Below are 449,350 nucleotides of genomic sequence, written 5' to 3'. Positions count from 1 at the left end.
TGTTCGCGGTGAACGGGGCGTTCGCGCCGTCGACGGCGAGGACGGGCACTGTGATCGGGTGCGCCTCGGCGAGAGCCCTGGTCTCGCCCTTGTCGAGAAAGAGCTGGTGATAGAGGCCCTCCGTACCGCGCCACGCGCCGGGGCGGGAGTAGGTGCGGATGAACTCGTCGAGGTCGCTCTCCGAGACGGCCCCGGGTGTGCCGTTCATGTTGGCATAGGCCCAGCCGGCGATGAGGTCCCGCTCATGACCGGGAATCAGCATGCTCGCGATCGCCGGCGTGCCGAGGAAGCCGACATGCCACGAACCGAAGCCGTTGACGTCGGCGAGGGCTTCGAGTCCGTAGCCCATCAGCGTGCTCTCGATGGCGATGAGGCTCCGCACGTCGGCGGGGTGGGTTGCGGCGAAGCGGAAGACCGTGCCGCCGCTGATGTCCTGCCCGAGGACGTGCACCGCGCCCGCGCCGAGGTGCGCCACCAGCTGGTGCAGGTCTTCGGCGGAGACGGCTTCTCCGTACTCCGTCTCCCCGGCCCCGGAGTCTCCGAAGCCGCGCAGGTCGAGGGCGAACACGCGGTGCGTGCGTGCGAGCAGGGGGATGAGCGTGCGGAACGCCCACCAGGTTTCCGGCCAGCCGTGCACGAGGAGGATGGGTGAACCGCTGTCGCCCGCGGTCACGTAATGCAGCTCGGTCCCGTTGATGGCGGCCAGGTGATGGGTGACGCCGGGGATCGTGGCTCCGGCGGGCGCGATGATCGTCATGATGCTCCTTAATGGACAACGTCGTTGTCTTCATAGTAGACAACCCGGTTGTCTTCGGGGATATTCCGTACGCTGGGTGGATGTCCAGGTCCGGCGCCGAACTCGCCCTGCTCCTCCTCGGCGGTTTTCGCACCCTCGCCGCCCAGGCCACGACGGAGCTGGCGGCACGGGGATTCGAAGACGTCCGGCCGCTCCACGACTTCGCTCTGCGGGCGATCATCGCCGGCGCCGACAGCGCCTCCGATCTGGGGCGCGCGACTTCGGTGACGAAGCAGGCGGCGGCCAAGACGATCGCCGTGCTCGAGGAGCGCGGATATGTCACACGCGAGCCCGATCCAGCCGATCGGCGCCGCCTTCGCGTTCGCGTCACCGATCGCGGACTGACCATGCTCCGGGAGGGGGAGCAGATCTTCGACGAGCTCCGGGCACAGTGGGAGGAGCAGGTGGGGGCGGCGTCATTGGCGAGCGTCGTCGAGACCCTCCGCACCCTCGTGGGGGAGCATGTGCCCCGCACGGATTCGCCCGCATGGGACGTCAGCGACCTCGAGGGATAGCCGCTGTGCGCCCCTCACGCAACCATGCGCCTACCCACGCGCGCGCCCTCCGCAGCGTTCCCGGGCGGGCGCGCCGCAGCAGCGTCCTCCGCCCGTGTCAGGGCATCGCGTTGCCGATGTAGGAGTACTTCACGAAGACCTCCGACGCGAAGCCGGCTTCTTCGAGCACCCCCTGCACGGCGGCGAGCATGTATCGGGAGTCCCACCCCATGTACAGGAAGTGGGCGTCGTCGAGGGCGTCCCACTGCCCGTTCCACGACTGCGCGTCGTACACGGGCCCGCCGCGGCGGGCGCTAAAATCGATCACCGACTCGCGGGAGTCGGCCCACAGGCGCTTGAAGATGCGGTTGAAGAGGTGCTTGACGTCGTAGACCTCCCAGTGCTCGCCCCGGTATTCGACGTAGTCCCACTCCCGCTGCCAGCCGCGTGGCCATCCACGGCGCTTCCTGGCATCCAGGATGGGGGTGAGGTCGTCGTCGTCGATGGCCACGACAGGCGGCTTCGCCCACAGCTGCAGGAACCGCTCGCTCAGCGCCGCGGAGCGGGCGGAGATGGCGGCGGTGCCCCAGGCAGGAACATCGGCGAGTTCGGCGGACAGGTCGATCGAGCTGCGAGCGTACGCGGCATCCCGCTTGTCGGGGAACGACCGGTCGGCGGCGCGCTCGGCGAGCCCCTCCTCGAGGAGTGTCAGATTCCCCAGGGTCTTCGCGAGCGCCCGGTGGCTGTTCTGCTCGTCCTCGCTGTACTGCGACCACGGCCGCGCCCCGTCGCCCGACCAGGCGTCGCCCGGTGCGAGCGGGAAGATGTACTCGACCTCCAGGTCCGTGGGAGCGTCGACGCCGGCGAGGCGGCCGAGGACGTATGCGGGATGCGGCAGATCGCTGTACTTCAGACCCACTCGAACCCGTTCATCCGAAGGGGTGATGCGCGAGATCGCACGCTCCAGCGCGTCGTTGCCGTCCGCCCGGGCCCGGCACAGCCGCGCGACGAGGCGGGCGTTGGTGAGGCCCGAGACGGTGCGCCGCAGGAGCAGGGACTGGACGTAGCGGATGGTGCGCACGAGGTCGGCTGTGGAGAGGGCACCGGCTTCGTGATCGCCGTACGCCTGCATGATGAGCGGGTACATGCCGCGCCCGAACACGTTGAGGTAGTGCAGTTCACGCGCGATGTCGGGATCGGCCGCGTGGGCGGGGTCCAGCAGCACGCGGTAGATCTCGGAGTACGCCTTCCACTCCGCCGCCGCCGTGCGCAGACCCGCGCGCTCCAGCCGGGGGAACTCCGCTCGGAACGCGTCGTACACGCCCCGCTCGCCGATCGTGGTCACCTCGCGCCCCGTCCGCATGACGAGGTAGTGGCGCCAGAACGCGGCGATCGAGTCGCCGGTGTTCTGCTCGATGGGCACCCAGAACTCGTCCTCGATCTCCGTCTGCTCCGCGTGCGTGAGCCCCATCAGGACGTAGTTGTGGATCAGTTCGTGGTCGCGCAGCGGCTCACCGGTGGAGTTGAGGCTCTCGAAGATCTGCTGCGCATTGGCGCCGGCGCCGAGGGTGATCGCGACGTGCTCGAGCTTCTGCAGTCCGCGCCAGATGCGGGGCGCCTCATCCAGGCTCACCTGACTGCGGAAGAACGAGTAGTTGTCGTTGAAGCGCGACTCCCGATCCCCGCCGTCCTCGAGCCGGTCCAGGACGACGGCTTCGAACAGGTCGGCCCAGGCGCGGTGCGGGCGCAGCTTCGTCCGCGCGGGGTCGGCCGCCCGCACCAGCACGCGTTCGAGGTCGGCAGCCAGAGCGGGGTCGGTGCCGCGCACGGTGTGGTGCAGCGCGGCGACCAGCAGCATGAGGGTCGTGATGCGCTGCTGCCCGTCGATCAGAACGAGTTCGGCGGCCCCGTCGGCGCGGTCGCTGTTGGCGGCGGAGAGGATGGAGCCGATGAAGTGCATCGTCCTCTCATCGGCGTCGGCGACGGCACGGATGTCGGCGAGCAGCTGCTCGCATCCGCCGATGTCCCACCGGTACTGCCGCTGGTAGACCGGGACGACGATGTTCGTGCCGGGGGAGGAGAGCCAGCCGACGGTGTTGACCGCGTTCGCATCGACATTCGTGGCGCTGACCATGACCCGTTCGACCTCCACTCGCACGAATGGGCCGCGTGTCGTCCGGATCGGCGCACGGAAGCCCACGCGAGTCTAACCGAGGGGGCCTGAACGAACGGGGAGCGCGATTTTCCCCGGCCCGCCTCCCCGAGGGCTCGCAGAGGCCGCAGGTAGGCTTGCCTTACCAGGGCCTGGAAAAACGTACTGGCCCCCTACGGAAGGCATGACTCACCTCATGGGTTACATCAAGTCCGCCGCTCTCGAAGAGACCGGCTACGTCGTCCTCGACCGTTACAACCAGGAACTCGACCCCCAGGAGTGGCTCGACCTGGAGTACGTGGACTGGAAGTCCTCCGGAGACACCCGGTTCGCCCCCCTGGCCTCCAAGGACGGCGAGATCGAGTGCGGCGGTTTCTGGAGCGGCAAGACGCCGCGCACCGACAAGGACGGCATCTGGATCCCCTCGCAGGTCGAGAAGGCGCCGAACCTCGTCCGCCGCGCACAGGAGCCGGGCGCGAACGTCGGCCGCTGCCGCATCATCGAGCTGCAGCCGAACACCTACGCCGACTGCCTCTACAACCTGCACCAGGACGACAACAACCGCCTGAACCCGGATGGCACCGGCTGGGTCGTGCGCGGGTTCTTCAACCTCACCGACGACAAGGACAGCTTCTTCGTCCTGCGCGACAACCGCACCGACCCCAGCGTGGAGTACCGGATCGCGCTGCCGGCCGGCGCGCAGCTGATCGTCGACACGCAGCGTCTGTGGCACGCCGCGACCCACCCGGGCAAGGACCCGCGGTACTGCCTCATCACGTCGTGGACGTCCGGCCCCGAGCTCGACGCGTACATCGAGAAGTACAACGGCCGCACCCACGTGCCGAACTACGAAGTGTCGCAGGAGATCCTCGAGGCCGGCCAGGCGGAGCAGACCCGTCGCCTCGCGGCGCGTGCCGCGGCCCTCGCGGCCCGAGGTCAGGCCGACCAGACCGTCATGAGCGAGGCCTGACCCACCTCACCGACGAAACGAGGGGCGCCCCGATGCGATCGGGGCGCCCCCGGCGTCTCGGTGAACGAGGCCGGCGGCGGATCAGCGGGCGCCGGGCTGGCCGGATGCGGTGGCTGCGGCGATGAGCGCCGTCACGTCGATCGGCTCGGTCGGGGGAAGGTGGACGTCGCTGGGGGTGACCTCGCGCACGCGGGAGACGGACCGGGCGCCGGTGGACACGTCGGTCATGACGTGGCCTGCCCCTCGTCGCCACCGCCGATGGCGATGTTGCGCGGCGTCGTGCCTCCGCTGAGTGGGATGGTGACCTTCAGCACGCCCTTGGTGAACTTCGCGCTGATGTCGCCCTCCTCCGCTTGCTCGGGGAGGGAGATGCTCCGGTAGAAGCTGCTGCTGCTCTCGCGGATGACGTACTTCTTGTCCTTGTCCTCCTCCTTCTCCCGTCGCTCCGCCGAGATCACCAGTGCGCCGCGGTCGACCGTGACCGTGACGTCCTTCTCGTCGAAGTTGGGGAGGTGTGCTTCCACGATCAGCGACTTGTCGCCTTCGGTGTAGATGTCCGTGGTCGGCACCTTGCCGCGCACGTCGGGGAGCAGGTCGTTCATGACGCTCCGACGGAGGGCGTCGAGCCCTGTGAACGGGTCAAATCGAACCAGATTGCGTGCCATCGTTTCGTCCTTTCGCCGAGTGCGCGCCGGACGTCGGTCCGCCGTGTGCGCTGCCAGAGCAGCACGGCCACCCTCACGCACTTGGAGAGGGCCGGGAAGTGCCATTGGTCCTGTCGACAGACCTCCGGCACGCTTGCGCCGGCGCCCCGTTGTGCGCGCCCGTGGGCGACCCTTGCGGGTGCTGTGCGGTCACCTGAGGATTGGGGGCATGGCGCACCCCCCGGAAGCCGCGACATCGCCGTACCGCATCCCCGATCCTGTCCGCACGGATGCGGCGGCCATCGCACGGGCGCTGGATGTCGATCCCGATCGCGGCCTGTCGGCGGCGGAGGCCGCCCGACGTCTCGCCGAGGTCGGTCCGAACGAACTGCGCAGCGCGGAGCGCAATCCCCTGTGGCGGCGCATCCTGACCCAGCTCGCCGATCCGCTGACGCTGCTGCTCCTGGCGGCGGTGGCCATCTCGGTGATCGCGTGGGTCCTGGAAGGCGCCCACGGAGTGCCCATCGACGCGCTCGTGATCCTCATCATCATCCTCGTCAACGTCGCCCTGAGCATCATCCAGGAGGCACGGGCCGAGGATGCGGTGGCTGCGCTCTCGGTCATGACGAGGACCCGCTCGACGGTGCTCCGCGACGCACAGAAGACCACGGTCCCCAGCGCGGAACTCGTTCCCGGTGACGTCCTGGTCTTGGCTGAGGGCGATGAGGTCGGGGCCGATGGCCGCCTTCTCAGCGCCAACACGCTGCGGATCGCGGAGGCGTCGCTCACGGGTGAGAGCGAAGCGGTGGAGAAGCGGCCCGACACCCTCCACGGGACCGAGTCCATCCCCCTCGGCGACCGCGCCGACATGGTGTACAAGGGCACTGCCGTGAACCGGGGCACGGGCAGGGCGGTGGTGACGGCGACGGGCATGTCGACGGAGATGGGCGCCATCGCGACCATGCTCGATCAGACGGTGCAGGATGCCACGCCGTTGCAGAACGAGGTCAACCACATCGGGAACCTGCTCGGGCGCATCGTGATCGTGATCGCGATCGTCGTGATGATCACGATCGCGCTCATCCAGGGCATCGACACGGCCGCCGATTTCGTGCAGGTGCTGCTTCTGGGGGTGTCCCTCGCCGTTGCGGCGGTGCCCGAGGGTCTGCCCGCGGTCCTGTCAGTGGTCCTCGCCCTGGGTGTTCAGCGCATGGCCAAACGCAATGCCGTGGTCAAGAAGCTCTCCAGCGTCGAGACCCTCGGATCGGCGTCGGCCATCTGCACCGACAAGACCGGCACGCTCACGACCAACCAGATGACGATCCAGCGGGTGCTGACCGCATCCGGCGCCGTCGACATCGAAGGGGTGGGGTACGCGCCGGTGGGGCGCGTCACCGTTGCCGGAGGCGATCTCACCGCCGGCGACCTGCGGCACGAAGCGCAGCTCGCACTGGCTGCCGGTGCCCTCGCCAATGACGCACAACTGACCGAGGATGCCGGGACCTGGACCATCCAGGGAGACCCCACGGAGGCTGCCTTCCTCGTCGCGGCGCGCAAACTCGAGGGCGCGGGAGAGTTCGTCTCCCGTTTCGATCGGGTGGGGGAGGTGCCGTTCAGCTCGGAGCGCAAGATGATGTCCACCGCCGACCGCAACAGCGACGGCGCGGTGGTGATCTTCAGCAAGGGAGCGCCGGACGTTCTGCTGGAGCGGTGCACGCACGTCCAGGTCGGCTCATCCGTCGTGCCCCTGGATGCGGCCCGCCGCGCGCGCGCCCTCGCCGACGTCGACGCCCTGTCGCAGGCTGCCTACCGCACTCTGGGAGTCGCCTACCGCGTCGCGCCCGAACTGCAGGCAGAAGGCGATGCGGTCGAGATCGACGAAGCGCACGAGCGGGATCTGGTCTACGTCGGGGTGGTCGGCATCATCGATCCGCCGCGCCCGGAGGTGCGCCCCGCGATCGCCGAGGCCCACGCCGCCGGCATCCGCGTTCTCATGATCACCGGCGACCATCCGGTCACCGCGGCGCGGATCGCCCGCGACCTGGGCATCATCGCCGGCGGGGAGGAGGCGCTCCCCGGCGCGCGCCTGGACGGCATGGACGACGCCGGACTGCGGGAGGCGGTGCGGGCCTACTCTGTGTTCGCGCGCGTCGCGCCCGAGCACAAGCTCCGCATCGTCGACGCCCTGCAGGACGACGGGTACATCGTCGCGATGACCGGCGACGGGGTGAACGATGCGCCGGCGCTGAAATCCGCCGACATCGGGATCGCGATGGGGATCACCGGAACCGAGGTGACGAAGGAAGCGGCGAACATGGTGCTCGCCGACGACAACTTCGCGACCATCGTCGAGGCCGTGCGCGAGGGGCGGGTCATCTTCGACAACATCCGGAAGTTCCTGCGCTACCTGCTGTATTCGAACATGGGCGAGGTCCTCACCGTCTTCTTCGGCATCGTGTTCGCCGGAGCGCTGGGGCTCAGTGCCGCGAGTGAGGGCGAGCTCGTGCTGCCTCTGCTGGCGACCCAGATCCTGTGGATCAACCTCGTCACCGATTCCGGACCCGCCCTGGCCATGGGCGTCGATCCCGAGATCGACGATGTCATGGCGCGTGCCCCGCGCGGTCTCGACGACCGCGCCATCGACGGCCGCATGTGGGTCGGGATCGCGGTGACGGGCCTGGTGATCTCGATCGTGACCCTGCTGACGATGGACATCTTCCTGCCGGGCGGCCTCATCCCCGGCGGCACCGACAGCCTGGATGTGGCGCGCACGGCGGGTTTCACCACACTCGTCTTCGCCGCGCTGATCACCGCCTTCACGGCCCGGTCGGCGGAGTCCAGCGTGGTGCGCGGGCTCTTCTCGAATCCATGGCTGTGGGGTGCCGTGGCACTGGCGGTCGTCCTGCAGGTGGCCGTCGTGTCGCTCGCGCCGCTCCAGGCGGCCTTCGGCACCGAGACGCTCCCGCTCGGGCACTGGATCGTGTGCCTGGCGATGGCGTCGATCGTCCTGTGGGTGGAGGAGGCCCGGAAGCTGGTCGTGCGGGTGCGCGCGCGCCGCAGGGAACTCGCCCACGCCGCGTCCGCCCCCTGATCCGGGGCGTGTCCGCCCGCGTCGGCCTCGTGCGGAACCGGTGGGCGGTGAGCGTTGCCTCGTCAGGACCTAGTGCTCTGGCCTCGATCCGATGTCCGGCGGACAGTGAGGGCAACGGAAAGGACTTCCCCCATGGCAGACCCCAACTACTCCCTGGTCGTCGCGGCGTACGACGACGAATCGTCCGCGAAGGACGACTTCACCGAGATCAAGCAGACCGACGACCTCAATGTCGTGGCAGCCGTGGTCCTCTCGCGTGATGCCGAAGGCAAGGTGCATGTGAAGGAGCACGGCGGTCGAGTGGTCGCGTACGGAACGACGATCGGCGCCGTCGCCGGTCTGGTGATCGGGCTGTTCGCACCGCCCCTGCTGCTCACCGGCGTGATCGGGGCGGTCGTGGGAGCCGGCGTCGGTGCCGGAGCGGGCGAGCTGATCCAGCGCCACGAAGAGAAGCAGATCGGAGTGGACGCCGACGAGTGGCTGCCCGTGGGATCCTCGGCGATCGTCGCCGTCGTCGACGACCACTATCTGGACCGCGTCGACAAGGCCGTCGAGAAGGCGAGCAAGCACATCGCCAAGGCGATCGAGAAGGGCGACTACGACGCCGTCGTGAAGGCGGTCAACAAAGGAGACGAGAAGCTCGTCGAGGCTCTGATCGCCTGAACGTCCGCCCGACCCGCCGAGGCGCGTGGAAGTCGCATCGGCGGGTCGCGCCGCGCGTGGTTGTCATTTCGCGCATCGGGGGGCGATAATGGCGGCAGCACAACCGAATACGCCGGTATCCGGTCAGGTCGTAGGGGAAGACGTACCTGACGAAGGAGAGATCATGGCGAGCACGTCTTCGCGCGGAGTGATTCTGATCCACTCGGCGCCACGCGCGTTGTGCCCCCACCTCGAGTGGGCGGTCGGTCGTTCCCTCGGCCGGGCCGTCAATTTCGAATGGGTGGACCAACCGGTACTAGCCGGCGCCCGCAGGGCCGAGTTCTACTGGGAGGGTCCGGTGGGAACCGGCGCGGCACTGGCGACGGCCATCCGCGGCTGGGAGCACCTCCGCTTCGAGGTGACGGAGGACCCGACGCCCCGCAGCGACGGCGGACGCTGGATGCACACGCCGGGTCTGGGCATCCACTACGCCCAGACCGATGCCGCGGGCAACGTCGTGATCGGGGAGGACCGCCTGCGCTATGCCATGGAGGTCTCCGCAGGTGACGCTCACGAGCTGCGCCGCGAACTGGAGGTGGCGCTGGGCGCCGCGTGGGACGAGGAGCTCGAGCCCTTCCGGCACGCCAGTGATGACGCCGCGGTGGTCTGGCTGCACAAGGTGGGATGACCCGCAGACCTCGGGCGGTGCGACGCGTGGGTACCGGAGGCCGGTGACGACACCCGGCGGCTGGGACACCGTGTCGCCCGCCCGACACATGACGAAGACCCCGTGCCTCAGCACGGGGTCTTCGTCATGAAAGGGTCACACGGAGGCGAAGGCCACCACGGCGTTGTGCCCGCCGAATCCGAACGAGTTGCTGATGGCGAGGTGGTCGCCCGCGCCGAGCTCCATGGGCTCACCCGAGATCCGGAACGGCACGTCGGGATCCTGTTCGGTGAGGTTGATGGTGGGCGGCGCGACGCGGTCGCGCAGGGCGAGGACGGTGAAGATGGCCTCCAGTGCGCCGGTTCCTCCGAGCAGATGTCCGGTGGAGGCCTTCGTCGCCGACACCGGGATGTCGTCGACGCGGCTGCCGAACACGGCGCGCAGCGCCTGATACTCGTTGGGGTCGCCGACCGGTGTCGACGTCGCGTGGGCGTTGATGTGCGTCACGTCATCGGGGGACGCGCCGGCCATCTCCAGCGCCAGGCGCACGGCGCGCGCCGCGCCCCTGCCCTCCGGGTCGTTGGCGGTGATGTGGTGCGAGTCCGCGGTCACGCCGCCGCCCACGAGGGCGCCGTAGATCTTCGCGCCGCGCGCGCGGGCGTGCTCCTCGGTCTCGAGGATGAGTACGGCCGCCCCCTCAGCCATCACGAAGCCGTCGCGATCGATGCTGGCCGGTCGCGAGGCCGTCTCCGGGCTGTCGTTGCGCTTGGACAGCGCCTGCATCGAGGCGAAGGAGGCGAGGGTGATCGGATGGATCGCCGACTCGGTGCCTCCCGCGATCACGATGTCGGCGAGCCCGTCCCGCAGGTGCGAGAGGGCGTTCACGAGCGACTCCGTGCTCGATGCGCATGCGCTGGCCACGGTGCGCGCGTACGCACGCGCTCCGAAGTGCAGCGAGAGGTTCCCGGCGGCGGCGTTGGGCATGAGCATGGGCACCGTCATCGGCATGACCCGGCGCGGACCCTTCTCACGCAGCGTGTCCCACGCGTCGAGCAGGGTCCACACGCCGCCGATGCCGGTGGCGAAGTCGACGCCGAGCCGGTCGGGGTCGACCTCGGGGCTGCCGGCATCCTCCCACGCCTCCATCGCCGCGACCATGGCGAACTGCGAGGCCGGGTCGAGGCGCTTGGCCACGGGCCGCTGCAGGATCGTGTCGGGCCGCACCTTCGCCTCGGCGGCGAAGGTGACGGGGAGCTGGTACTCCTGGACCCAGTCGTGCTCGAGGCTGCGGGCGCCGGACTCCCCGGCCAGGAGGGCGGACCAGCTCTCCGGCGCGGTTCCGCCGATGGGGCTGGATGCGCCGATGCCGGTGACGACGATGCGAGAGGTGCTCATTGGGGTTCCTCAGGGAACCGGTGGGGGCGAACCCCCACCGGCAAGCGATTACGCCTGGTTCGTGGTGATGTAGGTGACGGCGTCGCCCACGGTCTTGAGGTTCTTGACCTCGTCGTCGGGGATGGTCACGCCGAACTTCTCCTCGGCGTTCACGACGATCGTCATCATCGAGATCGAGTCGATGTCGAGGTCATCCGTGAAGGACTTCTCCAGCGCGACCTCGTCGGCCGAGATGCCGGTCTCGTCGGTGATGAGCTCGGCGAGTCCGGCGAGGACCTCTTCGTTGGTGAATGCCATGGGTTTCTCCTGTTCTTGGGGTTCGCGAGCCCCGGAGGGCCTTGTTCAGTCTAGAGTCCGAGCCGCGGAGGCTACGGGAGCACGATCACCTGCGCGCCGTACACCAGGCCCGCGCCGAAACCGATCTGCAGCGCGAGTCCGCCGCTGACCTCGGGGTGCTCCTCCAGGAGCCGGTGCGTGGCCAGGGGGATGGATGCGGCCGAAGTGTTGCCGGTGGTGGCGATGTCGCGGCCGATCACAACGGTGTCGGGCAGCCCCAGCTGCTTGGCGAACTCGTCGATGATGCGCATGTTGGCCTGGTGCGGCACGAAGGCCGCCAGGTCGGATGCTTCCACGCCGGCGGCTTCGAGGGCCTGCCGCGCGACCTTCACCATCTCCCACACCGCCCAGCGGAAGACCGTCGGGCCCTCCTGGCGCAGTGTCGGCCACGGCGCGCGGCCCTCGCGGAAGTCCACGAGGGTGTGGTTCATCCCGACCGCGTCGGACTTGGATCCGTCGGAGCCCCACACGGTCGGACCGATGCCCGGGGTGTCGCTCGGGCCGATCACGACGGCGCCGGCTCCGTCGCCCAGGAGGAAGGAGATGCTGCGGTCGGTGGGGTCGACGATGTCGCTGAGCTTCTCGGCGCCCACGACCACGGCGTGGCGCACGACGCCTGCCCGCACGAGCGCGTCGGCCTGCGCGACGCCGTAGGCGAAGCCCGCGCACGCGGCGTTGACGTCGTAGGCGGCGGCCGGATTGGCGCCGATGCGGTCGGCGACGATGGCCGAGACGGAGGGGGTCTGCTTCGGGTTCGTCACGGTGGCCACGATGACGGCGCCGATGTCGGATGCGGGGACGCCCGAGCGCTCCACGGCCTCGGCGGCAGCGGCGGTGGCCAGTTCGATCGCGGTCGTATCGGCGGCGGCCCGCACGCGCGTGATGATGCCGGTGCGCTGGCGGATCCACTCGTCGCTGGAATCGATGGGTCCCACGAGGTCGTCGTTGGGGACGACGTTCTCACCGCGCGCGGCGCCGTAGGCGTAGATACGCGTGTGGGCCGGGCCCTGCGCTTGCCGGAGGACGGCGGTCATGCGGTGTGTCCCTTCAGGAGCGCGACGGCGGCGGGGATGTCGTCAGGTGTCTTGACGGCGACGGTAGGGGTGCCGCGCAGGCCCCGCTTGACCAGCCCCGTCAGCGTACCGGCGGGGGCGAGTTCGATGACGCCGGTGACGCCGTGCGCACTGAACGACTCCATGCACAGATCCCAGCGCACGGGCGAGGCGACCTGCGACACCAGGAGGTCGAGGGCCGCGCGGCCGTCGGCGATGATCGATCCGTCGGCGTTGGTCCAGAGCGTGAGGGCGGGAGCCGGCGCGGTGAGCCCGGCAGCCGCCGTGCGCAGCACCTCCACCGCCGGCTGCATGTACCGCGTGTGGAACGCGCCGGCGACCTGGAGCGGGATCACGCGGCTGCCGGTGACGGGGGCGTCGGCGAGTTCGGCCAGTGCGGGCAGGCTTCCTGCCGCGACGATCTGGCCGCCGCCGTTGTGGTTGGCCGCGGTGAGACCGAGGTTCTCCAGGTGCGCGAGGACGGCGGCGTGGTCGCCGCCGATCACGGCGCTCATGCCGGTCTGCTCCATGGCAGCGGCATCCGCCATCGCCCGTCCGCGTAGACCGACCAGCCGCATCCCTTCGCGCTCCGAGAGCACGCCGGCGGCAACGAGCGCGGCGATCTCGCCGACGGAGTGCCCCGCGACCCCGGCTGCCGAGGTCCCGGCCTCATCGACCAGCGCTGCCCACGACAGCAGGCTCGCCGCGACGATGAGCGGCTGGGCGACCTTCGTGTCGCGGATACGGTCGGCGTCCCATTCCGTGCCCGCGACGATGAGATCGACTTCGGCGGCCTCCGACGCGCGCTCGAGCCGCTCCCGCGCACCGTCGAGGGCGAGCCACGGAGAGAGGAATCCGGGGGTCTGCGAGCCCTGTCCGGGGAAGACGGCGATGATCACCGTTCCATCCTGTCAAGGAAGAGCGGCACGCTTTCGGAGATCATCGGACAAGTATCGGCGAGACCTTTGTGGGCACTCCACATCATTGCGGTGTCCTTCGGAGGGTGGTGGGGCGGCGGCGCGTCGCATCCGTTCCGATCGCGCCGAGGATCAGGGCCGTCTGGAGGATGAGCGCTTCGCGCGGACCGGTCGCATCCCATCCGATGACCTCGGACACGCGCTTGAGGCGGTAGCGCACCGTGTTGGGATGAACGAACAGCTCTCGCGCGGTCGCCTCGAGGGAACGGCCGTTGTCGAGGTAGCTCCACAGGGTGGAGACGAGATCGGTGCTGTGGGTGTGCAGCGGGCGGTAGATACGCTCGACGAGCGTCTGCTTGGCGAGGGGGTCGCCGGCCAGGGCCCGCTCGGGCAGCAGGTCGTCCGCCTCGACGGGACGGGGGGCGCCGCGCCAGGCGCGCGCCACGGCGAACCCCGCGAGGGCGGCGCGGGCGCTCTGCCCGGCATCGACCAGCGCAGGGACGGTGGGGCCGAGAACGAGATGCCCTGTGCCGAACCCCGGTTCCAGGCGGCGGGCGATCTCGGCGAACGGGAGCTCGGGGCTGGTCTTCTCGTTGCGTGCCAGCTGCGCCCGCCCCACGACGAGGACCAGCCGCGTGCCCTGCACGCCGATCAGCACGTCCACGCCCAGCTTGCGAGCGGTGCGCCGGAGCTGATCGACGTCGAGCTGCGGGGGAGTGGTGCCCACGAGCACCGCGACCTCCCCGTGACCGTGCCACCCGAGCGCCGCGATGCGGCTGGGCAGCTCCTCGTCCGCTTCGCCGGTGAGGATCGAATCGACCACGAGAGCTTCGAGGCGTGCGTCCCACAGCCCGCGCGCCTCTGCCGCGCGGGCGTAGACGTCTGCGGCGGCGAAGGCCACTTCGCGCGAGTACAGCAGGATCGCGTCGCGCACGTCCTCGCTGCGGCCGGTGACGCGCTCCTCCGTCACCTCGACGGTCGCCCGGATGAGCTGCAGCGTCTGCTGCAGGCTCACGCTGCGCAGCAGTTCACGCGGCGCGGCGGCGAAGATGTCGGCGGCGATCCACGGGGTGGAGGTGGGGTCGTCGTACCACTGGATGAAGGACGTGATGCCCGCCTGCGCCACCAGGCCCACCGCTGAGCGGCGGGCCGGTGGCATCTCGGCGTACCAGGGCAGGGAGTCGTCGAGGCGCTTGATGGTCGCCGTCGCCAGATCCCCCGAGATCCGGCGCAGCCACGCCAGCGTCTCGGCCTTCTCGGCGGGCTCGGCCTTACCCGCGGTCATCCGTGGGTCAGCTCTCGCCGCCGGCGTTCCCGCTCGTGCCGGCCGTCACGTCGTGCAGGCGGTACTTCTCGATCGCCTGCACCGACAGCTGCGGATCCACGGCGCCTTCGGCAGCGAGTGCCTGGAGCGTCCGCACCACGATCGACGGCCCGTCGATCTTGAAGAAGCGGCGGGCGGCCGGGCGGGTGTCGGAGAAGCCGAAGCCGTCGGCACCGAGTGTGAAGTAGTTGTGCTGCACCCAGGGGCGGATCTGCTCCTGGACGGCGTGCTCGAAGTCGCTGACGGCGACGACGGGGCCGGGGGCCCCGGCGAGCTTCTCGGTGACGTACGCCGTCTGTGGCGCCTCCTCGGGGTGGAGGAAGTTGTGCGAATCGACGGAGAGGCCGTCGCGGCGCAGCTCGTTCCAGGAGGTCACCGACCACACGTCGGCAGCGACTCCCCAGTCGTCCTTCAGCAGCTGCTGGGCCTCCAGGGCCCACGGCACGCCCACGCCGGAGGCGAGGACCTGCGCGCGGGGGCCGTCGCCCGAACCCGAGGAGATGCGGTGCAGGCCCCGGACGATCCCGTCCACGTCCACGTCCTCCGGCTCGGCGGGCTGCACGATCGGCTCGTTGTACACCGTGAGGTAGTACATGACGTTGGGGTCGGGGTGGTTGCCGCCGTACATGCGCTCGATGCCGGAGCGGACGATGTGCGCGATCTCGTACCCGTACGCGGGGTCGTAGGTGATCACGGCCGGGTTGGTCGACGCCAGCAGCGGCGAGTGACCATCGGCGTGCTGCAGGCCTTCGCCGGTGAGGGTGGTGCGCCCGGCGGTGGCGCCGATGAGGAAGCCTCGCGCCATCTGGTCGCCCGCCGCCCACAGGGCGTCTCCGGTGCGCTGGAACCCGAACATCGAGTAGAAGACGTACACCGGGATGAGCGGCTCGCCGTGCGTGGAGTACGACGTCCCCGTGCCGGTGAACGCCGCGAGGGCGCCGGCCTCGTTGATGCCGACGTGCACGATCTGACCCTGCGGGCTCTCCTTGTAGGCCAGGAGCAGTTCACGGTCGACCGAGGTGTAGTGCTGACCGTTCGGGTTGTAGATCTTCGCGGTCGGGAAGTAGGCGTCCATCCCGAAGGTGCGGGCCTCGTCGGGGATGATCGGCACGATGCGGTGGCCGAAGTCCTTGGCGCGCAGCAGATCCTTCAGCAGGCGCACGAACGCCATGGTCGTGGCGACCTCCTGCGTGCCCGAGCCCTTCTTGGGCAGGGCGTAGGCGTCGTCACCGGGCAGCGACAGGCCCACATGGTGCGTGCGACGCTCGGGCAGGAACCCACCGAGGGCGCGGCGGCGCTCGAGCAGGTACTGGATCGTCTCGTCCTGGGCGCCGGGGTTGTAGTACGGCGGCAGGTAGGGGTTCTCTTCGAGCTGGGCGTCGCTGATCGGAATGTGCATCGCGTCGCGGAAGAGCTTGAGGTCGTCGAGGGTCATCTTCTTCATCTGGTGGGTCGCGTTGCGGCCCTCGAAGTGCGGACCCAGGCCGTAGCCCTTGATGGTCTTGGCGATGATGACGGTCGGCTGGCCCTTGTGCTCGACGGCAGCCTTGAACGCGGCGTACACCTTGCGGTAGTCGTGACCGCCGCGCTTGAGGTTCCAGATCTGCTCGTCGGAATAGTCCTTCACGAGCGCGGCGGCGCGCTCGTCGCGCCCGAAGAAGTGCTCGCGCACGTAGGCGCCGCTCTCGGCCTTGTAGGTCTGGTAGTCACCGTCAGGGGTGGCGTTCATGAGGTTCAGCAGCGCGCCATCCGTGTCGCGCTTGAGCAGGTCGTCCCACTCGCGCCCCCACACCACCTTGATGACGTTCCATCCGGCGCCGCGGAAGAAGCTCTCCAGTTCCTGGATGATCTTGCCGTTTCCGCGGACGGGGCCGTCCAGGCGCTGCAGGTTCGCGTTGATGACGAAGGTGAGGTTGTCCAGGCCCTCGTTGGCGGCGACCTGCAGCTGTCCGCGGCTTTCCACCTCGTCCATCTCGCCGTCGCCGAGGAAGGCCCACACGTGCGAGTCGCCGGCGTCCTTGATACCGCGGTTGGTGAGGTACTTGTTGGTCATCGCCTGGTAGATGGCGTTGATCGGTCCCAGGCCCATCGAGACGGTCGGGAACTGCCAGAACTCCGGCATGAGACGGGGGTGCGGGTAGGAGGGGATGCCGTTGGGCGCGGCCGACTTCTCCTGACGGAAGCCGTCGAGCTGCGCCTCGGTCAGGCGTCCCTCGAGGAACGCGCGCGCGTAGGTGCCGGGGGAGGCATGGCCCTGGATGAAGATCTGGTCGCCACCGGAGGGGTGGTCATGGCCGCGGAAGAAGTGGTTGAAGCCGACTTCGTAGAGCGCCGCCGACGAGGCGTACGTGGAGATGTGGCCGCCCACGCCGATGCCGGGCCGCTGCGCACGGTGCACGGTGATCGCGGCGTTCCACCGGATCCACGCGCGGTAGCGGCGCTCGATCTCCTCGTCGCCGGGGAACTCCGGCTCGTTCTCGGGGGCGATCGTGTTGATGTAGTCGGTGGTGGGGACCATGGGGACGCCCAGGTGCAGGTCCTTGGACGCCTTCAGGAGGCTCAGCATGATCTCCCGGCCGCGTCCGTGGCCCTTGGCCTGCACGAGCTGCTGGAGGGATTCCTGCCATTCAGCGGTCTCGTCGGGATCGCTGTCGAGCGGTCCCTGTGAGTACGGATCCTGATCGTGAACAGTCACGGAAGACCTTTCTTCGGCTGGCAGATCGTGCCAGGCAATCGCCAAGGGTGCGCACGAAGCGTTGTCCGCTCTGTACAACGCGCACCTGGACCCAGCCTACCGAGTCCGGCGGTAACCGGACCGCCGGACGGGACCCCGGCGAGCGCGGTCGGGCGGCCGGGAAGGGAACAGCTCTTTGCCCTGCGGCCGGCGATCCGGTAGCCTCGACGGCGGTATGGAACTAAGTTCCGGCACACGGAACAACGCACGAGCGCGAGAAGACGAGGATGTCGACGTGAGCACAGGATCTGTGATTCTCGATGCCGAGAGCCTGCGGAAGTGGGCGCACGGTCTTCTGGAGTCTCTCGGAGCGCCGGAGCAGACGGCGGCGACGGTCTCGCAGTCGCTCGTGGAGGCAGACTTGCGAGGCCACGACTCGCATGGCGTTCGCCGGATCGCTCCCTACGCGGACTTCATCCGGCAAGGGCGCCTCGATCCGGCCGCGGTCCCGAGCGTCATCGAGGCCCCAGCGCCGGCCGTCGCCCGTGTCGACGGAGCGAACGCGTTCGGTCAGCTGACCGCTCGCCTCGGCGCCGGCGAGGCGGCGACGCGTGCAGGGCGATACGGGGTCGGAGCCGCAGTGCTCAGTCGCTGCCAGCATGTCGGGCGCCTCGGCGAGTATGTGGAGCGCATCGCCGAGCAAGGGCTCGTCGGATTCGCGCTCGCCAACGCGGACCCGACCGTGGCGGCGTGGGGCGGGCGCACACGTCTGCTGGGAACGAACCCCCTGGCGTGGGCCGTCCCCGCCGGACGGGGCGCCGCGCCCGTCGTCGTCGACTTCGCGACGTCGGCGACAGCCGAAGGCAAGCTGGCCGTCGCGGTGGCGAACGGCGCGACGATCCCGGAAGGACTCGTCCTCGACGCGAATGGGCGCGGGACGACCGATCCGGGAGACTTCTACGCCGGAGGGTCGCTTCTCCCGTTCGGTGGGCACAAGGGCTACGGTCTCGGCCTGATCGCGGACGTGGTCGGTGGACTCCTGAGCCGCACCGGCAGCGCCAGCTCGCCGTCCTACGACGGCACGTTCGGCACGGTGCTCATCGCGCTCGACGTGGCGGCCTTCGTCGACGCGGACGAATTCTCCGCCGAAGTGGAAGCGCTGCGAGCGCGCGTGCACGGATCGGAACCGGCCGACGGATCGCAGGGCGTCCTGGTGCCGGGGGAACCGGAATGGGACACCCGGCGCCAGCGCCTGGCGACCGGCATCACCATCGCCCCCGGCACTGTCGAAGCACTGGATCGGCTGGCCACGGAGCAGGATCTCACACCCTTGTCCGACCTCAACGAGGAGAACCGAACATGAGCACGTCACATCCCGGTGGGGATGCCGCGGTGGCCCCGCGCAGCACTCCCACGAGCCCCCGCGACCTCCGTCGAGTCGTCCTCGGCTCGGTGGTCGGCACGGCGCTGGAGTGGTACGACTTCTTCATCTACGGCACCGCCTCGGCGCTGGTGTTCGCGCCGCTGTTCTTCCCCGACAGCGAGCCTGCCATCGGCGCCATCCTGGCGTTCGCGACCTTCGGTGTGGGCTTCGTCTTCCGACCGCTGGGCGGCATCCTCTTCGGCCACATCGGCGACCGCCTCGGGAGGCGAGCGACGCTTGTGCTGACCACCATCGTGATGGGGGTCTCCACCGGGCTCATCGGGCTTCTTCCGACGTTCGAATCCGTCGGTTTGCTCGCGCCGCTCCTGCTCGTGCTGCTGCGCGTGCTGCAGGGGCTGGGTGCCGGTGCCGAGTTCGGTGGCGCCTCCACGCTCCTGGCGGAGCATGCCCCCCAGCACCGACGCGGCTTCTACACGTCCTTCGCGCAGACGGGCGTGCAGATCGGCCTGCTGCTGGGCACGGTCGTGTTCCTGTTCGTGGGGATGATGCCGGATGACGTCCTGCTCTCGTGGGGGTGGCGCATCCCGTTCCTCGTGAGCTTCCTGATGATCGGTGTCGCGCTCTACGTCCGCCTCCGGGTCGAGGAGTCGCCCATCTTCCTGGAGATGCGCAAGGCCCAGAAGATGGTCAAGCTGCCCGTCTTCGACGCGGTGCGCCGCTACCCGAAGAACATGCTCATCGGCATCGGCGCCCACATCGCCGACACGGCTCTGGTGTACCTGTGCGCGACGTTCGTGGTCAACTACGTCACTGGAACGCTGGGGCTCCCACGATCGACGGCGCTGACGGGCGTGATCATCTTCTCCGTGGTGGTGATCGCACTGCAGCCCGTCTATGGAGCGCTCTCCGATCGCATCGGGCGCAAGCCGCTGAACCTGTTCAGTGTGATCTTCACGGCCGCGTTCGCCTTCCCCTTCTGGCTGCTCATCGACACGGGGGAGCCCGTGCTGATCTGGATCGCGCTGGTCCTGGCCACCGCTCTGGGGCTGGCCCCCATGATCGCCGTGCAGCCGGCGTTCTACGCGGAACTGTTCGGCGCGCGGGTGCGGTACTCCGGATTCGCCACCTCCCGTGAGATCGGCGCCGCCCTGGCCGGGTTCACCCCGCTGGTCGCTGCAGGTCTCCAGGCGCAGCTGGGGGGCCAGCCGTGGCTCATCGCGGCCCTCTTCGTCGTCCTCTCACTGGTGTCCTTCGTCGCCTTCGCTGCGGCCAAGGAGGGCAAGGACATCGATATCGAAGACCTCGGACCGGGTGACCCGCAGAGCCGATGACTCCTCGGGGTACGCAGGTCCACCTCGGTGCCGGCGCGTTCGCGCGGGGGCACACGTGGCTGTGCACGGCGCGGGCGCAGCGCGAGGACGGATGGGGCGTGGTCGCCGTCGCGCAGCGGTCCGAGCGAGTGATCGGCCTGCTGCGGCAGAACCGGTGGGCGTACACGGTGGTGGAAGCCGACGAAGACCATGCCGACGCTCACCGAGTCGATGTGGTCACGGGCGGCCTCGTCGCCCACGGCCAAGAGACCGCGCTCCTGGCCTCCCTCGCTGACGAGAGCACCCACGTGGTCACCATCACCGCGACGGAGGCCGCCTACCCGAGGACACCGGAGGGAAGGCTGAACCGCGCCGCGGTGGCACAGGACCTCGACGACGGCGGCGTACGGACCCTGATCGGACAGGTGGTCGCCGCCGCGCGGGAGCGCGAGCGTGCCGGTATGGGCGGGGTGAGCTTCGTCGTGTGCGACAACATCCTCCGCGGGGGTGACGTGCTTCGCACGCTGGCTCTGGAATTCGCCCTCGCGCGGGGCGAGGAGGGTGCTGCCCGGTGGCTGACGGAGAGAGCGACATTCCCCAATGCCGTCGTCGACCGGATCGTGCCCGCGCCGACGGAGGACGTCATCCGGGCGGCCCAGCGGCTGACGGGGACCGCCGACGCCGCGATGGTCGTGACGGAGCCGTTCTTCCGCTGGATCTTGCAGGACAGCTTCGCCGGCCCCCGGCCGCGATGGGAGGATGCCGGCGCGGTCCTCGTGGACTCTGTCGCGCCGTGGGAGGCGGTCAAGCTGAACCTGGTGAACGCACCGCACTCGCTGCTGGCTTATCTGGGACTCCTGGTGGGGCATTCCACGACTCACGCCGCCGTGGGCGACCCCGTGCTGCGGCGGGGACTGGAGCACGCCTTCCGTGAGGACCTCGTGCCGGCGATCACCGAGAGCGACGGCATCTCCCCGTGGGTGGAAGCGGAGTCATCCGTCCGTCGCTTCGCCAACCCCCGCATCCACCACCGCCTGGATCAGATCGGTGCGGGGGGCGCGCACAAGCTGTCGCAGCGGCTGTCAGCCCCGCTGCAGGACGCGTCGCGGCGCGGACGAGGTGCTCACTGGCTGGCCCTGTGCCTCGCGGCGTGGGCGGAGTGCGGCGCGCGGGGACTCGTGAGCGATTCGCCCCGGGCCGACACGGGGTCATGGGTCGAGCGGGCAGCCGGCGTGTTGCAGGCTGCGGGCCTCGAGAGCGTGGCCCCCGAGGGGTTCGCCTCGGAGATCGCCGCACGGTGGGACACACTTGCCCGTCGCGGCGCCCACGCCGCGGTGATCGAATTGTCGGAGAGCGGGGAGTCATGATGGAGAGCAGCGACCGGGTCGCGGTCATCACCGGCGGCGCAGCCGGTATCGGCGCCGCCATCGCCGATGCCCTCCTGGCAGCGGGGACGAGGCGCCTCGTCCTGACCTACAACGGGTCAGAGGACGCGGCACGAGAAACCGTCACGCGGCTCGAGAGCCGCGGTGCGCGCGTCATCGCCGTTCGCACGGACGTGCGCGACGAGGCGCAGGTACGCGCGCTCGCGGCGCACTGCGAGGAGGAGTTCGGTCGCTGCGACCTGCTCGTCAACAACGCGGGGACGACGCGGTGGATCCCCTTGGGCGACCTCGACGCAGTCGACGACGAGACGTGGAACGAGCTTCTCAGCGTCAACGTCGTGGCGGCGTTCCGCACGGCGCGCGCCTTTGCGCCCCTCCTGAAGGCCAGCGGAGGCGTCATCATCAACATCGCCTCCATCTCGGCACATCGCGGCATCGGCTCGTCCATTCCCTATGGCGTCAGCAAGGCGGCCCTCGTGCAGCTCACGCGCACACTGGCCGCCACGCTCGGCCCGGAGATCCGCGTGAACTCGGTGTCCCCGGGAACCGTGTCCACACGATGGCAGCTCGATCATCACGGTGATGCGTTCGCCGAGCTGGCGGCGCGCGAGCGCGAGGTAGCGCCGCTTGCACGCACCCTCGGACCCGAAGACGTGGCCCAGGCGGTGCTGGGGCTGGTCGGCGCCGAGGGGGTCACCGGCGTGGACCTCATCGTCGACGGCGGCAAGCACATCACCTACTGACCTCGTTCTAGAGTGTCGGAGGAGGCACGAGTGGACGAATCGCAGCGCGGCAACGCGACCTCGAAGGTGCTCTCGGTGCTCGACGCACTGGGCGACAATCGTCGGTTCGCAGATCTCGTGAGCGCCACGGGCCTTCCGAAGTCCAGCGTGCACCGCATCCTGCAGGACCTCGTCCGTGGGGGATTCTGCACTGTCGACGACGCGGGCGGCTACCTGCCCGGTCCCAAGCTCATGGGCCTCGCGGGCCGCGTGTTCGGTCGCCACGACGCGCTCGCCGGTGCCGCCCCTGCCCTAGAGCAGTTGCGGTCTCGCACAGGTGCAACGGTTCATCTCGCGCAGCTCGCGGGCGATGAGGCGGTGTACGTGCGCAAGCTCGAAGCGAGCAAGCCCTACCGGATGGCGTCCCGCGTCGGGATGTCGATCCCCCTGCATTGCACGGCGATCGGCAAGGCACTGCTGGCGGGCATGCCGAGGCGAGAGGCCGTGGAGATCGTCGCGCGTGCCGGTCAGCCGGCGCGGACACCGCACACGCGCACGACGCCGGAAGCCCTGGAGGCCGACCTCGACCTCACGACCGAGCGCGGCTGGGCACTCGACGACGAGGAGAACGAGATCGGGGTGGTGTGCGTCGGTGCGGCGGTGCGGGATGCCACCGGCCGTGTGACCGCTGCCGTGAGCGTGTCGCAATTGCTCGGCGACCTCGAAGAGATGCCCCCGGGCGTGGCAGGCCCCCTCGTCGCCGAAACGGCGCGTGAGGTCTCGAACAGCATGGGCTGGTCCTGATCGCCCTCAGCCCGCGTCGTGGTGCGAGGCCACGTGCTTCCGCGATTCGCTCAGAGTCGGCAGGTGCCCGGTCCCGCCCTGCCCCTGCAGAGACAGCGCGGCAGCGGCCCCCGCGAGGGTGATGGCCTCGATGCCCAGGGGTCCGCGCGACAGACACGCGGCCAGGGTGCCGGCGAAGACGTCCCCGGCTCCCGTCGCGTCGACCACGTGCGGCGCAGGGGAGGGGGCGATGTGCGTCGCCGTCGTGCCGTCATGGAACAGCACCCCGTCCGCCCCCTGGGTGACGCAGACGTTGGCTGCGCCCCACGCGAGGGCCCGCTCTGCAGCGTGCTGCGGGTCGGCGGTCCCGAGGAGGGCTGTGCTGTCGCTGGGGCAGGACGGGAGCACGAGGTGGCAGTGCGGCGCGATCGCCGCGAACGCCTCGCGAGCGCGCTCGACCGTGGTCAGGCGCCGGCGGAAGTTCGGGTCGTAGATGACCCGGCCGCCGGCAGCGGAGACCTCCCGCACGGCGCGCAGGATCGCCTCTCCAGCGGATTCGGAAATGGCCATGGTGATTCCGCTCACCAGCAGCACCTTGACGTCGGGCAAGGAGACCGCCTCGAGGTCCGAAGGCGACAGTCGTGATGCCGCCGAGTCGGAGCGGAGATAGACGAAATCGCGCGTTCCGTCGGGATCCGCGCCGACGAGGTAGGCGCCCGTGTGCTCCGCGCCCACGATCACGTGTCGCGTGTCGATGTCCAGCGTCTGCATGTACCGCAGCAACCGGCGGCTCACTTCGTCATCGCCGACGCGGGTCAGGATGGACGTGCGGGCGCCCGCCGCCGCAGCGGCGGCAGCGGAGTTGAGGGCGTCGCCGGAGAACGACAGCGAGAACGTATCGGCGATGTCGAGTGGGGATGCCGCGGACAGCTCCACCAGCGGCTCGCCGATGACCAGCACGTCGAGAGCGGTCATCGACGGACCAGGCCCGCGGGATTGAGGGGGGAGAACAGAGCCGTTCCGCCAGGTGGGATCTCGTATCGTTCCACGAAACAAGCCTAGTTCGGAGCACCGCTCCGTGTCGACGGCCGGGTGCAGTCGAGGATGCTGGGGCGGCGGGTGCCGCGCCGGCGTGATGGTGGGCCCTGCCGGGATCGAACCGACGACATCCACGGTGTAAACGTGGCGCTCTACCAGCTGAGCTAAAGGCCCTCGCCGACCAGTCTAGGGCGGCGACCGTGCCCGTCCGGGCTCACAGACCGCGAGCCACCGACTTCGCCGCGGGCTCGGCGGCTCTCACTCGGTGTCGGTCAGAATTCAGGAGAATCCGGCGGTTTGGGGGGGGGTTGTGGGGGCGGGATGCGGCGGAATCTCCTGAATTCTGCGCGGGCGGGGGAGAGGGCGGCCGGGGAGCGGTGCCGGCGTGGCGCCGGCCGACCATCCGGTCGGAAGCGCGCTCAGCAGCGAGCGGCGGCGAGGGCTGCGGCGAAGTCTGCCGCTCGGCGGGTGATGTCGTCCCAGTCCTCCGCGGCGATCGATGCGGAGTTGGCCAGGTCGCCCCCGGCGCCGACGGCGACGGAGCCGGCCGCGAACCAATCGGCGAGGTTACCCGGCTTGACGCCGCCGGTGGGCATGAGCGGAGCATCGGGGAACGGTCCGCGCAGAGCGCCGAGGTACGACGGCCCCCCGAGGGAGGCCGGGAAGATCTTCACCACGTCGACACCGAGCGCGAGCGCGGCCATGACCTCGGTCGGGGTCATCGCGCCGGTCATGACCACCGCGCCGGTGTCGCGCATCGCGCGGGTGAGGTCGGGGAGGGTCCCGGGGCTCACGAGGAACTCCGCGCCGGCGGCGACGGCGTCCTGCGCTTGCGCCGTGGTGGTCACAGTACCGGCGCCGACATATGCGGCGTCGCCGTGTCGTGAGACCAGCTCACGGATCACGGCGGGGGCATCCGGAGTCGAGTAGGTGACCTCGATGCCGGTCACACCTCCGCGGATGATCGCCTCCGCCGTCTCCAGGGCGAGTTCCGGAGAGGGGGCGCGCAGCACGGCGAGGACCCCGGTGGTGCGGGCGCGGGCGAGACGGTCGGTCATGAGGCTCCTTGAGAGATTGTGCCCATTCTTCCGGATCCCGACTTGTAATGACAACTGAGCGGGCACTCGTTGTCCGCCGTCATCGCCTCCCGGCCCAAGCGCCTCAGCCGGAGACGGTGCCCGCCCGGGAGGTCCCGCCGGTGTCATCGACATGCAGCAGCGAGGCCTGGGACTGCTCCTGCCTCAGTTGGAACTCGAAACGGGATCGATCGCCACGATGCAGTGCGATGAAGTATTCGATGGGGGTGCCGGACGCGTCGCGACTGATGCTCCGCAAGCGCAGCAGCGCCGATCCGGCGCTGACGTCGAGATGCTGTGCCTGGTCATGGGTGGCGACGGTCGCCTCCGCCGAGCGGATACCGTCGGTCGCCCGGATGCCGTGCTCTGCGAGCAACCGGTAGAGGGAGGCCTCGGACAGGTCCACCCCGAGCGTGAGCGCGCCGACCTGTTCCGGCATCCATGTCGTGGAGAGTGACCACGGCTCCCCGTCTACATGGCGCAGCCGCTCCAGCGCGACCACGGGAGAGCCCACCGGCACCTCGAGCGCCGCCGCGACATCCGCATCGGCCTTCTCGCGCTCGTGCCGGAGGATGTCGCTGTGCACGTGACCACCGCGCCGCTCGACGTCGTCGAACAGGCCGATCAGCGTGTGCACCAGCGACTCGCTCGTGCGAGGGCGGGAGACGAACGTGCCCTTTCCCTTGACCCGCTCCACCAGACCCTCGTGCTCCAGCTGCGCGAGCGCCTGCCGGACGACGGTGCGCGAGATGCCGTACCGCTCGCACAGCCGGTGCTCTCCGGGAAGAGGATCCCCGGGCTGCAGGCCGTCGCGTTCGATGCCGTCGATGATCAGCTGCCGCAGCTGGTCGTACATGGGGGCGGCGGAGTGGCGATCGATAGCATCCGCGCCTGCCGTGGCGGACATCTAGTACGCCACCCCCGCGTGCAGGATCACGTTCGCATACGGCGTGAACTCACCGGAGCGGACGAACGCACGAGCGCCGCGCGTGAGCTTCTTGAAGTCGACGTGGGGGACGAGCTCGATCTCGATGCCGGGCAGTCGCTCTCGCAGCTGCGCCAGCACCTCGGGACTGTGGGTGGCGATCTCCGCGGACGCCGTCGCCCCTTCCACGACCATCTCGGCCAGCACCGTGTCCAGCACATCGAAGAACGCCGGGGCGCCGGGGCGATAGGCGAGATCGATCCGCTCGGATGCGGGCGGGATCGGCAGACCGGCATCGGTGACGACGATGAGGTCGGTGTGACCGGTCTCGCTGATGACGCGGGAGAGCGCGGGGTTGATCGTCGTCGATGTCTTTCGCATGAGGGCTCCTGCTCAGGATGCGCGCGAGGCCAGGAAGGCGTCGACGTCGCGGCGGACGGGGAGGCTCGGGGACGCGCCGTGCTTGGTGACCGTGAGTGCTCCGGCCGCGGTGGCCAGACGCACGGCATCGGTGAGGGGCGCACCGTTCGCGAGCGCTGCGCCGAGGTAACCGGCATAGGCGTCGCCGGCGGCGGTGGTGTCGACCGCGTCGACCGGGTACGCGGGGACGATCGTCGCGCCGTCGGAGGTCACGACGCACGAGCCCTGCCCGGCGAGGGTGATGACCGCAGCCCCTGCGCCCTGATCGAGGAACCAGCGTCCGGCCTGCTCGGCGCTCGGGGGATCGGTCACCTCGATGCCGCTGAGTACGGATGCCTCGGTCTCATTCGGTGTGACGATGTCGATGCTGCGCCATACCTCGGCCGGAAGCGGTGCGGCGGGCGCCGGATCGAGGATGACCGTGAAGCCGAGCTCCTGTCCGCGTGCAGTGATGTGGGCGGTGAGTGCGGACGGCGTCTCCAGCTGGGTGAGCAGAACCGAGCTGGTAACCGCCAAGGCGTCCAGAGCCGTGTCGATCTGTTCCTTGCTCAGCTCCGCGTTGGCGAGCGGCACCATGACGATGTCGTTCTGCGCGGAAGCATCCACGCGGATGTGCGCGATGCCGGTCGGACCGGGCACCGTGCGCAGGTGGGCGAGATCGACGCCGGCCTCGGTGAGTCCGTCGACGATGAGGTCGTGGAACAGATCGTCGCCGACGCAGCCGACGAAGGAGGTCTGCGCCCCTGCGCGGCCCGCGGCGACCGCCTGGTTGGCGCCCTTGCCGCCGAGGAAGAGCGTGAACTGATCCCCGAGGATCGTCTCGCCCCGGGCGGGCAGGCGCTGCGAGAAGGTCGTCACGTCTGCCGTGACGCTGCCGACGATGACGACGCCGGTGCGTCCTGCAGGGGGGGAGGTGGGCATCGCGCTCTGATCTCTTTTGACTTCGCCGACAGCTGTCATTACATTAGCCGAATCCAGACCTGTAACGACAGGTTGCGACCCCTCCACGCCTGAAGAGTCCTCCCATGTCTGCTCCCGCCCTCGCCCCACGTCTGTACGTCGACAGCGCCGACCTCGAGCGCGTGTCCCGGCTGCTGGCCGCCGGCGTCGTGCACGGGGTGACCACGAACCCGACGATCCTCGAGCGCGGCGGACGAACGACGGCTGAGATCCCCGAGCTCTACGCCCGATGGGTGAGCGAGGGCGCACGCGAGATCTTCTTCCAGACCTGGGGCCAGGGCCGCGATGAGCTGCTGCGCAACGCCGACACGATCCGGGCGCTCGGCGATCGGGTCGCCGTGAAGGTGCCGGCGACCGCCGCGGGATTCGCCGCGGCATCCGCTCTGGTCGATGACGGGGTGAGCGTGCTGGTGACCGCGGTCTACTCCGCGGGGCAGGCGCTCGCTGCGGCGAACATCGGCGCCCGTTACATCGCCCCCTACCTCGGGCGTCTGCGCGACGCCGGGGTCGACGGTGGCGCGCTGATCGCCAGGATGCAGGCCGTGTGCGCGGGCAGCGAGACCAACGTGCTCGCGGCGAGCCTGCGCTCGGCGGAGGACATCGTCTCACTGCGCCTGGCCGGCGTGCCGTACTTCACGGCTGCACCGGACGTGCTCGACGAGCTGCTCTTCCACGAGGTCAGCGACAGCTCGGCGGCGGAGTTCGACGCCGCGATGGGGCGCATCCGCGCGTAGCGCGCGTCAGGCGGTCGCCGCCTGGCGCAGCCAGCGCTCCACACCGGCGATGTGCGCGGTGGCGAGGGAGGTCGCCAGGTTCGGATCGCGCTGTGCGATCGCGTCCGCGATGGCACGATGCTCTGACAGCGTCCGCTCGACGGCGCCCTGCTCGGTCAGGCCACGCCACACGCGTGCCCGGACGGTCTGGCCGCTGAGACTCTCGATGAGGCTCGCGAGATAGGCATTGCCGGCCATGCGCACGATCTCGCGGTGGAAGCGGATGTCGTGCTCGACGAGGTCGTCGATGCTCACCCCGGCCTGCACGGACTCGAGTTCCTCGTACAGCGCCGCGATGGCGTCCTCGGTGCCGAGGGTCGCGGCCAGGCCGGTGGCTTGGGACTCCAGCATCCGTCGCACCGCGAAGATCTCCAGCAGCGAGTCGTCGTCATGCATGTCGGCGACGAAGGAGATCGCCTCCAGCAGCAGGTGCGGTTCGAGGCTGGTCACATACGTGCCGTCGCCGCGTCGCACGTCGAGCACCCGGATGACCTCGAGTGCCTTCACCGCCTCGCGCATCGAGTTGCGAGAGAGGCCGAGACGCTCGGCGAGCTCCTTCTCGGGGGGCAGTCGGTCGCCGGGGCGCAGCTCGCCGGACACGATCATCGCCTTGATCTTCTCGATCGCCTCGTCGGTGACAGCCATGTGCGTCATCATAACTATTCATCCGATGTCTGGGGCAGGATGGTGGCATGCGCGTTCTCGATTCGCATCTGCACCTGTGGGACCCCGGGGTTCTGGAGTATGCGTGGCTGGAGGGGGCGCTGCGTGCCCGGTTCGCCGCGGACGAGCTCGCAGCGTCGCGTCGCGCCGACCACGAGCACGGGGCGGTCTTCGTCCAGGCCGACTGCGCGCCTGAGCAGTTCATCGACGAGGTCGAGTGGGTCGGATCCCTGGCTGGGCGCACGGGGATCCGCGGCATCGTGGCCGGCGTGCGCCTCGATCGCGGCGCCGGAACCGAGGAGGATCTGGATGCTCTCGCGCATCACGGCCTGGTGGTCGGGGTGCGCCATCTGCTGCAGGGGGAGCCGGACGGGTTCGCGTCCTCCCGCGCCTTCCGCTCCGGCGTCGCGGCACTCGTGGCGCGCGACATGACCTTCGACGCGTGTGTGCGCGGGGCGGCTCAGCTGCGGGATGTCGCCGCCCTGGCCGGCGACGTGCCGGATCTGCGGACGGTGCTCGATCATCTCGGCAAGCCCGCGGTCGGCACGGCGCGGGCGCCGGCGATGCCCTCGCCGGAATGGACGGATGCCCTGCACGCCCTCGCCGCCCACGAGCAGGTGTTCTGCAAGCTGTCCGGCCTCCCGGCCGAAGCCGGCGGCGAGTGGACCCCCGCGCACGTGCAGCCGTTCCTCGATGTCGCCCTCGACGCCTTCGGGCCCGAGCGACTCATGGTGGGCAGCGACTGGCCGGTCTCGGCGGTGACGGCCTCCGGCTGGGCCGGCGGCGGCGGCGCAAAGATCGACGTCGACGCCATTGGCACCTGGGTGGATACCGTGGCGTCCTGGGCTGCGTCGCACGGCCTCGACGTCGGCGCGATCATGTGGGGCAACGCCGAGCGCTTCTACCGGCTGCCGTAGGGCGGCCGGCCCGCGGGCGTCCTACTCGGGACGCAGGCGCAGCTGCGCCATGCCTCCGTCGACCTCGATGAACGTGCCGGTGGTCGACCCGGCTGCCGGCGACACCAGGTACGCCACAGCCGCGGCGACCTCGTCCGGGCTGACCAGTCGGCCGTGCGGCTGCCTCGCTTCGAGGGCGGCCCGCTCGGCATCCGGGTCGGCGGCCTGACCGAGCAGGCGCCCGACCCACGGGGTGTCGGCGGTGCCGGGGTTGACGGCGTTGACGCGGATGCCCTCACGCAGGTGGTCGGCGGCCATCGCGCGGGTGAGCGCTGAGACGGCGCCCTTCGACGCGGTGTACAGCGCACGCTGGGGCAGACCGGTGGTGGACGCGATCGAAGCGGTGTTGCAGACCGCCGCAGCGGGCGACCGGCGCAGCCACGGCAGGGCGGCCGAGGTCACGCGTGCGATGCCCGTGACGTTCACGGAGAGGACGCGCGCCCACTCGTCGTCGTCGTTCGCGGTGATGTCGCCGACGGCGCCGATGCCGGCGTTGTTCACGACGATGTCGATGCGCCCGAACTGCTCGGCGACGGCAGCGACGGCGGCATCCACGCTCGCGCGGTCGGAGACGTCGGCGCGGAACGCCGCGAAGCGCTCGTCGGCGCCGGAGGGATCGCGGTCCAGGACGGCGATCTGCGCGCCGTCGTCGTGCAGGCGGGCCGCGATCGCCGCGCCGATTCCGGATGCGCCGCCGGTGACGATCGCGACGAGCCCGTCGAGCGCCGGTGCTGCGGTGGGGTGCGAGGTTGCCTGCGTCATCTCTGTGCCTCCCAGGCCACGAAGGTCTGGCGCTGATGGCCGAGCCCGTCGATCTCGATGTCGACGACGTCGCCGCCGACCAGGTAGGGGTACTTGCCCGACAGCGCGACGCCCTCCGGGGTGCCGGTGAGGATGAGGTCACCGGGCTCGAGCGTCATGTACTGAGAAAGGTGGTGCACGATGGTGCGCACGTCGAAGATCATGTCGGAGGTGTTCGAATCCTGGCGCGGCTCGGCGTTGACGAAGCTGCGCAGGTTGAGGTTGGACGCGTCGACCTCGTCGGCGGTGACCAGCCAGGGGCCGGTCGGGTTGAATCCGGCGGCGATCTTGCCCTTGGACCACTGTCCGCCGGAGACTTCGAGCTGGAACGATCGCTCCGACACGTCGTTCGCGACCACATAGCCGGCGATATGCGCGTCTGCCTCGGCGGGCGAGTCGAGGTAGGCGGCGCGGGCGCCGATGACGACGCCGAGCTCGACCTCCCAGTCCGTCTTCTCGCTGCCTCGGGGGATCGTCACGGGGTCGTTCGGGCCGACGACCGTGTTCGGCGTCTTCAGGAAGATGATCGGGATCTTCGGCGGCTCCGAACCCGACTCGGCGGCGTGGGCCGCGTAGTTCATCCCGATGCAGACCACGGCGCTGGGACGGGCGATCGGTGCGCCGATGCGGAGGTCGCCGGCGTTCTCCAGCTCGGGAAGCTCGCCGGCTGCCAAGGCCGCCGCCACGCGCTCGCGGAAGTCGGTGGAAAGGAACGCTCCGTTGACATCGGATGTCAGGGACCGGAGATCGAAGTAGTGGTCGCCATCCACCAGGACGGGGATCTCGGATCCGGGGGCGCCAAGCCGCGCGAACTTCATGGTTCTCCTACCTCGTTGGGGAGCCGCGATCAAGCGGCACGTCTGATTGACAGTATAGACATCGGATGTTTACACTCCAAGAGATCTGTGCAGGAAAGTCACGCTGCACGCAGGAGAGGACCGCAGTGAGCCGCATCGTCGCACTCGAGACCACCGACATCCGCTTTCCGACGTCGCTGAGCCTGGACGGCTCCGACGCGATGAATCCCGATCCGGACTACTCGGCGGCGTACGCGGTGATCCGCACGGATGCGGAGGACGGCATCGCGGGCCACTCCTTCGTCTTCACGATCGGTCGCGGCAACGACGTGCAGGTCGCGGCGATCGACGCGCTCGGCGGTCACCTCGTCGGTCGCGAGATCGAACCGCTGCTGGATGACATGGGCGGAACCTTCCGCGACATCATCGGCGACTCGCAGCTGCGGTGGCTGGGCCCGGAGAAGGGCGTGATGCACATGGCCATCGGCGCGGTGATCAACGCGCTGTGGGACATCAAGGCGAAGCGTGCAGGTCTCCCGCTGTGGCAGCTGCTCTCGCGGATGACCCCGGAGGAGCTCGTCGATCTCGTCGACTTCCGCTACCTCTCCAATGCCCTCACCCGGGCCGAGGCCCTGGAGATCCTCCGCGCCGGCGTCGAAGGGCGCGAGGAGCGCGAAGCCGAGCTGGTGGCCACCGGTTACCCGGGGTACACCACGAGCCCCGGCTGGCTCGGATACTCCGATGAGAAGCTCGAGCGACTGGCCCGCGAGGCCATCGCCGACGGCTTCACCCAGATCAAGCTCAAGGTCGGCGCCGACCTGGACGACGACATCCGTCGTTTCCGGAAGGCGCGCGAGGTCGTCGGGCCCGACTTCCCGATCGCGATCGATGCGAACCAGCGGTGGGAGGTGTCCGAGGCGATCGAATGGGTCGGCGCCCTGGCCGAGTTCAACCCGGCCTGGGTCGAGGAGCCCACCAGCCCCGACGACATCCTGGGGCACGCCGAGATCGCCCGCGGCATCGCTCCGATCCGCGTCGCGACGGGGGAGCACGCGCAGAACCGCGTGATCTTCAAGCAGCTGCTGCAGGCCGGGGCGATCGAGGTCATGCAGATCGACGCCGTCCGCGTCGCCGGCGTCAACGAGAACATCGCCAATCTGCTGCTCGCGGCGAAGTTCGGCGTTCCGGTGTGCCCGCACGCCGGCGGCGTCGGTCTGTGCGAGGCGGTGCAGCACCTCTCGATGTTCGACTTCGTCGCGGTGACCGGCACGCGTGAGGGGCGGCTGATCGAGTACGTCGACCACCTGCACGAGCACTTCGTCGTCCCGACCGACATCCAGGGCGGGTCGTACATGGCGCCCTCCGCGCCGGGAACCGGCATGGAGATGAAGGCCGACAGCGTGAAGAAGTACGCCTGGACGGGTGCGCATGTCACCGACTGAGCGCGTGGTCCCGACGCTCGGCTACGGCGCGGCGAACGTCGGCAACCTCTTCCGGCAGCTCAGCGACGATGAGGCATGGGCAGTTCTGGATGCCGCGTGGGAGAGCGGCGTCCGCTACTACGACACCGCGCCGCACTACGGTCTCGGCCTCTCCGAGCGCCGCCTCGGAGCGTTCCTGCAGACGAAGCCCCGCGAGGAGTTCTTCGTCTCGACCAAGGCCGGGCGGCTGCTGCGTCCCAACCCCGCATTCGACGGGGGGTTGGACACCGACCACGACTTCTTCGTGCCGAACGACCTGCGGCGCGAGTGGGACTTCTCGGAAGCCGGCATCCGCGCCTCGCTCGCCGAGTCCCACGAGCGGCTCGGCCTCGATCGGATCGACCTCGTGTATCTGCACGACCCGGAGCGCCATGATCTCGACCTCGCGGTCGCATCAGCGTTCCCGGCACTGGAACGACTCCGTTCCGAGGGCGCGGTGGACGCGATCGGCATCGGCTCCATGACCAGCCACGCGCTGGCCCGCGCCGTGCGGGCGGCGGACCTCGACATGATCATGGTCGCCGGTCGCTACACCCTGCTCGAGCAGCCGGCCGCCGAAGAGGTGCTCCCGGCCTGCCGCGCGCGGGGGGCCGGCGTGGTCGCGGCATCCGTGTTCAATTCCGGGCTGCTCGCGCAGGCTGAGCCGACGCGCGACGGCCGGTACGAATACGGCGGCGTCCCCGATGAGGTCTGGGATCGGCTGCAGCGCATCGTCGCGGTGTGCCGTGCGCACGACGTGCCGCTGCCGGCGGCCGCCATCCAGTTCCCGCTGCGGGACGCGGCGGTGCGGTCGGTGGTGCTCGGCAGCTCCCGACCGGCGCAGGTGCGTCAGAACGCGCAGCTGGCAGCGCTGGCCATCCCGGAGGACTTCTGGGCGGAGCTCGCCCACGAGGGACTCATCCCGGCCTGACTGCTCGCACCCGAATCGAGGAGGACACATGCTCGAAGGAATCGACCCGCTGCTGACGGGCGAGTTGCTGCTGCACCTGGATCGGATGGGTCACTCCGATGCCGTCGTGATCGCCGACGCGCATTTCCCCGCGTGGGGGCTGGGGGAGCGGGTCATCGACCTGCCCGGCACGACCACGCCCGAGGTGCTGACGGCGATCCGCACCGTCATCCCTCTCGATGATGCGCCCGGTCTGGACCTCATGCAGTCGGCAGACGGCGAGGTGCTCGATGTGCAGCACGAGCTGATGGCGGCCGCGGGGACCACGGTGGAGACGACGCGGTTCGTGGAGCGCTTCGCCTACTACGACGCCGCCCGGCCCGCGTATCTCATGGTGCGCACCGGTGAGACGCGCAAGTACGGCAACGCGCTGCTGCGCAAAGGCGTCGTCGGCCACCCGTCCGCGTAAGCGGCTTCGACGTGTTCAGCCGGCCTGACCCCGCACCCCGACGCGGGGAGCGGAGGTCAGTGCAGGTCGATCGTCTGCACCGCGTGCACGGCGTCGCGGATATAGCGGTTGGCGTGGGCGGCGAGGTCATCGGAGTCCTGCCAGAGGTTGCGCCAGATGCCCAGCGTGTTGCTGAGCTCGGCACTGACCACGGCGGACGAGAACGACTCGAACACGACGGGGCCGTCGTAGCCGACGTCCCCGAGAGCGCGGAAGAAAGTGGCGAAGTCGACGGTGCCGGTCCCGAGGTAACCGCGGTGGCTGTCGCCGATGTGCACGTAGCCGAGCCGACCGGCCGCGGCGACGTCGTGCACGGGCTGGAAGAAGTCGGACTCCTCGATGTTCATGTGGTAGGTGTCCAGGTGCACCGAGACATCACCTGTGACGCCCTCAAGGAATCGGAGCGCGCCGCGTCCGGTGTTGAAGACGTTGGATTCGTAGCGGTTGACGACCTCGAGCGAGAGGCGGATGCCGCGCTCGGCGGCTTTCGCGGCAAGCCCGCTGATCGCCTGCCGGCTGTTGTCGATGCCGCGCGAGGTCGCCGGGGCCGGATACTTGCCCATCGCGGAGTAGATCACCCCGCACAGGACGTCGCCGCCCATGGTCGCCACGTGATGGAGGCAGCGCTCCAGCATCGCGACGCCGGCGGCGACGACGGCGGGGTCTTCGCTCGTGAGGTCGGTGGCGGGGGTGAGACCCAGGGACGCCGTCACGCCGAGGTCGTTGTCGCGCAGCATCCGCCCGGCGAGAGCGGAGTCGAACCCCTCCGCATCCATCAGCGGGATCTCGATCAGGTCGAATCCCGCCTGCTTCGTGCCCTCGATCGCGCGCCGCAGGCCCGCCTCGTCGAAGGTTCCGGTGAAGACCAGCCCGTGCGCACCGATGATCATGTCGTCCTCCTGCCCTGCGCATCCGAACGCAGCCGCGACCAAGTTGTTATTACAGGCATACCATGTGGGGGGAGCCCTTAGGTACATTTAGATACAACTTGCGCCGGCCCAGACGGGGCGGCACAATTGATCCGATGTTTGAAATGGATTCCACGAAGGAATCAACCCTTAGCCCTCCAAGGAAGCAGGTGAGCACATGAGTGATCCCATCCTCAGGGTGGAAGGCGTCAGCAAGGGATTCCCCGGGGTGCAGGCACTCAAAGACGTGCATCTCGAGGTACGCGCCGGCGAGGTGCTGGTCCTCGTCGGCGAGAACGGCGCCGGCAAGTCGACGCTCATGAAGATCCTGTCCGGGATCTACACCCGCGATGAGGGCACGATCACCTTCGAGGGCACGCAGGTGGAGCTGACCAGCCCCCTGCAGGCCCAGCAGCTCGGCATCACGATCATCCACCAGGAACTCAACCTGATGCCCGATCTCACCGTCGCGCAGAACATCTTCATCGGCCGCGAGCCGAGGTCGGCCGGGATCCTGTCGGAGCGCCGCCTCAACCGCCAGGCCGCCGAACTCCTCACTCGCCTGAACATCCGGCTCGACCCTCGGCAGAAGGTCGGTGAGCTCACCGTCGCCGAGCAGCAGATGGTCGAGATCGCCAAGGCCCTCTCGTTCAACGCCAAGGTGCTGATCATGGACGAGCCCACCTCGGCGCTCACCGACAGCGAGGTCGAGACGCTGTTCACGCTGATCGAGCAGCTCAAGGCGGACGGCACGGGGATCGTCTACATCTCGCACCGGATGGACGAGTTGCGCAGGCTCGCAGATCGGGTGAGTGTGCTGCGTGACGGCCAATACATCGGATCACTCGACAAGGATGAGATCAGCATCCCGAAGATCATCGAGATGATGGTCGGTCGTGTCATCGACGAAGGCACGCGTCCTGCGGCGCGTGACCACCAGGACGCGCCCGTCGTCCTCGACGTGGCCGGACTGTCCACCAAGACCCTGCTCAAGGACGTGTCGTTCCAGTTGCACCGGGGCGAGATCCTCGGGTTCGCCGGCCTCATGGGCGCGGGCCGCACCGAGACGGCACGCGCGGTCATCGGCGCCGACCCGCGCAGCGGAGGCACCATCCGGATCAATGGCCGCGATGCCAGGATCCACCAGCCCCAGGATGCCGTCCGCCGCGGCGTCGGATACCTCTCCGAGGACCGCAAGCAGCTGGGGCTCATGCTCGAGCAGGACGTCACCTTCAACACGGTCCTCGCTTCGTTGAGCAACTACGCCGGCGCGCTGGGCTGGATGGGTGACGGCAAGGCCAAGAACCAGACCAAGCAGTACGTGCAGCAGCTGCGCGTGAAGACGCCGTCGGTGAACCAGATCGTGAAGCTGCTCTCGGGCGGGAATCAGCAGAAGGTGGTCATCGCCCGGTGGCTGATGCGCGACTGCGACATCCTCATCTTCGACGAGCCGACCCGAGGCATCGACATCGGCGCGAAGGAAGAGATCTACCGGCTCATGCAGCAGCTCGCCGACGCGGGCAAGTCCATCATCGTCATCTCGTCGGAGCTGCCGGAGATCCTCCGCGTCGCCAACCGCATCGCGGTGTTCGCGAACGGCCGGATCACCGGAACGCTCCGCAACGAGGAAGCCAGCCAGGAGAAGATCATGCAACTCGCAGCCCACGGGGAGGAAGACTGATGAGCACCCCACAGCATTCCGGAGAGACGACCACCGTCATCCAGCAGGCCGTCGCCGAGAACACCGACAAACGTGACGTCGCCGGGTTCCTCAAGCGCCAGCTGCAGCAGTCGTTGGCGTTCGGCACCCTCATCGTCCTGGTGATCTTCTTCTCCGTCGCGAGCCCGAACTTCTTCACGGCCAGCAACATCGCCACGGTGCTGCTGTCCACCGCAGTGATCGGCATCCTCGCCCTCGGCACCACCTTCGTCATCATCACCGGCGGCATCGACCTGTCGCTGGGAACCGGAATGGCGCTGTGCGCCGTCATGACGGGCGTGTTCGTCACGAACTGGGGCCTGCCGGTGTGGGTCGGCGTGCTCGGCGGCATCGCGACCGGTGTCCTGATGGGGCTCATCAACGGCCTGAACGTGACCTTCCTGCGCCTTCCCCCGTTCATCGCGACACTCGCGATGATGATGATCGCCGGCGGGCTCGCCCTGGTCATCTCCGGCGTCGCGCCGATCTACTTCTCCACCTCGGCACCGGACTTCAAGAAGATCGCGCTCGGGGTGATCATCCCCGGAATCCCGAATGCGGTCCTCATCACGGCCGTCCTCGCGATCATCGCCGCCATCGTGCTGTCGAAGACCCTGCTCGGCCGGTACACCTTCGCGATCGGCTCCAACGAGGAGGCGACGCGGCTGTCGGGTGTGGACACCCGCCGCTGGACGGTGTTCATCTACATGTTCGCCGGCGCCTTCACCGGCATCGCGGGCATCATCATCGCCTCCCGTCTCGACTCGGCGCAGCCGCAGATCGGCACCGGGTACGAGCTCCAGGCCATCGCTGCCGTGATCATCGGCGGCACGTCGCTGCTCGGCGGCCGCGGCTCGATCCTGGGCACCGTCGTCGGCGCGCTCATCATGAGCGTGCTGGTCAACGGCCTGCGCATCATGTCGATCCAGACCGAATGGCAGAACATCGTCGTCGGCGTCGTGGTGCTGCTGGCCGTGTTCTTCGACTCGCTGCGCAACCGCCAGCGCACCTGATCGTTCCCTTCCTGTCCACACCGCCGGCAGACGCCGGCACTCACACAACAATGGAGTTTCCATGAAATTCGGCAAGAAGACCGCATTCGCGGCCCTGGTGGCCGCATCCGCACTCGTCATGGCCGGCTGCGCCGGCGGCGGCGAGGTCATCGAGGAGGGCGCCGCCCCCGAGGGGGGCAGCGGCGACGGAGAGATGTACATCGCCCTCGTTTCCAAGGGCTTCCAGCACCAGTTCTGGCAGGCCGTGAAGACGGGCGCGGAGCAGAAGGCGGAAGAGCTCGGCATCCGGATCACCTTCGAAGGCCCGGCCGCGGAGACCGAGATCGCCCAGCAGCTCGAGATGCTGACGGCCTCCATCGACAAGAACCCCGACGCGATCGCGTACGCCGCGCTCGACCCCGAGGCGTGCGTCGCCCCGCTCGAGCAGGCGAAGTCGAAGGACATCCCCGTCGTCTACTTCGACGCGCCCTGCAACGGCGATGTCGGCCTGAGCCTGGCCGCCACCGACAGCAAGGTCGCCGGCGCGCTGGCAGCTGAGAACATGGCAGAGCTCATCGGCGGAGAGGGCGAGGTGGCCATCGTCGGGCACTCGCAGATCAACTCCACGGGTGTCGAGCGCCGCGACGGCTTCGTCGAGAAGATCGAATCGGACTACCCGGACATCGAGATCGTCGACATCCAGTACGGCGACGGCGACCACCTGAAGTCTGCGGACATCGCCAAGGCCATCATCGCCGCGCACCCCGACCTCAAGGGCATCTATGGCACCAACGAAGGCTCGGCCATCGGCGTCGTGAACGCGGCGAACGAGCTCGGCCTGGAGAAGGGCAAGATCACCATCATCGGTTTCGACTCCGGTGCGGCCCAGATCAACGCCATCAAGGACGGAACCATGGCGGGCGCCATCACTCAGGACCCGATCGGCATCGGCGCGCAGGTCGTCCAGGCCGCGTACGACGCCGCGATGGGCGAGTCGCTGGACGAGTTCTACGACACGGGCTCGTACTGGTACGACGCCTCCAACATGGAAGACGAGAAGATCGCCGCAGTCCTCTACGAGTGATCTGATCTGACCTGAAACGGCCCCTCACCTTCGGGTGAGGGGCCGCTTCGTGTCACGCTGGGGTGCGCGGCGGCGGGTCAGGCGAGATCGAGCAGGCGGGCGGGGTTGGCGACCAGCATCCGCTCGACGGCGCCGATGCCGACGGCGTCCCGCAGTCGAGGCAGGTAGCGGTCGCCGAGGTAGGCGAGCCCGGGCATGCCGCCGTACGAGACGTACCGGGTGCGGCGGGCGACGTCACCGCCCAGGAGGATGCGGTCGCCCGCGCCACGTCGGACGGCCTCGACCGTGAGTGCGAGCAGCTCCGCGTCGCTGCGGGTGCGCGGCCGAGCGAAACCGTCATAGCCGAGGTACGCCCCTCGTTCTGCCAGCGCGGCGTGCAGGCCGGCGTCCGGATCGCGGTCGGCGTGTGCGAGGACGACCCGATCGGATGCCACGCCCTCCGTCGCGAGCAGATCGAGCACCTCGTGCGCCGCCGTGCAGAATTCGAGGTGCACCATGACCGGTGCGTTCGTCGCGCGGTGCGCCGTGGCCACAGCCTCGAGGGTCGTGCGTTCGAACGCACTGATGCGCCAGTAGTCGATGCCGCCCTTGAGCAGGCCGGCGCGCACGGGGCTACCGTCCGGCGCATGGGCGAACGGTACGTCGGGGCGCTCGAGGACGATGGCGTCATCGACGGGCATGCCGGTGGTCACGTCGGCGATGAACAGTTCCGCGAGCTGCTCCGCGTGCCACGCCCGAATCGGATGGTCGGAGCCGTAGTGCGCCTCGCGATGCCGCCCGGTCGCTGCGACGACGTGCAGTCCGGTCGCCGCGCTGATGCGTGCCACCGCTTCCGGGTCGCGTCCGAGGCCGAAGGGGGTGGCGTCCACCATCGCGGCGAAGCCGCTCGCCTTCAGCAGCCCGGCCTCGGTGCGCGAGGCGTCCTCGTCGTCGAGTTCGTCACCGGGCAGGAGGGGGGTGACCTGGAAGAGATGCTCGTGATAGTTCGTCGGGCCCATCTCCGCCGCGTCGAGGTCGGCGAGCACCGTGCGGATCATCAGTGGGCTCCTTCGGCGGCCTCCGCGAGCTGCTCGACGACCTCGGGCGTCAGCGTCAGCTCGAACACATCGGCGACGACCTGCGACCAGCCGTGGATGAAGTACCGCCAGCCGTCGATGACGTGCAGCGCGCGGCTCTCCTGCTGCGCACGCGCCTGGTGCAGGAACTCCAGCGAGCCGCGGTAGTTGAACTCCCACACGTAGGCGCCCTCGGGGAAGGCGACGTCATCGGGAAGAGGGGAGCCGGGGCGGTCCTTGCCGAGACCGGTGGCGTTGACGATGAGCGACCCGGCGGGAGCGGCGGCGACGAGCTGGGCGGCATCGGCGATCGAGTCCGTGCGGACGTACTCGATGAGCCCGTCGCGGGTGCCGTGCTGACGGTGCACCTCGCGCAGGTGATCGAGCTTGGCGTCATCGCGGGCGGTCACGGTCACCTTCGCGGGCGCGTCCGCGCGCTCGGACAGCGCCCAGCTCAGCGCCGTGCCCGAACCTCCTGCGCCGAGGATGATGACGTGTGCGCCGGTGCGGGCGAAGTGATCGGCCGGAAGGAAGTCGTTCAGCGCCAGGTCCACGGTGATGGGGTCCTTCGCGCGTCCGGAGAGGATGTCGCCGCGCTTGGCGATGCTGGAGATCTCCGAGCACGACACCGCGAACGGGTCGAGGTCCTCGAACAGATCCGATGCCGCGGCGTACACGTTCATCTTGTGCGTGGTCACCAGGGCGCCGCGATGGTGGGGGTCATCGCGGATCTGCTCGACGATCGCGCGGTACTGCTCCGTGGTCGCATCCATCGGCAGGTCGTGCCCGATCAGCGTGCGGGTAGGCAGTCCGAGGATGTCGGCCCACAGCGGGAAGACCTTCATGATCGACGAGGATGCGGTGGTGACGCCGACGAAGCCCATGTAATCGGCGTCGGGGGTGTGTGTCATGACGGCCCTTTCAGGGGGAGACGGGGTGGGCGGGCGCGGCGTCCGCGAGCACGGCGATCACGTCGTCGAGCGAGAGGGAGCCCATGTTGTCGACGGCCTGCGTGGTCTGCGCGCCCAGATGTGGGGTGATGATCACGCGCTCGGCGAGCTCGGGTGCGAGCAGAGGGCTCGCGGATGCGGCGGTGTCGCCGTCGAGGGTGTCGGCGGCGTAGCAGGCAAGGCGGCTGTCTGCCAGCGCGCGCGCGACGGCCGCCTCGTGGACGAGGTCGGGGCGGGCGGTGTTCACGATGATCGCGCCGCGGCGGATGCCGTCGAGCCGATGCGTGTCGACCAGTCGCTGTCCGCCGGGGGCGTGCAGCGTGATGAGGTCGGCGGAGTGGAACAATTCGTCGAGCTCGACGCGATCGACGCCGAGTGCGGGGAACTGCTCGGCAGGGACGAATGGATCGGCGGCGAGGATGCGCGGGCCGAAGCCGCTCAGTCGTCGCGCCACGCCCTGGCCGATGCGGCCGAAGCCGACGATGCCGACCGTGGCGGCGCCGAGTTCGCGCCCCCGGCGGACGCTCCAGTCCCCCCGCCGCACGCGGCGATCGCCGTCGGGGATCAGGCGGAGGGCGGCGAGCATGAGGCCGACCGCGTGATCGGCGACGGCGTCTGCGTTGGCGCCGGGCGTGTTGGTGACGATGATGCCGCGTTCTGCGGCAGCGCCGAGGTCGACGGCTTCGGTGCCGACACCGTAGCGGGCGACGATCCTGAGGCGCGGCGCGGCGTCCAGATGCGCGGCGGTCACGGGGCCCGTGCCGGCGATCCACGCGTCCGCTGTCGCCAGCAGCGGGGCGAGCTCGTCGAGATCATGGTGGGCGGGTCCGCGGACGATCTGGTGACCGGCGTGCGCCGCACGTGCGAGGAGGTCCATGTCGCCGTCCGAGAACGAGCGGCTGGTGGCGAGGATGATGCCCATCAGCCCGCCCCTCCGGCGAACCACGGCGCGAGGGCGTCGTATGCGGCGGTGAAGCGGGCGTGGCGCGATGCGTACACGCGGTGGCGACCGGCATCCGGCGTGAACTCGGCGGTCACTTCGCTGAGCGCCCGCGCGGCGGAGAAGTCGGCGAGTCCGAGACCCACCGCGCCGGTGACGGCGGCACCGAGACTGTTCGCTTCCTCGACGATGGTGCGCCGGCGCACCGGCACGCCCCACACGTCGGCGAGGATCTGCAGCAGCGCGTCGCTCTGCGCCCCGCCGCCCACGGCGTCGATCCGGTCGATCGAGGCGCCGGACTCGCGGAAGGCATGGATGCTGGTGAGGAGGTTGTACCCGATGCCCTCGAGCACCGACTTGACGAGGTGCCGGCGGGTGTGGTGGCGCCCGATGCCGACGAACGCGCCGCGGGCGTTCGGGTCCCAGATGGGGGAGCGTTCGCCGAGCAGGTACGGCAGGAAGTAGAGATCCTCGGTGTCGAGGTCGCCGGCCGCTTCTGCGGTGAGCCGCGCGGTCTCGGGGTGTGCGGGGTCGGGGGAGAGCGCCTCGGAGATCCACTGAATGGAAGCGCCCCCGGCCTGCATGGTGGCTGTCGGCACGAAGCCGCCGGGGACGACGTTGTCGAACGTGAAGGTGCGCATTCCGGCATCGCGCACCGGGGCGGGGCTGGCGAACGAGATCCAGGACGAGGTGCCCAGGCACACGTAGGCGCCGTCCTCGGGAGCGACGATGCCGGAACCGACGGCGGCCATCGGGCCGTCGCCGCCGCCCATGACGACGCGGACGCCGGTGTGCAGGCCGAGTGCGGCCGCTGCGGCATCCGTCAGTGTTCCAGCGATCGCGGTCGAGTCGAGGATCTCGGGGAAGAGCGTGCGGTCCAGGCCCGCGGCCGCGAGAACCTCGTCGGACCAGTCGCCGGTGCGCTGGTCGTAGGCGTTGGTGCCCGAGGCATCGGAGCGGTCGGTGGCCAGGCGTCCGGTCAGGCCGAGCACGATGTAGTCCTTGGCGACGCAGAATCGTCGGACGCGAGCCCAGACATCGGGCTCGTTATCGCGCACCCACATGATCTTCGGGACCGAGTAGGTGGGGTTCAGCCGGTGTCCGAGCATCTCGTAGGCGTGCTCGGCGCCGAGCACTCGCTCGAGCTCGCGCTGCTGCGCGCCCGACCGGGTGTCGGCCCAGATGATCGCGGGTCGCACCGGCGTGCCCTCGCCGTCCAGGAGGACGGCGCCCATCATCTGACCGCTGACGACGAGGCCGTGTACGTCCGATGCCGCGGTAGCGGTGCGCTCGACAAGCTCGCGGGTGGCCGAGACGACGGCATCCAGCCAGTCCTGCGGATTCTGCTCGGCGATGCCGCCGGCGGCGAAGTGCGCCGGGTAGCGGACTGTCGTGGATGCCACCAGACGGCCGTCGTCGTGGTGGAGCGAGGCCTTGTTCCCGGTGGTGCCGAGGTCGTGGGCGATGATCACAGTGAGTGCCTGCTTCGGTGAGTGCGGTTCCGGATCGTGCTGTTTTGGAGTATACCTGTAATTACAAGTCCTGTAGTTACAAGTCGTAGGAGAGCCGTCGTGAGCACGCCAACCGCAGTGGACATCCCCACCCTGCTCGAGATCTCGCCGGAAGGAGGGATCGAGGGTCGTTCACGGCGCTACGAGAAGTTCCTCGGTGACATGAGCGGCGTGTACCGCGATGAGCAGGCGTGGCGGGACGCCGCCGCGGCGCGCGGAGCGGATGCGCTCGTCTACTGGGTCGACGATCAGCGCTACCAGGAGGGGCCCGGCGCACTGATCGTCGGGACGAGCACGCTTCTCCCCGGCCGGTACGGGGAGGAGTTCGCCGTCACTCGCGGTCACCTGCACGCCGTCGCCGATCGGGCGGAGCTGTACTACTGCCTGAGCGGACGGGGCGTGATGCTGCTGGAGACCGTCGACGGGCAGGAGTCGGCGATCGAGCTCACGCCGGGCAAGGCGGTGAATGTGCCGGGGCACTGGATCCATCGCAGCGTGAACGTCGGGGACGAACCGTTCGTCACCCTGTTCAGCTATGCCGCAGATGCCGGACAGGACTACGCGCTCATCGCCGACGCAGGCGGGATGAAGAACCTCGTGGTGGCCGACGGTGACGGGTGGGCGCTGAAGCCCAACCCCGATCACGCCGGGTACCGGTCGTAGGCGATCAGAGGCTCTGGCCCAGTGACCAGAGCCGCTCTCCACGCCCGGAGATGGTCTCGGAGAACGTGATCGCCTGCGCATCCGTCAGGGAGGCGACATAGTCGAGGATGCCCCGGGCCCGGGCCATCCGATTGCGTTCCGCCGCGGTGCGCGCGGACTGCTCATCCCGGCCGCGGCGCTCGTAGCCCTCCCGCGCCAGCTCGATCAGTTCACGCAGCCGCCGGGGGACTCGCCTGCGGTCGTGCTCGTCTTCGAGCCAGGCCGTCAGGGCGTCCACGGAGCGAGTCAGCACGCGGCTGAGCCCCCGCTGGTGGATCGCGAGGTCGGGGCGGCTGAGGACGAAGTGCTTGTGCACGAACTTCAGCACTTCGACGTGGTGCCACGCCGTCGTCGACAGCCGGACCGGCCCCGAGCGCGGGTCGTCCGCCGAGGTCGGCGCCGCGGAGGCCTGGAGCGCCCGGATCCACCGGTCCGTGAACGTGGCCAGCTGCCGCTCGGCGCTCAGCGAGCCGTCGAACGGCCGGCCGAGCAGGTCGTCCACGAGCTCTTCATGCACGGTCGACACGGCATTGTGGAAGGCGTCGTCGTCGGCGACCCACGGGTCGTCGCGGCGCATCTTGCGGCGCAGCCGCTCGATCGCCGCGCCGCGCTCCGTCTCCGCCCGCACGTCGTCGTCGCCGCGCCGGCGCCACTGGGCGGCGGACTCCAGCCAGCCGTCGAATTCCGCCGCGATGGGGGCGTGGTTGAGGATCCCTGCCCGGTAGAAGTCGTCGACGTCGTGGACCGAGTACGCGATGTCGTCGGCGATGTCCATCACCGCGCCCTCCACCGACTGCCGGAAGGGGGCGATCCCGAGGTGATTGCGCGCTTGCTCCAGATCCGCGCCGTCGATCTCGTACGCCGAGTACTTGAAGACATGCAGGCCGCGCTCAGCGGTCCGCCGCATGCCTCGCGGGACCCCGCGCTCGCCCAGCTGCTCGCTGTTCACCGCGGGCGTCCACGGGTATTTCGCGGTGGCCACCCGCACCGCTGCCGTGAGGTTCAGGCCCGTGGGGACGTGCTCGGTGACATCGAGTGCGGTGAGGATGCGATAGGTCTGCGCATTGCCCTCGAACCCGTCGGTGAGGCCGAGCTCTTCGCGGGCCACGCGGTTCAGCACCGATTCCCCGAGGTGACCGAAGGGAGGGTGCCCGAGATCGTGCGCGTGCGCGGCGCACTCCACGACGGTCTCGTTGCACACCTCAGGGCCACCGGACCGGCCGGAGCGTTCGTTCAGGTGGCGGGCGACGGCGCGCGCGATGGCGCTGACCTTGAGGGTGTGGGTGAGCCGATTGTGCACCGGAGCGCCGGAGATGGACGGAGACACGACCTGCGTCACGGCGGAGAGCCGGGAGAAGTACGGGGAGAACTGGATGCGCTGCAGGTCCAGGCCGAACGGATCACCGACCTGACGGCCGTGCTCGGGGTGCACGCGCGCCGTGCTGCCCTGCTCTGTGGCGGTCTGTCCGTCTTCCACGAAGTTCCTCTCGCTCACGGGGCTCTGCGCATCGGTCGCACGGTAGCCGTGCCACCGGGGTGCTCCGCCCGAAGTGTAGCCACGGCATCCGCCCTCTCCTGCACCCCTTGCGCGCCGCCCGCGTGACGATCATCGCTCCCGCACCGATGGGCGGGGTCGCCGTCGCCCCCCGGCGGTAGGTTGGGAACGTGAACGCCGACCCCGCCGACCAGCGCAAACTGCTCGATCTCGCCGAACTCGACGGGCGCATCAAACGCCTGCGCGCCGCCAAGGCCAATCCACCGCAGGCGGCACGCGTGCAGGAGCTGCTCGCGCAGCGCACGACGCAGACCCACGAGCTGACCCGTCTGATCGGCCTTCGTGACGACCTGCGTGCCGAACTGGCGCGCATCGAGGCGGATGTGGCCGTCGTGGACGCGCGTGCAGAGCGCGACGCCCAGCGGCTGGCCACGAGCGCCAACGCCAAGGAGGCGCAGAGCCTCGAGAACGAACTGGCCTCGCTGGCGCGGCGGAAGTCCGACCTCGAAGACGGCGAACTCTCCGTCATGGAGCGGCTCGAAACGGCCGAGAGCGAGGTCACCGCGCAGGAGACCCTCATCGCCGCGACCAACGACGAGGGCGCACGACTCAGCGCCGAGGCCAAGACCGCCGTCGCCGACGCGACGCGCGATCTGGAGGCCGCCGAGCGCGATCGTGCAGCGATCGCCGCAGCCATGGCCGACGACCTCGTCGCGATGTACGACCGGATCTCCGCGCGGGGGCCCGGCGCCGGGCTGCTGCGCCGGGGCACGTGCGAGGCCTGCATGATGGTGCTCTCCGGCACGGATATGAGTGCGGTGCGGCAGGCTGCCGACGACGCCGTCATCACGTGCCCGGAGTGCGGAGCGATCCTCGTCCGCACGGAGGAATCCGGTCTGTGACCACGCTCGTCGTCGAGGCGGACGGAGGGTCCCGCGGTAACCCCGGCATCGCCGCGGGCGGCGCGGTCGTGATGGATCCCGATGGCCACGTCGTCACCGAACTCGGCGTGTACGTCGGGGTCGCCAGCAACAACGTGGCCGAGTACAACGGACTTCTCGCCGGCCTCTCCGCGGCGTTCGACCGCGATCCCGAGGCCTCGGTGCACGTCCGGATGGACTCGAAGCTCGTCGTGGAGCAGATGACCGGACGCTGGAAGGTGAAGCATCCCGACATGCGGGCGCTCGTGCAGGAGGCGAACACGCTCATCGCAGGCCGCCCGGTGACCTACGAATGGGTGCCGCGGCTGTCGAACGCGCGCGCCGACAAGGCCGCGAACGAGGCGATGGACCGCCGCGAGAGCTTCCGCCGTGACCTCGACCCGCGTGGACAGCGCTGACCGCGTCTGGACCGTTCTCGGTCGAGCCGACGGCCGCGTCGTCGCCGTCGACCTCGATGCCGACGGGCGGGAGCGCGCGCGCATCGAGCTGACTGCGGCCGCGTTGCCGCGGTGGGTGGCCGAGCGGGAGTCGGCGGATGCGCCGCGGTGGGTGTGGCACGACACGCCGGGGTGGTACGACAGGCTGCTGGCCGCCGGTATCCGGGTGTCGAAGGCGCATGACCTGCGCCTCGTGCACGCGATCGTCCGTGATGCCGCGGCGGTGACCGAGGATGCCGGGCTGCGCCGCGCACGCGAATGGGACGCGACGCCCACCCCGCCTGGGGGAGAGGCGGCGCTGTTCGACCTCGGTGAACATGCCGCGGGCCCTCCCGATGACATCGCGTCGGCCATGGCCGAGCTGGCGCGGCAGCGGGCGGCGATGGCGCGCTCCGGCGCGCCGGGCGCGCTGCGGCTGCTCGCGGCGGCGGAGTCGGCGGGCGCCCTGCTGGCGTGCGAACTGCGGGCGGCGGGTCTGCCGTGGGATGCGTCGGCCCATGACGCGATCCTGCGCGAGACGCTGGGGGAGCGAGAGGGCGGCGGGCTGCCGGCCCGCATCCAGCAGTGCGCCGGCGAGGTGCGAGCGGCGCTGGGCGACCCGACCGTCGGGCTGGATTCCCACCCGAAGCTGCTGCGGGCCCTCCACCGTGCCGGTGTGCTCGTCGATTCCACCAGCCGCTGGGAACTGGAGCGGCACGAGCATCCGGTGATCGTGCCCCTCATCGAGTACAAGCGGCTCATGCGCCTGTACACGGCGAACGGGTGGGCGTGGCTGGCGGAATGGGTGCGCGACGGACGGTTCCGGCCCGTCTACGTGCCGGCCGGTGTCGTGACCGGGCGATGGGCGTCATCGGGCGGAGGTGCCCTGCAGATCCCGCGTCAGCTGCGCGCCGCCGTGCGCGCCGATCCCGGATGGTGCCTGGTGATCGCCGACGTGGCGCAGCTGGAGCCGCGGATCCTGGCCGCGATGGCCCGCGACTCGGCTCTGGCCGAGGCGGCGCGCGGGCGCGACCTGTACGCGGGGATCGTCGCGCAAGGCGCACTGCCGACTCGCGCTGAGGCGAAGGTGGCGCTGCTCGGTGCGATGTACGGCGCGACCACCGGCGACAGCGGCCGGCTCGTCCCGCGCCTGCGTCGTGCCTTTCCCCGCGCGATGCGGCTCGTGGACGAAGCGGCGCGCACGGGCGAGGACGGCGGCACGGTGTCCACGTGGCTGGGGCGCACCTCACCGCCACCGGATGCTGCGTGGGCGGCGTCGCAGTCGGAGGCGAGCGGCGCCGATGCCGAAGACACCGACCGTACGCGGGCCCGCCGGAGCGCCCGCGACCGCGGGCGCTTCACCCGCAACTTCATCGTGCAGGGAACCGCGGCGGAGTGGGCCCTCGCGTGGCTGGCCGATCTGCGGCTCCGACTGGCGGCTCTGCCCGATGTCGCGGAGCACGAGGCCGCGCCACGCTCGGGCCCGGCCTTCGCGCGCCGCCCGCACCTGGCGTTCTACCTCCACGACGAGATCATCGTGCACGCTCCGCTGTCATATGCCGACGCCGTGGCCACGTGCGTGCGGGAATCCGCCGCATCCGCGGGGCGTCTGCTGTTCGGCGACTTCCCGGTCGACTTCCCGCTGGACCTGTCGGTCGTGGAGTCCGCGAGCGCGAAGTGACGGCGGGTCAGAGCGCCGACGGCTAAACTCGGGGTGCGAATGGGTCGGCTGGACGGTCGCGTCGCGTGCGGTTCGCCGCATCGCGCCGAGGAACGTCCGGGCTCCACAGGGCAGGGCGGTGGGTAACACCCACCCGGAGCGATCCGCGAGACAGTGCCACAGAGAGCAGACCGCCGCATCCCGCGAGGGACGCGGTAAGGGTGAAAGGGTGGTGTAAGAGACCACCGGGATCGTGGTGACACGATCCGCACGGCAAACCTCGCCCGGAGCAAGGTCAGACAGGGGATGGTGACGCGGCCCGCCGAGTCCCCGGGTAGACCGCTGGAGCGGCACGGCAACGTGTCGCCGAGAGAGATGACCGTCCACGGAGCTTCGGCTCCCGGACAGAACCCGGCGTACAGGCCGGCCCATTCGCCCTCTCGTTATTCGGTGACCGCCGGGACGGCCTCCGGCACGGCAAGGCCGAGCGCGGCGGCGCCGATGATGCCGGCGTTGTTGCGGTGCACGGCGGGGACGATGGGCGTCTTCAGATCGAGCAGGTGCAGGAACTCCGACGCATGCTTGGACACACCGCCGCCGACGATGAACAGGTCGGGGCTGAAGAGGAACTCCACGTAGTCGTAGTACCACTGCAGGCGCTGCGCCCACTGCTCCCACGAGAGGCTCTCTCGTTCCATCGCGGAGTACGCGGCGTACCCCTCGGCGTCGCGCTTGTGGTTGGCCCGCTGCAGGTGGCCGAGCTCGCTGTTGGGGATGAGTACGCCGTCGTAGATCATCGCCGACCCGATGCCGGTGCCCAGGGTCGTCAGCAGCACGAGCCCGTCGACGCCTTTCGCGGCACCGTAGCGGACCTCGGCGATGCCGGCGACGTCGGCGTCGTTGGCGAAGTGGATGTCGCGGCCCAGGCCGTCTTCGAAGAACTTCTCTGCCTCGAACCCGATCCACTTCTCCGACACGTTGGCGGCCGACAGCGTGCGGCCGTTCTTCACGATGGCCGGGAACGCCACACCCAGGGCGACATCGTGGTCGTCGGCGACCTCGAGGCGGTCGAGGACCGTGCGCACGGCGGTGAGGACATCGTCGGGCTCCGCCCCGCGCGGGGTCGGGACCTTCATCCGGTCGCTGAGAAGCTCACCGGCCTCGAGGTCGACGATGCCCGCCTTGATGCCCGTTCCGCCGATGTCCACTCCGACCGCACGAGTCGCCTTCGTTGCCATGGGCCCAGCCTATCCAGGCAGCAGGCGCGGGTCAGTAGGATCGACCCAGGTGCCCGGACCGATCCGGGGCGCACGCGAACGCAGGGAGTCAAGGTGAGCACCGAAGACGAGAAGTACTGGTACAACCTCTCCACCGGCGAAGTCGAGCGCGGGTACGCGTCCCCGGCGATCGACCGGGCAGGACCGTTCGACACGGCTGAAGAGGCTGCCCGCGCACCCGAACTGCTGAAGGAGCGTTCGCGCGCATGGGCCGAGGACGAGGCGCGCGAGGACAACTGGGGCGCGAAAGGCTCCCGGGACTGAACCGGGAACGAAGGGGAAGTATGGACAAGCAGCGGGACTTCGTACTGCGCACGATCGAGGAGCGCGGCGTGAAGTTCGTGCGCCTGTGGTTCACGGACGTCATCGGCACGCTCAAATCCGTCGCGATCGCGCCGGCGGAAGTGGAGGGGGCCTTCGGCGAGGGGCTCGGGTTCGACGGGTCGGCCATCGAGGGCCTGACCCGGTCGTACGAGTCGGATCTGCTCGCCCATCCCGATCCCACGACGTTCCAGATCCTGCCGTGGCGCGGCGAGATCGACCCGACGGCCCGGATGTTCTGCGACATCACGACGCCCGACGGCGCTCCTGCCGTCGCCGATCCCCGCCACGTGCTCAAGCGCACACTGGCCAAGGCCGCCGACGCCGGGTTCACGTTCTACACCCACCCCGAGATCGAGTTCTACCTGCTGAAGTCCTCGGCCCTCGGGCCGGATGGGCGCCCCGTGCCGGTGGACTCCGCCGGGTACTTCGACAACGTCCCCGGTGGCACGGCGCACGACTTCCGTCGCCGCTCCGTGCGGATGCTGGAAGACCTCGGCATCTCGGTGGAGTACAGCCACCACGAGGGCGGGCCGGGGCAGAACGAGATCGACCTGCGCTACGCCGACGCGCTCACGACGGCCGACAACATCATGACCTTCCGCACGGTGATCAAGGAGGTCGCGATCGAGCAGGGCGTGTACGCGACGTTCATGCCGAAGCCGATCAGCGGTCAGCCCGGTAGCGGCATGCACACCCACATGTCGCTGTTCGAGGGCGACATGAACGCGTTCTACGAGGAGGGCGCGCAGTACCAGCTCTCCCGCGTCGGCCGTCAGTTCATCGCGGGGCTCCTCCGCCACGCGAACGAGATCTCGGCCGTGACGAACCAGTTCGTCAACTCCTACAAGCGGCTGTGGGGTGGCGACGAGGCCCCCAGCTTCATCTGCTGGGGCCACAACAACCGTTCCGCGCTCGTGCGGGTGCCGCTGTACAAGCCGAACAAGGGTCAGTCCTCACGCGTGGAGTACCGGGCGCTGGATTCGGCGGCGAACCCCTACCTCGCGTACGCGCTCATGCTGTCGGCGGGCCTGAAGGGTATTCAGGAGGAGTACGAGCTACCCGCCGAGGCCGAGGACAACGTGTGGTCGCTCAGCGACGCGGAGCGCCGGGCGCTCGGCTACGCCCCGCTGCCGCAGAGCCTCGACCACGCGTTGAGCTACATGGAGGAGTCGGAGCTCGTCGCCGAGACGCTCGGCGAGCAGGTGTTCAACTACGTGCTGCTGAACAAGCGTCGCGAATGGCAGCAGTACCGCTCCCAGGTGACGCCGTTCGAGTTGCACAGCAACCTCGAGATGCTCTGACCCCATCCCGCCGATGACGTCGCGCGAACGCACCACCGCGCTCACGGCGCTCGCGCGCCGCGGTTTCACGCGCCTGGGCGAGGCCGACGAGCTGCTGACGGAACTGGCCTCGGCGACCGGCCTGTCGCGGGAGAACCTCGCCGACGCGGCCTCGCTGGGATCCGACCCCGACGACGGTCTCGGCGCGGTGGTGCGGATCGCGCGCCGGGACCCCGAAGCCGTGACGGCCCTGGCCGCCGATGTGCTGGGGTGGGCCGCGCTGTGGCGCCTGGTGGGGGCATCGAGCGGATTCGCGGGGTTCTTTCTGCGCCACCCGGATGAGCTCGCCCGGCTGCGCGGTGCCGGATACCTCCTGCCCGATGACGCCTCCCTGCGCCGCGAGCTGGCGGAAGCCGTGGGGGAGCGCGAGGGGTTCGCCGCATCCGGAGGCGAGGACGCGTGGGTGGCGCTGCGGGTGGCGTACCGGCGCGTGCTCGCGCGCATCGCCGCGTTCGACCTTGCCCAGCCCGATCCGGCCGACGTCGTCGATCGGGTGTCGGCGCGTCTGGCGGATGCCGCGGGCGCGGCGCTGGAGGCATCCCTCGCCGTCGCGAGGGCGCGCGTGTCGGGATCGGGTGGTACCTCCACCCTGTTCCCGCGCGAGCAGGTGGCTGCCACCCGGCTCGCGATCGTCGGCATGGGCAAGGCGGGCGCCCGGGAGCTGAACTATGTCAGCGATGTCGACGTCATCTTCGTCGGGGGGACCGCCGACGAAGACATCGTGACCGAGGCGCGTGCGATCGACATCGCCACGCGCCTGGCGGTGCAGACGATGAGAGGGATCTCCGGCCCCGAGATCGAGCCGGCGCTGTGGGAGGTTGACGCGAACCTCCGACCGGAGGGAAAGCAGGGCGCGCTCGTGCGTTCGCTCGCCTCCCACCTCTCGTACTACGACAGGTGGGCCCAGAGCTGGGAGTTCCAGGCGCTGCTGAAAGCGCGGCCCCTTGCCGGCGACGGGGTGCTGGGCGACGCGTACGTCGACGCCGTGCAGCCGAAGGTGTGGACCAGCGCCGGGCGGGAGAACTTCGTCGACAGTGTGCAGCGCATGCGCGAGCGGGTCACCGACAACATCCCCGCCGATGAAGTGCCGCGGCAGGTCAAGCTCGGCCCCGGCGGCATCCGCGACGTCGAGTTCACCGTGCAGCTGCTGCAGCTCGTGCACGGGCTCACCGACGAGCGCATCCGACAACGCGGCACCCTCGAGGCGCTGGACGCGCTCGTGGCCGAGGGGTACATCGGCCGTTCCGACGCGGGCGCGTTCGCGCGCGATTACCGGATGCTGCGCCTCATCGAGCATCGCCTGCAGCTGCGTGCGCTGCGACGCACCCACCTCATGCCGACCCGCCCGGAAGAGTTGCGGTCGCTGGCGCGGGCGACGGGCCTGGCCGACACCGGCGCCGGTGTGCAGGAGCGGTGGGAGGCCATCAAGCGCGAGGTGCGCGACATCCACGTGCGGCTGTTCTACCGCCCGCTGCTGAGCGCCGTCGCCGGGCTGGCGGAGGAGGAGCGGTCGCTGTCACCCGAGCAGGCGCACGATCGTCTCGCGGCGATCGGCTTCCGCGATCCCGCCGGGGCGCTCCGGCACATCGCAGCCCTCACGACGGGACTCAGCCGCAAGGCCACCATCCAGCGTCACCTCATGCCCATCATGATCCGCTGGTTCGCCGACGGGGTGGACCCGGACTACGGGCTCCTCGCCTTCCGGCGCATCAGCGAGCGCCTGGGCGACACCCCCTGGTTCCTGCGGATGCTGCGGGACTCGTCGGGTGCCGCCGAAAGCCTCACCCGGCTGCTGTCGGGGTCGCGCTACGTGGGCGAGCTGATGGAGTGGATCCCCGAGTCGGCGGCGTGGCTCGACGACGACGACCTGCTGCGGCCGCGCAGCGGGGTCGCACTTCAGGAGGAGGCCCGCGCCATCCAGACCCGGCATACCTCGGTGGAGGATGCGATGCGGTCGGTGCGCACGCTGCGGCGGCGAGAGATGCTGCGCACCGCCATGGCCGCCGTACTGGGGGTGCTCACGATCGACGAGCTCGCCGGTGCGCTCACGACCATCACGGAGGCGACGATCCAGGCCGCCCTCCGCGCGGTGCGGCGCGAGATCGTGCCTCCCGAGGACGAGCCTCTGGATTTCTCCGTCATCGCGATGGGCCGCTTCGGCGGCGGTGAACTGGGTTTCGGCTCGGACGCCGACGTCATCTACGTCTACCGCCCCAACGGGGTCGACCCGCAGCGTGCGCATCAGCTCGCGCTGCAACTGGTGAGCGCGCTGCGGCAATACTCCGAGGACCACCGGCTGCCGCTGGAGCTGGACGCGGGCCTTCGACCCGAGGGGCGCAACGGTCCCATCGCCCGGTCGCTGGACGCGTACGCCGAGTATTACCGGCGCTGGTCGCTGTCGTGGGAGGCGCAGGCGCTTCTGCGTGCTCGCGGGGTGGCCGGCAGCGTCAAACTGATCGATGCCTTCATGAAGCTGGCCGACGAGGTCCGCTACCCCGAGGCGGCGGATCCGCACGGTCTGCGGGAGATCAAACGCATCAAGGCGCGGGTCGAGAACGAGCGGCTGCCTCAGGGCGCCGACCCCGCGCGGCACCTGAAGCTGGGGCCGGGTTCGCTCAGCGACGTGGAATGGCTCGTGCAGATCCTGCAGCTCCAGCACGCCCACGCCGTCCCCGGGATGCGGACGACCTCGACCCTCGCGGCCCTCGAGGCCGCCCGGGCGGCCGGTCTCGTGGGCGACACGGAGGCGGAACGGCTCGTGGCGGCCTGGCGTCTGGCGAGCCGGCTGCGATCGGCGGCGACGCTGCTGTCATGGCAGACGAGCGACGTCCTGCCCACCGACCGGGCGAAGCTCGACGGGATCGGCCGCATCCTGGAGTACCCCCCGCGCTCGGCCACGCGCGTCGAGGAGGACTACCTCGCCACCACCCGTCGCGCCCGGCGGGTCTTCGAGAAGCTCTTCTACGGGTGAGTGGGGGAGGGGCGAAGCCTCGCGCCGCGGTGGCAGGGGCGAGCGGCTTCGTGGGCACCGCGTTGGCGGAGTCGCTGCGGGAGCGTGGCTACGAGGTGCGGACGATCGGCCGCACCGGCGACGCGGTGTGGGGTGACGCGGCGGGCATCGCGGCCCTCATCGAGGGCTCCGATGTGCTGGTGAACCTCGCCGGGAAGTCGGTGAACTGCCGCTACACCGACGCGAACCGGCGGGAGATCCTGCGGTCGCGTGTCGAGACGACCCGGCAGCTCCACGTAGCCGTCGGCGCTGCGGTCCGGCCCCCGCGCGTGTGGCTGAACGCCTCGACCGCCACGATCTACCGGCATGCGATGGACCGTCCCCACACCGAGGAGGCGGGGGAGCTCGGCACCGGCTTCTCGGTCGATGTGGCGCGAGCGTGGGAGCGGGAGTTCTTCAGCGGCGACCTGCCGGACACGCGCCGCGTGGCGCTGCGGATGGCGATCGTGATCGGCGACGGACCGGCGACACGGATGCTGCTGCGCCTGGCGCGCGTCGGTCTCGGCGGGCCGCAGATCGACGGATGGTGGCTTCCGCACCGCCGCTACCGCGGCATCGGGCCGCGACCCTCCGGCGACGGCCGCTCGGCGTGGCACCGCACCCGCGGGCGCCAGAGGTTCAGCTGGATCCACCTCGAGGATGTGCTGGCGGCGACGCATTTCCTCATCGAGCGGGACGATCTCAGCGGCCCCGTCAACCTCGCCGCACCGCATCCGGTCGACAACCGCACGCTCATGCGGACGCTGCGGCGTGCCGTCGGCATGCCGGTGGGGCTTCCCGCGTACCGGTGGATGCTGGAGCCGGCGATGTGGGCGCTGCGCACCGAACCCGAGCTCGTGCTGAAGAGCCGCTGGGTGCTGCCGGCACGGCTCACAGACGCCGGTTTCCCGTTCCGTCACCCCGAGCTCGACGGGGCGGTGCGGACACTGCGTCACACGTGAGGGGGCGGCGGTGCCGAACGGCCCGCCGGAACCACTTCTGGAATCTCGTTCACGGCCACCGCGACTCCCGGGGCCAGGAAGATCGTCACGATCCCCTCCGAGGAGGCGAATTGGTACGGGCGGTCTGCCGGATCGCCCTGCAGGCGCCGCGCGATCTCACGGACAACGGTGGTCGCCGAGACCGTCGGATCGGCCAGGGGATAGGCGCGACCGCCGTAGTGGATCTCGGTTGCCATGGTGAAGGGTGACCCCGCTGGGCCGGTCGGCGTACGCGGTTGACGCGGACGGCCGTATGTGCAGAGGGACTGCGCGGGCCGCGCGGCGGGACGCTCTCCGTCAGCGGACCGGCTGGGGGACACCGGCTGTGACGGAGGCGGGGATCGGTCGCAGCCGAGGCCACCAGCAGCGCACCTGCTCGCGGTACCGGCGGAACGCGTCGCCGAACCGCGCTTCGAGGTCGCGCTCCTCGTGAGGACGCACGATGAAGTTCCACACGAGCGATCCGCAGACGGCGTAGATCACGACGAGCCACGACGACACCATCAACTCCACAGCGGCGCCCTGCGCGATGCCCGCCAGCGCCATGGGGTTGCGCACGAACCGGTAGGGGCCGCCGACGACGAAGCGCGTCGCCGTATCCGAGGGCAGCGGCGTGCCGGCGCCGCGCGTGGACATCACCACCGCCGCCCAGATCCCCAGCGCGATCGCGAGCGCGAAGACGACGCACCCGGCGACGCCGACGGAGAGCGGGAACCGCGCCGAGAGCTGCCAGCGCTGCTCGAAAGCGCTGATCACGAGCGGGACGACGCCGAGCAGCACACCCCAGAAGATCGCGACCTGCACGGCGGTGGCGCGCACGTGCCGGAAGCGCGTGGCAGCGGGGTTCGCCGTGCGGAACCGGAGGGGACCGATCAGCAGCCGCTCCGTGGGCACGCGTCCGGTCCACAAGAGGAACAGTGCCACGACGGAGCCCGCAGCGGAGGCGATCATCAGCACCGCTCCTGCTCCGGCCAGAGTCGTCACCGTCGCGTAGCCCGCCAGGGCGGTCGCGACCAGCGTGGTCCACGCGGTGGCGACGACGGCAGCGATGCGTCCGCCGAACGCGGCAAGCGCCGACATGACGACGAAGAGGGGCACGTCCCACAGCGCGACGACCGACCACGGGGTCGAGTTCACCGAGCGTCGCGGTGCGGACGTCGGAGGAGAGGAACACCGTGATCCACCACGCAGCGCCCGCCGTCGCCTGCACAGCGAAGTACGCGCGGCCCCACCCCATCGGTGCACACTAACAGGCCCCGTGCGGCGTGCTCCGACATCATCCGGGATGGCGGATCTTCCGGTGACTGCTACGCCGCCCGGTCCCGGGCTACCGGGATGTCCTCCGACCACGCCTCCGGCGCTTCGGCGGCGGGCGCGGACGGCAGCGTCCCCGTGCCGTCGGGGTGCGGAATGGCCGCGAGCAGGTCGCGCGTGTACGGGTGCAGGGGATTCGCCCACACCAGCGGTGTGGGTCCGGATTCCACGATGCGGCCGCGGTACATGACGGCGACCCGGTCGGCCATAAGGCGCACCACCGACAGGTCGTGCGAGATGAACAGCATCCCCGACCCCGAGTCCAGACACAGCTCGCGCATCATGCCCGCCACGGCTGCCTGCGCGGAGGCGTCCAATGCCGAGATCGGCTCGTCGGCGACGATGAGGTCGGGCCGCGCGGCCAGGGCCCGCGCGATGGCCACACGCTGTCGCTGACCGCCGGACAGCTGGTGGGGGAATCGGCCGGCGAAGGATGCGGGGAGGCCGACGGCTTCGAGCCACTCCTCGGGTCGCGGCGACGACACGCCTCGGCTCCGCGCCGCGCGGGTGCCGTCGGCGATCTGCTGCGCGACGCGGACGCGGGGGTTCAGGGACGAGTTGGGGTCCTGGAACACCATCTGCATCGCCGTCAACGCCCGCGGGCGTGTGCGCAGCCCCAGCGGCTTGACGGAAGCGCCGTGGTAGGCGATCGTCCCCGCGTGGGCCCGTTCCATGCCGATGACGGCGCGCGCCGTGGACGACTTCCCGCAGCCGCTCTCACCGACGAGGGCGAGGACTTCTCCCGGGGCGATGTGCAGCGACACACCGTCGACGGCGCGCACCGCGGCCCGCCCGCCGTACTCGACGACGAGGCCGTCCACCTGAAGGATCGGTGTGCTCATCACTCGTCCTCTCCCATGGCCGGCGTCTCCACCAGCGACTCCTGCGCGTCGGGCATCGCCGCCAGCAGCTGGCGCGTGTACTCGTGCGCCGGCGCGGTGAACACCTGCGCCCGCGTCCCCGACTCCACGATGCGTCCGTGACGCATGACGGCGACATCATCGGCCACCGCGCTCATGACACCCAGGTCGTGTGTCACCAGCAGGACCGCGAGGTTCCGTTCGACCGCGAGGTCGCGCAGCAGGTGGAGCACCCCGGCCTGCACGGTGACGTCCAGCGCCGTCGTGGGTTCATCGGCCAGGAGGACCTCCGGATCGCAGGCGAGCGCGATCGCGATCGCGACGCGCTGCCGTTGGCCGCCGGAGAACTGGTGCGGGAATTTCTTCAGCGCCGCCTCGGGCTGGGGCACGCGCACCCGTTCGAGCAGGTGCACGGCACGGGCCCGCGCGTCGCTGCGGGAGAGTCGCAGGTGCGTGCGCATGACGTCGGTGAGCTGGGCCCCGACGGTCAGCTGCGGATGCAGGCTCGCGGACGGATCTTGGAACACCATGCCGATCCGGCCGCCGCGGATGCTGCGATACCGGCGCCGGGGCATTCCGACGAGTTCCTCGTCGCTCAGCCGGATGGACCCGCTGACCGTTCCGCCGGCCGGCAGGAGCCCGAGGACGGCCATCGCCGTCATGCTCTTGCCCGAGCCCGACTCGCCGGCCAGTCCCTGGATCGCGCCGGGACGCAGGGTCAGATCGATGCCGCACACCACCTCGGTGCGGGCACCGCGCGGACCCAGCTCGACACGCAGGTCGCTGATCGTCAGGGCGTTCATCGCGACGCCTCCTTCGGAGCGGACTCCGCGAGGTCCGCGCCATCCGGCACGGTGTTCTGGGCCGGACGCGAGGTCGCCGCCAGAGGGTCCAGCGCGTCGCGCAGCGAATCGCCGATGAAGTTGAACGCCATCACGACGGTGAGGATCGCCAGCCCCGGGAAGACCCCGAGCCACCACGCGTCGATGTGCTGCATCGCCGCGGAGATCATCGCACCCCACTCGGGGGCGGGCGGCTGTGCGCCCAATCCGAGGAAGGACAGGCCCGACAGCAGCAGGATCGCGGTGCCGATGTCGAGGGCGGCGAGCACGAGGACGGGGCCGGCGACATTGGGCAGGATGTCCACGCGCAGCGACCGCAGGGGCGAGTAGCCGAGGAGACGGCCGGCGACGACGTAGTTCTGCGTGCGCAGACTCAGCACGAGAGACCGGGTGATGCGCGCGTACTGCGGCCACGCGACGACGATGCCGGCGATCACGGCGTTCATGATCGAGGGACCGAGGGAGGCGGCGATGACCATCGCCAGGATCACGGTCGGGAAGGCCATGACCATGTCGGTGATGCGCATGAGCACCTCGTCGACCCAGCCGCCGATGTACCCCGCGACGGCGCCGATGATCGTGCCGATGAGCAGAGCGCACACCACGAGGATGAGCGCGAGCGGGATCGTCGTGCGGGCGCCGGTGATGAGGCGGGAGAAGACGTCGCGGCCGTTCGCATCCGTGCCCATGATCGACTCGGCGCTGGGTGGCATGAGGCGGGGGAGGTCCTGCGCCAACGGGCCGTACGGTGCGATCCACGGCGCGAGCACGGCGACGACGATCCAGGCGGCGGCGATGACGACGCCGATGATCGCGAGCGGAGTGCGCCATGCGGCGGGCAGGCGCCGGCGTGGGCGCGCCGCACGCGCGGGCAGGATCAGGTTCATGACAGCCTCACCCGGGGATCGAGGAGCCCGTAGAGGACGTCGATCACGAAGTTGATGACGAGATAGATGATGCCGATGATCAGGCCGACGCCGGTCACGGCCAGCAGATCCAAGCCCTTCGCCGCGTTGTACGCGTAGGTCCCCAGACCCGGCCAGGCGAAGACCGCCTCGACGAGGACCGTGCCCGACAGCAGTGTGCCGAAGGCGATCCCCACCATGGTCAGGATGGGAAGTGCCGCTCCGCGCAGGACGTACGCGAACACGACGCGGGGGCCCGTCAGCCCCTTGGCGCGGGCGGCGCGGGCGTAGTCGGCATCGAGCACCTCGAGCACCGAGGTGCGGATGAAGCGGGTCAGCAGCGCGATCGTGAACAGGCTCAGCACGAACACGGGCAGCGCGAGATGGCTGACGGCGTCGAAGAAGCCGACGGAGTCGCCGTTGAGGAGGAAGTCGACCGTGTAGAACCCCGTGATGCGCGGGGGCGGCGTGATCGTCGGCGACAGCCGGCCCGACCCCCGCACCCAACCGAGCTCGAGGAAGAAGAAGTTGTACGCCAGGATCGCCATCCAGAACGTCGGGATGCTCAGGCCCACGAGCGACACGACGCGCACGACCTGGTCGGTCGCCTTGCCGCGACGGTAGGCCGCGAGCGTGCCGAGCACGACGGCGACGGCGAGGCTCAGGATGATCGCGTAGAACGCCACTTCACCGGTGGCGGGAACCGCCTTGGCCAGGTCGTCGGCGACGGGACGACCGGTCGTGATGGAGGTGCCCAGGTCACCGCTGAGCATGTTGCCGAGATAGACGACGAAGCGCTCGGGGACGGACTTGTTCAGCCCGAACTTCTCCTCGTACGCCGCGACGGTGGCCGGATTGGACGACGCGCCCTCGCCCAGCGCCGCGCGCACCGGGTCGCCGGGGACCATCACGGTGAGCAGGAACGTCACGAGGACGACCCCCAGAAGGAGCAGAACGGAGGTGCCCGCCCGCCGCGCCAGGAACCGGGCCAGGGAGTGGCGGCCGGTCCCGGTGCGACGGGCGGGCGTGGTGGTTGCGGTCACGTCACTCGGCGGGGGAGAGTGCCGTGAGATCCAGCGTCCACGTCGGGTTGTAGGTCAGTCCCGTCACCGAGGTGTCACTCGCGACGTTGTTGCCCGGCACGATGAGCGGAACGAACGGGCCGCTCTCCTGCATCGCCGTCGCGTAGGCCGTGAAGGCCTCGGTGCGCTCGTCGCCGGAGGTGGCGTTGCGCGCCGCGGCGACCTGGGCGGCGATCTCCGGCGCCGCCTCGGCGGGCCAGCCCGCGCGCAGGCCGACCTTCTCGCCCGGCCCGAAGGGCAGGAACGACGAGGTGTCGGCGTAGTCCGGACCCCAATACCACATCGAGAATGCTCCGGTGCCGTTGACGTACGGGTCGATCTCGGTGGCGAAGGGGGCGGGGGCCAGCTCGATGTTGATGCCGACGGCCTTCAGCTGCTCCTGCACGCGCTCCGCGACCGGCGTGAACTCGACGCCGCCGACGGGGTTGTCGTTGGGGAACTGCAGCTTCAGCGTCTCCCCGGCGTAGCCGGACTCCGCCAGCGCGGCCTGGGCGCGGTCGAGGTCCTGCGAGACACCCTCGTCGAGCGCACCGGCGAACATCGGGGGGATGACCCCGGACGCCTGTGCCGCGCCGGCGCCGGCGAGCTCGAGGATCTTGTCGTAGTCCAGCGCGTAGCGGATCGCCTCGGCGAATGCGGGGGTCGCCGTGGCAGGGGCGACCTCTGCGTTCTGGTTGATGAGGAGGAAGATCGTCTCGGCTGAGGGCACCGAGTCCACGGTGAAGTCTTCGCCGAGGCTCTCGACCTGGTCACCGCTCAGATCCACGGCGATGTTCGAGTCGCCGCCCTTCAGGTTGATCAGCTGGGTGGCGCTTTCGGTCACGTTGCGGACGACGATCTTGTCGTATGCCGGCGGGGTCGGGCCGTTGTACTCCGGGTTCTCCACCAGCACCACCTGCGTGGTGAGGTCGAGGGAGTCCAGCAGGTACGGTCCCGAGCCTGCGGAGGCGCCGTCGAGGAACTCCTGTGCCGCGTCGGCGGTGTCGACGGCGCCCCCGTTCGCCTCGACTTCTTCGGCGTTGAGGATCGACAGCGAGGGGTTCGTGACGATCGCGGGAAGCTGGAGCGAGGGCTGCTCGGTCTTGAGGACGACGGTGGTGTCATCGACCTTCTCGACGGTGATCCCCGTCATGAGGAAGTTCGCCTTCGAGTCGGTCATGCCGGCGACGCGGTTGAGCGAGAACACGACATCATCGGCGGTCACCGGAGACCCGTCGGAGAACACGCGGTCCTCGTCGAGCGTGAACGTGAACTCGGTCGCATCCTCGTTCTGCTCCATCGTCGCCAGGGACGGCTGCGGTGTGGTGTCGTCGCCGGTGAAGGTCAGCAGCGTGTCGTAGACGGCGTGCAGGACGAGGTTGCCGGTGGGGACGTAGTTCCGGCCGGGGTCGCCGGTCTCGAGCGAGAAGGCCGTGTCGATGACAAGGGTGGAGGGGGCTCCCTCACCGTTGCCGCCGTTGTCGGCCGAGTTTCCGCCGGAACATCCGGCGAGGGCGAGGGCGGTCGCAGCGATGAGCGCGGCGGCGGCGCGGGCGCGTGGTCGGGCCACAGGCGGGTCCTCCTGGTCGGGTACTTGGACATCTGGAAGGTGTCCACGGGGTTTGGTCGCACTCTATCCGAGATTCTGCGGGTCACCGACGCGTTCAGTCGACTGCGGTTCGACCAGCGTGCAGAATGTCCAATATGAGCGAACCGCGGATGCACTCGGCTGGACGATCAGCCGTTCAGATCGACGAAATCGGCTATGACATCCTCCGTGTGCTCCGAGATGACGGTCGTGTTTCGATTGCGGCGCTGGCTGCCCGGGTCGGCATCTCGCGCGCGAGCGCGTACAGCCGGGTCGAGGCCCTGACCCGCGCCGGCGTCATCACCGGGTACAGCGCTCGCGTCGATGCGGCGAGGGCGGGCCTCGGCGTGTGCGCGCTCGTCTTCTGCTCGGTGCATCCGCAGAGCTGGGAGGAGTTCTTCACCGCGGTGCGGAATCTGCCCGAGGTGGAGTCGGCCAAGATCACCACCGGCGAGCACGACATCATGCTGCTCGTGCGCAGCATCGATGTGCAGGGCATCTACGCGCTCGTGGCCGGCGGCATCGCCTCGCTGCCGCACGTCGCGCGGGTGGAGACGGTTCTCATCCTCAACGAGGTGTTCGAGCGGCCCTATGTGCTTCCCACCGATATCCCGGCCCGCGAGCGACCTCCCCAGGGAGGGCTCGTGAGCTTCGTCGCGACCAGCTCCGACCGTCCGGCGGGCTGATCCGGCTCACAGCTGGATGCAGATGCTCTCGTGCTCGACGCCGCCCACCGCGAAGCTCTCCACCAGGCGCATGCGGCCGTCCTCGGCGTCCTCGATCCGGCTGTCCGCGCTGCCGCGCACGACGGTGCCGTCGGCGGCGAGGGCGTGGGCGAAGGAGATGCTCACGACGTCACCCTCCACGGACCCGACGAAGCGGCCCTCCGTGACGGTGTCACCCGTGTACTCGCCCCAGACGAGCCGGCCGTCCTGGTGGTAGGTGAAGGTCGTGGGGGCGTGCGGGTCGACGATGCTGGCGGTGGAGGAGACCATCGCGAAGCGCAGCCCGTCGAGGTCGATCACTGAGGTGGACATCCCACGAGTATCGCTGGCGGCGACCCGCCGCTGTCAAACCGGCACTGTCAACCCGGCACTGTCAACCGGAGGCTGCTGCACGGGTCACTCCAGCACGGTGAGACCGTGTGGGCGTCGATTGAGCGACTCGGAGCCGGACTCGGTGACCACGACGATGTCCTCGATGCGCGCGCCCCAGCGTCCAGGGAAATAGATGCCCGGCTCGATGCTGAAAGCCATGCCCGCGCGCAGGACGGTCTCGTCGTCCGTCACGATGTACGGCTCTTCGTGCACGGACAGCCCGATGCCGTGACCGGTGCGGTGCAGGAAGGCTTCCCCGAGCCCCGCCGCGACCAGCAGGTCGCGCGCGGCACGGTCGACGTGGGTGGCGGTGACCCCCGGGCGCACGGCATCCACGGCTGCCTGCTGCGCCCGCTCGAGCACGGCGAAGCGCTCCGCGACAGCGGGGTCGGGGGTTCCCATGACGTACGTGCGCGTGGAGTCGGAGTAGTAGCCCGGCGCGACCGCGCCGCCGATGTCGACCACGACGACGTCACCGCGGGTCACGACGCGGTCGGACACCTCGTGGTGCGGGTCGGCGCCGTGCGGCCCGGCGCCCACCACCACGAACGCCACCTCCTGGTGCCCTTCGTCCAGGATCGCGGAAGCGATGAGGTCGGCGACTTCCCGCTCGGTGCGGCCGACCTGCAGGAACTCCGCCATCCGCGCGTGCACGCGGTCGATCGCGTCGCCCGCGCGGCGGAGCGCCGCGATCTCGTCGGCGTCCTTGACCGCGCGCAGCTCGCGCAGGACGGCAGTCGCCAGGACCGGCGTCCGCGTGAGCGCGTCGGCGAGGGGCAGCGTGTGGAGGGCGGGCATCGCCTCGTCGACGGCGAATCGTCCCTGGCCGGGGATGAGCCGCGCGACGAGCCGGTACGGATCCTCGCCGTCGACCCATTCGTGGACGGCCAGGTCCAGGTCGGCGACGGCGGAGCCTCCCAGTGACGCCCGCTCCATGCGCGGCGCGACGACAGCCGCAGCGCCCTCCGCCGGCACCACCAGTGCGGTCAACCGCTCGTGCGTGGATGCGGTGGCGCCCAGGAGGTAGCGGAGGTCGGGCCCGGGGGTCACCACGATCGCATCCAGGCCGGCGGCGGCCGCGGCGCGCGCGGCGCGGCTGAGGCGGTCGCGGTAGACCGCGGAATCGAATCGGGCGGCGGCAGGGGCGGCGGTCACGACCACATCCTAGGACTGCGCTCAGCGTCGTCCTGATCCCGCCCTTGCCTGGGGGACCGGGGCGCGGCGGCGCGCGAGGTAGATCGTGAAGACGAAGGCGATGGCCGCCGTCGCGCACAGCAGCAGCAGTCCGACGGTGTAGCGATGGGTCTCGGGGTCGTAGGTGGCGCCCATGACCAGAGGAGGGAAGAATCCTCCGAAGCCGCCGGCGGCCCCCACGATCCCCGTCACGGAGCCGACGTTGGCTGCGGGAGCCCGCTGGGCGACCCACGCGAAGACCGATCCCGTCCCCAGCCCGAGCGAGATCGCCATGGCGATGAAGGATGCACCGGCGAGCAGCTCGGGCGGCGGCTGGAGGGAGATGACCACGGCCATGACCGCGGCGCCGGCGAGTGAGACGCCGGTGATCACCGCGGGACCGAACCGGTCGGACAGCCAGCCGCCGACGGGCCGTGCGATGACGGCCGCGACGGCGAACCCCGCGGTGCGCGTTCCTGCCTCGGCCAGATCGTATCCGTACACCTCGCGGAGATATGTGGGCAGGTAGGTGGAGAAGGCGACGAAGCCCCCGAAGGTCACGGCGTACAGGAACGCCATCTGCCACGTCACGGTCAGGCGGGCCGCCTCCTCCAGCTTGGGAAGCACACGGTCGCGGTTGGGGTGCCAGGACGGGGAATCCCGCATCCCGAACCAGACCACGGCGGCCACCACGAGCAGGGCCGCGGCGATGGCGATGTGGGTCCAGACATAGCCGAGCGAGGTCACCAGGCGGGGCGTGAAGAACGCCGAGAGAGCAGTGCCACCCATCCCGGCCCCGAAGAGCCCCGTCGCGAAGCCGCGCTTGCTGGGGTCGTACCAGGCGTTGACGAAGGGGATGCCGACGGCGAACGTCGTCCCGGCGATACCGAGGATGAAGCCGAACAGCAGCAGGAGCGGGTACGACCCGGCCTCGCCGGCCCACATCACCAGGATCACCGGGATGGCGGAGACGGCCGTCAGGACGCTGAACATGATCCGGCCGCCGAATCGGTCGGTGAGGGCCCCGGTGACGATGCGGCCGGCGGATCCGACCAGGACGGGGGTCGCGATCGCCATCGAGAGCTGGGTGGGGGTCAGGTCCAGGTCGTCGGCGTAGCTGACCCCGATGGGGCCGATGATGTTCCAGGCCCAGAAGGTGACGGCGAAGGAGACCAGGGCCAGTGCGAGGTTGCGGCCGCGCCCGGCCAACGGGCCGGTGACGGCGCGGCGCGCGTTCCGCGTGGTCATCGCCGTCCCCGCCGGACACGCTCGGGCGCGCGGTCGGGAGTGCCCACCGGCGCCCACCCGCGTCGCGTTGCGCCGGCTGTGGTGGGTCGGCGGTCGCGGCTGCGGTAGACGATGTACGGACGGAACAGGTACTGGACGGGCGCGGTGAAGGCGTGGACGAGCCGGGTGAACGGCCACAGGATGAACAGTGCCATCCCCGCGAGGGTGTGGATGTGGAACGCCAGGGGCGCTGCGTTCATCGCGGCGATGTCGGGCTGGAGGATGAAGATGGAGCGGAACCACGGCGCGACCGAGTCCCGATAGTTCTGGTCGGGAGAGGGATCCACGGCGCTGATCACGGTGGTGGCCAGCCCCGTGATGATCGCCGCCACGAGCACGACGTACATCGTCTTGTCGTTCTTGGTGGTGGCCATGAAGACGGGGCCGGTGGTGCGGCGCCGGTAGATGAGGATGACGACCCCGACGAGAGTGGCGAACCCGGCGAAGGTTCCGAGGATGAGCGCCACGGCATGGTAGGTGTCTTCGGTCACACCGATCGCGTCCGTCCAGGACTCGGGGATGACGAGTCCCATGATGTGGCCGATGAGGACGATGAGGATGCCGAAGTGGAACAGCGGAGACCCGATGCGCAGGAGACGCGACTCGTAGAGCTGGGATGAGCGCGTGGTCCAGCCGAACTGGTCGTACCGGTAGCGCCAGACGAGCCCGCCGACCAGGAGCACGATCGTGACGTACGGCAGCACGCCCCACAGGAAGACGTCCATCAGCGCCCTCCCGTCCCGGCCATCGGCAGCAGGCGCGGGTCGTACGCGTCGAGTCCGACGGATTCGGCGGGCGGCCCGGACGCCGCCATCGCCATGGCCTGCTCCCGATCCTGCGGAGATCGTCCGGGAAGGGTCTGGCAGACGGCCACGAGCACACCCGCATACGGGGACGAGCGGTCGGCCAGTGCGAGGCGGATGAGCTCGAGGCTCGCGCGGTACTCCTGCAGCAGCTGCGCTCCCGAATCCGGGGCATGGCGGGCGAACTCGAGGACGAGCGGCAGATGATCGGGCAGTTCGCCGGTGCCGGTGAGTTCGAGACCGTGCTCCCGGTAGCGCCGCTTCATGTCGGCGAGCACCTGGCCACGCCGGCGGGTGTCGCCGTCGGTCCAGTAGGACAGGTAGAGCGCGTGCCGCTTGGACATGTCGAACACGTCGACGTAGGTCTGCTGCACGGTCTCCGCCGGTTCCTCCTCCCACCAGTCCAGCAGCGGCGCGAAGTGATCCGTCGCCGACGCCGCGGACTCCGTGAGGGCCTGCCGAACGATCGCCCTCATCGCCAACACTTCGTCTGTGGGGTAGCTCAGGGCTATGGAGGCGGCCTGGTACACGACCGCGCGGTTCATCAGGAGCCCTCGCCTTCGCGATCGTCGCGCCGCGGGGGGAAGAGCCCGCCCGGGGCGCCGTTGCCGTCCCAGTTGAGCAGGTTCACCCGTCCGCGCATGGTGTCCCCGCTCGCCCGGGAGTCGGAGGTCTGCCGATCCTGGAGCGCTTGGAAGGTCTCCACCGCCACCGGCGTCGGCGTTCCGCTGGCCTCACCGAACGGCGCCGACGCGTTCGCATAGGGTCCGCCGTCGAAGTCGAGCGAGCACCCGAGTTCTTCCAGGTCGTGCGCCTGCTCGTAGTGCGCGGTGGGGATGACGTAGCGGTCCTCGTACTTCGCGATCGCCAGCAGCCGGTACATCGCGTAGAGCGTCTCGCCGTCCATACCGACCGACTCCGCGATGGACTCGTCGGCCTCGCGTCCCAGAGTGATGTCGCGCAGGTACGCGCGCATTCCAGCGAGGCGGCGGAGCACCGTCGTGATGATCGTGGCGTCGCCGGCGGTGAACAGCTCGGCGAGGTACTCCACGGGAATGCGGAGCGCCTCGATCGCACCGAACAGCGTGCCGGCCGCCTCGGCGTCGTGGCCCTGGTCGCGGAGCAGATCGACGATGGGCGACAGGGGCGGGATGTACCAGACCATCGGCATGGTGCGATATTCGGGATGCAGCGGCAGCGCCACGCGGTACTTCTTCGCCAGCGCGTACACGGGTGACCGGCGCGCCGCATCCAGCCAGTCCTCGGGGATGTCCTGCTCCCGCGCCGCCTGGATCACCGCGGGGTCGTCCGGGTCGAGGATCAGGTTCAGCTGCGCCTCGTACAGGTCCTGCTCGTTCGGTGTGGAGGCCGCCTCCGTGACGCCGTCGGCGTCGTACAGGAAGAGCCCGAGGTAGCGCAGACGCCCCACGCACGTCTCGGAGCAGATCGTGGGGATGCCGACCTCCAGCCGCGGATAGCACATGGTGCATTTCTCGGCCTTGCCCGTCTTGTGGTTGAAGTACATCTTCTTGTATGGGCACCCGGTGATGCACTGGCGCCAGCCGCGGCAGCGGTCCTGATCGACGAGGACGATACCGTCCTCCGACCGCTTGTAGATCGCACCCGAGGGGCACGAGGCCATGCACGAGGGGTTCAGGCAGTGCTCGCAGATGCGCGGCAGGTAGAACATGAACGTCTGCTCGAACTGGAACTTGATGGCGTCCTCGGATTCGCGACGTACCTTCTCCACGACCGGGTCGAGCATCCCCATCTCGCTGACGCCGCCGAGGTTGTCATCCCAGTTCGCCGACCACGTGATCTTCGTGTCTTCCCCGGTGATGAGCGACTTCGGCCGTGCGACGGGCATGTCATCGCCGAGGGGCGCGTCGATGAGGGTGCGGTAGTCGTAGGTCCAGGGCTCGTAATAGTCCTCCAGCTTGGGCTGCACCGGCGAGGAGAAGATGGACAGCAGCCGCCGCATCCGCCCGCCGGTGCGCAGCTTCAGGCGCCCGCGACGGTTGATCGTCCAGCCCCCGCGCCATTGCTCCTGGTCCTCATAGCGACGGGGGTAGCCCTGACCGGGACGCGTCTCCACGTTGTTGAACCACACGTACTCGGTGCCGGCGCGGTTCGTCCATGCCTGCTTGCAGGTCACCGAGCAGGTGTGGCACCCGATGCACTTGTCGAGGTTCATCACCATGCCCATCTGGGCCATCACTCGCATCAGTACGTCACCTCCTGCGAGCGGCGGCGGACCGTGGCCACCATGTCGCGCTGGTTGCCGGTGGGGCCCAGATAGTTGAAGGCGTACGCCAGTTGCGCGTAGCCCCCGATGAGATGAGTGGGCTTGACCAGGAGGCGCGTGGGGGAGTTGTGGATCCCGCCCCGCCGTCCGGTCGCCTCCGATTTCGGCACGTCGATCGTGCGCTCCTGCGCATGGTGGACGTACACGACGCCCGCAGGCATCCGGTGCGACACGATCGCCCTGCCCACGAACACCCCGTTGGAGTTGACGCATTCCACCCATTCGTTGTCGGCGACGTCGATGGCGGCCGCGTCCTCGGCCGCCATCCACACCGTCGGGCCGCCCCGGGAGAGGGAGAGCATGAGGAGGTTGTCCTGGTACTCCGAGTGGATGGACCACTTGTTGTGCGGCGTGAGGTAGCGGACCACGACCTGCTGACGTCCGTCGGGGCCGAGCTTGGGCTCGCCGAACAGGCGGTGCATGTCCAACGGCGGGCGGAAGATCGGCAGTGCCTCGCCGAGGTCGCGCATCCAGTCGTGGTCGAGGTAGAAGTGCATGCGGCCGGTGAGGGTGCGGAAGGGCTGCAACCGCTCGATGTTGACGGTGAAGGGCGCGTACCGCCGGCCGCCGGTCTCCGACCCCGACCATTCCGGCGACGTGATCACGGGCACGGGAGCGGCCTGCGTCATCGCGAACGTGATGTGCTTCTCCTCCGACCCCTCCGCAAGGTCGACGAGCGGCTTTCCGACGCGCTTCTCCAGGGTGGTGAAGCCCTGCACGGCGAGTTCACCGTTGGTCGTGCCCGAGAACGCGAGGATCGCCTCGGCCATCTTCACGTCGGTGTCCATCGCCGGGCGCCCCTCGGCAGCTCCGCCGAGCATCACCCCGTGGGCCTTGGCCAGCCGCTGCACTTCACCGGAGACGTCGTAGGTGACGTTCTTCACGTTGAATCCGAGACTGTCGGCCAGCGGTCCGATGGTCGCCAGCTTGTCGGCGATCGCGGTGTAGTCGCGCTCGACCACCACCAGGTTGGGTGCGGTCTTGCCGGGAACGGGCTCCACGTCGCCGCGCGCCCAATCGCGCACGACCCCGCCGGGCTGGCTCACTTCTCCGGGCGTGTCGTGCTGCATGGGCGCGGAGACGAGATCTTTGCGCACCCCGAGGTGCGTGCGTGCCATCTCGGAGAACTCGCGGGCGATGGCGGTGAACATGTCGAAGTCGCTGCGCGCCTCCCACGGCGGATCGATCGCGGGGGTGAAGGCGTGCACGAACGGGTGCATGTCGGTCGAGGACAGGTCGTACTTCTCGTACCAGGTCGCGGCGGGGAAGACGACGTCCGAGAGCAGCGTCGTGGAGGTCATGCGGAAATCGGCCGACACCAGGAGGTCGAGCTTGCCCTCGGGGATATCGTCGCGCCACGCGATGTCACGGGGACGCGCGGAGGTCTCGTCGGAGGCCATCAGGTTGCTCTGCGTGCCCAGCAGATGCTTCAGGAAGTACTCGTTCCCCTTCGCCGAGGACCCCATCAGATTCGACCGCCACAGCGTGAGCAGACGCGGCCACGACCGTGGGGCGTCCACGTCGGCGATCGCCGGTTGGAGGGTTCCGTCCACCAGCCGGGACGTCACATACGAAGCAGGATCCTTCGCCTCGCCGGCGTCCACGGCGGCGGATGCAGCATCCGCCACCTCGAGCGGGTTGACATCCCACTGCGGATAGAACGGCATCCAGCCCAGCCGTGCGGCCTGCGCGATGGCATCCGCGGTGTGCATGCCGGTGAGGTTCCCCTCCGCGAGCGGTGAGGCCAGCGCATCGGCGGAGTAGCCATCGAAGCGCCACTGATCCGTGTGCATGTACCAGTAGGCGGTGCCGATCATGGTCCGGGACGGCCGAGCCCAGTCCAGTGCATTCGCCAGGGAGAGCCACCCGGTGATGGGACGGCACTTCTCCTGCCCCACGTAGTGCGCCCAGCCCCCGCCGTTGCGGCCCATCGCCCCCGTGAGGATGAGGAGGGCGAGGATGGCGCGGTAGGTGGCATCGCCGTGGAACCACTGGCAGACCCCGGCGCCCATGATGATCATCGTGCGGCCGCGCGAATCGAGGGAGTTCTGTGCGATCTCCCGGGCGATGCGCGTGCATGCCTGCGCCGGCACGCCCGTGATGGCCTCCTGCCAGGCCGGCGTATACGGGGTCGCCGCATCGTCGTACCCGGTGGGCCACTCGCCGGGGAGTCCATCGCGCCCGACCCCGTACTGGGCGAGCATGAGGTCGAGGACGGTGGTGACGAGCTTCCCGCCCACCCGTGTCGCCGGTACGCCCCGCCGCAGCACCCCGCCGGAACCGTCGGGGGCGTCGAAGCGGGGCAGGAGCACCTCGGTCGGCTCCTCGGCCGTCTGCGCGTCCCGCACCGACAGCGCAGGGACGACACCCTCGAGGTCGAGGTTCCAGCGCCCCTCGCCCGACGGGGCGTACCGGAAGCCGATCGAGCCGTTGGGCACGTACGGGCGCGCGGTGGCGGCATCCAGCACGACGGTCTTCCATGCGTCCTCGGGCGCCGTCTCGCCCAGGTCGGCGGCGGTGAGGAACTTGCCCGGGACCAGCGTTCCGTCCGCGCGCGCGGTGAGCGTGATGAGGTTCGGCAGGTCGGTGTACGTGCGGGCGTACTCGGCGAAGAACGGTGCGCGCTGCTGCACGTAGTTCTCGGTGAGGATGACGTGCCCCATCGCCATGGCGAGGGCCGCGTCGGTGCCGGCCTGGCATGGCAGCCACTCGTCGGCGAACTTGGTGTTGTCGGCGTAGTCGGGGGAGACGGCGACCACCTTCGTGCCGCGGTAGCGCACCTCCGTCATCCAGTGCGCGTCCGGCGTGCGGGTGACAGGGACGTTGGAGCCCCACATCATGAGGTACGTGGCATCCCACCAGTCCCCGGATTCGGGCACGTCGGTCTGGTCGCCGAAGACCTGCGGGCTGGCCACCGGCAGGTCGGCGTACCAGTCGTAGAACGAGGTCATCACCCCGCCGAGAAGCTGCGTGAACCGCGTGCCGATGCAGTGCGACACCATCGACATCGCCGGGATCGGGGAGAATCCGGCGACACGGTCCGGGCCGTACTCCTTGATCGTGTGGACGTAGCCGGCCGCGACGAGCTCGACCGCCTCCGCCCACGTCGCACGGACCAGTCCGCCCTTGCCGCGCGCCTGCTGGTAGCGCCGGCGGATCTCGGGGTCGGTGGAGATCTTCCCGAAGGCGAGCACAGGGTCGCCGGTCTCGGCTTTGGCGCGCCGGTACTCCTCCAGCAGCACCCCGCGCACGTAGGGGTACCGCACGCGCGTGGGGGAGTAGGTGTACCACGAGAACGCGGCCCCGCGAGGGCAGCCGCGGGGTTCGTATTCGGGGCGATCGGGGCCCACGCTGGGATAGTCCGTCTGCTGGGCCTCCCACGTGATGATGCCGTCTTTGACGTACACCTTCCACGAGCACGAACCCGTGCAGTTGACCCCGTGGGTGGAGCGCACCACCTTGTCGTGGCTCCAGCGGTCGCGGTAGAACGAGTCGCCCTCGCGGCCGCCCTGGAGGAACTCCGCCCGGTGATCGGGCGTCTGCTCCCGCCGCGTGAAGAACCTGCCGACACCCAGGAGCGCATCGGAAGCCGGACCGTCAACACCGATGGCGGGCGTCATGCCTGAAAGCTACTCAGGCCCCTCGTGGGCCACCACGGCCTTTCGTCCCGGTTTCCGCGCGTTGCCCGTGCGGGGCTCCGGTGCAAGCCTGAACGGGAGCCATTCGCGTGCGGGAGAGGTCCATGCATCCGATCGAAGCGTCTCTGGCGACCGACGCCGACGACACGGCGCTGGCACGCGCCGTCGAGCGAAACACCGCGGAACTGCTGCTGCGCATGGGTGATGCGGGCGGTGGACACCGTCGTGATGACGACGTGTCGTGGACCCTCGGCGGCTCGCCACTCGACTACCACAACGCCGTCGTGGCGGCACGACTGGACGATGACTCCGTCGACGCCGCGATCCTCGAGAGCCGGGAACGGCTCCGCCGAGCCCGGGTGCCCGGCTCCTGGCACGTCGGGCCATCCATGCGCCCAGACGACCTGCCGGCTCGACTTGCGCGCGTCGGCTTCGAGCCGGACGGTGAAGAGCCGGGTATGGCATCGAGGCTGGACCGGATTCCGCGGCACCCTACGGCGCCCCTCGACGTCGAGATCGTGCGCGATGCGCGGGACCTGGGTGTGTGGATCCAGACCCTGGGCAGCGGCTTCGGCGAAGGCCCGCGCGAAGCCGAGTGGGTAGGTGAGGTGTTTCTCCGCATCGGTCTCGACCGGCCGGATCTCCGCCATCTGCTCGCCCGAAGGGAGGGCAGTCCGGTCGGCACCGCCACCGTGATGACGGCGGGTGGGGTGGGCGGGCTGTACTTCGTCATGACGGTGCCGGATGCGCGCCGACAGGGGATCGGTGCCGAGATTACGCGAGCCGCGATGCGCGTCGCCCGCGATGCGGGTATGCACCACGCCGTACTCACGGCGTCGGCCATGGGCCGTTCGGTCTACCGGTCGGTGGGATTCCGGGAGGTGTGCACCATCCGGCTGTTCACGTGGCGGCCGGACTGAGCTTCATGGTGTCCGGCACCGGCGCTGAAGGGCGGGGGGCGGCCGGCCTTGGGTCCGATAACCTGCAGCGGTTCACCGCGTACATCTCCTTCAACAACACCGACCAGCGGGCCATCAAGACCGGTACCACCGGGGCGCTTGTCATCGCCATCGGCGCGCTCAACCCCGCCGTCGGAATTGCAGCCGGCTTGGCTGTCTCCATCGCCAACGAGTACATTGCCGGCAACGGCTTCTGCCCCAGCAACGACGAGCTGTGGGTGTACTTCACCGACGGTCCCACCGGGCCGAACTACACCCAGGTAGTGTGCCGACCGGTCTCTCACCCCGGAGGTGGATAAGACATGACCCGCAAGCACCGCAACCGGCTGCTGCTCGTGGCCACCGTCACCATCCTGGTCATCGGGACGGCCGCGGGCCCCGTGTTCGCAGCTGACGGGTTCGCGGCAGGGTTGGGGTTCATGGGCTTGTGCGCCATCGCACCGGCTGCGGTGCTCGGCGTCATCGCCTACATCTGGCACGGCAACGACAAGGAGAAGCGGGAAGCGTCCACCGCCCCACGCTCGTCGCTACGCCAGTAGCCAGGCACAGAAAACGCCCGCCGGCCTGAGTCGGCGGGCGTTCTCGATGTCAGTGGCGCATGACCGGCAGAGCGGGTACGTGCGCTGATTCAGCAACGGTCCTCATCCTCGGACTCGTCATGCAATCGCTCACGCATCGCGACGCTTGAGCGTCACGATCGCCACGCTGAACAGCACGACGACCCAGACCACGAGGCCGAGAGCCGCCTGCCACGGTTCGAGGACCCAGAGACCCTCGGCTCGGTTGAGCGGTGAGCCCGGTGCGACGAACTCCGCGTAACCCGGGTGGCTGGTGAGGGCTCGGCCCAGGTTGAACGGGAGCAGCGCTACGAGGTTGTGCAACCGGACCTGCGACGCGGCACCACCGGCCACGAGGCCGAGCCCGAGCGGTACGACGAACACGAGTCCGAGCGCCGTGGCGATGCCGCTCGCGATGTTGCGCAGGAACGCGCCGATCGCGAAGGCCATGAGCCCGACCATCACGAGGTAGCCGACGCTGCCGATCATGGCACGCCAGTAGTGCGGGTCGTCGAGGCGGATGTCGATGCCGTTCCCGGCGAGCAGCGGGATGGAGATCGGGATCGTGACGGCCACCGCCATTGCACCGATAAGGAAGGTGACGACGGCGAACACCAACGCTTTGGCAAGCAACGCGGGAACCCGACGCGGTACAGCCGTGAGGGTGGACTTGATCATCCCGCTGCTGTATTCGCCGGCAATCACCACCACGCCCAACACGCCCACGATAAGAACGTTGATATCGGTGCTGAGATTGATGACATTCACGCCGGCGTACTGCTGGCCTGTCTGTGCGACCTCTCCGTCGAACCAGGCGAAACTCGTCGAGGAGGACATCTGAGCTCCCACACCGACGGTGATCGCGACGATGGCGGCGTAAATCCACCAGGTCGATCGGATGCTGCGGAGCTTGATCCACTCGGAGTGGATGATCCCTCCGATGCTGAGGTTCTGCCCTGTGGCCGCGAAGACCGGAGTGGTGGTCGCGCTCATCGGGTGCCCTCCGAAGGGGTCTGGGGGGTCGTGTACTCGACCTCATCGCGAGTGAGTTCCATGTACGCCTCTTCGAGAGACCTCGTCACGGGCGTGAGCTCGTAGACGATGACGCCCGCTCCGGCCGCGATCTCCGCGATGCGCGCCGCGGCGACCCGGGTAACCGAGAGAAGGTCCGTCTCGGCGCTGGTGACGCCGGCGCCCTGCGCGGCGAGCAGCGCGCCGAGACGGTCGGCATCGCTCGCACGCACCAGCACGGAGTCCCCCGACGCCTTCGCGAGGATCTCGCTGACGGGTGCATCAGCGAGCACCCTTCCGCGCCCGAGCACGATCAGATGCTCCGCGGTCTGCGCCATCTCGCTCATCAGGTGCGACGAGAGCAAGACCGTCCTCCCTTCCGTGGCGAGGGTGCGGGCGAGTCGGCGCACCCAAATGACGCCCTCGGGGTCGAGCCCGTTGACCGGTTCGTCGAGGATAAGCGTGGCGGGGTCGCCGAGCAGTGCGGTGGCGAGCCCGAGGCGCTGTCCCATTCCGAGCGAGAAGCCGCGTACGCGCTTCCGCGCCACCGAGTCGAGACCGGCGAGGCGGATGACCTCGTCGACGCGCTTCGTTCCGATGCGGTGCGTCGCCGCCATGGCGAGCAGATGGTCGCGGGCGGTGCGCCCTGGGTGCACGGCCCGCGCGTCGAGGAGCACTCCCACCTCGTGCAGCGGCGACCGGTGGTCTTCGTAGGGCCGCCCGTTGATCGTTACCGTGCCGGAGGTGGGGCGATCGAGCCCGACGATCATGCGCATCGTCGTCGACTTGCCCGCCCCGTTCGGGCCGAGGAAACCGGTTACTCGTCCCGGAGCGACCGAGAAGTCGATGCCGTCGACGGCGGTCTTCGGTCCGTAGCGTTTGGTCAGGGACTGAGCGTGAATCACAGGATTCCATTCTCTGCGGTGCCGCAGGTCGTAATGCCGAGCGAGAAGCTAGCTCAGCTAGTGGACACCATGTGGCGGGGACAGGGTCAAGAGGGACACCCCCGTGCTGATCGCGACTTCGTCCATGACGTTCCGGCTTCATCGTGGCAAGCGTCACGTGAATATTGGTTAGACTCGCAACTAATTTGCTGTCTCAGCAAACCATCGCCAGAGCAACCCTCGCGCGCCCAGGCAACAACGACCCGTTACTGGACTCGAGCGAGCGGACGCAGGTGTCGCCGCCCCAGCCCTTCTCTACCGCCCCTTCGCCCCGGATCGGCGCCAGGTGCCGGTGCCGATCCGCCGCACGCGGTCGCGTCGGGGAGGGCGACACCCGCGGGGAGGCCGCCGGCCGCGTCCACGGCTGCGGCGAGGGACGTGTCGGACACGATTCGCACGTCGGGCCAAAGAGAAACCCCCTCAACTTCCGCATGATTACGCGGAAGTTGAGGGGGTGTAGACCCTCAGGGAGGCGTCAGACGCCGAAGTACAGCTCGTACTCGAAGGGGTGCGGACGCTGGGCGATCGGCTGGATCTCGTTCTCGATCTTGTACTCGATCCAGGTCTCGATGAGCTCCTCGGTGAAGACGCCACCCGCGAGCAGGAACTCGTGGTCGGCGCGCAGGGCCTCGAGCGAGTCCAACAGCGAGTTCGGAACCTGCGGGATGTTCTTCGCCTCTTCCGCGGGCAGCTCGTACAGGTCCTTGTCCACCGGCTCGTGCGGCTCGATGCGGTTGTTGATGCCGTCGATGCCGGCCATCAGCTGGGCGGCGAACGCGAGATACGGGTTGCCCGAGGCATCCGGCGCGCGGAACTCGATGCGCTTGGCCTTGGGGTTCGAGCCCGTGATCGGGATGCGGATGGCGGCGGAGCGGTTGCCCGCCGAGTACACCAGGTTCACCGGCGCCTCGAAGCCCTTCACCAGACGGTGGTAGCTGTTCAGCGTCGGGTTGGTGAAGGCGAGGATCGCCGGCGCGTGGGCCAGGATGCCGCCGATGTACCACCGCGCGACGTCGGAGAGCCCGGCGTACCCGGTCTCGTCGTAGAACAGCGGCTTGCCGTCGTTCCACAGCGACTGGTGCGTGTGCATGCCCGAGCCGTTGTCGCCGAACAGCGGCTTGGGCATGAAGGTCGCGACCTTGCCCCACTCCAGCGCGGTGTTCTTGACGATGTACTTGAACTTCAGGATGTCGTCGGCCGCGTGCACCATGGTGTCGAAGCGGTAGTTGATCTCGGCCTGGCCGCCCGTGCCCACCTCGTGGTGCGCACGCTCGAGCTGCAGGCCCGCCTCGATGAGCTTGAGGCTGATGTCATCGCGCAGATCGGCCTGCTTGTCGACGGGGGAGACAGGGAAGTAGCCGCCCTTGTAGGGGGTCTTGTTCGCCAGGTTGCCGCCCTCTTCGGCGCGGCCGGTGTTCCAGGCGCCTTCCTCGGAGTCCACGGAGTAGAAGCTCGTGTTCTGCTTCACCTCGTAGCGGACGTCGTCGAAGATGTAGAACTCGGCCTCGGGGGCGAAGTACGCCGTGTCGGCGATTCCGGTGGAGGCGAGGTACTTCTCGGCCTTCTTGGCGACCTGACGCGGGTCCTTCGAGTAGATCTCGCCGTTGCGCGGGTTATAGATGTCGAAGACCATGATGAGGGTCTTGGCCTCGCGGAACGGGTCGAGGTAGGCGGTCGTGACATCCGGGATCAGCTGCATGTCCGACTCGTGGATGTTCGCGAACCCGCGGATCGAGGAGCCGTCGAACAGCTGTCCGACCGTGAAGAAGTCTTCGTCGACCGTGGATGCGGGGATGTTGAAGTGCTGCTGCACGCCCGGGAGATCCGTGAAACGGATGTCGAGGAACTTGACGTCCTCGTCCTGGATGAACTTCAGCACCTCGGATGAATCTTTGAACATGTGAAGACTCCAGAGGTAGGGCATCGGGACGCGCCGGCCTGCCAAGGCTGGCTCCTTGAACCTACCCAGGGGGCGTTGCCCGGCAGTGTCTCCTATGTTTCCGGCATGTTACGCGTGGCGAATTAGGCTGAAGGCATGCCCGACGAACTCCCCGCCGACTCCTACCCCGGCGAGCGACTGGGGCTGCCCGCGCAGGGTCGCGGCAGCCTGGCCCCGCTGGGTCGCCGGGTGCTGGCCATCATCGTCGACTGGGGCTGCGCGGTGGTGATCTCGATGGCGTTCTTCTCGTACGACGCCCTCGCGACCACGACGATCTTCGTGATCGTGCAGATCCTCTTCATCCCCACGATCGGGGGAAGCCCCGGTCACCGGCTGTTCGGGATGCGGGTGCAGCGTGTTCCGGGCGGATGGCCCGGACTGTGGCGCCCGATCGTGCGCTCGGTGCTGCTGGCTCTGGTCATCCCCGCTGTGATCTGGGACGCCGACAACCGCGGCCTGCACGACAAGGCCGCCGGGACGGTCCTCGTCCGCGCCTGACGGCGCCTGGCCGGCGCGGACTGCGGTAGGTCAGCGGGGGCGCGGAGCGCGGACCTTCGTCGGGTCGACACCCTTGGGGATGGGCAGCGATGTGACCGACTGAGAGATCGAGTCGATGCGCTTGATCACGGCGGCCATGGTGGCGCGGTCGATCTTCTTCGGCAGCGCCTTGATGGTGGAGGCGAGATCCTTGATCTGCACCTCGTCGGGGCCGTGGCCGACGTAGAAGACATGGACCGGCACGCCGGAGGCCACGCGCTGCACCTTGGATCGCTCGTCGTTGACCAGGCGCGTGAGGCGCCCGCGTGCGCCTTCTCCGATGATGACGACTCCGCCTCGGCCGACGGCGCGGTATACGGCCTCCTGAGTGCGCGGGTTGACCCCGACGGGCATCTCCGACGCGCTCCACTTGCGCCCGAGGCCCGTGGACAGGACGTGCCCGGCGGCTCCGGGCATCCCGTCGATCTTCCGGTACATGGCCTTGGTCGAGAGCCGGGTCATGGTGATCATGGCGCCCAGGGCACCGGCCATCAGGCCCGTGACACCCCACAGGATGATGCTCCACACCGCGACCGGCGGGATGAGGAAACCCACTCCGACGCCGAGGGCGACGCCGGCCAGGAGGATGCCGATCAGTGCGTAGGGAAGCCAGCGGTAGGCCTCGCGCGTGAACCGGAAAAGGGTGCGGAGCTGCGAGAAGAAGCCGGGGCGCTTCTCGGGTGCGGAACTGCGAGCGGCCATGCATCTGATTCTAGCTACGGTGGGCGCGCGTCCTGTCCTGCACAGGCCGGCAGGTGCGCGGGGTTGTCCCCGGCGGTGCGGGGAACGCGGATGCGGTGGCGCGGCCCGGCGAGGATGGCCCGGTGCCGTCGCAGCCTGACTCCTCCGCGTACACCGCCTTCCCGCTCATGCGGGCCGTCGGTCCGCCGGATGTACCGTTCGACGGCGTCCTGGCCCGCGCGCCGGGCGGGGGCATGGCCTACCTCGTCGACCGCGACCTGTTGCGGGACTGGCCCGCGTGGCGGCTGCCTCCAGACGCACACGTTCTCGCGCCGGCCGACATCGTCCGGCGACGGGACGGTCACGACGTCGTGCTTCCGGTTCTCGCCGATCGGCTCGACCGTCTGTTGTCCCGTCGCGGCGGGTCCTCCGTCCCGCTCGCCGACGGCGAGGCTCTCACCATCGCCGTGAGCGTGCTGCGGGGAATGCAGACCGCGCACGTCGAGGATCTCGACGATGAGACGGCGTCGTGGTGGGTGACGGCGGAGGGGATGCCGGTGCTGGTCTACGCGTCCGGCGACGTCTCCGCCGTCCGGGCGTCTGCGGAGATCGTCGCCACGCTCGCGAAGGAAGCATCCCACGAGGGCTTCGCGGAGGTGCTCGCGCAGCTGGCCGGCGCCGTGACGGAGCCGCGCGCGCTCGTCCGCGACATCGAGCGGTGGGAGGACGCCCTGTTCGGCGGGGCGCAGCCCGAGCCGCTGGCCACGGACATCGTCGGAGCGAGGCGCGGTGGTGTCAGGGCTCAGTCGCCCGACCCGCTCCCCGCGGAGCACGAAGCACCGCGGCGTCCGTGGTGGGGTCTCCTCGCGTTCTCCTCCGATGCCGTGCTCAGCGATGCCGCATCCGACCTGGTGCACCGCACCAGGACGCAGCTGGCGCGTCGCGCCTCCGGACGTGCACGGCCGGCGCTCCTGGCGGCCGGCCTTGCCGTCATCGTCCTCGTGGTGGGTCTCAGCTGGCCCGATGGAGCGGAACCATCCCCTGCGGTGGGTGCGGAGGTTCGCGAGCCGTCTCCCACGCCCTCGGAGAGTGCGGCGGCGGAGATGGGGAAGCCGGGCTCAGAACCCGCGACTGACCTTCAGGCGGAGGATCCTGCGACCGCCCTGCTTCGGGTGCTGGACGCACGCGCCGCATGCGACGATCCGACATGTCGCGGGGCGGCACAGGAGGATGCCGCGCAGTCGCTGCCGGCCGGGGCCGTGGACGCCCCCGCGCGAACGGTGACGCTGCTGGATGACTTCGGCGGCCTCGCAGTGCTGCGGGTGGACGCACCGGACGTGCGTTCCCAGCTCGTCACGATCGTTGCGACACCGGCGGGATGGCGGATCCGCGACGTGTTCGACGTCGCGGATCCGCCAGCCTGATCAGATGCCGAGGTTCGCCTCGAACTGTCCGGCCTCCAGGCGGGACTTGACCGCGGAGAGGAAGCGTGCCGCATCCGCGCCGTCGACGACGCGGTGGTCGTACGACAGGGCGAGGTAGACGTAGGAACGCACCGAGATGGCGTCCTTCCCGTCGACGCTGACCACGCCGGGGCGCTTGACGACGGTGCCGGTGCCGAGGATCGCCGACTGGGGGAGGAACACCAGCGGGGTGTCGAACAGCGCGCCGCGCGATCCCGTGTTCGTGACCGTGAAGGTGCCACCGGCGAGCTCGTCGGGCTTGAGCTTGTTGTTGCGCGTGCGAGCGGCGAGGTCGGCGATCTCGTGCGCGATCTGGGCGAGGTTCTTCCCGCCCGCGTCACGCACGACGGGGGTGAGCAGGCCGCGCTCGGTGTCGACGGCGATCGAGATGTTCTCCGACGGCGGGTAGACGATGCTCTCGCCGTCCACCGTCGAGTTGATCACGGGGTAGGCCTGCAGGGCCTCGGCCGCGGCCAGGACGAAGAACGGCAGGAACGACAGCTTGTCGCCGGTCTTCTCCTGGAACTGCCCCTTCACCCGGTCGCGGTAGTTGGCGAGCTTGGTGACATCCACCTCGACGACGGTGGTGAGCTGCGCCGTCGCCTGCATCGACGCCACCGCGCGCTCGGCGAGGACCTTTCGCAGGCGCGACATCGGCTGCGTCGTGCCGCGCAGGGGAGAGACCTCGAGCGGTTCAGCTGCGGGAGCGGCGGCCGCGGGTGCCTGCTCGGCCGGAGCCTTCGCCGCCGCCTCGGCGGCCTTCAGCACGTCTTCCTTGCGGATACGACCTCCGACGCCCGTGCCGGTGACCTTCGTCAGATCCACACCCTGCTGCTGCGCGAGGCGACGCACCAGGGGCGTGACGTAGGTGATCTCGTCGGCCGACGCGGCGAGCGACTCCGAGGACGCCGACGGGGGCTGGGGAGCGGGCGTGGATGCTCCCGCCTCCGCGGAAGGCTGGGGCGCCGGAGCGGCCTGGGGGGCTTCGGCGGGCTTCTCCGGCTCGCTCTGCTTCGCCGGCTCGGCGGCTGCGGGCTCGGGCTGGGCGGCAGGCTGATCCGCCTCGACGGGCTTCTCTGTCGAGGGCGCCTCGGGGGCGGACTCGGCGGCCGCCGCGGGAGCGGCTCCACTGCCGATGCGGGCGAGCGATGCGCCTACGGCGACGGTCTCGTCCTCCTTGACCAGGATCTCCTGCAGCACACCGGCGACGGGAGACGGGATCTCGGTGTCGACCTTGTCGGTGGAGATCTCCAGGAGCGGCTCGTCGACGGCGACGTCGTCGCCCACCTGCTTGAGCCAGCGCGTGACGGTGCCCTCGGTGACGCTCTCGCCCAGTTCGGGCAGTACCACGTCGCGGCTCTCGCCACCCTCGGCTGCCGGCTGCTCGGCGGGCTGCTCGGCCGGAGCGGCCTCGGCAGCGGCGGGCGCGGGCTGCTCGGCCGGAGCGGCCTCGGCAGCGGCGGGCGCAGCCTCGGCGGCGGGAGTCTCGGCCGGCTGCGCGGGGGCCTCGGCGGCGGGGGCGTCATCGCTGGCAGAGCCTGAGCCGTCGCCGATCTTCGCCAGGATGGCGCCGACCTCGACGGTCTCGTCCTCCTGGACGAGGATCTCCTCGAGCACCCCGCTCACGGGGGACGGGATCTCGGTGTCTACCTTGTCGGTGGAGATCTCCAGCAGGCCCTCGTCCTCCTGGATCGTGTCACCGACCTTCTTGAGCCAGCGGGTGACCGTTCCCTCGGTGACGCTCTCTCCGAGCGCGGGGAGGACGACGGAAGTGCTCATGAGGTTGTCTCCTTCGGAAGCGGATTCATGTCTAGCTTAGTGACGCGCCGAGCACCCTCAGAGCGTGTGCAGCGGAGAACCCGCCAATGCGAGGAACGCCTCGCCCAATGCTTCGCTCTGGGTGGGGTGGGCGTGGACGTAGGGCGCGACGTCTTCGGGGTGGGCCTCCCAGCCGACCACGAGCTGTGCTTCGGTGATCAGTTCGCCCACGCGATCCCCGACCAGGTGCACGCCGACGACGGGGCCGCCCTTGAGCCGGATCACCTTCGCCACACCGGCGGTGCCGAGGATCTCGCTGCGGGCGTTGCCGGCGAGGTTGTACTCGGTCACCTCCAGCGCGTCGGCGCCGTGCTGCTCGGTGGCCTGAGCCTGGGTCCACCCGACCGAGGCCACCTCCGGGTGCGAATAGGTCACGCGCGGGATGTGGTGCTCGGGGATGCGGACGGGGGAGCGGCCGGCCATCTCCTCGGCCACGAACATGCCCTGCTGGAACCCTCGGTGGGCCAGTTGCAGGCCCACCACGACGTCGCCGACCGCCCAGACGTGGGGCATGTCCGTGCGCAGGCGCTCGTCGGTGCGGACGAATCCGCGGTCGAGCACCACGCCGGCTTCTTCCAGCCCGAGGCCGGATGTGGCCGGACCCCGGCCGACGGCGACCAGCAGGTAGTCCGCCTCCACGGCGGTTCCGTCTTCCAGCTGCACGGTGACCGCGTCGGCGCTCTGCGCGACCGACCCGAAGCGGGTGCCCAGCCGCAGGTCGATCCCGCGCTTGCGGAAGGCCCGCTCGAGGCTCTTGCCGGCGGTTTCGTCCTCAGCGGGGACGAGGTGATCCAGCGCCTCGATGATGGTCACTTCCGCGCCGAAGGATCGCCACATGCTGGCGAATTCCGCGCCGATCACGCCGCCGCCCAGCACGGCCACGCGGCTCGGGATCTCGTCCAGCTCGAGCGCCTGCTCGCTGGTCAGGACGCGCCCACCGATCTCCAGGCCCGGCAGCGTCCGGCTGTACGAACCCGTCGCGATCACGACATCCGTACCGCGGTACAGGTCGCCGCCCACCCGGATGGCAGGTCCCGACTCGAGTCGCCCTTCACCGGCGACGACCGTGATCCCGCGTGCGGAGAGCAGCCCCTGCAATCCGCGGTGCTTCTTGGCGACGATGCCCTCGCGGTAGCTGCGGAGGGCGGACGTGTCGATGCCGTCCAGGCTCGCCCGCACGCCGACGGCGGCGGCATCGCGGGCGGTGTCGGCCACTTCGGCGGAGTGCAGCAGCGCCTTGGTGGGGATGCAGCCCCGATGCAGGCACGTGCCGCCGACCTTGTCCTTCTCGATCACGACGACCTTGGCACCGAGCTCGGCCGCGCGCAGGGCGGCGGCGTACCCGCCGCTCCCGCCGCCGAGGACGACGAGGTCGGCGGTGTGCTCGGTCATGAGGCCGCCTCCGCGGAGAGCAGCTCGATGAGGGAGCGTACCGTCGCGCCCGTCACGCCCTTGTCGGTGAATCCGTACGGGGCACCCTTGTTCATGCCGACGCCGGCGATGTCCAGATGCACCCACGGGATGCGCGGCGCGTCCTCCGCGTCGGACGTGCGGCCGACGAAGTGGCGCAGGAACAGGCCGGCGAACAGCGATCCGCCGGCGGGGTCGCCGATCTTGGCGTTCTGCAGATCGGCGATGGGGGAGTCCAGCTCGTCCACCATGTGCTCGGGCAGCGGGAGCTGCCACGCGAGCTCGTCGACGCGGGCGGCGGCGTCGAGGTAACGGGCCACGGCGGCATCCTCACCCATGACGCCGGTGTGGCGGTTGCCCAGGGCCACGGTGATGGCACCGGTGAGGGTCGCCACATCGATCAGCAGGTCCGGATGCTCCCGGCTGGCCGCGGCCAGGCCGTCGGCGAGCACCACCCGGCCCTCGGCGTCGGTGTTCAAGACTTCAACGGTCGTGCCGTCGAACGTGCGCACGACGTCTCCGGGGCGGGTGGCGCGGCCGGAGGGCATGTTGTCGGCGATGCACATCCAGGCGGTGACCCGCACCGGCAGACGCAGCGCTGCCGCGGCGCGCACGACGGCGAGCACGGTGGCCGCCCCGCACATGTCGTACTTCATCCCGACCATCGACGCCGCAGGCTTGAGCGACAGGCCGCCGGTGTCGAACGTGATGCCCTTGCCCACCAGCGCCACCGAGCGCTCCGCCTCGGCGGGGGAGTACTCCAGCCGTACCAGTCGCGGGGGACGGTCCGATCCCTGGCCGACCGCGAGGATGCCGCCGTACCCGCCGTCGCGGAGCGCCTCCTCGTCGAACACGGTGACCTTCACCGGCAACTCGGCGACCGATTCACTCGCTCGGGCGGCCAGATCTGCCGGGCCGAGCCATTCGGCCGGGGTGGTGACGAGGTCTTTCACCAGGGCGACGGCGTCGGCGATGGCAGCGACCGCGGCCACGTCGGCCGGATCGGGCGCGGCCGCAGTGACCACGGTGACCTCCGCCGCGCGTGCGGGCGGCGTCTCTGACTTGTAGCCGGCGAATCGATATCCGCCCAGAGCCGCGCCTTCGGCCAGCGCCCGCCACGACGCATCCGGCGTCGCCGGCGCGCCCACGGCGACGCGCGCGAATCCGGTCAGCTGACGGATGCCGTGGCCCGCTGCCGAACGCAGGGCCGCCGCGGTCGGTGCGGATCCGGCGCCCACCACCGCGAGCGGTGTCGTCTGTCCGGGCAGGGACACCCGCTGGAACGATCCCGCCGCGCCGGTGAAGCCGACGGCGGCCATCGCGTCGGTCAGTCCGGGCCACTCGGCGATCTGCGTGTCGTCCTGAACAGCCGGCAGCACGAGGAGGACGGCGTCTGCGGGAATCTCATGGAGGGGGGCGCTGCTGTGCGCCACGGAGGGGAACGGCATGCGTCCCATCCTAGGTTCGCGTGTTCGCTGTGAGCGGGATGGCGCGATGTGCCTCGTGCTGCGCACGCTCGTAGAGTTGACGTATGCCCTATCCCGCGCCGTTGTACGAACGCGCCGCCTCGGCCCCGCCGGTGCCGTCCGGGCTTCCGCTGGTCATCGCGCTGACCGGTTTCACCGACGCCGGCTCGGCCGTGTCGCGGCTCATCGAGTACTTCCGCGACGATCTCGAACCTGCCCCCGTCTTCGTGTTCTCCAACGACGTGCTGCTGGATTACCGGGCCCGCCGCCCTGTCGTCTCCTTCGAAGAGGATCACCTGAGCGGGTATCGCCCGCCCCGGCTGGAGCTCTCGCTCGCCCACGACGCGCTCGGTCAGCCGTTCGTGCTGCTTGCCGGATACGAACCGGACTTCGCCTGGGACGCGTTCGCCGAAGCGGTCATCGAATTGAGCGCCGCGCTGCAGGTGTCGTCGGTGACGTGGGTCCACGCGATCCCGATGCCCGTGCCACACACCCGCCCGATCGGCACGACCGTCAGCGGCACCCGCGGAGACCTGGTGGAGGCGCACTCGATCTGGCGCCCGCACACGCGCGTCCCCGCCACGGTGGGGCACCTCCTGGAGTACCGGTTCGCCGAGGCCGGCGCGAAGGTCGCCGGGTTCGTGCTGCTCATCCCGCACTACCTCGGCGACACCGAGTATCCCGCCGCCGCGCTGGCCGGCATGGACAGCATCACGGTGGCCACGGGGCTGGTCTTCGACGGAGACGGGGTTCGCGAGGAGAACCGCGAGTATCTGGAGAAGGTCGAGGAGCAGGTCTCGGGCAGCGATGAGCTGACGCGGATGCTCGAGGGCCTGGAGGAGCGCTACGACTCCTACATGGCCGGCTCGACGCACGCCACGCCCATCATCCACACCGGCGACCTGCCGAGCGCTGACGAGCTGGCGGCCGAACTGGAACGGTTCCTGGCGAGCAGGCCCAGCGGCGACGAGGACAGGCGCGGGGGCCCGGGACTGGGCTGAGCGACTTTCTCGGCAGATCCAGGAATATCGGCCGGGCTCTGCCGGTTCTGTCTGGTGTATTCTCCGCGCGTAATGCCGGTCGGAGAAGGTATGAGACAATGAAGGACCTGACCCGTTGTCGGCCGTCGGAGAGAGCCCCCGCTCCCTCCAAGGACTTGACAAGGGTCTTACTAGTGTCCGAGAACGACCGGCGAGCGTGCGACCCACGACCCCGGTGAAAGGCGAAACGTGGCAGGCACGAACACCAAGACCCGCTCCCACAGCGGCGAGGACACCGAACTCGACGCGGTCGACGAGACCACCGCTGCGTCGTCGAAGAAGACGACCACGAAGAAGGCGCCCGCGAAGTCGAAGGCGGCACCCGCCAAGGCGAAGGGCAAGGCCAAGACCAAGGCCGGCGACGACGACGAGGAGATCGAGGACGTCGAACTCGACGCCGACCTCGAGGACGGCGACGAGGCGGCCGGCGACGACGTCGCCGAGGACGCTGCTCCGTCCGCCGCCAAGGCGACCCCCGACGCCTCGGAGGAGGAGGACGAGGAGGAGACCACCAAGCCGGTCTTCACCGAGCCCCTGCCCACGGGCGCGATCGTCATCTCCTCCACCGACGAGGACGACGTCCCCGTCTACTCGGCGCAGATCACCGGCGCCACGGCCGACCCGGTGAAGGACTACCTGAAGCAGATCGGCAAGGTTCCGCTGCTGAACGCGGCCGAAGAGGTCGAGCTCGCGATGCGCATCGAGGCGGGCCTGTTCGCCGAGGAGAAGCTGTCGCACATGTCGGCGGCGGAGAAGACCAGCCAGCTGGGCCTCGACCTGCAGTGGGTGGCCCGTGACGGCCAGCGAGCGAAGTCGCACCTGCTGGGCGCGAACCTCCGTCTGGTGGTCTCCCTGGCCAAGCGCTACACCGGTCGCGGCATGCAGTTCCTGGACCTCATCCAGGAGGGCAACCTCGGCCTCATCCGCGCGGTGGAGAAGTTCGACTACACCAAGGGCTTCAAGTTCTCGACCTACGCGACGTGGTGGATCCGTCAGGCCATCACGCGCGCCATGGCCGACCAGGCCCGCACCATCCGCATCCCGGTGCACATGGTCGAGGTCATCAACAAGCTCGCCCGTGTCCAGCGGCAGATGCTGCAGGACCTGGGCCGCGAGCCCACGCCCGAGGAGCTCAGCCGCGAGCTGGACATGACGCCCGAGAAGGTCGTCGAGGTGCAGAAGTACGGCCGTGAGCCCATCTCGCTGCACACGCCTCTCGGTGAGGACGGCGACAGCGAGTTCGGTGACCTCATCGAAGACACCGAGGCCGTCGTTCCCGCGGATGCCGTGGGCTTCACGATGCTGCAGCGTCAGCTCGAGTCGCTCTTGGACTCGCTGTCCGAGCGCGAGGCAGGCGTGATCCGCATGCGCTTCGGCCTCGGCGACGGCCAGCCCAAGACGCTCGACCAGATCGGCGACACGTTCGGCGTCACACGCGAGCGGATCCGTCAGATCGAGTCCAAGACGATGGCGAAGCTGCGTCACCCCAGCCGTTCGCAGTCGCTGCGGGACTACCTCGAATGAGCGGTCTGATCCGTGAGTGGTGAGGCCAACGCCGGCAAGGCGCTGACCGTCGCCCTCGACGGTGCGTCGTTCGCCCGCATCCCGATCCGCACGCGGGTCGTGATGCCGGGCGACGACCTCGACGCCTTCATCCGCGAGTACGCGTCGGACGTCGTCCAGCCCGGGGACATCCTGTTCGTGACGGAGAAGATCGTCGCGATCACGCAGGGCCGGTCGTACTTGGTGGAGGACATCCACCCTCGACGGCTGGCGCGCTTCCTGTCGCGGTTCGTGGTGCGCACGCCCTACGGCATCGGCCTGGGCATGCCGGAGACGATGGAGATGGCGCTCCGCGAGTGCGGGGTTCCCCGCATCCTCTTCGCCGCCGCCGTCTCGGCCGTCACGAAGGCATTCGGTCGCAAGGGCGATTTCTACCGGATCGCCGGCGACAAGGCTCGCGCGATCGACGGCCCCACGAGCGGCACGATCCCGCCGTACAACAAGGCCGTCGTCCTGGGTCCCGAGCGTCCCCGCCAGGTCGCCGCGCACCTGAAGTCGCTCCTGGGCGGCAGCGCCGAGGTGGCCGTGGTCGACATCAACGACCTGGGTGGCAACATCCTCGGGTCGACCCTGGACAAGGCCGGAGAGCGCCGCCTCCTTGCGATCCTCAAGGACAATCCGCTCGGCCAGGGGCACGAGTCGACGCCGCTCGGCGTCGTCCGCCCCGCCTGACCCTCTCGGCCGCCCGGCCTCGCTCCGCCCCGCCCGAACTCCTCAATCCCGCCGCATCCGCTGCCGTTTCGGCCGGTTTGTGCGGGCGCGGCCGCGTTCTTGAGGAGTTCGGGATACCCGAAGGCGTCCCGGGCGCCGCGGCCGAGCATCGTCGCCGAGAATGTGCGCGCCGTTGGGTCCTGAGTCCCGCGATGCGAGGGTCCGGCGTCGCCGGGCCATCACGCGTCACCTGCCCGCCCGAACTCCTCAATTCCGGCGCATCCGCTGCCGTCTCGGCCGGTTGTGCCGTGCCAGGCCGTGTTCTTGAGGAGTTCGGGATGCCCGAGGGCGTCCCGGACGCCCTCGGCAGGCTCAGGGACGGCCCCGCAGGAGCGGGTCGCTTCCGCGGCTCAGACCGGAGCGGTCAGAACCCGATCGCGGCGCGGTAGCGCGGCTTGTGGCCGGTGCGGATGCCCGTCACCGAAGGCTTGTTCTCGTACACGCCCGCGCCCCAGTTGCCCTCCACGAGCACCGGGCCGGTCGGGGTGACCACGATGTCCCAGCCGACGTACTGCACCTGCGGCACGACCCGGGCGACGCGGTCGACGAATGCCCGCACCTCATCCATCATCGGCAGCTGGAAATCCGCGATGCGGAAGCCCGAGTCGGGATGGTGCTCGTGGACGTGGCCGTGCGAGTCGTAGCCCGCCCCCACGGCATGGCCGTCGTCGTCGAGCATCGTGTAGAAGCCGCCGAAGGTCATCTGGTCGCTCACCGCGCCGCGTCCGAACTTCTGCGCCATCGCCAGGATGTGCGTCGTGGTCCCGTCGAAGAACGCCGTCACGCGTGTGGTGTTGACCGTTCCGGGGCACACCGCGGCGAGGTCCGGATGCTGCTGGATCACCTGTTCGAGCAGCAGCTCACCTCGCTCCCGGAGCCCGGCGTGGAACGTGCTCCAGTCCTCGACCTCGGCGGCGTGGTAGCGGTGCACGCCCGTCCCGGCCTGGCCCACGGGTTCCTTGGTGACGATCGTGCCGTGGCGCTCCGTGAACGCGCGCACGGCGTCGGCATTGTCGTCCTCGACGACCATCCATTCCCGGTGCAGGTGCTCGCTGAACACCCGATCGAAGGCGATCTTGTCTTGGAACAGGTGCCGGTAGTCGGGGTGGTCGTACTTCTGCGAGATCTGGTTCGACACCGGATGCGTCATGTACGTGGCCCGCTCGGCGGGGGTGAGGATCGCGAAGTCGTAGTCGATGTAGTCCTGGAAACCGACGTTGCGGAACCCGGCCTGCCACAGCATGTCCACGACCACCGCCGGCATCCACTTCCCATGCTGCTGCGAGGCCTCACGGGCTCGGTCGAACACGGATCCGACGTCGATGCGGCGTGCGCGGCCGATCAGGTAGCGGACTCGGGGCGCGAGGGCGAAGCCTCTTCCAGGCATGCGGTCTCCGGGGTGGGCGGGAGGGGACCCGGATAGTCTAGGGGGCGTGACTGCGCCGCACCTCGGAACTCCCCGGGCCGTGCCCGGTGGAGCGGCCACGGTGGCGCGGCTGTCCACTGCGGCACTCGAGCACAATGCGCGACCGGCGCTCGAACGGGGGCGGGGAGAGGTGTCTGCGCTCTACGCGGATGCGTGGGGGCACGGCGCCGACTGGGTGGCCGGCGTCCTCGAGCGTCTGGACCTGGACCCCGAGGCGCTCGACGCCGAGACGCTGTTCGGCCTCCCCGCGCCCGACGCCCGGACGCGCCCGGTCCTGACGCTCACGGGGCGCGTGCTGTCGACGAAGGACCTGCGCGCGGGGGAGGGCGTCTCGTACGGCTATGCGCACCGCGCCGACGCCGACACCCGCGTCGCGCTGGTCACCGGCGGCTACGCCCAGGGGATCGTCCGGATGCTGGGAAACCGCGTGGCCGTGCGGATCGGTGCGGCGCTGCATCCGCTCGTGGGGCGCGTGGCGATGGATGTCTGCGTCGTGGATATCACGGAGCATCCGGTCTCCCGCGGCGACGAGGTCGTGTTCTTCGGAGACCCGCGCGATCAGGCGCCGTCGCTGGCGGGATGGGCCGACGCGACGGGGTGGACGGCCGGCGAGCTGATCACCGCGGCCGGCCTCCGCGCCGTACGGGAGGTGCGCGCATGACCGCCCGCCTGATCGTCGACCTCGACGCCTTCGCCGCGAACCTGCGCCTCGTCCGCGAGCGGATCGCGCCGGCGCACCACATGCTCGTGGTGAAGGACGACGCGTACGGTCATGGGCTCCTGCCCATCGTGCGCCGTGCGCACGCGGAAGGCGTGCGCTGGTTCGGCGCGTTCGACACCGGCACCGGGCGGGCCGTCCGCGACGTGCTCGGCCCCGACGCACGGATCTTCGTGTGGATGCTGGAGTCCCAGGCCGACCTGGCCGCGGCGGTGGACGCCGACCTGGACGTCGGCGTTGGCAACGCGCTCCTGCTCGAGGATTTCGCAGCGCTCGGGACGCGCCCCGAAGGCGCCCTGCGCCCACGCGTGCATCTGAAGGTGGACACGGGGCTGCACCGCAACGGGATCCGCCCGGAGGAGTGGCCCGACGCCGTCGCACGGGCCGCCGAACTGGAGCGGGCCGGAGTGCTCGGCGTGGAAGGCGTGTGGAGTCACATCGCCGAGGCGTCGGATGCCGAGGACGACGCCGCCCGTGCGCTGTTCCTGCACGCGCGGGAGACACTCGCGGCCGCGGGGCTGCGGCCGGGCTACGCGCATCTCGCCGCGAGCGCCGCCGGCTTCACGCGGCCGGAGTTCCGCGAAGACCTCGTCCGCATCGGAGCGTTCGCCTACGGGATCGCACCAGCCGGCGGCCCGGATGCCGAGGCTCTGGGCATCGTCCCGATCGCCTCGCTGCGGGCGCATGTGATCGGCACCGACGGCACACACGCACACGTCGGCGTGGGCAGCCTCGACGGCATCCCCTCACCGCTCGGCGGGATGCTCAGCGTGCGCACGCCCGCGGGTGTGCGCCGCGTGGTGACGGTGCGGCCGGACCGGCTGATCGTCGAGGGATGGGACGGGATGACCGCGGGCGACGAGGTGGTCGTGCTCGGCGCGGGCGGACTGCACTCCGCGACGGAGCTGGCCGAGCGGATCGCCACGATCGGGGAGGAGATCGCGGTGCGGATCTCGCCCCGGATCGAGCGGATCTATCCGGGTGCGCCGGTCGGCTGAGCCTGTGCGCCGGTCAGCTGAGGCCGGTCAGGCGCTCGCGGTGAGACGCGCGGTCTCGTCGTGCCACGAGGTGGCCACGTTGCGCAGCTTCTCCTCGTACTTGCGTCCGTGGTGCGCGCAGAACAGCAGTTCGCTGCCGTTCACCTCTGCGGCGATGTATGCCTGAGCCCCGCACGAGTCACACCGGTCGGCCGCGGTGAGACGGTACTCGAGGACGGCGGCGTTGTCGGTCGGTGTCGATAGCGTGTTCATCTCGGTACCCTCCTCCGGTGCTCGCGGTTCTTCGCTCAACTCATACAACCACGCCCTGAGGGCACCGGCGCCCGCCGTGCCCGGCATTTCGCTCACCGCGTACGACGGCCCCCGGGCGCCGTGTGTCTGCAGCCCGGTGGGGGAGGGCGCGGATATCGTGGGAGATTGTGACCGACGAGTATTCCGCCCATCACCTTCAGGTGCTCGAAGGCCTCGAAGCCGTCCGCAAGCGCCCCGGTATGTACATCGGGTCCACCGACTCCCGTGGTCTGATGCACTGCCTGTGGGAGATCATCGACAACTCCGTCGATGAGGCCCTGGGCGGGCACGGCGACCGCATCGACATCATCCTGCACGGCGACGGCAGCGTCGAGGTGCGCGACCGGGCCCGCGGGATCCCCGTCGACATCGAGCCGCGCACGGGTCTGTCGGGTGTCGAGGTGGTCTTCACGAAGCTGCACGCCGGTGGCAAGTTCGGCGGCGGCTCGTACGCCGCTTCCGGCGGTCTGCACGGCGTCGGCGCATCCGTGGTCAATGCCCTCTCCGAGCGCCTCGACGTCGAGGTCGACCGCGGCGGCAAGACGTACGCGATGTCGTTCCACCGGGGCGAGCCGGGCGTGTTCGCCGGCCCCACCCCGGATGCTCCGTTCACGCCGTTCGACAAGAGCAGCGAGCTGCGCGTCGTGGGCAAGGCCCGCAAGGGCGTCACCGGCACCCGCATCCGGTACTGGGCCGACCGTCAGATCTTCACGAAGAACGTCGCCTTCGGCTTCGAGGAGCTCGAGCAGCGCGTGCGCCAGACGGCGTTCCTCGTGCCGGGCCTGGAGATGGTCGTCCGCGAGGAGCGCGGGGCAGAACCCGTGGAGACCGCGTACCGGTTCGACGGCGGCATCTCGGAGTTCGCGGAGTTCCTGGCGCCCGACGCCGGCATCACCGAGACGTGGCGCCTGACCGGGTCGGGGACCTTCACCGAGACCGTCCCGGTGCTCCAGCCGACGGGCGCCATGGTGCCCACGGATGTGGAGCGCGAGTGCGAGGTGGACGTGGCGCTGCGGTGGGGCACCGGCTACGACACCGTGATGCGCTCCTTCGTCAACATCATCGCCACCCCCAAGGGCGGCACGCACCAGCAGGGGTTCGAGCAGGGCCTCATGAAGGTGCTGCGCGGCCAGGTCGAGCAGAACGCCCGCCGCCTGAAGGTGGGCAACGACAAGCTCGAGAAGGACGACATCCTCGCGGGGCTCACGGCCGTGCTGAACGTGCGGCTGCCCGAGCCGCAGTTCGAGGGACAGACCAAGGAGATCCTCGGGACCCCGGCGGTCCGCCAGATCGTGTCGTCGGTGGTCACGAAGCAGCTCGCCGCGCGTTTCGCCTCGACCAAGCGCGACGACAAGGCGCAGACCGCCCTGCTGCTGGACAAGGTCGTCTCGGAGATGAAGTCGCGCATCTCGGCGCGCACGCACAAGGAGACCCAGCGCCGCAAGAACGCCCTGGAGTCCTCCTCGCTGCCAGTGAAGCTCGTGGACTGCCGCTCGAACGACGTCGCCGACTCCGAGCTGTTCATCGTCGAGGGCGATTCCGCGCTGGGCACCGCCAAGCTTGCGCGCTCGAGCGAGTACCAGGCGCTGCTGCCCATCCGCGGGAAGATCCTGAACGTGCAGAAGGCCTCGGTCAGCGACATGCTCTCCAACGCCGAATGCGCCGCGATCATCCAGACCATCGGCGCGGGCTCGGGCCGATCCTTCGAGCTCGACGCGGCCCGATACGGCAAGGTCATCCTGATGAGCGACGCCGACGTGGACGGCGCGCACATCCGCACGCTCCTGCTCACGCTGTTCTTCCGCTACATGCGTCCGCTCGTGGAGGCCGGACGCGTCTTCGCCGCCGTGCCGCCGCTGCACCGCGTGGTCGTGATGAACCCGGGCACCAAGCCCAACGAGACGATCTACACCTACAGCGAGCAGGAGCTGCACGCCCTGCTGACGAAGCTGACGAAGTCGGGCAAGCGCTGGCAGGAACCGGTGCAGCGCTACAAGGGCCTCGGCGAGATGGACGCCGATCAGCTGGCGACCACCACGATGGACCGCGCCGGCCGCACGCTGCGCCGCGTGCGGGTGGAGGACGCGGAGCTTGCCGCGAGCGTCTTCGAACTGCTCATGGGGAACGAGGTCGCCCCGCGCCGCGAGTTCATCGTCGAGGCCAGCGACCGACTCGCGCGCGAACGCATCGACGCCTGACCCTTCGGTCGGCGAGAACCCGTCGGCCGGGCTCTCGCCGACCGACGTCAGCGGACGGTCGTGCCGAGGGCGCCGATCACGCCGTCGAGGGGCGTCCCCGACGCGTCGCGCTTGGCGCCGGAGGGCGGCAGCTGCCGCACGGCGCCGTCGGAGCCCACGGCGCGCGGGTCGGATCCGACCCACGCGAGGGTCAGCACGTCTTCGCCCTTGAGGAATCGCTGCGCGCGCACGCCGCCGGTGCCGCGGCCCTTCGCGGGGTACTCGGTGAACGCCGAGACCTTGGCGCTGCCCGCGTCGGTGCCCGCGATCGCCGACGCCGACCCGGCGACGGTGACCACGACCGCGTCGAAGGCGGATGCTCCCACCGCCGAGAACCCGACCGCCTCCACTCCGTCGGCCAGCCGCATACCGGCCATGCCGCCGGCGGCGCGCCCCTGCGGGCGCACGGACGATGCGTCGAAGCGCAGCAGCTGCGCGTCGGCGGAGATGAAGACGAGCTCGGCACCGTCGGAGGCCGGTGCCGCGCCCACGACACGGTCGCCCTCGCGCAGCGTGATGATCGAGACGTCGTGCTTGTTCGACGGCAGTTCGCTCGCCGACACGCGCTTGACCACGCCCTGGGCAGTGCCGAGGGCGATGGGCGGATCGGCCACGAGCGGCACGATCGCCACCACATGCTCGCCCCCGGTGAGCCCGAGGTACTGGTCCGCCTTCGTGCCGGCGGCCAGCTGCACGGCGTTACCGGGGACGGAGGGCAGGTCGACGGGGGAGAAGCGCACCAGGCGTCCTGCGCTCGTGACGGCGCCCACGTCGCCGCGGGTGGTGGTGTCCACCGCCGAACGGATCGCGTCATGCTTCGACCTGCGTGCCGGCGTCACGATGCCCTCGTTCGGGGCGTCCGGGGACCGCTCGGCCCGCACCATCCGTCCCGTGGCGGAGAGGAAGACGCGGCACGGCGCGTCCGCGATCTGCAGGTCGGCGGCGGCTGCGGCCCGCGACGAGCGCGCGGTCACCGGCCCGCCGTTCAGGAGCATGGTGCGACGCGGCGTGCCGAGGGCTTCGGACGTGGCCTCCAGCTCCCGCGCGACCTGCGCGCGCAGCAGCGCCGGGTCACCCAGCAGCTCCACCAGTGCGTCGATCTCGGCCTTCAGAGTGTCGCGCTCGGCTTCTAGGTCCATGCGGGAGAACTTCGTGAGGCGCCGCAGGCGCAACTCGAGGATGTACTCCGCCTGCAGCTGGCTCAGATCGAACACGTCCATCAGCCGCGCGCGGGCCTGCTCGCTGTCGTCGGAGGTGCGGATCACCTGGATGACCTCGTCGATGTCGAGGATCGCGATCAGGAGCCCCTCGACCAGGTGCAGGCGTTCGCGGCGGCGGGCGAGGCGGTACTCACTGCGCCGCGTGACGACCCGGATGCGGTGATCCAGGTACACCCGCAGCAGGTCGCGCAGGCCGAGGGTCTGCGGCTGACCGTCGACGAGGGCGACGTTGTTGATGCCGAAGGAGTCCTCCATCGGCGTCAGGCGGTAGAGCTGCTCGAGCACCGCATTCGGGTCGAACCCGGTCTTGATGGCGATGACCAGGCGCAGCCCGTTGGTGCGGTCGGTGAGGTCGGTGACGTCGGCGATGCCGGCGAGCTTCTTGCTGGTGACGGCGTCCTTGATCTTCTCGATCACCCGCTCGGGTCCGACCAGGTAGGGGAGCTCCGTGACGACGAGCCCCGTGCGGCGCGGGCCCAGCGACTCCACCGACACCTTCGCGCGCGTGCGGAACGTGCCGCGCCCGTTGGCGTACGCGTCGCGGATGCCGTCGAGTCCGACGATGATCCCGCCGGAGGGGAGGTCGGGCCCGGGGACGAACTCCATGAGCTCTTCGAGGGTGGCCTCCGGATGCTGCAGGAGATGCACGGCCGCCGCGACCACCTCGATGAGGTTGTGCGGTGCCATGTTCGTGGCCATGCCCACGGCGATCCCGGATGCGCCGTTGACGAGCAGGTTCGGGAAGGCCGCCGGAAGCACCTCGGGCTGCTGGAACTGCCCGTCGTAGTTGGGGATGAAGTCGACGACGTCTTCGTCCAGATCGGCGGTGAGCGCGAGCGCGGGCGGGGCGAGACGTGCCTCGGTGTAGCGCGGGGCGGCGGGGCCGTCGTCGAGCGACCCGAAGTTGCCGTGGCCGTCGACCAACGGCACGCGCAGCGAGAACGATTGGGCCAGACGCACGAGGGCGTCGTAGATGGGCGCGTCACCGTGCGGGTGCAGCTTTCCCATCACCTCGCCCACGACGCGGGCGCTCTTGACGTGGCCGCGGTCGGGCCGCAGGCCCATCTCGGCCATCTGGTACAGGATGCGCCGCTGCACGGGTTTGAGGCCGTCGCGCGCGTCGGGCAGGGCTCGGGAGTAGATCACCGAGTACGCGTACTCGAGGAAGGACCCCTGCATCTCGGTGGAGAGATCGACGTCTTCGATGCGTTCTTCGACGGCAGGGGAGGGGCGGGAAGAGGGCATGTCCGTGTGGGCCTCGGGTCGGCGGAGTCGGGCGAGGCGGTTGCGCCTCGACGGGGGGCCGCCCGCCTGTGCGAGACTGGCCCGGATGTCTCTCAGCCTACCGGCGTACCCGCCGCGAGCCCGGAGCCTCACCGGTGTGCTGACCGATGCGCTGGCCGCACTGGGCGGCGCATCCGAGTTCCTGCCACCTGCCCGCAGCGCCATCGTGTTCGTGATCGACGGGCTCGGCGCCGCCAACCTCGCCGGTCGGCGCGGCCACGCGCGTTTCCTGTCGTCGCTGTCTTCGCGCAGCGCCGTCGCGCGGACGGTCTTCCCCTCCACGACGGCGGCCGCTCTCACGAGCCTGCTGACGGGAACGGATCCCGGGCAGCACGGGATCGTGGGCTATCGCGTGCGCGTACCCGGCACCGCCACGGCTCCCAACCAGCTGCGCGGATGGGAGACGGACGGCCTCGATCCCCTCACGTGGCAGCGCTCGACGCCGATCCTCGAGCGTGAGAAGGAGCTGGGACGCCCCACGTTCGTCGTGACGCGTTCGGAGTACCGCGGCACGGGGTTCACCGCGGCGACGATGCGCGGGGCGGACATCTTCGGCGTCGACGACCTGGGCGACCGCGTCGAGACGGCCGCGCGCGTGGCGGCGGAGCATCCCGGCGCCCTGGTGTACCTGTACGCGCCCGACCTCGACAGCGTCGGGCACCGTCACGGGTGGGAGTCGGATCAGTGGTCGTCCGCGCTGGAGCGGGTGGATGCCGCGGCCGCACGCTTCTCGGCGGCCCTCGACCCCGCCGACGGCGCGCTCATCACCGCCGACCACGGCATGGTCGACGTGCCCGCGCACCGCCGGCTGCTCTTCGGCGAGGACTCACCCCTGTGGGACGGCGTCGCCATGGTCGGGGGCGAGCCCCGGATGCTGCACCTGTACGCCGAGCCGGGCCGTGCCGCGGACGTGCACGCGGCGTGGGCGGCGGCGGAATCCAGCAGGGCCTGGGTCCTCACCAGGGCCGAGGCCGTGGAGGCCGGTCTGTTCGGGCGCGTCGACGCCGAGGTCACCGAGCGACTCGGGGACGTGCTGGTGGCCGCACGCGCGGCGGTCGCCTATTACGACGACCGCGAACCCGACAAGGCGTCGCAGCGCATGGTCGGGCAGCACGGGTCGCTCACGGTCGAGGAGCGGATCGTGCCGCTGCTGCGGCTGGGCGCGTTCGCCTGAGCGGTCAGCTCTCGTCGCCGCGCGCTCCGAAGACGATCTCGTCCCATGACGGCATCGACGTGCGGCCCCGGCGGCGGCCGCCCGAATCGGACGAGGGTGCCGGGGTGGCGGATGCCTCCGTGTCGGGAGAGGAACCCGATCCGTCGTAGCCCGGCTCCAGCGCATCGAACAGTGCCACGGGCGCCGACGTCCGCTGCGGCTCGGTCTCGGTGCCCGGCAGGGGTTCACGCTGTCCGCGTCGGCGACGGAGCGCCTCGAGCAGATCGGCGGTCTCGGTCGAGGTGACCGAGGCATCCGGCGCGCGACGGGCGGCGTCCTGCGTCGCATGAGGCGGCGCAGCAGCCTCCGGCACCGGCTCGGTGTCGTGCTGCTCGATGCGGCGGGGCCCGAACGCCCCGCTGTCGAAGCGGGTGTCATCCTTGGCCAGGGGCACGTCCAGCGCCCGCAGGCGGGGGATGAGCCCCTCGGGCAGGGAACCCTGACGCGAGAGCTGGATCGCGTCGGCGTTCTGCGGCGAGAGCGTGCTGCGGCGGGGGTCGAAACCCCAGCGCGCGTCGTGGTCGATGGCGTTCGCGGTGAACTCGAGCTTGACCACCCAGCCGGTCGATTCCTTCCAGCTGGTCCACCGCTCGCCCGTGGCGTGAGCCTCGGCGAGCTTGGCGCGGACGGCCGCACCGAAGGTGACGTGCTCGTGTTCGAGCTCGCCCCCCAGGAGCACGGGGACGGCGAGGGCCTGACCGACGACGTGCTCGCGCTCGGCGAGCACCGGCCGCTCGAACTTCACGACGTCCTCCAGGCGTGCGCCCATGAGGGCGGCGACCTCGGGGGCCGACATGCCGGCGCGGATGTGCGCCTGCACCTCGCGGGGACTGGGGCGTGGGCCTCGGTCCTCTGCCGTGCGTTCGCGCCGCGCTCGGCGCATCTCGCCGCGCAGCACCTCGTCGACGGCGAGAGTGAACCTCTCACCGGACTCCGTCGCCAGGACCAGGAAATTCTCCTCGGTGCCGATGACTTTGAGCTGTTCCATGCGAAACACCCCTTCGATCTGCGGTCAGCGCCCATGCTGACACAGCCATCGCCCGAGGCCGGGAATATCGCGGGCGCGCCGCGCGTTTTGCCGGTGTTCCCTTGATGACGACGATGCCGTCACGGCTGTGCGCATTTGCGAAACGACGGGCCGTCATGCAAACTATGGCCGCCCGATCGGGCACGGCACCCCCCTGTTCCACCCCCTGAAAGAAGAGACGTTCACGCATGGCGACCGATTACGACGCACCCCGCAAGACCGAGGACGACAGCGAGTCGATCGAGGCCCTGAAGGAGCGCGTCCCGGACAAGACCTCCGGCGCGATCGACGTCGAGGATGCCGACAACCCCTCGGGCTTCGAACTGCCCGGGGCCGACCTCTCCGACGTCGAGCTCGACGTCGTCGTCCTCCCGCCGCAGGAGGACGAGTTCACCTGCTCCAACTGCTTCCTCGTGAAGCACCGCTCGCAGCTCGACCACGACGGCGGCTCCGGCCCTATCTGCCGGGAGTGCGCGGCCTGACCTGAGCGCGGCGGATCGCCGCAGACAACCGCTCCGGCGTGCGCGTGGAGATCACCCACGCCGGAGTGGGGTCGTCCGGGTCGGTCACGGGCACCGTGACCACCCCATCGATCCCGCCCCGAAGCAGCATCCACGACCTCCGGTCGATCAGAGCCCCCCGCGCCTGCCGCGCCTCCTCGCCCGTCGCCGGGACCGGCTCGCCCAGCAGGTCCGCGTCGATGCGGGCGGGCCCGGCGTGCAGCACGCCCTCCCGCACCTCGACGACCGGCGACAGGGCGATCAGGCCCACGACGATGCCGATCCCCACGATCGCCCCCACGATCAGCGCGACCGTGCGATCCACCGGGGTCAGCACGAGAGCGGCCATCGGACCGCACACGGCCGCCGCGACGAGAACCCACAGGGAGGGGCTCAGCCGCTCGCGATAAGTGATTGCACCGCGGATGCTGCACCTTCCCATCTGCATTACCCTCATGGGGTGACCGATACCGTCGACGTCCCCATTATCGCCGCCGCGGCTCCCGTGTACGCGCACCCCGGTGACGCCGGCGCCGACCTCACCGCGGCCGAGGCCGTGCGGCTGGAGCCGGGGGAGCGCGCCCTCGTGGGCACCGGCGTCCGCATCGCCCTTCCGGACGGCCACGTCGCATTCGTCGTGCCGCGCAGCGGCCTGGCCGCCAAGCACGGCATCACCATCGTCAACGCACCCGGCACGGTCGACGCCGGCTACCGCGGCGAGATCAAGGTCTCCCTCCTCAACACCGACGCACGCGAGGCGTTCGACGTAGCGGTGGGGGATCGGATCGCCCAGCTCATCGTGATGCCGGTTCCACCGGTGCGCTTCCTACCCGTCGACACGCTGCCCGACAGCTCGCGCGGCGAAGGCGGCTTCGGGTCCACCGGCTACTCGAGCACCCAAGGGGTCCGCGCATGACCGATCTGTCCCCCGAGGCCCCCGTCGGCAAGGAAGCCCCTGCCGACCGCGACAGCGCCGGCCCGTTCGACGAGTCCGAAGCCAACCCGGTCCGGCCCTACATCGACCTCGGTGGCATCAAGGTGCTGCCGCGCGAAGGATTGAACCTCCGCCTCGAAGTCGAGGAGCAGACCAAGCGCATCGTGGCGGTGGGCCTGGACTACGCCGACTCGACGCTGCAGGTGCAGCCGTTCGCAGCCCCGCGCACCGCCGGCCTGTGGACCGAGACGCGTGAGCAGATCCGCCAGCAGGTCCGCCAGCAGGGCGGCCGCGTCGAAGAGCGCGAGGGACCGCTGGGGCCCGAGCTCCTCGCGGAGGTCCCCGTCGTCGCGGGCGCCGACGGCACCGGCAAGCGCCTGGCCCGTTTCGTCGGTGTGGACGGTCCGCGGTGGTTCCTGCGCGGCGTGATCGGCGGAGCCGCCACGAGCGACACGGATGCCGCGGCGAAGGTCGAGGACCTGTTCCGCTCGATCGTCGTGGTGCGCGGGAGCGCCCCCATGCCGCCGCGCGATCTGATCCCGCTGAAGATGCCCGCCGTGCCGGGTTCGGCGTGACCGACTCCGAGCGGCCGCACGGGCGCGCAGACAGCGGCGCCGGCGCATCCACGCCCGACATCCCGCCCCCCGCCTCCGAGGCGCTGCGTACGGCGCTCGGTCAGGCGGCGGCCCGGGCAGCGGGCCTGAATGCCGAGGGCGCGGAGTCCACGGGCGCCGCCGTGTGGACCGCGATGGGCGGATGGCGCGGCATCCTCGAATCCGTCCTGCCCAGCCTCGCGTTCGTCGTGCTGTTCACGCTGACCTACGACGATCGCGCGGGGCAGGGGAACCTCTGGCTGAGCCTCGGCGTCTCGGTCGGGATCGCCGTGGTGTTCAGCGTCATCCGGCTCGCGCAGCGGTCGCCCGCCAGCGCAGCTCTGGGCGGCCTCGTCGCCACGGCCGCCGCGGCGGGGCTCGCCCTTCTGACCGGACGCGGTCAGGACAACTTCGTCTTCGGCTTCATCACCAACGGCGCCTACGGCACCGCCTTCCTCGTCTCCGCCCTCATCGGGTGGCCGCTGATCGGACTGGCCGTCGGCTTCCTCATGAACGAGGGCACGCGCTGGCGGGGCGAGCCGCGCAAACGCCGCGTGTTCTTCTGGCTGTCGGTGGCGTGGGCGGCGCTGTTCTTCGCGCGCCTGGCGGTGCAGCTCCCGCTCTACTTCGCCGGCGACGTCACCGCGCTGGGAACCCTGAAGATCATCATGGGCCTACCGCTGTTCGCGCCGCTCGTGGCGGTCACGTGGCTTGCCGTCCGGACGCTCTACCCGCCGCGGCAAACCTGATACATTTATCTTGACATCGAGATAAATTCTCTCGTCTTCCCGGTTAGGACAGCCTTCCTAGCCGCCGCGACATGCGGCGGGGAAGATGAAGAGGGCGGGTTCGCCCCCGCATCCGCCGACGAAGGAGACGAACGTGTCCACGGTTGACAGCTTCGGTGCGAAAAGCACCCTGACGGTCGGCAGCACCGACTACGAGATCTTCCGCATCGACACCGTCGAGGGCTACGAGAAGCTCCCGTTCAGCCTCAAGGTGCTGCTGGAGAACCTGCTCCGCACCGAAGACGGCGCGAACGTGACGGCGGAGCAGATCCGGGCACTGGGATCGTGGGATGCCGCGGCAGAACCCGACACCGAGATCCAGTTCTCGCCGGCCCGCGTGGTCATGCAGGACTTCACCGGCGTGCCGTGCATCGTCGACCTCGCCACGATGCGTGAGGCCGTCGCGGCGCTGGGTGGAGACCCCTCGCGCATCAACCCCCTCTCGCCCGCCGAGATGGTCATCGACCACTCGGTGATCGCCGACCTGTTCGGCACCCCCAACGCCCTCGAGCGCAACGTCGAGATCGAGTACGAGCGCAACGGAGAGCGGTACCAGTTCCTCCGCTGGGGCCAGACGGCGTTCGACGACTTCAAGGTCGTCCCGCCCGGCACCGGCATCGTGCACCAGGTGAACATCGAGCACCTCGCCAAGGTCGTCTACGACCGCACCGTCGACGGCGTCCTGCGCGCCTACCCCGACACGTGCGTGGGCACCGACTCGCACACCACGATGGTCAACGGCCTGGGCGTGCTGGGCTGGGGCGTCGGCGGCATCGAGGCCGAGGCCGCGATGCTCGGCCAGCCCGTGTCGATGCTGATCCCGCGGGTCGTCGGGTTCAAGCTCACCGGCGCGATCCCCATGGGCGTCACCGCCACCGACGTCGTCCTCACGATCACCGACATGCTCCGCAAGCACGGCGTGGTGGGCAAGTTCGTGGAGTTCTACGGCGAGGGCGTCGCATCCGTCCCGCTGGCCAACCGCGCCACGATCGGCAACATGAGCCCGGAGTTCGGCTCCACCGCGGCGATGTTCCCCGTCGACGACGTGACCCTCGACTACCTGCGCCTGACCGGCCGCAGCGAGGAGCAGGTCGCCCTCGTCGAGGCATACGCCAAGGAGCAGCACCTGTGGCACGACCCGGCCGTCGAGCCGGTGTTCAGCGAGTACATGGAGCTGGACCTGTCCACGGTCGTCCCCTCCATCGCTGGCCCCAAGCGCCCGCAGGATCGCATCGAGCTGTCCCGCTCCAAGGAGCAGTTCGAGCACGATCTGCTCGACTACGCCGAGCCCGGCGCGCACACGCCGGTGGATGCGGCGGTGGAAGGAACCTTCCCGGCCTCGGACCCCATCGGCTTCACACCGCAGGACGAGACCAGCCAGGGCGAGCCGCCCTCGGAGGTCAGCCATCAGCACGAGCACGACGCCCAGTCGCTCAGCCACGCACCCTCCACGGTCTCGAAGCCGACGAAGGTGACACTGGAGGGCGGGGAGTCCTTCATGCTCGACCACGGCGCCGTCACGATCGCGGCGATCACCTCGTGCACCAACACCTCCAACCCCTCGGTCATGCTCGCCGCGGGCCTGCTGGCTCGCAACGCGGTCAAGAAGGGCCTGAAGGCCAAGCCGTGGGTGAAGACCACCCTCGCGCCCGGATCGAAGGTCGTCACCGACTACTACGAGAAGGCCGGCCTCACGCAGGACCTCGAAGACCTCGGGTTCTACACCGTCGGATACGGCTGCACGACCTGCATCGGCAACTCGGGACCGCTCATCGAAGAGGTCTCGACCGCGATCAACGAGAACGACCTCGCGGTCACCGCGGTGCTCTCGGGCAACCGCAACTTCGAGGGACGCATCAACCCCGACGTGAAGATGAACTACCTCGCGTCGCCACCCCTGGTGATCGCGTACTCCCTCGCCGGCTCGATGAACTTCGACTTCGAGACCGATCCGCTGGGCAAGGACACCGAGGGCAACGACGTCTTCCTCAAGGACATCTGGCCCGACGCCGCCGAGGTGCAGGCGACGATCGACTCGTCGATCAACGAGGACATGTTCACGCGTCAGTACGCGACGGTCTTCGAGGGTGACGAGCGCTGGCAGAACCTGCCCACGCCCACCGGTGACGTGTTCGAGTGGGACGAGGCATCCACCTACGTGCGCAAGCCCCCGTACTTCGAGGGCATGACGATGGAGCTCACCCCCGTGCGCGACATCACCGGCGCGCGCGTCATGGCGGCTCTGGGTGACTCGGTCACGACCGACCACATCAGCCCGGCCGGCAACATCAAGGTCGACAGCCCCGCGGGCCGTTACCTGGCCGAGCACGGCGTGGACCGCAAGGACTTCAACTCCTACGGATCGCGCCGAGGCAACCACGAGGTGATGATCCGCGGCACCTTCGCGAACATCCGCCTCAAGAACGAGCTGGTGCGCGCGGTCAACGACGGCGCCATCGTGGAGGGCGGCTACACGCGCGACTTCACCCAGCCCGGCGGCCCGCAGTCGTTCATCTACGACGCCTGCCAGAACTACGCCGCGCAGGGCACGCCCCTCGTGGTGTTCGGCGGCAAGGAGTACGGCTCCGGCTCGTCGCGCGACTGGGCGGCCAAGGGCACGAGCCTCCTGGGCGTGAAGGCGGTCATCACCGAGAGCTTCGAGCGCATCCACCGCTCCAACCTCATCGGTATGGGCGTCGTCCCGCTGCAGTTCCCGGCCGGCGAGAGCTGGTCGTCGCTGGGCCTGGACGGCACCGAGATCGTCTCCATCCAGGGCCTCGAGCAGCTGAACGAGGGCGTCACGCCCAAGACGGTGCGCGTCACGGCCGAGCCGAGCGAGTTCTCGCCCGAGGGCAAGGAGACGGTCGAGTTCGACGCGATCGTCCGCATCGACACGCCCGGTGAAGCGGACTACTACCGCAACGGCGGCATCCTGCAGTACGTGCTGCGCTCACTGGTCTGAGTCCCGCACGACGCGGCCCCGGGGGAGACCTCGGGGCCGCTTCCGTATCCCCGGAGGGGTGGGCGCAGATCGTACACGCCGGGCCGCTCGTGCGCCGCGCAGGCCCCGTACAGGGGCGCGCGGCTAAACTCGGAGGACGGCGCCCCGGCGCTGCGACCGGTCGGAGAAGGATCCCATGGAGCTGCTGCCCACCATCACGAGTCCCCGTGACATCGACGCGCTGGATCTCACCCAGCTCCAGCAGCTGAGCGCGGAGATCCGGGCGTTCCTGGTCGAGAACGTCTCCCGCACGGGCGGACACCTGGGTCCGAACCTCGGCATGGTCGAGCTCACGATCGCCCTGCACCGCGTCTTCGACTCGCCGGCGGATCCGATCATCTTCGACACCGGCCACCAGTCCTACGTCCACAAGCTCCTCACCGGGCGGCAGGATTTCTCCCGTCTGCGCTCGCGCGGCGGCCTGGCCGGCTACCCCCAGCGCTCCGAGAGCCCGCATGACGTCGTGGAGTCCTCCCACGCATCCAGTTCACTGAGCTGGGCCGACGGCGTCTCCCGTGCGTTCAGCCGCACGGGACGCCATGACCGTCATGTGGTGGCGGTCGTGGGCGATGGCGCTCTCACCGGCGGCATGACGTGGGAGGCGCTCAACAACATCACCGATGACAACGACCGCAACCTCGTCATCGTCGTCAACGACAACGGGCGCTCCTACGCGCCGACCATCGGCGGGATGGCACGCTACCTCAACCGCGTGCGCACGAACGACGCCTACCGGACGCTGCACCGCGGATCCGACTCTCTCTTCCGCAGCCTCGGCCCGGCGGCCCGCGCGCTGTATCGCGGCGTGCGCGGCGGCACGCGCGGCTTCCTCTCGCGCTTCACCAACAACGCCGCCCTCTACTCCAACCTCGACATCAAGTACCTCGGGCCGGTGGACGGCCACGATCTCGAGGTGCTGCTGGAGACGCTCGAGCTGGCGAAGTCCTACGGTGCGCCGGTGATCGTGCACGCGATCACCGAGAAGGGCCGCGGTTACGCCCCGGCCCTCAGCGACGAGGCCGACCAGTTCCACGCGGTGGGCAAGATCGATCCCATCACCGGCGAGCCGCTGTCGGCGAGCAGCGGCAACGACTGGACCGATGTGTTCGCCCGTGAGCTCGTCGAGATCGGCGGCGAGCGTGAGGACGTCATCGCGATGACCGCCGCCATGCTGCGCCCCACCGGCCTGCAGCTGTTCGCCGAGCGCTTCCCCGACCGGGTCTACGACGTCGGGATCGCGGAGCAGCACGCCGTGGCATCGGCCGCGGGCCTGGCGTTCGGTGGGCTACATCCGGTCGTCGCGATCTATGCGACCTTCATGAATCGCGCCTTCGACCAGGTGCTCATGGACGTCGCGCTGCACGGAGCGGGCGTGACGTTCGCGCTGGATCGTGCCGGGGTCACCGGCCCCGACGGCCCGAGCCACCACGGCATCTGGGACCTCGCGATGCTGCAGCTCGTGCCCCGCATCCGCATCGCCGCACCGCGGGATGCCGCACGCCTGCAGGAGGAGCTGCGCGAGGCCGTTGCCGTGGACGACGCCCCCACCGTCGTGCGCTACCCGAAGGGCGCGGCCGCGCCGGATCTGCCGGCCCTGGAGCGCCTGGCCGACGGCGTCGACGTGCTCGCCCGGTCCGATGCGGAAGACGTCCTGCTGATCGGCATCGGTCCCATGGCGCACGTCGCGATGGATGTCGCGACGCGCCTGCGCGCGCAGGGCATCGGGGCCACGGTGGTCGACCCGCGCTGGGTCATTCCCGTGCAGCCCTCGATCGTCGAGCTCGCCGGGCGCCATCGCCTCGTCATCACGATCGAGGACGGCATCCGCGTGGGTGGCATCGGCACGCGCGTACGCCAGGTGCTCCGCGAAGCGGGCATCGACACGGCCGTGGACGAGCTGGGCGTTCCCGACGAGTTCATCCCGCACGCCTCGCGCGAGCAGGTGCTGGAGGATGCCGGCCTGACCGCCGCGAAGATCGCGCAGGACGTTGTCTCGCAGGTGCTCGGCACGCGCATCCCGGTGGCCCGGCCGACGGAGCAGGAGCCGGTGTGGCTGCTCGACGTCGCCACCCGCCGCGACGCCCAGGAGCGCTGACCCGCACCGTACGCCCTTCCCCGCCCCGCGTCCGCGCCACACGTCCGCGCCACTTCCGCGCGTTCGCGCCGCTTTGAAGCGTGGCGGATGCACCGAACAGGCGCGAAGGTGGGGCGGAGGGGAGCGGGGCAAAGGGAAAGGGCGACCCCGGAGGGCCGCCCTTTCGCAGATGCTGCTCAGCCGCCGATGCGGCGGGTGCTGCTCAGCCGCCGATGCCGCGGATGGGCGGGTGGTGGAACGTGTCGCCGAACACGCGCTCCGACGCGCCCTCCCGGTCGAGGTACGGCGAGGCGCCGCCGTCGATGAACGGCCACCCGGCACCGAGGATGAGGCACAGGTCGATGTCTTCGACTTCGGGCACGACGCCTTCATCCAGCATGAGGCGGATCTCCTGGGCGAGGCCGTCCTGCACGCGGCGCAGGATGGCGTCCTCGGATGCGGGGGAGGAGCCGGTCTTCAGCACCTTTTGCGCGGCTTTGGTCCAGCCGGTGACGCGGCCGCTCTTGTCCTTCTCCACGACCTCGGGCAGTTCGGCCAGCTGGTGGAAGTTCTCCGACGCGAAGAACCGCTCCGGGAACGCCGTGGCCATCGTGTCCTGCACGTGCGCGGCGACCTTCCAGCCGACGAGGTCGATGAGCTGGAACGGCGTCATCGGAAGTCCGAGCGGCGCGAACGCCTTCTCCACGGTCAGGAGCGGGGTGCCCTCGTACACCGCGCGCGCGGCCTCGCCCATGACCTTCGCCAGAAGCCGGTTGACGACGAAGCCGGGCGCGTCGGCGGTGAGCACCGCATTCTTGCCGAGGGTCCGCGCCACCACGAACGCGGTCGACAGCGCCGCATCCGAGGTGTTCGCCGTCCGCACGATCTCGATCAGCGGCATGACGGCGACCGGGTTGAAGAAGTGGAAGCCGACCAGGCGCTCGGGGTGGGCGAGCTTGGCGCCGATCTCCTCGACCGACAGCGACGACGTGTTCGTCGCCAGGATCGCGTCCTCGGCCAGAAGCGGCTCGATCTCGGCGAACACCTGCTGCTTGACGCCGACCTCTTCGAAGACCGCTTCGATGACGAAGTCGCAGTCGGCGTACTGGCTCTTGTCGGTCGTGCCGCTCACGAGCGCACGCAGACGGTTCGCGCCGTCGGCGTCCAGCCGGCCCTTGGCCTCGAGCTTGCCGATCTCCTCGTGGACGGAGGCGACGCCCTTGTCCACGCGCGCCTGGTCGAGGTCGGTGATCAGGACCGGAACCTGCAGCTTGCGCACGAACAGCAGCGCGAACTGGCTCGCCATGAGCCCCGCACCGATGATGCCGACCTTCTGCACCTTCTTCGCCAGCGCCTTGTCGGGGGCGCCGACGGGCCGCTTGGCGCGCTTCTGCACGAGATCGAACGCATACATGGATGCGGCGAACTGGTCGCCCACGATGAGGTCGGCGAGAGCCTCGTCCTCACGGGCGAAGCCCTCCGCCTTCGTGCCGCTCTTGGCCTTGTCGAGCAGATCGAGCGCGACGTAGGGGGAGCGGGGCACGGTGCCGATACGGCTCTCGAGCATGTTGCGGGCCATCTTGACGGCGATGGGCCACTTGGTGAGGCGCTCGATCTTGCCGGGCTCGTTCTTGCGCGTGACCTTGACGGCGCCGGTGAGCACGCCGTCGGCCCAGCGCAGCGAGTCTTCGAGGTAGTTCGACGCCGGGAAGATGGCGTCCATGATCCCCAGCTCGAACGCCTGCTTCGGCTTGAGCACGCGGTTCTGCTTGAGCGGGTTGGAGATGACCACCTCGAGCGCGTTCTCGATGCCGATGAGGTTCGGCAGCAGGTATGCGCCGCCCCAGCCCGGGATGATGCCGAGGAAGACCTCCGGCAGCGCGATTGCCGCGGCCGAGGCATCCACCGTGCGGTAGGTGGAGTTCAGCGCGATCTCCAGCCCGCCGCCGAGCGCCAGGCCGTTCACGAACGCGAAGGACGGCACGCCCAGCTCCGAGAGCGAGCCCAGCACCTGGTGGCCGCGCTGCGCGATCAGCCGCGCGACGTCCTTGGACGGCAGGTTGGAGACCTCCGACAGGTCCGCGCCCGCGGCGAGGATGTACTGCTTGCCGGTGATGCCGACCGCATGGATCTCGCCGGCGGCGGCGCGGGACTTCAGCTGCGCGAGCGTCGCCCCCAGCTCGGCGAGGGTGGCCGGTCCGAGCGTGTTGGGGCGCGTGTGGTCGCGGCCGTTGTCGAGGGTGATGAGGGCGAGCACCTTGCCGGAAGCCAGCCGCACGTCGCGCACACGGGCGTGCGTGACGACCTCGTCGGCGGACAGGGACTCCAGCACGGTGAAGTCGATGTCGTCGTAGTTGGTCATTCCTGCCGTCACTTCCGCTTCTTGCCGTCGAAGTAGGGGTTCTCCCAGATGATCGAGCCGCCCTGGCCCAGCCCCACGCACATCGCTGTGAGGCCGTAGCGCACGTCCGGACGCTCGGCGAACTGCGCCGCGAGCTGGATCATGAGGCGCACACCGGATGCTGCCAGGGGGTGGCCGACCGCGATCGCACCGCCCCAGGGGTTCACGCGGGGGTCGTCGTCGGCGATGCCGAAGTGGTCCAGCAGCGAGATGACCTGGATGGCGAACGCCTCGTTCAGCTCGAACAGTCCGATGTCGTCGATCGTCAGGCCCGCCTTGCGGAGCGCCTTCTCGGTCGAGGGGATCGGGCCGATGCCCATGATCTCCGGCTCAACGCCGGCGAACCCGAACGACACCATCCGCATCTTGGGCGCGAGGCCCAGTTCCTTCACCGCGGCCGAGCCGGCCAGCAGCGACACCGTGGCGCCGTCGGTCAGGGGGGAAGAGGTGCCGGCGGTGACGCGTCCGTGCGGGCGGAACGGCGTCTTCAGGCTCGCCAGTCCCTCCATCGTGGTCTCGGGGCGGCGGCCCTCGTCCTCGGTGGCGAGGTTCCAGGCGCCCTCGGCATCCTTGATCGCCACCTGGACGAGGTCGGGCTGGATCTTGCCGGCCTCGTACGCCGCCTGCAGCTTCTGCTGGCTGCGCATGCCGTACCGGTCGGCCCGTTCCTTGGTCAGGTGGGGGAAGCGGTCGTGGATCCGCTCGGCCGTCACACCCATGTTCAGGGCGCCGGGGTCGACGAGCTTCTCGGCGACGAACCTCGGGTTCGGGTCGGCGTTGGCGCCGATGGGGTGGCGACCCATGTGCTCGACGCCGCCGGCGAGGGCGACGTCGTACTGGCCGAATCCGATCGAGGCGCCCATCGTGGTGACGGCGGTCATGGCTCCCGCGCACATGCGGTCGATCGCAAGGCCCGGCACGGTCATCGGCAGACCCGCGAGGATCGCAGCCGTGCGCCCGAGCGTCAGGCCCTGGTCACCGGTCTGCGACGTCGCGGCGATCGCGACATCGTCGATGCGGTCCTTCGGCACGGAGCCGTTGCGCTCCATGAGTCCGATGATCGCCTTGACGATGAGGTCGTCGGCGCGGGTGTTCCAGTACATGCCTTTCTCGCCGGCGCGGCCGAACGGCGTGCGCATTCCATCGACGAAGAAGACGTCCGAGATCTCGGCCACTCTGCCTCCAAAAGTAGGGATGCCGTCAGCCTATGAGGCGGGCCGTGAGCCCCCGAATCGGTTGGATCGAACCTACGAAGGGTCCGGCGTCGCGTCGACAGGCCGATTGACGGATTCCACAAAGGCATCCGCGATTGACTGTGCGGTCTGCTCAATCTGCCAGGGACGCGCGCCCAATTCGTGCAGCGCTTCGCCGATGGAGTCCGAAGTGATCTCGGCGGGCGGAGCCCATGCGACGCGACGGAGGACTTCCGGCGTGAGGAGATTCTCCGTCGGCATCCCGAGTTCCTGCGCGCGTGCCTCCACGACGGGGCGCGCCGCGCGCAGGCGTGCATCGGCCTGGGGGTTGCGATCGGCCCACGCCCGCGGTGGCGGGAGGGAATCGGAGGGCACTCGGTCCGGCGGCAGCTCGGTCGCCTCGCGTCCGGCCACGATGGCGTTCCACCACCGATCCAGCTGGGTGCGGCTGGCGCGCCCGTTGAAGTCCTTGATGGCGGCCAGCTCCTGCTTGGACTGGGGGTCGGCGATCACCGCGGCCACGAGCGAGCGGTCGGGCACCAGGCGTCCCGGGGCCACGTCCTGCTCGCGCGCGAACTCCTCACGTGCGAGCCACAACGACCGGGCCACCGCCAGGGCACGCCGTCCGCGGACGGTGTGCAGGCCGCTCATCCGGCGCCACGGATCGTCCCGCGGCGGTTTGGGTGGCCGGGCGCGGACGGCTTCGAACTCCTGCGCGGCGTACTCGGTCTTGCCCTGCTCGCTCAGCTGCGCGACGAGGGCGTCACGCACGTCGACGAGGTGCGCGACATCCAGCGCGGCGTATTCGAGCCAGGACTGCGGCAGGGGGCGCGTCGACCAGTCGGCGGCGGAATGGGCTTTCGCCAGCGTGATGCCGAGTGTGGACTCCACGACTGCCCCGAGTCCCACGCGCTCGTGCCCGAGAAGCCGGGCGGCCAGTTCGGTGTCGAAGATCTCGAGCGGATCCAGCCCGCGCTCGCGCAGGGACGGGAGATCCTGGCTGGCGGCGTGGAACACCCACTCGGCGTCGCCGATGGCCTCCTGGAGAGGCGCGAAGTCGGCGATCTCGACGGGGTCGAAGAGGTAGATGCCCGCCCCGCGGCGGAAGACCTGGATGAGGTAGGCGCGCTGCGAATAGCGGAAGCCGGAGGCGCGCTCGACATCGACGGCGACGGGCCCGGTTCCGGCAGCGAGCGCGTCAACGGCCGCCGAGAACGCCTCCTCGTCGGCGATCACGGAATACTCAGTCACCCACAGACCTCCGCGCGCCGAAGACGGCGATCCCCTCGCTGCCGGGCGGGAGGCCGGCGAGCATGCACACCAGTTCCGCCCACGCCTCCACGTGCGGCCCGAAGGGCGCCTGAGGTGTCCAGGAGGCGCGCAGTTCGATCTGCGCCCCGTCGCCCTGGACGGCGAGGGAGCCGAAGCCCTTGGACAGAGTCTTGGTCGCGGTGCCCGACGCCGAGTGATACCCCGCGCCGCGCGATCCCAGCGCGTCGGTCAGCCATGACCACGCGACATCCGCCAGGAGAGGGTCGATGCCGATCTCGGCCTCCAGCGGCGCCTGGGCGAAGCACACGATGCGCCACGCACCGCCCCACGGCTCGGGCTCGTCGGGGTCATGCAGCAGGATGAAGCGGCCGGTTCCGTAGGGGGAGTCGGCGCCGCTCTCGTCGGGCCGCACATCGCCGGCCAGCGCGAGGGCGTCAGGGGCCAGTCCCGCGGGCGCAGGGATCTCGCGCACGGCGAAGTCGGATCGGAACGTGAGCGACCGCAACTGATCGGCGGCTTCGACGAAGACGCTCGACGTCCCGTCGGGTGGAAGCTCGGTCACGGCCACAGACTAGAGTGAGGCCTCGATGAACGCCTCCAGGCGCGCCGCAAGCTCCGGCGCCTCCCCTCGGTACGCGGGCGCCCTGCACGCGGCGATCGCGCTTCTGGGGATCTCCCTGGGCGCCGTGCTGACCGCCATCGGGGCGATCTCGCTCCGGGTGGCCCGGCGCGTGGTCACCCCGGCCGACCGCGTGACCGACACCCGCATCGTCGACCTGGACACCAGCGCGCAGACGGTCACCCTCACGCGCAACGCCGACACCGAGCTGCCGGGACGCTACGGCCTGTTCACCTCCGGCACCCTCCCGTACGTCAAGCTCGGATCCGTGCTGTCCGAAGATCAGGGCACCGTCAAGCGCAAGCTGCTCACGCACGTGGACTCGGCAGCGCACCTCTCACCCGACGCGGCATTCAGCGGCTGGTACTACGACCGGCCCGAAGACCTCCAGCTGCCGTTCCGCGACGAACTGGTCGGCTCACCCTTGGGCCCGTGCCCGGCGTGGATCTTCCCCGCGGAGGTCGACTCGGATCTGTGGGTCGTGCAGGTGCACGGACGCGGCACGACGCGCGCAGAGGCCCTCCGTGCCGTGCCGCTGTTCCATTCGCTGGGCTACACGTCGATGCTCGTGTCCTACCGCAACGACGGGGAGGGGCCGCGCAGCCGCACGGGGACCTACGCGCTGGGCGCGACGGAGTGGCGTGACGTGGATGCGGCGATCGGCCAGGCACGGCGCCTCGGTGCGCGCCGGGTGATCGTGATGGGGTGGTCGATGGGCGGTGCCATCGCCCTCCAGCTCGAGCTCAATTCCCCGCACCAGGACATGCTCGTCGGCCTCATCCTGGACTCCCCGGTCGTGGACTGGCGCGTCGTCCTGCAGTACCAGGCGCGTCAGCTGCACCTCCCTGCGCCCGTGACGGGGATGGCCCTGGGTGCGCTGGGGTCGGAGTGGGCCGCCCCGGTCGCCCGCACCGGCGGCGCGATTCCGTTCGATCGCCTGGACGGGGTGGCGCGCGCGAGCGAGCTGCACCATCCGATCCTGCTCCTGCACAGCGACGACGACGGGTTCGTCCCCTCGGACGCGTCGCACGAGCTCGCGGAGGCCCGACCCGATCTGGTCGAGATGCACACCTTCACCGTCGCGCGCCACACGAAGCTGTGGAACTACGACCAGGAGCGGTGGTCCCACGCCATCACCGAGTGGCTGCGGCGGCAGGGCCTCACCGTCGAGCGCGAAGACGCAGGTAGCTGAAGCCCGCCTCGTCGACCAGCATCCCCGCCACCTCGGTGTCGACGTGGGAAGCGATCGGCAGGAACGGGCGGTCTGCCGCGTCGAGCGCGGGTGTCACCGAGACGCAGTACTCGTCGATGACACCCGCATCGGCGAACCGGGCGGCCAGCGTCGGCCCGCCCTCGCACACGACGCGCGGGAGGCCGTGGGCGGCGAGGGCGTCGCAGATCGCGGCGGGCTCGATGTCGTCGCCGCCGGGGATGGCGAGCACCTGTGCGCCGGGAAGCCCCGAGCGATCCCGCACCTCGGCGGAGCGGGTCTCCGGGCAGATCAGCAGCAGGCCGTCCACCGCGTCGCCGAGCCGATGGCCGTCGAGGTCGCCGCTGACCGTGACGATCGCCAGGCGCGCACGCCGGGGGAGGACGTATCCCTCCGCGCGCACCGTCGCGGCACCGACGACGACCACGTCGGCCGCCGCGCGGATGATGCCGAGCAGGGCGCGATCCGTCCGGCTCGTCAGCGACTCGCTCGTGCCATCGGATCCGGCCGCGGCGCCGGTGAGGCTCGTGATCATGTTCAGCCGCACATAGCGGGTGTCGTCGCGCGCGTACAGACGCTCCAGCCAGGCGCGTCCCTCGGGCGTGCCGATGTCGTGCGCACCGCCGCCGGCGGGCACGACCTGCGTGACCTGCACGTCAGGCCGCGCGCTTGGCGCGCACCTGGCGCTTGGCGCGCATGAGCATGCCGGTCATCCCGGCGATGCGGAGGGGGCTGACCGCGCGGGTCAACCCGATGCTCTGCGGGAAATCGTCGGGGATCGCGAGCACCTCGTCGGCGCTCAGGCCGCTGATGCCCTGCACCAGGATGCTGGCGAACCCGCGCGTGGTCGGAGCCTCCGCCGGAGCAGTGGCGTGCATGGCCACGCGGTCATCGGAGTCGACGTCGATGACGATGTACACCGGCGACTGGCACTCCACGACGCGCTCGCACATCTCGGGGTGACCGTCGTACTTCGCGGGCACCGCCGGGAGCTCCTGGGAGTACTCCAGCAGCAGCTGGAGGCGCTCGGGCTCCTCGAGCTCGAGGAACTCGTCGCGGATGCCCGCCAGGGCCGTGGGCAGAAGGGTTTCGGTCATCCTTCCCATCATCCCACGCCCCGCGCCCCTGCGGCTGGGTTGCGCCGGGGTCAGCGGGCCTGTGGAAGCGTCCCCGACTCCGTGCCGGTCGCGATCGGGACCCGCACGGCGCTGCCCCACTCCGTCCACGACCCGTCGTAGTTGCGGACGTTGTCGAAGCCCAAGAGGTGCTGCAGCACGAACCACGTGTGGCTGGATCGCTCCCCGATGCGGCAGTAGGCCACGATCGCGTCGCCGTCCTTGAGGCCGGCGCCCTCGCGGTAGATCGCATCCAGCTCGGCCCGCGGCTTGAAGCCGCCGTCTTCGGCGACCGCCTTGCCCCACGGCACATTCTGGGCGGTGGGGATGTGGCCGGCGCGCAGCGCGCCCTCTTCGGGGTACGCCGGTGCCGTCGTGCGCTCGCCCGAGTACTCCTCGGGGCTGCGCACGTCCACCAGCGGGTTGCCGAGATGGGCCAGCACATCGTCCTTGTAGGCGCGCAGCAGCGCGTCGTTGCGCTCGACCACGGGGTACTCCGCGGCAGGCCGTCCGGCGGGTTCGGTGGTCATCGGGCGTCCTTCGGCGATCCACTTGTCGCGTCCGCCGTCCAGCAGGCGCACGTCCTCGTGACCGAACAGCGAGAACACCCACAGGGCGTAGGCGGCCCACCAGTTGTTCTTGTCGCCGTAGAGCACGATCGTGTCGTCGCGGGAGATCCCCTTGCGGCTCATGAGTTCGGCGAATCCGGCGCCGTCGATGTAGTCGCGCACGACCGGGTCGTTCAGCTCCGTGTGCCAGTCGACCTTGACCGCGCCGGGGATGTGCCCGATCTCGTACAGCAGCACGTCCTCGTCGGATTCGACCACCACCAGTCCCGGGGTGCCCAGGTGCTCCTGCAGCCAGTCGCCGGAGACGAGGCGCTCGGGCGCGGCGTACTCGGCGAACTTGGGGGACGTGGTGTCGTACTCGACGGTCATCGTTGCTCCTCGGTCGGGACGGGGAAGGGTTCGGCGTAGGCTGGATGGCGCCCCTTCGACCCTAGATCCGCTGCGGGGTGCGGGCTTCACACTCGACTAAAGACGGCGACACAGGACGGGCAATGACCTCCACAGGCACCTCCACCGGGACGGGGATCGTCCATCTGGTCGATCGGACGCCGGAGGTGACCGGTTCGGAGATGGTCGCCGCGCTGGTTCCGCCGCCGCAGTTCGACGAAGCCACGTTTGACTCCTACCGGGCCGACGAGTCCTACCCGTCCCAGCAGGACGCCAAGGAGCGTCTGCTGGCCTTCTCCGGACATGGCCCGGCCGCGGCCCGGGGAGGCCTGTTCCGCCGCGCCAAGAAGGCGCCGGAGACGAAGCCCGGCGTGTACCTCGACGGCGGGTTCGGCGTCGGCAAGACCCACCTCCTCGCGGCGATCTACCACGCGCTGCCGGCCCGCCGGAAGTACTTCGGCTCGTTCATCGAATACACCGCCCTCGTCGGCGCCCTCGGCTACCAGAACACCGTCGAGCTGTTCCGCGGCTCCGATCTGCTCTGCATCGACGAGTTCGAGCTCGACGACCCGGGCGACACGATGGTGATGACCCGGCTGCTGGGAGAGCTAGTGTCCTCCGGGACGCGACTGGCCGCCACCTCCAACACGCCACCCAACGCGCTCGGCGAGGGCCGGTTCGCGGCGCAGGACTTCCTTCGTGAGATCCACGCGATGTCGTCCAGCTTCGACACGATCCGCATCGACGGCACCGATTACCGTCAGCGCGCGATCGATGGGGCCGCCGTCGTACGCACGCCCGAGGAGTATGCCGCAGACGTCGAGGCTGCCGGCACCCGCGGCGTCGCCTCGGACGACGACTTCGCCGCACTGCTCACGCACCTCGCTCGCGTGCACCCCTCGCGGTTCATCCGGCTCATCGACCGCGTCGACCTGATCGGTCTGCGCGATGTCGCTCCGCTGGTGGACCAGTCCGCCGCCCTCCGCTTCGTCGCCTTCATCGACCGCGCCTACGACGCACAGATCCCGCTGCGGGCCACCGGCGCGCCGCTGAACGAGGTCTTCGGCGCCGACATGCTCGCCGGCGGCTACCGCAAGAAGTACCTGCGCGCGATCTCGCGCCTGGTCGCCCTCACGCACGCCTGATCTCCGCGGCATCCGCCCGCCTCGCTGCTTCTGACGCCAGCCGGCACGGATTCGTGTGATCCTCCCGGGCGCTCGAAACACGATGTTTACCGGCGGGGCCACCGTGTAACCAACGCGAAACACGTTGCGCACGCCCCCGGAAACCGCTCGTCGCGAAACTGGGGCTCGCCCGAACCGTCCGCTACCCGATGTTCTGCGGATGCCCGGGTCCTGAGTTACACGACACATGGATGAGGATTCTCATGGACAGCGGAAATCTTGCCTGGGCCGTCGCCGCAACGGCGCTCGTGCTCTTCATGACGCCCGGGGTGGCGTTCTTCTACGGCGGGCTGGTCAAGGCCAAGAGCGTCGTCAGCATGATGATGATGAGCTTCGGTGCGCTCGGACTCGTCAGCGTGCTGTGGATCCTCTACGGCTTCAACATGAGCGCGGTGGAGAGCACGTGGTCGTTCGCCGGCAACCCCTTCTCCGACTTCGGTCTCGCCTCCCTCGATGACAACGGACTGGTCGGCGCCGCCTACGGCGCGACGTTCGCGATCATCACCGTCGCGCTGATCTCGGGCGCGATCGCCGACCGCGCGAAGTTCGGATCGTGGATGATCTTCGCCGGCATCTGGGCGACGGTCGTCTACTTCCCCGTTGCCGCGTGGGTGTGGGGCGGCGGCTGGATCTTCAACCTCGGCGAGGTCTTCGGCTTCGACGCCGCCGTCATCGACTACGCCGGTGGCACCGCGGTGCACATCAACGCGGGTGCTGCCGCCCTCGCGCTGGCACTCGTGCTCGGTAAGCGTGTGGGCTTCCAGAAGGGCGCCCACAAGCCGCACAACGTTCCGCTGGTGATGCTCGGTGCGGCGATCCTGTGGTTCGGCTGGTTCGGCTTCAACGCCGGTGCTGAGGGCACCTTCGGTCTGCTGGGCACCGAGGACTCCTCGGTGGGCCTCATCATCATCAACACGATCGGTGCGACCGCCGCGGCCGTCATCGGCTGGATGATCATCGAGAAGGTCAAGGACGGCAAGGCCACCTCGGTGGGTGCTGCCTCCGGTGCCGTCGCCGGCCTCGTCGCCATCACGCCGGCCTGTGCCGCACTCGCCCCCGGATGGGCGCTGCTGCTGGGTATCGTCACCGGCGCGGTGTGCGCGCTCGCTGTGGAGCTGAAGTGGAAGTGGGGCTTCGACGACTCCCTGGACGTCGTGGGCATCCACCTCGTCGGCGGCCTCATCGGAACCATCTACCTCGGCTTCTTCGCCACCGGCACCGGACTGTTCCTCGGTGGCGGATGGGAGCAGCTCGTGCTCCAGGTGATCGCTGCAGCCGGCGTGCTGGTCTACTCCTTCGTCGTCGCCTTCATCATCGGCTTCGCGATCGAGAAGACGCTCGGCTTCCGCGTGAAGAACGAGGACGAGATCGCCGGCGTGGACACCTCGGTCCACGGAGAGGCCGGCTACGCCATCGTCAACGACTGACAGCCCCCACAGGAGGGCCCCGCGGATCCGTCCGCGGGGCCCTCTCGCGCGTGTGGGGGCTCGCTAGGGTGGGGCGGTGCCATCCCGTCTCATCTCCGTGCTCAGGCGGCTCCTGCGACCCGCCCGGAGGAGCGCGGTACCGGCGGGTTCCGACCCCGGCCGCTCGGGCGCGACCGCGACGGTGCAGGTCGCTCCGCCGGGTCGGCGTGGCGTCGTGATGTCCTACGCGCCGGATGCGGATGGCGCCCCGGACGCGGGCGAGATCGTGTGGACGTGGGTGCCGTACGAAGAGCGGGACGGCCGCGGCAAGGACCGGCCGGTGCTGGTCATCGCGCGGCAGAGCCGCGACCGCGTCTACGCCGTGCGCCTGACCAGCACGCCGCATCCGGGTTCCGTCGACCACGTGGCGCTCGGCCCGGGGGAGTGGGACAGCCGGCGCCGACCGTCGTGGGTGGACCTCGGCCAGCTCTACAGCGTGCACGAGCGGGGCATGCGCCGCGAGGCATCCGCCCTCGATGCGGCCCGCTTCACCCAGGTCGCCGACGCGCTGCAGCGCCGCTACGGATGGCGCACCGGCCGCTGATCTCGCGGCGCCGAATCCGGCCGCTCTCGGTTCAGAATTCAGGAGACACGCCGCACCAGCGCCTTCCCGAGCCTCCCGCCACGGCGTGTCTCCTGAGTTTTGCGCACCTGGAGGGCGCAGCAAGGCTCCCGCCGTCCGCTGCGCCGGTGGTCCGACGAATCAGGCGGTCGCGAAAGCGACCCGGCAGTGGCCCACGAGGAGGACGATCCAGCACCCCAAAGGGTTGACGCACAGCGCGCACCTGTCACCGCAACGCCGCCGGTCCTGGGTAAGAAGAAGGCCCGGAATCCGCTGCTACCGCGTGACTCCGGGCCTCTCTGATGTGGGCGATACCAGACTCGAACTGATGACCTCTTCCGTGTGAAGGAAGCGCGCTACCAACTGCGCCAATCGCCCGTGCGGCCCTGTGCAGGACCTCAACGATCCTAGCGGATGCAGCCAGGTTGATCGAACCGCGCGGGGGAGACACGCGCGGGGTGCGCCGGTTTGGCGCGCGGGCTCAGGATCGGCTAAAGTCGATCAAGTGCCCGGGTGACCGGGACACGCGGATGTAGCGCAGTTGGTAGCGCACAACCTTGCCAAGGTTGGGGTCGCGAGTTCGAGTCTCGTCATCCGCTCGAGTGGATCGCCACCCGGGGAAACCCGAAAGCCGATCGCGACACGTGGGTCGAACCACACACGGTGGCGTGGCCGAGCGGCTAGGCACCGGCCTGCAAAGCCGTTTACACGGGTTCGAATCCCGTCGCCACCTCCACTCAACAAACGAATAGCCTTTCAGGCGCGATTGGCGCAGCGGTAGCGCGCTTCCCTGACACGGAAGAGGTCACTGGTTCGATCCCAGTATCGCGCACCACCTTGAAACCCCCGGGAGACCGGGGGTTTTCTCGTTCCTGGGGACGGGGGCGGGTGCTGCCTCCTTACGGGACGCTACGCTTGCGCGGATCACGTCGAGGTTGACCTTGGTCTGGGTGGCTACTCATGCGGAACAACTGGAGAGCACGCTGGCGACCCTTCCTGGCGGCGGTTGTGGGTGCGGCGACCTTGATCAGCCTCACCGGGTGCGCTTTGGTCTTTCCTTCGAGGCCCAATTCGGCGCCGGTCTTTCTCACGGAGCGGGACGGGGAGGTCGTGTTCCGCTGGTGCGGGGAGACGACCCCGGAGTTCGAATCGCTGAAGATCACTTATCGGGTCGTAATCAATGGTGAGAAGGAACATTTCACCGCGGCTCAGGGGGAGGGGCTGTTCCGATTCGGAACGGAGCAGGAGTTCACGACGCGCGAACCGCCGATCGGGCTCGAGTACCACACGTCAGGTTCCATCCCCCTCGACAGCTATCCGCTCGTCGTCTTCTTAGACGCGGACCAGGTGGCCCCCGGCACGGCCAATGACTTGGCCACCTTCAATCTCGACGCCCCAGATCAGCTCGCGAATGGTCAATGGGTCGCGCCAGGCGGGCCCGTTGCCGATGTTCCTTGCTGACTCATTGCGCTGCGGGCATCGCTGCAGCCGGCGATGACTAGTGCCCATGCGATGGACGTGTTCCCCAGAACAGGAAGATCGCCCAGGTCAGGCCCCGCGAGGCCGCAGCCGCCCTGTTTCGCGCGATCCTCCTGTTCTCGGGGCGGATCACCCCGCGTCGATCACCAATGGCTCGCGGGTCGGGGGCGGGTCAGCGGACGAGTTTCCCGTCGGCATCCCGGGGGCGGACCGGATGCTCGCTCAGGATGGAGATGCGGTTGAAGGCGTTGATGGCGATCGCCACCCATTCGGCGGCCACGAACGTCGGCTCGCCGAGAACGGCGAGGGCCCCCGACAGGTCGTCGGCCGACCCCGCGGATAACGGCAGCTGAGTGGTCGCCTCGGCTATGGCGAGCACAGCTCTCTCCCGCTCGCTGAAGATGCCGCTCTCGCGCCACGCCGGCAACACGTCCAGCTTCTGCTGCGGTATCCCGGCCTGGCGCGCCTCGCGCGAATGCAGGTCGAGGCAGAACGTACACGCGTTGAGCTGCGACGCCCGCACCTTGATCAGCTCCGACTCCTGCGCAGAGACCCCCTGCTGAGCCGCACCCTCGCGGATCACCGACGAGAACGCCACGACCGCCTTCCACGCCTCGGGCATGACCTTGTCCACCACTGGACGCATGTGACTCTCCTCCGTCTACTCATCAGCACTCCTGGGCGCTCTTCCAGAACGACACCCCATGTTCTCGGCACAGGGTCAAGTGCCGCACACCGACGGCGCTCGCGCAGCCCTCCACGTCGTCGCGCGCACCGAGTCGAAAGCGCTTGACCCGGTTCCGACAACACGGTGTGTGCTTGCGGCCGGCGCGGCACTCCGCCGCGCCGAATCGAAAGGACAGCACTCATGGCATACATCACCGTCGGAAACGAGAACAGCGCCCCGATCGAGTTGTACTACGAAGATCAGGGAGCCGGCCAGCCCGTCGTCCTGATCCATGGCTATCCGCTCGACGGGCATAGCTGGGAACGTCAGACCCGCGAACTGCTCGCCCAGGGCTACCGTGTCATCACGTACGACCGCCGTGGGTTCGGCCAGTCGTCGAAGGTCAGCACCGGCTATGACTACGACACGTTCGCTTCCGACCTTCACACGGTGCTCGAAAGCCTGGACCTGCGCGACGTCGTGCTGGTCGGATTCTCGATGGGCACCGGTGAACTCGCCCGCTACGTCGGCCGCTACGGACACGAGCGCGTCGCCAAGCTCGCCTTCCTCGCCTCGCTCCAGCCCTTCCTCGTGCAGCGAGATGACAACCCCGAGGGCGTGCCTCAGGCCGTCTTCGACGGCATCGAGGCCGCGGCTCAGGCCGACCGCTTCGCCTGGTTCACCGACTTCTTCGACGACTTCTACAACCTCGACGAGAACCTCGGGTCCCTCATCAGCGCGCAGGCCGTGACCGCGAGCGCGAACGTCGCGGCGGGGAGCGCACCCGTTGCCGCGTACGCGGTCGTGTCGTCGTGGATCGAGGACTTCCGCGGTGACCTCGAGGTCGTGCGGGCGGCGGGCAAGCCCACGCTCATCCTGCATGGAACGAAGGACAACATCCTCCCGATCGAAGCGACCGCTCGCCGCTTCCGCCAGGCCGTGCCGGCTGCCGACTATGTGGAGATCGAAGCGGCTCCCCATGGGCTGCTCTGGACGCATGCCGACGAAGTGAACCGCGCGCTGACCGATTTCCTTGCGAAGTAACCGCCGCAACGTCCGAAGGAGAACCATGGTGAATGCATCGCGCAACGTCACCGCGCCCAAACGCGCCACGCCGACCGCGCCAGGGTGGCCGGAGATGCTGGCAGGCGGCGCCGCGTACGGCCTGATGATCCTTCTGGTCGTGTGGTTGCTCCCCGGGGTGACGGACCCCGCCGTCGCCGGAGTCGTGGGCCTGCTCGCATCGGGGGTGATGGGTCTGGTGGCACTCGTGGTCGCGGTGCTGATCCGCATCCGCGGTCTGGCGGCGTTCGGCTTCCGCCGCGCCGAGCCACGTCATCTGGTGATCGGCGCGGTGCTGGGTGTGGCTGCGTACGTGCTCGGGGTGCTCGTCGCCGTCATCTACACGGCCGTCACCGCCGACGCGGAGAACGTGCAGGCCAGCTATCAGGCCGCCGCATCGGGAGGCTGGTTGTCACTGGTCCTGGGCCTGGTCGCCGGGGCGATCCTGACCCCTGTCGGGGAAGAGAGCTTCTTCCGTGGTGTGGTGGCCAACGCTCTCCTCGCACGATACGGAGCGTGGGTGGGGATCATCGGGAGCGCTGCCGTGTTCGCGATCGCCCACGGCATCAACCCCGTCCTGCCGGTCGCCTTCGTCGTCGGGGTCCTCACGGCTCTGCTGTACCGCGCGTCGGGCTCGATCTGGCCGGGCGTCATCCTTCACGGCACGAACAACGCGATCGCTTTCGTGCTCCCGGTGATCGTGGGACTCGTCACCTCGTGACGTCGTCCGGCGCGGCGCCGACCACCCGCTTGCCTCTCGAAATCTCAAGGAGGAACTCGTGAACGAATTCAAAGTCGGTGACACCGTACAGGCCACCGGATCCAGGATGACCGGCAACGTCGGAACCGTCATCTGGATCGACCGCAAGCGCGAGCGCTACCTCGTGCTGATCACGCCGCAGACACAGAACTACTTCACTGCGGATGAACTGAAGCTGTACACGTAGCGCAGCAGCCGAAGCTGACCCCAGAACAGGAAGATCGCCCAGATCAGGCCCCGCGGGGCGGCAGGGGTCCTGATTGGGCGATTCTCCTGTCTCGGGTACTCACCGCAGGTACGCGTCGACCACCAACGCCCCGCGGATGTCGCGGAACGTGTCGATCAAACGCGCCACTGCGGTTCGACCGAGCGACGCGAGCTGCAGATCGTGCGGACCGAGCTTCTCCAACCGGCCGGTGCGGATGCGGACGACCTCCCAGCCCGTGGCGCGCAGCAGCCGGTCCTTCCTGAGATCGGCCTGCTCGCGCTTGCCGACGTGTTCGAGGCCATGCCGGCCCGTGCTGTCGTACTCGACGGCGATCCGCAGTTCGGGAAGCAGGATGTCGGGCCACACCTCGACGTGATCGAAGAACGGGCGGCTCGTCCGCACGGCGTTGCGCCCAGCGGTGACGGAGAGCCGTTCGAACAGGTCGCTGCGCAGACGCGCTTCGACGGCGGAGGCGGGCTTCGGTGCGCACGCGCTCACGAACGCCTCACCGGGCGCGACGGACGGCGTCTTCGGGCACAGCTCGCGCGTGGGCCGGGGCTGGCGCGCGGGGGAGTCGGGGGTACGCACCCGTGGCGGCCGGGCCAGAGCAGCGCACGCGGGGCACCACGCCGAACGGCGGCGCTCGCGCCCCGGACGGTTTCGCTGTTCGGCGGGGGTGGCGGCGAAGCGGTGACCCCCGTCGCACTCCCAGCACAGGAGCACGTCGGCAGCCGGTGGGATCTGCGTGAGGGTGATCCCCGCGTTCAGCTCCGGATGGTACTGCCGGATCAGCATCGGGAACGGAGCCCACGCCTCCCGGTACGCGCCCACGGGATACGGCACGTCGGCGCCCTTGGAGAACTGCCGGCGCGCCCACCACAGCTCCACGCGCTCCGCCATGCGCCGACCGTACCCGCGACCACCCCCACGGGCCGGGCCGTGTCGGGGCCTCTGGCTAAGGTCAAAGGCGGCCGGAAGGAGGCACCGGCCGTGGGCACGAATCGCAGGTACGCACATCGCGGCGACGCGCGGATGGACGACCGCATCCTGGAGCGCGTGTCGCGCGACGGTCCGCTGCACACGCTCACCCCTGACGAACTCGAGCTCGAGGAGCATCCGCTCACGATCACGCCCCGCCCGGAACCCGTGCGCGCGTGGGTGCGTTTCGGCGATACTCCGGTGCGGGTGGATGCGGAGGCGCTGCGCTGGACACCGCGCGCCATCGGCATCCGATTCCGCGTGGGGGAGCGAGAACTGCGCACCTGGGTCTGGGCGTCGGCGGTGGACCGGCACACGGCCCGCTGAGCGTGCGGTGGGCCGCGGCAGGAGCCGCACTTTCCTATGACGCGGCTATGCACCGCTATCGAATCCGGGAGCGCGGCGCAAGTGGGAACGTCCCTCGCCGCAAGGTCTGGCAGAGTCAGAGCGACGCACGCCCGTGCGCCACCCGAACCACGAACGGAAGACCACCGATGCGAAAGCCCATGATTCCTACCCTCGCCGTCCTCGCTGCTGCGGGGATGTTCGCCCTGACCGGATGCGCCGGACCGGCCGACACGGCCAGCGAGAAGGAATCCACCGGATCGGGCTCCACCAGCCAGGAGAAGCCGACGAAGGAGGCCGCGCCCGCCGAGGAGGAGGACCAGTCCGTCGAGGAGGCGTGCGGCATCGCCAACGAGGCCGTCTCCTCCGTGCAGGGCGACCTGAACGACGCGATGTCGAACCCCACGGATGTCGCGGTCGTGACCGCCGCGATGGAGAAGGTGAACGTTCAGCTGGCCGGGGCTGTGGAGGAGATCACGAACCCCGAGGTCGAGACGGCGATCACCACGTTCCAGACCCAGTTCGCATCGCTGAGCGATCAGCTCGTGGCCATCCAGTCGGGCACCCCGACGCAGGAGCAGGTGACGGCGCTGCAGACCAGCGCCACCGAGCTCCAGGCGTCGGCCACGGAGATGGCTGAGATCTGCTCCTGACCTGCGCATGAGGGGGCGTCGCCGGAAACGGGGGCGCCCCCTCGTCGTCCCGGCGTGGAACGGCCCCCGCGAACGGACGCGTCAGAGCGCCAGCGGCAGCACCGCCGCTGCGACGGTGAGCGGGGCCACGATCAGCCCGAGGGCCACGAATCGCGACCACCGGACCTCCACGCCCATGGCCGTGAGTCGTCCGAACCACAGGAGCGTGGCCAGCGACGCCCACGGCGTCAGCAGCGGCCCCGCATTGACGCCGACCAGCAGGGCCGCGAGGCGCTCTCCGCCTCCGGCCGCGGACTCCAGCGCGAGGAAGGCCGGCAGGTTGTTCACCGCGTTGGCGGCGAGGACGCCCGCCCCCGCCACCTGCCACACGCTGTCCTCGCCCACCAGCGTCGACGTGATGGCGCCGAGTCCCCCCTGCTCCGCCGCACCCACCACGACGAACAGCCCGCCCGCGAACAGCAGGAGCGACCAGGGGATGAGTGCCGGGCGGATCACGCGGGGCGCCCGCCACACGTAGGCCGCGCCCAGGACGACCGCCGCGGCGGATGCCGGGATCCACGGCGCGATGCCGACCACGAGCAGCGGCAGCAGAACGGCGACCACGACGCCGGCCACCCGCAGCAGCACCGGGTCGGAGATCTCCGGCGGCGCCGCGGCTTCGTGGCGGCGAGGGAGGCGCGGGAGGAAGACGACCGTCAGCAGCAGCGCCGACACCACGATCGCGATGGCGGCGGACGGGCCCAGGAGCGCGAGGAACCGCCACGGATCCATCGAGTCCGCCCGCTCGGCGGCGAGCAGGTTCGTGAGGTTCGAGACCGGCAGCACGAGCGATGCGGTGTTGGCCAGCACGACGGTCACGAACGCGAACGGCAGCGGGTCGAGCCGGTGCTGCCGGGCCATCGTCACCACCACCGGGGTCAGCAGCACCGCGGTGGTGTCCAGCGAGAGGAAGGCCGTCGTCACGATGGCCAGGACGAGCACGAGCAGCCACAGCATCCCGGTCCGCCCTCGCGCCGCGCGTGCCAGCTTCTCCGCGACGAGGTCGAACAGGCCCGCGACCGCGGCCAGCTCCGCCACGATCGTGACGGCCACCACGAACAGCAGCACCGGCCACACGCGCTCCGCGATGGTCGCGAGCTCGGAGGGCGGCAGCACCCCGGCAAGCACGGCGATGCCCCCGATGACGCACAGTGCACCGCCTGCCAGCCCCAGCTTCACCGCTCCATCATTCCGTGCCGCGGCGGTAGACTCGCGCCATGGAACTCCGGATGCTGCGCAGCCCTCATGCCGCGGCATCCGTGCGCCGTCCGGCGCGAACGCTCGGCGCCTGAGCGGGCGGGGCGCAGCGGCGCCCGAAGCTGAGACACCCTTGCGCCGGGCTCCTCGAGGGCGGCCCGGTAGCCTAGATCCCGAGCCACCCCAGGAGAGTTCCCGTGACTGATGTCGCCTCGCCGTCGGACGTGTCGTACCCCGCCGACGGCTTCGCCCTGTTCCCCGACCGTTCGGTCGTCGCCCTCCGTGTCAACGGCGAGCTGAAAGACCTCGCCACCACGGTGCAGGAGACCGATGAGGTCGAGCCCGTGCGCATCGACAGCCCCGAGGGCCTGTCGATCCTGCGGCACTCGACCGCGCACGTGCTCGCGCAGGCCGTGCAGCGCATCAACCCGCAGGCCAACCTCGGCATCGGTCCGCCGATCACCGACGGGTTCTACTACGACTTCGGTGTCGCCGAGCCCTTCACGCCGGAGGATGTCAAGGCGATCAAGAAGGAGATGGAGCGTATCGTCCGCGAGGGCCAGCGTTTCGTCCGACGCGTCGTCACCGACGAGGAGGCCCGCGCCGAACTCGCCGACGAGCCGTTCAAGCTCGAGCTCATCGAGCTCAAGGGCGGCACCGCGGCCGAGGGCGCCGACGTGGAGGTGGGCGCGGGCGAGCTCACCATCTACGACAACGTCAACCGCGACGGCGAGACGGTGTGGAAGGACCTGTGCCGCGGCCCGCACGTGCCCGGCACCCGCATGATCGGCAACGGGTGGGACCTCACGCGCATCGCGGGCGCGTACTGGCGCGGCAGCGAGAAGAACCCGCAGCTGCAGCGCATCTACGGCACCGCGTGGCCGACGAAGGACGAGCTGCGCGCCTACCAGCACCGCCTGGAGGAGGCCGGCAAGCGCGACCACCGCAAGCTCGGCAAGGAGCTCGACCTCTTCTCGTTCCCGGACGAGATCGGCTCCGGCCTGTCGGTGTGGCACCCCAAGGGCGGCGTCGTCCGCGGCGAGATGGAGCAGCACGCGCGTCGCCGGCACATCGAGGGCGGCTACACGTACGTCTACACCCCGCACATCTCCAAGCAGGACCTGTTCCTGCAGTCCAACCACCTCGTGACCTACAAGGAGGGCATGTTCCCGCCCATCCGGCTGGACGAGGAGCGCGACGCCGCGGGGGAGATCACCAAGCAGGGCGTGGACTACTACCTCAAGCCCATGAACTGCCCGATGCACATCCTCATCTACAAGGAGCGGGCGCGCAGTTATCGCGACCTGCCCATGCGCCTGGCCGAGAACGGCACGGTGTACCGCAACGAGCTCTCCGGCGCGCTGCACGGGCTCACCCGCGTGCGTGGATTCACGCAGGACGACTCGCACCTGTTCGTCACCCCGGATCAGCTCGAGGCCGAGACCACGCGCGTGCTCGAGTTCGTTCTCTCGATGCTGCGCGACTTCGGCCTGGACGACTTCGAGCTGGAACTGTCCATGCGCGACGACGAGAAGTCGAAGTGGATCGGCTCGGATGAGTTCTGGGACTACTCGACCAACGCTCTGCGCCATGTCGCGCACGCCAGTGGCTTGAAGGTCACCGAGGTTCCCGGCGAGGCGGCCTTCTACGGGCCCAAGATCGACCTCAAGACCCGCGACGCGCTGGGCCGGGTGTGGCAGCTGTCCACCGTGCAGGTCGACGTCAACCTCCCCGAACGCTTCGACCTGGAGTACACCGGGCCCGACGGCGAGAAGCACCGGCCGATCATGATCCACCGGGCTCTGTTCGGCTCGATCGAGCGGTTCTTCGCGATCCTCCTCGAGCACTACGCCGGCGCGTTCCCGGTATGGCTCGCGCCGGTTCAGGCCGTCGGCATCCCCGTGGCCGACGAGTTCGCCGACTACCTCGGCGACATCGTGGAGCGCCTGCGGACCGAGGGTGTGCGGGCCGAGCTCGACCACAGCGACGACCGCATGCAGAAGAAGATCCGCACGCACACCACCCAGAAGGTGCCGCTGCTGCTGATCGCGGGGGAGCAGGACCGTGCCGCGGGCACGGTGTCGTTCCGTTTCCGCGACGGCAGCCAGGAGAACGGCGTTCCGGTGGATGACGCGGTGCGCCGCATCCGCGACGCCATCGCCACGCACGCCCTCGTGAACACGGCGGAGGACCTCGCGTGACCGAGGCGCCGGAGGAGGACGCGCGGCTCATCGCCGCCGCCGAATTGCCCGGCGTGCCCGACGAGTTCCAGCGCCTGTGGACGCCGCACCGCATGGCCTACATCCAGGCCGGGCCCGAGCCGCTGCGCGAGGCGTGCCCATTCGATGAGGCGCCTCTGAAGAGCGACGAAGACGGCCTCATCGTCGCGCGCGGGAAGACGGCCTATGCGCTGCTGAACCTGTTCCCCTACAACTCCGGTCACCTCTTGATCTGCCCGTACCGCCACATCGGGACCTACGACGAGGCGACGGCGGAGGAAGTCGCCGAGATCGGCGCGATGACGCAGACCGCGATGCGGGTGCTGCGCACGGTGTCGCGGTGCGACGGCTTCAACATCGGCATGAACCAGGGTGCCGTGGCCGGCGCGGGCGTCGCCGCGCACCTGCACCAGCACGTCGTGCCGCGGTGGGCGACGGATGCGAACTTCTTCCCGATCATCGCCAAGACCAAGGCGCTGCCGCAGCTGCTCGGCGAAGTCCGTCAGGCCGTCGCCGACGCCTGGCCCGCGCCCGCTCGCTGAGCCAGCGTGGGCCCACCCCGGTCCCCGGCGGGGTGGGGCTGTGGACAGTCGGGCGCGCAGACGCGGCGCGGGTACCGTGAGGGGATGACCTCCGCCCCACCGCGCCCCGCACGTGCCGCCGGCCTTCTCGTCCTGGTCGCCGCCGCGACGTTCTCGATCGCAGGCTGCACGCCGGCCCAACCCACCCCGGAACCCTCGAGCACGGGGGAGTCGGCGCCGGAGGAGACGACCCCCGCCCCGCAGGAGACGGCGACCGGGCCGGCAGGGGATGCTCTCGCCGAACGCGATGCGTTCTTCGCCACGCAGGGGCAGCCCAGCGACGGCTCGCTGCCGACACCGCAGACGCCCGAGCAGCAGGAGTTCCTCGACCAGCAGCGGGCGTACGTCGAGACCCAGGGCGGCACGTGGGACGAGTTCTACGACGGCGTCGCCCTCGCCGTGACGCTCGACGCGTGCGAGACGTCGATCCTCAACGGTCACGAGATCGGCGTCGACACCGCGCGTCTGCACATCGACAGCTCGCCGTTGATCGCCGAGATCGCCGGTGGCGATGCCGACGCGACTCAGGGGCTCGCGAGCATCATGGTGTTCGGCACCGCCTTCGTCTGCCCCGCAGACGCACCCCAGTGGGAAGCGGCCTACACCGCCCTGTACGGCTGAGTCTCAGCGGACCTGGCGCACCGCGAACTGCAGGCGCGGGTGCGCGTATGCCTCCTGCGACTCGACGAGCTGGAGCTCCCGCTCACCTGAATCGAACGTGCGCTGCAGCAGGTCGAAGACGCTGGATGCGGTGCGCGCGAGCGCGTCCGCAGCATCCCGCGTGCGCACGTAGTGTGCGGTGAACAGAGCTGCCGTGACGTCGCCGGACCCATTGGCCTTCATCGGCAGCAACGGCGTCTGGACGATCCACGCACCCGAGTCGTCCGCCACGAGCATCTCGATCGTTTCGGGCTCGCGGTCGGGGCGCTCCACGCTCGTGACGAGGATGGTGCGCGGACCCATGGCACGCGCGGCGTCGACGGAATCCAGCGTGGACTCCAGGGTGTCCGGCTCCGTGCCGGTGAGGAAGCCGAGCTCGAACTGGTTCGGCGTGATGATGTCGGCGACCGGCACCACCCGTTCGCGCAGCAGCTCGGGGATCGCCGGTGCCACGAAGCACCCGGACTTGGCGTTGCCCATCACCGGATCGCACGCGTACAGGGCGTCCGGGTTGGCGGCCTTGACCCGCCCGACCGCCTCGACGATGACATCGCCGATGCCCACGCCGCCCTGGTACCCCGACAGCACGGCGTCGATCTGCGGGAACACGCCTCGCTCCTCGATGCCCGTGATGACCGCGGCGACATCCACCGGATCGATCAGCGGTCCCCGCCATGCCCCGTATCCGGTGTGGTTGGAGAAGTTCACCGTGTAGACGGGAAGCACCTCCACGCCGATGCGCTGCAGCGGGAACACCGCCGCGGAGTTGCCGACGTGACCGTATGCGACGGCGGACTGGATCGACAGGATCTTCACGGCTCGATCATCCCACTTCCGCGCAGACCTTCACGCCTCCCGCGTCGGCAGATACGCTTCTGCGACATGAGTGACGCGACCGTGCTGCCCGCTCCGAGGTCCTCTCGGCCCCGCATCGATTCGCTGGACGTGGTGCGCGGTGTGGCGATCATCGGAACGCTCGGCACGAACATCTGGGTGTTCTCCCATCCCTGGGGTCTGGTCGGCCTGCTGGCCGCCCCGGTCCCACCCGGCACCAGCGCGGCCGAGGGCGTGGCGCAGCTGGCACTCATGGCGCTGTCGCAGGGGAAGTTCCTCGCGCTGCTGTCCCTCGCCTTCGGCATGGGCGTGTTCATCCAGCACGACGCCGCACAGCGCGCCGGTCGTCAGTGGCCGGGGCGTTACCTGTGGCGGGCCGCCCTGCTGTTCCTGGACGGCGTGGTCAACTACATCCTCATCGCCGAGTTCGACGTGCTGATGGGCTACGCCGTCACCGGCGCCATCGTCGCGTGGCTGCTGATGACCCGGCCGCGGACGCAGCGGGTCATGATCGCCGTCTTCGGCGCCCTGCACCTCGTCCTCATCACCGGGATCGTCATGCTCGTCGCGCTGAACCCGTCCAGTGGCAGCCCCCCGCCCGGACCCAGTCCGTACGCGACCGACTCGTTTCTGGGCCTCGCCGCGTTCCGCCTCGACAACATCGTGCTGTTCCGCGCCGAGCCGGTCCTCATCGGCTTCCTGACGCTCGCCATGTTCCTCATCGGCGCCGCCCTGCTGCGGGCGCGCATCTTCGCGGCGGAGGGCGCGGGTCTCCGGCGCCGGCTCATGATCGCCGGAGCGGTCGCCTTCCCCGTCGACGTCGCCCTCGGCGTGGCCGGGGGACAGGCCGGACTGCTGGCGGAACGGTATGTCGTCGCGCCGCTGGTCGCCCTGGGCGTGCTCGCGCTGATCGCCGAGGTGTGCCTGCGGCGCGGCACGGAAGGCTGGGCGGCGCGGCGGGCGCGGGAGGTGGGCCGGGTGGCGCTGAGCGCGTACATGCTGCAGAACCTGCTCGGCGGCGCGCTGTTCTACGGCTGGGGGCTGGGACTCGCCGAGACCGCCGCCGAGTGGCGCATCCCGGTCACGGTGGCCGGTTTCCTCGCCATCACGGCGGTCGTGGTCCTCTCGGCACACCTCTGGCTGCGCCGTTTCGCCCTCGGTCCGGTCGAATGGCTGTGGAAGCGCGCAGCGAACATCGGCTCCCGCCCCGCGCGCGACACCGTCACGCCCGCGCGAGGGCGCTGAATCCGCGCGCCGTCAGCGCCCGGCGGGGGTCGTGGCCTCGGCGATATCCGCCGCGAGGCGGTCGGCATCCGCATCCGCCAGATCGTGGACGGTGATGCGCAGATGCGGGCTCTGTGCCGCGCCGTCCAGCGCGAATTCGTCTCCGGTGCGCGCGAGCCAGCCCCGGCGCATGAGCTGCTCGGACACGAGGCGGGCCGGTGCCGACAGCGGCACCCACAGGTTGAGCCCGTCGCCGGGATCGCAGGCCACCCCGTGGGCGCGGAGACGCTCGGCGAAGGCGGCGTTGCGGTCGGCATAGTGCGCCGAGGCGCGGGCGAGCAGCTCGCCGACGTCGGGATCGGTGACGAGCGCGTGAGTCAGGCGCTGAAGCAGGTGACTCACCCACGTCGTGCCGGGACTCAGTCGCATGGCCAGCCGCTCGGCCGTACGGGGGTCGGTACCGGCCACCGCGAGGCACATGTCCGGCCCCAGGAACTTCGAGACCGACCGAACCAAGGCGAAACGGCGGTGCGCCGGGCCGATGATCGAGTGGTAGGGCCGGCGGGAGAGCATCGAGAAATGGTCGTCTTCGATGACGAGGACGTACGGATGCTGCGCGAGCACCGCGCGCAGGTCGGCGGCGCGCTGGGCGCTGAGGCTCACGCCGGTGGGATTCTGAGCGCGCGGGGTGCAGACCACGGCGCGCACGCCGGCATCCAGCGCGGCGTGCAGCCCGGCGACCGTCATGCCCTCGTCGTCGACGGGCACCGGCACCGCCCGGTAGCCGCCGAGGCGGACGGTGTGGATGGCGGAGAGGAAGCAGGGCGTCTCCAGCGCGACGGCATCATCCCGGGTGAGGGCCTGGGCCAACAGTCGTTCCACGGCGTCGACGGCGCCGTTGGTGACGGTGACCGCGAGCTCGGCCGGCGCGAGGTCGGCACCGAGCCACTGGCGGGCCCACGCCTCGAGGTCGCGGTCGATCACCGGCTCCCCGTACAGCACGGGGCGTCCGGTCACCCGCGCGAGGGCGGTGGAGAGATCGGGGATGAGAGCGGGGTCGGGGTTTCCGGTCCCGACGTCCCGCAGCACGCTGTCCGGGGCGAACCCCTCCTGGGGAACGGCGGATCGGTGAGCGATCCGCGTGCCGGCGCGGCCGCCGGCCACGACGAGGCCGGCGTGGGAGAGCTGCCGGTATGCCGCCACGGCCGTGTTGCGGTTCACGCCCCGCTGCTCGGCCAGCGCGCGCACCGGGGGGAGGGTGTCGCCGGGGCGCAGGTCACCGCGCTCCACGAGGGCGCGGATGCTGTCGGCGATCTCGCTCGCCGAGCGCCCGAGGATCTCGGCGTGGACTTCTTCCTTCATCACGCGGAAGTCTACGGAACATGCCGTGCTATGTTCTGGCCTAGGTCAAAGCTCGTCATGGCATCAGACCCTCTTCGAAAGGACGTCGACATGGTCACCACCGGCACGGATCGAGTCAAGCGCGGACTCGCTGACATGCTGAAGGGCGGGGTCATCATGGACGTCGTCACCGCGGATCAGGCCCGCATCGCCGAGGACGCCGGCGCCGTGGCGGTCATGGCGCTCGAACGGGTGCCCGCCGACATCCGCTCGCAGGGCGGCGTCGCGCGGATGAGCGATCCCGACCTCATCGACCAGATCATCGCGGCCGTGTCGATCCCGGTCATGGCCAAGGCCCGGATCGGGCACTTCGTCGAGGCGCAGGTGCTCCAGGAGCTGGGCGTCGATTACATCGACGAGTCCGAAGTGCTCTCGCCGGCGGACTACGTCAATCACATCGACAAGTGGCCGTTCGCCGTGCCCTTCGTGTGCGGTGCGACCAATCTCGGTGAAGCCCTCCGGCGGATCACCGAGGGTGCCGCCATGATCCGATCGAAGGGTGAGGCCGGCACGGGCGACGTGTCGGAGGCGACCAAGCACATCCGCACCATCACCGGTGAGATCAACCGGCTCCGGTCGCTGACGAAGGATGAGCTGTACGTCGCGGCGAAGGAGCTGCAAGCGCCGTACGAGCTGGTCGCGGAGGTCGCGGAGACCGGCACGCTTCCGGTCGTGCTGTTCACCGCCGGCGGCGTGGCCACGCCCGCCGACGCCGCGCTGATGATGCAGCTGGGAGCGGACGGGGTGTTCGTGGGCTCGGGCATCTTCAAATCCGGCGATCCCGCCCGGCGTGCGGCGGCGATCGTGAAGGCGACGACGTTCTTCAACGAGCCGGCCGTGCTGGCGGAGGTCTCGCGTGGCCTGGGCGAGGCGATGGTCGGGATCAACGTCAGCGACCTGGCCGCGCCGCACCGGCTGGCCCAGCGCGGCTGGTAGCGATGACCGCTCGGCTCCGCGTCGGCGTGCTCGCGCTGCAGGGCGATGTGCGCGAGCACGTGCGGGTGCTCACGGCGCTGGGCGCCGACGTCGTACCGGTGCGCCGCCCCGACGAACTCGCCGCCGTCGAGGGCATCGTCCTTCCCGGCGGGGAGTCCAGCGTCATCGACAAGCTCGCGCGCGCGTTCGGGATGCAGCAGCCGCTGCGGGACGCGATCGCCGCGGGGCTGCCGGTCTACGGCACGTGCGCGGGGATGATCCTCCTCGCCGATGAGATCACCGGCGGCATCGCGGGGCAGGAGACCTTCGGGGGACTGGATGTGCGCGTGGCCCGCAACGCCTTCGGCAGTCAGGGCGACTCCTTCGAGACGGAGCTGGCGGTGATGGGGTTCGACGGCCCCGTGCATGCCGCCTTCATCCGTGCGCCCCTCGTCGAGCGCGTGGGGGAGCGCGCGCGGGGCATCGCCTCGCTCGCCGACGGGCGTGTCGTCGCGGTCGAGCAGGGACCGCTGCTGGCCACGGCGTTCCACCCCGAGGTCACGGGGGAGACGCGGTTCCACGAGCGGTTCCTCGCGCACGTGCGCAACCGCTGATCCCGTCGCGGGGCACCCGCGGAGCGGCCTACGCTGAGCGCGTGACCGAGTGGGTGGCGCTGCTGCGCGGGGTGAACGTCGGCGGGATCACCGTGCGCAGCGCGGATCTGCGCGACGAGCTCGCGGGCCTCGGCCTGACCGACGTGCGCACGGTCCTCGCCAGCGGCAACGCGACCTTCACCGCCGATGAGTCGCGAGCGCACCTGAAGACGCGGATCGAGCAGGCGCTGCGCGATCGATTCGCCTATGACGCGTGGGTGCTGGTGTTCCGCCGTGACGAGCTGGCGGCGGCCGCGGCCGCCTTCCCCTTCGACGCCGGCGACGACTCGCGCCAGCCGTGGGTGCTCTTCTGCGCGGATGCGGCGACCCGCGACGAGCTCGTCGCCGCATCCGCATCCCTCGATGCCGACCTCGATCCGGTGGCCGGCGGCCCCGGCGTCGTCTACTGGAACCCGGCCAAGGGATCCAGCACCGACACCCCGTTCGCCAAGCTGATCGCCAAGCGCGCCTACAAGGAGCGCACGACCAACCGGAACCTGCGCACGGTGCTCAAGATCCTCGCGTGAGGGGCACCAGCCGGGCGAACGCCTCGAGGGTGCGCCGGATGTCGGATTCCTGCGTCGACCACGACGACATCGCGCAGCGCAGCACGGCGCGACCGGCCCACTCCGCGCCCGTGACGGCAGCGGTCCCCTCCTCGAGGATCGCCGCCCCCAGTGCGCGGGTGTCGGCGTCGTCCTCCAGGCGGAACATCACCTGCGTGTAGTCGACCTGGTTCATGATCGTCACGCCGGGGATGTCGCGCAGCCCGCGCTCCAGGGCGAGGGCGTTGCGATGCATCCGCTCGACGAGATCCGCGACCCCCGCACGGCCGAGGCTGCGCAGTGCCGCCCACACCGGCACGCCGCGGGCCCGGCGTGACAGCTCGGGCGTGAGGTCCCATGGATCCAGGCCGGAGTACATGAGGTAGTCGCCGCCGGTGCGGAACACCGCGATGGAATCGGCCGGATCGCGCACGATCGCCATGCCGCAGTCGTAGGGGACGTTGAGGGTCTTGTGCGCGTCGGTCGTCCACGAATCCGCACCGTCCATTCCGGCGGTCAGGTGCGCGAGGGCGGGGGATGTCGCCGCCCACGCACCGAAGGCGCCGTCGATGTGCACCCAGGCGCCGGCCGCGCGGGCGAGCGGCACCAACTCGGTGAAGGGGTCGAACGCCCCCGTGTGCACCTCGCCGGCCTGCAGGCACACCACGAGGGGGTCGTCGCCGCAGTCCTCCAGGGCACGGCCGAGGGCGGCCGGCAGCATCCGGCCCTCCTCATCGGCGGCCGCGACGACGAGGTCGTCCTGCCCGATGCCGAGGAACCGCGCGGCGCGATCGACGGAGCCGTGGCGGTGCGCGCCCACGACGAGCCGCACGCGCGGCGCGCCGTGCAGTCCCTGCCGGCCGAGGTCCCACCCGCGCCGGCGGAGGACGGCGGCCCGGGCGGCGGCCAGGCACACGAAGTTCGACACCTGCGCGCCGGTGACGAAACCGACCGAGGCGGTGGCGGGGAGCCCGAGCAGGTCGAGGATCCACTCGCCGGCGACCTGCTCCAGCGCCACGGTCGCGGGGGTCAGCGTGCTCGACCCGGAGTTCTGGTCCCACGTGGACACCAGCCAGTCGGCGGCGAGCGGCGCGGGGAGGGTCGCGCCGATCACGAACCCGAAGAAGCGCGCTCCGGGGATCGCGACCAGTCCGGGGTCGGCGCGTTCGGCGAGTTCTCGCACCACCTCGTCCGCGGGCCGTCCCTGCTCCGGAAGAGGTCCGCCGACGCGCTGGAGCATCCCCTCGAGCCCCGCCCGCGGCCACACCGGCCGCTCGGGCAGAGTGGCCAGGAACTCCGAGGCGGCGGCGTGCGCGGCCTGCAGCGCACGTTCGCGTTCGTCCACGACGTCAGTGTGGACCCGGGTGAGACGGGGGACAAGAGAGCCGGCGGCGACGCGCGTCAGAGCAGTTGCCGCAGCCACTCCAGCGTCACCGCCGCCTGCGCACGCTGGAACGCACGCAGATGCGGGATGCCGGGAGGATCGGGCCGGCCGGAGGACCACAGCAACCAGCCCGCCCAGGCGGCGACCATCCGCCGCACCGCACCCGGATCCGCGCCGGCGCCGAGAGGAGAGCGTGCGAACACCTCCGCGGCCGCGGGGCCGCCCTCGAGCGACACGGTCGGTGCCAACAACACGGCATCCACCCACGGTGCGCCGCGCCCGGCGTGGGGCCAGTCGAGCACGTGCACGGTGTCACCGTCGATGAGGACGTTGTCGCTGCGCAGGTCCATGTGCACGATCGCATCGCCGGCGGTGTCGGCGGCCACGCTCTCCCGCTCCCACCGGGCGAACTCTTCGACATGCGCGGCTGCCCAGGCGGGCACGCCGGCCCCTCTGGCGGCGCCGAGGCGGGTCCACCCGACGAGGGATTCCTTCAGGCGCGGTCCGATGGGAGCCAGCACCGGGGGAGCGGGATGCGCCGCCAGCGCGGCGTGGGCAGCAAGGACGAGGCCGAGGTCGGCAGCGGTCCAGGGCCCGCCGGGGTGACGACCCTCCACCGCATCGAAGGCCAGGACGACCCAGCCGTCCCGCACGAGACTCCAGCGCAGGGCGGGCGCGACGCCGGCGGGGAGTGCCCGCGCGATCTCCGCCTCCCGCGTGTGCAGGCGGAAGGTCTCCGCGTTCGTCGCGCCGTCACCGGCCTTCAGGAACAGCCGCCCGCCGCCGGCCAGGTGCAGGACGCCCGCGAAACCCGGACTGAACCCGGTCGCCGCCAGGTCGGTGGCGACGACGTCGCCGCCCGCGCGAGCGGTGATCGCGTGTCGCACGGCGGCGGGAAGATCAGCCCAGGCGACCCGCCCCGTCGGGGGCGGATTTCCCGGTGCGCTCATCGGCCCATTGTGCCCCGCATAGAATTGCCTGCATGTCCGGCCACTCCAAGTGGGCGACGACCAAGCACAAGAAGGCGATCATCGATTCGCGCCGTGCCAAGTCCTTCGCCAAGCTCATCAAGAACATCGAGGTCGCCGCCAAGATGGGCGGCGCCGACCTCGCAGGCAACCCGACGCTGTACGACGCGGTGCAGAAGGCCAAGAAGACCTCGGTGCCCAACGACAACATCGACCGCGCCATCAAGCGTGGGGCGGGCATCGGCGGGGAGGCCGTCGAGTACACCTCGATCATGTACGAGGGGTACGGGCCCAACGGCGTGGCGCTCATGATCGAGTGTCTGACCGACAACAAGAACCGCGCCGCCGCCGAGGTGCGCACGGCCCTCAGCCGCAACGGCGGCAACCTCGCCGACCCCGGCAGCGTCGCGTACAACTTCACGCGCAAGGGCGTCATCGTCGTGTCCTCGGAGAACACCACCGAGGACGACGTGATGCTCGCGGTTCTCGATGCCGGCGCCGAGGAGATCCAGCCCCACGGGCAGGGGTTCGAGGTCATCACCGAGGCCTCCGACCTCGTGACCGTCCGCAGCGCCCTGCAGGATGCGGGCATCGACTACGAGTCGGCGGATGTGGAGTTCGTGCCCAACCTGAAGGTCGAGATCGACGCCGACACGGCTCGCAAGGTGTTCCGCCTCATCGACGCGCTGGAGGACAGCGACGACGTGCAGAACGTCTTCAGTAACTTCGACCTCACGCCCGAGGTCCAGGCCGAGCTCGAGAACGACGAGGACTGAGCGGCCCGCACGCCGCCCTCCGGGCGCGCCTCGCGAGGTGCGCGCGTGACGCCGCCTAGCGTGGGGGAGTGACCTCCCGCCCGCCCCTGCGCGTCCTCGGCATCGACCCCGGGCTGACCCGATGCGGTGTGGGGATCGTGGACGTGGCCCCCGACCGCAGCGCGCGCCTCGTGCACGTGGGCGTCGTGCGCTCGGCAACCGACCTGCCGATCGAGCGGCGCCTCGCCGTGATCGCGGCGGGCCTGCGGCAGGTCATGGCCGCGCATTCCCCGCACGTGGTGGCGGTGGAGCGGGTGTTCGCGCAGGACAACCTGCACACCGTCATGGGCACAGCTCAGGCCAGCGGTATCGCGCTGCTCCTGGCCGCCGAGCACGGCCTGCCCGCCGCCACGCACACCCCCAGCGAGGTCAAGGCGGCCGTGACCGGTTACGGCTCGGCCGACAAGCGGCAGGTGCAGGCGATGGTGGCCCGCGTCCTGCGCCTGGACGAACTCCCGCAGCCGGCGGATGCCGCCGACGCCCTCGCCCTCGCGCTGTGTCACGCGTGGCGGTCAGGGCCGGGCGCCGCCGCGGTGACGGGGGGAGCCCTCACCCCCGCACAGAAGGCCTGGCGCGACGCCGAGCAGCGGACCACGCGTGTCGCTCGAACAAAGATCCGAACCCGCACGTAGGCTCGGTCCATGATCTCCTCTCTCACGGGCGCCGTCGCGCACGTCGACGATGACGCGCTGGTCGTCGTCGTCGGTGGCGTCGGCTTCAGCGTCGCGGTGGTCCCGCAGCTCGCCCGGACGGTCGCGGTCGGCTCCGACATCCACCTGCACACGAACCTCATCGTCCGCGAAGACGCCCTTGCGCTGTTCGGCTTCGAAACCCGCGAAGAGCTCGTCGTGTTCGGCCAGCTGCTGAGTGTCACTGGCGTCGGCCCGAAGTCGGCGCTGGGCGTGCTGTCATCGCTCACCGTGCCGCAGATCGCCGAGGCCGTGGCCGCCGACGACGACGCGCCGTTCAAGCGGGTGTCCGGCATCGGCCCCAAGACCGCCAAGCTCATCGTCGTCCAGCTGGCCGGCAAGCTCGCGCCGCCCCGGTCTGCCGCGCCGGCGACGGCTCGAGCCGCGGGCGCCATCCCGGCGCAGGTCGCCCAGGCGCTCATCGGCCTGGGGTGGTCCGAACGCGTCGCCGCCGAGGCCGTCGCGAGCGTCGCCGACGGAGCATCCGAGACCGATCGCGCGTCGGTCCAGGCGCTCCTGCGGTTGACGCTGTCGGTGCTGGGACCGGCACGCCGGGAGCCCGCCGGTGGATGACGTGCGCGACGCCGGTGCGCCGGAGGACGAGGGCGAGCTCGCGATCGAGGGAGCTCTCCGCCCCACGTCGCTGGCCGACTTCGTCGGCCAGCACAAGGTGCGCGGGCAGCTCCAGCTTCTCCTGGACGCCGCGCGCATCCAGCAGCGATCGCCCGACCACATCCTCCTGTCCGGTCCGCCGGGCCTCGGCAAGACGACGCTCGCGATGATCGTCGCCCACGAGAGCGAGCGGCCGCTGCGGCTGTCCAGCGGCCCCGCCATCCAGCACGCGGGCGACCTGGCGGCACTGCTGTCGAGCCTCACGCCGGGTGAAGTGCTCTTCATCGACGAAGTGCACCGCATGGCGCGCTCGGCGGAGGAGATGCTCTATCTCGCGATGGAGGATTTCCGCATCGACATCATGGTCGGCAAGGGTGCCGGGGCCACGAGCATCCCGCTCGACCTCGCGCCGTTCACGCTCGTGGGCGCGACCACGCGCAGCGGACTGCTGCCCAACCCCCTGCGCGACCGGTTCGGGTTCACCGCCCACTTGGAGTACTACGAGCCCGAGGAGATCGAGCGGGTCGTGGAGCGTTCCTCCGCGATGCTGGGCGTCCCCCTTCCCCCGCGCGCCCGCGCCGAGATCGCGCGGCGATCGCGGGGCACCCCGCGTATCGCCAACCGTCTGCTGCGGCGCGTGCGCGACTACCTCGTGGTGCACGGCGAACTGGATGCCGACCTCGATGCCGTCGGCGCCGCCCTCACCCTGTACGACGTCGACGCCATCGGGCTCGACCGCCTCGACCGCGCCGTGCTGGACGCCCTCGTGCGACGGTTCCGCGGGGGACCGGTGGGCCTGTCGACCCTCGCGGTGGCCGTGGGTGAGGAAGCGGAGACCATCGAGTCGGTCGTCGAGCCGTACCTGGTGCGCATCGGCTTCATGGGGCGGACGCCGCGCGGGCGCATCGCCACGCCGGCAGCCGCCGCGCACCTGGGCGTGCACGCGGACGACGGTGCGCTGCGACTGCATGACCTATAATCGCTGAAGGCTATCGCCGCCAACTTCCCTTATGGCAGTGCCGCAGCGGCGCGCCCAAACCGAAAGGTGCCCGACTGATGGAACTCGCGGACTTCTTCGCAAATTACGGGCTCATCATCCTGCTCGTCCTTCTCCTGATCTTCATGTTCTGGAGCTCCCGCCGTCGCATGCAGAAGCAGAAGCTGGAGATGGAGGCCAAGGCGCGCCAGACCGTTCCGGGTGCTGAGGTGCTGCTGCAGGGCGGCCTGTACGGCACCATCGTCGAGTACGACCCCGATGACCTCGACAAGCCCGCACGCGTGGAGATCGCCCCCGGCGTCGACATCAAGGTGCACAGCCAGGCCATCCTCCGCATCGTGAACGCCGCCGAGGGCACCGTCACCGAGGACGAGTACATCGAAGCCGAGGAGACCGAGGCGGAGTACGTCGCCGGCGTCGCAGACGGTGACATCACCTCCCTCAGCGACGACCAGAAGCGCGCACGCGACGCCGACGGCGAGCCCACGGACAAGCCCCAGGCCTGACCTCCCCGCTTCCACGTACAGAGAGCTGACTTCGTGGCGCCTTCCACTCCCGTTCGATCCGCGTGGCGCGCGCTGACCGGACTGCTGGCCATCACGGCCGTGCTGTTCGGCGTGAACGCTCTGGGCGTCCACGTCTTCCAGCAGAGCTCGTGGACCCCTGAGCTGGCGCTCGACCTCCAGGGCGGTACGCAGATCATCCTGGAGGCGCAGACCGCCGACGGGGCCGCCCCCTCCGCCGAGCAGATGCAGCAGGCGGTGACGATCATCCGCCAGCGTGTGGATGCCACGGGCGTCGGCGAAGCCGACATCACCACCGAGGGCGGACGCAACATCGTCGTGCAGATCCCCGGTGAGGCCGACCCCGAGACGCGCGAGCGCATCGAGGCGACCGCGCAGCTGCAGCTGCGTTCCGTGCTGTACGCCGGGGCGCCGGCGACGACCTTCGTGGGCGAGGACGGCGCCGAGACGCCGTACCCGTCACCGGACCCCGCACTGCCGGCCACCCCGACCGCCGAGCCCACCAACGGCAGCGATCTGGCCTGGATCACCCCTGCCCTGCAGGCGCAGTTCCTCGCGTACGACTGCGCGAACCCCGCCAACGACCCTGCGGACGCGCCCGCCGATCAGCCCCTGATCACGTGCGACGCCGGACAGACGATCAAGTACATCCTCGGACCCGTCGAGCTGGACGGCACGTCGATCGACGACGCCACCAACGGCGTCGACCCCCAGAACGGCCGCTGGGTCGTGAACCTCGATTTCAACGACGAGGGCACCGAGGTCTTCGGCAAGATCAGCCAGCGCCTGTTCGGGGCCACGCCGCCGCTGGACCAGTTCGCGTTCGTGCTGGACGGATCGGTGCTCTCGGCGCCCCAGATGAACGGCGTGATCCTCGACGGCAACCCGTCGATCAGCGGCTCGTTCACGCAGGAGTCGTCCAAGACCCTCGCCGATCAGCTGAAGTACGGTGCCCTGCCGCTGAGCTTCGCGGTGGTCAGCTCCGACACCATCTCGGCGACGCTCGGCTCGCAGCAGCTCCAGATCGGCCTGATCGCCGGTCTCATCGGGCTCGCGCTGGTCGCGATCTACTCCCTTGTGGTCTACCGCGCCCTGGGCTCGGTCATCATCGCGTCCCTCGCCGTGATGGGCGTCCTGACCTACATCGCGCTGTGCATCCTCGCGTGGCGCATGGGCTTCCGCCTGTCGCTGGCCGGTGTGGCGGGTCTGATCGTGACGATCGGCTTCACCGCCGACTCGTTCATCGTGTACTTCGAACGCATCCGCGACGAGCTGCGTGACGGCAAGTCGATCACCAGCGCGGTGGAGGACGGATGGTCGCGCGCCAAGCGCACGATCTACATCTCCAAGTCGATCAACATCCTCGCCGCCGTCGTGCTGTACATCCTCGCCGACGCGACCGTGAAGGGCTTCGCGTTCACGCTCGGGCTCACCACCGTCATCGACATCGTCATCTTCATCCTCTTCACCCACCCGGTGATGCAGCTGCTCGCCCGCACGCGCTTCTTCGGATCGGGGCATCCGCTCTCGGGCATGGATCCGAAATCACTCGGTGCCGTGTATCGGGGGCGGGCCCAGTTCCGCGCGCCGCTGGTGGCCGAGCGCGGCCGTGCCGCGCGCTCGCGCGGGGAGGCGCAGCGCCGCCAGACGATCGCCGAACGCAAACAGGCCGAGTTGTCGGGCTCGAAAGGCCGGAGCGGCGATACGCTCACGGCCGTCAAGGAGGATGACGACTGATGCGCACCATGGGTCAGCTCGGTAACGACCTCTACACGGGCAAGACGTCCTTCCCCTTCGTCGGCCGCCGTCGGCTGTGGTTCATCATCGCCGCGATCCTCGTGATCGGCTCGGCGCTGGTCCCACTGTTCCGCCCCGTCCAGCTGTCGATCGAGTTCACCGGCGGGTCGCAGTTCACCGTCTCCGGGCTCACCGCGCCCGACCAGACGCTCGCGTCCGAGGCGGTCGAATCCGTCGTCCCCGATGCGACCACCCGAGTGACCACCGTCGGCGATTCCGCCGTGCGCGTGCAGACCGACCAGATGAGCAACGCCGAGACGCTCGAGGTCTCCTCGGCTCTCGCCGACGCCTACGAGGTCTCCACCGCAGAGGTGACGGCATCCTTCATCGGGCCGTCCTGGGGGGCCGACGTCACCCGGCAGTCGCTGTGGGGACTGGCGATCTTCCTCGCGCTGACCTTCCTCATCCTCGCGCTGTACTTCCGCACGTGGAAGATGTCGGTCGCGGCCATGGTCGGCGTCGTCGACGTCCTGATCATCACCGTCGGGATCTACGCCCTCTGCGGCTTCGAGATCTCGCCTGCGGCGGTGATCGGATTCCTCACGATCCTGTCGTACTCGCTGTACGACACCACGGTCGTCTTCGACAAGGTCCGGGAGAACACCCGCGACGACGGCGAGATCTCCGGCCGGACGTTCGGGGAATCGGTCAACCTCGCCGTCAACCAGACGCTCATCCGCTCGATCAACACGACCGTCGTGGCCGTGCTGCCGGTGGGTGCGATCCTGTTCATCGGCGCGATCTGGCTGGGCGCCCGCACCCTCAGCGACATCTCGCTGTCGATCTTCGTCGGCACGATCGTGGCGGCGTACTCGACGCTGTTCGTCGCCGCGCCGCTGTACTCGCTCATGCGTGAGAGCGAACCGGCGCTGAAGGAGCGCGACGCGCGCGTGCGGGAGTCGCGCGAGCGCGCCGGCGTCCCGGCCTGATCCGGCTTGGCGCGGGCGTAGGATGAGCGCTACGAAGCGAACAGGGGAGGTGGCACCATGACCGAGATCGTGCCACCGGTGACCCAGACCTCATCACTGCGCCGCCTCGTCCCCCGGATCTTCTCGCGCTCGGCCAAGCGCGACGGCGTCGACCAGCTGCTGCGGACCGTGCGCACCCACCACCCCAAGGGCGACCTCGGCATCATCGAGCGTGCCTACGCGGTCGCCGAGCGCAAGCACGAGGGGCAGAAGCGCCAGAGCGGCGAGCCGTACATCACCCACCCGCTCGCGGTCGCACAGATCCTCGCCGACCTGGGGCTCGGGCCCAAGGCGATCGCCGCCGCGCTGCTGCACGACACCGTCGAAGACACCGGATATCCGCTCGACGAGCTCGCGGCGGAGTTCGGCGACGAGGTCGCGATGCTGGTGGACGGCGTCACCAAACTCGACAAGGTCAAGTACGGCGAGAGCGCGCAGGCCGAGACCGTCCGCAAGATGATCGTGGCGATGTCGCGCGACATCCGCGTCCTCGTCATCAAGCTCGCCGACCGCCTGCACAACGCGCGCACATGGGGCTTCGTGCCGCCGGAGAAGGCCGCGAAGAAGGCCACCGAGACGCTCGAGATCTACGCGCCGCTCGCGCACCGCCTCGGCATCCAGGCGATCAAGACCGAACTTGAAGAGCTCTCCTTCGCCGTCCTGCACCCCAAGCTCTACGCCGAGATCGAAAGCCTCGTGAAGCAGCGCACCCCGCAGCGGGAGCAGTACGTGCAGAACGTCATCGCCGCCGTCGACGCCGACCTGCGCGAGCTGCGGATCCGTGGACGCGTGGTCGGGCGGCCCAAGCAGCTGTACTCCGTCTACCAGAAGATGGTCGTACGCGGCCGCGAGTTCGACGACATCTACGATCTCATCGGCATCCGCGTGCTCGTCGGCACCGTGCGCGACTGCTACGCCGTCCTCGGCGCCATCCACGCGCGATGGACGCCGCTGCCGGGGCGGTTCAAGGACTACATCGCCACGCCGAAGTTCAACCTCTACCAGTCGCTGCACACGACCGTCATCGGTCCAGGCGGCCGCACGGTGGAGATCCAGATCCGCACGCACGAGATGCACCAGCAGGCCGAGTACGGCGTCGCTGCGCACTGGAAGTACAAGGAGCGGCTGGCCGGCGGCAAGACCGACGGCAAGGCGGTCGACACCGACATGGCGTGGCTCGCGCACATCTCCGACTGGCAGGCCGAGACCGCCGACCCGGGCGAGTTCCTGGACGCGCTGCGGTTCGAGATCGGCGCGAAGGAGGTGTACGTCTTCACCCCCAAGGGGCGGGTGATCGGCCTTCCCGCCGGCGCCACGCCGGTGGACTTCGCCTACGCCGTGCACACCGAGATCGGTCACCGCACGATGGGGGCCAAGGTCAACGGCCGGCTGGTGCCGCTGGAGTCCGAGCTCAAGAGCGGCGACGTCGTGGAGGTGTTCACCTCCAAGAACCCCGACGCCGGCCCGAGCCAGGATTGGCTCAGCTTCGTCCAGAGCACGCGCGCGCGCAACAAGATCCGCGGCTGGTTCACCAAGGAGCGACGCGAAGAGGCGATCGAGCAGGGCAAAGAGGCGATCGCGCGCGCGATGCGCCGGCAGAACATGCCGCTGCAGCGCCTCATGAGCCAGGACTCCTTCACCGAGGTCGCCCACCAGCTGCGGTATGAGGACGTCGCCGCGCTGTACGCGGCCGTGGGGGAGGGCCATGTCTCCACGCAGTCGGTGATCGAGAAGGTCACCGCCCTCGTCGGGGCCAACGACACCTCCACCGGCCCCATCGAGCTGCCTCAGGTCGGACGCAGCAAGGCGCCGCGCGGCGGCGATTCCGGAGTGCTCGTGCGCGGGGCTCCCGACATCCTCGTGAAGCTCGCCAAGTGCTGCACTCCGGTGCCCGGCGACGAGATCGTCGGGTTCGTCACCCGCGGCAGCGGTGTGTCGGTGCACCGCACCGACTGCACGAACGTCAAGTCGCTCCGCGAGGACCCCGAGCGCATGATCGACGTGGAGTGGGCCCCGACGTCCAAGAGCGTCTTCCTGGTCCACATCCAGGTGGAAGCACTCGACCGCTCCGGCCTGCTCAGCGACGTGACGCGCGTGCTCAGTGAGCACCACGTCAACATCCTCTCGGCCACGGTCCAGACCACCAACGACCGCCTGGCGATCAGCCGGTTCGTGTTCGAGATGGGCGACACCGTGCATCTGGACCGCGTGCTCAATGCCGTCCGCCGCATCGACGCGGTGTACGACGTCTACCGCGTCACGTCCTCCTGACCGGCGATCATCCGCACGCACTCGGCGCCGACGCATCCGCCAGCCCGGTGAGCAGGTCTGCCGCCCGTCGCCGGTGCGGGATGCGGGGATGCGCGGCGAGCCACGCCAGCCCCAGCCCGGCGATCTCCGGTTCGCGCGCCGCCCACGAGCGCAGGGCGTCGTCGTGCGCTTCGCCCGGTGTCCGGGCGAGGTCGGCGGCCGTGCGCGCGGGCGTGGTCACGAGGATGCCGCCGACGCGGCGGAGGTCATCGGCTCCGACACGGGGGTCGTGGTAGACCAGGCGCCGGTCGATGACGTGATGCAGCCGTTGCGGCGCAGCCCGCTGGCCGCTGTGGCGGGCGGGCGGGTCGTCCACCGCGCCGTAGACCCATGCGGCGGACAGATGCGACGCGGCCATCGCGTCGCCCAGGAGCGTCGTGAGACTCGCCGCCCGCAGGGGCGCCGTCTCCACCACGTCGGCGGGAACGAATCCCTCGCCGAGTGCGACGAGGTGGCCGTCCAGGCACGCCGCCGTCAGCTCCGCCTGCGACAGGCGCCGTCCGGGGAAGTACAGGAACGGGGATGCCACATCGGCAGTCTTGCGGTGCGCACGCCGCCGGCGACGCGTGCGCCGCGAAGCTGTGGAGAGCCGCTCGATGGCGGCGAGAGGGGAGAAGCGGTCAGCCGCCGACGGCCCGCAGCCACGTACGGCGCGCCTCGAGCGCCTCGCGCGCCTGCGTGGCGGCACGGGCGTCCCCGCGTGCTTCGGCCTCGGCGACCTCGGCCTCGAGCTTGTCGATGGCCTCGGTCAGCTGGCGGGTCATGTCATTGGCCCGCGCCTTGGTCTCGGGGTTGTTGCGCTTCCAGTCCGCTTCCTCGCGCGTGCGGACGCTCTGCTCGACGGCGCGCAGCTCGTCATCCAGTGCGCGCTCGATGTCGCGGGGGTGCACGCGGCCGATCTCGTCCCAGCGGCGCTGGATGGCCGTCAGGAGGGAGCGCGCACGGGTGAGGTCGCGTTCGTCGACGATCGGAGCGGCTTCGGCCAGGAGCGCGCGCTTGGCCTCGATCTTCTCCTTGGAGGCCTCCACGTCGGCGGCCTCACGCTGGGCCCGTGCGCCGTACAGGGCATCGCCGGCGGCCTTGAATCGGGCCCACAGTGCGTCGTCGACCTTCTTGCCGGCGCGGCCGGAGCTCTTCCACTCGTCCAGGAGGTCACGGTAGGCGCCGATCGCATCCTCACCGCGCGGGGCGAGGGCCTCGGCACGTTCCACGAGGCGGGTCTTGGCGTCGCGGGCGGCCTTGTGCGTCTGGTCGAGGCTCGCGTAGAACTCGCGGCGGTGACGATCCACCGTCGCGCGCGCGTCGCGGAAGCGGCGCCACAGCTGCTGGCCGACGGCACGGGGCAGGCGCGGTCCGTTCTGCTGGTGACTCTGCCACCGGTCGAACAGCGCCGTCATCTCCTCCGACGCCTGCTTCCACTGCACCGTCTGCGGGTCGCGCGCGGCCAGAGCCTCGGCGGCCTCGACGATGCCGGTGCGCTCGCGCACGGCCTCCTCCACGGCCTCCTTGGCGGCGGCCGTCTCGGCTTCGCTGGCTTCGGCGAGGGTCGCGGTGAGCGCGTCCAGTCGCGTACGGAGGTTCTCCAGATCGCCCACGGCCGCAGCATCCGCGATGCGGGTGCGCAGCGTCTTCGCCGTCGAGCGCAGGTCGGCGGCGGATGCTCCGCCCCGGCGTGCGCGCGCCTCCAGAAGTGTCACCTCGCCGGCGAGGTCGGTGAATTTGCGCTGGTAGTAGGCGAGGGCCTCTTCGGCCGTGCCGTCGGGGTATTGCCCCACGACGCGCCAGGATTCGCCCTCGCGCACCGACACGGTGCCGTCGTCATCGACGCGGCCCCATGCGGTCTGCGGGGCGGGGGTGGTGTCGGAAGTCTCGGCGTCGGCAGTCACGGAAGGCACCTCATCGCGGCTCGGGCCGCCTACGGTTAGGGACCCCTTGAGCCTAGTACGTCACCCGGCGGTGGCGCAGGGCACCCGTCACGGCGTGGGCGCGATCTCGCCCGGCGTCTCTGCGGGGCTCGGTTCTGAGGGCGCGGTGGGCTCGGCGGGCGGCGCGGGCTCGCTCGAGGGCGCCGGCGTCGTCGGGGTGGCGCTGGGGGAGGGCTCCGGCGTGCCGGGGCCGACGGTGAAGTAGGCCACCTGTCCGCCGATGGCGGCGAGGATGACGGCTCCGCCGAGGACCGCTGCCAGCAGGTTGTCCCGGCGTCGGCGACGGCTCTGGCCCTCGTGATACTGCCGGCGGGCCTGGTAGACCCGTGCGCGCTCACGCGCCTCGCGTTCGTCGCGCCCCTTGCCGGCCACAGCATCCTCCTCCGCCCGGTGCTCCCCGGCGCGAAGCATCCTACGCAGGGCGCCCGGCCGCGGCCAAAAGCGGGATCCGTGGGGGTGGGCCCGGATAGCCTGGAGCGATGACGTCCTCCGCTGCGCTCTTCCGGGGGCAGACCCCTCTCGCGGTGCGGATGCGGCCGACCTCCCTCGACGAGGTCGCCGGCCAGGGGCATCTCCTGCGCCCCGGTTCCCCGCTCGTGGCGCTGGCGTCCTCCGACACGTCGACCTCTGCCTCCTCGGTCATCCTGTGGGGCCCGCCCGGCACGGGCAAGACCACGCTCGCGCAGGCGATCGCACGGTCATCGGGGCGCCGCTTCGTCGAACTGTCCGCCATCACGGCAGGCGTCAAGGACGTCCGCGAGGTCATGCAGGAGGCCCTGAACCAGCGCGACTTGTACGGCCAGTCCACCATCCTCTTCCTCGACGAGATCCACCGCTTCACCAAGGCGCAGCAGGACGCCCTGCTCCCGGGCGTGGAGAACGGATGGGTCGTGCTGATCGCCGCGACCACCGAGAACCCGTCGTTCTCGGTCATCTCGCCCCTGCTGTCACGGTCGCTGCTGCTGACGCTGCGGCCCCTCGACGACGAGGATCTCGGGCTCCTGGTCGACCGCGCCGTCACCGACCCGCGCGGCCTCGCCGGCGCGGTGACGCTCGAGCCCGACGCGCGCGCCGCGCTCATCCGCCTCGCGTCGGGCGACGCCCGCCGGGCACTGACGGCGCTCGAGGCCGCCGCATCCGTCGCCTCCGACGACGCCGAAGAGGCCGAAGAGGGCGAGGCCGCGGCGACGCCCGTGGTGACCGCCGAGCACATCGGGCAGGCCGTCGATCGCGCGCTGCTCCGCTACGACCGGCAGGGCGATGAGCACTACGACGTCATCAGCGCCTTCATCAAGTCGATCCGCGGCTCCGACGTCGACGCGGCCATCCACTACCTGGCGCGCATGATCGAAGCCGGCGAAGACCCGAGGTTCATCGCGCGGCGGCTGGTCATCTCCGCCGCCGAGGACATCGGGCTGGCCGACCCGCAGGCCCTGCAGATCGCGGTGGCGGCAGCGGACGCCGTCGCCTTCATCGGCATGCCCGAGGGCCGCATCCCGCTCGCCGAGGCCACCGCGTACCTCGCCACCACCGCGAAGTCCAACGCCGCCTACAACGCGATCAACGCCGCGATCGCCGACGTCCGGGCCGGCGGGTTCGGGCGGGTGCCGGCCCACCTCCGGGACGCGCACTACCCCGGGGCCAAGCGCCTCGGACACGGCAAGGGCTACAAGTACCCGCACGACAGCGACATCGGCATCGTGACGCAGCAGTACCTGCCCGACGAGCTGCGCGGGCGCCGCTACTACCAGCCGACCACCCACGGCACCGAGCGCGACGTGTCGGCGCGCCTGGAGAAGATCCGCCGCATCGTCGACGGCACCTGATCTCACCCGCGCTCCCGAGAAGATGCCGCGGATGGGGGAGCGCAGGAGTGCTCTGGTAGACTGAATCGGCTCGAAACCGAGTTTTCGGGCATCCCCCTCTTCCTGAACCACCGTACGGTGCGCCCCGGCGTGCGAACCGGACGGGCGGAAGGGGTTGATACGTCCGTGAGCCGCGAAGTGCGCGGCCACGTCTTCGGAAGGAATCCTTCGTGGCAACGAAGTCTCAGGACCGCCGTAAGGTCCGCCTGTCCCGTGCGCTCGGCATCGCGCTGACGCCCAAGGCAGCCAAGTACCTCGAGAAGCGCCCCTACGCTCCCGGCGAGCACGGGCGCACCAAGCGCAAGCAGGACAGCGACTACGCCGTCCGTCTGCGTGAGAAGCAGCGTCTGCGCGAGCAGTACGGCATTCGCGAGAAGCAGCTGCGCATCGCCTTCAACGAGGCCCGCCGCACCGACGGCCTGACCGGTGAGAACCTGGTCGAGCTGCTCGAGATGCGTCTGGACGCCCTCGTCGTGCGTTCGGGCCTGGCCCGCACCACCGCGCAGGCGCGCCAGCTCGTGGTGCACCGCCACATCCTCGTGGACGGCCAGACCGTCGACCGCCCGTCGTTCCGCGTGAAGCCGGGTCAGCTCATCCACGTCAAGGCCAAGAGCGAGGGCCTCGAGCCCTTCCAGGTCGCCGCCGCCGGCGGGCACGCCGAAGTGCTGCCCCCCGTCCCCGGCTACCTCGAGGTCGAGCTGGACAAGCTGCAGGCCCGCCTCGTGCGTCGCCCCAAGCGCGCCGAGGTGCCCGTCACGTGTGACGTGCAGCTCGTCGTCGAGTACTACGCCGCGCGCTGAGCCACGCTCATCGTGCACGAAGGGCGTCGGGTTCTCCCGGCGCCCTTCGGCGTCTGCCGTCTACGATGAGGGGATGCCGCGTGTGCGGCCCCGATCCGAGGAAGTGACGATCGTGAAGAACGTGCTCTGGTTTGTGCTCGGTGTCGCCGGCGGATTCGCCGCCGCTCATCTGATGAACAAGGACCCGCGCGGGCACGAGGTGCTCGCCCAGGTGGATGCGCGCATCACCGAGTTCACCGATCGCCTGGGTGCCGCCTACCGCGAGCAGGAAGCCCGCTTCGCCGGTCCCGCGACCGAGGTGAAGGACGCCGCCGCCACGGCGTACGAGACCGCCAAGGATGCCGTGGCCTCCGCGACCGACACCGCAAAGGAAGCCATGGCCCCGGCGGCCGAGGACGCCGTGGATGCCGCCACGCCGGCCGACGGCGCCACCGAGGGGTCCGCATCCGCCGGCGCCGAGGACTCGCGCCCCGCCTCCTCCTGACCATCCCCCTGCCTCCCTGCCCGCTCGAGCGGGCCGGATGACTGCGCCTCCCGAAAGGCCCGCTGAATGAAGACCGCTGAGATCGCCCAGCGCTACCTCGACTACTTCGAGAAGAACGACCACACGATCGTTCCCTCCGCCTCCCTCGTCACCGACGACCCGTCGCTGCTGTTCACCGTCGCAGGGATGGTCCCGTTCATCCCGTACCTGACGGGGGTCGTGCCCGCGCCCTACCGGCGCGCCGCCGACGTGCAGAAGTGCATCCGCACGAACGACATCGAAGAGGTCGGTCACACCGCCCGGCACGGCACGTTCTTCCAGATGCTGGGCAACTGGTCGTTCGGCGACTACTTCAAGGAGGGGGCGATCTCCTACGCGTGGGAGCTGCTCACCGCCTCGGAGTCCGACGGCGGCCTCGGCTTCGCCGAGCGCGACCTGTGGGTCACCGTGTACCAGGACGACGACGAGGCCGCCGAGCTGTGGCAGAAGATCGCGGGCCTCCCCGTCGAGCGCATCCAGCGGCTCGGCCGCGAGGACAACTACTGGTCCACCGGCCAGCCGGGCCCGGCAGGGCCCTGCTCCGAGATCTACTTCGACCGGGGCCCCGCGTACGGGCGCGAGGGCGGCCCGGCCGTGGACGACAACCGGTTCACGGAGATCTGGAACCTCGTGTTCATGCAGTACGCGATCACGAACGTCCGCTCCAAGGTCGACTTCGACATCATCGGCGACCTGCCGGCGAAGAACATCGACACCGGCATGGGCCTGGAGCGCGTCGCCTTCATCAAGCAGGGCGTCGACAACATGTACGAGACGGATCAGGTGCGCCCCGTCCTCGACCGCGCCGTGGAGCTCTCCGGCCGGCGCTACGGCGCCGACCACGAGGACGACGTGCGCTTCCGCGTGGTCGCCGACCACGTGCGCTCCTCGCTCATGCTGCTCTCGGACGGCGTGACGCCGGCCAACGACGGCCGCGGGTACATCCTGCGCCGCCTCATGCGCCGCAGCGTCCGGGCCATGCGCCTGCTGGGCGTGGACGCGCCCACGTTCCCCGAGCTGTTCGCAGCCTCCCGCGACGCCATGAAGTCGGCGTATCCGGTGGTGGAGACCGACTGGCAGCGCATCTCCCAGTACGCCATCGCGGAGGAGGAGACGTTCCTCCGCACCCTCGCGGCCGGCTCGACGATCCTCGACCTCGCCGTGGAGGACACGAAGAAGGCCGGCGGCTCGACGCTCTCCGGACCCGAGGCGTTCCTGCTGCACGACACGTACGGCTTCCCGATCGATCTCACCCTGGAGATCGCCGAGGAGGCCGGGCTCTCCGTCGATCGCGCGGCCTTCGACTCACTCATGCTCGAGCAGCGCAACCGCGCCAAGGCCGACGCGAAGTCGCGCAAGCGCGCGTTCGCCGACCAGAGCGTGTACCGCGACTTCCGCGCCCAAGGCGAGACCGTCTTCACCGGCTACACCGACCTGGAGACCGAGTCGCGCGTGCTGGGGGTGCTCGTGGACGGCGTCTCGGTCGACCGCGCCCGCACCGGGCAGGTCGCCGAGGTGATCCTCGCCGAGACGGCACTGTACGCCGAGTCGGGCGGTCAGGTCGCCGACAAGGGCGTCATCGTCGGCCCCGGCTACGAAGCCGACGTGCTCGACGTGCAGAAGCCGGTGCCCGGCCTCATCAGCCACACCGTGCAGATCACCACGGGTGAGGTCGCCGTGGGCGAGCCCGCCACCACGGTGGTGGATGCGGCGAACCGTCGTGCCGCCCGACAGGCGCACTCCGCCACGCACCTCGTCCACGCGGCGCTGCGCGACACGCTGGGCAAGTCGGCCACGCAGGCCGGCTCGCTCAACCGCGCCGGCTACCTCCGCTTCGACTTCTCGTGGGGACAGGCACTGTCGCCCGAGACGCGGTCGGAGATCGAGGAGATCGCCAACAACGCCGTGCGCGACAACCTGGAGGTCACCACGCGCGTGCTGCCGCTGGATCAGGCGCGCGAGCTGGGCGCCGTGGCGCTGTTCGGCGAGAAGTACGGCGACACCGTCCGCATGGTCGACATCGGCGGCCCCTGGTCGCGTGAACTGTGCGCGGGGACCCACGTGTCCTCGAGCGCGGAGGTGGGGCTCATCAACCTCGTCGGGGAGTCCTCCGTCGGGGCATCGAACCGCCGCGTGGAGGCCCTCGTCGGTCTCGACGCATTCCGCGACCTCGCCGCCGAGCGCGCCATCGTCTCGCAGCTGACGTCGTCGCTGAAGACCCCCCGCGATCAGCTCCCCGCCCGCATCGCGGAGCTGACGGCGAGCCTGAAGGCGGCGGAGAAGCGCATCGCGCAGTTCGAGGCCCGCGCGCTGGCCGACCGCGTGCCGCAGCTGGCGAACACCGCCACGACGGCGGGACGCGTCCGCGTCGTCGCGCAGTCGATCGGCGCCGCATCCTCCGCCGACGACGTCCGCTCGCTCGCCCTGCAGGTGCGTGACCGGATGGGCGACGGCCCCGCCGTGATCGCCCTCGGCGCCACGCTGGGCGAGCGCGCGACGGTGGTCGTCGCCACGAACGAGGGCGCGCGCGCCGTCGGCGCGAAGGCCGGGGCGCTGGCCAGGGTCGCCGCGGCTGCCCTCGGCGGCGGTGGCGGCGGGCGCGACGACGTCGCGCAGGGCGGCGGCACCGACGCAGCAGCGCTCGGCGCAGCCCTGGACGCCGTGGCCGCAGAGCTGGCCGCGACGGGGGAGTGACGCTCATCCGCCGCGGCATCCGGCTCGGCGTCGACGTCGGGAAGGCGCGCGTCGGGGTCGCCCGCAGCGATCCCGACGCCCTGCTGGCCGTGCCCGTGGAGACCGTCCCGCGCTCGGACGCCACGATCCGGCGACTGCTGGAGCTGGCTGCCGAGTACGAGGCGCTGGAGTTCCTCGTCGGCCTCCCGACGAGCCTGAGCGGCGCCGACACCCCGTCCACGACCGACGCCCGCGACTTCGCCGCCGCGCTGGCGGCGGCCTCGCCGACCCCCGTGCGACTGGTGGACGAGCGCCTCAGCACGGTCACCGCGCACAGCGCGCTGCGATCCGCCGGGCGTTCCCAGCGTCGTTCTCGTAACATTGTTGACCAAGTCGCCGCCGTCGTCCTCCTCCAGCAGGCGCTCGATGTCGAGAGAAGCTCCGGCAACCCGGCCGGAGTGGCACTCCCTCCGGGACAGGAGCCCGCCTGACATGCCCGACACCCCGTCTGGATTCGATGATCCGTTCGCGGATCTGTACGGAAAGCTGCCCGACCCGAATCGGCGCAGCACAGCCCGCGACGCCACACCGAAGTCCCGTCGTGAGGCACGCGCGGCCCAGCGCCGCCAGAACGACACGACCGCTCCACGCGAGGACACCGTCCCCGCCCGTGTGCGTGAATCCGTACCCGCCTCGGACGCGGAGCGTGAATCGGAGCCGGCACCGGTCGCCGCCCGTGAGCGCGAATCCGTGGGCGCCGCCGCCGGGCGGTCGACCGGACATGGCCGCTCGGCGCCGTCGGCGACGCTCGACGACCTGTTCTCGGGGGAGCGGTCCACGAGCGACCTGGGTGCCCCGCCGCCTCGGCCCAGCAGGAAGCGCCGGCGGACTGCCGGCTGGATCGCCATCGTCCTCGCCCTCGTCGGCGGCGTGGCGGCCGGAGGCCTGTGGGTGTGGAACACGTATGAAGACGGCATCCGCTCGTTCATGGGCTGGGAGGAGCCGAATGACTACGAGCCGGGGCTCGCGCACGGTGAGACCACCATCACGATCGCCAGCGGTGACACCGGCGGACCCGTGTCGCAGAAGCTGTTCGACGCCGGGGTGACCAAGACGCCGGAGGCGCTGTACGACTACATGATCGAGAACAGCGTCACGTTCACCTTCCAGCCGGGCGTCTACCGGCTGCAGCTGCAGATGAACGCCGCCGCCGTCCTGGACACGCTCGCCGATCCGGCCAGCCGGATGGAGAACACCGCGCAGCTGCGCGAAGGGCTCACCGCCGAGCAGACCCTCACGGCGCTGTCCGAGCAGCTCGAGATGCCGCTGGAAGAACTGCAGGCCGCCGCCGCGGATCCGTCGGCGTTCGGCGTGCCGTCGGACTCGCTGGAGGGATGGCTCTTCCCCGCCACCTACACGTTCGACCCCGCGGCCACCGCGAGCGACGTGATCGCCCGGCTGGTCGCGCGCACCGTGGAATCCCTGGATCAGGCCGGCGTGCCCGAAGCCGACCGGCAGCGCGTGCTCACCATCGCCTCCATCGTGGAGCGCGAGGGCAGGCCGAACGACTTCGCCAAGGTGTCCCGCGTCATCCAGAACCGCCTCGACCAGGGCATGAAGCTGCAGATGGACTCCACCGCCCAGTACGGGTACGGGGAGCTGCACGCCGGCTCGGCCAGCACGTCGGACGAGGCGCAGTTCGACGACAACCCGTGGAACACGTACGTGATCGACGGACTGCCGGCCGGTCCGATCGCCAACCCCGGCGACGCGGCGATCGACGCGGCCATGCACCCCGCGGACGGACCGTGGCTGTTCTTCGTCACGGTCAACCTCGACACCGGCGAGACCGTGTTCACCACCACCGCCGACGAGCACGAAGCGGCGCGGCAGCAGTGGATCTCGTGGTGCAAGGACAATCCGGGCAAGGGATGCTGACGGGCACGAGGCTCGCCGTCTGGGGGGATCCGATCGCGCACAGCCGGTCGCCGCAGCTGCACGCCGCGGCGTACCGCGTCCTCGGGCTGGACTGGGAGTACGGACGCCGGCGCGTGGGCGAGGACCGTTTCGACCCCGAACTCGCGGGCCTCGACGCCACGTGGCGGGGACTGTCGCTGACGATGCCGCTCAAGCACGCCGCGGCCCGGGCGGCGCAGGTCCTGGACCGTCATGCTCAGGCGACGGGCGCGGTGAACACGCTGCTGCTCGGCGAGGAGCGGCACGGCTTCAACACCGACGTGGGCGGCCTGGTGCGGTCGCTGCGCGAGCAGGGCGTCGAGGAGGCTCCCGCCGCCCGGATCCTCGGCGCCGGTGCCACGGCCACCTCCGCGCTGGTCGCCCTCGCCGATCTCGGGGCGCGCCGCGTCGAGGTGGTCGCGCGGCGCCCCGAGGCCGTGACCGCGTTGATCGCGCTCGGTGAGTCCCTCGGTGTCGCCGTGATCCCCGCCGGGTTCGACGATCCGTCCCCCGGCCGCGTCCAGGTCACGATCGCGACGCTCCCCGGCGGCACCGATCTGGGTGCGGGGGCCGACCGGCTGGCAGCGGCGGGCGGAGTGCTCGTGGACGTCGTCTACGGCCACTGGCCCACCCCGCTCGCCCACGCATGGGAGCGGGCGGGGGGCGTCGCCTTCTCCGGACACGGGATGCTGCTGCATCAGGCTCTCCTGCAGGTGCGCGTCTTCGTCTGCGGCGAGCCTGGTACCGCCCTCCCGGAGGAGACGACCGTGCTGGCCGCGATGCGCCGAGCGCTCGTGGGAGACTAGGGCAATGCTCCGCGTGCTCACGGCCGGCGAATCCCACGGCCCCGAACTGGTCGCCATCATGGAGGGTCTTCCCGCCGGCGTGCCGATCTCCTCCGACGCGATCCGCGCCGACCTCGCCCGCCGGAAGCTCGGCTACGGCCGCGGCTCGCGGATGAAGTTCGAGGAGGACGAGCTCACGATCTCCTCGGGCGTGCGGCACGGCTTCACCCTCGGCAGCCCCATCGCCTTGCGCATCGGGAACACCGAATGGCCCAAGTGGGTCGAGGTGATGAGCCCCGAGCCGGCCGAGCTGACGGAGAAGTCCCGCGGGCGCGGCGCCGCGCTCACGCGCCCCCGCCCCGGTCACGCCGATCTCGTCGGCATGCAGAAGTACGACTTCGACGAGGCCCGGCCGATCCTCGAGCGCGCCAGCGCCCGTGAGACCGCAGCCCGCGTCGCGCTGGGCGCCGTGGCCCGCGCGTTCCTCTCCGAACTGGGCATCCGGCTGGTCAGCCACACCCTCTCCATCGGCCCCGTGCGCGTCCCCGAGGACGCCGCCCTGCCCGCCCCCGACGACGTGGACGCCCTCGACGCCGATCCGCTGCGGTGCTTCGACGCCGGTACCAGCGCCCGCATGGTCGCCGAGGTCGACGACGCGCGCAAGGCCGGCGACACCCTCGGCGGCGTCGTCGAGGTGCTCGCCTACGGCCTGCCGCCGGGGCTCGGTTCGCACGTGCACTGGGACCGGCGCCTGGACGGCAAGCTCGCGCAGGCGCTCATGAGCATCCAGGCGATCAAGGGGGTCGAGGTCGGCGACGGCTTCCTCACGACGACGCGCCGCGGATCGCAAGCCCACGACGAACTCTTCGCGACGGCGGAGGGCATCGCTCGCGCGAGCGACCGCGCCGGCGGCACCGAGGGCGGCATGTCCACCGGGACGGTGCTGCGCGTGCGGGCCGGGATGAAGCCCATCGCCACGGTGCCGCACGCCCTGCGCACCATCGACGTCGCCACCGGGACGTCGGCAACCGCCCACCACCAGCGTTCCGACGTGTGCGCCGTGCCCGCTGCCGGCGTCGTCGCCGAGGCGATGACGGCGATCGTGCTCGCCGAGGCCGTCCTGGAGAAGTTCGGCGGCGACAGCGTCGGGGAGACGCGCCGCAATCTGCTGTCCTACCTCGACGCTCTCCCGGCGGCACTGCGCACGACGCCGGCCAGCGATGCCGCGGCGGCCGCCACCGATGGCGGCATCTGACACGATCGCCCTCATCGGTCCGATGGGGGCGGGCAAATCCAGCGTGGGGCGCCGCGTCGCCAAGCAGCTCGGCGTGAGCTTCACCGACACCGACGCCGTGCTCGCTCGCACGCACGGGCCCATCCCCGACCTGTTCGCCGAGCACGGCGAGGGGGGCTTCCGGTCTCTGGAACGCGAGGCCGTGCGCGACGCCCTCCGCAGCGGCGGCATCGTCTCCCTCGGGGGCGGAGCGGTGCTGCATCCCGACACCCGCGCCGACCTCGCGCCCGTGCGCGTCGTCCTCCTCACCGTCGACCCCGCCGTCGTGGCCGGCCGCATCCGCGGGGGATCGCGGCCGCTGCTGGCAGGCGAGGACGGCACGGCCCGATGGATGGAGATCTTCCAGGCCCGCCGCCCGATCTACGAGGCGCTGGCCGACGTGACCTTCGACACCTCCCATGGCCCGCTGCGGGCCGTCGTGGACGCCGTGGCCCAGTGGGCCCTCGCGTCCGCACCGACCGGATCGAGCACCGCATGACCCTCACGACCATCACTGTTTCCGGAGCGACCCCCTACGACGTCACCGTCGGCCGCGGTCTGCTCGGCAGCCTCGGCGACGTGCTGCCCGCCGCCGCGCGGAAGGTCCTCATCGTCCACCCGCCGACGCTCGCCGAGCGTGCGGAGGCGCTGCGGCAGGCGCTGCTGACCGACCGGGAGGTGCTCCTGGCCGAGATCCCCGACGCCGAGCAGGGCAAGCGCGTGGAGGTGGCCGCCTTCTGCTGGCAGGTCCTGGGGCAGGCCGATTTCACGCGCACCGACGTGGTCGTCGGATTCGGCGGGGGAGCGGTGACCGACCTCGCCGGCTTCGTCGCCGCGACGTGGCTGCGCGGCGTGCCGGTCGTGCAGGTGCCCACCACGGTGCTCGGCATGGTCGACGCCGCCGTGGGCGGGAAGACCGGACTCAACACCGCCGAGGGGAAGAACCTCGTCGGCGCGTTCTGGCCTCCGCACGCGGTGGTGTGCGATCTAGACCTGCTCGATTCGCTGTCGCCCAACGAACGCGTCGCCGGCTACGCCGAGGTCGTCAAGGCGGGTTTCATCTGGCATCCCGAGATCCTCGACCTCATCGAAGCCGACCCCGTCGAGGTCGTGAACCCGCGCAGCGACGCCTTCCGCCGCACACTCGAGCTCGCCATCGACATGAAGGCGCGCGTCGTGGGCGAGGATCTTCGCGAAGCCGGCCTTCGCGAAGTGCTGAACTACGGCCACACCCTGGGCCACGCGATCGAGCACGCCGAGCGCTACCGCTGGCGCCACGGCGCCGCCATCTCGGTGGGCATGACCTTCGCCGCCGAGCTCTCCCGACTCGCCGGCCGGCTCCCCGACGACGTCGTCCAGCGCCACCGCGACATCCTGGGCGCCTTGGGCCTGCCGATGACCTATCGCGCCGGGGCGTGGCCGCAGCTGCTGGCCACGATGCAGCGCGACAAGAAGAGCCGCGGCGGGATGCTGCGTTTCATCGTGCTCGACGACGTCGCGCGCCCGACCGTGCTGCAGGCGCCCGACGAGTCGCTGCTGTTCGCCGCGTACCAGGAAGTCGCCGGCTGAGCGACCACCGTCCGCCGAAGGATTAGGCTCGGATCATGGCGACGAAGCCCCCCACCCACGACATCGATGAGTCCGACGTCACCGTCGGCTCCCGCAAGCGCAAGGCCGTCGGCGTTCCCGCCGTGCTGCACGCCCTCGACATCGCCGTGGATCAGATGGGGGTGACACGCACGGCGCGCACCCTCATGCGGGTGAACCAGAAGGACGGGTTCGATTGCCCCGGGTGTGCGTGGCCCGAGGAGGACAAGCGCCACCTCGCGGAGTTCTGCGAGAACGGCGCGAAGGCGGTCGCCGAGGAGGCGACCATCCGTCGCGTCGGCCCCGATTTCTTCGCCGAGCACTCCGTCGCCGAGTTGGCCGAGCACGACGACTGGTGGCTGGGGCAGCAGGGTCGCCTGACGCATCCGATGATCCTGGAGGAAGGCGCCACCCACTACCGGCCCATCTCGTGGGACGACGCGCTGTCGACGGTGGCCGACGCTCTGCGGGAGCTGGACGACCCCGACGAGGCGATCTTCTACACCTCCGGTCGTACCTCCAACGAGGCGGCGTTCCTGTACCAGCTGCTGGTGCGCGGGCTGGGGACGAACAACCTGCCCGACTGCTCCAACATGTGCCACGAGTCCAGCGGATCCGCGCTCGTGGAGACGATCGGCATCGGCAAGGGCACGGTCTCCCTCGAAGACATCCATCACGCCGACCTCCTCATCGTCGCGGGGCAGAACCCGGGCACCAACCACCCGCGCATGCTCAGTGCGCTGGAGAAGGCGAAGGGCAACGGCGCGACGATCGTCGCCGTCAATCCGCTGCCCGAGGCCGGTCTCATGCGCTTCGAGAACCCGCAGACGCCGCGCGGTGTCATCCTGGGCGGCACGAAGCTCGCCGACGAGTTCGTCCAGATCCGCCTCGGCGGCGATCAGGCCCTGTTCCAGGCGATCGCGGCACACCTGCTGGAGGTGGAAGCGAGGGACGGCGGCGTGCTGGACACCGACTTCCTCTCGCGGCACACGAGCGGCTTCGACGAGTTCCGCGACGCGATGCAGAACGCATCGTGGCCGGAGTTCGAGACGGCGACGGGCATTCCGGAGGCCGAGCTCCGCCGCATCGCCGAGCTCGTGCGGACCGCCAAGTCCACGATCGTGTGCTGGGCTATGGGCCTCACGCAGCACAAGCACTCGGTGGCGACCCTGCGCGACGTGGTCAACCTGCTGCTGCTGCAGGGCAACCTCGGCCGACCCGGCGCGGGCCTGTGCCCCGTGCGCGGTCACTCGAACGTGCAGGGCGACCGCACGATGGGCATCTACGAGAAGCCGCACGAGGGCTTCCTCGCCTCCCTGGACGCGGAGTTCGACTTCTACGCGCCGCGCAAGCACGGCTATGACACCGTCGAGGCGATCCGCGCCATGCGCGACGGACGCGCCCGCGTGTTCCTGGCGATGGGCGGCAACTTCGCCAGCGCGACGCCGGACACCCTCGTGACCGAGGCCGCACTGCGCCGCGTCGACCTCACGGTGCAGGTGTCGACGAAGCTGAACCGGTCGCACGTGGTCACCGGGCGTCGCGCGCTGATCATCCCCACGCTGGGCCGCACCGATCGCGACGTGCGCCGCGGCGGCGAGCAGCGCGTGACGGTGGAGGACTCCATGAGCGCCGTGCACGCCTCCCGCGGCCGGCTGCGTCCGCCCGCCGACGACCTGATGTCGGAACCGGCGATCATCGCCCGGCTGTGCGAGCTGGTGTTCGCAGGGCGGGAGGACTCCCCGAACGTCCCGCGCGCCGACTGGAAGCGGCTGGGAGAGGATTACGCGCTCATCCGCGAGCACATCTCCCGCGTCGTGCCGGGGTTCTCCGACTACGAGAAGCGCATCGCCGGCGGCCGCACGTTCATCCTGCCCAACGGGCCGCGCGACGACCGCACCTTCGCGACGCCCGACGGCCTGGCCCACTTCACCGTCAACGAGCTCGAGTACCCCGTCATCCCCGCGGGACGCCTGCTTCTGCAGACGCTGCGCTCGCACGATCAGTACAACACCACCATCTACGGCAAGGACGACCGCTACCGCGGGGTCTACGGCGGCCGGCGCGTCGTCTTCGTCAACCGGGAGGACCTCCACGCTCAGGGGATCGAGGACGGCGAGATCGTCGACCTCGTGTCGGAATGGCCGGCCAGGGACGGTTCCGTGGAGGAACGGCGCGCGGAGCGGTTCCGCGTCGTGGCGTACGACACGCCACGGGGCAACGCCGCGGCCTACTATCCCGAGACCAACGTGCTTGTCCCACTGGATTCCACCGCCGACGGCAGCGGCACCCCCACGTCGAAGTCGGTGCTCGTGCGGGTGGAGCGCCGCGAGGGCTGAGCGCTCAGCGCCCGTCCCAGCCCTCGGCGAGGGTCGTGATCGCCGCGACGGCGTCGCGGACCTGCTCCGGCGATCCGCCGGCGCGACCGGCGACGAGCCCCGCGACATACGCGCTGAAGGGCGCCGCCGGGCGCGCCACGCCGTTCGCGACGTCGCGCGCGAGATCGAGGATCAGGCCGATCGGCAGATCCTCTTCGGCGAGCCCGAACCGCTCCCGCAGGGCGCGGCCCCATTCCTCGAGGGCTTCGGGGGGCAGGGTGCGCTCGGACATGGTCTTCTCCTTCCGGGCGCCGAACCGCCGGCGCGCCTCGCCGAGATGATCCCACGTATCCACGTCGTCCGTCGCCGCCACGGCGGTCGGGCGGAGCGCGATGTCCCATCCTTCGTGCAGGGCCCGCGCGGGCGCGTCGCGTACGCCGGCCCCCAGCTCCGCCACGCGGCGCCGCAGCGCAGCGGTCCGGATGATCGCGGTGAGCCATTGCGTGCGCCCGCCGTCATCGACCAGGCACGCCCCATCCGCGTGGGGGATCTGGCCCGTCAGCGCTGCGACCGCCCGCTCCGGGTCGATCAGGTCGGCGGGGAGGATCATCGCCCAGGGCGCCGTCGACTGCGCGAGCGCCGCGGCGACGCCGGCGACCGGCCCCCCGAACGAGGGTACCTCCCGCACCCACCGGACATCCTCCACTCCGGCCACGGCCGGGCCCGCCACGATCACGCGCGAGGCGCCGGCTGCCCGGGCGGCCGCGACGGTGCGCGCCAGGAGCGAGTGGCCCGCCACGGTGAGGGCCGGCTTGGCGACCCCGCCCATGCGTGCCGCCCGCCCCCCGGCCAGCACGACGGCGTCGAAGGAGAACTGCCCGCCGGTGCTCATGTCAGCAGCATGACCTCGACGGTGTCTCCCGGTTCGACCTTCTCGACGTCGGCGGGAACCACGGCGAACGCTTCCGCCCGCCCCAGGCCGCCGGCCAGGTGCGACCGCGATCCGCCCGCGGTGGCCGGTTCCGTGGTCCAGCCCGCAGCATCCGTCCGGTCCAGGCGCACGGGGACGTACTGACGCCGACCCGACGGAGTGCGCCAGCCCGCGGCGGCGCGCACGCGCAGCACAGGGCGGTGCACGTGACTGCGCCGCTGCATCCGCAGCAGCGCCGGCCGCACGAACACCTCGAACGACACCGCCACGCTCACCGGGTTGCCCGGGAGGCCGAAGAACAGCGCGCCGCCGGGGAGCACGCCGAAGCCCTGGGGCTTGCCCGGCTGCATCGCCACGGCCGAGAACCGGATGTCCGCGGCATCCCCGAGGGTGTTCTTGACGACCTCGAACGCGCCCGCGCTGACCCCTCCCGAGGTGAGGACGACGTCTGCGCCGCGTTCGGCGGCCGCCGCGAGGGCGGCGCGGAACTCGTCCTCGTCGTCGCGGACGACACCACGCAGCACGACCTCGGCATCGGCCTCGGCCACGAGCGCTGCGAGGAGGGTGGCATTGGACTCGGGGATCTGCCCGCGTCGCAACGGCTCTCCGGGGGCGACGAGCTCGTCCCCGGTCGAGAAGACCGCCACGCGCGGCGCGCGGGTCGCCGGGACGGCCGACACGCCCGCCGCCGCGGCCGCCGCGAGCTGCCACGACCCCAGCCGCACGCCGGCGGGGAGGACGACGTCTCCCCGGGTGGCGTCTTCGCCGCGGCGACGGATGTGCGCGCCGCGCGCGGACGGGGCGGCGAGGACGGCGACGGTGTGCAGCGAGTCGGCGAGGCCGCCGCGGGTGTCTTCGAACGGGACGATGGCGTCGGCGGCAGCGGGTACGGGAGCGCCGGTCATGATCCGGGCGGCCTCGCCCGGCCGCAGGGGAGGGTCCAGGTCGGAGCCGGCGGGGACGTCGGCGACCACGCGCAGGGAGACCGGCGCATCCGCCGCCGCGGCTACGACGTCGTCGTAGCGCACCGCGAAGCCGTCCATCGCCGAGTTTTCCCACACCGGGATGTCCACCGCGGCAGTCACGTCGGCCGCCAGCGTGCGGCCGGCGGCGTCGGCCAGGGGGAGTTCGACCGAAGGCAGCATCCGCACCGCTGCGGCGACGTCGGCCCACTGCTCCTCGACGGTGCGCACCATGCCGCCACACTATCGGCCCCGCTGCCCTCGCCGTTCCGCGCTCCTGCCCGAACTCCTCAAGACTGAGCCGGATGGTGCCCGAACACCCCGTTTCGCGTCGCAGACGAGCTCGCTTTGAGGAGTTCGGGTCGGCAGTGGTGCCGCCGGCTCGCGACGCCAGCAGCCCGCTGGACCCGAGCCGTCCCGCCCCGGCGGCGAGGGACTCGACTATCGCATCACCGCACGCCGCTGCCCGAACTCTGCAACATCGAGCCGGAAACGGCCGAAGCACCCGGTTTCGCGCATCTGGCCGACGTGGTTTGCGGAGTTCGGGTCGGCAGTGGTGCCGCCGGCTCGCGGCGCCAAGAGCCGGCTGGACTCGAGCCGTCCCGCCCCGGCGGCAAGGGACTCGACCATCGCGCCGCCGCACGCCGCTGCCCGAACTCCGCAAGAACGAGCCGGAAAGGGCCGGGGGCGCCGGTTTCGGGCCGGAAACGGAGGCGTTTTGCGGAGTTCGGTCGGGCCCACGGCCGGCCCGCGACGTTAGGCTCGGAGGACATCGCCATCGGAGGCTGAGATGGGACGCATCACCGTACGCAAGCCGATCGTCACGCTGCGCGTGGACGGCACGCAGCGCCGACGACCCGACACCCTCGCCGTCGAGGAGCCGCTGGAGATCCGCGTCGGCGGCACGCCGCTGGCCGTCACGATGCGCACCCCCGGCCACGATGTCGAGCTGGCCGCCGGGTTCCTCGTGTCGGAGGGCGTGATCTCGCGCGGCGATCAGTTCGCCGGCGCCATCCACTGCGGAGGCCCGGGGACCGGGGGCGTGGAGAACACGTACAACGTGCTCGATGTGACCCTCGCCGCCGGCGTCGCACCGCCCTCTCCCGACATCGCGCGGTCGTTCTACACGACCAGCTCGTGCGGCGTATGCGGCAAGGCCTCGATCGACGCCGTCGAAACGGTGTCGGCGTACGACGTCTCCGGAGACGACGCGCGGATCGACCTGCCGGTGCTTGCCGGTCTTCCCGATGCGCTCCGTGCGCAACAGGCCGTGTTCGACAAGACCGGCGGCCTGCACGCGGCCGGACTCTTCGACGCGGCGACGGGGGAGCTGCTCGTCCTGCGCGAAGACGTCGGACGGCACAACGCCGTGGACAAGGTCGTCGGATGGGCCGCGCTGTCGCACCGCCTTCCCCTGCGCGGCACCGTGCTGCAGGTGTCGGGACGGGCGAGCTTCGAACTTGTCCAGAAAGCCGCGATGGCGGGTATCCCGATCCTCGCCGCCGTGTCCGCACCGTCCTCCCTCGCCGTGGACCTGGCCGACTCCCGGGGCCTGACGCTCGTCGGGTTCTCGCGCGGCCAGACGCTCAACGTGTACACGCGCGCCGACCGCGTGATCACCGCATCCGACACCGCATCCGACGCCCCGGCCGCCGACCGGCTCGCTGGTAGTGTGCACGCGTGACGACGAGCCACCGCCTGCTGCTGGTCAACGGTCCGAACCTCAACCTCCTGGGCACGCGCGAACCGCACATCTACGGCACCGACACCCTCGCCGATGTCGAGCGCGTCACGACCGAGGCCGCCGCTGCACGCGGGTTCACCGTCCGGGCCGTGCAGAGCAACCACGAAGGCGTGCTGATCGACGCCATCCACGACGCGCGCGAGGACTGCGCCGGCATCGTCATCAACGCGGGGGCCTACACCCACACCTCGGTGGCACTGCGGGATGCGCTGTCGGCCGTCGCGCTGCCCGTCGCGGAGGTGCACATCTCCGACCTGTCGGCGCGGGAGCCGTTCCGGCAGCACTCCTACATCGCGGATGTGGCGGTCGTGCACGTCGTGGGCGAAGGAGTCCCGGGGTATGCGCGGGCCGTGCGGCTGCTGTGCGATGTCATCGCCGGGCAGGCCGACGGCTGAGGCCCCGGCAGGCCGCGCACCATCGCGTAGAATGCTGAGCCGGGCCGCGTCCGGCCCCCTCCCCGACGAACGGACCCTCTTTCCCCATGGCTTCCACCGCAGACATCAAGAACGGCGTCGTCCTCAGCATCGACGGTCAGCTCTGGAGCGTCGTGGAGTTTCAGCACGTCAAGCCCGGCAAGGGCGGCGCGTTCGTGCGTACGAAGCTCAAGAACGTCGTGACGGGTAAGACCGTGGACCGCACGTACAACGCCGGCACCAAGATCGACATCGAGAACGTCGACCGCCGCGACTTCACGTACCTGTACAACGACGGCGACAGCTACGTCTTCATGGACGTCGCCGACTACGACCAGCTCTCCGTCCCCGCCTCCGTCGTGGGGGATGCGGCGAACTTCCTGCTCGAGAACCAGCAGGTGCAGATCGCCCTGAACAACGGCAACCCGCTGTACGTCGAGCTGCCCGCATCCGTGGTCCTGGAGATCACCTACACCGAGCCGGGCCTGCAGGGCGACCGCTCGTCGGCGGGCACGAAGCCGGCGACGGTGGAGACCGGGTATGAGATCCAGGTTCCGCTGTTCCTGGAGACCGGCACGAAGGTCAAGGTCGACACCCGCACGGGCGACTACCTCGGCCGCGTCAACTGACGCGTGAGCGCTCGCACCAAGGCGCGCAAACGCGCCCTCGACATCCTCTTCTCCGCCGACGTGCGCGGGGAGGACATCTCCACCGTGCTCGCCGCGGAGGCCAAGCGTGCCGCCAGCGAACCCGCGCGCGAATCGTCGTGGCTGTACGCCCGCGAGATCGTCGACGGGGTGATCGACAACCACGACGCCATCGACGAGCAGATCACGACGTTCGCGAAGGACTGGAGCCTGGCCCGCATGCCCGCGGTGGACCGCGCTCTGCTGCGGATCGGCACGTGGGAGATCCTCTACAACGACGAGGTCCCCGTCGCCGTCGCGATCGACGAGGCCGTCGAACTGGCCAAGGAGTTCTCCACCGACGACTCCGGCACGTTCGTGCACGGCGTGCTCGCCCGGATCTCGCGCGGCAGCTGAGGCCGCGGCCGGCCGGCGTGTCGCACATACCCGGGAGGATGCGGCCATGTCGTCCTGGCGCGCTCTGATCCCCGTTTCGGAGGATTCCGCAGCCACGCCCCTGGGCCTGGGGGTCGAGCTGCGTCAGCGCGACGCGTACGACCCCGGTCGATGGGAGCCGCGCGCCGTCGCGGCCGCCATCCCGCGCGCCCTCGCGCGCCGCCAGGACGAGCTGTCGATCGCCCTTCGTCCGCTGGTCCCGGGCGCGCGGGGCGGATGGATTCGGGGCGATGTGTCGTGGGACTCGATCCGCCGCTTCCCCGAGCGCTATCGCGCCGCCCACGCGCGATGGTTCACCGAACTGATCGGGATCGCTTCGGCGCCCCGCATCGCGGGGAGCTTCTCGCCCGGGCCGGAGTGGATCACGCTGGACACCGCGGCGTCGGCGCACGTGTGGCCGCACCTGTCCGCCGCCGAGGTGCTCGGGATCCCCGTCGTGGCGACGCATCCGCAGCAGGAGGTCTCCCTCGCCGGCGCCGCCCGCGTCGGCGTGACCCTGCACCCGGAACCGGGCGGCGCCGTGCTCCTGCGCGCGACCGTGCAGATCGACGGGGCGGATGCGGCGGCCGAGGCGGTGCGCCCGATCGGCACGAGCGGCCTGTACGCCTTCGCGCTGCACCGCGACCCGATCCCCGTCGTCCTCGCCCCCGCCGACCTGCCCGACCCGCTCCCGGCGCTCCTGGGGTCACCGGGCCTGATGATCCCCGCCGCTGAGAAGGCGGAGTTCCTCGACGAGCTGTATCCCGTCCTCGCCCGGCGGACGGCGGTGACCGCCGCCGACGGCCTTGTGCTGCCGCCACCGGGACGGCCGTCGCTGCGGGTGGCGGTGCAGTTCCGTCCTGCCCACACCATCCGCTACGACATGACGTGGGTGAGCCCCGGCCGCCCGCCCGTGCCCTTCGCCGGCCGCGACCTCGCCGGTCCCGAGGCCGAGCTCGCCGAGCACGTGCGCGCGGCGTGGGCCCACGCCAGCGCGTCACCGTTCGCGTCGGCCGCCACCGTCCGCGATCTGGATGCCGCGGAGTTCTCCGCGCGCGTCCTCCCTGCCCTCGAAGCCCTGCCGCGCGTGCGGGTGGAGATCACGGGGGAGCGGCCCGCCTATCGCGAGCTCACCGGCGACCCCGCCATCACCATCACCGCCGTGGAGAGCCCCGATCCGGACTGGTTCGATCTGGGCATCCTCGTGGTCGTGGAGGGCCGCACGATCCCGTTCGGCTCCCTGTTCACGGCGTTGGCCCGCGGACGGGCGCGGATGATGCTCTCCGACGGCGCGTACTTCTCGCTCGCCCACCCCGCGCTGGATCGGCTCAGGGAGCTGGTCGAGGAGGCCGCATCCCTCGCCGAGTGGGAGACCGGGCCCCGCATCGCCCGCACGCAGGTGAGCCTGTGGACCGAGTTCGAGGACCTCGCCGACCAGGCGGAACCCGCTCTGGCCTGGCAGGCGACGGTCGCCGGCCTCCGCGACACCGACGCGATCGAGCCCCCGGCCCCGCCGACCGCGCTGCGGGCACGGCTGCGGCCCTACCAGCAGGCGGGATTCTCGTGGCTGGCCTTCCTGTGGCGGCACGGGCTCGGCGGGATCCTCGCCGACGACATGGGGCTGGGGAAGACGCTGCAGACCCTGGCTCTGGTCGCGCACGCCCGGGGCGCAGGCGAGCGGCGGCCGTTCCTGGTCGTGGCCCCCACGTCGGTACTCGCCACGTGGGCCGAGGAGGCGGCGCGGTTCCTGCCCGACCTGGTCGTGCGCACCGTCGACGCCACCGGCGCGCGCTCGCGCACGTCGCTGGCCCAGGCGGCGGCCGAGGCCGACCTCGTCGTGACGTCCTACGCGGTGCTGCGGCTGGATGCGGCGGCGTTCACGGCGCACGAGTGGGCCGGCGTGCTGCTGGATGAAGCCCAGTTCGCCAAGAACCCGCGCACCAAGCTCCACCAGGCCGTCGCGGGGCTGCGCCGCGGCATGACGGTCGCGATCACCGGGACTCCGCTGGAGAACAGCCTCACCGACCTGTGGGCACTGCTCTCGCTCACCGCGCCGGGACTGTTCCCCTCGGCCCGCCGGTTCCGCGAAGAGTACGTCCGCCCTATCGAGCACGCCTCCGCCGCCGCGAACACCCCGATCGCCACGGATGCCGCCGCGCGCCACCGGGCACGCCGCGTGGAGCGCCTGCGCCGCCGCATCCGTCCGTTCGTGCTGCGCCGCACGAAGGAGCTCGTCGCCCCCGAGCTGCCGCCGCGGCAGGAGCAGGACGTGCACATCGAGCTCGCGCCCGCTCACCGCGCACGGTACGACGCCGTGCTGCAGCGGGAACGGCGCAAGGTGCTCGGGCTCCTGGACGACCTCGACCGCAACCGCATGGTCGTCTTCCGCTCGCTCACCCTCCTGCGTCTGCTGAGCCTGGCCCCGGCGCTCGTGTCGCCCGACGACGCGCACCTGGGTTCGGCCAAGCTCGACGCGCTGCTGGACCGGCTCACCGAGGTCGCCGCGGAGGGCCACCGGGCACTGGTGTTCAGCCAGTTCACGTCGTTCCTGGCGATGGCCGCCGAGCGGCTGGATGCCGCCGGCATCGCGTACGCCTCGCTCAACGGGTCCACCGCCGACCGGGCCGGCGTCGTCGACGGATTCCGGCGGGGGGATGCGGCGGCCTTCCTGATCAGCCTCAAAGCCGGGGGATTCGGCCTCACCCTCACCGAGGCGGACTACGTCTTCATCCTCGACCCGTGGTGGAACCCCGCCGCCGAGGCGCAGGCCGTGGACCGCACGCACCGGATCGGGCAGACCCGGAGCGTGTTCGTCTACCGGCTCCTCTCGGCGGGGACGATCGAGGAGAAGGTCGCGGCGCTGCAGCAGCGCAAATCCGAGCTGTTCCGCTCCGTCCTGGACGACGGCGACCCGTTCTCCGGCGCGTTGGACGCCGACGACATCCGCGGTCTTCTGGAGGCCTGAGCCTTTTCCCCGGCCCGCCCACCGCTCGCTCAGGCGCACCCCACGTAGAATCGACGGGTTCGAACGGACAGGAGCGAGATGAGAATCACGGGCCTCGGCCACGCCGGCATGTTCATCGAGACCGCCGGCGGCAGCATCCTCTGCGACCCGGTCCTGGGCCCGAGCTTCTTCGGGTCGTGGTTCCCCTTCCCCGACAACCGGGGGCTGGACTGGGAGCGATTCGGCGCGGCGGACTTCCTCTACATCTCCCACCGCCACCGCGACCACTTCGACCCGGCGCTGCTGGAGCGCTACGTGTCGAAGGACATCCGCGTGCTGCTGCCGGATTACCCCACCGACGACCTCGAGAACGACCTGCGCCGGCTCGGGTACGACAACATCGTCTACACCCGCTCGGGCGAGGTCCTGGAGTACGGCGAACTGAAGATCATGGTGACGCCGCTGCGCGCACCCAGCGACGGCCCCATCGGCGACTCGTCGCTGTCGGTGGACGACGGCACCGCCAGCATCCTGAACCAGAACGACTCGCACCCCCTCGACCTCGAGACGCTGCTGAGCTTCAGCAAGCCGGATGCGTACTTCACGCAGGTCTCCGGAGCCATCTGGTGGCCCATGGTCTACGACCTGCCGCAGGAGGCGAAGCAGAACTTCGCCCAGCTCAAGCGCGACGCGCAGAACAAGCGCGCGATGTACTACATCGAGAAGGTCGACGCCGAGCACGTGTTCCCCATGGCGGGGCCGCCGATGTTCCTGCGCGAGGAGCTGTTCCGCTACAACGGCCTGGGGCTGGAGAACGACTCGATCTTCACCGACCAGCGCCAGTTCCTCGAGCACATGGCACAGATGCGTCCCGAGCAGAAGGGGCACCTCTTCCTCCCCGGCACGCAGGTGGATGTGCACGGCAGCGCGGTGGAGGTGACCCAGACGCTCTTCAGCGAGGCGGAGATCGAGCGCGTCTTCGGCGACAAGTGGGCCTACCTCGCCGAGCAGCGCGACACCCGGCAGGACGAGATCCGCGCCGAGGAGGCCTCCCGCGCGGAGGTGCTGCCGCCGTCGGAGATGCTCGCGGCAATCAAGGAGTGGTGGGAGCCGCTGCTGCGCCGTGCCCGCACAGTGCGCAACGGCGTGGGCGGCAACGTCCGCTTCCGCATCGGCGAGCTGGACATGGTCGTGGACTTCCCCAAGGCCAAGGTGCGCGAGTACGCGGGGGAGGAGTGCATCTACTGGTACACGATCCCCGCCGACCTGGTGTCCACGAACATCCGCGATCACGAGATCGACTGGTCGAACTCGATCTTCCTCTCGATGCAGTTCGAGGTCGGGCGCAGCGGCAAGTTCAACGAGTTCCTCACGACGTTCCTGAAGTGCCTCTCCCGCGACCGGATCGAGTACGTGGAGAACTGGTACGCCGAGCAGTCGGACCAGACCGAGGACATCCAGCTCGACGACTGGGTCGTGCAGCGCCGGTGCCCGCACCTGCGCGCGGATCTGTCCAAGACCGGCAAGATCGAGGACGGCGTGCTCACGTGCAGCCTCCACGACTGGAAGTGGGACCTGACCTCGGGCCGCTGCCTCACGACGCAGGGTCACCCCATCCGCTCCGCCCAGGCCGACCCCGCCGCCGCGGCCCCCGCCGCCTGACCCGCCCGCCCGGGCCGGCCCGGGCCTCGGCCTGGTACCGCGAGACTGCACGCACCCGGCGAGACCGCGACATAAGGCCGCGGTCTCGCCGCGGGCGTGCAGTCTCGCGGATGGGGAGCGGCGGCGCGGATGGACGGGCGGTAGGGTGGAGGGACGAGCCACCTTTAACACCGTCCCGTGAGGCGGAGAAGGGAGCGGCGGATGAGCACGCGCACCGTGCTGCATGAGGCCGACATCGCCCGAGCATTGACTCGGATCTCGCACGAGATCCTCGAGTCCAACAAGGGGCCGGACGGCCTCGTCCTGCTGGGGATCCCCACGCGCGGCGTGCCCCTGGCCCAGCGCATCGCGAACCTCGTCGGCGAGTTCGCCGGAGTGCAGGTGCCGGTCGGATCGCTCGACGTCACGATGTACCGCGACGACCTGCACCGAAACCCCACGCGAGCCCCGCACCCCACGCAGATCCCGCCCGGCGGCATCGACGGCAAGGTCGTCGTCCTCGTCGACGACGTGCTGTTCTCGGGCCGCAGCATCCGCGCCGCCCTCGATGCGCTGCAGGACATCGGCCGGCCCACCGCCGTGCGCCTCGCGACGCTCGTGGACCGCGGGCACCGCGAGCTCCCGATCCGCCCCGACTTCGTCGGCAAGAATCTGCCGAGCTCGCGCGAGGAGCGCGTCTTCGTCCGTCTCGCCGAGACCGACGGCGAAGAGTCCGTCACGATCGAGGGGCGCTGAGCGATGCGGCATCTCCTGGACACCCGGACCCTCACGTACGACGAGGCGCTGCGCATCCTCGACGTCGCCGAAGACATGTCCGACACGCAGCGCCGCGAGGTCCGCAAGCTCCCGACGCTGCGCGGCAAGACGGTCGTGAACCTCTTCTTCGAAGACTCCACGCGCACCCGCATCTCCTTCGAAGCCGCGGCCAAGCGCCTCTCCGCCGACGTCATCAACTTCTCCGCCAAGGGGTCGAGCGTGTCGAAGGGGGAGTCGCTCCAGGACACCGCCCAGACGCTGCAGGCCATGGGGGCGGATGCGGTGGTCATCCGGCACGGCGCCTCCGGCGCGCCGCGCACCCTCGCCACGAGCGGGTGGATCAGCGCGGGCGTGGTCAACGCCGGCGACGGCACTCACGCGCATCCCACGCAGGCGCTGCTGGACGCCTTCACCATCCGCAAGCGCACCCACGGCGACGCCAGCCGCGGCCGCGACCTCGCGGGTCTGCGCGTCACGATCGTCGGTGACGTGCTGCACTCGCGCGTGGCGCGCTCCAACGTCTGGCTGCTGACGACGCTCGGGGCCGAGGTGACCCTCGTCGCCCCGCCCACGCTCGTCCCGCAGGACGTCTCCCAGTGGCCCGTGCGCATCACATACGACCTGGACGACGCGATCGCGGCCGCCCCGGACGCCCTCATGATGCTGCGCATCCAGCTCGAGCGGATGAATGCGGCGTATTTCCCGACTGAGCGGGAGTATTCCCGCCGGTGGGGGCTGGACGCGCGGCGGTTGGCGGCGCTGCCTCCGGGTAGCATTGTGATGCACCCCGGACCCATGAACCGGGGTCTGGAGATCTCCGCCGAAGCCGCCGATTCCGATCGCTCGACGGTGCTCGAGCAGGTCGCGAACGGCGTGTCCGTGCGGATGGCCGTGCTGTACCTGCTGCTTGCGGGGGAGCGCGCCGCAAGCGAACGAGAGGACGACCGATGACCGAGGCCTTCGTCCTCACCGGCGCCGCGATCGAAGGCGGCGGAACCGCCGACATCGTCATCGCCGACGGCGTCATCACCGACGTCGGAACCGGCGTGACCCGCGCCGGCGCGACGGTCGTCGACGCTCACGGGCTCGTCGCCCTTCCCGGGCTCGTCGACCTGCACACCCACCTGCGCGAACCGGGGTACGAGGCCTCCGAGACGATCCTCAGCGGCTCACGCGCCGCTGCGGCGGGCGGCTTCACGACCGTGTTCGCGATGCCGAACACCTCTCCCGTGGCCGACACCGCCGGCGTCGTGGAGCAGGAGCTGGCCCTGGGCGAAGCGGCCGGGTTCGTCTCGGTGCAGCCCATCGGCGCGGTGACCGTGGGTCAGAAGGGCGAGCGCCTCGCCGAGCTGGGCGCCATGGCCGACTCCCGCGCCCGCGTCCGCGTCTTCAGCGACGACGGGTTCTGCGTGTGGGATCCGCTCATCATGCGCCGCGCGCTGGAGTACGTGAAGGCCTTCGACGGCGTCATCGCCCAGCACGCCCAGGACCCGCGCCTGACCGAGGGCGCCCAGATGAACGAGGGATCGGTCTCGGCCGAGCTCGGCCTGACCGGGTGGCCGGCCGTGGCCGAGGAATCGATCATCGCGCGCGACGTGCTCCTGGCCGAGCACGTCGGCTCCCGACTCCACGTGTGCCACCTCTCCACCGCGGGGTCGGTGGACATCATCCGCTGGGCCAAGCGCCGGGGGGTGGATGTCACGGCGGAGGTGACGCCGCACCACCTCCTCCTCACCGAAGAGCTCGCCCGCGGGTACGACCCGCACTTCAAGGTGAACCCGCCGCTGCGCCGCGAGGAGGACGTGCTCGCCGTGCGCGAGGGACTGGCCGACGGCACCATCGACATCGTCGCGACCGATCACGCGCCGCACCCCGCCGAGGCCAAGGCGTGCGAATGGCCCGCCGCCGCCAACGGCATGGTGGGGCTGGAGAGCGCGCTGCGGGTGGTGCAGCTGGCGATGGTCGACACGGGGATGCTGACGTGGGCCGACGTGGCGCGCGTGATGTCGCGCACCCCCGCGCAGATCGGCCGGCGCACCGACGCCGGCACGCCGCTGACGGCGGGTCAACCCGCCTCGCTCACCCTGTACGACCCGCGCCCACGCCGCGCGTTCGACCGCGACGACCTGCACGGGCGCAGCGTGAATTCCCCCTACCTGGGCCGCGAGCTCCCGGGCGAGGTGCGCTGGACCTTCCACGCCGGCACCGCCACGGTCGCCGACGGCGCGCTGCTGCAGACGCCGGGGGTACGCGGATGAGCCGCGAAGCAGCCCTCGCCGTCATGATCGGCGTCGCCCTCGTCGCCCTTGCGCTGCTGGCGTGGGCGTGGATGCGGCGGACGCGGCGTGACGCGGGCTACTCCGCCCCGATCGGCGAGGCGCCCGCCGACGCCGCCGTGCGCGCCGTCTTCCCCGGCCTGTACGTCGCCACGACCCGTCACGACGAGCCGCTCGAGCGGCTCGCGATCCGCGGTCTCGGCTTCCGCTCCCGCGTGCAGGTCACCGTCACCGACGCCGGCGTCATCCTCGATCTGCCCGGTCAGCCCCGCATGTTCCTGGGGATCGACCGCCTCGTGGACGCCGCCCAGGCCACCGTCGCGATCGACCGCGTCGTGGAGCGCGACGGCCTCACGCGCGTGTCGTGGCGCATCGACCCCGACACCGTCGTGGACACCTACCTCCGTCCCCAGGATGCGTCCGCGCGCGCCCTCGCCGACGCCATCCGCCCGCTTCTGCCGACAGGAAACGCATGAACCCCGGTCTTTCCACCGATCCCGCCGTCCTGGTGCTCGAGGACGGCAGCCGCTACCCCGGCCGCGCCTACGGCGCCCGCGGCACGACCCTCGGCGAAGTCGTCTTCGCCACCGGCATGACCGGCTACCAGGAGACCCTCACCGACCCCTCCTACGCCGGCCAGATCGTGCTGCAGACGGCGCCGCACATCGGCAACACCGGCATGAACACCGAAGACACCGAGTCTCGGCGCATCTGGGTGTCGGGCTACATCGTGCGCGACCCCTCCCGCGTGGTGTCGAACTGGCGTGCCGAAGAATCGCTGGATGACGCCCTCGTGGCCGACGGGGTCGTGGGCATCAGCGGCATCGACACGCGCTCGGTGACCCGCCGCATCCGCTCCAGCGGCAGCATGCGCGGCGGCATCTTCTCCGGCGACGCGGCCGACATCGACCCCGACGAGCAGCTGCGCATCGTTCAGGAGGCCCCCGAGATGTCGGGACGCAACCTGTCGGCCGAGGTCTCGGTCGCCGCCGCGCAGGTCACGCCGGCCCGCGGCGAGCGGATCGGCAACCTCGCGGTGCTCGACCTCGGCGTCAAGCAGGCCACGATCAACAACCTCGCGGACCGCGGGTTCGATGTGCACGTCCTCCCGCAGGACGTCTCGATCGACGACATCCGTGCGATCGACCCCGTCGCGGTGTTCTACTCCAACGGCCCGGGCGACCCCGCCGCCTCCGACGACCACGTCGAACTGCTGCGCGCGGTGCTGGATGACCGCCTGCCGTTCTTCGGCATCTGCTTCGGCAACCAGCTGCTGGGCCGCGCGCTCGGCTTCGGCACCTACAAGCTCCCCTTCGGTCACCGCGGCATCAACCAGCCCGTGATGGACCGCACGACCGGGCGCGTGGAGATCACCGCCCACAACCACGGCTTCGCCGTGGAGGCACCGCTGGACGGCGCCACCGACAGCCCCGCCGGATACGGCCGCGTGGAGGTGAGCCACGTGGGACTCAACGACCAGGTCGTCGAGGGACTGCGAGCCCTGGACATCCCCGCCTTCTCGGTGCAGTACCACCCGGAGGCGGCGGCCGGCCCGCACGACGCCAACTACCTCTTCGACCGCTTCCGTGACATGGTGCTCGCCGCCCGCGGCGACGCAACCCAGAAGGACAACGACTGATGCCCAAGCGCGACGACATCCACTCCGTCCTCGTCATCGGCTCCGGCCCGATCGTGATCGGTCAGGCCGCCGAGTTCGACTACTCGGGAACCCAGGCCTGCCGCGTGCTGCGCGAAGAGGGCGTGCGCGTGATCCTGGTCAACCCGAACCCGGCGACGATCATGACCGACCCCGACTTCGCCGACGCGACCTACATCGAGCCGATCACGCCCGAGGTCATCGAGACGATCCTGCTCAAGGAGAAGCCCGACGCGATCCTGCCGACCCTGGGTGGCCAGACCGCGCTGAACGCCGCCATGGCCCTGCACGACCGCGGCATCCTGGACAAGTACGGCGTCGAGCTCATCGGCGCGAAGGTGGAGGCGATCCGCAAGGGGGAGGACCGCCAGGTCTTCAAGGAGCTCGTGATCGAATCGGGCGCGGATGTCGCCAAGTCGGTCATCTGCCACACCATGGACGAGCTGCTCGCCGGCGCCGAGGAGCTCGGCTACCCGCTCGTCGTGCGCCCCTCCTTCACGATGGGCGGCCTCGGGTCCGGCTTCGCCTACGACGAGCGCGACCTGCGCCGCATCGGCGGGGCGGGGCTGCATGACTCGCCCACCTCCGAGGTGCTCCTGGAGGAGTCGATCCTCGGGTGGAAGGAGTACGAGCTCGAGCTCATGCGCGACACCGCCGACAACACCGTCGTGGTGTGCTCCATCGAGAACGTCGACCCCGTCGGCGTGCACACGGGCGACTCCATCACCGTCGCGCCCGCGCTGACCCTGACCGACCGCGAGTACCAGAAGCTCCGCGACATCGGCATCGACATCATCCGCGCCGTGGGTGTGGACACCGGCGGCTGCAACATCCAGTTCGCCGTCGATCCCGCCAGCGGCCGCATCATCGTCATCGAGATGAACCCGCGCGTGTCGCGCTCCTCGGCTCTGGCGTCCAAGGCCACCGGCTTCCCGATCGCCAAGATCGCGGCGAAGCTCGCGATCGGCTACCGCCTGGACGAGATCCCCAACGACATCACGAAGGTCACCCCGGCCAGCTTCGAGCCGACGCTGGACTACGTCGTGGTGAAGGTGCCGCGGTTCAACTTCGAGAAGTTCCCCGCCGCCGACACGACGCTCACCACGACCATGAAGTCGGTCGGGGAGGCCATGGCGATCGGGCGCAACTTCACCACTGCGCTGCAGAAGGCGCTGCGGTCGCTGGAGAAGCGCGGCTCCAGCTTCCACTGGGGCGACGAGCCTCGCTCGGTGGACGAGCTCCTGGAGATCGCGAAGACCCCCACCGACGGTCGCATCGTCGTGCTGCAGCAGGCGCTGCGCAAGGGCGCGACCGTGGAGCAGGCCTTCGAGGCCACCGCGATCGATCCGTGGTTCCTCGACCAGATGGTGCTCATCAACGAGGTCGCCGAGCTCGTCCGCACGGCCGGCGAGCTGGATGCGGCGACCCTGCGCCTGGCGAAGGAGCACGGGTTCAGCGACGCCCAGATCGCCCAGCTGCGCGGGGACGAGGAGGCGGAGGTGCGCGGGGTGCGCACAGCCCTCGGCATCCGCCCCGTCTACAAGACCGTCGACACGTGCGCGGGGGAGTTCCCCGCCCTGACGCCGTACCACTACTCCAGCTACGACTTCGAGACCGAGGTGGAAGCCTCCGACCGGACGAAGGTCGTCATCATCGGATCGGGCCCCAACCGCATCGGGCAGGGCGTGGAGTTCGACTACTCGTGCGTGCACGCGTCCTTCGCACTGTCGGACGCCGGGTTCGAGACGATCATGGTCAACTGCAATCCCGAGACCGTCTCCACCGACTACGACACCTCCGACCGGCTGTACTTCGAGCCGCTCACGCTCGAGGACGTGCTGGAGATCCTGCACGCGGAGTCGGCGTCGGGCGAGATCCTCGGGGTCATCTGCCAGCTCGGCGGGCAGACGCCGCTGGGCCTCGCCAAGGGCATCGAGGCTGCCGGCTACCGCATCCTCGGCACGAGCCCTGCCGCGATCGACCTCGCCGAGGAGCGCGAGCTGTTCTCGCGCCTGCTGGATGAAGCGGGCCTGGTCGCACCGCGCAGCGGCACGGCGATCGACGTCGACGGTGCCGTCGCGATCGCGGAAGAGGTGGGCTACCCCGTGCTCGTGCGGCCCAGCTTCGTCCTCGGCGGACGCGGCATGGAGATCGTCTACGACACCCCCAGCGTCCGCGACTACTTCGTCCGTATCGCCGACCAGGCCATCATCGGCCCCGGCATGCCGCTGCTGGTGGACCGCTTCCTCGACGACGCGATCGAGCTCGACGTCGACGCCCTCTACGACGGCCGGGAGCTGTACATCGGCGGGGTCATGGAGCACCTCGAGGAGGCCGGCATCCACTCCGGCGACTCCAGCTGCACGCTGCCGCCCATCTCCCTCGGGCGCTCCGAGATCGACCGCGTGCGCACCGCGACCCTCGCGATCGCCGAGGGCGTGGGCGTGCGGGGCCTGCTGAACGTGCAGTTCGCGATCTCGGCGGGCGTGCTCTACGTCATCGAGGCCAACCCCCGCGCGAGCCGCACGGTCCCGTTCGTCTCCAAGGCGCTCGGCATCCCGCTGGCCAAGGCGGCGGCGCGCATCATGGCCGGCTCGAGCATCGCCGAGCTGAAGGACGAAGGGCTGCTCCCGCCGCAGGACGGATCGCGCGTGCCGCTGGACGCTCCCGTCGCGGTGAAGGAGGCCGTGCTGCCGTTCAAGCGCTTCCGCACGAAGGACGGGCAGACGGTGGACTCCGTGCTCGGGCCGGAGATGCGCTCCACGGGTGAGGTCATGGGCATCGACCGCGACTTCCCGACGGCCTTCGCCAAGAGCCAGGAGGCCGCGTACGGCGGTATGCCGCTGTCGGGGACGGTGTTCATCTCCGTCGCCGACGCCGACAAACGCGCGGTCATCCTCCCCGCCCACCGCCTGCAGGAGCTCGGGTTCTCGCTCGTGGCCACAGAGGGCACGGCGGAGATCCTCGCGCGCAACGGCATCGACGTGCGGCTGGTCAACAAGTACTCCGCGACGCAGGAATCGGGGGAGACGAACATCGTCGACCTCATCAACGCCGGCGAGATCGACATGATCGTCAACACCCCCAGCGGTGGGCTGGCGCGCGCCGACGGATACGAGATCCGCGCGGCCGCCGTCGCCGCCGACAAGGCGCTGTTCACGACGATGGCCGTGCTCGGCGCCGCCGTCAGCGCCCTCGGCGTGCTGCGCGAGGGCTTCCGCGTGCGGAGCCTCCAGGAGTACGCCGCCGACCGGGCGGGCCGCGGATGAGCGCGAGCTTCGGCGAGCGGCTGCAGCGCGCACACGACACGTACGGTCCGCTGTGCGTGGGCATCGACCCGCACGAGCACCTGCTGGCGGAGTGGGGGATGGATGCCACGGCCGCAGCCACGCGCGACTTCGGGCTGCGCGTCATCGAGGCGGCGGCCGGCCGTGTCGGCGTCGTCAAGCCGCAGGTGGCGTTCTTCGAGCGATACGGGGCCGCCGGCTTCGCCGCGCTGGAGGACGTGCTGCGCGCGGGCCGCGAGGCGGGGCTCCTCGTCATCGCCGACGCCAAGCGCGGCGACATCGGCTCCACGATGGACGGATATGCCGGGGCGTGGCTGGAGCCCGGAGCGCCGCTGGAGGCGGATGCGCTGACGGTCACCCCCTACGTCGGGGTCGAAGCGCTGGAGGGGACCCTCCACCAGGCGATCCGGGCGGGCAAGGGCGTGTTCGTCCTGGCCGCCACGAGCAATCCGGAGGCCCGCGAACTGCAGCGCGCCGACGTCGCCGACGACACCGTGGCCGCCCTCGTGGTGGACCAGGTCACGGCCTTCAACGCCGCCACCACGCACGAAGACCGGTGGGGGAGCATCGGCGTCGTGATCGGCGCCACCGTGGACCTCGTCGCAGCGGGCCTGGGCCTCCACACCGAGGATCCGGTCGCCCCGATCCTCGCGCCCGGGTTCGGCGCGCAGGGCGCCCAGCCGCGCGACCTCCGGGTGCGGTTCGGCTCGCGCGCCGGAGCGGTCCTCGCCAGCGAGAGCCGCAGCATCCTGTCCGCCGGTCCTGGCGGCCTCGCCGCCCGCATCGACGAGCGCTCCGCGCAGTACCGAGAGGCCACCGATGACTGAAGCACGCCGACCGCCCGAGGTCGACCGCGCCGCCGCGTCCCGGCGGGCCGTCGCCGCGCGCCGCGAGCGCGCCGCTCTCAAGCGCGACGTCACCACGCGCGTCATCACGCCGCAGGAGCTGCTGCGCCGCGCCCTGGCCGACCCGGAGTCGCCGGCGGGGGCGATGCGCGTGCCGGAGTTCCTCACCGCCATCCCCGCCATCGGGGAGGGCAAGCGCGACCGCATCCTCGCCGACCTGGCGATCTCTCCCGTCAAGCGCCTGGGGGGCCTGGGTGCGCGCCAGCGGCGCGACCTGATGGAGTTCCTGGACCGGCGCTGGCCCGAGCCGCAGCCGCGCGCGGGGCGCAGCCGGCTGGTCGTCCTCGCCGGGCCCACGGCCGTGGGCAAGGGCACGGTCGCCGCCTACATCAAGGAGCACCACCCCGAGATCCGTCTCTCGGTGTCGGCGACGACGCGCCCGCCGCGGCCGGGTGAGGTCGAGGGGGAGCACTACTACTTCGTCGACGACGCCGAGTTCGACCGGCTGGTGAGCACCGGCGCGCTGCTGGAGCACGCCACCGTCCACAACCGCTACCGCTATGGCACGCCGCGCGGCCCGCTGGAGAAGGTGCTCGCCGAGGGCGGCACGGCGCTGCTGGAGATCGATCTGCAGGGCGCCCGGCAGGTGCGCGCGGCCGATCCGACGGCCACGCTGGTGTTCCTCCTCCCGCCCAGCTGGGACGAGCTGGTCGACCGCCTCGTCGGGCGGGGCACGGAGGATGCCGAGGAGCGGGCGCGTCGCCTGCGGACGGCTCGCGCCGAGCTGGCGGCGCAGAACGAGTTCGACTACCGCGTCGTCAACGACGACGTGGCCACCGCCGCAGAAGAGGTCGTGGCACTGGCCCGCTGACCCACCCCGCGGAACCGGCCCGGGCTACCGGAGCGGCGGATGTCGCGACGTTACGCCGCCCCTGGAGATCCGGCGCCCGTGCGCGAGCATGGGGCGATGCCCGCCACCACCACGGATCCACGCACCCTCCTGCCGGACGAGGCCGCCCGCGCCTCGACGGCGGAGGTCGTGACTCCGGCCGTGCGGGCGCGCGGACTCGGGCGCACATTCCCGACCGCCCACGGAGCGCGCGACGTGCTGCGGGGGATCGACCTCGACATCGCCGCCGGCGAGATCGTCGCCGTCATCGGGCCCTCCGGTGCGGGGAAATCGACCCTGCTGCGACTGATCGGCGGCCTCGACGCCCCCACCGCCGGCACGGTGCAGGTCAGTGGCGCGCCGGTGACCGATACCGACGAGCGCACCGCGGTGGCCTTCCAGGAGCCGCGCCTGCTGCCGTGGCGCACGATCGCGCACAACGTCGCGCTCGGGCTGCCGCGCGGAACCGCCGCGCGCGCCGCCCGCGAGCGGGTGGCCGAACTGCTGCACCTCGTCGGTCTCGACCACGCCGCCGCCCAGCGACCCCGTGAGGTCTCCGGAGGGATGGCCCAGCGCGCCGCGCTCGCCCGCGCCCTGGCCCGCGACCCGGACGTGCTGCTGCTGGACGAGCCGTTCGGCGCACTGGACGCGCTGACCCGCCTGCGGATGCAGGAGCTGCTGCGGCAGATCCACGACGCCCGGCCCACCACCGTGGTCCTCGTCACGCACGACGTGGAGGAAGCGCTGTATCTGGCCGATCGCGTGCTGCTGCTGCGATCGCTGGACGAGCGCGGCGGATCGGTGGCCCGCACGCTGAGCGTCCCCGGCCGCCGCCCGCGCGATCGCGCCGACCGCACCCTGGCCCACCTGCGTGCTGAGCTCCTGGAGGGGCTCGGCGTCGACACCCACCATCCCACCCCCCAGGAGAACTGATGAGCCCCGTCATCCGCCGCACCGTCCCCGCGATCGTCCTCGCCGGCGCGATGATGCTGGCCGCCACGGGATGCCTCGCCGGCGAGCGGGCCGGAGCCGCCGCCCCCGCCGAGGACGCTGCGGCGGGATGGTCGTCCGACACCCTGTCGATCGACTTCGCCACGTACAACCCGCTGAGTCTCGTCGTGAAGGACCAGCGACTTCTCGAGGAGGCGCTCGGCGAGGAGGTCACCGTGGAATGGGTGCAGTCGGCCGGATCGAACAAGGCCAACGAGCTGCTGCGCTCCGGGTCGCTCGACGTGGGGTCCACGGCGGGATCGGCCGCCCTGCTGGCCCGCGCGAACGGGTCCCCGATCCAGGTGATCGACGTGTACTCGCAGCCGGAGTGGTCGGCGATCGTGGTGCCCGCGGGCAGCCCGATCACGTCCGTTGCCGACCTGCGGGGCGCGACCATCGCCGCCACCGCGGGCACCGATCCGTACTTCTTCCTCCTCCAGGCCCTCGTAGCCGAAGGCCTGTCGGTCGGCGACGTGGCGGTGCAGAACCTCCAGCACGCCGACGGCAGAGCCGCGCTGGAGGCCGGTTCCGTCGACGCATGGGCGGGCCTTGACCCGATCATGGCCGCGGCGGAGGTGGAATCAGGGGCCACGCTGCTGTACCGCGACGTGGAGTTCAACTCCTTCGGCTTCCTCAACGCCACCGAGGAGTTCATCACCGAGCATCCCGACCTCGCCCAGGTCGTCGTGGACGCCTACGAACAGGCCCGCACCTGGGCGATCGCCCACCCCGAGGAGACGGCCGAGCTCCTGGCCGAGATCGCCGGCATCGACCTCGCGGTGGCGACCACGGTCATCCGGGAACGGACGAACCTCGACGTCGACGGCGTCCCCGGCGCGGCGCAGCGGGACGTGCTGGAGCGGATCGCACCCGTGCTCGTCGACTCCGATGCCGTCTCCGGCGGTCAGGCCGCCGTCGACGCCGCCCTGCAGAGCATCGTCCACCCCGACTTCGCCCGAGCCGCGACGGAGTGACGATGACCGCCAACGCCAACGCTACCGCCACCGCCGCGGCTCCTGCTGCCCGGCCGACGCGGCCGAGCCGGCGTCGCGCCGCACGCATCGCGGGCGGGATGCTGCTGCCGCTCGCGGTGCTCGCGGTGTGGCAGGCGGTCACGGCGTCCGGCCTCGTGCCGCCCTACCGGCTCCCGCCCCCGGCCGCGGTGGTCGAAGCCGCCGTGCAGCTCGCCGAGAGCGGGCAGCTGTGGCTGCACGTCGCCATCTCGGTGCAGCGCATCCTGCTGGGCTTCGCCATCGGATCCGTCGCCGGCCTGCTCGTCGCCGCGGTGGTGGGGCTCACGCGCATCGGCGACGTCGTACTGACGCCCTCCCTCGCGGCGCTGCGCGCGATCCCGTCGCTCGCGCTGGTCCCCCTGCTCGTGCTGTGGATGGGGATCGGGGAGGATTCCAAGGTCACCCTCATCGCGATCGGCGCGTTCTTCCCCGTGTTCACGACCGTGAGCCCGGCGCTGCGGTACGTGGATCCGCACCTCGTGGAGATGGGCCGCACCTTCGGCCTGCGCGGCGGCGCACTGCTGCGCGCCGTGCAGCTTCCTGCGGTGGTGCCGGCCGTCGTGTCGGGCCTGCGCCTGGCGCTGGCTCAGTCCTGGCTGTTCCTCGTCGCCGCCGAACTCGTGGCCGCCGCGATGGGCCTGGGGTTCCTCCTCACCGACTCCCAGGGCACGGGGCGCGTCGACCGCATTCTCCTGGCCATCGTGCTGCTGGCTGTGCTCGGCGCCGCGAGCAACGGCCTCGTCAGCGTCGCCGAGCGCCGTCTTCTGGCGCGGTGGACGTGAGCCGGAGCGGCGCGCAGCCGATCCGGCGTAGAATGGGAGGATGCGTGTGCGCGCACCGCGCGCCGGCAGACCGAAGACCTCTGCGGACCCGCGTCCGCGACACCCCATCCGCCACCCTTCAGGAGGACCTCCCATGGCCGGAACGAACCAGGGCATCATCGATCCCCCCATCGACAGCCTGCTCGAGAAGGTGGACTCCAAGTACCAGCTCGTGATCTACGCCTCCAAGCGTGCGCGCCAGATCAACGACTACTACTCCGACCTGCACGAGGGCAACCTCTTCGACAACGTCGGGCCGCTCGTGGACTCCACCGTCGAGGACAAGCCGCTGACGATCGCGCTGCACGAGATCCACGAAGACAAGCTGCGCCTGCGTCACGCCGAGTGACCCCACGCCGGGCCTGAGTCGCCCCGGTCGGCTGTCCGCCGCCCGGGGCATACTCGTGCCCGTACCCGATTCACCCGACTCCGGCCTGCGCCCGAGGGAGCATCCATGACCGAACTGCGGCTGTTCACCTCCGAATCCGTCACGGAGGGGCACCCGGACAAGATCTGCGACCAGATCTCCGACAGCATCCTGGATGCGATCCTCCGTGAGGACCCCACCGGGCGCGTCGCGGTGGAGACGCTCGTCACGACGGGCCTCGTCCACGTCGCCGGCGAAGTCTCCACGAGCGCCTACGTCGAGATCCCCGCGATCGTGCGGGACGTGGTCAACCGCATCGGCTACACCTCGAGCGACACCGGATTCGACGGCGAGTCGTGCGGAGTGAGCGTGTCGATCGGGGCGCAATCCTCCGACATCGCCGCCGGGGTGAACAAGGCGTTCGAGCAGCGCGAGCGCGGCTCGATCGATCCGCGCGACGAGCAGGGCGCCGGCGACCAGGGCATCATGTTCGGCTTCGCCACCACCGAGACCCCGCAGCTCATGCCGATGGCCAGCTGGACGGCCCACCGGATGGCCGAGCGCCTCGCCGACGCACGGCGCGACGGGCGACTGCCGTTCCTGCGGCCCGATGGCAAGACGCAGGTCACCCTCGGGTACGACGGACAGACCCCGCGCACGGTGGAGTCGGTCGTGCTGTCCACCCAGCACCATCCCGACATCTCCCAGGAGGAGCTGCGCGCACTCGTCCGGGCAGAGGTGATCGAGCCCGTCCTCGCCGACACCGGCCTGGACCTGCCCGATGTGAAGTACTACATCAACCCCGCAGGGCCGTTCGTCGTCGGCGGACCCAAGGGCGACGCGGGCCTGACCGGACGCAAGATCATCATCGACACCTACGGGGGAGCCGCCCGCCACGGCGGTGGCGCGTTCAGCGGCAAGGACCCGTCGAAGGTCGACCGCTCGGCGGCGTACGCGATGCGCTGGGTCGCCAAGAACGCCGTCGCGGCGGGCCTGGCCGACCGCCTCGAGGTGCAGATCGCCTACGCCATCGGCAAGGCGAGCCCGGTGGGCCTGTACGTGGAGAGCTTCGGCACGGGCCGCGTGCCCGACGAATCGATCACGCGGGCGATCCTGGACGTGTTCGACCTGCGGCCCAAGGCCATCATCGATTCGCTCGACCTGCTGCGTCCCATCTACGCCCAGACAGCCGCATACGGTCATTTCGGCCGCGAGCTGCCCGACTTCACGTGGGAGCGCACAGACCGCGTCGACGAGCTGCGCACCGCCGCCGGGCTCTGACGTGCACCCGCTCGGCGGGGCGAGCACATGACCGCCCGACGCGTCGCGCGCGTGCTGCTGGATTCCCCCCTGCCGCAGCTGGACCGGCTGTTCGACTACGCCCTCCCGGACGGCGTCGACGTAGAACCCGGCGTGCGCGTGCGCGTCCCGCTGCGCTCGGCCGGACGCATGATCGACGGGTTCGTCGTCGAGGTCGACGACGAGGACGACGGCGATCGCCCGCTCTCGATGCTCGAGACCGTCGTGTCCACCGTGCCGGTGCTGCCCCCCGCGCTGTACGCGCTGGCCCGCCGCGTCGCCGATCGCGCCGCCGGTTCGGCCGCCGACATCCTGCGCCTGGCGATCCCCAAGCGCATGGTCCGCGCCGAGAAGGCGTGGCTGGCGGCCGATCCGCCGGGCCCGCCGGAGGTGGACGCGGACGCGCTCGCCCGCGCTGACGCCGTGCTGGCGGAGTACCCCGAACTCACCGCGGGCATCCGTGCGGGGGAGCGCATGGCCGTGGATGCTCCGCCCAGGCCCGCGCGCGATGTTCCGGCCGGGGCGTGGGCGGTGCTCCTGGCGGCGGCTGCGGCACGCGAGCTGGCCGACGGGCGCAGTGCCATCCTCGTCGTGCCCGATTACCGCGACCAGGCGCAGCTGGAGCGCGCGCTGGCGGCCTTCGTCCCGCCGGACGCGGTCGTCCGCGACGACTCCGATCAGTCCGGGCCGGCGCGGTACGCGCAGTTCCTGCGCACCCTGGCCGACGCGCCGTGCATCGTCATCGGACGCCGCTCGGCGGTGTACGCGCCCGTACGCGCGGGCCTCGTCGCGATCTGGGACGACGGCGACCCGCTGCTGTCGGAGCCGCTGAGCCCGGGCGTGCACGCCCGGGACGCCGCCCTGGTGCGCCAGGAGCTGGAGGGGTCGGCGCTGCTGTTCGCCGGTCACACCCGCACGACCGACGTCCAGCGCCTCGTGGACGTGCGCTGGGTGCGCGAGATCGCCGCCGCCCGCCGCACATCGCCCCGGGTGGTGCTGAGCGCGACCCGGGAAGGGGAGCGCGGCTCACGCGTGCCCTCGAGCGCCTTCCAGGCCGCGCGCGAGGCCGTTGCGCACGGCCCGGTGCTCGTCCAGGTCTCCCGCCCGGGATATGCGCCCTCGCTCGTGTGCGCGGAGTGCCGGCGTCCGGCGCGTTGCGCGGCGTGCGCGGGTCCGCTGCGCGCGGCGCGTCCGGGCGCGGTCCCCACGTGCGCGTGGTGCGGACGCGCCGCCCACGGATGGACGTGCCCCCACTGCCAGTCGGAGAAGCTGCGGATGGCCTCTTCCGGCACCGAGCGCACGGCCGACGAGCTCGGGCGCGCCTTCCCCGGCGTGCGCGTGATCGTCTCCGACGGCGCGCATCCCGTCGCCGAGATCGAGGCCCGGCCGGCGCTCGTGGTCGCCACGCGCGGTGCCGAGCCGTTCGCCCCCGGTGGGTACGCGGCGATCGTCCTGCTCGACGGCGAGCGGATGCTGCTGTCCGAAGCGCTGCGCATCGGCGAGGACTGCCTGCGCTGGTGGTCCGATGCCGCCGCCCTCGCCGCGCCCGGCGCACCCGTGCACCTCGTCGGCGTCACCGGGCCGGTCGCCCGCGCCCTGGCCACGTGGACGCAGGCCACCTACGCCCGCAGCGAGCTCGCCGAACGCGCACCGCTGCACATGCCGCCCGCCGTGCGGCTGGCCTCGGTGGAGGGCCCCCTCCGCGCCGTCGACGAGGCGCTGGCGGAGCTGCGCGCGGAGGTGCCCGACCTCGGGCCGCACGCGATCCTCGGACCCGTCCCTCGCACGAGCGCCTCCGACACGCCCACCGCGCGCGCCCTCGTCCGTTTCGACTACGCCACCGGCCGCGCCGTCGCGGAGAGCCTGCGGGCAGCCGTCGTGGCCGACGCCGCACGGGCGCGTGCCCGCACGCGCGGGAAGGGCACCCCTGCCCGCAATACACTCAGAGTCCGGTTCGACATCCCCGAACCGGACCTGTGAGGAGAACCATGCGCCTCGTCTTCGCCGGCACGCCCACCGCGGCCGCCCCCTCCCTGCGCGCCCTGGCGGCCGGACCGCACGAGGTCGTCGCGGTGCTCACGCGCACCGACGCCCCGCTCGGTCGCAAGCGCGTGCTCACGCCGTCTCCGGTGGCGCAGGCCGCGGCCGACCTGGGGATCGACGTGATCAAGGCCGACCGGCTGGATGCCGAAGTCACCGGCGCCGTGGCCGCGCTGGCCCCCGATCTCGGCGTCATCGTCGCCTACGGCGGCCTGGTGCGCGAACCTCTGCTGTCGACCCCCGCGCACGGATGGATCAACCTGCACTTCTCCCTGCTCCCGCGCTGGCGGGGGGCAGCACCCGTCCAGCGGGCGCTCATCGCCGGCGACGACACCCTCGGTGCCAGCGTGTTCCAGCTCGTCCCTGAGCTGGACGCCGGACCGGTGTTCGCCGAGGAGGCCACTCCCGCAGGCGACCTCACCGCCGGCGAGGCCCTCGACGCGCTCGCGCTTTCGGGCGCCGGGCTGCTCGCTCGCGTCCTCGACGACATCGCCGACGGCCGCGCCGCCGCCGTCCCGCAGGTCGGAGAACCCACCTTCGCCCCCAAGCTCACCCTCGCCGACGGCGCGGTCGACTGGACGGCGGACGCGGACAGCATCCTCGCCCGCATCCGCGGCGTGACCCCCGAACCCGGCGCGCACACCACCGTCGACGGCGCGCGACTGAAGATCGTGCAGGCCGCCGCCGCAGCTGCCGACGCGCCGGCGCTCGCGCCCGGTGAGCTCGCCCTCGCCGACCGCCGCGTCCTCGCCGGGACCGCCACGCGCCCCGTGCAGCTGGTCACGGTGCAGCCGGCCGGCCGAGGCGCCATGGCCGCCGGCGACTGGTGGCGAGGCCTGCGCGCCGAGCGTCCGCGGGTGGGATCGTGAGCGTGCAGGGCGCACGACGCGTCGCCTACGACGTCCTGCGCGCCGTGGACGAGGCCGACGCGTACGCGAACCTCCTGCTGCCGCACGCGATCGGGCGCGCCGGTCTGGACGCCAAGGACGCCGCCCTCGCGACCGAGCTCACCTACGGCACGCTGCGCCGACGCGGCACCTACGACGCCGTGATCGCCCTGGCCGCCGACCGCAGGATCGAGGACATCGATCCGCCCGTCCGCGACGCGCTGCGCCTGGGCGTGCACCAGATCCTGTCCACGCGCGTGGCCTCGCACGCCGCCGTCAACGAATCCGTCGAGCTCGTGCGCCGCGCCGCCGGGAAGGGTGCCGCCGGGTTCGCCAACGCGGTGCTCCGCCGCGTGGCGCGCGGAACGCCCGGCGAATGGCTGCAGCGCGTGGGCGAGTCTGCGCGTTCGAACGACGAGCGCATCTCCCTCGCCTCCTCGCATCCCGTGTGGATCGTCCGCGCCTTCCGCCGCGCCCTGGCCGCCGAAGACCGTGCGGACGAGCTGGACGCGCTGCTCATGGCCGACAACGACGCGCCGCGCGTGACCCTCGCCGCCCTCCCGGGACTCGCGCCCGTGCCCGCAGACGCGCCACGGGGCCGGTACTCCCCGTACGCGTTCCCGCTGGCCGGCGGGGATCCCGATGCCGCCGTGTCGGCGAGCGGCGGGCGCGTCCGCGTGCAGGACGAGGGCTCACAACTGGCGGCTCTCGCCCTCAGCCGCGCGAGCGCGATCCGCCCTGGGGAGCGGTGGCTGGACCTGTGCGCAGGTCCCGGCGGCAAGACGGCCCTGCTGGCGGCCGAAGCGCTGGCTGCCGGCGCGTCGCTGGAGGCCAACGAGCTGGTCCCGGCGCGGGCCGAACTGGTGCGCCGCTCGGTGGCGGCCGTGCCGATGGAGGTCCCCGTTTCCGAGGAGGACGGGCGCACCCGCGCCGCCTCCACGCCGGGCGCCTACGACCGCATCCTCGTCGATGCGCCGTGCACCGGCATCGGCGCGCTCCGGCGGCGTCCGGAGGCGCGGTGGCGCAAGACGCCCGCCGACGTGCCGCCGCTGGCGACGCTGCAGCGCGAGCTGGTGCTCGCCGCGGTGGAGGGGCTGCGCCCGGGGGGCATCGTCGCGTACGTCACGTGCTCGCCGCACCTGGCCGAGACCGCCGGCGTCGTCGCCGACGTCCGCCGCGAGCTCGGGGACGCCGTCGAGGAGCTCGACGCGCGCGCCGTGCTGCGCGAGGTCTCCCGATCTCCCATCGAGCTGCCCGATCAGAGTGACGGATCCGGGCGCGCACAGCTGTGGCCGCACCGGCACGGCACCGATGCGATGTCGATCGCGCTGCTGCGCAAGCGCGCGTGACACCGTCCCGATGGACGCCGTGACGATGGACGCGGTGACGATAATGGAGCAGTGACCCCCTCCCGCGAGTCCGGCGCCGTCCGGATCAACCCCAGCATCCTCGCCGCCGATTTCGTGAACATGCAGTCCGAGCTCGCGCGCATCGCCGGGGCGGACTTCGTGCACGTGGACGTCATGGACAACCACTTCGTCCCCAACCTCACGTTCGGTCCGCAGATGGTCGGGCGCATCCAGGAGACCAGCCCCGTGCCGCTGGACGTGCATCTCATGATCGACGAACCCGAGCGCTGGGCACCCGGGTATGCCGAACTGGGGGCGGCCTCTGTCACCTTCCATCTGGAGGCCTCCGCCGAGCCGGTGACCCTCGCACGGACACTGCGCGCCGCCGGAGCGCGCGCGGGCGTCGCCATCAAGCCGGACACAGCGGGGGAGTCGCTGTACGACGTGCTCGACGAGTTCGACCAGGTCCTGGTCATGACGGTGGAACCCGGGTTCGGTGGTCAGTCCTTCCGCGCGGAGACGATGCCCAAGCTGCGTGCGCTCGTGGCCGAAGCGCGACGGCGCGGCTCGGCGGTGTGGTTCCAGGTCGACGGGGGCATCTCCGAGTCCACGATCGCCCAGGCCGCCGAGGCGGGCGCCGACACGTTCGTCGCCGGATCGGCCGTGTTCGGATCCGACGATCCGGACGCCGCGATCGCGCACCTGCGCACCCTCGCGCGCCGTCACCACGCCGCACCCTGACCGGGAGGCGCCGCAGGTTCGATACTCTGGCTGTGTGAAGACCTTCGACGCCCTGTTCGCTGAGCTGAGCGCGAAGGCCACCGAGCGTCCCGCCGGCTCGGGGACCGTCGCGCAACTGGATGCGGGAATCCACACGATCGGCAAGAAGGTCGTCGAGGAAGCCGCCGAGGTGTGGATGGCCGCGGAGTACGAATCCGACGACGCCACGGCCGAGGAGATCTCCCAGCTGCTGTACCACCTGCAGGTGCTCATGCTCGCCAAGGGCCTCACCCTCCAGGACGTCTACCGACATCTCTGAGCATCCCTCGCCGGCCCGTTCACCCCTCCTACGAAAGCCCCGTCATGCTGCGCATCGCCGTGCCGAACAAGGGCTCGCTCGCCGACACCGCCTCCGAGATGCTCTCGGAGGCCGGATACACCGGCCGGCGTGACCCCAAAGACCTCCATGTGATCGACCCCGCGAACGAGGTCGAGTTCTTCTACCTCCGCCCTCGCGACATCGCCACCTACGTCGGCTCCGGCGCCCTGGACGTGGGCCTCACCGGCCGCGATCTCCTGCTGGATGCCCGCATGCCCGGGGCGCGCGAGATCGAAGCGCTCGGCTTCGGCGACTCCACCTTCCGCTTTGCCGGCCCGCCCGGACGCTTCACCGAGCTCGCCGACCTCGAGGGCACCCGCGTGGCGACGGCCTATCCGGGTCTGGTCGACGGATTCCTCGACGAACGCGGCATCGCCGTGGACCTGGTCCCGCTGGACGGCGCGGTCGAATCCGCCGTGCAACTGGGCGTCGCCGATGCCGTCGCCGATGTCGTGTCCACGGGCACGACGCTGCGTCAGGCGGGGCTGGAGATCTTCGGCCCGGCGCTGCTGCACTCCGAGGCGGTGCTCATCGCCGGTCCCCGCGACGCCGAGGGCACCGACACCCTGCTGCGGCGCCTGCGGGGCGTCCTCGTGGCCCGCCGCTACGTGCTCATCGACTACGACCTGCCCGCGCGGCTGGTCGACGACGCCGTCGCCGTCGCGCCGGGGATCGAGTCGCCCACCATCTCGCCGCTGCGCGATCCGGAATGGGTCGCGGTGCGCGTCATGAGCCCCCGCCGCGGCGTGAACCAGGTGATGGACGCGCTGTACGCCATCGGAGCCCGTGCGATCCTCGTGACCGAGATCCACGCGGCGCGGCTGTGACCGGGCAGGCCCTCACGATGTCCCTCGCCCGCCGCGTCATCCCCTGCCTGGATGTGGCCGCCGGTCGCGTGGTCAAGGGCGTGAACTTCGAGAACCTCCGCGACATGGGCGACCCGGTGGAGCTGGCCCGGCTGTACTTCGATCAGGGCGCCGACGAGATCACGTTCCTCGACGTCACAGCGACGGTGGACGAGCGCGCGACGACGTACGACGTCGTCCGGCGCACCGCGGAAGAGGTCTTCATCCCGCTCACCGTCGGCGGCGGCGTCCGCTCGGCCGACGACGTCGCCCGGCTCCTCGGAGTGGGCGCCGACAAGGTCGGCGTCAATTCCGCCGCGATCGCCCGGCCCTCGCTCGTGGATGACATCGCCGACCGGTTCGGGGCGCAGGTCCTCGTCCTCTCCCTCGACGTCAAGCGGTCCGCCACGACCCCCTCCGGCTTCGTGGTCACCACCCACGGCGGTCGCACCGAGACCTCACTGGACGCGCTCGCGTGGGCGCGTGAGGCGATCGAGCGCGGCGCCGGCGAACTCCTGGTGAACTCCATCGACGCCGACGGCACGAAGGCGGGCTTCGATCTGGAACTGGTCGCGCTCATGCGCGAGGTCGCCAGCGTCCCCGTCATCGCCTCGGGCGGCGCCGGAGCGGTGGAGCATTTCGCCCCCGCCATCCACGCCGGCGCCGACGCGGTGCTTGCCGCATCGGTGTTCCACACGGGCGCCCTCACCGTGGGAGATGTGAAAGCGGCCCTGGCCGCGGACGGAATCGAGGTGCGCCGATGACCGAGAGCGTGGAAGAGCGCATCGCGCGGGTGGCCTTCACTCCCGAAGGACTCGCGCCGGCGATCATCCAGCAGTGGGACTCCGGCGAGGTGCTCATGCTGGGATGGATGGATGCCGAGGCGCTGCGCCGGACGCTCACCAGCGGGCGCGTGACCTTCTGGTCGCGGTCACGGCAGGAGTACTGGCGTAAGGGCGACACCTCCGGTCACATCCAGCTCGTGCGCGGCGCGCGCCTGGACTGCGACGGAGACGCGCTGCTCATCCAGGTGGAACAGGTGGGCCCCGCCTGCCACACCGGCACCCGGACGTGCTTCGACGCGGACGACCTCGAGCCGGTGGCGGACGCGACGTCATGATCCGGCGCGCGCGTCTCATCGCCGTCGTCGCGACCCTCGCTGCGGGGGCGACCGGCGTGATCTCGGCGACCCAGACCTGGCTCACCGTCGTGCTCGCCGACGGCTCCGCCGAGCCGCTCCTGGTCCCCGGAGCCGCGGCCCTGCCGGTCCTGACGCCCCTCAGCCTCGCCGCACTGGCACTCGGGGCGGCGCTGTCGATCGTGGGCACCGTCGTGCGCGTCATGTTCGGAGCCATCGGGCTCGCCATCGCCGCCGTCCTGGGATGGCTGTCGGCGGTCATCGCATTCGCGCCGCCGGTCACCGCGGTCGCCGCCACCGTGAGCGCGGCGACCGGGATCTCCGGCGTCGAGGGCGTGGGGCGCCTGGTGGAGAGCATCGGAACCACCCCGTGGCCGGCGCTGACCCTCGCCGCGCAGATCGTTCTGGCCGCCGCGAGCCTGTTCACGATCGTCACGGCACGCCGCTGGCGCAGCGGTGCCGACCGGCGATACCGCACGGCCCCGGGGCCGGCGGGCTCACGACCGTCCGACGCCATCGACTCGTGGGACGACCTCTCGCGCGGCGAGGACCCCACGCGCTGAGCCCGGCCGCGCCGTGCTCGGAGGCGGCGGAGGCACCGATAGACTTGCACGGCACACGACACGCCGTGCCCGCACCCGAAGGAGACCCATGAGCAGCAACATCGGCGACCCCGGTCACGGACACTCGCCGGCCGCGTGGACGGCCGTGACGATCATGCTCGTCGCGATCGCGATCGGGACCACCGCGTTCTTCCTCGATCTCCAGTGGCTCGTGTGGGCCTCCGCCGCCCTGGTGGTCGTGGGCCTGCTCGTGGGCTGGGGCATGTCGAAGGCCGGTTACGGCGTCGGCGGCGCGAAGTACACCCCCAAAGAGCATTGAACATGCTCGCCGACCTCACCGCCGGCGCCGTGGAGGACGCCGAGCGGCGGTCCCTCGTGCGGCCGCCGGCCGAGGTCGAGCGTGCCGCGCTCAGCCAGACGCCCGCGCGTGACGCGCTGGCCGCGCTCGCACCGGCCGACCGCGTCCGGATCATCGCCGAGGTCAAGCGCGCGAGCCCCTCGCGCGGCGACCTCGCCGACATCCCCGACCCCGCCGCCCAGGCCCGGCTGTACGAGGAGGGCGGCGCATCCGCGATCTCGGTGCTCACCGAGGAGCGCCGGTTCAAAGGCAGCCTCGCCGACCTCGAGGCGGTCAAGGCCGCCGTCTCGCTGCCGGTGCTGCGCAAGGATTTCATCGCGACGCCCTACCAGGTGCTGGAAGCCCGTGCGGCCGGCGCCGACCTGGTCCTACTGATCGTGGCCGCGCTCGAGCAGCCGCTGCTCGCCGAACTGCACCAGCTCGTTCTGGACCTCGGGATGACCCCGCTGGTGGAGACGCACTCCGCCGACGAGGCTGCGCGCGCCGCCGACATCGGAGCGCGCCTGGTCGGGGTCAACGCGCGCGACCTGTCGACGTTCGCCCTGGATCGCGACCTGTTCGGACGCCTCGTCGACCGTCTGCCGGCCGACGCGATCAAGGTGGCCGAATCGGCCGTGCTCAGCCCCGACGACGTCGCCCACTACCGCGCAGCCGGCGCCGACGCCGTGCTGATCGGGGAAGCCCTCGTCACCGGGGACCCCGTCGCCACCCTTCGTGCCTTCTTGGGAGCATCCGCATGAGCCTGCGTTCGGAAACCGGCCCGTTCTTCGGGGACTTCGGCGGGCGCTACATGCCCGAATCCCTCATCGCCGCCATCGACGAGCTCACCGCCGTCTACGAATCGGCCATGGCCGACCCCGCCTTCCTGGAGGAGTTCCGCGGTCTGCTGCACAGCTACGCCGGGCGCCCCTCGCCGATCACGGAGGTGCCGCGCTTCGCCGAGCACGCCGGCGGCGCTCGCATCTTCCTCAAGCGCGAAGACCTCAACCACACCGGCTCGCACAAGATCAACAACGTCCTCGGCCAGGCACTGCTGACCCGCCGACTGGGCAAGACCCGCGTGATCGCCGAGACCGGCGCGGGGCAGCACGGGGTGGCCACGGCCACCGCCGCCGCCCTCTTCGGCTTCGACTGCACGATCTACATGGGCGAGGTCGACACCGAGCGCCAGGCTCTCAACGTCGCACGGATGCGTCTCCTGGGCGCCGAGGTCATCCCGGTGCGCACGGGTTCGCGCACCCTCAAGGACGCCATCAACGAGGCGTACCGCGACTGGGTCGGCAGCGTGGAGACGACCAACTACATCTTCGGGACGGCGGCAGGCCCGCATCCGTTCCCCGCGATGGTGCGCGACTTCCAGAAGGTGATCGGCGAGGAGGCCCGCGCCCAGCTGCTCGAGGAGGTCGGCCGGCTTCCGGACGCGGTGTTCGCCTGCGTGGGCGGGGGATCCAACGCGATCGGGATGTTCGACGCCTTCCTGGACGATGACGACGTGCGCCTGTACGGCGTGGAGGCGGCCGGCGACGGCGTCGACACGCCGCGGCACGCCGCCTCGATCGAGCGGGGTCGGCCGGGCGTCCTGCACGGTGCGCGGACGTTCGTGCTGCAGGACGAGGACGGCCAGACCGTCGAGTCGCACTCCATCTCGGCCGGCCTGGACTACCCGGGGGTCGGGCCCGAGCATGCGTGGCTCGCCTCCATCGGCCGGGCCCAGTACATCCCGGCCACCGACGACGAGGCCATGCAGGCGCTGCGCCTGCTCAGCAGGACCGAGGGCATCATCCCGGCGATCGAGTCGGCGCACGCTCTGGCCGGAGCGCTGCGCCTGGGGCCCGAGCTCGGCCCCGACGCGGTGATCGCGGTCTGCCTGTCGGGCCGGGGGGACAAGGACATGGACACCGCCGCGCGCTACTTCCAGCTGTACGACGCGCAGCAGGCCGAGATCGTCAACGTCCCGCCCGCGGACGAGGCGGCCAGCGGAGAGGGCGTGGAGCTGTGACCTCGCGAGTCGCCGCCGCCATCGACGCGGCGCACGCGCAGGGCCGCGGCGCGTTCATCGGCTACCTGCCGGCCGGCTTCCCCGATGTGCGCACCGGGATCGAAGCCGCCGTGGAGCTGGCCCGCAGCGGCGCGGACGTGCTCGAGATCGGTCCGCCTTACAGCGACCCCGTCATGGATGGCGAGGTCATCCAGGAGGCCACGCAGGCGGCCCTGGCGGGCGGCTTCCGGCTGCGCGACCTGTTCCCCGCGCTCGCGGAGATCACGAGCCGGGTCGAGATCCCGGTCTTGGTCATGACGTACTGGAACCCCGTCGTGCAGTACGGCGTCGACCGATACGCCGACGCGCTGGTGGACGCCGGAGCGGCGGGTCTGATCACACCCGACATCACGCCGGAAGAGGCGGGGGAGTGGATCGCCGCGAGCAAGCGGACGGGCCTTGACCGCGTGTTCCTCGCCGCGCCCACCTCCAGCGACGAACGACTGGACATGATCGCCGAGGCATCCACGGGCTTCGTGTACACCGTGTCGACGATGGGTATCACCGGCGAGCGGGCCGACCTGGATGCTGCCGCCCGCACGCTCGTCGGACGCCTGCGCGCGGCGGGAGCCGAGCGCGCGTGCGTGGGCATCGGCATCTCCACGCCCGACCACGTCGCCGGCGTCGTGGACTACGCCGACGGCGCGATCGTGGGCACGGCACTCGTGCGCGCACTGCGGGACCGCGGAGTGGACGGCCTCGGCGAGACCGCCCGCGCCCTCGCCGGCGGCACCGTGCGGCAGCCCGCGTCGCGCTGATCACCCGCACGCCCTGCGCGCCCTAGACTCGAACCCATGACGTTCGCCCCTTCGAGCGCCCTCAGTGGCGTGCTCGGCAGCATCCCGAGCCCCGAGATCAGCTACATCGACCTCGGCCCGCTGCGGATCCACTTCTACGCCCTGTGCATCATCGTGGGGATCATCGCCGCGATGCTGCTGACCAATGCGCGCCTGACCCGCCGCGGCGCCGAGCCGTGGGTCGTCATCGACATCGCCCTGCTCGCCGTTCCGCTGGCGATCATCGGCGCGCGGATCTACCACGTGCTGACCCACCCCGGCTTCTACTTCGGCGAGGGCGCGGACGTGTGGGCGGTCTTCCGGATCTGGGAGGGCGGCATCGCCATCTACGGCGCCCTGATCGGCGGCGCCGTGGGCGCGTGGCTCGGGTGCCGCTGGACCGGGATCCGCTTCTGGACGCTCGCCGACGCGATCGCTCCTGGGCTCCTGCTGGCGCAGGCGCTGGGCCGCTTCGGCAACTGGTTCAACCAGGAGCTGTTCGGCCAGCCCACCGACCTGCCGTGGGGACTGGAGATCGACTCCGACAACCCCGCCTTCCCGGCAGGCCTGGAGCCGGGCACGCTGTTCCACCCCACGTTCCTCTACGAAGTGATCTGGAACCTACTGGGCGTGGCGGTGCTGCTGTGGGCTGGACGGCGCTTCCGGCTGCAGTGGGGGCGCCTGTTCGCGGTCTACCTCATCTGGTACAGCGCCGGGCGCATCGTGTGGGAGTCGATCCGCATCGATCCGAGCGAGATCTACTTCGGTCTGCGCACCAACGTGTGGGCCGCGATCGCGGGCGTGGTGCTGGGTCTGGTGATCTTCTTCGTGCAGCGCCGCCGCCACCCCGGCTACGAGCCGTCGCCGTACAAGCCGGGACGCGAAGCGGAGGCGAAAGGCGCTGTACAATCGGCTGACCCCAACGACTTCGTCGACGTGAGCGAGCCGCCCGCGACGGAGACCCGCGTCGGCAGCGCCACAAGCACGACCGCCACGAGTTAGGACATCTTCTGGGCCGACGTCGTCCCATCTTGAGCATCAACGTGAGGACGGATGGTATGGCCTCGAGCAACCGTTCCGACGCCGTGGGAGGAGTTCTGCCTCCCCGGCAGGGCATGTACAACCCGGCGTTCGAAAAGGACGCGTGCGGGCTGGCGATGGTCGCGACCCTGCGCGGTGAGCCCGGTCACGACATCATCGACCTGGCCCTGACGGCGCTGCGCAACCTCGAGCACCGCGGAGCGATCGGCTCGGACGCGGGCACCGGGGACGGTGCCGGCATCCTGACCCAGATGCCCGATGCCTTCCTGCGCGCCGTCGTCGACTTCGACCTGCCTCCGACGGGGGAGTACGCCGCCGGGCTGGCCTTTCTGCCGCGCGATGCGGACGAACGCGCCGCGCAGAAGGCCGGCATCGAGCGGATCGCCCAGAGCGAGAACCTCGTCGTGCTGGGCTGGCGCGAGGTCCCCGTCGAGACGGGGAACCTCGGCAAGCTCGCCTACCAGGCCCGGCCCGCCTTCGAGCAGCTGTTCGTGTCGCGACCGGCCACCGGCGATGCCCCCGCGCTCTCGGGCATCGCGCTGGATCGGCGCGTGTACCGCCTGCGCAAGCGCGCCGGCCACGAGCTGGACGCGTACTTCGTCTCGCTCTCCAGCCGCACGCTCGGCTACAAGGGCATGGTCACGACCCTGCAGCTGGAGCCGTTCTACCCCGACCTGCAGGACGAGCGCTTCGCTTCCGAACTGGCCGTCGTGCACTCTCGGTACTCCACCAACACCTTCCCGTCGTGGCCGCTCGCGCAGCCGCTGCGGATGCTCGCCCACAACGGCGAGATCAACACCGTCAACGGCAACCGCAACTGGATGCGCGCACGCCAGTCGCAGCTGGAGTCCGAGCTGCTGGGCGACGTCACGCCACTGCTGCCGATCTGCACCGAGGGTGCGAGCGACTCGGCGTCCTTCGACGAGGTGCTCGAGCTTCTCACCCTGACCGGGCGGAGCCTGCCGCACGCCATGATGATGATGGTGCCGGAGGCCTACGAGAAGCAGCCGGACATGGATCCGCAGCTCCGCGCCTTCTACGAGTACCACTCCATGCAGATGGAGCCGTGGGACGGCCCCGCCGCGCTCATCTTCACCGACGGCACCCTGGTGGGAGCGACCCTCGACCGCAACGGGCTGCGTCCGGGCCGCTGGACGGAGACCACCGACGGCCTCATCGTCATCGGCAGCGAGACGGGCGTCCTGGACTTCGAGCCCGCCCGCATCAAGCGCCGCGGCCGTCTGCGGCCGGGGCGGATGTTCCTCGTGGACACCGCGCAGGGTCGCATCATCGAGGACGAGGAGATCAAGGCCGACCTCGCCGGCATGCGCCCGTGGCAGGAATGGCTGGATGCCGGGCGCGTGCGCCTGGCCGACCTTCCCGAGCGGGAGCACATCGTGCACCCGATCGCCTCGATCACGCGCCGTCAGCGCACGTTCGGCTACACCGAGGAGGAGGTGCGGATCCTCCTGACCCCCATGGGCCAGACCGGTGCCGAGCCCCTCGGCGCGATGGGCAGCGACACGCCCGTCGCCGTCCTCAGCGAGCGGCCGCGCCTGCTGTTCGACTACTTCGTGCAGCAGTTCGCGCAGGTGACCAACCCACCGCTGGACTCCATCCGCGAGGAGGTCGTCACCTCCCTCGGGCTCGGTCTCGGTCCCGAGCGGAACCTGCTGGACTGGGGCGCGGACCACACGCGCGTCATCACGCTGGATTTCCCGGTCATCGACAACGACGAGCTGGCCAAGCTCCAGAACATCGACAAGGCTCTGCCGGGGCGCCGTTCGGTCACCATCCGCGGTCTGTACCACTTCGACCAGGGTCCCGGCGCACTCGAGGCGCGACTGGATGCCATCAGCGCCGAGGTGGATGAGGCCATCGCCGACGGCGCGGAGTTCCTGATCCTCAGCGATCGCGACTCCAACAAGGATCTCGTCCCCATCCCCTCGCTCCTGCTGGTCTCGGCGGTGCACCACCACCTCATCCGTCGCCAGAACCGCATGAAGGTCGGGCTCGTGGTGGAAGCCGGCGACGTGCGGGAAGTGCACCACGTCGCGACGCTGCTGGGGTACGGCGCATCCGCCGTGAACCCCTACCTGGCGATGGAGACGGTCGAGTACCTCGTGCGGGCCGGTTTCATCACGGGCGTCACGCCCGAGAAGGCCGTGAAGAACCTCATCTACGCCCTGGGCAAGGGCGTGCTGAAGATCATGTCGAAGATGGGCATCTCGACCGTGTCCTCCTATGCCGGCGCGCAGGTGTTCGAGGCCGTGGGACTGTCGGAGGAGTTCGTCCAGAAGTACTTCACCGGCACCGAGACCAAGCTCGGCGGCATCGGCATCGAGCACGTGGCCGCCGAGAACCAGGCCCGCCACGACTTCGCCTACCCCGAAGACGAAGCGGTGCGCGCGCACGAGCGGCTGTGGACCGGTGGCGAGTACCAGTGGCGCCGCGACGGCGCCCCGCACCTGTTCAACCCCGACACGGTGTTCCGCCTGCAGCACGCCACGCGCGAGCGCCGGTACGACATCTTCCGCGAGTACACGCGTCTGGTCGACGACCAGGCGGGCGAGCTCAAGACGCTGCGCGGGATGTTCGGGCTGCGCACGGGCGAGCGCCCACCGGTGCCGCTGGACGAGGTCGAACCCGTCTCCTCCATCGTGCGGCGATTCTCCACCGGGGCGATGAGCTATGGCTCCATCTCGAAGGAGGCGCACGAGACCCTCGCCATCGCGATGAACAGCATCGGGGCGAAGTCCAACACCGGTGAGGGCGGCGAGGACGTCGATCGCCTCCTCGATCCCGAGCGGCGCAGCGCGATCAAGCAGGTCGCGTCCGGACGTTTCGGCGTGACCAGTCTCTACCTCACGCAGGCCGACGACATCCAGATCAAACTCGCCCAGGGCGCCAAGCCCGGCGAGGGCGGACAGCTGCCGCCTGCCAAGGTGTACCCGTGGGTCGCACGCACGCGGCACGCGACCGCCGGAGTCGGGCTCATCTCGCCTCCGCCGCACCACGACATCTACTCCATCGAAGACCTCAAGCAGCTCATCTTCGACCTCAAGCGCGCCAACCCCGGCGCCCGTATCCACACGAAGCTCGTGAGCCAGTCCGGCATCGGCGCGGTGGCGGCCGGTGTCGCCAAGGCGCTGTCGGATGTCATCCTCGTCTCCGGCCACGACGGGGGGACCGGCGCCAGCCCGCTGAACTCCCTCAAGCACGCCGGGACGCCGTGGGAGCTGGGCCTGGCCGAGACGCAGCAGACCCTCATGCTCAACGGCATGCGCGACCGCGTCGTCGTCCAGGTGGACGGGCAGCTCAAGACCGGCCGCGACGTCATCATCGGCGCGCTCCTGGGGGCGGAGGAGTTCGGTTTCGCCACTGCTCCGCTCGTGGTGTCGGGATGCGTCATGATGCGCGTATGCCACCTGGACACCTGCCCGGTCGGCGTGGCGACGCAGAACCCCGTCCTGCGGTCCCGGTTCACCGGCAAGCCCGAATTCGTCGTGAACTTCATGGAGTTCATCGCGCAGGAGGTACGCGAGTACCTCGCCGCCCTCGGCTTCCGCTCGCTGGATGAGGCCATCGGTCACGCCGAGCTGCTCGACGTCGACCGCGCCGTCGAGCACTGGAAGGCCGGTGGGCTCGACCTCAGCCCGATCCTGGAGGGCCCGCATTTCGCCCCCGACGAGCCGCGCAGGGCGCAGCGGGCACAGGACCACGAGCTCGACGATCACTTCGACGTGACCCTCATCGAGCGCGCCCAGGATGTCATCGCGCACGGCGGCACCGTCGAGATCGCGCTGCCCATCCGCAACACCGCCCGCGCGGTGGGCACGATGCTGGGCCACCACGTGACCCGTGCGCACGGCGCCAACGGACTGACCTCCGGCTCGATCGACGTGTCGCTGACCGGCTCGGCCGGTCAGTCGTTCGGGGCCTTCCTGCCCGCCGGCATCACCCTGCGGCTCGAGGGCGACTCCAACGACTACGTGGGCAAGGGCCTGTCCGGCGGCAAGGTCGTCATCCGCCCGCCGCGCGAGTCGACGTTCGCCGCATCCGAGAACGTCATCGCCGGCAACGTGCTCGGATACGGCGCCACCCAGGGATCGATGTTCCTCAGCGGCGTCGTGGGGGAGCGGTTCTTCGTGCGCAACTCCGGGGCGACCGCGGTCGTCGAAGGCGTCGGCGACCACGCGCTGGAGTACATGACCGGCGGGCTCGCGGTGATCCTCGGCGCCACCGGGCGCAACTTCGGCGCCGGCATGTCCGGCGGCACGGCGTACGTGTACCGCCTGGACCGTGCGCTGGTGAACCGTGAGGCGCTCGCCTCGGGCGAGCTGGAGCTGGGCGCGCTCGGCTCCGGCGACGCCGAGATGCTCCGAGACCTGCTCCAGGAGCACGTGACCGAGACCGGCTCCGAGCTCGCCCAGCGCCTGCTGGCGGATTTCGACGCCGAGCTGGCGAACTTCGTCCGCGTCGTGCCCCGCGACTACGCCGCCGTCCTGCAGACGCGGCAGGCGGCCGTGGACGAAGGCCTCGACCCCGACGGCGACGTCGTCTGGACCCGCATCATGGAGGTGACCGGTGGCTGACCCGAAGGGTTTCCTGAAGACCACGCAGCGCGAGCTGCCGCCGCGGCGGCCGGTGCCCGTGCGCATCATGGACTACAAAGAGGTCTACGAGGCCGCCGACCCCGCGATGGTCCGGCGCCAGGCCGGACGCTGCATGGACTGCGGCATCCCGTTCTGCCACAAGGGGTGTCCGCTGGGAAACCTCATCCCGGAGTGGAACGACCTCATGTGGCGCGGCGAGGGCCGCGCCGCGATCGAGCGGCTGCACGCCACCAACAACTTCCCCGAGTTCACCGGGCGGCTGTGCCCCGCCCCGTGCGAGAGTTCGTGCGTGCTGGGGATCAACCAGCCGGCCGTGACGATCAAGCAGGTCGAGGTCTCGATCATCGACGAGGCGTTCGCGCACGGCTGGGTCGAGCCCGAGCCGCCGCAGCGGCTGACCGGCAAGACCGTGGCCGTCGTCGGATCCGGCCCCGCGGGCCTGGCCGCCGCCCAGCAGCTCACGCGGGCAGGGCACACCGTCGCGGTGTACGAGCGCGACGACCGCATCGGCGGGCTCCTGCGCTACGGCATCCCCGACTTCAAGATGGAGAAGCGTCACCTCGAGGCGCGCCTGCGTCAGATGCGCGACGAGGGCACGCGGTTCCGCGCGGGCGTCGAGATCGGCGTGGACATCTCCTGGTCGGACCTGCGCAGCCGGTACGACGCCGTCGTGGTGACCACGGGCGCGACGGTGCCGCGCGACCTCCCGATCCCCGGCCGCGACCTCGCCGGCGTGCACTTCGCGATGGAGTACCTCGTCGAATCCAACCGCGCCGTCGCCGGTGACCAGGTGGACCACCAGATCAGCGCGCACGGCAAGCACGTCGTCGTCCTCGGTGGCGGCGACACCGGCGCCGACTGCATCGGCACGGCGCATCGGCAGGGCGCCCTGAGCGTGACGAACCTCGCGATCGGCGTGCAGCCCCCCGAGGCCCGCCCGTCGCATCAGCCGTGGCCGATGACCCCGACGCTGTTCGAGATGTCCTCCGCGCACGAGGAGGGCGGCGAGCGGACCTACCTCGCCTCGACCGTGGAGTTCCTCGGCGACGGCGCGGGCGAGGTCCGCGCGCTGCGCGTGGCCGAGACGGAGTTCGTCGACGGGCGGCGGGTGCCCAAGAGCGGCACCGAGCGTGAGATCCCCGCCGACCTGGTCCTGATCGCCCTGGGCTTCACCGGCCCCGAGCGCACGGCGCTGGAGGATCAGCTCGGCGCGCAGTTCACCGCACGCGGCAGCGTCGCGCGCGATGACGACTACGCCACGACCGCCGACGGCGTGTTCGTCGCCGGCGACGCCGGCCGCGGTCAGTCGCTCATCGTATGGGCGATCGCCGAGGGCCGTGCCGCCGCGGCGGCGGTGGATCGCCACCTCATGGGCGCCACGGCGCTGCCGTCCCCGGTGCGCCCGGCTGATGTCGCGATCGGTCTGCAGCCCGCGTAGGCTGGCCAACGCCACCCCCGACCACCTTTCCCTTCCTCTTCCGTGGAGTACACACATAGTGAGACGCGCCAAAATCGTCGCCACCCTGGGCCCGGCAACCTCGTCCTACGAGATGGTTCGCGCCATCATCGACGCGGGCGTCGACGTGGCCCGACTGAACCTCAGCCACGGCGATTACTCCGTGCACGAGGCCAACTTCGCCAACGTGCGGCGAGCGGCGGATGATGCGGGGCGCCCGGTTGCGATCCTGGTCGACCTGCAGGGGCCGAAGATCCGTCTGGGCCGGTTCCAGAACGGCCCGCACGAGCTGTCCGCCGGCGACATCTTCACCATCACGATCGATGACGTCCCCGGGACGAAAGACCTGGTCTCCACGACGTTCAAGGGTCTCCCTCAGGATGTCGCGCCCGGCGACTTCCTCCTCATCGACGACGGCAAGGTGCGAGTGCGGGTCATCGAGTCCGACGAGCGCACCGTGACCACCGAGGTCGTGGTGGGCGGACCGGTGTCCAACAACAAGGGCATCAACCTCCCCGGCGTCGCCGTCAACGTGCCCGCCCTCAGTGAGAAGGACGAGGCCGACCTGCGCTGGGGGCTGCGCGCCGGTGCCGACCTCATCGCGCTGTCGTTCGTCCGCTCCGCGCAGGACGTCGAGCGCGCCCACGTCATCATGGCCGAGGAGGGGCGCCGCATCCCCCTCATCGCGAAGATCGAGAAGCCGCAGGCCGTCGACAACCTCGAAGAGATCATCGACGCCTTCGACGGCATCATGGTCGCCCGTGGCGACCTCGGCGTCGAGCTGCCGCTGGAAGCGGTTCCCATCGTGCAGAAGCGCGCGGTGGAGCTGGCCCGCCGGATGGCCAAGCCGGTCATCGTGGCCACGCAGATGCTGGAGTCCATGATCGCCAGCCCCGTCCCGACGCGCGCCGAGACCAGCGACGTCGCCAACGCGGTGCTCGACGGCGCCGACGCCGTCATGCTCTCCGGCGAGACCAGCGTGGGGGAGTACCCCGTCACCGTCGTGGAGACCATGGCGCGCATCGTGGCCTCGACCGAGGAGCACGGGCTGGACCGCATCGCACCTCTTGGCGCCAAGCCGCGCACGCAGGGCGGTGCGATCACCCTCGCCGCCGTGGAGGTCGCCGACTTCGTCGAGGCGAAGTTCCTGTGCGTCTTCACCGAGTCCGGCGACTCCGCTCGACGGCTGGCGCGCATCCGCTCGATGATCCCGATGCTCGCGTTCACACCGGAGCCGGGCATCCGCCGCCGACTCGCACTGACGTGGGGCGTGCACGCCACTCTCGTGGAGCACGTGCCGCACACCGACCGCATGTTCGTCCAGGTGGACGAGTACCTGCTGGGACGTGAGCTGGCCAAGGTCGGCGACAAGGTCGTCGTGATCTCCGGATCGCCTCCCGGAATCGCCGGGTCGACGAACGATGTCCGCGTGCACCGGGTCGGCGACGCCGTTCACGGCGCCGCTCCCATCTATCAGGCCGACAACTGACGCAGGCGCGCGGGTGCGGCCTCACGGGGCCCACCCGCGCGCGTGCGCTAGGGTCGATGCCGACATGCAGGCCGGTGTGGCGGAATGGCAGACGCGGGGCACTCAAAATGCTCTGTCCGCAAGGACGTGTGGGTTCGAGTCCCACCACCGGTACGACCCCGGACCTCGCCATGAGGCGGGTTCGCGGGGCAATGTCCCACCGACGACAAGATGCCGTCGCTCTCAGTTCTAGGATGGATACGTGACCGAGCAAGAGCCCCCCGCCGCATCCGCCCCCCGCCGTGTCGTCGTGGCCGAGGACGAGTCGCTGATCCGGCTGGACATCGTCGAGATCCTCCGAGACAACGGCTACGACGTCGTGGGTGAAGCCGGCGACGGCGAGACCGCCGTGCAGCTGGCCACCGAGCTGCGTCCCGACCTCGTCATCATGGACGTGAAGATGCCCCAGCTCGACGGCATCAGCGCCGCCGAGCGGCTGAGCAAGAACCACATCGCGCCCGTCGTGCTGCTGACCGCCTTCAGCCAGAAGGAGCTCGTGGAGCGCGCGAGCGAAGCCGGCGCGCTCGCGTACGTCGTGAAGCCCTTCACGCCCAACGACCTGCTGCCGGCGATCGAGATCGCCCTCGCCCGCTACGAGCAGATCATCACGCTCGAAGCCGAGGTCGCCGACATGGTCGAGCGCTTCGAGACCCGCAAGCTCGTCGACCGCGCCAAGGGCCTGCTCAACGAGAAGATGGGCCTCACCGAGCCCGAGGCGTTCCGCTGGATCCAGAAGGCCTCGATGGACCGCCGCCTGACCATGCAGGACGTGGCCAAGGCCATCATCGAGCAGCTGGCGCCCAAGAAGTCCTGACACCCCGCACGAGGATGCGTCGGCTCACTCGGCCGGCGCATCCTTGATGTGGTTGGTGATGCGCACGGTGGAGCACCGACGCCCCTGCTCATCGGTGACGACGATCTCGTGCACCGTGAGGGAGCGGCCCAGGTGGATCGGCGTGCAGACGCCGGTGACGCGACCCGATGTCGCAGAACGCGTGTGCGTGGCGTTGATATCCACGCCCACCGCGAGGCGGCCGGGACCGGCGTACAGGTTCGCGGCCATCGATCCGAGTGACTCGCCCAGGACGACGTACGCGCCGCCGTGGAGCAGACCTACCGGCTGCGTGTTGCCCTCCACGGGCATCGTGGCGACGGCCCGTTCGACGGTGAACTCGACCCATTCGAAGCCCATCTTCTCGGCCAGGGCGCCCATGCCGCGCTGGGCCACCCAGGCGAGTCCGGAGTCGGTGTCGGGGGCAGTCGAGCTCATCATCGCCTTCGTCGGGGAGCGGGCAGAGATGTCCGTTCCCGTCGTTAGGCTGATTGGGTGACGGACTCCGCAAAGCCTACCCTCCTCGTCGTCGACGGCCATTCGCTCGCCTACCGTGCGTTCTTCGCGCTGCCGGTCGACAACTTCTCCACGAAGGACGGGCAGCACACCAACGGCATCTACGGATTCCTCTCGATGCTGGTGAACCTCATCAAGGCGGAGAAGCCCACGCACCTCGCCGTCGCCTTCGACATGGCGCGGCACTCCTTCCGCACCGACCAGTACCCCGAGTACAAGGCCAACCGGTCCGAGACGCCCAGCGAGTTCAAGGGCCAGATCCCGATCCTGCAGGACTGCCTCGCGGCCATGAGCATCCCGGTGCTGCAGAAGGAGGGCATCGAGGCCGACGACATCCTCGCCACCCTCGCGACGCAGGGGGCGGAGCAGGGATTCCACGTCCTGGTGTGCTCGGGCGACCGCGACACGATCCAACTCGTCACCGACGACGTGACCCTGTTGTACCCCAACGTGCAGGGCGTCTCGCAGCTCAAGCGCTACGACCCCGAGACCGTGGTGGCGAAGTACGGTCTGCCGCCCGAGCAGTACCCCGACATCGCCGCGCTCGTGGGGGAGACGAGCGACAACCTCCCCGGCGTGCCCAAGGTGGGGGAGAAGACCGCCGTGAAGTGGCTGACGCAGTACGGGTCGCTGGACGCGCTGCTGGAGAACGCGGACAAGGTCACCGGCGTGGTCGGCAACAACCTCCGCGAGCACCTCGAGGACGTGCGCCGTAACCGCCGCCTGAACCGCCTGCTGCGCGATGTCGAACTGCCGGTGACCCCCGCCGACCTGGAGGTGCGTCCGATCGACGCCCAGGCCGTGCGCGACATCTTCGCCCGACTGGAGTTCCGCACGCTGCTCCCGCGCGTGTTCGAAGTCGCCGGGGCGGATGCGACGGGGTCGGATGCCAGCATCCCGGTCGCGCAGGCCCCCGCCGCCGTGCAGGCCGACGCCGCGGCCCTGTCGGCATGGATCGCCGACGCGGCGGGAGAAATCGGTGTCACGCTCGTGCTCACCGGCGGTCGCCCGACGCGCATCGGGCTGGCGACGGCCGCGGGCGCCGTCGAGGCCGACTGGACGGCCGAGACCCGCGACGCCCTGGCCGACTGGCTCTCATCCGACAGCCCGAAGGTGTTCGTCGACGCCAAGCCGCAGGTCAAGGCGCTGCTGCGGGAGGGCATCGACGTGGGCGGCCTGTCGCTCGACGTCCTCCTGGCCGGGTGGCTCCTGCGTCCGAGCTTCCCCGACAAGAACCTCGCCGACCTCGTCGCGCGCTACCTCGGCGAGAAGCTGCCCGAGGCCGACCCCACCCAGCTCGTCCCCGAGACCGAGGGCGCCACCCCCGGTCAGCTGTCATGGTTCCTCCTGCGCGTGGCCGATGCCCTCCGCGCCGAGCTGCCCGCCCCCGTCGCGACGGTGCTCACCGACATCGAGCTGCCCACCCTGCAGGCCCTCGCGGCCATGGAGCTGGCCGGCGTCGCGGTGTCGCACGAGAAGCTCTCGACCTTCTCGGGGGAGCTCGCCGCGCGCGCCGACGCCCTCGCACAGGAGGCCTACGCGGCGATCGGGCGCGAGGTGAACCTCGGCTCGCCCAAGCAGCTGCAGGAGGTGCTCTTCGACGAGCTCGAGCTGCCCAAGACCCGCAAGACCAAGTCGGGGTACTCCACGGATGCTGCAGCCCTCGCGGATCTCCAGGAGACCCACCCGCACCCCTTCCTCGCGCTCCTGCTGCAGCACCGCGAGGCCACGAAGCTGCGGCAGATCATCGAGTCGCTGGATGTCGCGATCGATGACACTGGCCGCATCCACACCACCTACCTGCAGACGGGCAGCCAGACCGGGCGTCTGTCCAGCACCGACCCGAACCTGCAGAACATCCCGATCCGCAACGAGGAGAGCAGCCGTATCCGTGCGGCCTTCGAGGTGGGCGAGGGATACGAGACGCTCCTGACGGCCGACTACTCCCAGATCGAGATGCGCATCATGGCGCACCTCTCCGGTGACCCGGGACTCATCGAGGCGTTCAACTCGGGGGAGGACCTGCACCGCTTCGTCGGCGCCCGCGTGTTCGGCGTCGCCCAGGAGGACGTCACCCCGGCCATGCGGACGAAGGTGAAGGCGATGTCGTACGGCCTCGTGTACGGGCTGTCGGCGTTCGGCCTGTCCAAGCAGCTGCGCATCGACCAGTCCGAGGCCCGCGAGCTCATGATGGAGTACTTCGCCCGGTTCGGGGCGGTGCGCGACTACCTGCGCACGTCGGTGGAGAAGGCGCGCGTGGACGGATACACCGAGACGATCTTCGGGCGACGCCGGCCGTTCCCCGACCTCAACAGCCCCAACCGCGTGCTGCGCGAGAACGCCGAGCGGGCAGCGCTGAACGCCCCCATCCAGGGCAGCGCCGCCGACATCATGAAGATCGCGCTGTTCCACATCCACGCCGACCTGGGCGAGGCGGGTCTGCGCTCGCGCGCGCTGCTGCAGATCCACGACGAGCTCGTGCTGGAGGTCGCGCCAGGGGAGTGGGACGCCGCCGAGCAGATCGTCCGCACCCGCATGGGCGACGCCGCCGACCTCTCCGTGCCACTGGATGTGCAGATCGGACGCGGCCCCGACTGGAACGAAGCCGGCCACTGACCCCTCCCGGGAGCCGGGCGAGGTACTGACCCCTCTTCCCGAACTCCTCAAACCCGCGCCGCCCGCGCCCATAACCGGGCCGATCCGCCCCTCGCGGCGCCGGATCTGAGGACTTCGGGCACGGTCGGGCCGCCGGACTCGTCCCGCGCTGCCACGGACTCCTCCCGCGCCGCCACGGACGCCCACCGCCCCGCCACCGCCGCGCGCCGGACCCACGGACGCGCGAAGTACGCCACCCCTTCCCGAACTCCTCAAACCCGCCCCGTCTGCGCCCGTAACCGGGCGGATCCGGCACTTGAGGCCGCGGATTTGAGGAGTCCGGGCACAGTCAGGACGCCGGCACCCCGACCGCGCAGCCACCGACGCCACCACCCCGCCACTGACGCCACCCGACCCGCCACGCACGTGCGAAGTACCTCACCCCTTCCCGAACTCCTCAAACCCGCCCCGTCTGCGCCCGTAACCGGGCCGATCCGGCACTTGAGGCCGCGGATTTGAGGAGTTCGGGCACAGTCGGGACGCCGGCACCCCGACCGCGCCCCGACGGTCGCCTCCCCGGCTCCCGAGCCGCGGGGGCGCCGGGTTGGCCGCGCGGCGGGCCATCCGTAGGCTCGATGCATGACTGATGCATCCCGTACCCCGACGCCGATCGACGCGATCGCCGACGCGTGGGTGGACACCATCGCCGAACTCGAGCCGACCGCCGCGACCTACATCGGTCGCTCGGAGTACAACGACCGGTTCGGGGACTACTCGCCCGACGGCCACGCCCGCATGGCGGCGGCCACGCGTGACGCCCTGGCGGCGCTGGATGCGGCGGAGCCGGTCGACGACGTGGACCGGGTCACGAAGGCCGATCTCGCGCGGGAGCTGCGGCTGAGTCTCGATCTCTACGACGCGCAGTGGCACCTGCGCGACCTGAACGTCATCGCCTCGCCGGCGCAGGACATCCGCATGGTGTTCGACCTCATGCCCACCGCCACGACAGAGGACTGGTCGGTCATCTCCACGCGTCTGAAGGCGCTGCCGGCGGCCCTGGACGGCTACATCGAGACGCTGCGGGAGGGAATCTCCCGCGGTGTCGTCCCCGCCCGCCGGCAGGTGCTCGAAGTCGTCACGCAGATCGACCGGTACACCGCCGACCACGGCTACTTCGCCGAGTTCGCCGCCGAGGCCGGGCCGCAGGAGGGCCAGCTGCCCGCTTCCCTGGCGCGGGAGCTCGCCGACAACGCCAACGCCGCCCGCGTGGCCTACGGCGAACTGGCGTCGTTCCTGGGGGGCGAGCTGGCTCCCGTCGCGGGGGAGAAGGATGCCGTCGGCCGCGAGCTGTACGCGCTGCACTCCCGCCGGTTCCTGGGCGCGACGATCGACCTGGACGAGACGTACGAATGGGGCGTCGAGGAGCTGGCCCGGATGGTGGCCGAGCAGGAGGCGATCGCGGAGGAGATCCTTCCCGGCTCGAGCGTCGAGGAGGCCGTCGCCTTCCTCGAGGCCGACCCCGCACGAAAGCTCCGCGGCACGGACGCGTTGCAGAAGTGGATGCAGGAGACCAGCGACCGCGCGATCGAGCAGCTGGGCGCCACGCACTTCGACATCCCCGACCCCATCCGCACGCTGGAGTGCATGATCGCCCCCACGAAGGAGGGCGGCATCTACTACACCGGTCCCACGGACGACTTCTCCCGCCCCGGCCGCATGTGGTGGTCGGTGCCGGAGGGCGTGACCGAGTTCGACACGTGGCGCGAACTGACCACCGTGTACCACGAGGGCGTGCCGGGGCATCACCTGCAGATCGCCCAGGCCGTCTACAACCGCGCCCAGCTGAACTCCTGGCGCCGACTCCTGGCCGGAACCTCCGGCCACGCCGAAGGCTGGGCCCTGTACGCCGAACGACTCATGCAGTCCCTCAGCTTCCTCGACGACCCCGCCGACCGGCTCGGCATGCTCGACGGCCAGCGGATGCGGGCGGCCCGCGTGGTGCTGGACATCGGCGTGCACCTGGAGAAGCCGCGCCTGGACGGCACCGGCACGTGGGATCACGACTACGCGCTGGAGTTCATGCTGCGCAACGTCAACATGTCGAACGAGTTCGTGCGCTTCGAGGTCAACCGCTACCTCGGCTGGCCCGGGCAGGCGCCCTCCTACAAGGTGGGCCAGCGCATCTGGGAGCAGATCCGAGACGGCTACGCCGACGCGCAGGGCGACGCGTTCGACATCAAGGGCTTCCACAAGCGCGCGCTCGACCTCGGCGGCGTCGGGCTGGACACGCTTCGGGAGGCGCTCCTGCCCTGAGCGGGATCACGTGGGGAGGTTGCGGGCCAGCAGGCGCGCGACCTCCTCGTCCGTGGTCTGCGGGAACGCATCGTAGAACTGCCCGACGGCGCGGAATTCACGCGGCCGATGCGGGCACACGAAGGCGTCGACGACGCCGTCGTCCGGAGCCCAGTCGTACGGCGCGACCGGGGCGGCCAGGACCACGTCGGCCGCGCCCCGGCTCCGAACAGCACGACATGCTGCGAGAGCGGTCGAGCCCGTCGCGATGCCGTCGTCGACGATGATCGCCACGCGCCCGCCGAGGTCGATCCCGGGGGACGGGTACGCGGCGCTCCGGCGGGCCAGCTCGGCACGTTCGGCCTGCTCTACGCGCTGCAGGTCGGCCGGCGTCGTGCCGGTCAGGCGCAGCATCGGCTCGGAGAGCACCCGCGCGTTCTCGGCGATCGCTCCGACGGCCAGCTCGGCGTTGCCGCGGGCCCCGAGCTTGCGCACCGGTACCCGGTCCAGCGGCCACCCGTATGCCGATGCGACGACGGCCGCGACGACGACACCGCCGCGCGGGATGCCGAGCACCACCGCATCCCGCCCCCGCCATGCCCGGAGCGACGCGGCGAGCTGCGTGCCGGCATCGACCCGGTCGGCGAACAACGCCATGCCGGGAGGATACCTCCGACGGCTTAGACCGGGTGGCGGCGGACACCGCCACCCGGTCTCAGCTCAGGCCGCGGTCGCCGTCGCGTCGTCGATCTCGCCGACGAGCACTTCGAGCACGTCTTCGAGGTAGAGCAGCCCGACGGTGCGCCCGTCGGCGTCCAGGCTGCGTGCCACGTGCGCGCCCCGGCGCCGGAGGATCGCCATGGCATCCTCCAGCTCCGCCGTGCGCGGCAGCGACGCCAGGCGGCGCAGGCGCTTCTCCGGGATGGGCGCGGAGAACTCCTCCGGGCGATCCAGGTCCATCACGTCCTTCATGTGCACGTAGGCGACGGGTTCGCCGTCGGTACCGGCCACGACGTACCGGGAGTATCCGTGCGCCGCCACCGCCTGCTGCACATCGGCCGGCGTGGCGCCGGCGGGGAGGAGCACCATGGACTCCAGGGGCACGTCGACATCCGCGACGGTCTTCTCGGTGAACTCGAACGCACCGGCCAGGGTGCCCGAGTCGTCGCGCAGCGTTCCTTCCCGGCGCGACTGCTCGACGATGTTGGCGACTTCGTCGAGCGTGTACGTGCTGGTCGCCTCATCCTTGGGCTGCACCCCGAACAGGCGCAGGATGCCGTTGGCGGCGGTGTTGAGCGTCCAGATGACGGGTTTGATCACCCGCGCCACGGCGACCAGAGCGGGGGCGAGGATCAGCGCCGCGCGATCGGGCACCGAGAACGCGATGTTCTTCGGCACCATCTCACCGAACACCACGTGCAGGAAGGTGACCAGGGCCAGCGCGACGGCGAAGGCGATGATGCTGATGAGCTCGGGCGTGAGACCGGTCAGCCCCAGCGGGATCTCGAGCAGGTGATGGATCGCCGGCTCCGAGACGTTGAGGATCAGCAGCGAGCACACCGTGATGCCCAGCTGGCTGGTGGCCAGCATGAGCGTCGCGTGTTCCATCGCCCACAGCGTCGTCTTGGCCGCGCGGCTGCCACGGGCCGCACGCGGCTCGATCTGCGAACGGCGGGCCGAGATGACGGCGAACTCCGCTCCGACGAAGAAGGCGTTGCCCAGCAGCAGGACGAAGAGCCAGATGATTCCGGGAACGTACTCACTCATGGCCGGCTCCGCTCGCGAGGGCCTGGACCATCCGGTCGTGTCGGTTCATGAGGCTGGGATCGTGCTCCGGGTCGTCGGGAAGGTAGCGCAGCCGCACGATGCGGTGGCCGTCGATGCGCTCGATGCGCAGCGTGCCGTGCGCGGTGCGGACTTCGTCGCCGAGTTCGGGCAGGCGCCCGAGTGCGTCGGTGACGAAGCCGCCCGCAGTGTCGTAGTCGGCGCCGTCGGGGATCTCCACCGCGATGCGGTCGAGCACCTCGTCGGGGCGCCACTGCGCGTCGAAGGTGATCGAGCGACCCGAGCGCAGCACGCCGGTGCGCGTGCGGTCGTGTTCGTCCTCGAGTTCGCCGACGATCTCCTCCACGAGGTCCTCGAGAGTCACGATGCCCGCGGTGCCCCCGTGCTCGTCGCCCACGACCGCGATCTGCAGCCCTTCCGCGCGCAGCAGCGCGAGGAGGTCGTCTGCGCCCATCCCCTCCGGGACGGTCCGCACGTCGCTCATGAGCGCGTCGGCGCGCACGGAGGTGCGCTCGTCGAGCGGGATGGCGAACGCGTGCTTGACGTGCACCACGCCGACCACGCGGTCGGGTGTGCCGTCGATCACGGGGAAGCGGGAGTACCCGGTGGCGCGGGAGCGGGCGATGATCACATCGGCCGTGTCGGCCAGATCCACGCTCGCCATCCGCACGCGCGGAGTCATCACCTCGGACGCGTCCCGTTCGCTGAATCGCAGCGTCCGGCGCAGCAGCTGCGCGTCGGACGTGTCCAGCAGACCCGCCGTGGCGGAGTGCCGGATGAGGTACGACAGCTCATCCGCGCTGCGGGCGCCCGACAGCTCCTCCTTGGGCTCGATCCCCATGGCGCGGATGACGGCGTTCGCGGTGTTGTTGAACAGAAGCACGAGCGGCTTGAACACCGCCGTGAAGGCGCGCTGGAACGGCGTGACGAGCTTCGCGGTGGCAAGAGGGACCGCCAGGGCGAAGTTCTTCGGCACGAGCTCGCCGATGATCATCGAGAACAGCGTCGCCAGCAGGATGCCGACGACGGCGCCGATCGGCGTGACGGCGCCCTCGGGCAGGCCGACGCTGAGAAGCGGGCCGCGCAGCAGGCTGCTGACGGCGGGTTCGAACGTGTACCCGGTCAGCAGGGTCGTCAGCGTGATCCCCAGCTGGGCGCTGGAGAGGTGCGTCGACGTGACCTTGAGGGCCTTGATCGTGCCGTCCAAGCCCTGTTCGCCGCGGGCGCGTCGCGCTTCGAGCTCGTGCCGGTCGAGGTTGACCAGCGCGAACTCGCTCGCCACGAACAGCCCCGTGCCGATGGTCAGGACGAGACCGATGGCGAGCATGATCCACTCGTTCATTCGTTACACCCCCTGACCCGAGAACGTTCCGCAGCGGCGGATGGGTGGCCAGAGGGCGTAGGACTATGAGAGGGAGGGTCATCCATGATGGATCCACAGTAGTGGCGAAGATTTAAGCGTGTGCTGAGAACGTGGCGGGAATGCCCGCGGACGGCGCAGAGTTCATGCACGGGAATAGTCAGGAGATGGCGGATGGCGCACGCGGTGGAACTGGGGATCGACACGTTCGGCGATGTCGCCATGGTGCCCGGTGGCGGCCGGGCGAGCGACGCAGCGACGATCCGGCAGGTGGTCGACCAGGCCGTTCGCGCGGATGAGGTGGGTCTGTCGTTCTTCGGCGTGGGCGAGCACCACCGGCCCGAGTTCGCGGTGTCCAGCCCCGAGATCGTGCTGGCCGCCGCAGCCGCCCGCACCTCCCGCATCCACCTCGGCACGGCCGTCACCGTGCTCTCCTCCGACGACCCGGTCCGGGTCTACGAGCGCTTCGCGACCCTCGACGCCGTCTCGCACGGCCGCGCGGAAGTCATTCTGGGACGAGGTTCCTTCATCGAGTCCTTCCCGCTGTTCGGGTACGACCTGGCCGACTACGAGGTGCTCTTCGAGGAGAAGCTCGACCTCTTCCGCCGGCTGCTCGACGAGCGGCCGGTGACGTGGTCTGGTTCCACGCGCTCAGCCCTGGACAACGCCGACGTCTACCCCAAGACCGAGTCCGGCCTCACGGCCTGGGTGGGCGTGGGCGGCAGCCCCGAATCGGCGGTCCGGGCAGCCCGGCACGGGTTCGGGCTCATGCTCGCCATCATCGGCGGCCCCGCGCACCGGTTCCGCCCCTTCGTGGACCTGTACCACCGGTCGCTGGACTCGTTCGGACACGACCGCGCAGGCGTCGGCATCCACTCTCCCGGTCACGTCGCCGAGACGGATGCGGAGGCATGGGAGCAGGCCTACCCCGGTGTCGAGCACAACTACACCGTCATCGGCCGTGAGCGCGGGTGGCCCCCGTACAACCGGCTCCGGTTCCAGCACGACGTGGGGCCGGAGGGCTCGATGTACGTCGGGTCTCCCGAGACGGTCGCGCGCAAGATCGCCGATACCGTCCGGACGCTGGGCGCCGACCGCTTCGACATGAAGATCGGCACCGGCGGGCTTCCCCAGGAGCAGGCGCTGCGCAGCATCGAGCTGTACGGCACCCGCGTGCAGCCACTCGTGCGTGACATGCTTTCCTGATGACCGAAGCCTCGACGTCGCCTGCCACGATCTCGGAGCGGCTGGACCGGCTGCGGTTCGGGCGCGGCCACGCCCGCGTGCTCGCCGGCTCGGGCATCGGCTGGGCGCTGGATGCCATGGACGTGGGGCTCATCTCGTTCGTCCTGGCCGTTCTCGCTCAGCAGTGGGCCCTGCAGCCGGGGGAGACGGCGTGGATCGCATCCGCCGGCTTCGCGGGCATGGCCGTGGGGGCGAGCCTCGGTGGGCTGCTGGCCGACCGCTTCGGGCGCCGCCAGGTGTTCGCGCTGACCCTGCTCGTGTACGGCGTGGCGACGGGCGCCAGCGCCCTGGCCGGGGGACTGGCCGTCCTCATCGTCCTGCGCTTCCTGGTGGGTCTCGGTCTGGGTGCCGAACTCCCGGTCGCTTCCACGTACGTCAGCGAATTTGCGCCCGCGCGCATCCGGGGGCGCCTCATCGTGATCCTGGAGGCGTTCTGGGCCGTCGGGTGGACCGCCGCCGCGATCATCGGGTACTTCGTCGTACCGGCGTCGGCCGATGGATGGCGATGGGCGTTCGCCCTGGGCGCGGTCCCGGCCGTCTACGCCCTGGTCGTCCGGTGGGGGCTGCCCGAATCGCCCCGCTGGCTCGCGCGCCGCGGGCGCCACGCTGAGGCCGAGCGCATCGTCGCGGAGTTGGAAGGCAGCATCCGCGTGCCGGCGGCGCGGGATGGGCGGGTTCCCGCCCTCCCCGCGACGCCGGACGTGCACGCGTCTCCCGTCCCGGCCGTCGCGGCGCCACGGGCGGGGGAGCGCGTCAGGGCGCTGTGGTCGCCGGAGTTCCGGGTCCGCACGCTGAGCCTGTGGGTCGTGTGGTTCTGCGTCAACTTCTCGTACTACGGCGCCTTCATCTGGATCCCGACGATCCTCGTCGACGCCGGGTACGACCTCGTGCGCTCGTTCGGCTTCACCCTCATCATCACGCTGGCCCAGCTGCCGGGTTATGCCGTGTCGGCGTGGCTCATCGAGGTGTGGGGGCGGCGCATCACCCTCGCGGCGTTCCTCGCCGGATCGGCGGTCGCGGCGATCCTCTTCGGTACGGCCACCAGCGAGGCGATGGTGATCGCGACCGGAATGGCCCTGTCGTTCTTCAACCTCGGCGCGTGGGGCGCCCTGTACGCCGTCTCGCCCGAGACCTACCCGACGTCATTGCGGGCGACGGGGAGCGGATGGGCGGCGGCCGTGGGGCGGATCGCGTCGATCATCGCGCCGCTGGCCGTGCCGCCACTGCTCGCCGCCGGCGGTGCCCCCGTGCTGTTCGTGGTCTTCGCGGCGTTCTTCGCCGTCGCGGTGCTCGCAACGTGGGGTCTGGCCGACCGTCGCGGCCGCGCGCTCGACGATCGTTGATCCAAGCCGCCGCCGCACGGCCGTAGGGTAGCGAGGTGACTTCCGTACGCCTGGCTTCCATCGGCGACTCCTTCACCGAAGGGGTGGGGGACGAGCTGCCCGACGGCACCGTGCGCGGGTGGGCCGACCTGGCGGCACAGGGGTGGGCGCAGGCGCTGGGGGAACCCATCGAGTACGCGAACTTCGCCATTCGCGGCAAGCTCGTGTGGCCGATCGTGCGGGAGCAGCTCGAGCCGGCGCTGGCGCTGCATCCGACGCACCTGTCGTTCAACGGCGGCGGCAACGACATGCTCCGCCCGCGCGCCGACATCGCGCACATCGCCGACGCCTTCACGCACGTGCTGCGGCGCTGCGATGAGGAGGGGGTGCGGGTCATCCTGCTCTCCGGCGCGAATCCGTCCGCCCAGTTACCCCTCGGGCGGCTCGTGCAGCGCCGCGGCGATCTGCTCTCGGCCGCCGTCACCGGTCGCGTCGCCGACCGGCCGGATGTCATCCAGGCGCTGAACTGGCCCGACCGCGAGCTGTCCACTCCCGGGTACTGGTCGGCCGACCGCCTCCACATGAACACGCGCGGTCATCATCGTGTCGCGGCGCGGGTGCTCCGCGCGCTGGGCCTGACCGTGCCTGCGGAGTGGGACTCGCTGCCGGAGATCTCCGCGGCCGAGCGTCTGGCCGGAGCCGCCTACTACCGCGCCCACGTGGGCCCGTGGGTCCGTCGGCGCCTCACCGGAACCTCCTCCGGTGACGGCCGCACGCCGAAGTTCCCCGCCTGGGTCACCGTGACCCCCGCATCCGCCTGACTTCTCGCGCAGAATTCAGGAGAATCCGGCTTCCGAGCGGCCTCCGAGCCCCGCCCTACGGCGTGTCTCCTGAATTCTGCGCAACGCCACGGGGCGGGGCGGGCGAACCCGGACCGCGGCTAGGGCGCCGCGGGCAGGACGCGGTACGCGACTTCGACGAACTGACCGGAGGCGCGGGCGGACTCCAGCTGCAGACGCTCGGGCCCGATGCGGCGGGGGAGCAGCGGCTTTCCCGCCGGCAGGAAGGCCGGCGCGACGGAGAGGCGGATCTGGTCGAGGTGTCCGGCGTCGTCGAACTGGCCCACGAGATCGCCGCCCCCGACCAGCCACAGCGCTCCGTCACCGGCGGCCTCGACGAGATCGGGCCAGAAGGATGCGACGTCGCCCTGAACGAAGCGCACATTCGCGCCCGGCGGCACGGCCAGGGTGCGGTGCGTCACGACGAAGCAGGGGAGCGCGCCGTAGCTCTCGGCCCACATCCCCGGACGCTGCTCCTCCTCGTGACGCAGCACCCATTCGTACGTGGCCGCACCCATGACGAACGCGCCCACGGTAGCCAGGAAATCGCCCATGTCGTTCTCGGCGTCTTCAGCGCCCGGCACGGCGAAGAGCCAGTCGAGGGAGTCGTGCTCGTCGGCGAGGAAACCGTTGGCGGTGACAGCGGTGTAGAAAACAGTGGTGACCATCCCGCAACGCTAGGTGCGGCCGCCGACACGGTCCGCGAACGACGGATCCCCGTCGCCGCAGCGGATGTCAAGCCCTCGGAGCGGGGGCACGCGGACCGCCATCATGGGGACGCGGCACCGCGCCGCGGGGGCGCGCGTCCGCGCGCCGGAAAGGGAGACCATGAGCATCGGAGCAGGAATCGCCCTGTTCGTCATCGGAGCCATTCTGGCGTTCGCTGTGAACGTGCAGCTCGAGTGGATCAACCTCGACCTCATCGGATACATCCTCATGGGAGCCGGCGCCGTCGTCTTCGTCATCGGCCTCGTGCTCATGATGCGCCGCCGGTCGACCGACACGGTCACGCGAACGGCGGTCGACCCGAACGCCGGGGAGCGGGTCACGCGTCAGTCGACGCGATCCAGCGGCGACGACGTCGTCTGATCGACACAGAGCGGCCGCGGCGCACAGCCCCGCGGCCGCTCTTTTCGTGTCCGCGCTCCAAGAGGTTCAGTCCACGCCGCGGTCGGTCATGGCCACAGAGACGACGCCGTCGAGCTCGGACAGCTGCCCCGCGAGAGATGGCAGTTTGTCCAGATCGCCGGTGAAGCGCATGACCAGCTCACGGAGATTCGAGTCCTCCTCGTGCGAGGCCTCCTCCAGGGCCGAGTGGTAGCCCGACTGCGCGGAGGTCTCCAGCACCTGCCGCAGAACGCTGTACCCGCGGCGATACCGGATGGTCAAGACGGGTTCAGGCAACTCGGGGCGGATGCGCCGGCCGACATAGCTCAGCGCTCCCACCGTCAGCAGGTGCAGGATGGTCGCGGCCACGGCGATGAGGGGCATCCCTGCGCCGCAGGTCATTCCGATCGCCGCGGTCATCCAGATGCTGGCGGCCGTGGTCAGGCCGTTGACGGTGCCCTTCTGCACGAAGATGACCCCCGCGCCCAGGAAACCGATGCCCGACACGATCTGCGCCGCGATGCGGGAGGGATCGAGGACGACATCCGCGCCCACGACGTTGCTGAATCCGTAGGCCGACACCAGCGTGAACACCGCTGAGCCCAGCCCGACGAGGGTGTGCGTGCGCAGACCGGCGCTCTTGAGCTTGCGCTGACGTTCGACTCCGATGACCGCGGAGAGGAGGAAGGCCAGCCCCAGAAGCGCCAGTTCGGTGAGGGTCGATTCGGTGTACAGATCGATCAGCATGCCGTGTCCTCCGCCGGATGGCTCGTGGTGTCGGGCTCGAGAGCGAAGACCCGCAGCAACCGCTCAGCCTCCGCGGTCACGGCGTCTGCGCCGCGCGCGATGTAGACGCGCGAGTCGACGACGTCGGGTCGCCCGGCCAGCACCTCCCGCACGGCGGCAGTGAAGCGCGTGTTCAGCTGTGTGGAGACGTTGATCTTCGTCATGCCGGCCCAGATGGCCCGGACGATCTGTCCGTCCGGAACTCCGGACGACCCGTGCAGGACCAGCGGGACGGGCACGGCGGAGCGGAGCCGTCGGATCAGGTCGTGGTCGAGTTCGGCAGTGCGCTCCCGCATCGCGTGTGAAGACCCGACCGCGACGGCGAGGGCATCCACTCCCGTGGCATCGACGAAGTCTTTCGCCTCGGTGGGATCGGTGCGAACGCCCGGCGCGTGGGCGCCGTCCTTGCCGCCGACCCGCCCCAGCTCCGCCTCGACGTAGCAGTCACTCGCGTGCGCGTACGCCGTCGCCCGCCGGGTGTGTGCGACGTTGTCGGCGAAGTCGAGCGCGGAACCGTCGTACATGACCGAACCGAAGCCGAGGTCCACCGCGCGGTGGACGAGCGCGAGATCCTCGGCATGATCGAGGTGCACGGCGATCTCAGCGCTGGAGCGCTCGGCGATCGCCAGCATGGCCCGCGCAATCGGGTCGAGGTCGCCGTGGTAGGCGATGCAGTTCTGCGAGAGCTGCAGGATGACCGGCAGTCCGGCGTGCTCAGCGGCGCGCACGAGAGCGGATGCCGTCTCGAGATGGATGACGTTGAACGCACCCAGCCCCCGCCCGGCAGCGCGCGCGGAGGACATCAGGGTGCGGGTGGGAACGAGGGTCACGGACGCTCCTCGGAGTCGGGGTACGGGTGGAGGGCGACCTCGACGGCGAGTTCCCGGTGGGTGCGGGAGATCTCGCCGGCCAGTGGCATGAGCACCGCGGCCGCCGACCAGGACGTCGCCGCGCGCAGCAGATCCGCCGCTGTGGGCGCTCCCTGGGCCAGCAGCATCGCCGCGGCGGCGACGCCGGCGTCGCCGGCACCGGTCGGATTGCCACGAAGGACGCGGGGGAGCGCAGCGCGCGTCCACGCCGAGGCGGAGTGCGCCGCGAGCATCCCTTCTTCGCCCAGGGAGACGAGGACCGTGTCCGCACCGAGATCGAGGAGGGCCTGCGCTCCGGCCGCGAGGTCGCGTTCACCGGTCGCTTCGGCCAGTTCCGCGGCGTTCGGCTTCAGCAGGTCGGCGCCGGCCGCTGCCGCAGCGAGCAGAGCCGGACCCGACGTGTCGACGATCACCGGGATGCCCCGGCTGCGCGAGCTGGCCACCATCGCCGCGATCTCCTCAGGCGGGAAGCCGGCCGGCAGACTGCCGGAGATCACGAGGCACGACGCGATCGGCAGCGGGCTCTGCACCGCTGCATGCAGTCGCGCGCGTTCATCCTCGGACAATGCGGCTCCGGACTCGCTGAGCAGCGTGGTGGTGCCGTCGCCGTCCTCGACGACGGCGATCGTGCGGCGCGTGGGGGAGCCGACTGGGACTGCCTCGTGCGCGATGCCGGACTCCTGCAGGTCGGCGACGACCTGCGCGCCGGTGGCGCCGCCTGCGGTGAGGACCGCGCGCACGGGGAAACCCTGAGTGTGCAGGACGCGGGCGACGTTGATCCCCTTGCCGCCGGCTCGCGCGGGTCCCGCCGACACGCGATGGGTCTCGCCGGGCTGAAGCGCGTCGATCCGGTAGGTGAGATCGAGAGCCGGATTGGGCGTGAGTGTGAGGATCATGCCGGGTTGGGCACGATCGCCACCTTGCCGGACTGCCCGGCGTCGGCGATCCGGTACGCCTCATCCGCGTCCTGGAGCCCGAAGGCGTGGGAGACGACCACCTCGGGGTGAAGCCCCCAGGCGGGCAGACGCTCGACGAGCTCCCGCATGTGGGCGAGATTCGTCACCCACGATCCGTGCACCGTGAGCTGGCGATGGATGAGCTGCGGGCTCGCCTCCTCGACCTGGAACCCATGGCCCTCTCCGATGAGGACGAGCCGGCCGCGGGTTCGCAGCGTGGCCAGCGCAGTGGCGCGCCCGGCGGTGCTCCCCGAGCAGTCCACCGCGACATGCCATTCGGGCACCACCCGGTGTGCCGGATCGGTCGGGTCGACCGCCGCATCCACGGCGCCGACGCGCAGGGCGAACTCGCGGCGCTCGGGGCTGGGGTCGAAGCCGATGCGGGGCGTTGCCCCCAGCTTGCCGCCGAGCAGCCCGGCGGCGAGCCCGACCGGGCCGAGCCCGACGACGGCCAGCGAATCGCGACCGCTCACTCCGGCCCGGAGCAGCCCTTCGTAGGCGGTGCCGAAACCGCAGGCGACGCACGCGCCATCCTGGTACGTCACCCCGTCGGGCAGGAGGATGCAGTCGCGTTCGTCGGCGAGCATGAACTCGGCGTGGCCGCCGTCCCGCTGCCAGCCATAAGCCGCTCGCTGCGGAGAGGTGCAACTGATCTGGTACCCGCTGATGCAGTCGTCGCACTGGCCGCATCCGCTGATGTGGTAGACCGCGACGCGATCTCCGACCTGAAGTCGGGACACGCCGTCGCCCAGCGAGACCACCTGCCCGGCAGGTTCATGGCCCGCGACGACGTTCTGATACGACTCCGCAGGATCGCCCTGAACGTGCTCGCGATAGATGGCACGGATATCGGATCCGCAGATCGTGGACGCACGCACGGCGATGACGACCTGCCCAGGCCCGGGAGCCGGGTCCTCGATCCGACGAAGGTCGACGGTGCTGTCACCGGGCAGATACACGCCGAGCATGGCGCTCCTTCCGTAGGCGTCGCTGCTGTGCGACGGGGGATGCGAGTCGGGGTCAGGGGAGAGGCGCAGGTGCCGCAACCGTCGTGACTTGTCGCTGTGCGTCGATCCTATTAGGGTCGAAACCAAACGCAACTCGATTTCGCACGTTTCGCTTTGAAACGAAACCTTGGCGTGAGCCATGCGCGTGTCAGTGGCGAGGACTCAGAGTGGAGAAGAACGCGTGGGATCAATCGAGTTCAAAGGCGTGACCAAGCGGTTCGGCGAGAACACCGTCATCGGTGATCTCGACCTGACGATCGAGGACGGCTCGTTCACCGTCCTGGTCGGCCCCTCCGGATGCGGCAAGACCACGCTGCTGCGGATGATCGCGGGGTTGGACACCCAGACCGCCGGACAGCTGCTCATCGACGGCAAAGACGTCTCTCATGCGCGCCCCGGCGACCGCGACATCGCCATGGTCTTCCAGAACTACGCGATCTACCCCACCATGTCGGTGCGCGGGAACATCGAGTTCGGCCTCAAGAACAACAAGGTGTCACGCGACGAGCGCCGGCAGCTGGTCGAGAGCATCAGCAAGACAGTCGGCCTCTCCGACTACCTCGATCGCAAGCCCAGCACGCTCTCGGGCGGTCAGCGACAGCGCGTGGCCCTGGCCCGCGCGATGGTGAAAAAGCCTGGTGTCTTCCTCATGGACGAGCCGCTGTCCAACCTCGACGCGAAGCTCCGCTTCCAGATGCGCGTGGAACTCATCGAGCTGCACAAGATGCTCGGCACCACCTTCGTCTACGTCACCCACGACCAGGGCGAGGCGATGTCGATGGCCGACACCATCGTGCTGATGAACGGCGGCAAGATCCAGCAGATGGCGCCGCCGGAGGTCATGTACCGCCAGCCGGCGAACGTCTTCACCGCCGAGTTCATGGGCATCCCCCCGATGAACGTGACGCGCGCGGGCGCCGACGGCATCCGGCTGGGCTTCCGCCCCGAGAATGCGCGCCTCTCCTACGCACCGATCGACGGCGCCTTCACCGCTCAGGGTCGCGTGGTCACCCGCGAGATGCTCGGGTCGGAGACGGTGTACCAGGTGCGCGGCGGCGACGACGTGTTCATGGTGAAGTCGACCGACCCCGGGATCGACGTGGACCGTGAGGTGCATCTGGCCGTGGGCGAGGAGCACCTGGTGCGGTTCGGCGCCGACGGCGTGCGGATCGACGCACCGGTCGCGGAGGCGAGGCCTGCGCATGCGTAATGGAACGCTCTGGCCGCGCCTGCGGCCCTATGCCATGGTGGCGCCGGTCATCGTCGGCATCGTGCTGTTCGTCTTCTACCCGATCGCCTATCTCGGGCAGCTGAGTCTGAACGACTACAACCTGCTGAACCCGGCGATGAGCGAGTTCATCGGGCTGGAGAACTACATCGAGATCTTCCAGCGGGAAGACTTCTACGTCGCCCTGCGGAACACCCTCGTCTACACGCTCGGGACCGTCTCGATCACCCTGACCCTCGCTGTGCTGTTCGCGCTCCTGCTCAAGCGCCACACGAGGCTGGGCGCGATCGTGCAGGCGGGCATCTTCATCCCGCACGTCATCTCCATCGTGTCGATCTCGCTGGTGTGGCTGCTCATGATGGAGCCGAGCTTCGGCCTGATCAACACGGTGCTGAAATCGCTCGGGCTGCCGACGTCGATGTGGCTGCAGAGCTCCGAGACGTCGATGCTCTCGATCATCATCGTCTCGGTGTGGCACAGCACCGGCTACTTCACGCTGATCGTGCTCGCCGCACTGCACTCCATCCCCGCGTCGCTGTACGAGGCGGCCGCCCTGGACAATGCCGGCCCGGTCCGCGTCTTCTTCAAGATCACGCTGCCCATGCTGTCGCCGCAGCTCTTCTTCATGCTGATCATCTCCACGATCGGCGCACTGAAGGTGTTCGACACCGTCAACATCATGACCGGCGGCGGACCGAACAACTCGACCACGTCGCTGGCCTATTACATCTTCCAGAACCGCACGAGCAACATCGGCTACGCCTCGGCCTCGGGCATCGTGCTCATGGTCCTCGTCGCGGTGTTCACGATCATCTACTTCCGCATTCTCTCGAAGAAGGTGCACTACCAATGAGCGTCGGACTCGCAGCACCTGTCCTGGCCGAACCCGGCCCTCCCGAACCGCAGCCCGAGGTCTCCCTCCCGCCGCGCAGGCCTCTCGCCCAGCGCATCGGCCGGGTCTTCGCCGCCGTGCTCAAACTGGTCCTCCTGGCCGGATTCATCGCGCCATTCCTGTGGATGCTGTCGACCTCGCTGCAGACCAGCGCGGAGAGCTCCTCGTTCCCGATCACCCTCATCCCCGAAGTCCCGCAGTTCGGCAACTACCTCGAGGCGATGACCTCCGGGCCGTTCCCGACGTACTTCCGCAACTCGGTGATCGTGACGGTGAGCATCCTCGTCATCCAGCTCGCGCTGATGATCCCGGCGGCGTACGCGTTCGCGGTCTACGAGTTCCGCTTCAAGAACATCCTGTTCGGCATGGTGCTGCTGGCCTTCATGATCCCCGGCCAGGTCACCTTCATCCCGGTCTACCTGATGATGGCGGAGTGGGGGCTCATCCAGACCCTGCTGCCCCAGATCATCCCGGCGATGACGAACGCGTTCGGCGTCTTCCTCCTGCGGCAGTACTTCATGCAGATCCCGCGGGAGATCATCGAGGCCGCGCGCCTGGACAACGCCAGCGAGTGGCGCATCATGCTGCGCATCATGGTGCCGATGTCGATCCCGGCGCTGGCCACCGTGGTGCTGTTCAGCTTCGTCTCCCACTGGAACGACTACTTCTGGCCGCTCGTGATGACCGACTCCGCCGCCGTGCGTCCGCTGCCCATCGGCATCGCGATGCTCCGGGAATCGGAGGGCATCAGCCAGTGGAACATCATCATGGCCGGCAACGTCGTGCTCGTCGTGCCGATCCTGATCGTGTACTTCTTCGCCGCCAAGCACATCATCCGTGCCTTCGCGTACTCAGGCATCAAGTGATCCATCCCCCCGCATCGCAACACACATGGAAGAAGGACGTATGAAAACGCAAAGACTCCTGCGCGCAGGCATCGGCATCGCCGCCGTCACCTCGCTCACTCTGCTGGCCGGATGCTCCGGAGGCGATGACTCCGCCACCGGCAGCAACAGCGGCGTGGCACCCGAGGGGGAGACCACGACCATCCAGTTCTGGCACTCGATGAGCGGCACGAACGGCGAGAGCATCGACGCCGTCGTGGAGTCGTTCAACGCGTCGCAGGACGAGGTCGAGGTCGTGGCCACGTTCCAGGGCTCGTATCCCGAGACGCTGACGAAGCTCCAGCAGTCCATCCCCGCCGGGACCGGCCCCGACATCTCCATGGTCGAGCGCGCCTTCGTGCCGCTCCTGGCCGAGGCGAAGGTGCTGGCGGACCTCAACCCGTTCCTGGAGTCCTCCGACATGTCCGAGGACACCTTCGTCGAGGGCCTGATGGGCAACATCACCTTCGATGGCGAGCTGAACGCGATCCCGTTCAACCGCTCGAGCCCGATGCTGCACGTGAACCAGACCGCGCTGGATGAGCTGGGCCTCGAAGTCCCCACCACGTGGGAGGAGACCGAGGCGGTCGCCAACGCCCTCGTCGTCAAGAACGGCAGCGAGACCAGCCGCTACGGCATCACCATGAACTACGAGAGCTGGTGGCCGATCTCGCTCATCGTCCAGCAGGGCGGCAGCTTCTTCAACGAGGACGGCACCGCCATCGGCTTCGACGAAGAAGGCGTCGAAGCGTTCGAGTTCATCAAGCGGATGCAGGACAGCGGCGCGCTCTACTACCCGCCGACCACCGACTCCGGCAACGTCGTGGGGCAGATGTTCCTCGGCGGACAGGTGGGCATGGTCGTGAACTCCAGCGGCAGCATCGGCGGCTACCTGCAGAACGCCACCTTCGACTACCAGACCGCATTCCTGCCCGAGGGCGACCGTGCGGCCGCGCCCACCGGCGGTGCCAACCTGGTGATGCTCGCCGACTCCGACAAGCAGGACCCGGCGTGGACCTTCCTGGAGTGGCTGATCAACGACGCCGAGGGCGGCCAGCGCTTCATCAAGGACACCGGCTACGTGCCGTTCACGCCGGCGATCGCCGAGTCCGACGAGTTCGTCGAGCTGTTCGAAGCGGAGCCGCAGCGCAAGGTCGCCTACGACCAGCTCGCCAACTCCATCGACACCAACAACAGCCCGCACTTCGCGGAGATCGACCAGGAGTTCCTGAAGACCATCCAGGCCATCATGTACGACGATGCCGACATCGAGACTTCCCTCGACGCCTTCATCGAGCGTGCCAACGCGATCCTCGCCGACTGACAGCGACCGATCGCACGCGCTCGGGCGGGCGGATCGCCGCCCGCCCGAGCGTCCGAACGAGGGAAGAGAAGTGAAGATCAGAGCAATCGCGCATCGGGGATACTCGGCGAAGTACCCCGAGAACACCCTGACCGCACTGAGGGCAGCCGTCGACCTGAACTACAGCCACGTCGAGTTCGACGTCCAGCTGAGCAAGGACGGTGTGCCCGTCCTGATGCACGACTACAACGTCGACCGGATCACGGACGCCTCCGGCGCTGTGCGCGACTACACCCTCGCAGAACTGAAGTCGTTCGAGATCGCCGGCGGAGAGCGGATCGCGACGCTGGAAGAGGCGCTCGACGTCGTCAAGGGCAGGATCACCCCGATGGTCGAGCTCAAACAGGCCGGTGACCTGTATCCCGGACTCGAGGAGAAGTCGCTGGATCTGATCCGCCAGAGCGGCGTCGGCGAGGACTGCATCATCATCAGTTTCGATCACTTCTCGATCCAGCGCCTGCGCACCCTGGATGCCGACATCCCGCTGGGCCTGACCAGCAGCTGCGCCATGCCCTACGTGTTCGACTTCATGGCGGAGATGCGCTGCGAGCTGCTGGGGGTGCCGGTGAAGATGCTGACCGCCCAGTACGACCGCATGATCACCGAACGCGGCTACATCGTCGGTCCGTGGGTCGTGGACTCCCTGGCGGACATGCAGCTCATCGCGGAGAAGTACCCGCACACCCTCATCACCACGAACGAGCTCGAGCGCTGGGCGGACTTCTACCTCGCGCATCCCGAGCTGCATCAGGACACCGCCAAGTGAGCGCATCCGCATCGGCGAACGCCGACCTGCTCATGCGCGCCGCCGTCCTGCACGGCCCGGGGCAGCTGCAAGTCCGTGACGTCGAACGACCCGTGCCGGGGCCGGGGGAAGCCCTGGTCCAGGTGATGGTGAGCGGCATCTGCGGATCCGACCTGCCTCGCGTCCTGGGCACGGGAGCGCGGCGATACCCGATCATCCTCGGTCATGAGTTCTCCGGTGTGATCGCTGAGGTGGGGGAGGGCACCGGCATCGCTCTCGGCAGCCGCGTCGCCGGAGTGCCTCTCCTGCCGTGCGACGAGTGCCGGGACTGCGCATCCGGTCACTACAGCCAGTGCCGCAACTATTCGTTCCTCGGCTCGCGGGTGAACGGCTCCTGGGCCGAATACGTCGTGGTGCCCGAACGGAACCTCCTCCGCCTCGCCGACTCGATGAGCTTCGAATCCGGCGCGATGATCGAGCCATCCTCGGTCGCCTTGCATGCCTTCCGCCTCGCGCGGTACGACGGTGGCGGCCATGTCGCGGTGATCGGCGCCGGCAACATCGGTGTCTTCGCGACGCAATGGGCTCGGCTCCTCGGCGCCGACCAGGTCACGGTCTTCGACATCGACGAGGCGCGCCTGGCGACGGCCACTGCGCTCGGGGCCGACCTCGTCCAGCGCACCGATCTTGAGCAGGACGACTGGCGGGAGCAGACCGGCAGCCGTGGCTTCGACCTCGTCATCGAGTCGTCGGGAGTGTCGCCTGCGCTCACCAGCGCGCTCCAGCTGGTGGCCAGCAAGGGGACGATCGTCTCCGTCGGCACGCCGACGCGGCCCGTCTCGTTCGATCCGCACGTGTTCGAGCTGCTGCACCGCAAGGAGGCCACGGTCATCGGGTCATGGATGTCCTACAGCAGCCCGTTCCCGGGGGAGGAGTGGACGTCATCGGTCCGTGCGTTCGAGAGCGGACGTCTGACCTGCGATTCGCTGGTCGCCGCCCGCTTCCCGCTCGAGGACGCGAACGGGGCCTTCGACCTGTACCGCTCGGGAGAGGCCGTGCGCGGCAAAGTCCTGCTATACAACAACGAGTACTTCCGTTCGACAGGGGCTGATGGCCGATGATGCGCGAGGGTGGCAGACGCCTGCTGGGGATCGAGCGGCGCCAGTACATCCTCGATTTCCTCCGTGAGCACAAGAGCGTCGAAGTATCCTTCCTCTCCGACGAGCTCGGTGTGTCGGAAGTGACGGTCCGGAAGGATCTGGAGAAGCTCGAGCGGGACCGCCTCGTCGTCCGCAGCCATGGCGGCGCCGTGCTGAGCGCCGGCCTGCTGGCGGAGCCCTCCTTCGTCGAGAAGGACGATCAGTTCGCCGAGGAGAAGAACGCCATCGCACTGGAGGCATCGAGTCTCGTCGGCGACGGCGTCACGGTCGCCCTCGCCACCGGGACGAGCGTCGGACGCCTCGCGCTTCGTCTGCTGGATCGGACGGGCCTGACGGTGGTGACCAATGCCGTGAACATCGCCACCACCTTCATGCCGCACGAGGCGGAAGTCTTCCTCACCGGCGGCACGATCCGCCCGCACACCTACGGGCTGGTGGGGGAGGTAGCCGAGCGGGCGCTGGACGGAGTCATGTGCGATTTCGCGTTCATCGGTACGAACGGCGTCAGTCTCGAGCGTGGACTGACCACGCCGAACATGGAGGAGGCCCGCGTCGTGCGGGCGATGATGAACAGCGCTCGACGGGTCGTTCTCCTCGCTGATCACACGAAGTTCGCCCACGTGGGGTTCTATCGGATCGCCCCGGCCGAGCGCGTGCACATGATCATCACCGACTCGAAGGCCCCGGCGGACGAGGTGGAGCGCCTGCGCGGCGCGGGCGTCGAGGTGCGCGTGGTCAGCGCTCGTCCAGAACGTCGGGGTTCGTGACGACGATCTTCGAGTCCTGCCATCTCCAGTCCAGGTCGGACGGAAGCCCTGCCGCGGCGTCCTCGAGGTTCAGCAGCTGAGACGTGTCGGAGGCCGGCCGCGCCCCGAGTTCCAGGTAGTGGATCTCCGACTGTGCTGTGCTGGCCGCCGCGGTCAGCACAGCCAAGGCCGTGCTGGTCTCGACCGGCTCATCGCCGCTGACGGAAATGACAACGGTCATGATCCGCGCGAAACCGGAGGGGCCGACCTGCAGCGTCAGCACGTCATCCACCCGCGGATCGGCCGCGAGGATCGCCGGCTTGACGACGCCGGGGGCCTGGGTACCACTGCGCTCGCGTTGCAAGGCATTCCATTCCTCGCGCACGACGACGCAGCCCGTGAGCAGGGGCACGGTCGCGACCACCGCCACAAGCGCAAGTGACAGACGGCGGCCGGCGGCGGTGCGGCTCATGACTCCCTTTCGACACACGTTGCACGTGATCGACACGGGCATATGCGCTCATCCTGGCATTGCGCGCACGCGCGACGCACATCGACGGGCGGAACCTCTCTCCCGAGTCACGCTGAGAGGCTCGTTCATACCCGGTGGCGCCAGCGGTGGATGGTGAGGCCGGTGAGGGCGACGCCGACTGCGAGCAGCAGAACGGGTGACTGGAAGACGAGCGCGGCGGATGCCCCGGCCAACGCGGTGAGGAGGACACCGTCCATCGCCCACGTGAGGCGCGCGGCGGCACCCAGGTCGCCCATGGGTGTGGGAATCGGAGTGAGCAGCGCGGGTGGGAGTGGCCCCTTCAACGCGTTGCCGATGCGCGCGAGGACCGCGAACATCCCGAGCGGCAGGGAACCGAGGATCGCCGGCGCAGCGTGTCCGATGAGGAGCGAGCAGATCACGGTGACGACGACGAGCACGATCATCGTTGTGACGACCGGGAAGAGCGCGTGGTAGGTGAGGAGCCGTGCGTCGCTGATTCCGTAGAGAGGAAGGTCCGATGCGACACTCGCGGCGTGCCGGATGCCATCGGTGAACGGACCCAGCCCTGCGAACAGGATCACACCGGCGACCGCGCTGAGTGCCCAATCGGGCGTCTCCGAGACGAAGGAGAGCGTGAAGAGCGCCGCTGCCGCAGCGAGGGCGAGTGCACCCGCAGCGAGCCTGACGGGTGTGCGTGCGGCGCCGACGGCGTCGCGGAGAAGGAAGACGACCGGGCTTCGCAGGGCGGGTCTGACAGCACGCAGGTGGCGTCCGACCTTCGGTGCCGCCTGGTAGACGGTTGCGGCTGCAGCCAGTTCCATGCCGCTTGCGTAGGAGGTCGCGGCCTCCCATCGCGCTGCTTGTGCAGCCAGGGGTGTGATGCTGAGCCTGTTCATCAGAGCCGGCGCGGCGGCGACGGCAGCCGCGGTCACGGCGAGGAGAGGCGCGAGCGGTCCCGGCGCAGCGCCGACCGGGTAAGCGAGACCGACCCATCCCCATGGGGTGAAGGGCTGGATCTCCGCGACAGTGCTGGTGACCGCGCCCAGCGCGAAGACGATCGGGGAGAAGAGCGCTGCCGTGCGGGGCATCGCCTGACCCACCAGCCAGGCGAGAGAAGAGATGACGCCGACGCAGGTGCTGGCGAGGACGAACAGCCCAGCGTCGCCGGGTGTGCTGTATCCGGTTGAGACAAGGCTCGCGCCGATGAGGACGCCTACGACAGTGGTGAGCGCAACCACCATCGTCCCCGATCGGAGGAGCGGTCCACGGAAGGAGGTGGCTCGGGGGAGGTCACTCGAGGCCAGCGCGTGCGTCACGAATGGAGGTCTCAGCGCAGGACCGCGGACTCTGCCCAGCAACAGCGCAGACGCCCACATGCCCGAGACGGCGAGCATCGTGACGCTCGGCGCCTCAGGCGAGGTGAGGATCGCGATCCCTTCCGCGCCGGTCATGCTCACCACGATCGCGCGCACGAGGGGAGCGATGGCGACCAGCGTGACCATCACGATCAGGTACGCGAGGTAGGCGTGATCACCTCGTGTGCGGGTATTGCGTGAACGCCAGATACCAAGTGGCGCAGAGACGCGACCGGTCATGCCGCTTCGCCCAGCCAGAGCGTGTGGTCTGCGAGCGCGTCGGCCAGCCGCGGATTGTGCGTCGCAACGACAACGGTCGCACCGTTGTCCCGCCGGATGCGCAGCGCATCGATGACCATATCGATGTGCTCGGGGTCGAGCCGCTGCTCCGGCTCATCGATGATGAGCACGTCGAACGGCCTGGCCAGCACGAGCCCGAGTGCGAACAGCTGCGTCTGTCCGGAGGACAACTCGTGGGGAAAGCGCGCCGTCAAGGGCGTGAGCCCCAACTCGTCGAGCACTCCACGCGCGAGCTCGGTAGCCGCGAGCGCATCGTCCAGCCACGTCGATGCCACCAGGAGCACGTGATCAGAGACGGTCAGATCCGGGGCGATCGGCGGGAGCCCGATCATGGCGGCGACCCGCCGACGGAATCGGCGGTCGCGCTCGGTGACGATGTCATCGCCGATCCGGATCGTTCCGCTCGTCGGCGTCCGGACGCCGGCCATCGCCCGCAGCAACGTGGACTTGCCGGTGCCGTTCCGCCCACGAACGACGAGGACATCGCCCGGCCCGACAGAGGCGGACACCGGTGCCAGCAGCACCACATCCCCCACGGAGACGGTCACCTCGTGCAGCTCGATCACGCGGGCCCCTCTCGGTGCGACAGCGGGCGGAGGAGTTCCTCGGTCACCGGGAATGGCACCGCGTAGTAAATCTGGGGTGCGTTCATATCGCCCCAGTCATCCTTCTTCACGCGGATGCCGACGGGTGACACCTCTGCGATCCGGACGCGGAGCCACGACCCGTCGTCCAACCGCAACTCATGCGGGTCGGCGAGGTATCCGAGTCCGAGGTCGTCCAGGACCTGCTCCGCGACCATCCATTCCACGACGTCCGTCCGCGGACGACCCAGCAGATCGATCGCGACGAACCCTTCGCCCAGCGGCTTCATCCATCCCACGCGTTCCCCGTCGATTGAGCGTCGGTGTTCGATCCAATCCGCTTCCACGTCTTGAGGGTAGCGATGCCGAACGGGAGCCGCACCGGCTGATCGGACCACAGTTGGTAGCGTGAAGGCGTCATGAAGAACGATGTGCGCCGAAAGGCACAGGAGTTGGGCCGGGCGACGGCCGCGTCATTCGCCGATGCGGAGATGGACGAGGACACCGCCCGCCGGAAGCTGATCGCGGTGCTGAACCCCGCCGTCCGGAAATGGATGCAGCCGCGCCGACCGGGCCGCCGCTGGTGGTACGCCGCCGGTGCCGCAGCGCTCGCCGGCGTGACCGTGCTGGCCATCGCCGTCGGAATGACATCGCCCGCCGGCACGTGGGTCGCGTGGGGCGGCATCGCACTCCTGACCGCGTCGGCCGGGCTCGGTTTCGTCCTCTTCGAGGGCTTCACGAGCAAGGCGAAGCCGCAGTGGCCGGTGGTGGAGGAGGGCGTCGCGGCCGGGCTCGCGACTCTCGCATCGCGCCGCCACCCCCAGGCGCAGCGGTCGACGTCGGGCTGACCGGTCGCGGGCGTGCCGTGGGCGACGCCGGTGTGGTTCGCAGCCGGCGAGCTCGGGCTGTTCGTGTGGGCCTCGAAGCCCGGCGCACGGCACTCGCGGAACATCTCCGCGAATCCGCGGGTGTCGCTGGTGATCTTCGACTCTGCGAAGGCGCCGGGGGAGGGGAGCGCTCTGTATGTCTCCGCGGATGCCGCGCCGGTCGACGAGGGCGGTTTCGAGGATGCGTTCGCGCTGTACAACGCGCGGTCCGAGTCACAGGGGCTGGGCGAGTGGGACCCGGCGAAGCTCCGCGACCCTGCCCGGCCTCGCCTCTACCGCGCCGTCGCACGGGAAGCGTTCGTCCTCGATGACCACGACGAACGGGTCACGGTCATCTGAGAGCGCTGCGCTCACGGCGCCGCGGGGTGAAGTTCCTGAGCCAGCATGACGATGATCCCGCTGGGACCGCGAAGGTATGTGAGCCGGTAGGCGTCCGCATAGGTGCCGACGCCACGAAGCGGGTGATAGCCGTGCTTCGCCGCGGTCCGCAGAGCGTCGTCGAGGTCGTCCACGGCGAATGCGACACGGTGCATCCCGATCTCGTTCGGAAGCGTCGGTGACGTCTCGATCGCTTCGGGATGGATGTACTCGAACAGCTCGAGACGTCCATGGCCGTCCGGCGTCTGCAGCATCGCGATCTTGACATGGTTCCCGTCCAGGCCGACGGCGGTATCGGCCCACTCCCCGCTGACGGTGTCGCGGCCCAGGACGCTGAGCCCCAGGTCGGTGAAGAAGGAGATCGTCGCCTCGATGTCGCGGACGGCGATCCCGACGTTGTCGAGCTTGACGGCCATCACTTCTCCTCTCACACCCCCATGACAGGATGGCGGTCGTCGTGCGATCAGTCGAGGGGTGGCCGCCGCAGGCGCTTGACGTCGGTGCGTCTCTTCTTCGCTCCCAGCCGTCGTTCCTTCGCGCCGCGGCTGGGAGCGGTCGGTCGCCGCGACGGCGTCGGCGGGCGCAGGGCGTCGGCCACGAGATCGGCCAGCCGGGCGCGTGCGGCCTCCCGGTTTCGCAGTTGTGCGCGGTGCTCGGATGCGGTGACCGTCAGCACGCCGTCGACCAGTCGGCCGCTCAGGCGCTCCATGATCCGCTCACGCTGGATGGGGGAGAGGACGGCCGAGCGCGCCGCATCCCACACGAGTTCCACGCGGGAGTCGGCCGTGTTCACCCCCTGCCCGCCCGGTCCGGAGGAACGCGAGAACCGCCACGTCAGCTCCGACTCCGGGATGGTGATCCCCCTGCCCACGGGAAGGCCGGGACGGTGGGCGGCGGGCATGCTTCCATCATGCTCCTGCGCGGAGGGGGGCCGTGCGTATGGGTTCGAGGAACGGTTATGGATCAGACCGGATGTCTTCGACGTGGTTCGCTGGCACGGCGGCGTGTCCGAGATGGGTCCATCCGTCCCATCCGCGCCGCTTGAGGATCGTGTCGAGTCGTTCGGCGAGAGGGCTCGCCCGAGTCGCCGCGCCGTCGAGAAAGTCGACGAAGGTCGCTTCAAGGTGAGTCGGTCCAATCATGTCGCCCGTCTCAGAGGCTTCGCGGGAGACTCTGTCGACACGCTCGGCGATGTCTTCGATGCGCGGGTCGTCCACTGGCCAGTCGAACGCGTCGCTGACGAGGCGGTACAGCGCGACCACGTCTGGGTGGTCCAGCCCGATGTGCTTCTGAGCGATGACCGCGTCAACGGGGTAACCCCCATCTTGGGCGGTGATCAGAATCCAGCTGTCGCGCTCGGCCTCGATGTATCGCTCGTCGATGCCGAGCCCGCGCAGCCGAGCCAGATACCCGACAACGCTCTGCGGCAATGTCAGCTGATCTCCGGCAGCCAGCTGCCGCAGCCGTCGGCGGCTTCGCTGCAATCGCCGGATCTCCGCACGCATCGTCCGGTCGATGTCGTCGATGGCTGCTTCGAACTCCTCCTCCCCGGCGTCGAGGAGCTGATGCGTCCGAGCGAGCGGCACACCGGCCTCGGCGAGCGTGCGGATGCGGATGAGCCGTACGACGGCGTCCGCGTCGTAGACGCGGTAGCCGGAGTGATCACGTCGAGGCTCGGGGAGCAGGCCAACCTGGTGGTAGTGGCGCACCGTCCGGACAGTCACTCCCGCGTAGGCGGCGAGCTGGCCGATGGAGAGCATGATTAACCCTGCCTCAGCCCGTTGTGCGGCGGTAGATGGTGACGGACACCACGTACGCGACGACCAGGATGCCGGAGCACCAGGCGAGCGCAATCCAGAGGTCGCCACCCACCGGCCGAGCGGCGAAGATGTCGCGCAGCGAGTTCACGATCGAGGTGACCGGCTGGTTCTCCGCGAACCAGCGCACCGCCGCCGGCATCGTCTCGGTGGGAACGAAGGCGGAGCTGAGGAACGGCAGGAAGAGGAGCGGGTAGGAGAAGGCCGTCGCACCGTCGACGCTCTTCGCCGTGAGGCCGGGGATGATCGCCAGCCATGCGAGTGCGAGCGCGCACAGGATCAGGATGCCGGCGACGGCCAGCCAGGCGAGAACACCCGCGTCGGCGCGGAAGCCCAGCAGCAGCGCGGTCAGCAGCACGAGCACGAGTGAGACGAAACTGGCGACGAGCGATGTCAGCACGTGCGCCCACAGCACAGCGGATCGTGCGATCGGCATGGACTGGAAACGTTGGACGACGCCGCGCTGCAAGTCGAGGAACAGGCGGAACGCGGTGTAGGCGATGCCCGACACGATCGTGATCACCAAGATGCCCGGGAGCAGATAGTCGATGTACGACCCCTCCGAGCCGGTCTGGATCGCGCCGCCCAGGACGAACACGAACAGCAGGAGAAATCCGATCGGCATGATCGTCGTGGAGATGATCGTGTCGGGGCTGCGCAGGATGTGCCGCAGCGACCGACCGGTGAGGACGGCGGTATCGCCGATGAAGCGGGTTGCGGACTTCATCGGTCCCCGCCGTTCTCCCCGTACCCGGCGGTATCCCGCGCGCCGATGATCGCGAAGAACACCTCCTCCAGAGACGGCTGCTTCTCTACGTACTCCACCCTGGTCGCCGGCAGCAGTTGTTTGAGCGCAGCAAGCGTGCCGTCGACGATGACGCGGCCCTCGTGGAGGATCGCGATCCGGCTTGCCAGCTGTTCGGCTTCATGGAGGTACTGCGTGGTCAGCAGCACCGTCCTGCCGTGGCCGGCGAGGTCCTTCACGGTCTGCCACACTTCCCTCCGCGCTTGGGGGTCCAAGCCGGTCGTCGGCTCATCGAGGAAGATCACCGGTGGCGCGCCGATGAGGCTCATGGCGATGTCGAGGCGCCGGCGCATGCCACCGGAATACGTGGCTGTCCTCCTGCCGGCGGCTTCGGTGAGCGAGAACCGGGCGAGCAGTTCATCGGCGATCTTGCCCGGGTTCCTCAGGTGGCGCAGCCGCGCCACCAGGATCAGGTTCTCTCGACCACTGAGCACGTCGTCGACGGCGGCGAACTGGCCGGTGAGGCTGATGGACTCTCTCACCTGCTGCGGGCGTGCCGCGACGTCGAATCCATTGACCGAGGCCAACCCGCCGTCGGCTTTCAGAAGGGTGGAGAGGATCCGCATCACTGTCGTCTTCCCCGCACCATTGGATCCGAGGAGGGCGAAGATACTGCCGGGAGACACCGTGAAGTCGACTCCGCGGAGGACCTGCACGCCGCGATAGGACTTCTGCAGTCCCTTCACCTCGATCGCCCACTCCGGGGCCTTCGTCTGTGTCATCTGCTCTCCTTCGCTCGACCGCATTCGTCGTGCGACAGACGGTATGACCATGACGCTGCGTCATGGTCAAGCGGAGGCGGTCGATCCGCGATGGAATGGGGTGGCGGGCCGACGGCGGACAACTGGCGGCTGGGTGGCGTGGTCATGACGAAGGGGCGAAGGCAGCATGAGACCTGTGAACGTGACACGGATCGTCGAACTCAGGCAGCACCACGGATGGACGCAGGAGCGGCTCGCCGCTGAGAGCGGTGTCGGCTTGCGCACCATCCAACGGCTGGAGGCCGGGCAGGACGCCAGTCTCGAGACGCTCTCGCTCGTCGCAGGTGCCCTGCGCGTCGAGGTGAGGGACCTGTTCGCCGTGATCGACGACCCGCAGCTCAGCAGTCGCATGGAATCCCTGGAGGCCCGTGCCGACGAGCAGCAGGCCGGCCGCGATCGCATCACGGCGGCCTGGACATGGCTCTACGTGGGGATGGGCATCGTCCTGAGTCTGCTCAGTTTCACGCTGGGTCCCTACGGCCTCGTGGTGTTCCTCGCGTATTGGTCCGGCGGCTACCTCATCCTGCACGCCCTGCGCCGGATCTATCTCGAACCCCGCCTCGAGGCGCGGTTCCCGCTGTCTCGGACCAAGCAGCAGCGCCGAGCGCAGCCCGCCCGGCAGCGAGCATCCGACGTCCAAGCCACCGAGGAGGCACGGTGACGAGCACCGACGGCTTCACGCTTGGGGAGTTGACGCTCCACGTGTTCGGACCGCCCGACGCATTCGCCGCCGTATACCGCGATGTCGTGGCGTTGCTCGAAGCCACGCACGACGACGCCACGTGGGAGGTCGCCTCCCGTGACGATGTCGGCGACGAGCCGGATCAGCACGAGCGGTATCGCCGCCTGGCTGCGGAGGCCGAGCTTCACGCCCGGCTCAGTCGGCCGCGCTCGGCCTGACGGGGGAGCGCGCTACGGTGGGGCTTCGAGGTGGGGAGGCCCCGTGCTGAGCGAAGACGACCGCGAGCTGATGCTGACCGTGGGGCGGTACCTGCGGCACGTGAACGAGCTCACCGAACGCGAGCGGGTGCCGACCCTGACCCCGCTCGGCGACGTGATCAGCGACCACCTGGGCACCGACGCATCCGGTGTTTCTGTCGTGCACGAGCCGATCGCCGACCACCGGCTGGTGGACGCCGACATCGCTCTGGAGGTCATCGGTTCGGGTGACGACAGCCGGCTGATCGGCGTCAGCGGCGGCGAGCAGCGCCACCAGCAGGACCTGGCGGAGTGGATCAGCAACCCCTACGTCCGCTACGCACCAGGATCGGTCGACTACGCGGAACGGGCGACCGGTCCGGATGCGACCAGGCGTGTCGTGTCGCTCGGCGTCCGGCTGCTCCGATTCGAGGGCCACCCCCTCGCCCTCACCCAACGGGCAGCATCCCCGCAGTACGGCCGGACCACGGCGATGGTCGAGATCATGGCCACCGACCCCGCCGTCGTGACCCGGTTCCTCGAGGTTCTTCGGAAAGCGATGATCGACCACAGCGTCCTCCGCGGGCAGGTGCTGTCGTTCCAGCCGACGGAGTACGGGCGTGAGGCAGGCGCAACGTTCCTCCGCCGACCGGACGTCGGTCAAGACGACATCGTGCTCCCGGACGGGGTGCTCGAGCAGACGGTCCAGCACGTGGTGGAGATCGGCGCCCACCGCGACGAGCTCCGCACGGCCGGACAGCACCTCAAGCGCGGCGTGCTTCTGTACGGGCCTCCGGGAACGGGCAAGACGCTCACCGTTCGCCACCTGCTCAGCACGACTCCCGATACGACGGCGATCATGCTGACCGGGTCCGGCATCCGATTCGTCACCGCTGCAGCGGAGATCGCCCGCACGTTCCAGCCCGCCATCGTCGTGCTCGAAGACATCGATCTCGTGGCCATGGAGAGGAACCACTCGCCACAGCCGCTGCTGTTCGAGGTGCTCGACGCGCTCGACGGCCTCGACGGCGATGCAGACGTGGCGTTCATCATGACGACCAACCGCGTCGAGGTGCTCGAGCGTGCGCTGGCGGAACGGCCGGGACGCGTCGATCTGGCGGTCGAGATCCCGCTGCCCGCGCTGGCCGAGCGACGACGACTGTTCCGCCGGTACGCCCACAGCCTTCCGCTCACCGAGGGCGCGCTGGATGCGGCCGCAGAAGCGGCGGAGGGCGTGACCGGTTCGTTCGCGAAAGAGCTGATCCGCCGCAGCGTGCTCCGCGCCACCCGACACGGGAGGGCTGTCGGCGACGAAGACCTCGCGGTCGAGCTCGAGCGGTTGCTCAGCGCCCGGGAGCAGCTCACCCGCTCCATGCTGGGCGCCGCGGGCGACGGCCACGAGCCTCCAGGCGCCATGCATCAGCCCTCCGGATTCGGGTGGTTCGCCGCTGGTGGGGCTTGAGGGGGTGTCGGCATGACGACGACTTCCGGCCGACACCGCCACATCCGGCCACTCGCGGGTGGATGCTCGTGGCGCTCGCCGCAGCGGCCGTGCTGTCCGCCCCGCTCGTGTCAGGAGGGATCTGCGTCGACTCGGAGGACCCGGAGAAGTCCTACCGCGCCGACTTCCACACCTCGCTGATCGGCCTGCCCACGAGCATCGTGGCCTGGGTCATCCTGAGCATCGTGCTTGCGGCGGCTGCCTGGCTGATCTCCTCGTATCCGTTGCGCCGACGATGATCCGCCCCGACCACCTCGCGGGTCATCATCGATTCAACCGATCGACTTCCGCGACGAGGTCGAGACGCTCGAGGAGGAGGTCGCCGGCGGAGGCCATGCCGCCGATCGCCCACGTGGTGATCAACGCGGCGATGAGCACCATGCCGAGGATGGCCGGCCACGCGTACCTCCGCTGAATGGTGAGGGTGACGGCGATGATCGCGCTCAGGATGGTGATCGTCTTCCCCGCCACCGTGGCGAATGCCATCCGGATGGCGGTGTCCTCAGTGAGCGGGCCGTAGCTGTTGAGGGCTGCACCCAGAGCGACGGGGATGACCACGACGCCGAGGATCAGTACCGTGCCACGGCCTACGCGGCGGCGCCGCTTCGCCGCGGGAACGTATTCCGTCGTGGAGGGCGTCGTCATGCCTGCGACCCTATCCACCCCGGCCTCGCGAACGGGAGCCCCATGCCGCGCCCGAACTCCTCGAACCCGCGGCGCCCGGCGCCGAATGACCCCCGGAGCCGGCATGAGCGGCACAAGTTTGAGGAGTTCGGGTGGCTGTGGTCGCGGGTGCACCCCACCCGGCTGCTCGCAGCCGAGGCGGCGGGCGGGCAGGTTCTGGCGGGCGCCTGCACCCGCCGGTACCCTGCCCTCATGTCCGAGCGCGCCGTCCCGATCCTGCCCAGTCGAGACCTCGCTGAGACGCTGCGGTTCTACCAGCGCCTCGGTTTCGACAATCGCGGCGCACCGCCCGAGGAGTGGGATTACCTCATCGTCGGACGCGGCGACATCGAGCTGCATTTCGTCGCGGACCCCTCGGTGGATCCGGTCCGGACGGCGGGTTCGTGTTACCTCCTCGTGGACGACGCCGACGCTCTCTTCCGCGACTGGGCAGGCGTGGTCCGTCCCGACCCGGCGGCCGGCACGCGCGTGACCGAGCCTGCCGATACCGACTACGGGATGCGGGAATTCGCCCTGGTCGACGGCAACGGCAACCTGCTCCGCGTCGGCACCGCACAGCAGTAGCCCGAGGAGTCCGCGTCGCTCGTATCAGCGGATCGTGTCCGGATTCACGCCCGCGCGCGAGGCGAGCTCGCAGGCACGGAGCGCCGTCATGAGCGCGACCGGCCGGCGGCCTGCTCGGCCGCGCCCACGAGCGCCGCGAGCACGTCGACGTAGGCCTCCGGTACGCGGATCGCGGCGCGGAGGGCGTCGGCCTCATCCGTGAGTGTGAAATCGAAGAAGGAACAGCAGTGGGTCTCCCGCGCGATCAGCTCCTCCGCGCGTGCACGGGAACCCCGGTTCAGGAGCAGATCAGCCTGACCCGCCGCCGTCAGCGCAGCGGAGATGAGCTCATTCCGGAACAGGTCAGCGAATTCCTCCTCCCGAAGCGGGCGTTCGACGGAGGGAAGCGCGCACGATTCCGGCGCCCACGTCGTGTGCGAGTCGGTCATGGAGCAACGGTAAACCCGGACCTGGGTGCGAGATGCAAGCAGCCGCTCTGTCGTCGTGGGCCCCGCGCCGCGCCCGAACTCCTCAAATCTGCGGCTCGCTGGGCCCAATCACCCGCGGAACGGTCATGGGCGGCCAGAGTTTGAGGAGTTCGGGCGACGGGGTAGCGGATAGGCCGCGCCCTACGGGTCCGCATCGGCGAGGCCGCTTCTGCTGCGACGGCTGCGGACACGGGGTGGAGGCTCGCCGGCGACGCGCCCGGGTTGCCGTAACGTCGAGGTGTGGCGCGCGGGGGCATCTACGTGGAGACGTCCATCGCGGCCGCGATCGATCTCCTCTGGAGCGCCACACAGAATCCCGCGGAGCACGTGCGATGGGACGTGAGGTTCACGCACATCGTCCCGACCGGCGCGGCACGCGGTGGTGCGACGGCGTTTACCTACGAGCGGCGAGTTCCGTTCCACTCGGTGCGGGGCACCGGTGTAAGCATCGGCGAGCGCCACCATGCCGACGGCACCCGCACTTCCGCCCTGCGCTTCCACACCGACGACCGGCTCTCGCCCATCGCCTCAGGTCGCGGTTACTGGCGCTACATCCCCGATGGGAACCGCACCGTGTTCGTCACCGGTTACGACTACACGCCGGGATGGGGCGTGCTCGACGCCGTCATACGGCCCCTTCTGGGCTGGGCGACGGCGTGGAGCTTCGATCGGCTCCGCATCTGGCTGGAGACCGGCGTCGCGCCCGAGCGGTGGCCGCTGTGGAGCGTGCTGTGGTGGTGGCGATCCGACCGACCTCGCGCAGCCCGGTGCCGCCGCACGCCGGCTGGCGGCTCGCGCCGGAGCGATCACCTCGCCGGCGCTCCGGAGTCGCTTGCTGCGCTGCCTGACCCGGGCAGCGCACGGTGACGTCGATCTTCGAGACGGTACTCGGCGCCGAGTACGGTCGACTGCACCCCATGATGCAACGGCGGTTCGGCGTCGGGCTCTCCTCCGGGGAAGCGTGCGTGGGGCGCGGTCTCATGTCGGCGATCCGACGGGGGCCATGGTGGACCGTTCCGTTCCTGCAGATCGGGAGGATGCGGAACATCCTCATCCCCGACACCGGTACCGACGTCCCGTTCGTGATCGAGAACTACCCGTACCTCGATCCGTTCGGACGCGAAACCGTCACCTTCGTGCGCGAGTACACCCTGGGAGCCAAGCGACGCCGCTTCGACGCGACGATGATCCTCGACGGCGATCGGATCGTCGACTACCTGGGCACGCATCAGCACTTGGCAGTCGACCTGGATCTGCGGGTGGATGACCGCGGAGGACTGGTCCTCACCTCCGACGCGCAGCGGTTCCACGAAGGGCCGGTGGGGTTCCGCTTCCCCATGCTGTTCAGCGGTCGCGCCCGCCTGCGCGAGTATTACGACGACGCCGACCAGCTCTTCCACGTCGATCTCGAAGTGCGCAACCACAGGTTCGGGTTCCTGTTCGGATACCACGGCGCCTTCGAGTGCGAGTGGATGCCGGCCACCGACGTCCCCGCGCGGCTCAAGCCTCGTCGTCACGAACGCCGGACTTGAGCCCCTGCCGCAGCGGTGGCAGGTCGCGCTGCGAGGCAAGCGTCAGCGGATGGTCTCGTACCTCGTCAGCAGCACGCCGTCGGGGAAGGTTCGGGTCTCCACCAGGTTCAGGTGCACCCAATCGTCCAGAGAGGTGAAGAACGGCTTACCGCCGCCTAACAAGACGGGATGCGTGACCAGGATGTACTCGTCGATCAGCCCGGCCCGCATGGCGGCCGCGGCGAGTGCCGCGCCGAGGATGTCCATCGGACCGCCACCTTCGGCCTTGAGTCGCGCGATCTCGGTGACTGCGTCGCTGGTGACCAGACGGGCGTTCCAGTCCACCGGGATGGCCCGGGACGAGAACACCATCTTCGGCATATCGCGCCAACGGCCGGCGAACTCGATGATGGCCGGAGTCGCGCCCGGCTGCTCGTCGGCGGTCGGCCAGTCGGCGCTCATCGTCTCCCACATCTTGCGCCCGTACAGCGCCAGGCTCGTCGCGGCCACCCGGTCGGACCACCACTCGAACAGCTCGTCGCTCGGCACGCTCCAGCCGAGGTCTTCGCCGGGCGCGGCGATGTAGCCGTCCAAGCTCGTGTTCATGGCGAAGGTCAGTTTCCGCATGGCGTCAGCCTTTCGTGAGGGGGTGTTGGGGACGTGCCGCGGGGTTCGTCGGCGCCACCTTCTGCGCACCGACCAGCGCGGTGCCGAGCTTGGTCAGAGCTTCGCGCCAGCCCTGCGTGGCGTTGCCTGTCAGGCGGTGGGGGAGCCACTGCCGGATTCTCAGTCGCGTCCTCCCGCCGGTCGCGTCGGAGAACTCGTACCGGATCCTCGTCTCGAACGGCTCGACGCCGCGGGGGATCCGCCCGCTGACCTGCATGACCCCATCGAGAAGCTCGCCGTCGGCGACGGCCGTGAGGTCGACGGTGACCCGGACTCGTATGCCGGGATCCGTTGCCGAGACCTCCGTCCATCGCTGATGCCCACTGGGGCGGATGTCGAAGTCGACCTCTTCACGCGGCAGCGAATTGCCGATCGGGCCCCACCAGGCCACGAAATGCTCCGGATCGGTGAAGGCTCGATAGACGAGTGCTCGCGGCGCGTCGAGCACGCGTGAGATGTCGATCTGCGGGCTGTCGGTCTGCATCAGGGCTCCTCCCAATCCGTGGCCGGATCGATGGGCGTTCGCGGGCTGGGCTCCGCCGCGGGCGTGGCGTGTTCGACGGCCTGCACGGCGGCGAGGTGGGCGTCGAGGCGCGTGAGCGACGAGTCCCAGAACTGCCGGTAGCGCTCGATCCAGTCGGCGGCCTCCCGCAGAGGCGCAGCTTCCAGATGGCTCGCACGCCACTTCCCCGAACGCGTGCGGGAGATGAGCGCTGCCTGCTCCAGCACCTTCAGATGCCGCGATACGGCCGGCATCGAGATCGGAAGGGGCTCCGTGAGCTCTGTGACGGTGGCGTCGCGCTCTGCCAGACCCGAGAGGATCGCGCGCCGAGTCGGATCCGCCAGCGCCGAGAAGACGACGCTGAGTTGGTCGGTGCCGGCCACTTCCACCCCCTGACATTTAACGTGTGCGTGAAATGTATCCGGCAGAAGAACACCCGTCAAGGGTGCGAGCAGTCTCGCGGGGAGTACTCTCACCGGCATGACGATCAACGGCATGCGGTTCGCCCTCGTCGCCGGCTTCGCGGTGACCATTGCTGCACAGGTGTGGTGGATCCCGAGCCAGCTGGATCGCACCGTGTCCGTCTTCCCTGAGACGGCGCCGTTCCAGACCCTCGGCGTGACCTGGAGTGTGGCGCTGCTGGTGTGCGTTCAGCTCGCCCTGCTGATCGCCTGGAAGCTGCTCGGCATCGTCGGAAACGGCGGCCGCGTGTCGGAGCAGGGGCGGGGATGGATACGCGCCCTCATTGCCACCGCGGCAGTGTTCTCGCTGCTCTCCGCGTCGGCAGGGCTGGCGCTGCTTTCGTTTAACTGGGCCACACCGGGAGTCATGCTGGCCCTCGGAGGTGGCGCGATGACCGGTTTCGTCGGCGCCGCACTCGGGGGTGCGTACCTCGCCAACTTTGAGAGGGAATGGCACCGGAACTGAGAAGCCGCGTGCGAGTGGCGGGGAAGTGGTCCAGGTGGCCCGCACTCTTCGGTTCCCCTGATCGGGCGGCTTGACCCCGCCCCTACGCCACGGTTTCGACTGGACGCATGAGGCTCATTCCCATCGCCTATCTGGCGTCCTACCTCCTGTCGCTGCTCGGCAACTCGATTGCCGGAGTGGCCCTGCCCTTGATCGTGTTGCAGGTCACCGGCAGCGCGCTCGGTGCCGGCGCGGTTGCCGCGGCGACGGCCGTTCCTGCCGTCTTCGCGGGGCTGCTGATGGGGGTCGTCATCGACCGCATCAATCGCCGCACGTCGTCGGTGGTGACCGATCTCGTCTCGGCGGCCGCCGTCGCGGCGCTGCCGCTGGTCGACATGCTCTCGGGATTGAGTCTGGGCTGGTTCGTCCTGTTCGGGATCATCGGTTCACTCGGCGACGTGCCGGGCATGACCGCGCGGGATGCCCTGCTTCCCGCGATCGTCCGCCACGGTGGGATCGCCTCGGAGCGGCTCCTGGGAATCCGCGAGGCCCTCGGCGCGGTCGCCCTGCTGCTCGGCCCAGCGGCCGCCGGAACGCTCATGGTGCTGTTCGAGGGGTCCACGGTGCTGTGGATCACCGCGGCGACCTCCCTGGTCGCGGCTTTGCTGACGCTGCTCATCCCGCGCCGCGTCGGCGACATCACCGCTGCGGAGGGGGAGCCCGCGGCGACCGGGAACGGATGGGCGCAGCTCCGCCTCGGATGGCGCGTGCTGTTCCGAAGCCGCTTCCTGATCGTCACGACCGGCCTCAGCGTCGCCTCGGCGATCGTGCTCGCCTCCCTGCAGGGGCTCATCCTGCCGGTGTACTTCACCCTCGTCGAGCAGCCCGGCATGCTGGGCTTCGTCCTCAGTGCCCTCGCCGGCGGGATGCTGGTCGGCGGCACGGTCTACGCGATCGCCGGCGCTCGCGGGCGTCGACGCGGCTGGTTTCTCGCCGGCGTGTTCGGCAGCGCCCTCGGCTTCGTGCTCATCGCCGCACTGTCGTCGGTGTGGATCGTCCTCGCTGGGGCCTTCGTCGTCGGCGTGGCCAGTGGCCTGTTCGCCAGTCTCATGGGCGTGCTCATGATCGAGCGCATCCGGGAGCAGATGCGCGGGCGGATCATGGGCACGCAGAACGCGATCCTCACCGCCGCCCCGCCGATCGGCATTCTGACCGCCGCCGTCCTCACCGAGTACGCGGGGGTGAACGTCGCGGCGATCGCCCTGGTGGGCGTGGGTCTGGTCGCGCTGGCCCTGAGCGTGCTCGCGCGCTCGCTGCGTAACCTGGAACCCGAGCCGGCAGAGGCCGGCACCGGGGGAGCGGCGGTGATCCACAGTGCATAGCGGAGAGCTGGCGCGCCTCGCGAGAGTCACCGTCCGGGCGCTGCGTCACTACCACCAGGTCGGCGTGCTCCCTGAACCCGAGCGTCGCACCAACGGCTACCGCAGCTACGACGTCCACGACCTCATCCGGGTCCTGCGGATCAAGCGCCTCGCCTCCCTCGGCGTCCCCTTGGAGCGGATGCCGCAGCTTCTCGACGACGCGGCGTCGGATGGGGGCGGGCTGCTGGACGAGCTGGATGCTGAGCTCGCCGCGCAGATCCAGCGACTCACCGAGCAGCGCGAGCTCATCGCGCGCCTCCGCATCCATGACGCGCCGCCGGATGTTCCGCCCGAGCTGGCCCCGTTCATCGCGATCTTCGCAGCCGCGGGGATATCGCCCGACCTCGCCAAGATCGACCGCGACCAATCGGTGCTGCTGGCCCACCTCGTGGGGGAAGAGGGGTTGCCCTCGCTCGCGAATCTCTATCAACGGATCAGCGCTTTCACGGTCGTCCCCGCCGTGACCGACATCGTGGCGCGGTTCGACCGGCTCGGACCGGGGAGCACAGAGGAGGAGATCTCCGCGCTGGTCGACAGCTTCGTGGATGTGTTCGGCCCGATCCTGGAGGACTTCACCGACGGATCGGAGCCGTACGACCTGACCGGATCCGCGACCCTGTTCGACGAGTACACCGAGGACGTGCTCAACGAGCAGCAGCGGAGCACTCTTGCGCGGCTCGTTGCCGCGTTCGACACCTAGCCGATCGCGGGGGAGCAGGTGGAGCGCGCCGGTGATCTGCATAGGGTCGGGAGCATGGGACAGCCATCGAATCCTGCGGAACTGCACGAATACGACGAGTCCTGGCCCGTGAGAGCAGCGGACCTGCTGCGTACAATCCGGGAACGTCTCGCCGATGTGCCGGGCGCTGCGGATGCGGACTACGACCACATCGGCTCGACGTCGGTTCCGGGGCTCGCGGCCAAGCCGCACCTCGACCTCCAGATCAGAATCTCACCGTTGCCATCCGACCGCGATGTGTCGGCGAGGCTGGGAGACCTCGGGTTCGAACGCGCCGTGGGCGCCCGGCCCGATTCGCCAGGCGTTCACCGGGACATACCGAGAGGATCCGAACCGGTCGACGATGCCATGTGGGAGAAGTCGCTCTTCGTCAACGTCTCCGAGCGGGTCATTCTGCATGTTCGCCGCCGCGACTCTCCATGGGGTCGATACGCGGTCTGGTTCCGAGACTGGCTCCGCGCGCATGACGGGCAACGCGACCGGTACGAAGCCGTGAAGCGTCGCCTGAGCACGCAGGAAGTCGGCGCAGCGGATTACGACGACTACACGCGAGCCAAGACGGAGTACTTAGACGACGTACAAGCCGAGTTCGAGGAATGGGCCCGAGCTTGAGGTCAGACGACGGCGGATGGCACCCGAATCGCACGGCAATGTCAATGACGGCGCTCGGAGGCATGGCACTCGTGGCTCTGACCGGGAGTCAGAGCAATGGCGGCGGCCTCTGCGATTATCCGGGCGGATGAATGGTGCGGCGCTAGGCTCCGGTCATGCTCAGGTTCTCTCCTGCTTTCCTGGTGAGCCGCACTGTTCTGGCGGCGTGCGCCCTCGCCGTCACCGCGGGGATCACCGGGTGCACCGCGACAGGGCCCGCCGCCTCCACGTCCGAATCTCAAACACCGACGATCGCCCCTTCCCCGGCCACGAGCACATCCACCGTGACGGATATCGAGACGTGCGAGGCGTTCACCGACGTCTCGACCATCCTTCAGAACGCGGGGGCGGGCCTCTACGAGGGGCGCATGTCGCAGAAGGAGTACGACGGTTGGATGCGGCTAGCCACGCGGGTCCTCGACCGGGTTCCCACGCGGGGCGAGGGCGCCGTCAGCGATGCCATCGCGGCACTGAAGACGGAGTACCCTCCCATCCCTGCGGGAACCCAGGGCGTAACCGGCATCGGCAAGCCGGTGCCGAACACAGTCCCCTCTCCTGCCGATGCCTGTGACGCGGTCGGCTATCAGATCTTCGGTGAGGGCTTCACGGGTGGATAGCGCCTGAACGGGAGAAATCACCCGTGTCGGGGCACAGGCGAGCGATGAGACGCGCGTGACCCGGGGATCAGTTCCCCCAGTAGGCGGCGAGTACGAGGTCGTGATTCCACGTGTCGGCGATAACTGATTGGAGCTGATCCGCACTGCTTTGGGTGCAGTAGGGGATCCTCTCCGGATCTCGAACCGCGATACTGACGGGCGAGCCCAGCAGTCCCCAAGGCTGAACTGAATTGGCGAGATAGCCGTCAAGGACGAGGTCCCGATACTCAGGTTTCCACCAGACATCGAAGACGCTACCGAGTTCGGCTGGGTCGATTGCTATCCATACGCCGTACGTGACAACGTGCTCATCCGTCAGAGCGACGGGAAGAAGAGCGCGGACGAATGCTCCGACGTTCTGTACCTGCATCAGCGTCGACGACTTCGCATTCGGTCCTGACATCCACATGTCCGCTGCGTCAATTTCACCAGCGTCCAGGACCGGGTCCGGAAGGGCGAACTTGATGTGCCGGTCGTGGGCGTCAAGGGACCGGCCGCAATCCGCACAGGTATCCAACTCCATATCACGACCATAGAGCCGAACCGTCAGGCCATGCTGTTGAGCGACGGGCTAATGTCAGAGGCGAGCGAGGGGGAGTGGACCGCGCAACGGTGCGCGACCACGGAGAGATACGGCGGGCAGACAGTCCGCTACTCGGGGCGTGAGCCAACCAGCGCCGAAGGCGCGGACCTTGACCTAACGGTCTTGTCGCGGCCTGCTCGGATATCCGCGTCCTCTTTCTGTGACGATGCCTGGACAGCGGCGGTCTTTCTGCGGCGGATGTAGGTGAGCGTGCCCGAGATGATCAACCCAACGATCTGATTCAAAGCGAAACCGTTCCGAACAGGATGATCGCCGCAATCATTCCGAGCAGAAGCAGAACGGCCGGCAGAGGGATGAGCGCCACCAGCCATGCTCCGTTGTCCATGAAGTCAAAGTAGACCGGGCGAGCTGACTCCGTAAGGGTGGGAGGGGTGGCTTCGGCCAACGCGACCTTTGCTGGGGGAGCGCGTTACCCGTTTCCTATGTGATCCCTTCCACGAGCTCCGCGATTGAGGCCAGCGACTACCGCAGTTCTGCTGTACCAGTCGCCGGCGGAAGTGTCACGTGGATCTGATCGGTCGGCGGCAAGGCGAGGTCAGACGGTCGGACGTCCGGCATGATTTGGTTCCCTCTCTGCTTGGCGTGGTTCGAGTGCGGCGCGCAGCTCGAGCTTCGCGCGCGTCAGACGTGATCGGGCTGTGGATGGGTTGATGCCGAGCACGCGGGCGGCAGCGTGTGAGGGGAATCCGTCCCAGTAGATGAGCCGGATGAGCTCCGCGTCGTCGGGTTTGAGTCGGTCGATGGCGTCTCGCACGTCGATGGCGGCGTCATCCCATACCGGAACCGCGAGCGTGCGCATGTCGGCTGCAAGCCGCTTGACTGCGGCCGAGTGCCTGGCAGACCGCCGCCGCGAGTCGCGCAGAACGTTGTGCGCAACAGCGAATAGCCACATTCGCCCGTCGGTTGGATCGGCGGGCGCGTGCCGCCTCAGCTTCCAGGCGGTGAGAAGCAGTTCGCCGAACGCCTCCGCGGCGTCAGCGCCGTTGGGGATGCGTCGCTGGAAGTAGCGGAGCAAGTCGTGCTCGCTCGTGCGGACATGACCCTCGATGTCCGTTGTGTTCTTTGCCATCAACTGCAGTTGGTGGTTTGACCAGCGAGGCTGACCTCGTGGCCGGGCCACATCTTGTGGCCGCGTTCCTCGAGGCCCGCCCACAGGGTTTCGGCCAGGATCTTGTTCACCGCGTGTTGCTTGAGCTCGTCGTCGCTGACGGTGATCGGGAAGGGGTTGTCGTTGATGTCCGTAGCCTGCGCGTAGTCCGCGCGCAGCTCCGCCTCCGCCCCGGTGGTGTCGAGAGCTTCGAGGTCGATCCCGGACACGATGGCCTTCGCGTCCACGACTATCGGGTCGTCGGCACGTGGCGCATGGACAGCACCTGCAAAGGGCCGTACCGGTGAACACCCACGAAGCCGACGCGAAATGGGCGACCACCGTCATCGAAGACATCGGAGTCGACCTTCTGCGGTACCTCGCGCGCCGCACCGCTCAAGAAGACGTTCCCGACCTGCTCAACGACACCCTCAGCGTCGTGTGGGAACGACGGGCAGACCTCCCGCGATCCTCACCCGAGGCACGAATGTGGGCCTTCGGAGTCGCGCGCAACACGCTCCGAAAACATAGACACACCCACTCGAAGCGCACCCGATCTGGGAGGCCGAGCAGGGGATTCCAGTTCCCGCGCCGACGCCCGACCAGGGCCCGGGGATCATCGAGGCACAACGTCGCATCGTGCTCGAGGTCTCCTCAGCGGAGCAGCCGGTGACTCCACCGAGTCATGACGCAGGGGACCAGTTTGGGGAAACCTCGAACGGGTAACGCAACTTCTACTGGTGAAGACCGTTATCCGTTTTCACACTAAGGCCGGAGCCGTGCGCGCAGCACAACGATTCGGCACCGTGCATTGCACGCCAGTGCCGAATCGTTGTTCGCGCCCCTTTCAGGTGCTAGCGCGTTGATTCCCATGCCGCGCGGAGACCGTCAATCAGCGGCGTGGGCGGTCGGCCTATGAGCTGCTCAAGCTCGTTGGTGACTTCCGCTGACACGCCGCGCGCCAGGTCTGCGTCGAGTTGAACGAGGAAGCCCGCGGTCGTTTCATCAATCCCGGAGGCGAGCAGGCGAGTGTGGTGCTCTTCGGAGTCGAGATCCACATACTTCACTGGCCGACGGAGCACTGCAGCTGCTGCTTCTGCGAGTTGGGGATAGTCCCATGCCACGGTGCCGGTGAGCTCGTAGATCGCCTTCAGTGGATCGGGCGCCAAGAGCACGACGGCTGCTGCATCCGCATAGTCGTCCTTCGCGGCGCTGGCCACGTGGCCCGCGTGAACGCTTCCGACGATCTCACCGGTCGCTGCTGCGAGCTCCAGCGTTGTGAGGTAGTTCTCGTGGTACGAGTTCATCCGCAGGATTGTCGAGATCAAGCCGGACTCCTGGATGATCGCCTCTGTCGCACGGTGCTCGGCGGTAATGAAGTCCGTACTGGTCGAGGCGTGCGGAGCGCTTGTGTAGACGAGCCTGGAGGCCCCGACTTGGGACGCTGCGTTGATGACGTTCCGATGCTGGATCATCCGCTTGCCGAACTCGTTGCCTGAGATCAGCAGAACTGTGTCGACGCCCTCAAGCGCCGCGGCTACGGCCGCGAGGTCGTCGTGGTCAGCGATTCGCGTTTCAACGCCGACGGGCAGCGTGGATGCCTTTTCTGCGTCCCGTGCGATTGCGACCAGGCGCGAGTCCTCTCCTCTCCGCAGAAGGTTGTTGATGACGAGTCGGCCGAGACCGCCGGTGGCGGCCGTTACAGCGATGGTTGTGCTCATGTTGTTCTCCTATCCGAACGTGTACTGATCGGTCTAACGAACCAGACTCGCCGGTCTATTCCAATGAGATAGCGTGTATGCGATGAGAGACCACGTAATTGGTGAGGTGCCCGGAACTCGCGGCAGGATCGACAAGCGGCTAGCGATGCTAGACGCGGCATTCCGGATCTTCGCGGACGTCGGCTATGAGCAGGCGAGCGTCGAATCGATCGCTGCTGAAGCGGGGGTGGCCAAAGCGACGATCTATAACCATTTCGGTGATAAGGAACGGATGTTCCGCGAGGTTCTCAGGGCCGACGGAGACCGTGCGCTGGGTGACCACCTGGAGATCGTCGCGACTCTCGTCACGCCGTCGAACAACATCCGCGCTGCCCTCGAGCATGTCGGGCTTGAGCTCCTCATCCGATACTTCGATCCCACGACTGTGTGGTACCGACGCCTTCTCGTCGCAGGGAGGGCAACTTTTCCCGACGTCTTGGAATCGGTGCGCACAAATGTCACCGAACGCGTCATGGCTGCTCTGGCCGACCGGCTGTCGGAACTGATGCGCCGGGGTCAGCTCCGGGACGCCGACCCAGCAGTGGCCGCAGAGCAATTCTGGGCGCTTCTTGTTACGCCCGCCGAGAACCGCACACAGCTCGGGACAAGGGACGTGACGAGCGCGGAGTTGCGGGAGTCAACGAGTCGCGCCGTCGACACCTTCCTTCGAGCCTTCGGCGCATAAGAGAACGTCCTGGTCAGACGGGCAGTCGGGGAGTGGCTCGGGGGTTACCCGTTTCCACTCTGATCGCAAAAAGTGCAATCGGAGTAACTATTGATGGGTAATCCCGTTACCCGCTTCTTCACCAATCGAACCCTACGGGCACCCGCCTTGTGCCACTCATCGGAGTGCTGGCACGTACCGCATAACGTTCGTCTCTCGGGGCTCAAAGCCCACGGACTCGTAGAGCCTCAGTGCCGACTCTCGCGACGGGCGAGAGGTCAGATCGAGCGTGCGAAGTCGCCTGCGAGCCGCTTCCTCGGTGATAGCTTCGAGCAGCAGGCGGGCGATGCCGCGTCCGCGCGCCTGCTGGCTGACAACGACGTCCTCCACGATGCCGCGCCAGCCGGTCACCAGCGGGAAAGTCACCAGAGTTGCCATACCCACCATGGCTCCCGCGTCGCGCGCAACGAAGAGATCCACGGCCGGCGCGTCGATCATTGCCTGCACACGGCCGGCGTCGAACCTGGCCGTCGACGACAGCTGAGGGAGGAGAGCATCCACCGCTCGAAGATCGTCGTTCGTCAGGGTCTCAACGATCGCAGTATCGATGTCGTCCGTCACGCCCCGAGCCTATGCGTTACCCGTTTCTTCACGATTGCGAGACTTGCACATAGTGTGGTTCCGAGCTGACATAATGTGCATTATCGGCAATGAGTCCGACCCCGGCGGAAAAGCCCGAACTCGTCCCGCTGCAATGGACACGAGTGGAGGCCGCACCACGCTCAAGCGGATGCGGCCTCCATTCGGCCATGCGGACGCGACCCAATGCGCAATCAGATCTCGCGCAGATCCTTGTGCTGATTGTTCGGAGCGGTCAGGACCGTGAAGCCGGTTATTGCCAGCGTGAGGATGATGTAGATCGCCAGTGGCCAGATGCCGCCGCCGAGGGCGATCAGCATGGTGGCGATGAAAGGCGCAGTGCCGCCGAAGATCGCTCCTCCGAGTTCGCGGCCCGCACTCACGCCGCTGTACCGCACGTTGGAACTGAACATCTCCGCCGCGAACGCCGCCTGAGGCCCGAAGATCATGTCTTTCAGGACGGGAAGGCCGATGACGACCGCGAGGAAGACGAGCCAAGGCTCTCGGGTGTTGAAAAGCCAGAAGAACGGAAAGACGAATAGCGCGGTGAGGATGACGCCGGTGATGATGACCCGCTTGCGTCCGACCTTGTCAGACAGCCAGCCCCAGAACGGGATGGTCGCCATCTCCAGCGCTGCAGCGATCCCGATCGCCCACAGCAGGATCGTCCGATCCATTCCCAACTCTGCCGTGCCATACGACAGCGAGAAGGTCTGAATCAGGTATCCCCATACTGCCCCGCCCATCACCAGACCGATCGTTCGCAGAATCGCGGTGGGGTGCTTCGTGAACGCCGTGAGGACCGGAGTGCTCTCCTTCTCCTCTTCCTTGATGTCGGAGAACGCGCGCGTCTCGGGAAGCCTCGACCGGATGATGACTCCAAAGACGACGAGGACGACGCTCGCCAGGAAGGGGATCCGCCACCCCCACGCAAGGAAGGCCTCATTCGGCAAGGCAGAGACCAGGGCGAAGACGATCGTGGCGAGGACGAATCCGGCGCCCGTTCCCATCGACGGCAGCGCGCCGAATACGCCCCGGCGTCTGATCGGCGCATTTTCCATCGTCATCAGCGTCGCGCCGGCGAACTCGCCGCCGACGGCGAAGCCTTGAACGATGCGCAGGAAGACCAGCAGAATGGGTGCCCAGATCCCGATCTGCGCGTTCGTCGGCAACAGGCCGATGAGCGCGGAACTCAGCCCCATCGTGATGAAGGTGAACATCAGAATCGGCTTCCGCCCGATCTTGTCGCCGAGATTCCCCAAGACGAATCCACCGATCGGTCGGGCGAGGAAACCGACACCGAGCGAAGCGAACGCTGCGAGGGTTCCGCCGATACCCGATTCACCGAACATCAGGGGGCCGAACACCAGTGCGGCCGCGAGTCCGTACAGGTTGAAGTCGTACCACTCCAGGACGGTTCCGACCGTACTGGCCATCAATGTGCGCCGAGAGTCCCGGCGGGACAGGTCCGTCGGCTCCTGCTGAGCGACCTTGCTCATGTCGTGATCCTTATCTCGTGTAGGTCATTGGGGCGTGGACGGTGGGTCACGCGGGAACCATCGCGCCTTCAGCGACAAGCTTCTTCCGGAGCTCATCCACGTTCACGTCGCGGACCCGTGACGAGGAACCTAGTGCTATCGCCGCCGCCGTCCCGGCGGCCTCTGCGACGGCCATGCACGTGCCCATGACACGAGCCGACGCGAACACTGTCGAGTCCACCGAGATGGTCCGTCCGCTCAGCAGCAGGCCGTCGACGCCTTGAGGTACCAAGCAGTTATACGGGATGCCGTAGGGCTTCTCGATCACCGAAAGTTCGATCCCCTCCCCCGTGCCCGAGTGGATATCCACGTTGTAAGCCGACTGCGCGATCGCCTTCTCCGTCGTCTCAGTCGAGTAGAGGGTCTCCATCGTGAGTCGCGTCTCGCCCAGGAAGTGCCGTGTCTCCCGGATGCCGAGCGCGGGCGCGATCTGCGAGATGACGACATCCTCGAAGCCGGGCACATACCTCCGCATGAAGTTCACAATCTCGAGAACCTGCTCGTACCCCGTCTCCAGCCCGGCAGAGAGTTCCACAGGGTCAGACGCGTCGATGCGCGTAACCCGAGAGGTGTTGATCGTCAGCAGCTTCTCCGAGGCCGTGGCGATGTGGATGAACTGGTTGCGGGGAACAGAGAAGTCACCGGCCTCACGCGCCTTGCGTACGAGGTCGGTCAGACCGATGAAGCAGTGCCCGCGCGTCTTCCGAAGGAAGTCGACGTCATATCCCTCGGCATAGTCCTCCTTGATCCCCATCTCCTCGGGGTGCTCATCGAGGAAGGCAAAGAGTCGTTCGAGATCGTGGCCGGCGACCGTGAACACGAGCGTGCTGGGCTGCATGATCTCTGTGCCTTCCTGTCCCCGCGTGAAGGGAACGCCGGCAAGGTAGGCGAGGTCACCGTCGCCCGTGGCGTCGATGAATTGCCGCGCCTCAATCCGCGTGTTGGTCAGCTTTCCGAACACCGTCACCGCGCGAAGCTGAGAGTCTTCAACCTCCGCACCGATCAGTTCGTTCTCGAAGAGGATGTCGACGCCGGCCTCCTGGCACATCTGGACCGCCACGATCTTGACGAGGTCCGATGAGACCGGGGAGATCGAGTTGTGAACCGGACACCAGAAGTGGCCTGGGGCGCCTCCCAAAGCAGCCAGCCGATCCATGAACTCCTGCGGGATACCATCGAGCGCTTTGTTCCCGGAGCGATCCAGAAAGCCCAGAATGCTCAACCCGGAAGCAGCCGCTCCCCCAAGCGCCGCCGTGCGCTCCACCAGGATGGTCTTCGCGCCGTTCCTTGCTGCGGCCAGTGCTGCCGGGAATCCTCCAGGACCACCGCCGATCACGGCGACGTCGTAGCTGATGGATCTCTCTCGAAGCTGGGGCGTGGTCACTCTGTTCTCCAAACGTGGGTCGGCATCGCATCGGCTGCTGTGAACAATCGATTGCTCAGATCGTAGAGCGCGCCCGCTAGGACGTCAATCCAGCCGATAGCATGGGGCAATGTCGGCAGCGACGAAGAAACGAGAGGCCAATCCGACTCTCCGAGATGTCGCGTCTCGCGCCGACGTGTCGACGACGATCGCCTCGCGCGTGCTCAACGACGATCCCGCCGTGCGTGTCCGCGAGGAGACACGCCAGCGTGTCATCGAAGCGGCCAAAGAACTGGGCTACGCGCCGAACAGCATCGCGCGTTCCCTGCGGAAATCACGCTCGGATGCAATCGGGTTGGTTATGCACAACCTGGCGAGCCCCATGAACACCACGGTGCTCGAGGGCGTGCGCGGGCGCTGCGCGGAGGCCGGATACGTCACGCTCCTTGCGGATTCCGAGCAGCTCGCCGCGGAGAGCAGCCGACTGAGTTCTTTCCTCGCCCGTGGCAGGTTGGCTGGCGTCATCCTGCACGTCGGTCACGGTCACCATGACACCTTGATCGAAGACGTCTCGCGTCATGTGCCCGCAGTTCTGGTGAATGCGGACAGTTCTGGCCTGGTTCCTTCCGCGCGTCTCGACGACGTGAGCGCGGGGCGCACGGCTGCAGAGCACCTGATCGCTCTGGGTCACACCGACGTGGCGTTCGTCGGCGGGCCAGAAGGCTCCATCACTTCCCTGGGCCGCCAACGCGGATACGAGGATGCGCTGCGCGGCATCGAGAGGGGCGCGGGGGCGCAAATGATCAACGCCGGGTGGACGGCAGAGCACGGCGAGGCGGCGGCAAACGCAATCCTGAATATGCCGGCTCTGCCCACGGCAATCGTCGTGGCCAATCTCGTCACCGCTTCGGGCGTGCTCGCCGTCCTGCGCTCGGTTGGCGTGCGCGTTCCCCACGATGTCTCTGTCGTCGCCATCCATGATGCATGGCTGGCGAAGTACCTGACCGTCCCGCTGACGACGGTTCAGCTTCCCCTTTTCGAGCTCGGCGAAACGGCAGCCGGCCTTCTCCTCGACATCCTCGCGGGTAAGTCAGGGGGGCAGGGGGCGCTGATCACCGATCCCCCGCCCCGGCTGATAGTCAGGGAGTCGACAGCCGCACCGCGAGCAAGCCGCACGTGACGGAGCAAACTGCGGAGGCTCCCGCCGAACCGCTCCTGTTCCGCGCGCTGTGGAGGCGCCCTCGCCGGTTACCTCATCGTTCGAATGGACCGCGACATGCTGCCGCAGAGCGCAGAGCGCAGAGCGCAGACGCCTGACGTCCCGCTCCCCCGGCGCACCCGTTTCGCCAACGCTGCCCACGCCACGCGCCTTCACCGTCCTGTAATGAAGTTCGAGGTGCAGGTCCCTGTGCACGACTCGGCCGGATCGTCGCGCATCCGAGTGGTCCACGTGCGCACCCCGGCGAAGGCGATCCGCACGGCTGCACCCATCTCTGCTACAACCAGTGTTGTGACCGAATCCAGCGCCGTCCGCACCGCTCGCGAGGATCGGTTCGAGGACGGTGTGCGATTGGCCACGCTCGAGTGGTTGCAGGCGCTCGGGACTCCATCGCTGCGGAGTGGGATGGCGCTCTCGACGATCGTCCTGCTCGTGAAGGGGATCACCCTGGTGGCTCCGCTCGGCGGGGTGCTGGCCCCTATCGGCGGCTCGGGGGCCGATGTGTTCTCCGGCACCGGCCTCATGAGCCCCGATCTCGCGCGCTCGGTCGCTGCGATCTGCTTCTGGATCGCCGCGGTCGGTCAGGCGTGGGCGCTGGCCGATTGGTGGCGCTCCGGCCGCCCGAGAGATGGTTACGGAATCGCGGCTGCGTCGCTCGCGGTAGCGGCGGCAGCCGTCGCGATGTGGTGGCACACCGCGCGTTCCGGGCCGGCGGATCTGGCGATGCTCGCGGTGCCCATCATCGCCACGGGCGTGCTGGGCGCTGTCGGCCTGGTCGCACGCTTGGTCGCCTCGCGCAGCCACACCGTGCGGGAGACAAGGCTGATTGCGGTCGGCGCGCGCATGCGTGCGCTGCCCAGCGATGAACAGCAGGCGCTGCTCGCCGAGCGCCGCGAGATTCTCGACGTCCTGCGTGGGCGGGACCTTGTGGACGATGCGCTCGTCGAGCGCGCCGCCGCAGCGCGACTCGGCGATTGGTGGCTCCTCGACGGTGAGAAGAGCCCACGGTCAGCGCCCCCGACGCGGCGGTGACAGCGATGGGCACGCCGCCCACAGCGTGAGTGCGGTCACCCGTCGGAGATGAGTTCGAGGGCGGACCCGCGTCACTGCGCCGGCAGACACCCACCGTCGAGGATGTAGCCGCCCACGTCGACAGCGACGGCGTCCGCCACCTCGCCGAAGACGCACCCGCCCCCGGGCCCCACCGCCCCGAAGAGGATGCGGCCGTAGTCGCCCCGCACCTGAGCGTCGATCAGTCCGGCGTCCGAGAGCGCGGCGCGGACACTGTCCTCCGTCGCAGCGCCGCGTACACGGAGGTCTTCGAGCGCGGCGGTGAGCGACGGAACCACTTCCGCGTTCGCGCCCTGCGCGTCCTCGTCCAGCTCCACCCGCTCGCGGTGACGATCGTTGAGGGCCATCGCCGCCTCCGGATCGTAGGGCGCGCACTCCGGCGGCAGGTCGACGCCTTCGACCTGCGGGCACGCGGCGGTCGGTGTCGCAGACGCGGATGCAGCGCCCCCAGGGGTTGACGGTGTGCCCGGTGCGGCGTTCGTTGCGCAGCCGGACAGTAGCAGCCCCACGATGGCCACCGCCAGACACAGCCGGCGCCGCGATGCGGGGCGGCGCATCGCGCGCTCACCGGAGGCTGCAGCCGACATGAACCCTCCCCGTACAGCGATTCCGTTTCCCCGACGGTACTAGCAGTCCGGAGCGCGTTGCGCACGCACCTCTTGCGGCGTACGCCGGAGCCGTAGTCTGTGGCCGTGCACACGACCGCGAGAGAACCCGCACGGGCGGGAATGACGCCGTGACGGATCTCGCGCACTCCCCCGCTGCCCCCGCGCCCGGACGGGTACTGGGCGGTCGCTACCGTCTGGAGGCGCTCATCGGACGCGGCGGGTACGCCAGCGTGTATCGCGCGATCGACGAGCACCTGGAGCGCGCCGTGGCCGTCAAGGTCTTCACCGCGAGCACCTCCGATGGCGCCGACCGCGCGCGTGTGGCGTCGGAGACCCGCGTACTCGCGTCCCTGACCCACCCGTCACTGGTCACGCTCTTCGACGCGCGGCTGGACGAGGATCCGGCGTACTTCGTGATGGAGCTCATCGACGGCCCCACCCTCGGCGATCGGATCGCCGGCGCACCGCTCGACCCCGTCACCACCGCATCCGTTGCCGCGGATCTGGCCGAGGCTCTGCACGTCATCCACGAGCGCGGCATCGTGCATCGCGACGTCAAACCGTCCAACGTCCTGCTGCGCCCCGCCCCGATGCCCTCCCAGCCGCCGCGCGCCACGCTGGCCGACTTCGGGATCGCGTACCTCATCGACTCCGCGCGGGTCACCGCGACGGGGACCCTCATCGGTACCGCCGCGTATCTCAGTCCCGAGCAGGCGCGAGGCGAGACGCCCACGGCGGCGGCCGACGTGTATGCGCTCGGGCTCGTGCTGCTCGAATCGCTCACGGGGCGACGCGCGTACGCGCAGGCCACGCCCCATGAAGCACTCGTCGCACGGCTCGTGCGCTCACCGGACGTGCCGGCCACGCTCCCCCACGGATGGCGCGTCCTCCTGTCGGCGATGACAGCGATGGATCCCGCCCACCGGCCCGACGCACACGCGGTCCAGCGCGCCGCCATGCGATTGAAGACCGACGAGAGCGAGGGCTGGAACCCGGTGCCGGTGACCCTGCCCGCGCCCCGAGCAGAGGCCGGGCCGCAGGACGTCACCGACCGGACGGCGGTATTGCCCGCCGACGAGACGTCGGAGATCCCGGCAGAGCCCGCGCGACCGTCACGACGGCGCGCCGTGTGGCTCATCGTCGCCGCCGTCCTCCTCGTCGCCGGGCTCGCCGCAGGCATCGCTGCGGCCATGGTGTGGGGCGGCACTCCGGCGCCCGATCCGACGCTCCCCGCGTTGCCCGAGCCCCTCGGAGAGCACATGCGTCAGCTCCTGGACCAGGTGTCGCCATGACGCGCCGAGCACCGGCCCTCGTCGGTCTCCTGCTGGCCGCCGCCGTGGCGCTGTCCGGATGCGGCAGCCCGCCGTCGCCCGGTGAAGACCTGCGCACGATCGTCGTCGCCGCTGCCGAATCGGCTGCCGCCGGCGACCTCAGCGGAGCGACGACATCCATCGACGAGCTCGAGTCGCGCGTCCGGGCGGCGCGTGAGGCCGGCGCCCTGACGGCGGATGACGCGGCCAGCGTCCTGGCGAGCATCGCGCTCGTCCGAGCCGACCTCGCCGCGCTCGCGACCCCGGCACCCGAACCGGAGCAGCCCGCGACGGTCGTCCCCGACGAGCAGACTCCGGTGGAGACGCCGGCTGGCGACACCGACCCTGCTCAGGACGAGGACGACCCCACAGACAACGGCAACAAGAACGAGGACAAGGGCAAAGGGAAGGACAAGGGCAAGGAGAAGGAGAAGGGCGAGGACGGGAAGGGTAAGGGCAACAGCGGCAAGGACCCCGAGAAGGGCCCCTGATCCCGGGCCTCTCCCCCTGCGTGCAGCGGTGCCCTATGGTGAGCCGGAAGCGTCTCAGCTTCCTCACAGAAAGGAGGGTGCCATGTCTCTGGACACGTCCTTCGAGCGCGGCGCCGTGACCTCGATCCGCACCGCCCTGGGCGTCAGCGGTGCGCTGTCGCTCATCGTGGGAATCCTCATCCTCGTGTGGCCCGGGCGTACCGCGGAGGTCGCCGTCGCCATCATCGCCATCTGGACGATCGTGGCAGGGCTGGTGTATGCCGCGCTCGGCATCTTCTCGCGCGCCCTCGGCGGGTGGGGCCGCGTGGGTTACATCGCTCTGGGCGTTCTCTTCGTCGTCGCAGGCGTGGTGGCTCTGATCAACCTCGCTGCGGCGACGGTCGGATTCGCCGTCTTCCTGGGCGTCTTCGTGGGAATCCTGTGGATCGTCGAGGGCGTCGTCTCCCTCTCCACGCTGGGCGACGCGGCATCGAAGGGCTGGACGATCTTCTTCGCGATCGTCAGCATCCTCGCCGGCATCGTCCTCGTGTTCACACCGGCCTACGTGGCGCTGCTGTGGGTGTTCCTCGGCATCGGACTCATCGTGCTCGGGGTCCTCCAGATCGTGCGCGCGTTCATGTTCGGCCGGAGTCGTCTGTGACTCCCGTGCGCGCCGCCGGCTGCATGTCGTAGGTGACCCAGGGGGTGGCCGATGCCACCGTGTCGTACACGCGGCGCGCGGTGGCGTTGTCTTCCGCGGTGATCCAGCGGACGACGTTCGCGCCCTCCTGCGCCGCGATCTCCCCCGCCCGTTTCAGCAGTGCGGTAGCCACGCCGGAACCGCGTGCATCGGGGGCCGTGAACAGGTCATCGAGGTACAGACCCATCCCCGCCGTGGAAGGTCGGGCGAACCGACGGAGATTCGCCAGCCCCACAATCCGCCCATCGTCGACCGCGACGAGCCCGATGAACCCGTGCTCCCCTGCTGCCACCCACTCCCACGCCGTCCTCACCGCCGTCGCGTCGGACGGGATCTCGTAGAACGCCCGGTAGCCCTCGTAGAGCTCGCACCATCCGGCCTCGTCGCCGGCGGCGACGGTTCGTATGTCGATCGTCATGCCGTCAGGGTACGGCGGCGAGACCTCCGACTCGACCCGATTCCGGTCACGTGCCGGTGGGCAGGTGACGGGCCCACCAGTCCAGGATCGCCGCGAACCGCTCGACGCGGTGACGGGGCTGCCCGCCGCGCGTGAGCTCGTGGTTCTCCCCCGGGAAGATGAGCATCTCCACCTCGGTGCCCTGACGCTTGAGCGCGCTGTAGTACCGCGTCGCCTGCTCCAGCGGGCAGCGGAAGTCGAGCTCCGAATGGATCACCAGGGTCGGAGTGGTCACGCGGTCAACGACCGCCATGGGGCTCTGCGCCCGCATGGCGTCGGGGTCCGTCCCCACGTACTCGTCGCCGAAGAACGTGCCGATGTCGCTCGTCCCCTGGAACGACACCGGGTCCAGGAACCCCCGCTCCACGATCGCGCCGGCGAAGCGCGACTCGTGCGCGATGATCCACGCCGTCATGTAGCCGCCGTACGATCCGCCCATCACGCCGACGCGATCGGCGTCCAAGCGCTCATCGGCTGCCAGAGCGCCGTCGAGGAAGTCCATGATGTCGGTGTAGTCGACGGTGCCCATGGCCCCGCGGATGGCGCGGCCGTGCGACCGCCCGTAGCCGGCACTGCCGCGCGGGTTGCAGTAGACGACGGCGTAGCCGGCGTCCACGAGCACCTGCGTCTCGTCGAACGCGTGCACCCCGTAGGTGGCGTAGGGGCCGCCGTGGATCTGCAGCAGCACCGGGAAGGGACCCTCCCCCTCCGGGGTGGCGATCCAGCCGTGCACGGGGTAGCCGTCGCGCGCGGGCACCTCCAGCTCGCGCGGCGCGACCAGGCCCGCCCGCGTGAGGGCGGCACCGAAGTCAGTGATCACGCGCGGCGATCCTGCGCCATCGATCAGCACGAGCTCCCCGAGGGACTCCGGAGTGCTGACGGAAGCGATGATCCGCTCCCCCGCCGCCGCGACTCCCGCGACCTCCACGTCGCCGCCGAGGACCTCGGTGACGTCGCCGTCCCGCGTGATGCGCAGCAGCCGCACTCGGCCGCGCGTGCGGTCCTGCACGAGGACGTCGGATCCGATCGGGGTCGCCCGGCTGCCGACCTCGCCGAGATCGATCGTCTCGGGATCGGTGAGGATGCGGCGGCCGTTGTCGGCCACGATCCACAGCGCCACTCCCGGCGCGACGAAGTCCAGACCGCGGGGGCCGACGTCGTTGGCGAGCAGGAAGACCGTGCCGTCGTCGGCGACGGCCACGTCGTTCACGTCGAGATTCGCCGCCGTGGGAACGACCTCTCGCGTCGCGCTGCCTTCGACGGCGACGGCCACGACCGGTCGCCGCAGGTCGGGCGCATCGTGCTCGAGCACGTCGGGGACGACCAGGATCTCGCGCCCATCGGCGGTCCAGGCCGGTGCGCCCCAGCTGACCGGGCCCTCCGTCAGGGCGACCGCCTCGGACGTCACGACCGGCTTGGCCGGCGCCTCCTCACCCTCGGCGAGCACGCGCGGGGCCGGCTCGTAGAAGGGCTCCGCCTCGAGGTCGGGCGCGTCCACGACGAACAGCTGCGCGGGGCGGTCGGCGAGGTAGCCCAGGCCGTTGGCGTTCCACCGGATGGCCGTGATGCGACGCGGCGCTTCGGCTGTCGCATCCAGCCCCTCCACGGTGCCGTAGCGGCCGTTCTCGGCGACGCGGGCGGTGTAGGCCAGGCGCGTACCGTCGGGCGACCATGCGAACGCCTCGACGCCGGAGGGCGCGTCGGTGGCCTGCACCGGCTCCCCTCCCCCGGATGCCACGACGAAGACCTGCGGGCGCCCCTTGGCGTCTGCGCGCAGGAACCCCACCCTGCCGCCGTCGCGCGTGATCTCCGGCGCCGCATCCGCCGTGCCTCGGGTGAGCCGGCGCGGCTTTCCGTCGGGAAGCGCGATGCGCCACAGCTGCCCGACGTTGCGGTTCGCGGCGATGTCGGGACGCGAGGATGCCACGATCGCGAACGAGGCGTCGCGGGCGATGGCGGGACGTCCGAGGGAGACGAGGGCCTCGATGTCGTCGGCGCGCATCGTCACTCCTGCCCGAACGACGACGTGTCGCCGATCAGCCGCGTGTTGTCGGCGGGTACCGGCTCCACGGCAGCGCGGGCGACCTCGGCGGCGAACTCCGACACGTTGTAGAGGCGACCGGCCGATTCCCGACGCGAGGCGATCGCACCGGGATTGGCACGCTCGAGGAGTGTCGCGGTGATGGTGCCCTCGATCATGTCGCCCGAGACCACGACGAAGCCGATGCCGCGCTCGGCCAGCTCGGGGACGAACTCCCTCAGCGCGTCCTCCCCCGCGCGCTTGGAGCGGGCGACGGGCTCGTACTCGGGCATCGTCGGCGTCGTGCGGATGAAGTGGGCCTGATGGCTCGTCACGAACACGACCCGGGACCCGTCGCCGAGGAGCGGCATCGCCGTCTCGAGCACGCGCACCTGCGCGTCACGGTTCAGCGCGAGCGCGTAATCCTCGCCCATGCCCGCCTCCATGCCGCCGGAGGCGTTCAGCACGAGAATGTCCAGGCTGCCGAATGCGCGCTGCACCTCGTCGAACATCGCCTGCACCGAGTCGGAGTCGGTCAGGTCGGCGCCCACCACGAGGACCTCGACGCCCAGACCGCGCAGCTCTGCACCGAGCTTCTCGGCCCGCGGCGCCTTGTTGCGGTAGTTCACCACGACGTTCGCGCCCGCCTCCGCGAGATAGCGCGCCGTGTCAGCCCCGATACCGCGGGAGGATCCGGTCACGAGTGCGGTCTTACCCCGGAGCGAGTCGGGCGGAAGGATCTGGGGCACGGGGGTCTCCTGGTTCGACGGGAGCCGCGCCGCGGTAGTCGCGCACGGCTGTTCGACCCTACCAATCCGGGCCCTGCGCACACCCCGCATGGTACGTTCGGAAAGAGGGGAGGCCCACCGTGGAGCTACTCCAGAACATCGCGCAATGGGCATGGATCGGCTGGCTCGTGCTCATGCTGATCTGCCTGGTCATCGAGATGCTCACGCTCGATCTGACCTTCCTGATGCTCTCGATCGGCGGACTCGCCGGCCTGGGCTCCGACCTCCTGGGCGCACCGCTGTGGCTCCAGGTGATCCTCGCCGCCGCCGTGGCCGCGGTCCTGCTGCTGGCCTTACGGCCACCGCTGCTGAAACGCCTGCACCGCGGCTCCGACACCCGTCCGTCCAACGTCGACGCGCTGCTGGGACTGGATGGCCGCGTCCTGGCGACCGTCTCCACGTTCGCCGGGCAGGTCAAGCTCGCCAACGGCGACATCTGGACCGCCCGCAGCGACGGCCAGGGCGAGATCGAGCCCGGCACGCCCGTCCGGGTGGCGCGCATCGACGGTGCCACCGCCTACGTCCGCCCACGACCGCAGGAGCTGACCGAATGAGCGCACAAGAGGTCGTCCCCGCCGTGATCGGCTGGGCGCTGGCGATCGCCGTCCTGATCTTCGTGCTCGTGGTGATCTTCCGCAGCATCCGGATCATCCCGCAGGCCAACGCCGGCGTGGTCGAGCGGCTCGGCCGCTACCACAAGACCCTCACGCCCGGTCTGAACCTGCTCGTGCCGTTCATCGACCGCGTCCGGCCGCTCATCGACATGCGCGAGCAGGTCGTGTCCTTCCCGCCGCAGCCGGTGATCACCGAGGACAACCTCGTCGTCTCCATCGACACGGTCGTCTACTTCCAGGTCACCGACGCCCGCGCGGCCACGTACGAGATCGCGAACTACCTCGGCGCGGTCGAGCAGCTGACCACCACGACGCTGCGCAACGTCGTCGGTGGTCTGAACCTCGAAGAGGCCCTCACCAGCCGCGACAACATCAACGGCCAGCTCCGCGTCGTGCTGGACGAGGCCACGGGCAAGTGGGGTATCCGCGTCGGCCGCGTCGAGCTCAAGGCCATCGATCCGCCGCACTCCATCCAGGACTCCATGGAGAAGCAGATGCGCGCCGAGCGCGACCGTCGTGCGGCCATCCTCACGGCGGAGGGTTCGAAGCAGTCGCAGATCCTGGAAGCGGAGGGCCGCCGGCAGGCGGAGATCCTCCGCGCCGAAGGCGACAAGCAGGCCGCGGTGCTGCGCGCCCAGGGCGAGTCGGAGGCGATCCAGATGGTGTTCCACGCCATCCACGCCGGCGACCCGGACGAGAAGCTCCTCGCCTACCAGTACCTGCAGACCCTGCCGAAGATCAGCGAGAGCCCGTCGAGCAAGCTGTGGATCATCCCGAGCGAGCTCACGGAGGCGCTCAAAGGCATCGGCGACGCGTTCGGCGGGCGCCAGCCCGAGCCTGCGCTTCGCCGTGCCGCGCGGGCCCCGCAGTCCGCACCTCCCCGCGGCGGCGCGGACGAAGCCGTCGCCGCTGCGCGCGAGGCGGCGTCCGCTGCCGACGACATCGCCGCCCAGGCTCGCTCGAGCGTCCCCAGCGGCACCGACGACATGGCCCCCGGCGCTCCGGCGTAGCCATGGTCCACCCCTACCTCCGCGGCGCGCGAACGCCGCGGGTCCTGGCCCACCGCGGCCTCGTGACCCCGGATGCGGCGGCCGCAGGAGTCGTCGACAACTCCTTCGCCGCCGTGGCCGCCGCTCACGCCGCGGGAGTCGAGTTCGTCGAATCCGACTGCCACCTGACAGCCGACGGGGTGGTCGTGCTCCTGCACGACGACGACCTCTCCCGCATCGCCGGCGACCCGCGCCGCGTCGCCGACCTGCGCCTGCACGAGCTGGCCGACCTGCTGGCCGACCGCGGCGGCCTCTTGACGCTCGAGCAGGCGCTGGATGCCTTCCCCGAGGTGCGGTTCAACCTGGACGTGAAGGCGGACGGCGCGGAGGAGGCGGTGGGCCGACTGGTCGCGCCGCACGCCGAGCGCGTGCTCCTCACGAGCTTCTCCGACGAGCGGCGACTGGCGGCCCTCGCCGCCGCCGAACGGGCGGGCGCGCCGATCCTCCCGGCCACCTCCCCCGGTTCCCGCACCCTCGGCCGCCTGCTGGCGGCGCTGACCGTACGCAGCCGTCGGGCGACCGACACGGCGCTGCGGGGGCTGGACGCGCTGCAGATCCCTGAGCGGCATCGGCGTCTGCGTGTGCTGACGCCCCGGCTGCTGGACGCCGCGCACGCGCACGACGTCGAGGTGCACGTCTGGACGGTCAACGATCCGGAGGACATGCGGCGCCTGCGGCGCGCGGGAGTGGACGGCCTGGTCACCGACCGCGCCGACGTCGCGCTCGCCCTGTCCGCCTGAAGAATCCCCCTGAGCATCCTCTGTGAATGCCTGATGAGCAGGTCCCGTTCGGATGGTTCCCTCAGCGCGGAGCGTTATACCTGAACAGCGACGAGAGGACCACACAATGGCAGACCGCAGTCTTCGCGGAGTGCGACTCGGCGCCCAGAGCCTACAGAGCGAAGAGGGCGTCGTTTTTCACGACCGTACACAGCACACCTACACCTGCACGTCCTGTGCACGTGACACGACACTGACATTCGCCGCCGACGCGGAGGTGCCCCCGTCCTGGGAGTGCCGCACGTGCGGCGCCGAGGCGCTGCTGCGCATCGGCGAAGGCACTGCCACCGTCGACCACAGCGAGGACAAGGCGCCCCGCACGCACTGGGACATGCTGCTCGAGCGGCGCACGCTCCCCGAGCTCGAGGAACTGCTCGAAGAGCGCCTCGCCTACATCCGTGCGCGCCGCGGAGGCGGCAGCGCCCCGGAGAAGCTCTCGGCCTGAGCGCAGGCCCACCCTGATGCCGGTCCCTTCGGGGGCCGGCATCGTCGTTCACCGGCGACACCTCGTCGGCGGTTCTCAGCTCCGCGCGCGGCGCTCTCGCCAGAAGGCCAGCGCGCCCAGGACCAGGATCGCCAGCAGGCTCCCCCACCCCAGGATCACCTGAACGGCCGGGCCGACGACCGAAGCCGGCGTAAGGCCTTCGCGCAGCGGCACATCGGTCAGCATCGCCCCCGCCTCTCCCGCGGGCAGCGCGTCGATCACAGCACCGTCGGGAGCGATCACCTGGCTCGTGCCCACCGTGGAGATGTTCACGACCGAGCGCCCCGTCTCGATCGCCCGCATGCGCGCGGCGGCGAGCTGCTGCAGGTTCTCGTCGGTGTCGCGGAAGTCGGCGTTGTTGGTCTGGAAGACGTACAGCTGGGCGCCGTCGCGCGCCCCCTCCCAGATGACGTCGTCGTAGATGACGTCGAAGCAGATGGCCAGGCCGATGGGGACGCCGTCCAGATCGAGGACGGGCGGATTCGTCCCGGGGGTGTACTCGCGTCCGATGAGGCCGACCAGATCCGGCACGATCATCTCGAAGAACCACCGGTCCGGCACCCACTCGCCGAACGGCACGGGATGCGTCTTGTCGTGCAGTTGTCCGGGCCCGTCCTCAGCCGTCCACAGCATCGACGTGTTGAACACGTCGGGGCCGCGCCCGGTGGCGGCGTTGATGAGCAGGGGCGCCCCGATGCGCTCGGACAGGGCATCGAGCGTGCGGGCCGTGCCGCGGGTCTGCAGCGGGTCGGAGTCCACGCCGCCCTCGGGCCACACCAGCAGGTCGAGCTCCTCCCCCATCAGCGGCGCCGTGGCCGCCAGCTGAGCGTTGACCAGATCGCCGGGCCCGCGGGGATCGAAGTATCCGCTCGGCCCGTTGCCCTGCACGCTGCCCACCCTGAGCGTCCCCGCCGGCGTCGTGGGGAAGGCCGGCAGGGCGACCAGCAGCACACCGAGGGCAGCAGCGGGCAGAGCCGTCCGCACGTCGCGGAAACGGGCTGCGCGCAGCCACTCCACCACAGCTGCGGTGAAGGCGACGACGAGGAAGGTCAGCCCGGCGACCCCCGTCCACGACGCGATGCCGGCAAGGGGACTCTCCGACAGGCTCATGCCGATGCGGCCCCACGGAAAGCCCGTATACGGCCACGAACCGGTCCACAGCTCGCGCATCGTCCACAGGCCGGCCACGAGCGCGGGCAGCGCGGTCAGCTGCGCCCAACGGCCCGGAAGGATGCGTGGGAGCCACCGGTAGGCGAGGGCGATCGGCACCGACCCCACGGCCCAGAAGACCGTTTCCACGCCGGCGAGGGCGAGCCACGGCACGACGCCCAGGTAGCGCGTCGCCCACGACACGTGCACGAACCAGAACGCGGCGCCGAACACCGCACCCACCAGCAGAGCGCCGCCGACGCTCCGCCCCATCAGGGACACGAGGGCGAACGCGACACCCACGAACACCAGCGGCCACACGCCGATGTCGGGGAACGCCGCATCCAGCGCGATCCCGCCGACGGCGGCGGTGAGCACCGCGGCCCACAACGGCAGCGGCGGACGGGGTCGGGGCACGCTTCGACCCTAACCGCGGGATGCTGACCGGAGGCTGTGTCAGACGGTGGAATAGGCGACGATGCCGCGCCGAACCCCGTCCAGGGCCCGGCGGGCGACCGTGGCGACGGGGCCGTCGGCGACGAGGGAGAGCTGGTCGAGCAGGTCGATGGTCTGCTTCGCCCAGCGGACGAAGTCGCCCGCGGCCATGTCGGCGTCCACGAGCACCTGGTCCAGCGGTCCCCCTCGGGCCCACTGGTGCATCGCGCTGGCCAGACCCGCCGCGATCGGCTCGGTACCCGGGAGGCGATGCTCCCGTTCGAGGTCGTCGAGCTCCTGCCACAACGTCTGCGTGGCATCCAGCGCCGGCCGGAAGACGCCGCGCGGCAGCCCGTGCTCGCCGGGGCCGGCGTCGTCGCGGCGCGGCTCGTACACGAGCGAGCACGCGATCGCCGCCATCGCCGGCGCATCCAGCCCGCTCCACAGGCCCCGCCGCAGCGACTCCGCCACGAGTAGGTCGCGCTGGCCGTAGATGCGGCGCATCGTGCGCCCCGCCGGCGTCAAGCGCGTCGTGCCGTCGTCGTCCACGACGACGTACTGCAGCTCGGTGAGCACATCCACGACGCGGTCGAACGTGCGCGCCACGGTGCCGGTGCGGGAGCGGATCTGGGAACGGAGCTTGTCGGTCGAACGCTTCAGCTTCCAGTACCGCTCCGCCCAGCGGGCGTGGTTCTCCCGATCGGGACACGAGTGGGCGGGGTGGCGCTGCATGCGCTTGCGCAGCGACTGCAGCTCGCGCTGCCGCTTCTCCCGCGTCACGCGGGACGCGGTGGCGTCGCGGCGGTTGAGCTTCTCCAGATCGGAGAGCTCGCGGCGGATCGCGGAGTACTCCCGGAAGTCGCCGCGGTCGCACGTCATGGCCTGCTCGTACCCGGCCAGCGATTCCTCCGCCTCCCGCACCTGCCGGGCGAGCCCCACGACGGCCCGGTCGGCCTGGAACTGCGCGAAGGAGGACTCCAGGATCTCGCGCGCCCGCGATCGGCCGAACTGGTCGATGAGGTTCACGGCCATGTTGTAGGTGGGGCGGAAGCTGGAGTTCAGCGGGTAGGTACGCCGCGAGGCGAGGGCCGCCACCGACTGCGGATCCAGTCCCTCGGTCCACTGGATGACGGCGTGGCCCTCCACGTCGATGCCCCGACGCCCGGCACGGCCGGTGAGCTGTGTGTACTCCCCCGACGTGATCGCCACGCGCGCCTCGCCGTTGAACTTCTCGAGCTTTTCCAGCACGACCGTGCGGGCGGGCATGTTGATGCCCAGCGCGAGGGTCTCCGTCGCGAAGACGGCCTTGACGAGCTTGCGCTGGAACAGCTCCTCCACGACCTCCTTGAACGCCGGCAGAAGGCCGGCGTGGTGCGCGGCGACGCCGCGCTCCAGGTTGTCGCGCCACTCCCAGAAGCCCAGCACCGCGAGGTCCTCCTCGCGCAGCGTACGGGTGCGTTCCTCCACGATCTCGCGGATCTCCTGCCGCTCCTCCGCCGTGGTCAGCCGCAGGTTCGCCCGCCGCACCTGCTGCACCGCGCCGTCGCAGCCGGCGCGGCTGAAGATGAAGAAGATCGCCGGCAGCAGGTTGGAGCGGGCGAGCAGGTCGACCACCTGCGGGCGGTCGAGCCGTTCGAAGCGCTGGAAGTTCGCCGAGCGCACCGGGCGCTGACCCGGGCGCGGGCCCCGGCGCCCCTGCGGGATGGTCCCCGCCTGCCGGCCCGAACGGTACGCCTGGCTGCGCCGGTTGTTCTCGTAGGTCGCCCCGGATCCGGATCGGATGCGCAGGAGCTCCTGGTTGACCTGGGCGGTGGCGACACCCGCCCGGTCGTCGAAGAGCGGCAGGAGGTCACCGCGCACGAGCACATGCTGCTCCAGCGGCACCGGGCGCACCTCGGAGACGATCACCTGCGTGTCGCCGCGCACGGTGTCCAGCCAATCGCCGAACTCCTCGGCGTTGGAGACCGTCGCCGACAGCGACACCAGGCGCACCGACGGAGGCAGGTGGATGATGACCTCCTCCCACACCGCGCCCCGGAACCGGTCGGCGAGGTAGTGCACCTCATCCATGACGACGTACCGGAGTCCGCGCAGGGCCGACGAGTCTGCGTACAGCATGTTCCGCAGCACCTCGGTGGTCATCACGACGATCCGCGCGGAGCCGTTGATGTTGGTGTCGCCCGTGAGGAGGCCCACTTCGTCGGGGCCGTACACGTCGACGAGCTCCCTGAACTTCTGGTTCGACAGCGCCTTCATGGGCGTCGTGTAGAACGCCTTCTCCCCCGGCTCCTGCATCGCCAGGTGCACGGCGAACTCGCCCACGATCGTCTTGCCCGCCCCCGTGGGGGCGGCCACCAGAACGCTGCGGCCCTCCTCCAGCGCCTGGCATCCGGCGATCTGGAAATCGTCGAGCTCGAAACGCTGCATCGCGGCGAACTCCGTGGTGAGCGGATGCTGTGCACGCTGCGACGCACGGGCGAAGCGCTCGGCGGGGCTGGGCTGACTCACGCGGCGGTCTCCGGGGGAAGGAGTGCGCTCTCCCGGCGTCGGCGCCGACGATCGAAGAGCATCGACAGGCCGGCCGCGGCGAAGAACAGCACGACGAGGATGCCGGCCAGCAGCAGCATGCTCACGACATCGGCGGCGGGGGTGGCCAGGGCGGCGAAGATCGTGGCGACGAGCACGGCCACGCGCCAGCCCTTCAGGATCGCCCTCCCGCTCATGACGCCGGCGAGGTTCAGCGCCACGAGGAAGACCGGCAGTACGAACGCGACGCCGATCACGATGAGGAGCTTGAAGACGAAGTCGTAGTACGTGACGGCGGTGAACAGCTGCGCCCCCTGGTCGGGGACGAAGGTGGCCATCAGTTCGATGATGTGCGGCATGATGATCACCCCGACGACGCACCCGCCGAAGAACAACGGCACGGCGGCGGCGACGAAGCCGACCGTGTAGCGGGTCTCCTTGGGCGTGAGCCCCGGCATGATGAACGCCCAGATCTGCCACATCCAGATCGGCGCCGACAGCAGCAGGCCGATCGCAAAGGCGATCCGCATGCGCATGTCGAACGCCGACGTCACGGTGTCGAAGTTGAGGGCGACGAGGTCGGTGCCCCGATCGGCGGCGACGGTGCGGATGGGCTCGGTGAGCACGTCGATCACCCCGTCGGTGATGAAGAACGCGATGACCATGCCCACGACCAGCGCCGCCGCGGCGATCATCAGCCGCTTGCGCAGCTCGATGAGATGCTGGCCGAGCGACATGCGACGGTCACGCCGTCGCGGCTTGCCGGGTTGTTCCCCCACCCGTGGCGGATCGGTCGTGACCACGACGGGTCAGGGGGTGGAGTCGGGCGTCCCGCCGGGCCGGTCCGCCGTGCTGTTCGCCGTCGTGCGCGCGTCGGGGCGGTCCGCCGACGCCGTGTCGGTGGGATCGTCCTGCTTCATCGCCTTGATCTCGCCGCGGAACACACGTGCCGACTGCCCCATGCTCTTCGCGAGCGCGGGGAGCTTGGCCGCGCCGAACAGAAGCAGGATGACAGCGAGGATGATCAGGAGGTGCCAAGGGCCGAACGCGTTGCCGAGCATGAGATCTCCTCGAGGGTGACGGGATTCCTCCAGTGTAACTCTCGTGCCGCCGCGGCGGCCGAAGCACAGCGGTGCGGCGATCAGCCCTCGCCGCGATACTGCGCGAGACCGGCCTGCGCCCAGGCGGCTGCCGCGCATCGGGCTGCCGGCGGGTCGAGGATCTCCACGTCTCCTCCGCGCCGAGCGGCGAGGCGTTTGAGGCTGTGTTCGTCGGCGACGTGCAGCGTCGCCGACATGACCGAGCCCGCCTTCTGGGTCGCGGCCCGATCCAGGTAGTCGCCCAGCAGGGGCGCGAGGGCCGCGGGGAAACGGATGCGCGCCACCACGTCGTTCTCGCCCGGTTCGAACAGCGCGGGCACCGGCTCCGCACCGTGCGTGATGGGGATGTCGGTGAGGGTGAACCCGCTCGCCCGCTCGAGGTGGAACGTGCGCATCGCCTCGCGCATGTGACACCACCCCTGCAGGTACCACTGGCCGCTCGCGATGTGCACCTTGACCGGGTCGACGGTGCGGGTGGTGGCGGGGGCGTCCGGGGCCTTGTAGGTGAACGACACCGCGACCCGCCGCCGCAGGGCCTCGTCGACCACGTCCCGGACGCCGTCGACGGGCCCGGGGGCCACGATGACGTCGGCGGGCGTGGCGGAGGCTCCGCGGGCGAGCTTGGCGAGCAGGCCGTTGACGAGCTCGTTCGTCCCCACGCCCGGGAGCGTGCGGGCCAGCTGGAGACCGGCGAGGAGCGCCGCCGCCTCGCGCGCCGTCAGACGCGGTGACCTCTCCAGACCGACGGTGTTGGTGATGGAGATGACATCCTGCGAGTCCAGCAGATCCCAGTCGATGTCGAACAGCTCGTTCGGGAGCTGCCAGAAACCGCCTTCGCCGGGCAGACCGATGACGGTGAGGCGCTCCACCATGGCGCGCATCTGCTCGGGGGTCACCTCGAACTCCTCGGCGGCCTCGGCGATCGACACCTCGCCCTTGCCGATGAGGTACGGCACGAGCTGCAGCATGAGTGCCGCCCGGTCGGTGGCCAGCATGGGCTTGCGGGCGCTCATGCGGCGTCTCCGTGCAGGCGCAGCGTCGCCTCCAGGCGACGGATCACCTGGTCGCGCAGCTCCACAGGCGCCACGACGCGCACCTCCGGGCCGTACGAGGCCAGTTCATCGGCGAACACGTGCACGTCCACGTACGGTACGCGGATCCCCTGCTCGGCCGGCGTCGCACGGCGCTGGAGGCGCAGGGCCGCCTCGGTGCCGGGGTGCACCTCCAGCAGCGCCGTCTGGGAGGCGGCGACCGCCTGCAGTCCGGACAGCGCCCGCTCCCCCGCATCCTGGCGCAGCGCCGGGTCGAACCGGTCGCGCGTGATCTGGACGTCGCCGACGATGCGGGCGAGGAGGAACGTGCGCTCGGCGTCGATATTGAGGTCATGGCCGAACACGTGCCACCGTGCCTCGTACTCCACCAGGGCGAGGGGACGGATGCGCCGCTCCCGCGCTGCCCGGTCGCCCGGGCGCAGGTAGGGGAAGCGCACGATGCGGCTCTGCTCGATCGCGGACTGCAGGGCGGGGAACGCGGGGTCGCGCAGGCTGATCCGCGGCGCGTAGCCGATGATCGGCTCGTCCACCGGGATTCCCAGCGCCCGGATCTTGCGGAGGCCGCTGCGCGCGTCGGCGGACATCGACTCCGACCCCCACACGCTGCCGGCGATGTTCAGCAGCGCGACCTCTGCGGGGGTGAAGGTGATGTCGGCGGGCAGGGCGTACTCGGCGGTGGGCACGCGGTAACGCGCCTCGCGCAGGTCGTCGGGGTCGGCGTAGTCGCCGATCGTCTCGATGGGCACGCCGAGGCCGCGCAGGCTCTCCTTGTCGCGCTCGAACATCTTCTCCAGCGCATCCTTGGATGCGCCGGCCTCAGCCTGCTCGCGGTACCCGGCGACGGAGGACAGGATCGTGTCTTTGGTCAGCCCCTGCTCGGTGGCCATGAGCGCCACCACGAGGTTGACCAGGCGCTCCTCAGGGGCGTTCTTCACCGGTCGCGTAGGCACCTTGTCATCCTAGGGTCGGAGCCGTCGCCGGTCACGCCTGCGGCGTGGCTCGACGGTGCGCGGGGTGGCCGCCCGGCGGCCGTGATCAGCCTTCGATGCCGAGGATGTCGATGACGTAGACCAGCGATGATCCGCCGGGGATGGCGCCCTGCTGCTGATCTCCGAAGCCTTCCTCCGGCGGGAGGACGACGAGCACCTGCGAGCCAACCGTCTGGCCTTCCAGGGCCGATACGACCGCGGGGGGAAGGGTCTGCTCCGACACGGCGCGGGGCGCGGAGTTCCACGTGGTGTCGAAGACCTCCCCGGTCTCCCACACGACGCCCGTGGAGTGCGCCAGTGCGACGTCGTCGGCGGTCACCTCGGGGCCGTCTCCGCGCTTGAGCACCTCGACGGTGACTTCTGCCGGAGGCGTCGCCTCGGGAACGATGATGCCGGGGCGACCGTCGGGCGCACGCACGACGGTGGGAAGTCCGTGGCCCTCGATGAACTGATCGGCGCCGTCGGCCTTGGGGAGGTACACCTTCCGCACGTCGACGACCGCGACGGCTGATTCGTCCTCGGCCAGGCCCAGGCTCGGTGCGGCCCCCTCGGCCAGGCTGTCCGGGGCCAGTCCGACGACCACGCGCGAGCCCTCGGTCACGCACTCGAGCGCGTCGACGAGTCCGGGGAAGCCCTGGAGCCACTCCGAGAGGCTGAACGCGCGCGTGAGGTCGCCGTTGTAGGGCGTCGCGATGACCGTCTCGCCGGTCTCGCCGCCGCTGATGGTGATGTCGAGCACCACGAGCTGGTTCTCGTCCTCGATGGCCGCGCCGTCGCCGCGCTCGATCACCTTCGAGACGGTGGAATCGACATGGAACGGCGTGCGCACGTCCACGCGCGGCTCGGAGTCGGCGGCCCCGGTCACCTCGACCAGATCCAGCGCCCCACTGGCCCCTTGCGTGGGGTTGCAGGAGGCCTCCGGCGATGTCGAGCAGCCGACGAGACCCACGGCGATCAATGCCGTGGCGGTGAGGAGAGCGGGGGTTCTGCGCACCGGAACAGTCTAGGGGGTGGGCTCCGCGTCGCCCTGCCCCGCTGCCTGGCGGACGCCCTCGGCGGCGCGCTGGGCTTCGCGGATGCGCTTGCGCAGGTTCTTGTCGGTGATCTCGCGATCCCCGACGGCGCCGGGCGTCCAGATCTCCACGTCCTCATCGGCGTAGGACGGCTTCTTCAGTGCGCGCTTGCGCACGTCCGGCGGGACGGCGCCGGGAGCGAGCCGGCGCGCCGTGATGAGGAAGCCCGTGTGCGCGACCATGCGGTGGTCGGGGCGCACGGCCAGGCCCTCCACGTGCCATCCGCGCACCATCGTCTCGCTGGCCTCGGGCTCGGTGAACAGTCCCGTCCCGCGGAGGTACTCCGCGACGCGGCTGAGCTGCGTGGCCGTGGCGACGTAGCAGAGCACGACGCCACCGGGGGTGAGCGCGTCGGCGACGACGTCGATGCACTCCCAGGGCGCGAGCATGTCCAGCACGACCCGGTCCACGCTCCCCGGCGTCACGGCCTCCGGGAGCGCCTCGACGAGGTCGCCCACCCGCAGGTCCCACGTGGCCGGCTGCTCGCCGAGGAACGTCTCGACGTTGGCACGCGCGACCTCCGCGAACTCCTCACGACGCTCGAAGGAGACCAGGCGCCCGGCCGGGCCGATCGCGCGCAGGAGCCACAGCGCGAGCGCGCCCGAGCCCACCCCGGCCTCCACGACGACGGCGCCGGGGAACACGTCGGCCTGCGCGAGGATCTGCGCGGCATCCTTGGGGTACACGATCGCGGCGCCGCGGGGCATCGACATGACGAAGTCGCGCAGCAGGGGACGCAGGGCGAGATACTCGTGACCCGCGCTGTTGACCACGACGCTGCCGTCGGGCTGACCGACGATGCCGGCATGCGGGAGCACGCCGTTGTGGGTGTGCAGCTCTCCACCCTCGCGGAGCGTGACGGTGTGCAGGCGCCCCTTGGGTCCGGTCAGCTGCACGCGGTCGCCGATGCGGAACGGCCCGCTCAGGTGCGGGGTCTCACTCACCGACGGCTCCCCGCCGGGGCGTGGGCGGCGTGGAGAGCGCGCAGGTCGTCGGTGGTGCGTCCGTCCAGCGTCGGCCACAGCTCGTGCGCGCCGACGCCGGTCAGGGAGAGCAGGAGCGGGACGCCGAGGGAGACCGCACCGCTGGCCACGGCCGCGCGCAGCCCGTTCGGGGAGTCCTCGATCGCCACGGTGTCCGCCGGGTCGACCTCCAGCATCGTGCACGCCTGGAGGTAGGCGTCCGGATACGGCTTGGGACGGGTCGCCTCGTCACCGGCGATCACGACGTCGAAGGCGTCGAAGTCGATGTGATCCACCACGCTGTCGGCCATGCGGCGCACCGACATGGTCACCAGTGCCGTCTTCACGCCCTGCGCCCGCAGATCCGCCAGCAGCTCGCGTGCGCCCGGGCGGAACGGCACGCCGTTGGCGGCGAGGCTCGCCATGACGCTGTCGGTGAGCGCGTCGATGATGTCGGGGACGCTCATCTTCACCCCGGCGTCCTGCAGGACGCGTGCGGAGTCGGCGAGGCCCCGTCCCACCAGCTGGAGGGCCTGCTCGTGCGACCACGTGCCCCCGAATCGCTCGACGAGCGGGGTCTCCGCTGCCATCCAGTACGGTTCGGTGTCCACGAGCGTGCCGTCCATGTCCCACAGGACGGCGGCGGGGAGGGAAGAAGTCATCCGACCATCGTAACGAGCGGGCCCGCCGTTGCCTGCCCGGCCCGGCGCCCGTGCGATGCGCCTATCCTGGGAGGACCTGCCGCAGGCTGAGGAGGTTGCGTGGACGCACTGGGTCGCCGGGTTCTGGTCACCGCCTTCGACGGGTGGAACGACGCGGGCGAGGCCGCCTCGGCCGCCGTGGCGCTGCTGCGCGAACAGGGCGAGTACGAGCCGGTGTTCACGGTCGACCCCGAGCTGTACTTCGACTACCAGTACACGCGCCCGCACATGGTCAGCGACGGCGAGGGGCGGCGGATGCTGCGGTGGCCCGACGCCACCCTGTACAAGCCCGCGCGTCCGACGCGCGCCGGCACCGAGCTGTGGCTGCTCACCGGCGCCGAGCCCGCGCGCGCATGGCAGGCCTTCGCGAACGAGTTCGTGGACGTGGCGCTGCGCGAAGACATCACGGGATTCGTGGCGCTGGGGTCGATGATGTCCGACGTCCCCCACACGCGTCCGATCTCGGTCTTCGCAGGCAGCGAGAACGAGCGCCTGCGCGACGTGCTGGGCCTGGAGCGCAGCACGTACGAGGGGCCTGTGGGGATCCTCAGCGCACTGGCCGTGGCCGCCGACGCCGCCGGCATCCCCGCCGCGACCCTGTGGGCGAGCGTCCCCCACTACGTCGCCGGACACACTCCCTCACCCAAAGCCACCCTCGCACTCCTCGACCGCCTCGAAGACCTCACGGGCGCGCAGGTCCCCCGCGGCGACCTCGCCGGGGAGGCTGCGGCGTGGGAGGCGTCGATCGACGCGGCCGCAGCCGACGACGAGGAGATGACGGAGTACATCCGCCAGCTCGAGCGCACGCGCGACACGTGGGACTCCCCCGAAGCCTCCGGCGACGCGATCGCGCAGGAGTTCGAGCGCTACCTGCGCCGCCGGGGCGACGGTCCGACCAAGCCCGGACGCGACGAGCCGCCGCGCCGCTGAGCGTCAGTACGGCTGCAGCACGTTCGTGGCCAGCAGGACCATGAGCACACCGCCGAGCACCACGCGGTAGATCACGAAGGGCAGGAAGCTGCGCTTCTTGATGTACTGCATGAGGAACGCGATGACCGCCAGGCCCACCCCGAACGCCACGACCGTCGCGATCCCGGTCTCGGCGAGGTTGTACGGCCCTCCGGGCTCTTCGAAGCTCTGCAGCAGCTCGTAGAAGCCGCTGCCGAAGACGGCGGGCACCGCGAGCAGGAACGCGTACTCGGCTGCGGAGGGACGCGTGTAGCCGAGGGCCAGGCCGAGGGTCGTCGTCGCGCCCGAGCGGGACACGCCGGGGACGAGGGCGAGCGCCTGGGCGAAGCCGAGTGCGACCCCGTGGGGGTAGGTGAGGCTGTCCAGTTCGCGCGTGCGCCTGCCCCATCTGTCGGCGGCACCCAGCAGGAGGCCGAAGACGATGAGCACGGTCGCCACGAGCCACAGGTTGCGGAACGTGTCGCGGATGACCGACTGGAACAGGAAGCCGAGGACGCCGATGGGGATCGTCCCGAGGATGATGAGCCACCCCATCCGTGCGTCCGGATCGTTGCGCGGAACCCGTCCGGCCAGGGACTGCGCCCACCGCGTGATGATGCGCACGATCGTGCCCCAGAAGTACACCAGCACGGCCAGCTCCGTGCCGATCTGGGTGATCGCGGTGAAGGTGGCGCCGGGATCGGTGGCCGAGGGCAGGAACTCCCCCATGATGCGCAGGTGCGCGCTGGAGGAGACGGGCAGGAACTCGGTCAACCCTTGGACGAGTCCGAGGATGATGGCCTCGAGAACGTGCATGCGCGCCTTTCAGTAGGTCCGGAGGAGATCGGTGAGCACGCGCTGGCCGAAGACGAGCGCGTCGACGGGGACGCGCTCATCGACACCGTGGAACATACCGGTGAAGTCCAGATCCGCCGGCAGGCGCAGCGGCGCGAAGCCGTAGCCGTCGATTCCGAGCGTCGACAGCGCCTTGTTGTCGGTGCCCCCGCCCATGAGGTACGGCAGGACCGGCACGCCCGGGTCGGCGCGGTCCAGCGCCGCCACCATGGCATCGACGAGATCGCCGCGGAAGGGCATTTCGAGCCCGATGTCCTGGTGGACGATCTCCACCTCGACGTGCGGCCCGACGATCTCCCGGATCTGCGCCAGCACGGCGTCTTCGGTGCCCGGAAGCGCGCGCACGTCCACGAGCGCCTCGGCCCGGTCGGGGATGACGTTGTGCTTGTACCCGGCGGTCAGCCCGGTCGGGTTCGTCGTGGTGCGCAGCGTCGAGCGCAGGAACGGCGCGCTGTCGCCCGCGCGCTCGGTGAGGGCGTCGGGGTCGTCGGCGTCGTCCCCCGTCAGCCGCTCCAGGCCGGCGAGGAACTGCGTGGTGGTGTCGGTCAGGCGCACCGGCCATGCCGTGCGCCCGAGGGCGGCGACGGCCTCCGCCAGGGCCGTGACGGCGTTGTCGGGATGCAGCCGGCTGCCGTGGCCGGCCCGCCCGCGCGCGACGAGCCGGATCCAGATGAGGGCCTTCTCCCCCACCTGCAGCAGGTAGGCGCGGCTGCCCGCCACCGGGATGGAGTAGCCCCCCACCTCGCTGATGGCCTGCGTGGCACCGGCGAACCATTCGGGCCGGTCGCGCACGACCAGCGCGGAGCCCTCCACGCCGCCGTTCTCCTCGTCGGCGAAGAACGTGAGCACGAGGTCGCGTTCGGGCTGCTCGCCCGCGCGCAGGATGTCGGCCACCGACGTGAGGATCATGGCGTCCATGTCTTTCATGTCCACCGCCCCGCGCCCCCACAGCACTCCGTCGCGGATCTCGCCGGCGAACGGGTCGACGCTCCAGTCCTCGGCGATGGCCGGCACGACGTCGAGGTGGCCGTGCAGGACCAGGGCGGGCTTGCTCGGGTCGCGACCGGGCACGCGGGCGGAGACGTTCGTGCGGCGCGGGATCGGCTCGTAGTACTCGGGGCGCAGCCCCAGGCCCTCCAGATAGGCGCCGACGTACTCCGCGGCCTCCCGCTCGCCTTCGGCGCGCCCGCCGCCGTAGTTCGAGGTGTCGAAGCGGATGAGATCGGCGGCGATGCGGGCCACCTCCGGGTGCGCGGACTCGCTCGAGGACATGCGCCTACGCTACCGGCCGGGCGCAGCCGGTCCGTTTCCCTGCCACGCCGCGCGGGCGCGCCGACGATTATCGGCGGGTGCCGGCGGCGTGCTAATCTCGATCTTCGTTGCGCAAGCAACTTCACCCATGCGCGGGTGGCGGAATAGGTAGACGCGCTAGCTTGAGGTGCTAGTGCCCGTATAGGGCGTGGGGGTTCAAGTCCCCCCTCGCGCACAGATGTGAAAAGGGCCCCGAGAGGGGCCCTTTTCCCATTCCCGCACCGGGTCGTCGGACCCCCGGTTTCCCGCTCGGCCGGGATGGGGATAGCGTCGAACACGGTGCGCCCGCTGCTGGCGCGCCTGTCGCGCGTGCGGCAGAGCACCACCCGAAGGAGCATCCGTGTCCGTTCTCGAGCCCAGCCTGGTCCCCGTCTTCGAAGAAGTCGTCCGCCGCAATCCCGGAGAGGCGGAGTTCCACCAGGCCGTCCGCGAGGTCTTCGAGAGCCTCGAGCCCGTCGTGGCGAAGCATCCGCAGTACGCGGACGAGGAGATCATCCGCCGCCTGTGCGAGCCGGAGCGCCAGATCATCTTCCGGGTGCCGTGGACCGACGACGCCGGGCACGTGCAGCTGAACCGCGGCTTCCGCGTGGAGTTCAACTCCGCGCTCGGACCGTACAAGGGCGGGCTCCGGTTCCACCCGAGCGTGTACCTGGGCATCGTGAAGTTCCTCGGGTTCGAGCAGATCTTCAAGAACGCTCTGACGGGCATGCCCATCGGCGGTGGGAAGGGCGGCAGCGACTTCGACCCGAAGGGCCGCTCGAACGGCGAGATCATGCGGTTCTGCCAGTCGTTCATGACGGAGCTGTACCGTCACCTCGGCGAGCACACCGACGTCCCTGCCGGCGACATCGGCGTGGGCGGACGCGAGATCGGGTACCTGTTCGGTCAGTACAAGCGCATCACGAACCGGTACGAGTCGGGCGTCCTCACCGGCAAGGGCCTCACGTGGGGCGGATCGCAGGTGCGCACGGAGGCGACCGGGTACGGCGTGGTCTTCTTCGTCGACGAGATGCTCCGTGACGCCGGGGACTCCCTCGACGGCAAGCGGGTCGTCGTGTCCGGCTCGGGCAACGTCGCCATCTACGCGATCGAGAAGGTGCACCAGCTCGGCGGCGTCGTCGTGGCGTGCTCGGACTCTGCCGGATACGTCGTGGACGAGGCCGGCATCGACCTGGAGCTGCTCAAAGACATCAAGAACACCCGTCGCGGCCGCATGAGCGACTACGCCGACGAGCGTCCCGGCACGCGCTTCATCGAGGGCGGTTCGATCTGGGACGTGCCCTGCGACATCGCCCTGCCCTGTGCGACGCAGAACGAGCTGGACGCGGATGCCGCGGCGGCGCTCGCGCGCGGGGGCTGCACGATCGTGGCCGAAGGCGCGAACATGCCCACGACGCCCGACGCGATCCGCACGCTGCGCGAAGCCGGCGTGCGCTTCGCGCCCGGCAAGGCCGTCAACGCCGGCGGCGTCGCCACGAGCGCCCTCGAGATGCAGCAGAACGCCTCACGTGACTCGTGGACCTTCGCGCACACCGAGGAGCGGCTCGAGCAGATCATGCGCTCGATCCACGACCGCTGCCTGGAGACCGCGGACGAATACGGCGTGCCCGGCGACTACGTCGCCGGCGCCAATATCGCTGGATTCATCCACGTCGCCGACGCGATGATGGCCCTCGGCCACATCTGAGCCGCCGGTCACCCCCGCGCAGAACTCAGGAGATTCCGCTGCATCGCGGCCCCGGGGAGCCCCAAACCGCCGGATTCTCCTGAGTTTTGAACGACGGAGCAGGAGGCTCGCGGGGTCACGCCACCGCGACCCCGAAGGCCAGCCCCAGGACGTACGTGACGGCGGCGGCACCGTAGCCGATGAGCAGCTGGCGGAGCGCCCGGCGCAGCGGCGACGCGCCCGACAGCAGCCCCACCGTCGCACCGGTGCCCAGGAGCGCGAGCCCCACCAGCACGAGGGCGACCACGACAGCGGTGGGGCCGGAGAGCCCGAACACCCACGGCAGCACCGGCAGCACGGCACCGGAGGCGAAGAAGAGGAAGCTCGAGGCGGCCGCGCGCCACGCGCCCCCGACGATCTCGTGCGCATCGGTCGCGGCCGGCTCGCCCGCGCGCGGGGCGCCGCGGCCGGTCTCCTGCGCCGCCGCCACGACACGGCGCGCTCGGGCGAGCGACTCCGCCGCCGGAAGCCCGCGCGTGCGGTACACCAGGGCCAGCTCGTTGGCGTCGAGGTCGAGGTGCGGCAGCGCCTCGTCGGCGTATTCGTTGGGCTCGGTGGCCTGCAGCAGTTCGCGCTGCGACCGCACCGAGACGAACTCCCCCGCCGCCATCGACAGGGCGCCCGCCAGGAGCCCCGCGATGCCGCTGAAGAGCACGAACGCCGGAGCGACGCCGGTCGCCCCGATGCCCAGCACGAGCGCCAGGTTGGACACGAGTCCGTCGTTCGCGCCGAACACCGCGGCCCGGAACGTGCCCGACAGTCGCCGGCGCCCCCGTGCGGCGAGGCCGCGCACGACCTCGTGGTGCACCTTCTCGTCCGCCGCCATCGCGGCCGACGCGTACGGCTCGTCGTCGTAGGGCGAGCGCGCCTCCGCGTTCTGGGCGAGGGCGAGGACGAACAGCCACCCGAACCGCCGTGCCATCCACGTGAGCACTCGCGTGCCCGTTCCGGGGCGCGGCAGCCGCGCGGGCTCGCCACCGAGCAGGTCCATCCAATGCGCGGCATGGCGGTCCTCCGCGTCGGCCAGGGCCTGGAGGATGTCACGCTCCTCACCCTCGCGCCGGGTGGCCAGCTCCCGGTACAGACCCGCCTCAGCCCGCTCGTCGACGAGGTACCGCATCCAGCGACGCCGATCTCTCTCGGTCGGGGCGGAAGGGGCGCGCGTCACGACAGGCTCCGATCTGGTGGGGATGCTTCCACGCTATCCGCGCGGCACAGCCGCACCGGACGCGAGGGCGGAACTGCCAGCATTTCGGGGCTCCGAAGCACGCGCCACGGCGCGACGCAGGCCCCGTTCGCCGGCTCGCATGACGACCGCGTGCGCAGCGACGAAGACGGGGCGGAGCACGGCGGCGGTCGCGTTCATCCAGGGCCGCCGGGTCGAGACGCACCATCGCACGATGATCTCGGTCGCCGCGGCGCCCGCCGGCGCCAGCTCCACCGTGCCCACTCCCGCCAGGTCGCCGTCGCTGCGGACGACCAGGCGACGGCCCGGCGCCAGGCTCACGACCGTGAGGTGCACGCGCAGGCGGTAGCCGAAGGGGCTGCGCACCACGAGGGCGATCCGCTCCCCCGGAGCCATCCGGCTCGGCGCGCCGGCCACGGACACGCCCGGCCACCACGTCGCCGCACCGGGGCGCAGCATCCGTTCGGCCGCGGACCAGCACTGCGGCGGTCCGGCTGCCACGCGCCACCGCGACGTGAAGTCGTAGCCGCGCGCCCTCACGAGTGCACGCGGCGGCGGAGCAGGTCGATGCGTGCCTGCAGCTGAGCCACGGTCGCGTGCGAGACGGCCGGGCCGCCGCACAGCCGCCGCAGCTCGGCGTGCACGAGCCCGTGCGCCTCACCGGTCTGCCGCGCGTAGAGCCCGACGAGGCTGTTCAGCAGCTGCCTCTGCTCCTTGAGGGAACGGTGCAGCGGCTGCGGCAGCGTCGACTCCGGCGCCGCCGTCGCACCCTTCGCGGGCGCGGCCGACTCGCGGGCCTCCCGGGCGGTGCGGTGGCGGGACTGCCGCGAGACGCGCGACATGAGCACCTCGTGCACCTGGTCGGGCTCGAGGAGGCCCGGGATCCCGAGGAACTCCTCCTCCTCGGGGGTGCCGGGGATGGCCAGCTGGCCGAAGTCCTTGCCATCGAAGACGACGCGGTCGAAGTGGGCGTGCGAACCGAGAGCCTGGAAGGTGAACTCCTCGGTGAGCCCGTCGGAGGCCTTCTCCTCGCGCTCCGCCGCGTCCATCATGTCTTCTTCGGCGTTCCACTGGTCGTCGTCGGAGTCGCGGTCCAGCGCGTGGTCGCGCTGGCGCTCGAGCTCGCCGGCGAGGGCCAGCAGGATGGGAACGTTCGGCAGGAAGATGCTGGCCGTCTCGCCGCGGCGCCGCGCGCGCACGAAACGCCCGATGGCCTGCGCGAAGAACAGCGGCGTCGCCGCCGACGTCGCGTACACCCCCACGGCCAGCCGGGGCACGTCCACGCCCTCCGACACCATGCGCACCGCCACCATCCACCGGCTCGTGCTCTGGGAGAACTGCTCGATGCGGGCGGACGCCTCCGCCTCGTCGGAGAGGACGACGGTGGGCTGTTCGCCGGTGACGTCGGCGAGGATGGCCGCGTACGCACGGGCGGCGGTCTGATCGGTCGCGATGACCAAGCCCCCGGCGTCCGGAATGTGCTGGCGGACCTCGGTCAGACGCCGGTCCGCCGAGCGCAGGACAGCGGGGATCCACTCCCCGTTCGGATCCAGCGCCGTCCGCCAGGCCTGGGAGGTGATGTCCTTGGTGTTGTCCTGCCCGAGATGGGCCTCCATCTCCTCGCCGGCCTTCGTGCGCCACCGCATCTGACCGGCGTACACGAGGAACATCACCGGCCGCACGACGCCGTCCTCCAGCGCGCGACGGTATCCGTACGCGTAGTCGGTGCGGGACACGCGGATGCCCTTGGCGTCCGGGTGGTACTCCACGAACGGGATCGGGGCGGTGTCGCTGCGGAACGGCGTGCCCGACAGCAGCAGGCGCCGGGTCGCGCGGCGGTACGCCTGGCGGAGCGCGTCGCCCCAGCTGAGCGCGTCGCCGCCGTGGTGCACCTCGTCGAGGATCACCAGCGTGCGCGCATCCAGCGTCATGCGCTCGTGCACGGCGGCGTTCACGGCGACCTGGGCGTACGTCACCGCCACCCCGTGGTACTGCCGCGAGGGCGCGACGTGGCGGTTGCTGAAGGCCGGATCCAACCGGATCCCCACGCGCCCGGCGGCGTCGGCCCACTGGGTCTTGAGGTGCTCGGTGGGGGCGACCACGACGATGCGGTCCACGACGCCGCGGCGGAAGAGTTCGCTCGCCAGGCGCAGGGCGAAGGTCGTCTTACCGGCGCCGGGGGTCGCGGCCGCGAGGAAGTCGCGCGGGCCCTTGCCCACCCCGTCGGGGCCGTCGCATCCGAAGTACACGTCCAGCGCCTCGGCCTGCCAGGCGCGCAGGCGCTGGGCGGTGCCCCACGGCGCGCGCTGGGGGTAGGTCGGTGAGAGGTGCTCTGCCGCGAAGCTGCCGAAGTGCCCCTCGTGCTCGTGGGAGGCGTCGTCGTGCGGATTCGCGGTGCCGCGGTCGGAGGTGTGGTCGGGAGCGATGATCAGGTCGTCGTCCAACATTCCTCCCTCTCCTGACCGGCGCGACTCACTACCCTAAGCGATGGTTCCGACCCCTCCGCACGAGGACGTGGAGCACCCCGCCGAGGACATGTCGGAGGGCCCGCGGTAGCCTGGGTCATCGGAGGAACGATGACGAATCAGCCCGACGTCCCCACCCCGGATCCCACCCCCACGATCACCGAGCCGCACCCGTGGCGGCGTTACGTCGCGATCGGCGACTCATTCACCGAAGGCATCGGCGACCCCGAGCCCGCCTCGCCCGGCGGAATTCGCGGCTGGGCCGACCGTGTCGCCGAAGTGCTCGCCGCCCAGGTCGACGACTTCGCGTACGCCAACCTCGCGGTGCGGGGAAAACTCATCGGCCAGATCGTCGCCGACCAGATCGAGCCGGCGATCGCGCTGCATCCCGACCTGATCACCTTCTCCGCCGGCGGCAACGACGTCATCCGCCCCGGCTCCGACCCCGACGCAGTGGCGGAGATGTTCGAAGACGCCGTGGTGCGGCTGGCGTCGACCGGCGCGACGCTCGTGGTCTTCACCGGCATCGACACCAACTTCACGCCGGTGTTCCGTGGCATCCGCGGTAAGGTCGCCATCTTCAACGAGAACATCCGCGCGATCGCCGCGGCCAACGACTGCATCGTGGCCGACCAGTGGGGACTGAAGACCGTGCAGGACATGCGGTTCTTCGACGACGACCGCCTGCACTACAACTCGCTCGGGCATCACGAGGTGGCCCGCATGGTGCTGCGGACCCTGCACGTGCCGAACGACCTGCAGCCCATGCAGCCCGATCCGCTCCCGGCCATCACGTGGCGCGCGGCCCGTGCCAACGATCTCGTATGGGCACGGGAACACCTCGTGCCGTGGGCGCTGCGCCGCCTGCGCCACCAGTCCTCCGGCGACCACGTCCGCCCCAAGCGGCCCGAGCCCCTTCCCGTCGTCGCGGCCGCTGCCGCTGCTGCTGCCGCCGCGGCCGGCGCCGACCCGGAAGCCGCTGCCGCAGCGGGAGCACGCGCCGCGGAGGCGGAGGCACAGGCCCGCGCCGCCGACGCCGGCAACGAGCGCATCGCCCCCGATGAAGAGGGCACCGGCGCCTCGTCGTCCTGACCGGAGAGGTCGGGGCGAGGACTCACCCGCCCCGGCCGTGCACCGGCCGGGCACTCGCCGGGGGTTCCCCGACCTCGTGGACGGCATGTCCGCCGCAGGCGATCTTCGTCACGCTCGCCCGCTCGATGCGCGACAGGGCGAACCACCGTATCGCGTCGCGCAGCCGGCACCACCCGACGAGGTACCACTGGCCGTTCGTGGCGGCGAACAGCACGGGTTCGACGTCGCGGGTGGTCGTGACCCCTTCCCTGGCTGTGTAGCGGATACGGAGCACTCGCTGCTCCGCCATCGCCTCCTCCAGTGCCGACCTGATCGTGCGGGGAGAGGACGCGATCGCGTTGACCCAGACGCGGCCGGCCAGCTCGTGGGCCCGTGCGCGGGTTCTGGGATCGAGGACGTCGAGGATCTTCTGCACCCCGGCCGCCGCCAGATCCGCGTAGGGGGCATCGGGTGCCGCGGACACGGCGGCCATGAGCGCCACGGCCTGCGCCGGGGACAGGCTGACCGGCGGCAGGGACGCACCGACCGCCAATCCGTAGCCGCCGCCCGGACCCGGGCGAGACCAGACCGGCACGCCGCTGTTGTCCAGCGCAGCGAGGTCTCTCTTGACCGTACGCACGGACACGCCGAATTCCCGCGCCAGCCGCTCGGCGGAGCATCCCCGTGATCCGCTGCGGCGCAGCGTCTCCGACAGGGCATGCAGTCGTTCTGCTCGCTTCATCGTGCCGCCGGAAGAAGATTCATGACACAGATAGTGACATACCGCTGCCCGGAGCGCCGTCGAAGATGGTCACATGACCAGCACGACGAACGATCCGACCATCATCCTCATCGCCGGCCACTGGCTGGGCGCCTGGGCGTGGGATGACGTCCTCGAGCACCTGAACACCGATCACCCCGATGCGGTCGCGATGACCCTGCCCGGTCTCGATGGGGACGATCACGACCGCGCCGCGAAGACGCTCGACGATCAGGCCGCGGCGGTCCTGGACCTCTTCACCCGACTCGGGGTGTCCGAGGATCGACCCGCGACCCTCGTCGCACACAGCGGGGCGAACGCGCCCGTCAGCCTCGTCCTCGATCGGCAGCCCGAGCTCGTTCATCGCGTGGTGTGGGTCGATTCCGGCCCTGTCGCGACGGGAAGCGCCTTCGCGCCCGACCTCCCCGAGTCGGTGTCGGAGCTCCCCCTGCCGCCTCTCGAGACCCTCGCGCAGCAGGCGAGCCTCGAAGGCCTGAGCGCAGAGGTCCTCGAACGTTTTCGGACCAGGGCCGTCCCCGAGCCCGGGCCGGTGCTGCGTCAGCCGGTCGAGCTCACGAACGACGACCGCCGAAAGGTGCCGACCACCCTGGTGTGCTGCTCGATCCCGAGCGCGCAGGTGCAGGAGCTGGCCCGCGCCGGCCATGCCATGTTCGCCGAGGTCGCAAACCTCGAGCATCTCGACGTCGTCGACCTCCCGACGGGGCATTGGCCCATGTGGAGCCGTCCTCGCGAGCTCGCCGAGGTCATCCGGTCAGCGGCTTCTCGAGCCGACTGAACCTCCGGCACGACTAGTGCCGCAGGGCCCACAGCGCGACGGCGGATGCCGCGGCGACGTTGAGGGAGTCCACTCCCCCGCCCATGGGGATCGTCACGACCGTGTCCGCTGCCGCCAGCGCGCGCCGGCTGAGGCCGTCTCCCTCGGCCCCCAGGAGCAGCGCGACGCGGTCCGGACGACGGGCGGCGAACTCGTCCAACGGCACGGCATCCGCCGACAGCGCAAGGGCGGCCAGGTGCAGGCCTGCCTCGTGCAGGAGCGGACCGGCCTCGTCCCATTCCGGCAGGCGCGTCCACGGCACCTGGAAGACGGTGCCCATGCTCACCCGCACGCTGCGGCGGTAGAGCGGATCCGCGCACCGGGGCGTCACGAGCACCGCGTCGGCGCCCAGCGCCGCGACGCTGCGGAAAGCGGCCCCGACGTTGGTGTGATCGACGATGTCCTCCAGGATCACGACCAGGCGCGCGCCGGCCACGACGTCGGCGACGGGGCGCAGGGGCGGGCGTTGCATCGCAGCCAGGACGCCGCGGTGCACCGCGTACCCCGTGACCCCTTCGGCGACCTCCTCGGGCACGACGTACACCGGCACTGTGTCGTCCTCGACGCCCGCGAGCAGCGCCCGTGCGTCGTCCAGCCATTTCTCCTGCACGAGGAGCGAGCGCGGCCGGTGGCCCGCCGCGAGGGCACGCGCGAGCACCTTGGCGGACTCGGCGATGTACAGCCCCTCGGCCGGTTCCCGCACGCGCCGCAGCGCCACGTCCGTCAGGTCGCGGTAGTCGCCCAGCCGCGGGTCGGCGGCGTCCCCGATTTCGACGATGCGCATGCCCTCCACTCTGCCAGCAGCACGACAGGGCCACCGTCCCGCGCGCCTACACTCGAACAGGGAGGTGGGCCCGTGCCGGCAGTGTTCACACCGGATGCCGCGACAGCGGACGCGCTGGAGCGCGCGATCGAACTGCTGAACGGCCGCCGGCTCGCGATCCTCACGGGCGCCGGGGTCTCCACCGATTCGGGCATCCCCGACTACCGCGGCGAGGGCGCACCCGTGCGCACCCCGATGACCGCGCAGCAGTTCCTCGCCGGGGAGGACGCGCGCCGCCGGTACTGGGTGGGCAGCCACCTCGGATGGCGCGCCTTCTCGGCGGCCCAGCCCAACGCCGGGCACCGCGCGATCGCCGACCTCGAGCGGGCCGGCGTGGCCACCGGCGTCGTGACGCAGAACGTCGACGGCCTGCACCTGCGAGCGGGCAGCCGACGGGTCGTGGAGCTGCACGGCACGATGCGGCGCGTGTTCTGCACGCACTGCGGCCAGGTGTTCGACCGGCGCGATCTGGCCGCACGGGTGGAAGCCGACAATCCGTGGCTGAGCGTCGACGAGGACCTGCCGCTCGGACCGGACGGCGACGTGAGCCCCGACCGCGTGGAGGGGTTCCGCATCCCGGCCTGCACGGTGTGCGGCGGCGTGCTCAAGCCCGACGTGGTGTTCTTCGGCGAGTTCGTGCCCACCGAGAAGTTCCGCGAGGCGGAGCAGCTCGTCCACGCCAGTCAGGCGCTCGTGGTCGCCGGTTCCTCCCTCGTGGTCAACTCCGGCATCCGGCTGGTCGAACGGGCCCGACGCCGCCGCATCCCCGTCGTGATCATCAACCGCGGGGTCACGCGCGCCGACGCCCGCGCGAGCATCAAGTTCGACGCGGGCACGAGCGAGGTCCTCTCCGCCCTCCGCGATGCGCTCACAGGGAGGTCGGAGGCGCACGCCGGATAGTCTCGTGCGGTGACGCTCCTGACCCTCATCCGACACGGCGAGACCGACTGGAATCGCAACGGCCTCATCCAGGGCTCCACCGACATCCCTCTCAACGACACCGGCCGCGCCCAGGCCCGCGAGGCGGGGATGCTGCTGGCCGAGCGTCGCGAGGACGACACGCCCATCGTGGTGATCTCCAGCGACCTCTCGCGCGCCGCCGAGACCGCCGACATCATCGCCGACGTGCTCGGCGTGCCCGCGCCGCACCGCTACCCGGGCCTGCGCGAGCGCTCGTACGGCGAGGCCGAGGGCGTGGATGCCGCGGAGTTCCGCGAGCGGTGGGGCCAGTGGAGTTCGGCGCAGGTGCCGGGCGCCGAGCCGTGGCCCGACGTGCGGGACCGGGCGCTGCGCGCCATCCGCACCGCGGTCGACGACGCGCGACGCGCGACCGCCCCCCGCGCGCCCGAGGTCGTCGCGGTGGCCCACGGCGCCCTCATCCGGCAGGTCATCCGCCACGCCACCGGCGACGAGCTTCCCGCGGAGGGGGAGCGGCTGCCCAACGGGTCGGCGCATTCGTTCCTCGTCGAGCGCGAGCGCATCCGGCTGCTGTCCTACGTCGGCGCAGCGGTCTGACCTCGGCCTCCGCGCCGGTCGGACCTCTCCTCCCCCACGACTGGCGGGAACGACTTATCCCCAGACGTTCATCTCAGCATCGGCGGTGTCGGAGGTAGGTGCGACACTCGCGGTATGCAATTCCTCGAGAGAATCGCAGATCCAGACGAAGACGCGCGACTCGCCGCGATCGTCGATGAGCTGCGCGACGCCGAGGAGGAGATCGCCGTCATCGAGGCGGTGAAAGTGGCACAGCTGGCCGGGGCGATGCGCATCGCGCTGCGCCGGATGGAAGGGAAGCACCCGACCCAGCGCGCACGCGAAATGGAGCTGCGCTCCATCGCCGCCGAGATCGGCGCGGCCGTCCGGTGGAGCGACCGCGTCGCGCAAGCCCGCATGAGTGACGCACTGGATCTCGTCGAACGCTTCCCCGCCACCATCGACGCCCTCGCGACCGGCCGGATCACCGCGCGTCATGCCGCGGTCATCCAGGATGCCGGCTGCGTCCTGACCGACGACACCGACCGGGCCGCGTTCGAGCAGGTCGTGCTGGAATGGGCCGCTGCCGAGACGGTCGCGCGCACGCGCGACTACGCGCGCGGACTGGCCGAGCACCTCCACCCCGAGTCCATCACCACCCGATTCGAACGCGCCGAGAAGGCCCGCACCGTCACCCTCTCCGAACTGCACGACGGGCTGGCCAAGCTGGAGATCATCGGGCCCACCGCCCTTCTCCACGGCATCCACGACCGCCTCACCCAGCAGGCCCGCGCGATCCGTGTCGCCGCCACACATCCCGGCGAGGAACCGCGAGTCGCCGACGCGGAGCCGGTCGTGGTCGACACCGAACCGGTCGTCGTCGACACGCGCACCCTCGATCAGATCCGCGCCGACCTCGTGTGCGACATGCTCCTGACCGGCCAGCCCACCATCGACCACACCACCGATATCCTCCCCGGCGGTCTCGGCGCGATCCGCGCCAGCGTGCAGGTCACCGTCCCCGCCCTCACCGCCGCCGGCATCTTCGACCGCGGCGCGAGCATCGACGGCACGTCACCCATCGACGCCGACACTGCCCGCCGGCTCATGGCCACCGCCCCCGGGTGGGACCGAATCCTCACCCATCCCGTCACCGGCATGGTGCTCACCGTCGACCGCTACCGCCCGGGCGCCATCCTCGAACGCTTCCTCGCTGCCCGCGACATACACTGCCGGTTCCCCGGCTGCCGCCAGCCCGCCCACCGCTGCGATCACGACCACAATCTCGACTGGGCCCTCGGCGGACGCACAACCGCCGGCAATCTCGCCTGTCTGTGCAAACGACATCACACCCTCAAGACCGAAACCGAGTGGACGGCCGCGCAGGAACCCGACGGCACCATCCGCTGGACCTCGCCCCTCCACCGCCGCTACACCGACAAAGCGCCCCCGCGTGTGGCCTTCGTTCCCGACGCCGACCCACCCCCGTTCTAGGCCGTATCGCTCCGCGTCACGCGCTCCGGCTGCCCGCCGGACGCTCCATCGTCATCAATGACGCGTGGGGATGCGTCACTCGACGTCACCGCTCTCAGCCAGCTGATCTCGCAACACTTTTCGCGCGCGAGACAGTCGAGCGCGAACCGCGGTGGCCGGCTTGCCGAGGACGGTCGAGACTTCTTCTTGAGTGAACCCGTCCCAGTAGACGAGCCGCACGATCTCCTGATCGATCTCGGGAAGGCAAGCGATGAGAGACCGGACGTGCTCGCCCAGCTCGTGGCCGCCTGCGACCGGGGTCTGCTGGGTCATATCGTCTGCCGCGAGCGTCGCCCGCAACCTGTCGCTCAACGCGGATCGTCGGCTGCGTCCGCGACGATATCGGGACAGCACCTTGCGGGCGATGCCGAACAGCCACGCACGAAGCAGATCAGGCTCGACTCTGCTCGTTCGGCTGGATTGCCAGGCTGCGAGGAACGTATCGCTCACCAGATCGGCCGCGTCCTCGGCGGGAACATCACGCTTGATGAAAAACCCGAGCAAGCCGCTCGCCTCGCGACGGAACGCATCAGCCAGATCTCCGTTCACCGGCGCGGGAGTAGACCGCGTCACTGCGACGGTCAATGCAGTTGTCCCGTGCAGTCGGCCTGGAGCTCGGCCGCGCCAGCTCGGCCCGCGGCCAGTCCGAGCTCGTTCTCAACGTCGAGCACGATGAAGTAGAGCATCGACTCGGTGAGTGCGCTACGGCCCGACTGAGGTTCCCAGCCTCCGTCATTCTCGTCGCCGGGAAGCCATCCGACCGAGTCGGGCAGGTCGGCGGACGTGCCCTCCTTCTCCCCGGCGAGGACGAGAGCGTAGTTGTAGATCCGCTGACCGATCCCGTCGGCGGCGAACTCGTGTGCCGTGTAGTACTCGGTGACTTCCGCCAGTCGCGGCGAGAAGAGGGAGCTCGCAATGTGAGCGGTGCAGGACACCGTCACACCCGTGTCGGTCGTGTACTCGACCGCGATGGGAACATCCAGCCGTGTCATCTGATCCGCCACGACCGCACCTGCCGTCAGCGCGCTCACCGCAACGACCGCTCCCGGAACAAACCACATAAGGCGGCGATTCCGACGTCTCGTTCGTGACCGCCCCCCAGCGTTCCGCGACTCCAGGACGAGCGCGTCAAGCGCCGCCTCTGTCGCGACCGAGGAAACGAACGCCGGGCTGCTGCCCGACAAGACCTCATCAACACTGCGCTTGCTCACGGCTACCCAATCCATCTGGCGACCGCGGAATCCCCGCTGTCACAGAAGAAATGCCCGGCAGTCCACGAAGTGTGACACGACGACCGAGAACCGCTTCCTCCAGAGCGTTCGCGACGTTCCGCGGAACTGCATCCAGGGCGTCACGCGCTCCGGGCGAGGATGCGGCGGGCGTGCACGAGCACGGGCTCGTCGATCATGCGCCCCTCGTAGCGGAACACGCCGCCCTGACCTTCCGCGGCCCGCAGCACACCCGCCGCCCACTCGGCCATCGCAGGATCGGGCCGGTAGGCGGCGCGGATCACCTCCGCCTGGGACGGGTGGATGCAGGCGGTGGCGGTGAAACCGGAGGCGGCCGCATCCTCGGCTTCAGCCCGGAGGCCGTCGGTGTCGGCGATGTCCAGATGCACCGCGTCGATCGCGGCCTTCCCCCGGGCGCGGGCGGCCAGCAGCACGCGAGAGCGGGCGTGACGGGCGATGTCGCGGTACTGCCCGCGTGCGTCGCGGCTGGACGTGCCGCCGAGGCTTGCGACGAGGTCTTCCGCGCCCCACATGAGGGCGACGACCCGATCGGATGCGGCGAGCTTGTCGGCCACAGCGACCCCGCGCGCCGTCTCGCACAGCGCGATGACGGAGAACCGCGCGTCGATCGCCCGCACCGACTTCGCCGATTCGGCCTTGGCGACCATGATCGTGCGGAAATCCGTCTGCGACAGGCTCGCCATGTCGGCCACGAATGCCGCCGTCCCCGGCGCCGAGACGCGCACGATGGTGCGGCCCGGGTCGAGCTCCGCCTCGATGACATGCCCGCGGGCGGCGGTCTTGTCCTCGGCTCCCACGGCGTCCTCGAGGTCGAGGATCACGGCGTCGGCGCGCTCGGCGGCCTTCGCGAACCGTTCAGGGCGGTCGGCGGGGCAGAACAGGAGGGCGGGCCCGAGGGCGAACTCGGTCACGGCCGGCCCTCTGCATCCTCGCGCCACAGCAGCACGGCGCGCGTGGCGCGCGCGACGACGGTGTCGTCCTGCGACCGCCCGGTGTGCCGCATCGTCACGATGCCCTGGCCCGGGCGCGACGCCGATGCGCGCGTGGCGAGGATCTCGGTGTCGGTGTAAAGGGTGTCGTCGGGAAACAGCGGCGCGGGGAAGGCGATGTCCTCCAGCCCCAGCTGGGCCACGAGCGTCCCCTGCGTCAGCTGCGCCACCGAGGCGCCGACCATCGTCGCGAGGGTCCACATGGAGTTCACCAGCGGACGTCCGAACGGCTGCGTGGCGGCGTAGGCGGCGTCCACGTGCAGGGCCTGCGGGTTGGCGGTGAGGGCGGAGAAGAGGATGTTGTCGGCCTGCGTCACCGTGCGCCCCGGGCGGTGGAGATATCGCGCTCCGACCTCGAACTCCTCGAACCAGAGGCCGCGCTGCACGATTCCGCTCACGTCCTCACGCTACCCGGTGAGCCCCAGCGCCCGGGAGATGACCAGGAGCTGCACCTCCGTCGTGCCCTCGCCGATCTCGAGGATCTTCGAGTCGCGGTAGTGACGGGCCACGGGGTATTCGTTCATGAAGCCGTTGCCCCCGAACACCTGGGTCGCGTCACGGGCGTTGTCCATGGCCGCCTCGCCGCTGACGAGCTTGGCGATCGCCGCCTCCTCCTTGAACGGCTCCCCCGCGTCACGCAGGCGCGCGGCGTGCAGCCACGCCAAACGGGCGGCGTGCACCCGCGCGCGCATGCGGGCCAGGAGGAACTGGATGCTCTGCCGCGACGACAGCCGCTCGCCGAACACCGTGCGGCTCTTGGCGTAGTCGACGGCGGCTTCGAGGCATCCCTCCGCCGCCCCCGTGGCCAGCGCGGCGATCGCGATTCGCCCCTCGTCGAGGATGTGGAGGAAGTTGGCGTAGCCGCGGCCGCGCGCACCCAGGAGGTTCGCCTCGGGTACGCGCGCGCCGTCGAAGGCCAGCGGATGCGTGTCGGAGGCGTGCCATCCGACCTTGTCGTAGCCCGGTCCGACGACGAACCCGGGGGTTCCGTGCGGCACGATGATCGCGGAGATCTCGGGACCTCCCGAGGCGGTGCGGCCGGTGACCGCGGTGACGGTGACGAACCGGGTGATCGCCGTGCCGGAGTTGGTGATGAACTGCTTGGCCCCGTCGATGACCCAGTTCCCGTCCTCCAGCCGTGCGGTGGTGCGGGTGGCACCGGCATCGCTGCCGGCCTCGGGCTCGGTGAGGCCGAAACCGGCCAGTGCACGCCCGGCGAGCAGATCAGGCAGCAGGTCGCTGCGCTGCGCGTCGGTGCCGAAGCGGAACACCGGCATCGCGCCCAGGCTGACACCGGCTTCGAGGGTGATCGCGATGGACTGGTCCACGCGACCGAGCGCCTCGATCGCCAGGCACAGGGCGGTGTAGTCGCCGCCCTGCCCGCCGACGTCCTCGGGGAAAGGAAGGCCGAACAGCCCCAGCTCCCCCATCTGCGCGACGATGTCCAGGGGCAGGGTGGCATCGCGGTCCGCCTCGTACGAACGCGGCGCGACGACCTCGTCGGCGAACGCGCGCACCATCCCGGCCAGTTCGCGCTCCTCGGCACTGAGGCCGTGGGTCAGGGTGTCAGTGTGCATGGGAGGCCTCCTGAGCCTGGGGGTCGGAAGGGTCGTCGGCGGGCGTCTCGACGTCGGCGACGCGCTCCCCGCGCGCCACGGATGCCCCGATCGGGACGCGCAGTCGCGCCACCCCGTCGCGGGGGGCGGACAGGGCGTGCTCCATCTTCATCGCCTCGATCGTGAGCACTTTGTCGCCCGCTCGCACGCGATCGCCGTCGGCGACGTGGAGGGCGACCACGGTGCCGGGAAGCGGCGCCGTCAGGGCGGGGGCGACGTGGGCGGGATCGGCGGCCGCGCGGCGGCGGAGGGTCGCGTCCCGTCGCGACAGCGGCGCGACGGGTACGGTGGCGCCGCCCGCGTGCACCCACACGGTGCCGTGGGCGTCGCGGACTGTGACGGCGTCGGCGGCCGCGGCCTCGTCGGCGCTCACCTCGGCGACGCCGGCGGGGGTGTCGAACAGCGCGGCGACGGGCCGGCGCACGCCCCCGGCGCGCCAGCCGTCGCGCGCCTCCCACAACTCCCCCGCCGCGGGGCGCAGAACGTCGCGCGCGGCCGCCAGCACGGCGGGCGCGGGCGCCGCCGGCCGCGTCGGCGGCAGGCGATCCAGGAGCCCCGTGTCCAGGTCGCCGCGGATCACCCGCTCGTCGGCGAGGACGGTACGCAGGTACGCGATGTTCGTCTCCACGCCCAGCAGGACCGTGTCGGCGAGGGCGGCGTCCAGGCGTGCCACGGCGGTCGCGCGGTCGGGAGCCGTGGCGATCACCTTCGCCACGAGAGGGTCGTAGTCCACGCCGACGACGCTGCCCGTCTCGATCGCGGAGTCGGTGCGGGCCGCCGGTGCGGGGCGCCAGTCCAGCACCGTGCCGGTGGCGGGAAGGAATCCGCGCTCGGGGCTCTCGGCGTACACGCGCGCCTCGATGGACCATCCGGTCAGGCGGACGTCGTCCTGGGTCAGGCCGAGCGGATGCCCCTGCGCGACGCGCACCTGCTGCTCCACGAGGTCGAGGCCGGTGACAGACTCGGTGACGGGGTGCTCCACCTGCAGGCGCGTGTTCATCTCCAGGAAGAAGAACTCCTCCGGGTTCTCCCCCGAGACGAGGAATTCCACCGTGCCGGCGCCGACGTAGTCCACGCTCGCCGCCGCCGCACAGGCCGCCTCGCCCAGGCGCGCGCGCAGGGCCGGCTCGACGATGGGCGAGGGAGCCTCCTCGATGACCTTCTGGTGACGACGCTGCAGCGTGCACTCGCGCTCGCCGAGGTGCACGACGGCGCCGGCGGCATCGGCGAACACCTGCACCTCGATGTGCCGCGGCTCGGCGACGAAGCGCTCGATCAGCAGCGTGTCGTCGCCGAACGCGGCCGCCGCCACGCGTCGCGCCGTCGCCAGCGCCGCCGGCAGGTCTGCCGCATCCCGGACGACCTCCATGCCCTTCCCGCCGCCGCCGGCCGAGGGCTTCACGATCAGCGGGTAGCCGACCTCCGCCGCGCGATCGGCGACCTCAGCGTCGCTCATGCCTTCGGCGCCGAAACCGGGAACGATCGGCACGCCGGAGGCGGCGACGTGATCGCGCGCGCGGATCTTGTCGCCCATGATCTCGATCGCGCGCTCCCCCGGTCCGATGAAGACGACGCCGGCCTCCCGGCACGCGCGCGCGAACGCGGCGTTCTCGGAGAGGAACCCGTACCCGGGGTGGATCGCATCCGCCCCGGTCGCCCGGGCGGCGGTGAGGACGGCGTCGATATCGAGGTACGACTCGCGCGCGGGGGGTGGCCCGATCCGTACCGCGACATCGGCCTCGCGCACGTGCGGCTCCCCCGCGTCGGCGTCGCTGTACACCGCCACCGAGCGGATGCCGAGGCGGCGCAGGGTCCGGATGACCCGGCGGGCGATCTCCCCGCGGTTGGCCACGAGCACCGTGCCGAACCGTTCGATGGGCGCGGCGGAGGGAGGGGGCGTGGAGTCCATGGGGGTCACATCCGGAAGAGGCCGAAGCGGGGTTCGGGAAGGGGCGCGCGGGAGACGACGTCCAGGGCCAGGCCCACCACCGTGCGCGTGTCGGCGGGGTCGAGGATGCCGTCGTCCCACAGGCGAGCGGTGGCGTAGTACGGGTCGCCCTGCGCGTCGTAGCGCTCCTGGATCGGGGCGCGGAAGGCCTCCTCATCGTCGGCGGGCCACTCCTGACCGCGCGCGTCCAGCTGATCCCGCTTGACGGTGGCCAGCACGGCCGCGGCCTGCGCTCCGCCCATCACCGAGATGCGGCTGGCCGGCCACGTCCACAGGAATCGCGGGTCGTAGGCGCGCCCGCACATGGCGTAGTTGCCGGCCCCGAACGATCCGCCGATCACGACGGTGAGCTTCGGCACGCGCGTCGTCGCCACGGCGGTGACCATCTTGGCGCCGTCCTTCGCGATGCCCCCGGCCTCGGCATCCCGGCCGACCATGAAACCGGAGATGTTCTGCAGGAACAGCAGCGGGATGCCGCGCTGATCGCACAGTTCGATGAAGTGGGCCGCCTTCAGCGCCGACTCGCTGAACAGCACGCCGTTGTTGGCGATGATCCCGACGGGGTGGCCGTGGATGCGGGCGAAGGCGGTGACGACGGTCGTGCCGTACTCGCGCTTGAACTCGTGCACGGACCCGGCGTCCACGAGGCGGTCCAGCACCGCGTGCACGTCGTACGGGCGACCGACCTCGACCGGGACGACGTCGTAAAGGGTCGCGGGATCCTCCGCCGGTGCCACGGATGCGGTCACCTCCCACGCGCGGCGGGCCGGCGGCGGGAGGGTCGCGACGATGTCGCGCACGATCTCGAGGGCATGATCGTCATCGTCGGCCAGGTGGTCCACGACGCCCGACCGGCGCGCGTGCACCTCCCCGCCGCCGAGCTCCTCGGCCGTGACCGTCTCGCCGATCGCGGCTTTCACCAGCGGCGGCCCGCCGAGGAAGATCGTGCCCTGACCGCGCACGATCACGGTCTCATCGCTCATGGCCGGGACGTACGCACCACCGGCCGTGCACGAGCCCATCACGGCTGCGATCTGCGGCACCCCCGCCGCCGACAGGCGCGCCTGGTTGCGGAAGATGCGGCCGAAGTGGTCGCGGTCGGGGAAGACCTCGTCCTGCATCGGCAGGTAGGCCCCGCCGGAGTCGACGAGGTAGATGCACGGCAGCCGGTTGTCGAAGGCGATCTCCTGCGCCCGCAGGTGCTTCTTCACCGTGAGCGGGAAGTACGCGCCGCCCTTGACGGTCGCATCGTTGGCGACCACCAGAACGAACCTCCCGTGGACGAGTCCGATCCCGGCCACCACGCCCGCGCCCGGGGCGTCGCCGCCGTACATCCCCTCGGCGGCCAGCGGTGCCACCTCCAGGAACGCGCTCCCCTCGTCCAGCAGCCGGTCGATGCGGTCACGCGCGAGCAGCTTTCCGCGGGCGACGTGGCGCTCGCGCGCGGTCTCGGGCCCCCCGAGAGCGGCCTCGGCCAGGCGTCGACGGAGCTGATCGGCCAGATCGGACTGGGTGGATGCGGTCGCCGTCTGCGTCATCGCAGCAGCATCGCACGGCCGGGCGCGCGCAGCACTCCCGCGACGTCCATGAGGAACCCGGCCGCCTCCGCGCCGTCGGCGAGGCGGTGGTCGAACGACAGGCTGAGGGTCACGACGTCCCGCAGCGCCACCGCACCCTCGTGCTCCCACGGCTGCCGCCGCACCGCGCCTACCGCGAGAATGCCCGCCTCCCCCGGGTTGAGGATGGGCACGCCCCCGTCGACGCCGAAGACACCCACATTGGTGATCGTGAAGGTGCCGCCGCTCAGCTGCGCGGGGGTGAGGGCGCCGGCCCGGGCCGTCGTGACGACCTCCGCGAGGGCGTCGGCGAGCCCGACGAGACTGAGCCCGTCGGCATCGGGCACGTTCGGCACGACGAGCCCGCGGTCGGTGGCCACCGCGACCCCGAGGTTGACGTACGAGGGCTGCACGATCTCGCCGGCGGCTTCGTCCCAGCGCGACCCCAGCACGGGCGTACGCCCGAGCGCCAGGCACACCGCCTTGGCCACGACGGCGAGGATCCCGATGCGGTGCCCCTGCAGTGCGCGGTCGCGCGCGAGCTCCTCGAGAAGTCGCTGCGTCTCGGTGACGTCGATCGTGACGAAGGTCGCCGCGTGCGGGGCCGTGAAGGCGCTGCGGACCATCGCGGCCGCGGTGTGCTTGCGCACCCCCCGGATCGGGATGCGGGTGACCCGCGGATCGCCGGCCGGTGCCGGACGGACCGCTGCCTCGACATCGGCGCGGGTGATCGGCCGCTCGCCCACCTCGAGGCTCTCCAGGTCGACCCCCAGCGTCTTGGCCAGGCGCCGCACCGGCGGGCTGGAGCGCGGGCGTTCGCGCTCGCCCTCGCGGCGCGGCGGCATCGACGGCGGGGATTCGACGGGCGCGCCTCGCCGGGCACGTCGCCGTGGACGGCCGGCGCGGTCCAGCGCGCCGTATCCCACGAGTGTCGCCTGCCGGGCAGCCGGCGGTTCGGGCTCGGGCTCGGCCTGCGGGGCGGGCGGGGTCGGCGGCGCAGCATCCGCACCGGCGAGGGTGAACGTCACCAGTGGTGCGCCCACCTCGATCGTGTCGCCGGCGGCGGCGTGCAGGCGCTGCACGGCACCGGCGAACGGCGACGGCAGCTCGACGACGGCCTTGGCGGTCTCGACTTCGGCGAGGGCCTGGTTCAGTGCGACGGCTTCGCCCTCGGCGACGAGCCACTGCACCAGTTCGGCGTCGGTGAGACCCTCACCGAGGTCGGGCAGGCGGAATTCCTGGATCATTGCGACGCTCCTGCCATGGTGTGCGGACGGTCCATGACACGGTCGACCGCGGCGAGGATGCGGTCGAGGTCGGGGAGGTGGTGGCCTTCGAGCTTGGCGGGCGGGTAGGGGATGTCGTGCCCGGTCACCCGCTGGGGCGCCGCCTCGAGGTACTCGAAGCAGCGCTCGGCGATGCTGGCCACGATCTCTGCCCCGACGCCCGCTTCGCGCGCCGCCTCATGAGTCACGACGGCGCGGCCGGTCTTGCGCACCGACGCGGTGACGGTGCGGTAGTCCACGGGCGAGATCGAGCGCAGATCGACCACCTCGATCGAGACCCCCTCTTCCTCCGCCGCCACGGCGGCGTCCAGGGCGACCGGCACCTGCGCGCCGTAGGTGACGAGGGTCACGTCCGTGCCCTCGCGGACCACGCGGGCCAGGCCCATCGGCGGCTCGTCGGCCAGATCGAGGTCGGTGTCCACCTCGCCCTTGGAGTGGTAGAGGCGCTTGGGCTCGAAGAACACCACGGGGTCGTCGCTGGCGATCGCCTGCCGCAGCAGGACGTAGGCCTCGCGCGGATCGGATGCCGCGATGACCCGCAGCCCGGCGGTGTGCACGAAGTAGGCCTCGGGCGATTCGGAGTGATGCTCGGCTGCACCGATGCCCCCGCCCCACGGGATGCGGATGGTCAGCGGCATCCGCACCGCCCCGCCCGTGCGGTAGTGGAGCTTGGCGACCTGGCACACGATCTGGTCGAAGGCCGGGTAGACGAACCCGTCGAACTGGATCTCGACCACCGGTCGGTACCCCCGGTAGGCCAGGCCCACGGCGGTGCCCATGATGCCCGACTCCGCCAGCGGCGTGTCGATCACGCGAGCGGCGCCGAACTGATCGAGCAGCCCGTCGGTGACCCGGAAGACACCGCCCAGCTTTCCGATGTCCTCGCCCAGGAGCACCACGCGGGCGTCGTCGGTCATGGCGGCGCGCAGGCCCGCGTTGACGGCGCGGGCGAGGGTCAGAGTGCTCATGCGCTCTCCTCCGTCTCGGCGAAGCCGGCGAGGTACGCGGCGTAGTCGCGCCGCTCCTCCGCGAGGCCCGAATGCGGCTCGGCGTACACGTCGTCGAGCACCTCGACACCGGGGCGGGTCTGTGCCCCGATGCACGCGGCGCGGACGGCGGCGGCCAGCGTGTCGGCGGCGGCGGCCACCTCGGCCACGGCGTCGTCGTCCAGCAGACCCTGCGTGCGCAGGTAGGTCTCGAACCGGGTGATCGGGTCGCGGCGCTCCCAGCGCTCCACCTCGGCGGCGTCGCGGTACCGCGTGGGGTCGTCGGCGGTGGTGTGCGGGCCCATCCGGTACGTCACCGCCTCCAGGAACGTGGGTCCCTCGCCGCGGCGCGCACGCTCGCGCGCCCACCGCATCGCGGCGTAGCAGGCCAGCACGTCGTTGCCGTCGACCCGCAGGCTGGGGATGCCGAATCCCGGAGCGCGCGCGGCCAGCGGAACGCGGGACTGCACGTCGACGGGCTCGGAGATCGCCCACTGGTTGTTCGAGCACACGAACACCACGGGAGCCTGGTACGACGCGGAGAACACCAGCGCCTCGTTGACGTCGCCCTGGCTGGTCGCGCCGTCGCCGAAGTACGCCACCGCGATCTCGTCGGCGCCATCGCGCTGGATGCCCATCGCGTACCCGGTCGCGTGCAGCGCGTGGGCGCCGATGATCACCTGCATGGGCGCCATCCGCAGCCGCCGGGTGTCGTAGGCGGTGTGGCTCTCGCCGCGCCAGGCCAGGACGAACTCCTCGGGACGCGCGCCGCGGGCCAGCACGACGCCGGTCTCGCGGTAGCTGGGGAAGATCATGTCGACCGCGGCCAGTGCGTGCGTCGTGCCGATCTGCACGGCCTCCTGACCGCGGCACGGCGGCCACAGGCCCAGCTGGCCCTGCCGCTGCAGCGCGAAGCCCTCCGCATCCACGCGGCGGGTCAGGACCATGTCCCGGTACAGCGCGCGCAGCAGGGCGGGATCGGGCGAGCCCAGCCACGGATCCAGCGTGGCGTCGGGGACGCGCTCGCCGTCGGGGGTGAGCACGCGCGCGGCGTCGTCCACGCTCAGCGCGAGATCGGGGACAGGAGCAGGGGTGAGCATCATCGTCTTCCCTCCAGGTGGGCCCTGCCGCCTTCGTGGGGCTGCAGAGCGTCCGGTGGCGGCAGCGTCGCCGACACCGCGACCATACGTCCGGGGCGCACCTAGCTCAAGCATCTTCCACGCGGTTGAGCACGATGCTTCATCCAGGGCGGGACAGCCTGCTAGGGTTGCGCACCATGTCACGCTTGGATGCTGTCGACCTCGACCTCCTGCGCGCGCTCGCCGACGACCCGCGCGCCACGGTCGTGGCGCTGGCCGAGCGCCTCGGGCTCTCCCGGAACACCGTGCAGGCGCGCATGACCCGGCTCGAGCGCGCCGAGGTCGTGCTGTCGTTCGAGCGGTCGCTGTCGCCGGCGGCCCTGGGATTCCCCATCGAGGCGTTCATCCACATCACGGTGCGTCAGGCCGCGCTCCCCCGCATCGTCGGCGACCTCGAACGCATCCCCGAAGTGCTGCAGGCCCACGGCATGAGCGGTCAGATCGATCTGGTCGCACGGGTGGCCTGCCGCGACACGCGACACCTCTTCGACGTCGACGCCCGCATCCTCGCCGTGGAGGGGGTCGAACGCACCGAGACCTCACTCGTGATGGGCGAGGTCATCCCCTACCGCGTCGTGCCCCTCATGGAGCTGGCACGGCCCGAGCGATAGCGACCTCCCCCTTCGGCACGGCTGCGCGGTCGGCACGCACGAGGACCACGCCGGCCAGGATGAGGACGCCGCCCACGCCCTGCACGGGGGCGGGCGCCTCGCCCAGCAGCAGCCAGCCGAACAGCATCGCGAAGAGAACTTCGGTCAGTCCCACGAAGGACGCCAGGCGCGCCCCGATCCGCGGGACGGCCAGGACGCCGAGGCCGTACCCGAGCGCGGTGGCCACGAGCACGACCCACGCGACGGAGACGAACCACGGCACGGCGGCACCGAGGAGGTCGGTGCTCGCCGCCGGCGCGACGAAGGGCAGCACACCGCTGGCGCACAGGACCGCCATGAGTGCGGCACCCACCGCCAATCCGCCGGCCGCGAGGACCAGCGGCGGCATCGTGTCGCTCGTGCGCTCGGCGATGACGAAGTACGCCGCCATGCACACCGCGGCCCCGAGTGCGAGCGCGACCCCCCACGGGTCGAAGGCCGCGCCGGTGACATCGACCACCAGCCCCAGGCCCACGATCGCCAGGGCGGTGCCGGCGAGGACGACCGCAGAGGGACGACGACGCGTGCGCATCCAGACCCACGCCACGAGCATCACCGGCGCGGTGTACTGCACCAGGAGAGCGATGGCCACCGGCATGCGCTGCATGGCGGAGAAATAGAACAGCTGACATCCCGCGACACCGGTGAGACCGAACCCCACCATCAGAAGACCGTGACGGCGCAGGATGCCGGGGTCGCGGGCGATCGCGCGGATGAGCCACGGCGACAGCAGCAGCGCCGCTCCGCCCATCCGGAGCAGGAGCGCAGCACCGACCGACCAGCCCGCCTCCAGGAGCGGCTTCATGACCGGCCCGCTGGAGGCGAACGAGACCGCCGAGGCCAGGCCGATGACCACACCGAGGGTGCGCGCCCGCGCGAGGTCCGCTGTTCCGGGGATGGAGGTCATGACGACACCTGTCAGGAGTGAAAGTATGTACGCTAGTGACACGCCACCCTACGCCGTCACACCGTCAGGAGTCAACGTGGTATTCATCCATGACACCCGCGTCGCGCTCGCCGCCGCCGTGGATCTCGTCAACACGCTTCCGGAGGCCTCGTCGGAGGGATCGGACGCGTTCACGACGCCGGCGGACCTGGAGGCGTTCCTCACCGGCAACTCCTACACGGGACGCATGGACCGGAACGCCGAGGAGCTCGCGGCCCTCCGCAGCATCCGCCCGCGCCTGTACGAGCTGTGGACCGTGGGACGGGACGCGGCCGTGCCGCTGGTCAACCGCATGCTCGCCGACGGCCGGGCCCTCCCCCAGCTCGTGACGCACGAGGGATTCCCCGAGTGGCACATCCACGCCACCGACGACGATGCGCCGATCGCCACCCGCATCCTCGTGGAGACGGCCATGGCGTTCGTCGACGTCATCCGCGCCGACGAGTACGACCGCATCCGGGTGTGCGGGGCCGACGACTGCGCGTCGGTGTACGTGGACTACTCCCGCAACGGATCCAAGCGCTACTGCGACACCGGCAACTGCGGCAACCGCATGAACGTCAACGCGTACCGGCGCCGGAAGGCGAGAGAAAGCGCGTGACCGCGCCGGCCGCGGCCGCCGGCGTCTCGTAGTGGATGAGGTGTCCCACATCGGCGATCTCCACGAGCTCCGCGCGGGGGAAGACCGTCGCCAGGCGCCGCTCTGCCTCGATCGGAGTGATGTCGTCGCGGACGGCGGCGACCAGGAGCACCGGCTGCGTGATGCGGGCGGCGTAGCCGCTGACGTCGTGCGAGACGGATGCCACGAACGCGTCGTGCAGCACGTCACGGTCGGAGAACCGTGAGAAGTACGCGTCATGCTGCTCGTGGACGAAGCGGCGCAGCCCCGGCTCCTTGGTCTTGACCATCGCCAGGCTCATGACGCGCACGATCACGCGGTTGCGCAGGAGCGCTTCGCCGACGCGGCGGGGCAGGTGCGCGCCGGCCCAGTAGTAGAACACCGCCAGGCGCGTGAGGATCCCGCGCGGGCCCTCCAGCGCGGGGGCGCCGATGGGGTTCACGAGCACGAGGGCGGGCGTCTCGAGCCCCTCCGCCACGGCCGCCGCCGACACGATCGAGCCGAACGAATGGCCCAGCACGACCGCCCCCGGCGCCACGGCGGCTGCGAACGCCGTGAGCCATTCGGTGTACAGCGTCAGGTCGTGCGCGCGGCCGGGGACGGGGGCGGTCTCACCGAATCCCGGGAGGTCGGGCGAGATGACCCGCACACCGGGAAGGTGGGCGATGACGGGTTCGAGTCCGTGGTGATCGCCGCGGAAGCCGTGCACGGCGACCACGGTGGTCGCCGCATCCGCCTCGCCGTAGACCCAGTACGCCGTCGTGCCGCCCAGCACCTCGGTCTCGCGCCGCTCGACGGCGACGCGGGAGAGCAGGTCGGCATACGGGTTGGGCATGCTTCGAGTCTAGAAGGGTGCGCCTCCGGTCCGATGTCGGATGCCGCGCATACCGTGTCGGGTATGCACCGCGCGGCACGCCCCGATCAGCTCCCGCTGTTCCAGGCGCCCGAGTGGACGCGCGTCATCGGCGTCTTCGACCTGGAGACGACCGGCGTCGACGTCACGCGCGATCGGATCGTCACGGCCCACGTGGGCGTGCTCGACGCCGACGGAGCCGTGCTCACGGCACGCGACTGGCTCGCCGACCCCGGCGTGCCGATCCCCGACGGCGCCGCCGCCATCCACGGCATCTCCACCGAGCACGCCCGCGCGCACGGGCGGGATGCGGCCACCGTCGTCGCCGAGGTGGTCGACGCGCTCGCGGGCATCTTCGCGGCGGGGATCCCGGTCGTGGCGTACAACGCGCCCTACGACTTCTCGCTGCTCAAGCACGAGGCCCTCCGCCACGGCGTCGCACCCCTGGAGTCGCCCTCCCCCGTCATCGACCCGCTCGTGGTCGACAAGCGCTGCGACCGCTACCGCCGCGGCAAGCGCACGCTCTCGGTGGTGGCGCAGCACTACGCCGTGCGGCTGGACGGCGCGCACGAGGCATCCGCCGACGCCGTCGCCGCCGGACGCGTGGCCCTCGCCCTCGCCGACCGGTATGCGGCGTGGCTGCCACCGACCCTCGACGAACTGCACACGCGGCAGATCGGGTGGGCGCGGTCGCAGGCGGAGAGCCTCACGGAGTACTTCGTGCAGATCGGGCGGCTCGACCCCGACGACTCCGTCGACGGTCGCTGGCCCATCCGCTGAGCGGCGCCTCGGGAACGCCGAAGGCCCCGCCGGAGCGGGGCCTTCGGGAAGAACGGAACGGTTCAGCGACCGCCGAAGTTCTTGAAGCGCTGGTTGAACTTCTCGACGCGACCGGCGGAGTCCATGATGCGCTGCTTGCCCGTGTAGAACGGGTGCGAGGCGGACGAGATCTCCACGTCGATGACGGGGTACTCGGTGCCGTCGAGCTCGATGGTCTTGTCGCTGGTCACGGTCGAACGGGTGAGAAAGGTCTCACCCGAGCCGAGGTCGCGGAAAACGACGGCGCGGTACTCGGGGTGGATGTCAGTCTTCATGCGTGATCCTCGTTGTGGACGAGGCCCCTCGGCGGGGCCGGGAAAAGTCTGCGGTGCACAGGGCACCAAGGGTCGATTCTATCAGTACCGGCTCGCCGCCGGGAACACGTCAGGATGCGGCGCGCGCGGCGTAGCGACCGCCGTCCTCCGTGAGGACGATGGGCACGCCGAAGGTCGCGGTGAGGTTCTCCGCGGTGAGCGTCTGCGGAACGGGTCCGGCGGCCATCGCGGCGCCGTCGCGCAGCAGCAGCACATGCGTGAACCCGACCGGGATCTCCTCCACGTGGTGGGTGACCATCACCATCGCCGGCGTCGTGGGCGCCTGCGCGTACCCGGACAGGAGCGTGAGCAGCTCTTCCCGCGCGCCGAGATCGAGGCTCGCGGTGGGCTCGTCCAGCAGCAGGAGCTCGGGGTCGGTCATGACCGCCCGCGCGATCTGAACGCGCTTCTGCTCGCCGTCCGAGAGGGTGCCGAACGTGCGGTCGGCGAGGTGGTCGAGGCTCCACTCCGACAGCACGCGCAGCGCGCGGCGCTCGTCGATGTCCTCGTACGCCTCGCGCCACCGGCCGGTGACCGAATACGCCGCCGTCAGCACGACGTTGAGCACGGTCTCCTCCGGCGGCAGCCGCCGCGCCATCGCCGAGGAGGCGAAGCCGATGCGCGGACGCAGCTCGAACACGTCGGTGCGCCCCATCCGCTCGCCGAGGATCGTCACCGAGCCCGATGTCGGATGCAGCAGCGTGTCGGCCAGCTGGAGCACCGTCGTCTTCCCCGCGCCGTTGGGGCCGAGGATGACCCACCGTTCGTCGTCGGCGACGGTCCAGTCCAGGTGCGCGACGATGTCGCGGGCGTTCCGGCGGACGACGACGTCGGAGAACTCCAGGACTTCAGGCATGCTCCCCAGCCTATCGGCCGGCGCCGGTCAGTCCCGCGTACAGCGCGGCCGTCTGCGCGGCGATCCGGTCCCACCCGAACTCCTCCACGGCGCGGCTCCGACCGGCCTCCCCGTATACGGCGGCGCGCCCCGGATCGGTGACGACCTCGGTGAGCACGCGGGCGAGATCGTCGACGAAGCGCTCCGGATCCACCGGGGTGCCCGTGCCGTCCTGCACCTGCTCGATCGGCACGAGGCGTCCGGTCACGCCGTCCGCGACGACCTCGGGGATGCCGCCGGTGGCGGTGCCGACCACCGCGGCGCCGCACGCCATCGCCTCAAGGTTGACGATCCCCAGCGGCTCGTACACGGACGGGCACACGAACGTCGTCGCGGCGCTGAGGATCGCGGACAGCTCGTGCCGCGGCAGCAGCCGGTCGATCCACACGACGCCTTCGCGCGTGGCCTGGAGCCCGCGCACGAGCTCCTTCACCTCGGCGAGGATCTCGGGGGTGTCCGGAGCGCCGGCGCACAGCACCAGCTGCACCTCCGGGGGCAGCTGTTCGGCGGCGCGCAGGAGGTAGGGCAGCCCCTTCTGCCGCGTGATGCGGCCGACGAAGACCACCGAGGGCCGCGCCGGGTCGATCCCCGCCTCCGCGAGGAACGCGGGGTCCTCGACCGGATGCCACGCGTGCGTGTCGATGCCGTTGTAGATGACGTGCACCTTGGCCGGGTCGAGGTCCGGGTAGCTGCGGAGGATGTCCGCGCGCATCCCCTCGCTGACGGCGACGATCGCCGCAGCGCCCTCGTACGCGGTCTTCTCGATGTAGCTCGACACGGCGTAGCCGCCGCCGAGCTGTTCGGCCTTCCACGGGCGCAGCGGTTCGAGGCTGTGGGCGGTCACGACGTGCGGGATCCCGTGCAGGAGCGACGCCAGGTGCCCGGCGAAGTTGGCGTACCACGTGTGGCTGTGCACGACGTCGGCACCCGCGACATCGGGGACGATCTCCAGATCGGTGCCGAGGGTCTGCAGCGCACCGTTCGCCGCCGCCAGTTCTCCGGGCACGGAATAGGCCGTCGTGCCCTCCTCCTCGCGCGGCGCGCCGAACGCGCGCACCCGCACGTCGATCGTGCGACGCAGCGCTCGCACGAGCTCGGTGACGTGCACACCGGCGCCGCCGTAGATCTCCGGGGGGTACTCCTTGGTCACGATGTCCACGCGCATGTGACGAACGGTAGTACAGCTGTCAAGGGGGCGAGCACCGGGTGGTCGCGCAGCGGGGCCCGCCCTAGGGTGGTGCCATGCCTGCAGCTCCCAAAGTCTTCGGAATCATCCTCGCCGGGGGCGAGGGCAAGCGGCTCATGCCCCTCACGGCCGACCGCGCCAAGCCCGCGGTGCCCTTCGGCGGGCAGTACCGCCTCATCGACTTCGCCATCTCGAACCTCATCAATTCCGGGCTCCGCCAGCTCGTCGTGCTCACGCAGTACAAGTCGCACAGCCTCGACCGGCACATCTCCCAGACGTGGCGGATGTCGCCGATGCTGGGCGCGTACGTCGCCTCCGTGCCGGCGCAGCAGCGCCTGGGGAAGCGGTGGTTCTCGGGTTCGGCCGACGCGATCCTGCAGAGCATGAACCTGCTCACCGACGAGAAGCCCGACATCGTGATGGTCATCGGCGCCGACCACGTCTACCGCATGGATTTCGGCCAGATGCTGGAGGCGCACATCGAATCCGGGGCGCGGGCGACCGTCGCCGGCATCCGTCAGCCCATCTCGCTGGCCAACCAGTTCGGCGTCATCGACGTCGACCCCACCGACAACGTCCGCATCCGCGACTTCCTGGAGAAGCCGCAGAATCCGGAAGGGCTCTCGGATGCTCCGCACGAGGTGCTCGCCTCGATGGGCAACTACATCTTCGACGCCGACGCCCTCATCGAGGCGGTGCAGGTCGACGGTGAGTCACCCACCTCCAATCACGACATGGGCGGCGACATCGTGCCGTACTTCGTCCAGCGCGGCGAGGCGGCGGTGTACGACTTCAAGCGCAACGACGTGCCCGGCTCCACCGACCGCGACCGGGCCTACTGGCGCGACGTGGGGACCATCGACTCGTTCTACGACGCGCACGCCGATCTCATCGCGACGCTGCCGATCTTCAACCTGTACAACACCGACTGGCCGATCTACTCGCAGACGGTGAACGCGCCGCCGGCGAAGTTCGTGCGCGACTCGGTGGGCCGCATCGGCAACGCGATCGACTCGATCGTCTCGCTCGGGTCCGTCCTGTCGGGCACGCACCTGGAGCGCAGCGTCGTGGGGCCGTGGACCCTCGCGGGCGGCGGATCCACGATCACCGACTCGGTGCTGTTCGACTACGTGCACGTCGGCGCGGGCGCGCGGGTGCACCGCGCGATCCTGGACAAAAACGTCTCCCTCGCCGACGGCGCCACGGTGGGCGTGGACCGCGAGCGGGACATCGCGCGCGGCTTCACCGTCACCGACAGCGGCATCACCGTCGTCGGCAAGGGCGTCCGCATCGACGCCTGAGCGGGCTCAGACCCCGACGCGCTCGAAGGCGTCGAGGCTGATGCCCTGCTGCAGGATGAGCGCCGACCACTCGCGCGCGGTGTGCAGGCTGTGGTCGCGGTAGTTGCCGCAGCTCACCGCGTCGACGCCGGGGATGTCGGCCTCGGTCGCTTCCTCGGCGATGAACCGCAGGCTGTCGCGCAGGGCCGCGACGAGCTCGGCGAGCGGCGGTTCGCCCCACGCGATGAGGTGGAACCCGGTACGGCAGCCGAACGGGGAGATGTCGATGAGCCCCTCCATCCGGTCGCGCAGGAGGCTGGCGAGCATGTGCTCGATCGTGTGGATGCCGGCGGTGGGGATCTCGCCCTCGTTGGGCTGGACGAAGCGCACGTCGAAGTTGGAGATGACGTCGCCGCGCAGGCCCGTCTCGGTGCCGATGAGGCGCACGTAGGGCGCCTTGACGGCGGTGTGGTCCAGGGTGAAGCTCTCGACGTCGGCCATGGCGGTACTCCTCGGATGGTTCAGGGGGCATCGCGCGCACGCGACCGTTCGAGCCTACGACGTGCTGTCCGCCACGGCGCGCTAGGGTCGAGGCCGTGCCCGACGCTGTTCCCCTCCTGGTCGTCCTCGACGCCGACTCCACCCTCCTGCGCAATGAAGTCATCGAGCTGATCGCCGAGGAGGCCGGCCGCGGCGCGGAGGTCGCCGCGGCGACCGAGGCGGCGATGCGCGGCGAGGTGGACTTCGCCGAGAGCCTGCGCTCGCGCGTGACGGAGCTGCGGGGCGTGCCGGTCTCGGCATTCGCACGCGTGGTGGCCCGCGTGGAGCCGACCCCCGGCGTGCGGGAGCTGGTCGCCGCGGTGCATGACCGCGGCGGCGTGGTGGCGGTGGTCTCCGGCGGCTTCCACGAGGTGCTGGACGAGATCGCCCCGGCGCTCGGGATCGACCGCTGGCGCGCCAACCGCCTCGAGACGGCGGACGGCGTGCTCACCGGACGCGTGTCCGGGAACATCGTCGACGGTGCCGCCAAGGCCGCATCGCTGCGGGAGTGGGCGCGCGAGCTCGGCGTGCCCGCCGGCGGCACGATCGCCATCGGCGACGGTGCGAACGATCTCCTCATGCTCGCCGAGGCCGGCCTCGGCCTGGCCTTCAACGCCAAACCCGCCGTGCGCGAGCGCGCCGACCTGGTGATCGGTCCGGTCGACCTCTCCCACGTCATCCCGCTGCTGCCGTGACGATGTCGGCGGACGGCGGTAGCGTCGCGCCATGGACATCATCCTCATCCCCGGCCTCTGGCTCGATGCCGCCACGTGGGACGAGGTCGTCCCCGCCCTGGAGGCCGCCGGACACAGCGCCCATCCGCTGACGATGCCCGGCGTGGGCGAGCCGGCCGAACGCTCCGCCGAAATCGGCATCGCCGACTGGGTGGCCGCGGTGGTGGCCGAGATCGACCGTCGCCCCGGCGACGTCGTCGTGGTGGGGCACTCCGGCGGCGGCAACGTCGCGTGGGGCGCGGCCGATGCGCGCCCCGGCCGGATCGCCCGGGTCGTGTTCGTCGACACCTTCCCGCCCGCCGACGGCGGGTCGATCTGGGAGTTCGCCGTCGTGGACGGGGTCGTCCCCTTCCCCGGGTGGGACGCGTTCGAAGACGCCGAGGTGGGCGACCTGGACGAGGAGACGCGGGCGGACGCGGCATCCCGAGTCCTGTCCGTCCCCGCGCGTGTACCGACCGATCCGCTCGCGCTGACCGACCCTGGGCGCTACGCGATCCCGGTGACGATGCTCACCGGCACCATGCCGGCGGCCGACCTCAAGACGATCATCGCCCAGGCTCCGCCGTGGGCTGCCGACCTGGCCGCCCTCGAAGACCTCACGATCGTCGAGCTGAGCTCGGGGCACTGGCCGCAGTTCTCCCAGCCGGCCGAACTCGGCCGCGCGATCGCCGCCGCCCTCGACTGAGCATGCGCAGGCTCGACCGGGGTCAGTGCCCCATGCCGAGACCGCCGTCGACCGGGATGACGGCGCCGGAGATGTAGGCGGCGTCCTCCGATGCGAGCCATGTCACCACGCCCGCGACCTCGTCGGGGGTCGCGAAGCGGCCGGCGGGGATGCTCCGCTTGTACTCCGCCTGCGTCTCCTCGGGAAGCTCCGCGGTCATATCGGTCTCGATGAACCCCGGCGCCACGACGTTCGCGGTGATGCCGCGCCCGCCGAGCTCGCGCGTGAGCGAGCGGGCGAAGCCCACCAGTCCGCTCTTGGATGCGGCGTAGTTGACCTGCCCCGCCGACCCCAGCAGGCCCACGACGCTGGAGATCAGGATGACGCGCCCCCAGCGCGCCCGCAGCATCCCCTTGGAGGCGCGCTTGACGACGCGGAAGGCTCCGCCGAGGTTGGTCGCGACGACCGAGTCGAAATCCTCCTCGCTCATGCGCATGAGGAGGGTGTCCTTCGTGATGCCGGCGTTGGCGACGACGATCTCCACCGGCCCGAGCGCGGCCTCCACCTCACGGAACGCGGCATCCACGGCCGCGGCGTCGGTGACGTCGGCGCGCACGGTGAGGGTGCCCATCGGCCCGTCGCCCGAGCGGGCGGTCACCGCCACGCGGTATCCCTCGCTCACGAAGCGCTCGGCGATCGCGCGCCCGATCCCTCGGTTTCCTCCGGTCACGAGCACGACACGATCGGTCGCCATGGGCACACTCCGTTTCGGCGAGGGGATGAGGACGGCCCCAGCCTAGGCGAGCGGCGTCCGCCGTGTTTGACACCACGGCGGCGCCACTGGGAATGTGGGAGCACTCGAGAAGAAAGGGGGGCCTCGCGTGAGCGACCCCACCTCGCCGCCTGACGACGACACCGTCCCCCGCGCGCCGACCCCGCCGCCGCCCGCGGTGTACGCACCGCCGGCCTACCCGCAGGGCTACGGCGCGCCGCAGGTGCCGCAGGGGTACCCCGCGCGCCAGCCCTACTCCGCCCCGCAGGGCTACGGCGTCCCCGCCTACCCGCGGCCGAAGACGAACGGGATGGCCGTCGCGTCGCTGGTGTGCTCGATCGTGGGCATCGTCTTCTCCTTCACGATCGTGCTCGGGCTGGCCGCGGTGGCCGGCGTCATCCTCGGCCACCTCTCGCTCAAGCGCCTGAAGACCTCGGGCGAAGCCGGATACGGCATGGCGATGGCCGGGACGATCATCGGCTGGGCGGGCGTGGCCCTGACCGTGCTGATGTTCGTCCTGCTGGTGGTGCTCCCCTTCCTTCTGTTCATCGGCATCATGGGGGCGGCGACCACCACGTACAGCGCCTGAGATCCCGCCCAGGCGGGCCCGGCGTAGGCTGGGAGGACCGTGAAACCGTCCCCCCGCACGCCCTCCGCAACATCGCTTCCGCGCGCTCCGCGCGACGAGGCGGGCGCGCGGCTGGCCAAGTACATGATCACGATGGGGATCCGCATCGCGTGCTTCATCGCGATGGTGCTCATCACGCCGTACGGCTGGTACACGTGGGTCCTGGGTGCGGCGGCGGTCTTCCTGCCCTACATCGCCGTCGTGATCGCGAATGTCGGGGCCGATCCGCGGCGCGCAGAGGCCGAGAGTCCCGACCGCCAGATCGCCACGCCGGCCGCCGAGGCGCCCGCTCCCCCGGCCGCGCCGGGTGTGATCCGGATCAGCGAGACGCCACGGCTGAACCCGGGACCGGAGGACGAACGATGACCGCCGAGTGCTCCCGAGCCGGATGCCGCGACACCGCGACGTGGCTGATCACGTGGCGGAATCCGCGCATCCACACCCCCGACCGGCGCAAGGAGTGGGTCGCGTGCGACGCGCACGTGGGCTACCTCCGCGACTTCCTGGCCGCACGCGACTTCCCGCTCGAGGTCGGCCCGCTCACCCCCGAAGGAGCCAGCGCATGAGCCGCCGAGCCGCGCCCCCGCTCGTGCGCTGGACGGCGTACGTCGCCGTCGCCGTCGTCTTCGCGATCGCGTGCGGCTTCCTCGCGAACTGGCAGTTCTCGCGCGGTGAGGAGCGCGGCCGCCAGCTCGCTCTGGTGGAGGCCAACTACGACAAGACGCCCGTGCCGCTCGCCGACGTGCTCACGCCGGGCAGGGAGCTGGCCGCATCGGACGAGTGGACCCCCGTGATCCTCACGGGCGAGTACCTCGCCGAGGAGCAGGTCCTCGTCCGCAATCGCCCGCACGGCGGGACGGCGGCGTTCGAGGTGCTCGTGCCCTTCCTGCTCGACGACGGCCGTGCCCTGCTGGTGGACCGCGGGTGGGTGCCCCCGGGCGAGAACCAGCCCGATCCCGACGTCGTGCCGGCCCCGCCCACCGGGGAGGCCACCGTGATCGTGCGTCTGCGTCCGGGCGAGCCGCTGCCCACATCCGGCCGCACGGCGCCGGAGGGACAGGTGCCCACCATCAACCTGCCGCTCCTGGCCGACATGGTCGGCGGTCATCCGCTGGAGACCGGCGCCTACGGGATGCTGGTGTCCGAGGACCCGGCGCCGGCGACCACGCCCGGCACGATCGCCTCACCGTCGGAGGACCCGGGGCCGCACCTGTCCTACGCCGTGCAGTGGATCCTGTTCGCGATCATGGGCTTCGCGTTCATCCTGTACATCCTGGTGACCGAGCGCCGCCACGCGCGAGAGGATGCCGCGACCCGCCGTCCCCGGCGTCGCGACCGCGACGCGGAGGCCGAGGACGCGCTCATCGACGCGTGATCCGCCGCGTCAGGCGAGGGCGACGAGGTCGGCGTAATCGCGACCCCAGATGTCTTCGACGCCGTCGGGGAGGATCAGCACGCGCTCGGGGTTGAGCGCCTCGACGGCGCCCTCGTCGTGGGAGACGAGCACGACGGCGCCCTCGTAGTGCGCGAGGGCCCCGAGGATCTCCTCGCGGGAGGCGGGGTCGAGGTTGTTGGTCGGTTCGTCCAGCAGCAGCATGTTGGCGCTGGAGACCACGAGCGTCGCCAGCGACAGGCGCGTCTTCTCGCCGCCGGAGAGCACGCCGGCGGGCTTGAGTACGTCGTCGCCGGTGAAGAGGAACGAACCGAGCACCTTGCGAGCCTCGGTCGCGGTGATGTCCGGCGCGGCGGACATCATGTTCTCGAGCACCGAACGGTTGACGTCGAGATTCTCGTGCTCCTGGGCGTAGTAGCCGATCTTCAGGCCGTGGCCGGGTTCGATGACCCCGGTGTCGGGCTTGTCCACGCCCGCGAGCATGCGCAGCAGCGTGGTCTTGCCGGCACCGTTGAAGCCGAGGATCACCACGCGTGAGCCGCGGTCGATCGCGAGGTCGACGTCGGTGAAGATCTCCAGCGACCCGTACGACTTCGAGAGTCCGCGCGCCATGAGCGGGGTCTTGCCGCACGGAGCCGGCTTCGGGAATCGCAGCTTCGCGACGCGCTCCTCCTGACGCACGTCGTCCAGGCCCGACAGCATCTTCTCCGCACGAGCGACCATCTGATGAGCCGCGGCGGCCTTGGACGCCTTCGCGCCGAACCGAGCCGCCTGCAGCTGCAATGCCGTGGCCTTCTTCTCGACGTTGACGCGCTCCTTCTTGCGGCGCTCCTCGTCGGCCACCCGCTGACGCAGGTAGTTCTTCCAGTTCATGTTGTAGACGTCGATGACCTGGCGATTGGCGTCGAGGTAGAAGACGCGGTTCACCGTCTCGCCGACCAGCTCCACGTCATGGCTGATCACGATCAGCCCGCCCTTGTACCCCCTGAGGAACTCCCGCAGCCACACGACGCTGTCCGCGTCGAGGTGGTTGGTGGGCTCGTCCAGGATCATGGTGCTGGCGTCGGAGAACAGGATGCGCGCGAGCTCGATACGGCGCCGCTGGCCGCCCGAGAGCGTCTTCAGGGGCTGGTCGAGGATGCGGTCGGGAAGCGAGAGGTTGTGCGCGATCGAGGCGGCCTCAGCTTCGGCCGCGTAGCCGCCGAGCGCCTCGAAGCGCTCGGTGAGGTTGCCGTAGCGCCGCATGGCCCGTGCCGCGACATCCACGTCATCGTCGGCCATCTGCAGCGATGCCTCGTGCATGCCGAGGGCCAGGGTCCCCAGGCCCCGGGCGTCGAGGATACGGGTGCGCGCGAGCATCTCCGGGTCGCCCGAGCGCGGGTCCTGGGGCAGATAGCCGAGTTCGCCCGAGCGGTCGACGCGTCCCTCGCTGGGCAGCAGGTCGCCGGCGAGCACCTTCGTCAGGGTGGTCTTGCCGGCGCCGTTGCGTCCGACCAGCCCGACCTTGTCGCCGTCGGAGACGCGGAACGAGACGTCGGACATGAGTACGCGGGCGCCCACGCGGATCTCGAGATCGTGCACGGCGAGCACAGCGGAAGTCCGATCTTCAGGGAGGGGGTCAGGAGGTGACCGATGGTCAGCCCCCTAGTATAAGTCGCCGCGCCGCATGCTCCTCCCAGGATGCGCACGCGCGAAGGGCCCCGGCCGCAGCCGGGACCCTTCGCGCGTGCGGTCAGCCCTGTGCGACCGCGGTGGCCTCGGCGAGCTGCTCGACCATGCGCGGCAGGATCCACGGGATGGTCAGAGCGGTCGGGGAGATCGCCGCGACGTTCTCCTCGCCGACGATCGCGGCGACCGCGCCCTTCTGGACGGCCGGGATGATGCGCGTGCGGTCGGAGGTGAGGAAGGTCTGCAGCTGCTCCTCGGAGTCGGTCTGCGTGAAGATGACCTCCGCGTCGATCGCGTCGAGGTTCTCCGCGCTCACCGTCGTGTAGAAGGTCGACTCCCCGGTGTCCATCGCCGTGACGGTGTCGGCCGTCACGAAGCCGAGGTCCTCGAGGATCTCCACCCGCGCGTCGGCGGGGAGGTAGAGGTAGAACGTGTCGACGTCGTCCGCGGCGTAGGCGATCGAGGTGCCCTCGAACTCGGGGTGCTCGGCGGCGGCCTCGGCGATCTGCGCGTCGAGGTCGTCGAGCACCTGCTGCGCCTCGTCTTCCATGCCCAGTGCCGTGCCGGTCTCGGTCACGACGTCGCGCCACGGCGTGGCCCACAGCGCCTCCTCGGGCGCGACGACGGGGATGCCGGCGCCGGTGACCGCGTCGTACTCCTCCTGCGTCAACCCCGAGTAGGGGGCGATGAGCACGTCGGGGTCGGCCGCGAGCAGTTCCTCGACCGACAGTTCGTACGTCGCGTTGTCCAGAATGACGGGGGTCTCGCCGCCGAGCTCGTCGATCTTGTCCTCGACCCACGGCGTGATGCGGTCCTCTCCCCCGCCGTAGTCCATCGAGGAGATCGCGACCGGGACGATGCCCAGCGCCAGCACGGCGTCGGTCGCGCCCCATCCCCACGTCGCGATCCGCTCGGGGGCGGACTCGAGAGTCGTCGTCCCGTACATGTGCTCCATCGTGACGGGGAAGGCCTCCGAGTCGCCCGCGCTGCCGGCGGACGTGGCGGACTGAGGCGCAGCCGAGGCGCAACCGGCCAGGACGAGCGCTCCGACGGCTCCGGTGGCAGCGAGGGCTGCCAGCCTGCGGGAGAAGCGGGTCATGGGTGTTCCTTTCATCGGGTTCATCGGGTTCATCGCGGATCGGGGTGCGCGTGCGCCCCGCCGGGGACCGGCACGACCAGGGGCGTACCGGTGAGCGGATCGGGCATGACGAGCGCGTCCAGCGCGAACGCGGTCGCGACCACGTCGGTCGTCAGCACGTCGGCCGGGGCGCCGTGGGCGACGATGCGCCCTTCGCACATCACGACGAGGTCGTCGGCGTAGCGGGCCGCGAGGTTGAGTTCGTGCAGGACGACGACGATCGTCGTCCCCTCGGTCCGGTTCAGCTGGACGAGCAGGTCGAGCACCTCGAGCTGGTGACTCAGGTCCAGGAACGTGGTCGGCTCGTCCAGCAGCAGGATGCGGGGGTTCTGTGCCAGCGCCATGGCGATCCACACCCGCTGGCGCTGCCCCCCGGACAGGTCGCCGATGGGGCGGTCGGCCAGATCGGTCAGGCCCGTCTTCGCCATCGCGTCGTCGACGCGCTGGCTGTCCTGCGCACTCCAGCGCTGGAACACGCCGCGGTGGGGGTGCCGGCCGCGCGAGACCAGCTCGGCCACCGTGATGCCGTCGGGGGCGATCGGCTGCTGCGGCAGCAGCCCGACAGTCTGGGCGAACGCGCGCCTCGGGATGCCCGCGACATCCACGCCGTCGAGCTCCACGGTTCCGGCCGAGGGCGCGTTGAGGCGCGCGAGTGCGCCCAGCAGCGTCGACTTGCCCGACGCGTTCGCGCCGATGATCATCGTGACGCGCCCGGGGGCGATCTCCAGATCGAGGTCGTGCAGCACGCGGCGGCCGGGATAGCCGGCCGTCAGGGCACGCGCGCGCAGGACGGGTGCGGCGTTCACAATTGGCGTCCTTTCGAGGTCGCGAGGATCCACAGGAGGAAAACCGCCCCCAGCGCACCGGTGACCACACCCACCGGCAGGGAGTAGCCCGGCAGCGCGAACTGCGCCACGAGGTCGGCGGCGGTGAGCAGGGTCGCCCCCACGAGCGCGCTCGAGCCGATCGCGATCGCGCCGTGACCGTGCAGCGGCCGCGCGATCGCGGGTGCGCACAGTGCGATGAACGAGATCGGGCCGGCGAACGCGCACGTGACAGCCGTGAGCAGCACCGCCGCGACGACCGTGACGAGGCGCGCGGTCTCAGGCCGCACGCCCAGACCCGACGCCGCCGAGGCGCCCAGCTGCGTGATGGGCAGCCAGCGCGCGGCAGCCAGGACGGCCGGCAGGGTGAGCACGCCGACGAGGACGATCACCGCCACGTGCCACCACGCGGTGGCCGAGAGCGAACCGGTCATCCACACCAGCGCCGAGGCGGCGAGCTCCACCTGTGCGCGCACCATGAGGTACCCCGTGATGGACACCGTGAGGAAGGAGATGCCGATGCCGGCGAGGATGAGCCGGAACCCGCCCTCTCCGGATCGCCGCGCCGCCCACAGCAGCAGGATCGCCACGGCGAGACCGCCGGCGAACGCCGCGACGGCGAGGACGGGTCCGGTGATCCCCAGCACGAGCAGCACGAACACCGCCGCGACGCTGCTGCCGCCGCTGACGCCGAGCAGGTCGGGGCTGGCGAGCGGATTGCGCAGCAGCGCCTGCAGGAGCGCGCCGGCCACCCCGAGGCACGCGCCGACGGCCACGGCCATCGCCACGCGCGGGGCGCGCACCTGGAACAGCACGTACTCCTCCACGCGCTCGCCGCCGCCCCACACGGTGCGCCACAGCTGCGCGAGCGAGAGCGGGTAGTCCCCCGTCGACAGCGCGATCACGACGAGCGCGAGGGTCACCAGGACCAGGGCGCCCACCACCACGCGGCTGCGCCGGGTCCGGCGCCGGCGCACGCGTTCGAGCGGGCCGGCGGTGAGCGTGCGTCCGACCGCGGGGGCGATCACAGCGCCACCTGCCGGCGGCGCAGGACGAGCGCGATGAGCACCGGCGCGCCGAGGAAGGCGACCACGAGGCCCGCCTGGATCTCCCCGGGCGGTGCGATGACCCGCCCGACGATGTCGGCGAGGACGAGCAGCGCCGCGCCCGCGGGGGCCGCGATCAGGAGGAGGCGGCGGTAATCGGAGCCGACGATCGTGCGCAGCGCGTGCGGGACGACGAGTCCGAGGAAGACGATCGGTCCCGCGATGGACGTCGCGGCGCCGCACAGCAGGACGGCGGCGATGACGCCGAGCGCGCGGGTCCGGCCGACATGCGCGCCCAGTCCGGATGCCGTCGCCTCGCCCATTGCGATCATGTCCAGGCCGCGCGCGCTCGCGAAGGCGATGACCGCCCCCACCACCACGGGGATCGCCACGACGGCGACGGTGTCCAGGCCCCGCGCGGTGAGGCCGCCGACCGACCAGTACCGGTAGACGTCGAGGGCGAGGACGGAGGTCGTGAGGATGAGGGTCGTGACGGCGGTGAGCCCGGCTGTCACGGCCGCGCCGGTCAGGGCGAGCTTGGCGGGGTTGCCCGCTTCGGGGCCGCGCGTGCCGATGAGAGCGACGACGATCGCGGCGGCCGCAGCGCCGCCGAATGCGAACCACACGAAGCCGGCGGGCTGCGTGATGCCCAGCAGCGTGATGGCCGCGAGGACGGCGACGGAGGCGCCGGCGTTGACGCCGAGCAGCCCCGGGTCGGCGAGCGGATTACGCGTGAGCCCCTGCATGAGCGTCCCGGCGACGGCCAGCGCCGCTCCCGCGACGATCCCGATCACGGTTCGCGGCAGCCGCTGCGTGAGGATCACGACGTGGTCCGGGAGGGACATGTCAGGGCGCACGAACGCCTCCCATACGACGGCGGGGGGCACCGGGCGAGCGCCGATCATGAGGCTCGCCGCGACGATGACCACGAGCAGGACGATCGCTCCTCCCGCGGCCGATCGCGCCCGGCGCTGACGGGCGGTGGCGCTCATTCCTGCCGTTCGGCTTGTCCCAGGCGCCAGTAGCCCATGAAGGCGACGCGCTTGCGGTCCACACCGCGCGCGCTGACGAGCATGCGCCGCAGCGTCTTGACGGTCGCAGCCTCGCCCGCGATCCAGGCGTAGAACTCCCCTTCGCCGTCCTCCGGCGCATCCCACAGCAGATCGCGGTCCACATCGATGTCGGCGAGGACCTCGGGACGCGGCGCGGCTGCGCGCTCCAGGCAGTCCGGGTTGCCCGCGCACCACCGGCTCACGGCGTCGATGAGTCCCACACCGTGATCGGCCCCGTCGCGGCCGATCCAGCGCACGCGCGTGCGGGCGGGGACCGTCCACGTGAGCACGTCCGCCGAGGTCGGCACCTCCACGAAGACGTCGGCGTCCACGTCGTCCCCGAGCGCGCCCACGATCGCACCGATCGCAGGCACGGCGGTCTCGTCGCCGGCCAGCAGCAGCCGGCGCGCCGTCCCAGGGTGCCAGTCGATCCCCAGCCGGCGCTGCTCACTGCGCTCGTCCGGACCGACCAGGACGATCTCGTCGCCCACGGCGGCCCGCTCCGCCCAGGACCCGGCGGGGCCGGCATCGTGGTGCAGGACGAAGTCGATGTCCACCTCGCCCGCATCGGGGTCGGTGCGCCCGATCGTGTAGGTCCGGAACGGGCCGCGTTCGTGCGCGGGCAGGTCGCGCCACCTCTGGTACCACGTGCCGGCGGCGATGATCTCGGGGTCGGTCTGCCCGACGTCGCACAGCGACCCGTCCGGCCGCGGCAGGACGAGCTTGACGCGCTGATCGAGGCCTGCGGTGCCGACGTGGGCGAAGTCGGGGCTCGTGAAGGTCACCCGGAGGAACGCGGGCGAGAGCCGGCGGACGCCCGCGACGCGCGCGAGATACGGGCGGTACGCGGGACGGACGAGCACGTCAGCCGGAGAAGTCACAACGTTAGGCTAGCCTTACCTGCCCTCGACTGCCAAGGCGTCCTCTCGACATCGAGAAGTCAGGCAGGGTCTCAAGTCACGACCGCGCGATGGCGTCCGTGGGCCGCCCGGCCATCCCGCGCCGGGCCGCGACCGCCGTGATCGGCAGGGTGATCGCCGCCACGGCCACGCCCACGGCGACGAGGATCGCCAGCGGCAGGGGTGCCAACAGGTGTGCCCCCACGACGAGGGCGGTGGGCAGGATCGCCGCGCACGCGACGACCAGGCCGACGCCGAGCCCTGTGCCGGCCGCGAGGGCCGTCTCTGTGAGGAGGACCGCGGTGACCTGGCGCTGGGTGGCGCCGGTGAGGCGCATCATCGCCAATTCCCGCCGCCTGCCGAGCGTCGAGACGGCGACGGTGTTGATGACGGCGATCATCGCGTAAGCCAGGACGACCAGGATCATCAGGCCGTTGATGAGGGCGTTGACGTTGAGACCCTGTTGGAGAGCGTTCTCCAGGGTGGCGCGGTCGCCCACGGCGACGGCCGACTGCTCGGCGACGGCCCCTTCCACCGCCGCGTGGAGCGCGGCCGGCGTGGTCCCCTCACTCCCTGCGATCAGCACCGTCTCCGCGACGCGCGCGGTGGTGTGCGCGGCGAGCAGGTCGGCGGGCAGGAGAAGATGCTCGTATCCGGGCAGGTCGTCGTATGTGGCGACGATGCGGAGTTCGGCGGCGGCGCCGTCCCCGAACCGGAAGTCGACGGTGTCGCCGATGGCCACGCCCAGCTCCGTGGCGGTGGTCGTGGGCAGCGCGAGGGTGCGGCCCGTGAGGTCGGTGAAGTCGCCCGCCACGAGCTCGTTGGCGAGCACGTACGGGACCCCCGCACCGTCGAGCCCTCGCAGCGGCCGCGGACGGTCGGGATGGGAGGGATCGTGCGGCTGCTCGATCCAGCCGCCGGACGCGACGAAGCGGCTGACGGCGTCCACCTCGGGCAGCGCCGCGATGTCATCGGCGAGCTCGGCGGCGGTCCCGGCGGGCCCCCAGGCGACGACCTCGGCGGAGATGGTCTGCACCTGCGCCCGCGCGGCCGCGGTGGTGATCATCGCCTGCGAGACCAGGTTCCCCGCCCCGATCCCGACCACGAGGGCGGCCGCGCCGGTCACCGTCGAGAAGGTGGCGATGCGGGATCGGACGTTGACACCGGCCAGGCCGCCCAGCCCGCGGTCGAATCCCCCGATGACCGGGCGCAGCACGAGCCTCCCCAGGCGCAGGTGCACGGGGGCCAGCAACGACGCCGAGATCGCCCCGGCCAGCACGGCGGGGCCCGCGGTGGCGGAGACCAGCGACGGCGGCAAGAAGCACGTGAGAATCGCCAGGGCCACCGCGCCACCGCCGAACACGAGCCCCAGGAGCCACCGGACGAACCCGACACGGGCTCGCGGAAGCTCCGCTTCCCTCATCGCGTCGATCGCGCGTGCCCGGCGCGCGGGGCGGGCGGCCAGGCGCGCGGCGAACCAGACCACCGCCGTGGTGGTGACCAGTGCGATCGCGAAGGGGATCACCCCCACGCGCAGCTGCAGGATGCCCGGCACGACACCCCACGCCCGCATGGCGGCGAACAGGCCGTGCGCGAGCGGGACGCCGAGGGCGAGTCCGATGAGCGCTCCGACGATCCCGGCGAGGGACGCCTCGCCCACTAGCAGCGCGCGCGCCTGGCGTCCGGTGGCACCGGTGGCGCGGAGCAGACTGATCTCGCGGCCACGCTGGCGCACCGAGAGCGCGACGATCCCGGATGCGACGGTGGCCAGCACCGTCAGCACGATGCCGCCGAAGACCGCTCCGATCACGATGGTCGGCGTGCGCGCGGCGGACACGGCGGGGTCCTCCGCGGCGCCCCTCCCCTCGCCGGTCAGCACGCGCACATCGGGGAAGTGCGACTCCAGCGCCGCGCGCACGTCGGCTTCCGCCGCGCCGTCGGACCGGACGACACCGAGCGCGTCGATGCCCTCATCCGGCAGCGCCGCGTCGCCGAGGAACAGCGTCGGCGCGTGTGCGGCGTCACCGATGACCGTCGTGACCTCGACGGCGCCGGTTCGACCCGCCGCCGTCACGGTGAGGCGGTCGCCCGCTTCCACGCCCAGCGATGCGGCGGCCGCCGCCGTGAGGACCACCTCGCCGGCGCCGGGGTTCGAACCGCGCGGGATCTCCAGACCGCTCACGGGGGCCGAGGCCCAGTTCTGTCCGGCCGTCGTGACGGCACGGCCGGGGGTGCGGACGACGGCGTCGAAGAACCGGATGGGCACGGCCTGCTCGACGCCGTCCAGCTGCGCGGCGTCGGCGACGAACTCTTCCGGAAGCCGGTGCCGCTCGGGGAATGGGCGCAGATCGGTCGTGCGTCGCCCCTCCGCGTCGAGCATCGCGTAGCTCGGGGAGCCGATGACCACGAGGTCGGCACCGGCGACGCGCTCAGGTGGCGCGGCGAGTCGGATGCCGGTTTCGAACATGGCTCCGCTGAGCACGATGAGCGCCGAGCCGAGCCCTGCCGCGATGACGATCGAGACGACGGCAGCGGCGCGCTGACGCAGACCCGCCAGGATGAGAGTGAGCATGCGGGATCACCGCGCCCTCTCGTCGGAGGACAGGTGGGAGAGGCGGGCTGCGATCCGGTCGGCGGAGGGCCGGGTCATCTGCTCCACGATCCGCCCGTCGACGAGGAAGATCACGGTGTCGGCGGAGGAGGCGGCCACCGGGTCGTGCGTGGTCATCAGAATCGTCTGCCCGTCCTCGACGGCGGCTGCGCGCAGCAGCTCGAGGATACTGGCGGCTGTTCGCGTGTCCAGGGCGCCGGTGGGCTCGTCGGCGAACAGGACCGCCGCCCTGGCTGCCAGCGCCCGCGCGATCGCCACGCGCTGCTGCTGCCCACCGGAGAGCTCGCTCGGGCGGTGGCGCCGCCGGTCGGCCAGCCCGACGCGGTCCAGGGCGGCGTCGATGGCGCGCTCGTCGGGCCGGCGCCCGGCGAGGATCTCGGGGAGGGCGACGTTCTGCGCGGCCGTCAGGGTGGGGATGAGGTTGAAGGATTGGAACACGAATGCGACGTGATCCCGGCGCAACCGGGTCAGCGCGTCCTCCGAGAGCCCGGTCAGGTCCTGCCCGACCAGGACGGCGCGGCCGGTCGTCGGCGCATCCAGTCCCGCCGCGCAGTGCAGCAGCGTGCTCTTGCCCGATCCGGACGGCCCCATCACCGCGGTGAACGAGCCCTCCGGCAGCACGAGGCTGACCCCGTCCAGAGCCCGCACCGTGCCGGCGCCCGCACCGTAGGTCTTGGTGATCTGCTCCAGCGCCACCGGGGTGGCACCTGCTCCCCGCTCGCTCGTCGCCGTCGCGCTCATGCCGCGTTCCCCGATCTGTGATCACTACGAACAGTTCGTAGCGTACACAGATCGGATGTGCGCGGGAAGAGGTGCGTCAGCCGCCGGCGAGTCGGCGGAGCCCGGAGAGGATCCGGTCCAGCCCGAACTCGAAGTCCTCCTCCGCGACCTCGTGCGGAGTGCGGTACAGGCCAGCGGAGATGAGGGAGGCCACTCGCGGGACACGCGCCGCGAAGAGGTCGGGTCCGATCCGCTCGATGACCTCGCCCGCGTCGGGCGTGCCGGCGTCTGCACGCAGAAGATCGCGGGCCGCGCCGGCGCGCGTGCGCACATATCCGTCCAGGAGTCCGGCGGCCTGCAGCCTCTCCCGGTCACCGAGCCCGCTGCCCTCCAGGCGTTCGAGGAGATCCTCCAGCCACGCGAGCGAGTGGGGCGCGAACGGGATGCGGACGCGCATGTCGCTGAGCCACGGGTGGCGTGCGTACCTGTCCCGCAGGGCGCGGCACCATGCAGCCGCCGCCTCCACCCAGTCCGCGCCGTCCGGAATGCGCGGCGGAGCGCCGAGCGCGTGGTCGTGCACGATGACGTCCAGGTCGTCGCGGGAGTCGACGTACCGGTACAGGGCGTTCGTGGTCACCCCCAGCCGCTCGGCGATCCGCCCCAGGGAAAGCGCCTCAGCCCCCTCGGCATCGGCCAGCGCGATCGCCGAGGCTGCGATGCCGGCAAGGCTCAGCATCGCCTTCGGTCCCGGCCGGCCGGCCGTCGTGTCCAGCCCCCAAGCCTGGCGCAGCCCGCGCGGGAGAGGCGCGCCCGTGGATCGCTCGGTCATCGTCGCAGCCTATCCTCGGCCCCCGCGGAGCTCGCGCGCATGCCCGAGCCGGAGTCCGGGGACCAGGGCCAGGAGGGCGAGCGCCGTCGCGATCGCGAACACGGCGGGGAACCCCAGGCCCGACCCGGCCAGCGCGGTGAAGACCAGGCCCATCATGGCGATCGTCATCGCCGAGCCCAGCGCATCGGAGATCGACAGGGCGGATGAGGAGAACCCCTGGGTCTGCGGCGTCGAGTAGGCGAGCGTCAGAACGGTCAGCCGCGAGTACATCAGGCCCATACCCGCTCCCGCCAGCGCCCACCCGGCGATCAGGACACCGGGGTGCAGGTGCAGCACCGTCGTGAGGAAGGCCGCCGTGGTCGCCGCCACTAGCATCGTGATCCCCATCCCGGTCAGGCGCGCGTTGCCGAGCCGGTCTCCGACGCGCCCCTGCACCTCCGCGCCGGCGGCCCATGCCAGCGCGGCGGCTGTCAGTCCGAGGCCCGCCCACGTCGGCGAGAACCCGTAGTCGTCGATCAGCAGGTAGGGCACGTACACCTCGGCGCCGAACAGTGCGCCGGCGATGAGGCCCCGCATCAGCACGACGCTGGGCAGTCCGCGGCCGGCACGCAGCGTTCCGGCCGGGAGGAGCGGGCGCACCGCGACCACGATCACCACGACCGAGGCCGCCACTCCGGCCCACGCCCAGGCCCCGAGCGCGCCCGAGAGCCCCAGGGCGAGGGCCGCCACCGCGACGGCCACGGCGCATGCCAGGCGCGATCCGATGCCTCCGCGCGCCGGCTCGTCCGGGCGCAGCGGGAGGGCGTGCAGCCGCGCGACGACCATGACGTACGCGACGACGGTGAGCCCCGCCACCCCGAGGAACACCCAGCGCCAGTGCAGGAACTCCGTCACCGCGCCGGCCAGGAACGGGCCGATCAGCGAGGGCACGACCCACGCGGCGGCGAAGGCGGCGAACACCCGTCCGTGCAGCGCCGCCGGATACACCCGCGCTACGACGACGTACAGCGCGACGGTCTGACCGCCCGTGCCCAGCCCCTGGACCAGGCGGCCGACGACGAGGAGCTCCATCGAGCCGGCAAGGCCTGCGACGACGAGCCCCGCCAGGAACAGCACCACCGCCGTGGTCAGCGGCGCGAGCACGCCGGCCCGGTCGCACCAGGCCCCCGCGACCACCATGCCGATGACACTCGTGGCGAGGGTCCCCGAGAAGGCGACGGCGTACAGCGCCTCGCCGTCCAGATCGGCGCTGACCACCGGCATGACGGTCGTGACGGCCAGCGACTGGATGGCGGCCAGGAGGATGAGGCCCAGCGCGCCGACAGTGACCCAGACGTACTGCGCGCTCCAGATGCCCGTCGCCGTCCGCGTGTCGGTGGTCACGAGCGCACCAGCGCGCCGATGCGCGCGACGGCCTCGCGGAGCACCTCCGGGCTGCAGCCGAAGTTCAGCCGCACATGACCGGTGCCCTCGTCGCCGAACATCGGGCCGTGGTGCAGCGCGACGCGCGCCTCGCGGCGGATGCGGCGGGCCGGGTTCTCGCCCCATCCCAGTGCCGACAGGTCGATCCACGCGAGGAAGCCCGCGTCCGGGATGCGATAGCGCGCTCCGGGCACGTGCTCGGCGAGGAGCTCGGCCAGAAGCCGCCGGTTCTCATCCAGCGCAGCCAGGAGGGCGTCCAGCCACGCGTCGCTCTCCGGCGCGAACGCGGCGACGGAGGCCAGGGCACCGAAGTGGCCGGTACGCCATTCCACCTCGGCGGGCATCGCCCGCAGGACAGCCGCGTGCTCCTCGGATGAGGCCACCATGAGCGCGCACTTGAGCCCGGCGAGATTGAACGCCTTGCTGGCGCTGACGAGCGCCAACCCGACGCGGGCGGCCTCCTCGGACACCGACAGGAACGGCGTGAACGTCGCTTCCGGCTGCGTGAGCGGGGCATGGATCTCGTCGCTGAGGACGACGGCACCGTGTCGCGCGGCGATCGCGGCAAGCTCGGCGAGGGTCTCGCGGGAGTGCACGGTGCCGGTCGGGTTGTGCGGGTTGCACAGGAGCACCGCACGGGCGCCGCCGGCCAGCGCCGCATCGATGCCGCCCAGGTCCAGCTCCCAGCCCTCCCCCGTGTCGCGCAGCGGCGCGCGCTCGACGACTCCGCCGGCCTCGGGGATGCCGTCGTAGAACGGCGGGTACACCGGCGGCGTCACGATCACGCGGTCGCCCGGGTCCAGGACGCCGCGGAGCACCTCGACGATGCCCATCATGACGTCGCACGTCGACCTCATGCGGGCAGGGTCCGGGCTCCAGCCGAAGCGGCGCCGCGCGAAGCCCGCGTACGCGGCCCGCAGCCCCGGGTCCGGCCCGGTGTAGCCGGTGTCGCCCAGGCGCACGGCGTCCGCGAGGGCGCGAGTGATCGCGGGGGCGAGGGGGAAATCGGTCTCCGCGACGAACAGCGGCAGCACGTCGTCGGGGTAGGTCCGCCACTTCGCGCTGGTGCGTTCACGCAGCTGATCGAGGGGCAGGGCCTGAAGGGGGGTGACGCTCACTGCAAGAGCCTACGACGAGCGCGGGCGCGCGGCGAGCCGCTCAGATCGCGAAGCCGAGCGCGCGCATCATGTCGCGCCCGTCGTCGGTGATCCGCTCGGGACCCCACGGCGGCATCCACACCCAGTTGATGCGGAACCGCTCCACGACGTTGTCCAGGGCCTGTGCGGTCTGCTCCTCCAGCACGTCGGTGAGCGGGCAGCCGGCCGACGTGAGGGTCATGTGGATGACCAGCGCGTCGTTCTCGTCGTCCCACCCGAGGTCGTAGATGAGACCCAGGTCGACGACGTTGATCCCCAGTTCGGGGTCCATGACGTCCTTGAGGGCCTCGGTGACCTCGTCGAATTTCTCGGGAGCGAGTGTTGCGGTCATGTAACGATCCTACGCGCCGGGGCGCCGTCAGGCATCGACCGAGGTGCCGGCCTCGGTGATGAAGCGGTCGTAGCCCTCTTCCTCGAGCCGGTCGGCCAGTTCGGGGCCGCCCTCCTCGACGATGCGCCCGCTGACGATGACGTGCACGAAGTCGGGACGGATGTAGCGGAGGATGCGGGTGTAGTGCGTGATGAGCAGCACTCCCAGGTCGCTCTCGGCCTTCGCGCGGTTGACGCCCTCCGACACTATCTTCAGCGCGTCGACGTCCAGGCCGGAGTCGGTCTCGTCCAGCACGGCGATCTTCGGCTTGAGCAGCTCGAGCTGCAGGATCTCGTGACGCTTCTTCTCACCACCGGAGAAGCCCTCGTTGACGTTGCGCTGGGCGAACTTGGGGTCCATGCGGAGGTTCTTCATGGCCTCCTTGACGTCCTTGGTCCACCCGCGGATGCTGGGCGCCTCCCCCTCGATCGCCGTCTTGGCGGTGCGGAGGAAGTTCGTCACCGTGACGCCGGGGATCTCCACCGGGTACTGCATCGCCAGGAACAGGCCCGCGCGGGCACGCTCGTCCACGCTCATGGCCAGCACGTCCTCGCCGTCCAGCGTGATCGAGCCGGAGGTCACGGTGTACTTGGGGTGACCGGCGATCGTGTACGCCAGGGTGGACTTGCCGGAGCCGTTGGGGCCCATGATCGCGTGGGTCTGGCCCGTGCGGATCGTCAGCGTGACGCCGTTGAGGATGGGCGTGGTGCCCGCATCCGTCTCGACCGTCACGTGCAGGTCGCGGATCTCGAGGACAGACATTCAGACTTCCTTCGTTCGGGTGGGGTCGATGAGCACGTCGTCGCCGTCGATCTCGACGACGTAGACGGGCACCGGCTCGAAGGCCGGGAGGTTCAGGGGGTGTCCGGTGCGCAGCGAGAACGCCGAGCCGTGCGCCCAGCACTCCAGAGTGTCGCCGTCGACGAATCCCTCGGAGAGGGAGATGTCGCCGTGCGTGCACGTGTCGCCGATCGCGTGCACCTCGCCGTCGGAATCGAGGACGATCGAGATGGGCTTGCCGCCGATCTCCACGCGCAGCGGCGTGTCGGTCTCCAGCTCGCTGAGGGCGCAGGCCCGCTCGGCGCTCACAGCGCGGCTCCCTCGAGGAGTTCGCGCTCGATCGCCTCGGTCAGCTCCGCCTCCAGATCGGGCACGCCGATGCGCTGGACGATCTCGCTGAGGAAGCCGAGCACCACCAGGCGCCGGGCTTCTTCCTCGTCGATGCCGCGCGCCTGCAGGTAGAACAACTGCTCGTCGTCGAACCGGCCCGTCGCGCTCGCGTGCCCGGCGCCGACGATCTCGCCCGTCTCGATCTCGAGGTTCGGGATGCTGTCGGCACGGGCTCCGTCGGTGAGCACGAGGTTGCGGTTGGCCTCGTACGAGTCGGTGCCCACGGCATCCCGGCCGATCAGTACGTCGCCGATCCACACGCTGCGGGCGCCCACGCCCTGCAGCGCACCCTTGTAGAGCACGTCGCCGACGGTGTGCGGGCCCTTGTGGTGCAGGTACACCTGCGACTCGAAGTGCTGGCCGGCGTCGGCGAAGGACAGTCCGAACAGGCGGCCTTCGGCGCCCGGTCCGGACAGCTCCACCGACGGGTTCACGCGCACGACGCCGCCGCCGAGGGTCACCACGACGTGGGTGAGCTTGGCGTCGCGGTCCACGCGGGCCTGGTGGGTGGCCGCATGCACGGCGTCGTCGTCCCAGCGCTGCACAGTGATGACCGTGAGAGCCGCGCCGTCGCGCACGAGGATCTCGACGTTCTGCGCGTACTGCGCCGAGCCGGAGTGATACAGCACGACCGTGGCGCGTGCGTTCGGCTGCGCCTCCAGCACGATGTGGGCCGCGCCGAAGCCGTCGGTGCGCTCACCCACGAGATCGATGCGCAACGGCTCGGGCAGCTCCTGCCCGGCGGGGATGCGCACGTGCAGGCCCGCGGTGTCACGCTGCCACGCGATCGCGGCGGGCAGGTCCTCCGGGCGGAAGAACTCCCCCCGCGTGCCGGTGTCGGACACGACGTAGGCGGCTGCGGCGCCGGCGTCGATGCGGACGGCGGAGGAGTCCTCGCCCGGCGTCAGCACGCCGCGCAGGCGCTCGATGGGAGTGTGCTTCCAGTTCACCTCGCGGCCCGAGGGGGCCCCGAAGTCGGCGGGGTCGAAGGACCAGGGTCGCTCCGAACGCGTCTGGATGGGCGCGGCAGGCGCGTCGGCCCGGCCCCATCCTCCGTCGGTGTGCGCTCGGCTTCCCGGCAGGGGGGTGGTCGTGGTCGTCATTTAGCCGACGGATCCTTCCATGCCCATCTCGATGAGCTTGTTGAGTTCGAGGGCGTACTCCATGGGCAGCTCCCGCGCGATCGGCTCGATGAACCCGCGCACGATCATCGCCATCGCCTCGTCCTCGGGCATGCCGCGGGACTGCAGGTAGAACAGCTGCTCCTCGCTGACCTTGGAGACGGTGGCCTCGTGGCCGAGCTGCACGTCGTCGACGCGGATGTCGATGGCCGGGTAGGTGTCGCTGCGGGAGATGGAGTCCACCAGGAGCGCGTCGCAGCGCACGGTGTTGGCGGAGTGATGGGCGTTGGCGTCCACCCGCACCTCACCGCGGTAGCCGGCTCGCCCGCCGCCGCGTGCGATCGACTTCGAGACGATCGAGGACTGCGTGTACGGAGCCATGTGGATCATCTTCGCGCCGGCGTCCTGGTGCTGGCCGGGGCCCGCGAAGGCGACCGACAGCGTCTCGCCCTTGGCGTGCTCGCCCATGAGAAAGATCGACGGGTACTTCATCGTGACCTTCGAGCCGATGTTGCCGTCGACCCACTCCATCGTCGCGCCCTCGTGCGCGACCGCACGCTTGGTGACGAGGTTGTACACGTTGTTCGACCAGTTCTGGATCGTCGTGTAGCGCACGCGGGCGTTCTTCTTCACGATGATCTCCACGACGGCCGAGTGCAGCGAGTCGCTCTTGTAGATCGGCGCCGTGCAGCCCTCGATGTAGTGCACGTAGGAGCCTTCGTCGGCGATGATGAGCGTCCGCTCGAACTGCCCCATGTTCTCGGTGTTGATCCGGAAGTACGCCTGCAGCGGGATCTCCACGTGGACACCCGGCGGCACGTAGACGAACGAGCCGCCCGACCACACCGCGGTGTTCAGCGCCGCGAACTTGTTGTCGCCGGCGGGGATGACGGTGCCGAAGTACTCCTCGAAGAACTCGGGGTGCTCGCGCAGCGCCGTGTCGGTGTCCATGAAGATGACGCCCTGGGCCTCGAGCTGCTCGTTGATCTGGTGGTACACGACCTCGGACTCGTACTGCGCGGCGACGCCGGAGACCAGGCGCTGGCGCTCGGCCTCGGGGATGCCGAGGCGCTCGTACGTGTTGCGGATGTCGTCGGGGAGGTCTTCCCACGTCTGCGCCTGCTTCTCGGTGGAGCGGACGAAGTACTTGATGTTCTCGAAGTCGATGTCGCTGAGGTCGGCGCCCCACGTCGGCATCGGCTTGCGACCGAACAGCTGCAGCCCCTTCAGACGGGTCTTCAGCATCCATTCCGGCTCGGCCTTGAGCGCGGAGATGTCACGCACGACGGCCTCACTGAGACCTCGTTTCGCGCTCGCGCCCGCAGCGTCGGGGTCGTGCCATCCGAACTCGTAGACTCCGAGGCTCTCGAGTTCGGGCCGGTCGATCAGGACATCAGCCATATCGGGTCACTCTCCTCTCGGGCCGCAACGGTGTGATCCGCTCCGGCATTCCACGTCCTCCGTGGAGTTCCGGAGGGGGGACGCCGCTGGTGGGCCCGCTCTGTGGCGCAGTTCTCGCGCCTAGACTGTCAGTGATGCGGAACGCGCAAGCGCCGCATCCCGAACCCCTTGATTCTACAGGTTCCGGCCCTTCCCCGGGGCCGCCGCCCGGCCCGCCGCACCCCTCGAGGAGAACGTCGCTCTGATGTCCCGCACCGCCACCCCCCTCCCCGCGGTCGAGGTCCCTGACGTCACCCCCTCCCGCGCCCTGCGGGTGCTGGCGTGGTTGTCGTTCGCGGCGGAGGTCATCATCATCGGAACCGGCGGCGCCGTGCGACTGACCGGCTCCGGCCTCGGCTGCACGGAGTGGCCGCTGTGCACGCCGGAGTCGCTCGTCCCCCTCCCCGAACAGGGGATCCACGGCATCATCGAGTTCGGCAACCGGACCATGACCGGAGTCGTCGGCATCCTCGCCTTGGCCGTCCTCCTCCTCACGCTGCACGCCGTCGCCGGACGCCCCCTCGTCACGCGCGCGTTGTGGGCCGCCGGAGTCGGGGTGATCGCCGCCGTGGCGGCGTACGCCGTCACGGCGCCGTTCGGGCTGCCCGCGTTCGGCTTCGCGTCCGGCGCGCTGCTGCTCGCGGTCGTCATCGCCGCGATCGGCTCGCTGCGACGCACGCCGCGGCGTCGCGACCTCGCCGCCCTCGCGTGGATCACGCTGGCCGGGGTCATGGCGCAGGCCGTCGTCGGCGGACTCGCCGTCGTGAGCGATCTGAACCCGTTCGTGGTGGGCTTCCACTACACGGCATCGCTGCTGCTGTCGTGCGTGACCGCCGCCTACCTCGTGCGGATGTGGACGGCCGCCGGTCCGCGTGTGCGGGTCGTGCCGGCGTGGTTCGCGGCCCTCACCCATGTCACCGGCGTCGCGCTGGCCGCGACGATCTTCTTCGGCGTGCTCACCACGGGCTCCGGCCCCCACTCCGGCGACGCCGACATCGTCCGCGAGGGATTCGACGCCACCGTGCTCGCGCACGTGCACGCGTGGCCCGGGTACATCCTCGCCGCCCTCGTCGCCGCGCTCACCGTCTCGGCCTGGCTCCTCCGGCTCGAGCCGCGCCGCTGGCTCCTCGTCCTGGTCGCGGCGATCGCGGTGCAGGTCGCGGTGGGGGTGTGGCAGGCGCGAGCGGGGCTTCCCGAGATCCTCGTCGGCATCCACATGGTGCTCGCCGCACTGTCGGCAGCGGCGTACACCGTGCTCGTGCTGCGGCTCAAGCGCCCGGTCGCAGCACGCGACAGGGTTCACTCATAGCGGATCCATCGGCAGGGCCGTGGTGATATCCGGCCCCATCGGTCAAGCTGGAGGGATGCCGCGGCCGATCGGGCCCGGCAATCCACGCTAGGAGCCCCCGTTATGACCTCCCGCCCCAGCCTCGTGCGCAGCATCCCGTTCTGGGTGCTCGTCGTCGGATCCCTCGCCCTCACGGGTGTCGGCGCCTGGCTCGTCCTCGACCACCTCGGCCGCATCGAATCCGGTATCCGCAGCCAGACCGCCGAAGGGGCCATCGCGGTCTACATCGGCCCGCCCGCCGCCACGGCCGGTGCCGTCGTCCTCGGCGCCGGTCTCGTGGGCCTGCTGCTGGCCCTCACGCTCGCGGCCCTGCGCTCGCTGCTGCCCACCGGTGAGGTCGTGGAGACGGTCGAGTGGACCGAGGACGACTCCGCAGCCGACGAGGTCCTCTCCCCCGCAGCAGGCGAAGCTTCCACTCATGCTGCCCCCGTCATCGCGGAGGACCCCGATGTGGAGACCCCCAGCGACGCGCCGCCGCCCCGGGGCGCGCGCGACTGATCCACGAGGAGACGATCCCGCCGAGGAACCGCTATGCGGTTTCCGGCGGGATCGTCCGTTTCGGCGGGTGCCGCGTCAGAAGGGCAGCAGCGGGTCGACCGCGATGGCCACGAACAGCAGCGTCAGGTACGTGATCGATGCGTGGAACACGCGCATCGGACGCGGCTCGGTGCCTCGCACGGCGCGGGAGTACAGCCGGTGCGACTCGTAGATGAACCAGCCGCCGAACACCAGCGACGACACGGAGTAGAGCAGACCCATCGATGCCACCGGAATCAGCAGCAGCGAGCACGCGACGGTCGCCCACGCGTACAGAATGACCTGCAGGCCCACCTGCGAGCCGCTGCGCGTGGCGCCGAGCATGGGCACGTCGACCTCTTCGTACTGGTCCTTGTACTTCATCGACAGCGGCCAGTAGTGCGGCGGCGTCCACAGGAACACCAGCACGAACAGGATGAGGGCGGCCCAGCTGAGCGTCCCGGTCACCGCGGACCAGCCGATCAGCACCGGGAAGCAGCCCGCGATGCCGCCCCACACGATGTTCTGCTCGGTGCGGCGCTTGAGGATCATCGTGTAGATCACGACGTAGAAGAAGATGGCGGTGGCCGACAGGGTCGCAGCGACCCAGTTCGTCGTCAGCAGGAGCCACACGGTGGAGACCACCGCGAGGGTCCAGGCGAAGATGAGCGCGCCGCGCGGAGAGACCTCGCCGGTCACGAGCGGCCGGTTCTCGGTGCGCTGCATGTGCGCGTCGATGTCGCGGTCCAGGTACATGTTGAACGCCGCGGCAGAGCCCGCGCTGAGCGAACCGCCGATGACGGTCGCCAGCACCAGCCACAGATCCGGCAGGCCGTTCTGGGCGAGGATCATCACCGGAACGGTGGTCACCAGCAGCAGCTCGAGCACGCGCGGCTTGGTGAGCGTGATGTACGCACGCACGGTGCGTCCGGCGGAGCGACGCACCGTCGGCAGGGCCGTGTGCGTCGTCGTAGAGATGTCCATCGCTCCCCGTATCGCGCTCTGTCCAGGTCCTTCCGAGTCTAGGCCATGGGCGCGTGTGCCCCGGCCCGCCCGCGAGCGTCATCCCGGCCCCGGCGGTGCCCTCCTTCGCTATGCTGACAACCAACGCGCGCCCAGCGCATCTCCCCCTGACCCTCGACGATCGAGGCCGCGGATCGCATGCGGTTGGGCGCAGGGATCGAGAAAGGCGACCGGGTGTCGGACTTGCAATGGGATGAAATCGATGGGCGCGCGGTCGACACCGCGCGGGTGCTTGCGGCGGATGCCGTGGAGAAGGTGGGCAACGGCCACCCCGGCACCGCGATGAGCCTCGCCCCCGCCGCGTACCTGCTGTATCAGCGGGTCCTGCGCCATGACCCCGCCGACCCGCACTGGCCGGGACGTGACCGCTTCATCCTCTCGGCGGGTCACTCCTCCCTCACGCAGTACGTCCAGCTGTACCTGGGCGGTTTCGGCCTGGAGCTCTCCGACCTGCAGGCGCTGCGCACGTGGGGCTCGAAGACCCCGGGGCACCCGGAGTTCGGCCACACCGACGGCGTGGAGATCACGACCGGCCCGCTCGGTCAGGGCCTGGCGTCCTCGGTCGGCTTCGCCTACGCCGCCCGCTACGAGCGCGGCCTCTTCGACCCCGAGACGCCCGCGGGCCAGAGCCCGTTCGACCACTTCGTGTACGTGATCGCCTCCGACGGCGACCTCCAGGAGGGCGTCACGAGCGAGGCGTCCTCGCTCGCGGGCCACCAGAACCTCGGCAACCTCGTCGTCATCTACGACTCCAACCAGATCTCCATCGAGGACGACACGAACGTCGCCTTCACCGAGGACGTCGCCCAGCGCTACGACGCGTACGGCTGGCATGTGCAGACGGTGGACTGGAAGAAGACCGGCGAGTACGCCGAAGACGTCCACGAGCTGTACGCCGCCATCGAGGCAGCCAAGGGCGAGACCGACAAGCCGTCCCTCATCATCCTCAAGACGATCATCGGGTGGCCCTCCCCCGGCAAGCAGAACACCGGCAAGATCCACGGCTCCGCCCTCGGCGCCGACGAGCTGCGCGCCACGAAGGAGGTGCTCGGATTCGACCCCGAGCAGACCTTCGCCGTCGCCGACGACGTCCTCGAGCACACGCGCGGCCTCATCGCCCGCGGCGAGGCGGAGAAGGCCGCATGGCAGGAGGCGTTCGACGCGTGGGCCGCGGCGAACCCCGAGCGCAAGGCGCTGTGGGACCGCCTGCAGGCACGGGAGCTCCCTGCCGACATCGCCGACGCCCTCCCGGCGTTCGAGGCGGGCAAAGAGGTCTCCACGCGCGCGGCCTCCGGCACCGTCATCAACGCCCTTGCCGCCGAGCTCCCCGAGCTGTGGGGAGGGTCGGCCGACCTGGCCGAGTCGAACCTGACCACCATCAAGGACGCGAAGTCCTTCATCCCGCAGGAGTGGTCCACGCACGAGTGGGACGGGGCCCCGTACGGCCGCGTGCTGCACTTCGGCATCCGCGAGCACGCGATGGGCTCCATCGTCAACGGCATCGTGCTCCACGGCCCGACGCGCGCGTTCGGCGGCACCTTCCTCATCTTCAGCGACTACATGCGCCCGCCGGTGCGCCTGGCCGCCCTGATGAACATCCCGTCGATCTTCGTGTGGACGCACGACTCCGTCGCCCTCGGCGAGGACGGGCCCACCCACCAGCCGATCGAGCAGCTGGCTACCCTCCGCGCCATCCCGAACTTCACGCTCGTGCGCCCCGCCGACGCGAACGAGACGGCCGTGGTGTGGCTGGAGATCCTGCGGCGGACGGCGGGACCGACAGGCCTGGCGCTCACGCGTCAGAACATCCCGGTGTTCCCGCGTGGAGAGGGCGACGCCAGCGGCGACGAGTTCGCGTCGGCGCAGGGCGCCGTTCGCGGTGCCTACGTGCTGGCCGAAGCCCCCAGCGGCACGCCGGACGTCATCCTCATCGCGACCGGATCCGAGGTGCAGGTCGCCGTGGCCGCCCGCGAGCAGCTGGCCGCCGAGGGCGTGAACGCGCGCGTGGTGTCTGCGCCGTCGCTGGAGTGGTTCGACGAGCAGGACGCCGCGTACCGCGACTCCGTCCTGCCGCCGTCGGTGCGCGCGCGCGTGTCGGTCGAGGCCGGCATCGCCCTTCCGTGGCGAGGCATCGTCGGCGACACCGGCCGCTCGGTCTCCATCGAGCACTTCGGTGCCTCGGCCGATTACAAGACCCTGTTCCAGAAGTTCGGCATCACCGCCGAGGCCGTCGCGCAGGCGGCACGCGAGAGCATCGAGGAGAACGCATGAGCACCCCCACCGCCCAGCTCGTCAACGAAGGCGTCAGCATCTGGCTCGACGACCTGTCGCGCCAGCGGATCCTGACGGGCAACCTCGCCGACCTCATCGCCACGCGCAACGTCAGTGGCGTCACGACCAACCCGACGATCTTCGCCGGCGCGCTGTCGCAGGGCGAGGCCTACGAGGCGCAGGTCCAGCAGCTGGCCGCCAAGGGCGCCAGCACCGACGAGGCGATCTTTGAGATCACGACCGACGACGTGCGCGCCGCATCCGACGTGTTCGCGCCGGTGTTCGCCGCGACCGGGGGCGTGGACGGTCGCGTGTCGATCGAGGTCTCGCCCGAGCTCGCCCACGACACCGCAGCGACGGTGGCACAGGCGAAGGACCTCGCCGCGCGCGTGGACCGGCCGAACGTCCTGATCAAGATCCCGGCGACGAAGGCCGGCCTGCCCGCCATCACCGAGGTCATCGCCGCCGGTATCTCCGTCAACGTGACCCTCATCTTCAGCCTCGAGCGGTACGCCGAGGTCATCGACGCCTACCTCACGGGCGTCGAGCGGGCGAAGGCGGCCGGCCACGACATCTCCACGCTGCAGTCCGTCGCGTCGTTCTTCGTCTCACGCGTGGACACGGAGGTCGACAAGCGCCTCGCCGCCGTCGGCACCCCCGAGGCCGAGGCGCTCAAGGGCAAGGCCGGACTCGCCAACGCGCGGCTGGCCTACGAGCTGTACCAGAAGGAGTTCGCCTCCGACCGCGCCAAGGCGCTGCTGGACGCCGGCGCCACGGTGCAGCGCCCGCTGTGGGCCTCCACCGGCGTCAAGGACCCGGCTCTGCCGGACACCCTGTACGTGACCGAGCTCGTCGCGCGCGGTGTGGTGAACACGATGCCCGAGAAGACGCTCGAGGCCACGTTCGATCACGGGGTCATCGGCGGCGACACCGTCACCGGCACGTACGAGCAGTCGCGCGAGGTGTTCGCCCAGCTGGCCGACGCCGGGGTCGACTTCGCCGACATCACCCAGGTGCTCGAGGATGAGGGCGTCCAGAAGTTCATCGCCTCGTGGCAGGAGCTGCAGGAAACGGTCTCCACGGCGCTGCAAGCGGGCACCGCGGAGGCCGCTCGATGAGTTTCGAGATCCACGTCTCCGGGCGACCCAAGGAGCTCGTGGACTCGATCGTGCCGGGGCTGGCCGCCTCGCTCGTGGCGTCGGGCGTCACCGCCGGTGACGCCACGCTGTGGGGCGCCGCCGCCGAGGACGAGGCATCCCGGCGCCTGGGCTGGGTGCAGTCGGTATCTGTCTCGCGACCCCTCGTCCCCGAGATCGAGGCCCTGCGCGCCGAGCTCGTCGCCCGAGGCGTGACGCGCGTGGTGCTGGCGGGGATGGGCGGCTCCTCGCTCGCCCCCGAGGTGATCGCCCAGACCGCCGGCGTGCCGCTGGTGATCCTGGACTCCACCTCCCCCGGACAGGTGCTCGCCGCGATCGACGGCGACGCCGAGGCCGGGGGGCTCCAGCAGACCGTGCTGGTGGTGTCGTCAAAGTCGGGCTCGACCGTGGAGACCGACTCGGCCAAGCGCGCCTTCGAGGCGGCGTTCCGCGACCTGGGCATCGACCCGCTCGAGCGCATCGTCGTGGTGACCGACCCCGGCTCGCCGCTGGATCAGTCCGCGCGCGCCGACGGGTACCGCGTGTTCAACGCCGACCCCGACGTGGGTGGGCGCTACTCGGCGCTGACCGCCTTCGGCCTCGTGCCGGCGGGGCTGGCCGGCGTCGACATCGGCGATCTGCTGGACGAGGCCGAGGCGACCCTCCTGGAAGTGGCCATCGACGGCCGCGATAATCCGGCGCTCACCCTGGCCGCCGCGATCGCCGGCGGCGATCCGCGCAAGGACAAGCTGGGCCTGGTCAGCGACGGCACCCACATCGTGGGCCTGCCCGACTGGATCGAGCAGCTCATCGCCGAGTCCACCGGGAAGAACGGCACGGGCATCCTCCCCGTGGTCCTGCTGCCGGTCTCCCCCGAGGTGGAGAACCCGCCCGCCGACCTGCAGATCCTGCGGCTCGTGGACGACGCCGACGCCTTCCACCTCTTCGAGCGCCACTTCGGCGAGATCCTGGTGAGCGGCTCCCTGGGTGCGCAGTTCGTGGTGTGGGAGTACGCCACCGCGATCGCGGGCCGGATGCTGGGGATCAACCCGTTCGACCAGCCCGACGTCGAGTCTGCCAAGGCCGCCGCGCGCGGACTGCTGGAGGCCCGCCCCGAACCCACGGCTCCCGCCTTCGTCACCGACGACGGCGTCGAGGTGCGGGTGAGCGACCCCGCCCTGGCCGCCTCCGGCACGCTCGCGGGCGTGCTGGACGCGCTGTGGGCGCGCATCCCCGCCGACGGATACGTCGCCGTGCAGGCGTACGTGAACCGCCTGGCCGTGCCGCAGCTGCACGGCCTGCGCGAGCTCGTCGCCGCCGACTCCGGGCGGCCCACGACGTTCGGATGGGGACCACGGTTCCTGCACTCCACCGGCCAATACCACAAGGGCGGACCCGCCGTGGGGGTGTTCCTGCAGATCACGGAGCAGTCCGACGTCGAGCTGGAGATCCCCGGTCGCCCCTTCACCTTCGGGGAGTTGATCCAGGCGCAGGCCGCCGGCGATGCGACCGTCCTGGCCGAGGGCCACGGACGTCCGGTCGTGACCCTGACCCTCACGGATCCGCAGGTCGACGTGCTCTCCCTCTTCGAGGCCGCACAGTGAGGGTACGCGCATGACCGTCGAGATCTCGCAGGGACACAACCCGCTGCGCGACCCGGAGGACCGCCGGCTCAGCCGCATCGCGGGCCCCAGCGCTCTCGTGATCTTCGGGGTCACCGGCGACCTGTCGCGCAAGAAGCTCATGCCCGCCGTCTACGACCTCGCCAACCGCGGGCTCCTGCCCCCGGGCTTCGCGCTGGTCGGGTTCGCCCGCCGCGACTGGGAGGACCAGGACTTCGCGGAGGTCGTCCACGACGCCGTGAAGCAGTACGCGCGCACCGAGTTCCGCGACGAGACGTGGAAGGAGCTCCTGGAGGGCATCCGCTTCGTGCCGGGCGAGTTCGACGATCCCGATGCGTTCCGCCGCCTGCGCGAGACCGTCGAGAGCCTCGACGTCGAACGCGGCACCATGGGCAACCACGCGTACTACCTCTCCATCCCGCCCAAGGCGTTCCCTCTCGTGGCGCAGCAGCTGAAGGAATCGGGCCTCGTCGGCAGCACCGCCGACGGCGACTCCGGCTGGCGGCGCGTGGTCATCGAGAAGCCGTTCGGGCACGACCTGGAATCGGCCCGTGAGCTCAACGCGGCGCTGGAGACGGCCTTCCCGGCCGACTCGATCTTCCGCATCGACCACTACCTCGGCAAGGAGACGGTCCAGAACATCCTGGCGCTGCGCTTCGCCAACGAGCTGTACGAGCCGATCTGGAACCGCAACTACGTCGACCACGTGCAGATCACGATGGCCGAGGACATCGGCGTGGGCGGACGGGCCGGGTACTACGACGGCATCGGCGCGGCGCGCGACGTCATCCAGAACCACCTCCTGCAGCTCATGGCGCTCACCGCGATGGAGGAGCCGATCAGCTTCAACGCGCGAGACCTGCGCGCCGAGAAGGAGAAGGTGCTCGCCGCGGTCCGCCTGCCCGAAGACCTCTCCCTCGCCACGGCACGCGGACAGTACGCCGGCGGGTGGCAGGGCGGGGAGCAGGTGACCGGCTTCCTCGAAGAGGACGGCATGGACCCGGCTTCCACGACGGAGACCTACGCCGCCGTCAAGCTCGAGGTGAACACCCGCCGCTGGGCGGGCGTGCCGTTCTACCTCCGCACGGGCAAGCGCCTCGGCCGGCGCGTCACCGAGGTGGCCGTGGTCTTCAAGCGCGCCCCGCAGCTGCTGTTCAGCCGCAGCCAGACCGAGGAGCTCGGGCAGAACGCGCTCGTCATCCGCGTGCAGCCGGATGAGGGCGTCACGATCCGCTTCGGATCCAAGGTGCCCGGCGACGGCACGCAGGTCCGCGACGTCACGATGGACTTCGGCTACGGGCACGCGTTCACCGAGGCCAGCCCCGAAGCCTACGAGCGCCTCATCCTGGACGTGCTCCTGGGCGACCCGCCCCTGTTCCCCCGTCACGAGGAGGTCGAGCTCAGTTGGCGCATCCTCGACCCGATCGAGGAGTACTGGGCCGAACAGGGCGGACCCCTCGAACAGTACTCGCCGGGATCGTGGGGTCCGGCCTCGGCCGATGAACTCCTCGCCCGCGACGGCCGCACCTGGAGGCGCCCGTGATCATCGACCTGCCCGACACGACCGTCAGCAAGATCTCCAAGGCGCTCGTCAACGTGCGCGAGGAGGGTGGCGCGGTCGCCCTCGGACGCGTGCTGACGCTCATCATCGTGACGCATCACGGCGCGGAGGAGGAGGTCATCGAGGCCGCCAACGACGCATCGCGGGAGCATCCGATGCGCGTCATCGTCCTCATGATCAACGACGAGGACGGCCGTCCGCGCCTGGATGCCGAGATCCGCGTGGGCGGCGACGCCGGCGCGAGCGAGGTCGTCGTGCTCCGGGTCTACGGCGCCGCCGGCTCGAACGCGGAGAGCCTCGTCACGGGGCTCCTGCTGCCCGACGCGCCCGTCGTGGCGTGGTGGCCGGCCGATCCCCCCGCCTCGCCGGCGGAGTCGGAGGTGGGCCGCATCGCCCAGCGACGGATCACCGACGCCTCGAACCAGCCCGACCCGGCCGCGTGGGTGGATGCCCTCGGCAGCCACCACTCCCCCGGCGACACCGACTTCGCCTGGACCCGCCTCACGCGCTGGCGCGAGCAGCTCGCGGCCGTCCTCGACCAGCCTCCGTACGTGCCGGTCACGGCGGTGCAGGTGCGCGGCGCCGCCGATTCCCCCTCCACGGTGCTCCTGGCGGCATGGCTGCGCCTGAAGCTCGGGGTGCCCGTCGACTCGGAGTACGTCCCCACCGACCAGTGGCGCGGCGGCATCAAGAGCGTGCGACTCACCCGATCCAACGGCGACACCCTGCTGGAGCGCCCCACGCCGGGGGTGGCCGTGCTCACCCAGCCCGGCCAGCCCTCCCACGAGCTGGCATTCCCGCGGCGGACGCTGCGCGAGTGCCTCGCGGAGGAGCTGCGGCGCCTGGACCCCGACGTGCTGTACGGTCGCGTCATCACCGAGGGCATGGAGCTGCTGGCCCGTGGCCGGGACGGGAGCGATCGTGGCTGATGCCGGTACCGAGAAGCGCGTCGTCATCAGCGACGACGCCGAGACGCTGGCGACCTCGGTCGCCCGGCGTTTCATCGACCGCGTGAGCAAGCAGGTGGAGCGCGGCAAGACCGTCCACATCTGCCTCACCGGCGGGTCGATGGGCGGTGCCGTGCTGCGCGCGGCGGCCGCCGACCCGCGGGTCGCACGGATCGACTGGTCCGGCGTGCACTTCTGGTGGGGCGACGAGCGCTGGGTCCCGCGCGATTCCGACGACCGCAACGAGCGTCAGGCGCGCGACGCCCTGCTCGAGGGCCTGGACCTGCCGGCCGAGAACATCCACGCGATGGCCTCGAGCGATGAGACGCTGGACCTGGATGCCGCGGCCACCGCGTACGCCGACGAGCTCGCGCAGTTCGCCCCGGCGGACCGCTCCGAGACCGGGCCCTGGCCGAGCTTCGACATCTGCTTCCTGGGGGTGGGACCCGACGGGCACATCGCCTCGCTGTTCCCCGACCGCCCGGAGATCCAGATCACCGACCGCGCGACGGCGGCCGTACGCGATTCGCCCAAGCCGCCCCCCGAGCGCATCTCGCTCACGCGCCCCGTGATCAATTCGTCCAAGCGCGTGTGGATGGTGCTCGCCGGTGCCGACAAGGCGTCGGCCCTCGGCCTGGCGCTGGCCGGAGCCAGCTACCTGAGCGTTCCCGCCGCGGGCGCGAAGGGACGCAAGCGCACGATCCTCTTCGTGGACGAGGCGGCCGCCGCGCAGGTACCGCCCACCCTCATCGACCGCGAGTACTGACCCTCGGCCTCGGGGACGAGGGTCAGGCCTGGCCGCGGCGCTCGCGCAGCGACTGCAGCGCGTCGTCGAGGAGGGCTTCGGCCTCTTCCTCGGTGCGGCGCTCCTTCACGTAGGCCAGGTGCGTCTTGTACGGCTCGGTCTTGGCCAGCGCCGGCGGGTTCGCCTTGTCGCGGCCGGCCGGGAGCCCCGAGTGCGGCGAGTCGATCGTCTCGGGGATCTCCTCCTCGGGGATGCCCGCGGCGAAGTGCCGCACGGTCTCATTGCCCAGCGCATCCCAGTACGAGACCGTGATGCGGTCGGCGTGGAAGCCGTGGTCCTGTTCGCCCATCGGGCCCGCACCTACGCGCGTGCCCCGGATCGCGTTGCCGCCTGTCGCCATGTCAGAGTCCCTGGAACTTCGTGATGAGGCCCAGCCCGACGATGGTCACGAACCATACGAGGGCCAGGACGATGGTGAAACGGTTGAGGTTGCGCTCGGCCAGCCCCGACGAGCCCAGAGCGGAGGTCATGCCGCCGCCGAACATGTCGGACAGCCCCCCGCCGCGCCCCTTGTGGAGCAGGATCAGCAGGGTCAGCAGGAGGCTGGTGATGCCCAGCAGCACCTGCAGGACGAACTCGATGATCTGCACAGTCGAAAGCCTTTCGTGGCGACCCTCCCCGGTCGCACAAGGGTCCAGTGTAGTCGGAGCGCTAGACGCCGACGTGCTTCTGGAAGCGGACGATCGCGGCGAACTCGTCCACGACGAGGCTCGCGCCGCCCACGAGGGCGCCGTCGACATCGGGTTCGCGCATGAAGCTGGCGATGTTTCCCGACTTCACCGACCCGCCGTAGAGCACGCGCGTGCGCGCCGCCGCATCCGGGCCGAGCGCGGAGCCGACGACCTCGCGGAGCTTGGCGCACACCTCCTGCGCCTGATCCGGCGTGGCGGCCTGTCCCGAGCCGATGGCCCAGACCGGCTCGTAGGCCACGACGATGTCGGCGTCGGCGGGCACTCCGGCCAGAGCCGTCTGCAGCTGCCCGACGGGCACGGCGCTCGCGCCGAACTCCTCCAGGTCCTCCGCGGTCTCGCCCACGCAGATGACGGGGATCAGTCCGTGACGGAGCGCGGCCTGCACCTTCTGCGCCACGATCTCGTCGGACTCGGCGTGGTACTGCCGGCGCTCGGAGTGGCCGATGATGACGTACCGGGCGTCGAGCTTAGCCAGGAACTGCCCCGAGATCTCACCCGTGTACGCACCGGAGTCGTGCGTGGAGAGATCCTGCGCACCCAGGCCGAACGGGATCTTGTCGGCGTCGATGAGCGTCTGCACGGTGCGCAGGTCGGTGAAGGGCGGGAAGACCGCCACCTCGACGGTGCCGGCGTCGTGCTTGGCCTCCTTGAGCGTCCAGTGCAGCTTCTGCACGAACGCCACCGCCTGCAGGTGGTCGAGGTTCATCTTCCAGTTGCCTGCGATGAAAGGGGTGCGGGCTACTGCGCCCATCCGAGGACCTCCAGTCCGGGAAGCTTCTTGCCTTCGAGGAACTCCAGGCTGGCACCGCCGCCGGTGGAGATGTGGCCGAACTGGTCGTCCGAGAAGCCCAGCTGGCGCACGGCGGCTGCGGAGTCCCCGCCGCCGACGACGCTGAGGCCGTCGACCTCCGTCAGGGCCTGCGCGACGGCGCGTGTCCCTGCGGCGAAGGGCGCCATCTCGAACACGCCCATGGGACCGTTCCAGAACACGGTGCGGCTGTCGGCGATCGCCCGGGCGAAGGTCTCCGCCGTGCGCGGTCCGATGTCCAAGCCGATGCCGGATGCTCCGAAGGGGGTGTCCTCCAGCGCGGTGGCTTCGGCGACGACGTGGTCGGCGTCGGCGGAGAAGGATGCCGCCACGACGGCGTCCACGGGCAGCACGATCTCCACGCCCCGCTCCGCCGCATCAGCGAGGTAGCCCTTGACGGTGTCGATCTGGTCCTGCTCCAGCAGGCTCGCGCCGACCTTGTGGCCCTGCGCGGCGAGGAACGTGAACATCATGCCGCCGCCGATGAGCAGGCGGTTCACACGTGGGAGCAGGTGCTCGATGACGCCGAGCTTGTCGCTCACCTTCGAGCCGCCCAGCACGACCGTGTACGGACGCTGCGGGTTCTCGGTGAGGCGGTCCAGCACGTCGACCTCGGCCTCGATGAGCAGCCCCGCCGCGGAGGGGAGGATCTCGGCGAGGTCGTAGACGCTGGCCTGCTTGCGGTGCACGACGCCGAACCCGTCGGACACCAGCGCGTCGCCGAGGTCGGCGAGCTGCTCGGCGAAGGCGCGGCGCTCCGCGTCGTCCTTGGCCGTCTCCCCCGCGTTGAAGCGGAGGTTCTCCAGGACCGCGACGTCGCCGTCGGCCAGGGCGGCCACGGCGTCGTGGGCGGACTCGCCCACGGTGTCGCGCGCGAACGCGACGGGCTTGCCCAGCAGCTCCGACAGCCGCTGGGCGACGGGGGCGAGGCTGTACTGCGGGTCGGGTTCACCCTTGGGTCGGCCGAGGTGCGAGCACACGACGACGCGGGCGCCGGCGTTGATGAGCGTGTTGAGGGTGGGCAGCGACGCACGCACGCGCCCGTCGTCCGAGATGACCCCGTCCCGCAGGGGGACGTTCAGGTCACAACGGACGACGACGCGCTTGCCTGCGAGCGACCCCAGAGAGGCGAGGGTGCGCAGAGCCATGATGGGCCTTACAGGCGATCGGCGACGTACTCGGTCAGGTCGACCAGGCGGTTGGAGTAACCCCACTCGTTGTCGTACCACGCCGACAGCTTGACCTGGTCGCCGAGGACGCGGAGCAGACCCGAGTCGAAGATGGCCGAGTGCGGGTCGGTCACGATGTCGCTGGAGACGATCTCGTCCTCGGTGTACTTCAGGATGCCCTTCAGGGGCCCCTCGGCGGCAGCCTTGTACGCGGCCTTGACCTCGTCGACCGTGACCGGGCGGGATGAAGTGACCGTCAGGTCGGTGATCGAGCCGGTGGGGATCGGAACGCGCAGCGCGAAGCCGTCGAGCTTGCCCTTGAGCTCGGGCAGCACGAGGCCGATCGCCTTGGCGGCACCGGTGGAGGTGGGGACGATGTTGACGGCGGCGGCGCGCGCACGGCGCAGGTCCTTGTGCGGGCCGTCCTGCAGGTTCTGGTCGGCGGTGTAGGCGTGCACCGTGGTCATGAGACCGCGCTCGATGCCGAACGCGTCGTTGAAGACCTTCGCCAGCGGCGCGAGGCAGTTCGTGGTGCACGACGCGTTGGAGATGATGTGCATCGTCGCCGCGTCGTAGTCCTGCTCGTTCACGCCCATGACGAACGTGCCGTCCTCGCCGGTGGCGGGGGCGGAGATGAGGACCTTCTTGGCGCCGGCCTCGAGGTGCTTGCGCGCATCCTCGGCCTTCGTGAAGCGGCCGGTGGACTCGATCACGATGTCCACGCCCAGCTCGCCCCAGGGGAGGTTCGCGGGATCGCGCTCCTCGAACACCTGGAAGGACTTGCCGTTGACCGTGATGGACTTCTCGTCGAACGAGACGTCGCCGTCGAGGCGGCCCGTGACCGAGTCGTACTTCAGGAGATGGGCGAGGGTCTTGTTGTCGGTGAGGTCGTTGACCGCGACGATGTCGAGGTCGGCACCCTGTGCGAGCGCCGCGCGGAAGTAGTTGCGTCCGATCCGGCCGAAGCCGTTGATCCCGATCTTGACGGTCACGGAGTCACTCCTGAATGTTGTGCGCGAAGCGCGGTGGGAAATGCTGTTCCAGGGTGGACGACGGTGTCCCGGCGGGGGTCCCACCGGGACACCTCCGCCGTTTACGACAGTACCAGCAGACCTGCGGTCTTCACTCGGGCCGTCGCGAAGCGGTCCTGGACGTTGGCCCAGTTCGCGATGTTCCAGAACGCCTTGACGTAGTCGACGCGGACGTTGAGGTAGTCGAGGTAGTACGCGTGCTCCCACACGTCCAGCAGCAGCAGCGGCACGGTGGCCGCGGCGATCTGACCCTGCTGGTCCTGGATCTGCTGGATGACGAGGTTCTCGCCGATGGAGTCCCAGAACAGGCCGGCCCAGCCTGCGCCCTGCACGCCCAGCGCGGCAGCGGTGAAGTGGGCCTGGAACTTCTCGAACGAGCCGAAGGCGTCGTCGAGAGCCGCGGCCAGTTCACCCGTGGGCTGGTCCCCGCCGTCCGGCGACATGTTCGTCCAGAAGATGGAGTGGTTGACGTGCCCGCCGAGGTTGAACGAGAGGTCCTTGGTCAGCTTGTTGACGTTGGCGAGGTTGCCCGTCTCGCGGGCCTCGGCGAGCTGCTCCAGCGCGGTGTTGGCACCCGTGACGTAGGTCTGGTGGTGCTTGTCGTGGTGCAGCTGCATGATCTTGCCGCTGATATGCGGCTCCAGCGCGGCATAGTCGTAAGGGAGGTCGGGCAAGGTGTACTTCGCCATATTCTCTTCTTCCGTTCGGCGCGCGCCGAGAACCCCGGCGCAGCGAGGATGACGTGTTTCATCCTAGTGAGCGCCAACGCGCGCGCACCCCGGTTGCTTCCCGCCACGGCGCGCGCTAGCTGCGGTGCTCGTCAGTCCTCTGCGCCGACGGGGACGGCCGACTCGGTGCCCGGGATGCCCTCGGCCTCGGCCTTCTTGTCGGCCATCGCGAGGAGCCGGCGGATGCGGCCGGCCACGGCATCCTTCGTCAGCGGCGGGTCGGCGTGGTGGCCGAGCTCGTCCAGGCTCGCGTCGCGGTGGGCCAGGCGCAGGTCGCCCGCCTCGCGGAGGTGGTCGGGGACGTCGTCGCCGAGGATCTCCAGCGCGCGCTCGACACGGGCGCACGCGGCGACGGCGGCCTGCGCCGAGCGGCGGAGGTTGGCGTCGTCGAAGTTGACGAGGCGGTTCACGCCCGCGCGCACCTCTCGGCGCTGACGCAGCTGGTCCCATTCGGCGGCGGTGCGGCGGGCGCCCATCTCGGCCAGGGTCGCCCGGATCGCCTCGCCGTCGCGCACGACCACGCGCGGCACCCCGCGCACTTCACGCGCCTTCGCGGGCACGCCGATGCGATGCGCGGCGCCCACGAGCGCCATCGCGGCCTCGGGCGAGGGGCACGCGATCTCCAGTGACGCCGAGCGGCCCGGCTCGCTCAGCGAGCCCGCCGCGAGGAACGCGCCGCGCCACACCGCGGCCAGGTCGGCGCGGGAGCCGGTGGTGAGCTTGTTGGGCAGGCCCCGCACCGGGCGACGGCGCTGGTCGAGCAGGCCCGTCTGACGCGCGAGGGTCTCCCCCGCCTCGATGACGCGCACGGCGTAGTGCCCGCCGGTGCGTCCGCCCGAGCCCTGCACGTGGACGAGCTCGGGGCGCACGCCGTAGAGCTCCATGAGGTCGCGCGCGACGCGGCGCGCGAGCAGCTCGGAGTCGAGTTCGGCCTCCACGGCGACCCGGTTGGCGATCGAGTGCAGCCCCCCGGAGAAGCGCAGCAGCGCCGTCAGCTCGGCGACGCGAGCCGTCGGTCGGGGATCGCGGACGGTGGTCAGCTCGGCCTTCACGTCGGCGGTCAGCGGCACAATTCTCCTCGGGACGGCGGGTGGGGACAACAGTCCAGACTACTCGGCGCCCATCTCACTCACGACCCAGGTCACGGTGTGCGACCCGCACGGCGACTCCCGGAGTGCCGCGCAGGCGCTCTGCCAGCTCCCGCGCCATCACGACCGAGCGGTGCCGTCCGCCGGTGCAGCCGATGGCCACGACGGAGTGCCGCTTGTTCTCCCGCTGATACCCGGCGAGCACGGGAGCCAGCGCTGCCGCGTAGGCGTCCAGGAACTCGGCGGCGCCGGGCTGGGCGAGGACCTCCTCGCGCACCGGAGCGTCCTCGCCGCTGAGGGGGCGCAGGTCGTCCTTCCAGTACGGGTTGGGCAGGAACCGCATGTCGGCGACCATGTCGACATCGGTGGGCAGGCCGTACTTGAACCCGAAGCTCATGAGCGTGACGGTGTGACGGGCCGCACCCTCCTCGCTGAACAGCTCGACCGCGCGGGAAGTGAGCTGGTGGATGTTGGTCGTGGAGGTGTCGATGAGCACGTCGGCCGACGCGCGCACCTCGGCCAGCTGCTCGCGCTCGCGGCGGATCCCGTCCAGGATCGTGCCGTCGCCCTGCAGCGGATGCGGCCGGCGCACCGCCTCGAACCGGCGCACGAGCACGTCGTCGCCGGCGTCCAGGAACACCACCCGCACCTGCCGCCCGGCGCGCAGGATCTCCATGACACGGGGCAGGTCGGAGAACAGCTCGCCGCCGCGCACATCGACCACGACGGCCACGCGCGGGACGGCGCCGCCGGCCAGTTCGGTGAGCTCCAGCAGCGGGCGGAACATCTGCGGCGGCAGGTTGTCCACGACGTACCAGCCGAGGTCCTCCAGCGCGTTGGCGACCGTCGTGCGTCCGGCACCGGACATGCCGGTGACGATCAGCACTTCGCCGCTGTGACGTGCTTGATCGGTCATGACCACCCCCGGGACCCCAGCCTAGCGAGCCAGATGGGCGTGGACCGCCTCCGCGAGCTTCGGGCCGATGCCGGGGAGCTCGGCGATCTGCTCGGGGGATGCCTCCCGCAGCGCCGTGACCGACCCGAAATGCCGCAGCAGCGCCTTGATGCGCGCCTCCCCCAGGCCGGGCACCTCCGACAGCACGCTGGTGATGTCGCGCTTGCGACGCGTGCGCTGATGCCGGATCGCGAAGCGGTGCGCCTCGTCCCGCAGCCGCTGCAGCAGGTACAGCGCCTCGCTCGTGCGCGGCAGGATCACCGGGTACTCCTCCCCCGGCAGCCACACCTCCTCGAGCCGCTTGGCGATCCCGCACAACGCGATCTCCTCGTGTCCGGCGTCCGCCAGCGCCCGCGCGGCGGCCTCCACCTGCGGCTTCCCGCCGTCGACCACCAGCAGCTGCGGCCGGTAGGCGAAGCGCGGGCGCTTGCGGGTGGTGACGACCTCCGCATCCGGATCGGTCACCGGTTCCGCTTCCGGCTCCTCCGGCCGGTCGAGGTAGGCCAGGCGCCGCGTGAGCACCTGGTACAGCGAGTCGGTGTCGTCGGTGGTCTCGGCGACCCCGAACGAGCGGTACTGATCCTTGCGCGGCAGCCCGTCTTCGAAGACCACCATCGAGGCCACGACGTTCGTACCCGACAGATGCGACACGTCGTAGCACTCGATGCGCAGCGGCGCCTCGGCGAGGTCGAGTGCCTCCTGCAGATCGGTCAGCGCCTGCGACCGCGCGACGTAGTCGCTCGTGCGGCGCGTCTTGTGGAGCATGAGCGCCTGCTGCGCGTTGAGGGTCGCAGTCTTCAGCAGCTCGGCCTTGCGCCCGCGCTGAGCCACCTGGATCGTGACGTTCGTGCCGCGCCGCTCGCGCAGCCACGCCTCCAGCTCGGCGGTGTCTTCGGGCAGGGTCGGCACGAGCACCTGCTTGGGGATGTCGGCGGCGGCGGCGTCTCCGTAGGTGCGCTGGAGCACCTGGTCCACCAGATCCGCTCCGGAGATGTCGATCTCCTTCTCGATCGTGGTGGCCCGCACACCCCGGACGCGGCCGCCGCGGACGACGAAGTGCTGCACGGCGGCAGCCAGTTCGTCCTCCGCGATGCCGAACAGATCGGCGTCGGTGTCGGGGGCGAGCACGAGGGCGCTCTTGTTGAGCACCGCCTCGATGGCCTGCAGCTTGTCGCGGTAGCCCGCGGCCGCCTCGTAGTCCATCGCGGCCGAGGCCTCCCGCATCCGCGCGGTCAGCGCCTTGGTGAAACGCTGGTCGCCGCCGGCCATGAAGGCGACGAAGTCGTCGACGATCGCGCGGTGCTCCTCGATCGTGACCTTCATCGAGCATGGTCCGCCGCAGCGTCCGATCTGCCCGGGGAAGCACGGCCGCCCGGACTGCATGGCCTTGCGGTACGACGCGTCGCTGCACGTGCGGATCGGGAAGACCTTGATCATCAGGTCGATCGTGTCGTGCACCGCCCACACCTTCGGGTAGGGCCCGAAGTACTTGGCGCCGGGGATGCGCCGGTTGCGTGTGACGATCACCCGCGGCGCCTCGTCGGCGAGGGTGATCGCCATGAACGGGTACGACTTGTCGTCTCGGTAGCGCACGTTGAACGGCGGATCGAACTCCTTGATCCACATGTACTCCAGCTGCAAGGAGTCCACGTCGCTGGCCACGACCGTCCACTCCACGGATGCGGCGGTGGTGACCATGCGCCGCGTCCGCTCGTGCAGCGAACGCAGCGGTGCGAAGTAGTTCGACAGGCGCGCCCGCAGGTTCTTCGCCTTGCCGACGTACAGCACGCGCCCGTCGGCATCGCGGAACCGGTAGACGCCGGGATTGGTGGGGATCTCGCCGGGCTTCGGGCGGTACGGAAGCTGCGACATCCGCTCGCGGGATGCCACCCTCAGCCGGCCTTGCGCTCGAGTTCCGGCTCGCGTGCCTCGCGCATCCCCAGCACCTCGGCCAGGAACGCGCCGGTGTGGCTGCCCTGTGCTCGCGCGACCTGCTCCGGCGTGCCGGTCGCCACGATCTGCCCGCCGCCGGAGCCGCCCTCGGGGCCGAGGTCGATGATCCAGTCCGCCGACTTGATGACGTCGAGGTTGTGCTCGATGACCAGGACGGTGTTCCCCTTGTCGACGAGGCTGTTGAGCACCTCCAGGAGCCGGCGCACGTCTTCGAAGTGCAGACCCGTGGTGGGCTCGTCGAGCACGTAGATCGAGCGGCCGTTGCTGCGACGCTGGAGCTCGGTGGCGAGCTTCACGCGCTGCGCCTCGCCGCCGGAGAGGGTCGTGGCCGACTGTCCGAGTCGCACGTATCCGAGACCGACGTCCACGAGCGTCTTGAGGTAGCGGTGGATCGCCTGGATCGGCTCGAAGAACTCCGCCGCCTCCTCGATGGGCATCTCCAGCACCTCGGCGATGTTCTTGCCCTTGTAGTGCACGGCGAGGGTGTCGCGGTTGTACCGCTTGCCGTGGCACACCTCGCAGTCGACGTAGACGTCGGGGAGGAAGTTCATCTCGATCTTGATCGTGCCGTCACCCGCGCACGCCTCGCAGCGTCCGCCCTTGACGTTGAAGCTGAACCGTCCGGGCTGGTAGCCGCGCACCTTGGCCTCGGGCGTCTCGCTGAAGAGCGTGCGGATGCGGTCGAACACGCCGGTGTAGGTGGCGGGGTTGGACCGGGGCGTCCGGCCGATGGGCGCCTGGTCGACGTGCACGACCTTGTCGAGGTTGTCCAGGCCCGTCACGCGCGTGTGCTTGCCGGGCACGCGGCGCGCACCGTTCAGGCGCGTGGCGAGCACTTCGTACAGGATGTCGTTCACGAGAGACGACTTGCCCGAGCCGCTGACGCCGGTGACGGCGGTCAGCACTCCGAGGGGGAAGTCGGCGGTGACGTTCTTGAGGTTGTTCTCGCGCGCGCCGACGACGGAGATCTGCCGCTTCTTGTCGATGCGCCGGCGCTTCTTCGGCGTCGGGATCTCGCGGCGCTTGGCGAGGTAGTCGCCGGTGATCGACCCCTCCTCCGCCAGGAGCGCGTCGAGGGGCCCGGAGTGCACGACGTGGCCGCCGTCCACGCCCGCGCGCGGTCCGATGTCGACGATCCAGTCGGCGGCGTGGATGGTCTCCTCGTCGTGCTCGACGACGATGAGCGTGTTGCCGAGGTCGCGGAGCTTGACGAGGGTGTCGATGAGGCGGCGGTTGTCGCGCTGGTGCAGGCCGATCGAGGGCTCGTCCAGCACGTACAGCACTCCGGTGAGGCCGGAGCCGATCTGGGTCGCGAGACGGATGCGCTGCGCCTCGCCGCCGGAGAGCGATCCGGCCGACCTGCTGAGGTTGAGGTAGTTGAGCCCGACCTCGATGAGGAACTCCAGCCGCACGCGGATCTCGCGCAGCACCTGGGCGGCGATGTGCGCCTCGCGGTCGGTGAGCTCGAGCTGGGCGAAGAAGGCCTGCGCGTCGGAGAGGCTCAGGCGCGATGCCTCGGCGATCGAGTGGCCGTGCACGAGCACCGCGAGCACCTCCGGCTTGAGGCGGTCGCCGTCGCACACGGGGCACGGCACCTCGCGGAGGAACTCCGACCAGCGCTGCCGCTGCGTGTCGGACTCGGCCTGCAGGTACTGCCGCTCGATGTAGGGCACGACGCCCTCGAATCCCGACGCGTACCGCATCTCGCGGCCGTACCGGTTCTTCCACTTCACGGTGACCTTGTAGTTCTCCCCGCGCAGCACCGCGTCCTGCACGTCGGCCGGCAGGCGGTGCCACGGGGTGTCGAGGGAGAAGTCCAGGTCGCGCGCGAGACCCTCCAGCAGCCGCTCGTAGTACTGGAACAGGCCCTTGCCCTGCGTCGTCCAGGGGATGATGACGCCCTCGCGGATCGACAGCTCAGGGTCGCCGAGCATGAGGTCGACGTCCACCGACATGCGCGTGCCGAGTCCCGAGCAGGTCGGGCAGGCCCCGAAGGGCGCGTTGAAGGAGAACGTACGCGGCTCGATCTCGGTCAGCTGCAGCGGGTGGCCGTTGGGGCACGCGAGCTTCTCGGAGAAGGACTGCCACGCGGCATCCCCCTCCTCGTCGACGAAGTTGACCTGCATGACCCCGCCGGCAAGGCTCAGGGCGGTCTCGACGGAGTCGGTGACGCGACCGAGGATGTCGGGGCCGGCGACGAGGCGATCCACGACGACGGCGATGTCGTGCTTGTAGCTCTTCTTGAGGGTCGGCGGTTCGGCCAGCTGCACGAGCTCGCCGTCCACGACCGCGCGCGCGTAGCCCTTGGCGCTGAGCTCCTTGAAGAGGTCGACGAACTCGCCCTTCTTCTGGCTCACCACCGGCGCGACGATCTGGAAGCGCGTGCGCTCGGGCAGTTCGAGAAGCTGGTCGGCGATCTGCTGCACGGTCTGGCGCTGGATCTGCGCTCCGCACACGGGGCAGTGCGGCACGCCGATGCGCGCCCACAGCAGACGCATGTAGTCGTGGATCTCGGTGATCGTGCCCACCGTGGATCGGGGGTTGCGGTTCGTGGACTTCTGGTCGATCGAGACGGCCGGGCTCAGTCCCTCGATGAAGTCCACATCGGGCCGGTCGACCTGGCCGAGGAACTGACGTGCGTACGCGCTGAGCGACTCGACGTAGCGGCGCTGGCCCTCGGCGAAGATCGTGTCGAACGCGAGGCTGGACTTGCCGGAGCCGGACAGGCCGGTGAAGACCACGAGCGAATCGCGCGGGATGTCGAGGTCGACGTCCTTCAGATTGTGGACGCGCGCACCCCGCACGCTGAGCTTTCCACTGGTGTTTCCGGGCAGGGCGACAGGAAGGATGGGCACCCGTCAAGTCTAGGCGGGGCCTCCGACACGGGGTCTGGGTTCGCGCCCAGCGCACATCCTGCCGGCTCCCAGGTTCACCCCGCGGAGCTCGTCAGCCGCGGCGGCCGGCGAACGGTGCGAGGCCGTCGCGGAGGGCGGCGAGGGCGTCGGGGGTCATGCCGGTGGCGGCCATGACCTGCTGCGGCACGTCGAGCGCCTGCGCTCGGAGCTCGCGGCCGGCATCGGTCAGGGTGATCTCGAGTACGCGCTCATCCCCCGCCCGTCGCCCGCGGCTCACGCGACCCTGCGCCTCGAGCCGCTTCACCAGCGGCGACAGCGTCGCCGGGTCCATCGCCAGCTCGGCGGCGAGCTCGCCCAGCGATCGCGGCGAACGCTCCCACAGCGCGAGCATCACGAGGTACTGCGGATGCGTCAGCCCGAGCGGCTCGAGGACGGGACGGTAGATCGACACGACGTTGCGTGCGGCGGTGACCAGCGCGAAGCACACCTGGTTCTCCAGAGCGAGGAGATCGTCGGCGGACATCCGCACCCCTTCCGATCGTTAGTACACTAAGCATCATGGCACGAAAGGATGCGGACAAGCCTCCGCTGCGCGACCGCGTCCGCAAGGCCGGCGGCTGGTACAGCTACCTCAACTCCCGGCTCATCCGCGTCGCCGGCCCCGCCTCGGTCGGCCCGTACGAGACGACGCCCGAGCCCACGCGCACGGGCCGCCCGTGCCCCCTGTGCGGCTCTCCCATGTCGGAGCACACGTTCGACCGCTCGGGCCCCAAGCCCCTCATGCACTGCCCCTGACCCGTCAGGCGTGGCCGGCGCGCTCCATGGCGCGCAGCTCCTTCTTGAGGTCCTGGACCTCGTCGCGCAGGCGCCCGGCCAGCTCGAACTTCAGTTCGGCCGCGGCGGCCAGCATCTGCTCGCTCAGATCGGCGATGGTCGCCTCCAGCTGGTCGGCGCCCTCCGCCGCGATGCCCGTGCGGCGCAGCTGCGGCGTGGGCGACTTGCCCTTGCCGTTCTTCGACGCCGCCGCATCGCGACGCGAGAGCAGCTGCTTGGTGTCGCTGGCCTCGCGGGCGAGCACGTCGGTGATGTCGGCGATCTTCTTCCGCAGCGGCTGCGGATCGATGCCGTGCTCGGTGTTGTAGGCGATCTGCTTCTCACGGCGACGATCAGTCTCCTCGATGGCCTTGGCCATCGAGTCGGTGATCTTGTCGGCGTACATGTGCACTTCGCCGGACACGTTGCGCGCGGCGCGCCCGATGGTCTGGATGAGCGACGTGCCGCTGCGCAGGAACCCCTCCTTGTCGGCATCGAGGATGGCGACGAGCGAGACCTCCGGCAGGTCCAGGCCTTCGCGCAGGAGGTTGATGCCGACGAGGACGTCGTAGACACCCGCACGCAGCTCGGTGAGGAGCTCGACGCGGCGGAGCGTGTCGACGTCGGAGTGGAGGTACCGCACCCGCACCCCGTGCTCGCCGAGGAAGTCGGTGAGCTCTTCGGCCATCTTCTTCGTCAGCGTGGTCACCAGCACGCGCTCGTCGCGGCTCGCCCGCACGCGGATCTGCTCGAGCAGGTCGTCGATCTGTCCCTTCGAGGGCTTCACGATGATCTGGGGGTCGACGAGGCCCGTCGGACGGATGATCTGCTCCACGACGCCGTCGGCGATGCCCATCTCGTAGCGTCCCGGTGTGGCGGAGAGGTACACCGTCTGCCCCACGCGGTTCTTGAACTCGTCCCACCTCAGCGGCCGGTTGTCCATCGCGCTGGGCAGCCGGAAGCCGTGCTCGACGAGCGTGCGCTTGCGCGAGGCGTCGCCCTCGTACATCGCCCCGATCTGGGGCACCGTGACGTGCGACTCGTCGATGACCATGAGGAAGTCGTCGGGGAAGAAGTCCAGCAGCGTGTGCGGCGGATCGCCGGGACCGCGGCCGTCGAGGTGGCGGGAGTAGTTCTCGATACCCGAGCAGAAGCCCAGCTGCTGCAGCATCTCGAGATCGAAGGTGGTCCGCATGCGCAGGCGCTGCGCTTCCAGGAGCTTCCCCTGCGATTCCAGTTCCTTGAGTCGCTCGGCCAGCTCGTGTTCGATCGTGCCGATCGCTCGCTTGACGGTGTCGGTGCCCGCCGCATAGTGCGTCGCGGGGAAGATCGGGATGGCCTCCATCCGCTGCAGCACGTCTCCGGTGAGGGGGTGCAGCATGTAGAGCGCCTCGATCTCGTCACCGAACATCTCGATGCGGATGGCGAACTCCTCGTACACCGGGATGATCTCGATCGTGTCGCCGCGCACGCGGAAGTTGCCGCGGGAGAAGTCGACGTCGTTGCGGTTGTACTGCATCGCGATGAACTTGCGGATGAGGGTGTCGCGGTCGTACCGCTCCCCCACCTGCAGCGCGACCATGGCGCGGAGGTACTCCTCGGGCGACCCGAGGCCGTAGATGCACGAGACGGTGGAGACCACGATGACGTCGCGCCGGCTCAGGAGGGAGTTGGTGGTGGAGTGCCGCAGGCGCTCCACCTCGGCGTTGATCGAGGAGTCCTTCTCGATGAAGGTGTCGGTCTGCGGGACGTACGCCTCGGGTTGGTAGTAGTCGTAGTACGAGACGAAGTACTCCACGGCGTTGTTGGGCATGAGCTCGCGGAACTCGTTCGCCAACTGCGCGGCCAGGGTCTTGTTGTGCGCGAGCACGAGCGTGGGGCGCTGGACCTGCTCGACCAGCCACGCCGTGGTGGCCGACTTCCCGGTGCCGGTGGCGCCCAGCAGGACGACGTCGGTCTCGCCGGCGTTGATGCGGGCGGCGAGTTCGGCGATCGCCTGCGGCTGGTCGCCGGACGGCTCGTATTCGCTGACGACCTCGAACGGACGGACGGATCGGGTGGCCTGCATGCTTCCAGCGTAGGGCGGCCCTCCGACGCCCGGGCGGCCGTTCGCCCAGCGCGGAGGGGGCAGGGCTCAGCCCGAGAGCCGCTCCCACAGCGCATCGGCCCGGCTCCGGGTGTCCTCGAGTGTTCCGGTCGTGTCGATGACGACGTCGGCGAGCTTGAGGCGGTCCTCGTCGGAGGCCTGGGCGGCGATGCGGGCGCGGGCGTCGGCCTCACTCATCCCGCGTTCGCGGATGAGGCGCTGCACCCGGATCTCGGCGGGGGCGTGCGCGACGACGACGAGGTCCCACGGATCGCTCGCGCGCGCCTCGGCCAGCAGCGGCACGTCGTACACGATCACCGCGTGCGGATCGGCAGCGGCCTCCGCGAACCGCCGGGCGGACTCGGCCCGCACCGCCGGGTGCACGATGGCGTTGAGCGCGGCGAGCTGCGCGGGGTCGGCGAAGACCCTGGCGCCCAGGGCGGCACGATCCAGGCTGCCGTCGGCACGCACGAGATCGGCGCCGAAGGATGCGGCGATCTGCTCGAGTACGGGCGACCCGGGCTGCTGGACGTCGCGGACGATCTGGTCGGCGTCGACGATCACGGCCCCGTGCTCGGCGAGACGACCCGCGATCGTGGACTTGCCCGAGGCGATGCCGCCGGTCAATGCGATCAATGGCATGACCTCGAGCATGCCATGCCCGTCCCGCGCGGGGAGTCGTGTTGACGTGTCGATGCGCTCCTGTATTACGATCCTGCTATACCGCGGGTCACCCGAGACCGGCGGCCTCCCGAAGGTGACGCATGCCCCACGCGCGTGTCGCGGTCGTCATCGAGGATGACGCGGATATCCGGTCCCTGATCTGCACCGTGCTGACAGGGTCCGGCTTCGACGTGCACACGGCCTCGGCGGGGGTGGAGGGCATCGAGCTCGTCCGGCAGCTCTCCCCCGCCGTCACGACGCTGGATGTCAGCATGCCCGGCATCGACGGCTACGAGACGGCCCGCCGCATCCGCGCCTTCAGCGACACGCGCATCCTCATGGTCACTGCGCGCGCCGACGAGAGCGACGTGCGGCTGGGCCGGGAGGCGGGCGCCGACGACTACATCGCCAAGCCGTTCCGCCCGCGCGACCTGCGCGCACACGTGGAGGAGATCGTCGGCCGCGACTGACGCGATCAGCCCTCCGAGAGGATCACCGAGGCATCCGTGCTCGAGGCCGAACGGCGGGCGGCTTCCTGCGCCGCCTCCACGAGTGCGTCGAAGTCGTGGCCGACCTGGTCGGACAGGGCCACCCCGACGGCGACGGCGGGGATCACCGACAGCCCGATGTCGGACATGTCGTCGAGCGTCCGCTGATGGAGGGCGGCGGCGATGCGCCGCACGTCGGCGAAGGACGTCGTGACGAACGCGGCGAGCACCGTCCGGCGGTCGCCCTCCCCCACGATCGCCGAACTGGGCGCGTGGCGGCGCGCGCCGGCGCGCCAGGCCGCCGCGACCGCCTCCGCCTCACCCGGCCCGAACGCCGTGCCGATGCGGGAGAGGTCGTCCATGCGCAGCGCGATGACGCAGATGGTCTCGTCGTTGTAACGGGCGCTGCGCACCAGGCGCGAGGCCAGTTCCCGGAAGGATCCGGGCAGCAGCACGCCGTCCAGCGCCATGTGCAGCGTCACTGTCTCGCGCTGCCCGCGCAGGCTGGACTCCCCGGCCCGGAGCACGGAGGTGGTGACGACCGCCGTGATGGTCAGCGCCATGGTCAGAAGCGACGCGACCGGGGTGTCGAACCACGCGCGGAACAGCTCGCTGTCGGGCCCGGCGACCAGGAAGACGCCCGTGCGCACGACGAACCACACGGTCTCGGCCGACAGGACGATCGTCAGGCCGATGCCGCTCCACTGCGCCGCCAGGGCGCCCCGACGCGTCTCGACCGCGCCCAGGGCGGCGAAGGCGGCGTTGCCGAGGAACATCGCCACCGCGCCCGCCCATGCACCGCCCTCGAGCCCCGCTGAGAGGACCGCGGCCACGACCACGGTGATCCCCACGACCAGGACCACGCCGGCCCCGCGCACGTCGCGCCGGTTGTAGGCCCGGCACCCGAGCCACAGGAAGCCGGTGGTCGCCACGAACGCGCCGTTGCCGATCGCCACCGCGATGTACGCGTCGGCCTCGATCGACCACACGAGGTAGCACAGCACGCTCAGGATGCCGGCGAGATACGCGATCGCCCACAGCCGCCCCGCGCCGCCCTCCTTGCGCAGCAGCGTCTCGACGAGGTAGAGCACGCCGGAGACGAGGACGACCAGCGCGGTGGCGGTCGTGATCGTGAACACGTCGATCGAGGTCATCGGGTCTCCTCCTGGAACGTGATGGGCAGGCGCACCGTGAACGCCGCGCCCGCGCCCGGCCGGGTGTGCACGAAGATCTCGCCGTTGTGCGCGTGCACGATGTCGCGGCTGATGGCCAGGCCGAGCCCGGATCCGTGGGTCGTGGAGTTGCGAACCGAGTCGGAGCGGAAGAAGCGCTCGAACAGGTGCGGCTGCTCGTCGACGGAGATGCCCGGACCCTCATCGGCCACGGTGATCCACGCATCCGTGTCGTCGCTGCTGAGCCCTGCCCGGACGACGCCGCCGTCGTGGTTGTACTTCACCGCGTTGGAGAGCAGGTTGTCCACGACCTGGCGGATGCGGTGGGGGTCCACGGATGCGGAGACGGGGCGCACCTCGGACGTGTCGATCGTGATGTGCCGCTCCGCCGCGCGGGGCCCGATCGATTCGACCGCCGCCGCGAGGATCTGCGACAGGTCGACGCGCTCGGGGTGCACCAGGAGCCGCACGCCCTGGCGGGACGAGGCCGAGACCACCAGGATGTCGGCGACCAGTTCGAGCAGGCGGCCCGCGTTGCGCTCGGCGACTTCGAGGTCGCGGCGGGTCTGCGGCGACAGCTCGGGTGCGTCCAGCGCCAGCTCGAGGTACCCCACGATCGAGGTCAGCGGCGTGCGCAGTTCGTGGGAGACCGAGGCGACGAGGTCTTCACGCGCGCGCAGCGCCTGCTCCTCGTTGGTGACGTCGCGCGAGATCACGATCGCCCCCGCCGGGCTGCCGTCGAGGTCGGTGAGCCGCCGCGCGGTGACGATGAGGGCGCGGCGGCCCTCCCCCGGCATGCCGTACCAGACGAGCTCGTTCTCGAACGTCTCGCCGCGGCGCGCGCGGGCGAGGGGCGCCTCGTCGGCGTCCAGCCGCGTGGTGCCGTCGGCCGCGAACGCCGGGATGTCCTCCCCGCTCCAGGTGGAGCTGCCCTGCAGCCGCGCATGCGCCTCGTTGGTCAGGACGAGGTCGCCGGAGCGGGTGATGCGCGTGACGCCGAAGTCGACCGCATCCAGCACCTCCGTCACCACCGCCTCCTGCCGGCGCGCCCGGTCGACGGAGCGCTTGAGGTAGGCCGACTGCTTCTCCAGCAGCTCCCGCTGCACGTGCGAGCGGCGCGTGTAGATGGCCACGAGCACTCCGAGCGCGGCGATCAGGATCGGGAGCAGGAACAGCGAGGCGGTCAGGCGGGCCGCCGGGTCCAGGGCGGTGAGCACGATCAGCATCGCGGTGGTCGCGGCGGTGGAGGCGATCACGCCGATGAAGCCGTACACGGAGGCGATCCACATCGCGGGGAACGCCCACAGCAGTCCGAGACCGGCCGTCGGCGCGGATTCGCGGATGAACCCGATCGCGACGATGTCGATGATGGGCAGGATGCCGGCGGCCCAGTGGGGCAGGCGCGTCCATGGGATGAGCACCGCCGCCACGGCGCCCAGGTAGATGACGGCGACGCCGATGATGTGGCTGGCGGGTCGGAGAACTTCCCCCAGCAGCAGCGCCACCACCGTGACCACGAGGGTCACCCCGCTCAGCAGGAACTGATTGAGCAGCACCGTCCGGTCGCGCGTGCTCTCCTCATCGCGCACCCGCCGCGCACCGCCGGACAGCAAGGCCATGCGCATGACAGTAGCGCCCCGTGCACTTCCATCCCCGTCGCGACGTGACACGGATGGGGCGCCCGCCCCGGCGGGGGGAGCCGGGACGGGCGCGGTGCGACGGTACGTGCGCACCCTTTGTACCGGCTGAATCCTGTGCCGACGACGGTGTTCAGCCCCGGCGGGCGAGCGCCTCGCTGCGCCAGCGGGTCCACAGCATCCAGGGGTCGCCGACGCCGGCGGCCAGCACCGCGATGTGGGCGGCGAGAGGCTCGGAGAGGCGGAACCACTCCGTACCCTCGAAGCGGTCGGCGGCGAACTCGCCGTGACGGCGCTGTTCGAGCGTGCGGTCGCCGCGCTCGAAGGCGAGCAGGTCGTCGTGTCGGATGGCGGCCAGGCGCTGACGGGGGTTCGCCGTCGTGCCGATCTTCACGCGGTCGGAGTACCGCAGGTAGTACACCACGTCCACGCGCGGGGGCGGCAGGTCGTCGTCGGGGACGTCGCCGTAGCGCCACTCGCACGCGGCGCACAGCCAGCCGGACGGCCACCGCACCCCCAGTCGCGACCGGCACACCAGGCACGGCGAGGGCAGCAGGTCGGTGACGCCGTGCACGCGCTGGTCCCATTCACCGGCGACGGCGAGGTGTCGCTCGCACAGCGGCAGCGGCGTCGCGGGGAACACCGCCTCCCCGCATCCGTCCACCAGGCATCGCACGTCTCGACAGTACGTCGCGGCGCCGACACCGCTGTCCCCCGTTCGCCCTACAGACAGCCGCCGTCGGTCCGGCCTAGGGTCGGAGAGCGTCGCCGTATTCCCCCCACCGGCGGACGCAAGGAAGCATGACCACCCTGCTCATCACAGCTGCCCTGCTGCTCGCCGGCGCGTGCACGGGGCTCCTGCTCGGCATCGCACGCGTGCCGAGGATCCGTGCCGTGCCCGTGACCGTCGCGCTGACGCTGGCGACCGCCCTCGCGATCGCGGTCGTCATGGTCGGCCCCCGTGAGCCATGGCTGGGCGCGGCTGTGGCGGTGCTGATCGTCCTGTTCTCGCTGCTGTCCACGGCGTGGATGTGGAAGAACAAGGAGGGGGTGGACGCCTCCTACGGTTGGATCCTCGTCCAGGAGATCCTCCACCCGGAGCGGCTGCGCAGGCCGCATACGGAGTGACCCGGCGATCGACGGGTCCGGCGCATCCGGCACCTAGCCCCGCGGTTCGTCCGGCGCGCGGGCAGAGTCGGCCCACACCTCCCGCAGGCGCTGATTGGGGCCGGGTGGGATGCGATTGCCCGAGCGGAACTGAAAGCGCCATGCCACTTCGGGAACCACCACTTCGAGGACATCGCGCGGCACCCGGTCGGCCTCTATCACGAGCTCATCGAAGGCCACGTCGACGAAGCTCGCGGTGCGTCGGGGGTCGGCGAAGTGGACGTCCTGGTAGGGATGCGTTCTGACGGTGCCGTGCCCGATCAGGCCGTAGGAGCCGCCTTGACGCAGGAGCCACGCATCCGTTCCGGGCTCCACCTCCTTCCGCGCGCCCACGGACCACTGCGTCACGAACGGCGCGCCTTCGGCGACGCGTGCCACCACCGCGGCGTACGAACCCGGCCATTCGTCCCACAGCGAGGGGTTCCAGCCCAGGATGACCCCTGCGCCCCGCCAGTAGTCGGCGCCGGACCGGCTCGTGCCCGTCATGCGACCGAACCCAGCGACCGTCGCAGAGCGGGTACCGCAAGCATCACCACGAGCACCGCGGCCACCACCCACAGCGCGGCGGCACCGAGCCAGCCCAGCGCCGCGGCGCCCAGCACGGCACCGCACGCGATGGATGCCCACATCAGCAGCTGCCGCTGCCACCCCGTGTGCTGCTCGCCCCGGGCCGCGCGCACGAGACCCTGACCGAGCTTCACGAGCGCACCCGTCATATAGGTGACGCCGAAGGGAATGTCCCCGTCCTGGGCGAACACCGTGTTCATGGCGCCCATGGCGAAGGCCAGCACGCCTCCCGCCGCCCACCGCCACTCCCCCGCCGCGACGGCGGCGGCCACGCACACCAGCGTCAGGACCATCGCGAGCACGCGGACCGGTCCCCGGCCGTGCCCGCGCGGCATCGCCGTGCCGGCCATGGCACCCGCCACGAAGCATCCGATCAGCAGCAGCGCGGATGCCGCAGCCGGGAGCGACGCGGTGGACAGATCCACGCTCGCGCGCGTGGTGTTGCCGCTCATGAACGACACGAAGTACCCGCCGAGGTAGAGGAACCCGAAACCGTCGATGTACCCCGCGATCGCGGCGAGCAGCGATGCCGTGGCCAGACGACGCCGGGTCAGTGACTTCACCATGCATGGGAGCGTATCGCCGCCCCGTGCCGGCCCATGGACGGCTCAGGCGCGGGGTCGCGGCCCCGGGGCGCGGCGGAGGGTGAGCGTGGCGAGAACGCCCGCCACGGCGCACATGGCGATGACGGCGGCGACGAAGACCGCCCACCCGGCATCGGCGAAGAGCCAGCCGAGAGCCCAGCCGAAGACGCTGGACCCCCCGTAATACGCGAGGTAGTACAGCGACGACGCCTGCGCCCGTGTGTCCGGCCGCGCAGCCGACGGCGCCCAGCCCGAGGCGACGGTATGGGCGCCGAAGAATCCGGCCGTGAAGACGACCAGTCCCACCAGCAGGGCCGGCACGAGCGGCACGAACATCAGGATCAGCCCGAAGACGCTGCATCCCACCGACGCCAGCAGCACCGGCAGCGGCCCGTGCCGCGAGACGAGCGTGCCCGCCCACGGCGAGACCAGAGTCCCCGCGAGGTACGCGAGGAACAGCAGCGTGACGACCCACGCCGGCAGCACGAACGGCGGGGCGGTGAGGTGGAAGCCCAAGTAGTTGTAGACCGCGACGAATCCACCCATGAGCAGGAACGCCTGCGCGTACAGCACGAGCTGCACGCGCGACCGCAGGTTCACCGCGAGGCGCGCGGCGATGCCCGGTCCGCGCTGGGCCAGGTGGCGGTGCGGCACGAACCCACGCGCCCTCGGCACGAGCCACAGGAACAGGACGGCGGATGCGGCGCACAGCCCCGCGACACCCCACAGCCCCGCGCGCCATTCGGTGAGGTCGGCGACCGGTCCGGCGACGAGCCGTCCGGCGAGGCCGCCCACGGTCGTTCCGGCGACGTAGCTGCCCGCCGCGGCCGCGGCGTGCCCGGCATCGACCTCCTCGCTGAGGTAGGCCAGCGCGACGGCCGGGACGGCGCCGAGGGCGATCCCCTCGAGCAGCCGGACGACGAGGAACAACGCGATGTCGCCCGCGAAGGGGGCGGCCACGCCCAGGAGGGTCGCGGCGAGGATCCCGAGCGCCATCGCCGGGACCCGCCCGACGCGGTCGGCGACCATCGACCACGGGATCACCGCCGCGGCAAGGCCCAGGGTGCAGGCGGAGACCGACAGCGCCGCCGTCGCGGGGGCGACCCCGAGGTCGGCGGCGATCATGGGCAGCACCGCCTGCGGCGAGTACAGCTGCGCGAAGGTGGCGATGCCGGCGAAGAAGAGTCCGGCGAGCAGGCGGCGGTATTCGCGGGTTCCGGGCAGGTGTCCGCTGAAGCCGCTCACTCCTCTCACGTTATTGCCTGCGGGAAGGACTACTCGTCCTCGAGGTCGCTGAGGGCGTCGAAGGGCGACTCGAGGTCACCCCGCCACGCCTCCAGCCCCTCCCGCACGGCGAGGACGGCGACCACGAGCGCGGCGACGGAGTCGGCCCACCACCAGCCGAGGAGGGTGTTGGCCAGGAGACCCACGAGCACCGCGCCGGAGAGGTACACGCACAGCACGAGCTGCCGGGCGTCTGCCAGCACGCTGCGGGATCCGAGCTCTCGCCCCGTGCGGATCTCGATCCATGCCAGCACGGGCATCGCGATCACGCTCAGCAGAGTGATGCTGATCCCCAGGGGGCTGGCGTCGGGGCCCTCGCCGCGGACGAGACTCACGACCGCGTCCACGGTGACGTAGGCGGCGAGGGCGAAGAACGCCAGCGCGATCGCGCGAACGGTGACGCGCTCGTACCGCTCCGGATCGGCCCTGGTGAACTGCCATGCCACGGCGACGGCTGAGAGCACCTCGATCACGGAGTCCAGGCCGAACCCGATGAGGGCGGCCGATGACGCCAGCACGCCGGCGGCGATGGCCACGATCGCCTCGAGCGCGTTGTACCCGATCGTGATCGCGACGATCGCCCGGACCCGTCGATGAAGTCGTCGCCGACGGTCGGGCGAGAGGGCCGTCATGCCTGCCCCTGGCAGCATCCGTCGACCGTGCAGGAAGGATCCACGCACGGCGCATTCTCGTCCACGGCCAGAGTGACCTCCAGCAGCGCGAGGAGCCCGGCGGCGAGATGCGGATCCGCGACGGCGTACCGCGTGCGCCGGCCCTCCGGCTCGGCGACGACGATGCCGCAGTCGCGCAGGCATGTGAGGTGGTTGGAGACATTGGAGGGCGTCAATGCGAGGTCGTGGGCCAGCTGAGCCGGATACGCGGGCCCGGCCAGCAGCGTCATCAGGATGCGCGACCTCGTGGGATCCGCCATCGCCCGCCCCAGGCGGTTCATCACGTCCAGTCCGGTCTGCGCGGTCAGCATGAGCTGATTGTACAGCCGTCACTGTACAGTCGCGTGTCCGCGCAGGGCGATGAGCCGGGCGCGGTCCGGGGCGCAGCCTCGCGTGGGGACGGAACGGCGCGAAGGAGCCGGTGCCGCGGTCCAGTCCGCTGTCGGCGGCGATCGCGTCGGCGCGAGCGTTGCGCGCGCGCCGTGCCGCACCCGAACTCCGCAGACCCGCCCGGCATCCGCCGGGTTCGAGGCGCTTCTCGCCACGCGGAGCGCATATTTGAGGAGTTCCGGCGCGACGAAGGCAGAACCCGGCGAGTGGGGCCGCGATGGAGGCGCACCCGCGCGCGGGTACAGGGGCACTCCCGGCGAGACGGAGGTGCGCACGGCGTCGAAGGTCCCGTGAGCGAACACCCTGCCCGCCCGAACTCCTCAAGAACGCGCGGCGTGGGCTGATTTCCGCACTCTTCCGACCGCGGGGGCCCCGGATTTGAGGAGTTCGGGCCGGACGAGGAGCGGGACGAGGAGCGAGACGAGGAGCAGCGCGAGGGGCGGGCCGGAGGCCGAGAGTGGCGCGGGAGCGCGGCGGGGCCACCGGGGCGGTCAGCGGAAGACGCGGCCGATCGCGACGCAGAGCTGGGACAGTTGCATCCAGGTCACGAACCGGTACAGAGGGCGCAGGAGCCGGGCCCGGACGGGGCCGACGCGGCGCGCGGGCTGCCGCTGCCACGCCTGCGTCATGCGCAGGCGGGTTCCGCCGTCGGTCGGAGCGAGTGAGATCCGGACGTACCGGGTGTTGGCGTCGGGGGCGTCGGGGGTCGAGAACGACCACGCGATGGAGAACTGCTCCTGCACCGCATCGACCTCCACCCGGATGCGTCGAAGGGCAGGCCCGATACGCAGGGGCTTCCCGTCCGGACGACGATCACGGCGGTACGCGGTGAGGACATCGCCCGGGCGGACCGGTCCGCCGGCGTCGACGACGCCTCCGATGCTCGGCTCCCAGTCCGGCATGCGGAACGGATCGGCCAAGAGCGTCCACACCTCGTCGACCGGAGCGGGCACGAATAATTCGGCGTGGCCGGTCAGCCCGTCGGTGGAGACAGGTACCGCAGGCCGCGCGGTGGGGGCGTCTTCGTCGAGGCGCCGGCGGATCGTGTCCGGCGAGGTGCCGAGCCGATACAGCACCTCCGCGATCATCCCGCTGGGCTCGTCCAGGAGTTCGCGCAGCACGGCCGCGGCGTCGCCGCGCTTGCCGCCGCGGCAGGACTCCTTGAAGATGTCCAGCACGCGGTCGCTCCAGGTGTATCCGCCGGTCTCGTTGAAGACGATGCGTCCGGGGTCCGCAGCGCCGACGCTGATACCGACCGACGCGAGCTGTGCGGCGTGCTGCTCGGCGACCGCCCGACGGGCCTCCTCGAGCGTGATGCCGCTCCCCCGGAGCACACGGCCGGCATGCTGGTCGCTGAGAACCAGGGCCAGGAAGAGATGGTCGATGTCGCTCGTGCGCAGACCCACCCGCGACGCCTCCTCCATCGCCGTCAGCGAAAGGCTCTGCGCGGTCTTGGCGACATCGGCGAGCTTGCTCACGTATTCCTCCTCGGGACGGGGATGGTCTGGTCGATCCTCTTGGCGTATTTCTTGTGCACCGCCTGACGGGAGACTCCGAGCGCATCGGCGACCTGCTGCCAGCTCATGCCTGCCCGCAGGCCCGCCTCGACCTGGCGCAGCTCGAGCGCGTCGGCGAGGACGCGCAGCGACGCCACCGCGCGGAGTCCCGCGCGCGGGTCGCTCGTGTCCGCCGCCCGCCCGGCGATCTCTCCGGCGTGCATACTGTCAACCTACGTTGCTCCGCCAGGCTTGTCAACCGGAGTTGCTTATGCCGGCGGCAACGCGAAAGCGGGCCGGAACCCGAAGGTTCCGGCCCGCTTCGTGGAGCGTGAGCTCAGTTCTGGATCAGCGACCCGACAGCTTCTCGCGCAGAGCGGCGAGAGCGGCGTCGTCGGCCAGGGTGCCGGCCGAAGCCGACTCCGAGGTGTACGAGCCTCCGCCACCGGTCGAGACGGCACCATCCGAGGAGCCACCGGCCGGAGCGTTCGCCTCGGCCTCGAGGGCCTTGGCGACGGCAGCCTTGTGGGCCTCCCAGCGAGCCTGGGCAGCGGCGTACTCCTGCTCCCACTTCTCGCGCTGCTCGTCGAATCCTTCGAGCCAGGCGTTGGTCTCCGGGTCGAAGCCCTCGGGGTACTTGTACTCCCCGCGCTCGTCGTACTCGGTGACCATGCCGTACAGGGCCGGGTCGAACTCGGTGCCGAACGGGTCGACCGACTCGTTCGCCTGCTTGAGCGACAGCGAGATGCGGCGACGCTCGAGGTCGATGTCGATGATCTTGACGAAGACCTCTTCACCGACGGAGACGACCTGCTCCGCGAGCTCGACGTGGCGGCCCGACAGCTCGGAGATGTGCACGAGGCCCTCGATGCCGTCCGCGACGCGGACGAACGCACCGAACGGAACGAGCTTGGTGACCTTGCCCGGTGCGATCTGGCCGATCGCGTGGGTGCGGGCGAAGACCTGCCACGGGTCCTCCTGCGTCGCCTTCAGCGACAGGGAGACGCGCTCGCGGTCCAGGTCGACCTCGAGGATCTCGACGGTGACCTCCTGGCCGACCTCGACGACCTCGGACGCGTGCTCGATGTGCTTCCACGAGAGCTCGGAGACGTGCACGAGGCCGTCCACGCCGCCCAGGTCGACGAACGCACCGAAGTTGACGATCGAGGAGACCGTGCCCTTGCGGACCTGGCCCTTGTGCAGGTTGTTGAGGAAGTTCGAGCGCGACTCGGACTGCGTCTGCTCCAGCAGCGCGCGGCGCGAGAGAACCACGTTGTTGCGGTTCTTGTCGAGCTCGAGGATCTTCGCCTCGATCTCCTGGCCGAGGTACGGCGTGAGGTCGCGGACGCGACGCAGCTCGATGAGCGACGCGGGGAGGAAGCCACGCAGGCCGATGTCGACGATGAGGCCACCCTTGACGACCTCGATCACGGAGCCGGTGACAACACCGTCGGTCTCCTTGATCTTCTCCACGTCGCCCCACGCGCGCTCGTACTGCGCACGCTTCTTGGACAGGATGAGGCGGCCTTCCTTGTCCTCCTTCTGGAGAACCAGCGCCTCGACGTGGTCGCCGACGTTGACGACCTCGTTGGGGTCGACGTCGTGCTTGATCGAGAGTTCGCGCGAGGGGATGACGCCCTCGGTCTTGTATCCGACGTCGAGGAGGACCTCGTCGCGGTCGATCTTCACCACGGTGCCTTCGATGAGGTCGCCGTCGTTGAAGAACTTCAGGGTCTTTTCGACCGCGGCCAGGAAGTCCTCAGCAGAGCCGATGTCGTTGATCGCGACCTGCTTGGTGGCCGGGGCGGTCGTTGCGGTAGTCATGTAGTGGGTTGTCCTATTGGGGTTGGTGTCGGGCTTCTGCTCGTGCCTCTCCCCCGGTTGAGGGATGAGGCAGTCCGCAGCCATACGATCGTCGAACGAGTTCGCGCGACGACCGAGACGAGACGGCGTGAGCCGAAGCGAAGCGGATTGTTTCGTGCGATGTCACTGCGGCCGGGGCCTGGACGTGCGGAACGAGCCACACGAGTGACACTCAAGACTAGCAAACGCCGGGGCCGGGCGAAATGTTCCTGCGCCGAGGCGTTTCGGCGGCCGCGATCGCGGCGCTGGTCACGCGGCGCGGAAGACGGGGACCCGACGTTCGGGTTCGACGACATAGCGCCGGCCCAGAGGTGACGTCCATTCGATCGCACCACCCCCGCCCTCCACCTGTCGCACCCGCCAGCCGCCGCGATGCTTCACGGTGTGGTGGCCCTGACACAGCGGCGCGAGGTTGGAGAGCTCTGTTCGCCCGCCGTCCTCCCACGCGGTCTGGTGATCGATCTGACATCGGGAGGCGGGGAGGCCGCATCCGGGGCTCATACATCGACCGGCCCGCCAGCGGACGAGGTCCCGGAGTGCGGCCGGAGGCTTGTACTTCTTCCGCCCGACCGAGAGCACGGTGCCGCGCTCCGGATGGGTAAGGATCCGCGTCCAGGTGCGAGCGGTGCCGCACAGCTCCCTGGCCCGCTCGATAGGGATCGGGCCCACGCCTTCGACCGTGGCCGGCTCGCTCTGCGCCGCGAGCTCGTCGCTGAGGAGGGCGAGAGCGGGAACGGTGACCGCCACCGTGGCCCGGATCCCCCGGGCGACCCCCGGGTGCGCCTCGACGACGCCGTCCACCAGGAGGTCGCCCACGACGTCGGCCCGGATCTGGTCGAGCGTGCGTTCTTCGCCGTCCTGCGCACGGAGGATCTGGGCGATGCCGGTGATGCGGGCGTGCACGGCCTGCGCCTCGACGGCCGGCAGGTGCACGAGCAGCCACGCCATGCCGTCTTCGCTCGGCTCGATGACCACGCGGCGCGCGGCCACCGCCTCGCGGTGCCGCTCTTCCAGGGAAGCGGCGCGCACCGTGGCGACCAGCTTCTGCAGCAGACGGCGGAAGGTGCCGAGCGGGTGCGCCTCGGCGAGCTCGACCGCAACGGCGACGACCTGATCACGTAAGCCCGCCTCGACGGTGTCGACGAGCTCGACGAACACCTCCGCATGGCGCTCGGTCGTACGCCCGGCGTGCAGCGAGGCGAGCATCGCGGGGTACCGGCCGACGAGCCCGTCCGCCGTGACCAGCAGCCGGTCGGCGGCACGCTCGGTCATCTGGAGCGCGGCGGCCAGCTCCAGGCGCAGCGATCGTTCGATGATCTCGAGGCTCGACCCTCGGAACGTCGCGAGCTCCCGCAGAGCCTCACGGTGCATCGCGTCGACCCGCTCGAACCGCTCCGCGGCGAACACCGACATCATCGTCGATACTTCCGTCACGAGGTCGATCGGGTCGGGTGGCTCGGCGGAGCGGTCTTCGTCATCCCACGGCGCGTCGCCGAGGACGCTCTCCAGCCGGTCGATGCGATCCGTGTTCATGCCTGAAGACTAGAACATACCTCCGACACTCGAACGGCTGCCGCCCCCTGACTCAGCCGGTGACGAAGGAAGGCGGGAGATGTCAGTCGGCGCCGAATCGCTCGGCGGACACCACCTGCTCCGCCACGCGGCGCAGGGCGAGCAGCACCTGCTCCGGCAGCACGGTACCCAGCACGACGTAGCGGACGACCGACTCCGCCGAGTCCGTGGGGATGCCGGCGATCTCGGCCTCGGCGATCAGGCGGGCCGCGGCGACGTAGGCCGCGAGCACGTCGGGCGGGATCCGGAACCCCGCGCGCTCGACGTTCCGCAGCGCGTGAGCCAGTCCGGCCAGCTGCGCCGGATCGCACGATTCCGGCTTGCCGCCCAGCTGCGTGAAGAGATCCTCCGCCGCCGCGGTGTCGATACCGTCCTCCGCGGGCGGCGCGACGGCGGCGTGCGCGACTCCGAGGAGCTCGTACGGGGTCGGCGGCGGAGCATCCAGCGCGGCGATCACATTGCGGGTCTCGGCGATGCTGACGCCGGAGTCGACGAGCGCCCGGATCACGCGCAGCCGCTGGACGTGCACCTCGTCGTAGCTCGCCTGCGTCGCCGAGGTACGAGTGCCCTCGGGCAGCAGCTTCTCGCGCAGGTAGTACTTGATCGTCGGCACCGGCACACCGGTCGCCGCGGAAAGTTCCGAGATCCGCATCCCTCACCCCTTGACACAGATAGTAGCGCTATCCAATCTGGATAGTGAAGCTATCGAGATGGGAGCAGACAATGAGTCGGATCGTGCCGGGCCGGGCGACGCACCGCTACGAGGGCGAGCTCGTGGTGTTCCACATCGGCATGGAGATCAACCGGTGGTGGCGGCCGGACCTGTGGCTCCCCACATTCGTGGCCATGCCACGGATGCTGCGGGAGCTCAGCGTCGAGGTGGACTCCGGCATGCTCGGCTACGCCATCCTCTTCGGCGCCCGAGGACCGTACGTCGTGCAGTACTGGTCCTCGATCGACAAGCTCTATCGATACGCCTCCTCCCCCACGCAGGAGCACCGGCCGGCCTGGACGCGCTTCAACCGGATGGCGCGGAAGGCGCCGGGCGCCGTGGGGATCTGGCACGAGACGTTCCTCGTCGAGCGCGCCGAGAGCGTGTACGTGTCGACGAAGCCGATGGGGCTGCCGAAGGCGACCGAGCTCGTGCCGGTGACCAAGCGCCACGACCGCGCGCGGGATCGCTACGCCGAAGGGCGCACCAGCGCGGCGGCGCCCTCCGCGGCCGGGTGAACGGGTCGCGCGGTGCTCAGCAGCGGGCCAGGACCTGCTCCAGCGCCGTGCGGTCATCGCCGGTGACGCCCAGGTCCCACTCACCGAGCACGGCGATGTAATCGGCGGCGTACGCGCAGTGCGACGCCTCGGCCGGCGGCATCCACTCCACCGGTCCGGAATCGCCCTTCGACTGGTTCACCGCGCCGGCCGTCGCGCGAAGGTTGTCGGGGTCGTTGGCGAAGGCCAGCCGGTCCTCGTCGCTCCAGAACTCCGCGCCGTGCCGCCACGCCCACGCGAGCGGGACGAGATGGTCGATCTGCACCCGTGCCGACGTGTCCGTCCCCGAGACGAACTCCACGCGGTCGCCGGTGTAGGGATCCACGAGCACGCCGCTGAGCACCTTGCAGCCGTTGGTGCCCTCCTTCAGGACGGCGTCGTCCAGATCGCGGCGCAGGACGTCGTTGCGCGTGTCGCATCCGTTCCGGTCGAGATCGTGCCACGCCGTCCCGAAGGCCTCCCGGTAGTAGCGGGCGATCGACTGGCCGGGCACCGTGTCCAGCGCCGTGAGAGTCTCGCGGGCGCGCTCGACGTCGGCGCGCGCATCCACGGGCGCGGAAGCCGTGCCGGGGGCCGGATCGGCGAACCACCCGGGGGCGACGAGCGTCAGCCCCAGGCACAGCACAAGACCCGCGAGCACAGCGACCAGCGTGCGGGCGGCGCCGCGGGCGCGCCGGCGGGCGCGCGGAAGACGTCTCGTCGAACTCACTGCGCTTCACCGATCTTTCGCACCATCACGACGTCGAACACACGCCGTGCTGGGGCGGATCAGCTGTTGCAGGCGATCCCGTCCCCGTCCCGATCCAGATCATAGACGTCCGATCCGACCACGCCGCCGTACGATGCGGAGTGCCCCTCGACCCGCGACAGCCACCGGGAGCCGCCATGACCTTGACCACCGCCCGACTGGATCGCGCCGTGGGCGCCGTCGTCGCCTCGGCCGCCGGCGACGCGCTGGGCGCGCAGTACGAGTTCGGACCGGCGCTCGCCGACACGACGCCCGTCGAGTTCGGGCGGGGCACGTTCGGGCACGACGTCGGCGAATGGACCGACGACACGAGCATGGCGGTGCCGATCCTGCAGGCCCTCGCCGCCGGCGACCGGCTCGACGACGAGCGGGTGCTGGCGGGGATCGTGACCGCGTGGATCGGATGGGCGGCCACGGCGAAGGACGTCGGCGCGCAGACCCGCGCGGTGCTCGAGCGCCTCGGCCCCACCCCGACGGAGAGCGACGCGCTCGCCACCTCCGAGGCGGTGCACCTGGCCGCCGGACGCAGCGGCGGCAACGGCTCGCTCATGCGCACGGGCCCCGTCGCGCTGGGCCATCTCGATGACGACCCTGCGGCGCTGGTCGACGACGCCGGCCGCGTGGCGCGCCTGACCCACTGGGAGGAGGACAACGCCGACGCGTGCGCGCTGTGGTGTCTCGCGATCCGCCACGCGATCCTCACCGGGGACCTCGACGTGCGCGCCCAGGTGGCATGGCTGCCGGCCACGCGTCGCGATCGCTGGGCCGCGATCATCGACGAGGCCCTGGCGCCGGGGACGCACCCGCGCGATTTCGCCGCGCAGAACGGATGGGTCGTGCGCGCGTTCCAGGCGGCGCTGTCGGCCGTCGCCGGGTCCGCGTCGCTCGTGGACGCACTCGAGCGCGCCGTGCGCGGCGGCAATGACACCGACACCGTCGCCGCCATCGCCGGCTCCCTGGCCGGGGCGGTCTACGGGGCCGGCGCGGTGCCGGAGCCGTGGCGGCGGATGCTGCACGGGTGGCCGGGGCTGGGAGCGGATGACCTCGCGCACCTGGCTGCGACGGCGGCCGAACGCCACACCCCCTGAAACGCCGTGCGCGTCAGCGTCCCAGCATCCGCAAGTGCAGCATCGCGGCGAACCGCGCGTCGCGGTCGTTGAGGTCGAGCCCCGACACCTCCGCCGCCCGGCGCAGCCGGTAGCGGAACGTGTTGGGGTGGACGAAGGATGCCGCCGCCGCCGCACCGACATCCCCGAAGGAGTCCAGCCACGCCTGCAGTGTCTCGACGAGACGTCCGTCGCCGCGGCTGTCGTGCTCGACGAGCCGGCTCACCGGTCCGCTCAGCCGGTCACCGCGCGCGGCGAGGAGGTCGCGCAGCTCGAGCAGCAGGGAGTCGGTCTGCACGTCGGCCACGCGCGCGACGGGGCGCCGCACGGCCGCCGCCGCGGCCTGTTCCCGGAGGACCCGGAGCACCCGGAGAGCCGCCGCGCGCGACCGGGCGAGCCCGGCGATGTCATCGGATGCGGGGCCGACGGCCACAACGGCGGGCATGCGGGTGCCGACGCGCTCGAGGAACTCCTCCAGCACGCGCACCGACCGCTCCTCGGCCTCCTCCCCCGCGGCGGGGAGGATCGCGTAGACGACGTCGCCGACGAGCGCCGCTGCGGCACCGGGCTGCACGGCCGAAAGGTGCACGGCGAGGGCGTCGGTGAATCTCTCGCGCTCGGCGAGCTGCTGCTGGTCCGCTGGCGCAGTGCCGCGTTCGCCGGCCACCAGCGCCGCGGCGATCACGCACACGCGGCGTCCGGTGAGGCTCAGGCGCCCGAGCGCGTCGCTCGCGCCGCCGCGGCCCTCCAGCGCCGTGCTGACCAGTTCGGTGCGCAGGCGCCGCTGCACGTCGGCGCCGGCGCGCACGCGCAGCAGGTGCAGCGCGACGAGCTTCGCCGCATCCCGCAGCGTGGCCGTGCGCTCGGCGGTGAGGGGACCGTCCATCGCGGCCCAGATCGATCCGAGCACCTCGTCGCCGGCGCGCACGGCGATCGCGACGCGCTGGGTCGTCGCCCCCTCCCCGAGCCGGATGGGGTCGACCACGACGGGGCGGTCGTCGCGGTACAGGTCGCGGAAGACGCCCATCTCCGTCAGCACGCGGGCGTACCGCTCGGGCACCTGACGGCCGATGATCGTCTCCGCTCGCGACGCGTCCGCCTCCTCCTGACGCCCCGAGAAGGCGAGGACGCGCGAGGAGCGATCCTCGATCGTGATCGGTGCATCCAGCAGCGACGCGATGGCACCGGCGACGGCGAACAGGTCGCCGGAGGGAAGGCCGCCGAGCGACTCCACGTGGGTCTCGCCGATGTCGTCCTCCGCCAGCAGCGACCGCAGCAGAGCCGCCAACTGCGTCCAGGTCGCGCCGCGCGCGAGGCCCAGCAGGGCGATCCCGTGCGCGTCGCACGCCCCGCGCACCTCCTCGGTCACCTCGACGGGTGAGCGGACGACGAGCGCCGCCACGGCGTGCGCACCGAGTTCGTGCAGCAGCGCCGTGATGCCCTGCGCGCCGCGCACCCCGACGCCCAGCACGATCGCGCCGGGCGGGTAGACCGGTTCGTCGGCGGGGTCGTGGATGACCACGCCGCCCACATCGCGCTCGGCGTCGATGCGGCCGTGCGCGACGTCGAGGAGGGTGACGCCGAGGTCGTCGATGACGCGACCCAGACTCGACCGCGCAAAGCCCTCCGCCCGGCCCGCACTCATGAGGTGGAGCATATCCGTCAGATCGGAACCCACTCCACGGCGGTGGTCAGCTCGTCGAGGATGTGCGGCACGGGGGTCACCCCCAGACCGGGACCCGACGGCACCGTGAGGTGGCCGTCGTGCATGACGAAGGGTTTGGTGATGTCGGTGGCGTAGAAGCGCCCGCTCGCCGAGACGTCGCCGGGCAGCGTGAAGCCGGGCAGGGACGCCAGCGCGATGTTCGCGGCGCGCCCGAGGCCCGATTCGACCATCCCCCCGCACCACACCGGGATGCCGTGCGCTGAGGCGAGGTCGTGGATGCGGCGGGCCTCGAGGTACCCGCCGACCCGGCCGGGCTTGATGTTGATGATGCTCGTCGCGCCCAGGCGGATCGCGGCGGCCGCCGTCTGCGCCGAGGTGATCGACTCGTCCAGGCAGATGGGCGTCTTCACGATCTTCGCGAGGTCGGCGTGCCCGAGGACGTCCTCCTCCTCGAGGGGCTGCTCGATCAGCAGCAGGTCGAAGGCGTCGAGCTTGGCGAGGTGGGGCGCGTCGCGCAGCGTGTACGCGGTGTTCGCGTCGACCTGCAGCAGCACGTCGTCGCCGAAGCGCTCCCGCACGGCGCGCACGACGTCGACGTCCCAGCCGGGCTCGATCTTGAGCTTGATGCGCACGTAGCCCTCGTCGAGGTACCCCCCGACGGCCTCCAGCAGCTTCGGCACCGAGTCCATGATCCCCACCGACACCCCGCACGGCACGGTGTCGCGCACGGAACCGAGCTCGCGCGCGAACGAGCGGCCCTCCCCGCGCAGCTCGGCGTCGAGCACGGCGGTCTCCAGCGCCGCCTTCGCCATGCGGTGGCCCTTGAAGGGCTTGAGCACCTCGGCGACCGCGTTCGCGTCCCCGATGCCGGCGGCCCCGAGGGCGGGGATGAAGAACCGTTTCAGAACGTCGACGGCGCCTTCGGTGTACTCAGGCGAGTACACCGGGTTCGGCAGCGTGACGCATTCGCCCCAGCCCTCGGCCGCATCGGTCACCGCCTTCACCAGCAGGATGTCGCGGTCGGTCTGCGTGCCGAACGACGTGCGGAACGGCGACGCCAGCGGCATCGCCACCCGGCGCAGTTCGAAGCCCTCGATCTTCATACGGTGATTCCCTCTCCGAGCCTGATGATGTACCCCTCGGCACGGTCGAAGCCGACGACCCGGCCGCCGGACTCCAGGTGAGCGGTGAGCTGCTCGCGCAGCGTCCGGCGCCACGCGCGTGCCGCGTCGACATCGGTCCGGCGCATCCGCTGGATGTCGTCGGGCACCGCGACGGTCGCGTGGCACGGGCCGTGGGCGGAGACGGCCGGCGGATGCCCCGCCGCCGCGTCGGCGACGTCGTCGTCGCGCAGATCCCACCGCACGAGCAGCCGGTCGGTGTCGCCGTCGCTGTTGATCGCGTCCGACATGGCGCCGTAGAAGTTGGTCAGGTACTCCACCGGCAGCGCGTGCAGCTTGGCGATGTTGAAGTACGCGTTGCGTGACACGAGCGGGTCGAAGGTCCACTCGATCGCGTCGATGCCGCGCGAGAGCGCCCACCCGCGCTGGTGCAGCTTCATCGCGAAACCCACGGATCGGCCGATATGGGATGGCGCGACCCCCGCGATGTGGCTGTGCAGCGCATGCCGGTCCGGCGCCGAGTGGAACCCGATCGTCGCGCCGACGAGGTCGTCGCCGGCGAACGCGCCCGCGATGTAGTTGCCCGCCTTGCCGAGGGCGCGCAGCAGCTCGGGCGGAACGGCGGGGTTCTCCGGCCCCCGCCCCCAGATCTGCGACAGCAGGTCGACGACGGCGGCCTGCTCGGCGACGCCGGCCACTTCGCGCACCCGCACGCCGGCGGCCTCCGCCGCCGTCTCGGCGGCCGTGAGCGCCGTGGCCACGACGACGTCGGCGAACATCAGATCGGTCATGGTGTCTCCTGCTCTGCGGCGAGCTCGGCGAGAAGCGCGCGCAGCAGTTGCGTGCGCGGAGCCAGGTCGGCCACCACGACGTGCTCGTGCTCGGCGTGGGCGCCCCCGCCCACCGCGCCCAGGCCGTCGAGCGTCGGCACTCCCATGCCGGCGGTGAAGTTGCCGTCGCTCGCGCCGCCCACCGCGGTCCCCCGCAGGGGCTCGAGGTCCAGGCGCGCGGCGATGCGCTGCGCCCGCTGGAACAGGGCTGCGGATGCCGCGGCCTCCAAGGGCGGCCGGTTGACCCCGCCGCGCACCTCCAGGCGTGCACCAGGGACCTCCGCGGTGAGGGAGCGGACCGCCGCATCCACGCGATCCTGCTCGGCGGCCGTGCGCGCACGCACGTCGACCGCGAAGGTCGCCAGCGCCGGGACGGTATTGGTCGTCGCACCCGAGCGCGCCACGGTGGGGGTCACCGTCGTCCCCCGCGCCGGGTCGGCGAGGGCCGACACGGCCAGGACCGCGTGCGCGAGGGCCACGGTCGCGTTGACGCCGCGCTCGGGCTCGAGGCCCGCGTGCGCGGCGAGTCCGTGCACTCCGATCTCGTACAGCGACACGCCCTTGCGCTCGAGTTTCAGGGCGCCGCCGTCGGCGGATGCCTCGAGCACGAGTGCGGCGCGGGCTCCCCGGGCAGTGTCCTCGATGAGGGCGCGCGACGCCGGCGAGCCGACCTCCTCGTCGCCGGTGACCAGCACCGTGACGCCGTCACGATCCTCGAGCCCCGCCACGGCGTGCAGTGCCATCGCGAGCCCGGCCTTCATGTCGAAGCATCCCGGACCCGTGAGCGTCCCCTCGTGCACGGCGAAGGGCAGGCGCGTCAGCGTGCCCGAGGGCCACACCGTGTCGTGATGGGCCAGGACGAGCACGCGCGTGTGCGCGCCGAACCGCCATCGGAGGTGGGAGACGCCGTCCACGACGATGCGCTCGGGCGCGCGGCCGAACAGCTCGTCCCCGATCGCGGCGACGAGGTCGGCCGAGCGCGCCACGGCTGCGGAGTCCGCGGAGGGCGACTCGCACTCGACGAGGCGACGCACCGTGCCGACGAGCACGTCGGTCGCGACGTCGGAGGAAGCGGTGATCATGCCGGGACGTCGACCTTCTCCGCCGGTGCGCCCGCCGCATCCGCCGCCGTCGCGGCATCCGGGCCCGAGACCCGGTCCGACACCTTCGGGGTCGCCCGCGCACCGAAGTGGAGGTACTCCTCGCCCGTGGGCAGGGAATAGAAGGTGAGGGTCATCCAGGTCTGCGTGCCGGGGGCGCGCAGGGCGAAGAGGCGGTCGTCCAGGGGCACCAGCGGGTACTCCTCGACGGTGTGCGGCTCGAGTTCCGCCAGCGGCCCGAGCATCGTCGTGCGCAGCCGCGGTCCGTCCTCGCCGGCGAAGACCTCCATGCGCACCGAGGCACGCTCATACGTGCCGACGAACGGTGCGAAGTCGACCTCGACCGGCTCGGCGGGGACCGTGACGGGGTGGCTCATGTCCAGACCGGAGAGCTCGGCGAAGATCTCGCGGTAGAGCTCCTCGTACAGGTCGCGCGTGTTGCCGCCGTTGGTCAGCAGCGTCACGGCCACGCCGGACTCGGGATGGATGCGCAGGAACGCCGCCTGCCCGAGGGTGTTCCCGTCGTGCCCGTACAGGCGGTCGCCGTTCCAGTCGAACCGGATCCAGCCCAGCCCCCACGAGTCGCCCAGGACGTGCTTGTCGGGTACCTCGGCCTGGAACGCCTGCATCTGCGCGACGGTGTCCTCGCTGAGCAGTCGCTCCCCCGCGGCCGTGACGCCCCCGGTCATGTGCAGCCGGGCGAAGGCGAGCACGTCCTCGGCACGTGAGGTGATGAGCCCGGCCGGGCCGATCCCGCGCGGCAGGAGCCACGCCGGGGTCACGATCTGCTCCCCCGCCACCTCGACGTGTCCCACGGCCGCGCCGTGGAGGATCGCGTCCTCGGGGAGCGTCACGGTGTGCGTGAGACCCAGCGGCTCGTACAGCAGTTCGCGCATCGCCGCGTCCCACGTCCTGCCGGTGAGGATCTCGATGATCCGCCCGAGGATGGAGTAGCCGGAGTTGCAGTACGACCACGTGGCGCCCAGCGGATGGTTCATGCCCGCCGTGTCGAGGAGGCCGACGTACTTCTCGATGCAGTCGTCGCCGCGCCCGGTGTCGGTGAACACGTCGCCGTCCAGCCCACTCGTGTGCGTCAGCAGGTGCCACACGGTGATGCCGTCGGTGAGCTCGTCCTCGCTCAGGCGGAAACCGGGGATGACGTCCTTCACCCTGGTGTCGAGGGCGAGCCTGCCCTCATCCACCAGGCGCAGGACGACGCTCGCCGTCCACACCTTGGAGATCGACCCGATCTGGAAGATCGAGTCCTTCGCCACCGGCGCCGTCTCGACGTTCTTGTTGAGCGTGCCATGAGCGGCGACCACGACATCGTCGGCGCGGCCGTCGCCCAGTCGGAGGATACCCAATTGCGCGCCGGGGACCTTGTGGCGCTTGGCCAGCGCCGTCAGGCGCCGCTGCCAGTGTGCCGCGTCGATCGCGGCAGGACGGGGGCCCGCCGCATCCGCCGCGTACTGCTCCACCCACTCCACGACGCGCGTGTTGTAGTCGATCCGGTGGCTCGGCGTTCCCGAGAGCGGGAAGAGGTGGCTGCCGCCGGGGTAGAGCACGAGGCGGGTGGGCACGCCGCGCTCCCGCAGCGCCAGATGCCACTGCTCGGCCTGCCCCACGGGGCAGCGCACGTCGGCGCCCCCGTGCAGCACGAGGGTCGGCGTCTGCACGCGGTCGACCTGCGCGTACGGGTTCATCGCGGCAATGCGCTCGCGGTCGCGCGGGTCCCACGGCATCGCCGCCACCTCGAACACGTTCAGCAGATGCGCTTCGTCGGCCGTGCCGCCCATGCTGATCAGGTCGCTGACGACCCCGCCGGCCACAGCTGCGGCGAACCGGTCGTCGCGACTGGTCAGGTAGCACGTCATGAACCCGCCGTAGCTGTACCCGGTGACGGCGAGGCGCTCCGGGTCGGCGGCGCCCTCGGCCACGAGCTGGTCGACCGGCTCGAGGAAGTCCTTGGCGTCGACCTCGCCCCAGCGGCCGTTCACCGCCGTGAAGAACTCCTCGCCGTACCCGTCGCTGCCCCGCGGATTGAGCATGAGGACGCTCCATCCGCGGCTGACGAGCTCCTGGTGGTAGAGGTGCATGTCATCCGCGGCGCCGTTCCACGCGTTATGCGGGCCGCCGTGCACGTCGAGCAGGAGAGGTGCGGGACCCGATCCGGCACGGGCCGGATCGCGCAGCAGCCAGCCCTGCACCGTGACGCCGTCGCTGATCGGGAATTCGCGCGATTCGCGCACGAACAGCTCGACGCCGTCCAGGGCGGCGCTGTGATCGGTGACCACCTGCTCGGCGCCCGAGGCGAGGTCGATGCGCACGACCTCGCCGAACGAGGTCGCGGTGGACAGCACGATCGCCGCGTGGTCGCCCGCGACGGCGAGCCCGGCGACCACGTGCGCGTCGCCGCCGTGCACGACCCGGGGCTCCCCGCCCTCCAGCGACACGGCGTACACGTGCGTGCAGCCGCGGTCGCGGGCGGCGAAGACGACCTCGCCGGCCGCCGACATCTGCGGCAGCCCGCCGGGGTAGCCGGGCCCGCCGGGCATGATGTTGCGATCGAGGGATGCGGCCAGTTCGGCCGCCTCGCCCGTGGCCGGGTCGACGCGGTACAGCCGCGCGATGCCGGCGGGCTCCCCCGGCCACCCCGCGACGACCATGCGTCCATCCGGCGCGTAGGCGACGGTCGCCGCCACCCCGCCCTCGAACGCCACGACCGCCGGCGGCGCGGCGGGGTCGGACGGATCGAGCACGTGCACCGCGGAGCGATAGGTGAGATCGTCCACTCCGACCGGCTTGGCGACGTAGGCCAGGCGCGTGCCGTCGGGTGACCAGGCCGGGCTCGAGGCGAACGCGTCGGCTCCGGTCAGCTGCCGCACCTCGCCGGACGCGACATCCAGGGCATGCAGCTGGGTGCGGATGCCGCGGAGGAAACCCATGCCGTCGGCCTGGTACCCGGCGCCGTCGGTGACGATGGGGCTCGATCCGCGTGCGGCGCGATCCTCGTCCGTCTCGTCCCCGTCCGCGAGGAGGTCCACGGGCGCCGCGAACGCGATCGTCGCGCCGTCGGGGCTCCACACCGCAGCGCCGGCACCCAGCGGGAGGCTCGTGCGCTGCTGCGCCTCTCCCCCCGCCAGCGGCAGCGTCCACACCTGTCCCTCGCGCAGGAACGCGAGCGTCTGGCCATCCGGGGAGAACACCGGCGCCGCATCCGCGGAGCCCAGCGTCAGCCGTCGCGGCTCGGCGCCCCCCTCGGCCAGCCACAGGGAGCTCACCGGCCGGTCGGCCTGCGTGTCGACGCCGCCGAGGACGTACGCGAGCCGGGCGCCGTCGGGCGAGAGCGCCGGCTGGGCGGGGATCGTCAGAGCGGCCAGGTCGCCGATACGCAGTCTGCGAGTCACGGGTGTTCTCCTTGCGCGTGAAGCGGGATCCGGCCGGGGATGGCGGCCAGGAGTTCGCGGGTGTAGTCGTCGCGCGGGTCGCTCAGGACCTCGGACGTGGGACCCTGCTCGACGATGCGGCCGCGGTGCATCACCGCGACGCGGGAGGCCACGTAACGCACGACGGCGAGGTTGTGGGAGATGAAGAGCATCGACAGCCCGAGCTCGGCCTGGAGCTCGCGGACGAGGTTGAGGATCGCCCCCTGGATCGACACGTCCAGCGCCGAGGTGATCTCATCGGCGATGAGCACCTGCGGCCGGCCGGCGAGAGCCCGCGCGATCGCGACGCGCTGACGCTGACCACCCGACAGGTCCGCCGGATACGCACCGGCGCGCGCCGGGTCCAGGTGCACGAGGTCCAGGAGCCGCTCGACCTCGGCTCGCTGGGCGGAACGGCTCATCCCCCGAGGCAGGATCTCGGCGATGCTCGCCCCGATCGTCATGCGCGGGTCGAGCGAGGAGAACGGGTCCTGGAACACCATCTGCAGCGGACGGCGACCACGGCGCGGGTCGATCGGCCGGCCGTCCAGGAGGATGCGGCCCTGGGAGAGGGGAACGAGTCCCACCGCCGCGCGGGCCACCGTCGACTTGCCCGACCCCGACTCGCCCACGAGCCCGAGCACCTGTCCGTCGGGGATCGTGAAGCTCACGTCGTCCACGGCGGTCGTGGCCGAACGGCCGGATCCGAACCGGACGCCGACGCCCTCGAAGCGCAGTTCGCTCATGCCACCACCTCCTCCGGATCGCGCGCCGGCACGACCGGGACCGGCAGCGGCTCGCCCGCGTGCCAGCATGCGACACGTGCGCCCGTGGCGTCCGCCACCAGCGGCGGCTCCACGGCGCGGGAGTGCGCGTCGGCGAGCGGGCAGCGCGCCGCGAAGGCACAGCCCGCGGGCACATGAGCGGGATCGACGGGGCGGCCGGGCACCGTCGCGAGCGGACGGTCCAGGTCGGTCTCCATGTCGGGCACGGCCGCCAGCAGCGCACGCGTGTACGGGTGGCGCGCGCGGGCCAGCTGCGACACGGGGAGGTCTTCCACGATGCGCCCGGCGTACATCACCAGCACGCGGTCGCAGATCTCGGCGACCACTGAGACGTCATGGCTGATCAGCAGGATGGCGACGTCGTCCTCGTCGCGGATGGCCTTCAGGAGGTTCAGCACCTGTCGCTGCACCGTCACATCGAGCGCCGTCGTCGGCTCGTCGGCGATGATGAGCTTGGGGCTGCCCATGAGGCCCATGCCGATCATCGCGCGCTGGCGCATGCCGCCGGAGAACTCGTGGGGATACTGCCTCGCGCGCCGTTCGGGCTCGGCGATGCGGACGGCGCCGAGGCGGTCCACGGCCCGCGCATGCGCCTGTCGACGTGTCATGCCGCCGTGGTGGATGGCGACCTCGCCCAGCTGCGCGCCCATGCGCTTGGTCGGGTTGAAGCTCGTCATGGGGTCTTGGAAGACCATCGCCAGCGACGTGCCGAGCAGCCGTCGGTGCTCGGCCGGGCCGCCCTCGAGGAGTTCGGTCCCGAGGAAGCGCAGGCTCTCGGCATCCACCACCCCCGGCGACTCGACGAGCTGCGCGATGGACAGCGCGGTGAGCGACTTGCCCGACCCCGACTCCCCCACGATTCCGACGACCTCGCCGCGGCGCATCGTGAAGCTCACGCCGCGCACCGGCGACACGGGGCCGTCGGCACCGGGGAAGGTCACGGTGAGATCGCGCACCGCGAGCACCTCCTCGGCGTCGGGCACGGATGCAGTGCGCGGCGGGCGCGGCTGCACGCCGGCGAGGGTCGCGATGAGGCCCGTGCTCCGGATTCCCAGGGCGCGGGCGGCCGCCTCCCCCACGAGGTTGAAGGCGAGGCCCGCGATGACGACGGCGAGGCCGGGCGCGAGCGCGGCCAGGGGGTTGATGTAGATGCCGGAGAGACCCTCCATCATGAGGCGGCCCCAGTCGTACTCGGGCGGCTGCACGCCCAGGCCGAGGAACGACAGCCCCGCGAACGACAGCAGCGCGCCGCCGGCGCCGATCGTCGCATTGACGATGAGGGGCTCGCCGATGTTGGGCAAGATGTGGCGGAACAGCACGCGCACGCGCCCGACGCCGCCCACGCGCGCGGCCGCGACGAAGTCGCGCGCCGCGATCCCGGCCACGAGCGTCTGGCACAGGCGCCCGAACGCCGGCGCACCGGCGAGGCCGATCGCGAGGGTCGCACCCACCCAGCCGCTTCCGAAGATGACGGCGAAGAACAGTGCGAGCAGCAGGCCCGGGAACGCCACGGCGATCCCCACGAACCACGTGACCGGTCGGCCGGCCCGCCCCAGCAGGTAGGGGGCGACGCCGAGCAGCAGGCCCGCGCTCACCGCGACGAACGTGGCGGTGAGGGCGAGCACGACCGACAGGCGCGTGGCCACCAGCACCCGCAGGAGGAGGTCGCGCCCCAGCCCGTCGGTGCCGATCAGGTGCTCCCCCGAGGGGCCGGCGAGGATGTCATCGGTGTCGAACGTGTCGGCCTGAGCGCCCCACAGGATCGGCGCGAAGACCGCGGTCAGCAGCACGAGGGCGAGCAGGACGGCGGCCGTCGCGCCCAGCGGCGTCAGAAGGGTGCGGCGCAGGATGCGCATGTCAGTGCTCCCCCACGGTCGTGCGCGGGTCGAGCGCGGCCAGCACGGCGTCGACGACCGTGTTGATGATCAGCACGCCGGCGCCGTACACGAGCACCGTGGCCTGCACCATCGGGTAGTCCTTCGTCTGGATCGCGGACACGATCGTGGAGCCCAGCCCCGGCCACGCGAAGACGTTCTCCACCAGCACGGTGCCCACGACGAGGGACCCCAGCAGGAGCCCGCCCAGGGTGAGGGCGGCGGTCACGGCGTTGGGAAGAGCGTGCGTGAGGTGGATGCGCCACGCCGGCAGCCGCTTGGCGCGTGCCGTGCGGACGAAGTCCGCCTCCAGCACCCCGAGCATCTCGACGCGCACGATGCGTGCGAGCACGGCGGCGGGCCCGAGCGAGAGGGCGATGACCGGCAGAATGTAGGACTCGGGGCCGCTGCGCCCGGCGATCGGGAGCCATCCGAGCGAGACGCCGAAGACGGCCACGAGCGCGACCCCCAGGAGGAAGTCGGGGATGGCGGAGACCAGGACGCTGCTCGTGGCGAAGCCCAGTTCGAGCTTGCGCCGCCGGCCGCGGCGGGTGGCGACGGCCATGATGACGCCCAGCGGAACGGAGATGACGACGGCGAAGGCGAACGCGAGCAGGGCGAGGCTCGCGGTGGCGGGGAGCCGCACGGTGATCACGTCGATGGCCGGAAGGTTCGACTGGATCGACGTGCCGAAGTCGCCGACGAGGAGGCCCCGGAGGTAGTCGATGTACTGCACGGGCAGCGGATCGTTCAGCCCGAGCGACTCGCGCTTGGCGGCGACCAGCTCGGCGGAGGCCGTCGGCCCCAGCGCCGTGCGCACCGGGTCGCCCGGGATGAGGTGGATCATCAGGAACGCGGCGGTCACCAGGATCCACAGCGACACGAGCAGTCGCCACGTCCGCCGGAGGACGAACCGCGGCCAGCGAGAATCGCGGGCGCGGCGCACCTCCTCGCGGGGCGGGGCGACTGCAGTGCTCATGGGGGGACGTTCCTTCCGGCGCCGGTAGGCGGGCGCGGTTACTGCGCGAGGAGGCGGATGCTCGTCGGGATGACCGTGTCGATCATCGTGAACTCCGCCTTGTTGCCGAAGGTCTTCACGACGTTGTTGGCGAACGGCACCACGTCGGCGGCCTGGAACAGGGCCTCCTCCGCCGCCTGCCACGCGTCGCATCCCTCGGTGCCGGGGATCGTCATCGCCTCGGCGACGGCGGCTTCGTAGTCGGCGTTCTGGATGCCGGCGAAGTTGGTGCCCTCCGGCGCCGTCGGTCCCGAGACGAAGCCGACGACCTGGTCGGGGTTGTTGACGTTCAGCGGCACCCAGGCCATGTCCCAGTCCCCGGTGCCGAAGATGGCGTTGGACAGCGTCGTGGAGTCGTTCTGCGTCGCGGTCACCTGCACGCCGATCTCCTCCCACGCACTGACGGCCAGTTCGGCCGCCGACGTGCCGCCGGTGCCGAGCGTGTTGGCGTACAGGAAGGACAGGGCGAGCTTCTGCCCGTCCTTCTCACGGACGCCGTCCGCGCCCTCGACCCATCCCGCAGCATCCAGTGCCGCAGCGGCGGCGTCCACATCGGTGGCCGGGACGTTCCCGCTGACCGCGTCGTAGTCGCAAGATGAGGGCTCGACGACCGTGAGTCGGGTGGCCGGGGCGCCCGCGCCGCTGGTGAGCACCTTCTGCAGCTCGGCGAGGTCGAGCGCCTGCGTCAGCGCGATCCGCACCGCGGGGTCGCTCGTGGGGCGGGTGTCGTCCTGATTGAACCAGTGCTCGCCCACGAGCGCCTCGACCTGCTGCGAGTACAGGCCCGCGCCATCCAGGCGCTGGGCATCGGGGCCGACGATGGCGGCCGCGTTGACCTCACCGGACATGACGAGGTTGGCCGCGGTGGTCTCGTTGGGAATGACCCGCGCCACGATGGTGGCGGGCAGGCCCTGCTCCTGCGTCGTCGCGCCGCCGGGCCCCCACGCGTAGTCCTCGTTCACCTCGTACGTGTAGTGGTCGTTCTGGACGGCCTCGGTCAGGACGTAGGGGCCCGTGCCGAGCGTTCCATCGCTCAGCTGTCCGCGATCCTCCATGCCGGCCTCGCACACCATCGGGAGGTTCGCCAGGCCCTGGAGCACGAAGGGCGCAGGGCCGGCCAGCGTGATGGTCAGGGTGCTGCCGTCTGCTTCGGCCGTCGCACCGGGCGGGAAGAACGTGCCCAGGAAGGGGCTCTGGTTCTCGGGGTCGCCGATCCAGGTCAGATTCTGCGCCGCGGTGTCGGCCGTGAACTCCGAGCCGTCAGAACACGTGATGCCCTCGTTGAGGGTCAGCGTGACGGTGTCGCCCTCGAGCTCCCACTCCGACGCGAGCTGCGATTGGATCTCGCCCTCTTCGTCGAGGGAGACCAGCGAGTCGTAGGCGAACTGGCTCAGCTGGAACAGCGCGCTGACGGCGGACATCTGCGGATCCAGCGCCCCGGGGTCGGCCACCATCGACAGCGTGAACGTCCCGTCCTCGACGTAGTCGGCATCACCGCCGCCGCCGCCACTGCCACCGCCGGCGCATCCTGCCAGGGCGACGACGCCGATGATCGCGGTCGCCGTCGCCAGCGCGGGTCTCGTGAACGTCTTCATGCGGGTTCTCTCTTCTGAGTCGGGTGGTGCGCCTGTCAGTCGGCGCGCGAGATCGCGCGTCCGTAGTGCATGTGCGTGCGGCGTCCGTCGCCGTCCTCACCGAGGAATGCGTACACGACGTGCATCTCCTTCATGGTGGGTTCGACCGCGATGAGCGAGTCGGCATCCAGGCCCACCAGCTGCACGTGCTCGGCCTCCTCGCCCATCTCCGCGGCGATGCCCTTGGGGATGCTGTCGAGCCAGATCCGCCCGTCGTCGTCGACGCTGACGGTCATGTCGAACGTGGAATTGGAGTAGAACCCCACGAGCGGTGCCGCATCCACGGGCACCTCCTCCGTGGGCACGGTGGGGAAGCCGGGGAGCTCCACGCCGGCGACGTCCGTCACGATCGTCTTGACGACATCGCCGAACAGGCCCATGACGTCGCCGCCGTTGGTCAGGAGAGCCACCACCAGGCCCGCCTCGGGAACCACGCGGAGGAAGGCGGACTGCCCGATCGTGCCGCCGTCGTGACCGATGACCGTGGGTGCGCCCTCGACGAAGATCTCCCAGCCCAGGCCCCATGCTTCACCCATTCCGGTCAGGCGGGGAAGGGAGATCTGCCGCTCCTGCATCGCGCGCACCGACTCCTCCGACAGCACCCGGGTGCCGTCTGCGGCCAGTCCGCCGTCCAGGTGCATCTTCGCGAAGGCGACGAGGTCGCGCGCCGTCATGGCCAGCATCGATCCGGCAGGTTCGTTGGATTTCGCCAGCGCCCACACCGGCGCCGGCGTGGGGGTGCCGTCCTCGCCCTCGCCCATGTGCCCGACGGCCGCACGGAACAGAATCGCCTCGTAGGCGCTCGGGGCGACGGAGGTGAGCCCGAGGGGCGCGGCCAGGTGCTCGGTGAGGGCAGCCTCCCAATGCGTCCCGCGCAGCACCTCGATGAGGCGCCCCAGCACGGTGAAGGCCGCGTTGTTGTAGGAGAAGATCCGCCCCGGCGCGAACACCTGCGGCAGCACGGCGACATGCTCGAGGTACTTCTCGATGGCGTCCTCGCCGCGTCCGGTGTCGGTGAAGATGTCGCCCTCGAAGCCGCCCACATGGCTCAGCAGATGACGCGTCGTGATCGTGGCGGCGGCCGCCTCGTCGGCGACGCGGAAGGCCGGCAGGTACTGCCGCAGCGGCGCATCCAGATCCAGCAGCCCCTCGTCGACGAGCTGCATCACGAGGGTCGTGGTCCACACCTTCGTGATGGAACCGATCTGGAAGACCGAGTCGGGGGTGGCGTCGACTCCCGTGGCGGTGCTCAGCACGCCGGCCGCCCGATCGATGATGGCGCCGTCCTTCAGGACGGCGACCGCGGCACCGGGCACCCCGTGCTCCGAGACCAGGCGGGCGAAGTCCGCGTCAAGGAACGCGGCGATGTCATCGGGGGTACGCATGATCTCACCATAGGGACGTCCGTCGGACGGTCGTTGGTTCGATTCGACGGATATGACACGCGAACCTCGTTCGATCGCACAGGTCGCAGCGGCTGCGGACGAGAATGATGGACCGTGATGAATACGACGATCCTGCGCGGCGGCCGCGTCATCGATCCGGTCGCGGGGACGGAGACGGTCGCCGACGTCGTCATCCGTAATGGCCGCGTGGAACGGGTCACCGCCGGTACCGGCGGGGCCGGTGCGGGCGATCCCGGTGGCGGCACGGTCGATGGCGGCACGGTCGTGGACGTGACGGGGATGGTCGTGGGGCCCGGGTTCGTGGATCTGCACAGCCACGTCCACTCCATCGCGGGGCAGCGGCTGCAGGCCTTCGACGGCGTCACCACGACGCTCGACCTCGAGGCCGGCCTCATGCCGATCGACGCCGCGTACGCCGCCGCCGCGGCGGAGGGCCGCGTGCTGAACTACGGATTCTCGGCGTCGTGGTCGGATGCGCGTGGCCAGGTACTGGCGGGCGTCACGCCCGCCGCCGACTTCCACGCCTCTTCCGCCCTGCTCGGCGACGCCCGGTGGCAGCGCACGTCGTCGCCCCGCGAGCGCGCCGCGTGGCTGAGCCTCCTCGAGGGCGAGCTCGCCGCCGGCGCCCTCGGCATCGGCGTACTGCTCGGCTACGCACCGCGATCCGACCCCGCCGAGTACGTCGCGGTGGCCAGGCTCGCCGCCGCCGCGGGGGCGCCGACCTTCACGCACGTGCGCGATCTCATCGAGCTGGACCCCACCACGCCGATCGACGGCTCGCGGGAGGTGGCGCTCGCCGCGGCAGAGACGGGTGCCGCCATGCACCACTGCCACGTCAACAGCACGTCCCGCCGGCACGTCGACCGGGTGCTGGGCGACCTGGAGGCCGCGCGCGCGTCCGGCTCGCGCATCACCGTGGAGGCATACCCGTACGGCATGGGCAGCACGAGCGTGGGCGCGGCCTTCCTCTCCCCCGAGCGGCTGCGGGAGACGGGATTGTCGCCGTCGAGCATCGTCATGCTCGGCAGCGGCGAACGGATCGCCGACGAGCGGCGCCTCCGGCAGGTGCGGGAGTCCGACCCGGCCGCGACGTGCTTCGTGGAGTTCCTGGACGAGCGCGACGAGGCCGACCGCGCGCGCCTGCGCCGCTCGCTGGCCTTCCCCGACGCGATCGTGGCCAGCGACGCGATGCCCCTGGAGTGGCCGGACGGCCGGCCCGACTCGCGCGAGTGGCCGCTGCCGGCCGGCGCGTCGACGCACCCGCGGACGGCGGGCACGTTCGCCCGCAGCATCCGGCTCATGGTCCGCGAGCACGGCCTGTGGGACTGGGTCGAGGCGTTCCGCCGCTGCGCGTACCTGCCCGCCCGCGTGCTGGACGAGGTCGCCCCGGCGATGCGCACGAGGGGCCGGCTCGAGCCGGGCGCGGATGCCGACCTCGTCGTGATCGACCCGGACGCGCTCACCGACAACGCCTCCACGGCGGATCCCGTGCGTCCCTCCAGCGGCGTCCGTCACCTGCTCGTGGGCGGGAGCTTCGTCATCCGCGACGGGCAGCTCGATCCCGCCGCCTACCCCGGCCGTGCCGTGCGGGGCCGGCCGCGCTGACCCGCGCCGCACCGCTCGGCCCCGCCGCCCGGGCCTGCCGCCCGGCCTGCCGCCCGGGCCTGCCACCTTTCCGCCCTGCGCACTGCTCGGGGCCCCCATCCCGAACTCCTCAAAACCGAGGGCACGCGCGGCCAAAACCGGCCAAACAGGGCGTCGCGGCGGCCGAAGTGAGGAGTTGGGGCAGCGGCCGCACGCGGCACATGCCGCCGGCCCACTGACCACGCGCGACCGGGGTCCGCCCCTGTCGTCCCCCGTTCCTCGCCCCCGGCCGACCCCAACTCCTCAAATCCGCGGACGTCGCGGCCGGAATCGGCTGCAACTGCCCCGCAGTGCCGGAGATTTGAGGAGTTCGGGCAGCGGGGCAGGCGGGACGCGCAGGCGCGAGGCGGGACGAGGGGGGCGGATGAGGCGGGCGCGAGGGGCGGATGCAACGGGGGTGCCGGACAGCGGCTGCTACCGCCACTCCTCCCGGGTGGCCGGCGCCGGGGTCTCCGGCCCGCCCCGTCGCGCCCGCGCCAGGAGTGCGAGCTGACCGGGGCGGTCCACGGCGTGCAGCACGCAGGGCCCGACCTCGCGCTCCCATGCGGCGGCGAAGGCTTCGGCATCCTCCCGGCGACGTCCGACGAGCGAGGGCACGGCGAGGAAGTGCCCCGCCGGCTCGCGCCGAGCCGCGCGACGCAGGGCGAATCGCACCGCGGCAGAGCGGCCCCCGCGTCCGGTCTCGAGCAGGAAGCGGGGCGTGCGCACCGGCCCCAGCAGCTCCGCCATCGCGTCGGCGAACACCTGCTGATCCGCCCGCGCCGCCGAGGGCGCCTCGATCGTCAGCGGGATGAGGCCGGCCTGCGGATCCGCCTCGACCACCACGATCGCCGGCTCCGTGTCGGCGACGCGGCCCGCGCGGCGCAGCGCCGCCCACACGAGCGCCGCGATGCGCCGGTACGGCTCCGACCCCGCAGCCGCCTGCGCGCGGGTCTGCCGCCACGTCGCCGCCAGCGGCACCGCGTTGCCGATCCCGGCCACCACCACCGTGATGCCGGCCACGATCCCGAGCTCCGGGGAGACCAGTGCCCCGGCGGATGCCGCGCCCGCACCGGCGACGGCGGATGCGGCCAGCACGCCGCCGAGCGCGGCGCCGACGGCGCGGGAGGCCGGCGCGCTGGTGCGGAACACCGGGGTGTGGGGCCGTCGCGGCACGAGGGCGGACACGACCTCCCGATCGGCGTACTCCGCACCGATGCGCCACTGCGCGCGTGTGGCGCGGCGCTCCGGAAGCGGCGACGCGGCGTTCAGGGCCTGGACCGAGGCGTTCTCGTCCTTCGCCAGCACCGCATCCACCGCCGCGCGCTGGCCGGCCGACAGGGCGATGGAGAGCCCGCGCACCACGCGCGCCGGATCATCGACGTCGAGCCCCCACAGCCGCGCGTGCTTGCGGCGCAGCCGCGTCGCGTCCGGCTGGGCCTGCAGCGGGAAGGACGAAGGCAGGAGCGCGGTGACGGTCCAGTTGTGCGCGACCTTGTCGGGCCACGCCGGGTCCAGGCGCAGCGTGCGCCCCCGCAGCTGCTGGGTCGCCGACGCGCTCGACACGGCCGTCAAGTCGATGAGCGTATTGACCGCCGGGCAGTCCCAGCCCTCACCGAACAGCCCGCGCGTGCCGACCACGACCTGCACGGCGCCGCGGGTGAGGAGGACGGATGCGGCGCGCACGAGCAACGCGGCACCCACGCCGGGCGCGTGCAGTTCGGACGCGTCCGGCGACTCCAGCAGCGCGGCCGCGGCGACCGGCACGCCGACAAGCTCCTGCAGCGCCGGCACCAGCCGGTCGGCATCGCGCGTGGCGATGCGCGTGCGCCCCCCGGTCACGAGGATCGGGGTGAGGCGGGAGGTCCCTGCATCCGCCACCAGCGTCGCGAACGTGCGGAGCGCTCCGGCGGTGCCGACGAGCCCGCCGTGCGTGTTGCCGTGCTCGGCGAAATCCGTGACGACCAGGGCGCGCAGCCGCTCGCCCAGCGCCGCCTGCTCCAGGCGGAGGATGTCGCACGCGCCGTAGTCCTTCCCGAGCGAGGAGGCGAGCATCGTATCCACCGGGTCACGCGTCCGTCGCACGCCCCGGTCGGTGAGCGCGTAGCCGAAATCGGCCAGCAGGCGGCGGATGCGGTGCCATTGCGCCTGCGCGGCGGGATCGGGCAGCACCCGATCCAGCGCGAAGCGGGCCAGCAGGCGCAGCGACTCGTCGGTGCTCGGCGGTCGACGTGCGACGTCGGGGATCCGCGCGACGAGCGGATGCTGCGGAGCGACCGTCCCCAGCATCGCCGACGCCGCCTCGGCACCGGCGAAATCCGCCGCGAACGCCGCGGCCAGCCGCGCGTCCACGGGGTCCTCCGGCAACGGCGGCGGCTCCAGCGCCGACCGCGGCGGCTCGGGATCGGGCTCGGGCTGCAGGACGTCGAGGAGGAACTGCAGCCCCGTGTCACGGGCGAACGTGGTCCGCAGGAGCACGGCGAGGCCCTCGGCATGCGCGGCGAGGAAGGCGAGTTCTTCGGCGGTGGGCTCGGCGAAGCGCACGAGGTCGCGGTAGGGCGCGAGGTTGCCCTCGCGCACCACCGCCGGCACGGGCACTTCGTAGTCCACGTCGCCCAGGAGCGAGGTGTAGTTGTCGTACTCGTCGGCGTCGTCGGGCGAGGGCAGGGTCGCCGTCAGCCCGATCAGCAGGGGGCTGCCTCCCGCCGCCCGCAGCCGCGCGACGAGGGTGGCCACGACCACGGCCCAGTGATCGAGCAGGTGATGGCACTCGTCCAGCACGATCGTGTCGACCTCGTGCGCCACCAGCCGATCGATCAGGGCGAGGGCGTTGGGATGCAGCACCGAGGCGAGCGCGTCGGAATCCGCCCGCACGAGCCGTCGCCGCAGCGTCCGCGAGCGGCTCGCGATCCCCCGCCGGTAGGCCGGGCGGTTCTGCGCCTCGAGCTCCGCGAGCCACTGCTCCGCCGCCTCGCGCGAACGCCCGTCCCCCTCCAGCTCGTCGCGCCACCGTGCGTGTGCGAGGACGGCGAACGGATTGGCCGCATCGAGCACGCTGAGGGCCTGATACGTCAGCACCGTGAGGTCGGCGGGGGATCCGGGATCCTCGGACACGGCACCGGCGTCCGGGGCCAGGGACTCGGCCGCACGTGCCCATTGCGCACGGATGGTCGTGGTCGGGGTCAGCACGACGGCGCGGCGACCACGGCGGGCGGCGAGCAGCAGTCCGAGGAGCGTCTTGCCCGACCCGGGCGGGGCGACGATGTGCAGGGGCGAGCCGGCATCCGTGTCCACGCGCTCGAGCACGTCGGCCTGATAGTGCCGGAGGGTGCCGGTGAACCGCCACGACGCCAGCGCTGTCGTCGTCGCGCCCGGCATCATCCCAGCATAGAAGTTCTGTTTGACTGAACCGGTGGATACACATTGGTTGAACGCGCCCGCGGACGAGGTGGGCGCCGCCATGGCGGCGGTGCGACGCGACTCCCGTCCGCGCTGGGTTCCCACCAAGCGGCAGGTGCTCGTCCACGTCAACCACTGCCTCATCCTGTGGTACCTGTGCATCGCCTTCATGATCATCGGGGTCCGCGTGGACTCCTACCAGGACGGGGAGACCACCGCCGGCGACATCGCGGGACTCACCGGGATCATCGCGATCCTGGCCGCCTGGCTGTTCGGCACGTACTGGCTGCGCCGGTGGGCGGCCCGTCCCCCCTCACCCCGCGCACGCCTGAAGGACTGGCGCCGCGACCTCACGGCCCTGGCCAACGGATTCCTCCCCAGCCCCAGCCGGGATGCGACCTTCGCCTCGATCATCACGCCCCGCAACCGGCGCGTGCGGGAGTATCCGCGATTCATCGGGCCGGGCGTGGAGTTCGGCACGCTCGAGCATCAGCGCGCGAAGTCGGTCAGGTGGCACTACATCGCGGTCGCCCTGCCTGCGCCGCTGCCGCACCTGATCCTCGATGCCACGGCCAACAACCGGCGCGGCAGCGATCTCCCCGTGGACGTGGGCCGTTCGCAGCGTCTCTCGCTGGAGGGGGATTTCGACCGGTGGTTCCGCGTGTACACGCCCACCGCCTACGGGGCCGACGCGCTCTACGTCCTCACCCCCGACGTCATGGCCGCCTTGATCGACGAAGCGAGCGGCTACAACGTCGAGATCGTCGACGATGCACTCGTGTTCTTCACCCCCACGATCGTGGACTTCGGATCCCCCGAGCACTGGGAAGCCGTCGGTGCGGTGCTGAGCTCCGTCGTACCGCGCATCCTGGCGAAGGCTTTCCACTACGTCGACGAGCGCGTTCCCGGGCAGGAGGTGCCGCGCGCATTGACCGCCGTCCGCACCGCGCTGGCGGACCCCGAGGTCGCCTGGACGCCCCCGGCGCCCCGCATCGGCGCGGACGGCCGGCGCCTCGACGTCCGCGACCCCGAGACGGGCCTGGCTCCGATCCTCCGTGCCATCGGATGGTTCGCGCTTCTGGTCTTCCTCTACCCCGTGCCCGGGATCTTCGCCTTCGCCGGATTCATGTCGGTCATCGACGGGCACTGAACCGCGGCGAGATCGGGCCTCGACCTCCGGCCGCGACGGCGTCACACTGGTGCGATGGCAGTGACGCTCGAGGATGTGCGCGCGATCGCGCTGTCCTTCCCGGAAACCGTCGAGGCTCCCAGCGGATACGGTTTCGGCCCCACGTGGCGTACGCGCAACGGGATGTTCGCGTGGCAGCGCACGCCCACCCCGGCCGACCTGGCGCAGCTGGGCGAGGAGGGCCGGTCATGGCCCGAGGGGGACGCCGTCGCCGTGCGCACCGACGGGCTGGACGAGAAGGCCGCACTGTTGGAGACCTTCCCCGAGGTGTTCTTCACCATCCCGCATTTCGAGGGGTGGTCGGCCGTCCTCGTCCGCCTGGATGCCATCGACGCCGCGCATCTGGGCGAGGTGCTCACCGGCTCGTGGCTGCTGAAAGCGCCCAAGCGCGTGGCCACGGCATGGCTGGCGGCCCACCCGGGACGGTGATCGGGGTGCGCGATACGGCCGGCGGTCCGTTCGTCGTGACCCTCCTGGTCAACCTGCCCATCACGAAGCTCGACGCGCTCGAGGTGATCGCCTTCGTCTCAGATGGCCCCGTGGAGCACGCCGGCACCGCTCACCCGCGGGTGAGCCTGGCGCCCCATGTGTGGGCGGAGGTGCAGATCCCGAAGTTCGCCGACCCGCCGCCGCTCGCCGTCGACATCTGCTCCGACGCCTCCCTCGCCCTCGCGCGCGAGCATGCGGCGCTCCTGTCCGCGGCCCTGGAGCGAGTGGGGTGGCGCGTGCGCCCGCCGCACGGCGCGGACGAGTAGCGCGACCCCACCCCGGCAGCGACCCCATATATGCCGCTGCCGCCATGCCGAGCCCGGCCGTTTTGGCCCCGCCAGCGGCAGGGTTCTAAGCTCATGCCCAACGCGGAATCACACCGCCGTGAACACCGTCCGCAATGGATGCGGCGCTGCGCCGCTGTGCTGGAGAACGATGAACGACGACTCGACGACACCCGGATCCGGAACCAACCCGCCGTCGGGGGCTCCCGATCCTGCCGTCACCCCGCCGCCCTCGCCCGCGGTGCCGCGCTCCTCCGCGCCGCACCCCGCCCCGCCGCAGGGGGTGCCTCCCTACGCCGCAGCCCAGTACGCCGCGCCGCCGCAGTACGCCGCGCCGCCGCAGTACGCGACCCCGCCGCAGTACGCCGCACCACCCCAGTACGCGACCCCGCCGCAGCACGCCGCGCCACCGCAGCATCCGTCGTCGCAGCCCGGCCCGCCGCCGTACGGGTCTGGGCCGAACAGCGGCCCGCACCATCCCGCCGGGGGCCAGGTGCCACCGGGATACCCGCAGCAACCGCCGCAGGCGCCACGGCGGCCCGACCCGCGCCCGAAGACCATCGCCATCATCGCGCTGGTGGCCGCCGCGGTGGGCCTGGTGATGGCCGTCATTCCGTTCGTGGTGTGGTTCTCCGGGCTGCTGCTCCTCGCCGGCCTCGTCCTCTCCCTCATCGCGCTCATCAGCCGCAAGCAGGGCGGCACGGGCTTCGCGATCGGCGCTCTGGCCACCTCGGTGGTGGGAGGGCTCCTCGCCGTCGTGATGGGCATCGTCACGGTCTTCTCCCTCGGCGGCATGTTCGCCGCGGAGGACGGCATGAGTTCGGAGAGCTCCCCAGCCCCGTTCATCGAGGAATCGGAGGAAGGGTCCGGCGCGATCGGCGGCGCCGTTGAGCTGGAAGTCACCGAGATCGCGTTCGCGCCCGACGAGTACGACCCGTCGGCATGGTGGTACGTCGTGGTGATGGAGAACCCCAGCAGCGACCACGTCTACGATTTCGCGCCGATCGAGCTCGACGCCCTGGATGCCGATGGCGCCGTGATCGAGTCGCGCACCGACTACGCCAGGATCCTGCCCGGAAAGATCGCGCTGAGCGGTATCTTCTTCGACGTCGGAGAGCGCGAGGTCGACACGGTGGAGGTGCGTCTCCCGGGCGTCGACGAGGCATCGCCCGTTCCCGCCGAGGAGGTCGGCGAGTTCGTCTTCGAAGACATCCAGGCCACCGCCGGCACCAACTCCACCGCCGTGCGCGGCACGGTCCGCACCACGTTCGACGTCGTCCCCGAGGCCTTCGAGATCACCATCGTCGCGCGCGACGCCGACGGCACGATTCTCGGCGCGGACTGGAACTACATCACCGAGGTTCCCGCCGACGGCAGCCCCGTACCGTTCGAGGGCCGCTTCTTCCAGGTGATGCCCGACGACGCGGAATACGAGGTCTACGCCTACCGCTGATCGGCATCCGGCTGGGCCGCCGGAGCGGTGCCGGGTGCGGGCGCACGAGCGCCCGCACCCAGGCTCCGTCCAGGGAGAAGGTGCAAAGGTGGGGGTTTTGTGTCCGCATGACGCGGGCGCAAGGCGCCGCCCGACGGCGCGATCCCCCATACGGAACTGGTCTCATGCGCTCCACAACGTCGACGTCTTCTGCCCGCCGCACCCTCCGCCACGCCGCCCGCCGGGCCCGCCGCCGCCCGGTCCTGGCCGCCGGCGGACTCGCCCTCGGAGTCTTCGCCGCCACGGTCCTGACCGGCACGGCGCCCGCCCCGCAGGAGGACACCGCCCAGGCGGCCCCCTCCTTCGCCCTCGCCTCGTATCAGGTGACGGTCCAGCCCGCCGAGCCGCAGGAGGTCCTGGATGCGCGCGCGGCTCTGACGACGGCCGAGACCGCGCTGGCTGAGGCTGCCACCGTCACGAATGACATCGCCGCCTCCGGCGTGGACATCGGCGAGCCCGCGCCGACGGTCGACACCGCCGCGCTGGAGAGCGCCGCTCAGCGTCTCACCGACGCGCAGGCCCTCCCCATCCCGCTCCTGCCCCACGTCACCGACGAGGTGACGCTGCACGCCGCCACGGTCGACACGCGCGTCGACCAGCTGCGCGGCAGCCTGGACGGTGCCCTCGCACGCAAGGCGGAGGCCGAGGCTGCCGAGAAGGCCCGTGTCGAGGCGGAGGCCGCCGCTGCCGCCGCGGCCGAAGAAGCAGCCGCCGCGCAGCCGGCTGCCGCCCCGTCCGCTGCGCTTCCCGCCGCCCCCCTGCCCGCCGGCGGCGGAAGCGGCGACAACAGCCCGGCCGGCGCGCAGGCGACTGCGCGCGGCATGCTCGGCGGATTCGGGTGGGGCGACGACCAGTTCGGATGCCTCGTCTCGCTGTGGCAGAAGGAATCCGGCTGGAACTACCAGGCGCAGAACCGCTCCAGCGGTGCATACGGCATCCCGCAGGCGCTTCCCGGCAGCAAGATGGCCTCCGCCGGTGCCGACTGGGCGACCAACGCCGGCACCCAGGTGGCCTGGGGCCTCGGATACATCTCGGGCCGCTACGGTTCGCCGTGCGGCGCGTGGTCGCACTCGCAGTCGGTCGGCTGGTACTGAGCCGCGTCGACCCTCGAGGCGCCGCACCCTTCCCACCCCCACGGCACCGATAGCGCATTCCGGCGCGCGGTTCCAGCCCACCCGTCTCGTCGAACGAAGAGCCGCGCGGCGATGAGAGTCGACGGCATATTCCGGCAACCGCATACCCTCGAACGCCGCGGGGTGGCGCGCTCGAAGCGCTCCCACGGGGTGTGAGACGACCGTGAGCACAGTCTCATCTGCCCGCGCAGCCCGCCGGGAGCCCCCTACGTTCGGTGTCCAGTCCGAATCAGAACGGCCGCCCACACGGTGCGACCGAACGAAAGGGGAGGACTCATGAAGAACACGGCGAAGAAGAAGATCTCGGCTCTGGCCGCAGCATCCGCCCTCGCACTCGGCTTCGGCGCGGCCGGAGCGGCACCGGCGACGGCGGCCGAAACCGCCTCGGTGGACCTCGCCGACATCGCGCCGGTCCAGTCGGCCACCAATGACGTGTCCTTCGTCGACGCGTATGGGGAGACCTTCGAGATCACCGTCACCACGACGTGGCAGCGCACCTCCGCCACACAGGCGACGCTGGGCTCGATCGTGGTGCGTCCCAAGAGCATGCCGCGGGGTGACTGCCTCGGCTTCTTCGATGTCGGCTCCACCTCGAACATCGGCTTCAACCAGGGCGGCGGCACGCTGTGCCCGGACGGGTACCTGACCTTCGCACCCAACACCGCGGTGACGACCTACGCCGGATCCACCACGCTCGGCCAGCTCACGTTCCGCACCCCCGACCCGGGTGACCCGTTCGGGGGCGGGGCGAAGACCATGGTGATCGAGTACGCGACCTGACGCACGGGAGCGCACGCACGAGGGAGGGGCCGCCAGAGGGTGGTCCCTCCCTTCTGCGCCGGGTCAGTCCATCCCGCGCCGGCCGATGAAGCCGGCGAGCACCGCGTACAGCAGCGGGAGGACCGAGACGACGATGAGGACGGAGCCGAAGACCGCCGCATCCGGGCGCAGCAGCACGCCGCCGATCAGGAGCGCGGCGAACAGCACCGCGGCCAGCACCCGCCGGCCGAGGCGTTCGAGTGCGCGCAGGCGCCGCTCCAGTCTCGGCACCTGGGCCGTGAGCCGCCCGTCCTCGATGCGCGACGCGAGCTCGTCGAGCCGGCGGGGAAGCCGCGCGACGAGGCCGGCGTAGTCGGCCGCCTCCGTCATGGCGGCCTGGGCGAGCCCGCCCCGCTCCTCCTGGATGAGCCGGTTGGCGTAGGGCTCGACGGCATCCCAGATGTTGAACGCGGGGTCCAGCGCGCTGCACATGCCCGAGGTCAGCGACATCGCGCGGATGATGAGGAGGAAGTTCTCCGGCAGCTGGAACGGCAGCGCGCGGACGGTGTCGCCGAACTCGACGGCGAACGCGCGGAACTCACGGGGATCGACCTCCTGCAGCTCGGCGAAGCCCATGCCGCCGAACCGGGCGAACAGCTGGGTCATCGCACGTTCGAGTTCGGCCGTGTCGGCGCTGGGCAGCAGCACACCCACGTCGCGGATGCCGTCGACCAGCCCCTTGCCGTTTCGGGTGGCCGCCGCGATGAGCACGCGACGCAGGCCCCGACGGAGGCCGTCGGGCACTTCGCCCATCATGCCGAAGTCGATGAACGTGAGGCGCCACGGACGCCCCGCCGCGCTGCCGAGGTCGTCAGCGGACCCCGGCCCCCGCACATCGGGCGGGGTCAGCGGGGTGACGAAGATGTTGCCGGGGTGCGGGTCGGCGTGGAAGAACCCGTGCACGAACAGCTGGTCGAACATCACCGCGGCGAACCCGGCGGCCACCTGGGCCGGATCGATCCCCGCCGCGCGCAGACCGTCGAGGTCGTTGATCTTGATCGCCGTGACATCCTGCAGCGTCAGCACGCGCCGCGTCGTCCGCTCCCACACGACCTCGGGCACCGCCACGCGCGGATCGCCGGCGAACCCGGCCGCGAAGCGCTCGGCATTCGCCGCCTCGTGCAGATAGTCGATCTCCTCCAGGCTCGTGTTCGCGAACTCCTCCACGAGCGCGGGGACGTCCACGCGGTCGGCGACGACGCGCACGCGGGTGAGCCACGCGGCGACGCGGCGGAGCGCGCGGAGATCGACGTCGATGACAGCGTCGATCCCCGGCCGCTGCACCTTCAGGACCACGTCCGAGAGCCCGGTGTCCCCGGCGTCCGGCTCTGCGAGCCGCGCCCGGTGGGCCTGCCCGAGGGATGCCGCCGCCAGCGGGTCCGGGTCCACGAACGCGAAGGCGCGGTCCAGCGGAACGCCCAGCTCCCTCTCCGCCAGTGCTCGGATCTCGGCGAACGGCACGGGCGGCACCTCGTCCTGGAGGCCCTGCAGCTCGGTCGTGATCTCCGGCGGCAGCACGTCCAGGCGTGACGACAGGAACTGCCCCACCTTGATCATGAGACCGCCCAGATCGACCGCGAGCACGTGGAAGCGCTCGGCGATGCGGCGCAGCCGGGTTGCCCGCCCGCGCGCCGCCAGCCCGCCCAGCCCGAGCCGCGGGAGGAACAGCTCGAACCACCACGACTGCACGAGGTAGCGCGCGGCGAACCGCGTGATGCGGCGGTACCGCGCGCGCATCGCGTAGACGTCGGTCGCCGACCCATCCCGCCGCCGACGCGCTGCGGGCACGCGGTCAGTCCCGCGCGAGGATGGAGAAGATCTTCCGGCGCGCCTCATCCAGCACGCTCACGGCTTCCCGGATCTGGTCCGAGCTGCCCGAGCGGCCCACCTGCGCGACGGCCTGCGCGAGGTCGATGCCCGACTTCGTCAGCGCCGAATGCCGACCGGTGTCGCGCGAGCCCGAGCTCTCCCACGGCGTCGCCCCCTCGGCAGCGGCGACCTGACGGCCTGCCTCCGTGAGCGCGTACGTCTTGCGTCCGCCCGACTCCTCAGCCTCGATGAGTCCCTCATCCGCCAGCAGCTGGAGCGTCGGGTACACCGAGCCGGGGCTGGGCTTCCACGTCCCGCCGCTGCGCTCCTCGATCTCCGAGATGATCTGGTACCCGTGCATGGGGCGTTCGGCCAGCAGCGACAGCACGGCGGCGCGGACGTCTCCGCGCCCCATGCGCGTGCTCGGCTGCTTCGGCATGAAGGCGTTTCGCAACTGCTCCATCGCGTCCCAGATGCCCGTCGCCGGCCAGCCCGCTCCGGGGCCGGCGCTGCCCGACCCGCCTTCTCCGCCGCGGCCGGGGCCGCCGAATCCCGCGAACCCGTCGCCCAGGAATGAACCGCTCATGATGACCTCCGTAGCCCGAGCCCGGTCGGCTCGGCGATACGTAACGATATATCGCTCACCACCGGATCAGAAGGGCACTCGGAGAACTGCCAGGTGCGGTCAGATGTCGCTGAAGTCGTTCGCGGGAGCCTGGAGCTCTGTGACCACGTCACCGTCCAGCACCAGCACCACGAACTCGACGCCCACGGCCCCCGGATTGCTCAGGGAGGTCGTGCCGGGGACCTCCTGCGAACCGATGCCCAGATGCTCGGCCGTTCCGTCGCCGTCCTCGTCCCAGATGTCCCAGGCGCCGGCGGCCACGGCCTCGGCGCGCGTGGAACCGACCGCGATCCCCTCCGCGGTCTCGAGGCGGTGCCCACCCACGAACGCCGAGCGAACCCAGACGCTGGCTCCCATCTCGGGGAAGTCGCTCACGGCAACGCCGTCCCACTCGTAGCGCGTACCCCAACTGGTGCCATTGCCCCACGGATCCTCGATGTCGGTGACGACGGGGGCCGCACCGACGAGTCCGCCGACGAAGGTCACGACCTCTTCACAGCGCTCGAAGGAGGCGCCTGTTCCGCCTGTCGGGTCGGCGAACCCGTCCAGCGTCATCACCACGACCGGTGCGGCCGTCGGGGTCGGCGTGGGGGACGGAGTGGATGCCGCCGACGCAGCGGTGGGCGAGGGAGAGGGGCTCGGCGGCGCCGCGCAACCGGTCAGGAGCAGGGACGCGACGACGACCGCCGTGATGCGGCTCTTCATGGCGGCAATCTAGCGCTGTGGCCCGCGGGCGCCTACCCCGGCCGCAGCGGGCACGCCTAGCCTGGGGCGTATGGCCCAGACCTGGAACGACGTCCGCCCCTACTTCGAACGCACCGCCGTCGCTCACGTCGCGACGCTGCTGCCCGACGGCGCGCCCCATTCCGTCCCGGTGTGGGTCGGCGTGGAGGGCGACCGGCTCGCGTTCTTCACGCAGGAAGGCTCCCGTAAGGACGTCGACCTGCAGCGCGATCCGCGCATCGCCCTCTCGATCACGCACCCCGATCAGCCGCTGGACATGGCCTTCGTGCGCGGACGCGTCGTCGAGCGCATCGAGGGCGAGGAGGCGATGGCGGTCGTCGACCGCATCGCCGAACGCTACACCGGCGCGCCGTACGAGATCCGCACGGGCTTCGTCGCCTTCCTCATCCAGCCCGAGGTGTGCTGGTCGCGGGACTACGCCGGCCAGTGACCGGCGGTCGCCGGGTCACGCCAGGTTCGCCGCCGCCCATGCCCGCAGGCTCGTCGGTGTCGTGGTGAGGACCGAGCGCGGCTGTGCGGGGACGTACCCGTCGCGGATGCCCGCCGTCATCAGGACGATGGCCTCCACGTGCGCGTCGGGCAGCCCGACGCCCCGCAGTTGTGCACGCACGTCGTCATCACTCACCTGCTGGGGCTCCACGCGGTGTCCGAGGACGCTCTCGAGGACGCCGGCCACCTCCCGGAACGAGAGATCCTCCGGGCCCTGCACGCCCAGGACGTGCCGTCCCGACCAGCTCCGCGAGAGCAGGCGGCCGGCTGCCACCGCCGCGATGTCCTCCGGCGCGACCCACGGCAGGGGACGGTCGAGGTCCATCGCGGTGGTCAGCACGCCGGCGCGGATGGATTCGAGGTCCATGAGCAGGTTGGTGAAGAAGTAGCCGCAGCGCAGGTGGGTCACCGACGCGCGCGTCGCCTCCAGCGCGACCTCGGTGGCGGCCAGTCCGTCGATCTCGCCCACGCCGTGCCGCTTCTCGGCTCCCCCGCTGGATTGGAACACGACCCGGTGGATGCCGTTCCCCTCGACCGCCGCGGCGATGTTCCGCGCGGCCACCGCGTGCGCCTCGAGCGGATCCCGGTCCATGCCGGTCGGACTCACCCAGTACACCGCCTCCAGCCCGCGCGTCGCTTCGGCCACGGCGTCCGCGTCCCACGCGTCCATCCGCGCGGTGTCGACATGCTCGGCGATGTCGCCCTCCAGCGTCGCCGGATCCCGCAGCAGCGCGCGCGGACGCTCCCCGGCCTGCACGAGCAGACGCAGCAGGTGCTGCCCCACGTGCCCCTTGGGCGTCGTCACTCCGATGGTCATCGGTCCAGGTCTCCTCTCCGGTGTCTCCTCCACCGCCGGCCGGCGGACGGCTCCACGCTAGAACCAGATGTGGCCGCATCCTGACCGCGATTCGTAGGATGGCGCCGTGGCCGACGTGACCGAGCGGATGCTGCGCCTGCTGGCGACCCTGCAGGGCGGGGGCTCGTTCTCGGGCGAGGATCTCGCGCGGCGGCTGGGCGTGAGCCCTCGCACGCTGCGGCGGGATGTGGACCGGCTCCGCGCGTACGGGTATCCCGTCATGACGCGGCCGGGCCCCGGCGGGCACTACCGCTTCGCCGTGGGGCAGCGCCTGCCGCCGCTCCTCCTGGAAGACGACGAGGCCGTCGCGGTCGTGATCGGCCTGGCCGCCCTCACCGCCGCCGGGCCCGCACACCCGGGCGCACTGGCGGATGCGGCCGGACGCGCCTACGGCAAGGTCGACACGCTCCTGCCCGCACGGTTGCGCTCCCGGGCCGCGGCGCTGCGCACCACGATCGAGGCCGAGCGGGCGCCGGCGCCGGAGGTCTCCGCCCGCACGCTGGGCACCCTCGCCGAGGCGATCGCCGCGGGAGAGATCGTGGCCTTCGACTACCGCGACGCCGGGGGCCGCCCGAGTGCCCGGCGCGTGGAGGCCCACCGGCAGGTGAGCATCGATCTCACGTGGTACCTCCTCGGCTGGGACCTCGGCCGTGGCGACTGGCGCGTCTTCCGGACCGACCGGATCGCGAATCTGCTGCGCACCGGAGCCCGTCACGCCGGGCGGGCGCTGCCCGCCGAGACCGCCCTGGAGTTCCTGCGCTCAGGCCTCAGCCGCGCCGCACCGTGACGCGCCGCTCAGTACCAGTTCGTGGCCTGGGAGTGCCCCCACGCGCTGCACGGCGCCCCGTACGCCCGCTGGATGTAGTCCAGCCCCCACGCGATCTGGGTCGCGGCGTTGGTCTGCCAGTCGGGGCCGGCGGCGGCCATCTTGCTGCCCGGCAGCGCCTGCGGGATGCCCGTGGCCCCGCTGGAGGCGTTGTACGCCTGGTAGTTCCAGTTCGATTCCTTCTCCCACAGCGACACGAGACAGGAGAACTGGTCGCCGCCCCACCCGTAGCGCTCGGCCGCGAGCTGCTGCGCGTACGCGCGCGCACCGGCGGGCGTGTTGACCGCGGCCAGGAGCTCCGCCCGCCGCTGCGCTTCGGCGGCTGCCGCGGCCTCGGCCTGACGCTGCGCCTCGGCGGCGGCCTCCTCGGCGGCCTTCCGGGCACGTGCCGCCTCCAGCGCCTGGGCGACCTCCACGGTCCGGGCGTCCACGGCCTGCGCATGCGCGCCGGCCTCCTCGGCGAGGGCGGGGAACAGCAGCGCGGGGACGAACGTCGCCTCTTCGAGTCGCTCGACAGCGTCGCTCAGCGCGGTCGTGTCGATGGCCGGCTGACCTTCCAGCTCGAGGCCGGATGCGGTGACCTCCGCCTGCAGGTCTTCCGCCGACTCCAGCGACGTCTGGGCGGCGGAGAGGGCGGCTGCCGCATCCGGGGCGCTGATGGCGACGGTGTCGATGTCGGCCGTGAGCGCGGGCGTGAGGACTGCTGCCGTGGGCGGGGCGATCGGTCCTTCCGACGCGTTCTCGGCGGCGACGGCGGCGACATTCGTCGTGCCGAGGATGCCGAGCACGGTGCCCAGGCAGGCGCCGACGCCGGCCACGAGGCGACGGGAGGGACGACGGGCGGATGTGTGCGGAGAGCTGGAATGCATGGAGCTGGAACGCATGGAAAGAGGGCCCTTCGGATCGCGGGCGCGCCGCAGCCGCGTGCCTGTTCGGGTCAGGCACGCGGCGCCCCGTCGATCGACCGGCCGCTCCGGGTGCGGCGGGCGCGCCGAGTCGGGGTCGGGCGCGAGCGTGCCTCTTCGGGTGAGGCACACACCGAGTCTGCGCGGCTGGTCTGGACGGTTCATCCGCGTTGCCTGGGCGCCGCGTGTACGGCCTCAGTTCCCGACCGGCGTCACCAGCCCATCGATCCGGGCGTCCCCTTGAACGGACCCGCGACGTCGGGGGTGATCCAGCCGCCGTAGAAGCCACCGGGCTGCGGCACCACCTCGACGCCGTCCACCGTGCAGTGGTCCATGGGCGCGGCGTACACGGCGACGCGGCCGCGGAGGAGCTCGTAGCCCGCCGACGGCTCCGGGTAGTACCACGCCGCGCCGCGGCGCACCTGCCCGCCGCCGGTGACGTCGAAGTAGCGTGCCGCGCCCTTGTACTCGCAGAACGACGACCCTTCCGCCGGCGCGAGCGTGCCGGGGGCGAACGCGTCGATCGGCACGTAGTACACCGGCGGATGGCTCGTCTCGAGCACCCGCACGACGTCATCCGTGTCGACGAGCGTGTCGCCGCCGAATTCGATGCGCACGCGCCGGGCGGTGCGGTCGACGCGTGGCGGACGCGGATAGTCCCACACCGATTCCTGCCCCGGACCGGGGGGATCAGGAGTGGGACGGTGCATCGCCGCTCACGGCCGCTGGGAACGGTAGTACGCCAGGAGCGAGCGGGTGGAGGCATCCTGCGCCTGCAGCGCCTCGGCATCCCCTTCGATCGCGGGCGCGATCTGCAGCGCGAGCTGCTTGCCCAGCTCGACGCCCCACTGGTCGAAGGAGTTGATGCCCCACACGATGCCCTGCGTGAAGGTGATGTGCTCGTACAGCGCGATGAGCTGGCCCAGCACGGAAGGGGTGAGGGCCGGGCCGAAGATCGACGTGGTCGGCCGGTTGCCGGGGAAGGTGCGGGCGGCCACGAGTGCCCCGGTGGTCCCCTCGGCCTCCACCTCCTCGGCGGTCTTGCCGAACGCGAGAGCCTTGGTCTGTGCGAGGAAGTTCGCCAGGAACAGTCCGTGCACGTCGCGGCCGTCGTCCTGCAGCGGATAGGCGGGCTGGGCGAACGCGATGAAGTCGGCGGGGATCAGGCGCGTTCCCTGGTGGATCAGCTGATAGAACGCGTGCTGGCCGTTCGTGCCGGGCTCTCCCCAGAACACCTCTCCCGTGTCGGTGGTCACTGGGGTGCCGTCCCACCGCACCGACTTGCCGTTGGATTCCATCGTGAGCTGCTGCAGGTACGCCGGGAACCGGTGCAGCTGCTGCGCGTAGGGCAGCACGGCGTGCGACTGCGCGCCGAGGAAGTTCGTGTACCAGATGTTCAGCAGGCCCATGAGCACCGGCACGTTGCGCTCCAGGGGCATGGATGCCACGTGCTCGTCGACGGCGTGGAAGCCGGCGAGCAGTTCCCCGAACGCATCGGGCCCGAGCGTGATGGCCAGGGAGAGACCGATCGCGCTGTCGACGGAGTAGCGCCCGCCGACCCAGTCCCAGAAGCCGAACGCGTTGGCGGGGTCGATCCCGAACTCGGCGACCTTGTCCAAGGCGGTGGAGACGGCGACGAAGTGGTGCGCGACGGCGTCGGTGCGGGATGCGTCGGTGTCGTCGATCGCGCCGGCCTCGGCCAGCTGCGCCCACAGCCACTCGCGGGCGAGGCGGGCGTTGGTGAGGGTCTCCAGCGTCGTGAAGGTCTTGGACGCGACGATGAACAACGTCGTCTCCGGGTCCAGGCCGGCCGTCTTCTGAGCGACGTCGGTCGGGTCGATGTTGGAGACGAAGCGCGCCTCGATGCCCGCGTCGGCCAGGGGCTTGAGCGCCTCGTAGACCATGACAGGACCGAGGTCGGACCCGCCGATGCCGATGTTGACGACGTGCGTGACCTTCTTGCCGGTGACCCCCCGCCACTCCCCCATCCGCACGCGGTCGGCGAACGCGGTGAGCCGGTCGAGCACCTCGTGCACATCGGCGTCGATGTGCTGGCCGTCGACGACCAGTTCGGGGCTCGCCCCCGCGGGGCGGCGCAGAGCCGTGTGCAGCACGGCACGGTCTTCGGTGGTGTTGATGTGCGCGCCGCGGAGCATGTCGGCGTACCGTTCGGCGACGCCGGTCTCCTCGGCCAGCTGAACGAGGGAGGCGAGGATGTCGTCGGTGACGAGGTTCTTCGACAGATCCACGTGCAGGTCGCCGAGCGTGTGCGTCATCCTCTCCACGCGGCCCGCGTCGGTGGCGAACCAGCCCCGCAGATCAGGGGTGAAAGAGTCGCGCGCCGCGCTCAGGCGACTCCAGGCGGACGTGGACGTGGGGTCGACAGGTGCACTCACCCCTCCACGCTAGCGTCAGGAGACCTCGCGCAGGGCGAGCGGGAGTTCGGCTGCCAGCTCGCGGGCGAGGAAGCCCAGGCCCAGCCGCTCGGTGAGGCGGTCACCGGCCCGTGCATGCACCCAGCTCCCCCAGACAGCGGCCTGAGCGAGGCCGGTGCCGCGTGCGGCGAAACCGGCGATCGCCCCGGAGAGGACGTCACCGCTGCCCGAGGTGGCAAGGCCAGGGCCGCCGCCGTGGATCCGCCATGTCGCGCCGTCGGACGCGGCCACCACGTCGTAGCACGTCACGACAGCGCGGTAGCGTTGTGCGACCTCCGCCACGACGGGGGCGAGATCATCGCGCAGGTCGGCGCCCGGCTCGCCGTCGCGAAGGATGGCCAGCTCGTCCCGGTTGGGGGTGAGCACGAGCGCGTCGGGCAGGAGCCCCCGATCGATTCCGGGGAGCACCCCGAGGGCGTACGCGTCGAGCACGAGGCACCGCGGACGTGCGTCGGCGATGGCCAGCAGCGTGTCCCGGGTCTCGTCGGCATCGTCGAAGCCCGGGCCCACGAGGACGGCGTCCGCGCGCGCGAGAGTGTTCCGGGCGGAGTCGTCGAAGGCGTCGGAGGCGTCGTCGGGCAGCGCGTAGACCGCCGCCTCGGGCAGCACCGCCCCCAGCTGGGCGTCGATCGACCCGGGCGCGAAGACGCCGAGGCGCCCCGCGCCCACGCGCAGCGCCGCCTCCCCTGCGAGCATCACGCCGCCGGGAGTGCGCCGGGAGCCGCCGACCACGACGACGTCCCCGCGGGCCTTCTTGTCGTCGCCGGGGTCGGGGAGCCCCCACGCCCTCAGCCGCTCGGGCGTGACGGTCTCCGGCCGGCGCGCCGCATCCGCCTCATTCCGGTCGGACATCGGCGCTCCTCGCATCGGGTGCCACCGCCGGGTCGTCGGGCGTGCCCACGGGTCCCTCGTCGTCGGGCGTGCCCGGATGCACCGTCACGTCGGCGCCCTCCTCCTGCAGGTGACTCACATCCGCGAACGCCGTCACGCCCCACAGGCCGTCGCTGAGATCCAGGCGCGTGACGGAGGCGTTGAGCACCGGATGGGCGGCGGCGAAGTCGAGGAGCTCCTCCTCCTGCAGATTCCGCAGCAGGCAGGTGATCAGGGTGACGATCGCGTCGTGCGCCACGATGAGCGCCGATTCCTCCGGACCCGACATCAGATCGCGCAGGAACGAGCGCAGCCGCAGCGCGACATCCGCCCACGACTCCCCGCCGGGCGGGCGGTGGTAGAACTTGCCGAGGTGTCGTCGCCGCTGCGCCTCCTCCGGATGCAGCCGCGCGACGCCGGTCGTGGTGAGCAGGTCGAGGATCCCCAGCTCCCGGTCGCGGATGCGCTCGTCCACGCCGACGACGACGGGTTCGTCCCCGAGTGCGAGGGCGAGGGTCTGCCGCGCGCGGAAGTACGGCGACACCCAGTACGCCGCGATGTCGTCGCGGTGCTCGTCCAGCCATCGCCCGAGCGCGACGGCCTGCTCCTCCCCGGTCGGCGAGAGCGGCACGTCGGCGTCGCGGATGTCCAGCGGGATCCGCTCCAGTCCCTCCCGCTCGGCACGCGTCGCGGCCACGTTCCCCACGCTCTCGCCGTGGCGCACGAGCCACAGAGTCCTCATCGGCATCCGCCCAGCGTAGGAGTCGGGCACCGGCGCGCGCCGGGGGTTGCGCTGGGGCCCCTCACCCCTCAGCCTGCGTCAGCGGCACGCGCAGGAGGCGATCGTCGCCGTCGACGGGCGATCCGCGGCCGTCGGTGTTGTTCGTCAGCAGCCACAGGTCGTCGCCGGCGACGACGGCATCCCGCATCCGCCCGTACTCCCCCGTCCACAGCGCCACCGGGTTCCCCGCGAGCGCGTCGTCGGCGATGTCGAGCATCCACACCCGCTCTCCGCGCAACCCGGCGACGAACACCGTGCTCCCCGCGGCCGCGAGGCCGCTGGGGCTCGCCTCCGACGGCTCCCACGCGAGGATCGGGTCGACGTACGCCGCATCCCCGGCGACCCCCTCGTGCACGGGCCACCCGTAGTTGCCGCCGGCCACGATCCGGTTGACCTCGTCGTACGTGTTCTGCCCGAACTCGCTCGCCCACGTCTGCCCGTCGGCGGTCCACGCGATCCCCTGCACGTTGCGGTGCCCGAGGGAGTACACGCGGCTGTCGAACGGGTTCCCCGGCGCGGCCTCCCCCTCCGGCGTGAGACGCAGGATCTTGCCCGCGAGGGATGCCGGATCCTGCGCGGCGTCGCGCAGGCCCGCGTCGCCGGTGGTGACGTAAAGGAAGCCGTCGGGCCCGAAGGCGATGCGGCCGCCGTTGTGGGTGCTCGCGCGCGGGATCCCGTCCAGCACCATCTCGGGTGCCCCGAGCCCGCGGCTCCCGGCGTCGCCGGTCAGCGGCATCCGCACGACGCGGTTCTCGGTCTCGGCACCGTGGTAGGCGTACAGCCACGTCTGCTCGTCCTGCTCGCGGACGGCCAGGCCGTGCAGGCCGCCCTCCCCGCCGGGAACGACGCCGGGGATCCGCCCGACCTCGCGCACGCTCCCGTCTGCGCGGATCTCGGCGACCGCGGCCGTGTCGCGCTCACTGACCAGCTGCGTGCCATCGGGCAGGGGCACCACCGACCACGGCGCATCCAGGCCGGTCGCGACCACCGCCGGCTCGGCACCGGGCCGGGTGTGCGCCGCCGGTGTCGCCACGACCTCGCGGTCGGGGCCGGGCGTCACGGTCACCGGCGCGGGCGCTGCCCGCTCGGGGACTGCGGCGCATCCGCCCGTGAGCAGGACGATCGCGAGCGCCCCGGCGGTGGCAGACCCGCGGAAGGACATCGGGACCACGGACGGACGGACGAACCTGCCAGGCGCTGCCATGCCCCCACGCTACGACGGCACGCCGCCGCGCGGGCCGATGCGGCGCCGGCGATCAGTGCGGCGCGTGGAAGGCGGCGTCGCCGCGCTTCCAGTACCCCTTCACGACGATGCGGGCCGGGTCCAGGCCCCACCGCTCGACCGCGAGGGCACGCCCTGGTCGCACGACCGCCTGCTCGGCGGCGATGAACGCGAACACGTCGCGACCGGGGCGGTCGGCGGCATCCATCGCGTCCAGTCGCGCCACCAGCGCCGTGCCGCCGACGGCGTCACCCCGGTGCACGTACGACACGGAGACACCCGCGGGCGCGTCGATGGTCAGCTCGTGCGCGGCGTCGGGCACTTCGATCAGCACCGTGCCCACGGCATCCGCCGGCATGGATGCGGCGAAGCGGCGCATCGCAGGCACCGCGGTCTCGTCACCGGCGAGGAACCACGCGTCGGGCGTGCCCTCCAGCACCATCGAGCCGCGGGGTCCGCCCACGCCCACCGGCGCTCCCAGCGGCGCGGACGCGGCCCACTCCGCCGCGACGCCGCGCTCGCCCTCCGCGCCGTGGATGGCGAACTCCACGTCGAGCCATCCCTCGCCCCAGGCCAGCGGCGTGTACTCGCGACTGGGAGCGGCACGCATCTGCTCGACCGTGTCGACGGGGCCGCCCGGGAAGAACAGGCGCATGTGGTCATCGCACCCGAGGGAGGCGAAGCCGCGCAGATCGTCGCCCTCCACGCGCACGCGCACGTACGCGTCCGTCACCCAGTCCCGCCGCGCGAGCACCGCCGAGCGGAACCGCAGGTCGAGCCCGCGGCGCGCGAGCGTGAAGGCTGCCGAGTGCACATCGGTCATCGTTCCATCCTCATCCCTCGGGTGCAGCCCTCGCGGCCGCGCATCATTCCCACAGCACGACCCGGCGGCCGTCGAGCTCCACCACGTGCGCGGGCGTGTCATAGAGCGCCTCGAGCCGCTCCGCGGTGATCACGTCATCCACGGGTCCGTGGTGCACGACGGCACCGTCGCGCATCGCCACGATGTCGTCGGCGTAGCAGGCGGCGACGTTGATGTCGTGCAGCACGACGACGATCGTCATGTCGCGCTCGGAGGCGAGGCGGCGCATGAGCTTCATGAGGCTCACGCCGTGCCGGGGGTCGAGGTTGTTCAGCGGCTCGTCCAGCAGCAGGTGGTCGGTGTCCTGGGCGAGGGCCATCGCGACGAACGCGCGCTGGCGCTGTCCGCCGGACAGCTCGTCGAGGAAGCGCGTGCGCACCGCCTGCAGATCCAGCAGCTCGATCGCCGACTCGACGTGCACGCGATCCTGCGGCGAACGGGCCGATCCGCCGTGGGGGAATCGGCCGTAGGCCACGAGGTCTTCCACGCTCAGGCGGATGGCGAGGTGGTTGTCCTGCCGGAGGATCGCGAGCCGGCGGGCGATCTCACGCGAGCGGGTGGTCGCGACGTCGCGGCCGTCGACCGTGATGACTCCCCCGTCGGTGCCGATCAGCCGGCCGATCGCCGCCAGGAGCGTGGACTTGCCCGCACCGTTGGGGCCGATGATCGCCGTCAGCCCCGTCCCGATGTCGAGGGTGACGTCGTCCACGGCGACGAGCGCGCCGTGGCGCTTGACGACGGATGCGGTGGTGATCATCTCAGCGGGCCCTTCCGGTGAGGACGAGGAGGAGGAAGAAGATCCCGCCGACGAATTCGATCACGACGGGCAGTTCGGTGCCGAAGCCCAGCAGGCGGTCGAGGATCAGCTGGCCGCCGACGAGCGCGATGACCCCGATCGCGATCGTCGCAGGGATGCTGCGGGAGTGGCGATGGCCCACGGCGGAGTAGGCGAGGTTCGCCACCAGCAGGCCGAAGAAGGTCACCGGCCCCACGAGCGCGGTCGAGGCCGCCACGAGCACCGCGATCACGACCACGACGTGCATGACGGTGCGACGGTGGTCGACCCCGAGGGAGATCGCGCGATCCTCCCCCAGCGACAGGACGTCCAGCGCGCGGCGGATGGGCCACAGCGACGCCAGCGCGCACACCACGAGCACCGCGGTGGGGGCGAGGAGCTCCCGCTCCACGGCGGTGAAGCTCGCGAAGACGAGGTCCTGCACGATCGCGAAGGTGTCGGGATCGAGGAGGCGCTGCAGGAATGCGGTGACCGAGCGGAACAGCACTCCGAGCACGAGCCCGACGAGCACGATGACGTGCAGGTCGAGCCGGCGCCGCTGGAAGAGCCATCCGTACAGGAGCACGACCACGACGGTCATGAGCACGAGTTCGACGAGCCAGGAGGCCAGCGGGGGCGCCGCCAGCAGCACGGTGGGGCCGAGGACGAACGCGGTCACCACCTGGATCGCCAGGAACACCGCGTCGAAGCCCATGATCCCGGGGGTGAGGATGCGGTTGGCCGTGATCGTCTGGAACAGCACCGTGGCCACGCCCACCGCGGTGGCGGCGAGGGCCATGCCCGCGACGGTGCGGCCGCGCAGCCCCAGGGCGTACTCCCACGCGCCGGGGAGATCGGTGAGCACGTAGATGCCCGTCACCCCGACGGCCAGGACGACCAGCAGCCCCAGGCGCCACGGACCGCTCGTCCATCGCCGCAGCCCTCGCCGGCCCGGCAGAACCGCCCTCACCGTACGACCTCGCGTCGACGACGGGCGGGCGTGCGGCGGCGGGTGCCCGCCGTGTCGGCCGGGCGGGCGGTGCCCAGCAACATCCACAGGAACACGACGCCGCCGACCACGCCCATGACGACGGAGATGGGCAGCTCGTAGGGGAACCGCACGACGCGCCCGATGATGTCGCACAGGAGCACGAGCGCAGCGCCCAGGAGCGCCACCAGCGGCACGGCGCGCCGCATGTTGTCTCCGATGAGGCGGCTGACGATGTTGGGGGCGATCAGGCCGAGGAAGGGCAGCGCACCGGTGACGACCATGAGGATGCCGGTCACCACCGCGATGATGCCCACGCCGAGGGCCAGCACGCCGCGCGTGTGCAGCCCCAGCCCGCGCGCGGTGTCCTCCCCGAGGCCGGCGAGGGTGAAGCGATCGGCGGCGAACCACGCGATCGCCGCCGCCGCGGCGGCGAGGAAGAGGATCTCGTAGCGGCCGCGCAGCACGGTGGAGAAATCGCCCACGCCCCAGCTGAGGAGCTCCTGCAGCGCGTCCGTGCGGTACGCGATGAACGTGGTGACCGCGCCGATGACGGCGCCGTAGAGGAGGCCGACCACCGGGACGAGGACGCTGGAGCGTGACGGGATGCGGCGCACGAGCGCCAGGAAGCCGGCGACCCCGGCCAGCGCACCCACGGAGGCCACGACCGCCTTGGCCCACAGCGGCAGGCCCGGTGTCGTGAGCAGGACCGCGAGGAGTGCGAGGCTCGCCGCATCCGTCGCGCCCGTGGTGCCCGGCTCGACGAAGCGGTTGCGCGTGAGCAGCTGCATGATCAGGCCCGTGATGGCGAAGGCGGCGCCGGCCAGGATGAGCGCGACCGTGCGGGGAACCCGGCTGGCGAAGAGGATGAACGCGTCGAGCTCGGCGACGCCCACGAACAGCGAGACCGTCGCGAGGGCGGCGACGCACACCACCCCCGCGACGATCAGCACGGTCGATCGGCGGATCAGCGGACCGCGTCCTTCCCGCCCCGGCGCGCGGGGGTCACGACGCGACCGCTTCCTCGACGGTGTCCAGGACGGCGGAGATCGCGGTGAGACCGTTGATCACGATGTACAGCTCGCCGGCGGGCAGCAGCACGATCCGGTCGTTCTGCGCCGCCGCGGTCCGCTCGACCAGCTCGTTGGCGAGGGTCTCCTCCGCGCTGCCCCCGTCGCCGGTGGCCGCGCCGCGGTCGAAGGCGAAGATCCACTCCGGGTCGGCGGTGAGGAGGAACTCGTTGGTCACGGAGTCGCCGTGCGGCGATCCCTCCGCGCCCGGCAGCTCGGCGGCGGGGACGGCGGGGGTGAATCCGAGCTCGTCGAAGAACCACCCGAAGCGGGAGCCCTCGCCGAACGCGCTGTACTCGCCGCCGGAGACGGCCAGGACGAGGGCACTGCCCGACGCGTCGGCCGCGAGCGCATCGATGCGCTCCTCGATCTGCCCGGCCAGCTCGGCGACCTCGTCCTCGCGGCCGAAGATCTCGCCCAGCTGCGCGGCGCGCACGAGGCCCGCGGCGGGGTCGAAGGTGCCGCCGGGGGTACCGGTGAGGTCGATCGTCGTCGCGATCTCGGACAGCTCGTCGTACTGCCCGGTGCTGCGGGCCGCCGTCACGATGAGGTCGGGGTCCAGTTCGGCGACGGCCTCGAAATCGGGCTCGAACAGCGTCCCGACCTTCGGGAGGTCGGCGTAGTCGGAGAGGTAGTCCGGCAGCACGACGTCGGGGATCGCGACGACGGCGTCGCCGGCGCCGATGGCGTCCAGGGTGTCGAGCGTGGCGATGTCGAACGTGATGACGGCCTCGGGCTCGCGCGGCACCTCCACGGCGGCCCGCTCGGTCGAGGGGTCTTCACGGTAGGACGATTCCCCGTCCTCCTCCACGAGCACGAGGGTCGGCTGCGCGTTGTCGACCACGACGGTCTCCGCCGCATCCGCGGGAGCGGCATCCGCGCTCGGGGTGGAGCAGGCGGTGACGGCGAGGGCGAGGGCGGCGAGACCGGCGAGCGGCGCGGCGGAACGGAGTCGAGAGGTCATGAAGGTGAGGCTACCCTAACCTCTCGCCTCATCCCGTCGCCGCGGCACCGGCCGGTGCCCCCACACGGCCCGTGTGCACGGCTCATTTCCCGGCACGACGTGGGACGATTCCGCGACCGACGCGGCGGCAGTCGTTACCCTTCCGTTATCCCGATCATGGCGGCGCTGCGATCCCACAGCATCTTCGCGAGCGCCGGATCGTCGGCCGGCCGGCTGGTGCGCGCCACGCGGTTGTTCGCGTAATACTCCCCCGGCCGCCAGTCCACGCCGGGCTTGCCCATCGCGAGCCACGTCAGCCGCGACCCGCCGATCTCCGTCGAGGTCAGCACGCGCTTCATCACCGGATTCGTGTAGAGGAAACGCCACGGTCCGACGGATGCGGCAGCGAAGCCGCTCGCAATGGCGCCCGGGTGGAACGCCACCGGGTGGATCCCGGCATCCCCGTAGCGACGGTGCAGTTCCTTCGTGAACAGGATGTTCGCGAGCTTCGCATTGCCGTACGCCGCGCCCGGGGAGAACCGGCGCTCCCCCTGCAGATCGTCGATGTCGAAGCGCGCGAACCGGAGGGCCGCCACGCTGGAGGTCTGGATGACGGTCGCACCGCTCTCCCGCAGCCGATCCCTCAGCAGGTTCGTGAGCAGGAACCCGCCCAGGTGGTTCACCTGGAAGGTCAGCTCGAACCCGTCGCGGGTCACCGTGCGGTCTCCGAAGATCCCGCCGGCGTTGTTGGCGAGCACGTCGATGCGGGGATAGGACTCCGTCAGCACGGCGGCCAGTTCCCGCACCTGCGACAGATCGCTGTAGTCGGCGACGTGCCAGGGTGCGTCGAGAGCCTCCGCCACCGTCCGGGTCTTCTCCGGATCGCGACCCACCACGACGACGTGCTCACCCGCCTCGCTCAGCTGCCGGGCCGATGCCGCGCCGATCCCGTCGCTGGCGCCGGTGATCACGATCGTGCGCGCCATACCGCCCCCTCTCGAGCCCCCGGCAGATGCGCGCCCGGCCTCACAGGTCGATCTTCTCGTTCTCGCCCTCCATGCGGTCGCCGGTCACCTTGTGCTTGACGAAGGCGACGAGGCTCGCGACGCGGCCGCCGGGGCTGTCCCAGTACTCCGCGCTGTCGGCGTCCACCTTCAGCAGCACGATGTCGGGGTCCTCCGGCCCTTCCGGGAACCACGCCTCCAGTCCCGCGTTCCACTGCTCGCGCAGTTTCGCGTCATCCTCCACGACGTGCGCGGTGCCCGACAGCGACAGCCACGAGTCGTTGCTGCTGAACGAGACGCCCACCGTGGGGTCGAGGCGCACGTGCTCGACCGCGGAGGCCTTGCGGCTGATGACGAACCACAGGTCGCCGTCGAATTCGGTCTCCTGCACGGTCAGCGGATGGGCCACGAGCTTGCCCTCGGCGGTGCGGGTGGTCACCATCGCGAAACGGAAACCCTTCAGCAGCTCGTTCAGCTTGGTCAGTTCAGAGGTATCGGCGGTCATGGGAGCCTTCCTTTCGAGGATCGGACCCGTCCATGCAATCCCGCGCGCGCCGGCGCCCGCGAGCCGTTGACATCCGGCATGATCCGTGCGGCGGAGAGAAGCCCGGCACCGGCCGCGCGGCCGCGTTCCCCGGATCAGGAGATGTGCCCGAATCAGGCCCGATCCGGCCCCATCCGTCCTGATTCCGGCGATCCTCCTGAATTCGGGCACGATGCGGATGCCGGACGCGGCCGCCGGCAAGCCCTGGACGGGAGGGTGCCCGGCACGAAGACTGAGTGCAGCGGGCGCGCCGCGCATGCAGGGAAGGGCCACTGTGGCAGACAACGTCGCCGAACAACTGATTCAGCAGCTCCAGGATGCGGGGGTCACGCGCATCTACGGCATCGTCGGCGACTCGCTCAACCCGATCGTCGACGCCGTGCGCCGCACCGGCGGCTCCGCCGAGGGCGGCATCGACTGGATCCACGTGCGCAACGAGGAGGCTGCCGCCTTCGCCGCGGCCTCCGAAGCCCAGCTCACGGGGAACCTCGCCGTGTGCGCGGGCAGCTGCGGGCCGGGGAACCTCCACCTCATCAACGGGCTCTACGACGCGCATCGCTCCGGTGCGCCGGTCCTGGCGATCGCGAGCCACATCCCGACCGTGGAGATCGGCTCGGGCTACTTCCAGGAGACGCACCCCGAGCGCCTGTTCACCGAGTGCTCCAACTACTGCGAACTGGTCTCGACCCCCGAGCAGTCGCCGCGCGTGGTGAACTCCGCGATCCGCCACGCCACCGGCGGATCCGGGGTCGCCGTGGTCGTGCTGCCCGGCGACCTGGCCGCCGACAAGGCGGCCGGCGCCGCCCCGCCCTTCGCCCCCGCCCGCCGCGGACGGATCGCCCCGCACCCCGTCGACGTCGAGAAGCTGGCCGCCGCGATCGCCGAGGCCGAGAAGATCACGCTGTTCGTCGGCGACGGAGCGCGCGACGCCCGCGAGCAGGTCCTCGCGTTCGCCGGCCACCTGCAGGCGCCGATGGGGCACACCCTGCGCGGGAAGCCGTGGATCCAGTACGACAACCCGTTCGACGTCGGCATGTCGGGGCTCCTCGGCTACGGCGCGACGGACTGGGCGATGAAGGAGGCCGACCTGCTGCTCCTGATCGGCACCGACTTCCCCTACGCCCAGTTCTTCCCCGACGGAGAGCACGTCACCATCGCGCAGATCGATGCGGATGCGACACGCCTGGGCCGCCGGGCAGCCGTCCGCCACCCGGTGCACGGCGACGTGGGCCGCACCCTCGCGGCGCTGCAGGAGTTCCTTCCCGCCCGCACCGACCGGACGTTCCTCGACCACGCGCTCGCCCGGCACCGCAGGGCCCTCGAGGACGCCGTGGCGGTGTACACCGACTCCGACGACGCGCCGATCCATCCCGAGCGCGCGATGACCGCGATCGACCGGGCCGCCGCATCCGATGCCGTCTTCACCGCCGACACCGGCATGGGCAACGTCTGGCAGGCCCGCTACGTCACCCCCACGCGCGATCGGCGGCTCCTCGGCTCGTACGTGCACGGATCGATGGCCAACGCACTGCCGCAGGCCATCGGCGCGCAGTTCGCGCATCCCGACCGGCAGGTGATCGCGATCGCCGGCGACGGCGGCCTGTCGATGCTGCTGGGCGAGCTCATCACCGCCGCCGCATACCGCCTGCCGATCAACGTCTTCGTGTTCAACAACTCCACCCTGGGACTGGTGAAGCTGGAGATGCTCGTCAACGGCTACCCCGATTTCGGCGTGGACGTGCCGATGGTCGACTTCGCCGCGCTCGCGGGGAGCCTCGGGTTCCTCGCGCAGCGCGTGACCGATCCCGCCGACCTGGATGCCGCGATCACCACCGCTCTCGCCCATCCCGGCCCGGCGCTGGTCGACATCGTCACCGATCCGAACGCCCTCTCGGTGCCGGGGACAGTCACCGCCCAGCAGGTCACCCGGTTCGGGCTGTCCATGGCCAAGCTCGTCCTCGGCGCCGAGCAGACCGGAGGCCTGCGTCAGGTCGTCGACACCGCCAAGAGCAACATCAGGCACCTGCGGGGGCTCTGAGCGAAGGGAACGCGACGATGGATGAGATGCCGCCGCAGTCGGCGACCGGCAAGGTGCTGTGGCACTTCACGATGTCACTCGACGGATTCGTCGCGGGCCCCGGGCACACGATGGAGTGGATGTATGGAATCCACGATCGCCCCGGCCTCATCGACGAGTACACCTCCACCACCGGCGCGGTCCTGGGCGGGCGCGACGGATGGGAGGCGTACCCCGACGCGTCGGCGACCTACGGCGGGCAGTGGCAGGGGGCGACGTTCGTGCTGACGCACCACCCCGAGGATGCCGCGCCGTCGGCGGGCGTCACGTTCCTCTCGTGCGACGTGGCAGAGGCCGTCGCGATCGCGCGCGCGGCAGCCGGCGGCAAGAACGTCGAGGTGCTCTCCCCCTCTCTCGGGCGTCAGCTGCTCGAACGGGGACTGCTGGATGAGATCGACATCCACATCGCCCCCGTGCTGCTGGGTGACGGCATCCGCCTGTACGACAACCCCGGCGGGCAGCCCGTCCCGCTCACGCTCGTGAACGGCGACGCCGGGCGTGTCACCGTCGACGTACGCTACCGGCCGGTGCCCTCACCCGGATGAGCGCTCCGGCTCACAGCTCGACGCTCTCCTCGGCCGGAACCGGGGTCTGCTGGTACAGCGCGAGGCGCCATCCGCCGTCCTCCCGCACGTAGACGCTCGTCATGACCGCGTCGAAGGGCGGGCCGCCGGATGCCCGGAACGCCCGGCCGCGGTACACGAACGCGGCGGAGTCGGGGCCGAGGCCGATGAGCCGCTCGTCGGTGATCTCGTACGCCGACCACGCCGGCGCATCATCCAGCGACGCCACGACGGCGCCGCGGTCGAGCACCGAGCCGTCGGCGAGCACCATGACGGCGTCTTCGGTCATGACGGTGCCGTAGAACTCCCCTCCCGTGCCATCGCACAGGGCGGTCCATCCCGCATGCTCGAGCCGGAGGAGTTCGGTCAGATCGATCGCCATGCCTCCGAGTTTCCGTGACGGCCCGCGCCGCGCGCAACCGGTCGGGAGCGAGATCAGCGCGCGTCGACCGGCAACGGCAGCGGCACTTCGCGCGACCGGTCCCACGGCTCGGTCCAGCCGAGCCGGTCGAACAGACCATCCAGCAGCATCCCGGTGAAGCCCCACACCAGGTGCCGCTCGCCCGTCTCGTTCGGCAGGAGGAACGCCGGCGCACGCCACTCGCGTCCCTCCGCCCGGCTGACCGTCACGCCGCGGTGGGCGGGATCCAGCAGATCCGCCACAGGCGCGCGGAACACGTCCGCCGATTCCGCGTCGTCCACGACGTGCACGGGAGAGGGATGCCGCCACCATCCGAGCACCGGGGTCACGACGTGCCGCGAGTACTCCAGCGGGATGGGTTCCAGCGCCCCCAGCACCTCCACTCCGGCAGGATCCAGGCCCGTCTCCTCCTCGGCCTCGCGGAGCGCGGCCGCGATCGGTCCGTCGTCGCCCTCGTCGATCCGGCCGCCGGGGAACGCCACCTGCCCCGGGTGCGAGCGCAGCGTCGTGGCGCGCGAGAGCAGCAGCACGTCGAGGTCGCGGGAGACCGCGCGCGACTGCGCGTCGTGGTCGCTGGCGCGTGCGTCCAGCACGCCGAAGAGGATCAGCACGGCGGCAGGCCTCGCCGCGAACCCGTGCTCGACCGGCTGCGCCTCGGTCACCGACCGCGCGAGCGAGACCAGTTGGGACCGCGCGCTCAGGGCGGCGTGATCGGCGCTCATCCGTTCAGCGTACGACGACCGGCCGACACGCAGGCGACTGCCACCTCATCGGCGGCTCCGGCGGTGGAATGCTCCCCGTCCCCGTGGCGTTGCTCCTCACGATGGAGAAGACGGACGGATCGGGATCGGTGGCGCTCGAGCTGTACTCGACGTCGTTCTGCGGCGCGTGCCGGCGCACGCGTGCGGTCCTGGACCGCGTGCGCCAGCTGCTGCCGGAGATCACCGTCATCGAGCACGACGTCGCGTTCGAGCCCCACCTCGCCGAAGCCCGGGGCATCCGGTCCACCCCGACCGTTATCGTCCGCGGGGCCGGCGGCGCCGAAACGATGCGCGCGGACGGCGTCCCCACGATCGACCACGTCCTCGTCGCCGTCGCCCGCGCGATGGATGCGGCGAGCGCGGGAAGTCACGGCGCGCTCCCAGCTTCGCGGGACCAAAACAGCGGGGTGCATCGTTCTCCCCGGTAGACGCCGCAGCCAGCGCCGTCACCCAGGAGGAATCGTGAGCAACGAGTACCGCAAGACTCCCGAGGCGCTCAACCGCCTCACCCCCACCCAGTTCCGCGTGACGCAGGAAGAGGGCACGGAGCCGCCCTTCCGCAACCGCTACTGGGACAACCACGAGCCGGGCATCTACGTCGACGTCGTCTCGGGCGAGCCGCTGTTCTCCTCGACCGACAAGTTCGACAGCGGGACCGGCTGGCCGAGCTTCACCCGCCCTCTCGACACGTCGGCCGTCGTGTCCAAGACCGACCGTACGCTGTGGATGACGCGCACCGAGGTGCGCTCGGCGATCGCCGACAGCCACCTCGGGCACGTCTTCGACGACGGACCCCGGGAGGCGGGTGGAATGCGCTACTGCATGAACTCCGCCGCCCTGCGCTTCGTCCCCCTCGACGAGCTCGACGAGCAGGGGTACGGCGCCTACCGCACACTTTTCACCGACACGAAGGAGAACGCCTCATGACCAGCGGACCCACCGACACCGGAGCCGTCACCCGCACCCCCGGCACCGAGACCGCCGTGCTCGCCGGCGGCTGTTTCTGGGGGGTGGAGGACCTCATCCGCCGTCAGCCCGGCGTGCTCGACACGCGCGTCGGCTACACGGGAGGGCACAACGACCATGCGACCTACCGCAACCACCCCGGCCACGCCGAAGCCGTGGAGATCGTGTTCGACCCCACGAAGACGACCTACCGCGACATCCTGGCGTTCTTCTTCCAGATCCACGACCCGTCGACCCTGAACCGTCAGGGCAACGACATCGGCACGAGCTACCGCTCCGCGATCTTCCCGCTCACCCCCGAGCAGGAGCGCGTCGCGCGCGACACGATCGCCGATGTGGATGCGTCGGGCCTGTGGCCGGGCAAGGCCGTCACCACGATCGAGCCGGCGGGCCCGTTCTGGGAGGCCGAGCCCGAGCACCAGGACTACCTGATCACCTACCCGCACGGGTACACGTGCCATTTCCCGCGCGCGGACTGGGTGCTCCCCCGTCGCGAGCAGGCGGCGACGGCGTGACGCCGGATTTCGATGCGCTGACCGAAGACGACCTGCGACGGGGCGGCAGCGTCAAGTGGACGATGTTCCCCGACGTCATCGGAGCGTTCGTGGCGGAGATGGACTTCGGTGTCGCCCCGCCGGTGCGCGACGCGATGGTGTCGGCACTGGATCGCGGCCTCACCGGGTACCTCCCCGCGCACCTGGACGAGAGCCTCGCCGCCGCGATGTCGGACTGGTACCGCACGGCCTACGGGTGGGAGGTCCCGGCCGGCCGCGTGCACCATGTCCCCGACGTCATCGCGGCCTTCGAGCTCACGATCGAGCGGTTCACGACGCCGGGCTCGGCCGTCATCGTCCCCACCCCGGCCTACATGCCCTTCCTCACGGTGCCGCAACTGCACGGGCGCCGCGTGATCGAGGTGCCGAGCATCCCCGTCGACGGCCGCAGCACGATGGACCTCGACGGCATCGCACGGGCCTTCGACGACGGGGCGGAGCTCCTCGTCGTGTGCAACCCGCACAATCCGCTCGGCACCGTCTTCACCCGCGCCGAGCTGGAAGCCGTCTCGCACGTCGTGGCCGGCAAGAAGGGGCGCGTCTTCTCCGACGAGATCCACGCTCCCCTCGTCTACCGTCCGGCGCGCCACGTGCCGTACGCATCCATCTCGGAGGAGGCCGCCTCCCACACGATCACCGCCGCATCCGCGTCGAAGGCGTGGAACCTCGCCGGACTGAAGTGCGCGCAGGTGATCCTCTCCAACGAGGCGGATGCCGCGGCGTGGGAAGAGTTCGGATTCTGGGCCGGCCACGGCACGTCCACGCTCGGCGCAGTGGCTCACGCGGCAGCGTACACGCACGGCGGGCCGTGGCTGGAGCAGATCGTGGACTACCTCGACGGCAATCGGCGTCTGCTGGCCGAACTCGTCGCCGAGCACCTCCCCGACGCGCGCATGTCGATGCCGGAGGCCACCTACATCGCCCTCATCGACTTCCGCGCTTACGGTGTGCCGGGTGACCCGGCCGAGTGGTTCCGCACGCACGCCGGAGTCGCGATGACCGACGGGGCGGCGTGCGGCGTCGCGGGCATCGGGCACATGCGCTTCGTGTTCGCCCTCCCCCGGCCGCTGCTGCGCACCGCGATCGAGCGGATCGCCTCGGCGCTGACCAAGGCCGCGCACGCGTGAGGAAGTCTGCGCCACACTGGAGCGCATGAGCGACGGAGCCGAGCGGCCGTGGGTGCTGCACGTCGACCTGGACCAGTTCATCGCCGCGGTGGAGGTGCTGCGCCGGCCCGAGCTGGCGGGGCTCCCCGTCATCGTCGGCGGCCGCGGGGACCCCACCGAACGCGCCGTCGTCTCCACCGCGTCGTACGAGGCGCGCGAATTCGGGGTGGGGTCGGGGATGCCGCTGCGCCTGGCCGCGCGCAAGGTGCCCGACGCCGTCATCCTGCCGGTGGATGCTCCCGCCTACACCGCCGCATCCGAGGAGGTGATGGCGACGTTGCGCGGGCGGCCCGACGCCGTCGTGCAGGTGCTCGGGTGGGATGAGGCGTTCGTGGGGGTTCGCACCGCCGACCCGGAGGGCTATGCGCGCGAGCTGCAGGCGGCGGTGCTGGAGCGCACGCGCCTGCACTGCAGCGTCGGCATCGGCGACACCCTCGTGCGCGCGAAAGTCGCGACCGGGTTCGGCAAGCCGCGCGGAGTGTTCCGGCTGACGGCGGAGAACTGGCTCGACGTTCTGGGCGACCGCCCCACGCGCGACCTGTGGGGCGTGGGGTCGAAGATCTCCCGGCGGTTGGAGAATCTGGGCATCGCCACGGTGACGCAGCTCGCCCATGCGGACGAGGCGCCGCTGGTCGCCGAGTTCGGACCCCGCATGGGCCCGTGGTACCGGCAGCTCGGCCGGGGCGAGGGCGCGAGCGTCGTCGACGACACGCCGTGGGTGGCGCGCGGGCACGGCCGGGAGACGACCTTCCAGCAGAACGTCGCCGACCCGGCCGAGATCGAGCGCGCCGCGCGCACTCTCGCGGCGCAGGTGCTCGACGACGTCGCCGCCGAGGGGCGGCCCGTGATCGGTGTCGGACTGAAGGTTCGGTACGCGCCCTTCACGACCAAGACCTTCACGCGGAAGGTGCCGGTCACCTTCGAGCGCGATGCCGTGGTCGCGGCGATCCTCGCGCTCGTGGCGAAGATCGAACCCGACCGGCCGCTGCGGCTGCTGGGTGTGCGCGCGGAGATGCAGATGCCCGACGACGCGCGGGAGGGTCACACCCCCACGCGCAGCGGGTGGTGATCAGCGGCGGCTGAGGCGCGCGTCCCCCCTGGTCCACGGCACCGATGCATCCGGCCGTGCGGCCCGGCCGCGCGCCTCGCCATCGCATCGGACGACCACCGCCCAGTCCGCCAGCGAGGTGCCGGCTGCCTCCAGCCGATCGCGCACGCGTCGCACGGCCTTCGCGCTCGGCGTGCCCTGCACCGCGACGTGCGCCATGTGGGTGGCCACGATCTCGGCGATCGCGCGCACGAGGGGCTTCGGCCACCGCATCCGATCGCCCATCGACCGCACGAGCACCGCGCCGCGCTCGGCGTGACCCCACGACGTCAGCCGGCCGTTGCGGCGGCGCGTCGTGTCGGGTTTGCCCACGTCGTGCAGGAGCGAGGCGAGGACCAGCAGCTCGCGTCGGTCGGCGTGGATGTCGTGCTGTACGGCGTGCGTGGCGGCCAGGTCGGCGGCCCACAGCGAATGCACGAGCACGTCCCCCTCGGGATGCCACACCGGGTCCTGCGGCGTCCCTGCGAGCGCAGCCAGTTCGGGGACGACCTCGATGAGGTGCCGGTCGCGGAGCGCACTCGAGGGCTCCGCGCTCGTTCGGGCGATCTCGCGCAGCCGCGCCCCGATGTCCTCCGCCATCGCTCCATCATTCCGCGTAGGCCGCCGCCGCACGGTCAGTCGAGGTGGCGGAAAGCCTCCCACATCGCCGTCCACCCCTGCACCGAGCCCCGGCACACCGTGATGGGCCTTCCCTGCTCCTCGTTGCCGACGCCGACGCCGTTGTCGAGTTCGTCGACGACCTCGCACGCGTCGAACAGATGCGTCACGAACCGGCCCTGTCCCCCGGCGATGACGACGGTGTCGGTGGCCTCCGCCGGTCCGCCGAGGTCCCACAGTGCATTGTGCCCGCTGAAGATCGGGACCCCTGTCGCGCCGAACCGGTCCACCGCTCCCGCCTCACCGTAATTGGAGGTGATGATCGCCTCCGCGCTGGAGGCCACGACGGCGGCGTCGATCTGCGCCGCGTAGCGCTCCCAGCCGACCTGGTCGCCCACGGCGGAGTTGATGTCGCCGATGCCCGATGCGGCGAGGGCCGGGAGCGGGAGGACCGGGAGCGCGACCACCGCGCACGTCGCGGCGTTGACGGCCACGAGGGTCCACGCCCACCGGGTGCGACCTCGGGTACGCACCCAGTCCGCGACCGGAACCGCGCCCACCGCAACGAGCACGGCGAGCACGCCCGCTGTGTAGTAGAACTGCGTTCCGCCGACGAAGACGAACGCGACGATCACGGCGAAGGTCACGACGAGGAACCGCAGCGGACGCCACTGCGCTCGGCGCAGAACCCCGTGCAACGCGGCGACCCAGAAGACCGCCAGCACCGGACCGACCAGCAGGATCAGCATCGGCCACATGAGCACCCGCACCTCGGTGGCGTTGTCCTCGGCGAGTGCGGCCCCCATGGCCAGCTGTGGCCACCCGTGCGTCACCTGGTAGACCGCGCTCGGCAGAGCGAGGGCCGCCGCGGCGGCGACTCCGGCCCACAGCCACGCCGAGGCGAACCACCGGCGCGGACCGCACATGGCCAGTCCCCCGGCGATCCCCACCATGAGGACGACGACGAGGAGCTTGTTGAACGTGCTCGCGCCGATGATCGCACCGGCGGCGAGCCACCAGCGCCCGTCGTCGCGCAGGACGGCACGCACCGCGCACAGCAGCGCCGCCGGCCACACGAGCAGATCCAGGCTCGCCGTGAGCAGGACGTGCCCGAACATCAGCGTGAGGGTGGCACCGGCCATCCCCCACACCGTCAGAGCTTGCGCGAACCGGGTACCGCCCACTTCGCGCGTGATGAGCGCGAGCACCGGCAGCGAGAGTACGGCGCACAGCAGCGGAACGATCCTGAGCGCCACGACGCCGTCGCCGAACAGCGCGATCACCGCGTGGGCGATCACGGGGGTCAGCGGCGGCTGATCGACGTAGCCGGGTTGCAGCGGCAGCATCCGGAAGTACAGCTCGTCACGGTGATAGCCGTACAGCGGCGCGACCACCGCGAGGACGACCGCGAGGGCGAGCATGGCGGCAGCCACGGGGCCGAGCGCGAACTCGTGCCGCACGAGCGGCCGCTGCGGCCCGCGCACGGCACCGGCCCCACTCCCCCCGCCCCGGCGCACGACGACAGACTAACCGCCGCACGACGTCCCCGGTCGGACTCACGACCCCCGTTGCGAGGAGGCATCCGGCACCATGTCCGGGCACACCTCCCCCGGCTCGATGAGACGCTCGTAGTGCCACGGCTCGTTGGCGTACACCTGGCACAGGCCGTACTCCGCGCCGTGCTGGCTGAGCCACGACTGCGCGTCGACGGAGCCGATGTCCACCGCCTCCCCCGTGACGTGACTGGATTCTTCGGGCGTCGCGACGAACTGCCGCGCGACGTCCTCGCTGCCGTAGGTCTCCACGGCGACGCCGAGCAGCCAGTCCTGGTACGCGGCGCTGCGCCATCCGCTCGTGACCGGGACATCCAGCCCCGCACCGGCGGCAGCGGTCGCCGCTTCCCGCATCGCGCCGAGCAGCGCCGGATCGAGCTCGCCGATGGCGGGGAGGTGATCGTCGTCCAACGAGACGGCCGCGCCCTCGGGGATGTGGCCGTCCTCCACGCGGGGACTGAAAGGTGCCGTCGCGAACGAGGTGGTGAGGCCGGCCACGACGATCACGCACGCCGCGACGATCGCCGCGAGGCACACGGCGAGCGCGACGAACGTGGCCTGGCGCACGCGGGAGGGAGCGGTCACGAGGGTGGTGGAGATCTGCATGCGACCCATCCCAGGCCGCGGGGCGTTGCCGGGGCGTATCCGACTTCCCCTACACCGGCGATATGCACCCCCGCCTAGCATGGGGGCGTGCGCGTACTGATCGTCGAGGACGAGCCCTATCTCGCCGAGGCGATCCGTGACGGTCTGCGCCTGGAGGCGATAGCCGCCGACATCGCCGGCGACGGCGACACCGCACTCGAGCAGCTCGCGATCAACTCCTACGACGTGGTGGTGCTCGACCGCGATATCCCCGGGCCCAACGGCGATGAGATCGCCCGCTCGCTGTCGCACGTGCCGGCCGGACCGCGCGTGCTCATGCTCACCGCCGCCGACCGGCTGGATGACAAGGTCACCGGCTTCGAGAGCGGCGCCGACGACTACCTCACCAAACCGTTCGCCCTGCGGGAACTGGTGCTGCGCCTGCGGGCGCTGCACCGCCGCCCCGCCATCGGCGCTCCGCCGGTGATGGAGCGGGCGGGGATCCGCCTGGACCCCTTCCGCCGCGAGGTCTACCGCGACGGACGGTACGTCGCCCTCACCCGCAAGCAGTTCGCCGTACTCGAGGTGCTCATGGCTGCGGGAGGGGGCGTGGTCAGCGCGGAGGAGCTTCTCGAACGCGCGTGGGACGAGAACGCCGACCCGTTCACCAACGCCGTGCGCATCACCATCTCCGCCCTGCGCAAGCGTCTGGGCGAGCCGTGGGTCATCGGGACGGTCCCCGGCGTCGGCTACCGCATCGACGTCGACCCGGCCGCATGACGGACCCCGGCCGATCCCGTCCGCCCGGGCTCTCGGTGCGCGTGAAGCTCACCCTGAGCTACGCGGGATTCCTCCTGGTCGCCGGCGTCGCGCTGTTCGCGGTGGGGTTCCTGCTGCTGCGGTTCGTGCCCGACGCGAACATCCAGGACCTCAGCGGCCTGTTCGTCCCCAACCGGTCCGACCTCATGGAGGTCTTCGTCCGGTACGCGTGGTGGGCTCTCATCGCCCTCCTGGCCTTCGGCCTCGCGGGCGGATGGGTTCTCGCCGGGTTCGTCCTGCGACCGCTCGGACGCATCACGGAGGTGGCGCGCCGCGCACGCGACGGATCTCTCGGATCCCGCATCCGGCTGCCCGGGCGCCGCGACGAGCTGACCGATCTCGCCGACGCCTTCGACGCGCTCCTGGAGCGCGTGCAGCACACGATCGACGAAGAGCGCCGGTTCGCCGCGAACGCCTCGCACGAGCTGCGCACGCCGCACACGATCGTCCGCACCCTCGTGGAGGTCGCGCAGGCCGATCCCGCCGGTCGCGACGTCGATCTGCTGCTCGCGCGCATCGGGGAGACGAACGACCGCGCAATCGCCACCACCGAGGCCCTGCTGTCGCTCGCGCGCGTGGGTCGTGGCGACGCACTCGAGCGCGAGCGGGTGGATCTGGCCGCGATCGCCGCCGAGGCCGTCACCGACGTGGCAGCGGATGCGACCGCCGCCGACGTGCGCATCGACACCGCCCTCTCCCCCGCAGCCGTGACGGGCAACGCGACGCTTCTCGCCCGCCTGGCGGGCAACCTCGTCCACAACGCCGTCATCCACAACGGCACAGGGGGCCGTGTGCGCGTCACCACGATGGATGCGCCGGGCGGGGCGTCGTTGGAGGTCGTCAACACCGGCGCCGTGATCGATCCGGCCGTGGCCGCCACCCTGACGGAGCCGTTCGTGCGCGGAGCCGGCCGCGCGCGGGGCTCCGACGGCCCGCAGGGATCGGGTCTGGGCCTGGCCCTCGTCGCCGCGATCGTGCACGCCCATCGCGGAACGCTGGAGGTCATCGCACGCCGCGAGGGCGGGCTTCACGTGCGTGTGACGCTGCCTCGCTGAGCCCGCGCGGCGACGGCGAGCGCCCGCACGAGCGTCACCGCTCCGACGCCCACGGCACCGCCGACGGTGTTCCACAGCACGTCGGGGGGATCGGGCACCCGCCCCGGGATGCCCGCCTGGAGGTATTCCACGGCCACCGACACGACGAACCCGGCGGCCACGGCGAGCGGCCATCCGCGCAGCGGCAGCAGCAGCGCAAGGGCGACGCCCAGCGGGACGAACATCGCCGTGTTGAGCAGTCGCTCGGCCTCGGCGTACGCCACACCGCCGAACAGGGGCAGCGTCGTGGCATCCGCCCAGTCCAGGAACGCGCGGCGCGCAGGGCCGACGATCATGCGGGGAGCGAGCGTCAGCCCGGCGACGACGGCGAGGGCGATGGCGGCGAACAGACTCCGGACGAAGACGCGCATGCCGCCATCCCACCCCGCGTCGTGTTGCGTCGGCGTATGCGAACCGTCGATCCCCCCGGTCCCGGATCCGGGCGACCGGGTGCGCCCCTTCCCCGTCGGTGCTATCGTCCTGACCGCCCACCGTCCATCTCACCGAAGGATCGCATGAGCACCACGACGGCCCCCCGCGAGCAGTGGACCGGTCAGGTCGGCTTCATCCTGTCGGCCATCGGCTCGGCCGTCGGGCTCGGCAACATCTGGCGGTTCCCCGGTGTCGCGTACGAGAACGGCGGTGGCGCCTTCCTCATCCCGTATCTGGTCGCGCTGCTGACCGCCGGCATCCCGATCCTGTTCCTGGACTATGCGATCGGTCACCGCTTCCGCGGGTCGGCGCCGACGTCGCTGCGACGGCTGGGCGGGCCGCGCGGGCGCTGGCTGGAGTCGCTGGGCTGGTTCCAGGTGGCGATCGCCTTCGTGATCGGGCTCTACTACACCGTCGTGATCGCGTGGGCGGCGAGCTACTTCGTGTTCTCCTTCGACCTGCGCTGGGGCGACGACCCGGCCGGTTTCTTCTCCGGCGACTACCTGCAGACCGGTGACCCCGGCCTGAGCCTCGAGTTCGTCCCCGGCGTGCTGATCCCCCTGGCGCTCGTGTGGATCGTGACGATCGCGGTGCTCGCGGCGGGCGTGGCGAAGGGCCTGCAGCGGGTCAACGTCATCTTCCTCCCGCTGCTGGTGGTCGCCTTCCTCGTGCTGGTGGTCCGCGCGCTGTTCCTCGACGGCGCCGCGGTGGGCCTGAACGCGCTGTTCACGCCGAACTGGGCGGCGCTGGGCGATCCGAACGTGTGGATCGCCGCATACAGCCAGATCTTCTTCTCCCTCTCCATCGCGTTCGGCATCATGATCACCTACGCCTCCTACCGGCGCCGGCGCTCGAACCTGACCGCCCCCGGCCTGGTCGTGGCGTTCGCGAACTCGTCGTTCGAGATCCTCGCCGGCATCGGCGTGTTCGCCACGCTGGGGTTCTTCGCCGTGCAGCAGAACCTGGCCATCGACGAGCTGGAGGGATTGACCGGGGTGGGGCTGTCCTTCATCACCTTCCCGGCGATCGTCTCCGAGATGCCGGGCGGTGCGCTGTTCGGCTGCCTCTTCTTCGGCTCGCTCGCGATGGCCGGCTTCACCTCGCTCGTCTCGGTGCTGCAGGTGGTGTCCGCGGCTGTGCAGGAGAAGTTCGCCCTGTCGCGGCGGGCCGCCGCGCTGGGGGTGGGCACCGTCTCGGCGGTGCTGTCGGTGCTGCTGTTCTCCACCACGACGGGACTGCTGGCGCTGGATGTCACCGACCAGTGGGCCAACAACATCGGCATCGTCGCTTCGGCGGTGCTCGGATCGGTGCTCATCGTGTGGGTGCTGCGCCGGGCGGGCGAACTGCGCTCCCACCTCAACGCCGTCTCGACCTTCCAGGTCGGCCGCGTCTGGGTGGCCCTGGTGGGCGTGGTGGCCCCGGTCGTGCTGGGCTACATGCTCATCCAGCGGATCGTGACGCTGATCATCGAGGGGTACGGCGGCCTCCCCGGCTGGTATCTGCTCGCCTTCGGATGGGGCTCGATCGCATTCATCGTCGTCGCCACGATCGTCCTGTCCCTGCTGGCCTGGCGGCGGTCGCCGGATGAGTTCACCCCGTGGCCGCCGTATTCCGCGGCGTCCGCCCGTCGAGAGGAGCAGAGCTCATGACCGCCCTCGCGATCGTGTTCCTCGCTCTGGCCATCGTCATCCTGTGGGGCGGGCTCGTCGCCAGCATCCTCTATCTGCGGGCACGACCTGAGCGCGCCGACTACCCGCCGGGGGGCGAGGACGACGAGCGCCCCGCGCACGCCATCATCGAGCGCGACACCTGACCGGGCGGGTCAGTCGTTCTCGTCGGCCTCGTCGCTGTCGCGGCGCGAGGGCACGGGCGAGGCGGCCGGTGCCGCGGGGGGCGGCGGAGGAAGCTGATCGCTCTCCCCTGCGGCCAGGCGGGTCTTCTCCTCGGCGTTCACGCCTCGTCCTCCTCCTCGGCGACGTCGGCGTGCTCCTCGGCGGATGCGGCGTCTTCGCGCACTTCGTCGGTGACGGCGTCGGTGGGAGGCGCGTCGTCGGCTCGGGCGTCGTCGTCGTGCCGGCCGTGCGTGATGTCGCTCATGGGAGTCCTTTCGTCCGTTGCTTCCAGCCTCCTCGGCGCATCGTCTGCGACAAGACCCTGGACAACGCCCCCGGCGCCGCGTACGGGCGTAGCCTGGGACGGTGACACCGACGACAGAGCCCGCAGGGCGGATGGAGGTACCCGGCGCTTCCCGCGCCGGCACGAGGTAGCCCGGCATCGCCGCTCCCTCTCGCCTTCGGGCCTTCACCGCGCGACCGCGCACCGTTCCGCCTCGCCTCACCGGCGAGCGCTGTCACGAAAGTTCTCGTCATGCTCCCCGTTTCCGACGCCCACATCCGGGCCTCCTTCCTCAATGCGTCGCGCAGCGAACGCAAGAACCTCTCCCTGCCGGCCGGCTTCGACACCCTCGAGTGGGACAAGCTGGACTACCTCGGCTGGCGCGACCCCAGGCTCCCGCTGCTGGGCTACGTTCTCGTCGAACTGGACGGCGAGCTCGCCGGCGTCCTCCTGCGCCAGGCGGAGGCGCGTCCGCGCTCGCGGGCGCAGTGCGCGTGGTGCGCCGACGTGCAGCTGCCCAACGACGTCGTGTTCTTCAGCGCCCGGCGCTCGGGCGACGCCGGCCGGCGGGGCGACACCGTCGGCACGCTCGTGTGCGAGCACTTCGAGTGCTCGCGCAACGTACGGAAGCTCCCCCCTGTGGCCTACCTCGGGTTCGACGTCGAGGCTGCGCGCCAGCGGCGGATCGAGGCGCTGCGCGAGAACGTGGGCGGTTTCGTCCGCAGCATCCGCGACGGCACCTGACCGGCCCCGGGTACCCGCTCCCGGGTGGGGTGTCAACCGTGCCGGTGCGGCTGCGGGATCCCCATAGCGTGAAGGATGATCCCGAGAGTCGAGGATCCGGACGCGGGCCTGGAGGCGATGTGACACGCGTGTCTGTCGTCATCCCGGTCAAAGACGACGCCGCACCGCTGCGCCGCTGCCTACGCGCTCTGGCGCTGCAGACACGCGCGCCCGACGAGGTGATCGTGGTCGACAACGGCTCGTCGGATGACTCGGCGGCTGTCGCGCGGGAGGCGGGTGCCCGCGTGATCCCGTGCGAGCGCCCGGGGATCCCGGCGGCGAGCGCGTGCGGCTACGACGCGGCGACGGGCGACATCGTGCTGCGCCTGGACGCCGACAGCCTGCCGGCGATCACGTGGGTGCAGACGATGACGGCGGCGTTCGAGCGCCGCCCGCACGTGGGGGCGTTCACCGGCGGTGCGCGGTTCGTGGACGGACCGCGCCGGCTGCGGGCGCCGCTGGCGGCGGTGTACCTGGGCGCCTACACCGCGGTGTCGTACACCGCGCTCGGGCACCTCCCCCTCTACGGGTCGAACCTCGCCTTCCGCCGCGACGTGTGGCGGCGCGTCCGAGGGAAGGTGCATCTGTCCCCGGGCGTCCACGACGACTTCGACCTCGCCTTCCACGTCGGCCTGCGCTACCCCATCGGCTACGCGCGCCATGCCGCGATGGGGGTGTCGATGCGCCCCTTCGGCGATCCGCGCGCCTTCGCCGTGCGCACGATCCGCGGCGTGCGCACCGTCGTGGTGCACTGGCCGCAGGACTTTCCGCCGGTGCGCTGGGTGCATCTCCTGATGCGCCGCGCGCTGCAGTGGGCGGAGGCGGGACGCCGTGCCTGACACCGACGCGCTGATCGGACCCGCGCGGGCTCCGGAGCTTTCCCTCATGACGTTGAACGTGCTGCGTGCGCGCAAGGGATCCGCCGGGTGGCTGCGCCGGCGCGACCGCATGTACGCGCTGCTGCGCCGCGAGCAGCCGACGATCCTCGGCGCACAGGAGGTGCTGCCGCACCAGGCGGATGTGGTGCGCGACGCGCTGGGTCCCTCATACCGCTTCGTCGGCCGGGGACGTGACGCCGACGGCGGTGGCGAGGGATGCCCCGTGTTCTGGGACGACACGCGCCTGGAGCTGGTGGACTGGGACCAGCGCGCCCTCTCCACGCGTCCCGAGGTCGCCGGTTCGAGATCGTGGGGATCGCTGTTCCCTCGCATCCTCACCCGCGTGCGGTTCTCCGACCGCTCCACGGGGGCGCTGTTCGTGGTGCTCAACACGCACCTGGACGTGCTCTCGCCCCTCGCCCGGGCACGCTCGGCGGCGCTGCTGACCGAGAGCGCCGGGGACGGTGCGGCCCTCATCACAGGCGACTTCAACGCCGGGCCCGACTCGACAGCGCGGCGCCGACTGGCCGCGGCCGGGTTGTCGGACACGTGGGAGCTGGCGGCCACGCAGCTCACGCGGGAATGGGGCACGTACGCGAGCGGCCGCCGGCCCCGCTCGGGCGGGACCCGCATCGACGCGATCCACGCCCGGGGGTTCGACGTCGTGAGCGCGGGCATCGATGCGCGTCCCGTGCGCGGCGGGCGCCCCTCCGATCACCTGCCGGTGCAGGCGGTCGTGCGGATGCGGGGTGCCGGAGCGTGATCGAGCGGTTCCTGCGTCCGCCATCCGGCACCGCCGAGTGGCTCGCCGACGCGCTGCGGGTCGTGGGGCTGCTCAGCCTGTTCGTCGCCGGCTTCGTGTGGAGCCCCACCGACGCCGGTATCCTCGCCTTCACGCTCCCCGCCCTCGTGCTCCCCCGCTTCCTCGGGGTGCGGGCGGGGTTCGACATCCTCTTCAGCGTGTCGGTGCTCGTGGCGGCGTGGAGCAACGTCATCGACCTGTACCGCACCGTGCCGGGGTGGGACCTGCTGGTGCATTTCGAATGCACCGGCGTGCTGGCGGTGATGCTCTACGTCTTCGCCGGGCGCCTGCGGATCATCCCGGACGTCGTCGGGACGCGCCCTCCGGCCCGCACCCCCATCGTCCTGGCGACGATCATCGGCCTGGCCATCAGCGCCCTGTGGGAGATGGTGGAGTGGGCCGGGTACACCTTCATCACCGACGAGATCTTCGTCGAGTACGCCGACACGATCGGCGACATGGCCGCCGGCGGGCTCGGTGCCCTGGTGGGCGGGCTCATCGCCACGCGCGTGCACCTTCTGGAGTGAGTCTGCCCGTCAGGGCATCCACGACGCGCTCGGCATCGGACCGGTAGGAGCGGCCGGCCCTTCACCGACGGCGATGTCCGCCACGACGGGGTAGTGGTCCGAGGGCGGGAACCCGCCCGGCTCATCCCGGATGATCCAGGCCCGCGTCGCTTTCGCGCCCTCCGTGCCGGGCAGGTAGCGGATGTGGTCGATGCGCCGGTTCCACTGATCCGCGCACTCCGACGGCGCGAACCGGTTCGTCTCGCTCAGGGTCCGCGGGTCGGCACCCGGCTCGGCGGCGTCCCACGCGTCGTCCAGCTGCAGGCCGGCGAGCGCCGGCTGGCTCTGGTCGTAGTTGAGGTCGGCGAGGAGGATGCTGGGATTGGGTCGCTCGGCGCGATCCTCCCGCACGAGCCGCTGCAGTTCCGCCACCTGCAGGGCCGTCTCCTCGACCCGCTCCGGCTCCCAGCTCACCGCGCCGACCACGACCCTCATCAGCCCGTTGGGCCGTTCGATCGTCGCCACCAGGGCGGGATTGCGGCGCCCGTCCGAGGGCAGGTCCACGCGCTCGGTTCCCACGATCGGCCAGCGGCTGACCAGGCCGAGCCCCATGACGGCGCCGTCACCCTCCGGCGTGGCGGGCGGGAGGTCGCCCCCCACGAAGGCGGCGTGTCCGCCCAGCGCTTCGGCGAAGACGTCGGCCTGCGTCCGTGCGTCCTCTCCCCAGCACTCCTGGATGCCGAGCAGGTCGGGGTCCGTCGCCCGCGCCAGCTCGACGAGCCCCGGCTCCCGCTCCTCCCAGTTGTCGCCGAACCGCCACCACACGTTCCATGTCATCGCCCGGATGCTGTCCATGCGACGAGGGTAGGAGACCTCCCCGACACCGTCCACGGGAGCGATGCGGGGAGAATGGGAACATGTCGACTCGCCGCGCCGCCCTGGGCGCCTTCGCCCTCGACGCGGTCCTGGTCACCGTCTTCGCCGCCATCGGCCGGGCCACCCACGAGGGCGACCCGTTCGGACCGGGCGGATCCGGGCTCGCGCAGACCGCGTGGCCGTTCCTCGTCTCCCTCCTCGCCGGATGGCTCATCGCGGTGGCCTGGCGGCGCCCGGCCGCCGCCGTGCGCACGGGTGTGCCGGTGTGGGCGATCACCGTGGCCGGCGGGATGCTGCTGCGCGCGGTGTCGGGGCAGGGCACCGCGGTGGCCTTCATCGTCGTGGCCACCGTGACCCTCTTGGCCTTCCTCGTCGGGTGGCGCGCGATCGCCGCCGGGGTCGCCAGGCTGCGGCGCCGGGATCGGCATGCCGCGAGCGCCCGCGCCGCGGGCTGAGCACCGCCGCTGGGTCGCTCGCCCACCTGACAGCATTGCGCCGGAAGTTGGCACCATGACGCGTATCCGCCACCTGCCGGGTCGCGGACACTGGGCGGGTGAAGCAGCCCCACGCAACGGACATCGCCGCCGAACTCGAGCACGTGGTGGAGCACTGGACGCCCCGCGTCGTGGGCCGGGTGAACGATCAGTACGTCAAGGTGGCGAAACTCCTCGGCGACTTCGTGTGGCACGCGCACGAGGACGAGGATGAGCTGTTCCTCGTCGTGTCGGGGCGCCTGCGGATCCAACTCGAGAACGCCGACGACGTCGAGCTCGGCCCCGGCCAGTTCTACGTCGTGCCACGGGGCGTGCGGCACAATCCCGTCGCGGAGGAGGAAGTGCGCATCGTCCTCATCGAGACGGTGACCACCACGCACACCGGTGACGTCGTGGCCGACGGGAGTGTCTCCATCGACCAGCAGGTGGGCGACTTCAGCTGACGGTGAGGTCGACCTGGATCTCCGCGGCCACGCGCTCGAGCTCGCCGCGGACGTCGTTCACATCCAGCCCGGCCGGAACCCGCGCCTCGATCGACGCCTCGAACAGGCTCCCGCCCGACATCGCGGCATCCCGCACCTCTGTCGTCATCCGGTCGATGCTCAGGCCGTGGGCGCTGAGGGCAGCCGTGATCTCGCGCACGATTCCGGGGTGGTCGTTGCCGAGCACCTGCAGTGCCAGATGCCGGGCGGGTGCCTGGGCCGCGGATGCTGCCCCGACGGCAGCGACCGTCACCAGGCCCTCCATGCCGCTCAGCGCCTCGCGCAGCTCGTCGGCGCGGTCATCCGGCACCGAGACCTCCACGATCCCCGCGAACGCCCCCGACAGCTCCGCGAGCTGGCTGCTCCCCCAGTTGCCGCCGGCGGCGTCGACGACGGTCGCGACGGCGGCGACGATGCCGGCGCGGTCGTCGCCGACGAGGGTGAGCACGAGGGTGGTCATGGCGTCAGCGTACCGAGGGGACCTGCCCGGCCGCAGTCACCTTCGCAACACGTGGCGGCGGCGGCACGGAGCCGGTAGACCGGAGTCATGACACGTACGAGCGACTGGCTCGCCGGCTATGAACGAGCGTGGCGCAGCAAGCACCCCGATGATGTCCGCGCACTGTTCACCGACGATGCCGAATACTGTTTCCGCCCCGACGATCCCGAGCCGGCGATCGGAATCGACGCGATCGTGGCGATGTGGGGCGAGGACGAGCCGGCCGAGCCCGTGCACGACCTGCGGGTGCTCATCGAGAACGACGAGCTGGGCATCGTCACGGGATGGGTCGACTACCCCGGTCACGAGAAGTACTCGAATCTGTGGGAGGTCCACTTCGGCCCCGACGGCCGTGCGCGACGGTTCGTGGAGTGGTACATGGCCCAGCCCGCGCCGGCGTCGTGACATGTGGATCGGATGGATCCGGTTCGACCTTCTGCTCGGCGACGTGCACTCCCTCAAGGAGAAGCGCAGCATCCTGCGCCCCATCCTGGCCCACCTGAGCCGGCGCACCGAGGCGGCGGCCGCCGAGACGGGCGCGCACGATCTGCACCGCCGCGCGGAGATCGGAGTCGCGGTCGTCGCCGCGACGCCCGCGCACGTGCGCGACGTGCTCGACACCGCCGAACGCGTGATGGCGGAGCATCCAGAGGCGACTCTCCTCTCGGCCGGGCGCGGCCTGCACTCCAGCGACGACTGACGGCCCTGGCGGGGGTGCGGAGCGCATTCTGCACGCGGCGCCTGTGCACAACGCGGGTTCTCCACAGGCCGTCGCGGCCCCGGGTTTCCGGTGGCGGGAATGTCGGTGGCCCCCGCTAGCGTGAAGGAATGGAAAACAGCTTCGGGCCTGGGGAATTATCCACCGGGGATGCCGCCCGCATGCGGGCCGGTCTGACTGGCGCGCGAGAGCAGGAAGCGATCATCGCCCGAGCGCAGGCGGCGCGGATCCGCCACCACGCCGCGCTCGTCGAGGTCACCCTGGAGCAGACGGCGCGCATGACGTCGCGCGACTCCCGTGAGCGCGAGATGCCGATGCGCTCACTGGCCGCCGAGATCGCTTTCGCGACGCACGTGCACGACCTCACCGCGCAGAAGGAACTGAACGACGCCTACACGCTCGTGTCGAAGCTGCCTGCCACGGTGGTGGCATTGCAGGAGGCGCGGATCTCCCAGCGGCACGTCACGGTGATGCTCGATGTCGGCGTCGGAATCGACGACGACGATGTGCGCGAGGCATGGGAGCAGACGGTCCTCGATTTCGCCGTCAAGGAGACGCCGGGTCGGACGAAGGCGTACGCACGTGAGCTGGCCGAGGCGGTCAACCCGGTGGGGATGGACGAGCGCCACGCGCGCGCTGCGGAGACCCGCGGGGTCAGCATCCTCGATCTCGACGACGGGATGGCCCTCCTCCAGCTGCGCCTTCCTGCCGCCCTCGCGTACGGGATCCGTGACCGCATCCGCCGGCACGCGCGCGTGATCCGTGACGAGGCCAATGCCGAACGCGCCCGACGCGGCGACGATCCGGCGAGCGCACCGGATGCGGGGGCCGAGCCGGCGGTGGACGACGCACGCACGCTCGCGCAGATCGGTGCCGATGTGCCGCTGACATGCTGCCCACCGGCGCCCCCGCGATCGACCCCACCACCGGCGACCGGCACCCCGGCGGGCTGGGCGCGATCCAGGCGCACGTGCAGGTGGTCGTGCCGGTCCTCACGCTCCTGGGTACCGTCGGCTCCGGTGCGAGCCTGCACGGACAGGTCCCGATCGACCCCGACACCGCCCGGCTGCTCACCGCCCACGCTCCCGGGTGGGATCGGGTGCTGGTTCATCCGGTCACCGGCACGGTCCTCGAGGTCGACCGGTACACGCCCCGCCCGGATCAAAAACGGTTCCTGCAGGCGCGCGACCAGCACTGCCGGGGCTTCGGATGCCGCCAGCCCGCGCACCGCTGCCAGATCGACCACAATTCCGAGCACCACGACGGCGGCCGCACGGCCGTCGGCAACCTCGCCCACCTGTGCGTCCGCCATCACACCCTGAAGTCGGAGACGGCGTGGACGGTGCGGCAGCGCGCCGACGGGACGCTGGAGTTCACCAGCCCCCTCGGCAGCACCTACACCGACGAGCCGCCGCCCCGTGTGGTGTTCATCCCCGACACCGATCCGCCGCCCTTCTGACCCGGACCCGGCCCTCCACTGCTACGACGAAGCGGACACCCCCTGATCGGGTCGCAGCTTCGACGTGATCACGGCGTACCCCGTAGACCACCCCGTCATGACGGCGGCGAACCCGATGCCGGCAGCGACGAGCTGTGCCGGACTCGAGTCGACCGCCCCGCCGATGAACACGGCGACGAGCAGTGCGACGGCGAGAACGGCCGCGACGCTCATCCAGAGGCGCACCGACCGAAGCCTCGCGCGCTTTCTCATGCGCAGGCCACGCACAGGGAGGCGGTCGGGCGCACCTTCATGCGCTCGGCGGGGATGGGCCGCCCGCAGCGCGCGCAGATGCCGTAGGTGCCGTCGGCGATCCGGGCCATCGCCGCGTCGATCTCGGCCAGCTCGCCCAGCGCCGCCCGCCGCAGCGCGTCCACCCGCGACCACTCCCCCGACAGCGTCGACCCCTCAGGGTCGTGTTCGTCGTCGGCGGTGCCGTCGGCGCGATCGTGCAGCAGGGAGCGCTCGTCGGCGTCCAGGCGCTCGAGCCGCGTCAGGACGTCGCGGCGCAGAAGTTCCAGGTCCGGCATGCCTCCACGCTACGCCCGCTGTCACAGGCGCTGGCCGCCGGAGGCCTCGATCCGCTGCCCGGTGACCCACGCCATCCGTCGATCGAGGAGAGCGGCGACGGCCGCCCCGATGTCGTCGGGCTCGCCGATGCGGCCCATCGCGATCATGGGCAGCAGCACGGCACGGTACTGCTCGTCGTCGCGCACCGCTCCCCCGCCGAAGTCGGTGGCCGTCGCCCCCGGTGCGATGACGTTGACCGCGATGCGGCGGGGCCCGAGTTCGCGCGCGAGGTACACGGTGAAGGTCTCCACCGCGCTCTTGACCGCGGCATACACCGCCATGCCGGGGGCGGCCATGCGCGTGAGTCCGCTGGACACGTTGAGGATGCGACCGCCGTCTGCCAGCGCGGGTGACAGCTGCTGGGTGAGCAGCACGACGCCCGTGAAATGCACGGCGACGAGGCGGTCGATGCTGTCGCGGTCGAAGCCCCCGAGGGGCGCGCTGCCGCCGTAGCCGGCGTTGTTCACCAGCACATCGAAGGTGTCGCGCGCCCACACGGTGCCCAGGGTGTCGCGCAGCCGCTCCGCGAACTCAGCGAAGGTGTCGGGGGCGGTGGTGTCCAGCGGGAGTGCCACCGCCCGCCGCCCGCGCGCGTGGACCTCGGCGACCACGGCAGCTGCGGCCTCCGCGTCGCTCAGGTAGGTGAGGACGATGTCGTCGCCGCCGTCGGCGAGGGCGAGCGCGGCGGCGCGGCCCAGCCCACGGGAGCCGCCGGTGATGAGGATGATGCGTTCGTCGGTCATGCCTTCAGGCTCCGCCGCATCCGTCCGCCGATCCAGGTCGCGGCCATCGAGGGACCGGCGATCCCTGGCTCAGCGTCGCGCACGCGAGGAGGATGTGGGCATGCATCAGCTCGCCGAGTTCCTGCGCAAGCGCTGCGAGGCGCTGCAGCCCGAAGACGTCGGGTTGACGCGCGGTCCTCGACGGCGCACGCCCGGCCTGCGGCGGGAAGAGGTCGCCGCACTGGCGGGGATGTCGACGGACTACCTCAACCGACTGGAACAGGCGCGGGGGCCGCGGCCCATCCGTGCAGATCCTCGCCGCACTGGCCCGCGCGCTGCACCTCGACCGCGCCGAGCGCGACCACCTGTTCCGGCTCGGCGGGTACGCCGCTCCCGAGCGGATCGCTGCAGATCTGCACGTCTCCCCGGGGATGCAGCGGATCCTCGAGCGCCTGACCGACACACCCGCGCAGGTCGTGACGGAGTTGGGCGAAACCCTCGTCCAGACCGAGCCCGCCCGCGCGCTGCTCGGCGACGCGCGGCAGCTCGACGGACTGCGGCGCGTGGTGGTGTACCGCTGGTTCACCGAGCCGGAATCCCGGGATGTGTACGCGCGAGCGGACCACGACGCACGGGGGCGCACGTTCGTCGCCGAGCTGCGCGCCGTCTACGCCCGCACCGGCGACCGCTCACGTGCGGGCGCCATCGTCGCGGAACTGCAGCGGCTGAGTCCGGAGTTCGCCGCCGTGTGGGCCGACCATGAGGTCACCGAGAAGCATCCGATGACCAAGCGCTTCGCGCACCCCGACGTGGGGGAGTTGACGCTGGACTGCCAGACCCTGCTCGACACGGAGACGGGCCACCGTCTCCTGGTCTTCACCGCCACGCCGGGTACCCCCGACGCCGAGAAGCTCGACCTGCTGCGCGTCATCGGCACACAGCTGTCCGCCCGCTGAGGCGCGCGCGGCCCGCACTGCGCAACCCCGCCTCATCCGTCCCGTGTCCCTGCGACACTCGGTGCATGCGCATTCCCGCGACCTTCCGCTCCCCCCGGCGCGGGCCGCTGCTGCAGGTGCTGAAGTCGGCCATCGCGGTCGTCGCGGCGTGGATCGTCGCCGCCTGGCTCGTGCAGGGCCCGCCGCCGGTGTTCGCGGCCATCGCGGCGCTGCTGGTGGTGCAGCCGAGTCTGAACCAGTCGTTCACGAAGGCCATCGAGCGCAGCATCGGCGTGGTCGCCGGCGTCGTCATCGCATCGGTGCTCGGCATCCTGCTGGGCACCCATCCGTGGGTGACGCTGCTGGCCACGGCCGTCGCGCTCTTGGCGGCGTGGGCCCTCAAGCTCACCCCCGGAACGTCGAACCAGGTGGGCATCAGCGCGCTCCTGGTGCTGTCGCTGGGCACCGCGACGCCGGGATACGCCGTCGACCGGGTGCTGGAGACCCTCATCGGCGCGGTGATCGGCTTCCTGGTGAACCTCGCCGTCGTGCCGCCGGTGGCTGTCGGCCCCGCGCGCGAGAAGAGCGACGGACTCGGCAGCGAGATCGCCGACGCCCTCGACCGCCTGGCCGGCGCGCTCTCCCATCCCCGCACGAGGGCGGAGCTGGAAGAGCTGCTGCTGACCGCCCGGTTGCTGCGTCCCATGCGCGACGCCGCCGAGAAGGCCATCGACGATGCCAACGACTCGCTCACCTTCAATCCGCGGGGGCGTCAAGTGCGCGCCGCCGTCGCCCGCGCGCAGGAAGAACTCGACATGTTCGGCCCGATCAGCACGCAGGTGATCGGGATGACCCGTGCCGTCGTCGACCGCTACGACCCCGGCATCGTCGACGAGCCGTCGGTGCGCGCCATCGCCGAGCAGCTGCGCCGCGCCGCTCATGACGTGCGCCTGCGGGTGTCCGCCGGCGCGGTCGCCGGCCCGTCCGAGCCTCATCCGGGCGAGCCGCCCGCGCTCACGCGCCCGCTGCAGGTGACCGCGCCCTCGGCCGATCACTGGGTGCTCGTGGGGTCGCTGCTGGTCGATCTGCACCGCATCCACGAGAACCTCGTCGGCGACTGAGGCCCTCAGCGGGCGAGCGCCTCCGCGATCGGGGTGTCGCCGGAGCCGAAGCGGATGAAACGGCCCACGGTGTGGTCCTCGGCGAGCGCGGCGGCGATCACGGCGGCCACGTCGGCACGCGGGACGGCGCCGTCACCCTCGGGGTCGAGGGCGATGCGGCCGGTGGGCGGATCGAGGGTCAGGGCCCCCGGCCCGAGGATGGTCCAGTTGAGCGTGCTCGCACGCAGGTGGTCGTCGGCGGCCAGCTTCGCGTCCGCGTAGGCGTAGAACGGGTTGTCCGGATCCACGCCGTGGTCCGGCGATGACCCGATCCACGAGACCATCACGTACCGCCGTACGCGGGCGGCCTCCGCCGCATCCATCGAGCGGATCGCGGCATCGCGGTCGACGGCGTACGTGCGCTCGCGGCTTCCGCCGCCGGCACCGGCCGCCCACACGATCGCGTCGTACCCCTCGAACGCCTCGCCGAGGTCGGCACCGGCCTCCAGGTCGAGCACGAGGGGGGTGGCCCCGGTGGCCGACACGTCGTCGGCGTGCGCCGAATTGCGGATGACGGCAGTCACCTCGTCGCCGCGGGCCACCAGCAGGGGCGCCAGGAGGAGGGCGACCTTGCCATGGCCGCCGAGGATGAGAACACGGGAATCAGTCACGCCCCCACGCTAGGGGCCGCACCCGCGCCGAAACGAGGGCTTGACGCCGTGCTCAGGCGTCGACAGCAACCGGCTCGGCGGCGATCGCCGCAGCCACGGTGCGGCCGGCGCGGTTGGCTCCCACCGTCGAGGCCGACGGCCCGTAACCGATGAAGAACACCCGCGGGTCATCGAGCGAACGCGACTCGGCCACCCGGAAGCCGCCCTCCGGCGTCCGCAGACGCAAGGGGGCGAGGTGATCCAGTGCCGGGCGGAAGCCGGTGGCCCACAGGATGACGTCGGCGGCGAGAAACGATCCATCCGGCATGCGGACGCCGTCCTCCTCGATGCGGGTGAACATCGGCAGACGCTGCAGCACGCCGCGATCCCGCGCGCGCTCCGCCCAGGGCGTCCAGTGCATGCCGGTGACCGAGATGACGCTGCCCGGAGGCAGGCCCTGACGCACCCGCTCCTCCACACCCGCGATCGCGGCCACGCGTGCGGGGATGTCGAAGTCCTCCTCGATCCACTCGGGTTCACGCCGGGTCATCCACAACGTCGTCGCGACGCGGGAGATCTCCTCCAGCAGCTGCACGCCCGAGACCCCCGCTCCCACCACGATCACGCGCTGACCGGCGAACTCGTCGGCCGAGACGTAGTCGGCGGTGTGCAGTTGGCGTCCACGGAACAGCTCCTGGCCGGGGTAGTGCGGCCAGAACGGCCGGGTCCACGTGCCGGTGGCGTTGACGATGTACCGAGCCGACCACGCGCCGCGGTCCGTCTCCACGAGCAGCCTGCCGCGCGGGTCGGTGTCCATCGCGCGCACGGCGCGGACGGCGACGGGGCGCTGCACGTCCAGGTCGAAGCGCCGTTCGTACTCGGCGAAATACGGCGGCAGCACTTCCCGCGCCGGCGCGTCCGGGTCAGCCGGTGGGACCGGGAAACCGGGCAGCTCGTGGATGCCGTTGACCGTGGCCATGCGCAGCGACGCCCAGCGGTGCTGCCATGCGCCACCGGGCGCGTCCTCTCGGTCGAGCACCACGAAGGTGGCCCCATCCGCTCCGTGCGCCACCGGCGAGAACCCCCGACGACGCAGGTGGTAGGCGGCCGAAAGGCCCGCCTGCCCCGCCCCGAGCACGGCGACATCCACCTCGCGGCGCGCGTCGGTGTCCATACCCGCCAGAACCACCCGGCGACCCGCGCTATTCCGCGGCCACGTCGCCGTCGAGGTACAGCCAGCGTCCGCCGCGGCGGGCGAACCGACTGCGCTCGTGCAGGACCCCGCGCGAGGTGCCGCTGCGCCACGAGGCGCGGAACTCGACTCTGCCCTCGTCTCCCGCGATCGACGCGTCCACGATCTGCAGGCCCGTCCACTGCACGTCGGGATCGAGCTGCACCGGGTCGGGAGGACGCGTGCGCGGATGCCACGTTCGCTCGAGGTGACCCGCATCCCGCATCCGGAACGCCGTGTAGCGCGAGCGCATGAGCCGCTCGGGGGTCGGCGCGGGATCCCCGGCCAGGAGCGGCCCGCAGCAGCTGCCGAACGCTGCACCGCTTCCGCATGGGCACGGCTCGCCGTCGTCCGCGCGCACAGCGGAGGCGGCACCGAACGACATGCCCGCCACTGTATCCGCACTGCGCGGAGCGGGCTTTCCACACCCTCGCCGCACCACCGCCGCAGGGGGGACGGGATCCGTACCATGGGGCCACCGGCGAGAGGAGCACCATGTCCGGTCGCAGCGTTCCGCCGGCTCTTCATCAGCCGTATCCCGGCGCTCCCCCCGTCTACGGCCCCGACCCGCGTCGCACCACTCCGTCGCAGGGCCCTTCGGGGCTCGCCGTCACCGCTCTCGTCCTGGGTGCCGTATGCCTGGCGGCGGCGGTGGTTCCCGTCGCCGGGCGGCTCCTGCTGGTGCCATTGCTGCCGGCAGCCGTGATCGTGGCCGTCGTCGCGATCGTCCGCCGCGCGGTGCCGCGGGGTCTGCCCATCACCGCCCTCGTGCTGGCCGGGGCGTCGGCAGCGATCGCCGCCTGGTCGTTCGTGATTCCATGGGGCTTGCCGAGCTGGCCGTGGGAGGCGGGAGACGCACCGCCCGCCATCGACGAGCCGTTCGTGCCCGACGATCCGGGGAATGCGGACCCGCCGCTCGAGCCGGAGCTGGGTGTGCCGGGACTGGAGGGAGCGGGAGCTTCTCGGGCCGACCCGCTCGCGTACGGCACGACCATCACGATCGTGGACGAGAACTCCGGCTCGGACGTGTGGGCGATGACCGTCACCGCGCCAGAAGACGTCACCGCCGCATCCGGTGCGGTCGAAACGGAACCGGCCAACGGCGCGTACCTCGCGGTGACCGTCGAACTGACCAACCTCGGCGGCGACGTGCTGGATCCGGCGAGCGACTACGACTACTCGCTGTACTCGTGGCTGCTCACCGGCGATGGCGGGCGTGCCGATTCCGAGCATCTGCCCGAGCTGACCGGTCTTCCGTCGACGTGGGACATCCCTCCGGTGCCGGCGGGTGACACCGTGCGCTACGCGGAGGTGTTCGACGTGGCGACCGACGTGTCGGCGACCGGCTACTTCGTCTTGGAGCTGCCCGGCGACCGGCTGGTGTACTGGGGCCCTGCCGGCTGAGCGCAGGGTGAGCGCGGCGGGTCAGGCGACGGAGCCGCGCGCGTTGTAGACGACCGCGTCCGCCTCGCCGTACGCGGCGAACACTCGGACGGCCTCATCCCGCCGGACGTCCGTCACGACGCGGATGCCACGGGCCTCGAACTGCTCGATCCAGTCACCCACGACCGGTCCCTCGTCGAACCCGCTGAGGGCTTCCAGCTCGGGACCCTCACCCGCCACGACGAGCGAGCGGACGCCGCTCCACATCGTCGCGCCGTAACACATGACACACGGACGCCAATTGACCACGAGCTGCAGGTCGGCGCCGGACGCCCCCAGGTCCCACCGCCCGAGCGCGGTCTGGGCCAGGCCGATCGCCGTGACTTCGGCATGCTGCGAACTGAGCCCCGAGCTCAGCACGACGTTGACGCCGGCCGACACGAGTCGCCCCGACTCGGCCTCCACCACGATCGCCGCGAACGGACCGCCGTTGCCCGCACGCCAGTTGCGGTCGGCGAGGGCGTTGACGAGATCCATGCGGTCTTCCAGCGTGGGCAGCGTCTCCGGCAGATCGGGCAGGTCGGCGACGAGCCAGTCGGGAAGCGTGGCGGAGAGAGCGGTGGCGAGAGTCATGCCGCCATCCTGCCCCCTGCATGTTTCCACCCTGCTACGCCCGATGTCGCACGTGTTGTGGATAACGGATGCGTGGAGAGGGTGTCGCTCCTAGCCTGGGTGCCATGCTCGCCCGAGTCGCCCGCGCCTTCGCCGTCCTCGCGATGGCCGCCGCCGCGGCGACCGGATGCGTCGGCTCCCCCGAGCCGCGCGAGACCACCCCCACGCCGCTCACCGACGAGCAGGCCTTCGCCGCCGCCGAAGAGACCTACCGCGCCTACGTCGATGCCCTCAACCAGGTCGACCTGAGCGACCCGACCACGTTCGAGCCCGTCTACGCCCTCACCACCGGCGACGCCAACGCTTCGGCCCGCGAATCGTTCGCCCAGATGCACGCCGACGGCTGGACCGTGTCAGGTGAAAGCGTTGTGACCTTAGTTGAGCCGGCGGTTCGCACGCCGGAGTTGGCTTCTGTCGCCGTTTGTGTGGATGTGTCCGCTGTGTCACTGACGGATTCAGCCGGTCAGTCCGTGGTGAGCGCGGAGCGTCCCGACATCCAAGCCTTGACGGTCGAGGTAAGTCCAGCCGCAGAGTCCATAGTCCGGTTTGTACCGCGTGATGGGGAACCGACGTGCGGCTGATCACGGTTGCGACGCTGACCATGGCGCTGCTGGCACCCGCCGCCACCAACGCACCAACGGGGTGCAGTGGATTCGGTTGGCAGAATGCGTGCACCTCGAACTCGGGTAGCCAGATCGACATCGTCGGAGAGACGACCACGCCGCAGCGCCCGCCGAAGGGCGGAGGGAGCTCGGGCGGATCGGATTCCACCGGTCCGGGGTCGCCCTCGGATGCCGAGGCCCTGCCGCCGGGCTGCACGCTCATCGGGGGCGGCTTCGCGGTGTGCGAACCGGTGGAAGGCGAAGTGCTGCCCGGCATCCCTGCGGTGACGGCACGGGATGTGGCGAGCTTCGCGCCGGGAGGTCCGGCCCTGGAAGGAGAGCCCGACGGGGTCGGGGTGGTGGGCATGCCGGTGAACTTCGTCGCCTCCGCGTCGGCGCAGTCGGTCAGCGGCACGCTGTTCGGCCGCCCCGTCACGGTGCGCTTCACCCCCGCGGCGTTCGTCTTCGACTACGGCGACGGCACCACCGCGCGCTCGACCTCCGGCGGAGCATCCTGGGGCGACCTCGGGCAGGCGCAGTTCACCCCCACTGCCACGAGCCACGCCTACGGCGAGCGCGGCGTCTACCAGGTGGCGGTCTCCATCGAGTACTCCGCGGAGGTCGACTTCGGGGTGGGGCGGTGGTTCCCCGTGAACGGGCCCGTCACCTCCACGACCGCGGGCTACCCGGTGGAGGTGTTCGAGGTGCGCACGGCGCTCGTCGACAAGACGTGCGCGGAGAACCCCTCCGGCCCCGCCTGCTGACGCGGCGCCCCCTACAGTGATGCCGTGCGG

At 70.6% G+C, this 449,350-nt stretch carries 446 protein-coding genes, 7 tRNA genes, 1 other RNA gene and 2 pseudogenes (2 of these 456 cut by a window edge); 228 read left to right on the top strand and 228 right to left on the bottom strand.

Features of this window, described 5'->3' with window-relative positions:
- Positions 1-757 carry the 5' portion of an alpha/beta fold hydrolase gene (locus tag E4K62_RS09445; protein ID WP_135066684.1) on the bottom strand. The gene continues 167 nt to the left of window position 1, outside the view, so 757 of the gene's 924 nt are visible here — the first part of the coding sequence; its start codon is at positions 755-757; the stop codon falls past the left edge of the window.
- 80 nt (positions 758-837) lie between these two features.
- Between E4K62_RS09445 and E4K62_RS09440 the strand changes: the two genes are divergently transcribed.
- Entirely contained in the window at positions 838-1,311 is a 474-nt protein-coding gene (locus tag E4K62_RS09440; protein ID WP_135066681.1) for a MarR family winged helix-turn-helix transcriptional regulator, read from the top strand.
- 97 nt (positions 1,312-1,408) lie between these two features.
- Here the strand turns inward: E4K62_RS09440 and E4K62_RS09435 are convergent, their stop codons facing one another.
- On the bottom strand, positions 1,409-3,424 hold the full coding sequence (locus E4K62_RS09435) for a DUF262 domain-containing protein (protein ID WP_135066678.1): 2,016 nt from the start codon (positions 3,422-3,424) through the stop codon (positions 1,409-1,411).
- 214 nt (positions 3,425-3,638) lie between these two features.
- On the opposite strand from E4K62_RS09435, the gene E4K62_RS09430 reads away from it, so the two are divergent.
- Entirely contained in the window at positions 3,639-4,412 is a 774-nt protein-coding gene (locus E4K62_RS09430) for a hypothetical protein (RefSeq protein WP_135066675.1), read from the top strand.
- Positions 4,413-4,493: 81 nt separating this feature from the next.
- On the opposite strand, the gene E4K62_RS18680 is transcribed toward E4K62_RS09430, so the two are convergent.
- The gene (locus tag E4K62_RS18680) at positions 4,494-4,640 is read right to left on the bottom strand and encodes a hypothetical protein (protein WP_167747768.1); all 147 of its coding nucleotides are present in this window, start codon (positions 4,638-4,640) and stop codon (positions 4,494-4,496) included.
- Positions 4,637-5,077 (bottom strand): Hsp20/alpha crystallin family protein, encoded by a 441-nt coding sequence (locus tag E4K62_RS09425; RefSeq protein ID WP_167747767.1) that lies wholly within the window; start codon positions 5,075-5,077, stop codon positions 4,637-4,639. The genes E4K62_RS18680 and E4K62_RS09425 overlap by 4 nt, the downstream gene beginning before the upstream one ends.
- A gap of 208 nt (positions 5,078-5,285) precedes the next feature.
- Here E4K62_RS09425 and E4K62_RS09420 point away from each other — a divergent pair, with 208 nt between their 5' ends.
- From E4K62_RS09420 to E4K62_RS09410, 3 genes are all read left to right on the top strand, one after another.
- Positions 5,286-8,147 carry a cation-translocating P-type ATPase gene (locus tag E4K62_RS09420; RefSeq protein WP_135066669.1) on the top strand — a complete coding sequence of 954 codons (2,862 nt, stop codon included), beginning with the start codon at positions 5,286-5,288 and terminating at the stop codon, positions 8,145-8,147.
- 132 nt (positions 8,148-8,279) lie between these two features.
- On the top strand, positions 8,280-8,810 hold the full coding sequence (locus E4K62_RS09415) for a DUF1269 domain-containing protein (protein WP_135066666.1): 531 nt from the start codon (positions 8,280-8,282) through the stop codon (positions 8,808-8,810).
- A gap of 163 nt (positions 8,811-8,973) precedes the next feature.
- A complete protein-coding gene (locus E4K62_RS09410; protein WP_135066663.1) occupies positions 8,974-9,477 on the top strand; it encodes a DUF3145 domain-containing protein in 504 nt (167 codons plus the stop codon).
- A 135-nt stretch (positions 9,478-9,612) separates the two neighbouring features.
- On the opposite strand, the gene E4K62_RS09405 is transcribed toward E4K62_RS09410, so the two are convergent.
- The 6 genes from E4K62_RS09405 to aceE all read right to left on the bottom strand — a co-directional run bounded on the left by E4K62_RS09405 (position 9,613) and on the right by aceE (position 17,175).
- Positions 9,613-10,851, bottom strand: coding sequence for a beta-ketoacyl-[acyl-carrier-protein] synthase family protein (locus E4K62_RS09405; protein WP_135066660.1), 1,239 nt, complete (start codon positions 10,849-10,851; stop codon positions 9,613-9,615).
- Between the two features lie 48 nt (positions 10,852-10,899).
- Entirely contained in the window at positions 10,900-11,148 is a 249-nt protein-coding gene (locus E4K62_RS09400) for an acyl carrier protein (protein ID WP_135066657.1), read from the bottom strand.
- A 71-nt stretch (positions 11,149-11,219) separates the two neighbouring features.
- The gene (locus tag E4K62_RS09395; protein WP_135066654.1) at positions 11,220-12,221 is read right to left on the bottom strand and encodes a beta-ketoacyl-ACP synthase III; all 1,002 of its coding nucleotides are present in this window, start codon (positions 12,219-12,221) and stop codon (positions 11,220-11,222) included.
- Complete coding sequence (locus E4K62_RS09390; protein ID WP_135066651.1) at positions 12,218-13,138, bottom strand: ACP S-malonyltransferase; 921 nt, start codon at positions 13,136-13,138, stop codon at positions 12,218-12,220. The genes E4K62_RS09395 and E4K62_RS09390 overlap by 4 nt, the downstream gene beginning before the upstream one ends.
- A gap of 82 nt (positions 13,139-13,220) precedes the next feature.
- The gene (locus E4K62_RS09385; RefSeq protein ID WP_135066648.1) at positions 13,221-14,441 is read right to left on the bottom strand and encodes a PucR family transcriptional regulator; all 1,221 of its coding nucleotides are present in this window, start codon (positions 14,439-14,441) and stop codon (positions 13,221-13,223) included.
- 7 nt (positions 14,442-14,448) lie between these two features.
- Positions 14,449-17,175 carry a pyruvate dehydrogenase (acetyl-transferring), homodimeric type gene (gene aceE / locus E4K62_RS09380; protein WP_135066645.1) on the bottom strand — a complete coding sequence of 909 codons (2,727 nt, stop codon included), beginning with the start codon at positions 17,173-17,175 and terminating at the stop codon, positions 14,449-14,451.
- A 274-nt stretch (positions 17,176-17,449) separates the two neighbouring features.
- Here aceE and E4K62_RS09375 point away from each other — a divergent pair, with 274 nt between their 5' ends.
- Genes E4K62_RS09375 through E4K62_RS09355 form a run of 5 tightly spaced genes read left to right on the top strand, consistent with a single transcriptional unit; the run spans position 17,450 to position 22,759 of the window.
- Positions 17,450-18,517: an Ldh family oxidoreductase gene (locus E4K62_RS09375; RefSeq protein WP_167747766.1), complete on the top strand. Its 1,068-nt coding sequence runs from the start codon at positions 17,450-17,452 to the stop codon at positions 18,515-18,517.
- The gene (locus tag E4K62_RS09370; RefSeq protein WP_135066639.1) at positions 18,514-19,869 is read left to right on the top strand and encodes an MFS transporter; all 1,356 of its coding nucleotides are present in this window, start codon (positions 18,514-18,516) and stop codon (positions 19,867-19,869) included. The genes E4K62_RS09375 and E4K62_RS09370 overlap by 4 nt, the downstream gene beginning before the upstream one ends.
- Entirely contained in the window at positions 19,866-21,215 is a 1,350-nt protein-coding gene (locus tag E4K62_RS09365; protein ID WP_135066636.1) for a mannitol dehydrogenase family protein, read from the top strand. The genes E4K62_RS09370 and E4K62_RS09365 overlap by 4 nt, the downstream gene beginning before the upstream one ends.
- Entirely contained in the window at positions 21,212-21,976 is a 765-nt protein-coding gene (locus E4K62_RS09360; protein ID WP_167747765.1) for an SDR family NAD(P)-dependent oxidoreductase, read from the top strand. Before E4K62_RS09365 ends, E4K62_RS09360 begins: the two co-directional genes overlap by 4 nt.
- Positions 21,977-22,006: 30 nt before the next feature.
- Complete coding sequence (locus E4K62_RS09355) at positions 22,007-22,759, top strand: IclR family transcriptional regulator (RefSeq protein ID WP_167747764.1); 753 nt, start codon at positions 22,007-22,009, stop codon at positions 22,757-22,759.
- A 6-nt stretch (positions 22,760-22,765) separates the two neighbouring features.
- Here E4K62_RS09355 and E4K62_RS09350 read toward each other — a convergent pair whose 3' ends face one another.
- The 6 genes from E4K62_RS09350 to E4K62_RS09325 form a co-directional block, all read right to left on the bottom strand.
- Positions 22,766-23,713: a sugar kinase gene (locus tag E4K62_RS09350; RefSeq protein ID WP_135066624.1), complete on the bottom strand. Its 948-nt coding sequence runs from the start codon at positions 23,711-23,713 to the stop codon at positions 22,766-22,768.
- A 161-nt stretch (positions 23,714-23,874) separates the two neighbouring features.
- A tRNA-Val gene (locus tag E4K62_RS09345) sits at positions 23,875-23,950 on the bottom strand.
- A gap of 245 nt (positions 23,951-24,195) precedes the next feature.
- Positions 24,196-24,834, bottom strand: coding sequence for a bifunctional 4-hydroxy-2-oxoglutarate aldolase/2-dehydro-3-deoxy-phosphogluconate aldolase (locus E4K62_RS09340; protein ID WP_135066621.1), 639 nt, complete (start codon positions 24,832-24,834; stop codon positions 24,196-24,198).
- Between the two features lie 103 nt (positions 24,835-24,937).
- Positions 24,938-25,759 carry a GntR family transcriptional regulator gene (locus tag E4K62_RS09335; protein ID WP_135066618.1) on the bottom strand — a complete coding sequence of 274 codons (822 nt, stop codon included), beginning with the start codon at positions 25,757-25,759 and terminating at the stop codon, positions 24,938-24,940.
- On the bottom strand, positions 25,760-26,158 hold the full coding sequence (gene rbsD / locus E4K62_RS09330) for a D-ribose pyranase (protein WP_135066615.1): 399 nt from the start codon (positions 26,156-26,158) through the stop codon (positions 25,760-25,762).
- A gap of 12 nt (positions 26,159-26,170) precedes the next feature.
- A complete protein-coding gene (locus E4K62_RS09325; protein WP_135066612.1) occupies positions 26,171-27,118 on the bottom strand; it encodes a ribokinase in 948 nt (315 codons plus the stop codon).
- A 104-nt stretch (positions 27,119-27,222) separates the two neighbouring features.
- Here E4K62_RS09325 and E4K62_RS09320 point away from each other — a divergent pair, with 104 nt between their 5' ends.
- Positions 27,223-27,891 carry a transaldolase family protein gene (locus E4K62_RS09320; protein WP_135066609.1) on the top strand — a complete coding sequence of 223 codons (669 nt, stop codon included), beginning with the start codon at positions 27,223-27,225 and terminating at the stop codon, positions 27,889-27,891.
- A 6-nt stretch (positions 27,892-27,897) separates the two neighbouring features.
- Here E4K62_RS09320 and E4K62_RS09315 read toward each other — a convergent pair whose 3' ends face one another.
- Complete coding sequence (locus E4K62_RS09315; protein WP_135066606.1) at positions 27,898-28,575, bottom strand: FadR/GntR family transcriptional regulator; 678 nt, start codon at positions 28,573-28,575, stop codon at positions 27,898-27,900.
- 47 nt (positions 28,576-28,622) lie between these two features.
- Between E4K62_RS09315 and E4K62_RS09310 the strand changes: the two genes are divergently transcribed.
- A complete protein-coding gene (locus E4K62_RS09310; RefSeq protein WP_135066603.1) occupies positions 28,623-29,510 on the top strand; it encodes an amidohydrolase family protein in 888 nt (295 codons plus the stop codon).
- A 21-nt stretch (positions 29,511-29,531) separates the two neighbouring features.
- Here the strand turns inward: E4K62_RS09310 and E4K62_RS09305 are convergent, their stop codons facing one another.
- Entirely contained in the window at positions 29,532-30,311 is a 780-nt protein-coding gene (locus E4K62_RS09305; protein ID WP_135066600.1) for an SDR family NAD(P)-dependent oxidoreductase, read from the bottom strand.
- A complete protein-coding gene (locus E4K62_RS09300) occupies positions 30,308-31,168 on the bottom strand; it encodes a fumarylacetoacetate hydrolase family protein (protein WP_135066597.1) in 861 nt (286 codons plus the stop codon). The genes E4K62_RS09305 and E4K62_RS09300 overlap by 4 nt, the downstream gene beginning before the upstream one ends.
- 125 nt (positions 31,169-31,293) lie before the next feature.
- On the opposite strand from E4K62_RS09300, the gene E4K62_RS09295 reads away from it, so the two are divergent.
- Genes E4K62_RS09295 through E4K62_RS09285 form a run of 3 tightly spaced genes read left to right on the top strand, consistent with a single transcriptional unit; the run spans position 31,294 to position 33,986 of the window.
- Positions 31,294-32,589, top strand: coding sequence for an L-fuconate dehydratase (locus tag E4K62_RS09295; protein ID WP_135066594.1), 1,296 nt, complete (start codon positions 31,294-31,296; stop codon positions 32,587-32,589).
- Positions 32,576-33,538: an aldo/keto reductase gene (locus tag E4K62_RS09290; RefSeq protein ID WP_135066591.1), complete on the top strand. Its 963-nt coding sequence runs from the start codon at positions 32,576-32,578 to the stop codon at positions 33,536-33,538. The genes E4K62_RS09295 and E4K62_RS09290 overlap by 14 nt, the downstream gene beginning before the upstream one ends.
- 28 nt (positions 33,539-33,566) lie before the next feature.
- Complete coding sequence (locus tag E4K62_RS09285; protein WP_135066588.1) at positions 33,567-33,986, top strand: RbsD/FucU family protein; 420 nt, start codon at positions 33,567-33,569, stop codon at positions 33,984-33,986.
- A 56-nt stretch (positions 33,987-34,042) separates the two neighbouring features.
- Here the strand turns inward: E4K62_RS09285 and E4K62_RS09280 are convergent, their stop codons facing one another.
- Positions 34,043-34,915, bottom strand: a complete 873-nt coding sequence (locus E4K62_RS09280) for a sugar phosphate isomerase/epimerase family protein (protein WP_135066585.1) — start codon at positions 34,913-34,915, stop codon at positions 34,043-34,045.
- 196 nt (positions 34,916-35,111) lie between these two features.
- Between E4K62_RS09280 and E4K62_RS09275 the strand changes: the two genes are divergently transcribed.
- The 3 genes from E4K62_RS09275 (at position 35,112) to E4K62_RS09265 (ending at position 38,708) form a co-directional block, all read left to right on the top strand.
- A complete protein-coding gene (locus tag E4K62_RS09275) occupies positions 35,112-36,614 on the top strand; it encodes a sugar ABC transporter ATP-binding protein (protein ID WP_135066582.1) in 1,503 nt (500 codons plus the stop codon).
- On the top strand, positions 36,614-37,645 hold the full coding sequence (locus tag E4K62_RS09270) for an ABC transporter permease (RefSeq protein ID WP_187270373.1): 1,032 nt from the start codon (positions 36,614-36,616) through the stop codon (positions 37,643-37,645). Before E4K62_RS09275 ends, E4K62_RS09270 begins: the two co-directional genes overlap by 1 nt.
- Positions 37,646-37,706: 61 nt before the next feature.
- The gene (locus E4K62_RS09265; protein WP_135066579.1) at positions 37,707-38,708 is read left to right on the top strand and encodes an ABC transporter substrate-binding protein; all 1,002 of its coding nucleotides are present in this window, start codon (positions 37,707-37,709) and stop codon (positions 38,706-38,708) included.
- 77 nt (positions 38,709-38,785) lie between these two features.
- On the opposite strand, the gene E4K62_RS09260 is transcribed toward E4K62_RS09265, so the two are convergent.
- Genes E4K62_RS09260 through xylB form a run of 4 tightly spaced genes read right to left on the bottom strand, consistent with a single transcriptional unit; the run spans position 38,786 to position 43,125 of the window.
- Complete coding sequence (locus tag E4K62_RS09260; protein WP_205805739.1) at positions 38,786-39,745, bottom strand: phosphotriesterase family protein; 960 nt, start codon at positions 39,743-39,745, stop codon at positions 38,786-38,788.
- The gene (locus E4K62_RS09255; protein ID WP_135066577.1) at positions 39,745-40,674 is read right to left on the bottom strand and encodes a shikimate dehydrogenase family protein; all 930 of its coding nucleotides are present in this window, start codon (positions 40,672-40,674) and stop codon (positions 39,745-39,747) included. Before E4K62_RS09255 ends, E4K62_RS09260 begins: the two co-directional genes overlap by 1 nt.
- A 10-nt stretch (positions 40,675-40,684) precedes the next feature.
- Positions 40,685-41,635 carry an NAD(P)-dependent oxidoreductase gene (locus tag E4K62_RS09250; protein WP_135066575.1) on the bottom strand — a complete coding sequence of 317 codons (951 nt, stop codon included), beginning with the start codon at positions 41,633-41,635 and terminating at the stop codon, positions 40,685-40,687.
- On the bottom strand, positions 41,635-43,125 hold the full coding sequence (gene xylB / locus E4K62_RS09245; RefSeq protein ID WP_135066573.1) for a xylulokinase: 1,491 nt from the start codon (positions 43,123-43,125) through the stop codon (positions 41,635-41,637). Before xylB ends, E4K62_RS09250 begins: the two co-directional genes overlap by 1 nt.
- A 99-nt stretch (positions 43,126-43,224) precedes the next feature.
- Between xylB and E4K62_RS09240 the strand changes: the two genes are divergently transcribed.
- Entirely contained in the window at positions 43,225-43,827 is a 603-nt protein-coding gene (locus E4K62_RS09240) for a glucose-6-phosphate isomerase family protein (protein ID WP_135066571.1), read from the top strand.
- A gap of 4 nt (positions 43,828-43,831) precedes the next feature.
- Here E4K62_RS09240 and E4K62_RS09235 read toward each other — a convergent pair whose 3' ends face one another.
- Positions 43,832-45,361, bottom strand: coding sequence for a deoxyguanosinetriphosphate triphosphohydrolase family protein (locus E4K62_RS09235; protein ID WP_135066568.1), 1,530 nt, complete (start codon positions 45,359-45,361; stop codon positions 43,832-43,834).
- A gap of 170 nt (positions 45,362-45,531) precedes the next feature.
- On the opposite strand from E4K62_RS09235, the gene E4K62_RS09230 reads away from it, so the two are divergent.
- From E4K62_RS09230 to rnpB, 4 genes are all read left to right on the top strand, one after another.
- A complete protein-coding gene (locus E4K62_RS09230; protein WP_135066565.1) occupies positions 45,532-46,263 on the top strand; it encodes a zinc ribbon domain-containing protein in 732 nt (243 codons plus the stop codon).
- A complete protein-coding gene (locus E4K62_RS09225) occupies positions 46,260-46,700 on the top strand; it encodes a reverse transcriptase-like protein (protein WP_135066562.1) in 441 nt (146 codons plus the stop codon). The genes E4K62_RS09230 and E4K62_RS09225 overlap by 4 nt, the downstream gene beginning before the upstream one ends.
- The gene (locus E4K62_RS09220) at positions 46,672-48,399 is read left to right on the top strand and encodes a bifunctional 3'-5' exonuclease/DNA polymerase (protein ID WP_240742644.1); all 1,728 of its coding nucleotides are present in this window, start codon (positions 46,672-46,674) and stop codon (positions 48,397-48,399) included. Before E4K62_RS09225 ends, E4K62_RS09220 begins: the two co-directional genes overlap by 29 nt.
- Before the next feature lie 40 nt (positions 48,400-48,439).
- Positions 48,440-48,813, top strand: an RNA gene (gene rnpB / locus E4K62_RS09215) — RNase P RNA component class A.
- Between the two features lie 8 nt (positions 48,814-48,821).
- On the opposite strand, the gene ppgK is transcribed toward rnpB, so the two are convergent.
- Entirely contained in the window at positions 48,822-49,616 is a 795-nt protein-coding gene (gene ppgK, locus E4K62_RS09210) for a polyphosphate--glucose phosphotransferase (RefSeq protein WP_135066559.1), read from the bottom strand.
- A gap of 93 nt (positions 49,617-49,709) precedes the next feature.
- Between ppgK and E4K62_RS09205 the strand changes: the two genes are divergently transcribed.
- Genes E4K62_RS09205 through E4K62_RS09190 form a run of 4 tightly spaced genes read left to right on the top strand, consistent with a single transcriptional unit; the run spans position 49,710 to position 55,270 of the window.
- The gene (locus tag E4K62_RS09205) at positions 49,710-49,919 is read left to right on the top strand and encodes an SPOR domain-containing protein (RefSeq protein ID WP_135066556.1); all 210 of its coding nucleotides are present in this window, start codon (positions 49,710-49,712) and stop codon (positions 49,917-49,919) included.
- A 20-nt stretch (positions 49,920-49,939) separates the two neighbouring features.
- Positions 49,940-51,280 (top strand): glutamine synthetase family protein, encoded by a 1,341-nt coding sequence (locus tag E4K62_RS09200; RefSeq protein WP_135066553.1) that lies wholly within the window; start codon positions 49,940-49,942, stop codon positions 51,278-51,280.
- 13 nt (positions 51,281-51,293) lie between these two features.
- A complete protein-coding gene (locus tag E4K62_RS09195; protein ID WP_135066550.1) occupies positions 51,294-54,290 on the top strand; it encodes a bifunctional [glutamine synthetase] adenylyltransferase/[glutamine synthetase]-adenylyl-L-tyrosine phosphorylase in 2,997 nt (998 codons plus the stop codon).
- Between the two features lie 29 nt (positions 54,291-54,319).
- On the top strand, positions 54,320-55,270 hold the full coding sequence (locus E4K62_RS09190) for an epimerase (protein WP_240742643.1): 951 nt from the start codon (positions 54,320-54,322) through the stop codon (positions 55,268-55,270).
- Here the strand turns inward: E4K62_RS09190 and E4K62_RS09185 are convergent.
- The 7 genes from E4K62_RS09185 to E4K62_RS09155 form a co-directional block, all read right to left on the bottom strand.
- Entirely contained in the window at positions 55,261-55,506 is a 246-nt protein-coding gene (locus tag E4K62_RS09185; RefSeq protein WP_135066544.1) for a hypothetical protein, read from the bottom strand. The genes E4K62_RS09190 and E4K62_RS09185 overlap by 10 nt on opposite strands.
- A 100-nt stretch (positions 55,507-55,606) precedes the next feature.
- Positions 55,607-56,446 carry a methyltransferase family protein gene (locus E4K62_RS09180; protein WP_308195121.1) on the bottom strand — a complete coding sequence of 280 codons (840 nt, stop codon included), beginning with the start codon at positions 56,444-56,446 and terminating at the stop codon, positions 55,607-55,609.
- Positions 56,447-56,616: 170 nt separating this feature from the next.
- The gene (locus E4K62_RS09175) at positions 56,617-57,465 is read right to left on the bottom strand and encodes an ABC transporter ATP-binding protein (protein ID WP_135066541.1); all 849 of its coding nucleotides are present in this window, start codon (positions 57,463-57,465) and stop codon (positions 56,617-56,619) included.
- The gene (locus tag E4K62_RS09170) at positions 57,465-58,286 is read right to left on the bottom strand and encodes an ABC transporter ATP-binding protein (protein WP_135066538.1); all 822 of its coding nucleotides are present in this window, start codon (positions 58,284-58,286) and stop codon (positions 57,465-57,467) included. Before E4K62_RS09170 ends, E4K62_RS09175 begins: the two co-directional genes overlap by 1 nt.
- Positions 58,283-59,212, bottom strand: a complete 930-nt coding sequence (locus E4K62_RS09165; protein WP_135066535.1) for an ABC transporter permease — start codon at positions 59,210-59,212, stop codon at positions 58,283-58,285. Before E4K62_RS09165 ends, E4K62_RS09170 begins: the two co-directional genes overlap by 4 nt.
- The gene (locus tag E4K62_RS09160) at positions 59,209-60,273 is read right to left on the bottom strand and encodes an ABC transporter permease (protein WP_240742879.1); all 1,065 of its coding nucleotides are present in this window, start codon (positions 60,271-60,273) and stop codon (positions 59,209-59,211) included. The genes E4K62_RS09165 and E4K62_RS09160 overlap by 4 nt, the downstream gene beginning before the upstream one ends.
- A 1-nt stretch (position 60,274) precedes the next feature.
- The gene (locus E4K62_RS09155) at positions 60,275-61,861 is read right to left on the bottom strand and encodes an ABC transporter substrate-binding protein (RefSeq protein ID WP_240742878.1); all 1,587 of its coding nucleotides are present in this window, start codon (positions 61,859-61,861) and stop codon (positions 60,275-60,277) included.
- 134 nt (positions 61,862-61,995) lie between these two features.
- Here E4K62_RS09155 and E4K62_RS09150 point away from each other — a divergent pair, with 134 nt between their 5' ends.
- Positions 61,996-62,565 carry an Lrp/AsnC family transcriptional regulator gene (locus E4K62_RS09150; RefSeq protein WP_240742877.1) on the top strand — a complete coding sequence of 190 codons (570 nt, stop codon included), beginning with the start codon at positions 61,996-61,998 and terminating at the stop codon, positions 62,563-62,565.
- Between the two features lie 6 nt (positions 62,566-62,571).
- On the opposite strand, the gene E4K62_RS09145 is transcribed toward E4K62_RS09150, so the two are convergent.
- From E4K62_RS09145 to E4K62_RS09115, 7 genes are all read right to left on the bottom strand, one after another.
- The gene (locus tag E4K62_RS09145) at positions 62,572-62,916 is read right to left on the bottom strand and encodes an avidin-fold protein (RefSeq protein ID WP_205805923.1); all 345 of its coding nucleotides are present in this window, start codon (positions 62,914-62,916) and stop codon (positions 62,572-62,574) included.
- An 84-nt stretch (positions 62,917-63,000) separates the two neighbouring features.
- Entirely contained in the window at positions 63,001-64,131 is a 1,131-nt protein-coding gene (locus E4K62_RS09140; RefSeq protein ID WP_205805921.1) for a M24 family metallopeptidase, read from the bottom strand.
- 21 nt (positions 64,132-64,152) lie between these two features.
- Entirely contained in the window at positions 64,153-65,397 is a 1,245-nt protein-coding gene (locus E4K62_RS09135) for an MFS transporter (RefSeq protein ID WP_135066529.1), read from the bottom strand.
- Entirely contained in the window at positions 65,394-66,161 is a 768-nt protein-coding gene (gene narI, locus E4K62_RS09130) for a respiratory nitrate reductase subunit gamma (RefSeq protein WP_135066526.1), read from the bottom strand. Before narI ends, E4K62_RS09135 begins: the two co-directional genes overlap by 4 nt.
- On the bottom strand, positions 66,161-66,784 hold the full coding sequence (narJ, locus tag E4K62_RS09125; RefSeq protein WP_135066523.1) for a nitrate reductase molybdenum cofactor assembly chaperone: 624 nt from the start codon (positions 66,782-66,784) through the stop codon (positions 66,161-66,163). The genes narI and narJ overlap by 1 nt, the downstream gene beginning before the upstream one ends.
- Positions 66,784-68,463, bottom strand: coding sequence for a nitrate reductase subunit beta (narH, locus tag E4K62_RS09120; RefSeq protein WP_135066520.1), 1,680 nt, complete (start codon positions 68,461-68,463; stop codon positions 66,784-66,786). Before narH ends, narJ begins: the two co-directional genes overlap by 1 nt.
- On the bottom strand, positions 68,463-72,164 hold the full coding sequence (locus tag E4K62_RS09115) for a nitrate reductase subunit alpha (protein ID WP_135066517.1): 3,702 nt from the start codon (positions 72,162-72,164) through the stop codon (positions 68,463-68,465). Before E4K62_RS09115 ends, narH begins: the two co-directional genes overlap by 1 nt.
- 122 nt (positions 72,165-72,286) lie before the next feature.
- On the opposite strand from E4K62_RS09115, the gene E4K62_RS09110 reads away from it, so the two are divergent.
- Genes E4K62_RS09110 through E4K62_RS09100 form a run of 3 tightly spaced genes read left to right on the top strand, consistent with a single transcriptional unit; the run spans position 72,287 to position 73,680 of the window.
- Complete coding sequence (locus E4K62_RS09110) at positions 72,287-73,102, top strand: GNAT family N-acetyltransferase (protein WP_135066514.1); 816 nt, start codon at positions 72,287-72,289, stop codon at positions 73,100-73,102.
- Positions 73,087-73,440 (top strand): hypothetical protein, encoded by a 354-nt coding sequence (locus E4K62_RS09105; RefSeq protein ID WP_135066511.1) that lies wholly within the window; start codon positions 73,087-73,089, stop codon positions 73,438-73,440. The genes E4K62_RS09110 and E4K62_RS09105 overlap by 16 nt, the downstream gene beginning before the upstream one ends.
- A 3-nt stretch (positions 73,441-73,443) precedes the next feature.
- Positions 73,444-73,680, top strand: a complete 237-nt coding sequence (locus tag E4K62_RS09100) for a hypothetical protein (protein WP_135066508.1) — start codon at positions 73,444-73,446, stop codon at positions 73,678-73,680.
- 129 nt (positions 73,681-73,809) lie between these two features.
- On the opposite strand, the gene E4K62_RS09095 is transcribed toward E4K62_RS09100, so the two are convergent.
- The 3 genes from E4K62_RS09095 to glnA form a co-directional block, all read right to left on the bottom strand.
- On the bottom strand, positions 73,810-74,691 hold the full coding sequence (locus E4K62_RS09095) for an ABC transporter permease subunit (protein ID WP_135066505.1): 882 nt from the start codon (positions 74,689-74,691) through the stop codon (positions 73,810-73,812).
- Entirely contained in the window at positions 74,688-75,614 is a 927-nt protein-coding gene (locus E4K62_RS09090; protein ID WP_135066502.1) for an ABC transporter ATP-binding protein, read from the bottom strand. The genes E4K62_RS09095 and E4K62_RS09090 overlap by 4 nt, the downstream gene beginning before the upstream one ends.
- A 514-nt stretch (positions 75,615-76,128) precedes the next feature.
- Complete coding sequence (gene glnA / locus E4K62_RS09085) at positions 76,129-77,553, bottom strand: type I glutamate--ammonia ligase (RefSeq protein ID WP_135066499.1); 1,425 nt, start codon at positions 77,551-77,553, stop codon at positions 76,129-76,131.
- Positions 77,554-77,688: 135 nt separating this feature from the next.
- On the opposite strand from glnA, the gene E4K62_RS09080 reads away from it, so the two are divergent.
- Positions 77,689-78,090 (top strand): RDD family protein, encoded by a 402-nt coding sequence (locus tag E4K62_RS09080; protein ID WP_135066496.1) that lies wholly within the window; start codon positions 77,689-77,691, stop codon positions 78,088-78,090.
- Positions 78,091-78,120: 30 nt separating this feature from the next.
- On the opposite strand, the gene E4K62_RS09075 is transcribed toward E4K62_RS09080, so the two are convergent.
- The gene (locus tag E4K62_RS09075; protein WP_135066493.1) at positions 78,121-78,831 is read right to left on the bottom strand and encodes a DUF4191 domain-containing protein; all 711 of its coding nucleotides are present in this window, start codon (positions 78,829-78,831) and stop codon (positions 78,121-78,123) included.
- Between the two features lie 122 nt (positions 78,832-78,953).
- Between E4K62_RS09075 and E4K62_RS09070 the strand changes: the two genes are divergently transcribed.
- The gene (locus E4K62_RS09070) at positions 78,954-80,234 is read left to right on the top strand and encodes a hypothetical protein (protein ID WP_135066490.1); all 1,281 of its coding nucleotides are present in this window, start codon (positions 78,954-78,956) and stop codon (positions 80,232-80,234) included.
- Here the strand turns inward: E4K62_RS09070 and sucB are convergent, their stop codons facing one another.
- The 3 genes from sucB to E4K62_RS09055 are packed head-to-tail and all read right to left on the bottom strand — an operon-like array spanning position 80,235 to position 84,949.
- Positions 80,235-82,052, bottom strand: coding sequence for a 2-oxoglutarate dehydrogenase, E2 component, dihydrolipoamide succinyltransferase (gene sucB, locus E4K62_RS09065; protein WP_135066487.1), 1,818 nt, complete (start codon positions 82,050-82,052; stop codon positions 80,235-80,237).
- Positions 82,053-82,109: 57 nt separating this feature from the next.
- A complete protein-coding gene (gene lpdA, locus E4K62_RS09060) occupies positions 82,110-83,483 on the bottom strand; it encodes a dihydrolipoyl dehydrogenase (RefSeq protein ID WP_135066484.1) in 1,374 nt (457 codons plus the stop codon).
- Positions 83,480-84,949 (bottom strand): leucyl aminopeptidase, encoded by a 1,470-nt coding sequence (locus tag E4K62_RS09055; protein ID WP_135066481.1) that lies wholly within the window; start codon positions 84,947-84,949, stop codon positions 83,480-83,482. The genes lpdA and E4K62_RS09055 overlap by 4 nt, the downstream gene beginning before the upstream one ends.
- Before the next feature lie 83 nt (positions 84,950-85,032).
- On the opposite strand from E4K62_RS09055, the gene E4K62_RS09050 reads away from it, so the two are divergent.
- From E4K62_RS09050 to E4K62_RS09040, 3 genes are all read left to right on the top strand, one after another.
- Positions 85,033-85,968, top strand: a complete 936-nt coding sequence (locus E4K62_RS09050) for a proteasome assembly chaperone family protein (protein WP_135066477.1) — start codon at positions 85,033-85,035, stop codon at positions 85,966-85,968.
- Positions 85,969-86,196: 228 nt separating this feature from the next.
- Positions 86,197-87,531, top strand: a complete 1,335-nt coding sequence (locus E4K62_RS09045; protein ID WP_135066474.1) for an RNA polymerase sigma factor — start codon at positions 86,197-86,199, stop codon at positions 87,529-87,531.
- A 12-nt stretch (positions 87,532-87,543) separates the two neighbouring features.
- Positions 87,544-88,242 carry a coenzyme F420-0:L-glutamate ligase gene (locus tag E4K62_RS09040; protein ID WP_135066471.1) on the top strand — a complete coding sequence of 233 codons (699 nt, stop codon included), beginning with the start codon at positions 87,544-87,546 and terminating at the stop codon, positions 88,240-88,242.
- A gap of 403 nt (positions 88,243-88,645) precedes the next feature.
- Here the strand turns inward: E4K62_RS09040 and E4K62_RS09035 are convergent, their stop codons facing one another.
- Positions 88,646-89,668, bottom strand: a complete 1,023-nt coding sequence (locus tag E4K62_RS09035) for a sugar-transfer associated ATP-grasp domain-containing protein (protein ID WP_135066468.1) — start codon at positions 89,666-89,668, stop codon at positions 88,646-88,648.
- 46 nt (positions 89,669-89,714) lie between these two features.
- On the opposite strand from E4K62_RS09035, the gene E4K62_RS09030 reads away from it, so the two are divergent.
- Positions 89,715-90,368, top strand: coding sequence for an alanine racemase C-terminal domain-containing protein (locus E4K62_RS09030; protein WP_240742876.1), 654 nt, complete (start codon positions 89,715-89,717; stop codon positions 90,366-90,368).
- The gene (locus tag E4K62_RS09025) at positions 90,365-91,423 is read left to right on the top strand and encodes an alanine racemase (RefSeq protein WP_135066462.1); all 1,059 of its coding nucleotides are present in this window, start codon (positions 90,365-90,367) and stop codon (positions 91,421-91,423) included. Before E4K62_RS09030 ends, E4K62_RS09025 begins: the two co-directional genes overlap by 4 nt.
- Before the next feature lie 27 nt (positions 91,424-91,450).
- On the opposite strand, the gene E4K62_RS09020 is transcribed toward E4K62_RS09025, so the two are convergent.
- Positions 91,451-91,675 (bottom strand): DUF7455 domain-containing protein, encoded by a 225-nt coding sequence (locus E4K62_RS09020; protein ID WP_135066459.1) that lies wholly within the window; start codon positions 91,673-91,675, stop codon positions 91,451-91,453.
- 167 nt (positions 91,676-91,842) lie between these two features.
- Between E4K62_RS09020 and E4K62_RS09015 the strand changes: the two genes are divergently transcribed.
- Positions 91,843-93,912 carry a DNA gyrase/topoisomerase IV subunit B gene (locus E4K62_RS09015; protein WP_374108099.1) on the top strand — a complete coding sequence of 690 codons (2,070 nt, stop codon included), beginning with the start codon at positions 91,843-91,845 and terminating at the stop codon, positions 93,910-93,912.
- Positions 93,913-93,959: 47 nt separating this feature from the next.
- Here E4K62_RS09015 and E4K62_RS09010 read toward each other — a convergent pair whose 3' ends face one another.
- Positions 93,960-96,416 (bottom strand): DNA gyrase/topoisomerase IV subunit A, encoded by a 2,457-nt coding sequence (locus E4K62_RS09010; RefSeq protein WP_135066456.1) that lies wholly within the window; start codon positions 96,414-96,416, stop codon positions 93,960-93,962.
- An 85-nt stretch (positions 96,417-96,501) separates the two neighbouring features.
- On the opposite strand from E4K62_RS09010, the gene E4K62_RS09005 reads away from it, so the two are divergent.
- The gene (locus E4K62_RS09005) at positions 96,502-97,629 is read left to right on the top strand and encodes an alkaline phosphatase family protein (RefSeq protein ID WP_135066453.1); all 1,128 of its coding nucleotides are present in this window, start codon (positions 96,502-96,504) and stop codon (positions 97,627-97,629) included.
- 4 nt (positions 97,630-97,633) lie between these two features.
- On the opposite strand, the gene sepH is transcribed toward E4K62_RS09005, so the two are convergent.
- Positions 97,634-98,656, bottom strand: coding sequence for a septation protein SepH (gene sepH / locus E4K62_RS09000; RefSeq protein ID WP_135066450.1), 1,023 nt, complete (start codon positions 98,654-98,656; stop codon positions 97,634-97,636).
- A gap of 227 nt (positions 98,657-98,883) precedes the next feature.
- Here sepH and E4K62_RS08995 point away from each other — a divergent pair, with 227 nt between their 5' ends.
- Positions 98,884-99,177: a DUF4193 domain-containing protein gene (locus E4K62_RS08995; RefSeq protein WP_135066447.1), complete on the top strand. Its 294-nt coding sequence runs from the start codon at positions 98,884-98,886 to the stop codon at positions 99,175-99,177.
- Here the strand turns inward: E4K62_RS08995 and E4K62_RS08990 are convergent.
- Entirely contained in the window at positions 99,152-99,637 is a 486-nt protein-coding gene (locus tag E4K62_RS08990; protein WP_308195119.1) for a DUF3093 domain-containing protein, read from the bottom strand. The two genes, E4K62_RS08995 and E4K62_RS08990, sit on opposite strands and share 26 nt — an antisense overlap.
- 18 nt (positions 99,638-99,655) lie before the next feature.
- Here E4K62_RS08990 and dut point away from each other — a divergent pair, with 18 nt between their 5' ends.
- The 5 genes from dut (at position 99,656) to dxs (ending at position 106,606) form a co-directional block, all read left to right on the top strand.
- On the top strand, positions 99,656-100,111 hold the full coding sequence (dut, locus tag E4K62_RS08985; RefSeq protein WP_135066444.1) for a dUTP diphosphatase: 456 nt from the start codon (positions 99,656-99,658) through the stop codon (positions 100,109-100,111).
- Entirely contained in the window at positions 100,108-100,704 is a 597-nt protein-coding gene (locus tag E4K62_RS08980; RefSeq protein WP_135066441.1) for a DUF3710 domain-containing protein, read from the top strand. Before dut ends, E4K62_RS08980 begins: the two co-directional genes overlap by 4 nt.
- Positions 100,701-101,471: a DUF3159 domain-containing protein gene (locus tag E4K62_RS08975; protein ID WP_135066438.1), complete on the top strand. Its 771-nt coding sequence runs from the start codon at positions 100,701-100,703 to the stop codon at positions 101,469-101,471. Before E4K62_RS08980 ends, E4K62_RS08975 begins: the two co-directional genes overlap by 4 nt.
- 133 nt (positions 101,472-101,604) lie before the next feature.
- Entirely contained in the window at positions 101,605-104,472 is a 2,868-nt protein-coding gene (locus tag E4K62_RS08970; RefSeq protein WP_135066435.1) for an aconitate hydratase, read from the top strand.
- A gap of 175 nt (positions 104,473-104,647) precedes the next feature.
- On the top strand, positions 104,648-106,606 hold the full coding sequence (dxs, locus tag E4K62_RS08965; protein ID WP_135066432.1) for a 1-deoxy-D-xylulose-5-phosphate synthase: 1,959 nt from the start codon (positions 104,648-104,650) through the stop codon (positions 106,604-106,606).
- 202 nt (positions 106,607-106,808) lie between these two features.
- Here dxs and E4K62_RS08960 read toward each other — a convergent pair whose 3' ends face one another.
- From E4K62_RS08960 to E4K62_RS08945, 4 genes are all read right to left on the bottom strand, one after another.
- Positions 106,809-108,947, bottom strand: a complete 2,139-nt coding sequence (locus E4K62_RS08960) for a 3-hydroxyacyl-CoA dehydrogenase NAD-binding domain-containing protein (protein ID WP_135071155.1) — start codon at positions 108,945-108,947, stop codon at positions 106,809-106,811.
- A gap of 8 nt (positions 108,948-108,955) precedes the next feature.
- On the bottom strand, positions 108,956-110,161 hold the full coding sequence (locus E4K62_RS08955; protein ID WP_135066429.1) for a thiolase family protein: 1,206 nt from the start codon (positions 110,159-110,161) through the stop codon (positions 108,956-108,958).
- A gap of 72 nt (positions 110,162-110,233) precedes the next feature.
- The gene (locus tag E4K62_RS08950) at positions 110,234-111,430 is read right to left on the bottom strand and encodes a ribonuclease D (RefSeq protein WP_135066426.1); all 1,197 of its coding nucleotides are present in this window, start codon (positions 111,428-111,430) and stop codon (positions 110,234-110,236) included.
- On the bottom strand, positions 111,423-112,013 hold the full coding sequence (locus E4K62_RS08945) for a DUF3000 domain-containing protein (RefSeq protein ID WP_374108098.1): 591 nt from the start codon (positions 112,011-112,013) through the stop codon (positions 111,423-111,425). Before E4K62_RS08945 ends, E4K62_RS08950 begins: the two co-directional genes overlap by 8 nt.
- Positions 112,014-112,038: 25 nt before the next feature.
- On the opposite strand from E4K62_RS08945, the gene E4K62_RS08940 reads away from it, so the two are divergent.
- Complete coding sequence (locus E4K62_RS08940) at positions 112,039-113,262, top strand: alpha/beta hydrolase family protein (RefSeq protein WP_135066420.1); 1,224 nt, start codon at positions 112,039-112,041, stop codon at positions 113,260-113,262.
- Here E4K62_RS08940 and E4K62_RS08935 read toward each other — a convergent pair.
- From E4K62_RS08935 to E4K62_RS08925, 3 genes are read right to left on the bottom strand one after another with little or no spacing between them, the layout of a single operon-like run.
- Entirely contained in the window at positions 113,231-113,935 is a 705-nt protein-coding gene (locus E4K62_RS08935) for a dihydrofolate reductase family protein (RefSeq protein WP_240742875.1), read from the bottom strand. The two genes, E4K62_RS08940 and E4K62_RS08935, sit on opposite strands and share 32 nt — an antisense overlap.
- 1 nt (position 113,936) lies before the next feature.
- A complete protein-coding gene (locus E4K62_RS08930; RefSeq protein ID WP_135066417.1) occupies positions 113,937-114,377 on the bottom strand; it encodes a SufE family protein in 441 nt (146 codons plus the stop codon).
- A gap of 50 nt (positions 114,378-114,427) precedes the next feature.
- Positions 114,428-115,333, bottom strand: a complete 906-nt coding sequence (locus E4K62_RS08925) for a sulfurtransferase (protein WP_135066414.1) — start codon at positions 115,331-115,333, stop codon at positions 114,428-114,430.
- A gap of 122 nt (positions 115,334-115,455) precedes the next feature.
- On the opposite strand from E4K62_RS08925, the gene zapE reads away from it, so the two are divergent.
- The 3 genes from zapE (at position 115,456) to E4K62_RS08910 (ending at position 118,545) form a co-directional block, all read left to right on the top strand.
- On the top strand, positions 115,456-116,496 hold the full coding sequence (gene zapE / locus E4K62_RS08920) for a cell division protein ZapE (protein WP_240742874.1): 1,041 nt from the start codon (positions 115,456-115,458) through the stop codon (positions 116,494-116,496).
- Between the two features lie 242 nt (positions 116,497-116,738).
- Positions 116,739-117,962, top strand: coding sequence for an ammonium transporter (locus tag E4K62_RS08915; protein WP_135066411.1), 1,224 nt, complete (start codon positions 116,739-116,741; stop codon positions 117,960-117,962).
- Between the two features lie 76 nt (positions 117,963-118,038).
- Complete coding sequence (locus E4K62_RS08910; protein WP_135066408.1) at positions 118,039-118,545, top strand: type II toxin-antitoxin system PemK/MazF family toxin; 507 nt, start codon at positions 118,039-118,041, stop codon at positions 118,543-118,545.
- Between the two features lie 323 nt (positions 118,546-118,868).
- On the opposite strand, the gene E4K62_RS08905 is transcribed toward E4K62_RS08910, so the two are convergent.
- Positions 118,869-118,941 (bottom strand) — tRNA-Val (locus tag E4K62_RS08905).
- Positions 118,942-119,089: 148 nt separating this feature from the next.
- Between E4K62_RS08905 and E4K62_RS08900 the strand changes: the two genes are divergently transcribed.
- The 4 genes from E4K62_RS08900 to E4K62_RS08885 all read left to right on the top strand — a co-directional run bounded on the left by E4K62_RS08900 (position 119,090) and on the right by E4K62_RS08885 (position 120,024).
- Positions 119,090-119,162 (top strand) — tRNA-Gly (locus E4K62_RS08900).
- A gap of 63 nt (positions 119,163-119,225) precedes the next feature.
- A tRNA-Cys gene (locus E4K62_RS08895) sits at positions 119,226-119,299 on the top strand.
- A 24-nt stretch (positions 119,300-119,323) separates the two neighbouring features.
- A tRNA-Val gene (locus E4K62_RS08890) sits at positions 119,324-119,398 on the top strand.
- 125 nt (positions 119,399-119,523) lie between these two features.
- Positions 119,524-120,024, top strand: a complete 501-nt coding sequence (locus E4K62_RS08885; RefSeq protein WP_135066405.1) for a hypothetical protein — start codon at positions 119,524-119,526, stop codon at positions 120,022-120,024.
- Positions 120,025-120,214: 190 nt separating this feature from the next.
- On the opposite strand, the gene E4K62_RS08880 is transcribed toward E4K62_RS08885, so the two are convergent.
- Positions 120,215-120,688: a carboxymuconolactone decarboxylase family protein gene (locus E4K62_RS08880; RefSeq protein ID WP_135066402.1), complete on the bottom strand. Its 474-nt coding sequence runs from the start codon at positions 120,686-120,688 to the stop codon at positions 120,215-120,217.
- 222 nt (positions 120,689-120,910) lie between these two features.
- On the opposite strand from E4K62_RS08880, the gene E4K62_RS08875 reads away from it, so the two are divergent.
- The 3 genes from E4K62_RS08875 to E4K62_RS18675 are packed head-to-tail and all read left to right on the top strand — an operon-like array spanning position 120,911 to position 122,718.
- Positions 120,911-121,753, top strand: coding sequence for an alpha/beta fold hydrolase (locus tag E4K62_RS08875; RefSeq protein WP_135066399.1), 843 nt, complete (start codon positions 120,911-120,913; stop codon positions 121,751-121,753).
- Positions 121,754-121,778: 25 nt separating this feature from the next.
- Positions 121,779-122,492, top strand: a complete 714-nt coding sequence (locus E4K62_RS08870) for a CPBP family intramembrane glutamic endopeptidase (protein WP_135066396.1) — start codon at positions 121,779-121,781, stop codon at positions 122,490-122,492.
- A gap of 58 nt (positions 122,493-122,550) precedes the next feature.
- Positions 122,551-122,718 (top strand): KOW domain-containing RNA-binding protein, encoded by a 168-nt coding sequence (locus E4K62_RS18675; protein WP_167747762.1) that lies wholly within the window; start codon positions 122,551-122,553, stop codon positions 122,716-122,718.
- Positions 122,719-122,817: 99 nt separating this feature from the next.
- Here the strand turns inward: E4K62_RS18675 and E4K62_RS08865 are convergent, their stop codons facing one another.
- Positions 122,818-123,639: a zinc-ribbon domain-containing protein gene (locus tag E4K62_RS08865; protein WP_135066393.1), complete on the bottom strand. Its 822-nt coding sequence runs from the start codon at positions 123,637-123,639 to the stop codon at positions 122,818-122,820.
- 90 nt (positions 123,640-123,729) lie between these two features.
- Between E4K62_RS08865 and E4K62_RS08860 the strand changes: the two genes are divergently transcribed.
- The gene (locus E4K62_RS08860; protein WP_135066390.1) at positions 123,730-124,044 is read left to right on the top strand and encodes a hypothetical protein; all 315 of its coding nucleotides are present in this window, start codon (positions 123,730-123,732) and stop codon (positions 124,042-124,044) included.
- Positions 124,045-124,223: 179 nt separating this feature from the next.
- Positions 124,224-124,715: a hypothetical protein gene (locus E4K62_RS08855; protein ID WP_135117695.1), complete on the top strand. Its 492-nt coding sequence runs from the start codon at positions 124,224-124,226 to the stop codon at positions 124,713-124,715.
- A gap of 81 nt (positions 124,716-124,796) precedes the next feature.
- Here E4K62_RS08855 and E4K62_RS08850 read toward each other — a convergent pair whose 3' ends face one another.
- The gene (locus E4K62_RS08850; RefSeq protein WP_240742873.1) at positions 124,797-125,933 is read right to left on the bottom strand and encodes an SLC13 family permease; all 1,137 of its coding nucleotides are present in this window, start codon (positions 125,931-125,933) and stop codon (positions 124,797-124,799) included.
- A 215-nt stretch (positions 125,934-126,148) separates the two neighbouring features.
- Here E4K62_RS08850 and thrS point away from each other — a divergent pair, with 215 nt between their 5' ends.
- From thrS to E4K62_RS08835, 3 genes are all read left to right on the top strand, one after another.
- A complete protein-coding gene (thrS, locus tag E4K62_RS08845) occupies positions 126,149-128,152 on the top strand; it encodes a threonine--tRNA ligase (RefSeq protein ID WP_135066381.1) in 2,004 nt (667 codons plus the stop codon).
- Entirely contained in the window at positions 128,149-128,712 is a 564-nt protein-coding gene (locus E4K62_RS08840) for an HIT family protein (protein WP_240742872.1), read from the top strand. The genes thrS and E4K62_RS08840 overlap by 4 nt, the downstream gene beginning before the upstream one ends.
- Positions 128,713-128,796: 84 nt before the next feature.
- Complete coding sequence (locus tag E4K62_RS08835) at positions 128,797-129,372, top strand: hypothetical protein (protein ID WP_135066378.1); 576 nt, start codon at positions 128,797-128,799, stop codon at positions 129,370-129,372.
- 3 nt (positions 129,373-129,375) lie between these two features.
- On the opposite strand, the gene pdxY is transcribed toward E4K62_RS08835, so the two are convergent.
- Positions 129,376-130,227 (bottom strand): pyridoxal kinase PdxY, encoded by an 852-nt coding sequence (gene pdxY, locus E4K62_RS08830; protein ID WP_135066375.1) that lies wholly within the window; start codon positions 130,225-130,227, stop codon positions 129,376-129,378.
- A 66-nt stretch (positions 130,228-130,293) separates the two neighbouring features.
- Between pdxY and E4K62_RS08825 the strand changes: the two genes are divergently transcribed.
- Entirely contained in the window at positions 130,294-131,490 is a 1,197-nt protein-coding gene (locus E4K62_RS08825; protein ID WP_135066372.1) for a DUF418 domain-containing protein, read from the top strand.
- Between the two features lie 12 nt (positions 131,491-131,502).
- Here E4K62_RS08825 and E4K62_RS08820 read toward each other — a convergent pair whose 3' ends face one another.
- The gene (locus E4K62_RS08820; protein ID WP_135066369.1) at positions 131,503-132,831 is read right to left on the bottom strand and encodes an aminotransferase class I/II-fold pyridoxal phosphate-dependent enzyme; all 1,329 of its coding nucleotides are present in this window, start codon (positions 132,829-132,831) and stop codon (positions 131,503-131,505) included.
- Between the two features lie 90 nt (positions 132,832-132,921).
- Here E4K62_RS08820 and pdxS point away from each other — a divergent pair, with 90 nt between their 5' ends.
- Genes pdxS through E4K62_RS08805 form a run of 3 tightly spaced genes read left to right on the top strand, consistent with a single transcriptional unit; the run spans position 132,922 to position 134,965 of the window.
- Entirely contained in the window at positions 132,922-133,806 is an 885-nt protein-coding gene (gene pdxS, locus E4K62_RS08815) for a pyridoxal 5'-phosphate synthase lyase subunit PdxS (protein WP_135066366.1), read from the top strand.
- Between the two features lie 2 nt (positions 133,807-133,808).
- Positions 133,809-134,399: a pyridoxal 5'-phosphate synthase glutaminase subunit PdxT gene (gene pdxT, locus E4K62_RS08810; protein ID WP_135066363.1), complete on the top strand. Its 591-nt coding sequence runs from the start codon at positions 133,809-133,811 to the stop codon at positions 134,397-134,399.
- A 41-nt stretch (positions 134,400-134,440) separates the two neighbouring features.
- Positions 134,441-134,965 carry a DUF1697 domain-containing protein gene (locus E4K62_RS08805; protein ID WP_135066360.1) on the top strand — a complete coding sequence of 175 codons (525 nt, stop codon included), beginning with the start codon at positions 134,441-134,443 and terminating at the stop codon, positions 134,963-134,965.
- Here the strand turns inward: E4K62_RS08805 and E4K62_RS08800 are convergent.
- Together E4K62_RS08800 and E4K62_RS08795 are read right to left on the bottom strand one after the other, a co-directional pair.
- Entirely contained in the window at positions 134,949-136,328 is a 1,380-nt protein-coding gene (locus E4K62_RS08800) for a pyridoxal phosphate-dependent decarboxylase family protein (RefSeq protein WP_135066357.1), read from the bottom strand. The two genes, E4K62_RS08805 and E4K62_RS08800, sit on opposite strands and share 17 nt — an antisense overlap.
- Before the next feature lie 56 nt (positions 136,329-136,384).
- Entirely contained in the window at positions 136,385-137,317 is a 933-nt protein-coding gene (locus E4K62_RS08795; RefSeq protein ID WP_135066354.1) for a phosphotransferase, read from the bottom strand.
- A gap of 32 nt (positions 137,318-137,349) precedes the next feature.
- On the opposite strand from E4K62_RS08795, the gene E4K62_RS08790 reads away from it, so the two are divergent.
- The 8 genes from E4K62_RS08790 to E4K62_RS08755 all read left to right on the top strand — a co-directional run bounded on the left by E4K62_RS08790 (position 137,350) and on the right by E4K62_RS08755 (position 146,008).
- Positions 137,350-138,111 carry a YebC/PmpR family DNA-binding transcriptional regulator gene (locus E4K62_RS08790; RefSeq protein ID WP_135066351.1) on the top strand — a complete coding sequence of 254 codons (762 nt, stop codon included), beginning with the start codon at positions 137,350-137,352 and terminating at the stop codon, positions 138,109-138,111.
- A gap of 68 nt (positions 138,112-138,179) precedes the next feature.
- Entirely contained in the window at positions 138,180-138,782 is a 603-nt protein-coding gene (gene ruvC, locus E4K62_RS08785; protein WP_187270370.1) for a crossover junction endodeoxyribonuclease RuvC, read from the top strand.
- Positions 138,783-138,791: 9 nt separating this feature from the next.
- Entirely contained in the window at positions 138,792-139,412 is a 621-nt protein-coding gene (gene ruvA, locus E4K62_RS08780) for a Holliday junction branch migration protein RuvA (protein WP_135066349.1), read from the top strand.
- Positions 139,405-140,430, top strand: coding sequence for a Holliday junction branch migration DNA helicase RuvB (gene ruvB, locus E4K62_RS08775; RefSeq protein WP_135066346.1), 1,026 nt, complete (start codon positions 139,405-139,407; stop codon positions 140,428-140,430). Before ruvA ends, ruvB begins: the two co-directional genes overlap by 8 nt.
- Positions 140,431-140,507: 77 nt before the next feature.
- The gene (locus E4K62_RS08770) at positions 140,508-140,954 is read left to right on the top strand and encodes a preprotein translocase subunit YajC (RefSeq protein ID WP_135066343.1); all 447 of its coding nucleotides are present in this window, start codon (positions 140,508-140,510) and stop codon (positions 140,952-140,954) included.
- A gap of 33 nt (positions 140,955-140,987) precedes the next feature.
- A complete protein-coding gene (secD, locus tag E4K62_RS08765) occupies positions 140,988-142,709 on the top strand; it encodes a protein translocase subunit SecD (protein WP_135066341.1) in 1,722 nt (573 codons plus the stop codon).
- Positions 142,709-143,698: a protein translocase subunit SecF gene (gene secF / locus E4K62_RS08760; protein ID WP_135066337.1), complete on the top strand. Its 990-nt coding sequence runs from the start codon at positions 142,709-142,711 to the stop codon at positions 143,696-143,698. The genes secD and secF overlap by 1 nt, the downstream gene beginning before the upstream one ends.
- 57 nt (positions 143,699-143,755) lie before the next feature.
- Positions 143,756-146,008, top strand: coding sequence for a RelA/SpoT family protein (locus tag E4K62_RS08755; protein ID WP_135066334.1), 2,253 nt, complete (start codon positions 143,756-143,758; stop codon positions 146,006-146,008).
- A 7-nt stretch (positions 146,009-146,015) separates the two neighbouring features.
- Here the strand turns inward: E4K62_RS08755 and E4K62_RS08750 are convergent, their stop codons facing one another.
- From E4K62_RS08750 to E4K62_RS08740, 3 genes are all read right to left on the bottom strand, one after another.
- Positions 146,016-146,576: a type IV toxin-antitoxin system AbiEi family antitoxin gene (locus E4K62_RS08750; protein ID WP_135066331.1), complete on the bottom strand. Its 561-nt coding sequence runs from the start codon at positions 146,574-146,576 to the stop codon at positions 146,016-146,018.
- Between the two features lie 91 nt (positions 146,577-146,667).
- Positions 146,668-147,933 (bottom strand): DUF349 domain-containing protein, encoded by a 1,266-nt coding sequence (locus E4K62_RS08745; protein ID WP_135066328.1) that lies wholly within the window; start codon positions 147,931-147,933, stop codon positions 146,668-146,670.
- Positions 147,934-148,020: 87 nt separating this feature from the next.
- On the bottom strand, positions 148,021-148,344 hold the full coding sequence (locus E4K62_RS08740) for a dioxygenase (protein ID WP_167747761.1): 324 nt from the start codon (positions 148,342-148,344) through the stop codon (positions 148,021-148,023).
- Positions 148,345-148,451: 107 nt separating this feature from the next.
- On the opposite strand from E4K62_RS08740, the gene E4K62_RS08735 reads away from it, so the two are divergent.
- From E4K62_RS08735 to E4K62_RS08685, 11 genes are all read left to right on the top strand, one after another.
- Positions 148,452-149,798, top strand: coding sequence for a replication-associated recombination protein A (locus E4K62_RS08735; RefSeq protein ID WP_135066322.1), 1,347 nt, complete (start codon positions 148,452-148,454; stop codon positions 149,796-149,798).
- Positions 149,799-150,007: 209 nt separating this feature from the next.
- Complete coding sequence (gene rpsD, locus E4K62_RS08730; RefSeq protein ID WP_135066318.1) at positions 150,008-150,637, top strand: 30S ribosomal protein S4; 630 nt, start codon at positions 150,008-150,010, stop codon at positions 150,635-150,637.
- 73 nt (positions 150,638-150,710) lie between these two features.
- Complete coding sequence (locus E4K62_RS18880) at positions 150,711-151,121, top strand: ATPase (RefSeq protein WP_240742871.1); 411 nt, start codon at positions 150,711-150,713, stop codon at positions 151,119-151,121.
- A gap of 66 nt (positions 151,122-151,187) precedes the next feature.
- Positions 151,188-153,854 carry an alanine--tRNA ligase gene (alaS, locus tag E4K62_RS08720; protein WP_135066315.1) on the top strand — a complete coding sequence of 889 codons (2,667 nt, stop codon included), beginning with the start codon at positions 151,188-151,190 and terminating at the stop codon, positions 153,852-153,854.
- On the top strand, positions 153,851-154,324 hold the full coding sequence (ruvX, locus tag E4K62_RS08715) for a Holliday junction resolvase RuvX (RefSeq protein WP_135066312.1): 474 nt from the start codon (positions 153,851-153,853) through the stop codon (positions 154,322-154,324). Before alaS ends, ruvX begins: the two co-directional genes overlap by 4 nt.
- A gap of 1 nt (position 154,325) precedes the next feature.
- Positions 154,326-155,771, top strand: coding sequence for an endolytic transglycosylase MltG (mltG, locus tag E4K62_RS08710; protein WP_135066310.1), 1,446 nt, complete (start codon positions 154,326-154,328; stop codon positions 155,769-155,771).
- On the top strand, positions 155,765-156,595 hold the full coding sequence (locus E4K62_RS08705; RefSeq protein ID WP_135066307.1) for a shikimate dehydrogenase: 831 nt from the start codon (positions 155,765-155,767) through the stop codon (positions 156,593-156,595). The genes mltG and E4K62_RS08705 overlap by 7 nt, the downstream gene beginning before the upstream one ends.
- 4 nt (positions 156,596-156,599) lie before the next feature.
- Positions 156,600-157,829 carry a chorismate synthase gene (gene aroC / locus E4K62_RS08700; RefSeq protein WP_135066304.1) on the top strand — a complete coding sequence of 410 codons (1,230 nt, stop codon included), beginning with the start codon at positions 156,600-156,602 and terminating at the stop codon, positions 157,827-157,829.
- Entirely contained in the window at positions 157,816-158,346 is a 531-nt protein-coding gene (locus E4K62_RS08695; RefSeq protein ID WP_135066301.1) for a shikimate kinase, read from the top strand. The genes aroC and E4K62_RS08695 overlap by 14 nt, the downstream gene beginning before the upstream one ends.
- Positions 158,343-159,416 (top strand): 3-dehydroquinate synthase, encoded by a 1,074-nt coding sequence (gene aroB, locus E4K62_RS08690; protein WP_135066298.1) that lies wholly within the window; start codon positions 158,343-158,345, stop codon positions 159,414-159,416. Before E4K62_RS08695 ends, aroB begins: the two co-directional genes overlap by 4 nt.
- A 35-nt stretch (positions 159,417-159,451) precedes the next feature.
- Complete coding sequence (locus tag E4K62_RS08685) at positions 159,452-161,773, top strand: FdhF/YdeP family oxidoreductase (protein ID WP_135066295.1); 2,322 nt, start codon at positions 159,452-159,454, stop codon at positions 161,771-161,773.
- Positions 161,774-161,777: 4 nt separating this feature from the next.
- On the opposite strand, the gene E4K62_RS08680 is transcribed toward E4K62_RS08685, so the two are convergent.
- Both E4K62_RS08680 and E4K62_RS08675 read right to left on the bottom strand, forming a co-directional pair.
- On the bottom strand, positions 161,778-162,644 hold the full coding sequence (locus E4K62_RS08680; protein WP_135066292.1) for an NTP transferase domain-containing protein: 867 nt from the start codon (positions 162,642-162,644) through the stop codon (positions 161,778-161,780).
- Entirely contained in the window at positions 162,641-163,879 is a 1,239-nt protein-coding gene (locus E4K62_RS08675) for a molybdopterin molybdotransferase MoeA (RefSeq protein WP_135066289.1), read from the bottom strand. The genes E4K62_RS08680 and E4K62_RS08675 overlap by 4 nt, the downstream gene beginning before the upstream one ends.
- Before the next feature lie 556 nt (positions 163,880-164,435).
- Here E4K62_RS08675 and fdhD point away from each other — a divergent pair.
- The 38 genes from fdhD to E4K62_RS08485 all read left to right on the top strand — a co-directional run bounded on the left by fdhD (position 164,436) and on the right by E4K62_RS08485 (position 206,217).
- Complete coding sequence (gene fdhD / locus E4K62_RS08670; protein WP_135066287.1) at positions 164,436-165,329, top strand: formate dehydrogenase accessory sulfurtransferase FdhD; 894 nt, start codon at positions 164,436-164,438, stop codon at positions 165,327-165,329.
- Positions 165,326-165,784: a type II 3-dehydroquinate dehydratase gene (gene aroQ, locus E4K62_RS08665; protein WP_135066284.1), complete on the top strand. Its 459-nt coding sequence runs from the start codon at positions 165,326-165,328 to the stop codon at positions 165,782-165,784. Before fdhD ends, aroQ begins: the two co-directional genes overlap by 4 nt.
- Before the next feature lie 86 nt (positions 165,785-165,870).
- A complete protein-coding gene (gene efp, locus E4K62_RS08660; protein ID WP_135066281.1) occupies positions 165,871-166,431 on the top strand; it encodes an elongation factor P in 561 nt (186 codons plus the stop codon).
- A gap of 3 nt (positions 166,432-166,434) precedes the next feature.
- A complete protein-coding gene (nusB, locus tag E4K62_RS08655; RefSeq protein WP_135066278.1) occupies positions 166,435-166,845 on the top strand; it encodes a transcription antitermination factor NusB in 411 nt (136 codons plus the stop codon).
- Positions 166,846-166,891: 46 nt separating this feature from the next.
- Entirely contained in the window at positions 166,892-169,828 is a 2,937-nt protein-coding gene (locus E4K62_RS08650) for a DEAD/DEAH box helicase (RefSeq protein WP_135066275.1), read from the top strand.
- A gap of 78 nt (positions 169,829-169,906) precedes the next feature.
- Positions 169,907-171,469, top strand: coding sequence for a Rieske 2Fe-2S domain-containing protein (locus tag E4K62_RS08645; protein ID WP_135066272.1), 1,563 nt, complete (start codon positions 169,907-169,909; stop codon positions 171,467-171,469).
- 201 nt (positions 171,470-171,670) lie between these two features.
- Positions 171,671-172,204 (top strand): bifunctional pyr operon transcriptional regulator/uracil phosphoribosyltransferase PyrR, encoded by a 534-nt coding sequence (pyrR, locus tag E4K62_RS08640; protein WP_135066269.1) that lies wholly within the window; start codon positions 171,671-171,673, stop codon positions 172,202-172,204.
- A gap of 3 nt (positions 172,205-172,207) precedes the next feature.
- Entirely contained in the window at positions 172,208-173,176 is a 969-nt protein-coding gene (locus E4K62_RS08635; protein WP_135066267.1) for an aspartate carbamoyltransferase catalytic subunit, read from the top strand.
- Positions 173,173-174,483 carry a dihydroorotase gene (locus tag E4K62_RS08630; protein ID WP_135066264.1) on the top strand — a complete coding sequence of 437 codons (1,311 nt, stop codon included), beginning with the start codon at positions 173,173-173,175 and terminating at the stop codon, positions 174,481-174,483. The genes E4K62_RS08635 and E4K62_RS08630 overlap by 4 nt, the downstream gene beginning before the upstream one ends.
- Entirely contained in the window at positions 174,480-174,977 is a 498-nt protein-coding gene (locus tag E4K62_RS08625) for a PH-like domain-containing protein (RefSeq protein ID WP_135066261.1), read from the top strand. The genes E4K62_RS08630 and E4K62_RS08625 overlap by 4 nt, the downstream gene beginning before the upstream one ends.
- Complete coding sequence (gene carA / locus E4K62_RS08620; RefSeq protein WP_135066258.1) at positions 174,974-176,140, top strand: glutamine-hydrolyzing carbamoyl-phosphate synthase small subunit; 1,167 nt, start codon at positions 174,974-174,976, stop codon at positions 176,138-176,140. The genes E4K62_RS08625 and carA overlap by 4 nt, the downstream gene beginning before the upstream one ends.
- On the top strand, positions 176,140-179,427 hold the full coding sequence (gene carB / locus E4K62_RS08615; RefSeq protein WP_135066255.1) for a carbamoyl-phosphate synthase large subunit: 3,288 nt from the start codon (positions 176,140-176,142) through the stop codon (positions 179,425-179,427). Before carA ends, carB begins: the two co-directional genes overlap by 1 nt.
- On the top strand, positions 179,424-180,272 hold the full coding sequence (gene pyrF / locus E4K62_RS08610) for an orotidine-5'-phosphate decarboxylase (RefSeq protein ID WP_135066252.1): 849 nt from the start codon (positions 179,424-179,426) through the stop codon (positions 180,270-180,272). The genes carB and pyrF overlap by 4 nt, the downstream gene beginning before the upstream one ends.
- Positions 180,265-181,161: a guanylate kinase gene (gmk, locus tag E4K62_RS08605; protein ID WP_135066249.1), complete on the top strand. Its 897-nt coding sequence runs from the start codon at positions 180,265-180,267 to the stop codon at positions 181,159-181,161. The genes pyrF and gmk overlap by 8 nt, the downstream gene beginning before the upstream one ends.
- A gap of 96 nt (positions 181,162-181,257) precedes the next feature.
- Positions 181,258-182,112 carry an ABC transporter ATP-binding protein gene (locus E4K62_RS08600; protein WP_135066246.1) on the top strand — a complete coding sequence of 285 codons (855 nt, stop codon included), beginning with the start codon at positions 181,258-181,260 and terminating at the stop codon, positions 182,110-182,112.
- Complete coding sequence (locus tag E4K62_RS08595; protein ID WP_135066243.1) at positions 182,112-183,143, top strand: aliphatic sulfonate ABC transporter substrate-binding protein; 1,032 nt, start codon at positions 182,112-182,114, stop codon at positions 183,141-183,143. Before E4K62_RS08600 ends, E4K62_RS08595 begins: the two co-directional genes overlap by 1 nt.
- A gap of 2 nt (positions 183,144-183,145) precedes the next feature.
- Positions 183,146-183,964, top strand: coding sequence for an ABC transporter permease (locus E4K62_RS08590; RefSeq protein ID WP_135066239.1), 819 nt, complete (start codon positions 183,146-183,148; stop codon positions 183,962-183,964).
- A 133-nt stretch (positions 183,965-184,097) separates the two neighbouring features.
- Entirely contained in the window at positions 184,098-184,352 is a 255-nt protein-coding gene (gene rpoZ / locus E4K62_RS08585) for a DNA-directed RNA polymerase subunit omega (protein ID WP_135066236.1), read from the top strand.
- 105 nt (positions 184,353-184,457) lie between these two features.
- The gene (gene metK / locus E4K62_RS08580) at positions 184,458-185,651 is read left to right on the top strand and encodes a methionine adenosyltransferase (RefSeq protein ID WP_135066233.1); all 1,194 of its coding nucleotides are present in this window, start codon (positions 184,458-184,460) and stop codon (positions 185,649-185,651) included.
- Between the two features lie 27 nt (positions 185,652-185,678).
- Positions 185,679-187,649, top strand: coding sequence for a primosomal protein N' family DNA-binding protein (locus E4K62_RS08575; RefSeq protein WP_135066230.1), 1,971 nt, complete (start codon positions 185,679-185,681; stop codon positions 187,647-187,649).
- An 8-nt stretch (positions 187,650-187,657) separates the two neighbouring features.
- On the top strand, positions 187,658-188,578 hold the full coding sequence (gene fmt / locus E4K62_RS08570; protein WP_135066227.1) for a methionyl-tRNA formyltransferase: 921 nt from the start codon (positions 187,658-187,660) through the stop codon (positions 188,576-188,578).
- A gap of 2 nt (positions 188,579-188,580) precedes the next feature.
- The gene (locus E4K62_RS08565; RefSeq protein WP_135071139.1) at positions 188,581-189,945 is read left to right on the top strand and encodes an RsmB/NOP family class I SAM-dependent RNA methyltransferase; all 1,365 of its coding nucleotides are present in this window, start codon (positions 188,581-188,583) and stop codon (positions 189,943-189,945) included.
- A gap of 51 nt (positions 189,946-189,996) precedes the next feature.
- The gene (rpe, locus tag E4K62_RS08560) at positions 189,997-190,686 is read left to right on the top strand and encodes a ribulose-phosphate 3-epimerase (protein WP_135066224.1); all 690 of its coding nucleotides are present in this window, start codon (positions 189,997-189,999) and stop codon (positions 190,684-190,686) included.
- A 34-nt stretch (positions 190,687-190,720) separates the two neighbouring features.
- Entirely contained in the window at positions 190,721-190,984 is a 264-nt protein-coding gene (locus E4K62_RS08555) for a phosphoribosyl-ATP diphosphatase (protein WP_135066221.1), read from the top strand.
- A gap of 44 nt (positions 190,985-191,028) precedes the next feature.
- Positions 191,029-191,871 carry an ATP phosphoribosyltransferase gene (gene hisG / locus E4K62_RS08550; RefSeq protein ID WP_135066218.1) on the top strand — a complete coding sequence of 281 codons (843 nt, stop codon included), beginning with the start codon at positions 191,029-191,031 and terminating at the stop codon, positions 191,869-191,871.
- Between the two features lie 17 nt (positions 191,872-191,888).
- On the top strand, positions 191,889-192,653 hold the full coding sequence (hisF, locus tag E4K62_RS08545) for an imidazole glycerol phosphate synthase subunit HisF (protein ID WP_135071136.1): 765 nt from the start codon (positions 191,889-191,891) through the stop codon (positions 192,651-192,653).
- Entirely contained in the window at positions 192,650-193,009 is a 360-nt protein-coding gene (gene hisI / locus E4K62_RS08540) for a phosphoribosyl-AMP cyclohydrolase (RefSeq protein ID WP_135066215.1), read from the top strand. The genes hisF and hisI overlap by 4 nt, the downstream gene beginning before the upstream one ends.
- Positions 193,006-193,590, top strand: a complete 585-nt coding sequence (locus E4K62_RS08535) for a Trp biosynthesis-associated membrane protein (protein ID WP_135066212.1) — start codon at positions 193,006-193,008, stop codon at positions 193,588-193,590. The genes hisI and E4K62_RS08535 overlap by 4 nt, the downstream gene beginning before the upstream one ends.
- 88 nt (positions 193,591-193,678) lie before the next feature.
- Positions 193,679-193,909, top strand: a complete 231-nt coding sequence (locus E4K62_RS08530) for a DUF6704 family protein (protein WP_135066209.1) — start codon at positions 193,679-193,681, stop codon at positions 193,907-193,909.
- 2 nt (positions 193,910-193,911) lie between these two features.
- Positions 193,912-194,688 (top strand): indole-3-glycerol phosphate synthase TrpC, encoded by a 777-nt coding sequence (gene trpC, locus E4K62_RS08525; RefSeq protein ID WP_135066206.1) that lies wholly within the window; start codon positions 193,912-193,914, stop codon positions 194,686-194,688.
- On the top strand, positions 194,685-195,947 hold the full coding sequence (trpB, locus tag E4K62_RS08520) for a tryptophan synthase subunit beta (RefSeq protein WP_135066203.1): 1,263 nt from the start codon (positions 194,685-194,687) through the stop codon (positions 195,945-195,947). Before trpC ends, trpB begins: the two co-directional genes overlap by 4 nt.
- The gene (gene trpA, locus E4K62_RS08515; protein ID WP_135066200.1) at positions 195,944-196,744 is read left to right on the top strand and encodes a tryptophan synthase subunit alpha; all 801 of its coding nucleotides are present in this window, start codon (positions 195,944-195,946) and stop codon (positions 196,742-196,744) included. The genes trpB and trpA overlap by 4 nt, the downstream gene beginning before the upstream one ends.
- Before the next feature lie 36 nt (positions 196,745-196,780).
- Entirely contained in the window at positions 196,781-197,764 is a 984-nt protein-coding gene (lgt, locus tag E4K62_RS08510; RefSeq protein ID WP_135066197.1) for a prolipoprotein diacylglyceryl transferase, read from the top strand.
- A 56-nt stretch (positions 197,765-197,820) separates the two neighbouring features.
- Positions 197,821-202,398 (top strand): glutamate synthase large subunit, encoded by a 4,578-nt coding sequence (gltB, locus tag E4K62_RS08505; protein WP_135066194.1) that lies wholly within the window; start codon positions 197,821-197,823, stop codon positions 202,396-202,398.
- Positions 202,391-203,857 carry a glutamate synthase subunit beta gene (locus tag E4K62_RS08500; RefSeq protein ID WP_135066191.1) on the top strand — a complete coding sequence of 489 codons (1,467 nt, stop codon included), beginning with the start codon at positions 202,391-202,393 and terminating at the stop codon, positions 203,855-203,857. The genes gltB and E4K62_RS08500 overlap by 8 nt, the downstream gene beginning before the upstream one ends.
- Before the next feature lie 58 nt (positions 203,858-203,915).
- Positions 203,916-205,364, top strand: coding sequence for a pyruvate kinase (gene pyk, locus E4K62_RS08495; RefSeq protein WP_135066188.1), 1,449 nt, complete (start codon positions 203,916-203,918; stop codon positions 205,362-205,364).
- A 70-nt stretch (positions 205,365-205,434) separates the two neighbouring features.
- A tRNA-Leu gene (locus E4K62_RS08490) sits at positions 205,435-205,517 on the top strand.
- Between the two features lie 88 nt (positions 205,518-205,605).
- Positions 205,606-206,217, top strand: coding sequence for an ANTAR domain-containing response regulator (locus E4K62_RS08485; RefSeq protein WP_135066185.1), 612 nt, complete (start codon positions 205,606-205,608; stop codon positions 206,215-206,217).
- A gap of 24 nt (positions 206,218-206,241) precedes the next feature.
- Here E4K62_RS08485 and E4K62_RS08480 read toward each other — a convergent pair whose 3' ends face one another.
- Positions 206,242-206,673 (bottom strand): hotdog fold thioesterase, encoded by a 432-nt coding sequence (locus E4K62_RS08480; protein WP_135066181.1) that lies wholly within the window; start codon positions 206,671-206,673, stop codon positions 206,242-206,244.
- Between the two features lie 57 nt (positions 206,674-206,730).
- Between E4K62_RS08480 and polA the strand changes: the two genes are divergently transcribed.
- Together polA and E4K62_RS08470 are read left to right on the top strand one after the other, a co-directional pair.
- Positions 206,731-209,367, top strand: a complete 2,637-nt coding sequence (gene polA, locus E4K62_RS08475) for a DNA polymerase I (RefSeq protein WP_135066178.1) — start codon at positions 206,731-206,733, stop codon at positions 209,365-209,367.
- A gap of 618 nt (positions 209,368-209,985) precedes the next feature.
- Complete coding sequence (locus tag E4K62_RS08470) at positions 209,986-211,659, top strand: DUF885 domain-containing protein (protein WP_135066175.1); 1,674 nt, start codon at positions 209,986-209,988, stop codon at positions 211,657-211,659.
- Between the two features lie 6 nt (positions 211,660-211,665).
- Here the strand turns inward: E4K62_RS08470 and E4K62_RS08465 are convergent, their stop codons facing one another.
- From E4K62_RS08465 to E4K62_RS08455, 3 genes are all read right to left on the bottom strand, one after another.
- Entirely contained in the window at positions 211,666-212,295 is a 630-nt protein-coding gene (locus E4K62_RS08465; RefSeq protein ID WP_135066172.1) for a phosphoribosyltransferase, read from the bottom strand.
- 63 nt (positions 212,296-212,358) lie between these two features.
- Entirely contained in the window at positions 212,359-213,405 is a 1,047-nt protein-coding gene (locus E4K62_RS08460; protein WP_135066169.1) for a hemolysin family protein, read from the bottom strand.
- Positions 213,398-214,765 (bottom strand): hemolysin family protein, encoded by a 1,368-nt coding sequence (locus E4K62_RS08455; protein WP_135066166.1) that lies wholly within the window; start codon positions 214,763-214,765, stop codon positions 213,398-213,400. The genes E4K62_RS08460 and E4K62_RS08455 overlap by 8 nt, the downstream gene beginning before the upstream one ends.
- A gap of 192 nt (positions 214,766-214,957) precedes the next feature.
- Here E4K62_RS08455 and E4K62_RS08450 point away from each other — a divergent pair, with 192 nt between their 5' ends.
- From E4K62_RS08450 to E4K62_RS08440, 3 genes are read left to right on the top strand one after another with little or no spacing between them, the layout of a single operon-like run.
- On the top strand, positions 214,958-215,989 hold the full coding sequence (locus E4K62_RS08450) for an LLM class flavin-dependent oxidoreductase (RefSeq protein ID WP_135066163.1): 1,032 nt from the start codon (positions 214,958-214,960) through the stop codon (positions 215,987-215,989).
- Positions 215,989-217,371 carry an MFS transporter gene (locus E4K62_RS08445; protein WP_135066160.1) on the top strand — a complete coding sequence of 461 codons (1,383 nt, stop codon included), beginning with the start codon at positions 215,989-215,991 and terminating at the stop codon, positions 217,369-217,371. The genes E4K62_RS08450 and E4K62_RS08445 overlap by 1 nt, the downstream gene beginning before the upstream one ends.
- A gap of 35 nt (positions 217,372-217,406) precedes the next feature.
- Positions 217,407-218,171 (top strand): SGNH/GDSL hydrolase family protein, encoded by a 765-nt coding sequence (locus E4K62_RS08440; RefSeq protein WP_135066157.1) that lies wholly within the window; start codon positions 217,407-217,409, stop codon positions 218,169-218,171.
- A gap of 119 nt (positions 218,172-218,290) precedes the next feature.
- Here the strand turns inward: E4K62_RS08440 and E4K62_RS08435 are convergent, their stop codons facing one another.
- Complete coding sequence (locus E4K62_RS08435; RefSeq protein WP_135066154.1) at positions 218,291-218,857, bottom strand: dihydrofolate reductase family protein; 567 nt, start codon at positions 218,855-218,857, stop codon at positions 218,291-218,293.
- Between the two features lie 160 nt (positions 218,858-219,017).
- Here E4K62_RS08435 and E4K62_RS08430 point away from each other — a divergent pair, with 160 nt between their 5' ends.
- Positions 219,018-219,278, top strand: a complete 261-nt coding sequence (locus E4K62_RS08430) for a DUF6458 family protein (protein WP_135066151.1) — start codon at positions 219,018-219,020, stop codon at positions 219,276-219,278.
- Between the two features lie 66 nt (positions 219,279-219,344).
- Here the strand turns inward: E4K62_RS08430 and E4K62_RS08425 are convergent, their stop codons facing one another.
- The 4 genes from E4K62_RS08425 to E4K62_RS08410 are packed head-to-tail and all read right to left on the bottom strand — an operon-like array spanning position 219,345 to position 222,875.
- A complete protein-coding gene (locus E4K62_RS08425; protein WP_135066148.1) occupies positions 219,345-220,043 on the bottom strand; it encodes an MgtC/SapB family protein in 699 nt (232 codons plus the stop codon).
- Positions 220,037-220,912 carry a class II fructose-bisphosphate aldolase gene (locus tag E4K62_RS08420; RefSeq protein WP_135066145.1) on the bottom strand — a complete coding sequence of 292 codons (876 nt, stop codon included), beginning with the start codon at positions 220,910-220,912 and terminating at the stop codon, positions 220,037-220,039. Before E4K62_RS08420 ends, E4K62_RS08425 begins: the two co-directional genes overlap by 7 nt.
- Complete coding sequence (locus E4K62_RS08415; RefSeq protein WP_135066142.1) at positions 220,909-221,847, bottom strand: 1-phosphofructokinase family hexose kinase; 939 nt, start codon at positions 221,845-221,847, stop codon at positions 220,909-220,911. The genes E4K62_RS08420 and E4K62_RS08415 overlap by 4 nt, the downstream gene beginning before the upstream one ends.
- A complete protein-coding gene (locus E4K62_RS08410) occupies positions 221,844-222,875 on the bottom strand; it encodes a zinc-dependent alcohol dehydrogenase family protein (RefSeq protein ID WP_135066139.1) in 1,032 nt (343 codons plus the stop codon). Before E4K62_RS08410 ends, E4K62_RS08415 begins: the two co-directional genes overlap by 4 nt.
- Positions 222,876-223,095: 220 nt before the next feature.
- Between E4K62_RS08410 and E4K62_RS08405 the strand changes: the two genes are divergently transcribed.
- The 7 genes from E4K62_RS08405 to E4K62_RS08375 all read left to right on the top strand — a co-directional run bounded on the left by E4K62_RS08405 (position 223,096) and on the right by E4K62_RS08375 (position 229,953).
- Positions 223,096-224,124 (top strand): ABC transporter ATP-binding protein, encoded by a 1,029-nt coding sequence (locus tag E4K62_RS08405; RefSeq protein WP_135066136.1) that lies wholly within the window; start codon positions 223,096-223,098, stop codon positions 224,122-224,124.
- Positions 224,117-224,995 carry a carbohydrate ABC transporter permease gene (locus E4K62_RS08400; protein WP_135066133.1) on the top strand — a complete coding sequence of 293 codons (879 nt, stop codon included), beginning with the start codon at positions 224,117-224,119 and terminating at the stop codon, positions 224,993-224,995. Before E4K62_RS08405 ends, E4K62_RS08400 begins: the two co-directional genes overlap by 8 nt.
- Positions 224,992-225,900, top strand: coding sequence for a carbohydrate ABC transporter permease (locus tag E4K62_RS08395; RefSeq protein WP_135066130.1), 909 nt, complete (start codon positions 224,992-224,994; stop codon positions 225,898-225,900). The genes E4K62_RS08400 and E4K62_RS08395 overlap by 4 nt, the downstream gene beginning before the upstream one ends.
- A 40-nt stretch (positions 225,901-225,940) precedes the next feature.
- Positions 225,941-227,242, top strand: coding sequence for an ABC transporter substrate-binding protein (locus E4K62_RS08390; protein ID WP_135066127.1), 1,302 nt, complete (start codon positions 225,941-225,943; stop codon positions 227,240-227,242).
- A gap of 70 nt (positions 227,243-227,312) precedes the next feature.
- A complete protein-coding gene (locus tag E4K62_RS08385; RefSeq protein ID WP_205805918.1) occupies positions 227,313-228,047 on the top strand; it encodes a glycerophosphodiester phosphodiesterase in 735 nt (244 codons plus the stop codon).
- On the top strand, positions 228,044-229,147 hold the full coding sequence (locus E4K62_RS08380) for a galactitol-1-phosphate 5-dehydrogenase (RefSeq protein ID WP_205805916.1): 1,104 nt from the start codon (positions 228,044-228,046) through the stop codon (positions 229,145-229,147). Before E4K62_RS08385 ends, E4K62_RS08380 begins: the two co-directional genes overlap by 4 nt.
- Positions 229,144-229,953: a DeoR/GlpR family DNA-binding transcription regulator gene (locus E4K62_RS08375; RefSeq protein WP_135066121.1), complete on the top strand. Its 810-nt coding sequence runs from the start codon at positions 229,144-229,146 to the stop codon at positions 229,951-229,953. The genes E4K62_RS08380 and E4K62_RS08375 overlap by 4 nt, the downstream gene beginning before the upstream one ends.
- On the opposite strand, the gene E4K62_RS08370 is transcribed toward E4K62_RS08375, so the two are convergent.
- The 4 genes from E4K62_RS08370 to E4K62_RS08355 form a co-directional block, all read right to left on the bottom strand.
- Positions 229,922-230,404: a hypothetical protein gene (locus E4K62_RS08370; protein WP_135066118.1), complete on the bottom strand. Its 483-nt coding sequence runs from the start codon at positions 230,402-230,404 to the stop codon at positions 229,922-229,924. The genes E4K62_RS08375 and E4K62_RS08370 overlap by 32 nt on opposite strands.
- Positions 230,405-230,529: 125 nt before the next feature.
- Entirely contained in the window at positions 230,530-232,020 is a 1,491-nt protein-coding gene (locus E4K62_RS08365; protein ID WP_135066115.1) for a hypothetical protein, read from the bottom strand.
- The gene (locus E4K62_RS08360) at positions 232,017-232,646 is read right to left on the bottom strand and encodes an ABC transporter ATP-binding protein (RefSeq protein WP_135066111.1); all 630 of its coding nucleotides are present in this window, start codon (positions 232,644-232,646) and stop codon (positions 232,017-232,019) included. The genes E4K62_RS08365 and E4K62_RS08360 overlap by 4 nt, the downstream gene beginning before the upstream one ends.
- Entirely contained in the window at positions 232,643-233,011 is a 369-nt protein-coding gene (locus tag E4K62_RS08355) for a hypothetical protein (protein ID WP_135066108.1), read from the bottom strand. Before E4K62_RS08355 ends, E4K62_RS08360 begins: the two co-directional genes overlap by 4 nt.
- A 72-nt stretch (positions 233,012-233,083) precedes the next feature.
- On the opposite strand from E4K62_RS08355, the gene E4K62_RS08350 reads away from it, so the two are divergent.
- Both E4K62_RS08350 and E4K62_RS08345 read left to right on the top strand, forming a co-directional pair.
- A complete protein-coding gene (locus tag E4K62_RS08350) occupies positions 233,084-233,512 on the top strand; it encodes a hypothetical protein (RefSeq protein ID WP_135066105.1) in 429 nt (142 codons plus the stop codon).
- Positions 233,513-233,524: 12 nt separating this feature from the next.
- Positions 233,525-233,890, top strand: a complete 366-nt coding sequence (locus E4K62_RS08345) for a pyridoxamine 5'-phosphate oxidase family protein (RefSeq protein WP_135066102.1) — start codon at positions 233,525-233,527, stop codon at positions 233,888-233,890.
- Positions 233,891-233,901: 11 nt separating this feature from the next.
- Here E4K62_RS08345 and E4K62_RS08340 read toward each other — a convergent pair whose 3' ends face one another.
- The 5 genes from E4K62_RS08340 to E4K62_RS08320 are packed head-to-tail and all read right to left on the bottom strand — an operon-like array spanning position 233,902 to position 237,273.
- On the bottom strand, positions 233,902-234,345 hold the full coding sequence (locus E4K62_RS08340; protein WP_135066099.1) for a VOC family protein: 444 nt from the start codon (positions 234,343-234,345) through the stop codon (positions 233,902-233,904).
- Between the two features lie 47 nt (positions 234,346-234,392).
- Complete coding sequence (gene arfB, locus E4K62_RS08335; RefSeq protein WP_135066096.1) at positions 234,393-234,830, bottom strand: alternative ribosome rescue aminoacyl-tRNA hydrolase ArfB; 438 nt, start codon at positions 234,828-234,830, stop codon at positions 234,393-234,395.
- 55 nt (positions 234,831-234,885) lie between these two features.
- Positions 234,886-235,689 carry a MerR family transcriptional regulator gene (locus tag E4K62_RS08330; RefSeq protein ID WP_135066093.1) on the bottom strand — a complete coding sequence of 268 codons (804 nt, stop codon included), beginning with the start codon at positions 235,687-235,689 and terminating at the stop codon, positions 234,886-234,888.
- A 13-nt stretch (positions 235,690-235,702) separates the two neighbouring features.
- A complete protein-coding gene (locus E4K62_RS08325) occupies positions 235,703-236,473 on the bottom strand; it encodes an ABC transporter permease (RefSeq protein WP_135066090.1) in 771 nt (256 codons plus the stop codon).
- Complete coding sequence (locus E4K62_RS08320; RefSeq protein WP_135066087.1) at positions 236,470-237,273, bottom strand: ABC transporter ATP-binding protein; 804 nt, start codon at positions 237,271-237,273, stop codon at positions 236,470-236,472. The genes E4K62_RS08325 and E4K62_RS08320 overlap by 4 nt, the downstream gene beginning before the upstream one ends.
- A gap of 166 nt (positions 237,274-237,439) precedes the next feature.
- On the opposite strand from E4K62_RS08320, the gene E4K62_RS08315 reads away from it, so the two are divergent.
- From E4K62_RS08315 to E4K62_RS08300, 4 genes are all read left to right on the top strand, one after another.
- Positions 237,440-237,973 (top strand): helix-turn-helix domain-containing protein, encoded by a 534-nt coding sequence (locus E4K62_RS08315; RefSeq protein WP_135066084.1) that lies wholly within the window; start codon positions 237,440-237,442, stop codon positions 237,971-237,973.
- Complete coding sequence (locus E4K62_RS08310; RefSeq protein WP_135066081.1) at positions 237,970-238,212, top strand: hypothetical protein; 243 nt, start codon at positions 237,970-237,972, stop codon at positions 238,210-238,212. The genes E4K62_RS08315 and E4K62_RS08310 overlap by 4 nt, the downstream gene beginning before the upstream one ends.
- Positions 238,213-238,255: 43 nt before the next feature.
- Complete coding sequence (locus E4K62_RS08305; protein WP_135066078.1) at positions 238,256-239,692, top strand: AAA family ATPase; 1,437 nt, start codon at positions 238,256-238,258, stop codon at positions 239,690-239,692.
- Between the two features lie 68 nt (positions 239,693-239,760).
- On the top strand, positions 239,761-239,970 hold the full coding sequence (locus E4K62_RS08300) for a hypothetical protein (protein WP_135066075.1): 210 nt from the start codon (positions 239,761-239,763) through the stop codon (positions 239,968-239,970).
- Between the two features lie 25 nt (positions 239,971-239,995).
- On the opposite strand, the gene E4K62_RS08295 is transcribed toward E4K62_RS08300, so the two are convergent.
- On the bottom strand, positions 239,996-240,376 hold the full coding sequence (locus tag E4K62_RS08295; RefSeq protein WP_135066072.1) for a hypothetical protein: 381 nt from the start codon (positions 240,374-240,376) through the stop codon (positions 239,996-239,998).
- 231 nt (positions 240,377-240,607) lie between these two features.
- Between E4K62_RS08295 and E4K62_RS08290 the strand changes: the two genes are divergently transcribed.
- Positions 240,608-240,979, top strand: coding sequence for a bleomycin resistance protein (locus E4K62_RS08290; protein ID WP_135066069.1), 372 nt, complete (start codon positions 240,608-240,610; stop codon positions 240,977-240,979).
- 86 nt (positions 240,980-241,065) lie between these two features.
- Here E4K62_RS08290 and E4K62_RS18670 read toward each other — a convergent pair whose 3' ends face one another.
- Entirely contained in the window at positions 241,066-241,407 is a 342-nt protein-coding gene (locus E4K62_RS18670; protein WP_167747759.1) for a hypothetical protein, read from the bottom strand.
- 279 nt (positions 241,408-241,686) lie between these two features.
- Here E4K62_RS18670 and E4K62_RS08285 point away from each other — a divergent pair, with 279 nt between their 5' ends.
- Both E4K62_RS08285 and E4K62_RS08280 read left to right on the top strand, forming a co-directional pair.
- Entirely contained in the window at positions 241,687-242,313 is a 627-nt protein-coding gene (locus tag E4K62_RS08285; protein WP_135066066.1) for an SRPBCC family protein, read from the top strand.
- Positions 242,310-242,978, top strand: a complete 669-nt coding sequence (locus E4K62_RS08280) for a DUF4166 domain-containing protein (protein ID WP_135066063.1) — start codon at positions 242,310-242,312, stop codon at positions 242,976-242,978. The genes E4K62_RS08285 and E4K62_RS08280 overlap by 4 nt, the downstream gene beginning before the upstream one ends.
- 42 nt (positions 242,979-243,020) lie before the next feature.
- Here E4K62_RS08280 and E4K62_RS08275 read toward each other — a convergent pair whose 3' ends face one another.
- Genes E4K62_RS08275 through E4K62_RS08265 form a run of 3 tightly spaced genes read right to left on the bottom strand, consistent with a single transcriptional unit; the run spans position 243,021 to position 244,508 of the window.
- On the bottom strand, positions 243,021-243,584 hold the full coding sequence (locus tag E4K62_RS08275) for a dihydrofolate reductase family protein (protein ID WP_135066060.1): 564 nt from the start codon (positions 243,582-243,584) through the stop codon (positions 243,021-243,023).
- 4 nt (positions 243,585-243,588) lie between these two features.
- The gene (locus tag E4K62_RS08270; protein ID WP_135066057.1) at positions 243,589-244,107 is read right to left on the bottom strand and encodes an SRPBCC family protein; all 519 of its coding nucleotides are present in this window, start codon (positions 244,105-244,107) and stop codon (positions 243,589-243,591) included.
- Entirely contained in the window at positions 244,107-244,508 is a 402-nt protein-coding gene (locus tag E4K62_RS08265) for an ArsR/SmtB family transcription factor (RefSeq protein WP_135066054.1), read from the bottom strand. The genes E4K62_RS08270 and E4K62_RS08265 overlap by 1 nt, the downstream gene beginning before the upstream one ends.
- 97 nt (positions 244,509-244,605) lie before the next feature.
- On the opposite strand from E4K62_RS08265, the gene E4K62_RS08260 reads away from it, so the two are divergent.
- The 5 genes from E4K62_RS08260 (at position 244,606) to E4K62_RS08240 (ending at position 248,459) form a co-directional block, all read left to right on the top strand.
- Positions 244,606-245,052: a DUF2975 domain-containing protein gene (locus E4K62_RS08260; RefSeq protein ID WP_135066051.1), complete on the top strand. Its 447-nt coding sequence runs from the start codon at positions 244,606-244,608 to the stop codon at positions 245,050-245,052.
- A gap of 107 nt (positions 245,053-245,159) precedes the next feature.
- Positions 245,160-246,413 (top strand): MFS transporter, encoded by a 1,254-nt coding sequence (locus E4K62_RS08255; protein ID WP_135066048.1) that lies wholly within the window; start codon positions 245,160-245,162, stop codon positions 246,411-246,413.
- Positions 246,406-247,152 carry a MerR family transcriptional regulator gene (locus tag E4K62_RS08250; RefSeq protein ID WP_135066045.1) on the top strand — a complete coding sequence of 249 codons (747 nt, stop codon included), beginning with the start codon at positions 246,406-246,408 and terminating at the stop codon, positions 247,150-247,152. The genes E4K62_RS08255 and E4K62_RS08250 overlap by 8 nt, the downstream gene beginning before the upstream one ends.
- Positions 247,153-247,206: 54 nt before the next feature.
- Entirely contained in the window at positions 247,207-247,803 is a 597-nt protein-coding gene (locus E4K62_RS08245) for a GrpB family protein (protein ID WP_135066042.1), read from the top strand.
- A gap of 155 nt (positions 247,804-247,958) precedes the next feature.
- Positions 247,959-248,459, top strand: coding sequence for a hypothetical protein (locus tag E4K62_RS08240; RefSeq protein WP_135066038.1), 501 nt, complete (start codon positions 247,959-247,961; stop codon positions 248,457-248,459).
- Between the two features lie 67 nt (positions 248,460-248,526).
- On the opposite strand, the gene E4K62_RS08235 is transcribed toward E4K62_RS08240, so the two are convergent.
- The 4 genes from E4K62_RS08235 to E4K62_RS08215 all read right to left on the bottom strand — a co-directional run bounded on the left by E4K62_RS08235 (position 248,527) and on the right by E4K62_RS08215 (position 251,910).
- Positions 248,527-249,021: a DUF2199 domain-containing protein gene (locus E4K62_RS08235; protein ID WP_135066035.1), complete on the bottom strand. Its 495-nt coding sequence runs from the start codon at positions 249,019-249,021 to the stop codon at positions 248,527-248,529.
- A gap of 616 nt (positions 249,022-249,637) precedes the next feature.
- A complete protein-coding gene (locus E4K62_RS08230) occupies positions 249,638-250,171 on the bottom strand; it encodes an RNA polymerase sigma factor (protein ID WP_135066032.1) in 534 nt (177 codons plus the stop codon).
- Complete coding sequence (locus E4K62_RS08225) at positions 250,171-250,437, bottom strand: hypothetical protein (RefSeq protein ID WP_135066029.1); 267 nt, start codon at positions 250,435-250,437, stop codon at positions 250,171-250,173. The genes E4K62_RS08230 and E4K62_RS08225 overlap by 1 nt, the downstream gene beginning before the upstream one ends.
- A 606-nt stretch (positions 250,438-251,043) precedes the next feature.
- A complete protein-coding gene (locus E4K62_RS08215) occupies positions 251,044-251,910 on the bottom strand; it encodes an NAD(P)H-binding protein (RefSeq protein ID WP_135066023.1) in 867 nt (288 codons plus the stop codon).
- An 82-nt stretch (positions 251,911-251,992) separates the two neighbouring features.
- Between E4K62_RS08215 and E4K62_RS08210 the strand changes: the two genes are divergently transcribed.
- The gene (locus E4K62_RS08210; RefSeq protein WP_135066020.1) at positions 251,993-252,634 is read left to right on the top strand and encodes a TetR/AcrR family transcriptional regulator; all 642 of its coding nucleotides are present in this window, start codon (positions 251,993-251,995) and stop codon (positions 252,632-252,634) included.
- Between the two features lie 156 nt (positions 252,635-252,790).
- On the opposite strand, the gene E4K62_RS08205 is transcribed toward E4K62_RS08210, so the two are convergent.
- The 3 genes from E4K62_RS08205 to E4K62_RS08195 form a co-directional block, all read right to left on the bottom strand.
- Positions 252,791-253,234: a GNAT family N-acetyltransferase gene (locus tag E4K62_RS08205; protein WP_240742869.1), complete on the bottom strand. Its 444-nt coding sequence runs from the start codon at positions 253,232-253,234 to the stop codon at positions 252,791-252,793.
- 212 nt (positions 253,235-253,446) lie between these two features.
- Complete coding sequence (locus E4K62_RS08200; RefSeq protein ID WP_135066017.1) at positions 253,447-254,751, bottom strand: MFS transporter; 1,305 nt, start codon at positions 254,749-254,751, stop codon at positions 253,447-253,449.
- A 46-nt stretch (positions 254,752-254,797) separates the two neighbouring features.
- Complete coding sequence (locus tag E4K62_RS08195; protein ID WP_167747758.1) at positions 254,798-256,174, bottom strand: FAD-dependent oxidoreductase; 1,377 nt, start codon at positions 256,172-256,174, stop codon at positions 254,798-254,800.
- Between the two features lie 109 nt (positions 256,175-256,283).
- Between E4K62_RS08195 and E4K62_RS08190 the strand changes: the two genes are divergently transcribed.
- The gene (locus E4K62_RS08190) at positions 256,284-257,333 is read left to right on the top strand and encodes a LacI family DNA-binding transcriptional regulator (protein ID WP_135066011.1); all 1,050 of its coding nucleotides are present in this window, start codon (positions 256,284-256,286) and stop codon (positions 257,331-257,333) included.
- Between the two features lie 204 nt (positions 257,334-257,537).
- A complete protein-coding gene (locus tag E4K62_RS08185; protein WP_135066008.1) occupies positions 257,538-258,404 on the top strand; it encodes a hypothetical protein in 867 nt (288 codons plus the stop codon).
- A 71-nt stretch (positions 258,405-258,475) separates the two neighbouring features.
- On the opposite strand, the gene E4K62_RS08180 is transcribed toward E4K62_RS08185, so the two are convergent.
- Positions 258,476-259,030, bottom strand: a complete 555-nt coding sequence (locus tag E4K62_RS08180) for a hypothetical protein (protein ID WP_135066005.1) — start codon at positions 259,028-259,030, stop codon at positions 258,476-258,478.
- A gap of 149 nt (positions 259,031-259,179) precedes the next feature.
- Between E4K62_RS08180 and E4K62_RS08175 the strand changes: the two genes are divergently transcribed.
- From E4K62_RS08175 to E4K62_RS08165, 3 genes are all read left to right on the top strand, one after another.
- A complete protein-coding gene (locus E4K62_RS08175; protein WP_135066002.1) occupies positions 259,180-260,343 on the top strand; it encodes a serine/threonine-protein kinase in 1,164 nt (387 codons plus the stop codon).
- A complete protein-coding gene (locus E4K62_RS08170) occupies positions 260,340-260,852 on the top strand; it encodes a hypothetical protein (protein ID WP_135065999.1) in 513 nt (170 codons plus the stop codon). The genes E4K62_RS08175 and E4K62_RS08170 overlap by 4 nt, the downstream gene beginning before the upstream one ends.
- A gap of 82 nt (positions 260,853-260,934) precedes the next feature.
- Positions 260,935-261,492: an HdeD family acid-resistance protein gene (locus E4K62_RS08165; RefSeq protein WP_135065997.1), complete on the top strand. Its 558-nt coding sequence runs from the start codon at positions 260,935-260,937 to the stop codon at positions 261,490-261,492.
- Here E4K62_RS08165 and E4K62_RS08160 read toward each other — a convergent pair.
- From E4K62_RS08160 to E4K62_RS08150, 3 genes are read right to left on the bottom strand one after another with little or no spacing between them, the layout of a single operon-like run.
- The gene (locus E4K62_RS08160) at positions 261,467-261,949 is read right to left on the bottom strand and encodes a GNAT family N-acetyltransferase (RefSeq protein ID WP_135065993.1); all 483 of its coding nucleotides are present in this window, start codon (positions 261,947-261,949) and stop codon (positions 261,467-261,469) included. The two genes, E4K62_RS08165 and E4K62_RS08160, sit on opposite strands and share 26 nt — an antisense overlap.
- Before the next feature lie 46 nt (positions 261,950-261,995).
- On the bottom strand, positions 261,996-263,990 hold the full coding sequence (locus E4K62_RS08155; protein ID WP_135065990.1) for a S9 family peptidase: 1,995 nt from the start codon (positions 263,988-263,990) through the stop codon (positions 261,996-261,998).
- A gap of 2 nt (positions 263,991-263,992) precedes the next feature.
- A complete protein-coding gene (locus tag E4K62_RS08150) occupies positions 263,993-264,757 on the bottom strand; it encodes an SDR family oxidoreductase (protein WP_135065987.1) in 765 nt (254 codons plus the stop codon).
- Between the two features lie 119 nt (positions 264,758-264,876).
- Between E4K62_RS08150 and E4K62_RS08145 the strand changes: the two genes are divergently transcribed.
- The 4 genes from E4K62_RS08145 to E4K62_RS08130 all read left to right on the top strand — a co-directional run bounded on the left by E4K62_RS08145 (position 264,877) and on the right by E4K62_RS08130 (position 267,683).
- Complete coding sequence (locus E4K62_RS08145) at positions 264,877-265,350, top strand: NfeD family protein (protein WP_240742868.1); 474 nt, start codon at positions 264,877-264,879, stop codon at positions 265,348-265,350.
- Positions 265,347-266,420, top strand: a complete 1,074-nt coding sequence (locus E4K62_RS08140) for an SPFH domain-containing protein (RefSeq protein WP_135065984.1) — start codon at positions 265,347-265,349, stop codon at positions 266,418-266,420. Before E4K62_RS08145 ends, E4K62_RS08140 begins: the two co-directional genes overlap by 4 nt.
- 2 nt (positions 266,421-266,422) lie before the next feature.
- Complete coding sequence (locus tag E4K62_RS08135) at positions 266,423-267,199, top strand: glycerophosphodiester phosphodiesterase family protein (RefSeq protein ID WP_135065981.1); 777 nt, start codon at positions 266,423-266,425, stop codon at positions 267,197-267,199.
- A 106-nt stretch (positions 267,200-267,305) separates the two neighbouring features.
- The gene (locus E4K62_RS08130) at positions 267,306-267,683 is read left to right on the top strand and encodes an RNA polymerase-binding protein RbpA (protein WP_135065978.1); all 378 of its coding nucleotides are present in this window, start codon (positions 267,306-267,308) and stop codon (positions 267,681-267,683) included.
- A 75-nt stretch (positions 267,684-267,758) separates the two neighbouring features.
- Here E4K62_RS08130 and lnt read toward each other — a convergent pair whose 3' ends face one another.
- The 9 genes from lnt to E4K62_RS08085 all read right to left on the bottom strand — a co-directional run bounded on the left by lnt (position 267,759) and on the right by E4K62_RS08085 (position 277,670).
- Positions 267,759-269,288, bottom strand: a complete 1,530-nt coding sequence (lnt, locus tag E4K62_RS08125; RefSeq protein ID WP_135065975.1) for an apolipoprotein N-acyltransferase — start codon at positions 269,286-269,288, stop codon at positions 267,759-267,761.
- Positions 269,289-269,327: 39 nt separating this feature from the next.
- Positions 269,328-271,814, bottom strand: coding sequence for a DEAD/DEAH box helicase (locus E4K62_RS08120; RefSeq protein WP_135065972.1), 2,487 nt, complete (start codon positions 271,812-271,814; stop codon positions 269,328-269,330).
- Complete coding sequence (tatC, locus tag E4K62_RS08115; RefSeq protein WP_135065969.1) at positions 271,811-272,569, bottom strand: twin-arginine translocase subunit TatC; 759 nt, start codon at positions 272,567-272,569, stop codon at positions 271,811-271,813. Before tatC ends, E4K62_RS08120 begins: the two co-directional genes overlap by 4 nt.
- Before the next feature lie 72 nt (positions 272,570-272,641).
- Positions 272,642-272,893 carry a twin-arginine translocase TatA/TatE family subunit gene (tatA, locus tag E4K62_RS08110; RefSeq protein ID WP_135065966.1) on the bottom strand — a complete coding sequence of 84 codons (252 nt, stop codon included), beginning with the start codon at positions 272,891-272,893 and terminating at the stop codon, positions 272,642-272,644.
- A gap of 80 nt (positions 272,894-272,973) precedes the next feature.
- Entirely contained in the window at positions 272,974-273,945 is a 972-nt protein-coding gene (locus E4K62_RS08105) for a helix-turn-helix transcriptional regulator (RefSeq protein WP_135065963.1), read from the bottom strand.
- Entirely contained in the window at positions 273,942-274,934 is a 993-nt protein-coding gene (locus E4K62_RS08100; protein WP_135065960.1) for a helix-turn-helix transcriptional regulator, read from the bottom strand. Before E4K62_RS08100 ends, E4K62_RS08105 begins: the two co-directional genes overlap by 4 nt.
- An 85-nt stretch (positions 274,935-275,019) precedes the next feature.
- Positions 275,020-275,967 (bottom strand): FKBP-type peptidyl-prolyl cis-trans isomerase, encoded by a 948-nt coding sequence (locus E4K62_RS08095; protein WP_135065956.1) that lies wholly within the window; start codon positions 275,965-275,967, stop codon positions 275,020-275,022.
- A 9-nt stretch (positions 275,968-275,976) separates the two neighbouring features.
- A complete protein-coding gene (locus E4K62_RS08090) occupies positions 275,977-276,990 on the bottom strand; it encodes a tRNA (adenine-N1)-methyltransferase (protein WP_135065953.1) in 1,014 nt (337 codons plus the stop codon).
- A complete protein-coding gene (locus tag E4K62_RS08085) occupies positions 276,987-277,670 on the bottom strand; it encodes an HAD family hydrolase (protein ID WP_135065950.1) in 684 nt (227 codons plus the stop codon). The genes E4K62_RS08090 and E4K62_RS08085 overlap by 4 nt, the downstream gene beginning before the upstream one ends.
- Before the next feature lie 99 nt (positions 277,671-277,769).
- Here E4K62_RS08085 and E4K62_RS08080 point away from each other — a divergent pair, with 99 nt between their 5' ends.
- On the top strand, positions 277,770-278,639 hold the full coding sequence (locus E4K62_RS08080; protein ID WP_135065947.1) for a PAC2 family protein: 870 nt from the start codon (positions 277,770-277,772) through the stop codon (positions 278,637-278,639).
- A gap of 3 nt (positions 278,640-278,642) precedes the next feature.
- Here E4K62_RS08080 and E4K62_RS08075 read toward each other — a convergent pair whose 3' ends face one another.
- Together E4K62_RS08075 and E4K62_RS08070 are read right to left on the bottom strand one after the other, a co-directional pair.
- Positions 278,643-279,473, bottom strand: a complete 831-nt coding sequence (locus E4K62_RS08075) for an undecaprenyl-diphosphate phosphatase (RefSeq protein WP_135065944.1) — start codon at positions 279,471-279,473, stop codon at positions 278,643-278,645.
- A 9-nt stretch (positions 279,474-279,482) separates the two neighbouring features.
- Positions 279,483-280,784: a M20/M25/M40 family metallo-hydrolase gene (locus E4K62_RS08070; protein ID WP_135065941.1), complete on the bottom strand. Its 1,302-nt coding sequence runs from the start codon at positions 280,782-280,784 to the stop codon at positions 279,483-279,485.
- Positions 280,785-280,913: 129 nt separating this feature from the next.
- Between E4K62_RS08070 and E4K62_RS08065 the strand changes: the two genes are divergently transcribed.
- Together E4K62_RS08065 and gdhA are read left to right on the top strand one after the other, a co-directional pair.
- Positions 280,914-280,998, top strand: a tRNA-Leu gene (locus tag E4K62_RS08065).
- Positions 280,999-281,163: 165 nt separating this feature from the next.
- Positions 281,164-282,510, top strand: coding sequence for an NADP-specific glutamate dehydrogenase (gene gdhA, locus E4K62_RS08060; protein ID WP_135065938.1), 1,347 nt, complete (start codon positions 281,164-281,166; stop codon positions 282,508-282,510).
- A 115-nt stretch (positions 282,511-282,625) separates the two neighbouring features.
- Here gdhA and E4K62_RS08055 read toward each other — a convergent pair whose 3' ends face one another.
- The 3 genes from E4K62_RS08055 to E4K62_RS08045 all read right to left on the bottom strand — a co-directional run bounded on the left by E4K62_RS08055 (position 282,626) and on the right by E4K62_RS08045 (position 286,182).
- Entirely contained in the window at positions 282,626-283,669 is a 1,044-nt protein-coding gene (locus E4K62_RS08055; protein WP_135071122.1) for a VIT1/CCC1 transporter family protein, read from the bottom strand.
- An 81-nt stretch (positions 283,670-283,750) separates the two neighbouring features.
- Complete coding sequence (locus tag E4K62_RS08050) at positions 283,751-284,275, bottom strand: SRPBCC family protein (protein WP_135065935.1); 525 nt, start codon at positions 284,273-284,275, stop codon at positions 283,751-283,753.
- Positions 284,272-286,182 carry a DEAD/DEAH box helicase gene (locus tag E4K62_RS08045; RefSeq protein ID WP_135065932.1) on the bottom strand — a complete coding sequence of 637 codons (1,911 nt, stop codon included), beginning with the start codon at positions 286,180-286,182 and terminating at the stop codon, positions 284,272-284,274. Before E4K62_RS08045 ends, E4K62_RS08050 begins: the two co-directional genes overlap by 4 nt.
- Positions 286,183-286,311: 129 nt before the next feature.
- Between E4K62_RS08045 and E4K62_RS08040 the strand changes: the two genes are divergently transcribed.
- A complete protein-coding gene (locus E4K62_RS08040) occupies positions 286,312-287,292 on the top strand; it encodes an SGNH/GDSL hydrolase family protein (RefSeq protein ID WP_135065929.1) in 981 nt (326 codons plus the stop codon).
- 22 nt (positions 287,293-287,314) lie between these two features.
- Here E4K62_RS08040 and E4K62_RS08035 read toward each other — a convergent pair whose 3' ends face one another.
- Complete coding sequence (locus E4K62_RS08035; RefSeq protein ID WP_135065926.1) at positions 287,315-288,013, bottom strand: helix-turn-helix transcriptional regulator; 699 nt, start codon at positions 288,011-288,013, stop codon at positions 287,315-287,317.
- A 73-nt stretch (positions 288,014-288,086) separates the two neighbouring features.
- On the opposite strand from E4K62_RS08035, the gene E4K62_RS08030 reads away from it, so the two are divergent.
- The gene (locus tag E4K62_RS08030; protein ID WP_135065923.1) at positions 288,087-288,827 is read left to right on the top strand and encodes an alpha/beta fold hydrolase; all 741 of its coding nucleotides are present in this window, start codon (positions 288,087-288,089) and stop codon (positions 288,825-288,827) included.
- A 13-nt stretch (positions 288,828-288,840) separates the two neighbouring features.
- Here the strand turns inward: E4K62_RS08030 and E4K62_RS08025 are convergent, their stop codons facing one another.
- On the bottom strand, positions 288,841-289,650 hold the full coding sequence (locus tag E4K62_RS08025; RefSeq protein ID WP_135065920.1) for a TrmH family RNA methyltransferase: 810 nt from the start codon (positions 289,648-289,650) through the stop codon (positions 288,841-288,843).
- Positions 289,651-289,722: 72 nt separating this feature from the next.
- On the opposite strand from E4K62_RS08025, the gene E4K62_RS08020 reads away from it, so the two are divergent.
- The 3 genes from E4K62_RS08020 (at position 289,723) to E4K62_RS08010 (ending at position 292,656) form a co-directional block, all read left to right on the top strand.
- A complete protein-coding gene (locus E4K62_RS08020; protein ID WP_240742867.1) occupies positions 289,723-290,589 on the top strand; it encodes a Sir2 family NAD-dependent protein deacetylase in 867 nt (288 codons plus the stop codon).
- A gap of 9 nt (positions 290,590-290,598) precedes the next feature.
- A complete protein-coding gene (locus E4K62_RS08015; RefSeq protein WP_135065917.1) occupies positions 290,599-291,204 on the top strand; it encodes a histidine phosphatase family protein in 606 nt (201 codons plus the stop codon).
- A gap of 114 nt (positions 291,205-291,318) precedes the next feature.
- Positions 291,319-292,656: an HNH endonuclease signature motif containing protein gene (locus E4K62_RS08010; protein ID WP_135065914.1), complete on the top strand. Its 1,338-nt coding sequence runs from the start codon at positions 291,319-291,321 to the stop codon at positions 292,654-292,656.
- A 75-nt stretch (positions 292,657-292,731) separates the two neighbouring features.
- Here E4K62_RS08010 and E4K62_RS08005 read toward each other — a convergent pair whose 3' ends face one another.
- The 10 genes from E4K62_RS08005 to pdhA form a co-directional block, all read right to left on the bottom strand.
- Positions 292,732-293,244: an RNA polymerase sigma factor gene (locus E4K62_RS08005; RefSeq protein ID WP_167747757.1), complete on the bottom strand. Its 513-nt coding sequence runs from the start codon at positions 293,242-293,244 to the stop codon at positions 292,732-292,734.
- Positions 293,245-293,276: 32 nt separating this feature from the next.
- Complete coding sequence (locus E4K62_RS08000) at positions 293,277-293,726, bottom strand: hypothetical protein (protein ID WP_135065908.1); 450 nt, start codon at positions 293,724-293,726, stop codon at positions 293,277-293,279.
- A gap of 320 nt (positions 293,727-294,046) precedes the next feature.
- Positions 294,047-294,856: an HpcH/HpaI aldolase/citrate lyase family protein gene (locus E4K62_RS07995; protein WP_135065905.1), complete on the bottom strand. Its 810-nt coding sequence runs from the start codon at positions 294,854-294,856 to the stop codon at positions 294,047-294,049.
- A complete protein-coding gene (locus E4K62_RS07990) occupies positions 294,853-295,332 on the bottom strand; it encodes a MaoC family dehydratase (RefSeq protein ID WP_135065902.1) in 480 nt (159 codons plus the stop codon). Before E4K62_RS07990 ends, E4K62_RS07995 begins: the two co-directional genes overlap by 4 nt.
- Positions 295,333-295,341: 9 nt before the next feature.
- Entirely contained in the window at positions 295,342-296,511 is a 1,170-nt protein-coding gene (locus E4K62_RS07985) for an acyl-CoA dehydrogenase family protein (protein WP_135065899.1), read from the bottom strand.
- Positions 296,501-298,459, bottom strand: a complete 1,959-nt coding sequence (locus tag E4K62_RS07980; protein ID WP_135065896.1) for an acetyl/propionyl/methylcrotonyl-CoA carboxylase subunit alpha — start codon at positions 298,457-298,459, stop codon at positions 296,501-296,503. The genes E4K62_RS07985 and E4K62_RS07980 overlap by 11 nt, the downstream gene beginning before the upstream one ends.
- Positions 298,460-298,464: 5 nt before the next feature.
- The gene (locus E4K62_RS07975) at positions 298,465-300,036 is read right to left on the bottom strand and encodes a carboxyl transferase domain-containing protein (protein WP_135065893.1); all 1,572 of its coding nucleotides are present in this window, start codon (positions 300,034-300,036) and stop codon (positions 298,465-298,467) included.
- Positions 300,033-301,301, bottom strand: coding sequence for a dihydrolipoamide acetyltransferase family protein (locus E4K62_RS07970; RefSeq protein ID WP_135065890.1), 1,269 nt, complete (start codon positions 301,299-301,301; stop codon positions 300,033-300,035). Before E4K62_RS07970 ends, E4K62_RS07975 begins: the two co-directional genes overlap by 4 nt.
- Complete coding sequence (locus E4K62_RS07965; RefSeq protein WP_135065887.1) at positions 301,298-302,308, bottom strand: alpha-ketoacid dehydrogenase subunit beta; 1,011 nt, start codon at positions 302,306-302,308, stop codon at positions 301,298-301,300. Before E4K62_RS07965 ends, E4K62_RS07970 begins: the two co-directional genes overlap by 4 nt.
- Entirely contained in the window at positions 302,305-303,426 is a 1,122-nt protein-coding gene (pdhA, locus tag E4K62_RS07960) for a pyruvate dehydrogenase (acetyl-transferring) E1 component subunit alpha (RefSeq protein WP_135071116.1), read from the bottom strand. Before pdhA ends, E4K62_RS07965 begins: the two co-directional genes overlap by 4 nt.
- A gap of 176 nt (positions 303,427-303,602) precedes the next feature.
- On the opposite strand from pdhA, the gene E4K62_RS07955 reads away from it, so the two are divergent.
- Positions 303,603-304,076, top strand: a complete 474-nt coding sequence (locus E4K62_RS07955) for an Lrp/AsnC family transcriptional regulator (protein WP_135065884.1) — start codon at positions 303,603-303,605, stop codon at positions 304,074-304,076.
- On the opposite strand, the gene E4K62_RS07950 is transcribed toward E4K62_RS07955, so the two are convergent.
- Positions 304,048-305,022 (bottom strand): EamA family transporter, encoded by a 975-nt coding sequence (locus E4K62_RS07950; protein WP_135065881.1) that lies wholly within the window; start codon positions 305,020-305,022, stop codon positions 304,048-304,050. The genes E4K62_RS07955 and E4K62_RS07950 overlap by 29 nt on opposite strands.
- 76 nt (positions 305,023-305,098) lie before the next feature.
- Between E4K62_RS07950 and E4K62_RS07945 the strand changes: the two genes are divergently transcribed.
- Complete coding sequence (locus tag E4K62_RS07945; protein ID WP_187270369.1) at positions 305,099-305,662, top strand: CGNR zinc finger domain-containing protein; 564 nt, start codon at positions 305,099-305,101, stop codon at positions 305,660-305,662.
- On the opposite strand, the gene E4K62_RS07940 is transcribed toward E4K62_RS07945, so the two are convergent.
- Complete coding sequence (locus E4K62_RS07940) at positions 305,622-306,515, bottom strand: alpha/beta fold hydrolase (protein ID WP_135065875.1); 894 nt, start codon at positions 306,513-306,515, stop codon at positions 305,622-305,624. The two genes, E4K62_RS07945 and E4K62_RS07940, sit on opposite strands and share 41 nt — an antisense overlap.
- Before the next feature lie 63 nt (positions 306,516-306,578).
- Here E4K62_RS07940 and E4K62_RS07935 point away from each other — a divergent pair, with 63 nt between their 5' ends.
- Positions 306,579-307,313 carry a 3'-5' exonuclease gene (locus tag E4K62_RS07935; protein WP_240742866.1) on the top strand — a complete coding sequence of 245 codons (735 nt, stop codon included), beginning with the start codon at positions 306,579-306,581 and terminating at the stop codon, positions 307,311-307,313.
- 62 nt (positions 307,314-307,375) lie between these two features.
- Here the strand turns inward: E4K62_RS07935 and E4K62_RS07930 are convergent, their stop codons facing one another.
- The 3 genes from E4K62_RS07930 to glgA all read right to left on the bottom strand — a co-directional run bounded on the left by E4K62_RS07930 (position 307,376) and on the right by glgA (position 309,726).
- The gene (locus E4K62_RS07930) at positions 307,376-307,627 is read right to left on the bottom strand and encodes a type B 50S ribosomal protein L31 (RefSeq protein ID WP_135065871.1); all 252 of its coding nucleotides are present in this window, start codon (positions 307,625-307,627) and stop codon (positions 307,376-307,378) included.
- Positions 307,628-307,736: 109 nt separating this feature from the next.
- Positions 307,737-308,522, bottom strand: a complete 786-nt coding sequence (locus tag E4K62_RS07925) for an ABC transporter ATP-binding protein (RefSeq protein WP_135065868.1) — start codon at positions 308,520-308,522, stop codon at positions 307,737-307,739.
- 10 nt (positions 308,523-308,532) lie between these two features.
- Positions 308,533-309,726 (bottom strand): glycogen synthase, encoded by a 1,194-nt coding sequence (glgA, locus tag E4K62_RS07920; RefSeq protein ID WP_135065865.1) that lies wholly within the window; start codon positions 309,724-309,726, stop codon positions 308,533-308,535.
- A 77-nt stretch (positions 309,727-309,803) separates the two neighbouring features.
- Between glgA and glgC the strand changes: the two genes are divergently transcribed.
- Positions 309,804-311,048, top strand: coding sequence for a glucose-1-phosphate adenylyltransferase (gene glgC / locus E4K62_RS07915; protein WP_135065860.1), 1,245 nt, complete (start codon positions 309,804-309,806; stop codon positions 311,046-311,048).
- A 6-nt stretch (positions 311,049-311,054) separates the two neighbouring features.
- On the opposite strand, the gene E4K62_RS07910 is transcribed toward glgC, so the two are convergent.
- On the bottom strand, positions 311,055-311,528 hold the full coding sequence (locus tag E4K62_RS07910) for an S-ribosylhomocysteine lyase (RefSeq protein WP_135065857.1): 474 nt from the start codon (positions 311,526-311,528) through the stop codon (positions 311,055-311,057).
- A 95-nt stretch (positions 311,529-311,623) separates the two neighbouring features.
- Here E4K62_RS07910 and serB point away from each other — a divergent pair, with 95 nt between their 5' ends.
- A complete protein-coding gene (gene serB, locus E4K62_RS07905; RefSeq protein WP_135065854.1) occupies positions 311,624-312,262 on the top strand; it encodes a phosphoserine phosphatase SerB in 639 nt (212 codons plus the stop codon).
- Positions 312,263-312,293: 31 nt separating this feature from the next.
- Positions 312,294-312,986, top strand: coding sequence for an alpha/beta fold hydrolase (locus E4K62_RS07900; RefSeq protein ID WP_135065851.1), 693 nt, complete (start codon positions 312,294-312,296; stop codon positions 312,984-312,986).
- 22 nt (positions 312,987-313,008) lie between these two features.
- Here the strand turns inward: E4K62_RS07900 and fabG are convergent, their stop codons facing one another.
- Positions 313,009-313,719: a 3-oxoacyl-ACP reductase FabG gene (fabG, locus tag E4K62_RS07895; protein WP_135065848.1), complete on the bottom strand. Its 711-nt coding sequence runs from the start codon at positions 313,717-313,719 to the stop codon at positions 313,009-313,011.
- A 127-nt stretch (positions 313,720-313,846) separates the two neighbouring features.
- Between fabG and E4K62_RS07890 the strand changes: the two genes are divergently transcribed.
- Genes E4K62_RS07890 through E4K62_RS07875 form a run of 4 tightly spaced genes read left to right on the top strand, consistent with a single transcriptional unit; the run spans position 313,847 to position 315,740 of the window.
- Entirely contained in the window at positions 313,847-314,326 is a 480-nt protein-coding gene (locus tag E4K62_RS07890; RefSeq protein WP_135065845.1) for a DUF4190 domain-containing protein, read from the top strand.
- Between the two features lie 39 nt (positions 314,327-314,365).
- The gene (locus E4K62_RS07885; protein ID WP_135065842.1) at positions 314,366-314,731 is read left to right on the top strand and encodes a DUF3099 domain-containing protein; all 366 of its coding nucleotides are present in this window, start codon (positions 314,366-314,368) and stop codon (positions 314,729-314,731) included.
- Positions 314,728-314,931, top strand: coding sequence for a hypothetical protein (locus E4K62_RS07880; protein WP_135065839.1), 204 nt, complete (start codon positions 314,728-314,730; stop codon positions 314,929-314,931). The genes E4K62_RS07885 and E4K62_RS07880 overlap by 4 nt, the downstream gene beginning before the upstream one ends.
- Positions 314,928-315,740: an SURF1 family cytochrome oxidase biogenesis protein gene (locus E4K62_RS07875; protein WP_135065836.1), complete on the top strand. Its 813-nt coding sequence runs from the start codon at positions 314,928-314,930 to the stop codon at positions 315,738-315,740. The genes E4K62_RS07880 and E4K62_RS07875 overlap by 4 nt, the downstream gene beginning before the upstream one ends.
- Before the next feature lie 9 nt (positions 315,741-315,749).
- Here E4K62_RS07875 and E4K62_RS07870 read toward each other — a convergent pair whose 3' ends face one another.
- The 16 genes from E4K62_RS07870 to sufB form a co-directional block, all read right to left on the bottom strand.
- Positions 315,750-317,348 carry an ABC-F family ATP-binding cassette domain-containing protein gene (locus E4K62_RS07870; protein WP_135065833.1) on the bottom strand — a complete coding sequence of 533 codons (1,599 nt, stop codon included), beginning with the start codon at positions 317,346-317,348 and terminating at the stop codon, positions 315,750-315,752.
- Between the two features lie 142 nt (positions 317,349-317,490).
- On the bottom strand, positions 317,491-318,525 hold the full coding sequence (locus tag E4K62_RS07865; RefSeq protein WP_135065830.1) for an ABC transporter substrate-binding protein: 1,035 nt from the start codon (positions 318,523-318,525) through the stop codon (positions 317,491-317,493).
- A 29-nt stretch (positions 318,526-318,554) separates the two neighbouring features.
- Positions 318,555-319,370, bottom strand: a complete 816-nt coding sequence (locus E4K62_RS07860) for an ABC transporter ATP-binding protein (protein ID WP_240742865.1) — start codon at positions 319,368-319,370, stop codon at positions 318,555-318,557.
- Positions 319,367-320,416, bottom strand: a complete 1,050-nt coding sequence (locus E4K62_RS07855) for a FecCD family ABC transporter permease (RefSeq protein WP_240742864.1) — start codon at positions 320,414-320,416, stop codon at positions 319,367-319,369. Before E4K62_RS07855 ends, E4K62_RS07860 begins: the two co-directional genes overlap by 4 nt.
- Complete coding sequence (locus E4K62_RS07850; protein ID WP_135065827.1) at positions 320,413-321,426, bottom strand: FecCD family ABC transporter permease; 1,014 nt, start codon at positions 321,424-321,426, stop codon at positions 320,413-320,415. The genes E4K62_RS07855 and E4K62_RS07850 overlap by 4 nt, the downstream gene beginning before the upstream one ends.
- Entirely contained in the window at positions 321,423-322,367 is a 945-nt protein-coding gene (locus E4K62_RS07845; RefSeq protein ID WP_135065824.1) for a siderophore-interacting protein, read from the bottom strand. The genes E4K62_RS07850 and E4K62_RS07845 overlap by 4 nt, the downstream gene beginning before the upstream one ends.
- Before the next feature lie 76 nt (positions 322,368-322,443).
- Positions 322,444-324,957, bottom strand: a complete 2,514-nt coding sequence (locus E4K62_RS07840; protein WP_135065821.1) for an ABC transporter permease — start codon at positions 324,955-324,957, stop codon at positions 322,444-322,446.
- A 6-nt stretch (positions 324,958-324,963) separates the two neighbouring features.
- Positions 324,964-325,737, bottom strand: coding sequence for an ABC transporter ATP-binding protein (locus E4K62_RS07835; RefSeq protein ID WP_135065817.1), 774 nt, complete (start codon positions 325,735-325,737; stop codon positions 324,964-324,966).
- Between the two features lie 76 nt (positions 325,738-325,813).
- Positions 325,814-326,545 carry a TetR/AcrR family transcriptional regulator C-terminal domain-containing protein gene (locus E4K62_RS07830; protein WP_135065814.1) on the bottom strand — a complete coding sequence of 244 codons (732 nt, stop codon included), beginning with the start codon at positions 326,543-326,545 and terminating at the stop codon, positions 325,814-325,816.
- A 9-nt stretch (positions 326,546-326,554) separates the two neighbouring features.
- Positions 326,555-327,928, bottom strand: a complete 1,374-nt coding sequence (locus tag E4K62_RS07825; protein WP_135065811.1) for an MFS transporter — start codon at positions 327,926-327,928, stop codon at positions 326,555-326,557.
- Positions 327,925-329,085 carry a MalY/PatB family protein gene (locus tag E4K62_RS07820; protein WP_135065808.1) on the bottom strand — a complete coding sequence of 387 codons (1,161 nt, stop codon included), beginning with the start codon at positions 329,083-329,085 and terminating at the stop codon, positions 327,925-327,927. Before E4K62_RS07820 ends, E4K62_RS07825 begins: the two co-directional genes overlap by 4 nt.
- A 40-nt stretch (positions 329,086-329,125) precedes the next feature.
- The gene (locus tag E4K62_RS07815) at positions 329,126-329,455 is read right to left on the bottom strand and encodes a metal-sulfur cluster assembly factor (protein ID WP_135065805.1); all 330 of its coding nucleotides are present in this window, start codon (positions 329,453-329,455) and stop codon (positions 329,126-329,128) included.
- Positions 329,456-329,482: 27 nt separating this feature from the next.
- Positions 329,483-330,256, bottom strand: a complete 774-nt coding sequence (gene sufC / locus E4K62_RS07810) for a Fe-S cluster assembly ATPase SufC (RefSeq protein ID WP_135065802.1) — start codon at positions 330,254-330,256, stop codon at positions 329,483-329,485.
- Positions 330,257-330,583: a non-heme iron oxygenase ferredoxin subunit gene (locus E4K62_RS07805; protein ID WP_135065799.1), complete on the bottom strand. Its 327-nt coding sequence runs from the start codon at positions 330,581-330,583 to the stop codon at positions 330,257-330,259.
- Complete coding sequence (sufD, locus tag E4K62_RS07800; protein WP_135065796.1) at positions 330,580-331,767, bottom strand: Fe-S cluster assembly protein SufD; 1,188 nt, start codon at positions 331,765-331,767, stop codon at positions 330,580-330,582. The genes E4K62_RS07805 and sufD overlap by 4 nt, the downstream gene beginning before the upstream one ends.
- The gene (gene sufB, locus E4K62_RS07795; protein ID WP_135065793.1) at positions 331,768-333,186 is read right to left on the bottom strand and encodes a Fe-S cluster assembly protein SufB; all 1,419 of its coding nucleotides are present in this window, start codon (positions 333,184-333,186) and stop codon (positions 331,768-331,770) included. It lies immediately after the preceding gene.
- A 244-nt stretch (positions 333,187-333,430) separates the two neighbouring features.
- Here sufB and E4K62_RS07790 point away from each other — a divergent pair, with 244 nt between their 5' ends.
- Positions 333,431-334,534: a COX15/CtaA family protein gene (locus E4K62_RS07790; RefSeq protein ID WP_135065790.1), complete on the top strand. Its 1,104-nt coding sequence runs from the start codon at positions 333,431-333,433 to the stop codon at positions 334,532-334,534.
- 102 nt (positions 334,535-334,636) lie between these two features.
- Positions 334,637-335,071, top strand: a complete 435-nt coding sequence (locus tag E4K62_RS07785) for a dinucleotide-utilizing enzyme (RefSeq protein WP_135065787.1) — start codon at positions 334,637-334,639, stop codon at positions 335,069-335,071.
- Between the two features lie 75 nt (positions 335,072-335,146).
- Here the strand turns inward: E4K62_RS07785 and E4K62_RS07780 are convergent, their stop codons facing one another.
- A complete protein-coding gene (locus E4K62_RS07780) occupies positions 335,147-336,073 on the bottom strand; it encodes a heme o synthase (RefSeq protein ID WP_135065784.1) in 927 nt (308 codons plus the stop codon).
- Positions 336,074-336,286: 213 nt separating this feature from the next.
- Between E4K62_RS07780 and tkt the strand changes: the two genes are divergently transcribed.
- From tkt to pgl, 6 genes are read left to right on the top strand one after another with little or no spacing between them, the layout of a single operon-like run.
- Positions 336,287-338,383 (top strand): transketolase, encoded by a 2,097-nt coding sequence (gene tkt / locus E4K62_RS07775; protein ID WP_135065781.1) that lies wholly within the window; start codon positions 336,287-336,289, stop codon positions 338,381-338,383.
- Positions 338,380-339,501, top strand: a complete 1,122-nt coding sequence (gene tal, locus E4K62_RS07770; protein ID WP_135065778.1) for a transaldolase — start codon at positions 338,380-338,382, stop codon at positions 339,499-339,501. The genes tkt and tal overlap by 4 nt, the downstream gene beginning before the upstream one ends.
- A complete protein-coding gene (locus E4K62_RS07765) occupies positions 339,498-341,123 on the top strand; it encodes a glucose-6-phosphate isomerase (RefSeq protein WP_135065775.1) in 1,626 nt (541 codons plus the stop codon). Before tal ends, E4K62_RS07765 begins: the two co-directional genes overlap by 4 nt.
- A 10-nt stretch (positions 341,124-341,133) precedes the next feature.
- Positions 341,134-342,684: a glucose-6-phosphate dehydrogenase gene (zwf, locus tag E4K62_RS07760; RefSeq protein ID WP_135065772.1), complete on the top strand. Its 1,551-nt coding sequence runs from the start codon at positions 341,134-341,136 to the stop codon at positions 342,682-342,684.
- Positions 342,681-343,631, top strand: a complete 951-nt coding sequence (locus tag E4K62_RS07755; RefSeq protein WP_135065769.1) for a glucose-6-phosphate dehydrogenase assembly protein OpcA — start codon at positions 342,681-342,683, stop codon at positions 343,629-343,631. The genes zwf and E4K62_RS07755 overlap by 4 nt, the downstream gene beginning before the upstream one ends.
- Complete coding sequence (gene pgl / locus E4K62_RS07750; RefSeq protein ID WP_135065766.1) at positions 343,624-344,415, top strand: 6-phosphogluconolactonase; 792 nt, start codon at positions 343,624-343,626, stop codon at positions 344,413-344,415. The genes E4K62_RS07755 and pgl overlap by 8 nt, the downstream gene beginning before the upstream one ends.
- 22 nt (positions 344,416-344,437) lie before the next feature.
- Here the strand turns inward: pgl and E4K62_RS07745 are convergent, their stop codons facing one another.
- The 11 genes from E4K62_RS07745 to E4K62_RS07695 form a co-directional block, all read right to left on the bottom strand.
- Positions 344,438-344,794, bottom strand: coding sequence for an RNA polymerase-binding protein RbpA (locus tag E4K62_RS07745; RefSeq protein WP_135065763.1), 357 nt, complete (start codon positions 344,792-344,794; stop codon positions 344,438-344,440).
- A 1-nt stretch (position 344,795) separates the two neighbouring features.
- Positions 344,796-345,044 carry a preprotein translocase subunit SecG gene (gene secG, locus E4K62_RS07740; protein WP_135065760.1) on the bottom strand — a complete coding sequence of 83 codons (249 nt, stop codon included), beginning with the start codon at positions 345,042-345,044 and terminating at the stop codon, positions 344,796-344,798.
- Positions 345,045-345,105: 61 nt separating this feature from the next.
- Positions 345,106-345,897 (bottom strand): triose-phosphate isomerase, encoded by a 792-nt coding sequence (tpiA, locus tag E4K62_RS07735; protein WP_135065757.1) that lies wholly within the window; start codon positions 345,895-345,897, stop codon positions 345,106-345,108.
- Positions 345,885-347,102, bottom strand: a complete 1,218-nt coding sequence (locus E4K62_RS07730) for a phosphoglycerate kinase (RefSeq protein WP_135065754.1) — start codon at positions 347,100-347,102, stop codon at positions 345,885-345,887. The genes tpiA and E4K62_RS07730 overlap by 13 nt, the downstream gene beginning before the upstream one ends.
- Before the next feature lie 8 nt (positions 347,103-347,110).
- Complete coding sequence (gene gap, locus E4K62_RS07725) at positions 347,111-348,115, bottom strand: type I glyceraldehyde-3-phosphate dehydrogenase (protein WP_135065751.1); 1,005 nt, start codon at positions 348,113-348,115, stop codon at positions 347,111-347,113.
- Positions 348,116-348,216: 101 nt separating this feature from the next.
- Entirely contained in the window at positions 348,217-348,843 is a 627-nt protein-coding gene (locus tag E4K62_RS07720; RefSeq protein ID WP_135065748.1) for a superoxide dismutase, read from the bottom strand.
- Positions 348,844-348,974: 131 nt separating this feature from the next.
- Positions 348,975-349,952 (bottom strand): DNA-binding protein WhiA, encoded by a 978-nt coding sequence (whiA, locus tag E4K62_RS07715; RefSeq protein ID WP_135065745.1) that lies wholly within the window; start codon positions 349,950-349,952, stop codon positions 348,975-348,977.
- A gap of 55 nt (positions 349,953-350,007) precedes the next feature.
- On the bottom strand, positions 350,008-350,886 hold the full coding sequence (gene rapZ / locus E4K62_RS07710; RefSeq protein ID WP_135065742.1) for an RNase adapter RapZ: 879 nt from the start codon (positions 350,884-350,886) through the stop codon (positions 350,008-350,010).
- A 21-nt stretch (positions 350,887-350,907) separates the two neighbouring features.
- Complete coding sequence (gene uvrC / locus E4K62_RS07705) at positions 350,908-352,797, bottom strand: excinuclease ABC subunit UvrC (protein ID WP_135065739.1); 1,890 nt, start codon at positions 352,795-352,797, stop codon at positions 350,908-350,910.
- 20 nt (positions 352,798-352,817) lie between these two features.
- Positions 352,818-355,733 carry an excinuclease ABC subunit UvrA gene (uvrA, locus tag E4K62_RS07700; protein WP_135065736.1) on the bottom strand — a complete coding sequence of 972 codons (2,916 nt, stop codon included), beginning with the start codon at positions 355,731-355,733 and terminating at the stop codon, positions 352,818-352,820.
- A 91-nt stretch (positions 355,734-355,824) separates the two neighbouring features.
- The gene (locus tag E4K62_RS07695) at positions 355,825-356,256 is read right to left on the bottom strand and encodes a MarR family winged helix-turn-helix transcriptional regulator (protein WP_135065733.1); all 432 of its coding nucleotides are present in this window, start codon (positions 356,254-356,256) and stop codon (positions 355,825-355,827) included.
- 35 nt (positions 356,257-356,291) lie between these two features.
- On the opposite strand from E4K62_RS07695, the gene E4K62_RS07690 reads away from it, so the two are divergent.
- Positions 356,292-356,528 carry a hypothetical protein gene (locus E4K62_RS07690; protein WP_135065730.1) on the top strand — a complete coding sequence of 79 codons (237 nt, stop codon included), beginning with the start codon at positions 356,292-356,294 and terminating at the stop codon, positions 356,526-356,528.
- 4 nt (positions 356,529-356,532) lie between these two features.
- Here E4K62_RS07690 and uvrB read toward each other — a convergent pair whose 3' ends face one another.
- Both uvrB and coaE read right to left on the bottom strand, forming a co-directional pair.
- Positions 356,533-358,614, bottom strand: a complete 2,082-nt coding sequence (uvrB, locus tag E4K62_RS07685) for an excinuclease ABC subunit UvrB (protein ID WP_135065727.1) — start codon at positions 358,612-358,614, stop codon at positions 356,533-356,535.
- Between the two features lie 66 nt (positions 358,615-358,680).
- Entirely contained in the window at positions 358,681-359,274 is a 594-nt protein-coding gene (gene coaE, locus E4K62_RS07680) for a dephospho-CoA kinase (protein WP_135065724.1), read from the bottom strand.
- 122 nt (positions 359,275-359,396) lie between these two features.
- Here coaE and E4K62_RS07675 point away from each other — a divergent pair, with 122 nt between their 5' ends.
- Positions 359,397-359,765, top strand: a complete 369-nt coding sequence (locus tag E4K62_RS07675; RefSeq protein WP_135065721.1) for a response regulator transcription factor — start codon at positions 359,397-359,399, stop codon at positions 359,763-359,765.
- A gap of 5 nt (positions 359,766-359,770) precedes the next feature.
- Here E4K62_RS07675 and E4K62_RS07670 read toward each other — a convergent pair whose 3' ends face one another.
- From E4K62_RS07670 to E4K62_RS07660, 3 genes are all read right to left on the bottom strand, one after another.
- Positions 359,771-360,937 (bottom strand): hypothetical protein, encoded by a 1,167-nt coding sequence (locus E4K62_RS07670; protein ID WP_135065718.1) that lies wholly within the window; start codon positions 360,935-360,937, stop codon positions 359,771-359,773.
- Positions 360,934-362,574, bottom strand: coding sequence for a sensor histidine kinase (locus E4K62_RS07665; protein WP_135065716.1), 1,641 nt, complete (start codon positions 362,572-362,574; stop codon positions 360,934-360,936). The genes E4K62_RS07670 and E4K62_RS07665 overlap by 4 nt, the downstream gene beginning before the upstream one ends.
- A 151-nt stretch (positions 362,575-362,725) precedes the next feature.
- Positions 362,726-363,268 (bottom strand): GIY-YIG nuclease family protein, encoded by a 543-nt coding sequence (locus tag E4K62_RS07660; protein WP_135065714.1) that lies wholly within the window; start codon positions 363,266-363,268, stop codon positions 362,726-362,728.
- 125 nt (positions 363,269-363,393) lie between these two features.
- On the opposite strand from E4K62_RS07660, the gene E4K62_RS07655 reads away from it, so the two are divergent.
- Positions 363,394-363,720 (top strand): hypothetical protein, encoded by a 327-nt coding sequence (locus tag E4K62_RS07655; RefSeq protein ID WP_135065712.1) that lies wholly within the window; start codon positions 363,394-363,396, stop codon positions 363,718-363,720.
- Positions 363,721-363,753: 33 nt separating this feature from the next.
- Here E4K62_RS07655 and E4K62_RS07650 read toward each other — a convergent pair whose 3' ends face one another.
- The 10 genes from E4K62_RS07650 to E4K62_RS07605 form a co-directional block, all read right to left on the bottom strand.
- Positions 363,754-364,245, bottom strand: coding sequence for a hypothetical protein (locus E4K62_RS07650; protein ID WP_135065706.1), 492 nt, complete (start codon positions 364,243-364,245; stop codon positions 363,754-363,756).
- Positions 364,242-364,892, bottom strand: coding sequence for a YoaK family protein (locus tag E4K62_RS07645; RefSeq protein ID WP_135065703.1), 651 nt, complete (start codon positions 364,890-364,892; stop codon positions 364,242-364,244). Before E4K62_RS07645 ends, E4K62_RS07650 begins: the two co-directional genes overlap by 4 nt.
- A 42-nt stretch (positions 364,893-364,934) precedes the next feature.
- On the bottom strand, positions 364,935-366,155 hold the full coding sequence (locus tag E4K62_RS07640) for an MFS transporter (RefSeq protein ID WP_240742863.1): 1,221 nt from the start codon (positions 366,153-366,155) through the stop codon (positions 364,935-364,937).
- Between the two features lie 29 nt (positions 366,156-366,184).
- Entirely contained in the window at positions 366,185-366,826 is a 642-nt protein-coding gene (locus tag E4K62_RS07635; protein WP_135065700.1) for a cation efflux transmembrane domain-containing protein, read from the bottom strand.
- Positions 366,823-367,176, bottom strand: a complete 354-nt coding sequence (gene cmtR, locus E4K62_RS07630; RefSeq protein WP_135065697.1) for a Cd(II)/Pb(II)-sensing metalloregulatory transcriptional regulator CmtR — start codon at positions 367,174-367,176, stop codon at positions 366,823-366,825. The genes E4K62_RS07635 and cmtR overlap by 4 nt, the downstream gene beginning before the upstream one ends.
- Before the next feature lie 570 nt (positions 367,177-367,746).
- Entirely contained in the window at positions 367,747-368,733 is a 987-nt protein-coding gene (locus tag E4K62_RS07625; RefSeq protein ID WP_135065694.1) for an SRPBCC family protein, read from the bottom strand.
- Positions 368,730-368,975: a hypothetical protein gene (locus tag E4K62_RS07620; protein WP_135065691.1), complete on the bottom strand. Its 246-nt coding sequence runs from the start codon at positions 368,973-368,975 to the stop codon at positions 368,730-368,732. Before E4K62_RS07620 ends, E4K62_RS07625 begins: the two co-directional genes overlap by 4 nt.
- A 124-nt stretch (positions 368,976-369,099) precedes the next feature.
- Entirely contained in the window at positions 369,100-370,575 is a 1,476-nt protein-coding gene (gene rpsA, locus E4K62_RS07615; RefSeq protein WP_135065688.1) for a 30S ribosomal protein S1, read from the bottom strand.
- Between the two features lie 288 nt (positions 370,576-370,863).
- Positions 370,864-372,147 (bottom strand): HNH endonuclease signature motif containing protein, encoded by a 1,284-nt coding sequence (locus E4K62_RS07610; protein WP_240742862.1) that lies wholly within the window; start codon positions 372,145-372,147, stop codon positions 370,864-370,866.
- A gap of 82 nt (positions 372,148-372,229) precedes the next feature.
- Positions 372,230-372,838: a MerR family transcriptional regulator gene (locus tag E4K62_RS07605; RefSeq protein WP_135065685.1), complete on the bottom strand. Its 609-nt coding sequence runs from the start codon at positions 372,836-372,838 to the stop codon at positions 372,230-372,232.
- Positions 372,839-372,909: 71 nt separating this feature from the next.
- Here E4K62_RS07605 and E4K62_RS07600 point away from each other — a divergent pair, with 71 nt between their 5' ends.
- Positions 372,910-373,416: a DUF4188 domain-containing protein gene (locus tag E4K62_RS07600; protein ID WP_135065682.1), complete on the top strand. Its 507-nt coding sequence runs from the start codon at positions 372,910-372,912 to the stop codon at positions 373,414-373,416.
- A gap of 16 nt (positions 373,417-373,432) precedes the next feature.
- Here E4K62_RS07600 and E4K62_RS07595 read toward each other — a convergent pair whose 3' ends face one another.
- Positions 373,433-374,164 (bottom strand): HNH endonuclease family protein, encoded by a 732-nt coding sequence (locus E4K62_RS07595; RefSeq protein WP_135065679.1) that lies wholly within the window; start codon positions 374,162-374,164, stop codon positions 373,433-373,435.
- Between the two features lie 176 nt (positions 374,165-374,340).
- On the opposite strand from E4K62_RS07595, the gene E4K62_RS07590 reads away from it, so the two are divergent.
- Entirely contained in the window at positions 374,341-375,291 is a 951-nt protein-coding gene (locus tag E4K62_RS07590; protein ID WP_135065676.1) for an ADP-ribosylglycohydrolase family protein, read from the top strand.
- Between the two features lie 13 nt (positions 375,292-375,304).
- Here E4K62_RS07590 and E4K62_RS07585 read toward each other — a convergent pair whose 3' ends face one another.
- From E4K62_RS07585 to E4K62_RS07540, 10 genes are read right to left on the bottom strand one after another with little or no spacing between them, the layout of a single operon-like run.
- Complete coding sequence (locus tag E4K62_RS07585; RefSeq protein WP_135065673.1) at positions 375,305-376,954, bottom strand: PucR family transcriptional regulator; 1,650 nt, start codon at positions 376,952-376,954, stop codon at positions 375,305-375,307.
- A 17-nt stretch (positions 376,955-376,971) separates the two neighbouring features.
- Entirely contained in the window at positions 376,972-378,078 is a 1,107-nt protein-coding gene (gene menC, locus E4K62_RS07580) for an o-succinylbenzoate synthase (RefSeq protein ID WP_135065670.1), read from the bottom strand.
- Positions 378,075-378,887: a GNAT family N-acetyltransferase gene (locus E4K62_RS07575; protein WP_135065667.1), complete on the bottom strand. Its 813-nt coding sequence runs from the start codon at positions 378,885-378,887 to the stop codon at positions 378,075-378,077. Before E4K62_RS07575 ends, menC begins: the two co-directional genes overlap by 4 nt.
- Entirely contained in the window at positions 378,884-380,008 is a 1,125-nt protein-coding gene (locus E4K62_RS07570) for a M20 family metallopeptidase (RefSeq protein ID WP_135065664.1), read from the bottom strand. Before E4K62_RS07570 ends, E4K62_RS07575 begins: the two co-directional genes overlap by 4 nt.
- Positions 380,005-383,433: a serine hydrolase gene (locus tag E4K62_RS07565; protein ID WP_135065661.1), complete on the bottom strand. Its 3,429-nt coding sequence runs from the start codon at positions 383,431-383,433 to the stop codon at positions 380,005-380,007. Before E4K62_RS07565 ends, E4K62_RS07570 begins: the two co-directional genes overlap by 4 nt.
- Positions 383,430-384,197 (bottom strand): ABC transporter ATP-binding protein, encoded by a 768-nt coding sequence (locus tag E4K62_RS07560; RefSeq protein ID WP_135065658.1) that lies wholly within the window; start codon positions 384,195-384,197, stop codon positions 383,430-383,432. The genes E4K62_RS07565 and E4K62_RS07560 overlap by 4 nt, the downstream gene beginning before the upstream one ends.
- Positions 384,194-386,092: a dipeptide/oligopeptide/nickel ABC transporter permease/ATP-binding protein gene (locus E4K62_RS07555; RefSeq protein ID WP_135065655.1), complete on the bottom strand. Its 1,899-nt coding sequence runs from the start codon at positions 386,090-386,092 to the stop codon at positions 384,194-384,196. Before E4K62_RS07555 ends, E4K62_RS07560 begins: the two co-directional genes overlap by 4 nt.
- Before the next feature lies 1 nt (position 386,093).
- Positions 386,094-387,089 (bottom strand): ABC transporter permease, encoded by a 996-nt coding sequence (locus tag E4K62_RS07550; RefSeq protein WP_135065652.1) that lies wholly within the window; start codon positions 387,087-387,089, stop codon positions 386,094-386,096.
- 38 nt (positions 387,090-387,127) lie between these two features.
- Positions 387,128-388,723: an ABC transporter substrate-binding protein gene (locus E4K62_RS07545; protein WP_135065649.1), complete on the bottom strand. Its 1,596-nt coding sequence runs from the start codon at positions 388,721-388,723 to the stop codon at positions 387,128-387,130.
- A 35-nt stretch (positions 388,724-388,758) separates the two neighbouring features.
- On the bottom strand, positions 388,759-390,147 hold the full coding sequence (locus E4K62_RS07540) for a serine hydrolase domain-containing protein (protein WP_135065646.1): 1,389 nt from the start codon (positions 390,145-390,147) through the stop codon (positions 388,759-388,761).
- A gap of 117 nt (positions 390,148-390,264) precedes the next feature.
- Between E4K62_RS07540 and E4K62_RS07535 the strand changes: the two genes are divergently transcribed.
- A complete protein-coding gene (locus E4K62_RS07535; protein WP_135071100.1) occupies positions 390,265-391,773 on the top strand; it encodes an amidohydrolase family protein in 1,509 nt (502 codons plus the stop codon).
- Positions 391,774-392,226: 453 nt separating this feature from the next.
- Here E4K62_RS07535 and E4K62_RS07530 read toward each other — a convergent pair whose 3' ends face one another.
- On the bottom strand, positions 392,227-395,169 hold the full coding sequence (locus tag E4K62_RS07530; protein WP_167747755.1) for a DEAD/DEAH box helicase family protein: 2,943 nt from the start codon (positions 395,167-395,169) through the stop codon (positions 392,227-392,229).
- Positions 395,170-395,218: 49 nt separating this feature from the next.
- Here E4K62_RS07530 and E4K62_RS07525 point away from each other — a divergent pair, with 49 nt between their 5' ends.
- The 6 genes from E4K62_RS07525 (at position 395,219) to E4K62_RS07500 (ending at position 400,557) form a co-directional block, all read left to right on the top strand.
- Positions 395,219-396,340: a hypothetical protein gene (locus tag E4K62_RS07525; RefSeq protein WP_167747754.1), complete on the top strand. Its 1,122-nt coding sequence runs from the start codon at positions 395,219-395,221 to the stop codon at positions 396,338-396,340.
- A 54-nt stretch (positions 396,341-396,394) separates the two neighbouring features.
- Positions 396,395-396,808 (top strand): MmcQ/YjbR family DNA-binding protein, encoded by a 414-nt coding sequence (locus E4K62_RS07520; protein WP_135065637.1) that lies wholly within the window; start codon positions 396,395-396,397, stop codon positions 396,806-396,808.
- Positions 396,809-396,813: 5 nt separating this feature from the next.
- Positions 396,814-397,134, top strand: coding sequence for a hypothetical protein (locus E4K62_RS07515; RefSeq protein ID WP_240742861.1), 321 nt, complete (start codon positions 396,814-396,816; stop codon positions 397,132-397,134).
- Positions 397,135-397,303: 169 nt separating this feature from the next.
- On the top strand, positions 397,304-398,605 hold the full coding sequence (locus E4K62_RS07510) for a hypothetical protein (protein WP_135065631.1): 1,302 nt from the start codon (positions 397,304-397,306) through the stop codon (positions 398,603-398,605).
- Positions 398,606-398,769: 164 nt separating this feature from the next.
- Positions 398,770-399,738, top strand: a complete 969-nt coding sequence (locus tag E4K62_RS07505; protein ID WP_187270368.1) for an aggregation-promoting factor C-terminal-like domain-containing protein — start codon at positions 398,770-398,772, stop codon at positions 399,736-399,738.
- Positions 399,739-400,053: 315 nt separating this feature from the next.
- A complete protein-coding gene (locus E4K62_RS07500; protein ID WP_135065628.1) occupies positions 400,054-400,557 on the top strand; it encodes a hypothetical protein in 504 nt (167 codons plus the stop codon).
- A gap of 63 nt (positions 400,558-400,620) precedes the next feature.
- Here E4K62_RS07500 and E4K62_RS07495 read toward each other — a convergent pair whose 3' ends face one another.
- The 3 genes from E4K62_RS07495 to E4K62_RS07485 all read right to left on the bottom strand — a co-directional run bounded on the left by E4K62_RS07495 (position 400,621) and on the right by E4K62_RS07485 (position 403,735).
- Entirely contained in the window at positions 400,621-402,333 is a 1,713-nt protein-coding gene (locus E4K62_RS07495; RefSeq protein WP_135071094.1) for an ABC1 kinase family protein, read from the bottom strand.
- 55 nt (positions 402,334-402,388) lie between these two features.
- Positions 402,389-402,991, bottom strand: a complete 603-nt coding sequence (locus tag E4K62_RS07490; protein WP_135065625.1) for a PadR family transcriptional regulator — start codon at positions 402,989-402,991, stop codon at positions 402,389-402,391.
- A gap of 99 nt (positions 402,992-403,090) precedes the next feature.
- Positions 403,091-403,735 carry a hypothetical protein gene (locus E4K62_RS07485; protein WP_135065622.1) on the bottom strand — a complete coding sequence of 215 codons (645 nt, stop codon included), beginning with the start codon at positions 403,733-403,735 and terminating at the stop codon, positions 403,091-403,093.
- Positions 403,736-403,805: 70 nt separating this feature from the next.
- Here E4K62_RS07485 and E4K62_RS07480 point away from each other — a divergent pair, with 70 nt between their 5' ends.
- Positions 403,806-404,204, top strand: a complete 399-nt coding sequence (locus E4K62_RS07480) for a TIGR03618 family F420-dependent PPOX class oxidoreductase (protein ID WP_135065619.1) — start codon at positions 403,806-403,808, stop codon at positions 404,202-404,204.
- A 15-nt stretch (positions 404,205-404,219) separates the two neighbouring features.
- On the opposite strand, the gene E4K62_RS07475 is transcribed toward E4K62_RS07480, so the two are convergent.
- Positions 404,220-405,080: an NAD(P)H-binding protein gene (locus tag E4K62_RS07475; RefSeq protein WP_135065616.1), complete on the bottom strand. Its 861-nt coding sequence runs from the start codon at positions 405,078-405,080 to the stop codon at positions 404,220-404,222.
- A 106-nt stretch (positions 405,081-405,186) separates the two neighbouring features.
- On the opposite strand from E4K62_RS07475, the gene E4K62_RS07470 reads away from it, so the two are divergent.
- The gene (locus tag E4K62_RS07470; RefSeq protein ID WP_135065613.1) at positions 405,187-405,906 is read left to right on the top strand and encodes a helix-turn-helix transcriptional regulator; all 720 of its coding nucleotides are present in this window, start codon (positions 405,187-405,189) and stop codon (positions 405,904-405,906) included.
- Between the two features lie 8 nt (positions 405,907-405,914).
- Here E4K62_RS07470 and E4K62_RS07465 read toward each other — a convergent pair whose 3' ends face one another.
- The 13 genes from E4K62_RS07465 to E4K62_RS07405 all read right to left on the bottom strand — a co-directional run bounded on the left by E4K62_RS07465 (position 405,915) and on the right by E4K62_RS07405 (position 418,305).
- Positions 405,915-406,763: an aggregation-promoting factor C-terminal-like domain-containing protein gene (locus E4K62_RS07465; RefSeq protein ID WP_240742860.1), complete on the bottom strand. Its 849-nt coding sequence runs from the start codon at positions 406,761-406,763 to the stop codon at positions 405,915-405,917.
- Positions 406,764-407,062: 299 nt separating this feature from the next.
- The gene (locus E4K62_RS07460) at positions 407,063-407,560 is read right to left on the bottom strand and encodes a DUF427 domain-containing protein (RefSeq protein ID WP_135065607.1); all 498 of its coding nucleotides are present in this window, start codon (positions 407,558-407,560) and stop codon (positions 407,063-407,065) included.
- 6 nt (positions 407,561-407,566) lie between these two features.
- Positions 407,567-409,246 (bottom strand): glucose-6-phosphate isomerase, encoded by a 1,680-nt coding sequence (pgi, locus tag E4K62_RS07455; protein WP_135065604.1) that lies wholly within the window; start codon positions 409,244-409,246, stop codon positions 407,567-407,569.
- 15 nt (positions 409,247-409,261) lie between these two features.
- On the bottom strand, positions 409,262-410,137 hold the full coding sequence (locus tag E4K62_RS07450) for an NAD(P)H-hydrate dehydratase (protein ID WP_135065601.1): 876 nt from the start codon (positions 410,135-410,137) through the stop codon (positions 409,262-409,264).
- Positions 410,121-410,903, bottom strand: a complete 783-nt coding sequence (locus E4K62_RS07445; protein ID WP_135065599.1) for a histidine phosphatase family protein — start codon at positions 410,901-410,903, stop codon at positions 410,121-410,123. Before E4K62_RS07445 ends, E4K62_RS07450 begins: the two co-directional genes overlap by 17 nt.
- Before the next feature lie 55 nt (positions 410,904-410,958).
- Positions 410,959-412,140: a PQQ-dependent sugar dehydrogenase gene (locus E4K62_RS07440; protein ID WP_240742859.1), complete on the bottom strand. Its 1,182-nt coding sequence runs from the start codon at positions 412,138-412,140 to the stop codon at positions 410,959-410,961.
- A 52-nt stretch (positions 412,141-412,192) separates the two neighbouring features.
- Positions 412,193-412,981, bottom strand: coding sequence for a siderophore-interacting protein (locus E4K62_RS07435; protein WP_135065596.1), 789 nt, complete (start codon positions 412,979-412,981; stop codon positions 412,193-412,195).
- Between the two features lie 43 nt (positions 412,982-413,024).
- The gene (locus E4K62_RS07430) at positions 413,025-413,777 is read right to left on the bottom strand and encodes an iron ABC transporter ATP-binding protein (RefSeq protein WP_135065593.1); all 753 of its coding nucleotides are present in this window, start codon (positions 413,775-413,777) and stop codon (positions 413,025-413,027) included.
- A gap of 1 nt (position 413,778) precedes the next feature.
- The gene (locus E4K62_RS07425; RefSeq protein ID WP_135065590.1) at positions 413,779-414,765 is read right to left on the bottom strand and encodes an iron chelate uptake ABC transporter family permease subunit; all 987 of its coding nucleotides are present in this window, start codon (positions 414,763-414,765) and stop codon (positions 413,779-413,781) included.
- Positions 414,762-415,736: an iron chelate uptake ABC transporter family permease subunit gene (locus E4K62_RS07420; RefSeq protein ID WP_240742858.1), complete on the bottom strand. Its 975-nt coding sequence runs from the start codon at positions 415,734-415,736 to the stop codon at positions 414,762-414,764. Before E4K62_RS07420 ends, E4K62_RS07425 begins: the two co-directional genes overlap by 4 nt.
- 52 nt (positions 415,737-415,788) lie before the next feature.
- Complete coding sequence (locus E4K62_RS07415) at positions 415,789-416,817, bottom strand: siderophore ABC transporter substrate-binding protein (RefSeq protein WP_135065587.1); 1,029 nt, start codon at positions 416,815-416,817, stop codon at positions 415,789-415,791.
- A 134-nt stretch (positions 416,818-416,951) separates the two neighbouring features.
- Positions 416,952-417,782: an SDR family NAD(P)-dependent oxidoreductase gene (locus E4K62_RS07410; protein WP_135065584.1), complete on the bottom strand. Its 831-nt coding sequence runs from the start codon at positions 417,780-417,782 to the stop codon at positions 416,952-416,954.
- 40 nt (positions 417,783-417,822) lie between these two features.
- Complete coding sequence (locus tag E4K62_RS07405) at positions 417,823-418,305, bottom strand: pyridoxamine 5'-phosphate oxidase family protein (protein WP_135065581.1); 483 nt, start codon at positions 418,303-418,305, stop codon at positions 417,823-417,825.
- A 313-nt stretch (positions 418,306-418,618) separates the two neighbouring features.
- Here E4K62_RS07405 and E4K62_RS07400 point away from each other — a divergent pair, with 313 nt between their 5' ends.
- Complete coding sequence (locus E4K62_RS07400) at positions 418,619-420,382, top strand: thiamine pyrophosphate-dependent enzyme (RefSeq protein ID WP_205805895.1); 1,764 nt, start codon at positions 418,619-418,621, stop codon at positions 420,380-420,382.
- Positions 420,383-420,399: 17 nt separating this feature from the next.
- A complete protein-coding gene (locus E4K62_RS07395; protein ID WP_135065575.1) occupies positions 420,400-420,966 on the top strand; it encodes a dihydrofolate reductase family protein in 567 nt (188 codons plus the stop codon).
- A gap of 10 nt (positions 420,967-420,976) precedes the next feature.
- Here E4K62_RS07395 and E4K62_RS07390 read toward each other — a convergent pair whose 3' ends face one another.
- Entirely contained in the window at positions 420,977-421,366 is a 390-nt protein-coding gene (locus E4K62_RS07390; protein ID WP_135065572.1) for a nuclear transport factor 2 family protein, read from the bottom strand.
- 53 nt (positions 421,367-421,419) lie between these two features.
- Positions 421,420-422,127 (bottom strand): NUDIX hydrolase, encoded by a 708-nt coding sequence (locus tag E4K62_RS07385; RefSeq protein ID WP_135065569.1) that lies wholly within the window; start codon positions 422,125-422,127, stop codon positions 421,420-421,422.
- Between the two features lie 83 nt (positions 422,128-422,210).
- On the opposite strand from E4K62_RS07385, the gene E4K62_RS07380 reads away from it, so the two are divergent.
- From E4K62_RS07380 to E4K62_RS07360, 5 genes are read left to right on the top strand one after another with little or no spacing between them, the layout of a single operon-like run.
- A complete protein-coding gene (locus tag E4K62_RS07380; RefSeq protein WP_240742857.1) occupies positions 422,211-422,594 on the top strand; it encodes a glutaredoxin family protein in 384 nt (127 codons plus the stop codon).
- Positions 422,595-422,628: 34 nt separating this feature from the next.
- A complete protein-coding gene (gene msrB, locus E4K62_RS07375; protein WP_135065566.1) occupies positions 422,629-423,093 on the top strand; it encodes a peptide-methionine (R)-S-oxide reductase MsrB in 465 nt (154 codons plus the stop codon).
- Positions 423,090-423,647, top strand: a complete 558-nt coding sequence (msrA, locus tag E4K62_RS07370; protein ID WP_135065563.1) for a peptide-methionine (S)-S-oxide reductase MsrA — start codon at positions 423,090-423,092, stop codon at positions 423,645-423,647. The genes msrB and msrA overlap by 4 nt, the downstream gene beginning before the upstream one ends.
- Positions 423,644-424,813 (top strand): MalY/PatB family protein, encoded by a 1,170-nt coding sequence (locus E4K62_RS07365; protein WP_240742856.1) that lies wholly within the window; start codon positions 423,644-423,646, stop codon positions 424,811-424,813. Before msrA ends, E4K62_RS07365 begins: the two co-directional genes overlap by 4 nt.
- Positions 424,814-424,838: 25 nt before the next feature.
- Positions 424,839-425,921, top strand: a complete 1,083-nt coding sequence (locus tag E4K62_RS07360) for a DNA polymerase IV (protein WP_187270367.1) — start codon at positions 424,839-424,841, stop codon at positions 425,919-425,921.
- On the opposite strand, the gene E4K62_RS07355 is transcribed toward E4K62_RS07360, so the two are convergent.
- From E4K62_RS07355 to E4K62_RS07345, 3 genes are read right to left on the bottom strand one after another with little or no spacing between them, the layout of a single operon-like run.
- Positions 425,922-426,539, bottom strand: coding sequence for an HD domain-containing protein (locus E4K62_RS07355; RefSeq protein ID WP_135065560.1), 618 nt, complete (start codon positions 426,537-426,539; stop codon positions 425,922-425,924).
- A gap of 35 nt (positions 426,540-426,574) precedes the next feature.
- The gene (locus E4K62_RS07350; protein WP_135065557.1) at positions 426,575-428,074 is read right to left on the bottom strand and encodes an ArnT family glycosyltransferase; all 1,500 of its coding nucleotides are present in this window, start codon (positions 428,072-428,074) and stop codon (positions 426,575-426,577) included.
- A 39-nt stretch (positions 428,075-428,113) separates the two neighbouring features.
- Complete coding sequence (locus E4K62_RS07345) at positions 428,114-428,716, bottom strand: M15 family metallopeptidase (RefSeq protein ID WP_135065554.1); 603 nt, start codon at positions 428,714-428,716, stop codon at positions 428,114-428,116.
- Positions 428,717-428,803: 87 nt separating this feature from the next.
- Here E4K62_RS07345 and E4K62_RS07340 point away from each other — a divergent pair, with 87 nt between their 5' ends.
- Both E4K62_RS07340 and E4K62_RS07335 read left to right on the top strand, forming a co-directional pair.
- Entirely contained in the window at positions 428,804-429,475 is a 672-nt protein-coding gene (locus tag E4K62_RS07340) for a response regulator transcription factor (RefSeq protein WP_135065551.1), read from the top strand.
- Positions 429,472-430,569, top strand: coding sequence for a sensor histidine kinase (locus tag E4K62_RS07335; RefSeq protein WP_135065548.1), 1,098 nt, complete (start codon positions 429,472-429,474; stop codon positions 430,567-430,569). The genes E4K62_RS07340 and E4K62_RS07335 overlap by 4 nt, the downstream gene beginning before the upstream one ends.
- Here the strand turns inward: E4K62_RS07335 and E4K62_RS07330 are convergent.
- Positions 430,542-430,979, bottom strand: a complete 438-nt coding sequence (locus tag E4K62_RS07330) for a VanZ family protein (protein WP_135065545.1) — start codon at positions 430,977-430,979, stop codon at positions 430,542-430,544. The two genes, E4K62_RS07335 and E4K62_RS07330, sit on opposite strands and share 28 nt — an antisense overlap.
- A gap of 144 nt (positions 430,980-431,123) precedes the next feature.
- On the opposite strand from E4K62_RS07330, the gene E4K62_RS07325 reads away from it, so the two are divergent.
- Complete coding sequence (locus E4K62_RS07325) at positions 431,124-432,689, top strand: sodium-dependent transporter (RefSeq protein ID WP_135065542.1); 1,566 nt, start codon at positions 431,124-431,126, stop codon at positions 432,687-432,689.
- Positions 432,686-432,853, top strand: a complete 168-nt coding sequence (locus E4K62_RS07320) for a methionine/alanine import family NSS transporter small subunit (protein ID WP_135065539.1) — start codon at positions 432,686-432,688, stop codon at positions 432,851-432,853. The genes E4K62_RS07325 and E4K62_RS07320 overlap by 4 nt, the downstream gene beginning before the upstream one ends.
- A gap of 9 nt (positions 432,854-432,862) precedes the next feature.
- Here the strand turns inward: E4K62_RS07320 and E4K62_RS18985 are convergent, their stop codons facing one another.
- Together E4K62_RS18985 and E4K62_RS18665 are read right to left on the bottom strand one after the other, a co-directional pair.
- Positions 432,863-432,994, bottom strand: a complete 132-nt coding sequence (locus E4K62_RS18985; protein WP_261799164.1) for a hypothetical protein — start codon at positions 432,992-432,994, stop codon at positions 432,863-432,865.
- Positions 432,991-433,137, bottom strand: a complete 147-nt coding sequence (locus tag E4K62_RS18665) for a hypothetical protein (RefSeq protein WP_167747753.1) — start codon at positions 433,135-433,137, stop codon at positions 432,991-432,993. The genes E4K62_RS18985 and E4K62_RS18665 overlap by 4 nt, the downstream gene beginning before the upstream one ends.
- Positions 433,138-433,407: 270 nt before the next feature.
- Here E4K62_RS18665 and E4K62_RS07315 point away from each other — a divergent pair, with 270 nt between their 5' ends.
- The 4 genes from E4K62_RS07315 (at position 433,408) to E4K62_RS07300 (ending at position 436,145) form a co-directional block, all read left to right on the top strand.
- Positions 433,408-433,899, top strand: coding sequence for an FBP domain-containing protein (locus tag E4K62_RS07315; protein ID WP_135065536.1), 492 nt, complete (start codon positions 433,408-433,410; stop codon positions 433,897-433,899).
- 128 nt (positions 433,900-434,027) lie between these two features.
- A complete protein-coding gene (locus E4K62_RS07310; RefSeq protein WP_240742855.1) occupies positions 434,028-434,777 on the top strand; it encodes a glycosyltransferase family 2 protein in 750 nt (249 codons plus the stop codon).
- The gene (locus E4K62_RS07305) at positions 434,770-435,579 is read left to right on the top strand and encodes an endonuclease/exonuclease/phosphatase family protein (protein ID WP_135065530.1); all 810 of its coding nucleotides are present in this window, start codon (positions 434,770-434,772) and stop codon (positions 435,577-435,579) included. The genes E4K62_RS07310 and E4K62_RS07305 overlap by 8 nt, the downstream gene beginning before the upstream one ends.
- On the top strand, positions 435,576-436,145 hold the full coding sequence (locus E4K62_RS07300) for a DUF2238 domain-containing protein (protein WP_135065527.1): 570 nt from the start codon (positions 435,576-435,578) through the stop codon (positions 436,143-436,145). Before E4K62_RS07305 ends, E4K62_RS07300 begins: the two co-directional genes overlap by 4 nt.
- 9 nt (positions 436,146-436,154) lie before the next feature.
- On the opposite strand, the gene E4K62_RS07295 is transcribed toward E4K62_RS07300, so the two are convergent.
- Complete coding sequence (locus E4K62_RS07295) at positions 436,155-436,979, bottom strand: endonuclease/exonuclease/phosphatase family protein (RefSeq protein WP_135065523.1); 825 nt, start codon at positions 436,977-436,979, stop codon at positions 436,155-436,157.
- 62 nt (positions 436,980-437,041) lie between these two features.
- Between E4K62_RS07295 and E4K62_RS07290 the strand changes: the two genes are divergently transcribed.
- Positions 437,042-437,455, top strand: coding sequence for a DUF3054 domain-containing protein (locus tag E4K62_RS07290; protein ID WP_135065520.1), 414 nt, complete (start codon positions 437,042-437,044; stop codon positions 437,453-437,455).
- A 98-nt stretch (positions 437,456-437,553) separates the two neighbouring features.
- On the top strand, positions 437,554-437,937 hold the full coding sequence (locus tag E4K62_RS07285) for a cupin domain-containing protein (protein ID WP_240742854.1): 384 nt from the start codon (positions 437,554-437,556) through the stop codon (positions 437,935-437,937).
- Here E4K62_RS07285 and E4K62_RS07280 read toward each other — a convergent pair.
- Positions 437,930-438,436 (bottom strand): glycine cleavage system transcriptional repressor, encoded by a 507-nt coding sequence (locus tag E4K62_RS07280; protein WP_135065517.1) that lies wholly within the window; start codon positions 438,434-438,436, stop codon positions 437,930-437,932. The genes E4K62_RS07285 and E4K62_RS07280 overlap by 8 nt on opposite strands.
- An 87-nt stretch (positions 438,437-438,523) precedes the next feature.
- Here E4K62_RS07280 and E4K62_RS07275 point away from each other — a divergent pair, with 87 nt between their 5' ends.
- The 4 genes and pseudogenes from E4K62_RS07275 to E4K62_RS18870 all read left to right on the top strand — a co-directional run bounded on the left by E4K62_RS07275 (position 438,524) and on the right by E4K62_RS18870 (position 440,652).
- Positions 438,524-438,880, top strand: a complete 357-nt coding sequence (locus tag E4K62_RS07275; RefSeq protein ID WP_135065514.1) for a Cif family virulence factor — start codon at positions 438,524-438,526, stop codon at positions 438,878-438,880.
- Between the two features lies 1 nt (position 438,881).
- Positions 438,882-439,175: a DUF503 domain-containing protein gene (locus tag E4K62_RS07270; protein WP_135065511.1), complete on the top strand. Its 294-nt coding sequence runs from the start codon at positions 438,882-438,884 to the stop codon at positions 439,173-439,175.
- Between the two features lie 128 nt (positions 439,176-439,303).
- Positions 439,304-440,011, top strand: a pseudogene (locus tag E4K62_RS19045) (DUF222 domain-containing protein); the annotation flags it as partial.
- Between the two features lie 71 nt (positions 440,012-440,082).
- Positions 440,083-440,652 carry an HNH endonuclease gene (locus E4K62_RS18870; RefSeq protein ID WP_240742852.1) on the top strand — a complete coding sequence of 190 codons (570 nt, stop codon included), beginning with the start codon at positions 440,083-440,085 and terminating at the stop codon, positions 440,650-440,652.
- 21 nt (positions 440,653-440,673) lie between these two features.
- On the opposite strand, the gene E4K62_RS07260 is transcribed toward E4K62_RS18870, so the two are convergent.
- Genes E4K62_RS07260 through E4K62_RS07250 form a run of 3 tightly spaced genes read right to left on the bottom strand, consistent with a single transcriptional unit; the run spans position 440,674 to position 442,004 of the window.
- Positions 440,674-440,877, bottom strand: a complete 204-nt coding sequence (locus E4K62_RS07260; RefSeq protein WP_135065505.1) for a hypothetical protein — start codon at positions 440,875-440,877, stop codon at positions 440,674-440,676.
- Between the two features lie 23 nt (positions 440,878-440,900).
- The gene (locus E4K62_RS07255) at positions 440,901-441,221 is read right to left on the bottom strand and encodes a TraR/DksA family transcriptional regulator (protein WP_135065502.1); all 321 of its coding nucleotides are present in this window, start codon (positions 441,219-441,221) and stop codon (positions 440,901-440,903) included.
- A gap of 21 nt (positions 441,222-441,242) precedes the next feature.
- Positions 441,243-442,004 carry an SDR family NAD(P)-dependent oxidoreductase gene (locus tag E4K62_RS07250; RefSeq protein ID WP_135065499.1) on the bottom strand — a complete coding sequence of 254 codons (762 nt, stop codon included), beginning with the start codon at positions 442,002-442,004 and terminating at the stop codon, positions 441,243-441,245.
- Here E4K62_RS07250 and E4K62_RS19015 point away from each other — a divergent pair.
- The 3 genes and pseudogenes from E4K62_RS19015 to E4K62_RS07240 all read left to right on the top strand — a co-directional run.
- Positions 441,913-442,224: pseudogene (locus tag E4K62_RS19015) on the top strand (hypothetical protein); the annotation flags it as partial. The gene E4K62_RS07250 and the pseudogene E4K62_RS19015 sit on opposite strands and share 92 nt — an antisense overlap.
- A 64-nt stretch (positions 442,225-442,288) precedes the next feature.
- Positions 442,289-442,939, top strand: coding sequence for an MmyB family transcriptional regulator (locus tag E4K62_RS07245; RefSeq protein WP_308195114.1), 651 nt, complete (start codon positions 442,289-442,291; stop codon positions 442,937-442,939).
- Between the two features lie 65 nt (positions 442,940-443,004).
- On the top strand, positions 443,005-444,039 hold the full coding sequence (locus E4K62_RS07240; RefSeq protein WP_135065496.1) for an FUSC family protein: 1,035 nt from the start codon (positions 443,005-443,007) through the stop codon (positions 444,037-444,039).
- 5 nt (positions 444,040-444,044) lie between these two features.
- Here E4K62_RS07240 and E4K62_RS07235 read toward each other — a convergent pair whose 3' ends face one another.
- The 3 genes from E4K62_RS07235 to E4K62_RS07225 are packed head-to-tail and all read right to left on the bottom strand — an operon-like array spanning position 444,045 to position 446,284.
- On the bottom strand, positions 444,045-444,689 hold the full coding sequence (locus E4K62_RS07235) for an SDR family oxidoreductase (protein WP_135065493.1): 645 nt from the start codon (positions 444,687-444,689) through the stop codon (positions 444,045-444,047).
- Positions 444,690-444,741: 52 nt separating this feature from the next.
- Entirely contained in the window at positions 444,742-445,842 is a 1,101-nt protein-coding gene (locus tag E4K62_RS07230) for an NAD(P)-binding domain-containing protein (protein WP_135071073.1), read from the bottom strand.
- Positions 445,843-445,870: 28 nt separating this feature from the next.
- Complete coding sequence (locus E4K62_RS07225) at positions 445,871-446,284, bottom strand: YchJ family protein (protein ID WP_135065490.1); 414 nt, start codon at positions 446,282-446,284, stop codon at positions 445,871-445,873.
- A 110-nt stretch (positions 446,285-446,394) separates the two neighbouring features.
- Between E4K62_RS07225 and E4K62_RS07220 the strand changes: the two genes are divergently transcribed.
- The gene (locus tag E4K62_RS07220; protein WP_135065487.1) at positions 446,395-447,303 is read left to right on the top strand and encodes a hypothetical protein; all 909 of its coding nucleotides are present in this window, start codon (positions 446,395-446,397) and stop codon (positions 447,301-447,303) included.
- Positions 447,304-447,324: 21 nt separating this feature from the next.
- Here the strand turns inward: E4K62_RS07220 and E4K62_RS07215 are convergent, their stop codons facing one another.
- Positions 447,325-447,915: a nucleoside deaminase gene (locus tag E4K62_RS07215; protein ID WP_135065484.1), complete on the bottom strand. Its 591-nt coding sequence runs from the start codon at positions 447,913-447,915 to the stop codon at positions 447,325-447,327.
- 104 nt (positions 447,916-448,019) lie between these two features.
- On the opposite strand from E4K62_RS07215, the gene E4K62_RS07210 reads away from it, so the two are divergent.
- The 3 genes in view from E4K62_RS07210 to E4K62_RS07200 are tightly spaced (at most 24 nt apart) and all read left to right on the top strand, a layout consistent with a single transcriptional unit that may run on beyond the window.
- Positions 448,020-448,535, top strand: a complete 516-nt coding sequence (locus E4K62_RS07210) for a hypothetical protein (RefSeq protein WP_135065481.1) — start codon at positions 448,020-448,022, stop codon at positions 448,533-448,535.
- Complete coding sequence (locus E4K62_RS07205; protein WP_135065478.1) at positions 448,526-449,320, top strand: hypothetical protein; 795 nt, start codon at positions 448,526-448,528, stop codon at positions 449,318-449,320. The genes E4K62_RS07210 and E4K62_RS07205 overlap by 10 nt, the downstream gene beginning before the upstream one ends.
- 24 nt (positions 449,321-449,344) lie before the next feature.
- A protein-coding gene (locus E4K62_RS07200; protein ID WP_240742851.1) for an alpha/beta fold hydrolase crosses the window boundary here: on the top strand, positions 449,345-449,350 show its 5' end (the start). The gene runs 846 nt beyond the window's last position; the window shows 6 of its 852 coding nt (coding positions 1-6); it begins with the start codon at positions 449,345-449,347; its stop codon lies beyond the right edge, outside the window.

The sequence above is a fragment of the Microbacterium wangchenii genome (genome assembly GCF_004564355.1).
Taxonomy (GTDB): Bacteria; Actinomycetota; Actinomycetes; order Actinomycetales; family Microbacteriaceae; genus Microbacterium; species Microbacterium wangchenii.
This window is presented reverse-complemented; position numbering and strand designations above follow the sequence as displayed.

Excerpts from the sequence above, each read along its gene's own strand:
- E4K62_RS09440 (WP_135066681.1), top strand. The coding sequence starts at position 838 with ATGTCCAGGTCCGGCGCCGAACTCGCCCTGCTCCTCCTCGGCGGTTTT.
- E4K62_RS09435 (WP_135066678.1), bottom strand. The coding sequence starts at position 3,424 with ATGGTCAGCGCCACGAATGTCGATGCGAACGCGGTCAACACCGTCGGC.
- E4K62_RS09430 (WP_135066675.1), top strand. The coding sequence starts at position 3,639 with ATGGGTTACATCAAGTCCGCCGCTCTCGAAGAGACCGGCTACGTCGTC.
- E4K62_RS18680 (WP_167747768.1), bottom strand. The coding sequence starts at position 4,640 with ATGACCGACGTGTCCACCGGCGCCCGGTCCGTCTCCCGCGTGCGCGAG.
- E4K62_RS09425 (WP_167747767.1), bottom strand. The coding sequence starts at position 5,077 with ATGGCACGCAATCTGGTTCGATTTGACCCGTTCACAGGGCTCGACGCC.
- E4K62_RS09420 (WP_135066669.1), top strand. The coding sequence starts at position 5,286 with ATGGCGCACCCCCCGGAAGCCGCGACATCGCCGTACCGCATCCCCGAT.
- E4K62_RS09415 (WP_135066666.1), top strand. The coding sequence starts at position 8,280 with ATGGCAGACCCCAACTACTCCCTGGTCGTCGCGGCGTACGACGACGAA.
- E4K62_RS09410 (WP_135066663.1), top strand. The coding sequence starts at position 8,974 with ATGGCGAGCACGTCTTCGCGCGGAGTGATTCTGATCCACTCGGCGCCA.
- E4K62_RS09405 (WP_135066660.1), bottom strand. The coding sequence starts at position 10,851 with ATGAGCACCTCTCGCATCGTCGTCACCGGCATCGGCGCATCCAGCCCC.
- E4K62_RS09400 (WP_135066657.1), bottom strand. The coding sequence starts at position 11,148 with ATGGCATTCACCAACGAAGAGGTCCTCGCCGGACTCGCCGAGCTCATC.
- E4K62_RS09395 (WP_135066654.1), bottom strand. The coding sequence starts at position 12,221 with ATGACCGCCGTCCTCCGGCAAGCGCAGGGCCCGGCCCACACGCGTATC.
- E4K62_RS09385 (WP_135066648.1), bottom strand. The coding sequence starts at position 14,441 with ATGACCGCGGGTAAGGCCGAGCCCGCCGAGAAGGCCGAGACGCTGGCG.
- E4K62_RS09370 (WP_135066639.1), top strand. The coding sequence starts at position 18,514 with ATGAGCACGTCACATCCCGGTGGGGATGCCGCGGTGGCCCCGCGCAGC.
- E4K62_RS09365 (WP_135066636.1), top strand. The coding sequence starts at position 19,866 with ATGACTCCTCGGGGTACGCAGGTCCACCTCGGTGCCGGCGCGTTCGCG.
- E4K62_RS09360 (WP_167747765.1), top strand. The coding sequence starts at position 21,212 with ATGATGGAGAGCAGCGACCGGGTCGCGGTCATCACCGGCGGCGCAGCC.
- E4K62_RS09350 (WP_135066624.1), bottom strand. The coding sequence starts at position 23,713 with ATGACCGCTCTCGACGTGCTGGTCATCGGCGAGCCGCTGGTGGAGCTG.
- E4K62_RS09340 (WP_135066621.1), bottom strand. The coding sequence starts at position 24,834 with ATGACCGACCGTCTCGCCCGCGCCCGCACCACCGGGGTCCTCGCCGTG.
- E4K62_RS09335 (WP_135066618.1), bottom strand. The coding sequence starts at position 25,759 with ATGTCCGCCACGGCAGGCGCGGATGCTATCGATCGCCACTCCGCCGCC.
- rbsD (WP_135066615.1), bottom strand. The coding sequence starts at position 26,158 with ATGCGAAAGACATCGACGACGATCAACCCCGCGCTCTCCCGCGTCATC.
- E4K62_RS09325 (WP_135066612.1), bottom strand. The coding sequence starts at position 27,118 with ATGCCCACCTCCCCCCCTGCAGGACGCACCGGCGTCGTCATCGTCGGC.
- E4K62_RS09320 (WP_135066609.1), top strand. The coding sequence starts at position 27,223 with ATGTCTGCTCCCGCCCTCGCCCCACGTCTGTACGTCGACAGCGCCGAC.
- E4K62_RS09315 (WP_135066606.1), bottom strand. The coding sequence starts at position 28,575 with ATGGCTGTCACCGACGAGGCGATCGAGAAGATCAAGGCGATGATCGTG.
- E4K62_RS09310 (WP_135066603.1), top strand. The coding sequence starts at position 28,623 with ATGCGCGTTCTCGATTCGCATCTGCACCTGTGGGACCCCGGGGTTCTG.
- E4K62_RS09305 (WP_135066600.1), bottom strand. The coding sequence starts at position 30,311 with ATGACGCAGGCAACCTCGCACCCCACCGCAGCACCGGCGCTCGACGGG.
- E4K62_RS09300 (WP_135066597.1), bottom strand. The coding sequence starts at position 31,168 with ATGAAGTTCGCGCGGCTTGGCGCCCCCGGATCCGAGATCCCCGTCCTG.
- E4K62_RS09290 (WP_135066591.1), top strand. The coding sequence starts at position 32,576 with ATGTCACCGACTGAGCGCGTGGTCCCGACGCTCGGCTACGGCGCGGCG.
- E4K62_RS09285 (WP_135066588.1), top strand. The coding sequence starts at position 33,567 with ATGCTCGAAGGAATCGACCCGCTGCTGACGGGCGAGTTGCTGCTGCAC.
- E4K62_RS09280 (WP_135066585.1), bottom strand. The coding sequence starts at position 34,915 with ATGATCATCGGTGCGCACGGGCTGGTCTTCACCGGAACCTTCGACGAG.
- E4K62_RS09275 (WP_135066582.1), top strand. The coding sequence starts at position 35,112 with ATGAGTGATCCCATCCTCAGGGTGGAAGGCGTCAGCAAGGGATTCCCC.
- E4K62_RS09270 (WP_187270373.1), top strand. The coding sequence starts at position 36,614 with ATGAGCACCCCACAGCATTCCGGAGAGACGACCACCGTCATCCAGCAG.
- E4K62_RS09265 (WP_135066579.1), top strand. The coding sequence starts at position 37,707 with ATGAAATTCGGCAAGAAGACCGCATTCGCGGCCCTGGTGGCCGCATCC.
- E4K62_RS09260 (WP_205805739.1), bottom strand. The coding sequence starts at position 39,745 with ATGATCCGCACGGTGCTCGCCGACCTCGACGCGGCGGAGATGGGCCCG.
- E4K62_RS09255 (WP_135066577.1), bottom strand. The coding sequence starts at position 40,674 with ATGACACACACCCCCGACGCCGATTACATGGGCTTCGTCGGCGTCACC.
- E4K62_RS09250 (WP_135066575.1), bottom strand. The coding sequence starts at position 41,635 with ATGGGCATCATCCTCGCCACCAGCCGCTCGTTCTCGGACGGCGACATG.
- ppgK (WP_135066559.1), bottom strand. The coding sequence starts at position 49,616 with ATGGCAACGAAGGCGACTCGTGCGGTCGGAGTGGACATCGGCGGAACG.
- E4K62_RS09200 (WP_135066553.1), top strand. The coding sequence starts at position 49,940 with ATGGACAAGCAGCGGGACTTCGTACTGCGCACGATCGAGGAGCGCGGC.
- E4K62_RS09195 (WP_135066550.1), top strand. The coding sequence starts at position 51,294 with ATGACGTCGCGCGAACGCACCACCGCGCTCACGGCGCTCGCGCGCCGC.
- E4K62_RS09185 (WP_135066544.1), bottom strand. The coding sequence starts at position 55,506 with ATGGCAACCGAGATCCACTACGGCGGTCGCGCCTATCCCCTGGCCGAT.
- E4K62_RS09175 (WP_135066541.1), bottom strand. The coding sequence starts at position 57,465 with ATGAGCACACCGATCCTTCAGGTGGACGGCCTCGTCGTCGAGTACGGC.
- E4K62_RS09170 (WP_135066538.1), bottom strand. The coding sequence starts at position 58,286 with ATGAACGCCCTGACGATCAGCGACCTGCGTGTCGAGCTGGGTCCGCGC.
- E4K62_RS09165 (WP_135066535.1), bottom strand. The coding sequence starts at position 59,212 with ATGAACCTGATCCTGCCCGCGCGTGCGGCGCGCCCACGCCGGCGCCTG.
- E4K62_RS09150 (WP_240742877.1), top strand. The coding sequence starts at position 61,996 with ATGAGCGAACCGCGGATGCACTCGGCTGGACGATCAGCCGTTCAGATC.
- E4K62_RS09145 (WP_205805923.1), bottom strand. The coding sequence starts at position 62,916 with ATGTCCACCTCAGTGATCGACCTCGACGGGCTGCGCTTCGCGATGGTC.
- E4K62_RS09135 (WP_135066529.1), bottom strand. The coding sequence starts at position 65,397 with ATGACCACGCGGAACGCGCGCCGCGCCGTCACCGGCCCGTTGGCCGGG.
- narI (WP_135066526.1), bottom strand. The coding sequence starts at position 66,161 with ATGGACGTCTTCCTGTGGGGCGTGCTGCCGTACGTCACGATCGTGCTC.
- narJ (WP_135066523.1), bottom strand. The coding sequence starts at position 66,784 with ATGAACCGCGCGGTCGTGTACCAGGCCGCCTCCATAGCCCTGAGCTAC.
- narH (WP_135066520.1), bottom strand. The coding sequence starts at position 68,463 with ATGCGAGTGATGGCCCAGATGGGCATGGTGATGAACCTCGACAAGTGC.
- E4K62_RS09115 (WP_135066517.1), bottom strand. The coding sequence starts at position 72,164 with ATGACGCCCGCCATCGGTGTTGACGGTCCGGCTTCCGATGCGCTCCTG.
- E4K62_RS09110 (WP_135066514.1), top strand. The coding sequence starts at position 72,287 with ATGCATCCGATCGAAGCGTCTCTGGCGACCGACGCCGACGACACGGCG.
- E4K62_RS09100 (WP_135066508.1), top strand. The coding sequence starts at position 73,444 with ATGACCCGCAAGCACCGCAACCGGCTGCTGCTCGTGGCCACCGTCACC.
- E4K62_RS09095 (WP_135066505.1), bottom strand. The coding sequence starts at position 74,691 with ATGAGCGCGACCACCACTCCGGTCTTCGCGGCCACAGGGCAGAACCTC.
- glnA (WP_135066499.1), bottom strand. The coding sequence starts at position 77,553 with ATGTTCAAAGATTCATCCGAGGTGCTGAAGTTCATCCAGGACGAGGAC.
- E4K62_RS09080 (WP_135066496.1), top strand. The coding sequence starts at position 77,689 with ATGCCCGACGAACTCCCCGCCGACTCCTACCCCGGCGAGCGACTGGGG.
- E4K62_RS09075 (WP_135066493.1), bottom strand. The coding sequence starts at position 78,831 with ATGGCCGCTCGCAGTTCCGCACCCGAGAAGCGCCCCGGCTTCTTCTCG.
- sucB (WP_135066487.1), bottom strand. The coding sequence starts at position 82,052 with ATGAGCACTTCCGTCGTCCTCCCCGCGCTCGGAGAGAGCGTCACCGAG.
- lpdA (WP_135066484.1), bottom strand. The coding sequence starts at position 83,483 with ATGACCGAGCACACCGCCGACCTCGTCGTCCTCGGCGGCGGGAGCGGC.
- E4K62_RS09055 (WP_135066481.1), bottom strand. The coding sequence starts at position 84,949 with ATGCCGTTCCCCTCCGTGGCGCACAGCAGCGCCCCCCTCCATGAGATT.
- E4K62_RS09050 (WP_135066477.1), top strand. The coding sequence starts at position 85,033 with ATGCCCTATCCCGCGCCGTTGTACGAACGCGCCGCCTCGGCCCCGCCG.
- E4K62_RS09035 (WP_135066468.1), bottom strand. The coding sequence starts at position 89,668 with ATGCCTGGAAGAGGCTTCGCCCTCGCGCCCCGAGTCCGCTACCTGATC.
- E4K62_RS09025 (WP_135066462.1), top strand. The coding sequence starts at position 90,365 with ATGACCGCCCGCCTGATCGTCGACCTCGACGCCTTCGCCGCGAACCTG.
- E4K62_RS09020 (WP_135066459.1), bottom strand. The coding sequence starts at position 91,675 with ATGAACACGCTATCGACACCGACCGACAACGCCGCCGTCCTCGAGTAC.
- E4K62_RS09010 (WP_135066456.1), bottom strand. The coding sequence starts at position 96,416 with ATGCCCTCTTCCCGCCCCTCCCCTGCCGTCGAAGAACGCATCGAAGAC.
- E4K62_RS09005 (WP_135066453.1), top strand. The coding sequence starts at position 96,502 with ATGTCTCTCAGCCTACCGGCGTACCCGCCGCGAGCCCGGAGCCTCACC.
- sepH (WP_135066450.1), bottom strand. The coding sequence starts at position 98,656 with ATGGAACAGCTCAAAGTCATCGGCACCGAGGAGAATTTCCTGGTCCTG.
- E4K62_RS08995 (WP_135066447.1), top strand. The coding sequence starts at position 98,884 with ATGGCGACCGATTACGACGCACCCCGCAAGACCGAGGACGACAGCGAG.
- E4K62_RS08990 (WP_308195119.1), bottom strand. The coding sequence starts at position 99,637 with ATGGGAAGGTGCAGCATCCGCGGTGCAATCACTTATCGCGAGCGGCTG.
- E4K62_RS08980 (WP_135066441.1), top strand. The coding sequence starts at position 100,108 with ATGACCGATCTGTCCCCCGAGGCCCCCGTCGGCAAGGAAGCCCCTGCC.
- dxs (WP_135066432.1), top strand. The coding sequence starts at position 104,648 with ATGGAGCTGCTGCCCACCATCACGAGTCCCCGTGACATCGACGCGCTG.
- E4K62_RS08960 (WP_135071155.1), bottom strand. The coding sequence starts at position 108,947 with ATGACCAACTACGACGACATCGACTTCACCGTGCTGGAGTCCCTGTCC.
- E4K62_RS08940 (WP_135066420.1), top strand. The coding sequence starts at position 112,039 with ATGAACGCCTCCAGGCGCGCCGCAAGCTCCGGCGCCTCCCCTCGGTAC.
- E4K62_RS08930 (WP_135066417.1), bottom strand. The coding sequence starts at position 114,377 with ATGACCGAAACCCTTCTGCCCACGGCCCTGGCGGGCATCCGCGACGAG.
- E4K62_RS08925 (WP_135066414.1), bottom strand. The coding sequence starts at position 115,333 with ATGACCGTCGAGTACGACACCACGTCCCCCAAGTTCGCCGAGTACGCC.
- zapE (WP_240742874.1), top strand. The coding sequence starts at position 115,456 with ATGACCTCCACAGGCACCTCCACCGGGACGGGGATCGTCCATCTGGTC.
- E4K62_RS08915 (WP_135066411.1), top strand. The coding sequence starts at position 116,739 with ATGGACAGCGGAAATCTTGCCTGGGCCGTCGCCGCAACGGCGCTCGTG.
- E4K62_RS08885 (WP_135066405.1), top strand. The coding sequence starts at position 119,524 with ATGCGGAACAACTGGAGAGCACGCTGGCGACCCTTCCTGGCGGCGGTT.
- E4K62_RS08880 (WP_135066402.1), bottom strand. The coding sequence starts at position 120,688 with ATGCGTCCAGTGGTGGACAAGGTCATGCCCGAGGCGTGGAAGGCGGTC.
- E4K62_RS08875 (WP_135066399.1), top strand. The coding sequence starts at position 120,911 with ATGGCATACATCACCGTCGGAAACGAGAACAGCGCCCCGATCGAGTTG.
- E4K62_RS08870 (WP_135066396.1), top strand. The coding sequence starts at position 121,779 with ATGGTGAATGCATCGCGCAACGTCACCGCGCCCAAACGCGCCACGCCG.
- E4K62_RS08865 (WP_135066393.1), bottom strand. The coding sequence starts at position 123,639 with ATGGCGGAGCGCGTGGAGCTGTGGTGGGCGCGCCGGCAGTTCTCCAAG.
- E4K62_RS08855 (WP_135117695.1), top strand. The coding sequence starts at position 124,224 with ATGATTCCTACCCTCGCCGTCCTCGCTGCTGCGGGGATGTTCGCCCTG.
- E4K62_RS08835 (WP_135066378.1), top strand. The coding sequence starts at position 128,797 with ATGACCTCCGCCCCACCGCGCCCCGCACGTGCCGCCGGCCTTCTCGTC.
- E4K62_RS08825 (WP_135066372.1), top strand. The coding sequence starts at position 130,294 with ATGAGTGACGCGACCGTGCTGCCCGCTCCGAGGTCCTCTCGGCCCCGC.
- E4K62_RS08820 (WP_135066369.1), bottom strand. The coding sequence starts at position 132,831 with ATGAAGGAAGAAGTCCACGCCGAGATCCTCGGGCGCTCGGCGAGCGAG.
- pdxS (WP_135066366.1), top strand. The coding sequence starts at position 132,922 with ATGGTCACCACCGGCACGGATCGAGTCAAGCGCGGACTCGCTGACATG.
- pdxT (WP_135066363.1), top strand. The coding sequence starts at position 133,809 with ATGACCGCTCGGCTCCGCGTCGGCGTGCTCGCGCTGCAGGGCGATGTG.
- E4K62_RS08795 (WP_135066354.1), bottom strand. The coding sequence starts at position 137,317 with ATGAGCGCACCGGGAAATCCGCCCCCGACGGGGCGGGTCGCCTGGGCT.
- E4K62_RS08790 (WP_135066351.1), top strand. The coding sequence starts at position 137,350 with ATGTCCGGCCACTCCAAGTGGGCGACGACCAAGCACAAGAAGGCGATC.
- ruvA (WP_135066349.1), top strand. The coding sequence starts at position 138,792 with ATGATCTCCTCTCTCACGGGCGCCGTCGCGCACGTCGACGATGACGCG.
- E4K62_RS08770 (WP_135066343.1), top strand. The coding sequence starts at position 140,508 with ATGGAACTCGCGGACTTCTTCGCAAATTACGGGCTCATCATCCTGCTC.
- secF (WP_135066337.1), top strand. The coding sequence starts at position 142,709 with ATGCGCACCATGGGTCAGCTCGGTAACGACCTCTACACGGGCAAGACG.
- E4K62_RS08755 (WP_135066334.1), top strand. The coding sequence starts at position 143,756 with ATGACCGAGATCGTGCCACCGGTGACCCAGACCTCATCACTGCGCCGC.
- E4K62_RS08735 (WP_135066322.1), top strand. The coding sequence starts at position 148,452 with ATGACGTCCTCCGCTGCGCTCTTCCGGGGGCAGACCCCTCTCGCGGTG.
- E4K62_RS18880 (WP_240742871.1), top strand. The coding sequence starts at position 150,711 with ATGCCGCGTGTGCGGCCCCGATCCGAGGAAGTGACGATCGTGAAGAAC.
- alaS (WP_135066315.1), top strand. The coding sequence starts at position 151,188 with ATGAAGACCGCTGAGATCGCCCAGCGCTACCTCGACTACTTCGAGAAG.
- mltG (WP_135066310.1), top strand. The coding sequence starts at position 154,326 with ATGCCCGACACCCCGTCTGGATTCGATGATCCGTTCGCGGATCTGTAC.
- E4K62_RS08705 (WP_135066307.1), top strand. The coding sequence starts at position 155,765 with ATGCTGACGGGCACGAGGCTCGCCGTCTGGGGGGATCCGATCGCGCAC.
- aroC (WP_135066304.1), top strand. The coding sequence starts at position 156,600 with ATGCTCCGCGTGCTCACGGCCGGCGAATCCCACGGCCCCGAACTGGTC.
- E4K62_RS08695 (WP_135066301.1), top strand. The coding sequence starts at position 157,816 with ATGGCGGCATCTGACACGATCGCCCTCATCGGTCCGATGGGGGCGGGC.
- aroB (WP_135066298.1), top strand. The coding sequence starts at position 158,343 with ATGACCCTCACGACCATCACTGTTTCCGGAGCGACCCCCTACGACGTC.
- E4K62_RS08685 (WP_135066295.1), top strand. The coding sequence starts at position 159,452 with ATGGCGACGAAGCCCCCCACCCACGACATCGATGAGTCCGACGTCACC.
- E4K62_RS08680 (WP_135066292.1), bottom strand. The coding sequence starts at position 162,644 with ATGAGCACCGGCGGGCAGTTCTCCTTCGACGCCGTCGTGCTGGCCGGG.
- E4K62_RS08675 (WP_135066289.1), bottom strand. The coding sequence starts at position 163,879 with ATGGTGCGCACCGTCGAGGAGCAGTGGGCCGACGTCGCCGCAGCGGTG.
- fdhD (WP_135066287.1), top strand. The coding sequence starts at position 164,436 with ATGGGACGCATCACCGTACGCAAGCCGATCGTCACGCTGCGCGTGGAC.
- efp (WP_135066281.1), top strand. The coding sequence starts at position 165,871 with ATGGCTTCCACCGCAGACATCAAGAACGGCGTCGTCCTCAGCATCGAC.
- E4K62_RS08650 (WP_135066275.1), top strand. The coding sequence starts at position 166,892 with ATGTCGTCCTGGCGCGCTCTGATCCCCGTTTCGGAGGATTCCGCAGCC.
- E4K62_RS08645 (WP_135066272.1), top strand. The coding sequence starts at position 169,907 with ATGAGAATCACGGGCCTCGGCCACGCCGGCATGTTCATCGAGACCGCC.
- pyrR (WP_135066269.1), top strand. The coding sequence starts at position 171,671 with ATGAGCACGCGCACCGTGCTGCATGAGGCCGACATCGCCCGAGCATTG.
- E4K62_RS08635 (WP_135066267.1), top strand. The coding sequence starts at position 172,208 with ATGCGGCATCTCCTGGACACCCGGACCCTCACGTACGACGAGGCGCTG.
- E4K62_RS08630 (WP_135066264.1), top strand. The coding sequence starts at position 173,173 with ATGACCGAGGCCTTCGTCCTCACCGGCGCCGCGATCGAAGGCGGCGGA.
- E4K62_RS08625 (WP_135066261.1), top strand. The coding sequence starts at position 174,480 with ATGAGCCGCGAAGCAGCCCTCGCCGTCATGATCGGCGTCGCCCTCGTC.
- carA (WP_135066258.1), top strand. The coding sequence starts at position 174,974 with ATGAACCCCGGTCTTTCCACCGATCCCGCCGTCCTGGTGCTCGAGGAC.
- carB (WP_135066255.1), top strand. The coding sequence starts at position 176,140 with ATGCCCAAGCGCGACGACATCCACTCCGTCCTCGTCATCGGCTCCGGC.
- pyrF (WP_135066252.1), top strand. The coding sequence starts at position 179,424 with ATGAGCGCGAGCTTCGGCGAGCGGCTGCAGCGCGCACACGACACGTAC.
- gmk (WP_135066249.1), top strand. The coding sequence starts at position 180,265 with ATGACTGAAGCACGCCGACCGCCCGAGGTCGACCGCGCCGCCGCGTCC.
- E4K62_RS08600 (WP_135066246.1), top strand. The coding sequence starts at position 181,258 with ATGCCCGCCACCACCACGGATCCACGCACCCTCCTGCCGGACGAGGCC.
- E4K62_RS08595 (WP_135066243.1), top strand. The coding sequence starts at position 182,112 with ATGAGCCCCGTCATCCGCCGCACCGTCCCCGCGATCGTCCTCGCCGGC.
- E4K62_RS08590 (WP_135066239.1), top strand. The coding sequence starts at position 183,146 with ATGACCGCCAACGCCAACGCTACCGCCACCGCCGCGGCTCCTGCTGCC.
- rpoZ (WP_135066236.1), top strand. The coding sequence starts at position 184,098 with ATGGCCGGAACGAACCAGGGCATCATCGATCCCCCCATCGACAGCCTG.
- metK (WP_135066233.1), top strand. The coding sequence starts at position 184,458 with ATGACCGAACTGCGGCTGTTCACCTCCGAATCCGTCACGGAGGGGCAC.
- E4K62_RS08575 (WP_135066230.1), top strand. The coding sequence starts at position 185,679 with ATGACCGCCCGACGCGTCGCGCGCGTGCTGCTGGATTCCCCCCTGCCG.
- fmt (WP_135066227.1), top strand. The coding sequence starts at position 187,658 with ATGCGCCTCGTCTTCGCCGGCACGCCCACCGCGGCCGCCCCCTCCCTG.
- hisG (WP_135066218.1), top strand. The coding sequence starts at position 191,029 with ATGCTGCGCATCGCCGTGCCGAACAAGGGCTCGCTCGCCGACACCGCC.
- hisF (WP_135071136.1), top strand. The coding sequence starts at position 191,889 with ATGTCCCTCGCCCGCCGCGTCATCCCCTGCCTGGATGTGGCCGCCGGT.
- hisI (WP_135066215.1), top strand. The coding sequence starts at position 192,650 with ATGACCGAGAGCGTGGAAGAGCGCATCGCGCGGGTGGCCTTCACTCCC.
- E4K62_RS08535 (WP_135066212.1), top strand. The coding sequence starts at position 193,006 with ATGATCCGGCGCGCGCGTCTCATCGCCGTCGTCGCGACCCTCGCTGCG.
- E4K62_RS08530 (WP_135066209.1), top strand. The coding sequence starts at position 193,679 with ATGAGCAGCAACATCGGCGACCCCGGTCACGGACACTCGCCGGCCGCG.
- trpC (WP_135066206.1), top strand. The coding sequence starts at position 193,912 with ATGCTCGCCGACCTCACCGCCGGCGCCGTGGAGGACGCCGAGCGGCGG.
- trpB (WP_135066203.1), top strand. The coding sequence starts at position 194,685 with ATGAGCCTGCGTTCGGAAACCGGCCCGTTCTTCGGGGACTTCGGCGGG.
- lgt (WP_135066197.1), top strand. The coding sequence starts at position 196,781 with ATGACGTTCGCCCCTTCGAGCGCCCTCAGTGGCGTGCTCGGCAGCATC.
- gltB (WP_135066194.1), top strand. The coding sequence starts at position 197,821 with ATGGCCTCGAGCAACCGTTCCGACGCCGTGGGAGGAGTTCTGCCTCCC.
- E4K62_RS08480 (WP_135066181.1), bottom strand. The coding sequence starts at position 206,673 with ATGAGCTCGACTGCCCCCGACACCGACTCCGGACTCGCCTGGGTGGCC.
- E4K62_RS08470 (WP_135066175.1), top strand. The coding sequence starts at position 209,986 with ATGACTGATGCATCCCGTACCCCGACGCCGATCGACGCGATCGCCGAC.
- E4K62_RS08465 (WP_135066172.1), bottom strand. The coding sequence starts at position 212,295 with ATGGCGTTGTTCGCCGACCGGGTCGATGCCGGCACGCAGCTCGCCGCG.
- E4K62_RS08460 (WP_135066169.1), bottom strand. The coding sequence starts at position 213,405 with ATGAGTGAGTACGTTCCCGGAATCATCTGGCTCTTCGTCCTGCTGCTG.
- E4K62_RS08455 (WP_135066166.1), bottom strand. The coding sequence starts at position 214,765 with ATGAACGAGTGGATCATGCTCGCCATCGGTCTCGTCCTGACCATCGGC.
- E4K62_RS08450 (WP_135066163.1), top strand. The coding sequence starts at position 214,958 with ATGGCGCACGCGGTGGAACTGGGGATCGACACGTTCGGCGATGTCGCC.
- E4K62_RS08445 (WP_135066160.1), top strand. The coding sequence starts at position 215,989 with ATGACCGAAGCCTCGACGTCGCCTGCCACGATCTCGGAGCGGCTGGAC.
- E4K62_RS08435 (WP_135066154.1), bottom strand. The coding sequence starts at position 218,857 with ATGGTCACCACTGTTTTCTACACCGCTGTCACCGCCAACGGTTTCCTC.
- E4K62_RS08430 (WP_135066151.1), top strand. The coding sequence starts at position 219,018 with ATGAGCATCGGAGCAGGAATCGCCCTGTTCGTCATCGGAGCCATTCTG.
- E4K62_RS08425 (WP_135066148.1), bottom strand. The coding sequence starts at position 220,043 with ATGCTGATCGATCTGTACACCGAATCGACCCTCACCGAACTGGCGCTT.
- E4K62_RS08415 (WP_135066142.1), bottom strand. The coding sequence starts at position 221,847 with ATGATCCTCACACTCACGCCCAATCCGGCTCTCGATCTCACCTACCGG.
- E4K62_RS08410 (WP_135066139.1), bottom strand. The coding sequence starts at position 222,875 with ATGCTCGGCGTGTATCTGCCCGGTGACAGCACCGTCGACCTTCGTCGG.
- E4K62_RS08400 (WP_135066133.1), top strand. The coding sequence starts at position 224,117 with ATGCGTAATGGAACGCTCTGGCCGCGCCTGCGGCCCTATGCCATGGTG.
- E4K62_RS08395 (WP_135066130.1), top strand. The coding sequence starts at position 224,992 with ATGAGCGTCGGACTCGCAGCACCTGTCCTGGCCGAACCCGGCCCTCCC.
- E4K62_RS08390 (WP_135066127.1), top strand. The coding sequence starts at position 225,941 with ATGAAAACGCAAAGACTCCTGCGCGCAGGCATCGGCATCGCCGCCGTC.
- E4K62_RS08375 (WP_135066121.1), top strand. The coding sequence starts at position 229,144 with ATGATGCGCGAGGGTGGCAGACGCCTGCTGGGGATCGAGCGGCGCCAG.
- E4K62_RS08370 (WP_135066118.1), bottom strand. The coding sequence starts at position 230,404 with ATGAGCCGCACCGCCGCCGGCCGCCGTCTGTCACTTGCGCTTGTGGCG.
- E4K62_RS08365 (WP_135066115.1), bottom strand. The coding sequence starts at position 232,020 with ATGACCGGTCGCGTCTCTGCGCCACTTGGTATCTGGCGTTCACGCAAT.
- E4K62_RS08350 (WP_135066105.1), top strand. The coding sequence starts at position 233,084 with ATGAAGAACGATGTGCGCCGAAAGGCACAGGAGTTGGGCCGGGCGACG.
- E4K62_RS08340 (WP_135066099.1), bottom strand. The coding sequence starts at position 234,345 with ATGGCCGTCAAGCTCGACAACGTCGGGATCGCCGTCCGCGACATCGAG.
- arfB (WP_135066096.1), bottom strand. The coding sequence starts at position 234,830 with ATGCCCGCCGCCCACCGTCCCGGCCTTCCCGTGGGCAGGGGGATCACC.
- E4K62_RS08330 (WP_135066093.1), bottom strand. The coding sequence starts at position 235,689 with ATGCTCTCCATCGGCCAGCTCGCCGCCTACGCGGGAGTGACTGTCCGG.
- E4K62_RS08325 (WP_135066090.1), bottom strand. The coding sequence starts at position 236,473 with ATGAAGTCCGCAACCCGCTTCATCGGCGATACCGCCGTCCTCACCGGT.
- E4K62_RS08320 (WP_135066087.1), bottom strand. The coding sequence starts at position 237,273 with ATGACACAGACGAAGGCCCCGGAGTGGGCGATCGAGGTGAAGGGACTG.
- E4K62_RS08315 (WP_135066084.1), top strand. The coding sequence starts at position 237,440 with ATGAGACCTGTGAACGTGACACGGATCGTCGAACTCAGGCAGCACCAC.
- E4K62_RS08295 (WP_135066072.1), bottom strand. The coding sequence starts at position 240,376 with ATGACGACGCCCTCCACGACGGAATACGTTCCCGCGGCGAAGCGGCGC.
- E4K62_RS08290 (WP_135066069.1), top strand. The coding sequence starts at position 240,608 with ATGTCCGAGCGCGCCGTCCCGATCCTGCCCAGTCGAGACCTCGCTGAG.
- E4K62_RS18670 (WP_167747759.1), bottom strand. The coding sequence starts at position 241,407 with ATGACCGACTCGCACACGACGTGGGCGCCGGAATCGTGCGCGCTTCCC.
- E4K62_RS08275 (WP_135066060.1), bottom strand. The coding sequence starts at position 243,584 with ATGCGGAAACTGACCTTCGCCATGAACACGAGCTTGGACGGCTACATC.
- E4K62_RS08270 (WP_135066057.1), bottom strand. The coding sequence starts at position 244,107 with ATGCAGACCGACAGCCCGCAGATCGACATCTCACGCGTGCTCGACGCG.
- E4K62_RS08260 (WP_135066051.1), top strand. The coding sequence starts at position 244,606 with ATGACGATCAACGGCATGCGGTTCGCCCTCGTCGCCGGCTTCGCGGTG.
- E4K62_RS08255 (WP_135066048.1), top strand. The coding sequence starts at position 245,160 with ATGAGGCTCATTCCCATCGCCTATCTGGCGTCCTACCTCCTGTCGCTG.
- E4K62_RS08245 (WP_135066042.1), top strand. The coding sequence starts at position 247,207 with ATGGGACAGCCATCGAATCCTGCGGAACTGCACGAATACGACGAGTCC.
- E4K62_RS08240 (WP_135066038.1), top strand. The coding sequence starts at position 247,959 with ATGCTCAGGTTCTCTCCTGCTTTCCTGGTGAGCCGCACTGTTCTGGCG.
- E4K62_RS08235 (WP_135066035.1), bottom strand. The coding sequence starts at position 249,021 with ATGGAGTTGGATACCTGTGCGGATTGCGGCCGGTCCCTTGACGCCCAC.
- E4K62_RS08230 (WP_135066032.1), bottom strand. The coding sequence starts at position 250,171 with ATGGCAAAGAACACAACGGACATCGAGGGTCATGTCCGCACGAGCGAG.
- E4K62_RS08215 (WP_135066023.1), bottom strand. The coding sequence starts at position 251,910 with ATGAGCACAACCATCGCTGTAACGGCCGCCACCGGCGGTCTCGGCCGA.
- E4K62_RS08210 (WP_135066020.1), top strand. The coding sequence starts at position 251,993 with ATGAGAGACCACGTAATTGGTGAGGTGCCCGGAACTCGCGGCAGGATC.
- E4K62_RS08200 (WP_135066017.1), bottom strand. The coding sequence starts at position 254,751 with ATGAGCAAGGTCGCTCAGCAGGAGCCGACGGACCTGTCCCGCCGGGAC.
- E4K62_RS08190 (WP_135066011.1), top strand. The coding sequence starts at position 256,284 with ATGTCGGCAGCGACGAAGAAACGAGAGGCCAATCCGACTCTCCGAGAT.
- E4K62_RS08185 (WP_135066008.1), top strand. The coding sequence starts at position 257,538 with ATGAAGTTCGAGGTGCAGGTCCCTGTGCACGACTCGGCCGGATCGTCG.
- E4K62_RS08180 (WP_135066005.1), bottom strand. The coding sequence starts at position 259,030 with ATGTCGGCTGCAGCCTCCGGTGAGCGCGCGATGCGCCGCCCCGCATCG.
- E4K62_RS08170 (WP_135065999.1), top strand. The coding sequence starts at position 260,340 with ATGACGCGCCGAGCACCGGCCCTCGTCGGTCTCCTGCTGGCCGCCGCC.
- E4K62_RS08165 (WP_135065997.1), top strand. The coding sequence starts at position 260,935 with ATGTCTCTGGACACGTCCTTCGAGCGCGGCGCCGTGACCTCGATCCGC.
- E4K62_RS08160 (WP_135065993.1), bottom strand. The coding sequence starts at position 261,949 with ATGACGATCGACATACGAACCGTCGCCGCCGGCGACGAGGCCGGATGG.
- E4K62_RS08155 (WP_135065990.1), bottom strand. The coding sequence starts at position 263,990 with ATGCGCGCCGACGACATCGAGGCCCTCGTCTCCCTCGGACGTCCCGCC.
- E4K62_RS08140 (WP_135065984.1), top strand. The coding sequence starts at position 265,347 with ATGAGCGCACAAGAGGTCGTCCCCGCCGTGATCGGCTGGGCGCTGGCG.
- E4K62_RS08135 (WP_135065981.1), top strand. The coding sequence starts at position 266,423 with ATGGTCCACCCCTACCTCCGCGGCGCGCGAACGCCGCGGGTCCTGGCC.
- E4K62_RS08130 (WP_135065978.1), top strand. The coding sequence starts at position 267,306 with ATGGCAGACCGCAGTCTTCGCGGAGTGCGACTCGGCGCCCAGAGCCTA.
- tatC (WP_135065969.1), bottom strand. The coding sequence starts at position 272,569 with ATGTCGCTCGGCCAGCATCTCATCGAGCTGCGCAAGCGGCTGATGATC.
- tatA (WP_135065966.1), bottom strand. The coding sequence starts at position 272,893 with ATGCTCGGCAACGCGTTCGGCCCTTGGCACCTCCTGATCATCCTCGCT.
- E4K62_RS08105 (WP_135065963.1), bottom strand. The coding sequence starts at position 273,945 with ATGAGCGCCCGCAAGCCCATGCTGGCCACCGACCGGGCGGCACTCATG.
- E4K62_RS08085 (WP_135065950.1), bottom strand. The coding sequence starts at position 277,670 with ATGACTTCTTCCCTCCCCGCCGCCGTCCTGTGGGACATGGACGGCACG.
- E4K62_RS08075 (WP_135065944.1), bottom strand. The coding sequence starts at position 279,473 with ATGCACGTTCTCGAGGCCATCATCCTCGGACTCGTCCAAGGGTTGACC.
- E4K62_RS08070 (WP_135065941.1), bottom strand. The coding sequence starts at position 280,784 with ATGTCCTCGAGCGAGTCCGCGCACCCGGAGGTGGCCCGCATCGCCGCC.
- E4K62_RS08055 (WP_135071122.1), bottom strand. The coding sequence starts at position 283,669 with ATGCGGTACCTCGTCGACGAGCGGGCTGAGGCGGGTCTGTACCGGGAG.
- E4K62_RS08045 (WP_135065932.1), bottom strand. The coding sequence starts at position 286,182 with ATGTTGGACGACGACCTGATCATCGCTCCCGACCACACCTCCGACCGC.
- E4K62_RS08040 (WP_135065929.1), top strand. The coding sequence starts at position 286,312 with ATGACGAATCAGCCCGACGTCCCCACCCCGGATCCCACCCCCACGATC.
- E4K62_RS08035 (WP_135065926.1), bottom strand. The coding sequence starts at position 288,013 with ATGAAGCGAGCAGAACGACTGCATGCCCTGTCGGAGACGCTGCGCCGC.
- E4K62_RS08030 (WP_135065923.1), top strand. The coding sequence starts at position 288,087 with ATGACCAGCACGACGAACGATCCGACCATCATCCTCATCGCCGGCCAC.
- E4K62_RS08025 (WP_135065920.1), bottom strand. The coding sequence starts at position 289,650 with ATGCGCATCGTCGAAATCGGGGACGCCGCCGACCCGCGGCTGGGCGAC.
- E4K62_RS08010 (WP_135065914.1), top strand. The coding sequence starts at position 291,319 with ATGCAATTCCTCGAGAGAATCGCAGATCCAGACGAAGACGCGCGACTC.
- E4K62_RS07985 (WP_135065899.1), bottom strand. The coding sequence starts at position 296,511 with ATGCACACTGACACCCTGACCCACGGCCTCAGTGCCGAGGAGCGCGAA.
- E4K62_RS07980 (WP_135065896.1), bottom strand. The coding sequence starts at position 298,459 with ATGGACTCCACGCCCCCTCCCTCCGCCGCGCCCATCGAACGGTTCGGC.
- E4K62_RS07975 (WP_135065893.1), bottom strand. The coding sequence starts at position 300,036 with ATGACGCAGACGGCGACCGCATCCACCCAGTCCGATCTGGCCGATCAG.
- E4K62_RS07970 (WP_135065890.1), bottom strand. The coding sequence starts at position 301,301 with ATGATCCAGGAATTCCGCCTGCCCGACCTCGGTGAGGGTCTCACCGAC.
- E4K62_RS07965 (WP_135065887.1), bottom strand. The coding sequence starts at position 302,308 with ATGAGCACTCTGACCCTCGCCCGCGCCGTCAACGCGGGCCTGCGCGCC.
- pdhA (WP_135071116.1), bottom strand. The coding sequence starts at position 303,426 with ATGCTCACCCCTGCTCCTGTCCCCGATCTCGCGCTGAGCGTGGACGAC.
- E4K62_RS07955 (WP_135065884.1), top strand. The coding sequence starts at position 303,603 with ATGTCACGCTTGGATGCTGTCGACCTCGACCTCCTGCGCGCGCTCGCC.
- E4K62_RS07950 (WP_135065881.1), bottom strand. The coding sequence starts at position 305,022 with ATGACCTCCATCCCCGGAACAGCGGACCTCGCGCGGGCGCGCACCCTC.
- E4K62_RS07940 (WP_135065875.1), bottom strand. The coding sequence starts at position 306,515 with ATGCCCAACCCGTATGCCGACCTGCTCTCCCGCGTCGCCGTCGAGCGG.
- E4K62_RS07935 (WP_240742866.1), top strand. The coding sequence starts at position 306,579 with ATGCACCGCGCGGCACGCCCCGATCAGCTCCCGCTGTTCCAGGCGCCC.
- E4K62_RS07930 (WP_135065871.1), bottom strand. The coding sequence starts at position 307,627 with ATGAAGACTGACATCCACCCCGAGTACCGCGCCGTCGTTTTCCGCGAC.
- E4K62_RS07925 (WP_135065868.1), bottom strand. The coding sequence starts at position 308,522 with ATGCCTGAAGTCCTGGAGTTCTCCGACGTCGTCGTCCGCCGGAACGCC.
- glgA (WP_135065865.1), bottom strand. The coding sequence starts at position 309,726 with ATGCGCGTGGACATCGTGACCAAGGAGTACCCCCCGGAGATCTACGGC.
- glgC (WP_135065860.1), top strand. The coding sequence starts at position 309,804 with ATGCCTGCAGCTCCCAAAGTCTTCGGAATCATCCTCGCCGGGGGCGAG.
- E4K62_RS07910 (WP_135065857.1), bottom strand. The coding sequence starts at position 311,528 with ATGGCCGACGTCGAGAGCTTCACCCTGGACCACACCGCCGTCAAGGCG.
- E4K62_RS07900 (WP_135065851.1), top strand. The coding sequence starts at position 312,294 with ATGGACATCATCCTCATCCCCGGCCTCTGGCTCGATGCCGCCACGTGG.
- fabG (WP_135065848.1), bottom strand. The coding sequence starts at position 313,719 with ATGGCGACCGATCGTGTCGTGCTCGTGACCGGAGGAAACCGAGGGATC.
- E4K62_RS07880 (WP_135065839.1), top strand. The coding sequence starts at position 314,728 with ATGACCGCCGAGTGCTCCCGAGCCGGATGCCGCGACACCGCGACGTGG.
- E4K62_RS07875 (WP_135065836.1), top strand. The coding sequence starts at position 314,928 with ATGAGCCGCCGAGCCGCGCCCCCGCTCGTGCGCTGGACGGCGTACGTC.
- E4K62_RS07865 (WP_135065830.1), bottom strand. The coding sequence starts at position 318,525 with ATGACCCGCTTCTCCCGCAGGCTGGCAGCCCTCGCTGCCACCGGAGCC.
- E4K62_RS07850 (WP_135065827.1), bottom strand. The coding sequence starts at position 321,426 with ATGAGCGCCACCGCCCGTCAGCGCCGGGCGCGATCGGCCGCGGGAGGA.
- E4K62_RS07840 (WP_135065821.1), bottom strand. The coding sequence starts at position 324,957 with ATGCTCACTCTCATCCTGGCGGGTCTGCGTCAGCGCGCCGCTGCCGTC.
- E4K62_RS07835 (WP_135065817.1), bottom strand. The coding sequence starts at position 325,737 with ATGAGCGCGACGGCGACGAGCGAGCGGGGAGCAGGTGCCACCCCGGTG.
- E4K62_RS07830 (WP_135065814.1), bottom strand. The coding sequence starts at position 326,545 with ATGACCGAGCGATCCACGGGCGCGCCTCTCCCGCGCGGGCTGCGCCAG.
- E4K62_RS07815 (WP_135065805.1), bottom strand. The coding sequence starts at position 329,455 with ATGACCGCAACACTCGCTCCCGAGAAATTCGACGAGGTCACCGAGGCC.
- sufC (WP_135065802.1), bottom strand. The coding sequence starts at position 330,256 with ATGTCTGTCCTCGAGATCCGCGACCTGCACGTGACGGTCGAGACGGAT.
- sufD (WP_135065796.1), bottom strand. The coding sequence starts at position 331,767 with ATGACGACCACGACCACCCCCCTGCCGGGAAGCCGAGCGCACACCGAC.
- sufB (WP_135065793.1), bottom strand. The coding sequence starts at position 333,186 with ATGGCTGATGTCCTGATCGACCGGCCCGAACTCGAGAGCCTCGGAGTC.
- E4K62_RS07790 (WP_135065790.1), top strand. The coding sequence starts at position 333,431 with ATGTCCCGCACCGCCACCCCCCTCCCCGCGGTCGAGGTCCCTGACGTC.
- E4K62_RS07785 (WP_135065787.1), top strand. The coding sequence starts at position 334,637 with ATGACCTCCCGCCCCAGCCTCGTGCGCAGCATCCCGTTCTGGGTGCTC.
- E4K62_RS07780 (WP_135065784.1), bottom strand. The coding sequence starts at position 336,073 with ATGGACATCTCTACGACGACGCACACGGCCCTGCCGACGGTGCGTCGC.
- tal (WP_135065778.1), top strand. The coding sequence starts at position 338,380 with ATGAGCACCCCCACCGCCCAGCTCGTCAACGAAGGCGTCAGCATCTGG.
- E4K62_RS07765 (WP_135065775.1), top strand. The coding sequence starts at position 339,498 with ATGAGTTTCGAGATCCACGTCTCCGGGCGACCCAAGGAGCTCGTGGAC.
- zwf (WP_135065772.1), top strand. The coding sequence starts at position 341,134 with ATGACCGTCGAGATCTCGCAGGGACACAACCCGCTGCGCGACCCGGAG.
- E4K62_RS07745 (WP_135065763.1), bottom strand. The coding sequence starts at position 344,794 with ATGGCGACAGGCGGCAACGCGATCCGGGGCACGCGCGTAGGTGCGGGC.
- tpiA (WP_135065757.1), bottom strand. The coding sequence starts at position 345,897 with ATGGGCGCAGTAGCCCGCACCCCTTTCATCGCAGGCAACTGGAAGATG.
- E4K62_RS07730 (WP_135065754.1), bottom strand. The coding sequence starts at position 347,102 with ATGGCTCTGCGCACCCTCGCCTCTCTGGGGTCGCTCGCAGGCAAGCGC.
- E4K62_RS07720 (WP_135065748.1), bottom strand. The coding sequence starts at position 348,843 with ATGGCGAAGTACACCTTGCCCGACCTCCCTTACGACTATGCCGCGCTG.
- rapZ (WP_135065742.1), bottom strand. The coding sequence starts at position 350,886 with ATGACCGATCAAGCACGTCACAGCGGCGAAGTGCTGATCGTCACCGGC.
- uvrC (WP_135065739.1), bottom strand. The coding sequence starts at position 352,797 with ATGTCGCAGCTTCCGTACCGCCCGAAGCCCGGCGAGATCCCCACCAAT.
- E4K62_RS07695 (WP_135065733.1), bottom strand. The coding sequence starts at position 356,256 with ATGTCCGCCGACGATCTCCTCGCTCTGGAGAACCAGGTGTGCTTCGCG.
- E4K62_RS07690 (WP_135065730.1), top strand. The coding sequence starts at position 356,292 with ATGGCACGAAAGGATGCGGACAAGCCTCCGCTGCGCGACCGCGTCCGC.
- uvrB (WP_135065727.1), bottom strand. The coding sequence starts at position 358,614 with ATGCAGGCCACCCGATCCGTCCGTCCGTTCGAGGTCGTCAGCGAATAC.
- coaE (WP_135065724.1), bottom strand. The coding sequence starts at position 359,274 with ATGCCATTGATCGCATTGACCGGCGGCATCGCCTCGGGCAAGTCCACG.
- E4K62_RS07675 (WP_135065721.1), top strand. The coding sequence starts at position 359,397 with ATGCCCCACGCGCGTGTCGCGGTCGTCATCGAGGATGACGCGGATATC.
- E4K62_RS07670 (WP_135065718.1), bottom strand. The coding sequence starts at position 360,937 with ATGACCTCGATCGACGTGTTCACGATCACGACCGCCACCGCGCTGGTC.
- E4K62_RS07665 (WP_135065716.1), bottom strand. The coding sequence starts at position 362,574 with ATGGCCTTGCTGTCCGGCGGTGCGCGGCGGGTGCGCGATGAGGAGAGC.
- E4K62_RS07655 (WP_135065712.1), top strand. The coding sequence starts at position 363,394 with ATGACCACCCTGCTCATCACAGCTGCCCTGCTGCTCGCCGGCGCGTGC.
- E4K62_RS07650 (WP_135065706.1), bottom strand. The coding sequence starts at position 364,245 with ATGACGGGCACGAGCCGGTCCGGCGCCGACTACTGGCGGGGCGCAGGG.
- E4K62_RS07645 (WP_135065703.1), bottom strand. The coding sequence starts at position 364,892 with ATGGTGAAGTCACTGACCCGGCGTCGTCTGGCCACGGCATCGCTGCTC.
- E4K62_RS07635 (WP_135065700.1), bottom strand. The coding sequence starts at position 366,826 with ATGACGGCCCTCTCGCCCGACCGTCGGCGACGACTTCATCGACGGGTC.
- cmtR (WP_135065697.1), bottom strand. The coding sequence starts at position 367,176 with ATGCTGACCGCGCAGACCGGACTGGACGTGATGAACCGCCTGGGGCGG.
- E4K62_RS07620 (WP_135065691.1), bottom strand. The coding sequence starts at position 368,975 with ATGCACGCCGGAGAGATCGCCGGGCGGGCGGCGGACACGAGCGACCCG.
- rpsA (WP_135065688.1), bottom strand. The coding sequence starts at position 370,575 with ATGACTACCGCAACGACCGCCCCGGCCACCAAGCAGGTCGCGATCAAC.
- E4K62_RS07610 (WP_240742862.1), bottom strand. The coding sequence starts at position 372,147 with ATGAACACGGATCGCATCGACCGGCTGGAGAGCGTCCTCGGCGACGCG.
- E4K62_RS07605 (WP_135065685.1), bottom strand. The coding sequence starts at position 372,838 with ATGCGGATCTCGGAACTTTCCGCGGCGACCGGTGTGCCGGTGCCGACG.
- E4K62_RS07600 (WP_135065682.1), top strand. The coding sequence starts at position 372,910 with ATGAGTCGGATCGTGCCGGGCCGGGCGACGCACCGCTACGAGGGCGAG.
- E4K62_RS07590 (WP_135065676.1), top strand. The coding sequence starts at position 374,341 with ATGACCTTGACCACCGCCCGACTGGATCGCGCCGTGGGCGCCGTCGTC.
- E4K62_RS07585 (WP_135065673.1), bottom strand. The coding sequence starts at position 376,954 with ATGAGTGCGGGCCGGGCGGAGGGCTTTGCGCGGTCGAGTCTGGGTCGC.
- menC (WP_135065670.1), bottom strand. The coding sequence starts at position 378,078 with ATGAAGATCGAGGGCTTCGAACTGCGCCGGGTGGCGATGCCGCTGGCG.
- E4K62_RS07575 (WP_135065667.1), bottom strand. The coding sequence starts at position 378,887 with ATGACCGATCTGATGTTCGCCGACGTCGTCGTGGCCACGGCGCTCACG.
- E4K62_RS07570 (WP_135065664.1), bottom strand. The coding sequence starts at position 380,008 with ATGATCACCGCTTCCTCCGACGTCGCGACCGACGTGCTCGTCGGCACG.
- E4K62_RS07560 (WP_135065658.1), bottom strand. The coding sequence starts at position 384,197 with ATGAGCGAACTGCGCTTCGAGGGCGTCGGCGTCCGGTTCGGATCCGGC.
- E4K62_RS07555 (WP_135065655.1), bottom strand. The coding sequence starts at position 386,092 with ATGCGCATCCTGCGCCGCACCCTTCTGACGCCGCTGGGCGCGACGGCC.
- E4K62_RS07550 (WP_135065652.1), bottom strand. The coding sequence starts at position 387,089 with ATGAGCACTGCAGTCGCCCCGCCCCGCGAGGAGGTGCGCCGCGCCCGC.
- E4K62_RS07545 (WP_135065649.1), bottom strand. The coding sequence starts at position 388,723 with ATGAAGACGTTCACGAGACCCGCGCTGGCGACGGCGACCGCGATCATC.
- E4K62_RS07540 (WP_135065646.1), bottom strand. The coding sequence starts at position 390,147 with ATGCGTACCCCCGATGACATCGCCGCGTTCCTTGACGCGGACTTCGCC.
- E4K62_RS07535 (WP_135071100.1), top strand. The coding sequence starts at position 390,265 with ATGAATACGACGATCCTGCGCGGCGGCCGCGTCATCGATCCGGTCGCG.
- E4K62_RS07530 (WP_167747755.1), bottom strand. The coding sequence starts at position 395,169 with ATGCCGGGCGCGACGACGACAGCGCTGGCGTCGTGGCGGTTCACCGGC.
- E4K62_RS07520 (WP_135065637.1), top strand. The coding sequence starts at position 396,395 with ATGGCAGTGACGCTCGAGGATGTGCGCGCGATCGCGCTGTCCTTCCCG.
- E4K62_RS07510 (WP_135065631.1), top strand. The coding sequence starts at position 397,304 with ATGAACGACGACTCGACGACACCCGGATCCGGAACCAACCCGCCGTCG.
- E4K62_RS07505 (WP_187270368.1), top strand. The coding sequence starts at position 398,770 with ATGCGCTCCACAACGTCGACGTCTTCTGCCCGCCGCACCCTCCGCCAC.
- E4K62_RS07500 (WP_135065628.1), top strand. The coding sequence starts at position 400,054 with ATGAAGAACACGGCGAAGAAGAAGATCTCGGCTCTGGCCGCAGCATCC.
- E4K62_RS07495 (WP_135071094.1), bottom strand. The coding sequence starts at position 402,333 with ATGCGCGCGCGGTACCGCCGCATCACGCGGTTCGCCGCGCGCTACCTC.
- E4K62_RS07490 (WP_135065625.1), bottom strand. The coding sequence starts at position 402,991 with ATGAGCGGTTCATTCCTGGGCGACGGGTTCGCGGGATTCGGCGGCCCC.
- E4K62_RS07485 (WP_135065622.1), bottom strand. The coding sequence starts at position 403,735 with ATGAAGAGCCGCATCACGGCGGTCGTCGTCGCGTCCCTGCTCCTGACC.
- E4K62_RS07480 (WP_135065619.1), top strand. The coding sequence starts at position 403,806 with ATGGCCCAGACCTGGAACGACGTCCGCCCCTACTTCGAACGCACCGCC.
- E4K62_RS07475 (WP_135065616.1), bottom strand. The coding sequence starts at position 405,080 with ATGACCATCGGAGTGACGACGCCCAAGGGGCACGTGGGGCAGCACCTG.
- E4K62_RS07460 (WP_135065607.1), bottom strand. The coding sequence starts at position 407,560 with ATGCACCGTCCCACTCCTGATCCCCCCGGTCCGGGGCAGGAATCGGTG.
- E4K62_RS07450 (WP_135065601.1), bottom strand. The coding sequence starts at position 410,137 with ATGTCCGACCGGAATGAGGCGGATGCGGCGCGCCGGCCGGAGACCGTC.
- E4K62_RS07445 (WP_135065599.1), bottom strand. The coding sequence starts at position 410,903 with ATGCCGATGAGGACTCTGTGGCTCGTGCGCCACGGCGAGAGCGTGGGG.
- E4K62_RS07440 (WP_240742859.1), bottom strand. The coding sequence starts at position 412,140 with ATGGCAGCGCCTGGCAGGTTCGTCCGTCCGTCCGTGGTCCCGATGTCC.
- E4K62_RS07435 (WP_135065596.1), bottom strand. The coding sequence starts at position 412,981 with ATGACCGATGTGCACTCGGCAGCCTTCACGCTCGCGCGCCGCGGGCTC.
- E4K62_RS07430 (WP_135065593.1), bottom strand. The coding sequence starts at position 413,777 with ATGATCACCACCGCATCCGTCGTCAAGCGCCACGGCGCGCTCGTCGCC.
- E4K62_RS07415 (WP_135065587.1), bottom strand. The coding sequence starts at position 416,817 with ATGACCTCTCGACTCCGTTCCGCCGCGCCGCTCGCCGGTCTCGCCGCC.
- E4K62_RS07410 (WP_135065584.1), bottom strand. The coding sequence starts at position 417,782 with ATGGCGCGCACGATCGTGATCACCGGCGCCAGCGACGGGATCGGCGCG.
- E4K62_RS07405 (WP_135065581.1), bottom strand. The coding sequence starts at position 418,305 with ATGACCGCCGATACCTCTGAACTGACCAAGCTGAACGAGCTGCTGAAG.
- E4K62_RS07395 (WP_135065575.1), top strand. The coding sequence starts at position 420,400 with ATGGATGAGATGCCGCCGCAGTCGGCGACCGGCAAGGTGCTGTGGCAC.
- E4K62_RS07390 (WP_135065572.1), bottom strand. The coding sequence starts at position 421,366 with ATGGCGATCGATCTGACCGAACTCCTCCGGCTCGAGCATGCGGGATGG.
- E4K62_RS07385 (WP_135065569.1), bottom strand. The coding sequence starts at position 422,127 with ATGAGCGCCGATCACGCCGCCCTGAGCGCGCGGTCCCAACTGGTCTCG.
- msrA (WP_135065563.1), top strand. The coding sequence starts at position 423,090 with ATGACCAGCGGACCCACCGACACCGGAGCCGTCACCCGCACCCCCGGC.
- E4K62_RS07360 (WP_187270367.1), top strand. The coding sequence starts at position 424,839 with ATGAGCGACGGAGCCGAGCGGCCGTGGGTGCTGCACGTCGACCTGGAC.
- E4K62_RS07355 (WP_135065560.1), bottom strand. The coding sequence starts at position 426,539 with ATGGCGGAGGACATCGGGGCGCGGCTGCGCGAGATCGCCCGAACGAGC.
- E4K62_RS07345 (WP_135065554.1), bottom strand. The coding sequence starts at position 428,716 with ATGCAGATCTCCACCACCCTCGTGACCGCTCCCTCCCGCGTGCGCCAG.
- E4K62_RS07335 (WP_135065548.1), top strand. The coding sequence starts at position 429,472 with ATGACGGACCCCGGCCGATCCCGTCCGCCCGGGCTCTCGGTGCGCGTG.
- E4K62_RS07330 (WP_135065545.1), bottom strand. The coding sequence starts at position 430,979 with ATGCGCGTCTTCGTCCGGAGTCTGTTCGCCGCCATCGCCCTCGCCGTC.
- E4K62_RS07325 (WP_135065542.1), top strand. The coding sequence starts at position 431,124 with ATGAGCACCACGACGGCCCCCCGCGAGCAGTGGACCGGTCAGGTCGGC.
- E4K62_RS07320 (WP_135065539.1), top strand. The coding sequence starts at position 432,686 with ATGACCGCCCTCGCGATCGTGTTCCTCGCTCTGGCCATCGTCATCCTG.
- E4K62_RS18665 (WP_167747753.1), bottom strand. The coding sequence starts at position 433,137 with ATGAGCGACATCACGCACGGCCGGCACGACGACGACGCCCGAGCCGAC.
- E4K62_RS07315 (WP_135065536.1), top strand. The coding sequence starts at position 433,408 with ATGCTCCCCGTTTCCGACGCCCACATCCGGGCCTCCTTCCTCAATGCG.
- E4K62_RS07295 (WP_135065523.1), bottom strand. The coding sequence starts at position 436,979 with ATGGACAGCATCCGGGCGATGACATGGAACGTGTGGTGGCGGTTCGGC.
- E4K62_RS07290 (WP_135065520.1), top strand. The coding sequence starts at position 437,042 with ATGTCGACTCGCCGCGCCGCCCTGGGCGCCTTCGCCCTCGACGCGGTC.
- E4K62_RS07280 (WP_135065517.1), bottom strand. The coding sequence starts at position 438,436 with ATGACCACCCTCGTGCTCACCCTCGTCGGCGACGACCGCGCCGGCATC.
- E4K62_RS07275 (WP_135065514.1), top strand. The coding sequence starts at position 438,524 with ATGACACGTACGAGCGACTGGCTCGCCGGCTATGAACGAGCGTGGCGC.
- E4K62_RS07270 (WP_135065511.1), top strand. The coding sequence starts at position 438,882 with ATGTGGATCGGATGGATCCGGTTCGACCTTCTGCTCGGCGACGTGCAC.
- E4K62_RS18870 (WP_240742852.1), top strand. The coding sequence starts at position 440,083 with ATGCTGCCCACCGGCGCCCCCGCGATCGACCCCACCACCGGCGACCGG.
- E4K62_RS07255 (WP_135065502.1), bottom strand. The coding sequence starts at position 441,221 with ATGCCGGACCTGGAACTTCTGCGCCGCGACGTCCTGACGCGGCTCGAG.
- E4K62_RS07250 (WP_135065499.1), bottom strand. The coding sequence starts at position 442,004 with ATGACCGACGAACGCATCATCCTCATCACCGGCGGCTCCCGTGGGCTG.
- E4K62_RS07240 (WP_135065496.1), top strand. The coding sequence starts at position 443,005 with ATGCGCATTCCCGCGACCTTCCGCTCCCCCCGGCGCGGGCCGCTGCTG.
- E4K62_RS07230 (WP_135071073.1), bottom strand. The coding sequence starts at position 445,842 with ATGGACACCGACGCGCGCCGCGAGGTGGATGTCGCCGTGCTCGGGGCG.
- E4K62_RS07225 (WP_135065490.1), bottom strand. The coding sequence starts at position 446,284 with ATGTCGTTCGGTGCCGCCTCCGCTGTGCGCGCGGACGACGGCGAGCCG.
- E4K62_RS07220 (WP_135065487.1), top strand. The coding sequence starts at position 446,395 with ATGTCCGGTCGCAGCGTTCCGCCGGCTCTTCATCAGCCGTATCCCGGC.
- E4K62_RS07215 (WP_135065484.1), bottom strand. The coding sequence starts at position 447,915 with ATGACTCTCGCCACCGCTCTCTCCGCCACGCTTCCCGACTGGCTCGTC.
- E4K62_RS07210 (WP_135065481.1), top strand. The coding sequence starts at position 448,020 with ATGCTCGCCCGAGTCGCCCGCGCCTTCGCCGTCCTCGCGATGGCCGCC.